The organism is Paenibacillus sp. B-A-8, from assembly GCF_048572915.1.
Classification (GTDB): domain Bacteria; phylum Bacillota; class Bacilli; order Paenibacillales; family Paenibacillaceae; genus Paenibacillus_AQ.
In genome coordinates this window covers 4,900,512-5,361,884 of record NZ_CP183882.1, presented here as the reverse complement: position 1 = coordinate 5,361,884, position 461,373 = coordinate 4,900,512, and the positions used below count along the sequence as shown (strand labels likewise).

Genomic DNA, 461,373 nt, shown 5'->3' with positions numbered 1-461,373 from the left:
TCAATGAAATAGCTTAAGAACGCAGGCCCACAGCTGGAGAAATCAGAAGCGATTCGGGTATGTGCTTCTTGGATTTCTAAGGGAACACCTATGAAAGACAATAGCTGTAGCAGTACAAGCCTGTCTTCTTTATTAAGCCTGCTGCCAAATATGCACAATGAAGTCCCACTCTTGACGCAGTGCGTAATGCTTGGGATGATCTTGGCAATTTTGGACGGCAAAGCGGATTCCAGATGATGCAATTGAACTGGACTTGTAATGGATACGACGATTTGCTCACTCCGGAGACATGAGCCGATCTCATCTGTTAATGTTTTAAACTCAAGTGGCTTTACGCATAAAAAAACGATATCACTTCCTAACGCTGTCTCCCTATTGCTTCCGCAAATGGAAATGCCGGGGTGACGCTTCTCAAGCTCCAGCAGCTTGTTCAGGCTGCGGTTGCTGGCAAGCACATCACACGGCTCTAGCGCTCCGGAAGAAAGAAAGGCGTCGATCAGCAGGCTGCCCATGCTGCCTGTTCCGATAAATCCTACTTTCACCTGTGGTTCCTCCTTTCTAGCGTTGCTTTTTAACTAACTGACATGAATTCTCTTCGTTATATGTATGCAAGATAGCCTTGGACAAATGACAGGTTTTGTATGAATTATTAAAGGGAATTCCAATTAAAGGAATGTATGAAGATTCAGAAAAAAGTATAGGACGATTTTCCGTGAGGAGGAGCGCATTTTGAACAAAGGAAGAATAGTGCTCGGAGTGGCTGTAGCTCTTGTGGGCAGTGGATTGCTATGGGTTGGTGGGAGTAAGGGAAATTCCGGCATTGCCGGATGGGAAACCTTGAATGCGAGTATGGAACAAACGATTGGAATCGCTGATCCTGATGAAGCTTCGGCGATAGTGGGCAAAGAGGGAACCCAGGAGACGAAGAACCAAAAGCAAAATGCCGGGAAGGCTGAAGCTAGTGATAGGTCTGATGTCGCTGAGAAGGTTAAGGATGGTGAACAAGCAGATCACGCTGCCTCAACTCCAGCAGAAGAAAAGGGGACGACAACTGCTGGGCAGAATGCCGCGGGGGATAGGATGGAGTCTGGGGGCCAAACGCAAACAGGGGGAGGAGACCAAACACCAGCAGGGGGTAACGCAGCTGCGTCAGCGGGAGCGCTGGATGTACCCACGCCAGCTGCTTCTCAGGAAGGTAAAGTAAATGTGAACACTGCAGGAGCTAGGGAGCTGATGGATCTCCCGGGCATCGGAGAGAAGAAGGCTCAGGCTATGATCGATTACCGCAACCGTGAAGGGGCTTTTCGTAATCTGTCTGATTTGGGGAAGGTCAAGGGCATCGGACCCAAAATGCTGGAAAAGTTAAAGCCGTTAGTAGTTTTTTGAAGATAAGATGGTATTGAAATTGCTGTTGAATGTACTAAAACCGTTGTCCTAGTGAAAACTTGCGGGGATGTGTTACAATAGTTAACAACTATTTAGAAGGATATGGAGATTGATTATGACTGCTACCTATCGTAAAGACTGGGATACTTATTTCATGGACATTGCTTGCATGGTTTCAACTCGTTCACGCTGCAATCGTAGACATGTAGGTGCTGTGCTGGTACAAGGAAAAAAGCTGCTTGGTACCGCTTATAACGGGGCGCCAATGGGCGTACCAGATTGCTCGGAGGCAGGCTGTATGCTCTCGGAACAATATGAGATGGAGATCGTGGATGGCGTAGAGACTATGGTGAAGAAACAGCGCTGTATTCGCACGATTCATGCGGAACAGAATCTTTTGCTATTTACAGACCGGATCGATCGGGAAGGCAGTACCGTCTATGTGACAGATGAGCCTTGCTGGACATGTGCTAATATGCTGGCGAACAGTGGTATAGTGGAAATCGTGTATTATCGTCCTTATCGTAAGGATATGGAAAAGGTTGAAGCAATGATGGCTACCAAGGGTATCGTCTTCCGCCAATTGGAGAATTATGAACCGCCTAGTGAAACGATGATCAAAGTGTCGGAGTAGCTGTAATGTCCAACATTAATTCAATAAGATGACTTGAGGAAGAACCTCTCGTGCGCTTTTATGGCGTATGCAGAGGTTCTTTTTTTTGCTTGAGAAAGGGGGGAAGGGCATGAAGAAAAGACCTTTGTTAGGCTTTACAGTGTGCTGGGTGGCTGGAAGCGCAGCGGCTTGCTTATGCACAGGGAGCGGACTACTGCTCTCGTGGGCTGGATTAATATTTTTACTGGTGAGCCTGATGATGTGGGAAACAATGAGCTGGAAATACATAGCCGTAATGTGTTTGTCCATTTCATTAGGTGCTGGATATTGGGAGTGGAACGAAGCTCGCAATATTAGCGGAATTCCTGAATTACTGGATAGGTCGACTGCAGAGCTGAATGGGAGCCCTGTGGAAGCTGGAGGTACGATCGTTTCTGTCGTGGAACGGGACGGGGATCGGGTTGATTTTACGATGAAGCTCTCACATATGGATCTACTTGCAGAGGATGAAGAGAAAGCATCTGATCCTGCGGATGAACAGGAGAAAAGAGTACAGGGGGAGTTAATCGCAGTGCAGATCAAACTTCTGACCGAGCAAGAAATTACTGTCGCTGCGGAATGGCGGAGAGGGGATGAAGTGCTGCTTAATGGTGTGCTGGAAGAGCCGGCAGAAGCGCGTAATTTTGGAGGCTTCGATTATCGTGCCTATTTACATACGAAGAAGATTCACTGGCTTTTGAAGGGTCAGGGAGTGGAAAATGTGAGGGTGACCGTTCCAGATTCATGGAGTCCGTTAACGATTTTTCGCTTAAATGATAGTGCGCGGACGGTCCTTGGGGCAGAACTGGATCAACTTTTTGGGCAGCGTCACTCTGGATATATGAAGGGTTTAATCATTGGTATGCAGGATGATCTCGATCCGGATACCTTTAAGCAGTTTTCTCAGCTCGGGTTGACACATATTCTCGCCATTTCAGGTATGCATGTGGCTGTGTATGTAGGTGTTCTTTTATTTCTGTTCAGGCGCTTACGTCTGACCAAAGAGACCGCGTTAACGCTAACTTTTATACTCGTTCCTGTTTATGTCCTCTTGTCAGGTGCGGGTCCGTCCATTGTGCGAGCGGGGTTGATGAGTATGATTGCCTTGCTTGCTGCACGGGTTGGGATGCTGAAGGATGGTCTGAATATTTTGGCGGCATCGGCATTAGTTATGTTGATCTGGAATCCTTATATGCTGCTCAGTGTAAGCTTTCAGCTGTCTTTTCTAGTAACCTTAGGTTTGATGGTCTACGTTCCGCTTATGAATCCTCTTCTGAGTGCACTGCCACGCTGGCTTAAAGGTGCCGTCTCTGTGACTCTTGTAGCCCAGCTGGTCTCATTTCCGCTTACGATTTATTACTTTAATCAGTTTTCGCTGTTGTCCTTTGCCGCCAATTTGGTCTTTGTGCCTTTTATTACTTTTGTAGTTTTGCCACTAGGGACGCTTGCGCTATTGCTTGGACGGTTGTGGGAAGATGCTGCGGGGATGTTGGCACATATAACTGAGCTTTTTAATAACGCTACTTTTTACGCTGTGGAGTGGATCAATGGATTCGCTGGTGGAGTTCTGATTTGGGGCTCGCCATCATTGCTGTGGGTCGGGGTGTACTATGTTTTGTTGTATTGTCTGTTGTATGTTGCCAAGCTAAGAAAGGAAGCTCGTGCTGCACCGCAGTATATGGAGGACGAGACGAGACCATTAGCGGAGGTTGGTTTGAACAGCCCTGGGCGCAGTGGTTATGGTGGTCGTAGTGGACACGGGGGAATGGGGAATTGGCAGTATCTTAATATTGCAACGCCTTTGCTCGTACATTGGAGCGGAGTGATTGTTTTGGTGTCGGTACTTGGACTGGGGATCTTGCTGTACAAAGGTTATCAGTCGGAGAGTCAGGCAGGGAAAGGTACGATTAGTTATCTGGATATCGGACAAGGCGACAGTATACTCATAACTACACCGAGCGGAGCCCATATTTTAGTGGATGGTGGAGGAACTTTAAACTTTGGTCAAAAAGAAGAGTGGCGCGTTCGCCGAAGTCCGTTCGAGGTAGGAGCTAAAGTACTGGTGCCCTTGCTTAAAAAACGCGGCATTCACCGTTTAGATGCGATTATTTTGACACATGGAGATCAGGATCATACCGGAGGACTCCAAGCTGTTGTGGAAGATATTCCGGTCTCGGCGTTGCTTTTTAATGGGACGATTACGGATCGCGAGTCTTATATGGAATTGATGAGGACTGCGATGGAGCGGAAGGTTCAGCTGTATGCTGTGCATCAAGGAATGATCCTTTCCCCGGATGATGCGACAGAGCTGTCTTTTTTATGGCCGGAGGGAAGGAGTGGAGAGGCGTCGGGTACTCCGCCGTTGAATGAAGTCCCACTACTGGAAGAGCAGAATCACGATTCAGTGGCTTTTCGCTTAGAGATGAATGGAAGGAACTTTCTCTTCACCGGTGATATGGATCTGGAAGCTGAGGAGGAGATTGTAGAGCTAGCCCGGCAAAAGGGCATCAGCACTGGACCTGTCATTGATGTGCTAAAGGTAGCTCATCACGGGAGTAAAACATCCACCGCTGAAGCTTGGCTGGAGTTCTGGAATCCTGAAGCAGCGGTAATTTCTGCGGGTGTTAATAATTTGTATGGTCACCCGAAAGCTGAGGTATTGGAGCGGTTGGAAGATCATCATGCAGCTATATTCCGGACGGATCAGCAGGGGGAGATACAGATGCGGGTGCGGGAGGAGGGGATTGCTGTGCGATATAAGTTGGGGGAGGAAGGGGTGGGAATAGATAAATAAAGATAAGTAAAGATAAGTAGAGATAAAATATAGGGAAGGTAGGTAGAGATAGGAAAAGTAGGAGAAGGTGTGAAAGTAAAGGAGAATATTGGGAAGTAGGTAAAGGTGTGAAAGTAAGAGGAGAAGATTGGGGAGTAGGTAAATAGGGAAATAGGAAGGAAAGTGGGATGGAAGAAGGAATGAAGTATTGGATTGACAGAGTATTGAAGGGGAGGTCGGGGTGCCTAGCTCCTCCCGTTACATAACTGCAACAGCACACATAAAACTCATAAACTCAATACATTGCACGAGGTTGCACAAACTGCAACAGAACGCCCCAAGTTCCTCTTATTGCACAAGTACAAAACAACATACTAGTCACCTCTCATCGAACATGCTACAAGAGAACACATAAAGCTTCTCTTATCGAACGAAGTCCAAGAGAACACATAAAGCTTCTCTCATCGAAGAAAGTCCAAGAGAACACATAAAGCTTCCTTATCGAAGAAAGTCCAAGAGAACACATAAAGCTTCTCTTATCGAACGAAGTCCAAGAGAACACATAAAGCTTCCATATCGAAGAAAGTCCAATAGAATGATTCGAACCAAGCGGCTCTCATTGCACTTTATGCAATAGAACGCACGTCGAAGTAGTTGAATCTTCATTCTATTGCACTTCGTACACTCAAAATGAGGAAAATCGCCTATTTCTCTGAAATTAAGCAGTATCTATTGTATGAAGTGCAACAGAATCTCTTTTTACAGTAGAAAAATCTACTTCTATTGCACGAAATACAATAGAAAGCTACTTACGGATGTATCCGAGACATAGCAGATGGGTTGGTCATTATGCCAGTACTTTAAACCTCATGCGAGCACCACCGATGGACGTTCACGCGTTCATCGGTGGTGTTTTTTAATAGACAGATATAGAGATTATGCTGTTAAGTAATATATAACCTAATTATTTATTTTAAAGGGAACTTTTTCAAGTTTGAAAAGTCTTATTAGGCAAGGGGTGAGACGAAACATGCTAAGCGAAGATATGCCATATGCAGAAGCGTATGCGTCCGAAATGACCTTGCGGGAAATGATGGAGGAGTATGGATCAGATGTGTGGAACTATGCTTTTTTCTTAAGTAGAAGCCGTGAGCAAGCGAATGATATTAGCCAAGAAGTGTTTTTGAAGGCATATAAAAATGTGGGGAAGTACCGGGGACAATCGTCGATGAAAACTTGGCTACTCACGATTACTAGAAATACAGCCTTTAGTTGGAGCAAAAATAGCTTTTGGCGCAGATTTATACCATTGGGGATCAACCTGTCACTATAACTGCTCTGTCTGCAGAAAAAGAAGCGCTCGGCAAACAGTATGCGAACCGAATCTGGGAAATTATTATGACCCTACCAGATAAGAACAGAGAGGTGCTTGTACTGGATATTCAGCATGGACTATCGATCGGTGAAATGTCCGATTTACTGAATGTACCACAGGGGACTGTGAAATCTCGTCTCGCGCGAGCGAGGGAGAAGGTTAAGCAAGCCATCCAGAAGGAGGAGAGAGAATGAAAGGCAAAGCTGATGACAGTAACTCAGTGATGATCGGACAGAATGATTGGTATGCGCAAGCAGGCAAAAGACCTTTTATTGAGGATGGCTTTACACCTGAGCTGATGATGCGGATTGAGCAGGCTGCTGTGCTAAAAAATAAAAGCCATGGACGTTATCGGATTAACAAAAGTGTGCTACTGACCAGTGTGGCTATGATTTTGTTGATAGGTGCACTTAACTTGCCTATAGGAGCATGGAAGAGTCATGGTCCAGTCCAATCTTCATCGGTGCAGTCACAAGCTGCAGGGATATTACCTTCTTCTACTCCTGCTACTAATGACAAAGCGTTAGAGCCTCCGACAAGTCCGGCAGAGTTTGAGATTAGCGGTAAGAAATATTATATGCCTTTACCAATGAGCAGAGATAAGACTAAAGCATATGCCGTTGAGACAACAGCGGGAATTCTCTGGTCGCCGCCACCCCCGATGGTTGACTACAAGAAGCCAAAGTATACACATCCTACAGAACCGTTCACCCTTTACCTGAGCTCGAAGGACCAGACGGAGTTATCGGCTTCTTCGGCTACTAGGATTTATACATTTCCTCTTTATGCGGGAGGGGCAAGTACTTATCAATATATGAATGGATTCTATGGAGCGGGAGATTATATCCTGCTGAGTTCCTCCACGCGAACTTTAGGTTCAGACAAACCGGAGAATGGTAGAATTTCTACGCTAAATGTTAAAAAAGCAGCGGCAGGGGAAACTGTGGTACCGATGGAGCTTACGAACTTTGATGAAACACTGTTAAGCTACAAGTATTTATTCGCTGTGGATAAGGAGAATGAATATCTCGTAATAAGTTACCTAGAATACCCGGTAGATAAGACATACCAAGACAAAACAGTGCTTTATGATCTAGAGACCTTAAGCATTCGATCAACTGCAATAACCAAAGGGTTTAAAGAGATAAAGGGAGAAACATTAACCATGGATTATGAAGTGGATGGGGTACTACGCAAAGCGGATATTATTGTGAAAGGTGGGCTAGGATGGATAGATGAAGATTGGGCCTTTTTATCAGAAGAGCAACGAAATGAGCTGTATCAGGAATTTATGAGTCAGACTCCCTAGTAGATAATTCACTAAATAAAAGCTATACTTTTTGATAAAGTATTTTCTTTTGAGAAGAGTGGAGCCGAAGAGATGAAGAAGTTGACGATTGATGATGTGGCTCAAAAAGCTGGAGTGTCGAAGAGTACGGTCTCTCAATTTTTGAATAAACGTTTTAAATATATGAGTGAAGCGACGAAGAATCGGATCGAGGCTGTGATCGAGGAGCTCAATTATCAACCGAATGGACTTGCACGCAGTCTGAAGCAGAATCGGACGCATATGGTCGGAATCATTGTTGCTAATATCGATTATTCGCTGTCTATCCAGTGTATTCGGGCGATTGAAAATGAGCTGCAACAACACGGGATCCAAGTAATCATATGCAATGCCGATGAGAATGCGGAAAAAGAAAGCAAGTACGTAGAAACTTTAATCGCCCGCCAGGTGGACGGTTTGATTATTTTTCCGACGGGGAACAATCCATCTGCATACAGCAGATTGATCGAGGCGGATTTTCCGTTAGTGTTTATGGATCGTCTGGTAGATGGAATCACCACGCAGAGTTTGCTGCTCGACAATGAAATGGCGGCCAAGATAGGTGTGGGACAGCTGACACAACAAGGGCATGAGCGAATTGCTCTAGTCTCCCTTCCATTAGGTGAACATGCCATTACCCCTCGTAAAGAGCGGATCAGTGGTTATAAAAAAGCGATGGAAGAAGCCGGCATACCTCTGCGTGAGGAGTATATCTGTAGTGTGCCAAAAGAAGAATTAGCTACAGGACTGAAGCGCCTTTTAGCATTGCCGGACCCTCCGACAGCGCTATTGGCTACGAACGATATCACGCTAGCAGAGATTTTGAAATATGCGAATCGAAATGCCATCGCTATTCCAGAACAATTGTCTGTCATCGGGATAGATGATGCGGAGTTCGCGCAAATTTATAATCCGGTCATTACAACGATTCGTCAGCCTGCATACGAAATGGGTATGCAAGCCGCTAAAATTATACTCTCTTGTATTGAGGACAAGGGCGCTTCCGTTCCAATCACCTATCGATTCCCGCCGTCCTTACAACAAGGGCAATCTGTGAAGTCATATAACTGACTACAAGCTATAGAAGTACAAAAAAAGCCATTCCACAGATCAAGGGACTGACCCCCGTTTGTGAGACAGGGATCAAAACACCTTACAAGTTTAAGTAGCCAGTCGCCGGAAATCCATCGGTGACTGGTTATTTAGTTTCGCTTGAATTCGAATTGAGTTATAGTAAATGATGTAGTCTCGAATGGTCTTTACAACGATTGCAGTCGTTGTAGATGTGAGATCTTCGAGGTAGAACGTTTCAGACTTTAGAGTGGAATGAAACGATTCAATGGGGGCATTATCAGCGGGCGTTCCTTTACGGGACATGCTCATGGTAATGCCTTTTCCTTTTACAGCTTCCTGGTACGCAAAGGACGTATACACGCTGCCCTGGTCGCTATGCAACAACATCTTTTTCTGCTTTGGAAGTTGATTTAATGTATCCAACACCAAAGAGGTATCTTGTTTATCTGCTATACTGTAAGCCACAATCTCACCATTGTACAAGTCTAGAATGCTGGAGAAGTACAACATCTTCCCGCCAAATGGCAAATAGGTAATGTCCGTGACGAGTTTTTGCAGAGGTGCTTCTGCATGAAACTGTCGCTTGAGCAGATTTTCAAAGGAGTGTACAGATTGCCCAGTCACCTTTCGTTTTTTCATCCTCACGCGGCACTGAAGCCCCTCACACTGCATGATCCGCTGGACTCGCTTATGATTTATACTCTGCTCTATCCGAAGGAGCGCCGTGATTTTCCGGTACCCATAGCGGAATTTATGACGGATGCAAAGCTCCCGGATTTTCTCCACCAGTTTGTCTGTATGCTTTGTCCCCACAGCTGCTTTCCAGCGGTAGTAAGTCGTTCTTGCGATTCCGAGCCATCTACAAGCCTCAGACACCGTCACTTCGTTTCGAATGGATTCAATCCAGGCAATAACGGCCTCTGGTTCCACCTCCTCTCCAACTCCTCGTACTTTTTTAGCAGATCTAATTGTTGTTTTAAGAATCGGTTCTCTGCCTTTACTTTTTCGAGTTCCGAAGAGTCCTCCGGACCTTTGCCATAGCTGTACTGTTTACCCACCGGCTGCTCCAAACGATGTCGTTCACCATTTCGATTCCATCTCATCCATGTCTTTAGCTGTGTCTTATTCCGTATTCCGAGCTGCTCCATAACCTCTTTCACAGGTACTCCTGCTAATCTCATTTCTATAGCTTTCATCTTTATTTCCACGGGATAACTTACTCTGGTTGCCAATGCAAAAACACCTCCAAGATGATCTCCTTATCTTACGACAAGGTTCCATTCTCTTGAAGGTGTTTTGATTTGTCTCACGTTATGGGGTCAGTCCCTCAACTGTGAGACGGCTTTTTTTAATAATAAAACTCCCAAGCTGCTAGACTATAAGGCTGCAACGTTGTTGTTTCATCTTGTGGTTAATTGTACTTTCTGCAACTATTTTAGTTTGTGCTTCCTGGATTAAGAGTTTAATAGTATTTTGTGCAGTTATTTCTGCGGGAAATTGCTGACAGCGATGTTCACCTGGTTGTTAAATGTATAAAGTGCAATTAAAGCCGAGAAGAAACGATTTTGACTCGATATAGTTGTATAGAGTACAGCTATGTTGTGTAGATTTGGTTGCATTCAGCTATTTATGAGAATTACAGAAGTTTACTGAGATTATGTTGCGAAAGCTGACTCAAATCTATGTGCTTAATCCTCCTGCTGCATAAACTTCGCAAGCTCTTCACGAGTCGGAAGCCCATCCATATCGCCAGGCGACATGACGGCTAACGCGCCGATCGCATTGCCACGTTTGACGGCCTCGGCAATCGGAAACTTTTCCAGCATTGCACTAATTACGCCAACTGCAAATCCATCACCTGCACCAACGGTATCAACGACCTCTTCTACCTTAAATCCATCTACGTAGCCTTCTCCTTCAGCGGATTTATAGAAAGCGCCTTCAGGTCCGAGCTTAATGACGACTAAGCTGACCCCACGCGCCAGATAATAGTCTGCAATCTCTTCCGGCGTGCTTAGGCCTGTAAGAATCTTGCCTTCTCCGAGTCCCGGAAGGAACCAATCACAGCGTGTAGCCAGATCATTGATCGTGTTTACCATCGTTTCCGTATCCGGCCATAAGCTAGGGCGCAGGTTTGGATCTAGGGAGACAGTCTTGCCTTGTCTTTTCATAAATTCCATAGCGTGAACAGCGAATTCATGGCAGCTCTTGGATAAGGCGGCGGAGATGCTTGTCACGTGTAAATGTCCTGCAGCATTAAAGTATGCCTCGTCAAAATCAACCAGACTAAGCTTGGAGGCCGCGGAATTTTTGCGGAAGTATTCGACTTTAGGATCGCCGGTAACGACCTTTGATTTGATTAACATACCCGTAGAATTTTCTTTAGTAAAAGTAATGTTGTCGGTATCAATGTTCTCTTTCTTCATAGCTTGAGCAATAAAATGACCAAAGTTATCTTCACCAAGCTTCGTAACATAACCTGTAGGATGATTTAAGCGTGATAAGCCCGTAGCTACATTGCTCTCAGCACCTGCCAACGCTTTGGAGAATGAAAAGACTTCATGCAGGGGGCCTGTTTCATTCGCATAAAACATCGCCATCGGCTCCCCGAAAGTGACGGCATCCAGCTGTTTACTCATTTGAGTTCCTCCTAGGGTAATGAATTTATCCCAGTATAATGATGTGTAACTTGAAATTATCACATAAATCGGTTTTGTACAATAAAAGAATGAATGTTGATCAAAAACATATTTTTAATAAAAGTAAAATAATTAGATTTAAGTCCTTATTAAATAAGGGCTTATTGGTGTTTTTAATAAAAATATATCATCATATATATAAAAATGTATTGACTGTTATCAGTATTATTATTACTATCTCATTATAGATTATGTCGCAATAATTAGTAAATTTAATAAAAAAGTTTATCTAAATTAGTATTTCATATTCATCTACGATCGTACCAAGAGAAAGGGAGTCTACTGATGAAGAAAATGAAAGTATTGCAGAATGTGGCGTCCGTTGGAGTTGTAGCTGTTATTCGTGCTGATAGTGCTGAGGAAGCTTTTAAAATGTCCGTTGCCTGTATTGAAGGCGGTTTGAATAATATTGAAGTCACCTTCACGACTCCGGATGCGGATGTGGCGATAAAACGATTGGTTGCAGAGTACGGAGATCGCGCAGTGATTGGAGCAGGTACTGTACTTGATCCATTAACGGCCAGAATAGCCATTCTTGCAGGCTCGGAATTTGTGGTTAGTCCCTCTTTTGAAGCAGAGACAGCTAAGATGTGTAACCTTTATGGTATTCCATACATGCCTGGCTGCATGACATTAAATGAAATGAAGGAAGCGTTGAAGTTTGGAGTGGATGTGCTTAAGCTATTCCCTGGCAGTGCTTTTGGTCCGGATTATGTGAAAGCGGTTAAAGGTCCTATGCCGCATGTGAACATTATGCCAACAGGTGGCGTGGATCTGAATAATATGGAGAAGTGGATTGCCAACGGCTGTATAGCAGTAGGTATCGGGGGCAATTTGACTGCACCAGCGAAGGATGGCCGATATGATCAGATTACTGATCTTGCGGCTCAGTATGTGGCGAAGTTTAAAGAAGTAAAAGGAATTTAACTTTGTTTGTCTCATAAATTCAAATGGATCGATTATTGAAAGCTGTATGCTGACGGATGTCAGTTATACAGCTTTTTTTATGCTTATTTTTTGCTAATCACAATTTCTTGCAATATATGTTTTTCATAAAGTATAGAATGAGGACAAAGGCAATAAACTATAAAGTAGGAGAGTTATGATGTTTGACTGACGTCAACAAATTGGAATGGTTTATTATCGGACCGGGAGTGAGTATATGCCTGCTTATCATGATAAAAAGTTGTATCAAGCAGCTGATGAAGAGGATGCTGAATACGTAGAAATTGCATCGGCATTCCATGGTTGTAAGGTGACGGAAGGCCAGATCTATAGATTAGAGCGAAATTACAATAACCCGCATATTTTTGAGAATGGAGAGGCGTATGTTGTGGATGACGAAACTAGGGACAACTACGCAGTATTCTTACTCTGCAAGATTGTGTTATATAAATAGAGTTATGTGCTTAATTTTAGAGCCATTTCTTGTTTGCTGACGGCTTCTTTTCCGACAGGAGGATAAGCCCTTTTCTTTTGGGAATGGGAGATAGTTCATGCCTAAACGCCTGCCGTCCTTATAGGGATGTTGAAGGCGTTTATACTTGTGTCATTTTTGTTATAAAGTTATTCAAAAGAGTATTTGAATGATTGAAGTTTCCCCTGTATGCTTAGTAGGAATTATTGGCTGCGAATTGTGCGTTAGCGCTTTATAAAAGATGGCTTAACATGACGTTCTAAGAAAAGTTTGGTATTCTAAAAATATTAATTACAGGGTTGCAACAAATTCGCAGTCTTGCGCGTCAGTAAGATTGCATAGAGAGGGGGAACCTTCGTGGTGGAGCAGGGACTCATCAGAGCCGCTCAAGCGGGCGATCGCGACGCTCTAATCACCCTATTGCGAGAAATTGAAGGGCATGTATATAAAACGGCCTTCTACATTTTGCATAATGAACAAGATGCACTGGATGCATCACAGGAGGCCTTGATCCGGGTTTATACCAAAATCGGTTCATATGAGGAAAAGGCCCAGTTCAAAACGTGGGTTCAGCGAATCGTTACCAATATTTGCATTGATAAATTCAGAAGAACTAAACCTACAGTTTCTATTGATGAACATGAAATGGTGTTTCAGGATAAACACAATGTGGAACGCGAAGTTCTATCCTCTTATTTAGCTGAGGATATACGTGAAGCGATTGATCAATTGCCCGAACATCATCGGACAGTCATTGTCCTACGCTATTTACAAGATTTTTCTTACAACGAGATTGCAGACTGCCTGGATTTGCCTTTGAATACAGTGAAATCATACCTGTTTAGGGCCAGACAGCAGCTGCAGAATAGACTTCAGGAGTACCAGAAAGGTGGTGTATCGGGATGAAATGCGCGGAGGTGATGGAATGGATGCACCGCTATTTAGACAAAGATTTGAGCCAAGATGAGATTGTTGAAATGTTCCGTCATATCGATAATTGTCCTTCCTGCGCGGAAGTCTTTGAGCGGCTGACACTTCTCTCCAATGAATTGGAGCAATTGCCAGACGTGAAACCCCCGTTTAGTCTGGTTGACTCTATTTTACCTCAGCTTGCAGAATTGGATCGAAGCAGTCGTGAACAAAGCGCTGTGAGAACCGAGGAGCCAGTTGTAGTTCCATTTTCACGTGAAAGCTCCCGCGGTAAAGCTTCCAAGGGAACCTCTATAGCAACACGGACAGGCATTGGAGCTATTGCAGCTGCTGTAATATTAGGGATCGCTATTTTTAATATGCCGGATAAAATGCCTGGGGCAGAGGTAGAACAAAGCTTACAATATAATGCTAATACAGCCAGCAATGATTCTGCTGATATGGCTATTGAATCGCAAGCTCAAGCTTCTACATCTGCTAGTTTAGATGAGGCTGCGCCTGCTAATAGCGGAACAGATTCCGGGGCTCTACCGGCTGCGCCTGGTGTGGATGAGGGTAACGCCCCATTAGATAGAGCAATGGGACCGGTTGATCCTGCGTCGATGCCGCCTTCCCCAACTGAAACTAATGCTGGATCGGGTGGACGATCGATACCGGAACCAACTAAAGATGTGAAGCCTAATCCTACTGAGAAGATTATGACGCCGAAGCCGGATGCAGTAACGAAAGTTCAACCCCCGGATGTTAGCGACACTAGTAATAATCAGCCCAAAGCGGATAAGAAGGATCAACCCGCTTCTATAGATAAGGGGGGCGCAGCTGATTTAGCGCCACCTACGCAGGAAGCATTAGATATTGCTAGTGACTATAGAAGAGAAGTTATGGGCTTTAACATTTCTTCGGATTCTACGGATTCTAATGTTCAGACTTGGACTTCACCTGATGGGCATTATGCGGTTGAGTTCGCTGGGTTACAGCTTGTAATATATAAGAATTCACCTGAAGGCTCAGTGGAAGATAGGACGGCAGTAACTTCTTATCCATTAGAAGGAAATTGGATTTCCGGAGAATGGTCGGCGGATAGCTCGCAGTTCACGTATGTGACGGAGAAAGATGGAGTTAATACTACCAAGGTGTACACTGTGCAAAAAGCGGGAATTACCTCTTCTACTCCGGCCGCGTCGCCATCAGCAACACCGGCTGCTTCGTCAACAAATTAATATGAGGCCGGAACATTTTTCGAAGTTTCGGAATATACTATAGCAACCGGACAGGAACTAGAGAGTATTGGATTTGCAGAACATCGGTATGACCGTCGGATGGGAAGTTTCTAGGGCTTTTCACTCCGGCGTTTATATAGATGCGCCGCTGAAACGGAGGAGCTTTGGCCATGGCTGCCAGAGTTTCTCCGTTTTTGCATGAAAAATAAGACATAAAGTATTGCGTGGAACTTATACTTTATGTCTTATTTTTCTCAATTAAACGCTTACCGTCCATATAAGATGCCGAAGGTGGTTATACTTGTGCATTTTTGTCGTTTTTTTTGCTACAATAGGACTCTGGGCAAATTGGGCTAGATGAATGGAAAAGGAAGTGGCGGAATGGATGCCAAAACGGCGATAAAAGAAATCAAACAAGGGAAAATCTCACCGCTGTACCTTTTGTACGGCAGTGAAAAATTTCGAATGAATGAATTTGCGGCATTGCTGGAAGACCAGCTGATTGCCAAAGAGGATCGTGATTTCGCGGTTATTCCCTTTGATCTCTCTGAGACGCCGGTGCAGGCTGTGGTAGAAGAAGCTGAGACTGTACCCTTTATGGTAGAACGTAAATTATTGCTGGTGCGGGACGCATCGTTATTTACTGCAGGAAAAGAAAATGCCAAACTTGAGCATCGTATAGATATTTTAAGTGATTATTTGCAGCATCCTGTAGATTTCAGTGTAATCGTCTTTATGGTGAATAATGACAAGCTGGATGAGCGTAAGAAAATTGTGAAGACTGTTAAATCAGCGGGCACGGTATTAGCCTTTAACCCGCTCGGAGCAGAAGAACTGCTGCGCTGGGTGGAGAAAGGGATTCGTGAACGAGGTTGTGTGATGGCGCCCGGGACTGCGGAAATTCTCATAACCAATGCAGGAACAGGTTTGCAAGGCTTATCTGCGGAAATGGACAAGCTTTGTTTATTCGCTGGGAAGGGCGGAACCGTGGACGCAGAAGCGGTAGAGAGTCTAGTGCACCGCGGAACAGAACAAAATGTGTTCACGCTTGTGGAAGATATCGCTAACCTCCGTTTGGATAAGGCGCTTGATACGCTGTATGAGCTGTTGAAGCAGCGGGAAGAACCTATTAAGATTGCTGCGTTAATTGCGCGGCAGTTCCGAATTATTTTGCAGGTGAAGGATTTATCAGCACATAGTTATTCGCAAGGTCAGATTGCTTCGCAGATCGGACTTCATCCCTATGCAGTTAAGCTTGCAGGGGAGCAGGCTCACAAGTTCTCAAGTGAACGTCTGCGGCAAATCTTAAGTGCACTGGCTGATCTAGATTATAAGATGAAGACAGGGGCTATAGATAAAGTGCTTGGTCTGGAGCTGTTTATGCTGCGGCTTGCAGCCTAGTTCGATGGTTACTTTAGTAGATTGTGAAGGAACTTGAAAGAATAGAATACAAGCGAAGAAGAGTGAATTCAGCTAATCATGCTGGGCTTGCTCTTTTTTTATTCACGATTATGCGATTCAGAAGGAGTTGCTGGTACAAAAAAACCCAACCGTATGAAACATAGCGGTCAGGTTCTTCAATTGCTCATTATGAATGTCGTCCTAGGCTTGAGCCTTAAGAGCGTTCAATTTCTTCGCCAAGCGGGATTTTTTGCGGGCAGCCGCATTTTTATGAACCAGACCTTTAGTTACGGCCTTGTCCAGCTTTTTGGAAGCAGCTTGGAAAGCAGCTTGAGCAGTTTCAACTTCCGTACCTGTCAGTGCTACATCAGCAGTTTTCACAGCTGTACGAAGCGCGGATTTTTGGGAAGCGTTCAGTGCACGGCGTTTTTCGTTCGTGTTTACGCGTTTAACCGCGGATTTAATATTTGGCATTGCATTCACCTCCTGTAAGACATTCGAAATCATTATCAAATGATTCACAACTTAAAATAGTTTAGCATGACCGGTAGTAAAAAGCAATACTTAAAGCTTTCAAATTAAACCATTTTAACCTGCATAAACAAGGGCTTTCTCTCGCACACTATCGACAAAAGAGCATAGGCAGAAGCTTGTAATTTGAGTTTTTGTTCAAAGTAACTCAAGGACGAAGCGAAAGCTTACAAAACTAAGTATCGCTTACGAAGCAAGTTTTGTCGAAGGTTACTCAATGAAGTGTATGCTTACAAAACCTTTAAGGAGGCTGGTATAACGATGGAACCGGATCTGCAGCTATATTCGGTACGCACGGACTTGGCGTTAGAAGCAAAGGAAATGGCCCAAGGGCCACAAAGGACGCCAATCCCTGGTGTGAACGAAGAAGTGGAAGAGTCTGATGGGATAAAAGTTACCCGGCTTGGTGTGGCTAACGCTGCCGGATCACAGGCGATAGGTCGCGCGATTGGGAATTATGTCACGCTTGAGGTACCAGCATTGCGCAATGGAGATACTGGCTTGCAGCAAAAAGTAGCTGAAGTCTTTGCTCGCGAATTCGAGGACTTCCTGATTAGGATTGGCATTGGTAAGGATGCATCTGTGCTGATCGTCGGACTTGGTAACTGGAATGTGACTCCAGATTCATTGGGGCCGCTGGTCGTGGAGAATGCGCTCATTACTCGGCAGTTTTATGAGCTGGTGCCGGATCAGGTCTCTCCAGGTTATCGCAAGGTAAGTGCTATTGCTCCCGGGGTATTGGGATTGACCGGTATCGAATCAAGTGAGGTTGTACAGGGGATTGTGGATCGTACAAAGCCGGATCTCATCATTGCCATTGACGCACTGGCATCCCGTTCGCTTGAACGGATCAATACGACAATTCAGATTGCTGATATCGGCATCCATCCCGGTTCAGGGATTGGAAATAAACGACGCGGATTGACGCAGGAAATTCTGGGTGTTCCTTGTATTGCCATCGGTGTTCCTACAGTTTGCTATGCTTCAACTATTGTAAATAATGTGCTGGAGATGATGAAGAATCATTTCGGGCAAGGAGCTGGTCACACTAAAGAAATCATGGGGATGTTGGACGATATTTCCGAGCAGGAGCGATTGTCACTGGTGAAGGAAGTTCTTGAGCCACTTGGACATGATCTGATCGTTACACCTAAAGAAATCGATGAATTTATTGAAGGTATCGCCAATATTGTAGCCAGTGGTTTGAATGCGGCCTTGCATGATGCGGTCGATCCTGAGAATGTCGGTGCTTATACCCACTAATTGAATCATAGCTAGCACAGTCCGGCGGGATGCTGATCTACAGTATCCTGTACGGGCTCTATGTCTATTCTCTCATTTTCGGTTCTACTATTTCTCGTTCACTCATAGATTTGGAGTATAAGAGATTACAGAGGGCTGGAGGAGGACATAAATATAATGAATAAAAAATGGTTTCAGCTTTGGAACATCGGCCGCTTACGTGGAAGAGTGCTGGATGCTTTATCGCTGGGAAGAACGATGCTGCTGTTGGCCGGAGGTTCGCTAGTATTTTTTATGCTGCTTGGAGCTGGTGGTTTGGCCGGACAGAAGTTGAACTCTTCACCCATTCCATCTATGAAGGGGCTTGCGGCCTCACTATCTAGTGGATTTTTCATGGAGCTGTTGGGGATGGAGGTACCGCATTTACCGAAGGGGGAAGAGCCTTCCGCTTTTTCAGGTGAAAAAGTAACTTCCTTTGTATTTCAATTGCTGACCAGTGTGAATCCGAGTGATCCGAAGAGTCTAGTCTCTCGTGAAGTGCCAGGTTTGGCAGCGGATGATCCGTTTCTATTGCGAAAAGGCTCGGGTGGTTCTACAGGAGCGCCTGTTGATTATCATCCGGGAACGGATGAACTGGCTGAGGGTGGAGGGGAAGCGGATGATCCATCTGTTCCAGACGAAGTGGACAAGCCTGAAGATACCCCATCACAGCAACCTGAAGCGACGATAACTCCGTCTCCTGAGCCATCAGGAGCTACGGGAGGCACGGATAAGAGTGATCCTCAAGGCGAGACAGATAAGGATACCTCGGTCAAACGGGTTCTTATCTATCATTCACATCCTCGAGAGGCCTATAACCCTCTACTAGGAGTGACGAACGAAAATCCAAGCTCGGCGGTTTCTTCTAAAAATGTAATGCTGGTAGGATCATATATTACGAAAAGATTGGAACAACGCGGGATTGGTACAGTTCATGCCAAAGAAGATTTTCTAACTAAAATTGCCGACTATAACTGGAATTTTTCCTACAAATACTCTCGAATGTTGGTTAAATCTGCAATGAGCTCAAACCAAGAAATGAGTGAACTTATCGACATTCACCGCGACTCGCAGCGTCATGGCAAAACAACTGCAGTGATTGATGGGAAAAGTTACGCTCAGGTGTATTTTATTATTGGACATGCGAATAAAGATTGGAAGAAGAACGAAGAGTTTGCGAACAAGATTCATCAAACGATTGAAAAGAGTTACCCAGGAATATCTCGCGGAATATGGGGAAAAGCTGCGGGTAAAGGAAACAACGGGGAGTACAACCAGACCCTCTCACCTAATAGTGTCTTGATTGAGGTGGGCGGTGTTGATAATACGGCAGAGGAATTAAAGCGAACGGCTGATATTTTGGCAGATGCTATTGCGGATGTGTACTGGAGCAGTCATGACTCGGAGAAGGTAAACGCAGCTGGAAAGGTGACAAGTCCCACAACACAAGAGAGCAAGGGACAAACCAATGCTACAGCACCCCAAAAGTCGAACGGAGCTTCTTAAGCTATAGACATTTAATTTAGAATAAACAGCTTTATTACACAAGTATTTAAAAAGGAGTGGCTTACATGTCTCGTTTCGGTAAAAAACTGGTTATGGTCGGTATTTGGGCAGGGGTCGGTATACTGTTAGGTATGCAGTTTAGTGGCAGCGGAGGAGCAACTGTCTCTAAGCTGTTGCCAGGCTGGACTGATCTATCGACTACGCCAACCAGCCAAGTGACGGGCATGCAATCACAACCGATAAAGAATGGGGTTACACAAGGTGGGCAGACTTATGTGTATGTTCCGATGGTGATCGACCCTATCACAGGTGCATATACGCCTGTTTCCCCGTTGCCACAGAATAGCAATCCTGCCCCAAATGCAGATCTTCCTCAGCAGGTGGTAAACGGGTATAGTACGAAAACTCCGGAACAGATTCTGATTCCTGAGGAACAAAAGCCGACGGTCGATGTGATAGCAGATAAAACGGCGGGCCTTCTCCAGCAGGCTTCTCAGAAGGGCATACGCTGGGTAGTTTCATTGTTCGATTCGGCGGAAGAATCACAATGATTTCAGGAGAAACAGTTATTTCACGGATACGTGAATAGCTGTTTCTTCTGTTTTACGTAAGGGCGGGATTGATGGAGTAAGCTTGTACTGTTATAATAAGTGGATTAATATCAGGCTGTCTGTGGGGGTAAGGAATGACTGACGTTCAGAAAAGACAACAACAAATTCGCAATTTCTCGATTATTGCACATATAGACCATGGTAAATCGACACTAGCTGACCGCATTTTGGAATACACGGGGGCACTAACCACGCGTGAAATGCAGGAACAGGTACTCGATCAGATGGATCTGGAGCGCGAACGCGGTATCACAATAAAGTTGCAAGCCGTGCGTTTAACCTATCGTGCAGACGATGGTGTAGAGTATTATCTCAATTTGATTGATACACCGGGACACGTCGATTTCACCTATGAAGTTTCCCGCAGTCTTGCGGCATGTGAAGGCGCGTTGCTCGTAGTAGATGCGGCACAAGGGATTGAAGCACAGACGCTTGCCAATGTGTATCTAGCGCTGGATAACAACCTGGAAATTCTGCCTGTCCTCAACAAAATTGATCTACCAAACGCTGACCCAGACCGGGTAAAGCAGGAAATTGAGGATGTTATCGGGCTGGATACCAGTGAAGCGGTTATGGCATCTGCCAAAGCCGGTATCGGTATCAAGGAAATCCTTGAGCAAGTGGTGAAGCAGGTTCCTGCTCCATCCGGTAATTCGGAAGAACCGCTTAAAGCATTGATCTTTGACTCTCATTATGATCCTTACAAAGGCGTTATCGTCTATGTGCGCGTAATGGACGGGAAGATCCGCGCAGGTTCGAAGATTAAGATGATGGCAACCGAAAAGACCTTTGAGGTTATTGAGGTTGGTGCATTTATGCCGCGTATGACCATTGTTGATGAATTGAACATCGGTGATGTTGGGTTTATCGTAGCTGGTATCAAGCATGTTGGGGATACTCGTGTCGGTGATACGGTTACCGATGCCAAGAATCCTACTGCTGAGCCGCTTCCAGGTTATCGTAAGATTAACCCGATGGTATACTGTGGTTTGTATCCGATTGAAACCTCCGATTATAACGATCTTCGTGAGGCCCTTGAGAAGCTTCAGCTTAACGATGCTTCGCTAAGCTTTGAGCCGGAAAGTTCTAGCGCACTTGGATTTGGCTTCCGTTGCGGATTCCTTGGTCTCTTGCATATGGAAATTATCCAGGAACGGATTGAACGTGAGTTCAATTTGCCGCTAATTACTACCGCACCGAGCGTTATCTACCGAATTATGCTGACCAATGGCGAAATGATTCAAATCGACAACCCGTCACATTATCCGGAAATCGGAACGATTGACTACATTGAAGAGCCGTATGTTAAAGCAGCGATCATCGTGCCTAACGACTTTGTGGGTACCGTAATGGAGTTGTGCCAGAATAAACGTGGCGAGTTCGTAAATATGGAGTATCTAGATACTAATCGTGTAACGATTACTTACGAGATTCCACTGTCAGAAATCGTTTATGATTTCTTTGATCAGTTGAAATCTGGTACCAAAGGTTACGCATCCTACGACTATGAAATTTCAGGATACCGTCGTTCGAATCTGGTCAAGATGGATATCTTGCTTAACAACGAGCAGGTTGATGCCTTGTCCTTTATCGTTCACCGTGATCGTGCGTACAACCGCGGACGTATCATTTGTGAGAAACTGCGTGGGATTATCCCTCGTCAAATGTTCGAAGTGCCGATTCAAGCCTCTGTGGGTACGAAGGTGGTTGCGCGTGAAACCGTTAAGGCGATGCGCAAAAACGTACTTGCTAAATGTTACGGCGGTGATATTTCGCGTAAGCGTAAGCTGCTCGAGAAACAAAAAGAAGGTAAGAAACGCATGAAGCAAGTCGGCAGTGTCGAGGTACCGCAAGAAGCATTTATGGCCGTTCTGAAGATTGACGAGTAGAAATTAGGTAGAGCCGGGAGAATATCCCGGCTCTATTTTTTTGAGCAGGAGAAGATTACAATAGGGTGGAAGGATTGTAAGCACATACACTGTAAGGGGAGTCCTCTTTTGAAACGATTATATTTAAAACTTACGCCAAGTACCTTTAAGAATCGGATTCTGTTAGCTTTCTTACTGTTGGTACTAACACCCATTGCCATGCTCGTTCTGTATAACTTCAAAGAGACAGAACAAATGCTTCAGGATAATGCGGAAACGAAGAACATAGAGCAGCTTATTGGGATTAAGAATGGTTTTGTTGATCTCATGAGTCTCGTTATGAAAACAGGATCATTACTTGAACAAGATACAACGATTTTATCGATAATGAAGAATCCCGAGCAATCTGATGAAATCACGAGAAAAAAGCTCGTTGAAAACAAGTTTGGAGCGATTGAAAATACATTCTTCATGAGTGGAGCGACGGTGTATTATACTTTAATCGACCTTCATGGAAACGCATACACTTCCTTTATGCCGAGGGAAACCTTGAGCTACGACGAAATCCAATCGGAAGATTGGGTTCAAGCGTTGAAGCGAGAAGGAGCGAATCGATATATATGGAATCCGAATGACAAGAATAATGTGGTCCGGGAAAGTACGACAAGTAAGAAAATGCTTAGCCTCTATGAGGTTATGCGTGATAATGGTTTTAACATTTATGCTTATGCAAGACTAAGTATCGATTATGAGGAGTGGTTTATTAAATCAACGTTAGGGAGTAAACAGGAAGGTTCTTTTTTTCTGCTCGATGCCTCAGGGAGAATGATGCTTAATCCGGATAAGGATGAGACCTTTTCTCCAGATATTGCGCAGAGTATTGTGAAGAGTGACCACCAGCGGCAGACAGAGCGTGCTGCATCCATCATCGATCCGAAGGAGAAAAGCTTATACACATACAGCTACATCGAAGAGTTGAATGGTTATGTCGTTAAAAAGGTGCAGCTAGAACAGCTATTTCTTGAGGTGTATAAGCAGAAGCAACGATTTTTTGCTGTATTTGGAGTCATACTACTGCTATTTGTTCTATTAACTTATTTTATATCATCGACGATTACAGTGCCGCTAAAGAAGCTGCAGAAGAAGATGGAGATGACCGCTAAAACGAATCTCAAAATGAAATTACCCGAGCAAGGGCGGGGAGAGATTCTGGCGCTGACTCAGAGTTTCAATATAATGATCCATGATTTAAATGAGCTGTTGCAGCGTCTTCAGCTTGAAGAAAAGCAGAAGCAATTCGTTCGATTTCAGGTGTTACTTTCGCAGATGAATCCACATTTCCTACTAAATACATTGAATACGATAAAGAGCATCGCCTTAGATAAAGATGATGATGAAATTTATGGAATTTGTGTTGCACTAGGCAAAATATTGGAAACAACCTTAAATACGGAAGTGGATTTGATTCTGTTAAAGGATGAGATTGTACTAATTGAATCTTACATGGAAATTCAGCGGCAACGCTTCGGACATGGGATTGAGATTCAATATGATATCAACGAGGAACTACAATACGCATTAATTCCTAAATTCTGTCTTCAACCCTTAATTGAAAATAGCTTGATTCACGGCTTCGGTCAGTCTGTGAAACAAGGGAGAATTGATATTTCCGCTAAGGTGACTGGACAGCAACTATATCTACAGGTTAAAGATAACGGAATGGGGATAGATAGAGCACAGCTGAATAAGGCTGCACGGAAACGAAAAGGAATCGGTGTTCAGAATATTAGGGAGAGCTTAGAGCTGTTGTTCAAGAATCAACGGACAGGCATGGACATTGTATCATCAGACACAGGAACTGAAGTGATTATCCATTTTCCACTTCTTATTTCAAAACCTTACGATGGAGGTAAGCTCACATGTGGAGAACGTTAATTGTGGATGATGAACAACCCGCGGTTAAAAGTATACGGAAGTTATTCTTAAAGGCTGGAATCCCGTTTGAAATTATAGGTGAGGCGGAGAATGGAGAAGTAGGCTTGCAAATGATTCGTGAGCTTCGACCTGATGTGGTAGTGACGGATATCAATATGCCAGTGATGGATGGGGTGAAGCTCCTTCAAGTTGCGCGAGAGGAAGGCTTCGACTGTCGATTTGTAATGTTGACCGCATTGAGTGAATTTGAATACGCTCGGCAAGCGCTCGTATTTGGAGCTTCGGACTACATTCTGAAGCTATCTTTAGATCTACAAGGTTTGAAGCAGACCATGGGTAAGGTTCATGCCGAGCTGGAGCAAATGGTGAAGTTGAAAAAGGCCGATAAATGGTTTCCTGAGAAGCAACAAACGGGACCGACAGATCATGTGGAGATGAACAAAATAATTGCTTATATTGAAGAGCATTATTCTGAGGACATCTCGCTCAAATCCATGTCAGAGTTGATCCGAATGGATGCCAGCTATATAAGTGACTTATTCAAGAAAAAGACAGGGAAAACGTTGACGAATTATATTCAAGAGCGGCGTATTCAGGCTGGAAAAATGCTGCTTGCAGAGACGAAGCTAACAATTAGTGAGATTGGGCAACAGGTGGGCTTTGAGAACGATAATTATTTTATTAAAATTTTCAAAAAGTGGTGTGGCGTCACGCCAAATGAATTTCGCAAAGAACCAAAAAACGTTCTATAGTTTCCCAAATGTAGTTCATCCCCCAGAATCGGCTCTGATGATAAAGTTATAGACGTAGAGCACAACACATAATCCTTCCAAGGGGGAAGATATCGATGAAGAAAAAGTGGTATCCTGCAGTGCTTTCTGTCTTATTAGCAGGTACGATGCTGGCTGGTTGTGGTACTAGTGGAAGTAATGATGCGCAGGGCAGTGCAAATGGACAAACAGCAAAGGAGAAAATAAAGCTTACGATGTGGGGGGCAGTTCCGGCAGAAGCCGGGCCTCAAGCTGTAATTGATAACTGGAATAAAGATCATCCAGACATTCAAGTCGAGTATATCCGTAATGTAAATGATGATGCTGGAAACTTAAAGCTGGATACTGCCTTGATGACCAATCAAAACATAGACCTTTTCATGAACTACGATCTTGCTCATTTACAGAAACGTATGGATGCAGGCGTTGCCTTGGATCTAAGCACGAAGACAGATTATGATATCGACAGCCAGATCGGCGAGGACGCAGCAATGTGGAAAATCAATGATAAGTACTATGGGATTCCTACAAAGAAAAACATGGCGTTTGTGTGGTTGAACAAAGATATGCTGGATGCAGCAGGATTACCGATTCCTGCGGTGGACTGGACCTGGTCAGATCTTCAGGAGTATGCGAAGAAGCTAACGAAGCCTGGTGTGTACGGATTATTGCAGGCAGATTCCTCCTTCTCAACAACGATGGACGGTACGCTTGCTGGAATGGGTGTGAAACAGGCGGATGGTACTTCAAACTTTGGGAATGATCTATGGAAAGAACACCTGGAAATATTGCATAACATGATGTTCGTGGACAAATCCACACCGGAATATGGCGAGCAACTGACAAGTAAAATGCCGGTTGACACCATGTTCTTGCAAGGCAAAGCGGCAATGCTGGCAGCAGGTGAGTTTATTTTCCGAAATGCGAACAACTTGAAAGACTATCCGCATGATTTCAAAACCGCGTTCGCCGCTATTCCAAAAGTGAATAAAGATCAAAAGGATTATAAATATTCGGGCGGTGTGGGTGACATGCTTTCTCTTAATGCGAAATCCAAGAACCTGGACGCAGCTTGGGAGTTCGCAAAATGGTATGCGGATGGCGGTATGCTACCAATGGCAAGCGGTGGTCGTATTCCAGCCTCTAAGAGTGTAGATAGTAAGGAAGCAATGAGCCTTCTCATGAAGGGTGTGGAAGACAAATATGATACAGATTCAATGAATAAAATTGTATTCGGCAAATTCCCGTCCTTCCAGCTAAATGTAACTCAACAAGCCATTGATGCACGTAAAGAAGAGTATGAAAAATACTTCTTAAATAAGCAAGATATTGAAACCACGATGAAGAATATGCAAACCCGTTCGCAAGAGTTATTGAAATAATGAAATAGTTAGCACAAAAAGAGAAGGAGGAAGATTTCTTCGTTCTTCTCTTTCGTGTACCCATTTTTCAGCATACGAAAGGCGGCGATACCGTGAAGCGGAGAAGCTGGATGGACAGACAAGGCTGGATCGGCATGACCTTTATTCTTCCGAATATGATTGGTATTCTCTTATTCTTTATTATTCCTGCAATCTATTCCTTTGTCCTCATGTTTACGAATTATCAATTTTCAAATCCGAATTGGCAATTTACTGGGCTGGATAATCTCAAACGATTGTTCCATGACGATAATTTCTATGCCTCGATCAAATATACGGTGATATTCCTGATATCGGTTCCAGTATCGATGGTGCTCGCATTTATTGTAGCGCTATTTCTAAACCGCAGTGTGTATCTTAAAGGCGTATTACGTGGAATGTTCTTCCTACCGTATATCTCCAGTGGAGTAGCCGTTGCATTTGTCTGGATGCTGCTATTTCAGCCTTCACAGGGACCCATCAACGAAATGCTTCGCTGGATTGGCATAACATCGCCGCCAGGATGGTTTGCGGATACGGAAACCGCAATGTATGCCATTGATATCGTACAAATCTGGCTGATGCTTGGCTACAATATGATCATATATTTAGCTGCATTACAGGAAATTTCGACAGAACAGCTGGAAGCTGCCCGGATCGATGGCGCAAGCACATTCAAAACAACATGGAAAATTGTATGGCCTCTTGTTAGTCCCACAACTTTTTTATTAATGATTACCGGATTAATTATGACGATGAAATCGTTCTCGATTATTCAAGCCATTACGGCTGGAGGTCCTAGCGGAAGTACGACGGTCTTATCACTATTCGTTTATAAAACAGCATTCAGTTATTACGATATGGGATACGCTTCAGCCATTTCATGGTTCTTGTTCGCCGTCATTCTCGTCATTACAGTCATTCAGTGGATCGGCCAAAAGCGCTGGGTTCATTACTAAATGATCCCACAAAGTGAAGCTTTGCAGGGGGCCCCGAAACCATAATTTAAAGGAGCAGGCGGTATGAATGAAAAAGCAGGAAACATGAAGGTGAAACTGCCAGTAACGATCATCATGTTTGTTCTAGGACTATTTATGATTGTGCCTTTCCTATGGATGCTCAGCACATCCTTTCAGACACCTGCCGAGGTGTTTAACAAATGGCTGCCTTCATCTCTCAACTGGAGCAATCATATTCGGGTGTGGACAGGAAGTCATGATTTTGTTCCGTATTATTTAAATTCACTTAAGATTTCAATTATTGGAACTGTGGGGGCTGTGTTTCTATCTGCCCTTGCCGCTTACGGATTTTCACGTACTTCGTTCAAAGGTCGAGATGGACTATTTGTCATATATTTATCCATGATGATGGTTCCACCTCAGGTGCTTTTTGTTCCAAAGTTTATCATGTTTAACTGGGTTGGGATTTACAATACGCATTGGGCGCTGATCCTACCCGCCATGTTCTCAATCTTCGGTGTATTTATGCTTCGGCAGTTCTTTATGAGCATTCCTAAGGAAATTACGGAATCTGCTTTTTTGGATGGGGCGGGGCATTATAAGATATTTTTCCGCTTAATTCTGCCATTAGCGAAGCCAGCAATAGCAACGTTTGCTATTCTCGATTTCTCCTGGCAATGGAATGATTATGAGAATGCGCTTGTATTCTTGCAAAGCCCTAAACTATATACCATTCCGCTTGGATTGCAGAATTTTATTCTTGAGAACAATGTGGACTACAACGGGATGATGGCTGCTTCATCGGCTGCGATTATTCCAATGATTATTATCTTCTTTGTGGGTCAGAAATACATTATTCAAGGGATTTCCAGCTCGGCTGTGAAAGGCTAACTATAGGAGGGGTACTAACATGAGAACAGAAACGGTTAAATCCGATGTAACAGTGGTCGGTGGTGGACTTGCAGGAATGAACGCGGCGATCGCTGCAGCGCGCCTAGGGTTAAAGGTAGCACTAGTGCAGAACCGTCCTGTACTTGGTGGTAACTCGAGTTCAGAGGTTCGGGTATGGGTATGTGGTGCAACAGGACATGGTGTAAATCGATATGCACGTGAGACAGGCATTATGGGTGAGTTATTCATCGAGAATCAATACCGGAACCCGGAGGGAAATCCATACTTATGGGATCTAACCTTACTCGAAGCCGTGAAGGCAGAGTCGAATATCAGCCTGTTCCTAAATACCGATGTACGCGAAGTGGAAGCGGAAGGTGAGGCAGAGGATCGGACGATTCGCAGTGTGATTGGTTGGATGATGGGATCTGAGCGGTTGATTACGTTCAAGAGTGAGGCGTTCATCGATTGCACGGGCGATGGTTTGGTTGGCTTCCTAGCAGGAGCTGACTTCCGTTTAGGACGTGAAGCCCGCCATGAATTTAATGAGGAATGGGCACCAGAAGTGCCTGATAACATTACATTAGGCAGTACATTATTGTTTTATACACAGGATACAGGAAAACCGGTACGTTATGTTGCTCCATCGTTCGCGAAGGATATTACAACAACGTCGATCCCGATCCGGCGGGTCATTCGGAGTGGAGATTCAGGGTGTCACTACTGGTGGATTGAGTGGGGTGGTGAGCTTGATACAGTGGATGAGAATGAACGTATACGTGATGAGCTATCCTCTGTTATTTATGGGATTTGGGATTACATTAAAAACTCAGGTCATTTTGATGCCGAAAATATGACGCTGGAGTGGGTTGGATCAATTCCGGGTAAACGTGAATACAGACGGTTTATTGGCGATACGATCTTAACGCAAAATGATATTCTTGCGCAGCGTGAATTTAAAGACCGGATTGGATTCGGAGGATGGTCGATTGATCTGCATCCACCGCAAGGGATGTACGCAGAAGAGAGTGGCTCGAAACATCTGCATGCGGATGGGATTTATCATATTCCATTTAGTTCGCTCTATTCGAAAAATGTGCGAAATCTACTCTTCGCGGGTCGGAATATCAGCGCATCTCATGTGGCTTTTGGAACAACACGCGTCATGGCGACCTGTGCGATCATGGGTGAAGCGGCTGGAGCAGGTGCAGCATTATCCGTCATCAAAGGTGTAACCCCTCGTGAAATTCGCAATCAGCATATGCATGAATTGCAACAGGTGATGTTAAAGCAAGATGCTTCGATTATTGGATTGCGCAACGAAGATCCGCTAGACCTCGCGAGAAATAGTGAGATTCATGCGTCCAGTACGATGAAAGGCATATTACTGGATCGTCCAGCTGAAGTTTATGAGCTTTCTCATGACGTAGGAATATTGTTTCCGGTTGAAGGAAATATCCTTGGGTTGAAGCTGCTTGTGTCAGCAAGTACTCAGTCAGAGTTGACGGTTGAGCTATGGACGACTGGGCGTGCGGAAAATTACGTTCCAGCAGAGTGTAGACAGGTTGATGTTGTATTAGTACAAGCTGGAGAGCAGCAATGGATTGATGTTCCGGTACAAGAGGAGCAGTGGAGTTCAATCGGCGAATGTAATATCTTCGCTATTATTCGAGCTAATGAGCATATTCAATTGCATATCTCAGAAACCTCAATCACAGGTGTTATTACATTTGAGCGAGGCGTTAAACCAGTAGTCGATTCAGCGCTGGAGGATCATCAGCCAGATCAGCCGGTGATGGAGTGGAGCATGAAACAGCTTGTACGCAGGCATTTCTGCTTTGCGGTAGAAACATCCGCATATGCTGCATCCAAAGTCACTGACGGGTATGTTCGACCTTTTGCAGGGCCACATAGCTGGGTTTCTGAGCCGATGACTGCTGGTAGAACGGAGTGGGTAGAGGCGCGTCTCCCGGATGCTGCTTCAGTCTCTGAAATTCATTTTACTTTTAACGATGATGTTAATGAGGATCTTATCAACCTACATCACCATGAAACGCCATTTCTAGTGATTCCTGAACTAGTAAAGGCTTACGATGTAGAGTTGCTCATTGATGGCGTGTGGCAAGTCATGTTCCGCGTCAAAGACAATCATCGCCGGAAGAACGTACATCGTTTAGATAAGCCTGTCCTTACGGACACTGTTCGGATCGTTATTCATGAAACTAACGGAGGAGAACGTGCAGAACTCGTGGAAATGCGGATATATTAAGAAGAAGCGGCTTAGCCGTCTTTACATAGACGGTATCCGTTTCTGCGAGAAATACAAAATATATATACTTTTTTGTATTTTAAAATAGAGATCATTTATAAATGATCGCCCCTCGAAGGGAAGCCGTCAGGCTTTCCTTTTCTTGTTTTTTAGATTACACTAGTCAAACGATATTTTTATATAAAGGAGACAGCTAATGACTACGAATACTAATGGCCGTCCCCCTGAGGCCGTGTACATTCATATACCTTTTTGTACCAATAAGTGCTTTTATTGTGATTTTAATTCCTACGTTCTCAAGGATCAGCCGGTTATGGATTATCTCGAAGCCTTGGATCGAGAAATGGAGCAGACCGTTAAGAACACCCCACCGGGTGTCATCAAAACGATCTTTGTCGGCGGAGGTACTCCCACTGTACTGAAACCCGATGAGATGGCTTATTTTCTAAAATCTGTTCGCACACATTTCCCGAATTGGGATAAAGATATCGAGTTCTCTATGGAAGCAAATCCGGGAACTACGGATAAAGATAAGTTGACGGTTATGAAAGAAGGCGGCGTGAATCGGGTGAGCTTTGGTGTTCAGGCGTTTCAGAACGAACTCCTGACGGGCATTGGCCGGATTCATAATGTTGATGATGTATACCGCAGCTTGGAGAATGCTCGTGCAGTAGGACTTAACAACCTGTCGGTTGACCTTATGTTTGGTTTGCCGAACCAAACGGTGGAGATGCTGGCTGAAAGTATTCGCAAAGCGCTTGAGCTAGATTTACCCCATTATTCTATTTACAGCTTGAAGGTGGAGGAGAACACTCTTTTTCACACCCTATTTAATAAGAACAAACTTCCTCTACCTAATGAAGAAGATGAACTGCAAATGTACCTCTTGTTGATGTCTTCTATGAAGGAAGCGGGCTACAACCAATACGAAATCAGTAACTTTGCAAAACCAGGCATGGAGAGTCGTCACAATATCACTTACTGGCGTAATGAAGATTATTATGGTCTCGGCGCAGGTGCACATGGATATGTGGGTCGTCAGCGACATATTAATGTTAAGGGTGTAAATCCTTATGTTGAAGCTACACGTAAAGGCCTGCCACGATTGGACGCATACCCAATCACTGAAGCAGAAGCGATGGAGGATTTTATGATGGTTGGCTTGCGTATGCATGAAGGTGTCTCTAATGCGGCATTTCAGGCGCAATTTGGGCGTTCGATAGAGGATGTATTTGCGAAATCCCTGCATAAGATGCTGCATGCGGGTCTGCTTGAACACGAAGAGGGGACGTACCGGCTCAGCAAGCAAGGGATCCTTTTTGGTAACGATGTTTTCGCAGAATTTGTAGGCGCGCTGACAGAAGTTTAATTTTAAAATACCCCTTGAATTGTAATTCACTCTGTTGTATATTTATTCATATTATCAACAGAGGGGTGAATTAAAGTGCTTGCCAAGACGGAAATGATCCGCCATTCGTCTCCAGCAGGAGATGCACAGGTGATTTGTAGAAATGCAGTGGTAGAAGATGTTGAGCCGTTGTATCTGATGATAGAAGAATACGCACAGCGCGGTATCATGTTGCCCCGTTCCAGGCAGGCGCTGACTCGCCAGATCGATCAATTTGTAATTGCGGAAATCGAGGGTAGATTCGTAGGCTGCGGTTCGCTCTTCAAGCTCGGGAATGATCTCGTAGAGATTCGCTCGATCGGCCTGAATGACGAGGGGAAAGGAAAAGGAATAGGTTCTATGATTTTGGCGAAGCTGGTGGAGGAAGCCAGAAACCAAAAAATCCCTAAGGTCATGGCACTAACCTACGCCGTAGATTTCTTTCTTAGAAACGGATTCGAAGTTGTCGAGAAAGAGATTTTCCCCGAAAAGGTATGGACAGATTGCGTGAATTGTAAAAAGCAGCATGCCTGCGATGAAATAGCAGTACTTAAGATGCTGAACTGACTTGACAATGTCAATGTCAGTTTGGTATTTTTGTATTAGTGGTTAGCACTCATCTGAGTCGAGTGCTAACGAATCGGAGCCAATAGCCGGGTAGGAGGGGATAACATGTTAACTGATCGCCAGAGAATGATACTAAATGCAATTGTAGATGATTATATTTCATCGGCAGAACCAGTAGGGTCTCGCAGCATTTCTAAACGGGGGGATGTAGGGTACAGCCCTGCGACCATTCGAAATGAAATGGCTGACCTAGAGGATTTGGGTTATCTCGAGCAGCCTCATACATCGGCAGGGAGAATACCTTCCCATAAAGGATACCGATACTATGTGGATCATCTGGTACCGTGGAATTCCGCCGAAACGGCAGAGATGGGCACGATCCGCGCTTTTTTTGCCGAGAAGCTGAATGCGATGGAGCAGGTCATCCAACATGCGGCGATGATTCTTTCCAATATGACGAATTACACTTCCATCCTTCTGGGACCGGAGGTTTTTCATACATCATTGCGTCATTTTCAGTTGTTACCGCTAGATGATACAACCGCTGTAGCGATTATCGTTACAAGTACGGGGCAAGTTGAGAACCGTACGGTGAACATTCCACCGGAGATTTCCGTTTCCGAGATGGAGAAAGTGGTTAACCTACTGAATAGTAAGCTGGTCAATGTACCACTCTATAAGCTGAAGACTCGGCTGTATTCCGAGCTTGGCGAGGAAATGCAGCGTCACATCTCACATTATGAAGAATTAATGCAAGTGCTGGACATTGCGCTGGAAAGTGATCAAGAGCAGCGTATCTATCTCAGTGGAGCCACGAATATGCTTACACAGCCTGAGTTCAAGGATGTTGACAAGGTGAAGAGCATTCTTGATCTGCTGGAAGAGACGCCTACATTGCTCAAAATGCTGGCCCCTACAACAGGCGGCACAGGTATTCAGGTCCGAATAGGGACGGAGAACAATCATGAAGCGTTCGCTAACTGCAGTCTGATCACCGCCACTTATTCACTGGATGGGCAGGCCTTGGGAAGCATTGGCATCCTTGGACCGACACGAATGGAATATGCAAGAGTGATGGGGATCTTGGGCATTTTATCCCGAGATTTGACAGCGATGCTGGCACACTGGTATAAGTGAACAGAGTCAACATTGATTACGTGAATGATTTTAAGGAGGTGAAGACAACTTGAAAAAGGAACAAGTTCAAGATGCTAATGAATTCAAAGATGATTTGATAAATGAGGAACCTGAGGCTGATGCAGCTTCGAAAGCCGACTCATTTACGGCAGAGGAAGTTAGTGAAGGTGCTTCAGACACAGGTGCGGAGGTAAAACGTCTGCAGGATCTCGCTGATGAATATCAAGGACGTGCGCTGCGTGCGCAGGCTGATTTCGATAACTTCCGTCGTCGTACTCAGAAGGAGAAAGAAGAGTTGGCTCAATATGCCACCTCCAAGCTCGTGACTGAACTGCTATCAGTACTGGACAATTTCGAGCGTGCTTTAGTCACTACTCCTAGTGGCCCTGAGTCCGAAGCTTTTGTGAAGGGTGTTAATATGATTTTCCGTCAGCTGGATGGAGTATTGAAGTCCGAGGGGCTTACGGCTATGGAAACAGTAGGACAGCCTTTTAATCCTGAATACCATCAGGCTATCATGCAGGTGGAGAGCGAGGAGTACGAAGAGGGTATCGTAACAGAAGAAGTCCAAAAAGGATATCTCCTGAAAGATAAAGTTCTTCGTCCTGCTATGGTCAAAGTCAGCATGTAGTCTGTCAATATAGGACGGGCAGTTTCTGTCCACCAGTGGTACCAATCGGATTTTTTTGAAAATATAAGAAAGCATAAGTTTCACGCTATATATTATCCTTATATTTCTCGCTTAAACGCTAATCGTTCTAAATAAGGACGCCGAAGGCATTTATGCTTGTATTTTTAAAATTAAAATGAGCGTATGCTCCATATACCTTAAGAGGAGGCAAATTATTGTGAGTAAAGTTATCGGTATTGACTTAGGAACCACGAACTCTTGCGTTGCCGTAATGGAAGGCGGCGAAGCCGTTGTAATTCCAAACCCAGAGGGCGCACGTACAACCCCTTCGGTTGTAGGTTTTAAGAAAGACGGCGAGCGTATCGTCGGTGAAACAGCTAAACGCCAGGCGATTACTAACCCTGATCGTACGATCAGCTCGGTAAAACGTCATATGGGTACGAACCACAAAGAAAGCATTGATGGTAAAGACTACTCTCCACAAGAAATTTCAGCAATGATTCTTCAAAAGCTGAAATCCGATGCAGAAGCATATCTTGGCCAAACTGTTACTCAAGCAGTTATCACAGTTCCTGCTTATTTTAATGACAGCCAACGTCAAGCTACTAAAGATGCAGGTAAAATTGCAGGCTTGGAAGTTTTGCGTATTGTGAATGAGCCAACAGCTGCAGCTTTGGCATATGGTCTGGAGAAATCCGAAGATCAAACTATCCTTGTTTATGACCTTGGTGGCGGTACGTTTGACGTATCCATCCTGGAATTGGGCGACGGCTTCTTTGAAGTAAAAGCTACAAGCGGTGATAACAAACTTGGTGGCGATGACTTTGACCAAGTGGTTATGGATTACCTGGTATCTGAATTTAAGAAAGAGCAAGGCATTGATCTGAGCAAAGATAAATCTGCTGTACAACGTTTGAAAGATGCAGCTGAAAAAGCGAAAAAAGAATTGTCGGGCGTACTGACAACTACTATTTCTCTTCCGTTCATCACTGTAGTAGACGGAGTACCTCAACACTTAGAGATCAACTTAACTCGTGCGAAGTTTGATGAGCTTACTGCTGGTCTGGTAGAACGTACTTTGGGACCAACTCGTCAAGCTTTGTCTGATGCTGGTATGACACCTGCAGACCTTACCAGAATCGTTCTGGTTGGTGGTTCTACTCGTATCCCTGCTGTGCAAGATGCAATTAAGAAGCTTACAGGTAAAGATCCACACAAAGGTGTGAATCCGGATGAAGTTGTAGCTCTTGGTGCTGCTGTTCAAGCGGGTGTATTGACTGGTGATGTTAAGGACGTTGTATTGCTCGACGTAACTCCGCTTTCCCTCGGTATCGAAACTGCAGGTGGCGTGTTCACGAAGATGATCGAGCGTAACACTACAATTCCTACAAGTAAATCTCAAGTATTCTCGACCTTTGCTGACAACCAACCTAGCGTAGAGATTCACGTGCTACAAGGTGAGCGTCAAATGGCGAACGGCAACAAAACACTGGGACGCTTCATGCTGAACGAGATTCCACCAGCACCACGCGGCGTACCACAAATCGAAGTTTCTTTCGATATTGATGCCAACGGTATCGTGAATGTATCTGCAACAGATAAAGGTACAAACAAGAGTCAAAAGATCACTATCACTTCTTCCAGCGGTCTGAGCGACGCAGAAGTAGAACAAATGATGAAGGATGCCGAGCTTCACGCTGAGGAAGACCGTAAGCGTAAAGAATTGGTAGAAGCGAAGAACAGTGCTGACCAACTCGTGTATTCTACTGAGAAAGTGATCAAAGATCTTGGTGATAAAGCTGATGCTTCCGAAGTTGAAAAAGCAAACGAAGCTAAAGATAAAGTGAAAGCAGCACTTGAAACTGACAATCTTGAAGAAATCAATGCTGCTACAGAAGCATTGACTGAGATTGTACAACAGTTGTCCATGAAGCTGTACGAACAAGCTGCTCAAGCAGAGCAAGGTGCTGAAGGTGGCGCTGGAGCCGCTGAAGGCGCTCCTAAGAAAGACAATGTAGTTGACGCTGACTATGAGGTTGTTGACGAAGATAAGAATCAAGGGTAACCTTAAACGATAAGTGTATAGGACGTAACTGATAAATTCTTATATAGTTAAGAAGGGAAGGTCAAAACCGGGTCATCCCGTGTTTTGACTTTCCTTTTGTAATATCAGTTTGCACACTCTTCGCGAATGCGCCTTCTGATATTGTAAGAATAAACATCTGTTGGAACTGGATGGTCAGATCCTAGGGTTTTATCGTATAATGGTTTCTTTGACAGGTAATTAGGAATTTGAGTATGTAACGTACGGAGGTGAAAGCAGTGGCAGATAAACGCGATTATTATGAAGTGCTTGGCCTCAGTAGAGATGCTTCAGACGATGAGGTGAAGAAAGCGTACCGGAAATTGGCGCGCCAATATCACCCTGACGTGAATAAAGCAGATGATGCTGAAGCTAAGTTTAAAGAAGTAAAAGAAGCTTACGATGTTCTTAGCGACGGTCAACAACGAGCTAGATATGACCAATATGGCCATATTGATCCTAACCAAGGTATGGGCGGCTTCGGAGGCGGCGGTGGCGACTTCGGAGGACTAGGCGATATCTTTGATATGTTCTTTGGTGGCGGAGGACGCCGTGATCCTAACGCACCACAGCGCGGTGGGGATTTGCAGTATACGATGACCATTGAATTCAAGGAAGCGGTATTCGGTAAGGAAACCGATATTACTATTCCACGTACGGAAACTTGCGATACCTGCTACGGCTCCGGGGCTAAACCGGGTACTAAACCAGAGACTTGTTCCACTTGTCATGGTAGTGGGCAACAGGAATTCGTACAGAATACGCCACTTGGACAGATGCGTAATCGTCGTCCATGTTCGCATTGCAGTGGTACAGGTAAGATTATTAAGGAAAAATGTACGACTTGTAGCGGACAGGGTAAAGTTAAGAAGCAACGAAAGATCCATGTGCGCATCCCTGCCGGAGTTGATGACGGTGCACAGCTTCGCATGACTGGCGAAGGTGAGGGCGGCTTACGCGGTGGTCCTGCTGGAGACTTGTATATTGTCATCCGTGTTAAATCCCATGATTTCTTCGTACGTGAGAACGACGATATTATGTGCGAGGTTCCACTTACGTTTGCACAGGCAGCACTTGGCGATGAGATTGAGATCCCTACCTTAACGGAAAAAGTGAAGCTGAAGATTCCTGCGGGAACGCAGACGGGTACTTTCTTCCGCCTTAAAGGCAAGGGTGTTCCACGTCTACGTGGATCTGGCCAAGGTGACCAGCATGTTAGAGTCATTGTTGTGACACCTAGCAAGCTGAATGATGAGCAAAAAGATTTGTTGCGACAGTTCGCCTCTCTTAATGGAGAAAACACACATGAGCATGAGCAATCCTTCTTTGATCGTGTGAAGCGTGCGTTCCGCGGGGACTGATATTTCTAACTTCATTAATTGAATAAATAAAAAATATAGCAGAGCAGCGATCCTCCCGTTATTTGGGGGTCGCTGCTCTGCTTTTTTTTGGTTATGGCTGCTTGCTAATGCAGAACGTAACCCGTAACCGTGAGATCACGGCTGCGTTTAGGGTCATTTGCTGGCTGCCTCGGAAACGCAGATGTGACCTAAAGACGAAAAAGCCCCAGCAGCCATTGGCTGCTGGGGCTTTCTTTTAAAGTGCAACTAGATGTTGTTCGAAGAACGCAGATCCTCAAGCACTCGGCTTAGAATCGTTGCTGCTTGTGCACGAGTCAGAGTACCTTGTGGGTTGAAGTTGTCCGCAGTAACACCTTTTAGATAACCTTTGCTTACAGCATAGGCTACGGCGTTACGTGCTTCCGCAGCGATGCTGTCGGCATCCTTAAAGCTTAAAGGTATCTTGGCTACTGTAAGATCAGCACCAAGGGCCTTAGCGATGATAAGAGCTGCTTCCTCGCGAGTTAGCACATCACGAGATCCACTTTCTTTGATGCGAGTACTCCAAGTGTCACCTTTTCCAAGTAGACGGTCAAAGAGCGTCAGAAGCTCTGCCTGATTTAAGGTGTCGGCAGGCTTAAAGCTGCCATCGGCTCCTTTGCCAGCAATGATACCATGGGCAGCAAGGACCTCGATATCGGTTTGAGCCCAGTGTGTGCCAATATCCTTAAAGCTTATCTTTCTGGATGCTGCGCTGTAAGAACCATCACCAGTAACGCTAAACTGAAGAATACCATCTTTAGTGATAAAACCAGGTTGCAGGTAGGACCATTTACGATCTTTTGATTCTACATAAGCGGCAGTCTTTCGAGCATCATGAAGACTGGCGGCTTTTAGATTAAGCTGAAGGATGATCGGCTTTCCGGTTGTCCAACCATTTTTGATGGTGAGAATGGAAGAACCGATATTTAATGCTGCTGAGCTACCTGCTAAAACTGCTGTGTTGCCCGCATCGGTCAGACTAATCGTAAGGGTTAAGCCGTTACTGTTGATGAAATCCGGAAGTGTCGCCGCTGGAATGAGTACATTGAATCCACTACCATTTAGGCGGAGTGCATTCTCCGATTTCTTTAACTGCTCGGCTTGGGCCGGGGTAAGAGTAACAACAACTTGGCTATATTTATTGAAGCTTACATCGCTAAGATCAAGTACAGAAGTTTTATCTTTTGCATTCTGGATCGAATTTGCTAATGCAGTGTCTAAGATGTTGAACACCGCTGAAGCCTTGCCACCTGCTGGATCTGCAGTCTCTACTAGCTTCCCAGATTTCAATGCGATTCCAGAAGCGGGAGCACTGGTTGCCGTAGGTACATTCGATTCAGGTGTTGGTGTTGGTTTCGGTGTTTCAGGTGTGTTAACAGTTACGCTTACCGTTCTCACACCTGATGGGATTGTTGATGTTGTAGCATCATTCCAGATCTGCACATCATACAGCTCGAAGGAATAGGCTCCTTCTACTGTTGGTTTGAAGGTTATTTTGCCTAGTGAGCCGGAGCCGTGATAAGCACCACCTGATAGATTGACGCTGTACTGTGTCAGTTTGCGGCCGTCTCCGAGTTTATAGGTTTCTGAGAATTCTGTAAGTGGAATACCAGAGAAATTTTCCTCTTGATAGGTAGCTAGTTGTACGCTTGGCTGGATCGCTGGTGTTTCGAGAGAACCATCGTAGATGACAGCGAATGAAGCCCCATAGACGCCATAAACTTCATCAGTCACGGAATACCCTAGATCAACGGTTACCGGCTGTCCCAAATCAATGGTGGCTGCAGATAGAGACGGATTTATATTGAAAATACCATCCCCTGTGCTATAAAGAAGTCGCTGAGCATAATCATCGTCGTCTGCGCCATTACCTACTTTATCAACCACATAGATTTTGTACTCATTAAGCCCTTCGTTAACCGGAACGTCAATGGAAAAAGCACCATTACCTGCAATTACTCCACCGAATTTATAAGTATTTCCATCATAATGTTTACCTTCGGCGTACACGGTAAACCAGTTTCCAATAGGTTGTGTACTAGAAATATAATAGGCCATTAGGTCATCATCAATGAAACCACTAATTTCTGCCGCACCAGGATCGGTTGGCGCCTCACGTTCGTACTCCTCAAGTGTGATGCCGGAAACTAATGGCTTCTCGGTATCAATTGTGAACTTGATCTTTTGTGTCTCGAGCAGTTGTCCATTGGGAAGCACAGGAGTGATGTAGTAGTGACCATCTGGTAAAGTGGACTTGGCGGAGGTCTCCAGGTCTGTTAACGTTCCATCCCAATTTGTAATTTCGTACACGCCACGATAGACCTTTTCATCGATAGAATAAACTGCACCTAAAACTGTCGCAGGAGCATCTATTGAAGAGGCTACAAAACTTATGCCATCCAGCTCTTCATTGACAGAGAAGGTAAAGGTGGTATCGTCTAAGCGACCATCCCCATTAGGAGAAATCTGCGGATCTTCAAAAGAAAGTTGATTAACAGGCTCTAAATTGAATTTATCGCCAACAAGTGCATTAAAGGGAAGACGAAGAGTTTCTGTATCAGAAGTTAGGAACAGGATACCTTCATATGCTCCCACTTTTGCAGTGTCAGAAACCTTCAGTGTAAATTGTGCATAATGATCTACACCTGAGGTAATACTTTTTGGTGCAATATTAATACTAATGTCACCAGGCGCTTCTGTAAGCCATTCGGTGGACAGCGTGTAGGTTGATCCAATCCCTTTAAAGTCCTCTACGTAAACTGATTTCGTTACGCTAGCTCCTTTTGGGAGCAGGCCAAAGGACAAGGAACCTGTGTAATAAGGGATTTCTACAGTCCCAGGAAGGCCGCTAATTAAGCTCTCCCCAACTTTAGCGATAGATTCAGCTTTTGCTGATTTCTCCAAATTAATTAATCCGGCACCTTGTTGATATAAAGAGTAAGCATCTCCATTACGCTTAAAGATAGGATCCGCATTGTTCATCAGCAGTGCTTTAATTTCATTTGGCTTAAGGTTAGAGTTTTCACTCAGTAGCAAAGCGACAGCTCCTACAACATGTGGGGTTGCCATACTGGTTCCGCTTTTTAAGCCATAAGCATGTTCGTAATCCCCAGTCCAGCTAGGAATCGTCGAGTTGATATTGACCCCTGGCGCAACAACATCAGGTTTGATTAGATAATCCGGCATCCCAGGACCCACAGAGCTAAAATTAGCTAACTGATTTACTTCAAGCGCTATATAGTAACTGATTATATCTTTAGCAGCAGCCAATTGAGCTTTTATATTATCTCCATCCGCTTGACTAATTCCATAGGTAGGAATGTAATCTCCAGGCGCGCCAAGGGTAGGGGTAATTACACCGGGTTCATTATTAGCAATCAATAGTAGCTTAGCACCAGCCGCTTTGGCATGAAGAGATTTGTCTAAAAAGCTCAGTGAGCCTCGATCGACAAGCACTACCTTATCTTTAACATCCAGATTTTTGTAATCGGCAGCACTCCCAAGCTTAGCGTAAGCAATTTTACTGCCGGCAATGTTTTCAATTAATTCCGGGGAGTAGCTGGCTAATGTCCCTGGAATTTTTTTAACATCGCCAATATCAAAAAATGGGGTATTCACTGGGGTAGTAGAAGCACCTACACTAAGTGCAAGTTGAGATCCAGCAGGTTCGCCTAATGTTCCTACATTCGGTCCAGCGTTACCGGCGGCAACAACAACATTTACGCCCGATTTTATGGCGTTGTCTATCGCGATTGAACTTGCGGAATAGCTTTGGTTGACATCAGAGCCCAGGGAAAGGTTAATGATATCGGCTCCATCAGCGACCGCTTTCTCAATACCCGCGATTACAACCGCTGTTGGACCGGAACCGTAAGGGCCAAGTACGCGATACGCGTACAAATCCACCTCAGGTGCAACATCCAATATTGTACCGGCTACATGAGTGCCATGCGAGGTTTCATATGGGCTACCATTTTTTGGAGGGAAATTAGCGTCAGGAGGTGTTTCTGACGGATCATTATCCTGATCATAGGCATCGTAGCCCCCCTTATAATTATCCTTTAATAAAGGGTGATTTTTATCGATGCCAGTATCGACAACCGCTACCTGCACCCCTTCTCCTGTGTAACCTAATGCATGAAGTTTATCTGCACCTATAAGATTGCCGCTGTCCGAATAAGAACGTGTAACAGGCAAAGTTGCTACCTCAACACTGTCTGCTAACGCATGGACTTCATCATTTGGATAAACAGCTGCAACGCCCGGAAGCTCTAACAGCTTGTTAACTTGATTGGCTGGCAGAGTAATGGAATATCCGTTAAAGATCTCACTGTATTCAAAACCGATGTCGGCATCTATTTTCTGCGCTGAGGAAATAAAGCTTTTATGCTCGGAGATAATTTTACTGCGTTGTAAGGAGACTGAGGATCGTAAAGAAGAAGTTTTAGCCTCGTTTTCATACACACTGACTGGTTTATTAGTTAATTCCACAATTACGGATACTGGTGCTGAACCTTTGAGCACACCCGCGTAGTTATGAGGGGTCACACTTTGAGACTGTACATTATTAACTAGGTTAGTTGATGATTCAAGGGATGAGTTCGCAAATGCAGCGGATGGAAAAAGGACAGAAACAGCCAGTCCGAAGCTCGCCGCCCCAATACCAAATCTTTGAATAGAGTGTTTAAAGGTACGTTTCAAATAAGTTCATCCTCCCAAAATGAATTTTTATATTGCAGTGTGTATCTGTAATTCTCCTCCTCAATGTAAAATGTAAAAAATTATGAAAATTAAATTTATTCTACAGCTATAACTTCAAATCGAATATACAACTTTAGTACTATATTGCAGGGAAGAATTGAAGAAAATGTCGAATTCCTAGTAGATTAGTGGAATATGAGAAAAAAAAGGCATAAAACAAGCGAAAGGAAGACAATATAAAGGAATGCAACAGATATCTGAATTTCAAGCGAGAGCGGGGATAAGATGTCGGAAAGATCTATTTTGGCTTATTTTAAAAGTCCTGAGGAAGCAGAGGGTGTTGCTCGTAAGCTCCGTGCACTTCGGGCCATTGAAATCTCCATTGATCGCTTCAGTAGATATGGAGGCACGAGCTTTAGCTCAGGGGTAAATCCAGTGACAGGCAATGTTGCCAGAATGGACTCCCTGACTGCTGAGCGTGCACACACAGGTATACTAGCTGCTGCGGATACCAGCGCGAGCGGGATGAGTCATGGCGGAGATGGAGGACCGACGGGTAGAGATATTTTACTTACGGTGATCTTGCATTCAGAGTCCCATGATCAGGCATTACGCTTAATTGAAGAAGCGGGCGGGATGATTTGAATAATTACTTCATTAATAAGACGAAGGGAGAATAACGATACTATGGATAGAGAGAACTCACAAATATTCTCAAAGACCGAGAAGATGAAAATGCTGTACGAGGCGAAGGCAGAAGACGTGGAATTCTCAGCAGCTGAGGCTGATTTAGAGGATATCGAAGCACAGGCTCGAGCGCTGGAAGCAGACAAACGTCAGCTGCATGAAATTATGAAAAAAGAATAGGAACTAAGTTAAGAAAGATACCTCACATTGTGGGGTATTTTTGCGTTCTGGTGTGTATAATTAGGAGAATAGCCCAAGCTGGAGGGGAAATATGGATAACGTTATTTTGTGGACCGGATTAGCGCTGCTTATCGCATGCTTAACTATTATGAATCAGAAGCAACTCTATTCTTCAAAAGTTAAACAAGCTTACCGTGAGCTGCGGGAGCTGACTGAAAAAGTTCGGTTGGAGCGATCTGAGGCAAGCGATTTATACCGTTGGGAAGTAGAATTAGCAGAGATGGAGAAACACCCGAGCGAACTTAATAAACTGGATGCCGAGATTGGGCTTCGTCAGGCCTTTGTGATGTATCTGGAACGACATAGTCCACTGGATGCAAGACTCCCTAGTTTAAAAGAAGCCGCAGCTCATCAAAAGGATTCAGTGTGGGGAATCAAGATGGGGGATTACGGGTCCAAGAAATAAAGAAATGTACATATAAGAGATCACTCTCCTGGAGTCTTTTTTAGTCACGGATTCAATTTATTTTAATAACAATCATGTATTTCTCTCTGCGCAATAAGAGCGTATAATTGTTGAAATATACTTCAAGATGACGCGAATAACATATAGATATCCAGGAGGAATTATTATATGGGAATGGTATATTCTCAAGGAGTTACCGATGAGCTTGTCGTCCGGTCTTTAGAAAGAAATTTAGCTATAATAAGGTTCGATCTTGATCGACGAGTGGCTTATGTAAATGACGTTTTTGCTAGTTCGATGGGGTATAACAAAGAAGAGATGTATGGGATGCATCATAAACAGTTTTGCTTTTCTCACTTTGTAAATAGTCCAGGCTATGAATTGTTCTGGCAGGATCTTTTTTCAGGAAAAAGTTATCAGGATAAAATTGAACGTATGGATGCAAAAGGAAATGTGGTTTGGCTGGAAGCTACCTATATGCCTGTCTTTGATGAAAATAATGAACAAGTCATTGGCGTATCTAAGATTGCGACTAATATCACGGATCGGCAAAATAACATGAGTGTCGTGGTACAGCGGATGCAAGAGATGTCTGACAGTTTAAATCAAAGAGCCGAGAAAGGCATTGAACGTAGTCAGGAACTATTGCAGAGCGTCGACAAAATTGCTGAAGTATCAATCGAAAATACACAGACCCTAGCTAATCTGGAGAAACAAGCGGTATCGATTCAGGGGATTGTACAAACTATTCGTAATATTGCTTCGCAAACGCAACTATTAGCGCTTAATGCAGCTATTGAAGCGGCACATGCCGGGGAGTTTGGGCGAGGTTTTGACGTGGTTGCTAAAGAAGTTCGAAAGCTATCCTCCATGGTGCAGGATTCGATCATTCAAGTAAAAGATAGTGTGGATGCCATCACGCTGGAAATCGATAAAATCTCCAAAGGAACAAACCAGGTACAAGAAAATATAGAAGATAGTCAACAGCAGATTCAAATAGCATTAGATGATTTTAAGAATATTTCTTCCTCAGCCCAGGATTTAGATACACAAGCACGAGAGGTTATGAATATTATTTAATTTTTGTAGGCTGTTAGTGGAAAATATAAAGGAAAGCCAGTTCTCAGATTTATGAGGAGTGGCTTTTTGTGTTGCGAGTATAATTGCTATCTTTCATCTGTTATTACTAGCATTTATAGTTTATGCTCAGAAAAACGAACCTTTTCCAGAGATTGGTTGTCATATAGATATCACGGATAAGAAAGGAGGGAGAAAGATTTGGAGACTAATCGGGAATTATTCGAAGCCTACAACAAGGATGTATATCGGACCTGCTACTATATGGTGCATGACGCGGCGGATGCGGAGGACTTGACGCAGGATGTGTTCATTACCGTATTTCACACGAATCGTGAGAACGTAGAGCATTTGAAGGCCTGGATTATGAAAATAACGGTCAACCATTGCCTGAATCATTTGAAACGGAAGCGTACTTTACAACAAAAAATCTCAGACAATCTTTATTTATTTAAGAAGTCTCCTGAAATCCCTGTAGAACGATTGATTGAGCAGCGGGAGACGACAATGGAATGGGCGAAATATTTGAGCCAGCTCCCAGTCAAACTTCGGATGGTGATTACGCTTAGGTACATGCATGATTTCAGCTTGGCTGAAGTATCAGACCTGCTATCCATCCCGCTCGGGACGACCAAATCAAGGCTGCATAAAGGGTTAAAGGTATTGCGGAGAATTTTGCTGGAGGCTGGGGTTCAAATTGAACGGAAAGAGGGCGAATCTTATGAAAAAGTTGGAGAATATGCTGGAGCATCAGTTAAATGAGGATCAAAGTGTAACATATCCTGATTTTGAAAGCATGTGGGAGAGAATTGAACATAAAAATACAACATCTTTTCACACTCGGATGAGCAGCGGTCGCCAGAAACAGGGGAGAAACTGGAGCAAAATAGCACTTGTTTCATCGTTCTCAGTAGTTCTAGCGGCGGCGCCGGTGTATGCGGCAGTTCATTATAACTGGGATACAATGCTCCATGGAAGAGGTGGAATTCAAGCCGTTCTGGCACAAAATCTCGGCCAAAAGCTGGATCAATCGATAACGAAGGGGGGAGTAACATTAAAGCTACATACAGCCATCGTGGATGAGAATCGGACGGTCATCTTATTCACATTGGATGTTGGACAACGACAGGACAATGAAATTTGGCGTGTGAATGAGATGACGCTAAAAGGAACTGAGGGGGCGAACAGCTCTGAAGCGTACAACTATCTGAACTGGGACGAGAAAAACCAAATTTATAACGGTTATTTCGAAAGTGAATGGACACCAGAGAAGGACACCGTGAATGTTCGGCTAGTTACAAATGATATGCAGGCTTTTAGTGAACAATCGTTAGATTTGCCACTGGATATTCACTCGACGGAGACACAGAGCTTCCCTATTGGACAGGAGGGGATGCGCAGCATAGAGGTGAAGCCGTTTACCCAAGGTCAAGAGAAAATGTTATTCTCTTCAGCGATCATTTTTGATCAGCCGGAAGCCAAAGGCTGGGCTTATCCAAATATTGTCGGGTACAAAAACGGAACGCTTATAAACTCACTGCCTGGAGGTACTTTCGGTACACCAGGAGAAAAAGGGGAGTATACAGCGCAGCAATACTTTAAAGCGGAGGATGTTTCCGACGGTCAAATGACTTATAAGCTGCAATATATGAAGAAAGAAAAAGATGTTAATGGACCACTTTCATTCGATCTTCAATTAAGCAAAAAACAGATGGAAAGCGGGACGATAAAAACGAGTCTTAAACTGCCGCTTGAGGTAGGTGAAACTGATTATACACTTGAGAATATGATTGTGTCGCCTACTCAAATTCGAGTCACTGTTAGAAGTAAAGATATAGACAATAGCTTCCCTTATAAAAAGTATGCTCTTGAAGTAGCAGGCAAGACGCTTGAGGGTAATTTATGGAGATCTCCAGAAGGTGAGCCAGAGCTGACAGTGCTTCGTTTCGAACGGCCAGTTGACCTTGAAATTACGCAAGAGACTCCGATTACCTTTGTAGCTAAATATAAGGTGACTCAGCATGGCAGCTATAAAATCACCAATAATAATGCTGACAAAATACCGCTGCTTTTAACGAATATCTCTCAAAAGAAACAGACGATTATCCAGCAACTCAGCGGGTATCCGGTGAAGTGGACATACTATATGCAGGGATCCGATCTTTACGTAGAAACTGGGAGTGAAGATGCACGCTTCGGTGGAATTAACCAGACACATATCGGGCTGGGTAAAGAGCGCATTCTAGGTAAACCGATAACCGTCAATTTCGCGGGGGATGGAAACAATAAGGCCATTGATGTGTATAAGGATTTCAAAGGTACAGAAGCTACTATATATATGTTCTACTATACAACTGATGATCCGGATAAAGAATCGAGAGTGCAGATCCAGCCTTAAGAGGTAGGCAATACGTAAGCGTATAGAAAATAGAATAACTTTTTTAGGGGATGAACCTTGTGTTCTTCCCTTTTTTTCGTATACAGTGAGTAGACGTTGTAAAGGTTTAGCTATGAATAATTAAAGGGGGAAAATGATGGAAGTCACTCGCTGTGCTTGGGTCAATGATGATCCTCTATATATTGCCTATCATGATGAAGAGTGGGGAAAGCCTCTGTATGGTGACCAAATGCTGTTTGAATTGCTTATGCTGGAAGGGATGCAGGCAGGGCTGAGCTGGTACACTGTACTAAAAAAACGGGCGCGTTTCAGAGAAGTATTTGACGGATTTGATCCGAATAAGATTGTTCATTATGATGAAGCCAAAATTGCAGAGCTAATGAGTGATCCAGGGATTATTAGAAATCGATTGAAAATTGATGCTATCATCCGTAATGCGGGTGTGTATTTGCAAATTTGCGAGGAATATGGCAGCTTTGCAGAGTATCTCTGGAGCTTTGTCGGAGGTGTGCCAACTATTAATCATTGGAAGACTCGTGCAGATGTACCTGCTTCGACGGTTCAGTCTGATGAGATGAGTAAGGCATTAAAGAAGAAAGGCATGAAGTTTGTGGGTACTACAATATGCTATGCTTTTATGCAAGCAATAGGGATGGTGGATGATCATTCGCTCAACTGCTTTTGCAGGCGCAAAGAGGATGTCGCAGGTCGTTGAGCTGTAGTTTGGCGTTACACCAATAAGAAATGTTATACTATGAAGCGAATGCTTTCGAAGCGAGTTTTGCACGAAGTAAATCAATGAAGCAAATGCTCACAAAACAAAGCCTATGCTTTCGAAGTCAGTTTTGCACGAAGTAAATTCAAGTGTAGCAAATGCTCACAAAACTTTTAGGAGGATTACATAAAGATGTTATGGCATGAAGTGACGATACATACAACAGAAGAAGCACAGGAAATGATTTCGAATTTTTTATATGAAGCTGGTGCGGGTGGGGTTTCTATCGAGGAATCCGGCACACTGAATAAAGAACGGGATACACGTTATGGTGAATTGTACGACCAACCTTTGAATGATATTCCTGAAGGGGAAGCGGTCATAAAAGGGTATTATGCCGATTCCACAGATATGGATGCTGTTATAGAAGAATTGACTCCACGGGTAGCCGAATTGCATGAGTACGGGATTGATCCAGGCAAAGCGTTGATTTCTTGGAAGACTGTGGATGAAGACGAATGGGCGCATGCTTGGAAGCAATATTTCAAACCGCTGCGGGTATCGGAGCGTCTCACGATTAAACCAACCTGGGAGGAGTATACGCCTGAGAACCCAGATGAAGCCATCATTGAGATCGACCCTGGCATGGCATTTGGTACAGGGACGCACCCTACAACAGCTCTGTGCCTCCGTGCACTTGAAAAGAACATTAGCGGCGGTGAAGAAGTTATCGATGTCGGCACCGGTTCAGGAATTCTGGCTGTAGGCGCGATGCTGCTAGGTGCAAAATCCGTATTGGCCTTAGATTTGGATCCGGTGGCTGTGGAAAGTGCACGGGAGAATGTAGCCCTTAACAAGCTTGAATCATCCATAACAGTAAAAGAGAGCGATCTTCTATCGCTGCTTGGCGGGGAAGGCGTAGCTGATACAGCGGCTGTAGAAATGTGGCCATCCGCTAGACCTGGTCACTCTCTAGAAGGAACCGTTTCTGCTAAGCAAGGACAAGAAAGCAGCCTTGGCGTGACATTGCCTGTACAAATTGTAGTTGCGAATATTTTGGCGGAAATCATCGTATTGTTTACGGATGATGTATACCGCGCGCTTCAACCTGGGGGTCTGTACATTACCTCTGGTATTTACAAGGATAAAGAAGGACTTGTGGCGAACGCGCTGAAAGCGTCTGGCTTTGAGATTATTGAAATATCCCGTGAGGAAGATTGGGTGGCGTTTACAGCCGGAAAGAGGTAAAGATGGATATATTACAAAATATAATTCGAGTAGATTTAGATCAGCTTCCTTTCCTGCTGATTACGATTTTAATTGCTTTTACAGTACATGAATTCAGTCATGCTTATTTCGCAAATAAGTTTGGTGACCCAACAGCAAGATTACTTGGCCGTATGACGCTTAATCCTGCTGTTCATTTCGATTTCTTTGGTATTTTGCTCCTGCTAGTTGCCGGCTTCGGTTGGGCACGTCCGGTTCCGGTAAACCGCGATAACTTTAGTCGTCCTCGTCTCATGGGAGTCATCGTGTCGGCTGCGGGACCAATCAGTAACCTGCTCTTAGGAATTATTGGTGCTATAATATACGGTGCACTTGCGGCAACTGGAGTTCTAGATAATATCTCGAATGATCGCATGCTTGAGGCTGTATACTTATTCTTTGGCACCTTCATTCAGTGGAACTTCTTTCTGTTTCTGTTCAATCTTATTCCGCTGCCGCCACTGGATGGCTATCGGATTGTGGAAGATATCGCCCCACGTTCGATCCGCGGCAAATTACAGCAGTTTGAACAATGGGCTGTATTCCTCTTTTTATTGATTCTGTTTATTCCTGGGCTACGGACTTATACGATTGATCCGCTAGCAATCTGGGCTAGTGAAATGTCGAGAACATTTGTACAGCTGTCACTAAGAATTTTTGGCAGCTAAGGCAAGGAATGAAGTCTGTTCAACCTTTGTCAAACATTGTATTATGTAATTTGATCAAAATTTGATAGTTGATTTTCGCCTGAGCCATATTTATATTTCTTGAAGAAACGGGTGACGTCCTCATACGGGCGACTAAGCCGTTTCTTCAAATATAATAAGGGATAAGTTTCGCGTTATACTTTATTACTTATATTTTTTGATTAAACGCTTACCGTCCTTATAAGGATGCCGAAGGCGTTTATATTTGTTACTGAATTCATGAACAGGATGATGATGAGATGCAGCGATATTTCGTTACACCGGAGCAGTTTGGTGCGGATACCGTGAGAATTGATGGGGAAGATGCCCGTCATATTGCTAAAGTGATGCGTGGTAAGGCAGGGGACAAGCTTATTGTGAGCGATGGTGTTTCCCGTGAGGCATTAGTAGAGATTGCGCAGATTGAAATTGGGGAGGTCACTGTGAACATCTTGGAGTCTCTGGAGATGATGCATGAACCTCGAATTAAAATTACAGTAGCTCAGAGCTTGCCTAAGGCTGATAAGATGGAAACGGTCATTCAGAAGTGCACAGAGATTGGTGCTGTGAGCTTTGTTCCTTTTCTGTCAGAGCGCACGATAGTGCAATACGACGAGCGTAAGGAAAGCAAACGACTGGATCGCTGGCGTAAAATTTGTAAGGAAGCTGCCGAACAGGCTCACCGGAATATCGTTCCGGCTGTAGCCTCACCTCTTTCTTGGAAACAGCTCTTGCAGACTTTTAGCGAGTATGATGCCGTTTATTTCTGCTATGAAAAAGAGGAAGGCTTGCAACTTCGTAGCAGTGTTGCGCCTTGGTTAGCATCGCTCTCGCCAGAGACTGGTGGGAAGGTAATGGTAGTAGTAGGTCCTGAGGGAGGCTTTACGCCGGAGGAATGCCAAAAGGCAGAGGAAGCCGGGGCAGTATCCGTAGGACTAGGTCGGCGTATTCTGCGCTGTGAGACAGCGGGCATGGTTGCCGCTGCTTGTATTTTATATGAATCTGGAGAAATGGGAGGAGCTTAAGAGATGCCATCCGTAGCGTTTTATACTTTAGGTTGTAAAGTGAATTTCTATGATACCGAAGCCATTTGGCAGCTATTTAAAAATGAAGGTTACGAGCAGGTTGATTTCGAGGGTCCCGCCGATGTATATCTGATTAATACTTGTACTGTAACTAACACAGGTGACAAAAAAAGCCGTCAAATGATCCGCCGTGCCGTGCGCCGTAATCCGGAGGCTATCGTAGCCGTAACAGGCTGTTACGCGCAAACTTCGCCTGGGGAGATTCTAGATATTCCTGGAGTCGATCTTGTTATTGGTAACCAGGACCGCGATCAGATTATGACGCATGTGAAGAACATTGAAGCCTCACGCCAGCCGGTTAACGCTGTGCGTAATATTATGAAGACACGTGAGTTCGAAGAGATGGATGTACCGGGCTTTGCGGATCGGACGCGTGCGTTTATGAAGATTCAGGATGGTTGCAACAACTTCTGCACCTTCTGTATCATTCCATGGTCGCGGGGGCTGTCCCGCAGTCGTGATCCCAAAAGCATTGTCGCTCAAGCGCATCAATTGGTAGAAGCAGGTTATAAGGAGTTTGTACTTACGGGTATTCATACCGGAGGCTACGGCGATGATCTGGATAATTACCGTCTCTCCGATTTGCTGTGGGATCTAGATAAGGTGGATGGACTGGAACGGGTACGTATCAGTTCTATCGAAGCTAGTCAGATTGATGAGAAGCTGCTTGAGGTGCTGAACCGTTCCTCCAAAATGTGCCGTCATCTGCATATCCCGCTACAAGCCGGACATAATGATGTGCTGAAGGCGATGCGCCGTAAATATACGACCGAAGAATATTACGCCAAAATGCAATTGATCCGCCAGGCGATGCCAGATGTGGGAATTACCACTGACGTTATCGTTGGATTTCCGGGTGAGACCGATGAGATGTTCCGTGCAGGTTACGATTTCATGAAAGCTATAAATTACTCCGAGATGCATGTATTCCCTTATTCCAAGCGGACAGGTACGCCTGCAGCACGGATGGAGAATCAGATCGACGAGGAGATCAAAAATGTACGCGTTCAGGAACTGATTGATCTATCTGAAGAGATGCAATTAGCTTATGCCCGTAAGTTTGTTGGACAGACGCTTAGCGTAATTCCAGAAAGATCAGCCAAGGGTGCGCCGGGTCGCAGTACGCAACATGGTTTCAGTGATAACTATTTACAGGTGTTCTTTGAGGGTGAGGATTCACTTCAAGGCGAACTTTGTGATGTGAAGATCACCGAAGCTGGTGTGAATGAATGCCGAGGCGAATTGATCGGGGTAAGTCAGAGCGGTCTTAAGCAGGCTGTTCGTTAAGGAATAGATGTTAGTTAAAAGACAGCAGAGGAGCAATTCTCCCGTTAATGGAGAATTGCTCCTTTGTGTTTTTGGCGTTGGCTGAGGAATGCAACCGCATAGCCGAGGAATAGCTGCTATATGAGAGAGGCATAGCTCTCTCCTAATCTTGCGGTTCTCTATGGGATACTAGCATGCTTTTTATCCATTTGAGCATACTTGCGGACTCCAAGGAAAATTTTCTTGGGAAAGTGGTACATATATTAGCAGTGATTTTGCAAAGTAGGCCAAAACTACGCCCGTATCGCCCGAAAGGTGGGAAATGTGAGAAAGAGGTGTATAAATCCCCCAGATAACCGCCCGGAAGGCGCGAAACGACTGAAAGAGGTGTATAAATCCCCCAAATAACGCTCGGAAGGCGCGAAACGGCTGAAAGAGGTGTATAAATCCCCCAGATAACGCCCGAATGGCGCGAAACGGCTGAAAGAGGTGTATAAATCCCCCAGATAACGCTCGAATGGCGCGAACCGGCTGAAAGAGGTGTATAAATCCCCCAGATAATGCTCAGAAGGCGCGGAACGACTGAAAGAGAAGCTCTCGCTTACAATCACTACAAATGACTTGTACTACGTCATCTTTTTAACACTTTTATGGACGAAACTGGCATGATGAATCATGATCCATTACGCAGAAAAATTGTTTTTTACGAAACTTCTGATGTATCTGGTGTTTTTTTATGCCAACAGCGACTAAGGGAGGTTCGATAGTGACCCAAATGGAGTGCATAAAATGCACCCAAAAAAACACCAATTAAAGTACTAATAATTCACCAAATATAACACCAAATAATGAGCTACTCCTGATAACGAATTCTTAAGCGTAGCGCCAAGAAGTAGTCAGATAAGAGATGGGTGCATCAGCAGCCACTGCAATTCATGGCTTTTGGGGTCCCCTGCATGTTCAAAAAAACATCCGCAGAATCATAACTGAAATTACACCTGCCAGTACAGTGCCGAGTAAACTACGGGTTTTTATCGCGATCCAAAAAGTAGGAATTGCTGCAAAAAGCTCAATATTATTGGCTATAGGTGAGAATTTTCCATCATTCAAGAAGATCTCCTGACCTATTAATGCCGCCATGACAGAGATAGGGACATAATTTAACCAGCGCATTCCCCATTCTGGTAATTCAAAACGGCTTAGAATCATTAATGGAACCACCCTTGGAATGAAGGTCACCAAAGCTGCCCCCAGAATGATCAACAGAACATCCCATCTTACTTCCATTTTTCAAACACCATCCCTATTGTAGATGCAATAACTGTTGCGATAATCACTCCAACACTACTGGAGAACAGGAAGGAGCTTCCTATAGCTATGGTCACTGCAAGGATTGCGACAACTAAATCAAGTCTTATTTTTTTGCGGTCCATCATGGAAATCACAAGGATGCCGATAAACATGGCGGGTAACGCAAACTGCAAACCGAATTGATCCGGATCTGAAATCCACTGGGCCAAAAAAGCACCGGCTATATTTGCAAGAAACCAGTTTAAATAAGCGGTGATGTTAAGTCCGTGCATCCATTGTTCACTGATTTGCTCCTTATTCAAGGTTTGATTGATGGCGACACCGAAGGTCTCATCGGTTAATAAAGAACCAACCAGCATATTTCGCAGTGGGGTAAGATGTCGGAAATAAGGTGAAAGAGCTGCGCTAAGCAAAATATGACGAAGATTAACGATAAAAATCGTAATGATAATGGCCGCAGGCGAGCTGCTTACGGCTATCATTCCAGCAGCTATAAACTGAGCTGATCCCGCGTAAAGAATCAGACTGATTAAGGCAATCTCAGCAATGCTGAGTCCGGCAGTCTTTTGAACAACCCCTGCGGCAAGTCCGATGCTCAAATAACCGAGTAGTGTGGGAATGCAATCTTTTACCCCTTTAAGGAAGCTATCTTCCTGTTTTGGAGAAGGGATTGCCTCTAGTTGAACGTTCTCTGTACTCATCGTAACCCCCTTGGTTCAATAAAGAATGTAGTAGCTAGCATATTACTTCCTTATATATTGATCAACCCTTACCTTTTCATCTAGTCTGAAAGTCCTGAATTTGGCTTTATGGAGTTATAGGGTAAACACTTGGTGTACAATTGTCGATATAAGTAAAAGAGTGTGGGTTTAAACCACCAAACGACATTATAGCCTAAGGGAGAGAACAAATGACTGTGTACAGGAAAATGACGAAAATACTCCTCATCATGATATTGTTAGCTACTGCGGTTTTTCCGGTAAGTGTCTTTGCAGCTACCGGCGACATCAACTCGATCGAATTCGAAAGCTCAGCCAAAGTGCAGCTTACGGTTGGACAAACGCCAAAGCAACTGAAGGTATATGCGAATGTGGAAGGATCCTCCTCCAAAAGAGATGTGACTGGCGCAGTGGTATGGAATTCTTCTAACACTAACGCTGTAAAAGTAGTAAATGGTCTTTTGACTCCAATAGATAGCGGGAAAGCTATTATTACAGCTACTTATAATCATGCGTTAGCTACTATTGAAGTAGAGGTTTCACATCCGATCAAAGAATTGAAGCTCGAATATAGCTCCGAGGGGAACTATAAGTTGGGTGATGAAGAGGATAAATTGCTGGTTAAAGCCAATGCAATTGGTGGCGATACAGCAACTTCTGCAAAGGATGTAACGGCTGATACCACTTGGAGCAGCTCCAATGCAAGCGTATTAACGATTGCAGAAGGTAAGATTACCCTGGCAGGTGAAGGTACTTCAACCATTACTGCTAAATACAAGGACTTAACAGCAACCTTCAAAGCAGTAGTTAAATTGCCTTATTCCGGGATTGAGATTAAGAATGATGATGATACCCTTGTTAAGGAAATTGAAATGCTCGTTGGCGATAATCCGGTGAAAGTAGCTGCGTTTACCAAAGAGACTACAAAATCGACCGCAAATGATATTACCGCGAAAGCGGAATGGTCTTCTTCTAATACAAGTGTTGCTACGGTAGATAAGGGAGAAATTAAAGTCCTATCTGCAGGAAAAGCTGTAATTACAGTAGCTTATCTGGGAATTACACAAACAGTGGATGTATATGTACGTGCTCCTTTTGAGGCATTAATGTTAACCCCATCAGGCGATCAATTCTTGTTCATGGGTGAGAGTTTGAACGTTAAAGCAGAGGTTCGGGATGCTGCGAATTCCACTCCGAATGTATCGGGTAGTGCAGTATGGACTTCAGACAATCAGCTCGCGGTAACGGTTACTGCGGGAAGTGATACTGCAGCAGTCACTGCAAAAGCAGTGGGAACTTCGACTGTTAAAGCAGAACATATGGGCGTTAGTAAGAGCTTTAAAGTAACTGTATATCCAACGATTACAAACCTGGAAGCTGATAAGACGGAGCTGGATATTTTCACAGAGGATTCCGTAAGTTTGCCGAAGGTAAACGGAACCAAGCTGGATGAAACGAAGCTAGATCTTAGTCAAGAAATCGAATGGACTTCTGCCAATGATGAAATTGCCACTATCAAGGATGGCAAGCTTGTTGCTGAAGCAGCTGGTACTGTTAATATTGTCGGCAAAATAAAATCCGAGAACCCTACCTCCTCCAAGGCGGCAATCCGGGATAAAAGTGTTGTAGTGAGTGTTACAGTTAAGGATAAGGTACATATCTTGCTAGGACCAGAGGAGAACTTTGTGGTTGTTACTGGCGAAGAGAAGGCCGTTCCTGAAGTAAAAGCTGTGATGGAAAATGGGAATGAACTCGATGCTACTGGCACTATGGAATGGGAAATTACTGGTACAAATGCAATTATCAAGACAACAGCTTCCGGTAAGGTAATCAAAGGATTGGTAAAGGGCTCTGCAACTTTAAAGGGAACCTACGCTAATAAGACGATCAGCATCCCGGTGACCATTGAACAAAAGGTTACTAAGCTTGTTGTAGAACCAAATGCGATCGAACTGAACATTAAAGGCTCTAAATCTATAAAGGTAACGGCTTACTACTCAAACGGCAAGACGGGGAATATTTCTAGTAGCATGAACTGGGAGTCCTCGAATGAGGCAGTTGCAACGGTTAAAAGTACATCCGTTAAAGCCATAGCTGAAGGAACAGCAACGTTATCAGGTTCTTATCAAGGGATTGCTACTAGTGTCAAAATTAATGTAGTTCCTAAACTAATGAAGTTGACTGTTAACGAAAATAGACTGAAGATGGCTCCGGGAGCTGTGCAGAATGCAGTTGTGACTGCGCAGTATGATACGGGGAAGACGGCCATTGTTACTGGAAGTGCAGCGTGGACCAGCTCTAAGCCTTCTGTAGCAAGAGTATCTGCTAGTGGGCAAATTGTAGCTGTGAGCAAAGGAACGGCATCTATTAAAGGTAAGATTGGCACCAAGACAGTGACGGTAACCGTTACGGTGAAATAGATAGAGCAAGCTACTTGTATAAAAGATCTTGGGTCTGCAAAGCCAACATCATGTTGCTTTGCAGATTTTTTTATTTTAGTCTATAGTAATTCCGACTATTCCGATGTATAATCACATAAAATAAAGAAGACGCGTTGGGGGAGATGAAAAAGATGGCAAAACAAAAGGTGTTATCGATCAAGACCATTGTAGCGATTGGTATCGGTTCTGCTTTATTCGTTATATTGGGCAGGTTCGGTTCGATTCCATCCGGAATTCCAAACACTAACATTGAAACTACATACGCTTTACTAGCATTGTTCGCACTGTTGTACGGTCCGTTTGCCGGATTACTTATTGGCCTGATCGGCCATACATTGAAGGATGCAATTTTTTACGGTTCCCCTTGGTTCAGTTGGGTGATCGCTTCTGGAATTGTTGGTCTCGTCATTGGTCTGCTGGTGGCTAGAATTGGGATTCATGATGGGGAGTTCGGACGAAAGGAACTGATTCGTTTTAATCTGGCTCAGATTGTAGCGAATGCAATCGCCTGGTTCTTAGTAGCACCTGTACTAGATATTCTAATCTATGCGGAACCAGCGAATAAAGTATTCACTCAAGGACTTATCGCCGGAGCATCCAATATAGTCACTGTGGCAGTGATTGGCTCACTACTTGCAATTGCATATGCTAAGACAAGAACGAAGCAAGGCAGCTTGACCAGAGAAGCCTGAGTAGCATATAATCCAAACCAAAAGCCGGTGGAGATCACCGGCTTTTTTATGGCTATTGAACATCTAATGGTTGTGAATATCTTCAAACGAAGCTAAGAGGAAGGTCAAGGATGAGAAAAGCAGTGATTGAATTTAAGGATTTCAGTTTTCAATATCGAGCACAGCAAGAACCTACACTCACAGGTATCAACTTAACGATTGCCGAAGGGGAAAAGGTGCTTATCGTAGGACCCTCAGGCTCTGGAAAAAGTACGCTGGCTCATTGTATAAACGGACTCATCCCTTTTGCCTATAAAGGTGAAATGTCTGGATCATTGCAAATTATGGGTCAGGAGCAGAAAGAACTAAGTATCGCAGCATTGTCGGATCAGATAGGGACAGTATTGCAAGACCCGGACGGACAGTTTGTGGGATTAACGGTTGGAGAGGACATCGCCTTCAGTCTGGAGAATCAAGCGGTTCAGCAGGCTGAGATGAAAGAAAGAGTAGTAGTTGCGGCAACAGCGGTGGATATCCAAGATTATTTGGGATCTTCACCTCAGGAACTGTCCGGCGGACAGAAGCAGAAAACAACCTTAGCCGGTGTTCTGGTTGGTGATGTGGACATCCTGCTGTTTGATGAGCCTTTGGCAAACTTAGATCCATATACCGGCACAAAAGCGATAGAGCTCATTGACCGAGTGCAAAAAGAGACCGGCAAGACAGTTATTATTATCGAGCACCGACTAGAGGAAGTACTGCACCGTGTGGTGGACCGCATTATTGTGATCCATGACGGACGCGTAGCGGCGGATATGCCTTCCGCTGAGCTGTTAAGCACTGAGCTACTTTCAGAGGTAGGTATTCGGGAACCTCTTTATTTGGCGGCTTTAAAGTATGCAGGTTGTACGATTACATCAGATATGAATCCACAGCATATAAACGATATTCAGTTGGAGGCTTGTTCAAGTAAACTTAAAACCTGGTATGACAACAATAATGCGCGACAGGATAAGGTGGATAGTCCACCTATACTTGAGCTGCGAGATATTTCTTTTGGATACGTGAGAAATCAGCCTGTGCTGCATAAGCTTAACCTTTTCATCAATAAAGGAGAGATGCTTTGTATTGCTGGTCGAAATGGGGCAGGAAAATCCACGGTATCTAAGCTAATCTGTGGATTTTATAAGCCCACCTCCGGATCGATACTGATGAACGGAAGAGACATTGCCAAGGATACGATTAAGGAGCGGGCAGAGCGGATCGGTTTCGTGATGCAGAATCCAAATCATATGATTTCTAAGACGCTATTATATGATGAGGTTGCGCTAGGCCTTAAGTTACGAGGCGTGTCAGAGGAGCTTATTCGTGAGCGTGTGCATCATGTTTTGAAAATATGTGGTCTATATGCTTTTCGTAGCTGGCCGATCTCGGCGCTCAGCTATGGTCAGAAAAAACGTGTTACTATTGCGTCTATTATGATTCTAGAGCCGGAACTCATCATTTTGGATGAGCCGACTGCAGCTCAGGATTATAGGCACTATAACGAAATGATGGAATTCCTTCTCACGCTGCGGGCGCAGGGAATGACGGTCATTATGATTACGCATGACATGCATCTTATGCTGGAGTATGCTGATAGAGCTGTAGTGTTATCTGATGGAGTGAAGCTTGCGGATGACAGACCAGAGCGAGTATTAACCAATATAGAAGTGGTTAGGAATGCTAACTTAAAGGAAACCTCACTATTTACATTGGCTATGAAGGCCCAATTGGATCAGCCAGAAGAGTTTGTAAGAAGATTTATTGCATATGATAGGAGGAGCCGGGGCGGATGAAGGCCACAATGTTAACTTTTACGAAGCAGGATTCACCTATTCACCGTCTTACAGGCGCCACTAAGCTGATTTTATTTATAGTATGGTCTGTGACAGGGATGATTACATATGATACAAGATGTCTGATAGTGATGCTGCTATTTAGTTTAATTGCCTTTAGAATCTCTAAAGTTCAATTTCAGGATTACGCCTTTGTACTATATTTTATCTTGATATTCTTTGTGCTTAATCATATAGCTATCTTTATTTTCTCTCCATTGGAAGGTGTAAAGGTTTACGGTTCACGTCATGATATTGTTCATCTTGTAGGTCGGTATACCGTTACATGGGAGCAACTATTCTATCAATTAAATATTGCACTTAAATATGCAGTAGTAATTCCTATGGCGTTATTGTTTCTTTTAACCACAAATCCCAGTGAATTCGCAGCATCCTTAAACCGGATTGGTGTGAACTATAAAATCGCATATTCTGTATCGCTCGCGCTGCGGTACATTCCGGATATCCAAAGAGATTATGAGAATATTTCGTTCTCTGCTCAGGCACGAGGAATAGACATCTCTCGAAAAGAAAAGCTGCCTAAGCGGCTTAAAAATATCATTTCGATTCTTATGCCCTTGATTCTGACTAGCATTGAGCGAATTGAGAATATTAGTACGGCTATGGAATTACGTGGCTTTGGAACTAAGAGCAAACGGACTTGGTACAGCAGTCGTCCGTTCTCCAAAAACGATTATATTGCCTTGATCTTATTCGCTCTGATCGCAATATCCTCGACAGTAATTACATTTTACGATGGATCGCGGTTTTATAATATTTTCGATTGAAGTATAATAGTACAGTTGTGGAAAGTTTGGGTTTTAGGCGTTACAGTATATCGTTACGATTGAAGACGTTTCTCCAGTCTTGACCATACAGGCAGGTAACATAATGGGAGTGCGATTAGCGAGCATACTACATTAAAAATAGTCTGTGCATGGGCGATTTGTGAGGCGACCCCTCCGCCAATCCATGCAGCAGTTGCTTGTAGGGGCCCGATAAGTGGCAGGAATAACAACGCTCCGCCAATGTTAAGGGCTACATGCGACCAAGCGACGAAGACACCAGATGATGAGCCGCCGATGGAAGCAATGACAGCTGTGACGCAGGTGCCGACGTTAGCACCGAGCACGATGGCTATGCCGAGCTCTGGGGGCATGGCACCCGAGGCAGCAATGCTCATTGCCATGGCAATAACCGCTGCACTGCTATGTAGCAGGGCTGTTAGACAGGCGCCAGCGGCTAGTCCCCACAGGACACTTGTGGCGGCGTGATCCAGGAACCAGAGGAATAGGCCACTCTCCTGAAGTGTCCCGCCGATGGACTGCATAACTGCGATTCCCCATAGGACTAGGGCGAATCCTGATACAGCCAGGCTGATGAATTGCAGCGGCTCTGATATTTTTCGGCACAGTATTGCCGCTCGTGACGTATGTGGTAACTCGCCTACTATAACCGCTGCTGCCCACAGACTCAGCGAGCCAGCCAGCAGTGGCGAGGCCATGGAATTGATGTGAAGTCCGATCAATTCTGTAGTCAAAGTGGTGCCGATGTTGCTACCTAAGATAATGCCGAGTGTACGAGCATAGGTGAGCAGGCCGGCATTTACCATGCCGATGGTGAGTACGGTTACTGCAGTGCTGCTCTGGAGCAGGGCTGACAGTACGCTGCTTGCAATCAAGCCTTTAATAGGTGTAGAAGTAGCCTTATTCAGGCTTGTAGTTAACAGAGGGCCTGCAAGCTTGGACAACGCGGTTTCCATTAGCTTCATGCCAGCCAGAAAAATGACAAGACCATATATGATAGGGAAAAGCAGATCACGGAACATAGGGCATACTCCTTTGGACGAGGGTTGTACACCAATATATGAAAGTAACGTGTAGGACATGTATAAAATCATTTTTAGAAAAACAGGGAGTTGAAGTTATTGGCATCGGTTATTTTAGAACGTAATCGCAAAAAGAGACTAGAACAGGGCCATCCATGGGTCTACGCAGGTGAAGTGGCATCAGTAGAAGGAAACCCAGAAGCAGGAGGATTGGTTGATGTCCTTAATCATCAAGGTCGGTTTCTGGCTGTAGGATATTACAATCCAGCATCACAAATTCGGGTGAGAATTGTATCACAGGGACCTTTGGCTATCATGGACACCGCTTTTTTCGCTGAGCGGTTCGAGAATTGTCTGCAGCATAGAAATCGGTTCCTGCCGGGAGCAGATGCTTACCGTTTGGTATATGGTGAAGCGGACTTTTTACCAGGGCTTATTGCGGATCGGTTCGGAGATATTCTAGTTGTGCAGCTGCTTACACTCGGAATGGACAAGCGCCGTACAGAGATTGTTGAAGCACTTGTACAGGTTATGGCACCGCGTGGTGTTTATGAACGCAGTGATGTTAGCGTGCGCGAGCTGGAAGGGTTGGAGCAGACTACAGGGGTGCTATACGGGGAATGTCCACGGCATGTTACTGTAAGTGAGAATGGCTTGAAGCTGGTAGTAGATATTGAAGAAGGCCAGAAGACAGGTTATTTCTTTGATCAGCGTGAGAATAGAGCATCCATTGCGCCACTCATGAAGGGCTGGGGTGGACGAAGCGGCATAACACTGCAAGAAATCGAAACAGAAGACGGCTCGCTACAGACTTTGCCGGTAAATAAGAGTGGTAAACACGTAACCTTCCCTTATTGGGATGGTGCTACAGTGCTGGAATGCTTCTCGCACACAGGCAGCTTCACTCTGCATGCATGCAAATATGGCGCGAAAAAAGTAACCTGCCTAGATGTTTCCGCTCATGCTATAGAGAGTGCGAAGGTCAATGTGGAGCTGAATGGCTTTAGTGACCGAGTGGAATTTGTAGTGGATGATGCTTTTGCCTATCTGCGCAATCAGGTCAAGGGGCTGGAGGAACGTTCAGAGCGGGCGACGGTTGCAAGCGGAACGGAATCAACAGCAGCGACTACAAATGCTAAATATGGGGGCAAAGCAACCAAAACCGATACCTCCAAACCGATGACAGCAGGTGGAGGCAGAACTTGGGATGTAGTTATCCTAGACCCTCCAGCGTTTGCCAAAACTAAAAGTGCAGTAGCAGGTGCATGCCGCGGTTATAAGGATATTAATCTGCATGGCATGAAGCTGGTGAATGAAGGTGGATATTTGGTTACAGCAAGTTGTTCGTACCACATGCAGCCGGACCTATTCCTCGAAACGATTGCAGACGCAGCAAAAGATGCTGGTAAAGTATTGAGACTTGTGGAATGGCGTGCCGCAGGAAAAGACCATCCGCAGATTCTAGGCGTTAACGAAGGACACTATCTGAAGTTTGCGATTTTTGAAGTGCGGAGTAAGAAGTAAGCTGACTGTTCACATATAGGTAATGGATTTTAATCCGTAAAAGGAGTCCTCATTTGAGGTCTCCTTTTGCGGATTTTTTGTTATGTTCTGAAAAAAAAGTTGAATTCGGGATTAACAAGGTTTGTCCACTTAGTCCGAAAAGTTGCCAAAACAGCACGAAATTCATGAATAGCGACTCCTGAGTCCGAATGTAATCCAGAAAGTATAAGCCGCTGTAATGCGGCTTATACTTTATTTTGAAGGAAGTCACGATCAAGCTTAATTTTGGCTCTCGGGTACATCACTACTCAGAAAATTGTAAGTTAATATCGCCGTTATTTGTATAAGCAGATAGTTTTTTTGAACCATTCTCTTTATTGGCAGGCAAATTGCTATCACCTTTTTTTACCTTGCTTAAGATCGCGAAATCATCATATGACCCTGAAATTGAACCGCTAATATTTCCGTTTTTTGTTTCAAGGGTTATAGCCGTCCCTACATTCAATTTGTCCAGTTGGATATTTCCGTTATTTATGTTTACTTCCACTGTCCCTAAAAACATGATTGTTGGTAATACGATACTTTCATTTGATGTTTTTAAACTCAAATTTTTTAAAGTTGCATCAGGTATCCATACCTGAATAGTTCTGGTTACTTGCGAGCCTTTTCCTCCGATATAGTCGTTCCATTCCTTATTACTGTCACTTACCATTGACAGTTCTTTATCGTCAGATAGATCAATCTTGTAAAAATCTTTCTCACTTTCATAGTAAACAATATGAATTTGTTCATCTTTAGATTGGAGGATATTTATTTTTTTGTCTTTTACATCAATTGTTAAGGTATCGATCTTTTGGGCAGGTATGGTGTAATTTTTTTCCTCCATGGAAGTGGAGTCGGAGGAACATCCTGCTAATGATATCAATAGTGTCACCAATATGCCTATAGTAGTTAGTAATTTTTTTGCAGTACTTTTCATTATAAAACGCTCCTTCGTTAAATCATTTTTCTTTTAAATATAGCCTGTCCTACGAATGCCAATCTTAAGCTGTTATGCAGACAAGTTCCGATATGCAACAAAGCATTAGAGTTGAACAAATAATATTGAAAAAGTCTACCAAATATGTTGCAAGGGTTGGATTGGAATAAATACACAAAATGATAGTCACTAAAGTAGGATCTGTCAGCCGACCATACCAATATGACTGCATAGACAGCAATACATGTTTGATAATCCTTTGATACATGGTTTAGTTCTTCATGTTTGCCTTCCTTTCTGGTAATAAATTCATTTTGTATTTCGTTGCGTTTATCAGTCGCATATGTTTTAATCATCATAAACTTTTGTGTTACAAAAAGGTCAAGAGGGTAGATATGAAGAACTATTTTACAATTAAGCAAGCAGCAGAGATCGTAGAGATGACCACTGAGACCTTGCGGCACTATGATCGTATTGGATTAGTCAAGCCATGCCATAAAGATGAATTATCGGGATATCGATACTATTCCGAGCAGGAGCTCGTAAAGCTGCAAACCATTGAACTGCTCAAAGCAATGGATCTTACTTTAATGGATATTAAAGATATTTTGCAGCAGAATGATCTCTCTAAAGTAATTGCATTTCTAAAACAAGCAGAAAAAAGAGCAGACGATAAAATTGCTCGTCTGCAGTATGCAAAATCGAAAATTAAACGTGCCTATCTACATTATGAAAATAAGTTCCACGACGGTTATAGTCAAAGTGAAAATTACTTTGTCAGACACATAGAGGAAAGGGTAATTATGCTTTCGAATAAAATGGAAAGCCCCACACTTAAGAATTTATGGGACTATCACAGACATTTCTATCAACAAATCGAAACGTCTCTGCATTCAGAATTTCTGTTTGAAGATATGGCAGGAATGTTCACGACTGAAGGAATAACACAATTATTTGCTGTTTGCTTGAAATATCCGTCTTTAGAGGGGCTGACTGTGCTACCAGAAGGGGACTATCTGTGTGCAATTTGTACCGAAGAGAATAAGAATGCTGTATTACAAAATTTACTTGAAAGGGCAAAGACGGAATACGATGTGTGTCCAGATTTTGTTCTTCATAATATTATTGTGACTGGAATATTGCAGTGGGATTATCAGATACAACTGTTCATTAAAAAACGCTCATGTTAGATTAAATACAAAGGAAAAGGTTTAGGAAAAGAAAAATGTTTGATTGAAAGTCGCTAATTTAGCGGCTTTTTTTGATTAAGGAATCACGTTTCTTGCCCCTGACTGAGGACAAGGACGTTATACTTCGCCGATTAGATAACTAACTGGCAGATTAACGCTATAAGCGAACCCGAATCTCGAACCCTAACTCTACGCTCCAAACAGAAAGCATCGAACGTTGCGCACCGGGTATTAACAAACTAGAAATACTAAACAGCAAGTCACCAAAATACGATAGTTGCTGTTTATTTCGTAGTTTTTTTATTGTGAATCATTAGAAAATACTAGCAAACGCATGTTCTGATTTGTGCAGTTATGCTATACTGAGGGGACGAGGAACGACTGAACTTTTTCATTTGAACATCATCACACGGTGAGTATTTCACCTTGTATCATATACATTTTCTCCGCTACGGAAGGAGTCTATCATTTATGTCGGTAACCTTTTTACTAGGCCGCTCAGGCAGTGGCAAGACAACAAAAATATGGGAGTCTATCTCTTCTTCATTAGAGAAGGAGCCTCTTGGCGCACCGATCATTATTCTAGTACCAGAGCAAGGTTCTTTTGGAGCAGAACGGGGGCTTCTCACCGTAGGGAATGTGAAGGGGAGCATTCGGGCGCAGACACTAAGCTTTTCTCGGCTTGCCTATCGGGTGAAACAGGAAACTGGGGGTAGCGCTAGCCTGCCTATCAGTGAAGAAGGCAAAAAGATGTTAATTTATAAAATTATCCGCCGTCGCAAAGAGGAACTAAAATTGTTCGGTGCCTCAGCAGACAGACCGGGTTTTGTGGAACGGCTGAATCAACTGCATACGGAGATGAAGCGTTGTTGCTTGGCTTCCACTGATTTAGAGGAACAGTTGTCTGCAATGCGAGGCGCTATTGCAAGAAGCCCTATTCTTGAAGGAAAGCTGGATGATTTACAGGTGGTATTCAGCGATTTAGAGAAGGAGATGTCGCGTCTCTACATCGATGAAGAGGATCGTTTAGCGGAACTAGCTGAGCATATTCCTGATTCCTCCTACATTCGTGGAGCGGAGATTTGGGTAGATGGGTTCCATGGCTTTACCCCACAGGAATTCGTAGTGCTTAGAGAATTAATGCAGCAAGCATCGAAGTTGACCGTCTCACTTACACTTGATCGCTCCTATCCCTATGGAGATCAGTTGAATGAGCTTGAATTATTTCACCCAACTGCGGTTACTTACATTAAACTGCGTGGAATAGCTGAAGAGCTGGGCATGGATGTGTGGGACGAGCTTTTGGAGCCAGCGGTTCTTCCGCGTTTTGAAGAAAGTCCTGCTCTTGCTCATCTCGAAAGGGGATATGACCGTCGAAAGGTCTGGTTTGGTGCAGATGAACTGGCAAATGAAGCAATATCTATAGGTGCAGCAGTTTCTCACAGAGCAGAGGTTGAGGGAGCGCTGCGTGAAATGATCAGGCTGGCACGAGATGAAGGTGCAAAATATGGTGAAATGGCCGTATTAATGCGTAATATTGGAGATTACGAACAGCTGATTAAACCGTTGTTCCAAGATTATGGAGTGCCATTTTTTCTGGACCAGAAGGTAAATGAGCTGCATCATCCATTGGTAGAGTTTGTACGTTCCGCATTGGATGTAGTGCGTCGACGCTGGCGCTTCGAGGATGTTTTCCGCTGCGTAAAGACAGAGCTTTTGCTGCCGCTGGACGGGAGTATTACGCGTGAGGATATGGATGATTTAGAGAATTATGTGCTGGCTTGTGGGATTCAAGGGTATCGCTGGACGGATGGCCGTTCTTGGAAAGGAATTCCTAGCTTGTCGCTGGAAGGCGGCAGACAGATGGATGAAGAACTGCTTGCTACGATGGAACGATGCCGTGCCAGTATAACGGGTCCTCTATTTGCTTTTGAGAAACGGATACAGAAGAGTAGAAGCGGTCTTGAACTTTGTACCGCCGTGTACAAGCTGCTGGATGAGACGGATGTTGCTCGAAAGCTGGAGAAACTTAGTGTTGATTCTATGGAGAAGGGGCAACCCGAGAAGGCTAGAGAACATAGTCAGCTGTGGGGTGCAGTGCTTGATCTGCTTGATCAGATCGTTGAAATGATGGGTAACGAAAGACTTGAATTTGATGTGTTCACCGGAGTCCTAGAGACAGGACTTGCTGAGCTTAAGATGGGACTTGTTCCTCCCGCGCTCGATCAAGTACTGGTTGGTAACATGGATCGGACTCGACCAACGGGAGTTAAATACGCTTTTTTGCTTGGATTTAATGAAGGTGTTGTGCCTGCGCAGTTTAAGGAAGATGGAATTCTCTCGGAAGGCGAACGCTCTGTGCTTGAGAACGCCGGTATGGAGCTTGCTCCTGGTGCTTCTCGTAAGCTGCTGGACGAGCGGTTTTTGATCTATAATGCGCTAACGACAGGAAGTCGAAAGCTCTGGATTAGCTACGCCACAGCTGATGATGAGGGCAAGGCGCTTCTTCCCTCTGAGGTAATCCGTCATTTGTATAGAATGTTCCCAAGGGTTCATGAGCACATCCTATCCACACTTCCCTCTGCGGGACTACCAGATGAAGTCAGAGATTCCATTCACCTGGGTTACATTGGTCATCCAGAACAGAGTCTTCGTGCATTGATTATGCAGCTACGCCAGTGGCGTCAAGGGACCGAGATCCCTGTATTGTGGTGGGATGTTTATAATTGGTTTGCGTCTGATGAGAAACGAAGCCTCGAACTGAAACGTCTGCTCAGTTCATTGTTTTATCGTAATGAGGGAACGAAGCTAAAGCGTGGTACTAGCCTGCGATTGTATGGGGGATCGACACTGCGCGGCAGTGTGTCCCGGATGGAGAAGTTTGTTGCTTGCTCCTTCTCCCATTTTGCATCCTACGGACTTAGATTGAAGGAACGCCAGCTATATAAGCTGCAAGCACCTGATATTGGACAACTGTTCCATGCTGCGTTAAGTGACATGGCGGTAAGACTGAAAGAAGAGGGCCGCGGCTGGGGAAGCTTGTCTCCAGAGGAATGCCGGCGTGAGGCAAGTGAAACGGTAGAACGTTTATCGCCGATGCTACAGGGTGAAATTCTGATGAGCTCTAAACGTTACGGATACATTTCCCGCAAGCTAAAGAACATTGTTGGACGTGCTTCTGTGATTCTGGGCGAGCATGCCCGCCGAGGTAGCTTTGAGCCGGTAGGGCTGGAGCTGGATTTTGGACCGGATAAGGAGTTGCCTCCTTTAAGAATTACGCTGCCGAATGGCTGTGTGATGGAGGTTGTTGGACGGATTGACCGTGTAGACATGGCCCGTGGAGAGAATGGAATTCTTCTGCGAGTAATTGATTATAAATCGTCTCAAAAAGATCTCAAACTGCATGAAGTGTACTATGGATTATCGCTACAGATGCTGACCTATCTGGATGTGCTGCTTACGTACTCGGAGCAATGGCTCGGGCAACCGGCGCTTCCAGCAGGGACACTGTATTTCCACGTACATGACCCACTGTTAACCTCATCTAACGGGATGAACAAGGAACAGGCAGAACAAGAATTGCTGAAACGCTTCAAGATGAAAGGACTGCTTACAGCAGACCGCGAGGTAGTATCCTTGATGGATACGACTTTAGACAAAGGGTATTCTTCTATCGTGCCTGTAGCAGTAAAAGCTGATGGCAGTTTTTATAGTAGTGCTTCTGTAGCTACACCAGAGCAATGGGGGCACTTATTATCATCCGTTCGGGGAACGATCTCGGATATCGGGACACGCATTACGGAAGGTGATGTGGCGATTGAGCCATACCGGATTGGGCAGGAGACAGCCTGCACATTCTGTTCCTTTAGACCCGTCTGCCAGTTCGATGAAGCCGTGGAAGGTAATGGCTACAACAATCTGGGTAAGCCAGGGAAGGACGTTATTTGGGATCTGCTGTCCCGCAAAGGAGGAACTACACCGTGAGTATGAAGTCTGAAATAGAATCGAAACCGGAAGGAAGCATATGGAGTGATGACCAGTGGCGCGCCATTGCTGAGAGCGGTGATGATATCCTCGTTGCCGCGGCGGCAGGTTCCGGTAAGACAGCGGTACTTGTAGAACGGATTATTCGCAAAATCAGCAAGGAAGAGAATGGCTTTAGCGTAGATAGATTGCTAGTAGCTACGTTTACCAAAGCTGCTGCTGCCGAGATGCGCCAGCGGATTAGGGAAGCACTCGATCGGGAGCTTGAGGAGAATGGAGAAAATGACCATTTACGCCGTCAGCTGTCGTTGCTTGGGAAAGCCTCGATTACAACACTACACTCCTTCTGTCTGGAAGTGATCCGGCGTTACTATCAGATTATTCCTATAGATCCCGGTTTCCGTATCCTGAACGAACATGAAGCAGAGATGATGCGGCAGGAGCTGCTTCAAGAGCTACTGGAGGAAAAATATGGTGAAGTGGGTGAAGATGGCGCGGATAGTGTATTTGTACAGCTTGCTGACTGGTTCAGTGGTGAACGCAGTGATGATGCGGTACATGCGCTCATACAGCGACTGCATGATTATGCCCGCAGCCATCCTTGGCCAGAGCAGTGGCTTCGTGATACCGCAGCTGATTTCTCATTACCAGACACAGATAGCTTAGGCCGAACTCCTTGGGTGCTAAGTATTCTTGAAGAAGCGAAGCTGACCCTTGCGGGTGCAGCTAGTCAGCTTATCCAAGGCCGGGAGATTGCGCTACAGCCGGGTGGTCCGGCGCCTTATGCCGAGAATCTGACGGCCGATCTTGAGATGGTAAATGCATTGCAGGAGGCCGTGAATGAACGGCCATGGGCAGAATTATATGATATTTTCATGGAAGTATACTTTGGGAAATTGAAAGCTTGTAAGAAGGATTCGACAGATCCTGGACTGCAGGAAATGGTTAAAGAACTGCGCGATAGTGTGAAGAAGAGTATTTTAGATCTTCAGAAGGCATTGTTTGGCCGTCCTGCCGATGTTTTTTTGCGTGAACTGAACGAGGCGGCTCCTCTTATGGCAGAGCTTGCTGAGACGGTGATAGCATTCGGTGAACGTTACCGAGTCGAAAAAGCAGGACGGGGTCTCGTCGACTTCAGTGATTTGGAGCATTATTGTCTGCAAATTTTACGTCATCCAGATTCTCTACCGGGCCATTCCCTGCCTTCTGATGCAGCGATGGAGTACCGTGCCCAATTCGATGAGGTTCTGTTAGATGAATATCAAGATACGAATAGTGTGCAAGAAGAGATTGTGCGGCTTATCTCCCGCGAAATACCTGGTAACCGATTTATGGTCGGAGATATGAAGCAAAGTATTTATCGGTTCCGTCTGGCAGAGCCGGGGCTGTTCCTGGATAAATACCGCAGCTTTGGCTCTAATAATGCCGGAGGTGGCAGCAATACAGTAGGCGAATCCGAGTTAAGCGAGTTATCTGATAAGCCTAATGAATCGTCCGGAGGTTCGGTTATCGATCTAGCACGTAATTTCCGTAGTCGTATGGAGGTTGTAAATGCCGTAAATATGATTTTTCGGCAGATTATGAACGAGACTGTGGCGGAGATTACTTATGACGAACGTGCTGAGCTTGTGTATGGTGCGAATTTCCCGGGTGCAGCAGAGAAGGGGCCAGATACTTTTTTTGCACCGGAGCTATTATTGATCGATCGCGGAGCGGCAGCAGGTAAAGTAGAAGAGACTTCTGAGGACAGTGAGACTCCACTTCAGGAGAGTGAAGCCATTGAGAGTGAGACTGCGCAACTGGAAGCACGGGCGATTGCTCGGCGTATTTCACAGATGACTGGCCTGAATGGCGGATCCCCGCTGCTGATTTATGATAAAGGGCTTAAGATTATGCGCCCAGTGATTTATGGTGATATCGTGATTTTGCTTCGTTCGGCGAGAATATGGACCCCTTTAATCATCGAAGAGCTGCGGATGGAGGGAATCCCTGCTTATGGAGATCTGAATAAAGGATATTTTGAAGCCACAGAAGTAGAAATTGCACTTTCACTCTTAAAAATAGTTGATAATCCTCAGCAGGATATTCCACTCGCTGGTGTGCTTCGGTCACCTGTTGTTGGTTTATCTGAAGAGGAGCTGGCTACAGTTCGGATGTGCAGCCATGGTTCTTTCTATCGTGCTGTAAAAGTGGCAGTGAACATGCAAGGTGTAAAAGAAAATGAGGAAGAGTATGATCTTTTCTCAGCCCATGAAATGGAATCGGCAAGCACCGCTGATATAAATACGTTCTCTAATGAGGCCTCTTTTGACAATAGCGTTCATGATGTAGGAGCAGAAAGTGAAGCTGTACCGCAGATCAACCCAGAGTTGAAGCGTAAGCTTGAGAATTTCCTGAGACAGCTTGATAGCTGGAGAGATGCAGCTAGACAAGGCAGTCTTAGTGAGCTGATCTGGCGTATTTATGGTGAGAGCGGCTATCTGGAGTGGGTTGGAGGACTGCCTGGAGGCTCGCAGCGCCAGAACAATCTTAAGGCTTTATATGATCGGGCGGTTCAATTTGAGAATGATACTGCGGCGCGTGGGTTGTTCCGTTTTCTGGTGTTCATTTCACGGCTTCGTGAGAATGGCGGAGATCTTGGTGTAGCAGGTGGCAGTGGTGAAGAGGGCAACGGGGTCAGAATAATGACCATCCATAAATCCAAAGGCTTGGAGTTCCCTGTTGTTTTTATAGCGGGTATGGCGAAGCAGTTTAATCGGCAGGATCTGCACTCTCCATTCCTTATGCACAAAGAACTCGGCTTCGGACCACGTTTTGTGGAGCGGGAAACACGTGTCAGCTACCCAACGCTTCCTTATTTGGCTATTAATCGTCGTACACGACTTGAATTATTGGCTGAGGAAATGCGGGTGTTATATGTAGCTTTAACTCGGCCGAGAGATAAGATGATTCTAGTCGGAACCGTAAGAGATTTACCAAGGAAAATCGCTAGCTGGAGCAGTGTGCAGAATCGGGAAGAGCTGTTGCTTGCCGATCATTTATTAGCCCGGGGACGTAGCTATTTGGACTGGGTTGGACCGGCATTGATCCGGCATCCGGCAGCGGCTATTCTTCGTAAGCTAGGTGGTTCAGAAGGTACTTTCTCGACAGTGCTGCACAGCGATATCTCGAACTGGAGCATCACCGTACAGAATGCTTCCGACCTGAATTCAGGGGCATTCCTTCCAGCGGATAACGCTGAAGACAAAGCAGAAGAACGTCTAACTGTACTCAAGGCGCTGCAAAAAGGTGCATCTGTAAATGTTTATAGATCAGAGAATAGCGAAGAGATTGCAAGAAGACTAGAATGGCCTTATCCGTATACGGCTGCCTCTGGCATTCCTGCCAAAACCTCTGTTACGGAGTTAAAAGCTTTGTTGTCGATGCAGGACCAGCCTTCTTATGATCTCCTAGAGGAAGGCGGCCACCCTGCTACCTCAACAGAAAACAATAAACGTAGAAATGTGGCAGGAGCAGACAGTCTTTATTTACGTCGTCCGAAATTTATGGAGAAACGCAGTCTAACCCCAGCGGATCGCGGGACAGCCTACCATACAGTTATGCAGCATATTCCGCTTGAGGGTTCAGTTGACCCTAAGGTTGTGGAAGAAACATTAGCACGACTAGAGAGAGTGGCTATTCTAACTGCTGAGCAGGTGGAGGCGGTGGAACCGGCTCAGATAGAGGCCTTTTATACGAATGAACTTGGTCGTAGATTAATAGATTCTTCTTGGAAGCTTAGAGAAATGCCTTTCAGTTATATGGTTCCCGCAGACGAGGCTTATAGAGGGCTCGATTATATGAATAAAGCCGTATCAGAGCTAAACCCAGAGAATCATAATGAAAGCTTTAGTGAAGCTGTGCTGATCCAAGGGGTGATTGACTGCCTGTTCTGTGAAGAGGACCGGATCATTCTGCTAGACTATAAGACGGACTCTGTTTTAGAACATCAGGGTGGGATAGAAGCGCTTAAGGAAAAATATCGTTTTCAGCTAGAGTTATACAGCAAGGCATTACAAGATATTTTGGGAGAACCGATCAGCGAAATTTGGCTGTACTTTTTTGACGGCGGACATGCTGTGAAATTATAAATCTATTCATTGCCGCATAGAGCGGGGAAAGAGGACGAAGATGCGGATATTGCATACGGGAGATTGGCACCTCGGCCGAACGCTGGAAGGAAGAAGCCGGCAGAAGGAGCAAGAGCAGTTCATAGATGAATTGGTGGAGATCGCCGATTTTCATAAAGTGGATTTGATTCTGATGGCGGGAGATGTATATGACTCCGTTAATCCACCAGCGGCTTCAGAACAGCTATTCTATGAAGCTGCTGCTAGGCTGACTTCAGGGGGAAGACCACTTGTTGTGATCGCCGGAAATCATGACCAACCGGAGCGCGTATCTTCTGTTTCACCGCTTGTATTAAGACAGGGGATTACATTGGTGGGTCTTCCTACTTCTGAGCCAGTGACTATTCATGCTGCGCGTACGGGTGAGATTGCTAAAATCGCAGCCCTTCCCTATCCCTCGGAGGCACGTCTCGGTGAACTTCTTGCTGGAGACAGCGGGGAAGAGGAGCTTCGACTGGCTTACAGCGCGCGGGTAGGCAAGCTCATGCAGCTGTTGGGACGGGAATTCACACCACAGACCGTGAATTTGGCGATGAGCCATATTTATGTGCTTGGTGGAGTGGAAAGTGATTCGGAACGTCCAATTCAAGTGGGCGGAGCTTATACTGTTGATCCTTCTGCTTTGGCCTGTGGAGCGCAATATACGGCACTGGGTCATCTCCATCGCGCACAGCGAGTTAAGGGGGAAGGAATGATCCGTTACAGCGGATCCCCTCTGGCATACAGCTTTTCTGAAGCAGGGCAAGCCAAGTCGGTGACGCTGATTGATGTTGCGCCGGGTGGTGAACCGACCTTCGAAGAAATTTATCTTCGTTGTGGGCGTCCACTTGTACGATGGAGCTCCACTGGCGGATTACAGGAGGTATATACCTGGCTGGATGAAGGCAGAGATGCTTCTGCTTTTATAGATTTGGAAATTCGGCTTAGTGAGGCTATGTCGATGAACGATATTCAACGCTTGCGCAAATCACGCGAGGGGATCATTCATATTCGTCCGATCTACCCGCAAATGGAGATGGAGCTCGAACAAATTTCCCGTTCGCGTATGCCTGTGCAAGAGTTATTCCGTAAATTCTATCAGCGTCAGACAGGCGGAGCAGAGCCGGAAGACAGCTTGATAGAGCTGTTCTTACAGCTAACCGAAGAAGAACGGCGTCAGCCAGAGGAAGGAGAGGAGAACTAAGGTGAAGCCTATTCTATTAAAAGTAGCAGGATTACAGAGTTATAGAGAAATGCAAGAAATAGATTTTGAAAGTCTGTGTGAGACGGGTCTGTTTGGGATTTTTGGACCTACGGGCAGCGGCAAGTCCAGTTTGCTGGATGCTATTACTTTGGCGATGTACGGGAAAGTGGAGCGCGCTGTTAATGGAACACAGGGGATTATGAATCACTCTGAGGATTCACTCAGCGTGGCGTTTACCTTTGAGCTCACTTCTTCCGCTGGGGCACATCGTTATCGTGTTGAACGGAAGTTCAAACGGACAGGTGAGCAAACCGTCAGTAACACGATTAGCCGTTTCATTGAGATTACACCTGACGGGGATAACGTCATGGCGGATAAGCTCGCAGATGTTACGCGCTGCGTGGAGGAGCATATCGGTCTAAAAATGGATGATTTCACGCGAGCGGTTGTATTGCCGCAGGGGAAATTTGCCGAATTTTTATCGCTTCGTGGCGTAGATCGTCGGCAAATGCTGCAGCGCCTGTTCCATCTGGAACAGTATGGCGATCAGCTTGCAATCAAGCTTAGCCGACGGGTGAAGGAGAATGAGGCTGCGCTCCGCGCGCTCATCGCTGAGCAACAGGGTCTTGGCAGCGCAGGCAAAGAGGATGTAGAGGCAGCGGCGGAGCGCCTCGAGCAGGCCACCCTTTATGCTGCGGAATGCCGCCGAAAGCTGGAGGCGGCATTGCAGGTCTCGGAGCGTTTCGCGCGTATTCGCGAGCTCCAAGAGGATCGCACCCGCCGCGAATTGCAGCGGCAGGGGCTGCTCGCCAAGGAGGAGGAGATTCTCCTCCTTGAACAGAAGCTCGGCCAAGCTGACGAGGCCGAGGCAAGGCTTCCCGCGCTGAAAGCATGGCGCAGCGCGGAAGAAGCCTTTAAGAGCCGATTGGCCCGCGCGGAGGGCCAAGAGGTGCTGGCCGCCGCCGCCGAGCAGGAGGCGGCGCGTGCCGCTGCCGCCGCGGCTGCTGCGCAGGCCGCGCTTGCGGCGGAAGAGCCGGCCCTCCGGGAAGGGGCCGGCACCTACCGCCGCGCGCTCGAGCTCGAGTCCGAGCTCGGGGCGCTACGGCGCGAACTCGCGGCTCTGCGCGAGCGCCGCGAAGAGGCCTCCCGCAAGCTAGCGGAGCTGCGGGAGGGCATGGCCCGGGAGCGTGAGCTTTTGGCCAAGGGCCAAAAGCGCCAGCAAGAGCTGCAGCAGAGCTTGCAGCCGCTCGGTGTCCGCTCCCAGGAGCGGCAGTCTCTGCAAGAAGCTATGCAGAGACTGCAAGGGCTGCACTCCGCCGAATCCCAGTGGGATAAGGCGGAGAAGGAGCGCCGCGAGCGTGCCGCTGCACTCGCGGCTGCGCAGGCGCGACTCGCGGAGGCCGAGGGCCGCCGCGAGCTGCAGGAAGCTTCTCGCGGGCAACTGATCCGCGAGGCGGCGCTGCATCAAGAGAAGCTGCTGGCGACAGAAGAAGCTGCGCGTACCGCAGCGGAGCGCCTGGAGCAACATGTCAGTTCTTTGGAAGCGGCAATGAAGGATCAAGAGCTTCACAGACTGTCGTTAGCACTAGCTAAGGAGCTGGAAGAAGGACAACCCTGCCCTGTATGCGGCAGCGAGCATCATCCTGTACCTGCATTATTGCAAGATAGCTTAGAGCAACAAGAACTGGAAATGAAGCTTCAGCAAGTTCGGGCATTGTCCAGACGGGCTTTGGAAGCTCGTCATTTGTTCCGTGGTCTTCGTGAACAGGATCAAGTATGGCTGGAGCAGGTATTTGGAAATGAAATCATCGAAGCGTCAAATCACCCTGCAGCTGCAGGTTCAGAAGTCATCCCTACTGAGGTTTCCTCAACTGACGTGTCTATTCCAGATGAAAAAGCCTTGGCAGAACTTGAAGCTGAACATTTGGGATTAAAAGGACAGTCAGGTGAACTACGCCGAACTGCGGTACAGTGGCAGCAATCGATGCAGGAGGTCCAGCAGTTGTGCCTCAAAGAAGCGGCAGGTGTCGCAGGTGAACGGAGCTGGGTAGAAGGAATTGCTGCCAAAGCTGAGGAACTCAGCGCCCAGCTAACGGCTCTACGTCAGAACTGGACACAGCAGTTCCCGGATCTGGCACCTGGAGAAGTGGAACAAGCTTACCGTGATCTGTTAGCTAAGGATGCACAAGCTGAAGAAATTAGATCTCGGCTTGATATCAGTGTCAAGTTTCTGGATGAGAAAAGTGTTTCAGTGCAGAACCTTCAAGAGACCATAACGGGGCTGGATAAAGAGCTGGCTCAGTGGATCACACAGATCGAAGGCAAGGAAGAATTGCAGCGTGAAAAAGATCAGCGACTACTGGAGTGGACGAATGGTCGTGCAGCTGCTCCTCTTCTAGCGGAATGTGAAGGACGTCTGCAGGAATTGTTAACTGCTCTGGAGACAAGCAAGCAGTCGCATCTTGCAGCGGCGGAGAAGGCTCAGCATGAGGTTAAGGAAGCAGCGATTACTCGCCAGGCTGCAGAATCTGCGCGTGAACATTACGTAGCAGCTACCAGTCATTGGGAACAAAGCTTGGCATCTTCACCGTTTAGTTCAGCTGCTGAGGTTGAAGGAGCAGCGCTCACACCCGAAGAACGGGAAATCGCTTCTTCCAGGGTACGTGCTCATCGTGCCGAAGAAGCTGAAGTCTCCTTGCAGCTGCGTAACATTGAAGAGAAGCTTGATGGGGCCAGCTTAACTGAAGAGGAATGGCAAGTAAGCCAGATCACCTTAAGAGAAAGCAAGACTGAGGATGAAATATCTCTACAAGCTAGAGCACGTGCAGAGCGTGATCTGGAGGATTTGCGGCATCGGCATATTCGCTGGATGGAGCTTGAAGCTCAGCGGATTGAGCACGCTTCTTTGCAAGATCAGCTATCCAAACTGCAGACCGTCTTACGTGGGAATGCCTTTGTGGAGTACATTGCGGAGGAGCAGTTGATGCAGGTGTGTCAGTCCGCTTCTCAGCGGCTTCGTTTCCTGAGCAAACAGCGTTATGCGCTGGAGGTTGATTCGGGTGGCGGCTTTGTAATCCGAGATGACGGGAACGGCGGGGTAAGAAGACCTGTCTCAACTCTGTCTGGTGGAGAGACCTTCCTCACATCCCTTTCCCTGGCACTTGCTCTTTCAGCTCAGATCCAGCTCCGCGGACAATATCCGTTGCAGTTTTTCTTTCTGGATGAAGGGTTTGGTACACTCGATCCAGAGCTGTTGGATACAGTGATTACTTCACTTGAAAGATTGCATAACGATCAGCTGTCGGTTGGCATTATCAGCCACGTCCCAGAGCTTCGTGCAAGATTACCGCGTAAGCTGGTAGTAGTTCCTGCTGAACAGGGCGGCGGAGGATCTCGTATCCTTTTGGAAAAAATGTGAAGGATTTTAAACTGTGTGATTGATATCACAGATACAGTATCATCGCGCTGTTATAATACAGCTAAGCCGACATTACTTTAGAAACACCTCGGCGGACGTATGACAGGGAAAGTACTCCTTTTCATACGTCCGCCGCCGAATCAGCTTTATAAGCTGTGAAGGGTGTTTCTCTTTTTTTGCCTTTTTTGACCCACGGGTGTTTTTATAGAACGACTTAATTTGTTAAGGAATTTCATTCTGTAATAGATACAGTTTTAGAGAGTGGATGTTGAATCTCCTAGCGTCTTTCGTAATTGGTGATTATCCTGTATGATTATCTTATGATGAAGCAAAATTTCACCAATTTTTAGGAGGCAAGCACTCTATGGAGACCGTGTTCAGCAAAATTATTGAGGGTACTATTCCTTCCAAAAAAGTATTTGAAAACGAACGTATTCTTGCATTCTACGACATCGAGCCGGCTGCACCGGTACATGTGTTGATCATTCCAAAGAAGTTCATTGCTTCCATGAATGATGTTACACCTGAGGATCTTCCGCTGATTGCAGAAATTCACAGTGTAGCGCAACAGATCGCTATCGACCTTGGGATTGCTGAGTCTGGTTATCGTTTGATCAATAATTGTGGTCCGGATAGTGGACAAGCTGTGCCTCATCTTCATTATCACTTGCTTGGTGGGGCCAAGCTGGGAGCTCTCACAGGAAACTCAGCTTCTCACGCATAAGTACAATCATTAAATGTTGAAGAACTTGCCAGAAAAAAAGAATAACACGAAGGTTGACACCCTATTTCCGTTTGACCTATAATGGAATTTGATAAACCGTGTTATGCTCTTGGACGGTATGGTCGGAGGGAGGGGAAACTGTGTCTGAAACGAAAGTTCGCAAAAACGAGACAATTGATGCTGCACTTCGTCGCTTTAAACGTTCCATCGCAAAAGATGGTGTCTTGGCTGAGGTGAAGAAACGCAAACATTACGAAAAGCCAAGCGTTAAGAAAAAGCTGAAGTCTGAGGCTGCTCGTAAGAGAAAGTTTTAGGAGGATTACCCACGCATGAATCTTAGCGAGAGATTGAACGAAGATATGAAGCAAGCGATGAAGAGTAAGGACAAGTTCACGCTCTCCACGATTCGAATGGTTCGTTCTACAATAAAGTATCTTGAAATAGATTTGAAGAGAACATTGGACGACAACGAAGTGCTTGATATCCTTAGTCGTGAAATCAAACAGCGCAAAGATGCCCTCCAAGAATTTGAATCAGCGGGTCGCGATGAGCTTGCCGCGAGTACGAAGGCAGAAATCGAGATTATTATTAAGTATCTTCCCGAGCAACTTTCCGAAGAAGAAATTAAAGCAATTGTACAGCAGACCATCCAGGAAACCGGTGCTTCTTCGAAAAGTGAAATGGGTAAGGTCATGAGCGCACTGATGCCTAAGGTCAAAGGTCGCGCCGATGGTAAACTCGTGAACCAAGCGGTTCAGCAATTTCTGCAATAATATAGCGCCAGCACCCCTTGTAAAAGGGGTGCTTTTCTTTGAATTATAAGAAATTATTAGTTTCACACCATACTTTATCCTTATAATTCTCGCATAAACGCTTACCGTCCTTATTTGGACGCTGTAGGCGTTTTAGCTTGTTTTGAAACGTAAATCCGTTTTCAGCGTAATAACGTTTATGTGTCCCGGGTCAAGTTGAAGAAGGGAGGTAAAAACATTGAAAAGATTACGGAAAATAATGTTAGCCAGCATTCCCGTTGTTTTGCTGTTACTGCTATTAACACCGTTTATCCCGAATGTAAGCGCTGATGTAACAGCTCCAAAAGCGCCGGAAGCTGCAAGTGGCGAGATGAAGAAAGGCCCTGTGTTTATTATTCCGGTTGATCAAAAAATTGAAAGAGGTCTGCAAAGCTTTTTGGAAAGAGGGTTTGCAGAAGCTGCTAATTATGGCGCAGTTCTAATTGTACTTGAGGTGGATACACCGGGTGGATTGGTGAATTCAGCAGAACAGATTGGGACCATGGTAAGAGATAGTGACATACCAACAGCTGCATTTATTAAAGGTGATGCCGCTTCTGCAGGCAGTTACATAGCACTAAACGCAGGTGCAATCATCATGAAGCCGGGCAGCATGATCGGTTCAGCATCTCTCGTGGATAGTAGCGGCCAGAAAGTAGATGACGCGAAGATGGTGTCCTACTGGAAATCGAAAATGATTGGAGCCGCTGCTCTAAATGAGCGTGATCCTGATATTGCTGCGGGAATGGTCGATAGTAATTTAGTTGTGGATAAGCCGGATCTAGGGGTATCTAAAGCGCAGGGCGAAATTATTGCCTTGTCTAGTGAAGAAGCTTTAAAAGCTGGCTATGCTGATCAAATTACAACCACTCCTGAAGAGGCGATTACTTGGTTAGGTTATACTACAGATGACATTTTTCGTGTGGAGCATACGGGTGCCGAGAAAATGTCGCAATTTCTGACGAATCCGATTATTATGACGATTCTGTTATTCATCGGGATCACAGGTATTGTGATTGAGTTGATCGTACCGGGCTTTGGTGCACCTGGGATAATTGGAACATTAGCCTTTGTTTTATATTTTTTCGGAAATTCTGTAGCAGGGTTTGCCGGATCTGAGACTTGGCTTTTATTCATAATCGGACTTGTCATGCTTGTGCTGGAGCTGTTCGTGCCGAGCTTTGGGATATTGGGGTTACTCGGTTCCGTGAGTCTTGTGGCAGGTGTCGTACGCGCAGCATACAGCTTTACACATGCATTGTTTAGTCTGGGTATCGCATTCGCGGCTGCTATTGTAGTCATTGTGATTGTGGCTGTCGCATTTAAAGAACGTGGAATTTGGAATAGGTTTATTTTGAAGGATACGCTTTCTAAAGATCAGGGATTTGTTCCTGTTGAAGAGAAGTTAAGCCTAGTTGGAGCTATAGGAAATAGTATTACGCCACTTCGTCCATCCGGAACAGCTATGATTGGCGGCGAGCGGGTAGATGTCGTTACAGAAGGCAGCTTTATTAGCGTTAATGCACCGGTCTCAGTTGTAAAAGTTGAGGGCGGACGGATTGTGGTGAAGGAAATTAAAGAATAAGGTAAAAGATAAAGGGTATGAAGAATTGAAGCTCCACAATAATTTACTGGAGGTTATAAGGTTATGGAAGCATCTTTAATTACTTTTTTGTTCATCGCGGTAGTCGTGATCATTTTGTTGAGCGTATTTTTAAGCTTCTTCCCGGTCATGCTCTGGATTTCAGCATTGGCGTCAGGGGTAAGAATCAGCATTATTACACTAGTGGCGATGAGACTGCGTCGAGTAACACCAAGTCGCATCGTTAATCCAATGATTAAAGCGACTAAGGCAGGTCTTGGATTGAATATTAATCAACTGGAGAGTCACTATCTCGCTGGTGGTAACGTAGACCGGGTTGTTAATGCGCTTATTGCAGCACAACGTGCAGATATTCCTCTAGAATTCACTCGTGCAGCGGCTATTGATCTTGCAGGTCGCGATGTACTTCAGGCTGTGCAAATGAGTGTTAACCCTCGTGTAATTGAAACACCGGTTGTTGCGGCTGTCGCTAAAAACGGGATTGAAGTGAAGGTAAAAGCACGTGTTACTGTACGTGCCAATATCGACCGTCTCGTGGGTGGTGCAGGTGAAGAAACAATCATTGCCCGTGTTGGTGAAGGGATTGTAACAACAGTGGGTTCGAGTGATTCACACAAAGATGTCCTGGAGAATCCGGATTTGATTTCCCGTACAGTATTGTCCAAAGGTCTGGATTCAGGAACTGCTTTTGAGATCCTATCCATTGATATTGCGGATATCGATGTGGGTAAGAACATCGGTGCTTATCTTCAAACCGAGCAAGCAGAAGCAGATAAACGTATTGCGCAAGCCAAGGCAGAAGAGCGCAGAGCAATGGCTGTTGCTCATGAGCAAGAGATGAAGGCACGTGTAGTTGAGATGAAGGCGCTTGTTGTTGAAGCTGAATCTCAGGTACCTATGGCGATGGCTGAGGCGCTCAGAAATGGTCAAATCGGTGTGATGGACTACATGAACATCAAAAATATTGAGGCGGATACGCAAATGCGCGGCTCCCTCGGCAAAATGAATGATCAGGACGACAATAATCGTCCTAACAATAACAAATAAAAGGGGATGTGAATCTCCATGAGCTGGATCTATATTGTTGCGGTAATTATCTTCGCGATTGTATCCAATGTGAACAAGGCTACGAAGAACAAGCCCAAAGGTGCTACACGCGGAGGAATGCCTACTTTTGGTGGAGGAGAAGGGAATCCTCTCCGCCGTAATAAGGATGTAGACGGGAACGGAGCCCGACCGGAACAGTCTGGCAGTGGTTTTCCAACCCCTGTTACTACATCCTCCCGTGAGTATGACGCATCACCTGCCTTTCCAGAGCCTGCCTACATCCCAACGCCAGATTATTCTACTGGAGAAGGTATGTCTTTGGAGTACGCTGATGACGGAGTTGAACTGCGCACACAAAGAATGCAGGAAGAGGTGCGGCGTCTTCAATCTGCTTTTGATGGAATAGCAGGAGCGGATCCCAAGTCGAAGAAGACGAAGAATTCGTCCTCTGACACAACTGTTCAGTCAAATAGAACAGGGAATAGGGATGAACTGCGCAATGGTGTAGTCTGGGCGGAGATTCTAGGACCTCCGCGTGCTCGCCAGCCGCATTCCACCCGACGATCGTAATTTCGAGCATAGTAACAATTAAGCCTTGGTTTTCCTATTTTTGCGATAGGAGGCCAAGGCTTTTTTTTGCATTTTTTTTACCTGGAAGGTGCTCCTTTATTACTTCTTCTCATAAACAAAAGCGTTGCCGCATAAGGTGTACAGAAGGCAGGAAGGGGGAACGTCTACTTATGACCCGTATTGGCCGCAGGCTGCGGGGATGGACAAACGGGGTGCTAGATCTACCACAGGATTTATTACAGGAAATGCCCCGGATCACCCTGATCGGCAACAAAGAACTGTATATCGAGAACCATCGCGGCGTGCTGCATTTTTCATCAGGCCAGCTTAAGCTCGCGTTAGCTAAAGGATCGCTTGAAATCACGGGAGAGAATCTTGTCATCCGCAATATTCTTGGCCAGGAACTGGCGGTAGAAGGCATTATCGGAGAGATCAGATATAACGAAAGCGAGGGGAAATCATGAAGGAACCACCTCTTTCAGCACTGCGGGGATCCGTTACACTGCTTGTGACGGGGCCTCAGGTGGAGAGATTTATTAATGTCATTTCTGAAGCAGGGATAGTGATTTGGGATGTGAGGCCCGCTGAGGGCGGCGCTTCCCTTAAGCTGCTTCTGGATGATTTTTATGTCCTCCGTCCGATTTTAAAAAAGACAGGCTGTCGGATGCACGTTACAGGAAGAAGCGGACTACCATTTCTGATGGCGCGTCTGTGGAAACGGAAATTTTTTGGCATAGGGATATTGGTATTCGGGATTACGCTCTTTATGTTATCTACAATGGTGTGGAGCATCAGAGTCGAGGGGAATGAAAAGATCGCCTCTGAGGATATATTGGCTGCTGCTCGCCAGGAGGGCGTGTATCCTTTTCAATGGATATGGCGTCTGGATGAGCCGGACAAGCTCTCTAAGGGGCTCCTAGCCCAATTACCTGGCGTTTCATGGATAGGGGTGCAGCGGACGGGGACGAGCATTAAAATTCAAGTGGTAGAATCTAAACAGCCGGATATCAAACCTCTACTTAGTCAGCGGCATTTGATTAGCAGAACAGATGCGGTGGTAACTGAAATATATGCGGAGCAGGGCAGACCGGTTGTGGCTCGAAACTCTCGGGTTAAAAAAGGCGATATCCTGATCTCTGGTGCTCTAGGCGACGAAGAAAATGTACAGTACGTGGTAGCCAAAGGTGAGGTTAAAGGTCTAGTATGGCATGAATACAATATAGAGGTGCCCCTTACAACAACGAACAGCTCATATACAGGGGAACGTAAGGATCGAACCTATCTGGTGCTTGGCAAATGGGCTATACAGCTATGGGGTTATGGCGAATCTCTTTTCGAGAAATCACGGACGCTTACTGAGCATGATCCGCTGTCCTGGCGGTCCATTAAGCTGCCGCTGGGCCTAATGACTGAGAAAGAATTGGAGATTAGTGAAACGAGTGAGACGTTGACTCCCGAGGCTGGATTTGAAAAGGGAATCGAGCGGGCGAAGAATGATATTTTGGCGCGTTATGGCGTTGATAGCGTCATCAAAAGTCAAAAAGTTTTGCATGAGAAGAAAGAGAATGGTAAAGTTTATATGAAAGTGATCTTTGAAGTAGAAGAGAAAATTTCCGAAGAACTGCCAATAGTAAACAATTGAGGAGAATGAGGCTACTTGTCAGAACAGACTGCAAGCATTCGTATAACTTTGCAAAATGCGGGAGAAGCGCAATCGCTGTTCGGCCCGCAGGATGGATTCCTAAAAATCATCGAGAGTGAAATTCCCGCTATTATTGATTCCCGTGAAGCAGAGTTAACGATACGTGGTGCGGAGCGGGAAGTAGACATGCTGGAGCAATTGTTTAATGTGCTGCTGTCCCTCATTCGGGGCGGATACATACTTACTGAACGTGACGTGCAGTACGCTGTGGAGCTGGCGAAAGACTTTCGAGTCGATCAATTGCTCGATTTGTTCAAAGGAGAAATTACAACAACTTTTCGTGGAAAGCCTATCCGTGTCAAAACGATTGGCCAGAAGCATTATGTGACAACGATCAAGAAGCGTGATATTGTATTCGGAATCGGTCCTGCAGGAACAGGGAAGACCTACTTGGCAGTAGTGCTTGCAGTTACGGCACTAAAAGAAGGTTCTGTTAAGCGTATCATTCTTACGCGTCCCGCAGTAGAAGCAGGAGAGAGTCTAGGGTTCCTCCCAGGGGATTTGCAAGAAAAGGTAGATCCATACCTCCGTCCGTTATATGATGCCTTATACGACGTTATGGGGCCCGATCAGGTGGCTAAGGCGCTTGAACGGGGATTAATTGAAATTGCCCCGCTGGCTTATATGCGCGGACGTACGCTGGATGATTCGTTTATCATCCTGGATGAAGCGCAGAATACAACGCCTGAGCAAATGAAAATGTTTTTGACTCGACTCGGCTTCGGGTCCAAAATGGTGATTACAGGTGACGTTACCCAGATTGACCTGCCCCGCGGCAAGAAATCCGGTTTGATTGAAGCCAAAGCAATTTTATCCGGCATAGAAGAACTTGGCTTTGTCTACTTTGCGGAACAGGATGTAGTACGGCATTCCCTGGTGCAGAAAATAATCGTTGCCTATGACCGCTCTGCCGAAAACCTCCAATAAAGGGGATTGTCTTCATGGCTTCAAAGCAACCATCTAAATTAAGCGGATTTGTATATACGAACAACGGGTGGAAGTATAGCGCGGCGACACGCTATGCTCTTTTCCTGTTACTCGGACTTGTGTTCTACTTCAGTCTGTCGCCCGATCTGCTGCCCAAGCGGTATGATATTAAAGAGAATACGCTCAGTGCGAAGGAGATTACAGCGCCTAAGCAAATTCTGGACAAGAAGGCAACGCTAAAAGCGGCGGAAGAAGCTGCCGAAGGTGTATCACCTAAGTACAAAATTATCCCGATGAGGGCTGATAATCTTGTGACCTCACTGCTGGACCGGATTGATCGCCTCAATCAGGATGATTTGATTTCGCAAAGCGATAAGACTGAGATTTATCGTGATGAGATCCCGCAGAGAGCCAATGATTTTATTTTAAATTTCATAGCCTCAAATCGGGGCGGAGGCACTTATTCTGATCATCTTTTGGAGGAAATGCAATCCGTCATAAAAGAGCAGACCTATGTCATTCCTGATGAAACTTACATTAAGATTCCACGACTGACCTCTCAGGACATTATCGAAATGAAGCCAGTCGCCCGTGATATTGTGACTAGGCTGATGAATGATCAAATCACGGACGCCCAGACTGCACGCGCCAAAGTGGCGGAGCAGGTCAGTATCAGCTCACTGAGTCAGCGTACGGCGCGTGAGGTTGTGCAAGAGTTAGTAAGGCTCGTTATTACAAGCAATAAGTTCTATGACGAAGATGCAACGAAGGAAGCGAAGGTACAGGCTCGTGAGAACACACCTGATGTGTTCATTGAGCAAGGGGACGTCCTCGTGGCTAAAGGACAAAAAATCACTCCTGAGCTGTACGCTCTTTTGGATGAGAATGGCCTGCTAAGTAATGAGGTCAACTATTGGCCTCAGGTTGGATTGCTATTACTTGCTACCATGCTATCTGCGGGTTTGATGGTATTTATCCGATACTCAGGCGGAACCGCGGGCTTCAAGTATAATAATTCCCAGTTATTAATGCTGGTGCTTGTTTTTGTTATTACGATTATCACTATGCGGTTGACCGCAATTTTGCAGACGGATGTCCATTCCTATCTTGGGTATCTGGCTCCAGTAGCCATTGGTGCTATGCTGATTACCATGCTTCTGGATATGACATTAGCGTACTTCTGTTCTATTCTGATCAGTATACTCGCCAGTATCATTTTGAATGTTCAGCAGAATTCGGTGTTTGACTTCACTTTTGGCTTCTTTTCAATAGTTGTTTGTTATGTGGCTATTTTTGCCACTCATCGTGCAGGTCAGCGTTCCACATTATTAAAGGGTGGGATTATGGTATCCCTTTTTGGTTGTGTGACTGTCTTTATGCTGATGCTGTTAGCTGGTGGAGAATGGAAAGATGTAAGCACGCTGTATGCCGTTGGTTTTGCTTTTGCGAGTGGACTTTTGACTGCGGTGCTTGTGATTGGTCTGATGCCTTTCTTCGAAGCAACCTTTGGGATTCTATCAGCACTGAAGCTGGTAGAATTGTCTAATCCAAACCATCCGTTGCTGCGCAAGCTTCTTACCGAAACACCGGGAACCTATCACCATAGTGTAATGGTAGGTAACCTGTCGGAGGCTGCCGCGGAAGCGATTGGAGCAGACGGTCTACTGTGCCGTGTAGGATCGTATTATCATGATATCGGCAAAACAAAACGTCCGTTTTATTTTATTGAGAATCAGAATAACATGGAAAATCCGCATGACTCTATTGAACCGAAGCTTAGTAAATCTATCATAGTGGCCCATGCCCGCGATGGGGTGGAAATGCAACGAGAATATAAGCTGCCTAAGCCGATTCGTGATATTGCGGAGCAGCATCATGGAACTACGTTCCTGCATTATTTTTATCATAAGGCACTGAAGCTGGCTGAAGAAAAAGGTGTAGAGCCTGATTTTACAGAAGAAGATTTCCGTTATCCTGGTCCGAAGGCTCAATCGAAGGAATCGGCCGTTGTCGGAATCGCCGACAGTGTTGAAGCTGCGGTGAGATCATTGCGTAAACCAACTGTCCTACAGGTGGAGACGATGATTGAGAAGATTATTAAGAGTCGACTGGATGATCATCAGTTTGACGAATGTGATTTAACGATTAAAGAATTGGACATTATTGCACGGACGCTGAAAGAAACGGTCATGGGAATTTTCCATTCACGGATCGAATACCCAGAAGATGTGCGTAAGCCGAAAAAAGAGGAAGGGGCAGCTAACCCATGAGTTTGGAGATCGTTTGGGATAACGAGCAAGAAGAATACGAGATAAAGGACGATCTCATAGCGCTGCTGGAGAGCATTTTGCAAAAAGCAGGTGAAGCGGAAGGGATCGATCAGGGAGAGGTTGCACTTACTTTTGTCGATAACACTCGTATTCATGAGTTGAATTTGGAATACCGGGGAATTGACCGTCCGACAGATGTACTTTCTTTTGCGATGAATGAAAGCGGAGAGGACGAGCTGGACATTATATACGAAGTAGAAGAAGGCGAAGTGCTGGAAGATGTTCCGGACGTACTGGGAGATATCATTATTTCCGTAACTCGTGCTCAGGAGCAAGCGCAGGAATATGGTCATTCGCTGGAGCGTGAGCTTGGTTTTCTCTTCGTGCACGGATTTCTGCACTTGTTAGGATACGATCATCAGGATGAAGCTTCAGAGGCTGAGATGATGTCTAAGCAAGAGAAGGTACTGGCTCAGGTTGGGTTGACTCGCTAATGGTGAAGAACACGGCGGTAGGACACAAGAAGTTCTGGCACTCTTTTCGGTTTGCATCGCAAGGCATCGTGTCGGCATTCAAATCCGAGCTTAACATGAAGGTGCATTGCTGTTTGGCTGTGGTTGTACTTATTGCCGCTGCCGTGTTCAGACTTCCACTGGCCAGTTGGATGCTGTTGCTCTTTTCAATCACGCTTGTCTTAACCGCCGAGCTACTCAATACGGCAATTGAAGCGACGGTAGACCTGATCTCGCCGGAGATTCATCCACTGGCTAAGAGAGCTAAAGATACCGCCGCAGGAGCTGTGCTTCTTACGGCGGTGTTTGCTGTCTTAGTCGGGGTCTATGTTTTTTACCACCCGGTGATGGACTGGATTAGCGGACTTATGTCATAATCAGGTTACAATTCAATTCAGGGGAGAGGCGGACCCGCGTTTTGCGATTCCGCCTCTTTGGTTACTGGATGTTTAGGAAGCGAGTTTTGTACGAAGTAATTCTACGGTGTAACGCTCTGCAAAACGAAGTGAATGCTTCCAAAGTAGTTTTGTACGAATTATTTCTACGGTGTAACGCTCTGCAAAACGAAGTGAATGCTTCCAAAGTAGTTTTGTACGAAGTAATTCTACGGTGTAACGCTCTGCAAAACGAAGTGAATGCTTCCGAAGTAGTTTTGTACGAAGTATTTCTATGAAGTAACGCTAACAAAACGAAGTGAATGCTTTCGAAGTAGTTTTGTACGAAGTATTTCTATGAAGTAACGCTAACAAAACTTTAGGAGGAACCAATATGGATTCCGCTCTTCTTATGCAAGAAGCGATTAAAGCACGTGCTAAGGCATATATTCCCTACTCCCGATTCGGAGTCGGAGCCGCCCTCCTTGATCAGGATGGTCATATTCATCACGGATGTAATGTAGAAAACGCTGCTTTTGGCCCAACCAATTGCGCAGAGCGGACAGCTTTATTCCGTGCTATCGCCGACGGTCATGCTATCGGTTCATTTAAGGCGCTCGCCGTTGTTGCCGATTCAGACGGTCCTGTATCACCCTGCGGTGTATGCCGGCAAGTTATGATTGAGTTGTGTTCACCAGACATGAAGGTTATCCTTGGAAACATGAAGGGTGATATCGTTGAGACCACTGTGGGAGAATTACTCCCAGGCGCATTTGGTCCCGTAGATCTGAAGCAAGGACAAGCTCCTGAGTAAAATGAGAGTTTGATTTATGCCTGTTAAAGGCAGATCGAGCTTAGATTAACGAAGGTTGCTGTTTTAATTGCACAATGTACAGTTAAATCGCCCCGAGTTCACATTAATCTATGTTTAGTTGTAGAAAATACAATTAATTTCTTGTTTAAATCCATAGTTGGTTCGTAAGACAGAATTTAATTGCACAGAATACAACTAACACACCAAAGACATAGCTCTAAGTCGAATTAACTGTACAAAATACAATTAAAAGTGTGCGTTCATCATCAAGTTAGGTTAGAATGATGCAAATTATGTGTTGTTAGAGTAACATTACGAGGTAAGCACCACGGCAAAGCCGCTAGCGATTCCTAGTATACGTAAACGGAGCCAGCGAATTCTAGCACATTGTTACTTATAAACCTGCCTGTAGCTACATCTCTGCTTTCTTTATCATCGTGAACTCAGAAGTGTGCGAGCCGTGGGGATAAGAAGCAATGAAGCGTGTCACGATAGGGGACGAAAGCGCTCCTGCGCATTGTCCCTCTAATCCCGCCAAACGTTGCAGATACGCCAATTTCCGGGTATCCAGCGGGACGGGGCTCTCTAAATCCCCCCGACGAAGGGGGATTTAGAGGGATCGAAAAAGCTTTTTAAAAAAGAATAAATGTTTGAAAAAGGTTGAACTAGAAGGAAAGTATGGAAGGAAGATAATATGAAATTCAAATCAGGCTTTGTCGCAATTATCGGCAGACCGAACGTAGGCAAATCGACACTCATGAACCAGGTTATTGGACAGAAGATTGCAATCATGTCGGATAAGCCACAGACCACTAGAAACAAAATCCATGGGGTCTATACAACGAATAATTCACAAATCGTGTTCCTGGACACACCAGGTATTCATAAAAGACAGTCCAAGCTAGGCGACTACATGAACCAGACAGCAATGAGCACGCTGGGTGAAGTTGAGGCTGTGCTGTTCCTTGTGGACGCTGCAGATGGTTTGGGCGGTGGAGACCGATACATTGCTGAGCAATTAAACGGACTTAAGACGCCGGTTATTCTTGTGCTCAACAAGATCGATAAAATAGAGCCGGAAGCATTGCTCCCGCTTATGGCTGAGTATAACAAGCTGCATAGCTTTGCTGAAATCATTCCGATTTCCGCTAAGATGGGAAGCAATGTTAACACGCTGTTAGAGCAAGTCGCTAAGTATTTGCCAGAAGGTCCACAATACTACCCAGAAGATCAAATTACGGATCACCCTGAGCAATTTGTATGCGCAGAACTAATCCGTGAGAAGATTCTGCATTTGACGCGCGAAGAAGTACCGCATTCCATTGCTGTGGCTATCGAAGATATGAGGGTTGAGCCGAATGGTGTGGTACATGTGTCTGCCGTTATTTTTGTCGAACGTGATTCGCAAAAGGGGATTATTATCGGTAAGCAAGGTGCGCTGCTGAAAGAGGTTGGCAGACGGGCTCGGACAGACATTGAGAACCTTTTGGGTTCGAAGATTTTTCTGGAGCTTTGGGTAAAAGTGAAAAAAGACTGGCGCAATCAGGACCGCGTTCTGCGGGATTTGGGCTTCCATAAAGACCTTTAAGATCTATTTCCGTCATTCCTCGTTTGGCAGGAATTGCAAGGATAGAACCTGGCTCATCGCACATCCTAATTCTTGAAGAGACATCGTCTTTCCCAAGAAAGGATGAATACGAATGCGAAACTTTTCGTGGAAGTATTTTGCAATGACAGGAGACGTCGATGCTTACCTGCTATACAAGGAAGCTGGCTATCCACTTGAAGACAGTGGATTACAGCTAGTGGAAGAAGAGAAGGTCTGTGATGAAGAAGCGCAATAAGGACTGGTTGCTTGCCGAATGGTTGGGGGAAGAGGCATGCTACACAGGGTGGAAGGGATCGTCATCCGCAGCATGGACTACGGCGAGGGGAACGCAATCATTACGCTTTGCACCGAGAACGCCGGGAAAGTAGGAGTTCTGGTACGAGGCGCTAAGAAGGTCAAAAGCCGCCATGCTGCCCTGATCCAGCTGTTCACCGTCGGGGAATTTGTTTTTTTTAGAAATAACGGAGGTCTTGGGACGCTGAATTCCGGCGAAATCACGAAGTCTCACCACCCATTGCGTGAGGATTTGATCAAAGCTGCATATGCGTCTTACGCTTGTGAACTGCTTGATAAAGTTCTGCATGATGAGGAAACGGGGAGCTTCTGGTTTCGCCAGCTTACGGCTTGCTTGAACGCACTTGAAGAAGATAAGGAACCTGGAGTTATTATAAATGTTTTTGAAATGAAGATTTTGCAAGCGGCTGGTTATGGTCCAGAGTTCGACACCTGTGTGATATGTGGAGCTGAAAAGCCTGATGAACAACTGCTGATAAGCCCTCGCCTGGGCGGGGCACTATGCCGCAGCTGTAAACATAATGATCCTCCAGCAATGGAGGTCTCTGCCCGCGCATTGAAATTGTTGCGTTTATTCGCCAGACTTGATCTAACTAGATTAGGGAATGTGGATGTTAAAGAAAGCAGCCGCGATGAACTGAAAAAAATTATGCGAGCCTTTATGGATGTGCAGCTTGGATTAAAGCTGAAATCACAGAATTTCCTAGATCAGCTCGACAAGTACAAGATTTGACGAAATCTGATTTTTCCGTTACTATAGGATCAGTTTAATTATAAGATTTATCGCCGTTTTGCTCCATTTTGGGAGAACGTGCATTGATCGGGAAAGTAGTGAGCGATTTTGTCGCGATTCAGCGAGCCGGGGGTAGTGAGAGCCTGGCGGGACAATGTTCATGAACATGGCACCCGGGAGTACGGATATGGCGAATGAAAGTGGATTTCGTTCTTGTCTTTAGCAGTAATTTTGCTGAATCAAGGTTGGAATCAAGTAGGGTGGAACCGCGGGAGAATAAGTTAAGCTCTCGTCCCTATGTCTGTTAATCAGGCATGGGGGCGGGGGTTTTTTGTTGCTGTCCGGAGCGAAAAATGCCGCCTCCATGGTAAGAAGTTTTAAGTAAGCAGAGGCAAGCATAAACGCCTTCGACGTCCTTGTAAGAACGGTGAACGTTTATGCGAAAAATATAAGAAATAAGTATTGTGTGATGCTTATACTTCTTATATTTTAAAAACTTGTAAAGCGAAGGAGACGGTATTATGAACTTTCAGCAGATGATTTTGACGCTGCAGCAGTTCTGGGCTGAACAGAACTGTATTATCGTACAGCCTTATGACACTGAAAAAGGCGCCGGTACAATGAACCCTATGACATTTTTACGCTCACTAGGTCCTGAACCATGGAGAGTTGCGTATGTAGAGCCTTCACGTCGCCCATCCGATGGACGTTATGGAGAAAACCCGAACCGTCTGTATCAGCATCATCAATTTCAAGTTATTATCAAACCATCGCCAGATAACATTCAAGAGATTTACTTGGATAGTTTGAAAGCACTCGGCATTGATCCGCTCTTGCATGATATCCGTTTTGTTGAGGATAACTGGGAGAACCCTTCACTCGGTTGTGCAGGTCTAGGATGGGAAGTATGGCTGGATGGTATGGAAATCACTCAGTTTACGTACTTCCAACAGGTGGGTGGAATTGAAGCCAATCCAGTAGCCGTAGAAATCACTTACGGTATGGAGCGGTTAGCATCCTACATTCAAGATAAAGAAAATGTATTCGATCTTGAATGGGTTAGCGGCATGACTTACGGTGATGTTTTTCATCAGCCGGAGTTTGAGCATTCTACTTACACCTTTGAAGTATCTGATGTAAAAATGCTATTCTCACTATTCAACATGTACGAAGAAGAAGCGCGTAGAGCGATGGAGCAACATCTTGTATTCCCAGCCTACGATTACGTGTTGAAATGTTCACATAGCTTTAATCTGTTGGATGCGCGTGGAGCCATCAGTGTTACTGAACGGACTGGATTTATTACCCGAGTGCGTAATCTTGCCCGCTCTGTAGCGGCAACATATCTTGAGGAACGCGAGAAGCTTGGCTTCCCGCTGCTGAAGAAAGAAGGTGCTGACCGTGTCTAAAGATATCCTGTTTGAGATCGGTCTGGAGGAAATTCCAGCACGTTTTATCCGCGCTGCGATGGAACAGCTACAAGATAGAACATCCAAGTGGTTGGATTCTGCACGGATTACCCATGCTGGAGTTACTGCCTATGCAACACCACGTCGTCTCGCTGTTTTAGTTAAGGATGCGGCTGAGAAGCAAGAAGATATTAGCGAAGAGGTTAAAGGACCATCACGCAAAATCGCACTGGATGCCAACGGGGACTGGAGTAAAGCTGCCTTAGGATTTGCCCGTAGTCAGGGTGTATCTCCAGAGCAATTTACATTCAAAGAGCTTGCTGGAGTTGAGTATATTTATGCTACTAGAAATAGTGCAGGGGTAGAGACAGCTTCATTGCTCTCTGAAGGTCTTTTAGGGATCGTAAATGCAATGACTTTTCCGAAAAACATGCGTTGGGGAGCTTACGATTTTAAATTCGTGCGTCCGATCCGCTGGTTAGTTGCTCTTTTTGGAAAAGATATTATTGATTTGGAAATCACGGATGTAAAAGCAGGTAATGTGAGCCGTGGACATCGTTTTCTGGGAACAGAGACCGTAATTTCGGAGCCTGTACAATATGTGGAGAGCTTACGTGCGCAGCATGTCCTTGTAGATGTGAAGGAACGGGAAGAACTGATCCTGAAACAAATCAACCAATTGGCTGAAGAAAAAAACTGGACGATTGCGATCAAAGAGGATCTTTTGGAGGAAGTACTGTTCCTAGTGGAAACACCTACCGTACTGTTTGGAACCTTTGACCCATCGTTCTTGAACATTCCACAGGATGTGCTGATTACTTCGATGCGTGAGCATCAGCGGTATTTCCCAGTATTTGATGCAGCGGGCAAACTTCTACCTTTCTTCGTAACGGTACGTAACGGGAATGCAGTATCTTTGGATGTTATTGCTAAGGGTAATGAGAAGGTGCTCCGTGCTCGTCTATCAGATGCCAAATTCTTCTATCAAGAAGATCAAAAGATGAAGATTGACGATGCACTAGCCAAATTAGAGAATATCGTCTACCATGAAGAACTTGGCAGTGTTGGAGATAAAGTTCGTCGTATTCGCCAAATCTCCGATCGTCTCGCTGTAAAGTTGGGATTGTCTGATAGGTCCCTCACTGAAGTAAGTCGGACTGCTGATATTTGCAAATTCGACCTTGTAACTCAAATGGTTTATGAATTCCCGGAACTTCAAGGCACTATGGGCGAAGATTATGCACGCAAAGCAGGAGAGCCTGAAACTGTGGCAAAAGCGATCTTCGAGCATTATCAGCCACGATTCGCTGGAGATGCAGTACCTTCGACAGATGCCGGCTCGGTTGTCAGCATTGCGGATAAGATCGATACGATTGTAGGATGCTTCTCCATCGGTATAATTCCTACAGGTTCCCAGGATCCTTACGCACTGCGTCGTCAGGCTGCAGGGATCGTTCAAATCGTGCTTGAGCATAAATTGCCGATTACGCTGCGTGAAATTTTTGAAGCGGCAATAGAAATTCATAAAAATTCAGGGAATTCGAAACATTCTGACGATGAACTACGTATAAACCTGTACGAGTTCTTCGGTCTGCGTGTTAAACGCCTTTTATCCGACAATGTACGCTATGATGTTGTGGACGCTGTTACAGCGGCGGGCTTTGATGATGTGGTTGATGTTGTAGGCAGAAGCCGTGCACTTATGAGTGCTGTGTTAGAGCAGGCAGACTTCAAAATTACCGTAGATTCACTCACTCGTGTCAGTAATCTGGCAGCGAAAGCAACCAGCGAAGTGATTGAACCTTCTTTGCTTAAGGAAGATGCTGAGCTGCAGCTGTACAAAACATGGCAGGAGTTACACACACCGTATCTTGAAGCGATGTCTGCGAATAATGCCGAAGAAGCACTTCGTATTCTTTCGGGTCTAAAAGATGCTGTTACAGTATTTTTCGATTCGGTTATGGTTATGGCGGAGGATGAGCAGGTACGTGCTAACCGTTTAGCTCTGCTTGCTGGGATTGATGCTGACTCCAAGGCGTTTGCTGATTTTGGCAAGCTCGTCTGGTAGACGACTGAGCACCGGAGTTACCGGCTGAATTCAAGATTCGACGTTTGATCAAAGAACAGCTTTTTGAACAACATCTATAAGAAAAGTTTGTGTCTTATGGTATAGAATGTTGGTTTGGGGTATAAATATACGGAACGGTGCCAATGCGTCATTTGACATCCGTTCCGTATTTATGCATAGAAAGAAGGATTTCTTGCGGTGAGGGCGTATATATATTACACGGGAAATTGGTGATGATCATGGAGAAGAAGTCCCAATCTAGAACTATAGTCGTGGATGGGGATGCTTGTCCGGTCAAAAAAGAAATTGCCGAAGTAGGGCGCGCTTTTGGTGTGCCAGTACTGATGGTATCTTCTTATGACCATGCACTGAAAGCTGAAGAGGGTGTAACGGTTGTGCAGGTGGACCGGGGAGATCAGAGCGCCGATCTATATATTGCCAATCATATTAATGCAGGAGATGTGGTATTGACGCAAGATTATGGTCTCGCAGCACTTGCGCTCGGCAAACGATGCAGTGTGCTTTCTTTTCGTGGCCAGGAATATGATGATTCCAAAATGGATTTTATGTTGGAAGGTAGGCATGCCAGGGCCGTGGAACGAAGACGGGGACATTATTCTAAGGGTCCGAAACCTATAACGGCAGAAGAAAAATTATATTTTCAACATAAAATGACAAAACTTTTAATACTTTTGCAGGAGAATGTGGAGCAATAGCGAATTATATTTATTTGTTAAGAATTGAAGGTGGTTGAAGTGGCTAGCGGACACGGGAATATTCCGGAAGAAGTTATCGAAAGCGTGCTTGCACGTCATGATATTGTCGATACAGTCGGTAAGGTTGTCCATTTGTCCAAGCAGGGGAAATATTTATGGGGCCTCTGCCCGTTTCATTCGGAGAAAACCCCTTCCTTTACAGTTACCCCCGACCGGGGAGTATTTCATTGCTTTGGCTGCGGCATGGGTGGAAATGCCATCAAATTTAGGATGGAAATCGAAGGATTAACCTTCCCCGAAGCCGTCAAAATAATGGCTGAAGAAAGTGATATTCCCGTACCTGAAGGTAAGGGAGGCCTGATGTCTCCTCCTGATCCGGAACGCGATCGGTTGATTCAAGCTTATGAATGGTCCGCAAAGTTTTATCATTACTTGCTGAAGAATACGGAACACGGCAAAGCCGCAATGGAGTATTTAAGAGCCCGGAATTTCAGCGATAAAATGATTGACCAGTTTCAGATCGGATATGCTCCGGACCGCTGGGATACTTTGCTACAATTTTTGGAGAAACGGAATTTTGATCTTGCTGAGATGGAGAAAGGTGGACTCCTGTCTGCTCGAGGCGAGGGCAAAGGATATATAGACCGTTTCCGTGGTCGGATTATTTTTCCGATTGCGAACCGCACAGGCAAGGTGATTGCATTCGCCGGAAGAATTCTTGGAGAAGGACAACCCAAGTATTTGAATTCTCCAGAGAGCAGATTATTTAACAAAAGCCGGATTTTATACAATTTGCACCAGTCCAAAGCATCCATCCGCAAAACGCGGCAAATCGTCCTCTTTGAAGGATACGGAGATGTCATTTCGGCCTGGGAAGCAGGTGTGCATAACGGTGTAGCAACAATGGGAACATCTTTAACTGAAAGTCATGTAGCACTGATGAAGAGTCTGGCCGATGAAATTGTACTGTCTTATGACGGTGACCGGGCAGGACAAGCAGCTGCTATGAAGTCCATTCCTATGCTTGAAGGCAGTGGTCTGCGTGTAAAGATCGCCTTACTGCCAAGCGGGCTCGATCCAGATGAGTTCATCTCCAAGCATGGTGGAGAAAGGTTTATGGATCAGGTTATTGATTCAGCGGTCTCATCCATAAAATTTAAGCTTATATATCTGAAAAAAAACCATATACTCCTAGAGGAAGATGGCAAAATTGCCTACGTTAAAGAAGCTTTGGAGGTCATTGCTTCGTTACATTCCTCGACCGAGAGAGAGGTTTACCTAAGGGAAATCGCTTCTGAGCTGGAACTTTCATATGATAGTTTGAAGCAGGATTGTAATTTACTTAGGGCATCGATGCAAAAAAACATCCCGGAAGGGGATAATAACGACAAAAGGTGGAATAATGGTAGGCATAAAAAAGGGCAAGTGCAGACACCAACTTTGCTGCCCGCTTATCATGTCGCGGAACGGCGTCTACTGTCCTTTATGATTCAGGACCCGGAAGCCGCCACGTATGTGGGCGAACGCCTCGGAGAAGATTTTAACATCGATGATCATGCGGCAATTGCCGCTTATCTATATGCCTATTACGCGCAAGGCAAACCACCCGGCATTAGTCGGTTTCTATCATCGCTTCAGGATGATCGTCTAGAGAAAACTGCTACATCAATTTCCATGATGGATACACCTCCAGACTGGAATATGCAGGTGCTGGATGATTGTATCCGTGAAGTACGGAAATACCCACTGCAGCGCAAGATGGATCAGAAGCGTGAAGAGATGATTCAGGCGGAAAAGTCAGGTGACTTTTTGCGTGCGGCACAAATAGCAAGTGAGATTATAGCCCTAGAGAGACAATGAAATGTTGACAGGATGTACCTAGGGAGGAGGGAGTCGAATTATGGCGAACGATCAGCATACTGAATTGGAAGCAGAATTTACTTTGGATCAGGTTAAGGACCAGCTTATTGAGCAAGGCAAGAAAAGATCATCATTGCTATACAAAGATATTATGGAGAAATTATCGCCGTTTGATCAAGACCCCGAGCAAATGGAGGAGTTCTATGAACAACTCAGTGATTTGGGGATTGAAGTTGTAAACGAGAACGATGAAGAGGTTAACAGCCTCCGGCCAAATGAGGACAATGAAGACAAAGAGGGCGATGAGTTCAGCTTTGATGATGATTTGTCACTTCCGCCAGGGATTAAGATTAATGACCCTGTCCGTATGTATCTGAAAGAAATTGGGCGCGTTCCGCTGTTGTCGGCTGACGATGAAGTGGAGCTTGCTATGCGGATTAAGAATGGTGACGAGGAAGCCAAACGTCGTCTCGCGGAAGCGAATTTACGTCTCGTAGTAAGTATCGCTAAACGTTATGTTGGACGCGGTATGCTGTTCCTCGATCTGATTCAGGAAGGTAACATGGGTCTGATCAAAGCGGTAGAGAAATTTGACCATAACAAAGGGTTCAAATTTAGTACGTATGCAACTTGGTGGATTCGTCAGGCCATTACCCGCGCGATTGCGGATCAGGCACGTACGATTCGTATTCCTGTACACATGGTGGAGACGATCAACAAGCTGATTCGTGTCTCTCGTCAATTGCTGCAAGAACTGGGACGTGAACCTTCGCCAGAGGAAATTGCGGCTGAGATGGAGCTGACGGTTGAGAAAGTTAGAGAAATCATGAAGATTGCCCAAGAACCAGTATCGCTCGAAACACCGATCGGTGAAGAAGACGATTCTCATCTGGGAGATTTCATTGAGGATCAGGAAGCCTTGGCTCCCGCGGATGCAGCAGCCTATGAACTGCTGAAGGAACAGCTGGAGGATGTACTGGACACGCTCACAGAGCGTGAAGAGAATGTACTTCGTCTACGTTTTGGCTTAGATGATGGCCGGACGAGAACGCTTGAAGAAGTGGGCAAAGTGTTCGGTGTTACCCGTGAACGGATTCGCCAAATTGAAGCTAAAGCATTACGTAAGCTTCGTCATCCTAGCCGTAGCAAACGACTTAAGGATTTCCTTGAATAGTATTTCATGAACTGGACCTTCTGCTGCTCAGTAGCAGGAGGTTCTTTTATTTGAATTACGACCCTAAAAAGTGCTGACCTTGTGTATCTGGAAAGAAGGATGAGCCAGTGAATTTGGAAAAACGCGAAATTATTATAAAAGAGATTCAGTATTGGAGAAATAACAGATTGCTTCCAGAGCAATATTGCGACTTCTTAACCAACCTGTATGACGATGAAGCTGCGGCCAAGGACAACAATCCAATTTCGCTGAAGAATCTACAGCAGGGAAACATCAAAATTTGGCTGTTTGGTTTTGGAATTATTTCCTTGATTTTCTTGATTAGTCTTTATTTTAGCGTTTTTCCCTGGCCTTTGCAACTTGCAACAGCACTATCCGTATTAATTGTTTGTTATGGATACTCAGCGGTTTACAGGGATCGAAATCATGTGATTAGTCTTATCCTAGCAGGGCTAGGCAGTGTGTTAACGCTTGGTTTTGGACTATGGTTGATTGCTTTGCATGATCTTGATCCCCAGCTCTGGAGACCGATTCTGATTGGGGCCTGTGGCTTGTTATGGTGTATTTTGGGATTTGTACTCCGGATCGGCTTGCTGCAGTACTGCGGTTATGCTTTTTGGGCATTACTATATGCGGGATTCTTTGGGGGTAAACGCCCTGAGGCTTCGATGCTAGAGCTTGAGCTCTTATGGCTACCATTGTGTGTAATGATGGTGTGGCTTAGCTGGCTTTTACATCACAGAGTGAGAGGCGTCGCTAGTGTTTTTTTTGCAGTGGGAGTATCGCTATGGATCATGCCTGAGCTCGATGCGCTTTTATTCAGACAGGATTATCCACAGTGGATTTCGTTTATGCTGATTTTTAAAATTGCGGTAGGCTTGGTCCTGCTGTTCTTGTTTCGAAAAAAATGGATAACGTGGGTGGCAACATGAACAATGTGAAATTATCAGATCGTCTTCAGCAATTGCTGGAGCAAATTCCGCAAGGAAGCAGGTTGGCAGACATCGGCTCTGATCATGCTCTGCTTCCTGTAGCTGCTGTAAAAAGCGGTAAGGCTGTATTCGCAGTAGCAGGTGAGGTAAACCCGGGTCCCTTTGATGCTGCTTGTAAAGGCGTTGCAGAGGCCGGACTAGGGAAGGTGATCTCAGTGCGGCGAGGTGATGGCCTTGAGGTACTGGAACCTGGTGAAGTTAATTGTATCACGATCGCTGGCATGGGAGGGGCTTTAATTGCCTCCATTTTAGACCGTGGTCAAAGTCAAGGCAAGCTAAAGGATGTTACAACACTTGTACTTCAGCCGAATGTGGGCGAGGATATTTTGCGTCGATGGCTGCTAAATAATGATTGGGTTCTTGTAGCTGAAAGCATTCTGGAAGAAGACGGAAAGCTGTATGAAGTATTGACCGCTGTACCAGAGGATTCAAGTGCGGGAATTACAAATGCCAATGTATATCGTGAGGTTACGTTAGGCGATTCCGCTATGGTTCGTGGTCGGGATACCTTGCTACAGATGGGACCTTTTCTGATTCAAGCACCGAATGAAGTGTTTTTTGCTAAGTGGCAGGGAGAGATTCAGAAATTGGAAGGCATTCTAACATCATTATCACGTTCAGAACTCGAATCTGCGGAGAATAAACGGAAATTAATTCGAGATCAGATCAAGGAGATTACGGAGGTGCTGCAATGCTTGCCAAAGGACAAACAGTAATTCAATATATGGAGCAACTGGCTCCGAAGCATTTAGCCGAAGAGTGGGACAAAGTCGGTCTGCAACTAGGTTCCTTACAAAAAGAAATTACCAATGTGCTGGTTGCACTGGATGTTAATGATGAAGTCGTCGAAGAAGCTATTAGACTCGGCTGTAATCTAATCATAGCCCACCATGCGATTATTTTTCGTCCGCTTCAAGGGATTCAGACCGATACACCGATGGGTAGAATGTATGAAAAACTGATCAAAAATGACATCGCGGTATATATCAGTCATACGAATCTGGATGTTACTGAAGGTGGAATGAACGATTGGATGGCGGAAGCTCTGGGCATTGAGAACGGAGTGCCTATCAAAGACATTCATTCAGAGCAATTGTCGAAGCTGGTGGTATTTGTGCCAAAAGACCACCATCAGAAAGTCTTGGATGCCATCCTGAATGCAGGAGCAGGGGCAATTGGCAACTATAGTCATTGCAGCTTCAATATCGAGGGATACGGTACTTTTATTCCGGGAGAAGGCACAGACCCTTATATCGGGGAAAAAGGTAAGCTGGAGCGTGCCGAAGAGATTCGTATTGAGACAATCGTGCCACACACTATCCGCAATAAAGTGGTACAGGCTATGCTCAAGGCTCATCCGTATGAAGAAGTTGCCTACGATTTGTACACGATGGATCTTAAAGGTCGCAGTTTAGGGCTTGGGCGAGTAGGTAAGCTCAAAGAGCCTACAACACTTGGGCAATTCGTTGAGACGGTAAAAAAAGGTCTGAAGGTAGACCATGTTCGTGTTGTGGGTGATTTGGAGCGTCCGATTCGTAAGGCTGCTGTTCTCGGCGGTTCCGGTGGAAAGTATTATAATAGTGCTATTTTCCGTGGTGCGGATGTACTGGTTACCGGTGACCTTGATTACCATACAGCACAGGATGCCGTGCTTGCTGGTATCACTCTGATTGATCCAGGACATAACGCGGAGAAGATCATGAAAGAGAAAGTAGCAGAGTGGATGACGGGGAAACTAGTGGAGCATAAGTACGATACATCTGTACATGCTTCGCAGGTGAATACGGAGCCATTTAAGTTTCTATAAAATTGCCAGTTAATAATGCTTGTGCCAGACATGTGATGTCTGTATAATATATAATGTTGTTCGGAAAGTTTGACAGACAATCGCCGGTGACGTGAAGACGTCACGGGAGGAAAGTCCGGGCTCCATAAGGCAGGATGCTGGATAACGTCCAGTCGGCGCGAGCCGAAGGATAGTGCCACAGAAATGGACCGCCGATGGCCGCCTTAGGGCGGCACAGGCAAGGATGGAACCGAGGTGTAAGAGACCCCGAGGAACGCTGGTGACTTCGTTCCTGGTAAACCCCATCTGGAGCAAGACCTAATGAGACGCAGCAGATTCCTTTATTGGAATAGGCAGCCTTAGCCTGAGGCGCGTCTAGGTTGGTCGCTGGAGCTGTGCAGTAATGTACGGCCTAGATAGATGATTGTCGCTTATGGTGGGAGGGTAGTTCCCGATCGAACCACGACGAGCACAGAACCCGGCTTACGGCAAACTTTCCTAACTGCAACGTCATTTTTAACAACACCATACAAGCGGCGTATCTCGGGAAACCGGATCACGTCGCTTTTTTATAAATATAAGAAAGTATAAGCTTCACGTTATACATTATCCTTATATTTCTCTCATAAATGCTTACCGTCCTTATAACGCTAAAGGTGTTTATGCTCGTGGCAAGAAGATATGTAGAAAGTGGGAAACGTGTAGCATGGGTAATTATCAGATTTGCGAGTTTTGCGGACATTTATATGAACGAAACAATAAGAGAATGTGCAATAGTTGTGATGAGATGTATCAGAGAATCAGGCAAATCGTAGAGACTTCACCCGACACGATGGTATTAAATATATCCCTTCAGACAGGGGTAAGTGTCAGTAGAATCATGTCTTTTGTTGAAAATGGATATTTTAGGATCAATAAAGATAGCATAGAAGTGTCTAAGAAGTAAATTACTCTAGGCATGCAGGGAATTAAATAACCCGGCTTCCCCATCCTATAAAGGATGAAGAAGCCGGGTTATTAGATCATGATTACGATCGAACCGTGGATTGATTCTCCCGCCATTGTACCAACGCTTTCTCCAGACGCTGAACAGCAACGGGGATAAGTTCAGGTGGCGTATGTGTGAAATTCAGACGCATCTTGTTCTTCAGGGGCTGTGATGAATAGAACACCTCACCTGGAACAAAAGCAACACCGTGCTCTACTGCTAGCGGAAGTAATTCCTTCGTGTTGATCTCTTGGGAAAGCGTAAGCCATAAAAACATACCGCCTCGTGGCTCTAGAAAATGAGCACCTTCCCAGTTCTGTGATCTGAGTTCAGCGGATAAAAGTTTCATTCGAGAATAATATTCTCTTGAGATGACACGGATATGCTGCTCAATATCGAAATGAAGCAGCAGTTCATCCAAAGCGCGCTGGTCAATAGTGCTAGAATGCAGATCAGCTGCTTGTTTTGCTTTGGCGATGGTCTTGATGAGACTAGAATCACCGATAATCCAGCCGGTACGCAGGGCAGGGGCTACGATTTTGGAAAAGGTTCCAGTGTAAGCAACACAATAATCGCCGCCATAGCTTCTGTCGATGGACGCTAGTGAGGGTGGATAAAGATCTTTATTTTCCTCAAAGGTTATTTCACCGTAGGGATTGTCCTCCAAGATCAGAACATTGTAACGGCGGCAGATTTCAACCACTTTCTCACGACGTTCTTTACTCCAGGTTGCGCCTGAAGGATTGTTGAAGGTCGGAACTGCATATAGGAGTTTGGGACGTAGTTTTTGAATTTGATTCTCCAGGTGATCTGGCAGAATGCCTTGGTCGTCGTTATTGATCGTATGAATATCAGCTCGATAGGAGCCAAGCACCTGTATGGCTGCTAGATAAGTGGGGGCTTCAACAAGGACAGCATCACCGGGGTCAAGTAGTATTTTACATAGTAGATCTATGGCCTGTTGGGAACCAGTAGTCAGAATCATTTCAGACGCTGAAACAGGGATTCCTTGTCGAGTAAGTCTTTCAGCGATTTTGTCACGTAGTGGAGTAAAGCCCTCGGTTAGTCCGTATTGAAGTGCTGAGGTATCGCTGGAGAGCACACGGTTATAAGCGTCCCGTACGGCCTCCAAGGGAAACAAATCCTCCCCAGGCAGCCCGCCTGCAAGTGAAATGATGTCATTGCCCTGTGTAACTTTTAGAATCTCGCGAACGGCTGATGATCCTAGATGATTGGCTGCGGCCGAGTATTTGATATCCATAAATGAGTTCTCCACCTTTCGATTTGGTGCTATCATAATAGGAGTACTGTATAACAGTAAAGCGTTGAATATAACAGTGGAGGTGAAGGGTTCATGCATATCGATTTGATTCGAGGCGGCAGTAAGTCTCTGCCCCATCAGATCAGTGAAACCCTAAATCAGCGGATCTCATCAGGACTGCTCCAGCAAGGTGTCCGGCTGCCCTCCGTAAGAAGTTTGGCTACAACTCTGAGAGTAAGTCAGGTTACTGTAAGCAAGGCTTACGATGTGCTTGAGAAGCGAGGGCTTATTTATTGCAGACAGGGTAAAGGCTGCTTTGTAGCCGATCCTGGGCATATTAAACGTCAGGAAGAGGGGCGCTGGCAGGATGTATATGATGATTATTTGCCGAGAGCTCAGCTTTGGCGCAATTTTGATTACTCTGAAGTAAAGTATCCCTTTCATATAGCTGCAATTCATAGTGAGCTACTCCCTCTAAAAAATATCGGTGACTCCTATGCAGCATTAGTCACTCAGCAGCCGGAGCTTATGGCAACCTATGGGAACTTCCAAGGTGATCTGGAGCTGCGAGGAATCATGAGAGATCATTTGAAAACACGTGGAATTTCGCTCACCTCCTCGGATTTGATGATCACAAGCGGAACTCAGCAAGGCATTGATCTGGTAGCTCGTACCTTTGTCGGACCTGGAGATACTGTGTATCTTGAGGCGCCTAGTTATACTGGGGCTATTGATGTTTTTGCAGGACGAGGTGCAGAGATGATCTTTGTACCTACGGACAGTGAAGGGATGAGGGTGGACCTTCTGACAAGAATGTGTGATCAGAGACCGCCTAAACTGATTTATACTATCCCTACTTTTCAGAATCCGAGCGGAGTAACCATGAGCATGGCAAGAAGACAACGGCTGCTGGAATTAGCCCGCAGTTATCGTTGCCTTATTGTAGAGGATGATCCATTTAGTGATTTATATTTTCATGCGCCTCCGCCTGGGGCAATCAAATCGATGGATTCCCAAGGGCATGTAGTTTATATGAAGAGCTTCAGTAAAGTTATAGCACCCGGCTGTAGAATTGCCTGTGTTGCCGCTGAGAGGAATATTCTGTCTCGGCTTATCGCCGCTAAGTCTGCAAGTGATCTAGGGAGTCCTCTCCTCACGCAACGGGCAGTATTACCGTTTATTGCGGGCAAGTATGAATCCTATGCTGCTCAATTACGAATTACACTTCGCGGTCGCATGGAAAAGGCGGCAAAGCTGCTTAAGCTCTACGCGCCGCCTGGAGTGAACTATATTCTTCCTGAGGGAGGACTTAATCTATGGCTGGAGCTACCAGCTTCTCCCGATATCGCAAGATTACATGAGCTTGCCGAACAAGAGAGCATTTCTTTTTTACCTGGTGATGTCTGTTATTCCGCAGAAACTCCTTCTCGGCATATCCGTTTGTGTTATTCGCAAATGAATGAAACGGATATGGAGGAAGGTTTACGGTTATTTCTCCGTCTGCTTGGTCGGTTTTTGCGGGTGAGCGGTTAAGGGGTGTTACTTAGGGTTACTTAATCTTTGTTTCAATTGATTCATTTGCTGTTGCACATGCTGTGGCCATAGCTGTAGCGGAACCTGATTGCCGCTAGCGGCTTGCAGTGTCTTATAAATATCGACCTGACCCCACCCGAAATATTTGTCATGACCGGGAGTGCCTAAATCAACGGCATTTTTGGTCATAAGATCCATAACTTCGGTATTCGTTAGATTCGGATTCAGTGAACGAACCAGACCTGCCAGTGCAGCGACGTGAGGACTGGCCATCGATGTTCCGGATAAAGCGGCATACTGGCTATCAGGGTAAGTACTTGCTATGCTTTCTCCGGGTGCGGCGACATCAATATAATCGCCGTAGTTGGAGAAGGAAGCCTTTTCCCCCGAAGCATTGGTTGCAGCTACTGCAATCACTTCAGGATAGGCAGCAGGGTATCCTGGGCGTTCTGTATTATCATTGCCTGCAGCAGATACCAAGACGATATCTCGGTCATAGGCATATTTGATTGCGTCATGAAGAAATTGGGAATCCGCGTAGTTGCCTAGGCTTAAATTTATGACTTTTGCACCGTTGTCAGCTGCCCAAATGATACCTTCTGCTACGGAATATGTGGTACCTGCTCCTGAATTATCGAGTGCTTTTACCGGAAGGATCTTGTTATACCAGCTAATTCCCGCCACGCCTTCTCCGTTATTAACCAGTGCGCCTATAATTCCAGATACATGTGTGCCATGTCCTACATCATCTTCTGGGGTGGAACCGTTGGTGATCGCATTATACCCGGTCAAAAGCTTACCTTTTAGATCTGGATGATTGATCTGGACTCCGGTATCCACCACAGCCACGACAACCTCTTTACTACCCTTAGAAAGGTTCCACCCTAGTTCGGTTTCTATCGCCGGCAGATTCCATTGATAAGTGGAGAATAACATGTCATTTGGAGTAACGGTTCCCTCTGCGTTTTTAGTTATCGTATCATTGGTTAAATACATATAGTGGGGCTCTGTATATTCAGGATGCCATTTATTGGTGAAATAATCTTTGAGCTCATAATAAGTCATCTTCTCCGAACGAAAAATATAGGCATACCCAAGCTTACGCGGCTTCTTACCGTTGATGTCAGCGGTTATCGTTTGAAGCTGCCCCGGTGTAGGTGAGTTGTTGCGGAAACGGACGACAATTTCATTCTCATAAAAATGGCTGGCGTTTTCGTTATCATGACCAGTCTTGACGGTGATATCCTTTAAATTGTCGGTATGGACAGACTCTACACGGTACTTGCCTTCCTTCGGATAAGGAATGAGACGCAGGTTCTTCAGCTGATGATCTGCCACACGCCCAAGCACCTTTTGGTTAATAAGTGCGATGATGCCTACATTTTTTTCTTTGTTCCGCTGAGCGATAAAGTAATATTTCTCTTTACCGATTGTAAACGTTGGAGATTCATAGGATTGATGACCATGGATCGCTGATTTCGCCGTCTTTAGATATTTCTGCAGCTGTTGTTTCTCCTGTTCGGTCCCTTGAGGAAATGAGGAGGACTTAAAGGTTTCCGTTTTATGCTTGCGAAAATCGATCCACATTAGCATGGTGATAAATCCGTGGTTCTGCTGCAAACGTTTCGCATACACTGATTTATCATGGAGCGAAGTCATTCCATCCGTTTCAGAGAGGAGCTTGGTCAAATGTCTGCTGACATCGACTCTATTCAGGTGATCCGTCGCATCAACATCTTGAGATAAGGAGGTTTTTTTCAACGACTTTTCCTGTGAAGGATTTGGTGCTGAATGCAGGGCTGAAGTTGGAGCAGGATTCGGTACAGCGACATTAGCGACTTCTCTGGTTGTCCCATTAGCAGCAGGGCGCAGCGCAAAGGTGAGTAAAACAACTGTGAACGCAGCTGTTATCAGACCTGCAACCGTTAGATTTTTTCGTGACATGATTTCCGCTCCTCTACACATTGTAATGTCTATAGGTTTAGAAGAGAGCGTATGTTTTATGCATCTTAGAAAAGGATACCTTCCTTACGTTTTTTATGATAATATCAGAGAGAATAAGCATCTGGAGTTCGCATCCTGATATTGCAGGAGATATGTCGATAGATGTTCTTTTAATTTTCAGAAGGTTAGACTTCTCTGTGTTTACATCCTGATATTGCAAGAATAAAGAGATACGTCTAGAGACTATTTCTTCATAGGATTAACTTTATTGACTACAAGAGCAGGGAATAATAAGGGGGAGCAACCGCCATGTCAGCAGCCAATGTGCAGAAATTATGTGAATCGACGAGAGACAAACTTAAAGATGTAATTGATAAGATGGAAATTTTTCTAAACGAGCATGCGTTGCCTCAACTTGTAACTGAAAGTGATGAGGAAACTGTACACTTTTATCAAGGATTTCTGTCCGATGTTCGTCATCTGTTAGTGTTCTCGGAAATGTCTTATGAGAAGCTGGGAGTTGCGCTGCGTCGTGCTACATTCGATGAATCTTTTGCGCAGAAAGCGCTTTATAATGTGTATCACTATGGCGTGAATAACTTCTTCTATCCAAAGAATGAAAGCTATTCTGAAGATGGACGTTATGCTTATACTGGACAGGATGCCATTCGTTTCCGTAAAAAGCCAGTTCGTCCGGCACGTGATATCATTCTTGAAATTACCAAGACTTATGAAGAGTTACGCGATGACCTTACTTATTATGAGAACGACTATTTGACTGAGAAACGTATGCAAAATCAGGTTTAACAGTTAAATTGTTCGTGTAAAGGATCAGCACTTCGTCCATTTATAATGGCCAAGGCTGGTCCTTTTTTGACGTATTAGAATTTATATATTTTGGGCCCCCACAAAGTACCTGAGTACGCATCGAAGCACCCCCCATTTTGTGGGGATATTTTGCGTGGGCTTCGTTACATCAACTGGAAACCTGCCTGTCGAATAGGCGGGAAATCGAGCGGACATAATGAAGCCGAGGTGATAAATATGTCGAGTGTAAAGCCATTAGTCAAATGTAGTGTGAGCAATTGTCATTATTGGGGCGAGCATAATTTATGCCGGGCTGAAGAAATTATTATTGAGATCGACAAGCATGCGGGTAGTGGATTTAAAGAAGAATATGCTGAGGAAATGACGAATGAGGGTCACCACGATCATGTCGCAACATCGTCTGCAACATGCTGTTTAACTTTTAAGCCGAACTCCTAGGAGGCCGCCCTAATGGACAGAGAAAAGGATCATGAATCAAGTTCATCCAATGGACCATCCGGTCCGAGAAAAGTCATATTGCGTCCGCGCAGAGTAGACTATCCTCGCCGGGACAGAGAACATCAAGAGGAATATGCCGCAGAGGTGAATCCGGTTTCGATGCCGGTTCGGGATACAACACCGCGTGTGGCGAGTGAAACTAAGGAGGAAGAAGTGGAATACAGTGGTAGCCAAGTGATGGGTTATACTGGGCTGGCTATGGGTATTGCCTCCTTATTTCTCTGGTCCATCATTCTTGGACCTATATCGGTTGTAATTGGATATTATGCATATGCCAAAGAACAAAAAACGCTTGGGGCATGGGCGATGGGTTTAGGGATTGTATCCACACTTAGTTACTTTGTGATGATCCCCTTTGCCCGCTAAACAAGAAGCGTAAAGTTTGAATTATAACAGGCTTTTAGACCTAAATATCAGGGTCTGAAGTCTGTTTTTTCATTCCAGCATATAGCAATAATCTCGGATAAAATGTAATATTAAGCCGTAATTCATCGAAATCTAAGGTTAGATCAATATATATGATACAACAGGATAAAAGGAGTGCGCCGGTATGGAGATTAATCCCGCTGTAACCAATGGGTTAGGGCAGCTTAAATGGATAAGCTTAAAGAGTGCAACCGCCAAGAGTAGTTCAGCGAATGAAACTGAAAGGTCAGGTGCGTCAGCTTCTCAATTTGCAGCGATGCTGCAAGCTTTGTCTTCTAACACCTCTAACAGCGGGGATACAACCTTCTTAACGTCACTCCCGGACGCGTCATCTGTTAGTAGCCTGTTGTGGCAACAGATAGGTGGGACAGCGGAAAGCATCGAGAGTGTAATTTCCGGGGAAATAACGGATACTAAACCAACGAGCTATGATGATCTAATTCAAACGGCGAGTGCTAAATACGGGGTGCCAGTTGATTTGATAAAAGCTGTAATTGATACAGAATCATCCTTTAATCCAAACGTTGTCTCATCGGCTGGTGCAAAAGGATTAATGCAGTTAATGGATGGAACAGCACGCGGTTTAGGGGTTTCAGATTCATTTGACCCCGCTCAAAACATTGATGGCGGCGTACGCTATCTGTCTTATCAATTGAAACGCTTTGACGGACAGGAAAAGATGGCATTAGCGGCTTACAATGCTGGACCAGGCAGGGTCATTAACCTTGGGGTAAGCAGTGATCAGGAATTATTGGAGAAGCTTACACTGCTTCCAAAAGAGACGCAGTCCTATATCACTAAAATAGAACGCGCTCGCGCGCAATACGCTGTATAATATAAAGGATCAAACGGGCAGTTCCCTTAAACCACATGGCTGGTATTTGGGATTACCGTTTGATCCTTTTTCGGAATTTAAGAAAGAATGATTTTTGTACTTTAAGGAAGTAAAGGAGATAATCGATATATGCTTTACTGGGATTATGCCGCCGCTACACCCCCCTATGAAGATGTAGTGAAGACGATGGAACAAATTATGAAGCTGCACTATGCTAACCCGTCATCCTTACATCGTGCTGGAAGTGAAGCAGCTAAGCTGATCAGGCGTTCGCGAGAAGTATGCGCGGCTGCGCTAGCTGTCCAACCGAAGGAGATCCTATTTACATCTGGAGCTACGGAGAGTAACAATTTAGCTATTAAAGGTGCTGCTTTGCAGTATCAGTCAAGAGGACGTCATCTTATAACTACGGAAATAGAGCATCCATCTGTTTATGAAAGCTGTTTGCAACTGCAGAGAAATGGCTGGGAGATTACTTTTGTAGCGCCGGACAGTACTGGAATGATTGATCCAGAGCGAGTAGCTGCTGCAGTACGGCGTGATACTGTGCTCGTAAGTGTGATGCATGTAAATAATGAGATTGGAACAGTGCAGCCGCTAAAGGAGATTGGCAGGTTGATTAAATCCGCCAATTCACGAACCTTATTTCATGTAGATGGCGTTCAGGGATTTGGCAAGCTTGCTGTTGATCTTAAAGGATGGAAAGCGGATCTTTACAGCTTGTCTCCTCACAAAATTAGAGGCCCACGCGGAGCGGGGCTTCTCTATATTAAAGAAGGAATTCAACTGTTCCCTTTACTTTCAGGTGGTTCACATGAAGAGGGGCAACGTGCTGGAACAGAGAATGTACCTGCGATTGTTGCATCGTCCAAAGCAGTGCGGATGAGTGGTGAGCAACGCGAAACCTTCAATGCTCGAGTGCTTCCGCTTCGAGATCGACTGCTACGCTTCTTGCACACCGTTCCTGAATTTGTTATAAACAGCAGAGAGGATGGAGCCCCTCATATTGTGCATTTCTCATACCCAGGCATGAAAGGTGAGGTATTTGCCCGCAAGCTGGAGGAATTAGGGATGGCTGTTTCTACCCGATCGGCCTGCTCTTCCAGACTGGCAGAACCTAGTCGTGTTCTATTGTCTATGGGCAAAGATGTTTCTGTTGCTTCAGGAGGCATCCGTATCAGTTTCGGTGATAGTCACACTGAAGAAGATGTCGCGGCACTTGAGAAAGCACTAATTACTGCGGTACGAGCTTTAAAGATTGCTGAAGGAGGTATGAAGTAACTAATGAGTGTGATGAATCAGGAATCTGCTAAAGGCAGTGCCAATAGTATAGATTATGCCGATATGCTGCTTTTGCGTTTCGGGGAGTTTACATTAAAGGGCAAGAACCGTGCCAGATTTGAGAAAACTGTACTGCGTCATGTGAAGGAAATGATTAAGCCTTATCCAAAGGTAGTTCTAACCAAGGAGTTTGGAAGAATTTATGTAGAGCTGAACGGAGAACCTGCTATTGAATTGGTAGAAGCGCTAAAGAACGTATTTGGTATTGCCTCTATCAGTCCAGTAAAGGTGGCTAAGTCAGAGCTCGAGGATATTGTGGCTGTCAGCCGCCATTTTTTAGAGATCATCGCTCCTGCACCGGGAACTACATTTAAGGTTAATGCGCGACGAGTATGGAAGGAGTTCCCGTATGGCTCTATGGAGATGAATAAGCTAGTCTCAACCCCACTGCTGCAAGGATACTCCGGACTTACTGTGGATGTAAAATCACCTCAACTGGAGCTGAAGGTCGAAATTCGCCAAGGTCATACCTATATATTTTGTGAAAATATTGCTGGTGTTGGTGGATTTCCGCTTGGTACGAATGGAAAAGCAATGTTATTGCTGTCCGGAGGCATTGATAGTCCTGTAGCGGGTTGGTCATCCATGCGTCGTGGACTTGAGGTGGAATGCGTACATTTCTATAGTTATCCTTATACGAGTGAGCTTGCTCGGCAAAAGGTGGTTGATCTTACGAGGGTTTTGTCACGATATGCGGGAGTCATCAAACTGCATTTGGTGCCCTTTACAGAGGTACAGACATCTTTTACTGGAATAGGTCAGGATAACCTGATTATTACGTTGATGCGTCGAGCTATGTTGAGGATTACTACACAGCTTGCTGAACGTGAGGGGGCACTCGCAATCGTAACCGGTGAAAGTCTGGGTCAGGTTGCTAGTCAGACGTTACCAAGCATGAACGTGATCGGCCGTGCTACAGATCTTCCTCTCCTACGTCCACTGGTAATGATGGACAAAAGTGATATTGTGGAGCTGTCTAAGAATATAGGCACCTATGATTTATCTATCCTTCCTTATGAGGATTGCTGCACTTTATTCGTTCCAAAATCACCTACAACGAACCCGAATTTACGGATTGTAGATAAAATTGAAGCTACGCTCCCTGGATATTCTGCAATGCTGGATGCAGCGATTGAAGCCACGGAGACCGTGCTGATCACTCCCTATGGAGATGAGAAGCCTAAAGATGTAGTAAGTGCCCAGGCTGGATTACAGGAAGAATGGTTTTAATATTATAAAAAAAAGGCTGTCTCATTCGTAGCAATATTTACGGCTGAGGCAGCTTTTTTGATTGTTTATGACTGGATTGACGTCTCCAGTGTCCTCCAATTAAAATGCCAATGAGGATCACGAATATAAACAGAGCTTTCAATAGCGGATGCTGGTCAAAGAATGGGGATAGCTGCTGCTCATCTGTAATCATGCTTGACGCTGTAAACCCTAAGACAGCTGAGCCAATATAAATAATCCATGGATATTTGTTGATTAATTTAATAAAGAGAGTACTTCCCCAGACGACGATTGGCACGCTGATTAACAGTCCTATGACAACTAGAGAGATATTGTGCTTAGCAACGCCAGCAATGGCGATGACATTATCCAGTCCCATCGCAGCATCGGCTAGAATGATTGTACCCACAGCAGACCATAGGCTTTGGCCAGCCTTGATATTTGCTGAATTGTTCTCATCTGTTAACAGTTTATAGGCAATCAGAATAAGTAAAATCCCGCCAGCTAGTAGTAACCAGGGGATCTTTAATAGCCACACGACCAGAATTGTTGCGAAAATCCGTAATACGACGGCACCTGCTGTCCCGAGCACGATTGCCTTTTTTTGAGTACTGTTCGGCAAATTACGCGCAGCAAGCCCGATGACTATAGCGTTGTCTCCCGCCAGAATGAGATCTAGAAAGATAATATTGAGCAGTGATAATACAAACTCCCATATGGATGTATTCAAGGCGTAGTCACCCCTAAAGTTAGTTAAGATCAGCACGAAGATATGCTTAGTTTTGTATACGCAAAAAAAAGGGCATACATGCTTTCATCCTCAAAAAAAAGTTGGACAGGAAGCATAGCTTGTCACTTCCGAACATACATGTAGTTACATGTGATTCGGGGAGGTAAGAGAGAATGGAATCATTATTGCTCCTTGGTGAAATATTGATGATCAATCTTGTGCTGAGTGGAGATAATGCAATGGTCATCGCGATGGCCAGTAAAGACCTTCCGGAGAAACACCGGAAAATTGCGGTATGGTGGGGAGCTGCGGGAGCTGTTATTTTGCGCTGCGTGCTTACATTTGTCGCGGTATTACTGTTGAAAATCCCTTATATCCAAGCTGGAGGAGGAATTCTGCTGCTATGGATTGCGTTCAAGCTGCTGCTCGAAGAAGAGGAGGATCTCAGGGTAGCGGAAGTATCCTCCGTATGGAAGTCAATCCGAACGATTCTCGTGGCTGATTTTATTATGAGTCTCGATAATGTCTTGGCGATTGCCGGTCTAGCCAAAGGTGATTTGGCTTTAATTGTCATCGGGATTGCACTCAGCATTCCGATTGTAGTATGGGGAAGTGGCCTCATTGTAGGCTGGTTGCATAGATTTCCGGTACTCGTATTTATCGGCGCGTATATTTTAGCCTTTACAGCAGGTGACATGATGCTTCAGGATGCAAAATTAGGGACAATGCTATCCTTTTTACTCCCATCCACGCATTCCATCCTGCCGATCGCTTTAGGAATATTAGTGGTTGTAACCGGAGCTATTAAGCGGAGAACAACATTTGCAGGTTAATAATTTGCAATAAAAGGCAATACTAAAAGGACATCTCCATAAATTGGAATTGTCCTTTTTTTGACGTATCAGAAAGTCACTTTGGGGGGATAATTTGCGTGGTCAGTGATGGCATTTTGAGTGTATTTCAGATAAGATATGAATAAGAATCCTGTCGTTTTAAGGGCATGAGATGACATGGTAGTGAGGTAGACGTGAATTTGAAGGGATGGGTGAAAGATGTCTTCCAAGAATGACATTAGACTAGGAGTATTCATTGTAGCTGCTGGCATCGTGATTTTATTCGGTAAACTGGGGGTCTTCGGATTTTTGGGACGTGCCCTTTGGCCGCTAGTGATTTTACTTCCTGGATTGGTTCTACATATGTTATTTTTTAGCCGCCGCGCTTCGGCAACAGTATTGATTCCCGCGGGGATATTAACGGTGTATGGTTTATTGTTTGGTCTTTGCAATATATGGGGATGGGGGCTTATGAAATATTTATGGCCAGTGCTTCTGCTTGGCATTGCCGTAGGCCTGTATGAATATTCCATCAATTCTCCAAGACGGACTGGGGGAATTTCTGCAATTGCTGTTATATTAGGCGTTCTAAGCATAGCGCTTTGTATTTTCAGTCTTATGGGAACTGGTGTGATCTATCTAATTGGTATTGTATTTATCGCTGCAGGGATTTGGCTGATTACTGGACGGGGCAGAACACGCAGCTGGAATAGATGGAATTGAAGCTAGCCGATGTTCCATCCTAAAAAAAAACGAAAATTGGAAACTGTTTTTTTCATAAAAAGACTTGCTTTTCATAGTGCTTTCACTATAATATTAATGTTATGTTGAAGCGTCGGCTTTCTGCCTGGCGCTTCTTTTGTGAGACTGCCGTGACATGCTACGAATTTTAACAGTTTTAATTTGATAAATGAGAGGATTTGGATACAAATCATGCATTCAAGAAAAGATATTCGCAACATTGCGATCATTGCCCACGTTGACCATGGCAAAACAACACTCGTCGATCAGCTTCTTCAGCAATCGGGGATCTTCAGCGCACACGAGCACCTTCAAGAACGTGCCATGGACTCTAACGATATCGAGCGGGAACGCGGAATTACAATCCTAGCTAAAAATACAGCAATAACTTATAAAGAGTTTTTGATCAACATTGTGGATACACCTGGACACGCTGACTTCGGTGGCGAAGTGGAACGGATCATGAAAATGGTTGATGGTGTATTGCTGGTTGTTGATGCTTATGAAGGCTGCATGCCGCAAACGAAATTCGTTCTGCGTAAAGCATTGGAACAAAAACTTACACCAATCGTTGTCGTGAACAAAATTGACCGTCCAGCTGCTCGTCCTAAGGAAGTTATTGATGAAGTACTCGATTTGTTCATCGAACTTGAAGCAAATGACGAACAATTGGAATTCCCGGTTGTGTATGCATCTGCCCTTAATGGTACTTCAAGCTTGGTTCCTGAAAAACAAGATGATACCATGCTTTCCCTATATGAAACAATTGTAGAGCACATTCCAGCTCCAACCGAAAGTGTTGAAGAGCCTCTTCAATTCCTCGTTACTTTGATGGACTACAATGAATACCTGGGACGTATTGCTATTGGCCGTGTAAACCGTGGTGTAATCAAACAAGGTCAATCTGTAACAGTTATTATGCGTGACGGTAAGAGTAAGACCGCGCGTATTGAGAAATTGTTCGGCTTCCAAGGTTTGAAACGTATTGAAACAGAAGAAGCGGGCGCAGGGGATATCGTTGCTATCGCAGGGATCAAGGATATCAACATTGGTGAGACCATTGCTGACCCACAACACCCTGAAGCACTTCCAGTTCTGAAGATTGACGAGCCAACCATGCAAATGACATTCCTTGTGAATAACAGTCCTTTTGCTGGTAAAGAAGGTAAATGGGTAACTTCCCGTAAACTACGTGAGCGTCTCTTTAAAGAGCTTGAAACAGATGTGAGTTTGCGTGTGGAAGAAACTGATAGTCCTGATGCATTTATCGTTTCTGGACGCGGTGAGCTTCACCTTGGTATTCTGATCGAGAATATGCGTCGTGAAGGTTATGAAATGCAAGTTTCTAAACCACAAGTAATCATTAAAGAAATCGACGGTGTCAAAATGGAGCCGCTTGAGCGTCTAATGATTGATATTCCAGAAGAAAGCATGGGCTCTGTTATGGAGAGTCTGGGTACCCGTAAAGCCGAAATGGTCAACATGATTAACAACGGTACGGGTCAAGTACGTCTGGAGTTCCTGATTCCTGCACGTGGTTTGATTGGTTACAACACTTACTTCTTGACTTTGACACGCGGTTACGGCGTTATGAACCATGCTTTTGACAGCTACGCTCCACTGGTTGCTGGTCAAGTTGGCGGACGTCATCAAGGTGTTCTTGTATCAAGTGAGACTGGATCAACAACTCAATATGGAATCGTGGGTGTTGAGGATCGTGGTATTCTCTTCTTGGATGCAGGTACAGAAATTTATGAAGGTATGATCGTAGGCGAGCATACCCGTGATAACGATATTATCGTTAACATCTGTAAAGAAAAAGCACTTACAAACATGCGTACCTCAGGCAAAGATGATACTGTAAAAATGAAGACACCACGTACCTTCTCTTTGGAAGGCGCGCTTGAATATTTGAATGATGATGAATATTGTGAAATCACACCTAAATCCATTCGTTTGCGCAAAAAGATTTTGAACAAAGGCGAACGCGAACGTGTAGAGAAGCAACGTAAAATGGCACAAGCAAACGCGTAAGATCAACTTATCATAGTAAAGAGCCGTCGGAGGTTTAACTTTCGGCGGTTTTTTTTATAACAAAAACTTCCCCTACTGATGATATAATGTAAACGTATCTTAAATTTGGGAGGAGTGCGGTATCTATGCAGGTCTGGTTTGCTGAGCATCCAATCGTCGCTTATATTGTTATTTTTATATTGCTTACATTTGTGTATAATCAGGTATTTCGTGTGAATCAGAAGTTATCGATTGGCAAAGAGATTATGCTCTACATAATGATGGCGATCGGCTCCGGCATGCTCCTCATTTTTCAACATGATAAGCTACCGATCATCCAGTGTCTGCTGGTTGCTGTCGGATTGATGTTGCTCGTACGAGTACGTTATATCATGGAAGCTCGGCAGAAGAGAAAGGCTGCAACTGCAGCAAAAAGACAGTAAACGAAACTTTTACTGCTTATGTAACGTCTATTTAAGTGTGGCAATTTTAATTCCAAATGAAATGAAGAGGACTTTATTCTACTATGAGTACACGAAACAGCAGTTTACCTCCAAGAGCAAGTGGGCAACAACCCAATAATAGAAAACAGCCTGTAAAGGGTTCTCCTAAGAAAAAAAAGCGTAAGAAACCGCAGAAAAGAGGTTTTTTTGGCAGATTAGTTAGAATCTTGTTAACCCTGCTGATTATTGCGATTCTTGGCGTATTGGGCTACGGCGGCTATCTGTATTGGAAGCTTGAGAATGGGGTCTTTAACGCAGGGAACAAAGGAACGGTTGCCCCAGGACATTCAGCTACAGAAAAACCATTGACGATGCTTATACTAGGTACGGATAATAGACCGAAGCATGAATCTAGATTGACAGATGTTATTATGGTTGCAGCGCTTAATCCTAAGACAAAATCAGCTACCATTGTCTCTCTTCCACGCGATACCTTAGTTGAGCTCAGTGGATACAAGCAAACGAAGATTAACGAATTCTATGCTCGCTTCAAAGGTAAGGAGAAGTCCTCTGGTATTTTGGCAGAAGATGAGATGAAGACCATGATGGGGAAATATCTAGATATTGATGTGGATTATACAACGATTCTGGATTTCCAAGGCTTCCGTGATGTGGTGGACGAGCTTGGCGGAGTCAAAGTCAACATTAGCGATAATATGTGTTATACAGACAGTGTAGACGGTACGAATATCAATCTGAAAAAAGGTCCGGCAGAGCTTAATGGAGATAAAGCGCTAGATTATGTGCGATATCGTAAATCTAATTGTAAGCCTAAGACTAAGGCTTCAGATGATTTTGATCGGAACAAACGTCAGAATGAGGTCCTTCATTCATTGGTGGATCAGATGCAATCGCTTGGCGGAGTATTAAAAATAGGCAAGGTTCTTGACGCAGTGGACAGCAACATGCAGACTGATATCGAAAATTCGCAGATTAAAGATATGATTGCGACTTATTGGAAGATTTCCAAAGAGGATATCGAATTCAAGCCTGTGACTGGAACATGGCGAAGTCCGTATGTATATATTAATGATGAGGAGCTTGAGGCTGCCAAGAAAAGCCTGCAGGATCGGTTAGCAGGAGTTTCTGCTAGCTCCACTTCGGAATCCACTGAGGCGCCTTAAAGACCTTAATAACACTTCGCTCTAAAATTGAATGCAAGTTTCAGCCTGTGCTATAATATAATAAATTGAATGAATTTACGCCGCATAGGGGGCCAGTACTTATGTCCGAAGCCGTTGCTCAGCTGAACGAAACCTTGTTATCGATGCTGCAATCGGAAACCTTTGTTCTTCTCAACACAGTTGATGCGGAATCAGGAGGTCCAACGTCCACGGCCATATCGTGGATTTATGCAGTTAGTCCTAGTACTGTGCGTCTGGCTGTAGATCATCGTTCCAGACTCGTGAACAACATGAAGATCAACCCTTTAGTAACTATTACTGTGTTTGGTGAGGGAGCTGTTCATGCTATTAACGGCACTGCCGTTGTAAGACAGGATCCGCTTCAGGATGTCCCTTTCAAAATGTGCTGCTTTGATGTTGAAATTATGGCGGTGCGTAATGCGCTTTTTTATGGAGCGCAGCTTGAATCCGCCCCAAGATATGCGAAGGTTTATGATGGACGTGCCGCTGAGAAGCTGGACGGACAAGTATTTGCTGCCATGAAAAAAGCCTAGTGAGAATATCACTGGGCTTTTTTTGTCCTCTACTGTGCATTTTTTCGCGGTTTTGTATCTTCTGGCAGCTGCGGCATGATTCGACCGATGATATCAGCCAATTCGGATGAAAATCCGGAAATCGGATGTCCCTCGGAGATATGGCGACTCATGTCTGCTAATCTGCTGGAGAGATCCATATCGGCTGTGACAAGCGCACGTACACTTCTTGGGTCTTTGCGAATAGCTTCCGCTACAGAATATTTAATGCTTCCTACCCGTGACCGTTCTAGAGAACCTTCTACGTCAAGACCAACGATGGCCACCTTGTTCATGACTACACAGTGTGCACCATTCACACCAGGGACTCTTTTTGCTAACTGTTCAAAATGGTCCTTAAGTGCAATTTCACTTTCGCCCTTAACACTAACGGCTTGACCAGCTTTTGAGGTGGCCTTAGGATTAGTCACACCATCATTGGACAATTGTCGAACCTCATGGTTCCCCGGACCCTTTACAGCATTCGCTGATTGTTTATTCTGAGGAGAGGGTGATGTCTTTTTATTAGCGATACCGCAGCTTGTCAGTAGCAGCAGTACCAGCAACAGACACATTGATTTTCTCATATGTGCTTACTCCTTTCAGCCAAGATCGTTTCTGTACCTTATCTTTTCCCTTGGCGGAAAGAGTTATGTATGATCAATCAAACCAGGCGCTGTGGAGGGGATAATATGAACAAGATATTTGTGCTAGATACCAACGTGCTTTTGCACGACCCCAATTCGATTTTCTCTTTCAAGGAGCATGAGGTGGTTATTCCGGCGGTTGTGCTGGAAGAAATCGACTCCAAAAAGCGCAACGCTGACGAAATCGGTCGGAATGCCCGCACAGTTTCCCGATTGCTTGATGGACTTCGTGAACTAGGGCATTTGCATAGTGGTGTGGAACTGGAGCATGGAGGTAAGCTGAAGGTAGAACTTAACCATCGCAGTTTTGTGAAGGTACAGGAAATGTTTGGTGAGGTATCTAACGACAATCGGATTTTGGCTGTAGCTCTCAATTATTTAATCGAAGAGAAGGAGAAGCCAGATCCGCGTCCCGTAGTGCTTGTGAGTAAGGATGTGCTGGTCCGTATTAAAGCGGATGTGCTAGGGATTACACCAGAGGATTATTTGTCAGATCGTACTGGAGATTTAAATGAACTTTACACTGGTTACCAATCTCTGCAGGTTCATCCGGCATTGATTGATGAATATTACAGTCACCGTTCTTTAACGGTTAAACAGCTCGCGTTGTCGTATCCCTTGTACCCTCATGAATTTGTGATCCTCAAGGATGAGATCGGCACGGGCAAATCAGCACTTCTCAAAGTGAATAGTGATGCGACCCGTCTAGAGCCGCTCTATCTAGGCAATGATTCGGTTTGGGGGATCAGCGCCCGAAATGCTCAACAACGAATGGCTTTGGAACTGCTTCTAAATGATGAAATCCCACTTGTAACCATTACAGGTAAGGCTGGTACAGGGAAGACGTTATTGGCGCTTGCTGCCGGACTATTCAAAGTTGAGGATGAGCATAAATACAAAAAACTGCTCATTGCCCGGCCAGTAGTTCCCATGGGGAAAGACATTGGTTATTTACCCGGGGAGAAGGATGAGAAGCTAAGACCGTGGATGCAGCCTATTTATGATAATCTAGAGTTCCTGTTCGATACCAAAAAAGCTGGAGATATTGATAAAATATTAATGGGCTTAGGCAGCATACAGGTAGAAGCCTTAACCTATATCCGTGGACGTTCTATCCCTTCACAGTTCATCATTATTGATGAAGCTCAGAACCTTTCCCGTCATGAAGTGAAGACGATTGTTTCCAGAGCGGGTGAAGGAAGTAAGGTCATTCTTATGGGGGATCCGGAGCAAATCGATCATCCGTATCTGGATGCTGCGAGCAACGGGCTTAGTTATATCGTTGAGAAGTTTAAGCAGCAAGGGATTAGCGGACATATTACTTTGGAAAAAGGGGAGCGTTCCCGTCTGGCCCAATTGGCCGCGGATCTTCTCTAACCTTCAATCCTCTTTTCAGCCGGGAGAAACATAACTCCCGGCTTTTTCCTGCCCGCCCAGAAACGGAGGAGGGAATTAACGGTTGTGGTGCTTTAGAATGAGCGCGGTCAGCGGAGGGGGAGGAATTGTTCTGTAGAAGCGTTAGCGCTCGCCTTTGTCTCCGGATTTATACCGTTTAGGAATATAATCCATAAATCTGGAGACAACAGCGATCGGAAGAATAATCCGCACATGGAGCGCCCTTAGCGCTAAGATCACCCAGTCTTTTAATTGTCTCCGTCGTTTCACCTATATAATAGAAAGAGAACGTTTTCACATTCTAAAGACAAGCAGCGACGGGTTTGGTAAAATAGTGAAGACGAATCATGGGGAAGGTGGGAAATCGTGCTTAAACGCAAAAATTATTGGCTGCTTTTTGCAATTTTACTACTATCGCTGACAAGCTTGTCGCCCAGTATGGAATTGAGTACCAATAACGACCCACATCCTATGAAAAAGCCTCAAAGTCAGTCTACAAATCCTTCTTCAGGGGAAGAGGGTTCTATAGATAGTCTGCGTATAACAGTATCGCTAAATAGCGAGGAATTCAGTGAGCTGGAGCTTCTAAGCAATCGTTATACTTTAGAAAGTGGAGTAAAGGTGATATTAAGAAATATTGATAGCGAGGATGCAGACGAAGTTTTGAAGCATGATCTAACCATCGGAGACAGTCCGGATATCGTCATGGCGGATGGACGAAGTATTCTCGACTGGGCTACACGTGGATATTTATTACCGGTGGATGTTTATCAGAGCATTCCAGGAACTGCACCGTTAACTCAGTTGATCCCGTGGATGCAATGGAACGGATATAATTGGGGAGTGCCGCTGGATATAGACCCTTATATCCTTGTTTATTCACCACAGCGTCTTGCGGAACTGGGGTTTACCACCTTACCAAGAAGTCTGGAACAGTGGAATATATTGCTTCAGAATGTGCTTAAAGAGCAAGGGAAATATTTGCTCGCGATGGATACTCGTAATCCATATGGATTGTCGGCGGTCATGGAGAGTATGAACAGCAGCTTGCTATCGGATAACCAAGAAGTGATGAATTGGACTCAGAATGCTCGCAGTTATTTTTACCTTACCAGCCGATATAACAAAGATGTTTGGGATATGATTCAGAGCGGAAGCGTTGCTGTTGCTGCTCTACCACTATCAGAGTGGCAAAAACATGGCAATTCATCCTTAGTTGCTGAAGCACCACGGACCGCAAGTGACGGGAAAGGACTTGAATCCTATTACAGCCGTTCCTTTGCGCTTCCGGCGCAATCTCAAAGTCCAAAGGAAGCCGTGAATTGGTTGACATTTATTACCTCGGAGGATTCTCAGATGGATTGGCTGGAGAACACGGGGAGCTTGCCTGCGCTTGATGTCCTTTATCGTTCGGAGCATGCTTTTAAATATAAGCTTCCTTTCGGAGTTGAACTCTTACTGACAGAAGAAACCGCCCCGAAGATCGAATCCCAAGGCGGCTGGAGTAAGATTGCTGAAGCAGTATCCTTACTGCTTACAGGAAAAATTGATGCGGCAGGGTACAAAGACTTCATTAAGAAAGGTCTAGAATGAGATCGAAAGTTTAACTTGCAGGACGCCCTCTTTACTATCTACTTCTGTGGCACGTAGAAAAGAAACGATTTTCCCAGGGTAAAAACCTAAATCAAATTCCTCTTCAAGTGTCCTTCTAGTGGTGTCAGGTAATTCGAGACCATTAAATACAACATGATCTACTTGGAATATAAGTCCGTTGATGGGTTCCTCCTGAATGATGTAGTGACCGGTTAATGAAAGGGCTAACGCTCCGCTTTTTCCAGTGGCAGTAATCGATCCGTCATTGAAATGAAAAGCGAAATCGTTAAATAGCTTATTCTGGGATTGAAGAAATTCGTTCAGATCCTCTTCTTTCAGATTTAGAACATAAGTCATCCCCTTACGAGTAAGGACTCCCTCTCGATTCTGGACAAACTGCGGTAACTTATTCATAGCAGATGATAATGCTTTGAAGTAGGTCTTTACCTCGCGTAAACCAATATTCTCCCAATATAATGTGAATTCTTGAAGAAGAGCGCTCATATTATCAGGGTCACTACTGTCTTTAATCCCGCCTTCAATTTCTTTATTGAGCGCAGCTACCCGAATTTTCTGTTCCTCAAGAGCAGTTCGTAGCTCCGCAAGATCCTTCGAGCTGCGTTGTGCAGCTTGGAGGGTCTTTTTTAGATCCCTATACTGATCCTCGTATTGTGTGAGAATGTCGCGGTCATTTCCAATAATTATTTCATAATAATCGAATAGAGCCAGGAATCTGCTAATACTTTTCGCGGATAAAAACGCAGCCATGAGACCGTCTCTATCCCCCATATAATAAGAACGCAGGACTGCGCCTGCACGCTCTTGTTGCTTTGCGATGGCAGATTTTTTCTGGCTGGCTTGCTCTTCGAGGGATTCTACCTTTTCTTCAAGCGCTTTTTGTTCGGCTGTAATCTTGATGATTTCCCGCTCGATTTCTGCGGAAGACAAAGTCTGCTCCAGAAGTTTACGGGTTTCTTCATTATCTGGTATAGAGGAATTGAAAAAAGAACCGCTTGGATCGGCAGACAGGTACATCGTAGATTGTAACGGGAACAATGTACAGCAGAAGAGAATTAGTATGGTTGCCATCATGCGGCTTAGGGAATTGCGGGAGCGCACCACACCACCACCTTTTTTTGAAATATAAGAAATTTCTGTTTCACTCCATAAATCATCCTTCTATTTCTCGTAGAAACGGAAACCGTCCCCAAAAGGGTCGGCAAAGCCGATTCTTCTTGAATTGATATATGTATGTACTAATAATATGTTTAACCCTTCTAAAATAGCATACATACAAAAATATCCCCACAAAGTGAGGCTATCCTTCAAATATAAGAAAGTATAAGCTTCACGTTATACATTATCCTTATATCTCGCGCATAAACGCTTACCGTCCTTTAGGGACACCGAAGGCGTTATTGCTTCGATGCGTACTCGGGTATTTTGTGAGGGCCTCATATATATACTAGCTTATAAACAAAAAAACGGAAGTGATCCTTATTAGATAAGGACCTCATCCGCTTCAAGAGAGTACTGCAATTTATAGTGGAAGACCCATTTGAAAGATCGTCCAATAGCTGAAACCGGTGAAAGTCAAAATCATGTATGCCCAAAAAAGTAGGACATAAGTTTTTTCAGTAAACTTCAAATAACCGAGAATTACGAAAAAAGCGGTTTGTAAAAAGAAAAGCAAGGCCATTTCTGTCAGACCTCCGGCAAAAGCCATCAATCCAATAGCCAGTGTAAAAAAACCTAATACCCGAAACATGCGGTCCAAGAGAGAGTCCCCCTTCCAGTATGTATCTCACGAATATTCCTTCGACTTATTATACCCGTTCAGTAAAAATGTGTAAACGAATTCATTGAAAAAAATGTACTAATCTTCATAAAATGTGATTTTTATAATTGACTGAGGTGATTAATGATTGAAAAAAGAGAATTTATAACTTAAAGCGTATGATGTGAGCAGATAATGGAAATACAATTTAGTATCAAATAGATTCTATGAACTCTATGAGAAGCATAGAAATGGAGTAAGCAGCTTTTATCCCTATTCACTACCCGGCAGAGCTGCCGGTTATGGAGATGGTTATTTCAAGATGTTGTTAGGAGGTTTGGTTGGATGACAGCCGTTAGACAGGATGCTTGGAGTGCAGAAGATGATCTAATACTGGCAGAAGTAACCTTGCGTCACATTCGGGAGGGCAGTACACAACTTGCTGCTTTTGAAGAAGTGGGCGAGAAAATCGGCAGAACGTCGGCTGCGTGCGGATTCCGCTGGAACAGCTGTGTTCGAAAAAGCTATGAAGGCGCAATCGGAATCGCAAAAGGTCAACGTCAGAAACGAAGTTACCTGAAAAAGCAACCGTCAGTTAGAGGAGCACAGGTAGCGGGTCTGATTCTCGGGGATACCGACGAGGAATTCGGACGAGGCGAAGGATTAAGCGAGAACACATTATCCATTGATGCGGTTATACGTTTCCTGAGACAATGGAAAGGTACAATCCAGGAAGCAGGACGTCAGCTGAAAATGCTGGAGAGAGATTTGCGCGAGAAGGAAGATGAATTAACAGAATTAAGATCTGAGAATGAGCGGTTGTCCAAAGAGGTTAATCTTGCTCAAAGTGACTACCGGGTAGTCAACGATGATTACAAAGCTTTAATTCAGATTATGGATCGTGCTCGTAGGCTCGCTTTCTTAAACGAAGAAGAAGAAGAAATGAAGACTCGTTTTAAAATGGATGGGAATGGAAATTTAGAACGTATTGAATAAACGGTTTGCAAACTAAAACACCCGTAAGTGGTTCGCTTTATTAGCGCCATTTGCGGGTGTTTTGATTGGGTATTGCCCCTTATAAAGGAGGACAACGACGTTTCTTCTTGGTATATTAAGGCTATACTTAGAAAAATTGCGCTTGAGATCAACAGGAGGATCAGATGAGAATCGATATAATCGGTGCGGGTTCACTTGGTCTGCTTTTGGCAGGAAGGCTGATTGCATCCGGGAATAAAGTGAGATTGTGGTGTCGAGGGATAGAGCAGTGCCGGCAATTAGAGAACGAGGGCTTAACTGTGAGTTATGAAGATGGCCGCGATTCGATTACGATTTCGGGGGCTCGATTTGCGTTCGCACCCATAGAGGAGTTTACAGATGCGTATTTTCGTGAGCCAAGTGATTGGATCATAGTGACGGTTAAACAGGATATATTACATAATGTTTTACCTGAATTTCTATCCCCCCTTAGGAAAGAACAGGCACACATCATTTGTTTTCAAAATGGCATAGGACATATGGAGATGCTCAGAGACTTGTTACCGAAAGCTAATTTATATGCTGCCGTTACAACAGAAGCTGCGAAGCGCAAATCTTTGACTGAGGTCATTCATGCAGGTGCCGGGGAGGTGTGGATAGGGAGATGGGGCTTAAAGAATGGACAAGCTCATATCATACATACTGATTTACAAGCGAAATATTTAATAGAAGTCCTCATTTTGGCAGGATTCTCCGCCTTTTTGTCGAATGAAGTGGGTACCATGATTTACCGGAAGCTCCTAATCAATGCCGTAATTAATCCACTCACGGCGATTTGGCGTGTTCCAAATGGTGAGCTGCTTGCATCAGAAGGGCGCCTGCAGTTAATGAAAGAACTTTTTAGAGAAGCTACTATGGTATATGATGCCTGCGGAGTTGCTTATGATCACGATGCGTGGGATAACATCCTTAAAGTCTGCAGGAATACGGCTGGCAATACTTCGTCCATGCTGGCAGATGTTCTCGCTTCGAGAACCACAGAAATTCAATGGATCAATGGAAGTCTTGTAAATATGGCAGAAAGAACGGGAACGTTGGTTCCTTTACATCGCTTGATCTGTCAACTAGTAGAAGGAATAAAGGTATGATCTCGGAGGAGAGGTGAAGCTATGGGATTGCTGATGAATTCGGTCATTACTTTGAGCTTGATTCCAATAGTACCGTTTTTAATTGTTTATTTCATTGGAAGAGGCTTAAAAAAAGATAAAAAGAAAACTTTTATGCTCGCTATGGACGTGACTACATTTTTTTTATTATTATCGGTATCCGCATTATTTAACAACTTATTTAATAACGGTTTTGGGTTTTATCTTATACTACTTATTGTATTAATATCCACTGGATTGATTGGCGGCGCTCAGAATCGTCTGAAAGGAAAGGTAGATGGAAAGCGGTTATTTCGGGCAGTTTGGAGACTTTCTTTCTTTTTTATGAGTGTAGGATATTTATTATTTATGTTTGTAGGGCTAATTAAGTACATATCACAAGCGATGTAATGTTCCACTGCTCCGGTGAAGCGGCAACGTCACAAAAGTTTAAAGTTTTAATAAAAAAAGAATTTTCTGAAAACATTCCACTAGATTTTTTTGACCACTGGTTGTATAATCATAAACCATATACCACATTCTATTTAGGGGGAACTGCTAGATGAAGAAGAGTAAAAGTCTATTGCTAATGCTTGCATTAGTACTTGTTATCGGCACAGTGCTTGCTGGCTGCGGCGGAAACAATGCAAACAGCGGCAACAAAGGTAACGCTGGTAACACTGGTAACACGGCAACTGGTAATGCGGCTACAGAAGAGAAATTGGCTGCGGACCAAACATTGAGAATCAACCTAAGCTCTGAGCCTCCAACATTTGATCCAGGATTGGCTCAAGATAGCCAAGCTCACACTGTCCTGACAACAATGTACGAAGGTCTGACTCGCATGAATGCTGAATCTGGTCAAGCTGAACCAGGTGTTGCTGAAAGCTGGGACATTTCCGCTGACGGTCTGGTATATACTTTCAAACTCCGTGATTCACAATGGAGTAACGGCGATCCTGTAACAACAGAAGACTTCGTTCGCGCTTGGAAACGCGTGCTCGATCCTGCTGCTGCATCCGCTGCACCTTACGCTTATCAATTGTATTACATCAAAAATGCTGAAAAGTTCTATAACAAGGAAATTACTGATTTCAGTCAAGTAGGTATCAAAGCGGTTGATGAGAAAACTCTAGAAGTTACTCTTGAAGCCCCAACTCCTTACTTCCTTGGATTGCTTTCCTTCTACACTTATTACCCTGTACACAAATCCATTGAGAGTAATCCAAAATGGGCAACAAGCAAAGACACTATGATCGTTAACGGTGCTTTCACTCTTACTGAGTGGACTACAGGTCAAACACTTGTTGTAACTAAAAACGATAAATACTGGGATAAAGATTCCATTAAACTTAGCAAAATCGATTTCTCCCTTGTAAACAGCGGTGCAACTGAGTTGCTCAGCTACAAGAACGGTGAATACGATCGTGCAGGTGGACCAACTGGTGAAATTCCATCAGAACAAATTCCAATCGTACAAAAAGAACTTCCAAAAGAATTTAGCCGTAAAGGTATTGCTTCCGTATACTACTACGAATTCAATATCACTGAAAAACCTTTCACTAACGCAAAAATCCGTAAAGCTCTTGCAATGTCCATTAACCGTCAAGCTTTGATTGACAATGTAGTACAAGGTGGACAATTCCCAGCATTCGGTTTTGTACCTCCAGGTATTGCTGGTGCTGATGGTGAATTCCGTACAGCAGTTAAAGATAGCTACTTCACTGAAGATCTAGAACAAGCTAAAACATTGCTTGCTGAAGGTCTGAAAGAAGAAGGCCTTGACAAATTGCCTACATTCTCATTGACTTACAACACAAGTGAAGGTCACAAGAAAATTGCTTTGGCAATTGCTGATATGTGGAAAAACAATCTTGGTGTTGACGTACAAACCGTTAACCAAGAGTGGGCTGTATTTATCGAAAACCGTCAAAACCTGAACTACCAAGTTGCACGTGCTGGTTGGACTGCGGATTACAATGATCCAATGACTTTCCTTGATATGTGGGTAACAGGCGGCGGTAACAATGATACTGGTTACGCTAATCCTGAATATGACAAATTGATCAGCGAAGCTAAAGCAAGCACTGACTTGAAAGTACGTCAAGACAAGTTTGCAGCAGCAGAGAAATTGCTCATCGAGCAAGATCAAGTTTTGATTCCATTGTACTACTACACTAACAACTCCCTGACTAAAGAGTACCTTAAAGGTGTTACTCTTGACTTCAGTGGTGCAATTGACTTGACTCGTGGATACTTGCTTGAGCACTAAGATTTTGCTCTAGTAATTTAAACAGAATAGTTAGTTGACTGAAGTAACACAATACTTCGGGATATATATGTGGAACTCCATATATATCCCTTTTTTTTGTATTCCAGTCTATTTGTTATTTATTGTTATTTATAACATATTTAGAAAATGGACAAAAATCCGTTTTTTTCATAAAATCAATATAATGCTCTCAAAAAATTTGTCGGAGGAGGTGTGATGGGGATGGTTCGTTATGTCGCAAATAAATTCTTCTATATGTTGGTTTCATTATTTGTACTGATTTCAGCAACTTTTTTCTTGATGAAAGCTATTCCAGGGGATCCGTTTACTTCTGAGAAAAAAGTACCGCCAGAAATTAAAGCACGTTTGATGGAGCAATATGGTCTGGACAAGCCGCTCTCTCATCAGTATTTTAAGTATTTAGGTGATATTGTCCAAGGTGATTTGGGTGTATCCATGAAACGCCTGAATCAAGATGTATCTCATTTGATCAGTCAAACCTTTTCAGCGTCGCTGAAGCTGGGACTCGTCGCAATTGTTGTGGCGGTTATTGTTGGGGTTCTTCTCGGCATGTTAGCGGCACTCTATCACAGAAAGTTTCTTGACAGCGCCGCGATGGTGTTGGCAGTTCTGGGGATTGCGGTTCCGAGCTTTGTAGTCGCGTCATTATTACAGTATGTGTTCGCTTTCAAATTGGGTTGGGTACCGGTTTCAGGATTTAAAGGGCCAATCTATTATTTCTTACCTGTAGCAGCACTCTCGGCACAGCCGATAGCCTTTATAGCTCGCTTGACCCGTTCAAGTATGCTTGAGGTTCTGAATGCGGATTATATCAAAACGGCTAAGGCTAAAGGGTTAAGCTGGATGGCTATTCTGAGCCGCCATGTACTTCGCAATGGTATCCTGCCTGTAGTTACTTACATGGGACCTATGACAGCTAACATCGTAACTGGTTCGGTTGTAATCGAGCAGATCTTTGGTGTTGGGGGCATTGGTAAACAGTTCGTGGAAGCGATTGGTGTCCGTGACTATACCGTTATTATGGGGATTACCATTTTCTATGGTGTACTACTCATGGTAGCCCGTTTCATTACTGATATTGCTTATGTATTGATTGACCCACGTATGAAACTAAGTGGAGGAAAGGAGGGCTAATTAGTGGCTAGTGATAATAACTTGCTAAAGAACATGAATCTAAAACCGGAAGACTTTCAAAAAGTCGGTATAGATGAAAAAGAAGCCGAGGTAATTCAGCGGGAGAGTCTCTCTGCCTGGAAAGATTCTTGGCAACGGTTGCGTCAGAACAAAATGGCAATGACTGCGCTTGGTATTCTAGGTTTGATCGTGCTTGCAGCGATCTTCGCTCCTTTTTTCTCGAAATACAACTATTATTCCAATGACTTGATGAGCACCAATAAGCCCCCTTCCTCTGAACACTGGTTTGGAACGGATGATCTTGGACGTGATATTTTCGTTCGTACTTGGTACGGTGCACGGATCTCCTTGATCGTAGGTTTAGCTGCTGCAGCCATCGACTTGTTTATTGGTGTTATCTATGGTGGAATTATGGGTTACTTCGGTGGCCGTGTAGATAATATCATGAACAAATTCTCTGAAATTTTGTACTCTATTCCTTATTTGTTGGTTGTAATTTTGCTCTTGGTCGTGCTTGAGCCAAGTCTTGGTACAATCATCCTAGCTTTAACCATAACAGGCTGGATTACGATGTCTTGGATTGTACGTGGAGAAATTATGCAACTCAAGAACCGCGAGTTCGTATTGGCTTCCCGTTCCATGGGTGCTGGTTCTGCAAGACTGTTGTTCAAGCATCTTCTGCCGAACGCAGTTGGTCCGATTATCGTAACCATTACACTTTCTGTACCAAATGCAATTTTTGCTGAGGCCTTCCTAAGCTTCTTGGGTCTTGGTGTACAAGCTCCTATCGCTTCACTTGGATCTATGATTAACGATTCACTCACCGGTTGGTTGTACTATCCATGGCGCTTCCTGTTCCCTGCCATTCTGATCAGTTTAACCATGCTTTCTTTCAATATTTTCGGTGACGGTCTTCGTGACGCGCTTGATCCTAAGCTGAAGAAATAGGAGGGATTAAGGATGGAACCTATTTTACAGGTCAAAGATTTGCATGTTTCATTTTTTGTTAAAGGCGGAGAGGTACAAGCTGTCCGTGGTATGAATTTTGAAATTGGCAAAGGTGAAACGGTTGCCATCGTCGGCGAGTCCGGCAGCGGTAAGAGTGTAACTGCACAATCGATTATGCGTTTGATCCCTTCCCCACCCTCTAAAGTGAAAAAGGGAGAAATTATTTTCCAAGGACAAAATCTGCTAGACAAAAGCATGAAAGAAATGGAATCCATTCGCGGTAAAGATATTGGCATGATTTTTCAAGACCCGATGACATCTTTGAACCCAACCATCAAAGTGGGCAAACAGATCACTGAAGTTTTGATTAAACATCAGAAAATGTCAGCGGCCGAAGCGAAAAAGCAAGGTATTGAGATGCTTAATTTAGTTGGTATCAAAAATGCTGAGGCTCGCTTTAACCAATATCCCCACGAATTCTCAGGCGGCATGCGCCAGCGTGTAATGATTGCAATCGCGTTGGCCTGTCGTCCGGCTTTGCTCATAGCGGACGAGCCTACAACGGCTCTTGACGTAACCATTCAGGCGCAGATCATGGAAGTTATGAGAGAGATGCAGCAAAAACTAGGTACCTCCATTATTTTGATTACCCATGATCTAGGCGTCGTTGCCGGTATGTGTGATCGGGTTATCGTAATGTATGCAGGTGAAGTTGTGGAGACTGGAACAAGATGGGAAATCTTTAAGAATCCACAACATCCATATACCAAAGGTCTGCTGCGCTCAATGCCGCGTCTGGACCAAAAGAAAGGCGAGCCGCTTATTCCGATCATCGGCACACCGCCAGATCTGATCAAGCCGCCGATCGGATGTCCGTTCACCGCGCGTTGCAACGAAGCAATGCATGTTTGCGAACAAATCGATCCCGGCGCCACAGAATTCAGCGAAACGCATATGGCGCGTTGCTGGAATCTGCATTCGATGGCCAAGGAGGTGCAGTACTCTTGAGTAAGAACCTAATAGAGGTAGAAGGTCTTAAGAAATACTTTAATGTAGGTAAAGGCAAGGTTCTTAAGGCTGTTGATAATATTAACTTCTCCATCCGTGAGGGCGAGACGCTTGGAATGGTAGGAGAATCCGGTTGTGGTAAGACTACTGCTGGACGTACAATTCTTCGTTTGTATGAGCCAACTGCCGGAAGTGTGAAATATAATGGTACAGACATTTATAAATTGCCTTCTAACAAAATGAAAGCTATGCGTCGTGACATGCAGATGATTTTCCAAGATCCGTACGCATCGCTTAACCCGCGTTTTACGGTTTCTGATATCATCGGCGAGGCACTGGACATTCACGGAATGGCTGGTAGCCGTGCAGAACGTAAAAAGCGGATCGAAGAGCTGCTCGATATGGTTGGTCTTAACCACGATCACGCAACTCGTTATCCGCATGAATTCTCTGGTGGACAACGCCAACGTATTGGGATTGCCCGTTCGTTAGCGGTAAATCCTAAGTTCATCGTTTGTGATGAGCCGATTTCCGCGCTTGACGTATCCATTCAGGCTCAGGTCGTTAACTTGCTTAAAGAATTGCAAGATCGTCTGGGATTGACTTATCTTTTCATCGCGCATGATCTATCCATGGTTAAACATATCAGTGATCGCGTAGCTGTTATGTACTTGGGTAAAATGGTAGAATTGGCGGAAAGTGAAGAGCTTTATGCGAATCCTATCCACCCTTATACCAAATCTCTCTTGTCAGCTATTCCAATTCCGGATCCGGAAATTGAAGTGAACAAGAAACGCATTCACTTACATGATGAGCTTGGTAGTCCTATTTATTCCGCTAACGAAAAGAGCAATGATAGCGACTTTGAATTAGTAGAAGTATCAAAAGGACACTGGGTAAGCAAAAAATTTGCTTAAATCCATAGCGAATATTAGACAGGCGGGAGCGTTATGCTCTCGCCTCTTGTATGTAGTGGGGATATTTAAAAAATTAGTTTATAGTACGAAAAAATAATACGGCTGCTAATGCATTGCTTTTTTTGCAGGATGCATTTCTTTTGACGTGGCCTCTGACTTTGGATACAATCATAAAGAGTTTACGAACTTGGGTTTACATATAACTGCTCAGTAGAACTGGAGGCACTAGCAAATGAATATTGTAAAGGAACCGCTCCCGGGTGGATCTGCACTCGCGCGCGACTATATAGAAAATTTTGAAAAGGTTAGTCATTTGTATGGTGGGGATTTCCGAAGTAAAGAGCGTAGAAGCACTCGGGCAGAGTGGCTGGATCGCAGTGAGAATCTCCGTGCCGACCGAACACAAATTGCTGAATGTCTCCGTCAATATAATGAGAAGCATAATTCACATGATGCGGTGAAGGCTTCGTTGGCGCTTTTGGAACAGCCGGGAACGTTAGTAGTTACTGGTGGGCAACAAAGCGGATTATTTACAGGACCACTACTTGTAGTGTATAAAGCAATGACAACCATTATGGCTGCAAAAGAAGCTGCTGAGCAGCTCGATCGACCTGTAGTGCCATTATTCTGGATCGCAGGTGAGGATCATGACTGGGATGAAGTGAATCATACGTATGTATTGAATCGTACGCAGGAGATCACAAAGATTAAGATAGAGAAATCAGAGGAGAAACGTTCCTCAGTGAGTAATATTCGTGTAGAAGAGGAAAGCTGGCAGCAAGTGGTGGAACAGCTGGATGGGATGCTTCAAGATAGTGACTTTAAACCGCAAATTATGGAATTCATTCGATCTTCTTCGTTTAGAGCAGATAGTATGACGGATGCTTTTGCCAAGCTAATGGGTTCTTTATTTGGTAAATTTGGTCTGATCCTGCTTGATTCTGCTGATCCTAATCTACGCAAGTTAGAAGAGCCATTCTTTACATCGCTAATTATGCAGAACGATGCACTGGAAACAGCGTATATGAATTCTGCTTCTGATATCGTGAACGCTGGGTATGAACTTCAAGCCGACGTTACGGCAGGCAATGCCAACCTCTTTTATATTCATGAAGGTGTACGGTTATTGCTTCACAAGAAGGATGGAGTCTTTGCCGATCGCAAGGGCCAGGTATCATTTACCCGTGAGGAATTACTAGAGGAAGTAAAAGCACATCCGGAACGCTTCAGCAACAACGTATTGACACGCCCGCTTATGCAGGATTATGTGTTGCCGGTTCTAGCAACGGTGCTAGGTCAAGGAGAGATTGCTTATTGGGCCATTCCGCATCGTGCGTTTGAGGTGGTCGGGGGACAAATGCCTTTAATCATCCCAAGAATGTCTTTCACTGTGGTAGAAGGTACGCTTCATAAGCATATGGATAAATATCAACTAAGCTTTGAGGATGTAAGACAGGGACTAGATCGTAAAAGACATGAATGGCTGGCTGCACAGGATGAGCTGGGAATCGAACGTCGATTTGAGGAAACTAAAGCATCTTTCTCAGCTATGTACGAACCGCTCATCGAACAGCTTGGATCCATACAGGCAGGTCTACTTAAACTAGGAAATAACAATAAAGATAAGATTTTGGATCAGATTACTTTCTTACAAGCAAAGGCCCAAGATGCAATGGCGAAACAGAATGAAGCTGCAATCCGACAATGGGAGCGAATCGAGCTGTCGTTAATGCCACTGGGTAAACTGCAAGAAAGAGTATACAATATCATGTATTACTTGAACCGCTACGGACTTCCATGGTTGGATGAGCTGATGGCGATAGAACCGGATTATAATGGGACACATCGCATCATTTATATGTAGAGAAGTAATGCTCCATAAAATAAAGAAGTAACGCTCACAAAACTTGGATTATGCTTACGAAGCGAGTTTTGTACGAAGTATATTCAACGTAGTAACGCTCACAAAACATGGATTATGCTTACGAAGCAAGTTTTGTACGAAGTATATTCAATGTAGTAACGCTCACAAAACTTTTAGGAGGTTTCATTATGAGTTCAACTAATCAAAATAGTATCGTGGCTGATATGTCACTCGCACCCGAAGGACATTTGAAAATCGACTGGGTCCGTCAACATATGCCGGTATTGAACCGTATTCGTGAGCAGTTCGAAGCTGAACAGCCATTTAAAGGTCTAAAAGTCTCAATTACGCTTCATCTGGAAGCTAAAACCGCATATCTTGCGAAGGTTGTCAAAGCAGGCGGTGCAGAAGTAACTATTACCGGATCGAATCCGCTTTCCACCCAGGATGATGTATGTGCGGCACTTGTTGAGGACGGCATCACAGTATTTGCTAAATACAACCCGTCTCCCGAAGAGTTCAAAGCTCTGAATATCAAGGCACTCGAAAGCAAACCGGATTTGATCATTGATGATGGCGGGGATTTTGCTACATTGCTGCATTCGGAGCGTCCTGATCTGATGGAGAATATTCGCGGGGGTGCTGAAGAAACAACAACCGGCATCATTCGTCTAAAAGCTCTTCAAAAACAGGGTGTTTTGAAGTTCCCAATGGTCGCAGTAAATGATGCTTATTGCAAATATTTGTTTGATAACCGTTATGGCACAGGCCAATCTGCATGGGATGGCATTATTCGGACAACTAACCTGATCGTTGCGGGCAAAACCGTAGTTGTTGTCGGATACGGCTGGTGTGGTAAAGGTGTTGCGATGCGTGCCAAAGGTTTAGGTGCCAAAGTGGTTGTCACTGAAGTCGATGCCATTAAAGCCGTTGAAGCACATATGGACGGTTTCGAAGTGATGCCTATGCTGGAAGCTGCTAAGGTCGGTGATTTCTTCGTTACAGTTACAGGTAACCGTTATGTCATTCGCGGGGAGCATTATGATGTTATGAAGGACGGAGCAATCATGTGCAACGCAGGCCATTTCGACGTTGAAGTGAATAAGCCTGAATTGTCTGAAAGATCCGTATCCCAGCGAACTGTTCGCAAAAATATCGAAGAATACCAGCTTCGCGACGGCCGTAAACTATATCTGCTTGCAGAAGGCAGACTTGTAAATCTGGGTGCTGCGGATGGACACCCTGCCGAAATTATGGATACGACCTTTGCGCTTCAGGCGCTGTCGTTGAAATATGTAAATGATAATTATAAGAGCATTGGCGTAAAAGTTGAGAATGTTCCTTATGAGCTGGATGAGCAGGTAGCACGCTATAAGCTGGAAAGTCTAGGTATTAACATCGATAGCCTGACTCCAGCACAAGTAGATTATTTGGACAGCTGGAATTTAAACGATTAATTGCGGTACGCACAACGATAAAGAGTATTAACCAAGTCTACCTTGAACTGAAGCAACTTTTTAAAAATATAAGAGAGTATAAGTTTCACGATATACATTATCCTTATATTTCTCGCTTAAACGTTTCGCGTCCTTAAAAGGACGCCGAGGACGTTTATGCTTGAAAAGCCATGCAACGGACAAGATTCCGATTGTATGGCTTTTTTTATATTACACACTTAGACGCTAAACGTCCGTATTAGGATGCTCCAGGCGTTTATGCTAGGTGGAGAAATGTTTTTCGGGTAATGATCTATCTGATTTAGAAAAAATTTCCTTGCGCCAGAAAAAGGTTTTTGATTTTTAATGGCGAATCTATTATGCTTAAGTGGTGAAAAGTGGGGCAAAGTGGGGATTCGGGGATTAGGGGTGGGAAAAGGATGTTCATGGGAGAGTATCAACACAGCATTGACGACAAAGGCCGAATCATTATTCCGGCTAAACTTCGTGAATTGCTTGGAACCTCCTTTGTGGCGACCCGCGGCCTAGACTCCTGTCTATTTGTTTATCCCATGGAAGAATGGGCAATCATGGAACAAAAGCTAAAAAGCCTTTCACTGATGAAATCAGATGCCCGCGCATTCAGCCGCTTTTTTTTCTCAGGCGCAACAGAATGTGTATGGGATAAGCAGGGAAGGGTAAACCTGCCGGCCAATTTAAGGCAGTATGCCAAACTGGACAAAGACTGTGTTATTCTGGGCGTTTCGAACCGGGTGGAAATCTGGAACAAAGAGCTATGGGAGCAGTACTTCGAACAGTCCGAGGAATCGTTCAACGAAATTGCCGAAAAATTGGTGGATTTCAATTTTGATCTATAAAACACAATATCGAATACTGTCCTGGAGGGATGCAGCTTGTTTCACCACATCACGGTGCTTAAAGAAGAAGCGACAGAAGGGCTGCACATCAAAAAAGACGGAATCTATGTAGATTGCACTCTCGGTGGAGCGGGTCACAGCTCACTAATTGCTTCCAAGCTTAGCGGCGAAGGCCGATTAATCTGTTTGGACCAAGATGATTGGGCGCTGGAGAACGCTAAAGAGAGACTGGCCGAATACGGAGACAAGGTTGTACTTATTAAGACCAATTTCCGTGATCTGGAGAGTGTACTAAAGGATGTGCCCTTTGTACCACAAAAAGATGGCATTCCCCAAGTGGATGGAGTGCTCTTTGATCTTGGCGTATCATCTCCGCAGTTTGATGAGGGAGAGCGCGGATTTAGTTACAATCATGATGCTCCGCTGGACATGCGTATGGATCAGACAGCCCTTTTAACGGCTGCTGATATTGTGAATACGTGGTCTGAGCAAGAGATCGCCCGTGTGCTTTTTCAATATGGAGAAGAGAAGTTCTCGCGAAGAATCGCTAAGAAAATTGTAGACAGAAGAGAAGAAAGTCCTGTGGAGACCACCGGAGAATTAGCAGAGCTTATCAAGGAAGGTATTCCGGCTGCTGCACGAAGAACGGGAGGGCATCCCGCTAAACGGAGCTTTCAAGGTTTACGGATTGCTGTTAATGACGAGTTGGGTGCTTTTGAAGAAGGATTACATAGCGCAGTACGTTGCCTTGCACCAGAAGGTAGAGTCTCCGTTATCACTTTTCATTCACTCGAGGACCGAATTTGCAAACAAATACTAAGCAGTTATTTAAGCAGATGTACATGCCCGCCTGACTTTCCGTTTTGTGTATGCGGCGCGAAAGGCACGCTTAAGTTAATCAACCGCAAACCGCTTGTGCCCTCTGAGGAAGAGCTTGAGCTTAATACTCGAGCCCGTTCAGCTAAGCTGCGCATTGCAGAAAAATTGTAATTGACGATAAAGGAGAGTCAGAGATGGCCTATACCCGCGGCAATTTAGCAGTTCAGCCCAAAAGAAAAGAAGAGGTAAACCCCCTTTACCGCGAGAAGACAAAAGTAGTTACCAAACGAAGAGTACTTCCGCTGCAAGAGAAACTTTTGTATATGCTGACGCTAGGAGTATGCGTTTTGGTGGCTATCACCCTGATTTCACGTTACGTTCATATTTATGATTTGAACTTGCAGGCCCAGAAATTAGATAAGGAGATAGCGAGTGCTAAGAAGCAGATTTCCACGTATGAGATGGAGAAGCAAAATTTGGAGCAGAAGGTTGCCCAAAAGGCAAAGGATCTTGGCTACGTAGCACCGGATGAAAATACTACCATATTTATTCCGGCGAGTCCGCTATCGACTGAAGGCGATAATTAGTGAGCGATTGGCAAGATCGCAATAAAAAAAGTTGTGAGGTTCGCTTATGGTAAAGAGAATAAAACTTCGCACGCTGTTTATAGGAGGGTGTATTACCCTCTTTTTTCTTGTTTTGATAGCTAGAGTGTTCTGGATTCAAGTTGTGGAGGGTTCGGATTGGCAAGAAAAGGCTGCTACACTTTGGGCGCATACCTCGACTATCAAAGCAGAGCGAGGGACGATTTCTGACCGTAATGGGAGTGTGCTCGCTAGTGATGTCCCCGCTTATACTGTGGTTGTGAATCCGGCAGTCATTGCTGAAAAGGGAATCGGTGATGAGGTCGTCAAGGGATTGCATGAGCTACTCGGCAAGCCGGAAGATGAGCTACGGAAGCTGATAGAAGCTAAAGACGAGAACGGCAAATACCTCAAGAACCGTGAAGTTCGTAACGAAGGCTGGAAGATCGATCAGGAACTTGCTGATAAGGTGAAAGAATTTTATGTAGCCCTAGGTAAAGAACATAAAATTCAAGAGACTGGGATTGGTCTGGTTAGAGAGCAGAAACGATATTACCCTAAGGGTTCGCTTGCTGCGCATATTTTAGGGTATACAGATCGGGATGGCAAGGCGATTATGGGTCTGGAAAAATCCTTAGATGAACAGCTTAAGGGTTCCGATGGCAAGCTGCTTTATCAAAGTGACGGTCAAGGGGTTAAGCTGCCGGATTCGAAAGATACCTATAAACCCGTAGTAAATGGAAGTAATTTCAAGCTTACAATCGACAGTACGATCCAGAAATATATACAAGAGGCTATGGAAAAGGCATATGCGCAATATAAGCCGAAAAGTATGAGTGTCATTGCCGCTGATCCGAATACAATGGAGATTTTGGGGATGGCGAATATGCCTACCTTTAATCCAAATGAATTTTGGAAAACAGGGGCTGAAGGCGCAGGTTTCTATAATCATGCTATTAAATCAACTTACGAGCCTGGTTCGACCTTCAAAATTGTTACACTTGCTGCAGCTGTAGAAGAGAAGCTTTTTGATCCTGTAGCTACATTTTTGTCAGGATCTATCAGAATTAAGGGATACAGTAAGGCATTACATGATATTAATCGTTCCGGTTGGGGACAAATCAGTTTCCTCGAAGGTGTGAAGCGGTCTAGTAACGTCCTTTTTGTAAAACTTTATGAAATGCTAGGACAAGACAGACTTTTACAGTATATTGATGATTTTGGCTTCAATGAGAAGACTGGCATTGACCTGCCAGGAGAAGCAAAGGGGTTCGTAAATCCGAATCTTAATCGACCTATTGAAATTGCTACACTTGCTTATGGGCACGGAGTAATAGGTGTCACGCCGCTTCAACAGTTGGTTGCTGTATCTGCCATCGCTAATGGAGGGAAACTGATGACCCCGTATGTGGTGAAAGAGGTTACGGACCCAAACACCGGAGACACTAAGGTTACTCAGCCTAGTGTAGTGCGTCAGGTGATTGATGAGGCAAGCGCCAAGAAAACCGGTGAATATTTGGAGCAGGTTGTTGCCGACCAAGTCAAAGGAACCGGACGCAACGCTCATATTGAAGGTTACCGTGTGGCAGGGAAGACAGGAACGGCTATCAAGGTTGAAGGTAAGGATTACGTGAAGTCCAAAGTACTGGTTTCCTTTATTGGTTATGCGCCTGTGAATGATCCAAAAATCGCTGTTATTGTTATTATTGATGAACCGAACGTTGAGGTTGGCGGTGGTAAAGCTGCAGCTCCTGTATTTAAAGAAATCGTATCTCAGTCTCTCCAATACATGGGAGTTCCAAAGTTGGCAACTGAAACTAGCGATAAGGATAGTAAAAAAACAGTTAAAACAGATGCCCCTGCGCTCCGGACCACACCTGATCTGACGGGGAAAACGATGAAGGAAGCAAGAGAAACGCTTCTGGATCAAGGTTTTGATTTTGAAGTGGTCGGTGAAGGAGCTTCTGTTGAAACCCAATATCCAGAGGCTGGAACCAAACTTGTTCAAGGACAGCGTATATATCTATTAAGCAAGCAAGGGGACAAACCTACTATTCCTAAGTTACAAGGAGAGTCTCTGCGTGATGCACTTGAGGTTCTAACCCTACTAAAAGTGGAGATTGCGGTAGAAGGCGAAGGATATGTCTCGGAACAGATTGAAGGAACAAAGAACGGCAAGACATTGGTAACCTTGAAGATGAAGCCATTAAACGATAATAGTGAAGATGTTCCTGCATCCTCATCTGCTGATGAGGGTACAGAATCGGAGAGCGGGCCATAGGCTTGTTCTAACCCCTGTTTGTCCCGAATAGTCATGAAGATAAGAGCTCATGTCTATAGGTGAAAGCGGGGGAGAACGGAATGAAGGTTTCGAAAGTTGTAACACGGCGGAGAATGCTGTGGACGCTGCTGGGACTGGCAGTGTTATTCGGTTCGCTGGTCGTGCGTCTTGCTTACGTGCAATTATCCCAAGGCGAGAAATTAAGTGACAAGGTAGAAGATTCCTTGCGCCGCAATATTCCTTTTACCGCCAAGCGTGGTGAAATTTTGGATCGTGAAGGAATACCGCTGGCCTATAATATCAGCACACCTACAGTTTATGCGGTGCCTGTGCAGGTAAAAGAGAAGGAAAAGACAGCGCAGCAATTGGCGCCTCTGCTTGGGATGACCGAGGAGAAGCTGATGAGCTTGCTGACTAAAAAATCAATGTCGGTGAAACTTCAGCCCGGCGGCCGCAAAATTACGATGGAACTTGCCGCGAGCATCCGTGATTTGCAGTTGCCGGGCATCGTTGTCGCTGAGGATAGCAAAAGGTATTATCCTTACGGCGATCTTGCCGCACACATCCTAGGCTTTACAGGTATTGATAACCAAGGGATTACCGGAGTCGAGAACATATACGACAATTTGCTTAAAGGCATAGCAGGCAATATTTCGTATTTGTCTGATGCAGGTGGAAGACTCATGCCTGGATCATCGGAGAAGTATTCTGCCCCTCAGGATGGACTAAATCTGCAATTGACGATTGATAAACAGATTCAATCCATTATGGAGCGCGAGCTTGATCAAGCTATGGTAAAATATCAGGCGCAGGGTGCTTGGGCTATAGCGATGAATCCGAAGAATGGTGAGATTCTGGCCATGGCTAGTAGACCTGGTTATGAACCGGGGCTATATAAGGAATATGATCCACAGATCTATAATCGGAATTTGCCCATTTGGATGACCTACGAACCTGGTTCGACGTTCAAAATCATCACACTGGCTGCAGCACTGCAAGAAGGGAAGGTAGACCTGCAAAATGATCATTTCTATGATCCTGGGTTTATCGAAGTTGCAGGTGCAAAGCTGCGCTGTTGGAAAAAAGGCGGGCACGGCAGTCAAACCTTTCTACAAGTAGTTGAGAACTCCTGTAACCCCGGGTTTGTCGCTCTTGGGCAACGCTTGGGAAAAGAAACGCTCTTCAAATATATCCGTGATTTTGGCTTCGGCAGCAAAACCGGAATTGATTTAAATGGAGAATCTAATGGGATTCTGTTCAAGCTCAATCAAGTAGGTCCGGTAGAACTCTCGACTACAGCCTTCGGCCAAGGGGTCTCGGTTACGCCTATTCAGCAGATTGCTGCGGTATCGGCCGCTATTAACGGTGGTAATCTCTATAAACCGCATGTATCAAAAGCATGGGTGAATCCGGAAACTGGTGAAACCGTATCGGAAGTAAAGCCAGAGCTTGTACGGCAAGTTATTTCGGAGGAAACGTCTAAGAAGGTGCGGGCAGCACTTGAGAGCGTAGTTGCCAAAGGCACGGGACGGCCGGCTTTCATAGACGGCTATCGTGTAGGTGGTAAGACAGGTACTGCACAAAAGGTCATTAACGGACGTTATTCTCCAACGGAGCACATCGTTTCTTTTATAGGTTTTGCACCTGCGGATGATCCACAAATTGTGGTGTATACTGCGGTTGATAACCCGAAAGGGATTCAATTCGGAGGTGTTGTTGCAGCTCCAATTGTGCAGAATATTTTGGAGGACTCACTACACTATATGAAAGTCCCGGAACGCAGTGACCAGCTTCCAAAAACGTATAAGTATGGGGAAACTCCGATTGTGACCGTGCCTGATCTTACAGGAGCAACGGTGCAGGATATCTATGAGGATTTAAATATGAATTTTAATCTGGCGCGTTCAGGCTCCGGCAATACAGTCATCAACCAAGCTCCGAAAGCTGGGGCTAGAGTAGAACAGGGCTCAACCATCAGGATTTATATGGGAGCTTCTAGTGAATAATGATAAAGGTATAAGGTTTAAGTTCGTATCCGAAAATGTAGAGTGAGGGATTACTATGAAAGTTAATGAATTGTCTGCTTGTCTTGCTACTTCGCGTCTATATGGGGATGGGGAGGTGGAGATTACTGATCTTCAGACGGATTCCCGCCGTGTAAGTCCGGGAGATCTATTTATTTGTTTACCCGGCCACACCGTAGACGGACACAAGTATGCTCCGCAAGCTGTAGCCTCTGGAGCATCCGCTATCGTATGTGAGCGTAAGCTAGAGCTTGATATTCCACAGATCGTTGTCGACGACTGCCGGTTCGCGATGTCTGTCATGTCGAATGCATTCTTTGGCTCACCTAGCAGCCGTATGAGAATGATCGGCGTTACGGGTACAAATGGGAAGACAACAACGACTTATCTTATTGAGCGGATTATGCAAGACCAGAATATGAAGACGGGTCTGATTGGAACCATTCAAATGCGTTATGACGGCCAAAGCTATCCGATGTCAGGCACTACTCCAGAATCGCTAGATCTGCAGCGCTCGCTTCATGATATGGCATCCAAAGGTGTGGAGTGTTGTGTAATGGAGGTTTCCTCTCACGCGCTTCAGCAAGGACGTGTGAAGGGTGCGGACTTCCGTACGGCAATATTTACGAACTTAACCCAGGATCATCTGGATTATCATCATACAATGGAGGAGTATCGGGCGGTTAAAGGTCTCTTCTTCTCTAGACTAGGAAATGTGATCTCCCCTTGGAAAGAAGAACGTAAATATGCAGTACTTAATGCTGATGATGAAGCCAGCCATTATTTTGCAGCCCAAACTGCGGCGGAAGTGATTACATATGGCATTGATAACAACGCTAATGTCAGGGCTTCGCAAATATCGATCACTGCAAAAGGAACTTTTTTCCATGTGGATACGTTTAAGGGTGAGACGGACATTTCACTTCGTATGGTTGGCAAGTTCAATGTCTATAATGCACTTGCAGCAATTACGGCTGCACTGTTGGAAGATGTGTCATTGTCAGATATCAAGACTAGTCTTGAGGCGATTGATGGGGTAGCTGGACGGGTGGAGTCAGTGGATGAGGGGCAAGAATATGCCGTTATCGTTGACTATGCACATACACCAGACGGGCTGGAAAATGTATTAAGAACGGTCTGCGAATTTGCTACAGGAAAAGTGCTTACTGTGTTTGGCTGTGGAGGAGACAGAGATCGCACGAAACGCCCTTTAATGGGTAAGATAGCCGCAAAATATAGCGATATGGTGTTCGTAACCTCTGACAACCCTCGGACGGAGGACCCTGGGCTAATTCTGAAGGATATAGAAGCAGGATTAGTGGAGGATGGAGTTACCTCTGATCGATATCATATGATTGTTGATCGCCGTGAAGCGATTGGGAAGGCTATTGAAATGGCAAGCTCTGGCGATGTAGTATTGATTGCGGGGAAAGGTCATGAGACCTATCAACTAATTGGTGGAGTGGTTCACGATTTCGATGACCGCATCGTCGCTAAAGAAGTTATAAGGGGTCGAAGCTATTGATTACAAGAACACTGGGACAAATTGCTGTGATGTGCGCAGGTGAACTTCCTGCTGCCGAAGCTATGAATATACCTCTTACGGGCGTCGTTACTGACTCCCGTAAGATAACAACAGGCTGTCTATTTGTCCCTCTATCGGGTGACAAATTTGATGGTCATCATTATGCTGCTTCAGCTCTTGCTGCTGGCGCTGCAGGGACCTTGTGGCAGCGTGATAAAGGTCCTGCACCTGAGGGCGGCGGAGTCATTATTGTTGAAGATACGCTAGAGGCGCTTCAGAAGCTGTCCGCTGCGTACTTGAATGAGGTCGCTCCAAAGGTTGTCGCTGTTACGGGCAGCAACGGAAAAACAACGACAAAAGACATCATCATGGCTTTGCTCGAAATGCAGCACAAGGTGCATAAGACAGAGGGGAACTTCAATAATCATATTGGTCTTCCGCTTACGATTCTATCTATGGCTGAGGATACAGAGATTGCTGTTCTTGAAATGGGTATGAGCTCGCGGGGAGAAATTGCTCTGCTGGCTTCTTTGGCTAGACCTGATGTTGCAGTCATTACTAATATAGGCGAGTCGCATCTGCTGCAACTAGGATCACGCAAAGAAATTGCCCGTGCCAAGCTGGAGATAGTTGAAGGGTTAAAGCCTGGTGGATTGCTAATTTATAACGGTGATGAACCGCTGCTGACTGAGGTAATGCAAGAGTCCACTTTTGAGGCTCCGGAGGGGATGGTATCCTTTCGTTTTGGCCTGAACGGGGATAATGATGATTATCCGACAGGGATGATGTCCCATAATGGTGGTATGACGTTTACGTCAAACCTTCATAAGGAACATGCTTTTACATTACCGCTGCCAGGTCAGCATAACGTTGTTAACGCGTTGGCTGCACTAGCGGTCGCTCGCCATTTTGGGGTAACGGATCAAAATGTAGAGAATGGGTTAAGTAAGCTCAAGTTGACGGGCATGCGGATTGAAGTGATTCGGGCTTCTTCCGGGTTTACACTTTTGAATGATGCTTATAATGCCAGTCCGACTTCTATGAAGGCGGCCATTGACGTGCTCCAAACTATGAAATGCAGTGGCAAAAAAATCGCAGTACTGGGGGACATGCTGGAACTAGGGCCGGATGAAATACAGTTTCATAAAGAAATTGGCTACTACCTTGACCCCGCAGTGACTGATTTTGTATATACCTATGGCCCATTGTCAGTCCATATTGCAGAAGCTGCGAAGGAAAGATTCGGTAACGAGCGTGTGCTGGCTTTTACAGATAAGTCAGAATTAACAGCTGCTCTTATCGAGAAATGCAGTTCTAAGGATATTGTTCTGTTCAAAGGATCTAGAGGGATGAGGCTTGAGGAAGTACTTCAGAGCCTTAATCAAGAGAATAAACAGACCTAAATAAATGGAGGGGGTGCACCCATGGATTATCAACTATTGTTATTGACTATTGCTGTTTCCTTTATCCTTGCGGTCATTGCCGCTCCGCTCTTCATTCCGCTTCTGCGCAGGATGAAATTCGGACAGCAGGTGCGAGATGACGGACCGCAATCCCATTTAAAGAAAGCGGGAACGCCAACGATGGGCGGTATCGTAATCATCGTGGCTTTTACATTGGCTTATCTGAAATTTTCTGTGGTGAATAACGATTTTTACGTACTACTAGTGGCTACGCTTGGTTTTGGACTGATCGGATTTTTGGATGATTATATCAAAATCGTATTCAAGCGTTCGTTGGGCCTTACGGCGCGTCAAAAATTGTTTGGACAGCTGTTGGTAGGTGCTGTAATGTGCGGTCTGCTAATTTCTGCTGGACATAGCACAAGTATCAGCGTTCCGGGAACTGATTTCAGCTTTGACTGGGGCGGCTTTTTCTACTATCCATTCATTATCATTATGATGATGGCCGTAACGAATGCTGTAAACTTTACTGATGGAGTAGATGGTTTGCTGTCAGGAGTAAGTGCTATTGCTTTGGCGGCTTATGCTGTTGTAGCGATGCAGGCTACCTCGATTGCAGCTGGAGTGTGCGCAGCGGCAATGATCGGGGCAGTTCTCGGGTTTCTGGTCTTTAACGCCCATCCAGCTAAGGTGTTCATGGGAGATACCGGATCATTTGGTATTGGCGGCGCGATAGGTGCAATTGCTATTGTCACGAAGAGCGAACTGCTGTTTCTTATCATTGGCGGTGTGTTTGTAGTGGAAATGTTATCTGTCGTGATACAGGTGGTCTCTTTCAAAACCCGTGGCAAACGTGTATTTAGAATGAGCCCGATTCACCATCATTTTGAACTTGGTGGCTGGTCGGAATGGCGTGTGGTAATTTCGTTCTGGGCGGTAAGTTTGGTATTAGCCGCTGTTGGACTATTTATTAGCAAGGGGTTGTAGCGAATGAAACATCCAGATATGTATCGTGGTGAAGAAGTTGTGGTTCTTGGGCTCGCAAAAAGCGGTGTCCAGGTTGCTAAAGTGCTGCATGATCGAGGCGCTGTAGTTACGGTGAACGATAAAAAGGAAAGAGATCAAAGTCCCGAAGCTTCCGAATTGGAATCTTTGGGAATTTGTGTTATAAGCGGTGGGCATCCGGATGGACTGATTCATGAAGGTGTAAGTCTGGTCATTAAGAATCCAGGCATTCCATATTCTGCGCCTCCTGTGCAAAAGGCTCTTGAGCTTGGCATTGAAGTAGTTACAGAGGTAGAGGTTGCTTACCGTCTTTGTGCAGCGCCGATGATTGGCATCACGGGATCCAATGGCAAGACGACAACGACGACCTGGGTAGGTCAAATGCTGGAAGCCGCAGGTATGAATCCGATTGTTGCAGGTAACATTGGCACGCCTCTCTGTGAGGCTGCGCAAGAAGCTACAGAGGATAACTGGATGGTGGTCGAACTCAGCAGCTTCCAGCTCAAAGGTACGGAAACTTTCCGCCCCAAAATAGGTTGTTTGTTGAATATTGCGGAGACCCACCTGGATTATCATGGGAGCATGAAGGATTATGTCGATTCCAAAGCAAAGCTGTTCGCTAATCAAGTAGCTACGGATACGGCTGTGCTGAACTGGGACGATCCCTTTTGCCGGGAACTTGTGCCATATATGAAGGCTACTATTCTTCCGTTCTCTATGTCCGAGGAGCTCACTCATGGTGTGTTTGTTAGCCCGTCCTATATTACGGATCAAGACGACGATCTGAAGCGCCGGATCATCTACCGCGAATCTGCAGAACAAGAAACAATCATTGCTGATGTAGATTCCATTGGCCTTCCGGGGCGTTTCAACGTGGGAAATGCACTGGCTGCATGTGGCATTGCCATTGCTGCTGGAGCTGACCCTTCTTTATTGGGCGAAGTGCTTGCTTCGTTTCGCGGTGTGGAGCACCGGCTGGAGTATGTAGCTGATAAGGCTGGGGCCACTTATTATAATAATTCCAAAGCAACGAACTCCAAAGCGACGATTATGGCATTAACGTCCTTCAAACGCCCCGTAGTGCTGATCGCTGGCGGATTAGACCGTGGTTCCGATTATTTGGAGCTGCTGCCTGTCCTGAGCGGTCGTGTTAAAGCGCTAGTAGCGTTAGGGGAAACTAAGGACAAGCTAACGAATGTAGCGCAGCTGGCAGGATTAAAGCAGATTATCTCCGTCGATAATGGGGAGAGTGCCGCCGCCGTGCTTGAGCAAGCTGTGCAGGAAGCCTCCGCTCTGGCGGAAGAAGGAGATATCGTTCTTTTGTCTCCTGCATGTGCAAGTTGGGATATGTTTACATCCTATGAAGAGCGCGGGCGTATTTTTAAAGAGGCGGTGCATAACCTTTAAGTAGGGGGGTGGATAAGCCCCATCCCTACTACGGATGCAAGAGGTGTGCTCCTGATGAACAAAACTCGTCATGCTCCCGATATTTGGTTGCTGATTCCTATTCTATCTTTGCTGGTGATCGGCATGGTGATGGTATACAGCGCCGGGTCCGTTCTGGGCTTCCGCAATTATGGAGATTCGTTTTACTTTGTAAAAAGACAGCTTTTGTTTGCAGGACTGGGACTAGTCGCAATGTTCGTTACGGCGAATACCGATTACAGGGTGCTGAAAAAGCTGGCTAAGCCGGCACTTCTGATCTGCTTTTTCTTACTTGTTATTGTGCTTATCCCCGGTATTGGTGTAGTACGTGGGGGCGCGCGCAGTTGGCTAGGAATTAGCTCTTTCGGGATTCAGCCTTCCGAGTTCATGAAGATGGGGATGATTCTATTCTTAGCCAACTGGCTAGGAAAAGAGGAATACGACATCACCTCCTTCACACGCGGCTTGCTCCCACCGCTTGCGCTCATTGGGTCAGCCTTCGCGCTGATTATGCTGCAGCCGGATCTGGGTACAGGCACTGTTATGTTTGGTGCAGCCTTGATGATGGTCTTCACAGCTGGGGCTAGAATGAAGCATTTACTTTCACTTGGCGTAGCTGGAGCGGCAGGGTTTGTTGCTTTGATTGCAGCAGCGCCTTACCGGCTGCAGCGGATTACCGCTTTTCTTGATCCTTGGTCCGACCCCCTTGGTGCAGGCTACCAGATTATTCAGTCGCTATATGCGATCGGTCCTGGGGGGCTCGGTGGTCTCGGATTAGGAATGAGTCGGCAGAAGTACAGTTATGTTCCTGAGCCACAAACTGATTTTATTTTTTCTATATTGGCCGAGGAGCTGGGGTTTATCGGTGGTTTGGCTGTGTTGATCCTATTTCTTATTCTAATCTGGCGCGGGATGAAGGTGGCGATGAGTCTGCCTGACCGTTTTGGAAGCTATCTGGCCGTTGGCATCGTCTGTATGGTGGCTGTGCAAGTCATTATTAATATTGGTGTTGTTATCGGTCTAATGCCTGTAACAGGCATCACGCTTCCTCTGATTAGCTATGGCGGATCTTCGCTTACACTGATGCTGACATCCCTTGGCATTCTATTGAACTTATCCCGTTTTGCGAGGTGAAAGAGATGCGTATCGTATTAAGCGGCGGAGGCACGGGTGGACATATCTATCCTGCGCTCGCTGTTGCTAGGCAAATGGAGTTGGAAGATAGCAAATCTACCTTCTTGTATATAGGTGGATCGCGTGGCTTAGAGAGCAAGCTTGTTCCCCAAGAAAATATCCCTTTCAAATCTATTGACATCACCGGTTTTCGGCGCAAGCTGTCCATAGACAACGTCAAGACCGTGATGCGTTTCTTGAAGGGTGTTAAGGCTTCCAAAGAAATGTTAAGAGAATTCAAGCCAGATGTTGTGATTGGAACAGGCGGTTATGTATGTGGTCCGGTTGTTTATGCTGCATCCCGGTTAGGTATTCCTACTTTGATCCATGAACAAAATGCTATACCAGGTTTAACCAATCGCTTTTTGAGTCGGTATGCGAGTACGGTTGCCGTAAGTTTTGAAGGCACAGAGTCCTCTTTTCCGGGGAGCAAGCATGTGATTTATACTGGTAACCCACGTGCTACAACAGTTACTACAGCAAGTCCGCAACGAGGATTCGCATCGCTGGGTATTTCGGATGGCAGTACTGTAGTTTTGGTAGTTGGAGGCAGCCAGGGAGCTAAGGCTATTAATAGAGCCATGATTGAAATGGCCCCATTAGTGGGTAAGGGTAATGGTGTTCATTATGTGTATGTTACTGGTGAACCCTATTTTGAAGAGACCCGGGTGGAATTGCGTCAAAAGCTGGGTAGCTTACCAAACTGGTTGCATGTCCTTCCTTATGTTCATAATATGCCAGAGGTGTTGGCTTGTACCTCTTTGATCGTTAATCGGGCTGGAGCATCTTTTCTCGCTGAGATTACAGCGCTGGGTATTCCCTCTGTACTCATTCCTTCTCCTAACGTGACTAACAACCATCAGGAAGCGAATGCAAGACAGCTGGAACGTGAGGGTGCTGCTGTGGTGCTGCTTGAGAAAGATTTAAACGGCACGGCTCTTTATGAGGTGGTTCAAAAAATCATCGGAGCAGACGAAGTGCGTGAGCAGATGTCCGCGGCTTCCAAGCGACTCGGCAAAAGAGATTCTGCAGCAGTGATCACAAGCGAGCTCCGAAGACTTACAGGTAAGAAGTCTTAAGAAATCCTCTTTTTCTATATGGGTTTTCCTTATTGGCAGCTCTCTGTCACACACTTGGAGGAACGAACATAGGATAATCCTATAATCGTGACAATCACCCAGGACACTTCCAAACCTGAGATGTAGTGCAGGTTATTCTTGAAATATAAGAAAGTATAAGTTTCACGTTATACATTATCCTTATATTTCTCGCTTAAACGCCTATCGTCCTTATAAAGGACGCCGAAGACGTTTATACTTGTACATTTCATATGAGCTTTTAACGGAAGTGTTTGTGGTGGGTGAGCGGTAATCTCGGAGGTGATACATTGGACAAATTGGTGATTGAGGGTGGAAATCCCCTGTCAGGCACCATTCGTATCCATGGAGCAAAAAATGCGGCGCTGCCGATTCTAGCGGCAAGCCTGCTGGCCGAAGGAGTTCACTCACTGCATAATGTGCCGAAGCTGCTGGACATCGAGACTATGCTAGACATCCTAGATCGGCTGGGCTGCAGGTGCGTGCATCAAGAGGATACGGTGACGATAGATACGTCTGCCGTCGGGACATCTCATATCCCTGAGGATTTAATGCGGCAGATGAGATCTTCTATTTTTCTAATGGGACCGCTGTTATCCAGATTTGGAGAGGTAACGATCTATCAGCCAGGGGGCTGTGCAATCGGAGAGCGTAAAATCGATCTTCATCTACAAGGGCTTAAGGCGCTTGGTGCGGAGATCGAAGAGAGCAATGGACGAATATTCTGTCGAGGCTCTAAGCTTATAGGGAGTGATATTCATCTCGACTATCCAAGTGTAGGGGCAACGGAGAATATTATGATGGCTGCCGCAAAGGCAGAGGGTACAACAACGATATCGGGGGCAGCGAGAGAGCCGGAGATACAGGACTTGCAGCAATTTTTGAATAGTATGGGTGCTCAGATTATAGGTGCAGGTACGGACACCATTACGATTCAAGGTGTTAAAAACCTGCATCCCTGTACGTACGAGGTGATACCTGACCGGATTGTGGCTGGAACCGTAATGATTGCGGCGGCGGCTACACGGGGGAATGTGACTTTGACACATGCCAACGCGGGGCATCTGACTTCGCTTATTCATGTGCTCAAGCGGGCTGGTGTTCAAATCACAGTGTGCAATGATATAATTAATGTCAGTTGTATGGGGCGCCCGCGTGCTGTTGAGAGAATTGTGACTTCTCCTTATCCTTCTTTCCCAACAGATCTGCAATCTCAGGTCATGGTGCTGTTGTCTCTTGCCGATGGCTTCAGTGTAATCAAAGAGACGGTGTTTGAGGGACGATTCAAGCATGTTGAAGAAATGGCTCGGATGGGCGCTGATATTTCTATCGATTTGAATCGTGCGTTTATACGCGGTGTTCAGAGATTGTATGGTGCTACTGTGGAAGCTACTGATTTGCGTGCTGGTGCTGCTCTGGTCATTGCTGGTCTCGCTGCACAAGGGACTACAGTCGTTGAGCAAGCACACCACATTGACCGTGGGTATGATGGAATAGAGATGCTGTTTCAGAAGCTTGGTGCGCGTATAAGCCGCAAGGTACCCATACCGGATCCACTTGATTTGGCCAATTAAAGCTCCCTGTCTCCTTCAGTTCTAGCTAGGAAGGAGACAGGGCCTTATTACGGAGATATGAGAATGACAACAACCCGATTACCTCTTCTTAAAGAGGACAAGCCTAAGAAAAAAATGAGCCGTAAAATTACGGCGATCCTGCTGCTATTGTTCACTGCGCTTCTTGCTGTGATTTTTTTCAGATCGTCTATTAGTCACATTACAGTGATAGATTTTCAGGGAAGCAAGTATTCTACTAGTGAAGAATTACTCTCGCAAAGTGGAATTCATATAGGTGGACAATTCTTTGCTGTTTCTACGAAAGATGTGGAACAATCTCTGTTAGAGCTTAAGACGGTTAAGAATGTGACCGTAAAGAAGGATTTCCCCGGGGTAATCACAGTGAAGATTGAAGAATTTCCTGCGGTGGCCTATGAACTGGAACAGGGGGGCGTCTTAAAGGCGATTCTGTCGAGTGGGGCAGCGGTGTCTATTAATGAGACTGGTATTGCTGTAGAGAAGCCTATATTAACTAACTGGGATCCAGCCGATCCTAATAAGGCTATCCTATGTCAAACGCTAGGAAGTATTGCTAATGAGTTGACAAGTGATATTTCTGAGATTGTTCCCTCACCAACTTTGTCATTTCCAGACCGTATCAAGCTCTATACAAGATCCCGTTTCGAGGTGATTACATCTATCTCTTTATTGAAGAGCAAAGTGTCCTATTTGAATCAGGTAATAGAGACCAAGGAGCCTGGACTTATCACGATGCTTGAAGCCGACTCGTATGTTCCTTTTCAGGTCGAAAGTGAGGAGCAAAAGGGCGATGAGCAAAAAGATGTGCAAGAGTAGAGTAGAGGTCAATAGTCCCTACTAATAGAGTTGAAAAAATGCTACAATCGGATTTACGGGCAAGAAGCTATATCCCTCTTTTTTCTTCGATTTTTTTGAAATATAATGCTTTATGTGGTTGTAAATGTTCAAATAACCAAAAAAAGGCTTATATTTCTTGTGATATTTGTCATTCTTATAAAAATTTATGATTAACTATTCACATTAAGGGATGTTGGAATATTATTCCGTTCAAAAAATTTGTAGAAAAAAGAGGGAAAGGGTTAGGTATGTTGAATATGTACAGAGAAGTTTCCCGGGACAGGGATAAGGTTATGCAAATTATTTCGATTATAACAGGAGGTGCCATAGGACTTGAGCAACAATGACATCATTGTTAGTTTGGACATCGGTACATCCAAAGTTCGGGCAATAATTGGGGAAGTTACCAATGGAACCTTTAATATTATTGGCGTTGGATCTGCTGATTCGGAAGGAATACGTAAAGGCGCGATTGTAGATATCGACCAAACTGTGCAATCGATCAAAAGTGCTATAGATCATGCAGAGCAAATGGTGGGTATTCAAATATCAGAGGTTTATGTAGGCATTTCCGGTAATCATATTGGCCTGCAATCCAGCCACGGTGTCGTGGCCGTTCAGAATGAGGATCGTGAAATCGGTGAGGATGATATCGATCGTGTTATTAAAGCTGCGGAAGTCATCGCAATGCCTCCGGAGCGAGAAGTGATTGATGTTGTTCCTAAACAATTTATCGTCGATGGTCTCGAAGGTATTCAGGACCCGCGCGGGATGATTGGCGTTCGTCTTGAAGTCGACGCAACCATCATTACGGGTGCTAAGACGCCAATACATAATCTACTACGCTGTGTTGAGAAATCAGGACTGAAAGTGAAGGATCTTGTGCTGATGTCTCTTGGAGCTGGTGGATTGGCGCTATCCAAGGACGAGAAATCGATGGGATCTGTTCTGGTTGATATCGGTGCCGGGTCGACAACGATCGCCATATACGAAGAAAGTTCCCTTTGTGCAACCTCCACGATTCCGATCGGAGGAGAATTTGTAACTAATGACATTGCATACGGACTACGTACACTTACTGATCAAGCGGAGAAAGTAAAGCTGAAGTATGGTTGCGCATGGATTGACGATGCAGCTTCTGACGTTGTCTTCAAAGTGCTGCGCATTGGCAGTAACGTGGAGAAGGAATTTAACCAAGAGGATTTAGCGGCAATTATCGAGCCACGGGTGCAAGAAATCTTCCATCTGATTAAACAGGAAGTGAAACGGCTTGGTTACAGTGAACTGCCTGGAGGTTATATACTAACGGGTGGAACTGTCTCGATGCCTGGCGTATTAAAAGCGGCTCAGACTGAGCTGGCCGCATCTGTACGCATCGCTGTACCGGATTATATCGGTGTGCGGGACCCTGGGTTTACCGGAGGTGTCGGTATCCTGCATAATGTTGTCCGTAGCTTCCGTGGAAGAAGTAGTGGCGGAAGCAGCAACAAAAAGACGGTCAACCGGAGTAAGCAGAACGCTGCTCCAAATCAGGAAACGGTTCAGAAGACCGGGTTTGTCGAGCGTCTAAAGAACATGTTCAGCGAGTTTATATAAGTGTAAGTCCAGATATACTTGGACTGGCCATCCAAGCACATTGAGGGGGAGATGGAACAATATGTTAGAATTTGATTTTGAAATGGAGAGCTTGGCGCAAATAAAAGTCATCGGCGTGGGCGGCGGCGGTAGTAATGCTGTCAACCGGATGATTGAAAATGGCGTTCAGGGTGTAGAATTTATTACGGTTAATACAGACGCCCAAGCGTTGCATATGGCCAAATCGGAGCACAAGCTGCAAATCGGGGACAAGCTGACCCGCGGGTTGGGTGCAGGAGCTAATCCTGAAGTCGGTAAGAAGGCAGCGGAAGAATCCCGTGACTTAATCTCTAATACCCTTAAGGGCGCAGATATGGTGTTTGTTACTGCAGGGATGGGTGGCGGTACTGGAACAGGTGCAGCACCAGTTATAGCTGAAATTGCTAGAGAGTGTGGAGCCTTGACTGTGGGTGTAGTTACTCGCCCGTTCACTTTTGAAGGAAGAAAACGATATAACCAGGCAATGCTTGGAATCGAAGCTTTGAAAGAAAAAGTCGACACGCTAATCGTCATTCCAAATGACCGTTTGCTTGAGATCGTTGATAAGAAAACACCGATGTTGGAAGCTTTCCGTGAAGCAGATAATGTTCTCCGGCAGGCTGTTCAAGGTATCTCTGACCTAATTAAGGTTCCTGGTCTGATTAACCTTGACTTTGCGGATGTAAAGACGATTATGACAGAGCGCGGTTCAGCGCTTATGGGTATTGGTATTGCAAATGGTGAGAACCGTGCGTCTGAAGCAGCACGTAAAGCAATTATGAGTCCACTCTTGGAAACGTCTATTGAAGGCGCCCGCGGCGTAATTATGAACATTACGGGAGGATCCAACCTCTCTCTATATGAAGTTAATGAAGCGGCTGAGATCGTTACATCCGCGTCTGATCCTGAAGTGAATATGATCTTTGGTGCGATTATTGATGAAGGCCTGAAGGATGATATCAAAGTAACAGTAATTGCTACTGGCTTTGAACATAAACCATCGCCTGAAACTCCAGGACGTCGTCCAGTCTCGACGAATAACGAGCCTGCGGCAGCACCAGATAAGAGTTCAGCTAATTTACGTCCTTTCGGCAATCAGAGTTCTTCTGACCAGCTCGATATTCCGACGTTCCTGCGTAATCGGACTCGGGGCAACAACGATTAATTAAAGAGAATTAAGATTATATGAGAACACCGTATCGCTTAGCTGATTAGCTATGGCGGTACGGTGTTTTTTTGCATACATGTAAGTAAGGATCGATCAAGAGAGTCAACAGCATGGTGTGGCTCACAGATGTCCATGGTTGGCTAAACGTTAACGATAACTGGAAACCGCCAAGCGCCGTCCGGTGGCGAATCCTGCCAATCTGCAGCTTTTCTTGCACTAGAAAATGATTTCTAGCCAAAAGTAAGGATAAAGCTATATATTTGCAGTTTTAAAGAATTTCCATAAAGAAGGAATAAATCCTCACGCGCTATAACTCGACAAAAAAACCGCAAGAATGCCCCCCAAGTTTAGACAGACTTTGAATGCGAGACTTTCTATACTAATCATATCGTCCAAAAAACAGAGCCTGATCCATTTTGGCTACAGGATAGATTCCGCCATTAAGCAGGTGAATGCACTGGTTGTTTATATTGACTTGATATTCGCCGCCAATCTAGTGATCGACGGAATTCTTTTGTGGCTGACAGGCTGGATGGTTAAGCTGAGAATCTCATGGTGGCGTTTAATCCTCTCAGCACTTGTTGGCGCACTGTATGTGGTGATGATGTTTGTACCGGAACTGTCTTTCATGTATACCTTCCTTATTAAGTTTGGATTGTCGGTGGTTATGCTATGGATTGCCTTTGGTTTTGGGAGTCTGCAAAGCTACCTTCGCACTATGGGAGCTTTCTATATTATCAATTTTGCAGCTGCGGGTGGGATCGTTGGTATTCACTATTTGCTGCAGAGCTCCAGCGAGATTTGGAATGGTATTATGTTCACCGCTTCAGGAGGGCATGCTTACGGCTTAAAGATCGGCTTTTGGTTTGTCATTGCGGTATTTCCCCTGGTGTTAATCTGCTTCAAGGCAGTGCAATCTTCACGAATCAGAAGGGAGCAGCTTGAAACCTATATCGGTGAGGTGGTTGTTGAAATTGATGGGGTAAGTGTTTCCTGTCCTGGCCTGTTAGACACAGGCAACCGGCTCTGTGACCCTTTGACTCGCATTCCGGTGATGGTGATGGAATCGACGCTATGGGAGGGGTATCTGCCTGCTGCATGGAAAGGGAGACTCACTCAGGATGGTGCGGACAGACTTTTGCTAGAAACGGACGGGCAGTCGTTCGCCTGGCAGGATAGGATGCGGCTAGTACCTTATAGGGGGATTAACCGAGGGTCATCATTTATGCTCGCACTGAAGCCTGACCTTGTAACGATAAAGCTTGGTGAAGATACCTTTTATAGTAAAAGAGTCTTAATTGGGCTGGATGGCGGGACACTGTCTGGAGATGGGGCCTATCGGGCGATCATTCATCCGGATTTAACTCAAAGAGAGAGCACTACTGATGCAGCACTACCTTCCTAATCTTAAAATCTAGCTGAGCTAAACTTTTGAGGGCTGAAAGCGGGAATTGAAAGCTTCATATGCGAACCGTGTACTTCTTGGAGGAGGAACAATAATGATCAAATGGAAAATTGCTCTGCAGCTGCAATATTACCGCATGCTGTTTCTACTGGGGCTGAAGAGTCAGGAAATCTATTATATTGGCGGGAGCGAGGCTCTTCCTCCACCGCTGACACGGGAAGAAGAAGAGTATCTGCTTCAGCGGCTATCCAGCGGTGATGCAGCTGTTCGTGCGATGCTGATTGAGCGTAACCTGCGCCTCGTAGTATATATCGCTCGCAAATTCGAGAATACCGGAATCAATATTGAAGACCTGGTTTCGATAGGGGCTATCGGATTAATCAAGGCGGTTAACACATTTGATCCCGAGAAAAAAATAAAACTAGCTACGTATGCATCGCGCTGCATAGAGAATGAAATTTTGATGTATTTACGGCGTAATAGTAAGACACGGAGTGAGGTTTCTTTTGATGAACCTCTTAATATTGATTGGGATGGTAATGAGTTGCTGCTCTCAGACGTATTAGGAACGGAAAATGATACCATTTACCGAAACATTGAAGAACAGGTCGATCGCAAGCTGCTGCAGAAGGCGCTGGAAAAGCTGAGCGAACGCGAAAGACTCATTATGGAGCTGCGATTCGGACTGCGTGGAGGCGAAGAAAAGACACAAAAAGATGTGGCGGATCTGCTCGGTATTTCCCAATCTTACATTTCTCGTCTGGAGAAACGAATTATTAAGCGGCTGCGTAAGGAGTTTAACAAGATGGTGTAGGGTGAAATTAGCAAGGAATAAAATGGCCAACCCGGGAGATAATGTACAGTAATGTTTCTCCTTGGGAGGTAAATCATCATGACCCGAAATAAAGTCGAGATTTGCGGTGTGGATACTGCTAAGCTGCCTGTTCTAACGAACGTGGAAATGCGGCAACTGTTCACTTCGCTGCAGCAGCAGGGCGAGCGATCCGCCAGAGAGAAATTGGTAAATGGTAATCTTAGGCTCGTTCTAAGTGTTATCCAGAGGTTTAATAACAGGGGAGAATTTGTTGACGATTTGTTTCAGGTGGGCTGCATCGGTCTGATGAAAGCCATCGATAATTTCGATTTATCACAAAACGTTAAGTTCTCCACATATGCGGTTCCGATGATTATTGGTGAGATCCGCCGCTACTTGCGTGATAACAACCCAATACGAGTATCGCGTTCACTCAGAGACATTGCTTACAAGGCGCTGCAGGTACGCGATAGTCTGACCAATCAGAATTCGCGGGAACCGACGATATTCGAAATTTCTGAAGCGCTTGGTGTACCGAAGGAAGATGTAGTCTTTGCCCTTGATGCTATTCAGGATCCAGTGTCCTTATTCGAACCGATCTATCATGACGGTGGCGATCCTATTTATGTAATGGACCAGATTAGCGATGATAAGAATAAGGATGTGTCGTGGATCGAAGAAATCGCCTTACGTGAAGCGATGCGAAAGCTAGGTCAGCGGGAGAAACGAATTTTATCCATGCGGTTTTTCGAAGGAAAGACTCAAATGGAGGTCGCAGATGAGATTGGTATCTCACAGGCACAGGTCTCACGCTTAGAGAAATCTGCGATTCAGCAAATGCAAAAGCATGTGAAGTCTTAAATCGTCTGAAATGAGGAGATATCTAGAATCCGTTTAAGGGTTCTGGGTGATCTCCTCTTTTTATGGTTTCAGGAAGTATATACTTGTGGGGATTTTTCATGCATGTGGCCAAGCTTTCATAACATATATTGGACTGTAGGTCTGATTGTACAGGGGTGGTGAAATGAACGAGGATTATGTAGGATCAGCTAAAAAAATGAAAATCTCTGATTTTCAGACTAAGGACGTTATTAACATTGTGGACGGTAAGCGGCTGGGCCAAATCAGCGACTTAGAGCTTGATTTACGCCGAGGTGTTATTGATGCCATCGTAATTCCCGGATACACTCGGTTTATGGGATTGTTCGGAGGTGGAACAGATCTGATTATTCCATGGCGAAATATTGTCAAAATCGGATCTGATGTAGTGCTTGTGAAGATTGAGGAATCAAGAATGCCTCAAGGGCAGGACGAGCGGGAGACGATGTATCTGGAACGAGGGGACCGAAGCGAACGGCGCACTTATTAATTAGGTGCGTTTTTTGTTTTTTTATAAAAAGATTCGAAATGGCATAGCTTAAAAAGTTAATAAATTGAGCTTTCTAGCTTAATCGGCATTTTGTGGGGGTATTTACATGTGGTACACTAAGGCGGAGGTGAGGAAATGGAACCGTTTGTGCAGGGAAAGGAAACACTTATGCTGCTCCATCTGGAGCCTTGGCGTGTGAAGCATAAAGAAATTACAGCAGGTTTTACCGGTAGACAGGGAGGGGCTAGCAAAGAGCCTTATGACAGCCTGAATTGTGCATTTCATGTTGGGGATGCTCCAGAAGATGTTTTAAAGAATCGTAGGGCACTTGCTGAAGCGCTTGATTTCAAGCCAGAAGCTTGGACCTGTGGAGAACAAACCCACGGAGCAGAAATAGCAGTGGTAAGGGAAGCTGATCGTGGTCGTGGGCAAAAGGATAGAGCCTCGGCATTTCAGGCAACGGATGGTTTACTTACGGATGTACCGGGAGTTTTGCTGACTTCTTTTTATGCGGATTGCGTGCCTCTTTACTTTTATGATCCAGTGCATCAAGTCGTCGGTCTTGCGCATGCCGGTTGGAAGGGAACTGTGGCCCAGATTGCAGCCGCCATGGTGAGTAAAATGGAGAACATTTACGGAAGCCATCCGCAGGACATTATTGCAGCGATCGGACCGTCCATTGGCGACTGCTGTTATGAGGTGGATGATTATGTGATGGAGCATGTTCGCCAATTGGAGGATGAGCTGAGCAAGCTGACAGAAACAGCTGACACTGTAGGTCTATACAGAACATCTGACACAGATAAGAACAAATACATGCTAAACTTGAAAGAAATGAATCGACGCATTATGATTAAAGCAGGAATCTTGCCGACTCATATCGAATGTACATCTTGGTGTACAAGCTGTAATCAGGATTTGTTCTTTTCTTATCGTAAAGAAAATGGGGTTACAGGTAGGATGACGAGCTGGATCGGAATAAAGGAGAGTTGAAAGTTGGCTTTAACACTGCAGGAGAGAATTGCTGAGGTAGAGGAACGTGTAGCACGTGCCTGCGCGGCAAGCGGCCGGGATCGAAATGACGTCAAGGTAATCGCAGTGACGAAATATGTTTCTCTGGAAATGGTGTCCTCCGTATTGGAGGCAGGCCTAGAGCATATTGCCGAGAGTCGCTGGCAGGATGCTGAGCACAAATGGAAGGTTTTAGGGGACCAAGGGACATGGCATTTTATCGGGCATCTGCAAACCAATAAGGTTAAAGACGTTATTGGCAAGTTTCAATATATACACTCTTTGGACCGGATATCCCTGGCACAAGAATTACACAAAAAGGCGATTGCCGCAGATCAAGAAGTGAATGTCTTTCTTCAAGTGAACATCTCTGGAGAAGATACGAAATTTGGTCTGTCGCCTGAGGCAGTACCTGGATTTTTACGTGAAATTGCTAGTCTCGACCGTGTGAAAGTAATTGGACTAATGACAATGGCGCCTTTAGAAGGTGATCCGGAGCTTACCCGTCCTGTATTTCGCGGACTTCGTGAGCTGCGCGATGAGCTCAATCAACTTGCTTTGACACCTGAGCCGATTACGGAGCTATCGATGGGAATGTCGAATGATTTTGAGGTAGCGATACAGGAAGGAGCTACCTGGGTACGCCTAGGTACGGTGTTAGTAGGCCATTAGGAGGGATCGTGATGAGCGTTATGAACCGATTTATGAGTTTTTTGGGCTTGCAGGAGGAAGAAGAAGTTGTGGAGCGGGAGCAAATCCACGAAGAGGATGAGTATGAGCCAGCCCCTGTCGAAACCCGCAAAAATCAAAGGGGCAACGTTGTCAGTATCCATTCGCAGAAGAATGTAAAAGTTGTACTTTATGAGCCACGTTCGTACGATGAGGCTCAGGAAATTGCGGACCATCTCCGTTCTCACCGGACGGTAGTGATCAATCTTCAGCGTGTCCGCAATGATCAAGCGATGAGAATTATTGACTTTTTAAGCGGAACTGTTTATGCCCTTGGGGGAGGAATCTCTAAAATTGGGGGCAATATATTTATGTGCACACCAGATACCGTTGAAATTCAAGGTGCTATCACGGAAATCCTCGGTGACGATCCAGAATATAACAGAATGAGGTGAATGAGCTTTGCTCCAAATTGATTCGATTATTGATATGCTTTTCAATATTTATTTTTACATGATTATTTTCTATGTACTGATGTCGTGGTTGCCAAACGTTCGTGATAATTTTATTGGAGAACTGCTAAGCAAGCTTGTTGAACCGTATTTAACACCATTTCGTCGGTTTATTCCGCCACTCTTCGGTACGCTTGATATTTCCCCGATCATTGCACTACTCGTCTTGGAATTTGCGGCAGGTGGACTCAAATCCATTTTGCACTTAATTTTTTAGGCAGAAGTGATGAAGACGGAAGTTTACGGGCATTTTCATCCCGATGAAAGACAATTTGTGGACAAGGCTTGGGAATGGGTTACCCATGCCGGAGAATATCATGAGACGAAACTGACCGAATTTCTAGACCCGCGCCAAGGCTTTATTCTGCAAAGTCTCGTCAACCGCCATCCTGATGTAATTGTCAGATGGGAGGGGGGGCATGCAGAGGCAGAACGAAAGCGAGCGCTCGTTGCTCCCGACTACCGTGATCTGGATCAAGAGGATATGGAGCTGAAGGTTCTTGCGATAACCTCTGGTGAACAAAAGTTTCTGGCGCTTGAGCATGGGGATTACATGGGTGCTATTCTGGGACTTGGAGTAAAACGCGGTAAAATCGGGGACATTCATGTTCTGGATGATGGCTGTCATGTGGTGGTAGCTGCAGATATTGCGGATTATTTAGCTATGAATTTAACCGGAGTACACCGGATACAGGTGAGTACGGAGGTATTGCCACTTTCTTCCTTGCGTAATAGTGAGGTGAAGCTGGAAATGATGGATTTGACTGTAGCGTCCCTACGATTGGATGGCATTGCCGCAGATGTAACACGGCTTAGCCGCAGCAAAATTCTTGCTCCCATCAAGGCTGGACGCGTTCGGGTAAATTGGAAAGTGGAGGAAGACCCTTCCTGCGGACTTAAAGATGGTGACATGGTATCTATTCAAGGATTCGGTCGTTTCAAGGTTTTAGAAGTCGGTAGTTTGACGAAAAAGGGCCGATACCGTGTTCAAATTGGTAAATTTGTGTGAATCCCTTGCAGGAATCCGGCTTTACTTGTCGAAATTGATTATTTCGAGGGAATCAAACATTTTTAAAGCAGGACGCCGATATTTTATAGAAGAGGCGAACCATGAATGGCAGTTGGATCGTCGATATATATCCTCTGCCTTTACTTGAAGTACAGTCTTTCTTCTTTGTCTGCTGCACAGGTATGGTTCAGAGACTTAGAAGGTCCGAAATTTCTAGGAGGTGCACAGCATGCCATTAACACCGCTCGATATACATAACAAGGAGTTCTCTCGGAGACTTCGCGGTTATGATGAGGACGAGGTCAACGAATTTCTGGATCAAGTAATTAAAGATTACGAAAGTGTTATCCGTGAGAACAAAGAGCTGCAGAATCAGCTTTTGTCCATTCAAGAGCGTTTGGATCATTTTGTAAACATTGAAGAGAGTTTATCGAAGACAATCTTAGTCGCTCAGGAAGCGGCAGATGATGTGAAGAACAACTCCAAGAAGGAATCGCAGCTTATTATCAAGGAAGCGGAAAAGAACGCAGATCGGATTATTAACGAAGCGTTATCCAAATCCCGTAAAGTTGCTATTGAGACTGAAGAGTTGCGCAAGCAAGCTTCAATCTATCGTACTCGTTTCCGGACATTGGTGGAAGCTCAGCTGGAGCTGTTGTCACAGGATGACTGGAATGCCTTGGAGAGTCGTGAGGCGAGCGAGAACGTAACTTTTAAGGATGATGTTCTACATCGTATCTAATCAATTGTGATGAATGAATGCTGATTTGGTTTGTGATTAGGAAGGATTTTGGACTTTTATAATTTCAAACCAGAATTGGCTAAATAGAGGGAGTTATTCCCTCTATTTTTATTTTCCGTTAAAATCGATCATAATAAAGGATCTTCCGCCATCGTTGGTATGCTCCTATTTGCGGATTTGGCAAGCGGTTGTTGACATTTAGACTCAAAAAGTCTATAAATAGAACATATCTGTATAATGTTTATATGTATTCGATGACGGGACAAGTACGACAAGGTAACGTTCTCCAGAGAGTCGGCGATTGCTGAGAGCCGATTGTTCGAACCCTGCCGGAAGATCTTCCCCTAGAAGTTAAGCTGAAGCGTTGATCGTGCGTAAGCTTAGCCGTCTGCCGGACGTTACACCGGACCTGTGCATGAGATTTACGCGCGGGACTGAGATTGTGCTGAATACACTCCCCTTAAGGATGTGCTCATGCGCAGAATTAGGGTGGTATCGCGAGCGTCGTCTCGCCCCTTTGGGGGTGGGATGACGCTTATTTTGTTGTTCCGGGGCGGGCCATCCCCCTAAATCCCCCTTGCTAAGGGGGACCCCAAGGGCTGCCGCCCTCTGGACACCCGCAAAGTAAAGCCTCGTGCAAATGGGTACGGTGGTGGAAGCGAACGGACTCATGTGGCTGAAGGAGCGGCCCTTCTTAGGCTCCCCTGGCGGGATCGCCTGCGGGGCCTTCACTGCTAGAGCAAACCGGCGTTTCACTCGCCGGTCCCTGTGGCACCCCCTAGCCAGTGCTGCCCTGCGGGATCGCGGCTCGGGTGCCAAGAACAAAAGCACGTGCGACCAGCTGTGCAAGGTCGCTCAGAGACTAAATCATGAAAGGATTGACCATCACATGCAAAAAGTAGATGTCAGAGAAAAAGCGCGGGCAAGAGATGTCCGCATACTGAAGAAATGGAGCGACGAAAATACGTTCCGCAAATCCATGGAGAACCGTGAAGGACGTCCGAACTATGTATTTTACGAAGGTCCTCCTACAGCGAACGGTGCACCGCATATCGGGCACGTGCTGGGCCGTGTAATCAAGGATTTCATCGGTCGTTACCAAACGATGAAAGGCTATCGTGTGGTACGTAAAGCGGGCTGGGATACACATGGTCTTCCAGTAGAGCTAGGCGTGCAGAAGAAGCTTGGGATCTCCGGTAAACAAGAGATCGAAGAATATGGTGTAGAGAAATTCATTCAGGAATGTAAAGACAGCGTCTTCGGCTACGAGAAGCAATGGCGCGAGTTTACAGAGGGTATCGGATACTGGACGGATTTAGATAATCCTTACGTAACCTTGGATAACACATATATCGAAAGCGTGTGGAACATCTTGGCTACGGTTCATGACAAAGGGTTGCTCTATCGCGGACACCGCGTTAGCCCTTACTGCCCAAGCTGCCAGACTACCCTAAGCTCCCACGAAGTAGCTCAAGGCTACAAAACCGTCAAGGATCTTAGTGCGACTGCAAAGTTCAAACTGGATGACAGTGGAGACTACGTACTAGCTTGGACGACTACACCTTGGACATTGCCAGCGCACATGGCTTTAGCCATGAACCCTGACATGGATTATGTACGTGTACAACAAGAAGATGGTGTGTACATCGTTGCTAAGAATTTGGTGGAAGAAGTAATGAAAGGCGAGCACACCGTCCTTTCGACACATAAAGGTTCCGAGTTCATCGGCAAAACTTACGCTCCTCCTTTCGGATACATCAAAGCAGAGAAAAGCAATGTCATCGTAGGTGCTTCCTTCGTTACAGATTCCAGCGGTACAGGGATCGTACACATGGCACCAGCGCATGGTGAAGATGACTACAAGACTTGCCGCGAGAACGGTATCAGCTTCGTAAACGTGGTTGATAATTCCGGTAAGTATACCGATGTAGTGTCTGATTTTGCCGGACGCTTCGTAAAAGATTGCGATTTGGATATCGTTAAAGCTTTGTCTGAAAAAGGATTACTTTACGGTAAAGAAAAATACGAGCATAGCTATCCGTTCTGCTGGCGTTGTGATACACCGCTCTTGTATTACGCAACAGACAGCTGGTTCATCAACACTACAGCGATCAAGGATCAGCTCATTGCTAACAACAACAGCGTAAATTGGTACCCTGAGCATGTACGCGAAGGCCGTTTCGGGAAGTTCTTGGATGAACTGGTGGACTGGAATATCAGCCGTAATCGTTACTGGGGTACACCGCTTAATGTTTGGGTATGTCAAGAAACGGGCAAAGAGTTCGCTCCACACAGCATTGAAGAACTGAGAGCGATGGCAATTGGTGATGTGCCTGAGGATATCGAGCTGCATAAGCCTTTTGTAGATAAGATCAAGCTACGTAGTCCTTTCAGTGAAGGTGCAGAGATGGTTCGCACACCGGAAGTTATCGACGTTTGGTTTGACAGTGGTTCAATGCCTTTTGCCCAAAGCCACTATCCATTTGAAAACGAAGATAAGCTGGATGATCAGTATCCAGCGGATATGATCTGTGAAGGGATCGACCAGACCCGTGGATGGTTCTATAGCTTGCTAGCAGTATCTACCTTGTTTAAAGGTAAAGCACCATATAAAGCGGTAATCGCTACAGGCCATATCCTCGACGAGAACGGTCAAAAAATGTCCAAATCCAAAGGCAATGTTATTGATCCTTGGGAAATCATGAATGAATACGGAACGGATGCTTTCCGTTGGGCGATTCTGTCTGACAGTGCACCGTGGAACAACAAACGGTTCTCCCGTGGTCTTGTAGGGGAAACCAAATCTAAAGTTGTAGATACACTGGTGAATACACATGCGTTCTTGACGCTTTATGCAGGCATCGATGGTTACGATCCAGCCGATCATCCTTTTAAAGTATCCGAACATAAGCTGGACCGCTGGATTCTATCCCGTCTGAACAGCTTGATTCTTTTGGTAGATAAAGGACTTGCGGTAAATGACTTCGTAAACACGTCCAAAGCGATTGAGAACTTTGTGGATGAGCTGAGTAACTGGTATATCCGTCGTTCCCGTGACCGTTTCTGGGGGAGTGGTCTAGGTGAAGATAAGCTGGATGCTTATCGTACACTGACCCATGTGCTTTTGACGACAGCCTCTTTGATGGCTCCATTTACACCGATGTTGTCTGAAGATATCTTCACGAACCTTGGCGGCGGAGAAAGCGTGCATTTAGCAGATTATCCGGTTGCTGATGAGAACTTGATCGATAAAGAGCTGGAAGAGGATATGGAAAGTGCAAGACAGATCGTTGAGCTGGCGCGTAACGTGCGTAACGAAACAGGCATTAAGAATCGTCAACCACTGTCTGAACTGATCGTTTCGATGAACCGTGACTTCCATTTGTCTGAGTATGAAGAGATCATCAAAGAAGAGATCAACATCAAGAACATCGTGCTGGAGACTAGTGATAGCGGATTTGTGGATTTCACACTTAAGCTGAATCTTAAGGTTGCCGGTAAAAAATACGGTAAAAACGTTGGCTTCCTGCAAGGCTTCCTGAAAGCTCTGGATAGTGACTCTACCCGCAAAGCGGTACAAGATGGCTCAATCACGATTGCGACGCCAGAGGGAGAAGAGCTCGTAATTACTTCCGAAGAGCTACTCGTTGAAAAACAAGCCAAAGCAGGTTTCGCAGCAGCTTCTGGATATGGAATTACGGTTGCGCTCAATACCGAAATCACGCCTGAGCTTGAACAAGAAGGCTGGGTTCGTGAGATCATTCGTGCGGTTCAGGACTACCGTAAACGTCTGGATCTGCCGATCGAGAAACGGATCGCACTCACACTGAATGTAGACGATGAGCTTAAAGCAGCAGTTACAGCATTTGAGAATGTATTGCGAGACAATGTACTTGTGACTACGGTTGATTTTGGTGGAGAACACGCTTTTGAAACGGTAGATGTTGGTGGTAAATCTATCGGCATCCATATTGGAGCGTAAATCTGCATTACCTGTCCCAAAACAGCATATACTAGCGGCACAAGTGTAAACGGAGAACTTCTGTTTATGCGGGAAATATAGTCTTTATATTTCGCCCGCAAAAAATAACGAGCCTCGTGCTCAAGGAGATTCATTCTCTTTGACCGGGCTCGTTTACTTTGTGGGCGAGTATAGACGTATGAGAGGAGCTGTGGCTGTGGAGGATCAGAAGAACAGAATCTCCGTCAAGACATCCGGCAACAAGAACAGCCCAGACATGGGAGCGGAGAAAAAGGCTATTCCTGAGGCAAACCCTGAGCGTTTAACAGCAGATCATCGTAATCCGGAAGATATTCCACTGGAAGAAAAAATGAATACAATGTATCGATTAACCTTTGAATGGGCCCATATTTTAGAAAAATCACGAATTTATAAGTATACAGAGCTGCTATATTCACCTTGGAGTCTCATTTGGCGAAACATCTTATATGGAACGGCTCGTGGAGTTGGGATCGCGCTAGGCTTTACTTTTTTTGCGGCAACGATCATTTATGTCCTTCAGGGGCTTGGAGCCTTGAATCTACCGATTATCGGAGATTATATTGCGGATATTGTACGGATTGTACAGCGTCAGCTGGAATTCAAATAGCTTGTTAAGGCGAAGCCGTCTTTATTTGGGTTGAAGGAGAGATTAGAGTCCGGTCCATTTTCTTAGGTGGATTTACCCAACCTTGAGCTTTTATGTTTCTCCCCAGTCCTGACCTTTCCTTCTTTAATCTTTGGAGAGGGCTGCGCTGCTTATTTTCCTCGTGTATGATGCGTAAGCCTCTCATTAATAATAAATATCGTCGGTCATCTTCATGACTGAGTTGTTGTACATTTTTGAAATAATCGTGATTCACTACGGTACACTCCTTGTATGTCGATTTCATCATGCGTTAGATCAGTTTAACATCTGAATCTGAACATTTTCTTAACAAAATGACATAGAGCATAAAAAAACAAAAAAACAGCGGGCATTCCACAATAAAATTGGAACCGCACGCTGTTCATTTTTCTAGTAGGGATAATGCTTTTACTCTTCGCCTTCGAGCGGATCAAGCATGTAACTTCCCTCGCCACTATCCTTATAGCGTTCGTAGCTGCGTCCCGGTACTACAATTAAATGGTTCCCTGTAATATCGGTGGCAATAAAGTTCTCCCAAGGCTCTACACAGCCTTCCAGCTCATCCGCTTCAATCTCCATATCGTTATAAGAGTCAATATTGCTGCCCTCCGCCATAGCGGGGGAATCGGAGTTACCATAGCTTTCTACTATCTGCCAGGCATCTTCACCGTCAAAGCCGTTTTGATCCTCTCGCTCATCGAGACTGGTACGCCCAAATGGAGGAGACAAAAATTCTTCTTCAATTGGCCGAGTAAAAGGTGCATTTTGACGTGGGGCGTGCTCCTTACAGTAAAGTGTAGAAGGAATGGCAGATAAACGCTCAAAAGGGATCGGTTTACCGCTAGCCTTACATATCCCGTAGGTGCCTTCATCCATTGCGGAGAGAGCAGCTTCGATATCATCCAGCTCATGCTCGTCCCGCTCAAGCAGTGAAATATCCATAGAGCGATTATACAAATCGGTGGCTGCGTCCCCCGGATGGTTGTCATTCTCGGAAAGTTCTCCGGTGCCATCTCGCATGGATTCCTGTAAGCCGTAATTTTCATTATTCTGAAGCCTTTGCTGAATAGTATCACGATCTTTTTCTAATCGGGCGCGTAGCTCTGAGAGCTGCTGTACTGTCAGGTGCGTCATGATGAGTAAGCTCCTTTCTGTACTTTTTTAAGAATCCTTCCGACTTACCGATTTGCACCGGATGGTTCTTTGTTAGGTTGACCTGAGAGGCGTTATTTTAGCGATGGAAAATAGTCCCCAAGATTAAGCACCCGAGAGGTGTCACGCAATAGACGATCTTCTAAGGGCTGTGCTACAATATACAAGTCTTATAACAGTATTCGTACCGCATTTGGCGGGAAAAATAAGAACGGAGTGACAACTTCTGTGGTGTACTATTTGATTGCTCTTATTGTATTTTTGGTGGATCAGGGAACGAAGTATCTCATTGCCACACGTCTGGAGATTGGGGAACAGATTTCGGTGATTGGTAATTTCTTCCTAATTACTTCACATCGTAATCGCGGGGCTGCTTTTGGGATTCTACAAGGTCAGCAATGGTTCTTCTTTTTAGTTACGGTTGTAGTGGTTGCAGGTATCGTTTGGTACTTGAACAAAACTAGACATTCGCGGAAGATGCTATCGGTTGCCCTTGGGCTTGTTCTGGGTGGGGCGATTGGTAACTTCCTAGACCGGATGATCAGTGGTGAGGTTGTCGATTTCCTTCTGTTTAATTTTGGAAGCTATAGCTTCCCGATTTTTAACGTTGCGGATTCATGTATCGTCATTGGGGTTGGGTTGATTCTTTTGGACTCCTTCCGCGATCTTAAGAATGGTGAAGAAATCACGGAAATCAAAGAAGTAAAAGAAGCAAAGGAAGTAAAAGAAGGGAATGAATGATTTGAGTAAAGACGTCAATCACCAAGCGGCATCTACGAGCGAAGAAGAGAGGGACGTCACGGAGTGGACCGTTTCGGCGGAGAACGCGCGGGAGCGAATTGATAAATATATTACGGAATCTTGGGAAGAGGATATTTCTCGTTCTCAGGTACAGCTGTGGATCAGTGGCGGGCATGTTACGGTTAATGGGGCACCGGTTAAAGCTAACTATAAGCTCTCAGAAGGCGATAAAGTTTCCATTGTCGTACCAGAAGCAGAAGTGACGGACTTGATCCCAGAGAATATTCCTCTTGAAGTTGTATACGAAGACAGCGATGTCATTGTGATTAATAAGCCACGTGGAATGGTTGTGCACCCAGCAGCTGGTCATCCGTCAGGCACTTTGGTGAATGCACTGATGTATCATTGCAAGGATCTGTCCGGTATTAACGGTGAGATTCGTCCGGGTATTGTCCACCGTATTGATAAAGATACCTCTGGTCTTATTATGGTGGCTAAGAATGATGCCAGTCACGCATCGCTCGCAGCACAGCTTAAAGAGCACAGTGTAACACGCCGCTATATAGCTGTTGTGCACGGCAACTTGTCGCATGACAAAGGAACGGTTGACGCTCCGATCGGTAGAGATCCACATGATCGCAAGCTATACACTGTAACGGAAAAGAACAGCAAGAAATCTGTGACCCATTTTACGGTGATGGAGCGTTTCGGCGAATGTACACTGCTGGAGTTGCAGCTAGAGACTGGTCGCACGCATCAGATCAGAGTGCACATGAAATTCATAGGTCATCCGCTTGTGGGCGATCCGGTTTACGGTCGCAGCAAGGGAACAACTATGAATGGACAGGCATTACATGCGGCGGTGCTTGGATTTATTCATCCTTCGACAGGTGAATATAAAGAATTCAGCAGACCTATTCCGGAAGACATGGAAGAAGTTCTACTCGCATTGCGCAGCAGATAAGTACAAATGAAGTGATAAATAGTCTATGGTATTGAACTCTGCTTTCCATCATATTTAATAACATAAGGATAAAGAGAAGGTTATGCCTTATTCTTTATCCTTATTTTTTATCACAGAAACGGATCTCTAGAAACATAAGCCATCCAAGGGACGGCGAAGCCGTTTCTTCTGAAATTAGAATAGATAGCCAGGAGATGAGATGAAAGTATGAGTATTGAACAATACCAAGACAGCTTCATTCAGACTAATTTTGCAGATCGCATTGGTGGTGCGAACTATGGCAAAGATACCTCGATTTATAAATTCGAGAAAATCAAACGTGCCAAAGCATCCGCTAAACAGGATTTTCCTGATATTGAATTGATCGACATGGGCGTAGGCGAGCCGGATGAGATGGCTGATGCCGGTATCGTGGCTAAGCTTGCTGAAGAAGCAGCTAAGGAAGAAAACCGTGGTTATGCGGACAATGGAATTGCTGAGTTTAAGACAGCCGCTGCCGAATATTTGCGGGAAGTATTCCGTGTGGAAGGTATTGATCCTGTTACAGAGGTAGTTCACTCTATCGGATCTAAGCCTGCGCTGGCGATGTTGCCTTCTTGCTTTATCAATCCGGGAGATATTACGATCATGACGGTGCCGGGTTATCCAGTGCTGGGTACACATACTAAATACTTGGGTGGACAAGTGTTTACAGTAGAACTGAAGAAGGAGAATAACTTCCTTCCAGATCTCAACGAAATTCCAGAAGAAGTTGCTCATAAAGCTAAGCTTCTTTACTTGAACTATCCAAACAATCCAACGGGCGCTAGCGCGACTCCTGAATTTTTTGCTGAAGTCGTTGCATGGGCTAAAAAATATGATGTAGTTGTTATCCACGATGCGCCATATGCGGCTTTAACCTATGATGGTTTGAAGCCACTTAGCTTCCTCTCTGTGCCGGGTGCGAAGGACGTTGGCGTGGAACTACATTCCTTGTCCAAATCCTACAATATGACAGGCTGGAGAATTGGCTTTGTTGCCGGGAATCCTTTAGTTGTTAAAGCCTTCAGTGATGTGAAGGATAATAATGATTCCGGTCAATTTATTGCGATTCAAAAAGCTGCGGCTTACGGTCTTGCTCATCCAGAGATTACTGAAGCGATTGCGGCCAAGTATTCTCGTCGTCATAACCTGTTGGTTGATGCACTGAACAGCCTCGGCTTCCAAGCTGAGAAACCAAAGGGTTCTTTCTTCCTTTATGTTGCTGCGCCAAAAGGTGTCAAAGGCGGTCGCCGTTTTGAATCTGGTGAAGATTTCTCGCAATTCCTGATCCGTGAGAAGCTAATCTCCACTGTGCCTTGGGATGATGCAGGTCCATTTGTACGTTTCTCCGTTACCTTTATTGCTAAAGGGGAAGAGGAAGAAAGACGTGTCATTTCTGAAATCCAAAGACGCCTAAGCGATGTGGAATTTGAATTTTAATCTATAGTTAGAAATTGAAGCTGCCTAGGGTAACCTTGGGTGGCTTTTCTTTATGTTAGACGTTAATCCAGGTAGAAAATACGAAAATAAAAGCTATATCCATCGTTATGGCTTCCTCTTGTTGTTAATAGAAGTAAGTTTGGAAAGTGTTGTAGTTTAGGCAGATAAAGTTGACATGCAGGGTTTGTTCTGTCATAATTCTCATTAAATGAATAGCGCCTTTAATTCAGTCCTGTGAGGCTGGCAAGGTAACGTGAATCGAGGTTCGCGACTCTTAGAAAGGTATCCGTGTGTATACACCGGACTGTCTTTTTATGCGCGCGGCCATCATCTTCTTCATCTGCGGATTTCACTCCTTGCCTGTTATAGGCAAGGAGTTTTTTGATTTCCGGGAACTTGAATAGGCGAAACAAGTGGAGGGTGACAAGATTATGGTTACTGAGAAAAATGTAATTATGGACGAAACGGCGATCCGCCGGGCATTATCCCGTATTGCTCATGAGATTTTGGAGAAAAACAAAGGAATTGAGAATTGTCTGCTGGTGGGTATCCGGACAAGAGGCGTATATCTGGCACAGCGCATCGCTGAGCGTATCAAGGAAATTGAAGGCGTCGAGATTCCTTACGGCGAACTCGACATCACGCATTATCGGGATGACCGAGAAGTAGGAGGCAGTGAAGCTGTAGTGAAGAGTAACGTCATTATTACTTCCGGCAGTGATGGCATCCATGATAAGAAGGTCATTTTGTTCGACGATGTGCTTTACACCGGACGCACGATCCGCGCGGCGATGGATGCTTTGATGGATTGCGGACGCCCACGAATGATTCAACTGGCAGTACTGGCTGACCGTGGACACCGCGAGCTGCCAATCCGGCCGGACTACATCGGTAAGAATGTACCTACCTCAAAGCATGAGCAGATTGAAGTGGCGCTGAAGGAATACGACGGCAAAGACGAGGTCTACATTATTTCAAACCGGGAGGAACGATAACATCATGACACTTACCAAGGTAAAGGAACGTAGTCTGCTGGGTATAAAAGAGCTTGATCGGTCGGAAATCACCCAATTGCTGGATAGAACAGCATACTGGGACAATCAAAGTGAGAAGCTAACTCCCATTTTGAACTCGCATTTTATTTCTAACATGTTTTTTGAGAACAGCACACGCACACGCTTCTCTTTCGAAATGGCAGAGAAACGACTGGGTGCACAAGTACTTAATTTTACGGCTGCAGCTTCTAGTGTAGAAAAAGGGGAGTCGATCTACGATACAGTACGCACACTGGAATCGATGGGGATCGATGCCGGAGTTGTGCGTTTGAAGCCTGCAGGTGTGCTGCAGCAGTTAGCTGAGAAGGTGTCCATACCGCTTATTAATGCGGGCGACGGCAACAATGAACATCCAACACAAGCGCTGCTTGATCTTTACACCATGACTAAAACGTTTGGAGATTTAAAGGGTCTCACGGTTTCTATTATCGGGGACATCATGCATAGCCGGGTAGCGCGCTCCAATCTATGGGGACTCACAAAGCTGGGAGCTAAAGTGCAATTCTGTGCACCGGAGAATATGAAGGCTCCTGAGCTTATGGAATACGCGCCTTATGTAACTATAGAGGAAGCACTTAAAGCAGATGTAGTCATGATGCTTCGTGTGCAGCTGGAACGCCATTCTTCCGGAATCGTACTTTCCGCAGAGGATTACCGCAGACATTATGGTTTAACGGTAGAACGCGCTGCTAAGCTTGCAAAAGATACAATCATTATGCATCCAGCACCGGTTAACCGGAATGTCGAGATTGATGATGCAGTTGTAGAGTGCAGTCAATCAAGGATTTTCCCGCAAATGTCTAATGGGGTGCCGGTTCGGATGGCAGTTCTCGAAAGAGCTTTACTATAAAGTTCTAAGAATGATGATGTATAAGGACTAATAAATATACACAAACATGAATTTTTATTATATAATGATGAGAGGGCCCGCAGCTGGGATCTGAGGGTAAAGGTAGAATCATGACAGTGATTATTAGAAACGCCAGTGTATTGAATGAGGAAGGCTTGTTAGAGCGGAAACATATTGTACTTGAAGAAGGTGTTATCTCGACCATAATCGACGGAAATGAAGCTGCTCCAGAAGCGGGAGAGATCATTGATGCAGAAGGCAAGCTGCTCATTCCAGGGCTCATTGATATGCATGTGCACTTACGCGAACCGGGATTTGAACACAAGGAAACCGTAGAAACCGGAAGTCGCTCGGCTGCCAAAGGCGGATTTACTACCATCGCTTGTATGCCTAATACCCGTCCGGTAACAGATACGCCGGAAATCGTACAATTTGTGAAAGACAAAGCGCGTGAAGCAGGACTTGTTAAAGTACTTCCTTATGCAGCCATTACGAAAAACGAGCTCGGACGTGAGCTGACTGATTTTGCGGCCCTTAAAGAAGCTGGAGCTATCGGTTACACCGACGACGGCGTGGGCGTCCAAAGCGCTCAAATGATGAAAGATGCAATGAACATCGCAGCATCGCTCGATATGCCAGTCATTGCTCACTGCGAGGATAACTCACTGGTTGAAGGCTGCTGTGTAGCCGAAGGTGAGTTCGCAAGAAAGCATGGCCTCAAAGGAATTCCAAATGAGTCGGAAGCCATCCATGTTGGACGCGATATTTTGCTGGCTGAAGCGACTGGCGTTCATTACCATGTATGCCATGTAAGTACTGAACAATCGGTGCGATTGATTCGCCAAGCGAAAGAAATCGGCATTAAAGTTACTGCTGAGGTGTGTCCGCATCACTTGCTGCTCTCTGAAGAAGATATTCCCGGCCTAGATGCGAATTGGAAAATGAACCCGCCGCTACGTTCCCGCCGCGATGTTGAGGCATGTATCGAAGGTTTGCTTGACGGCACACTAGATATGATCGTTACGGACCATGCGCCGCATAGTGAGGAAGAGAAGGCTAAAGGCATGCAACTTGCACCTTTTGGTATCGTTGGATTCGAAACAGCTTTTCCACTACTGTACACAGCGTTTGTAGCAACCGGAAAATGGGATTTATCCTTACTAGTACAAAGAATGACCGCTGACCCTGCACGGGTATTCAGACTGAACACCGGTGTGATGGATATCGGAGCTCCTGCAGATTTGACACTGATTGACCTGGAGCAAGAGAAAGAAGTAGACCCAGGATCATTCGCAAGTAAAGGACGTAATACTCCTTTTGGTGGCTGGAAGCTTAAGGGCTGGCCAGTAATGACATGGGTAGACGGCAAAGCCGTATGGACTGAGAAAAACTAGCGGACCGGTGGGGCGGAGTTGCTGATCTTAATGGATGCAGCGATTGAATACACGTACACTCCGGAAGGCTTGTAAGGCATAAGCATTAGACTACAGAAACATGAAGGAGTGGAATGGAATGCAGGCGAGATTGCTGCTGCAAGACGGAACTTTATTTACAGGTACCGCATTTGGCGCTGAGGGCGAAAAGACAGGCGAGGTTGTTTTTAATACTGGAATTACAGGATATCAAGAGGTGCTGTCTGACCCTTCATATTGCGGACAAATCGTTACAATGACTTACCCATTGATCGGGAACTACGGGATTACTCGGGATGACTTTGAATCGGTTCGACCTTTCGTACACGGTTTTGTAGTGCGTCGTCATGAAGAAGTTCCTAGTAACTGGCGTGCTGAATATAGTGTGGACGACTTGCTGAAAGAATACGATATTCCTGGGATCAGCGAGATTGATACTCGGATGTTGACTCGGATTATTCGCCACTACGGAACAATGAAAGCAATCTTGACTACCTCTAACAAACGTGTAGAGGAACTGATGGAAATGATGGGAAATACTACGATTGAGGAATTGCGCAATCAGGTAGCTCGTACGTCAACTGCAAGTTCGTACAGCAGCCCAGGCAACAAAGAAAGAATTGTGCTTGTGGATTATGGTGCAAAAGCTGGTATCCTACGTGAACTTAACGACCGTGGTTGTGATGTTGTTGTTGTACCACATGATGTAAAAGCGGAAGAAGTTCGCCGTCTGAACCCAGATGGTATCCTACTGTCTAACGGCCCTGGGGACCCGAAAGATGTGCCTCATGCTGTCAAGACGATTTCCGAATTGCTTGGCGAATATCCGATCTTCGGTATCTGCCTAGGTCATCAGTTGTTTGCACTGGCTTGCGGAGCAGATACAGAGAAGCTGAAATTCGGTCACCGCGGTGGGAACCACCCTGTGAAGGAACTGGAAAGCGGACGCTGCTTCATCACTTCCCAGAACCATGGTTATACCGTCAATGAGGAATCTGTGAAGAACACTGAACTAGAAGTTACTCACATTAATAATAATGATAAGACTGTTGAAGGAATTAAACATACCCGTTACCCTGCATTTTCGGTGCAATATCATCCGGAAGCAGCGCCAGGACCACATGACAGCAGCTACTTATTTGATCGCTTCCTGCAAATGATTGCAGATCATAAAGCTAAGACACCTGTTGTTTCACGTCAAGCACAACTTGCGGCAAACGCCAGAATCACGGCGCCAAAAACTAACTTACAGCTTGAAGCCGTGAAAGGAGCTCTATAACATGCCAAAGAACGATAAGCTTAAAAAAATTCTAGTGATCGGTTCCGGACCGATCGTCATCGGTCAAGCCGCGGAGTTTGACTACGCAGGAACTCAGGCTTGCCAAGCCCTTAAAGAAGAAGGCGTGGAAGTCGTACTGATTAACAGCAATCCAGCAACAATTATGACAGATACAAATATCGCAGATAAAGTGTACATCGAGCCTATTACGCTTGAATTCGTAACTGCGATTATTCGCCAGGAGCGTCCGGATGGCTTGCTTCCAACGCTGGGCGGTCAAACCGGCCTGAACATGGCTGTAGAATTGGCTCGTGCAGGTGTACTTGAGCAAGAGAATGTTAAGCTTCTTGGTACACAGCTTGATTCCATCGAGAAAGCAGAAGATCGCGATTTGTTCCGTGATCTAATGCGTGAATTGGAACAGCCTGTACCGGATAGCACGATTATTACTACTGTAGATGAAGCAATGAAATTCGCTGAGGAAATTGGTTTCCCTCTGATTGTACGTCCAGCCTATACACTTGGCGGCACAGGCGGCGGGATCTGCGATAACGAAGAAGAACTGCGTGAAACCGTCAAAGCAGGTATTCGTTATAGCCCGATCGGACAATGTCTGGTTGAGAAGAGTATTGCCGGCATGAAGGAAGTTGAATATGAGGTTATGCGTGATGCTAATGACAACTGTATCGTTGTCTGCAACATGGAAAACTTTGATCCTGTAGGCGTACATACAGGTGACAGTATTGTTGTGGCACCTAGCCAGACGTTGTCAGATCGCGAATATCAAATGCTGCGTACAGCTTCGCTCAAAATCATCCGCGCCCTGAATATTGAGGGTGGATGTAACGTACAGTTCGCACTTGATCCACAAAGCTATCAATATTATGTAATCGAAGTAAACCCACGTGTCAGCCGTTCCTCGGCCTTGGCTTCCAAAGCAACTGGATATCCAATTGCCAAAATGGCTGCCAAAATCGCAATGGGTTACACGCTGGATGAAATCATCAATCCGGTTACCGGACAGACCTATGCATGCTTCGAGCCTACACTTGACTATATCGTAAGTAAAATTCCACGCTGGCCGTTCGACAAGTTCATTCACGCGAACCGTAAACTGGGTACGCAAATGAAAGCGACAGGCGAAGTAATGGCGATCGGCCGTACTTTTGAAGAGTCGATTCATAAAGCGATTCGTTCCTTGGAAATTGGTGTACACCGTTTCCGTCTGCCAGGTGCAGAGACATTGGAAGAGAGCGTGCTGCGTGAACGTCTTGCGAAGCCTGACGATGAGCGTCTGTTCCTGATTGCTGAAGCTTTCCGTCGTGGTTACGGGTTGCAAGAGATCCAGGATATTACGAACGTAGACTGGTGGTTCCTCTCCAAAATTGAAGGTTTGATTAACTTTGAAGAAGTGATTCGCGGTGAAGAAACGTTGTCTGCGGAAACTCTATACCAAGCGAAACGCAAGGGCTTTACAGACCGTGCAATTGCTGAGATTCGTGCAGAAGGACAAGCGGACGGCAAGTTTACTAAAGAAGCTGATGTGCGCGCGCTACGTTTGGAGCAAGGTTTAACACCTGTATTCAAAATGGTAGATACTTGTGCGGCTGAGTTCGAAGCTACTACACCTTACTACTACTCGACTTATGAGACTGAGAACGAAGTCATTCATTCTGACAAGCAAAAGGTTATTGTGCTGGGATCTGGTCCAATCCGGATCGGTCAAGGGATTGAGTTCGATTACTCTACAGTGCATGCAGTATGGGCTATTCAGAAGGCTGGATATGAAGCGGTTATCATCAATAATAACCCTGAGACGGTATCTACAGACTTCAATACTTCGGACCGGTTGTATTTTGAACCACTATTCTTCGAAGATGTTATGAACGTAATTGCACAAGAGAATCCGATTGGAGTTATCGTTCAATTCGGTGGTCAGACTGCGATTAACCTTGCGGCACCTCTAAGTGCTGCTGGTGTGAAGATTCTTGGAACTAGTCTTGACAGCATTGATGAAGCTGAGAACCGTAAAAAATTCGAAGCATTGCTGGCACGTCTTGATATCGCTCAACCGAAGGGTAAGACAGTTACAGACGTGGATCAAGCCGTAGAAACTGCACAATCCCTTGGATATCCGGTGCTGGTTCGTCCTTCCTACGTACTAGGCGGACGTGCAATGGAAATTGTATATAACGATACTGAACTGCTCAGCTACATGGTAGAAGCGGTGAAAGTGAATCCAGAGCATCCGGTATTGATTGACCGTTACATGTTAGGTAAAGAGGTTGAGGTAGACGCGATTTGTGATGGTGAGACAGTAGTTATTCCAGGTATCATGGAACATGTCGAGCGTGCAGGTGTTCACTCCGGTGACTCCATCGCTGTATATCCTCCGCAATATCTGGATGAAGGTCTGAAAGCGAAAATTGCCGAAATCACTATCAAGATCGCTAAGGAACTGAAGACGATTGGACTGGTTAACATCCAGTTTGTTATCTATCAGAACGAAGTGTACGTAATCGAAGTAAATCCGCGCTCCTCGCGTACGGTTCCTTTCCTGAGCAAGGTGACAGGAATCCCAATGGCGCATTTGGCAACCAAGATCATTCTCGGCAGCAAGCTGAAGGATGACGGTTATACAGAAGGTTTGTGGCCGGAAAGCGATTATGTATCGGTTAAAGTGCCGGTGTTCTCTTTTGCTAAACTGCGCAGAGTAGAACCTACACTCGGACCTGAAATGAAATCAACCGGTGAAGTTATGGGCCGTGATAAATTGTACGCCAAAGCTTTATACAAAGGTCTGATCGGAGCAGGGATGAAAATTCCAGCTACAGGCGCTATCATCGTTACGGTGGCAGATAAGGATAAAGCAGAAGCTGTAGAACTTATGAAAGGCTTCCACTCCATGGGTTACAAAATCATTGCTACTGGAGGCACGGCACAAGCGCTTGAAGAAGCAGGCCTCAACGTAATGAATGTGAATAAACTGGATGAAGGTGCGCCTAACATTCTCGACTTGATTCGTGGCGGGCAAGCCAACTTCGTCTTTAATACACTGACTAAAGGCAAAACACCAGAACGTGACGGATTCCGTATCCGCCGTGAAGCGGTTGAGAATGGCGTCGTATGTATGACTTCACTGGATACAGTAACTGCACTTCTCAGAATGCTGCAGACGATTAACTTCTCGTCACAGTCCATGCCTGCTTTTGTCGGACAATTGAACTAATCTCATAAAGATGCATAGGGCGGTTTGCGTTTACGCAGACCGTTCCGCTATGCCTAGGGTCTAATAAATAAAGGGTGTGGATGTAGTCTGCACTGGATAGGAGCATGGTTATGGGAGTTGGAGATGTAGAGTGGAAAGCAATGGCGAATCGACTGATGATCGCCTTGGATTATCCTGATGTGACTGGAGCAAGAGCCCTGATCGATAAGCTTGAAGGCATTCCTTGCTATATGAAGGTAGGCATGCAGTTGTTCTATGCGGCAGGACCTGAATTTATTCAAGAGCTGAAATCTCGCGGCTATTCTGTGTTCGTCGATGTGAAAATGCATGATATCCCTAACACGGTCAAAGGTGGCGCTCAAAGTCTTACTACTCTTGGCGCTGATATGTTTAACGTACATGCGGCAGGGGGCACAGCTATGATGGCGGCAGCACGTGAAGGAGCGGCTTCAGCAATCAGTGCTAATGCTGCACTTAAGATGCCTTTGATTATTGCAGTTACCCAGCTAACCAGTACGAGTCAAGAAGTGATGAATAATGAAATTGGGATCGCAGGTGAGGTAGCGGATACTGTGGTAAGATACGCTAAGCTGGCAGCCGATGCAGGTCTAGATGGTGTAGTGGCTTCGCCACAAGAATCTGCAGCTATCGCAGAAGCTTGCGGTCCAGCATTTTGCACCGTTACACCGGGAATCCGGCCAGCAGGTGCTTCATTAGATGATCAGTCCCGGGTTATGACACCTGGAAAAGCCATTCGTCAAGGTAGCCACTACCTTGTTGTAGGACGGCCGATTACAGCTTCACCAGATCCACGTCAAGCAGCACTAAACATTATTGAGGAGATGACCCTAGCATGAGCACATTAAATAGAAGCGAACAAGTAGCAAGTTATCTGCTGGAGATTGGAGCAGTAGCACTGCGTCCACAGGAGCCTTTTACATGGACCTCTGGTATCAAATCGCCGATCTATTGCGACAATCGTCTGACTATGGCTTACCCAGAAGTTCGTAACTATATTGCAGATGCCTTCGCACAGCTTATTAAGAGCGAGTATCCGGACGCTGAAGTGATCGCAGGTACAGCAACCGCAGGTATTCCACACGCGGCTTGGGTAGCAGATAAACTTAATCTGCCAATGGCTTATATCCGTGATAAAGCTAAAGGCCACGGTAAGCAGAATCAGATCGAAGGACTGATTAAGCCGGGACAAAAGGTAGTTGTTATTGAAGATTTGATCTCCACTGGCGGAAGCTCCATTAAAGCCGCTCAGGCCGTGCAAGAAGCAGGTGCAGAAGTATTAGCAGTACTTGCAATCTTCAGCTATGAGCTGGATCGTGCAGTGGATGCTTTTGCTGCAGCTGAAATGCCATTACAAAGCTTGTCCAATTACAGCACATTGATTGATGTGGCTCTTGCACAAGGCAAAATTGAATCGACAGACGTAGAATTACTGAAGTCTTGGAGAAAAGATCCGTCATCATTTGGTCTTTAATTTTTGAATAAATTGAGTATAGTTTTGGCGAGCCTCTCACTTTATAGTGGGGGGCTTTTTTTAACTGCATAGAGTGAGACTAAAAAGAGAGACACAACATACTCAACTGTCATCACAGACAGCAATAGCTGTACTTCGTGCACTTAAACTAACTTTTCTTAGAGGAATTGGCACTATAGTTGCACTTTATGCAATTATAATCAGCTAGTTATTCGCCGGAAGCTCTTAGTAACGTGTTTTAACTGCATAGAGTGCACTTAAAAGTAGAAACAGAACATAATCACCACTAATAGATGCAGAAAGTGCAACTATCCAGTCGCAGAGGATGGAATTTTGCCGGTAACTGCACCTTTTGAAACCTCCTAGTAACATTTTTATAGGAATAATATGAAGAAATCGTAGTATAACTTTAAACGACCTGTAACTTCCCCTCCGGATTAAAGCTTTATACTGTTACTAGCATTATGGATTATTTATCCATAAGTTGTAGAAGGATCAAGTATTTTATAGGAGGATACAATAATGAATCATATAAACAACAATAAGCGACTGTGGCGCCGCTGGTTAAGCCTTGGAGTATGCGCTGCGCTGTTACTACCACTAATATCAGATGGGTGGAATACAGCTTGGGCTGAGCCTTCTAAGGCTTCAACGGAGCAGCGTGTATTGCGTATTGGGAGTCTATGGTCTGGGGAGGACGATTCTTTTTTTCGTCAACAGTTTACGGATATGTATGAATTGCAGCATCCAGAGATCAAGTTGGAGATTATTCCGGCTATAGATACGAATGAGCTTCGGTACATTAACACCTCCACAGACGCAAGCTCTGATAATTTAGAAAATATCCGAGCGATTATGGGCGGGGATAAGCCTGTTGATGTGATTGTCGGTGATAGCGCATTAGTGAACAGTTTGATAGATCATAATCTTGTCCAATCGCTGGAGCCGCTTATAGCGCGTGATCAGTATGATTTAAGCAATATGGCGCCTACAACGCTGAATGGAGTTCGTGAGCTAGGAAGAGGAAGTCTTTTTGCGTTGGCGCCGACCTTCTCGTCTAGTGCGCTTTTTTATAATAAGGGAATCTTTGATGCTGCTGGTGTCGGCTACCCAACGGACAAGATGACTTGGAATGAATTATTTACGCTGGCAGATAAGGTGACGAAGAGATCAACAAATAAAGAAACTCAGATATATGGGTTCTCGATGAACCGTTACTTAAGTGATCCATTCTGGGATATGCAGAGCTACGTCGCGCCGCTAGAACTTACAATGTACGATAATAAAGGTCAGCATATGACTGTAAATACTACACAGTGGCATCAGGCTTGGACTACTTACAGTCAGTTGGTTAAAAAGCAAATTGTACCTGGGTTAAATGGGTTGGATTTTGCAGGAACAGAAGGGGATAGCTATAGTCCAATCCAAGGGGATTTATTCCTCGCAGGAAAAGCGGCAATGGTCGTTGGGGAATACGGCTATCTCAATGATCTGGCAGTAGTGGAGCGTAATGCTGCTAAGATCAAGAATTACCATCCTTTCAAATTGGGGGTTGTTACTGTACCCACTTATCAAGAGAAGCCTGGTGTTGCCATTGGAACATGGCTTGGGAATATGATGGCTATAAGTTCTACGGCTACTAATAAAGAAGATGCTTGGGATTTGATTAAATTCGTCAACAGTAATGAGGTTGCCAAAATTAAAGCCCATAACAAGAGTGAACTGACTTCCCGCAAGGATTATATTACCGCTCAGACCCCTTCTGTAAACTTGGAAGCTTTTTATACGCTCCGACCATTACCTGCAACGGATCCTTTATTGATTAGTTTACAGATGCAGAAGCCTGGGATTAGCCGAATAAGCGATGTTGGGCGGCAATTATTCATTGATGTCTATCAGGGTAAGAAAACGGTCGAGAGTGCACTCAAAGCTTGGGAGAAGCAAGGGAATACCATGCTGGATACACTTGAAAAAGATCCCACGGTCTATTTCGACTCGATCGGTGAATGACTCTGGAATATGCCCTAAGCCACCAGTTTTCTGGTGGCTTATTTTGTGGAACTTGGGCATGATAAGTTCAGAGCGGTGTATCATAAATTTGCGAAAAGGAGAAGAGGGCATCATGAATTGGATATACTTCGCGAAACTGTTCAGGACCAGATTTCAAGCAGGTTGTTTGGCTAAAAGATTGGAGCAAGATGGCTGGATTTACGGTTATCATGACCCGCGTTTTGTAGAAATTTATCGATCCCGTAAGGGAAGGTACGGGGTTAGATTTCTGCCTTAAGAACTTTTATAAATTCTTCCTTGACGTAGACCCAATTTGTAATGTATATTATTTATTGTCGCTGTTTGAATATTTTTTCTGACGCGGGGTGGAGCAGCCCGGTAGCTCGTCGGGCTCATAACCCGAAGGCCGCAGGTTCAAATCCTGCCCCCGCAACCAATTTATTTACAACAGCAATTGTACATTCGGATATTTTTTAGATCCGGGCCCTTAGCTCAGTTGGTTAGAGCGGTCGGCTCATAACCGATTGGTCGGGGGTTCGAGTCCCTCAGGGCCCACTTAGAGAAAACCCTTACTTTGTAAGGGTTTTTTGCTGTCTATAAATATAGAAATATTAAGAAAATAGAATGGAATGGCCAGATTTTTGAGATTGCCAACGGATTTGCTAACCAGAATTATTTTTCTGCAGTTTCGAGCTGTTTTTCAGCATATTTATTCAGTTCGGCTTCAATTTTGTCAATGGCCTCTTCCTGCATGATTGGGAGTAGGTTTGAGTATCGTTCGTTGAACATCGATGGAGTCATACCCAGTCGTTCAGCAGCTACCTTTGGATTTATATAACCTCCGCCAGCTAGCAACATACTAAGTCATTATCCTCATATGAGTCTCCATATTCTTTTTTATAAGCCCCGATTTGCTTGTAGCGTTCCTTAAGGTCATCAATAATATTCTGAAAAAGTTTTACCCGTCGTATGGAATTATTCGTTTTTGGACGTTGAATGACTAAACCATCACGTGTCCAGTTGACCGTCTGAATCACCTAGAGTTCTTTCTTTTCAAAGTCGAGATCATCCCAGCGAATTCCAAGGATCTCACCACGTCTCATTCCAGTATAAATTGCCAATGAAAACACAATAGACTGGCGGGCGCCTCATCAAGCCAACAGGCAGTATAGTTTAACTTAAACTAAACTTTCCGTTTCCCGCAGTTAACATAAGGTGTAATCTGAAAGCACCTTTTTTGAAGGTGATACTCATCAAGAACCGTATTTATGAAGGAGTGACTTAATGCAAGCTATTAAATCTATAATAGATTGTCCAGAGCGTCATATAGAGTTTGCTGAATATGTTAAAGAAAAATGGCCAAACGTACAGAAGGTGGTACTCCCAAAAATTGACGAGAGTTTATCGGCTGAAGATGGTTTGCCATTAACATTTCTGTTATTAAAAAACGACAAAATAATTGGATTTTATCAATTGATTGAACAGGAATATATAATTCGAAAAGATTTATCGCCATGGATTGCTCCTTTGTTCATTGACGAGAATGAGCGAGGGCAAGGTTTAGGTTCAGTATTGTTGGAGCATGCCAGAAAAATGGTGGGGCAATTCGGATATACGAAGGTTTATATAACGACTGACCATATTCATTACTATGAGAAATATGGATTCAGAGAAATCGGTTTGGATAATTTCGAATGGGGACGACCCACCAAAATCTATGAGCACGATACTATAAAGTAATTTATCGCAACATGTTTTTTTGGGACTTAACTAACGGGAAACGATAGTTGAATCTACAGAGGGATGGTATCAAACATGGACTATGAAATCAAAATAGCGACCTTGGAACATAAAGAAATACTCAGCAACCTGTTACAATTCTATATTTATGATTTCTCAGAATTTATGGAGTTGCAGTTTGAGGCAAACGGTAAATATGGTAATTATCCAATTGATGAATATTGGTCTAAAGACCCCAATTATCCATATTTAATCAGTCTCAATGGGGAAATTATTGGATTTGTCTTAGTCAAATTAAAAAATCGGGAAGAAGATGACGCATATTTTTCTATTGCTGAATTTTTTATTGCGAAGAAGTATCGTAGGCTGGGATTAGGGAGATTGGTTGCTAAAGATATATTTGATATGCACCAGGGAAAATGGGAAGTTTACCAAATAGATAACAACAAGCCCGCTCAACTCTTTTGGAAAAAGGCAATAGAAGAGTATACAGGAGGTAAATTTACTGAACGAATTGAAGTAGGAAGAAGAACACAAGTATTCATTAGTTAATGATATTCAGGACTAGCAAGGGCTTACGCTAACGGGAAACGTGAGTCCAAAAACCAACAGTAGTCTAGGACTTTTTCTTACCAGTAATATATACATAATGTTCCAAATAATTTATATTAAGGTTATAGGGTTTGGGAGTAATGGCATTGCAATTTGGAAGAACCTCGCCGACATTGGCGAGGTTCTTATATTAATGGGGGTTGCTGGTTGATAAAAATGATAATTTTGTTGGTTATTCTTGTTATCGTTACTGCTGTTTTTGTATTCAAAGTTTTATCAAGAAAGAAGAGTTACCCTACCCAAAGTATAGTAATTGATCCACTTAAGATTACGATCCAGGACATAGACCGAATGGAAGACGGAACTGGCTTTGTAGAATATCTGTATCGTTTATTTTTGGCCATGGGTTATAGTGATGCATATAAAACGAAAGGAGGCAGAAATTTTGGATCTGACTTAGTGTTTACAGACGGGGAGGGGGTTCGAAATGTCGTTCAGGCAAAGCGTTATTCCTATCCAGTAGGGTTAGGAGCTGTTCAAGAGATCTATAGTTCCATGAGATATTACAGGGCAAAAAAGTCCATGGTAATATCCTCAAATCAATATACCTCAGCGTGTGAAGAACTTGCTAGTTATAACGCCGTAAGATTACATAGTAGAAGTGACCTTATAGAAATTATAAACTTTTTCAAGTCAGGGCAGATTGATAAAGCAAAGGATATCCTTGAGTCAGAGCCCAGGATTATACTGGATTCATGGGATAATAAAGTAATTAAGAAGGACTTCAAAGTTGAAAAACGATGGGTTGCGAAGAAATAGATAGTTCGTAGAACAAGGAGCTTTTATACTGATGAACAATGAAGATTTTCAATACAGAAATACATACTTTTTCGTAGGGAATCAAACGATTCTATGGATCACCATACTTGGCTTTGTGTTGTTAGGATTTGTATTGTTTTATTTGATTAAGAAATACATAAAGCAGAGAAAATGAGGCCAGGTATTCTAATACATAGGAGTGCTGTAATGAAGAAAATCTTCAAAGAATTTGGTGTCCATTTTTGTGCGGCAACAATTCTTCTAGGCATTTCATTATTGTTCAATGATTATGATGTTGAGGAACAACAATCTTTGTTGGTTGTAATGATGTGTGGAGCCCTCATATCTATTGGTGGATATAACTATTTGAAAAACAGAAAAGGTGTTGTTGTGATGATCGTAGGAGTTATTGTATTAGGATTAGCGCTTTGTAACTTATCTTTTTAGAAGTGATCATGTTGAGATTGTAGTTGTGCTTAAAAGCCCATAAAGAAACCAGGACAAACTCAATGGTCACATTGGTCACGAATTTGGTCACAAACTCATTTTAATTAAGTTTAATCAATATTAGATAATCCCAATAATAACAAGAATTCCTGAATAGAGTTTAAGGTATTTACCCCTTTCCTCTATATCAGTTTTTTAGAGCGGTCGGGTCATAACCGATTGGTCGGGGGTTCGAGTCCCTCGGGGCCCACTGTAAGGGTTTTTTGCTGTCTATAGGCACATAGATTCAAAGGGAAGAGAACTAGGAAGGCCCGAAATTCGAGTTTGCTAACGGATTTACTGATGCAAGATTTATCGTCATGCGCTTACCGCAGGGATAGTTTAAATCTTTTGAATGCACTAAAGAGCAGAGGGATTTATTAAATCATAAATAGAAATCTGACATTCAATTGAAGAAAGTGCTATAATTATTAAATCAGTGTGTAGAGATATTGGTCTTTTTATTGGGCCAAAAATATATGTCTCATGATACGTCTGCCATCTGAAATATGATTCACGGAGATGACAAACATGCATGGAGACACAAGACTGCCCAGAAACGGAAAAGAAGGTATATTATTTTTACTCATTATTTCAATCATTTCAGTAAACACTATTGCCCCTATTATTGTGGGATTGGAACGTGGCTTCAGTAAGGAAGTGTATATAGATACACTAAAGGTTATTCCGTTTATGTGGATGATCGTAGTTTTATCCGTAAGATTAGTTGCAGGGCCGATTGTTGGGAAAGTGATGCCGAAATTCATGGGACAAACCGATGGATTTAATGCTAGGGTGCTGTTGAATACTTTTTTGAATGTTACAGTGTTATCTATTTTACTATCGATTATCGGCACGTGGGTGGGGACGAAGCAAATAAGCCTAGAGCCACTTAAAAACTTTCTTCACATCTGGCCAAGAAACTTTGGTATAGCGTTTTGGATTGAACTATTGGTGGCGCAGCCGATCGCAAGATTTGCGATGAAAACATTACATGCTAGACAGGATCGTAAAACGGAAAATGTAAATGCGTAACTAGCTAGAATGTTGTAGAGTAGACGAATAACAAATTCAAGGAGCGTCCATGGTGGGCGTTCCTTTTTTGATTCCCTATGTTATAGCAACATTGAACAAGTAAAAGAGCCATCATAGGATTAACCTACAACGGCTCTTTTACACTATGTACTCTCTCTAAAAACAATTCTTCAAAAAAGCTTTGTAAATTTTTTCGTCTATCTCTATTAAACTCTTCTTTCCATCCTTGAACTGAACTGCAATGATATGAACTCCTTTGCTCTTAGCTGAAAGGCCAGCAAGCAAACCAACCGGTCCGAGTAGAAATCCGCCCACTAATCCTCTTCCTACAGCACTCACAGCACTTTTGGAATGAGTTTCGTCCATTATCTCATAATCCTCTACAGTGTTTTTGTCTATTGTGATTGTTTTTAAAAAACCAGTTTGCAAATTTACAATTCCAAGAGTAGACATTATTACTTTACCTTCATAGTCACCAGCTATAACTTTATTTTTTGCACCCATCTAATCACTCCTTCTTAAACACATATATTAATCGACAAAATCATTCTACTACACAAAAACTTTTGGCGATATATGGATTTTTATTTAGAATCTGATATTCTGGCATGGTAAAAGGTAAACCATATAGCCAACACAAAAAGGGCGCTGTCGCAAAGCCATGAAATGGTTTGGAAGCAGTGCCCTTTTTGCGTATCCAGCTAGACTTCTCTAATGGGTATGGCGACCGAAATGCTGTCGTAATCGTTGTCCCAATCGCTGTATGCTGGGTTTCCGACCAACATCCCTATAGTTTCATACTATCCCAGAGCTTCTGGAATGCCCCAGATTCGACTTCGAAGAATACCGGTGCCTGACCGTAACGTACAAGTCCTTGACCGAACAGCGTCAGCTCTACCCGGGCGTTGTCTTCCAACTGTAGATAGATGATCTTGCGCTCTTCGCTGTCGTAGATGCCTTGCTCGATAAGTGGCTCTGCTGCCAGTGGTTTAGCCGCGTTGAGTGCCGTCAGAAAGCCGCTAAGCGCCTCGTCGACAGCAAGCGGTGTGTACTTCTGTAGTCCATTGTTCCAGCTGTCGAAGCTTTCCCACTGAGCTGAAGTAATTCTGCCCTCAAGATTTAGCTTGCCGAACAGATCAGCACCGCTGTTTACGGTGATGCCGTTCGTTTGTTCATACAGTTCGGCGAATACCTCGCCGTTGATTTCCGAATAGGACATAATCAGGAAATTGGAATCATATCCCTTCACAGAATAGATATCCGTCTCTCCGATGTTAGAAGCTAGCTCAATATATTTGTCTTTACCGCTCCATTCATCGATGCCGCCTGTAGTCCGTCCCAGCTTATCACCGCGCAGAGCGGGAGCGTCGGCGGCGTCGATGCGAGTTGCAGACTGTGTATAAATATTATCTTTATACACGACTAGAGCGATCATATCTGCCTTAACGCCAGACTTGGTATCCGGCAGTTCCAGCTTGGGGATGATAATGCTTCTGGACGTATCTGTGCTAGGATTGCCTGCATCACTTGGGCCCGGAGTTACCTGAGCGATCTGTCCTTGGGTGCTCTGACCGTTCAACTGCTGCCATATATTCGGTGCAGCCAAGCCGATTCCGGCAGCAAGCACGATACTTGCCGCGATATAAACCGTTTTGCGTGGACGTTTCCGCTCCTGCTGGTGCACCAGTTTGTCGATCAATTCTTTTTTCATCTCTTCACCTGGTTTCATAGAATCCACCGCTTTCGTATATAATGTTCGAAACTGATCTTCCTTCATTGTGATTCCGCTCCTTCCAGCTCTAGTTTTAGCAGTTGCCGTCCCCGCTGAAGTCTCATCTTCACGGCAGACTGACTAATCTGCAGAATCTTGCTGATTTCCTGGATGGGATAATCCTCGTAATAGTAAAGATGGATTACAGTTTTATACTTCATGGGCATCGCCATAACTAATTGCAATAGAGCCAATTCTTCGGGGTTGTCTACCGCAATCGGCTCAGCGCTTTCCAGCTTAACCTCACGCTTTCGCCAGCCTCTACCCAGTAATGTTTTGCAATGATTGGTGATTACGCGGATCAGCCATGCTTTCTGATGTTCAGCATCTTTGAACTTTGGCGCCTTTTCTATCAGTTTGATGAAGGTCTCCTGAGTAGCTTCTTCGGCATCTTGGCGGCTGCCTAGATGGACCAAGGCGATTCGGAACAGCATATCTGCGTAGATTTCGTAACTCTTTATCACATGATTTCCCGGCCGGGTCATGGATCGCTGCATGATTCTATGCCCCCTTTACCTATAACACCATTTAGGACGGCATTTGGTCACATTATGTTCCTGAGAAAATTTTGTTAGCCATATAGATCAAGGGTTAGGATCTAAAAAAACGCGGTTGTCTTAGTAGCCATAATCCTGACTGCTGAGACAATCGCGTTTTTATAATAGAAGTTCCCCCTTTACGGGAGACGATCCTCAATATGTTTATATGTATATTTTGGATCAGAACCTTTTACAGGAGCCATGCTGTATTGATGAATCAGATCCTTCTCTTTTCTATAAAAGTATCTTGCGTTAGGTTCATCTGCAAAGATAACCGTTGTGCTTACTACGGGAGCCTTACCAATCTGGGTATAGACTTTATAAAGATCTTCATTCTTATAATCTCTAGCATCTACCAGATAATGAATGATCTCATTGTTCATCTGATTTCGGAAGGAGTGAAGCGCTAAGGAAGCAACTCCATATAGAATAATGAGAGTAACAAGAATTATTTTTGTTCTTTTCTTCATTTATTTCCTCCATTTAGATAAAATGTATATATTATAAGATAATATATAAGTTTACACATTAGAAGGGAGGAAAGAAGATGACGCAGCAAGAGGAAAAATACAGGAGTTGGAGCGACGTATTAAGGTACTAGAGAATTATTCAAGTCCAAAACTGCCAGGGCTAAGAATCTTATGGTTTATTATTTGGGGTGTTGTGGGTATATTCCTCATTCTAACTCTTATTGGTTTGATTCAATTTGTCGCATAACAGAGCTTATAATTACAAATAAGGCAGCAAATTTCCCGCCGATAGTTAAACCCGTGTAGGTAAATAATTGCCTGGGTATACTATACTTGCTGCCTTTTTATTATGAGCTTACACAAATCATCTTCAGTCGTCTTTGGGTTCTTGCAATAAAATGGAGAAGGTCCCTGTTTCATGATCCACTTCAATCGACTCGATCCCAACAAAATCCGGAATTTCGGGGTGTACTGCATCTACGTTATAATCTGGATGAGTCATCAATAATTCAATTACTTTAATGGCTTCCATATCGTTCCCCCTTGCGAGAAATTCCACCATAATCATTAATGGTCCTTCATTGCGACTACCCTTATTATCTCCGCAATCATTATTGAATATGTGTTAATCGTTCTTCGTTTCTTCCCATCACGGCCAATAATTGCCCCTGAAAAACACGTCTTTGGATCTGATCAATCCGCTGTAAAGCCAGCTCGCTTGGCACTTGAAATTCTGCTGCAAGATAGCTAATGGCTTCCTCTCGTTGTTCTGGCAAATTCAAACGGGAGATCATGGAGTAGGGCATAGCTGCATAAAGAATAAAACGCTCGGATTCATCCTCCTGTGCTCGCGTAAAATGTTCTGGCATCAATATATGATTGGTACCATGGCGGAGCAGGTGACAGAGCTCGTGGAGAAACTCTAGCCGCTGCAGGCTAGCTGGAAGCCGGTTATCGATAAACATGGTGTACATCCCCGCTGATGCTTCGATACTCTTACTTCTTACATCCAAATAATGAACCCAAATATTAAGCCGTTCTGCAATATAGGCAATCGAAATTTGCGAAGGCTGAGTAAGGTTTAGACGTTTGTATAAATCTTCCGTCCACTTCTCCAGTGCAGTCATTTGATAATAGGATTTCATGTTATCCACATCATTCACCTCATTCAGAATCAATTATAGGATCGTATGTTCGCATAAATGAACAAAAGAAAAGCCCGAAGGCTATGTAAAGTAAAAAAATATAAGGACACATAAGAACGAGTGTTCTTGTGTGTCCTTAGCATAATGCAATTAAACACTAATATCAAGTGTTTTTCCTAAATTCGGAGCAACGCTTTTCCCCAGCATTTCCACCATCGTTTGACTCTGGGTTTCAGCCTGATTTTTGGCTATATTCATGACCTGTATCCCCACATTCTGAGCTAAGGATGCTTGACTCATTGCCATTGATAATGCAGCTATATCCATATTGCACCTCCTTCGTGTATATCCTGTATATCGACTCTGTCCATTTAATTCATTAGGTGTTCGGCATTTTGTTTGCCAATTCGCCCAAACGGCTTATCTCCTTTTTACATATCTTGTGCTGTAGTCATTAATCATTAGGAGGAATTAAAAATGGGAATGGAACATTGTGGTTGTAACGTAGGTCCTGTAGTAAGCCCAGCAAACGTAGGTCCGGTGTGTAGTCCTTTTACTTCAACGGGAGCTATTCTGGTACTCTTCATCTTGCTGGTTATCATCACTAAAGCTTGCTTATTCTAAGCTAGCTGATGCACATTGTAGCCCCATCCGGTATATACCGGATGGGGCTATTCTTTTGGAGCATTGTTTCCGAAGCTCGTTATTTGAACATAAATTCTACGCGGGTTCCATCCGCATAATCTTCTAGCTGATTACCAACCCAGCTTCCTGCACCGCGATTATCTTTTGGCGTTATGTATTCAATGTCGGCCCCTTCGCCGCCTTCATCACACATGGCCATGGGCCATTCGTCGCGGTCGTAGCCTTTTTTTGTAGGGATCCCTCTTAAGGATTCTTTGCGGTTCTCTTCAGCCTGCTCACGGTTAATGGTACATGTGGCAGACTCCCCTTTGGCAATCGCATCCTGAATATGCTTGGCGGTCTCAGGATAACGATCTGATGGGAAGATGAGCTGAACAACTTCTGAATCGGATGTGGACGAGGGGGCTGCCGGGTCTCCGTTCTGTTCATACCAGTAACCGCCGAAAGCGAGTAACACAACAATGATGAGACTGGTGAGTAATTTCTGTATTTTCAAATCTGCTCCTCCTTTTTTGGAACTTAAAATAGTATATCTTATATCATAATGCAGTGCGATTTAATATACTTAGGAAAAATAAGAGGAGGGCGGAATTGGATATGGAGTATTTAATTACTATTGAGGATCAGACGCTTATAGCCTCTGCTGAAGATATTATTACTAGACGTTATGAATGGGAAAGACACCATGTTGGAGCGGCGCTCCGTACGAAGACGGGGGAGATCTTTACAGCGGTACATGTAGAAGCTAGCATGGGGCGGATTACAGTTTGTGCGGAGGCGATGGTGATTGGAAAAGCGATATCCGAAGGCTACAAGGAATTTGATACGATTGTTGCCGTAAGGCATTCTGATCCGGATAGCGGGGAAAGAGAGATTAAAGTAGTTTCTCCCTGCGGGATGTGCCGTGAGTTAATTGCTGATTACGGGAAGGATTGCAAAGTTATTGTATCCGAGGAAGGCCGGTTAGCCAAATATGATATTACCGAATTACTACCGCTGAGATATACGAGGTAGTTTGGAAAAAAGGAGCCGCTAGGCTCCTTTTTTTATTGAGCCGTGAATTTATTCAGCAGTTCCTTACACTGTCCTAAATTAATTTACAGCTTCATGTCCATTCGCTGAGTTCATGTCACTATTGTCCCCATACTATAACTTAAAAAAGTTAAAAGGATGTGAGAGTAGATGGAACAGCGAAACCTTCGAAATATGGTTGATTCGGCATCGAGGTTTGTGAACGATGTTCAGTGGCAAATAGCATATCGTAAATTGCAAATGACTCCGGCAGATTCGGAAACGGTAACCTCTGCTCAGAAATTGTTGAATACCCTTTATTTTTTGCAAGGAAAAGGATTGATTAGTGGACAACATGATTATTTGGAGAGCGCGGATGAGTTCAATGGGAAGCTGAAAAATACTAGCGGGCAATACGCCGCCCTTCACGGTTATGAGCTGGGAGCAATCAATAATCAAACGGCGGCGCTAATAGACAATCAGCGGGATTGGGTTGTTAGCAGTGCTATTCGTTGGTATAAAGCCGGTGGAATCGTAACGATTAGTTATCACGCCCAGTTGCCAGGGACAGCGCCGGCTTGGGCTAATGTATCTACGAGCATAAGCAATGCTGATTTTGACACATATATAACTCCGGGTACGACTCAGTATAACGCACTGATCGCTGATCTGGATAAGATAGCCCTGTCTTTAAAAAAACTTAATGATGCAGGCGTTCCCGTGCTCTGGCGGCCGTATCATGAAATGAATGGTGGATGGTTCTGGTGGGGGCAGAAGAGCAATTACGTAGAACTCTGGAACCTTATGTTTGACCGTTTTACCAGCTATCATAAGCTGCATAATTTATTGTGGGTATGGAGCCCAAACGCCAAAAATCAATGGTGTGATGAGCCTGCGGAATACTATCCGAGCGGTGACAAAGTAGATGTGCTGGCGCTAGACATCTATGACGGCGATTTCAAGGGAAGTCACTATGATAGTCTATGGGATCTTGGCCGAGGAAAGCTGATCGCGATTGGAGAGAACGGAGAGCTTCCTTCTCCTACACTACTGGCTAAATCGCAGCCGAAATGGTCTTATCAAATGACCTGGGGCAAGCTTCTTTATGAGAAAAACACCGATGCGGTGATTAGAGCCTTTATGAACGACAGCTTTGTATTCACACGAGATGAATATGCTGCTGAGGCAGCGATTGTGGCTGCTAAAGGAGATAGTGTGCTGCAAAGCGGGCTATGGGGGCAATATTTCAATAATATGACCCTTAGCGGGACTCCTGCGTTGACGCGAACTGATGCGAACATCCAATTTTCATGGAAACAGGGTTCACCCGATCCAGCCATTCGTGTCGATGCTTTCTCTATACGTTGGAGCGGTAAGCTGACGGCAGCTTATAGTGAGACTTATACCATTTACTCCTCCTCTGATGACGGGGTACGGGTGTGGATTGATGGAGGGTTAATCATTGACAGTTGGGTGAAGCAGAGTGGACAGGAGCGAAAAGGTAGTGTAAATCTGATTGCAGGCAAGCTGCACGAAGTAAAAGTGGAATACTATGAGAATGAGGGGGACGCGCGGATTGTATTGCAATGGGAAAGCCCTAGCCAGCCAAAGGGGATTATTCCAGCAAGTGCGTTCTATCTTCCATAAAAAATATCTGCTTTGAGCGTCGAAGCGTAAGCAAAAAAAGCCCCGGATTTCGGGGCTTTTTTTAACTTAAAAACCATCTTAGATTTGTTCGCGGTAGCTAATGTTGTTGGCGATCTTCTCGTCTCGAACGGCTTTGCGCAGAACATCTTTGACGGTTTGGGCATCATGGATTTTTCGGAAAAGAAGCTGAGGCGCTGAGGCATCATCAGAAAATACAGTTAATGAACCAATGCCAAGCATCCGGTCCATGATAGATTGTGCTACGGATAAATCGCGTACGCGCAGTAATTCAATTTCTTCGACATTTTTACCGATAAGTCCGGTCTTTACCATAATGCGCTGGCTTGTAATGGTGTACGTAGTCGTGTTTAGGCGTACGATTCCTTTGAGGCGATCCGAGATGCTAGCCGGTTTACCTTTCCAGAGTACGACTTCTTGAGTAGCGTTTAGATTTGCTGATGGACGCCGGGCGGTCACTGGAGCGGTGCCGTCAATGCTAGATCCACATTCTCCACAAAATTTCACGCCTTGCTTATATTCTGAACCGCAGGTTGTGCAATAAGGCATAAAAACTCTCCTTCCCTAATTACAATTGAAATAATTATAACATAATAGTCATTTTACATAAATTTCATTTGCACTTTACACAAAGCGACATTATTCTGTTAAGTGGAGGGATAAATAAATGAAAAAAGTGTTACTAATAGGAACGCTAATGTTGACTGTCATCCTTAGCGCCTGCAGCAATAATAATTCAACTTCATCGGCGCCTGCCTCAGAGGAAGAAGTGCAGGAGACCGTGCAAAACTTCTACAATGAAATGTCTAAACTTGAGGAATTAGGAAAATCATCTTTAGCGGAGTTCAACGAAGCCATCGCTGGTTATTCAGCAGGAGAGCTTTCGGACAGGCAGCTAGAGAAGAAGATTAACGAGTTCCAGAAAACTGCAACAGACCTATCTAATCAGGCTGAAAAGGTGAAGATCTCCTCTAGCTTGCCTGAAGATATTCGTAAGCTGCTTGAGGAGTCCAAAATTGCTTTTCAAAGTGCTTATGCTCTAAAAGAACAAGCTTCTCAAGGTGCTGATTCCACAGAGGTCACTGCTGAGCAGTTCCAGGAATTGAATCAGAACGCTGATGTAGCGATGCTGTACGGCATATCCAAGCTTAATGAAGCAAGAGAAGCAACAGGGCTCATCGATGCCGATGGTCAGTCCACCACTGAGACAGAGAACGTTAAAGAATAGATCGGAATTTAGACGCTGTACAGTTTAACTGTCAGCGTCTTTTTGCTGCGATTTTGAGCTTAAGTAGAGGTAACACTGCCAATCCTATAAATAAGCCAGCTACAATTCCTTTTGTAAGGTCTGAGAGTGTATTACTTTGATATACGAGGGGGTATATGCACAGGAATAATGCAGGGATTAGGATGAGAAGTGCAGTATTTTTTTTCAAGTGGAAAGCTCCTCTCGATCAGATATGTATTATTATACAACTTTTAGATAAAGAGGAAGATAGAAAGTGGTATCTTTTTCCTGATTATTGATTATTCAGCGAAGGTATGGATATAATACAAACATACGTTCGTATAAATAGGATAGTATAGATATTAGGGAGGGGTTACCATGGGCAAAAAGCTGGAGAAAAACGGACTGTGGGAAAGCAGTCGGATGATGCTGCCGGAGCACAAGGTAAGAATTATTAGGGATGAACGGGAGACGCTGCGCCGCATTAAGCCTATTCTGGATGAGCAGAAACTGGAGGAAATCGAATGTACACTGGCCTTATCGTTACGGAGTCATGTGCGTGTGACTGTTGTGTTGTTTGATCCCTTTGAGAATACGACAATAAGTGGCTTTGTGACTTCCATTCACACCCACTCGCGTGAGTTTAAGCTGCAGTGGGCGGAGGAATGGAAGTGGATCAATGTGGATGACCTTGTTGAGGTTTACATCGTCTGATGCTAAGAATTGCTGCCTTCATTTTTTTCATAAGCAATTAGAGTCACGGTTGGGTTGCCGGTTAGATGTGCAATAGAAGCTTCGGCATTCCGAATAATTTCGAGTGCTTCATCCTGTTCGCTGAGTGCAGCAACTCTATAGCTATCGCTATGAATGTCCATATGTGTTCCCACCTTTCGCTAATATTTTGCCCTTTTTTGTGGAATTGATCCAAGGTGGAGAAGCCGTGAATAGCTACCTTTCAGGTTAGATCTCGGGGATACCGGGGTCTTTTTTTAAAATATAAGAAAGGGTTATTAGTACAAGCGAATGGGGAGTCGGGATCATTGATTATAGCAAGGGGTGATTCTATGCTGACTTTGGAACAAGTAAGGGATAAATCGACGGCGCGTCTTGTTGGGCTTCATCCTGTTTTGGCAGCAGGAGCGAAGGCTTTGATTCAGCAAAGCTATGCCAAAGGAGTGCCGATTGTGATTACCCAGGGATTACGCTCAATCGCAGAGCAAAATGCCTTGTATGCACAGGGGAGAAGTAAGCCGGGGCCAATAGTTACCAACGCCAAGGGTGGAACCAGCTATCACAATTATGGCCTTGCGTTTGATTTTGCGCTTTTGCTGCCGGACGGAAATAGTCTTTCCTGGGATATGAATCGTGATGGGGATAAAGATAAAATAGCGGACTGGCAAGAGGTGGTACAGGTGGGTAAACAGCTGGGGCTTGAATGGGGAGGAGACTGGACGTCTTTTAAAGATTATTCCCACTTGCAGATGACCTTCGGTTTAACCACAAGTCAACTTCGCGCAGGTAAACGTCCTACAACGGATCAGGTCAATGAAGCTTTAAAAAGGATAATCGGGGAGGATGACGCAGTGAATAAGGATGTTAAAGTATCGATAACCTTGAATGGCAGCAAGCTTACGGATGGCGTTCTTGATACAGGTATAACATATGTACCCGTGCGGGTTCTGGCTGAGGCGCTTGGAGCAAAGGTTACGTATGACGCAGCGAGCAAGACAGTGAATGTAGTAAAAGAGTAAAGCTATTCATGTATAGACAGTGCCATCCAAGGGGAAATTATCAGTGATCACTAACTATAAAGGGAGGCATACGTTGTGAACAAGCTGATAACAAGCCTTGCATGCTGCACTGTACTGTCACTGAGTGTAATGGGAGCTAGTTACGCTAATCCAATCGGGTCGGCGGCTTTAGGCGGTATCCCAAACGCGAATACGGGCATGGATGGTACCGTGAATAACACTCGGATGATGAATACGGAAGGCAATCTAATGAACGGCACCACGGGAACGATGAATCAGCATGAGAGCATTATGAGAGATAAGATCCGCACAGGGGAAAATTACAATCGTAACAACTATCACAACAATAATTACAATACAGAAAATTACACCCGGGATAACTACAACAGAAATACGGTAACTCCACTATCCAACACTACAACGGACGGTAGATATCGGGCAACCAGCACAACTACGAATACTGGGACTACCAGCAGAGGGTCTAACTGGGGCTGGCTCGGATTGTTTGGACTTTTGGGCCTAGTTGGAATGAGAAGCAGAAGTGACGAACGCAGATAATCGACATGCCTAATAACCCGTGTCGGCACACGCTGGAACGGGTTATTTTTAATGTGATAAATTATTTTTCAAAAAGGGATTGCGTGTTATCGAAATTCATGATATTATATTTCTTGTCGCGTTATACGTAAACATCGTATGAAGCTTCAACACATAATATGCCGGGGTGGCGGAACAGGCAGACGCACAGGACTTAAAATCCTGCGGTACGTGAGTACCGTACGGGTTCGACCCCCGTCCTCGGCATCACAGTGAAAACCTTGAGAAATCAAGGTTTTTTTGTTTTTCTTGAGTAAAGCTTCCGTCAAAAGATAAAGGTTCTGTGTGTCTAGGGATCACATTCCAACACACAGAACTCTGACGATAATACTCTTTTTCAGTGCTTGTCAATTCACAAGTTCTGGAGAAGAGTTTTTATTATGGTTAGAGTTACAAAAATTAAAAAGAATAAGGCAGTGGGTTGGAAAGAAGCGTTAAAGCAATTTCTATTCTGGAAGAAGGCAGAGGGAGTCAGTGATCAGACGCAAAAGGATTATGAGCAACATGTGAAGCTCTTCTTCAAGAGGTACAGCAACTCATTCGAGACAGTAGAATATCTGAAAAATAATCTGTTTGAATATCTTGGACAAGAAGGCATTAAGCCATGTACTTACAACAATAGACTAGTCTATCTGCGGACATTTCTGAATTGGTGTGTTGAGCAAGAGTTAATTGACTCTAATCCTGTGAAATCGCTTAAGAAGCGTAAGGACGAAGGGCGAGTTGTGAATATAGATCAGGAGGTACTGATAAAGTTATTGTCCCTTCCTAACAGGGATACTTTTGTGGGATTACGAGACTATGCGTTGATTCTTTTAACCTTAGACACAGGTATCAGACCTAAAGAAGCTTTATCGCTGATTATTCCAGACTTTAACGCTCATTCTCAAGAAATCTATATTACATCTGAGAAAGCAAAAACAAGAGTCTCCAGAACATTGCCAATTTCCATGCCAACTATCAAGGCTATCCAGCAACTGATCCATGTTAGAGCTGATTCTTGGAGTGTAGACGCTCCAATCTTCTGCACACTTGAGGGCAAAGCGCTGAATCGTCACACGTGGGGAGACAGAATGGAGCGCTATAGCAAGGAGCTTAGGGTGCATATACGTCCCTATGATCTAAGGCACACCTTCGCTCTGGAGTATATTAGGAATGGCACTAATGCACTTATATTACAGAAGACACTTGGTCATTCAGACCTCTCTATGACCAAACGTTACGTAGCACTGACCAACAATGATTTGAAAAAAGAGCATGGTTTAGCTAGTCCTATTCATAAGTTGTTGCCTGAAACTAAAAGATTAAAAAAATTGTGATTTAAAGAGATGGTTATTGTTTAAGCAATGAGAAGTAAATGAAATCTCTGATTGCTATCCTTCCAGTTAACTGAGTTATCTGGGGGTCATAATGACAGGCGAAGTTCATTCCTAATTTATTAGCAGAAGAAATAGTGAAAAAATCTCAAAATCATACTTCTAAAAAAGTTAATTCAGATATTGTGAATTAGCTTTTTTTTGTGTTTTTCGATTGATCACTAAACTCGGAAATTTCATATTATCGCACTATTTATTATGGTAAAATATTACTAGAGTATCTTTTGGATTAGGACGGTAGTTCTTAAATATGGTGCTGTGTATAAAGTGATCCCAGATAATCCTCTTAAATTAAAACACCGAGATAAGGTTGGTGTATTGATGGGCTTTAAGATTGATCATTTAAATAATCCTGTCAAAGCTAGAATTAAGTTTGATGAGACAGAAAGAATTGGATTTGTAGACCTTGTGGATTTATTGCATTTTAAAAATGATTAACAAATTAGATTAAATAGACTTGAAATTCATCTCTGCGATAGAAAAAAGTAGAATATGTAAAATTAAATTATCGCATTCTGAACTTTGAGGTGAATCGTGAGTGACTGATATTCTGTATTCTCTATCATTAGATGAGGAAGGAAACATGGTTCATGCTAAAGATGCAAATAAAAAGAGTAAGTTTTTCTGCTTAGATTGTGGAAATGAAATGATCTTACGTAAGAGTGAAAAGGCATTACGAAGACCCTACTTTTCACATAAGGCGTATGTCTCAAATTGTACAACTGAATCAGCCTTATATAAGGGATATAAGGAATTATTATATAAAAAGATTAATGATGCTTTAGTTAATAACAATGAAATTAATATGATTTGGAAATGTGAATATTGTTCTGGAACACATAATGCAAACCTGATCAAAAAAACAAAATACATTAAGAAAGAACAAAGCTTTGGAATTTGCAGACCTGACATATCGTTGCTTGATTCTATTGGAAAACTAATCATAGCAATAGAGATTGTAGTGACTCACGAACCAGAAGAACAAGTGCTGAAATATTACAAGGGAAATAATGTGGTACTTATCAAAATATATGTGACTGAGGAAACGGATTTTGATGATCTTCTTCTTGATTTTTTGACACCGAATTTTGTAGATGTCTGTATGAATCCAAAATGTAAAAAGTGTGGTGGATTAACAGTAAAGAAAAGCCTGTTTATTATAAATGGAAAATGTTGGAGATGTAAGAAGCCAATAAAGATTGCTCATGTTATGTCACGTTTTGAAAACTATAGCGTTGAGGATTTTTCAGATAAGGAAATTAAGCTCGCTTTTAGTTTGGGAGTTCTCGTAAAAAAACAGTACAGTCAAACGGTTAGTTATGCGTATAATGCTCATGTTTGTAATAACTCTAGCAGTTTCTTGGGGCAGCATTTCTTGTATACAGAATATCTTAAGCCTGCATTGCAGGGAAGATTGAAATATGTTAGTCGAGATATTGGTTATACATGTAAGAATTTGCATTGAAATTAAAATGTAGATGGTTGTAAAACAACAATTTTATAAGAATGAGGTGCATTACATGAGGAACTTTGACAACGAAATTCAAACGAAAGAAATAGAGGCTGCGGCTATCAAGGAAGAGATGGCTATTATTCAGCAAGAGTTTAAAACAGAACTAACTGTATTTTTTAGTGACCTCTTTAGAAAAAAATCTAAGGAATTAGTAATAACAAATCCAGATAAAGCAGTGGAACTAGGTGAAGATAAATTAAAAAAATTAAAAACAGATGTTGAGAATTTGATAACTAATGCTTCAGAGATAGTAGATAGACATTTTGAAAACGAGAATCTCTGGTGGCATATGAAAGAAAACAATACTACATATAAGCATTATAACGACCATAGACTTCCTGACTTTTTAGATAATCCTTTAAGATTTTCGTACGGTGAACTGGGAAAGATATTTGAAGATCATTCAGTCATTAAAATTCCTCTGGATCATGAAAAAACATCTTCGTACGAGAGTGGGTTTTCAAAACTGAGTGGTAAAGTGAAATATGCTTACGGTTTCGATGTCAGTAAGACAGTAATTGAAATTTATAAAAAATATTCTTCACTCCACGAAAAAGCTTTGGGTTTGAGAAAAGAAATAGAGAAGATAGGTTTAGAGAAGAAAAAGTCTCAGATCGGTGACATATGGGACTCACTGTGATTGTTGTGAAATAATACTTTCATTAGTAAATTCATAATTGGGAGTGAATAGTGTGGGCAGACATAAGATAAATGAAGAAGATCGGGTTCAAGGAATGATGATTAATTTAAAAGGATACATACTGGACAATATCAATAATGATCCAAACGCAATGAATGAAATTAACGCCTTTATTGAAAGCAAATGGGGCGAAAAAAATGTTGAAAAATACGATAAGCAAAGGAAAGAGAAGCGAATAGAATGGCTAAAGAGAAATTTGGAAGAAAGAAAGAATAGATTGTCTGAGTTGGAGACATATGGTATTACTTCTGATCTTTATAAAATGATGAGTCCAGCAGTTATTAAGAAGATTACTGAATTCGAAAATGAATTAGTATTAATTAATGAGGCTATTTGATACTCAGTAAAACAATTCTTGTATAAGGGATGATCTGATGAGAAAGTGGTTATCAAATCTTATTTACCCCAGAGTATTTGAAATGAATGAGTACCTTGAAAAATCGAATTCTAACTTGCAAAGACTTAGATCTGAAGCAGTATTGGAAGCTAACAAGAATGAAAAAAATAATTGATGCTGTAAAATGGATAGTCAAGGGAGATTATAGAATTCTTGCTATAGATTCAACAAAATTAACTAATCACTATCCCGAAGAAGTAATTCTCTATGGTTACAACGACGATGATATTCAAATCATGGTTACTAGTCCAAATAGAAACTATAAGTATTTGACAATCAACACAAATTTAAATTTATCAAACAAGACTATATTTATTGACGACATTGAATGTTCTGAAAATATTGTTAATAAAGGTTATGGGTCCTTGGTTATGGATTGTCTAATTAATATTGCCAAATTAAGAAAAATTGAAAGAATTCGCGGTAGACTCTCAAGCGTTGATAAAGATCATTTTGATCGTTTGCAACATTTTTATTCTAAGTTTGGTTTTAGTGTGAATATGGATACAGGGTTGATTGAATTGGTTTTAAAATGAATCTTTTACTGAATCTTGAGGAGAGATGATATGTGGGATAAGAAGCACGATGCAAATCTTATTGCTCGAAATGATATTCCTCTAGATATTGGTATTTATACATGGTACACCAAATCAAACGAGGAACTAGTTTACATAGGAAAGGCAACGGGCAAAGGTGGATTAAGAAAAAGAATTTGGTCACAGCTTTGAATCCAAAATATTTAGAATGTAGGACATCAAAGTTTACCAGTAAAGATTCTTTTCAAGTAAACAATCCAGTCCGTCATAATAATAAGATAGGGATTGATAAATCAGCCTTTAGAAAAAGTGTGGCTAGAGAATATTTTTTATTGGCTGGAAATGATTCAGTTCAGTATTTGAAAAACAATTATTTGATAGCATTCGAAAGCTATAAGAACTTAAGTCCAGCAGAAATTGCTACTTTAGAAAAAGAACTCATAATTAAAATGAAGCCTAAATTTAACATTACACACAAATGAAAATCGATGATGAAATTAGCCTTTCATGGTATTTAACAGGGGGAATGTTGAATGGTTAATGGTGGATTTCCTGATATCATTAGCGCAAGATGCGAATCTTGTAATCAAGTGATAATGCAACCTGGATATGAGATACATACATTTAGTTGTCCAGAATGTAATGGAAGGTTAAGTCTTCATATATCAGCAAAAAACGAGACGAGGGAACACACCGCTTTTGCCGTGTTATCCTCCGAACTTACAGCTTATGAGGATAAGACAGTTTTGCTTAATGATAGCTTTTTTCATCAAATAATTAAAGTAGATAAGCAAGGAGGGAAAATAAGGGTAGCACTAAAAAACCATGGAACAATTAAATGTGATCCTGAATCATTTTGGATTATTATTCGCGGTGGCTGGTGGAATAACTGGCAGGAGAACTGAAAAAAACAATCTTTCGTGAGGGGCTACTTTTATGAAAATTACAGCAATGGAAAGAACGGCAAAAACTAAATTATTCAAATTTGTAAAGGGTGATAACGCCGTGTTGATAATGGTAAGGCACGTATCAACAGTACCAGAAAATCAAGCGGGACATCTTGAACACAATGGAACAATATATAAACTCTGGGGAGAGCATGGCTCGTTTCTAAAATTAGTAAACAAATGTTTGGGAAGTAATTTTAGAGATGATCACGGAGATAGAAAGCACTTTTTAGATAATCTGTATAAAGAAAATTTTGATGTGATTATAAAATTGGATAGGAATTAAGATGAAATGTGAGTTTTAAGTGGAGAGGTGTTTAACTAAAGAGTGCGTTTAAAACTTAATAAGGGGATGAAGAAATGAAAAAGATTTTTAACGTTGTGTACTGTATAAATGGACGAGACAAGGAAGTACATTTTGACTATATTCCTGAAGTAATATCATCGGATGAGATTAAGTTAAATATTTATTTAAAGAAAGAAATTGCCAAACAAGAACATATTGAAGAAGACGAAATTTCTATTGTTAAGGCTACTTGCACATTCAAATTTATTTGATTGAGTGAATCAAATATGACTTTCACATACAAAGGAGCATCCATATTGGATCGAAAGTATAAAGCAGTTTTTTACAAATTGAAAGACAGCGCAAAGCAAGAATTAAAGGAAGTTAAGGAAGACGACGAGATAAATAATACGCAGGCAGTTCCACTAGAATTATATTTAAATTTAATGAAAAAGCATCGTAGACTCCTTAATGTAGCTGAAAATATGCAAATTGATTTGACTGAATTGAAGCTATCAAACAGGAAACTTAGCAAGATATATATGCAAAATTATAAGTTTGAAGAATTGATTGAACAAATGGCTAAAGCCTTTAGAAATGAAAAGTACAGTCGTGAAGAAATAGTTAAGGCGCTATTAAAGCGGTTGGGCGAAATTAGAGATTCAGAATGATCATTTACGTCTGGGTAATGAAAGTGGCATTTCATAAGAGCGGGAGGCACTGATATGGAACTGTCATTCGCAGAACGATTAAAACTGGCAAGGGAAAATCTTGAACTTACACAGCTAGATGTTATGAATCTTACTAAAAACAGAATTCACAATAAAACTTTGAGTGGATATGAATCTGGAAGAAATCAGCCTGACTTTGATACATTGAATTATCTTTGCGACATATACAATGTATCTGCTGATTGGATTCTTGGCAGGACAAAAATAAATAGAAATAACGACAAAGTAAAGGATCACGGAATCAGACAATCAGTCTTTGATGGTGAATATCCAGTAGTTGATTTAACCGATTTATTAAGTGGTTCAACGGCTCTTTCATATAATAGGCGTAAATTAACTAAGACAGATGAAAAAAGGTTATTGAGTGTGTTACGAGTTATAGTTGAGAATTATATAACAGCGGAACCCAACAATGATGGATCTCGAAAAGAGGAGGCGCACAATGTCTGATGAATATGGTAAGCGCCTAATGGAAGCTCGAAAGAAAAGTAAGTTAACTCAAGAGCAAGTTATGAAACGCATTAATGTAAACAATAAGACGATAAGCAATTATGAAAACGGGATCAGCCAACCAGACTTTGATACTTTACGCGCACTATGTAACTTGTATGAAGTATCTGCTGACTGGATATTGGATCTAAAAAATCCACGAAATGAAATTGCTGTACCTCAGAGGATTGACTTTAAAGACAACAACAATACTTTATTAAAATTTTATTTTGGTGATCGTGAGTTAACTGAGAGTGAATTAAGAAAGTTGTATGCGATTGTGCATATTTTGATTGAATAGTTAGATGTAGGATTTTTGATCAAACATACATTTCATATTTAGCGAGGCGAGTCTTTTGAAAAAAGATATGGATTTGATAATAAAAGTTTTAAAATATATCGAAGAAAATAATACAGCAACTAATAGTATTGTTGTTGAAATTGAAGGGTATGACACCGAAGAACAACGTGAAATGGTACAGTATCAAGTGAAACTCCTGAAGGATGCTGGTTATATTGAAGCCAAAGGAGGATACAATCCTTATGAGTTTATTGTAAGAAGCATGACGTGGGAAGGGCATGATTTTCTAGATGCTGCCAGAAACGAAGTTGTTTTTAACGAAGCTAAAGAAATTGCAAAGAAAAAGGGAATGGATTTTCTGAGTTTACCTTTTGAATTGACAAAAACTTTACTGGTAGAGATTGCTAAGAGAACTTTATTAGGATAACTATGATTGACGAGCTATAGGTAATAGAGTATCTTAGTATGAACACACAGAATCTCTTAAAATAAGTTTATATTTCATGATATGAGTCCTGTGTAGCTAGAAAAGACAATCACTGAAAAACCCAGTGTTATCAAGGCTTTGGCGGAACAGGCAGACGCACAGGACTTAAAATCCTGCGGTACGTGAGTACCGTACGGGTTCGCCCCCCTCCTCGGCATCACTAACAAATAAGGGTTTCAGCTCATTTGAGCTGGAGCCCTTGTTTGTTTTTAATCGGGTTTGCTGGCATTTTGCTAGCGCTGACTTCTTTACCGGATTTCCGTCAAACAAGCGGATGCCAACAATATGCAATGTTCCCTCTTCGTACTCGTTTCTTTCGGTTTCCGCAAAAGGACGTACAAAGATTTGAATTCATCAGATACAATGCAAGCGCATATTTATAAGGGTTACGAGGTTAGATACAGTCGGCTGTAAGCCTACTAGCCAGCGTATTATCAAGCACAAACTTGAGCGGAGTCGATAAGTCGTTTCAATTCAAACAACACTTCGGTTATGAAAGGTCTCATTGAATAAAAGGAGGCAGTTATGCAGGACTTTGCAATGTCTATGTTATGGTTATGGATTTGCTATTTTATAGTGACTATTATTGGTGTGTTACATACCGTATTTAATATTTATGTGTTAAAAATGAGTCCAATGGACGAAAAAGGTATGGGGGAGGGATATGAAAAAACAAAGCCTTGGCATCCTCTTTATAATATTGTTCTGTTTTCTATATTTGGTTGGCTATATATAGGGGGGTTATCTATACCCAACCTTGAAGAAGCACTTATTACGGGTGCAATATGGGCCGGAGTTTGCATTATAATTGATGTTTTTGGCTGGGTGATCATTAAGCACCCATGGAGTCTTTCATTCAAAGAATTCTATATTCATTATCAGCCATGGATTACACTTATATATTTGGTTATTTTTATGGGTCCTGTAATCGGATATTTGTTCGTTTAATTAGATTTCATATGGAGCATGAGGGGAGTGAAATCGGGCGGTCATTGATTTCGGTTTTGCATGCTACACTTGTTCGAGTCATTGAATGTTATACAATTTTCCAGACAGATGAGAAAGCTCTTAACTTTCTCATCTGTCTGTTTTTATTTTGCAGACCTAATCTCATCTTGCAAAGTTATAGTACTTCCAAGGGCGATGGCTTCATCGACCGCGAATGACAGTCTGATATCTGTTAAGGCATCCGCTAATGAGTATGCTGAAGTTCCCGTGTGCAGGAAGCGGGACATATTCAATAAGGCTTGTCCTATCCCAATCTCTTCATCAGAAAGGGGAGAGGGATGAAACGGGTTCTGAAATAGACTAAGCTGTCCTGCACGCAATTCATGCAAGGAGAGACTTTCTAGGCTACCTTCCTGTCCGCCTTGAATCCGTCTAATGTTCATATACTCGGTCTCTTCGGTTCCCAGGCGGCGGATAATCTCATTATCTCGAATTTCGCCATGTGATCCGCGGATGAGCACCCGGTTGGTACGGAGAGGTGAGAAATATTGGGAGCGAGTGAAGTCAAGTACAGCGCTTTTGCCGGATGGGAACACCATAATTGCGATATCCTGCTGCTCTGTCTTCAGGTCATCTTCGGCCTCCCTCCCCCTATAAGAGAAGTCCATGATTGGAACCTCTAGCCGGCGGGCTGTGATTTCACAGGCTGTGCCAGTGATTGAGAGCCATTTACGGATCAGGCTGATTCCATGATACCCATGCGCTACAGAGACTTGAACATGACCTACCTCGCCCAAATGTCCGGTTTGAATATAGGCGGTTCTTGCCTGATGGTGAGGCAGCAGCGGATATTGCTCGGCTACTTGAATTAGAGTGAAATCAATGGCGCTGGATCGAAGCAGTTCAAATTCAGCCGGTGTAGAGGCGGTGGGTGTTTCGGCCAACACAGGTATTTGCAGCGCTGCAAGCTCCAACAGCAGTGAGGCGGCAGCGCTCTTGGATACCGCCAGGACCACAAAATCACTCTCGGCCGCAAGACGTCCCATCGAGCTGTACACGGTCAGGTTCCATTTGTCGATCAGTTGCTGGTATTTAGCAGGGTTGCGAATTAGTACACCGCTTACTTGAAATTGCTGTGGAAGCAGGTGAGCCAGCTTCAGATACATTTCCGCCCGCCAGCCGCTTCCGATTATGCCAAAACGAATAGGTCTATTCATCTTTAAAGTACACCTCAAATGGTTGATTTGTATGTAATCATCTTTGTAAGCACAGGCATCAGTTTTCTTTTATTATTGTATATAAAAAAATGATAGAGTACATAGGATTATGTATAATATGAAACTATTACTTTTTGTTGTCTTTAGTTAAGCTATCTTATGCATTTACATACAAAGGAGCGATTATCCAATAGCCGGATGATCGCTCCTTTGTATAAGCTGGAACTAATCAAGACTACGGCTGTAAGCAAGAACATTTTCTTTTTTCATTAGTAAACTCCCTCTCTATTATAGTTCATCACTGGGACGAAGAAATAAGAGTTTGTTTTATGATTGTCCAATATAACCTGGGTACAGTGTTTTTTACTAAGTTCCATAGAAACGAGGAAATATGTTTGTCCTGCTGTTTATTTGCCCCTCTGTTTTTGGGTTATTTGTACGTAAAATACCGAAATGTACCTATCATGGTAATCCATATTCAATTATGATCTTCCCGAAAGAAAGCGCTATCAAAGTAATCTTGACCACATTTCAAGAGGGGGTAAGGATGATTTGAAGCGAATGGGAAAAAGGTTAGGTATGAGTCTGCTAGTATTCATTATTGCAGCAGCACAATTCGGGTTTACAGGTACGAAAGGGAATGTAGCACTAGCGGCGGAGAAGAGTATGGCTCAAAAGCCGTATATGGGCTGGAGCAGTTACAGTATGCAGGTGTATGACGGCGAAGGGAACTGGACATCGGCGGAGAGTGTCAAGAAGCAATCGGACGCGATGCATGAGAAGCTGCAAGCCCACGGGTATGAATATATTAATATTGATGCGGGCTGGAATGGCGATATGGATGAATACGGGAGACCTATTCCTAGTGAGATCCTTTATCCAAACGGATTTCAGGAGGTTATCGACTATGTCCATAATAATGGACAGAAGATCGGGATCTATCTGATCCCGGGAGTATCTATCGATGCGTATAACCGCAATCTTGAGGTGTATGGGACAGGCGGGGAATGTCGTATTCCGGATATTACGGCCAAGCCGCTTACCATTATGGATTATTGGAATTCCTACACTTATAAAATAGATTTCACGAATCCATGTGCCCAGAAGTATGTGGATTCCATTGCAGATATGCTTGGCGAGTGGGGGATCGATTTCGTTAAATTCGACAGCGTAACCCCTGGGTCTGGGATTGACAACTTGAGCCGGGATGCGCGCGGCGATGTAGCAGCATGGTCTAAGGCTTTGGATAGAAATAATATTTGGTTTGAGCTGTCCTGGGCACTCGACCATAATTACGTAGAATTCTGGAAAAAATATGCTAACGGCTGGCGAATTGATTGGGATGTTGAATCTTATGACGGCAGTGGGTTAACAGCATGGCCGAGTATTTCTCGTTTATTCCCTAAAGCAGCACTCTGGTGGCGGGATGCAGGCCCTGGCGGCTGGAACGATTTCGATTCCCTGAATGTAGGTAACGGCTCCATGGATGGTCTGACCAAGGATGAGCGGAAGACCGCGATGACGTTCTGGTCAATATCTTCCGTACCGCTTTATACAGGGAATGACATGACACGGCTGGACAGCTATGGACTAGAACTGCTTACCAATGATGAGGTAATTGCGGTAAATCAGGCTGGACGTCCTGGTCATCCGGTATCTATGGACACACAGCAGCAGGTTTGGTTTGCCAATAATGGAGATGGGACTTACAGCGTAGCTCTGTTCAATCTGGGTAGTCGGGCTGCGGAGGTTAAAGTCAAATGGAGTGATCTCGGCCTTGAGGGCCCGGCTTCGGTACGCGACTTATGGAGTCATTCCGAGCTGGGAACCTTTGAAAAAGAATTTAGCGGAGGTATCCTTGAACCCCATGCCTCCCGCATGCTTAAAGTAACAGCGCTAAGCGGCACATCGGCTGTTAATAACGATGATACAGGGATGCGATACAGCGGAGATTGGAAGCGGAATGGAGGCAAGGAGCTGCTAGAAGGGAAGCAGGATCTAAGCATTACGATTAAGGATTCTTCGGCTGCTGCTTCCAGTAATCCTCAAGAGGATGCTCTGAACTCCGTGGCTGACCCTGCTGCAAATGCAGCTTCGGCAAGCCGTACAACCGTTACCGATGTGGTTTATATTAATGATAATGACAGCGGGATTAAATACAACGGCACATGGCAGGTAAGCTCATCCCGAGAACATGCGGATTACAATAACGATGTGCATTATACCGAGAATAACGGCGATTCTTTTGAATACACCTTTACGGGAACGGGCATTGAGCTGCTGACAGAAAAGCATGAATCTCAAGGAGACATGATTGTTACATTGGACGATGGGGCTGCACAGACTGTAAATGCGTATACAAGTGGACCGAGAGAGGTACAACAATCCCTTTATAGTGTATCGGGACTTACTAATAGTCCTCACACGCTTAAGGTGAGCAAGGGCTCGGGAAATTATATGCTGCTCGATGCGCTGAAAGTGACAACAGAAAGTCCGGCGGGGGGTCAGAACAGTTCTATCACTCCGACATCCGCTGGTTTTGACAAAGCAACGGAACAACAGAAGGATGTCACAGTCACGCTTAATCTGCATGGCAATACCTGAGTGGTATTGAAAATAATGGAGTGGCACTCCATGAAGACGATTATACGGTGACTAATGATAAATTGACCATCAAGAAGGAATATCTTGCGCAGCAATCTGCTGGCTTGGCAAGTCTGAACATTATCTTTAGCGCCGGAGATCCACAGACACTAGCGATTCACATTAGCGATTCTACAGGCATCCGTTATGTGATGGTTAATAACGACGATCCGTCAATCAAATATAACGGTAATTGGTCCCGCAATAGTGGAAGAGGAATGGGCGACTATAATGATGATGTGCACTATGCGGAGCAGAACGGTGATTCTTTTGAATACACCTTTAGAGGAACAGGGATTCAGCTGTTCACAGAGGTAGACGAATCACAAGGGGATATGGATATCTATGTAGACGATCAATTCAAGGGGACGGTGAGCGCTTATCGAAACGGGCGATTGTCACAGCAGATTCTGTATAGTATCTCAGGCCTTACAGATGGACAGCACACACTCAAGGCTGTGAAAAAATCGGGCAGATTTATGCTGCTTGACATGCTTAAGGTAGAGATTCCAAATATGATTAATCCGATCGCAGCGAGCTTTGATAAATCACCATCTGCTCAGCAAGATATTGAGATTACACTTTTACAACAGCCGGATAGCTTCATAGGCATTACGAACAGATCACATCATCTGGTTCCTGGGACCGATTATACGGTAGCTGGTGACCGTGTTACACTGAACAAATCTTATCTCGCAGCACAACCAGTGGGAAAGCTGAACCTCAGCTTTGCTATTGGCGGCGATTATCTCAATGATGTGCATTCAACGACTGTGGACGGTGATTCCTTTGAATATACCTTCAAGGGCACTGGAATTCGCATGATCACACCTACGGGTCCAGATCAAGGGGATGTAGATATTTATGTGAACGGACAATGGATTCAGACCGTGAATGCTTATAGTCAGAATCGACTGACACAACAGGAGATTTACAGTATTTCTGGTTTGCCAAACGGCTTACACACGCTTAAAGCTGTGAAGAAATCAGGTAATCTCATGCTGACGGATCAGCTGAAATTCACAGTTCCAACCAGTGATGGTGGAACGAACCCTACAGAACCTCCAACACCAACGCCGACAGCAACACCGACACCGACACCGGCTGATGGAGGCGGTTCGTCTATTCCAGTTCAGCCTTCATCCACACCTACCCCTTCTCCGACGCTAACTCCGGCACCTGGAACGGATGGGAAGGATGATGCCGAGACAATGCGGCATTCGGCATATATCAACGGCTATCCGGGAGGATTTTTCAAACCCGATGCGCCTATTACCCGTGCTGAGATGGCAACTATCCTAGCGAAGGTTGCTGAGAAAGATGCCACTGGATCAGGGGGAATATTCAGTGATGTACCTTCCAGCTATTGGGGTGCAGATGCCATCGCCAAAGTAGCAAAGATGGGACTAATGAACGGTTACATCGATGGTACTTTTAAACCTAATCAACCCTTGACGCGTGCAGAAATGGCCAGTTTGGCGGCCATGCTGAGCCCGAATTCTACAACATCGGGCCGCGGCTTCTCTGACATCACAGGTCACTGGGCGCAGGTGGCGATAAAGAAAGCCCAAGAGATAGGCATAATGAACGGCTACAGTGACGGAACGTTCCGACCTAATTCCAAGCTTACCCGTGCGGAAGCCGTTACAGCTATCAACAGAGTTTTGGGCAGGGGCCCGTTAATTGGTATCACACAGCCAGGTTGGAACGATGTTCCAACCTCCCACTGGGCCTTCGGGGATATAGAGGAGGCTTCGACCGACCATGTCTCGAAGCCTAGTACACAAGGCGGAGAACAGTGGACGGAATAATTTGAATGAAGAATTAACAGAGGGGCCTTCTTTGGCCCCTTTTTTCTGAATTTTACGAGACAAAGAAAAAGAAGGGAAGATCAGCATGAATATTCTAATCACCGGAGCAAGTGGATTTATCGGAACGGCTTTGGTCAAGTATTTAGCGGATAAACATACAGTGATCTGTCTGTCTCGCCAAGCCCCGGAAGGGTCCTTTGTGTATGTTCAGGGTTCTTTTGATTCGGTGGAGGATTTGGGTGGACTGGACTCGTATGAGATACAGGCGGTTATTCATCTCGCTGCTGTTACTGGAGGCTCTACTGAAGAGCAAAGCCTTGCTGTTAATGTACTAGGAACAAGGAGGCTGTATCGATATTTATCTGCTTGACCGTGGTTGCCGAAAGTTCATCACAGCGAGCTCCATTGCCGTGGTGGGTGGACTCACCGAGGATTTTATTCCGCTTGAGCTGCCTATCCCAGATGATCATCCCTGTTTGGCAGCGGATGCTTATGGGCTGAGCAAGGGGATGGTCGAGGAGTTGACCCGGTATTTTCACCGCAGTCATAAAGATGCCGACTTTATTAATCTTCGCTTTGGAGCTGTAGCTTCCCCAGGCTGGACCCCTCCTGTTTTGGAACTCGGATCCAAACCGACGCTCCCGTTCATCAGACTGGGTCATGTTCATGCTGAGGATGTGGTGGAGGGAATTACTGCAGCACTGGAGTCTCCACTTAAGCCGGGGGTAAGAACCTTAAATCTGGTTGGGCCGGATTCTAGCAGCAACCTGCCGGTGGCAGATGTGCTTACCCCGTGGATAGGGGTTGGCTTCAATTTGAATTATTATCATTTTCCGGGTCAAGAATATAAGTCTTTGTATGCTATGGATCGTTTCAAGGAGGAATTCGGTTTTGTGCCTTCACGTTCTACCCGCCTTACAATGGATACAATTTAGAGGGGTTAACACACCGGAAAGAGAAAAAATCCGAGTGGTTAATAAGAGCTGTGATAACGGTGAATATCGCTGCTTTTTATCCAATTCTGAAAGTTTTAACATCTGCAAAATTGGGTTTGAACACTTGACTATTGAGTAAAATGTTTTAATCTATGGTAATGATAGCGCTATCGAAATGATATTAGGGGAGGGGTCACTACGCTTAAATATTCCAATATCTTTCGTAAATTCTTAATCTCCTACGTAGTCATTTTGGTTATTCCCAGCATCGGCGGATATATGTCCTATCTGACTTCGATTTCTGTGACAGAGTCTATCTCTATTGAGAACGGGGTCACCCAGCTCCAGAAAAGTCAGGAAATATTGGAGCGCCGCATGGCGGAAGTAGAAGGGTTTACCAGGCAATTGGCAGTCAACCAGGAGCTAAACGTTCTGATGAATGAAAGAGACAATGAGACGAACGTGTACGGCATTTGGAGAACAATGCGGAATGTCCTGACTTTCGGTCAGACGAATGATTTTTTGCAAAACTATTATATTTACCTCGCCAATTATAATCTTATTCTTACCCCAGGTTCTTCTTACCGTCCAGAGCATTACTACTCTAATTTCAACTATAAGGATCTTTCACTACAGGATTGGACCAAAGAAGTGCTTGAGAAAACCCACCGCAGTGAAATCAAGCCACTTAGTGACTATGTTAGCAGGGGCATGCAGACCTCCGTTATTACCTATATGCAATCACTCCCTCTGGATAGTTTCAACGATTCCTCACCAGCTGTCGCAGTAGTGATCATAGACGAGAAAGTCATTTCTAGTCTGTTATCCGGTCTAACTGAGCGATACGGAGGCTGGGTTCATATCAGTGATGCTAAAGGCAACACGATTGTCCTGCAGGGAAGTGATGAGCAGAAAATGGCCCATATGACCGCTGATTCGAATTTTGATAACAACAAGGTTAGTCAGTTCTATGCAGACGATTTAGTGATCACGACTCGTTCCGATTCGAACGGTTGGGTATATCAGACAGGGATTCCCCGGCCTATTTTGATGGAGAATGCTAACAAGATCAAGCGAATGTCTATTCAAATTACAGGAGGGACATTAATTATCGGCTTGATAGTCGGACTAATACTGGCTTACCGTAACAGTGCTCCAATCAACCATATGCTTAGCGTCATGAAGGAGCAGTTTGGCAAGGAAGAGGCATCTACCAAGAATGAATTTGACTTCTTAAGCGGAAATATCGCTAATATGATCACCAAGAACAAGCTGCTGGAAACCGAACTTAATCGTCAGCTTCCGTTGGTCAGGGATGCATTCCTGAAGCGGCTACTAGCAGGTGAATTCAAAACGCATGATGAGATTCTCACTGCCGCCGAGCAGGTGGGGATCAGCTTGCAACAGAACTCTGGGTATGTAGGAATTGTTCAGATTAACGGCTATGCCGGTATGGACAGCGTTGAGATTCTTAATGAGCTGAATGCTTCCCGGTTACTGCTGAAGCAGTCCCTATCGGATCTCGGAGTGGATGTCCTAATGACGGATATGGGCTCCGACAAAGTGGTAACTCTGTTTTTCTCCAAGGAAGAAGAGACCAATAAAGCGTATGAAGCGGAAAATATCACTCAAATTCTAGAGAATCTGGCACAGTATGTTTTTAACGAGTATCGGATTACTACTCAGGCGGGCTTCGGTGATCTTTTCACAGAGATAACAGAGGTTAGTCTTTCCTTTGACCAAGCCAAGCAAGCTCTGGAATATGCCGTCTACATGAATAAAAAAGGAATTGTATGGAGCAGCGAAGCCCAAAATGAGAATACGACCTACTATTATCCACTGGATACAGAGCAACGTCTGATCAGTACCATTCGAGCTGGAGAACTAGAAGAAGCTAAACGGATTGTCCGTGCGATCGTCGCCCAGAACATGGAACAGCGTGAATTATCCATGGAAATGAAGCAACAGCTTGTTGGTGAAATAAAAGGGACGTTTCTTAAGCTTCTGGATCAAAAGGCTTTTACAGAATACCCGGACATCGAGAGTGTGAAGCGGAGGGTCATAGACATTGGTTCATCAGAACGACTCGAAATGATTCAGACCGAATTTTTTGTCATTATGGAAGAGCTGTGCGGACTTATTGCAAATAAAAAGAAGGATATTCATATTCAGATTATTAAGCAGATCAAGGAATATACCGTAGAGAATTATTCGGATACAGAGCTGAGTCTGTACCGGGTAGCTGAACAGGTGGAACGGCCTGAGAAATACATTTCTCAATTGTTTAAAGAGGTTACCGGTGTTAATTTCTCTGATTATTTGATAAAAGTCAGAATGGATCAGGCTGTGATTTTGCTCAAAGATAGTCGGTATACGGTTGACGAGATTTCCTTGCGGGTCGGTTACAACAGTTCACACTCTTTCAGACGAGCATTTAAAAGGTTAATCGGCGTTTCACCGAGCGCTTATAGACAGTCTATTGATGAATAAAGAGTTGTTTGGTGAAAAATAAGTTTTAGAATGATCCACTAAAGAAGCAGCGGCGTACCAAGACTTTATAAATAAAGTCTTAGACTGCCGCTGTTGTCGTTCAACTAACGTTTCCCGTTAGCTTTGGGGATCGCCGACGGTCTATGCATCGCCAATCTCCAATCTCCGATATACGTGTCTACTTTACTTTATATTTAATAAGTTTGTCACCATTTTGCTCAATGTCCCTTGATCGACGAAAGGAGCAAGACTTGCCAGCAGATCTGGGCTAAGATGTTCAACTTCGACTCCACCAATCAACTTCTCGAGATTCTCCCTGTCCAGAAAAGGTGCGAGGCCTATAATCTGGTCCGCATCGATAGTACTGTCGGCAACCCGGTCTACCAAGCGGCTTAATGTTTCTCTGCTAATAAAGGGTGCTAGTCCTTGAACGGAATGCCAGCTCAAGCTGCCCTCTTCTGCTTGTTGTACCAACCGATCTATATGTTCTCTTTTAAGAAATGGGGCAATCCCAACAAGATTGTGCACTTCTAAAGAACCGTCAATCGATTTATCTACCAGTCGGCTTAATGTGTCGCTGCTGACGAACGGAGCGAGTCCAGTAATAGTATTCCACACAATTTCGCCTTCCTCTGCCTGACGAACCAGTTCATCCAATGTATCTGTTCCAAGGAACGGAGCCAGCCGCATGATCACGTCTAACTTAAGGACGCTGCTGTCTAATCGTTCTGTAACTTTATGCAAAGCGCTTGCTTTTACAAACGGCGCTACTTCTACAAGCTCCTCCACCTCCGCCTCTCCGGTATTGACCATCTCTGCAACCTGTTCCGGCCTGTTCTCTGCGATCTCCTCAACGATCGTTCCTAGGTGCGGGTGCTCCCGATTTTCTGTATTGTCTCCTGCATTTAAAATGTCGTCTACCGTTTTGCCGAATAACCTCGCAAACTTCGGAAGCGTTCCGATATCCGGTAGTGAGTCGCCCCGTTCCCATTTCGATACCGCTTGATGACTTACATTCAGTTGATCGGCAAGTTCCAATTGGGTCAAATCCTGGTCTTTGCGAAGCTTCGAAATATAAGCTCCAATTTTACGCAAGTCGAGCATTGTATACCTCCAATAAAACAAAATGTACAGTGCGCACTGTCAAAAACAGCATAGCATTTCTGCAAATGCAATCCTATCAAGCGTTGGTTGAATGGTCTCATGCGCTTTATTCAACTGCCGGTAGAATTGTCCAGATTGAAAGACTTTTGTCACTTTCATGTATAGGTTTTTTCTACAAATCATTTCGATTATCCTGCCAGTTCGTTCCGCTCATCTCAAATCTTGAAACTATAGCTGGTATAGCTTGTGTCTGCATTCCCTCCTTAAGGGTGATGCAGTCTTTTTTTGAGTCCGAACCCTAATTCCGGAAAAATGGCCGTTCTACAGCTATTTTGTTCTCCTTGAATAGGGTTATTTGTACGTTGAAATACCAAAGTGTACCTTTCCTTTAGGGTTAAATGTCAATTATGATCAACTCGTAGAAAGCGCTATCATAAACTACTGGCGGTTGCTTAGGGGGGATTTTTCTGGAGAAAGAAATAGTATTACACCACAAGTCGTTACCGCGGCGTAAAGGCTCTGTATTTTTACAAAATGCTCGTAGAAGCATGAAAAAGCACTGGCAGCTACATTTGCTCGTGATTCCACCTTTGCTATTTTTCCTCATCTTTAAGTACTATCCAATGCTGAACGCGGTTCTAGCCTTCAAGGACTACAATGTCATTAAAGGAATTTGGGGAAGTCCATGGGTTGGATTTCATAATTTCCGTTTATTTTTTGATAATCCACAGTTTTGGACGCTGCTTAAGAACACCATCATGCTTAGTGGTTACCTGCTGCTGGCGGGATTCCCGATTCCGATTATCCTTGCCCTCATGATTAATGAATTGCGCGGGGGAAGGTTCAAAAAGTTCGTTCAACTGGTCTCTTTTGCACCTTATTTCATCTCGACGGTGGTCATGGTGTCCATTATCATGCTATTTATGGCACCTCGTCTTGGATTTGCGAACATCGCTCTCAATTTCTTCGGCCTAGAGTCGATCAATTTCCTTGGAGAACCGGGAATGTTTCGTTCGATTTATGTCTGGTCCGATATTTGGCAGACCGCGGGCTACAGTGCCGTTATTTATTTAGCAGCGCTCGCCGGTATAGATCCAACGCTTTATGAGGCGGCCAAAGTTGACGGAGCTTCACGTTTTCAAAAAATTCGTTATATAGATCTGCCAGGTATTGTGCCTACCATCGTCATCATCCTGATTTTGAATGTCGGGAATGTCATGGCTATTGGCTTTGAAAAGGTCTATCTACTGCAGAACCCGCTCAATCTGGCGAACTCCGAGATCATTGCCACTTATGTCTACCGGGTCGGTTTGCTGAATGCCAATTATAGCTTTGCCACTGCGGTTGGTCTATTCAACTCGGTAATCAACCTTATTTTGTTGCTTACGGTGAATGGCTTGGCTAAACGCATCACAAACAACAGCATCTGGTAGGAAAGGAGCAACCACATGGCAGCAGTTCAACAAAAAATTAAAGAATCAACCGGTGATAAGCTATTTCTGACCACTATTTATATCCTACTCAGCCTCGTGGTCATCGCGGTAATTTATCCGTTAATTTTTATCATCAGCAGCTCGATTAGCAGCCCGGCTGCTGTAACCTCCGGCCGAGTCTGGCTCTGGCCTGTAGATATTTCCTTCAAAGGCTTCAAGGTTCTGTTAAACACTCCGGAGATCCTTACAGGCTACGGAAATTCTATTTTTTATACAGCCGCAGGAACTTTCATCAGTGTTGTGCTGACGATCATGATCGCGTACCCTTTATCTCGCAGAGGTTTTTTCGGACGCAATACTCTGATGATGATCATCACCTTTACAATGATTTTCAGCGGAGGGTTGATCCCGACCTACATGGTTGTGAAGGAACTACATTTGATTGATACCCGCTGGGCTTTGCTGATTCCGAATGCGATTTGGGTATGGCAGGTCATTATTGCCCGCTCATTCTTTCAATCCTCCATTCCGGAGGAACTGCTGGAAGCCAGCGAAATCGACGGGTGCAGTGATATGCGGTTTGTCTGGAGCGTTGTCATTCCGTTATCGAAGCCCATTATCGCGGTGTTAGTTCTCATGTATGCGGTGGGCCAGTGGAATGCATATTTTGACGCTTTGATTTACTTGAAATCAGCGGATTTGTTCCCACTTCAGCTTGTTTTACGCAGCATTATCATCCAGAACAACAGTGCAGGCACTATGGATGCGATGAAAATGGTGGAACGGCAGCAGCTTGCTGAGCTCCTCAAATATGCACTCATAGTTATAGCCACTCTGCCTGTACTCGTTATTTATCCGTTTGTTCAGCGTTATTTTGTCCAAGGGATGCTGGTCGGTTCAGTCAAAGGTTAATTCACAGCTTTCAGGATCTGGAGAGGGGGAGAGGCACGCAGTAAAATGCCAAAAAGATATCGTACCTGCCTAAATTATAAAAGGGAGTGATCGGAATTGAAGAAAAGTATGATGACTTTGTCTTTGGTGCTGGTATTAATTCTTACGGTGGTGTTAAGCGGATGTGCTAATAAAAATACAGATAACACATCCTCCGTACCTGCAGAGACGGGTAACTCGGAATCAGCAAGCAAACCGGTGGAAATCAGCGTGTTCTCGGTTCAGGAATCCGGGATCGACGTTCCAACCAATAAATTTACGAAATTTGTGGAAGACAAATTTAATATTAAATTCAAATGGGAGATCAACCCCTCAGACGGAGCGAAGGAAAAGCGCCAAATCTCACTGGCGAGTGGCGATTACCCGGATGCTTATCTGCTCACTCACTACATCGATCAGTTCTCACAGGCAGATCTTTTGAAGTATGGCAAACAAGGCGTGCTGATTCCATTGAACGATCTAATTGATAAATATGCTCCTAATATTAAAGCGGCTATGGAAAAAAACGATAATTTGAGAACACTTAACACTGCGCCTGATGGTAATATCTATGGACTTGTTGCTTACACAGAGTGCTTTCACTGCTCCTATCCGAGCAAAATGTGGCTCAACACCGAGTGGCTGAAGAAGCTGAATCTGGAAATGCCGAAGACAACCGAAGAATTCAAAAAAGTGCTAGAAGCTTTCAAAACTCAAGACCCGAACGGTAATGGAAAAGCGGATGAGGTGCCGCTGAGCGGCTCGATTGAGGAGTTTGGCGTACGGATTGTACCCTTCCTGATGAATGCCTTTGTATACGATGATGACCGCAATTATCTGAACATGGCAGATGGAAAAGTTCAATCGGCGGCTGTCACATTGGAGTGGAAGGAAGGCTTGACCTATATCAAATCTCTGTTTGATGCAGGTTTGATTGATCCAGGAGCATTCACACAGAACGCGGAGGCCTTCAAGAAAATCGGAGAAAATGCCGATGCGGAAATTCTGGGCGCTGGTGCGGGCATGCACCCTGCGATTTTCGTTAATATTGATCCAGGCAATAGAAGCTCAGCACACTACAACCCAGTACCACCAATTAGCGGACCGGAAGGTATCTCCTATGCGACTCATGATGCAGGCGGCGTATCCCCAGGAGCAAAATTTGTAATCACCAACAAAGCGAGCGAGGAAGCACAGATCGCTTTAATTAAAATGGTAGACTACATGTTTACTTCTGAAGGACAGACCAATGGTGGAAGCGGCATGAAGGGCATTGACTGGACGGATCCAGTAGAAGGCGATGTAGCGCTAGACAAAGACGTTAAACCAGTCATCAAGACCATTCCTATGGCTGAAGGCGAAGCGCCGCGCAATGCGGGCTGGAGCGGTATGGGTCACTTCTATATGCCAAAGGAGTACCGTGACACCTTCGTTCAAGGTACGGATATTTACGATTCATCAAGCTATGAACGCAGATTGTATGATGCAACTCTGTTGTATGCGGGACATGAGCCTAAAGAATTATTCCCGATCTGGTCGATTTGGATTGATCCAAGCGAAATTGATGAAGCGAGCTTACTGCAAACCAACATCAAAAATTACATTGAGCAAAATCAGCTTCAATTCATTACTGGTAACAAGGATCTGAGCAAGGATTGGGATGCTTATATAAAAGGTCTGAAAGACCTGAAGCTGGATCGATATCTCGAAATCTTGCAAAAGGCTTATGAAACTTCTAAAAAATAAAATATTGAAATCAGAATCAGGTGCTGTAAGATATACCCCAGCACCTGATTTCTTGATTTTAAGGAAAAATATACATTTTTATTTACGGAGGAACAGCCATGACAGAAGAGAAACATTGCAATCATCAATTTGTAGTTCCAAGACGAGGACTACCGAATACAAGCATAAGACTTGCGGAAAAGAAGCCTGTGACGGTCGCCTTTTTGGGCGGGTCCATTACAGAGGGGGCAGGTGCTTCCGAGGCAGACACCTTTAGCTGGAGAGCGTTGACTGGTAAGTATCTGCAGGAGCGATTTGTGAATCATGAATTCCGATTCATCAATGCGGGAGTTGGTGGAACGAACTCCACGCTGGGCGCCCATCGATTACAGGCTCATGTCCTGCAATACGGTAAGATTGATCTGCTGTTTGTTGAATTTAGCGTCAATGACAACAGTGACCGGGAAGAATCGATTAGAGGCATGGAAGGAATTGTGCGCCAGTGCAGACGGTTGTCGCCCGCCGCTGACATTTGCTTCTTGTATACGGCAGCAGAAAAGAATCTGTCAGGGAGCAACCCCTTTAACATTGCTGTCCACGAAGAAGTAGCTGAGCATTACGATCTTCCATCTGTTAATTTCGCAGCAAGAGTTTATGCGCAGACTCAGGCGGGACAAATGGAGTGGACCGAGCTCGCACCGGATGGATATCATCCCAATGATGACGGTCATGCGTTGTATGCTTCTTTTTTACAGGAGTATTTAGATACAGCGCTTGTTCCTGACAACAAATATTCGATTAGCGGAAGTGCTTTAAGTATTCCTCCTCTGGAGGAGCGGAATTATGAATACGGCAACTTACTGGATTTCAGAGGCGCTGATCATGCAGATGGATTTGAGCTATGTGAGCTTACCCCTGAAGATCCGCTGATGAACTGGCGATTTGGAACGGAGCATTTATATACGAATAGCAAAGAGGCATCATTTTCTTACACAGTAACCGGACAGAGCGTGGGTCTGCTGCTGCTCTACGGTCCGGATAGTGGGATATTCGAATATTCGGTGAATGGCGGTCCTTTTCATGCGGTTAACTTATTCGACGAATGGTGTCCGCTCGCGTATCGGCCTATTATTGCTATGTTCGGAATCCAGGAACAACGTCAGGAGTTGCAAGTTACTGTGCGAATTACAGGGGAAAAGGATGAACAGAGTAAAGGCACCAGTCTGCGTATTCTGAAGCTGATGTACAATTGATTATTTTTGCGAAGGAGATTATACTCCCTCTTATTAAGCGTTTACAATATTATGAAAGTTGGTGTTGATCATTTCTTTTACAGAACACAGCGTCGATTCTTCTCCTATCGTAATCCGCCTGACTGATTATGGTGTTCTGCCGGATTCCGGCTTGGATGCTCAACCGGCCATGATCAGAGCCATTCAAGCTGTCGCTGATTTAACTGGAAAGGTCCTGCTGGATTGTCCGAAGGGCTGCTATCATTTCTATCCAGATGAGGCGATCCGGAAGCCCTACTACATCTCCAACACTACCAGTGAAGAAGAGAATCCTGATGTCACCAAGACTATAGGAATTCTGCTAAAGGGGCTGCAAAATTTAACGATTGAGGGAAATGGCTCTCTATTTATCTTCCATGGCAAGCAGACCATGTTCTTACTGGATGGATGCAAAAATGTAGAGATTCGTAATTTACATACCGATTATGCCCGGCCGACTGTGACAGAGATGACGATTACTGAAAGCGGTACGCATTATTTCGATGTCCAGGTTCACTCCGATTCACGGTATGAGATCAGGGATGGCAAGCTGGTCTGGGTCGGTGAGGGCTGGAGTTTCTCGGAAGGACCTATGCAGACCTATGATCCACTTAGCAATACGACTTGGCGGATGGACAACTGGTCGGAGCTGGCTGATTCTGTAGAAGAGCTGGAGCCGATGAAGCTCCGCTTGCATTTTGATCATGGGCCTGAGGTTGTCCCCGGGCATGTCCTGCAAAGCCGTGATGGAATTCGCGATCAGGTAGGTGTATTCATTGTGGAAAGCTCTAACATCACCTTCAGCAATGTGGGGCTGCATTTTTTACATGGACTTGGTGTAGTAGGACAGTTCAGTGACAATCTCACCTTTCAACGCATGGATATTTCGCCGCGTCTAGAAACAGGCCGAACAGTTACTGGCTTTGCGGATTTCATCCACATGTCCAGCTGCCGAGGTAAAATAACCGTTGCGGACAGCCGTTTTGCCGGTTCACATGATGATGTTGTCAATGTCCATGGTACCTATCTACGGATCGTGGAGCAGACATCGACAAATAAGGTAAAGGTTCGTTTCATGCATCCGCAGACCTACGGTTTCCTGGCCTTTCATCCGGGAGACGAAATTGAATTTGTTCGTCCTGGCTCTCTGACTACCTATGCGGCTAATGAAGTGATAGAGGTTACGCGTCTCAATCCACGCGAGCTAATACTGACTTTAGCACAGCCGATTTCTGAAGGGATTGGCAGCCATGATGTGATCGAGAATGTAACCTGGACACCGGAGGTTGAAGTCGTAAATAATCACCTCGCGCGGGTACCGACCCGCGGTATCCTTGTGACAACCCGGCGTAAAGTAGAGATTAAGGGGAATGTTTTTGAACGGATGCAAATGAGTGCAATTCTGATTGCTCTGGATGCGGAATCTTGGTATGAGTCTGGCAAGGTGGAGGATGTGACCATCGCTGAGAATCATTTTATTGAATGCGGGGGCATTGGGCATCCGGTTATATTAATTTTGCCAGAGAACACAGAGATTGATCAGAGTGCCCCTGTTCATCAGGGCATTGTCATTAAGAACAACAGGTTTGAGACTGGTGAAACGTTAGCCCTTAGTGCCAAGAGTACCCGAGGACTGGTCTTCAGTGCTAACGAAAGGGTTACTCTTGGGGATAACACGGACTGTCTTTCCAGTCTTGAGGATGCGATACGTTTAACTGCCTGCAGCGAGGTCGACATTCTCGATTATTTGTGAATTGAGTTAGCTTAGGTTGTGTTAGATCGCGATATGGATCGGTAGATCGATGTATAGAAAACGCTTTATCTGATCTTTATAATGAGGGCATACTTGGGGAAAACATCATTTAATTCATGACAGATAATGAGGGAGAGAACCGATGAAACTTCAATATGACAAGCCAGCAAATGTATGGACCGAAGGTCTTCCGATTGGGAATGGCCGTCTGGGTGGTATGATATTCGGCGGTGTGGAGAAGGAGAAAGTCAGTTTAAACGAGGATACATTATGGTCCGGATTCCCAAAGGATGGGAACAATTCCGGTGCTAAGGAGGCTCTGCCAAAAGTACGAAAGCTGATTCAGGAGGGCCGCTATACTGAAGCGGACACTCTGACTAGAGAGATGTTGGGTCCGTACACCCAATCGTATCTGCCTTTTGGAGAATTACTCCTTCGTTTTGAGCATGGCGATGTTTATCAATCCTATCGGCGGACATTAGATATTGAACATGCGATTCACCGCATTGAATACAAGATTGGTAATGTTACTTATACCCGTGAGATGTTCGCTTCACATCCTGATCAGCTTCTCGTACTGCGATTGACTGCAAGTGCAACGGGAGCGCTGAATGTACATGCTACGTTAGATAGTTCCCTCCGGCATAGCCTTCACGCGCAGGGGGATAACTTTGTACTCTCAGGAACTGCACCGGAGCATGTTGACCCAAGCTATTTTTGGAGTGACAATCCCATCCAATACGGAGAATCTGGAAAGAGCAAGGGCATGGCCTTTGAAGGACAGCTCTCTGTAGTAGCAGAGGATGGGGAAGTTACCGTTGACGGTAGTGGAATTCATCTGTTGGGAGGAACGGCTGCAACCTTCTATTTTAGCGCGGCTACAGGCTTTAATGGCTTTGATAAAATCCCGGGAGCTGAGGGGAAAGATGCTTCTGCTATTGCTGCTTCTTACTTGGCAGATGTGAATGGAAAGTCTTACGACAGTCTGCTTCAAGCGCATATCGACGATTACCGATCACTTTTCGACCGAGTGAAGCTCCAGCTGGGTAAGACGTTAGCCCCGGAGGCGATGTCCACAGAGCAGCGGATTACGACTTACTCGGCACAAGATCCCGGCCTTGTCGAGCTACTCTTCCATTTTGGGCGCTATTTGATGATCGCAAGCTCGCGCCCCGGAACGCAAGCTACTAATCTGCAGGGAATCTGGAATGCGGTTACCCGTCCGCCGTGGAGCAGTAACTATACACTTAACATCAACACAGAGATGAACTATTGGCCAGCTGAAATTTGTAATCTGGCAGAATGTCATGAGCCGCTGCTGGATATGATCGGCAACTTGGCGAAGATGGGTGCGGAGACTGCTCAAGTCAACTATGGTGCCCGAGGTTGGGTAGCTCATCATAATACGGATATTTGGGCACAAACAGCACCGGTGGGAGATTATGGTGACGGAGATCCAAGCTGGGCTTACTGGACGATGAGTGGTGTTTGGCTGACACAGCATCTCTGGGAGCATTATGCTTTTGGCGGAGATGAGGAATATTTGCGGACTTCAGCGTATCCTGTAATGAAGGAGGCAGCCCTGTTCGCACTGGACTGGCTTATTGATGATGGCAACGGCAGGCTTATTACCTCCCCATCTACTTCACCGGAGCATAAATTCCGGACAGCGGAGGGCTTAGCTGCTGTCAGCGCAGGTGCCACGATGGATATTTCGCTAATCTGGGAACTGTTTACGAATTGTATCGAAGCTTCGGTAACACTTGGAACAGATGAAGATTTACGTGCAGAATTGGTGAGTGCTCGTGAGCGTTTATTGCCACTACAGGTTGGTAAGTACGGACAATTGCAGGAATGGTCCTTAGATTTTGAGGATGAGGATATGTATCATAGACATACCTCGCATTTAGCCGGCATCTATCCGGGCCGGCAGCTGACAGAAGCAGAGACCCCTGAGCTGTTCGCTGCAGCCAGAACCTCACTTGAACGGCGCGGGGATGAGAGCACAGGCTGGAGTCTGGGCTGGAGAGTTGCGCTTTGGAGCCGCTTCCGGGATGGCAACCGCTCACTACGCCTTCTCTCAAACATGCTGCGGCTGGTGAAGGACGGGGAGTCTGAACAGTATAGTCACGGCGGCGTTTATGCCAATCTGCTTGGTGCACATCCACCATTCCAAATTGATGGTAACTTCGCCGCTTCTGCCGGAATTGCTGAGATGCTACTACAATCTCACCTCGGGTATCTGGATCTGCTGCCTGCACTGCCAGATGAATGGCAGGAGGGAAGCGTGGCGGGGCTGCGTGCCCGCGGTGGCTTTGAAGTTAGTATCCAGTGGGATAAAGGGCATCTAGTGGAAGCCCAGATTATCTCCCTACTAGGTAATGAATGTGTGATCCGCACAGATGCTTCGATCATAGTGAGTAATGGCGGTAATGAAATCAAGTGTGACCGTTCCGCAGATGGAATGGTAAGCTTTCCTACGACCGCCGGTCAGACCTACAAGCTTATGATTGGTGAGCAATAATAGTCATTTTTATTTACGAATATGGACAGCAGCAGGGACCTGAATCTCAGGCTCTGCTGCTGTTTTTTTGTACGAATATATATAATGCTGATCAACAATTAGGGAAAAACTCCCTGAAATTCGGAGATTTCTGCTCGCAAGACTAACAATCAGGGAATTTCTCCCTGAAATTCATCCGATCTGGTGGTGAAATTGGAATTCGCTCTGTTTTTTAGGGAGGAATTCCCTCATTACATTGAAATATAGTGTTTTCTGGCTTTTTTTAGGGAGGTTTTCCCTAATCTATCTCTTCTAGCGGTCCTAAGGTGAAAACGGAGTGTGGATACGAAATTGTTGAGCATCGAAGTATTTTATATACACCCTCTTCATCTTGTCATCGACATGAATACAAGGGAGATTTAGGTTTGTTTTTGAGTTGTGTTAGATCACGGTATGGATCGGTAGATCGTTGTATAGAAAACGCTTTATCTGATCTTTATAATGAGGGCATACTTGGGGGACACAGGTACAGAGCCTGCCGCCTTCAAGGTCCAAAACGCAGTAACAAGGAGGCAAATCATGCTAACTGATAGTGCTACAACGGTAAAAGTGAATACGGACACAGCATCTCTTATCCGTGTAACCAATGATGAGGTGAATCTGGAGATTGATCTCGGGACGGGTGAAGCATCCGTTGCCCGTGGAAACACTTCTCATGTAAAAGGGATTCGCAGCGCATTCCGCTGGCAGGGTCGAGAATACAACACTGAACATTATCAGAATCACACACTGAAGTCTCAGGAAGTAGTAGTTCGCGAGGGTTTTGGTAAAGGTGTTCATGTGGTCATTTTGCACGAAACGTCCCTGCTGCCACAGCTGGAGCAGCATTTCTATATTTATGAATCTTCTTCGTTTGTGTTGATGCAAATTGTAATCGCAAGTGACGAGGAGATTAAGGCGAACCGGATGGCAGTCATTCAGACCAAATCGGTGTCAATTGGCGGGGAGTCAGGTCAACCAGAAGAACCGAGCATTCTGCGTGTGCCGTATGACAACGACAAATGGGTCAGATATACAGTAGTGAAACCGCCGATGGATACGGAAAGCTATGAAGTTACAGCATTGTTCGCGCCGGAAAGCCGGCAGGGAATTATTATGGGTTCCATTACACATAAGGTGTGGAAAACAGGGATTCGTATCAAAAGCGAGCAGAGCGGAAGGATCGAGGAGCTGGATCTTTACGGCGGCGCTGTAAGTGAAATGACCCGCGATTTCCAGCCACATGGTTATGTGAAAGGAACAAGAGTAGAGTCGCCGCTCGTTTTCGTAGGGTTCTATGATGATTACAGAAAAGGTCTTGAAGCGTACGGTCAGGCTAATACCTGGATAGAGGCTCCTCTGTCATGGGATGGCGGCGTTCCTATCGGCTGGAATAGCTGGTCTGCGGCAATGGCTGAGCTTGATTACGATCTGTATACGTCCACCAGTAATTTTCTGAAGAATGAAGTGCAGCCGCTAGGATTCCAGAATGAGGACACGCTGTACATCAACTTTGATGCTTTCTGGGACAATTTCACACCAGAAGAAATGAAGAATGCACTGGACCTGGTTAGGGAGAATGGGCATAGACCGGGAACTTACTGGACGCCTTTTGCCTTCTGGGGAAGTCCGGCTCTGTTCGGAGATACCGTGGAAGGTACAAACGGAAAATATACTTATGGTGATATCCTGCTGCGGGACAGTGAAGGAGAAATTCTGCCGGATGTTGATGGAGGACTGGCCATTGACCCGACACATCCAGGAAACCTGCAAAGAATAGATTGGTACACGAATAAATTCATCTCGGAAGGCTTCGAGTATGTCAAGCTAGACTTCTTGGCGCATGGTGCGCTTGAAGGGCAGCATTACAATCCGGAGATTACGACGGGAATTGCAGCGTATCACTACGGAATGACTTACTTGCAGAACAAGCTCTCACCAGAGGTGATCGGTCGACCGTTCTTTATCAATCTGTCCATCGCGCCATTGTTCCCTTATGCGTTTGCGCATAGCCGCCGGGTATCCTGTGATGTATTCGGCACGCTACACGATACTGAATATTTGCTCAACTCGGTGACACATGGCTGGTGGATGAGTCATACCTTGTACCATTACAATGACCCGGATCATTCCGTGCTCTACAAGAGCCACAACCAAGATGCCACTGGCTGGCATGAAGGACGGAGCCGACTGACTGCTTCGGTCATCGCTGGAACGGTACTGCTGTTAGGGGATGATTTCCGAAAAGAGGAAGCAGCCGCCCGGGCCAAAGCATGGTTGGGCAATAAAGAGATTATGGATGTCGCCCGCCTAGGGAAGACTTTCCACCCTGTTGAAGGGGATCTTGGCAAGCAAGCTTCCGATGCTTTCGTACTTGAAGATACAGAAGACAATACATTCTATCTTGCTGTCTTCAACTATGATGCTGTGAATTCAGCTCATAAATCTATCTCCTTGGAGCGTGCAGGGCTGAAGGGTCAAACGGCTTACCAACTGATTGATCTATGGGAAGGTACACCAGGAGAAGCAGTGGGAGAGCTTGTAGTTACGCTCGAACCGGCAGAGTCCAAAATCTTCAAATTAACGGCAAAAGCCAACTGATTATACACATTGAAAAAAGAATACGCGCAACCGCTTCTCGCGGATAGCGCGTATTCTTTTTTTGTTGAAGTCTTACATTCGTATTCGGCTTTGCGGATTAAGGCGGTACTGTGTTGGGTTAATGCCGTAGCAGGCACTGAAATGTCTGGTGAAGGGATGGATGGAAGGATAGCCCAACTTCTCGGCAATTGCAGTCACACTAAGCTCACTCTCCAGAAGCAGCCCTGCCGCCCGTCTCATGACCAGATGATGATGATAGACGCGTGGCGTCATTCCAGTCTCCCGTAGAAACAACTCGTGGAAATATGTCCGCTTGAGCCCGCAGAACTGTGACCAATCTTCGATAGATTTGCCACGCTCGGGGTGGGTGTTCAAATATTCCAGCAGGCGGACAATACGATAATCACTTGGCTGATACTGATGGAGGGCATTATACCAGCTCAAGATCCAGCCGTACAGATAGCTATTGGCCATCTCATTACGATAGAACAGCGCGTTATTGTAAGACTTGGCAATCATCACAAGACTATCGTATAACAGGGGATATTTAGCTAGAGGAAATACGCAAGGTAACTCATTCAGTTCTGCACAGGGCGCTTCGGTGGCTTTTTTTTCAAATTGTAAGACTTCAGGGGCATGGATAAATGAAAGATTATTGGATACTGGAGAGCGGTTGTCCCATAAATCAAAATAGATGTTGTAGGACGACAGTGGATGAGAAGGCATGATATGAAAAGCATGGGGCTGACCGGGACGGAGAAAGACAAGCGTCCTCCGTTCAATCGGATAACGTATTCCGTCGATCTCCATCTCACCGGGGCCATCCGTAAACAAGTGGAACGCGTATGCATTACCGACTCTCAGATGCTCATTGCTGCTGCCGTCGTACACATAAGGCATGATTGCGCCGACATACGGTGTCATTTCAGATAGTTTGTTCATACGGCTCCTCTTTTCTTATATTACCGTACAAATCGTCAAATAATCGAACAGGTCAACAAAGACAGTTAGCTATACCAAATGTTACGATAAACGCAATGAATTGGCAACCTAATAGATAGGAAAAAGAAAGTGTGATTCGTCTTAGGAGAGAATTAATCAGTGATGGATTGAGATTATTTTGCGGACTAATTAACAACAGATTTAGAGCGTTATCACAATTACACAGATTCTAGTAAAGACAGGAGAAGATAAAATGAGCGACTTTAGATTATGGTATTCTACCCCTGCAACGAATTGGTCACAAGGCTTGCCTTTGGGCAACGGAAGAATAGGTGCAGTAGTGATGGCTGCTCCGTATCGTGAGGTATGGAACATGACTGAGGTTACCTACTGGTCGGGTCAAGCCGAGCCGGAGCTCGCGCCTTTCGGTGGTAAAGCTACGCTGGAAGAGATGCGAGAACACTTCTTTGCTGGTGATTATAACGAAGGTGACCGTCTAGCCAAACAACATCTGCAGCCGAAGAAACGGAATTTCGGTACGAATCTTGGATTATGCGAGGTCGTCATTGACTTTGTAGAACAGGATACGAATTCCGGGTCAGCAGCGGCAATCGAGCGAGAGCTGGATTTGACCTGTGCGGTGGCTCGGACGGTGGTTCAGAGTAAAGGAACAACGCTGCATCGTGAGATTTTCGCCTCCCATGCTGATGATCTGGTGGTTTCAAGAATTTGGAGCGATGAGCCGGGGGGCGTATCCTTTACGATCGGTCTAGAGGGTGGTTCAGAGTCGTTTACGGCTGAAGTTGTGAATGACGATACCATTGAATTCAAAGGACAAGCCACAGAAAATGTGCATAGTAACGGCACTTGCGGGGTATGGGCAAAAGGACAAATTAAGGTAAGCATTTCCGGTGGTACGATGTACAGAGGGGACGATCAATTGAGAATTGCCGGCGCCAATGAGGCGCGAATTTATTTTGCCGTCAGCACCGATTACAATCGTAGTAACTCGGAGTGGGAAATGGAGAGCAGCAGCACATTACAGCAGGCTTTGATAAAAGGATATGCGCAGTTAAAAGAAGATCATATCGAAGATTATGAGCAAGAATATGGTAAGGTGGATATCCAATTAGGTACCACTGGGAAGGTGAATCTGCCGACTGACAGGCGTATTCGATTACTGGCACAGGGCCAGGAGGAGGATTCGCAGTTCTTCGCGTTGTTCCTGCAGTACGGACGTTACCTGACTATCGCTGGAGCACGGGCAGACTCCCCGTTACCGCTGAATTTACAGGGAATATGGAATGATGGTGAGGCTTGCCGTATGGGCTGGAGCTGTGACTATCATTTGGACATCAATACACAAATGAATTACTTTCCGACGGAAGTCGTAAATCTTGGGGATAGTCATCTACCATTAATGCGCTATATTGAAGATTTGTCTCATGCTGGAAAGGCAAGCGCTCGCGATTTCTATGGCAGCAAAGGCTGGGTAGCACATGTATTCTCGAATGTCTGGGGATTCACGGCTCCGGGCTGGGAGACATCTTGGGGGCTAAACGTAACAGGTGGGCTATGGATTGCGACGCATCTGATGGAGCATTATGAATACAGTCAGGACCGTGTATTTCTGGAGCAACAGGCCTATCCAGTGCTAAAAGAAGCCGCAGCATTCTTCCTGGATTATATGACCATTCATCCCAAATACGGCTGGTTAGTGACCGGACCTTCGAACTCGCCGGAGAATCATTTCTATCCTGCGGATAGCAGCGAGGGGGCACAGCAGTTGTCTATGGGGACCACCATGGATCAGATGCTGGTGAAAGACCTTTTTGAGTTCTGCTTAAAGTCTGCGAAACTACTGAATACGGACGAGGAACTACAGGAGCAGCTGAAGGAAGCAATATCCAAGCTGCCACCGTTTCAGATCGGCAAGAGAGGGCAACTGCAAGAGTGGCTCGAGGACTACGAGGAAGCGCAGCCGGAGCATCGGCATTTGGCTCATTTATACGCAGTATATCCAAGTAATCAGATCACACCGGAAAAGACACCTGAACTTAGCGCTGCGGTGAGAGTAACACTTGAGAACCGGATGGTTCAGGAAGAACTAGAGGATGTGGAATTTACCGCCGCATTGTTCGGACTCGGCTTTGCTAGATTGTACGATGGAGAAAAGGCCTTTAATCATATTTCTCATTTGATAGGCGGACTCAGTTTCGATAATTTATTTAGCTTTTCCAAATCAGGCATTGGAGGAGCGGAGTGCAATATTTTTGTGATCGATGGGAATTTCGGGGGTACGGCTGTTATTGCCGAGATGCTGCTGCAAAGCCATGAGGGTGAAATACATCTGCTGCCTGCGCTTCCAAAAGCATGGGGTACAGGATCGGTATCTGGACTGCGGGCCAAAGGAAATGCTGAGGTCGATGTAGCTTGGGACAATGGTCAATTGGTGGAAGCTACGATCCGTACTTACTCGCCAGGAACCGTGACACTTCGGTTGGGAGATAGAAGAACTACTGTTCAAGGAGAAATAGGAGGAAGCTACTATTTCAACAGCCAGTTGGAGTTGGTATAATGATTCGGCGTGGAATGCCACCCGCTTTAATTATGCGTTTGAATGCTGGTCTATTAGTTATTAGTGCATGATTAAAGGGCTATTCGGTCTGCTATGGGCCGGGTAGCCCTTTTGTGATAACTGCAAATTAACGATTTATGCTTGAAAATAACTTTCATTTATTTGGAACATATTCGCCTAAGAGGAAAAGAATATAATAGAAGAAGTAGACAACAAAGAGGAGGGGACATCTGTGTACAGTATTTTTCTAGTTGATGATGAAGAAATGGGCCTTGAGATGATGAGAGACTATATCCGCTGGGAAGAAATGGGTATCTATGTCGTCGGAACTGCGAGTAATGGTAGAGAGGCTTTAGAAAAGATAGAGGCCATTAGACCTGATATTATTCTAACAGATGTTCAGATGCCGATCATGAACGGTATAGAAATGGCTAAAAAAATTCATGAGAACTATGACTGGATGCAGTTAATGTTCCTGACTGGCCATGACGAATTCAACTATGTAAAATCGGCTCTAAATGTAGGTGCTGTCGGATATTTACTGAAACCGCTTGATTTAAGTGAAATTGGAAGCGTTATCGCGAAGGTGAAGCAGCGCTGTGAGGAAGTTCAAATGAAGAAACGTTCCATGGAGGCGGCCAAAACTAACCTTCTTAAGGAGCTTTCCTATGAAAAAAATGCGGAACACGTCGCTGATCTGGCGACCAGCTATTGTAAGCTTACCCGTCAGCCTGAGAAGAACCGCTTCGCAATGGCATTGTTCAGTATCGATCCCATTGAGGCAGAGGGTGAACAGCAGAGTTTGGAGGATTGTAAGAACCGGTTGGTAGCTTTTCTGGATCATTTCTTCAAGTCGAAGAATATAGAGACGGTATTTGTGCCCTATAATGATGGGGAAGTAGGTGTGTTTATGGATGCGCGCCAACAGCCAGGGTATTATGCATGGGAGGATTTGGCGGCAGCTATCCGAAGCGGACTGGATTTCACAGTGACGGCAGCAGTAGGTGCGCAGGAAACCGAATTAACGGAGATACATTGTCTATATAAGCAGACGCGTGAGATCTTAAACGAACGCTTCTATAAAGGGACGGGTTCAATTATTCATGCCTTGGCGATTTCAAACCAGTTCGATAGCGAACATGTGCCGCCATTTAATAGAAAAGAGTGGTTTGAGGCCGTCAATCAGCTAGATTTCGAGCAAGCTGCACAGAAGCTTCATCAGTATTTCGAGGGTTTAGCCCTACTAAGAATCAAGAAAAAAAATATTTGTGACTGGGCGATTGATCTTGTTGATGAACTGCTGGAGCAACTACATCAGCCTGTTCCTGAAGGGGTTAAGCGGGCGGAATTATATCATTCTATCTATAATGCACTGACTTTGAATGAGATTGAGGATTTGATCCTGGGTACTGCAGGTAATGCTATGAGTATGCTGGGTGAGCGTCTTATGGACAAAAATACGAAGCTGGTTCACAAGGTTCGCAGTATGATCGATCAGAATTTTGATCAGCCGATTACGATCAATAGCTTATCTGATCAGGTTTATTTGTCTCCCAACTATTTGCGTTCCATATTCAAGGATAAGACCGGTATCACGATTCACGATTATTTAACACGTATTCGGCTCGATAAGGCCACAGAGTTACTGGCTGACGGCTCACTCAAAATTCAAGATATCGCCCAAAGAGTCGGCTACGAAAGCACGTCTTATTTTATTTCCCTATTTCTAAAGAACCAAGGCGTTACCCCTAACGAGTATAGGAAGAGTCTGTGAGTGCGCCAGCACTTCAGTACGGTAATATGAAATAAAAGTTACTTTCCCTTACGAATAGTAAACTTGCGATATGGATATTCGCCCCTCTGCTTTTTACAATTAGGCATGTAATATAACTCAGCACATGTGAGGGGCTTCATCCATCAAGGCAATCAAAGGAGCTTTAGTTCATCGAAAATCGGTAGCGCTTTCAAGATGTTGCTTCACCCCTTTGATGACTTGATGGACAGCTACAGCCCGAATATCACCAATGTGCAAGGAGACCTACAAACGGAGGGATTAAATGTTTGGGAAAGCAATGAAAAGAGGATTCTTGTTCTTTGTCATGATCTGCTTGGTAATGGGCAGCGGTGGCCAGTTCGCCAGAAGCGTCTATGCCGATGATACGGCAACTATCTATGAAGCTGAAGCTGATGGAAATACTATGACTGGCAATGCTTCTATTTCTGAACACCCAGCGGCTTCCGGGGGGCAGAAAGTCGGAGGCATGTATCAAGGAAGTACTTTGCAGTTCAATCATGTGACTGTAAGTGAGAGTGGGAATTATAAAATTACAGTGTATTATATTTCTGGCGACTCGCGGCCATTCAATATCAGTGCTAATGGCGGCGATAAGCAGTTTGAAGAACCACCCAAGACAGTGGACTGGGATACGGTGGGAACTTATGATGTGACTCTTCCGCTGAATGCTGGAGAGAACAGCATCCTGATTGATGACAACAACTGGTATTCTCCAGACATCGACAAGATCGTAATTCGTGGACTGGACGACAGCGACCCAGGTGAAGGATCTGGAGGCGACTGGAAGGAGAAGCTGCATGGAACAGTCATCGAAGCTGAAGCGCTTGAAAATATAATTACAGGCAACGCCAAGATAGCGGACAGCAGTGTTGCTTCCGGCGGGAAAATTGTAAAGGATATGAATAAAAACAGTACTTTACAGTTCACAAATGTCACTGTGCCAGCAGCGGGAACGTATTTGATCCGTATTTCCTATATTTCCGGTGATCAGCGACCTGTCTATATGCAGGTGAATGAAGGACTGGATGAATTGATTGATCTGCCAAAGACGGCAAGCTGGGATACGGTAGGAACTTATGATGTGGAAGTCTCCTTGCAAGAAGGGTTGAATAAGATCACTTTCTCAGATCATGACTGGTACTCTCCAGATTTCGACCGGATTGAAGTCATTCCGTATACGATCAGTTATGAAGCGGAGTCTCCGGTCAATGATTTAACTGGAGAAGCACGAGTTGGCGATAGCCCGAATGCTTCCGGTGGACAGAAGGTAGGGTATCTGAATGGTGGCAGTTCCTTAACTTTCAATAAGATTATGGCTCCTATGACAGGGGATTATCGAATTACGGTAGCTTATTTCTCAGGTGACCCGCGCAGCTTATACGTCAGCGCTAATGGTGGGGCAGAGCAGTATTATGAACTGCCCAAGACACCAGACTGGGATACGGCTCTCACATATGAGCTTACACTGCCCCTGAACGAAGGCGAGAATACAATCAAATTCTCAGACGGCAATTGGTATGCGCCAGATCTGGATCGCATCATTGTAGAACCGGCAATGGGTACAGATCCTAATCCTCCCGTTGAAGAGGATGGTGATCTGGGGACACCGGGGACTTCAAATAACTACGGGGCCATCACTGTTACCGAATATACTTATGGGACGCTCGTATCGAATGGACCCTATGAAGTGTCCTTTAATACCAAGTCTGGATACGCAAGCTACAAGTGGACGGATGGTCAGAAGCTGCATGGCATCTATAGCAGTATCAAACTCGGTGATACTCTTATCGAGACTAAAAGCTATGAGAATCATGCAAATGCTGGTGCTCCGGTAGAAATTCAGGATGGCTTCGGCAAAGGCGTGGAGCTTACATTTGTTCACACTGCTGTTGGACAGCCAACCCTCAAGCAGGTTTACAAGTTTTATGACGATCAGAAGTATTTCTTAACTCGTCTGGATGCCGTTAGCGATACGGCGCTGCAGACGAATTATATGTCACCTATTACCGTAAAACGTTCTGGTGGTGTGGATATCGGTGCTAGTGCAGATAACCGAGTACTGACCGTTCCCTTTGACAATGATGCTTGGATTCGTTATAAATCACAATCTATGAACCGTGCGGATACCAGCTATGAAATGACGACTATCTTTAATAACTCGACACGAAACGGTCTTGTGCTCGGGTCGGTCACTCATGATACGTGGAAGACCGGAATTGACTGGAAGGGCTCTTCTAATCGGCTGAATGAGCTAGCGGTTTATGGCGGAGCAGCAAGCGATGTTACACGGGATACCCAGCCTCATGGCATTCTTACAGGCGCGGAATTGTCTTCGCCGATGATTATGGTAGGGGCATTCAGCGATTACCGTACAGGGCTTGAGGAATACGGAAAAGCTAATGCGATCATCACACCTCCGCTGGAGCTGAATCCTGAGTTGCCGCAAGGCGTACCGGTTGGCTTTAACAGCTGGGGAGCTTACGAAGGTACACTTTCATACCAAGACGTTGTGGATGTCTCCAATTACTATAAGGAGCACCTAAAAGATTTCAACAATAATGGTAATGTATTTATTAATATGGATTCCTATTGGGATAATTTGAATGATAAGCAGCTTGCTGACGCTGTATCAGTAATTAAGGGCAATGGACAGCATGCAGGTATCTATTGGGCTCCATTTGTCTATTGGGGCAACAATATGAGCCAGTTTGTAGAGGGAACCGACAATAAGTATACGTACGGCGACATTGTCCTCAAGGATGCCGAGGGTAAACCTCTGCCTACGCTGGATGGAGCTTTTCCTTTGGATGTGACACATCCAGGTGCTAAGCTGCGCATGAATTATTTTTTGGATAAATTTAAGGATCTGGGTTTTACCTTCATCAAATTAGATTTCTTGACGCATGGTTCGCTTGAGGGGCAACATTTTGATCCAACCGTAACGACAGGAATCCAAGCTTATAATGAAGGAATGCGTTATGTGAAAGAACGTCTGGACGGAACAATGTTCATTAGCGCATCTATTGCACCAATCTTTCCAAGCCAATATGCACACAGCAGACGTATTTCCTGCGACACCTACGGCAAGATCAATGAAACGGAGTACATGCTGAATTCGTTAACTTATGGCTTCTGGCAAAATGGCACGATCTACACCTATACGGATCCCGATCATTTGGCATTGGCCCGTGCTTCCAGCTTAACTGAAGCTCGTAGCCGCATGAACTCTGGCGTTATCGCCGGTACCGTACTTCTCGGTTCTGATGATGTTAACGATCCAAAGGCACAAGAATATATGACTGCCTTGTTTAACAACATGGAGGTTCTCGAATTAGCGTTAAAAGGAAAAGTATTCAAGCCGCTGGAAGGAAATACGAATGCGAATGCAGCGGATACTTTTGTTATGAAAGACGGCAACGATTATTATATGGCCGTATTCAACTACAGTGCCAATGCCGCGGCAGACAAAGCAGTGAATCTCGGTCGCGCTGGATTGGATGCAGCGGAATCGTACACAATGCAAGACCTTTGGACAGGAGAGGTTTCGATGATTACAGGAACACTCGCATTGTCCTTGCAGCCGACTGAATCAAAATTGGTAAAATTAACAGCTGCACCTAAGAAAGTAACAGGTGTAACGCTAGATAAGACAGAGCTAACATTGACCGCTGGTGAAACCGGAAAGTTGACGGCTACGCTATCTCCGGAAGAGGCGGCGAATAAAGCAGTACACTGGACTTCGAGCGATACGTCTGTTGCCACCGTAGTGTACGGAACGGTAACGGCTGTAAATGCTGGGAAAACCACAATTACTGTGGAAACGGTAGACGGCGGCTTCAAAGCTGCGGCAGAAGTTACAGTCAAAGCAGCCTCCCCTGGAGAACCGGGAAATCCTGAAGTACCAGGTAATCCGGGCAACAATAACGGTACCCCTGGTAGCAATGCAGGTCAAAATAATGCTACAGGAACCTTGCTTCTTACGTCAGAGATGCTGAAAGTGGATAGTGTGTCTGGTGAAGTAGTCGTAGTCGTGGAGATAAAGGGAGACATACAGCAAATACAATTATCTTCTGATGTAGTTCGTCAGTTGGCGAATCATACGCTGGTTTTGAAGTCCGGTAAGTTCTCCATAAAGGTGCCTGCGGATCTGCTACGTCAATTGCAGAATAAGCTACCGGAAGCTCAGCGGGATGATAGCACGATAACCCTGAAATTAGTACCACTGAGCAATAAGGCTAATGAGATCATTGCAGCAGCGGCGGGAACTACTCATGCACAGGTTAGACTCATGGGGGATGTCTATGAGTTCAGTCTGTCAGTGACCACGAAAACTGGCACAATAGAAACGCTCTCTACGTTTGATCAACCCATTACGCTAAGTCTGACAGTGGGAGAAGGTTTTGATTCCAAGCGTGGAGGCATTTACTATATTGCGGATAACGGTAAGCTGGAATATATCCCTGCAAATTATGCTGGCGGTGTATTGACAGCAGAAGTTAATCACTTCAGCAAATATGCTGTTCTGGAGCTCAAACGGACCTTTGTAGATGTGCCAGCCAATCACTGGGCTAGTTCTGCAATCCAAGAGCTGGCAGCGAAGCTGTATGTTCAAGGGACTAGCAAAGACAAGTTTGAACCTAACCCTGCGATTACACGTGCCGAGTTCACCTCTATGCTCGTACATTCTCTTGGATTGACCACTAAGGGAGATATTAGCTTTGCTGATGTGTCACCGTCTGCTTGGTATGCAGAGTCCATTTCTATCGCTTACAAGGCCGGTATCGTGAGCGGCAGAAGTACGTCCAAGTTTGAGCCGAGCGCACAGATCACCCGTGAAGAAATCACGGTCATGTTAATGAAAGCCTATGAACTGAAGAATGGCAAAGGAAATGTGGCTTCAACTGACGTGGCATTCACCGATATGAAGCAGGTCTCCTCTTGGGCAGCCGCTTCTGTAAAGGGTGCAGCCGGCCTAGGACTGGTTCAAGGCCAAGGTCAGGGTCTGTTTGCACCAAAAGGGATCGCTTCCAGAGCAGAAGCGACTCAAGTGATCTATAACTTGATTATGAAGTAAAACATTGCAAATATACAGTTGAACGAAGGAGTTAAGCAATCTCTAGATGCTTAGCTCCTTCGTTTTTGGTGTTCACTGAAGCTTTAGTAAGTAGCTAGCGTCCCAATGATAATGGTTATATCGAGGGGCTCGTGGCAAGCTCGTGGTAACTAGGCTAGGTGAGAGCAATTAGGGAAAATCCCCCTGAAAATAGCCAGAAAACTCCTGGATGCAATGTAATTAGGGAAATCCTACCTAATAATCGGGCGAATTCTGAATTTACCTCCAAATCAGCAAATAATCAAGGAGGATTTCCTTGATTATCAGTATAATGAGCAAAAATCGCCAAATTTCAGGGAGGATTTCCCTAATTGTTAATCAATATTTCTGATTTCTCAATAAGCTTTGCGGTTATTCAGCTGCGTCGTTCCTTACATTTCCTTTTGTGGTAAGCGAATTTGCACAGTAGTTCCTATTCCGAGTCTACTAAACACCGTAACACCGTAATTCTCACCAAATCTCAGTTTTATTCTTCGATCTACGTTTGAAATTCCATACCCTCGTCCGGGTTTATCGTCAAGCAAAGTGTGAAGTGTCTCTCGGCTCATCCCCATGCCATCATCAATTACAGATAGAATAATATCACTATCCTCGACTGCGCCTTTGATATGGATATTAAGCGGGCTTTCCTGATTCCACACAGCATGAAGCACCGCATTTTCTACAAAGGGCTGTAAGGCAAGCTTGACTGTAGAGTAAGGTAAGATCGCTTCATCAATGTTGTAAGTGATGTTCAGTTGTCCTTTGAATCGGATCAGCTGAATGGCATTATAGCTTTGCGTCAGCTTCAATTCTTCATTAATAGTTAAGATGCTCTTCCCTTTATTCAGGGAGATGCGATAAAACTTGGCGAGATGAAGCACCAAATCCTGAATGCGAGTATCTTGATGTTTTAGGGCAAGAGACGAAATGGAGCCCAGTGTATTGTACAGAAAATGGGGGTTGATCTGGGCCTGAAGCAGGTCAAGCTCTGCCTCCTTATTCTGTAGCTCCTTCTGATACACTTCGGTGATTAGACTCTTTAAGCGTGTAGTCATTTGCTTGAAGGCAAAATGAAGCTGGCCAATCTCATCATTGCCTAAATATTCATCATTTGTGGGGTTGAAGTCACCACGTTCTAGCCGCCGGATCATTCGGATTAACATTCGAATACGCTTGCTAAACATCGATGCAGTAATATAAATCAGCAATAATGCGACGACTATAAAGCCTAAAGATATTTTGATGATGAGCTCTGACAGTGATTTTGCATCCTGAATGATACTGTCATAAGGGAATATAGAGACGGTTTTCCATCCATTGGTAAGCGTGTTATAGACGGCGAAAGCCTTTTCCCCTTTATATGTAGTATCAAATCTGCCAGAAGGCAATTCATCAAAGTTCTGATCAAGCATTTCCGGCAGACTTGTATTTAATAAGTGCTTGTCGGCAGCGGATAAAATAAGGCCCTTGTCATTAACAATAAAAATATCTTTGCCGCCTGCTTCTTTCTCCATTAAAGAATAGATCACCGATTCGGATATTTCGAAGACCAGAATACCGTAGGGATATTGGTTGCGATTATTGTTCAGTAACCTAGCCAGTGTAAACATTGCGGGATTATCTTGTGACTGCGGTGAGGACAGATGAATAATATTCCCGTGAGACTGCATCAACTGCTTGTACAGCTCTGTCTCCTTCACTTCGGGTGTAACTGGCTTGATATAGTAATTATCTTTGGGCAGTGATGGATTGTCGGAATAGATGAAAACGCTACCAAAATCGGGATAGGCAGCCATTACCGTGTCTATACGATTGCCAATATATTGATAGACGTCTAGATAAGATGGATCATCTTGATATTCGCTCGTGAGGTAAGTGGCTAGCCTATTATCCAAGTAAATAGAAGCGGAAATATGCTCATAGCTGTCCAGTTTGTTCTCCAGGTTCTTGTTGATCTGGGCCGTTGAATTCATCATATTGATGTAGATTTGATCGGTCAGCTTTGATTTTGTAAGTTCGAATGAAAAATAGACAAAAAGCATCATTGGAATAATGGTGACCAGAACGAACACGAGGAACAGCTTGGAGCGAAAGCTAAGGTCGATAAAAGGCATATAAATATACTTTTTGTAAAAATGACGCATCGTAGAAGTCCCTTCTTTACTGTGAATTCACGGAAAGCCAAGTTTATCATATCAGACTGAATATCGAAATCCAATGCTCGAATGTTCCGAAAGTCCTTTAAAAAGCGCTATCATTCGGAGGATTGAAGTATAGAAAGGAGCCCTATACGGACTTAAGATAAATAGGAGAGAAGCTGAATCAAGATGTAGCAGGGCATGCTGCACTAAATAAAAAGGGAGGGTATTTGATGCATAAAGCAAGCGCTATCAAAACAGTCAGGGGCAATAATTTTTGGTACAGATTAAAAGAGCAGAAATGGTTATTTTTGCTAATGCTCCCTGCCATAATTGCGACATTGCTATTTTCCTATGGACCTATGTTTGGTATGTATATGGCATTTACAAACTATCAACCGGGTGGAGGAACATTTTTTCAACAATTTTTCCATGCTGACTTTGTTGGCTTTAAGTGGTTTGAATATTTTTTTACCACAGGAGACTTCTACCGTGTAATGCGTAATACGCTTGCGACAAGCCTCTTGACCTTATTATTCGGGTTTCCAGCGCCGATCATACTCGCACTTGTGCTGAATGAAGCAAAACAGGGATTTTTCAAACGCTTTACGCAGACGGTTTCTTATCTGCCGCATTTTATCTCATGGGTTATCGCCGCTAACATTGTAATTACGCTGCTAGCTTCCGATGGGATGTTCAACAATCTTCTAGTAACGCTCGGGATTGTTGACGAACCGGTAGCTTTTCTACAAAACGGACCTTTATTCTGGTGGATTATCGCCTTATCTAATATGTGGAAAGAAATGGGTTTTAGCGCCATTATGTACCTAGCTGCAATCTCCGCTATTAATCCGGAGCTTTACGAAGCCGCAAGAGTAGATGGAGCTAGCCGATTCAAGCAAATGTGGAATATTACGCTCCCTGCTTTACGTCCAACTATTGTGATATTGGCCATTCTTGCAGTCGGAGGGATTTTGAATGCTGGCTTTGAACAACAATATCTGTTGCAAAATAACACTGTACTTGAGTACTCGGAAGTTATCGATATTTATGCATACAAATACGGGTTACAAAACAGCATGTTCTCATACGGGGCTGCCGTGGGGGTATTCAAATCCGTTATTGCCTTCATTCTTGTTGTAATCGTGAATCGAATTTCTAGAAAAGTGAACGACCAAGCGTTGTTCTAAATAACAAAATGGAGAGGAGCGCTTGAGATGTTTTTGAACAGATACGGAGATCATATCTTTAAGTGTTTTGTATATTTGATTCTTATCCTTGTGTTGCTAGTTACCTTCTTACCTTTTTGGAATATTCTCGTTCTTTCATTAAATGCTGCTGAGGATACTGTTCGTGGCGGCGTCTACTTTTGGCCAAGAGATATCACCTTTGATAGCTACAAACAAATTTTGAAAGATACCGAAATTATGAACGGGATATGGGTAACGGTTAAACGGACCGTAATTGGTGCACCACTATCAGTTCTTGTGATTACGATGCTTGCTTATCCGCTAAGCCGGCGGAATTTGATGGGACGCAAGGGTTGGAACCTTTACTTTGTCTTTACGATGTATTTCGGAGGCGGGCTGATTCCTTACTACATGGTGCTTAAAGCCCTGAATATGATCGACACCTTCTCCGTTTTTATTCTGCCAGGCTTGATGAATGTCTTCTATATGATTATTGTCCGTACTTTTATGGAGGGATTACCTGGTGAGATTGAGGAGTCAGCGAAAGTAGATGGAGCGAATGATATCACGATTTTCTTCAGAATTGTACTGCCGTTGACAACACCAGTACTCGCAACTGTGGGACTCTTTCAAGCCATATCGCATTGGAATGCGTGGTTTGACTCATATGCGTTCACTTATAGCTCAGACTTGAAAACCTTACAAGCTGTACTCGTCAAAATACTGAGCCAATTCCAGACCGGAGGTATGGTATCGCAATCGCAAATGCTGGCAAACTCCGCCAAACGGAATGCCGTTTCAAGTGATACGATCCGGATGGCGGCGACGATGGTAGCAACATTGCCTATCGTTCTTGTATACCCGTTCCTGCAAAAGTATTTTGTTAAAGGTATGACTTTGGGCGCTGTTAAGAGTTAATATGATTAAATAACCGAACGCCTGCTGGGGATGACTTGTCCGGCAGGCGGCCCTGAAGGGGGGTGAGCGGATAGACTTGCTTGGTTTTTGGTTGCTTGGTGAATTTATAAAGTAACTTACTTAATGGGAGGAATTAGGGTGTCTATGATAAAGAAAAACAAAGTTTTGAGTGTAAGTATTACAGCTGCATTGGCCGTTGGGGTATTAGCGGGCTGCTCCTCTAATGACGGAAAAGACAATACAAATACTGCGGCTGGAGAAAATACAAAAAAAGAGCCGATTACACTTACATGGTTTGATTCAAATACAAAGGGAGAGCCTTTTACCGATGCTGTCGCCCAAGAAATCACTAAAAAGACTGGCATTGAGATCTCCATTCAGCAGCCAACAGGAAATCCGACAGAGAAGCTAAGCTTGATGCTTGCCAGCGGTGACTATCCAGATGTGGTCGTGATGAGCCGTGGGGATGCTTCACTTGATAAATACATCACAAGCGGCGCCTTCATTCCACTCGATGAGCTGATTGAGAAGAATGGCCCTGATATCAAGGAAATGTATGGCGACACACTGACCAAGACTCGTTATAAAGATGGAAAGAACTATTACTTGGCAAACTGGTACGGACTAGATAGTGATCCAGTCTTCGGGATGCTGATGAGAAAAAATCTGCTTGCAGATCTGGCACCGGACAAAGCAGATGGCAGAGCACCGCTTACAACAGATGAATTAGAAGCGATTTTGAAGGATTTTAAAGCGAAAAACAAAACGATTGATGGAAAAGAATCGATTCCAATGACCATGAACGGCGAGAATATGGGCGCCAACCTTGGAACATTCAAAGGCATGTGGGGTCTGAAAACTTACTATGATAACAATGGAACATTGCAATATGATGTTAAGGATCCAAAGTATCGTGAAATGTTGCTCTACGTAAATAAATTATACAGAGAAGGTCTGATTGAGAAGGAATTTGCTATTAGCAAAACGCAAACTTGGGTTCAAAAGCTGGCTACTGGCGCAGTATTCTCCACACCAGGCGCTTACTGGGATCCAGGTAACGGGAACGGAACTTTGAAGAAGGATGGCGGAGAAGATAATCAGCTCTTCCCATACAAGGTTGTTGCCCCTGGAGTAGACCCTGCCCAAACGACATTTGGACCAAGAAGCTCACTTGGATGGGATGCTATCGCTATTACGAAGAACAACAAGCACCCTGAAGAAACAATGAAGCTGTTCAATTTCTTGGCAAGTGATGAAGGACAGCATTTGCTGCTGTGGGGCCAAGAAGGCGTTCAATACACCATGGTGGATGGCAAGAGAAAACCGGACCCTGCATTCTTGGATAGCTTCAAGGAAAACTGGGACGACACAGTCAAGAAGAGCGGTGTCCGCAAATGGTTGTGGTTTATCAAGAATGGTCTGGATGCAAATGAACAGCCTTACGATATGGCCGTTAAATATCAACGCAGTGAAGTAGATCAGATGGCAATCAAGAGTCTTGGAGATTCCGTATGGGATACAGCGGCATATGACAACTTGAGCCCTGATGGCGGAACACCTGAAGCACTGACTGCACAGAAGGTAAAAGATATTATGGATCAAAGCATTACGAGAGTAATCATTGCTCCTACTGAAGCCGAAGCCAACGCGACATTCGATAAGATGCTTGCGGAAATGAAAAAGGCCGGGGATGAGAAAGTAGAAGAAATCATTAACCAGAAGTACGCAGAGCGTATGGAGCTGTGGAATTCAAAATAAGCACTGCTGGATAATAAGTTCAATATCTTGATATGTAAGGGCTTCCTCTCTGTATTAGGCAGAGAAGGAGCCCTTTTGCTATGTTTACGAACAGTTAAACTAGTCTATTGGCATGCGTATTTTTGCGGAAATCTAGGGGGGCTTGGTGATAGTATTTTTTGAATTGATGATAGAAATGGCTGACATTCTCAAAGCCGGATCCCAGGGCGATTTCGACCACACGCAGTTCAGTAGTAAGTAGCAGATTACGCGCCACGTTGAGCCTAAGTTGGTTGATATATTCTGTTGGTGTCTGGTTCAAGTACTGGCGGAAGGCCCGGTTGACATGACCAGCGCTTCTGCCCGACAACTCGTACAGGGCATGAAGGCCTTTGTTTAAGTTTTCTTTTAGATGGATCTTGGAAACGGCATGTTCGAGCCACAGTGGGAATTCTGGCTGCTCGATGGTTTCTGGAGAGAAAAAATGCTGGGTAAGTGTATCTACCAGTATTCCTTTCAGATAAATCCTGGACTTTACTTTGTCTAAGGTAGAAAGCATTCGGATGCGTTCGAAAGAACGAATGAAATCATCCATCTCCAGTTGAGATAACATGGCGATTCTAGGGAGCGGAGTATTTAATAGCCCGTACAGGAATTCTTCTTCATTCAGGTAACTAAAGGCATCATTAATGAGGCTTTTTCGGCAGGGAATGTTCAGAAAGCGGCAATCGCTATCCCCGTCAGCTTCATAGCGATGGGTATCATCGGGCCGGATGAAGACAAGGCAGCCAGATTGAAGAAGCTGGGCAGCCCCGTTGACGATATGCCGGCATCGGCCTTCAGTGAGTATAAAAAATTCATAAAAGTCATGTGTATGTTCTGGGGATACCTGACTTAGGGACTCGACCCAGAAGGGATCAGCTAACAATTCGGGATTAATGTGGCTTGCCTCGGTGTATTTGATCATGCTCTTCCTCCAGCATTTGATGATGTTAAAATAGCACACTATTTTGGTGAACACAATAGAAGAAATATATACATATTATTGTTAACATTTTAATACAAGAAGTCAAAATAGCACATTTGTGGAGGCGAAAATATGCAACTTGTCAATCTAAACGGAAAATGGAAAATGAAACGGCTTCATGAACCGAAATGGCTGGAAGCCAGCGTGCCAGGCTCTGTCTACCATGATTTGTTGAATGCCGGTGAAATGCCAGATCCGTTCTACCGCGAGCAGGAGTATGAGGTTCTGGAGCTGTCCAATTATGATTACGAATATCAGCGTACTTTTCAGCTAGAGGCTGGAGTGCTAGAGCATGACCGCGTATTTCTGTTATGTGAAGGAATCGATACGCTTTGTGAGCTTTACTTGAATGGAACGAATATTCTGAACAGTGACAATATGCATCGGACATATGAAGTAGATATTAAGTCTGCATTGATACTTGGTGAGAATATCATTCACGCGATTTTCCGCTCCCCGGTAGAATTTACATTAAGGAAGCAAGCGGAATTGCCGCTTAGCGGATGTGCTGATGCAGTAGAGGGGATCTCTCATCTGCGCAAAGCGCACTCCATGTTCGGGTGGGATTGGGGTCCGAAGCTGCCCGATCTGGGAATCTGGCGTAGTCTCTCCATTCAGGGCTATCACTCTGCTCGTCTTGACGATGTTTATATTACACAATTCCATGAGAAGGATAAGGTCAAGCTGGATGTTCGAGTAAGAACAGAGAGCTGGCAGAAAGCGGATCGGGAAATCGTGGTCAAAATTCATACCCCAGCAGGCCAAAGTCTTGAGCATCGTGTGTCTGAGACAATTGGAACGGATCATAATATTACATTTGAAATTACCGAGCCAGAGCTGTGGTGGCCGAATAATCTCGGTGCTCAGCCACTGTACAATGTAGAGGTTGTACTTGAGGAAAAGGCGAAGGAGCTAGATCGAAGAGAACTGCGGATTGGACTAAGAACCATTACTGTGAAGCAGGAAGAAGACCAATGGGGAGAATCTTTTGCTTTCGAAGTCAACGGTGTGCTTATTTTCTCTACAGGTGCCGACTATATTCTGGAAGATAATCTTCTGCCTCGCGTGACTAGAGAACGCACAGATCGCTTGCTCCAAAGCTGTGTGGCTGCCAATTTCAATACAATTCGCGTATGGGGTGGTGGTTATTACCCGGATGATTATTTCTACGACCTTTGCGATGAATATGGTCTTATCGTCTGGCAGGATCATCTGTATGCCTGCGGCATCTATGCTCTTACCGAAGCTTTCGAGGAGAACATCACGCACGAGACTATCGATAACATGAAGCGTCTTCGCCATCATGCTTCGCTAGGCTTGTGGTGCGGCAACAACGAGCAGGAGCTGGCTTGGGACGAATGGGACTGGGAGAAGCATTACTCCCTGCAGCTTAAGGCAGATTATATTAAGCAATATGAGGTGCTTCTACCGGCAATCGCTAAAGAAATTGATCCGAATACCTTCTATTGGCGTGCTTCACCCTCCTCCAAGGGTAGCTTTGACAAGCCAAATGACGAGAATTACGGAGATATGCATTACTGGGGGGTCTGGCATGGGAAAGAACCGTTTACCGATTACCGGAAGCTATATCCGCGCTATATGTCTGAATTCGGATTGCAGTCTTTTCCGGGCTTGAAGACTATCGAGTCGTTTACGCTGCCGGAGGATCGGAATATCTTCTCTTATGTCATGGAGTCCCATCAGAAGAACAATACCGGGAATGAGAAAATTCTCTACTATATCGGGGAGACTTACAAATATCCGAAAGATTTTGAGTCTGTGCTATATGCCTCGCAATTGATCCAAGCAGAAGGGATGCGCTGCGGCGTTGAGCACTGGCGTAGACATAGAGGTCGCTGTATGGGGGCATTGTATTGGCAGTTGAACGACTGCTGGCCGGTAGCTTCTTGGTCCAGTATTGACTATTATGGCCGGTGGAAGGCTATGCATTATGCGGCTAAACATTTCTTCGCGCCGATTCTTGTTTCTGCCCATGATGAAGGAACGAAGGTCTCCCTTCATGTGTCCAATGAAAGCAGAGAACAGGTTACTGGTGAACTGAGTTGGAGACTGCTCACTCGGGCATCGGAGGTCTTGCTGGAAGGCACAAAGCCGGTGGAGATTGCCGCGTTAAGTACTGCTGAGTTCGAACAGCTTGATTTCACCCACATGTTAGATACGAAAAGGAAGAAACGAGAGACTTATCTGGAATACGCTTTTAAGGTAGACGGCAAGACGAAGAGCGGTGGAACGGTCTTATTTGTTAAGCCAAAGCATTTTAGTTTTATTGACCCTGAGCTTGAGGCCGTACTCATTGAGGAAGAAGAGCAATTTGTAATTACTGTGAAGGCGAAGGCCTATGCTCGTTTCGTTGGCTTAGACTTCAGGGAAAGAGATGCCATCTTCAGTGACAACTATTTTGATATGTCGGGAGATACAACAAGATCTATTACAATCGCTAAAAAAGACCTTGATAAGCCAGCCACGGCCGAGGAACTGCGTGCACAGCTTACTATACGCTCCGTTTTTGATATTTAAGCAGGAAGTATTGAGGAAGAGTCTCCCTAGTGGGGCTCTTTTTTGTATGTATTTTTTTTACTATAGCCGTTAATAATCATTTTATGTTTTGCTAGAACTTAATCTCACATGTGATAAATGTTAGAGGTCAATATTTTACTATTCAAGGTATAGATATTCAGATTGTATCCCCTTCCAATTATCTTTAAAATAGACTTCAAACAACGAGATAAATTAAGCCGGTTACATTACAACAAGATCTGATAAGAAGAGTAGGAGGATATTATGAGTATTTATTATGATGACCGCAAGGTATTTCATTTACAGTCCCAGCAATCTAGCTACGTGATCGAAATTGTTAGAGGTGAGCTTCCAGCGCATGTCTATTGGGGACCTAAATTAGAAGGAATCAAGCAGCCGTTGCATTTGGTGGAACGTTGCTCCTTTAGCCCGACCTACACAATGGAGGACAAGAAGATCTCCCTCGACACGATTCCAAGTGAGTTTCCGTCTTATGGGAATGGTGATTTCCGGGAACCGGCGCTTGAGGTTCATTTGGTAGATGGTACGACCGTTACGGACTTCCTTTATAAGAGCTATAAGATCAATAAAGGAAAGCCTGCATTAAAGGGGCTGCCATCCACCTATGTTGAAAGTGAAGAAGAAGCAGAGACACTGGAACTCTTTCTTCAGGATGACAAAACCGGACTGATTGCTGTATTGAGCTACACTGTATTTAATAATCAGGATGTGATCACACGTTCTGTGCGAATTGAGAATCAAGGTAAAGACAATGTGGTGCTGAAGCGTGTGTTAAGCGCAAATGTTGACTTCCATGATTCTGATTATGACATGCTGCAATTATCTGGTACTTGGACAAGAGAACGTCATATCCACAAAAGAGCTCTCGTACCTGGTATCCAACGAATTGACAGTAAGCGCGGCGCTAGTAGCTCCCAACAGAATCCTTTTATGGCCTTGCTTGCAAAAGATGCAACAGAGGATCACGGTGAAGTATACGGGTTCAGTCTTGTGTACAGCGGAAGCTTTCTTGCGCAAGCGGAAGTGGATCAATATGGAATTTCCAGAGTGGGCATCGGTATTCAACCGTTTAATTTTCAATGGTTGCTTGAACCGGGAGAATCCTTCCAAGCTCCTGAAGCTGTGCTGGTAAGATCCAGTGAAGGACTTGGTGGATTATCAAGAACTTACCACCGTCTGTATCGGACCCGGTTATGCAGAGGCGAGTTCCGTGATCGTAAGCGTCCTATTCTCATCAACAACTGGGAAGCAACCTATTTTAATTTCAATGCAGATAAAATCAAAGAAATTGCTCAAGCAGGCAAAGATCTTGGTCTTGAACTGTTTGTCTTAGATGACGGCTGGTTTGGGAAGCGAGACAATGATGATAGCTCTCTCGGAGATTGGGTAGAGGATCGCCGTAAGCTTCCAGAAGGTCTAGGAAAACTCGGAGAAGATATTACGGCAATGGGCATGGAATTCGGACTATGGTTCGAACCGGAAATGGTATCGCCGGAAAGTGATCTTTATCGTGAGCATCCGGATTGGTGTCTTCATGTACCGGAGCACAAAAGAACGTTAGCTCGCCAGCAGCTTGTTCTGGATTTATCCCGTAAGGATGTATGTGATTATATTGTGGATTCGGTTAGCTCCGTGCTGTCATCGGCTCCGATTACTTATGTGAAATGGGATATGAACCGGAATATGACGGAGATTGGATCTGCTCTTCTGCCAGCGGAACGTCAACGCGAAACGGCTCACCGTTACATTCTTGGACTTTATGATGTGCTAGAACGAATCGTCACCCGTTTCCCACACATTTTGTTCGAAAGCTGCTCCGGCGGTGGTGGACGATTTGATCCAGGCATGCTGTACTATATGCCACAGACCTGGACTAGCGATGATACAGATGCGGTTGAAAGATTGAAGATCCAATATGGAACAAGCATTGTGTATCCTTCAAGTTCTATGTGCGCTCACGTATCGGCTGTCCCTAACCATCAGGTGCACCGTATCACACCTTTGGAAACCCGTGGTCATGTCGCGATGTCGGGTAGCTTCGGCTATGAACTAGATATGACCAAACTCACTGAAGCTGAACGCGAAGATATTCGCAAGCAGGTTTCTGAGTACAAGGAACTGAGAATGCTGATTCAATTCGGTGATTTCTATCGACTGCTTAGTCCGTTTGAGGGTAATCAGACGGCGTGGATGTTTGTTTCGGATGATAAAAAAGAAGCCTTCGCCACGTACTTCAGAGTGCTGGCTGAGCCTAATGCACCTCTCCGCAGATTGCGGTTGAAAGGACTCGACCCTGCTAAAAACTACAAACTTGAGCTTAACGGTGAAGTATACAGAGGGGATGAGCTGATGCACTTCGGACTCTCACTTCCACAGCTTGAGGGCGATTTCAAAAGTTTACTATTTGTACTCAAAGAGGTTTAATAAGAAAAGGAGTAAGCCACTGGCTTGCTCCTTTTTTATATGGATCAATTTTCAAAAAACACATGTTTGGTTAGGAACTCTAGATCCTGTTCTCGATAGGTCGAGGGATTAACCCCGAAATAGGAACGGAAAACTTTTCCGAAATAGCTGGCATTGTCAAATCCGGTTTCCGTGGCGATCTGGTTGATGCTCAAATCTGTTGTTTTAAGTTTAGATGCTGCCAACTCAATCCGCCTTCTTTTTAAATACTCAAAGGGTGAAAGATTGATGTTTTTTTGAAACAGTCTGCAAAGGTGATGTTTAGAAACGCCAACATGCGCGGCGACATCATCTAAGCTTAGATTATTATTATGCAGATCCTCCTTCATAAATTGAATAGCGGCGTGAAGCTTGTCATTTTTTATATAGGTGGTTAACATATTAGGTTTCTTGAGATATTTCTCCACGGACAAGATCCATTGAAAGACTTTTCCCGTTAAAAGATGCAAATCCCTTTCTTCATGAACCTGTATGTCCTTGAAAATGCTCCACAATAAATCTATCGAAACTGATTCCTGGGGGAGTTCAATAATTGGACCGCAATGCGCGGCAAGTTGGCTCCACAGTGAAATCGCTAAAGGACCCCGCAGATTGAGCCATAAAAATTCCCAAGGCTCGGTGCCATCTTCCGGATAATAGTACCTGTGTATACTGGGGACAGTCACTAGAAAAGCTTTGCCCTTCGTTAATCGATGAACAACCCCATCTATTTCAATTCTACCCTCTCCCGATAAGGTGTACTGAAAAATTACACAGCTTCTCTCCGTCCGATTCTGGCCGTTGAATGAATAGGCAGATGAATCAACTTGTTCCCATCCGATAGAATCAAACAGAAGCATGGATGCTTCTTCTTCTGAGCGAAAGGTGTAGGAGGAACGTAACATTAGCAGCTTTCCTTTCCAGAAAGACTTTTGAGTATAGATCAATAATTTACTAAAGAGAACTCACTTTCTCTTAAGTGTAAACGCTTTGGTGAATCTCATCAACAAAGTAAAGGAGGGGTTAGTTACAAATTACAGATTATTTAATCTGTTGTCTTCGATATTGATAGGGAGTGATACCATACTGATCTTTGAATAGCTTAATGAAATATTGAGGCTTTTTGTATCCGACTAGATGTGAAATATCGAGCACATGTAAGTTTGAACCGATCAATAGTTTGGAGGCCTTTTCCAATCTTTTGAATGAAATAAAGCTTGATAAATTTTCACCCGTTTCTTGCTTATATAATTTAGACAGGTACACCGGATGAAGGTGAACAATTTTTCCTAAGTCCTCCAGACTCAAACACTCGTTAATATGATCGGAGATATAGCTTTGAATCGTATGCACAATATTGTGATTGGAGAATTTAGCACTTCTATCTAATTGGGTGATGCTCTGCAAGATCGATTGGAGAGCTGTACCCGGATCTGTTAATTGATTGAATATCCAGTCTGGCGCCTCGGTTAATTGTATCTTTGGGGTTATGCAATACAACATATGAATCAATTCCAGAACATACAGACACTTATGCTTTCGTGATGTGAGCTTAGCAAAGTTCTTCATTAAATCTTTTCTCGTAAGCTCCCATTCTCCGGGTTCTAATTTGGGAAGAATAGCAAGGTCACGCAACATGGCAAAGTCACTGACCATTACATTTTCATTGAAAAAGAAGTGATGAAAGATATGCCGAACAGTATTCCTCTGAGAAAACTCAAACACCTCTGAAAAAGCTATAGGAGGGATGTTACTTGCGAGACTCACGGTATTAGACTTCTGAATAATACCTGTGATAACCGAGGGAGTCCTCCAAATAAAGCTTTCCAAACCGTCACAATTGTCTCTAAGCGTCATCTCATCTTTCTCAGTCGAATTTGGGATATGAAAGAAACAAAATTGTTTATTACGTAGAGCAGTATTATAGGTGCTAAAGTCATTGCATGCAGAGGGGTTTTCACTAATAACGGACAGTAAGTAACCAAGACCATCTAGCTTTTCCCATTCCACTAAGGCTGTTGACTGCTTCTCAATACTCTCAATTACTTGACTCATAGCTTTTTCCATATCCTCTTTATCCACGGGCTTGAGTAAATAATCTAGCGCTCCGAGACGGATAGCTTGTTGTGCATAATCAAATTGTGAATAACCGGAGAGAAAAACTACCTTAGTTTTGATCTTCATTTCATGTATATGCTGCAATAAATCAATGCCTGATACTTCAGGCATACGAATATCTGTAATCAGAATATCCACATGATTTTGATTGAGGAGTTCCTTGGCTTCAATTGAATTTGTTGTAGTCTCAACATGTTCGATCCCGAATTTGCTCCAATCCAGCAGGTGTTTTAAATACTCAACAATGTAATGCCCGTCATCAACGATCAATAATCGCATGTTGTCCTCCTTCTTCAAGCGAGAAATCTATGAATGCTAGAACGGATAAACCGCCCCAATCATTGAGGAAAAAGCGCAGTCCACTTAATTCGCCATACGCGTTTTTGAGGCGATGATGAATATTCCAAAGACCGATCCCTCTAGCTCCTTCAGGGGGAGATTCATTCTCAAGTCTGATCATTAGCTGGCTTATTTCGTCAGGTGTAAGTCCTTTTCCATCATCAGCTACAATTATCATCGCCCCGGTATCGAGAGGTTTTACATCTATAGAAACGCGATAAGCGCCTTGATGCTCTTCAATGCCATGTTGAATCGCGTTCTCGACAATAGGCTGAATTATGAGTGGCATAATACGCTGATCTCCCAGCTCTGGGGGCAGGTTGATATCATAATTTATTTTTTTGGAAAGAGACATTATGGATAAAAAATGATCCGCAAGCTTTAATTCAGAGGCAAGTGTGACATCGTCTGAGTTCATTTTTGTCAGATAACGATAGTATTCTGCTAAATGCTTGCTCATCTGCATCACAGCTTCCGGTGATGTTTTTGCCACAGCCATAATAAAGAACAAATTATTATAAAGGAAATGTGGATTGATCTGGGCCTGAAGTTGCTTTATTTCAGCGTTTCTTCGAAGCTCAGTTTCAATCTTTAGTGAAGAAAATAGAGCTTGGATTTTGGCCACCATATGGTTAAAACTTTTAAATAAACTATAAAACTGATTGTCCGGATTCTCACTAATTCGGGTGCTGTAATTCCCTTGTTCCACTTGATTGAACTTCTTGTCTAGAAGATACACGTTTCTATAATAATTTCGATAGAACATAAAAATTACGATAAGCCCAATGATTAGAATAACTAGGATACTGACAAAGAAAACTTGTTTATTCTGGTTAAGCGGATTCAAGAAATCACTCATACGCGTATAGGTGACAAGGTACGTATCGATAGGCTCAATATACTTAGAAAGGACATAATAATCGTCACCATTGATATGATAATCAAACTTTAGTATCTCTTGTGTGTTGGGTGTAATCGTTTCTTTGACCTTTGCCTCGATATGGCTATCCACGGCTTTATTACTTATCATTAAGCTTTTGTTTACGAGTAAAAAGGCATTGGAGCTCTCGCCGTTAACCGCTTTCTCAAGCAGGCTTGCTAAATATTCTTTTTTTAACTTAACGCCCACAATGTATTGAATATTTGCGGGATTTGTAGGCTCATGAATATACGGATAAATCGAAAAATAATACAAACTGTTATTCACGATCTGCCAACCTCGCTGAGTTACTGTCTCAAAGGGCCTTTTGGCTAGTGAATCATGACCAGTGAAAATAAAGGTGCCATCAGATTTCCAGTATATTCCTATGGATTCCACGGCTTGGCTAGAGAGAAGTGGAGCCGATATCCGATCGTAGATATCGTTTTTTTTCATTTGAGCATCGTAAACGTTCAACTCTTGGATTCGGCCCTGATAGAAGCGGACGGAGGTGTCAGCGGTATACTGGATGCCGTATAAGCTTGCCTCTGATATGATCCCGTTCATAATGCTCTCCGTGTAGGCAAGCTGATTTTTGGAAGAGTTAACTAAGCTTTCTTGAATGGTTTTTGATCCAAGGGAGTTCATCACGAAAAACAAGCTTAATGTAAGCAAAAGAAAAAAGACGAAAAAGTATATGAACCGTTTCATATTCACTTTTTTAATCATATTCATTTCCCCTGTCGCTACGACTGACTTTTCCTAGATTTAGTATAAAGAGATGTAAGAACATAATAATCCATAACTTCTAAAAGAAAAAGGAAATAGAATTCTCGAAATGAAAGCGTTTCTAAACATGTTTAGCGTGTGGCTATGATGTTTAGATTGAGACATTTTAGCATGAAAGCGCTTTTGTTATCATTAAACATGAAAGAAATGAGCAACTGAGAATGAAGCACGTAGAAGGGGGTAAGCACAATAGGACAGGTAATCAATACCCAGGTCAAACAGGGGAGAAAAGTCGACGTTCTAAAGAGAAAGAAGAATCCTTGGAAAAAGGAAATCAAGAAAAATTGGCCTTTGTACATTTTGTGTATCCCGGCATTAGTATTCGTTCTAATTTTTGCATACGGCCCTATGGTTGGATTGATTATGGCATTTCAGGATTACAAGCCGTGGCTCGGACTTACAGGTTCAACTTGGATTGGGTGGGATAATTTCGCGAGAATATTTCAGTATAAAGAAGCGACGCAGTCTATCTACAACACTCTTATTATTGCCGTAATCAAAATTATAGTCGGGATTATCGTTCCAATTTTCATGGCAATCCTCTTAAGTGAAATCAGAAATATGGGGATTAAAAAGAGTATCCAAACGTTAGTATATTTACCGCATTTCTTATCTTGGGTAACGGTTGCCGGAATCATGATCGATATCTTAGGTCTTGACGGCGGTATCAATCACCTTCTTACGAATTTATTGGGAATCAAACCGATATACTTCTTGGGCGATCCGACGCTGTTCAGACCTACGATCATTATTAGTGATTTATGGAAGAACTTTGGGTTTGGCATGATTGTCTACTTGGCGGTCATTACAGGAATTGATCCTTCTTATTATGAGGCTGCTGAGATAGACGGTGCTTCACGGCGTCAGCAAATACGTCATGTTACGCTACCAAGTATGATGCCGATGATCATTGTAATTGCTACGTTAAGTCTTGGTAATATTCTAGATGCTGGATTCGATCAGATTTTCAACTTATACAATCCGCTTGTATATAGTACGGGAGATATCATTGATACTTACGTCTATCGCTCCTCATTATTGAATGGTCAATACGGGTTCGGTACTGCTGTGGGCTTGTTTAAATCGGGTATCAGTTTCATCTTAATTGTTATTTCCTATCGAATTGCATACAAGGTTGCCAACTATAAAATATTCTAAACCGACGTTTTTTAAGCGAGTCTATTATAAAGAAGATGTACTGAAGTATCGCTTAAAAAACTTTTAGGAGGAGTGGGAGTGTATTATAAGTCCAAAGGATATAGGATATTTTCGATTTTCAATCATATCCTTCTGATTCTGGTAGCATTATCTTGTTTACTACCAATGCTTCATTTGTTAGCACAATCATTTAGTAGTAAGACGGCGATTAATGGTAATTTGGTATCCTTCTGGCCGGTTGATTTTAATGTGGATGCCTATGTCAAAACCTTTAATAACTCTAACTTTACGGGTTCCATGTGGATTTCCGTGATAAGAACCATTATGGGGACATTCATCAGTATGTTCATTATTACGACTGCTGGGTATGCCTTATCGAAAGATTTTCGGGGACGCAATGCTTTAATGTGGATTTTTATATTCACTATGTTGTTTTCGGGCGGGTTGATTCCTTCTTATATATTAGTCACTAAGCTTGGATTAAAAGACACGATCTGGTCGCTTGTTCTTCCAGGTGCTTTTGGAGCTTACAATTTGATTCTGATTATGAACTTCTTTAAGACGATCCCCAAGGCGCTTGAAGAAGCGGCGTTTATCGATGGAGCTTCGTTCTTCGTCATCTTCCGGAAAATCTATCTTCCGCTCTCCTTACCCGGATTGGCAACCGTTGGATTGTTTATCATGGTTGGGAACTGGAATGCTTGGTTTGATGGAATTTTGTATATGTCGAATACAACCGATTATCCGTTAGCTTCGTTCTTACAGACCGTAGTTGTACAAGGTTCAGCGCAGAGTATGGCACTTAGTCAATCCGAAGCGGCGGCTTTGTCAGAACAAAGTATAAAGGCTGCCCAAATATTTATTAGCACACTGCCGATCATCCTGGTGTACCCTTTCCTGCAAAAATACTTCGTAAAAGGTATCGTTCTGGGTGCGGTAAAAGAATAAGGAGCAAACAAATAAAAATTTTAATTTGAAGGAGATTATCGATGAAAAAAACAGGTGTCTTACTTACAACCACTGCATTGATGGCGGGATTGCTTGCGGGGTGCGGCTCTGATGGCAAAGAATCTAACGCTGCAAAATCCGTGCTCAAAGATGGTAAATATGATCCTGCAATTACTATAAGCATTGCCAAGCAACAAGATGAGAATGCCGGTAAATATATCAATGGCGAGAGTTTGAATGACAATGTGCTAACCCGTTGGGGTGTCGATAATCTAGGGATTAACATTCAAACTACCCTTTTGGGTGGTGATGCGTCCCAATACAATACAAAACTTCGTTTAGCACTTACGGGTTCTGAGAAGCTCCCTGACGTCTTGCCTGTGTATGATACCTCTCTAGAGAACGATTTGATTCAATCAGGGCTTGTAAAAGATATTGCGGATGATATTAACAAATATATGCCGGATCGTCTAAAAGAAATTTATAAGCAATATCCAACCACCTTCAATCCGGTCGTACAGGACGGCAAGGTTTATGGTATGGCGATCTCCCCTAATCTAACTGAAGGTCAGATCCTGCTTATCCGTCAAGACTGGTTAGATAAATTAAATTTGAAAGCGCCAACTACAATAGAAGAATTTGAAACGGTTATCGCTGCCTTTACGAATGATGATCCGGACGGTAATGGAAAGAACGATACTTATGGATTTGATTTCTCAGGAAAAGACTCTTATAACACGGGTTGGGTAAGTGATTCTGTTATGATTTTTAGTGCTTTCACAGGAAAGAACCTCCCAGGTCAATGGTACAACGACAATGGAAAGCTTACCTATGGTTCTGTTGCTGACGGTACAAAGGAAGCGTTAGCTAAACTTCAAGATTGGTACTCCAAGGGATATTTAAATAAGGAATTGGCTACTCAGGGTGCATGGGATGCACTGGCTGATTTCACTGAAGGAAAAGCAGGGATTATAATGGGGCGTCCTTGGCTCTATGGCAGTGTTAAAGATGTGGAAACCAACGTTAAAGGCGCTAAAATTAAAGCCTATCCAACCATTAAGGGTGTAAATAGCGATCGAACTTACCAATCAGGTCAACAAAATGACGGTGTCTTCATGTTCAATAAAGATTTTAACAATATGGAAGCTTTCTTCCTGTATTATGACAAGCTTTATGATGCTGCCTTTGGTACCGGGGATTTCAAGTATGGTTATGCTCAGGGATATGACTACGATATCGTGAATGATGAAGTAGTCTTTGATTCCAAGAAGTTCAATACTCCGCTGGATGCTGCTCAAGGTGTAGGTAAGATGGCATTTACCAAGAATACACCAACTGTGGATGGTCCAGGCCAATCTTTCTATGATCTTTCCAAAGGCACGGAAGCAAGCAATGGAGTCTTGATTAGATCAGCTTCGAATGATGAAACGACTAAAGAAGGATATGTAATTTCTTACGAGAATAGTGAAGCCTTGCTTCCAAACGCATTCAACGGACCACCGACTAAGACTATGCAGACTTCATGGGAACAATTGAATACGATGGAAAAGGAGGTCTTTACCAAAATTATTTACAGCAAGGAACCGCTAAGTGCGTACGATGATTTCGTAAAACAATGGCATGAAAAAGGTGGCACGAAAATCACTGAAGAAATTAATGAATGGTACAACAATGCCAGTAAGGTTGATGTAATGTCTCAAATGGGATTGAAATAAGCTCTAAAAGATTACTAATGAAGAGTTTCTTCTAAAGCAGCAGGTTCAGTTAAGGTCATCCTTGGCCGGACCTGCTTTTTTGTTTCATAAATTGGATTCCATGGAGGATAAAAATGGACGTTAACGTGAAATGCGAAGCCTTGGTGAACATCGCTCCGCTTATGGATAGGAATGGAGACCCTGTTCATGCACATGGTGGTCACATGCTCTATAAGGATGGATATTATTATTGGTTTGGCGAGAACCGTATAGATCGGCGGAAAGTGAGCTGTTATCGTTCAATGGATTTAGTGAACTGGGAATGGCGCAAAGATGTACTCACACTGGATTCACCAGTAAAAACGATCTATCACCGAACCTCTTTGGAGCTTGAACCAAGGGATGCGGAGAACCGGGGATTTGGGACTGGAGCGGTCATTGAGCGCCCGAAAGTGCTCTATAACGAACTTACAGGAAGATTTGTGATGTGGATGCATTGGGAAAATGGACGAGACTATTCTGATGCTCGCTGCGCGATAGCGGATTGTGGGACGGTTGATGGAGAGTATGTTTTTCGTGGCAGCTTTAATCCGGTAGGTAACATGTCACGCGACTGTACTCTGTTTCAAGATGACGATGGCACGGCTTATTTTGTGTCGGCGGCAAGGGAGAATGCGGATCTTATCATGTATCGTCTTTCGCCTGACTATCTAAGTATAGAAGAGCAGGTCAAAACATTATGGCCGGGACAAGCACGCGAAGCTCCGGCATTAATGAAACGCCATGGTGTTTATTTTCTCATCTCATCCGCCTGTACGGGTTGGTTACCCAATCAGGGAGCCTATGCTTGGACGGAGCAGCTGACGGGTCGCTGGTCACCATTGATGCCATTAGGTGACATTACAACATACGACAGCCAGCCGGCATTCATAGTTCCAATTGCAGGAAAGGACAATAATCAGTGCTCTTATTTATATGTAGGTGACCGCTGGGATCCTACGGATTATTACGCCTCCTCTTATGTATTTTTACCGCTCAGCTTTCCTTCTGATCGTGAAATGTCACTAGACTGGGTAGATCGGACATGGATTGACCCATGCAAAGGAATAGTAGCTGTGGAATGCGGCACTGGCAGTGGGCTATTCAGGATGAAGAGTGTAGGGATGGAGCTTTATCTTGCGTCAGGGAATCACTCGATTGATCCTGATGAAGTGCATAATCTGGAAGTCCGTACTCTTTCTTATACGGATCAGCAACAGCAATGGAGAGTTGATTATGGTAGGGATGGCGCGGCAAGGCTTCGAAACGGTGAAATGACTGTAGCTATCGGTTCAGAGAATTCCTTGATATTAGTGCCCACTCTGGATCAAGAAGATCAATTTCTATGGTTGCTTACAGAGACAGAAGAGGGTTCGCTAACCATCGGCAGCAGAGACGGAAGAGTCCTTACAGTGGCAGGAGAGAAACGAAATGGCTGGGGCTGTGTGAGCCTTGAACCGAAACACTTGCATGATCCTCGGCTTGGTGGAGACCCACAGCTTTTTCAACTGATTTCGGTAAGGTAAACAGATTACAAGAAAAGAGGTACATTGATGCGCTTATCTATTTCCTTCCCTGTGGATTGGTTTGAAGCGGACAATCATACACAACTTGATGCTCTCTCTTCTAATGGTTTTCGGATGATCACAACACCGGATGGTGGAGGAGTTGAACTTCAGGCGGGGCATTTGGACAGTTCTATTTGGTCTGACTATAGTTACGTTAACGCAGAGGTTTATCATGAGTCTCATGACGTTCTGGTCTTGCTGTTCAGTTTCTATGATCAGGATAATCGCTATATAACTTATCATTTAGGCATTCTACCTGGTGTAAGAACGAAAATTTGTTTACCGTTAACCCATTTAAATGGGGAAAAGCTGTTCCTACCTCGATATCCAGGCGTGATGCAGACGGTCCTGAGAGGAGATGCGGGTATCGCTCGTAACCAAATCACTAGATTCACCGTTGAGACAATTCCTTCGACAACGAGTAGAAACGTGGAAATCAGTGGACTCGCTCTTGATCAATCTGAGCCAATCTTCGAGTATGAGTATCACCCTTTTATAGATGAGATGGGACAATTAAAAAGCAGGGAATGGCCAGGAAAAACGGTTGATTTAGAGGCGTTGAGAGATCAGCTGCATGCGGAGCGACAGCTTGCCACTGAAGCTGATTTCAGTGGAGGGGACCTCAGCCGTTACGGAGGCTGGAAGGGGTTGAGATTCGAAGCAACCGGATATTTCCGTACAGAGTTTGATGACAGCCGCTGGTGGTTTGTCGATCCAGATGGATATGCCCTGTTCAGTACGGGGATGGACTGTGTAGGTCCAGCTTGTCCGATGCGGATTAAGGGTATGGAGCACTTGGTCCCACCTTTGCCGGATCAGGAAGGAAGTTATAAAGAAGCCTGGTCCCAAGAAGGTCGCGAGTTTAGCTTTGAGATTGCCAACTTGATCACGGCATTCGGTGAACGGTGGCGCTCTGATTGGGAGGCTTTGACGGATTACCGATTAAGACAATGGGGATTTAACACGATCGGTAACTGGTCCAATGATCGATTTATTAGTGGATCAGAGCTTCCATATGTTTACCCGCTGGAGGACTTTCCTACGACGGAGCAAACTATTTTCCGTGATTTCCCGGATGTCTTTAGTCAAGAGTATGAGCGGAATGCGGAGCGTTTCGCAAAACAGCTTCTTCCTCTTAGGGATGATCAGCGAATGGTCGGTTATTTCATGCGCAATGAGCCACATTGGGCATTCGTGGATGATCTGGATTTGACGGAACTGATGCTGAACTCTCCGGTCTGTTATGCCAGTAAGAGGGAGTTTATCAAATGGCTTGGTGAAAAGTACGGAACAGTGGAGCAATGGAACATAGCGTGGGAGAGTACTTATGAGGATTTTGAGTCCTTATACGATGTAAGCAATATTATGAAGATTACTACTAATTCCGTACGTGAAGCAGACTATTCACAGTTTAACCGGGTCATGATTCGTCGGTATGTGGAAGTTCCAGCGCGTCTTTGCAAGCAGGTGGACCCAAATCATCTTAATCTAGGCATGCGCTATGCCTGGGTGGGAAGCGACGATGTGCTGGAGGGCTGTGAGTGGTTTGATGTATTTTCATTAAACTGTTATCAGTTCAGCCCAGACAAGGAGCAAATCGCACATATTAGCAGCAGGTTGAACAAACCAGTGATGATTGGAGAATATCATTTTGGTGCGGCCGATGGAGGCATACTGGCTTATGGAATCCGAGCTGTGGCAACTCAGGAAGAGCGGGGGGGAGCGTATCGTTATTTTGTGGAACAGGCTGCAGCCATCCCACAACTCATCGGAGTTCATTATTTTCAGTGGAATGATCAGCCGGTGCTCGGACGTTATGATGGAGAAAACTATCAAATCGGTGTAGTGGATGTCTGTAACCAGCCCTATATACCTTTCGTTCAAGCAGCAAAAAGGGCTCATGAACAGATGTATCAGGTTCGGATGGGGAGGGCAGCACCCTATGAGTTTGTGCCAGTAGAGATTCCAAAAACGGGATTTTAATTAGGATTTCATCATTCTAGGTATTTAATTGAAAAGATCGCAGGGCTACTACATCAGTGGGTGGCTTTGCGGTCTTTTTTTTGTAATGGCTGTATGTTCATAACACAGATAGTAACAAAATTCCATTTAGCTGCGTCTAATCTTTATAGGTTCTAACAAGCTGCACTGGAGGAGAATGGATATGGGAGCAACACAATTAAAACGGACGATAAGGAAGTTTACGCTTATTGCTTTGTGTCTATCACTTATACTGCTGAATGGCAGGGTAATGGCAGAGACGTCTACGGTTCAGAAGACAACTGCTTTGTTCACTGCGGAGATGCAGAGAGCCTTGGAAGGGGCTCAGAATGTGCTGATGACGATACAGTCATTTCCGGACGAAGCAGCCGTAGGCTTCTTTAAGAATGGGCATGGTCTGCCTGATGGGTATTTGGGGCAGACGGCTGACAAGATTTTGGAGCGGCGGGGGAAGTTCGCCAAGGTGGCTGATTTAACCCGGACAGCGTTAGCTTATAGTGCTGCGGGTGGCAACATGAACAATATCGCTGGTATTGATTTATATCCATTCCTGATGAACCATGCGGGAATCGATTCGGAAGGGGCAGCCGCATTGGCAGCCGTCTATATTACCTCGAAAAACTCTATTTCCAATTCAATGGAGTGGACAAACCGTTATCCCGATATGCTCTTTTCTCAGTTGCTCGCTATGCAATTGGCGGATGGCAGCTGGCCGCTGGCCGGGCAGAAGCAAGGCGATCCGGTAGCAACTGCCTTAGCGTTAACGGCACTCGCTTCGGAAATGGGATCGGAACAAACGGCGCAGCCTGTCCTGAAGGCTTTGCAGTGGCTGAAAGATAAGCAGCAGCTAGACGGTGGATTCGACGGTAAGACTGTAACGACAGCGCAGGTGATTGTTGCTTTATCGTCGCAGGGAGTTGATGCAGCGAATTTCGCCAAGGAAAAAGGGGTCTCGCTGCTGGATCATTTAATGAAGCGGAATCTTTCTGATGGCGGTTTTGCACAGATAGAAGGCGGGGGGAAAGAGGGTCCTGCGACTGCGCAAGCCTATCTAGCCCTGACCTCGTATAAGCTATTATCCAAGCAGGCTGGATTGCTGTACAGCGGATTGCATCATACCGGCCTTGACCGGGCAACGATTCAAGTTGAAGGTCCTGGTGGCGGCACCCTTGCTGAGGGGCGTGTTGCCGGTGGTGATGCAGTGAAGGTAGCCGCAGCTTTTTTACAGACGAAAGGTCTTGCCTATAAGCTAAATGGGGATGCAGCTAAACCAGCCTTCACCGCTATAGAGGGGATTCAGAACGGGCGGTACAATGGGCGCGGAGAATGGAAAATTGCTGTATTCAGCGGGGGCAGTGCGTGGTTATATCCCGAGAATAGTCCTTTTAGGCTGACAATTGGTGATGGAGACAAGCTGCTCGTCTATTACGCGAATGATACAGAGCTGCTTGATCGGATGGAAGTGAAATGGAAAGACAAGAATGGTCAGGAAATGGGGGGATACGCAAGTGCCAATATGCCTTTTTCCCTCCGTATCACCAAGTCAAACAACCAACTAGGCGGTCTTCCTGCCTTTGGCGTTACCGTGACCCTTCAAGGAAAAAGCGTAGTGGCTGACAGCACGGGGATGGTGTCTTTTGCCGGAATGAAGCCCGGTGTCTATCCTGTGCTAGTCACCAAATATCGCAAAGATGACGCACCAGCGCTATCCAAACGAACGTTTGCGCTGCATGTCTCTTCCCCTGAACTAGCTAGCTTTACTGATGCGGGGAAAGCCGCGGAATGGGCACGCGTGGATATCGCGATGGCGCTTAGCAGCGGATATATTCAGGGCGTGAGTGCCAGCGGGAATGTACTTGCTCCTAAGCAGAAGCTGACCCGAGCTGAATTCCTAACCTTGCTATTGCGGCTATTGCATGAGTTTCCCGATGCCAAGGCCGTCTCCAGCTTTAAGGACGTCCAGGCAGGCAAATGGTACAGCGGTACTATCGCCAAGGCTGTGGAACTGGGGATCGTTAGCCCTTCATCCGGCAAGTTCGAACCGGACCGTGGTATTACACGGGAAGAAGCGGCAGTTATGGTTACTAAAGCCGTACGGTTAGCTACCTACGGTAGCCCAGACCGTGTGAAGTTTACTGATACGACGGGCTTACCAGAGGCAAGCCGCCATGCGATTCAGGCTGTGAATGAACATGAAGTGATGACCGGCAGCGGAGGTCGCTTTGATCCAAAGCAGATTCTGGTGCGTGAGCAAGCGGCGGCAATTTTAATCAGATTGCAGAAATTAATCCCGGAAACCTTCTACTGATGGAATTAATGTCCAGGGATATGATAAGCTCATGTAGAGTTACATATCCCTAAACAGAGGAGGGAAATCTATGAGTCGTTTGATCACAGGGAACATTTATTATGGATTTCAGGTCATTAATGAGGAATTTATTAAGGAAATCGATTCCGCCGTATTCACGATGGAACATTTGAAGAGTGGCGCCAGGCTGCTGTTCGTGCAGAATCAGGATGACAACAAGGTCTTTAGCGTAAGCTTCAGAACTCCGCCTGAGGATAGCACGGGTGTTTTTCATATTTTAGAGCATTCCGTATTATGTGGGTCGGAGAAATATCCGGTCAAGGAACCCTTTGTAGAATTACTGAAAGGCTCGATGCAGACGTTCCTGAATGCATTTACGTTTGGGGATAAGACGATGTATCCAGTGGCGAGCCGGAACGATCAAGACTTCTCCAACTTGGTGGAGGTATATCTGGATAGTGTCTTTCAGCCGAATATTTATAAGCAGCAAGAAATCTTTGAGCAAGAGGGCTGGCATTACGAGCTTCAGCATCCCGAAGATGAGCTTATCTATAAAGGCGTGGTTTACAACGAGATGAAGGGTTCTTATTCCTCACCGACAACGGTATTGATGGATAGAATCAAAAAGTCATTGTATCCGGACACGATCTACCGTCATTCTTCAGGTGGAGATCCACAGGAGATTCCAGCACTAACCTATGAGCAGTTTCTTAAGGCGCACAGCAATTATTATCATCCGTCGAACAGTTATTTTTATCTCTACGGAGACGTTAATATTGAAGAAAAGCTGCAATTTATAGATCAGGAATATCTTGGGTCTTATGAACGAAACAGCTTTGATACATCCATCCCCCTGCAAAAGCCGATTGGAATGACGGAGCTGGTAGCGGATTATCCGATCCTGGAAGCAGAATCTGCTACAGATAAGACTTATCTGAGTCTGAATTATGTGATTGGAACCTCTACAGATCGGGAATTGAACCTGGCTTTTGATATTTTAAAAAGCATGCTGATGGACAGCAATGCAGCTCCGCTCAAGCAAGCCCTGCTCGAAAGCGGACTGGGTAAGGATGCGTTTGCTTTTTATTCTGACAGTATGGTTCAGCCGCTGCTTGGCATTACACTGACGCATTCCAATGCCTCCTCCAAAGATGCCTTCGTGGAGCTGGTGAAGACTACATTAAAGCGTTTGGCTCAGGACGGACTGGATGAGAAGCTGGTGCTGGCAGCAGTCAACAGCAAGGAATTTGAACTGAGGGAAGCGGACTTTAATCAGTATCCGAAAGGTCTTACTTACAATATCGAAGTGATGAAATCCTGGCTCTATGACGGTCAGCCTACCAATCATATGCGATATGAAGAGGCGTTCACTGCCATTCGGGAAAAGCTGGCGGATCGTTATTTTGAGAAGTTGATTGAAGTCTATTTGCTGAACAGTGATCATTGCAGTGTGGTGGTGCTGAACCCGTCCAAGACGATCGCCGCTGAAAAGGAAGCATCCGCTCAGCATCAATTGAGTGAATACAAAGCGTCACTGCAACCAGATCAGTTGGCGCAGCTGGTTCAGCGTACACAGAACCTCTTGGCACGGCAGAGCCGTCCAGATGTAGCCGAGGATTTGCAGAAGCTGCCAAGCTTGTCCCTACAGGATATTAACCGAAGTATAGAACCGCAAGTACCTACCTATGAACATTCCCATCAGGACATAACGGTGATTCATCATGAGGTAGCTACCCAGAAGATTGCCTACTGCAAGTTTTATTGGGATACGAGTGTTGTCGCTCCTGAGCAAATCCCTTATTTAGTGCTGCTGGCAGAGGTATTAGGTCAAATGGAGACTGCGTCCTACAGCATCGAAGAGCTCACCAGTGAAATCGGGATCAAAACTGGGGGCATTTACTTCAGGAATGAGATCTTTGGCGCAGCAAAAACCAACGGGGCAAGCTATCAGCCCAAATTCAGTGCGCTGGTGAAAGTAATGGCAGGACATATTGGTGAGTCGCTGGATCTGCTGAGAGAGATGCTTTATACTAGTGCGCTCGATAATCTGACTAAGCTGCAGGAAATCGTCCGCCGGGAAGCCTCGCAGATGGAATCGATTCTGAACCAAAGAGGGAATGATATTGCGGCCAGCCGCCTGATGTCCTATTTCTCGGATATGGGAGCGTATCAGGAACAACAGGGCGGCGTAACTTATTACCGCTTTATCCGCGAGCTTGCCGAGACGTTCGATCAGCAGGGAGCTCAGCTAGCAGACACACTGAAGAATATCTGTGCGGTTTTATTTAATAAAAAGAATTTGATCATCAGCGTGACCGGAACAACTGATTTGTATGAGGAACTCGCCAATAATGTTGCGAAGCTAGATATCCAGGACCAACCGGTAGTGGATATGCCTAAGATTACCGCGCAAGGCCATGCGGACAATGAAGGATTCATGTCTTCCAGTCAGGTGCAGTATGTGGTCAAGGGATACAACTTCACTAAGCTAGGATTCACATATTCAGGCAAAATGCAGGTGCTCAAAAAAATCTTGAGCCTCACCTATCTATGGAATGCGGTGCGTGTGAAGGGTGGTGCTTACGGCGGAAATCTGATTCTGCGCAGAGACGGGATAATGATGTTCACTTCCTACCGTGATCCGAATTTGCAGGAGACGCTGGAGGTGTATGATCAGGCGTACCGTTTTGCTGAAGGGTATGAAGCAGATGCCGACGAGATGACCAAAGCAATTATCGGCACCTTGTCCATGCTAGACCAGCCGCTAAGTCCGAGTGCTCAGGGACGGCGGGCGGACCGGCATTATTTCGAACAGGTGACGGAGGCTGAACTCCAGCAAGAACGGGATGAAATCTTGTCGACAACACCGGAAGACATCAGACAGTACACCGACTTACTTAAGGCTGTGACGGAACAGAATTATTTCACTGTGGTCGGTAACGCGTCCAAGCTGAAATCGAAAACCGCTTTATTCGGAAAGCTGGAAGAACTTGTGAAGTAAGTTTCTCTAATCGCTCCTTTTCAGTACATGTCTACGGGCATGTGCTGGAGAGGAGCGTTTTTTAATAAGGTGAACTAAAAAACACTCTACAAAGGAAAAGTGGCCGGAAGTCCAAATATTCACTGCAATCACGTACTTACTTTTAAAGAAGAATTAAATCTGCTTATTTAGTTAGAACATTGACAGTTAGAGTTCTAACTGTTATGATAATGATGTTACTTAGAGTTCTAACTAATTCGATTGAGGAGGAAATAATTATGAATAAACACGTTGAAAACACACCCTTTTCTAATTTGATTCGAGAGATCGGGATGAAACTAAAAAGTACAGCTGATGCCAGACTAAATGAGTTAGGTCTGAATTCACAGCAAGGGCGCATGATCGGCTATATTTTTGAGCATCAAGAAAAAGGTGTTATTCAAAAGGATTTGGCGGAGGTCTTTAATAGAAAAGGGGCAAGTATCACCAGCATGCTCCAAGGTTTAGAAAAGAAAGGTTATATCAAACGTGTCACACCTGAGAATGATGAACGACAGAAGAGTATTTTTGTTTTGGAAAAGGGTGCTCTTTTGGTCGAGGAGTTCAATGAAATATTTTCTGAGGTAGAAGCAAGCATTACAAAAGCACTCCGTCCGGAAGAAACTGCAACCTTAAAGTCTTTACTGCAAAAGGTTAATTCAAGTCTATAAAAGTTTGGAGGAAGAATCATGGAAACAGAAGGTTCAAATCAATATTATTTAGAATCGGCGCCGATCAAGAAAGCAATTGCTCATTTATCTATTCCTATGATGATCGGGATGTCAGTAGGTACCATCTATAATGTAATCAATGCTTATTTCATTGGCTTACTCCACAATACTAGTATGCTGACGGCCATTACTTTGGGTCTGCCCATTTTCACAGTCTTAATGGCCTTTGGGAATATGCTTGGCGTAGGTGGAGGAACATTTATTACAAGGCTGGCAGGGCAAAAAGATACGGAGAAGGGAAAGAAGGTTGCCGGATACACTTTTTATGGCAGCATTATAGTGGGTATTCTTATTGCTCTAATGGCGATGTTAGCGATTGATCCAATTACGCGATTGCTGGGGGCGGATGCTGCTACTCTAGACTTTACTAAGGCTTATGCTTTGACTCTTTTTGCCGGTGGATTCGCCATTGTGCTTAATTTTGCCTTGGAGCAGCTAGTCCGTTCGGAAGGTGCCTCGAAGGAATCGATGTATGGCATCTTCATCAGTACGGCTTTAAGTTTAATTTTTGATCCGCTCTTTATTCTAGTGTTGAACTGGCATGTGGCAGGTGCTGCATTGGCAATGGTTTTAGCGAATGTGGGTTCCGCGATTTATTATGTCTATTTTTTAGAAACGAAAAGTGAGCACTTAAGAGGATTTTTGAAGCATTTCAAGATATCTGTTCGAGATCAATTAGAAGTGTACAAAATAGGTGTATCGGAGTTATTGCAATTTAGTTTTGTGATTGTGAGCACGCTTTTGTTAAATAACTTTGCGATTCAATATGGAGAGAATGTGGTTGCTGGGTTTGGTGTGGCCTTAAGAATTGTGCAGGTTCCGGAATTTTTATCAATGGGTTTATTCTTAGGATTGATTCCACTGTTTGCGTTTAACTTTGCTAGTCAAAATATGGCGAGACTTAAATCAACGATTAAACATGCTTTTGCCTATATCGGAGGTATTGCTGTTGTATTTGTAGGCCTGGTATTTTTGTTCAGAGGAACGATTCTACATTTCTTCTCTAATGATCCTTCGGTGTTAAGTATGGGCACTTATATTTTGGTAGCCATGCTGATTTCTGCTTTATTTAATGGATTTACGGGTTTATTCATGAGTATTTTTCAAGCGACCGGACAGGGGATTCCAACTAACATTATGGCCATCACACAAGGCGTACTGTTTATCCCTATGATTATCGTATTACATTCTGTCTTTGGACTTCACGGCGTAATCTGGTCTATGACCATAACAGAAGTTATAACGAGCTTGATGGGCGTTATCTTGTTTATTATTTTTAGTAAAAAGCTGAAAAGTACGGGCGGGGATGGAAAAGGTGTTGTAGAGGTTGCGTCCGTGTAAAACGATCTTACTATGCGTGGAAAAATAGGAATGTAGTGGATGGCGGGAGCTTGGCTCGCGCTTTTTTTGCAATTATAAGAAAGTATAAGTTTTACAATATACTTTATGTCTTATATTTCTCGCAAAAACACCTTTGGCGTCCTTATAAGGACGCCAAAGGTGTTTTTACTTGGTTGCCTAAAAGGTTTCGCAACTAAAGGATCGGTAAAATTAGTTCCAAAATGAACAATTATAGTTCTTATGATTAAGGCTTACTTTTTCTACAATTATGGATAAGTAAAGGAGGAGAACTATGATACGAAAATTTCATCTTAAAATGGATACGCGCGAAGCGATCGCCGGGTATTTATTCGTCGCTCCACTGATGTTGGGGCTGATCATCTTGACATTGATCCCGGTGCTGGGCTCACTGTTGTTAAGCTTCACGAACTGGAACTTTGTGGCTGGGTTAGGGGGGATTAAGTTCGCGGGCGTGGATAATTTCATAAGGCTGTTTCATGATGATGCTTTTATGAAAAGCTTGCTGAACAATCTGCTCTTTATTATCACAGTTCCGGTTACGATCATCGTTGCGCTATTGCTGGCTATCCTGATTGATAAACAGGTGTTCCTGAAGGATTTGTTTAAAGTAATATATTTCCTTCCATACATCTCCAGTGTAGTTGCTATCGCTATGGTCTGGCAGGTTATGTTTCATCCCTCGCTGGGACCTGTTAATCAATTTCTGATGTCGCTGGGATGGGATAATCCGCCGAAATGGCTGGCTGATATTCATTATGCTCTGCCATCACTTATGCTCATCCAGATTTGGATTCAGCTCGGGTATAACATTATTATTTTTATCGCGGGTTTACAGAGTATTCCAAGGGATCTTTATGAAGCGGCTGATATTGATGGCGCCAATGTCTGGCGGAAATTTCGCAATATCACAGTGCCTTGCATTTCGCCGACCACCTTTTTCTTGCTGGTTACTGGGGTCATTGGCTCCTTTAAGATCTTTGATCTAATACAAGTACTGACACAAGGTGGACCTGCTAACTCCACGACAGTTATCGTATATGAGCTATATGACACTGCCTTCAACCAGTTGAAGACGGGTTATGCCTCTAGTATGGCACTTGTCCTGTTCCTCATCTGCCTGATCATTACAGCCCTGCAGATGTTAGCGCAAAAAAAATGGGTCAATTATTAAAGGCAGAAAGGAGAATTTACAGTGAGAAAAGAGCTTCTATCCAGAACCTTCTGGACAATCGCAATGGGACTGCTAGGTATTGCATTTCTTTTACCGTTTCTATGGATGTTATCTACTTCCTTTAAACTGGAGAAAGATGTGTTTAATTTTCCAATACAATGGCTGCCGCAGCAGTGGAATCTTATTGAGAATTACAAACAGGTGTGGTCAGGTGATTTCGCTCGTTATTACGGAAATTCCATTTATATTACGCTGACGACGACTATAATTAATGTGCTGATATGCGCACTGGCTGCTTATGGATTCTCCAAGCTGCGTTTTCCGGGTAGAGATGCGATGTTTGTAGTAGTATTAGCCCTTTATATGGTACCTCCGCAGGCTTCGTTAGTTCCACAGTTTCTACTGTTTAACTGGCTGAATCTGATTGATACACATATAGGATTGATCTTAATTAATAGCTTTAGTATTATCGGTGCGTTTATGCTCAAGCAGTTTTTTATGGGGGTAAACAACGAGTATCTTGAATCGGCGCGGATGGATGGAGCAGGTCATTTTCGCTCTTTTCTACAAATTGCATTCCCGTTAATCCGTCCGGCTGTAGCCACTTATGCTATTTTGCGGTTTATCTGGACCTGGAACGACTATCAGTATCCACTCATTTTTTTGAAATCTAAAGAGCTGTTTACGATTCAGTTAGGTATTCGGTTGTTTGGGGATCAATACGGGGATGTCTATTCACTCATGATGGCTGGTGCGGTATCTGCAATTTTGCCTCTGTTAATTATTTTTGCTCTCGGACAGAAGCAAGTTATTGAGGGAATTGCCCTCGGAGGCGTGAAGGGATAATAAAAGTCAAAATAGTTTCTCTTCGGTAGAATATGAGAACTTTCCTCGTCTATCCCGCATGTTAGGATGTTCTTGTAAGCAGTTACATAGCACTAGCTGTAAAGCGAGGTATACCCAACACATTTATAGGAGGGTCTATATGAAAAAGAAATTATTATCCGTGCTTGTTATCTCATCGATGGCGTTGTCACTCACCGCATGCGGTGGAAATGCGAAAACCAATAATGCAGGGGCGACAAATGCGCCTGAAGCTGGTGGGAATAAAGAGCCTGCAGCAGAGAAGGTTACGCTGAAGCTGAGTACCTGGCAGACGGAAGCGAAAGCGAAATGGAGCACGATTATCGCAGAGTTTGAGAAGGCGCATCCTGACATACATGTAGAAGTAGATCTACTGAATGAAAAAGGTGATTCTGTAGCCTCCATGCAAAAGCTGGACTTGATGGCTGCTGCAAGTGACCCGCTGGATATTGTCGAACTGCCTTATACCAACTATTCGCAGCGTGCAGATATCGGTTTGTTAGCGCCGATGGACGAATATATTCAGAAAGAAGGGTATAAGCTCTCCGATGAATATCTGGTGGACACTTCGGTCAATGGCAAAATCTATGCGTTGCCGTCTTCTATGCAGCGCTGGTTCGTGCTCCTTAACAAAGAAATGCTAGATGAGGCTGGTCTGCCGGTTCCGACGGACTGGACTTGGGCTGATTTCGAAGAGTATGCGAAGAAATTGACCAAGGGTGAGGGTGCAACGAAGCGTTTTGGCGCATATTTGCATAATTGGCCGGATTATTTCCAGCTCCAGCTGATGAGTAAGCCTGAGGATAATACATTTCTAAAAGCTGACGGAACCTCGAATGCGCTAGACCCGCAGTTTAAGGCAAATCTGCAGATGATGAAGAAAATGATGTACGAAGATAAGAGTGCCACTCCTTATGAAGATATTATTTCGCAGAAGCTTGCCTACCGGAATCAGTATTTCAATGGTTTAGCGGCGATGCTTCCGATGGGAGACTGGATGGTTGCGGAATCGGGAGGAACGGAGGCTATTCCGGCAACTTTTGTTACAGCGTTTGCCCCAATCCCTCGATTGGATAGTGAAAGCAAACATTACTCACCTGTGCAGCCGACTTATATGGGGATAGCTGCTAAATCGAAGAATAAGGAAGCTGCTTATACCTTTGTGCGCTGGTATACCTCAGAAGGATTGGAAATTGGAGGGCGTGTCTTCTCTGGCTGGGCGAAATCAGATACGAATAAATTGGTGGATACGATTGTGAATGGTTCCAAGGATCCATCTAAGATTGATGTCGATTCCCTGAAATTTACGATGGAGAACTCGACACCTGGTGCGACGCAAGTTCCCGCTAAATATGCGGATGAAGCTAAGAACAACGTTATTCCAGAAGCAGAGATGTATCTCCTCGGCCAACAGGATCTGGATGTCACAGTTAACAATATTGATAAGAAAATCTCGGAAGTCGTTCAGAACAACAGCGGAAAGTAGGCGGAGACTGATTGTACGCTTCCCCAAGGGGGCTTATAATGTGGGGGCAGGAAAGCATTTCTGCCTCCTGCTCCAAATTCAAACAGATATGGGGCCTGTCATCCGTGTTTAGAAAGCATCAATCACTTCGAATGAAACTTGTCTGGTCTTCACTGATCTGCGTACTGATTCCACTGGTCTGCATTTACATGGTTACAGATTATTTAACTCGGGATCTGATTCTGGAGAAGGCCGTTGGCAGCGCAAGAGAATCGCTCAATGCGTCCAGTGCCAATATGAATGCCATTTTTGAACAGACGCTAGAGCAATCCAATTTCGTGCTCCAGAACAATGAAATTAGGCAGATGATGTCCGCCGATCCAGAGACGCTACGTTCAGCGAAGGAGATCATCCAGTATAACCGTATGTCGCGGATGCTGGATGATATGTTCGTATTAACCGAATATTTGAAAGTGACGCTAATCGGAAAAAATGGATTTATTTATACCAGCTATCCTTATAGTGACTTTAATCCGACAACCTTTTATAACGAGCAATGGATGTCGCTGATGAAACAAATTCAACCTATCTCGACCTATTGGAAAGCAGAACACGATACTTACTATAATTACTCGGATAAGGGCTCAACTAATTGGGTAACCATTGCGAGACCCATTCAATCAACTTCCAGCAGTACGATCGGATATATGATTATTAACATCAATGAGCGTAAACTCCGCCCTTATCTAAATAATGATAACGGTAAAGAAATGATGCTTTTGGATGATAAAGGTACTGTCGTTTCGCATGCTGACAAGGCCCGAATTGGTGAATTGACGACATGGTGGAAGAAGGATGGCGGGCTTGACACTGTCGAAATCGATGGGGAGAAATTCTTATATGTTGACCAGGAGCTGAGCAGCAACAAATGGCGGATGGTAAGCATTATTCCAATGAAGGCTGCTTTGTCGAAGAATAAGCAGATTTTATTTATCAGCTTGGCTGTGCAGATTCTTTTCTTTACTTTGTTTTCCGTGCTCTTAACCGTCCTTATCTCTAAACTAACTCAGCCTATCGTAAAATTAAGTGCTTTTGTAAAGGGAATAGGTCGTGGTCAATTGGACGAACGTTCCTTCATTCGAGGGAAGAATGAGGCAGCGCAGCTTGCCCGCACCATCGACCAAATGCTAGACCGTATCGAGTCTATGATTGAACAAATCACTTATGAGCAAATGGGAAAAAGAAAAGCCGAGCTAGAAATGCTGCAGGCACAGATCAATCCACACTTTATGTTTAATTTACTGAATTCGATCCGGTTAAATATTTTGATGCAAGGAGACAAGGAGAACGCTGAGCTGATTGGTTCGCTGTCGTCTTTGCTCCGCATGACCTTTAACAGGGACAATGAATTTATCCCGCTTCGCGAGGAGACAGACACGATATCTCATTATGTGACGTTGATGAATTTTCGCCACGCGAATCAGGTCAGACTAGAGATGAATTTAGCGGATGGAAGTGCTGAAGCGCTGGTACCCCGGTTTATGATTCAGCCTATGATCGAGAATGCTATTATTCATGGTTTCGAGCAGTTTGGTGGTGAGATTTACATTGGTGCTCATATAATTGCATCTACAGGAACGCTGGTGATCACGATTAAGGATAATGGCATCGGCATGTCACCGGAAAATTTAAAAAGACTTCGTGAAACCGCATACAGCAGCGAGCAAATAGCAGAAGAAGACAGAAAAGGTTTCTCCGGTATAGGCTTACGCAATGTAGCTCAACGCCTGAGTATGATTTATGGCGCTTCTTTCAAGCTGAATATCCAAAGCGAACCTGATGTGGGTACGGAGATTTGTTTGGAGTTTCCTCTGGATGATGGAAAGGCAGGTGTGGAGAATGCTGACGGCAATCTTGGTGGATGATGACTATCCGGTTATCCGTTATTTGTCGCAAGCTGTACCTTGGAGTGAGATCGGTATTGAACTCATAGGAAGTTATTATAGCGGTCTTGAGGCTTGGGAAAAAGCACAGCAGAATCCACCGGATTTGATTATTACCGATATTGGTATGCCCAAGATGAACGGACTGGAGATGCTTGAGAAATTCAGAGCAGTGAATCCTGGAATCCGAGCGATTATTTTGTCCTGCCACAACGAATTCAAATACGCTCAGCAGGCGCTGAAATTAAACGTAGGAGAATATATTTTAAAGGAATCACTGGATATCGATCAGCTGGTGCAAGCACTCAGAACGCTTGTGACGGAAGTGGGTCTGAATAGGCAGCAGCATACAGAGATGCTCGTTTATAAGCAAAAGCAGTCTCAAAACCGTGCCGCACTTAAGGAAAAGTTTCTAAAAGATACTCTGTATCAATCCTGGGACAAGGAGGCTTGGATCGAACAGGCCCGGTCAAACGGAATTATGATCCATGCCAAAAATTATATTCCGCTGGTTATTGTGATTGACCGTCCGGAGGAAGTTTCAAGGGTACGCCGGATGAGTGAATATACGATTTCTTTTGCAGTTGAGAATATCATGCAGGAAGTGCTTGAGGCTGATCACAGTCTATTTATTTCGAGATACAGTAACAAGGAAATTGTCATTCTCTTTTGCAGTGACAAGCCATCTAAAGACCACCAAGCAATCTATCATTCTATTCAAAATGCAGCTTCTGCCGTGCAGAAATATCTCAAGCTGTCCGTCTCTTGCATCTTTGGCGCTGAGGCGCGCAGTCCTGAAGAGATTCGAGGAACACTGCAGCGGATGCTAAGGGAGAAGATCCAACGCTTTTATCTTCCTACGGCAGGAATTCACCGTTTTGAAGAGATTTGCTTTTCAAAGGAAGATATTTATGCCGAATATGGAAGTGTGTACGCTGTTATCAATGATGATATTGCTCTGAACAGGGACACGGAGCTTCGCGTTCATATCAAGGAATGGAGAGAATGGGTGGCCTCGCAAAAATTCCATCCAAATGAAGTCAAGGAATGTGTACTCCGCTTGCTGATGGATTTGCAGATGAAGACGAAACAACTGCTGCAATCACCACTGCCTATGGCTGAAGAGAAGCTGTTTAACGTGTTGGGTGACATTGAAACTCTTGAGCACTTGGAAGATTGGTTAGTTCAGTACTTGGAGGAATTAGCTCGGAAAATTAGTATATTCTCCATTAAGTCCAAACGGAGCGAGGTTATCAAAGCCCAGCAGTTCGTGATTAGTCATGTAACGGAGAAAATAACATTAGAAGACATGGCCGGACGCCTGAACTTGAATGCCAGCTATTTCAGCCGCCTCTTCAAAAGGGAAACAAACCAGAATTTCATTGAATATGTAAATATGCTAAAGCTTCAGAAGGCAAAAGAGCTGCTTAATCAGTCAGGAAAGACTGTGGAAGAAATCTCCGAGTATCTGGGATATGCGAATAAAAGTTATTTCATTAAGTTGTTTAAACGGGAAATGGGCATGAGGCCGAGTGAATATGCAGCTTGGCATTGAGTGTGGATAGGAGGGACCCAGCTGTGGAAATGAAGGGTACTAAAAAAGAATTACAGATGTTCCTAAATGATCTATATGCTCCGCTAGAGAGTCGATTTACTGCTGGATGTGCAGGAATTGAGATGGGGGCTACAGGATCTATTTACAATGAAGCTACCGCGCTTATGGAAGCCTTTGCCCGTCCTTTATGGGGGCTTGTCCCCCATGCTAGCGGCGGCGGTGAAAGTGTACTTTGGCCGATGTTCCTCGAGGGGATCATCAACGGGACAGACCCAGAGCATGATGAATATTGGGGTGAATTCTCGACTAAAGATCAGCGAATGGTAGAGCAAGCTGTACTGGGACTAGGACTTGCTCTTGCACCGCATAAGCTGTGGGAGCCACTGAGTGATGTACAGAAACGAAATGTGTATAACTGGTTGAATCAGATCAACCATGTCGATCGATCTAACCCGAATAACTGGCTAATGTTCACGGTACTTGTGAATGTGGGCTTTAAGAAGCTTGGGTTGCCCTACGATCAAGAGATAATGGATGATTATTTGGACAAGATTGATACCTACTACTTGAGTGATGGTTGGTATTCCGATGGGCTGACCGATCAGAGGGACTATTATATTGCATTTGCTATGCACTATTACACGTTGATTTATGCTAAATTGATGGCGGATGAAGATCCTCAGAGGGCTGCAGTCTACCGGGAAAGATCCGCGCAATTTGCCAAAGAGTTTATTTATTGGTTTGCTGAGGACGGAAGTGCAATTCCTTTCGGACGTAGTCTGACCTATCGTTTTGCACAGGTCTCTTTCTGGAGTGCGCTGGTATATGCCGATGTACTTCCTTTTTCATATGGTGTTCTCAAAGGAATTATAATGCGTCATTTTCGTTGGTGGTTTGATAAACCTATTGTGGGAATAGACGGACTTCTAAGTATCGGATATGCGTATCCGAACCTAGTAATGACAGAGAACTACAACGCCCCCGGATCACCGTATTGGGCCTTTAAAGCTATGCTTATTCTTGCCTTGCCAGATGATCATCCTTTTTGGCAAGCGGAAGAAGAACCACTGCCTGTATTGAAAGAGCTATTGCCACTCGAAGAGGCACGTATGCTGGTGAGCCGTCCGGAAGGGAATAAGCATGTTATTGCCTATACCTCTGGTCAGATGGCTAACTTTGATATGGCCCATAGTGGGGCTAAATATTCCAAGTTTGCTTACTCCACGCTGTTCGGCTTCAGTGTGCCGAAGGCGGGTTATGGCTTAGTTCAAGGTGCTTATGACTCCACACTAGCGCTGTGTGAATGCGATGAATATTACCGGGTACGCAGATTCTGCGAGACGTGGGAAATTGGAGAGAATTATGTATATTCACGCTGGCATCCCTGGAGCGATGTACATGTGGAGACATGGATTATTCCAGCAGGTCTATGGCATGTCCGTATTCACAGCATTCACAGCGCCCGGTGTCTCGACGTAGCGGAGGGTGGATTTGCCATTGGCCAGTCTGCCGGCTTCACCCGTAGTGAACGGGAAACCATTCATGTATCTAACACTGCTGTCTCGGTGCAATTGCCCTGGGGAATCAGTGCCATACATATGCTAAGCGGTTTTGACCGGGGGGAATGTGTAGAGCCTGAGCCGAATACCAATCTGCTGAAGCCGCGGACGTTTCTTCCAAGCTTATGCTCCAGACTGGAGCCGGGAGATCAAGTGCTGATATCAGCTGTCTTTGGAGCAACGAATACTCCGGAGAATCAGGCCAGTCTGGCTTCGCCGCCGCTTATTCAGTGGCAGTCAGACGGAAGGATTGCTGTATACGATCCTAGTAACGATGCACTTTTGCATACTGTTGATTTATTGGAAAGGAGCAACAAAGATGTGGACTAAGGCCATCGAGGATGCGATTCATAAAATTGGGAGTAACATTACTAACCATCCGGGCAAACTGCCCCATATCGCCGAGGGGCAACAGTACGAATGGGGAGACAATGATGATTGGATAGAGGGATTCTATGTGGGCATGATGTGGCTTGCCTACGAATATGGTAAAGATTCATTCTTTAAGGAGGCGGCAGCCTCATGGCTAGGGGACTTCAAGCATCGTTTGGATCAGCACATCGCCTTAGATCATCATGATATTGGCTTTTTGTATTCACTAACTGCAGTAGCGCAGTGGAAAATATCAGGCAGTGAAGCGGCGCGGGCTGTCGGTCTGCAGGCTGCAGATACGTTGTGTAAACGTTGGCGTGAAACAGCTGGAATCCTCCAGGCTTGGGGTCTAGAGAGTGATCCTGAGAACGGGGGGCGTATCATTATTGACTGTTTAATGAATTTGCCTCTGCTGTTCTGGGCTGCGGAGGAAACGGGGGACAATCGCTACTATGATATAGCCCTTCAGCATGCGTTAAAGAGCCGAAAATTTCTTGTGCGCGGGGATGATTCCTCTTATCATACTTTTTACTTTGATCCGGCTACGGGGAGTGCGATTCGTGGAGGAACTCATCAAGGGTATGAGGATGGATCGACCTGGACTCGTGGTCAAGCCTGGGGAATATACGGTTTTGCGCTGGCGTATCGCTATACGCAGAATGAGGATTTTCTTATTACTTCCAAAAGCCTGGCTCATTATTTTATAAGCCATCTTCCGGAGGATAGTGTGGCTTATTGGGATTTCGATGTGCCTGTGGAAGCGGGGACCCCTCGTGACAGCTCAGCTTCTGCGATCGCGGCTTCCGGCCTCTTGGAACTGCTGGACATTCTGGACGCAGATGACCCGGACCGCGCTATTTATGAAGAGGCATTACTCCGCAGCATGAAATCTCTGGTGGAACATTATGCGACATCTGAAAATCCAGAGGCGGAGGGACTTCTAAAGCATGGCTCCTATCATGTCAGAGGCGGACGCGTGCCTGATGGCCATATGATTTGGGGAGATTATTATTATTTAGAAGCATTGATCCGCATGCAGACCGGCATCCGAGGCTATTGGTAGTATGAGCTTCTAACAAGCACGCTTCCAAAGCATCCACAAAATTTCACCTATTCGATGGAAGCTTTCGATGGAAGCTTTCGAAGCAAGCTTTCCTTCTTACGGAAAGCTAACTAGGCGGTCGCTATGCTCCTGCTGTTCCAAGTTGTCTCTTTGCAACTCTTCTTCTATGTTATTTTCAAGAAAAGTTATATTAGAAATGCGGTCAATGGAGCCGATCATTTCCTATTAGCAGTGCCCCTTTCTCGATAATCCGAGGAAGGGGCTTCTTTGTTGTACGATGGGTGTACTAATTTCAAGCGGCGATTCGGAAGCTTTCTAAGCAATATGCTAGGACAAATAAATGATATCGTAAATTTCTCCTTTGTTCATGAAGAATTACAGAACAACGATTGCCTGGATATTGTCCGCAATGCAGGACCTCCCATTCGAACCACTAGAGCTTACTCTGTATAAGATTACACGAAATGAGTTAGTGCTAGCTCCGGATAAATATATGTTATATTATTGCTTATCGGCGCTAGGAGAATAGTAATGATAGATTACGGTATACAAATGGAGGATCAAACGTTGATGGTACGGATTATAAGAAGTATAAAGTCTCTAATTTACACTAACTCAAAAAAATTAGCATTTAAAATACCATTCGCTTATTTTTTGGTCATTTTGCTTACGGTGGGTTTCAGTTATGGGGTGTTGAATCAAATATCTACTAATTCAGCCCAAAAGAAAATTAACGAGGCTTCTTTGCAAACGATTACTTCTATACAGACAAACGTTGATTTAATGATTGAAAACGTAAACAATTACTCTAAAATGATATTTTCCGATCGTAATCTGCAAAACTTGTTAAGGCAGGGAGGGGTGTATTCCAATTTGGATACACAATCTAAAGTTAGCGCCTATTTGTATAATCTTATGCAAGCGGTTCCTATAATTGATTCTGTTAATATTTTCGATAATACGGGGCATCGTTTTTCCGTCGGAACACAGGAATTACCAACTTTTATGGAAGCGGACATAAAGGATGCCTCCTGGTATGAGCAAGTTGTAAGTAATAAAGGGAAATATATTCTAAGATTAAATGGCAGCGGAGCTTTTTCAAGAATGGGAGCCGATGAAAATTTCGTATCTTTTATACGGTTGATTCGGGATATTGATAACACTTCTCCCCTAGGGGTGTTGGTCATTAATATCAAAGACGACGCCTTTGTACAGGCGTATTCGAATCTGCTGAATCAGAGTTCCTTTGAAATTGCTATTTTAGATGAAAATAATCATATCATCGTATCCGATTCCACCCAAGATCAACATAATGCAGTCTATAAAGAGATCCTTATGACAAACAGAGAGAGCCTGGAACAACAATTTCAGAAAAGCAACTCAGGATCTCTTACATTGAATTCGGGTTCACAGAAGTATAGAATCTCTTATCTCTCAGGTGGAGAATTTAATTGGAAATTTGTAAGTATTACACCCTACAATACGATTGATTCGCGGAATAAATCGCTTGTACTCTTGGCATTGCTTCTATTGATTATCAACGGAAGTATTTTCTTTTTTAGTTCCTTCATCATTTCGCGCAGTATTATTAATCCGATACATAAGCTCCTCCGATCCATGAACAAAGCTCCTAGGGGTAATTTTATGAAAGTAAAAGTAGAACGCAATATTTATGAATTCGAACAGTTGTTTAACGGTTATAATCACATGATTGAGGAAATGGATCAGCTTCTGACCCGAATCGTCGAAGAGCAGAAGATGATTCGTAAAGCTGAATTGAATACACTGCAATCCCAGATCAAACCGCATTTTTTATATAACACGCTGGACTCCATTACTTCGTTGGCGTTGTCTGGATTAAACGATCAGCTATGTGAAATGATTGAGGCATTGGGAAACTATTATCGTATGAGTGTCAGCAAGGGCTTAGACGTTATCACGGTCGGTGAAGAGATTGAAATGGTTCGTAATTATTTGAAAATCCAAAATATACGTTATCAGGATGTCTTTGAGGCTCAGTTCGACGTGGATGAAGACTGCCTTCAATATCCTATACCCAAGCTGGTTATACAACCATTGGTTGAAAATGCGCTTTATCATGGTATCCGGCCTAAAGGAACGAAAGGAACGATTACAATCAGCGCGCGAAGTATGAAGGATGAAGTGAGAATATCCATATCTGATGATGGTGTTGGGATATTGGAAGAAGAGATTATGCAAATTCTTGAAAGAAAAGATCAATTAAAGAGCTTTGGATTGTGGGGAACTATGGAGCGCTTGCGTATTTTTTATGGAAATAAAAACTGTATTAAAATCGAAAGTGAATTAGGAAAAGGGATGACAATAACGATAATTATACCGAAGGGATAGATACGCAATGGAAAAATTAAAGGTTTTGATTGTTGATGATGAATATTTGATAAGGAACCTGCTTAGGATGCGTATTGACTGGGAAAAGCAAGGCCTAACTATTATAGGAGAAGCTTCCAATGCACTCGAAGCTTTGGATATGGTGGATGAACAGAGACCGGACATTATTTTTACGGATATTTATATGCCCTCTATCAACGGAATTGAGTTTAGCAGGGAAGTTTTAGCAAAGTATCCGGATATAAAAATTGTTATCGTTACAGGTCATGACGAATTTGAATATGCACATCAGAGCATCAAAATGGGAATTTCTGATTTCATTCTAAAACCGATTCGTGCTTCAGATTTGCTCAATGTGATTGATAAGCTGAAAAATAAAATATACGAGGAGCGTACGCGAGATAAGGAATTAGAGAGATTGAAAGAAGATTTAGAGCGGAATTTTCCATATCTCAGAGAAAAATATTTATATCAGTGGTTAAAGGGCGATCTTTCCAAAGAAGAGATTCATGAAAAAGCGGACTATTTTAAACTGCCGATGTTCCTAAACAAAGAGGCCTTTCAAATCGCTATTCTAGAAATAACCTCAGCATCCGTAAAGCAATCAGAGGAACAGTTGATTCTCTTGGGAATGGAATGCAGATACAAAGTGGAATCGTTCTTCCAAAACGACAATCAAGTGATTATTTTAACAGATACCCGAAACCAAATTGTAGTCATTTCATTTAACCAAGCTACGAATCTTGTCAGCGATTGTGAATCACTTATAACCAATCTGTGCGAATCCTATAAATGCTATGTTAACATCGGGATCGGGCGCAAACGTATACATATAGAAGAAGCGCACCTTGGATATCAGGAAGCATGTCGTGCGGTGCAATACAAGGTCTTTGTTGGAAATAATCAGGTTGTTTGCTTCGAGGATATTGTAGGAAACAGGGAGGCGCATTACCAGTCGAATCCAGACCGTCTTCAGCAGCTGCAGTTCTACATCAGCGTCGGTTCGGGCGAGCAGGCAATTCAAAGTCTAACGCAGATCTTTGATGTTGCTTTCTCCAGTATAGCTCAGTTTCGTCTAGCAGCGATGGATGTGATCAATGAATGCCAACGTGCTGCGATAGAGCAACAGGTCGAGGATGAAGAAGTGTCCAATAAAGAAACATGGGTCTCTATTCTCACTGCAGACAATTTACCGGAATTAATGAACCTATTGGAGAGTTATGTCCTACACGTATCAAGAATTATTTATTCAAAAAACCAAACAAAAGAAGGGGACCTCATCAGTCAGGTGAAAGAGTACCTCGAGAAAAATTTGGATGATCCCAAATTAGGATTAGCTACTACGGCTGGGACTTTCTTCGTCAGTCCAGGTCATTTGGGACGACTTATGAAGAAAGAAACAGGGCAGACCTTTGTGGAGTATCTTACGAACATACGTATGAAAAAGGCGGAAAGCCTGCTGAAGAATACGGATTTAAAAGGATACGAGGTTGGTGAACAGGTTGGAATCAAGGATGCGCACTATTTTAGCATCTTGTTTAAGAGATTTACGGGGATGTCGATGAATCAGTACAGAAACGGTAAATGATTAAGAGGATATGTTCGAATAATGAAAGGTATATGTTGGTATTTTGAATGGAGTTATCATGGTAGCTTCCCTAAACTAATACTAGAAAGAACAAATTTCATTTGGGGGGTTTATTGATGAAAGCGTTATTAAGAAAGACGATGAGCATAACGTTGGCTATAGGAATCGTAGGTAGTGTAACTGCATGTTCATCCGAATCATCTGGAGGAACTCAGTCGAAAAGTGGAAGTGTTAAGTTGACATTATGGGATCAATCCGTAGGTAATACTGATCCATCTGCAAAATTATTGCCGGAAATCGTTGAGAAGTGGAATAAGGAGCATCCAGAAATTCAAGTTGTACGATCAGGAACGACTGGCGAGCAGTATAAAACCAAAATTAAGACTTCACTTGCCGCAGGTGAAGCACCTGACATTTTTTATGGAATGGGTGGAGGCAGCTTCATGCAGCCTTATATCGAATCCGGCAATGTGCTTGAAATTAGCAGCTATTTAACGGATGAAATTAAATCGAAGATGGCTCCAGGTATGTCTGAAGCTATCGAGGTTGATGGGAAAATCTATACACTGCCTGTCTATACCCATATCGCTAATCTTTTTGTAAATACTGAGTTGTTCGATAAAGCAGGAGCCAAAATTCCGACAACCTATTCAGAGCTGCTCGATGCGGGAGAGAAACTAAAGGCAGCGGGGATCACCCCGGCTCTCATTGGAGAGAAGGACCGCTGGCCCGGTATGTATTGGTACGATATGATTGCGATGCGCCAGGCAGGAAATGATGCGGTCATTGAGGCATTTAAGGATCCTTCCAAATGGAATTCACCAGATTTCGTTGCTGCAGCTACTAAAATGCAGGAACTTGGAAAAACAGGATTCTTCAATAGCAGTATGTTCAGCATGAGCTATGATGAAATGCTTGGAGCGTTCAATGCAGGACAAGGGGCTATGATGTTTCAAGCCAACTGGGTAAATGCAGGTATCGAAGATCCATCCTCGGCCGTCAAAGGCAAGGTCAAGGTGATTCCATTCCCGGTATTTGAAGACGGTAAGGGAAAGAGTACTGAAATTTTCGGAGGAGCGGTGGATGGCTTTTATGTCAGCAATACCACAAAGCAACCCAAAGAAGCCGTTGAGTTTCTTATGTATCTAAGCGAGCAGCTCGGTACACAGGGCTTCCTTGCCGGAGCAGGGCTTCCTAGCTGGAACATTGACGCTCTTGATACTTCTGGTCTGTCCACACTTGATAAATCAGCAGCAGATATTATGAAAACAGCATCTTCTTTTATTGCATGGTGGGACAATATTCTCCCGGCTGATTCTGCGGAAGCTCACAAGAACTTAATCGCGCAACTCTTGGCAGGAGACATCACTCCTGATGAATTCTGCAAACAGATGGCACAGCTTAAACCAACGGAACTAAGCCTCTGATCTGTGAAAAAAATGAAGCGAGATGTGGTCAGAGACTGTCTCTGGCCACATTTTTGAGAGGAGAACCACGATGAACTCTGTATTTTCGAACAAGAGGGCCATTGCTATATTTGTCCTGCCTACCCTCCTCATATTTTGTTCCATTGTATTAGTTCCGATCTTTATCTCCAGTTACTATAGTTTATTAGATTGGAATGGCATCGGTAAAGGTACGTTTATCGGACTAGACAATTATGTGGAAATGTTCACAGATTCACGAGCATTAAATTCCATAAAAAATTCTATGCTGTTCGCGGCAGCATCAATTTTCATTCAGTTGCCTATATCGCTTTTACTTGCTCTTATATTGGCCTCTTCGGTCAAGGGTGAAGGATTCTATCGTGCAATATACTTCATTCCAGTGCTTATCTCAACCGTTGTAATCGCGCAACTGTGGTCTAAAATTTATAATGCGGATTACGGACTTTTGAATTGGTTACTGGAAAGCGTAGGTCTTTCAAATCTGGCACAAGATTGGCTTGGTAAAAAAGATACCGCCCTTGTGGCGTCCTTTATTCCAACGCTTTGGCAGTATGTCGGCTATCATATGTTACTGATGTATGCTGGGGCAAAGTCCGTTTCACAAGATATTCTCGAAGCAGCGAAAATTGACGGAGCTTCCCGTATAAGAACTGCATTCTCCATTACCATTCCACTAATGAGGCCTATTCTGAAAGTATGTCTTGTCTTTTCAGTCATTGGTGCCTTTAAGGTATTCGATCTAATTTATGTATTGACGGGCGGAGGTCCTTTATTCTCCACTGAAGTACCGAGCACGTTGATGTATACAACTATTTTTGACACTTACAGATATGGATATGGTAGTGCGGTATCTGTTTTCATAATTCTGGAATGTTTAGTGTTTACAGTAGTTATTAATAAATTTTTTAAGACTGAATAGAGGTGAGGAAAGTGAGTACTGCAAAAGTGGTGTTGCGAAAAAGGTCGAATTATTTTGGGAAAATACTACTGCAAGTGTTTCTAATCATTGTGGCTATCGTACAAATTTACCCCCTTATCTGGCTGGCATTTTTCTCGCTTAAAGATAATAGTGAAATATTCAGTGGTGATGTCGTAGGCCTTCCTAAGGAATTTCTCTGGAGCAACTATGTTAAAGCCTTATCAGACGGTAATGTATTAACTTATTTTTTTAACAGCGTGTTGGTAACTTCTGTATCCATTATTCTGGTACTGATTCTTGCTTCTATGACTGGTTATGCCGTCGCGAGGATGAACTGGAAATTCAGTGAATTAACGATGACCCTGATCCTCCTAGGGATGATGGTGCCGATTCATGCGGCCCTGCTGCCGCTGTTTATGGTCCTGAAGAACTTACATTTGCTGAATACTTATTGGTCCTTGATTATTCCTTATGTTGCTTTTGGTATCCCTTTGGCTGTGTTCATCGTCAGTAGCTTCTTTAAGGGACTTCCTCGTGAATTGGAAGAATCAGCGGTCATTGATGGATGCGGCATTTACAGAACGTTCTTTTCCATTATGTTGCCGCTTATAAGTCCTGCTATTGCAACGGTTGCGATATTTACATTCCTATCTTGTTGGAACGAATTGATGTTTGCGACTACGTTCATCAATGACTCACTCTATCAGACTTTAACAGTGGGTATGATGTCCATGGTGGGGACCTACATCACACAGTGGGGGATTATTGGAGCGGGGCTCATGATTGCTACGATTCCAACGATTGTAATCTACTTGTTGCTCAACAAACAGGTACAGAAGAGTATGATCGCAGGCGCAATCAAGGGATAAGGGTTGAAAAATAGAAGGGGGATCTTTTAATGAATGCTACTATTACTGTCAACACTGATCAGTCGTGCGGTACGATCAGTCGTCATATTTATGGGCATTTCGCCGAGCATCTTGGACGTTGTATCTACGAAGGGATCTGGGTAGGCGAGGATTCGCCGATTCCTAATACCCGTGGTATTCGGAATGATGTTCTAGAGGCGCTGCGAGGTCTTAGCATACCGGTGCTCAGATGGCCGGGCGGGTGCTATGCTGATGAGTATCACTGGAAGGATGGCGTTGGTCCACGTGAGGCGCGCAAGCATATGGTTAATACGAACTGGGGAGGTGTTGTGGAGAACAATCACTTCGGTACCCATGAATTCTTCGACCTTTGTGAACTGCTGGATACGGAGCCTTATATCTGCGGAAATGTTGGCAGTGGCACCGTTCAGGAGATGCAGGAGTGGGTGGAGTATATGACCTTTGACGGCGAATCACCTATGGCTAAATGGCGGAAGGCTAATGGCCGGGAGAAGCCTTGGAAACTCAAATATTTTGGCGTCGGAAATGAGAATTGGGGTTGTGGCGGCAACATGCGGGCAGAGTACTACGCCGACGAATACCGCCGTTTCCAAACGTATGTCCGTAATTACGGACATAATCAAGTCTATAAGATCGCTGGCGGTGCTAACGTTGATGATTACCACTGGACGGAGACGCTAATACGTGAAGCCGGTGGACTTATGGATGGTCTCAGTCTGCACAACTACACAGTGCCTGGAGGATTTGAGATCAAGCGGCCGGCGACTGGCTTTGATGAAGCGGAATGGTTCGAGACCATGCAGCTCGCGCTCCACATGGACGAGCTGATTACCCGACACACGGCGATCATGGATCAACACGATCCGAAGAAACGTGTGGGCTTAATTGTCGACGAGTGGGGTACCTGGTTCCAAGTAGAACCGGGTACAAATCCTGGCTTCTTGTACCAGCAGAATACGCTGCGTGATGCGCTTGTTGCGGGACTGCATTTCCACGTCTTCCACCGTCATTGCGACCGTGTCCACATGGCGAACATTGCCCAGACAGTCAACGTACTACAGGCGATGATTCTAACGGAAGGTGATAAAATGTTGCTGACGCCGACCTATCACGTGTTCGAAATGTTCAAGGTGCACCAGGATGCAGAGGCGCTCGCGATTCACCTGGAGATTGGCGAATACCGTGTGGGCGATGAATCGCTTCCGCAAGTCAGTGCATCGGCTTCGAAGCGGCCTAACGGAACGATCGACATCAGCCTATGTAACATCGACCCCCATCACCAAGTAGATGTATCTCTAGGGTTACGTGGGTTGGGGGGAATGTTGAATGTTAGCGGCCGGGTACTGACGCATACAGATATGAATGCTCACAACACATTTGGGCAACCGGAGAGGGTGAAGCCACAGTCATTTAACGGCGTTACGAGTGTAAGTGACGACGGTTTACTGGCAACGCTGCCGCCGATGTCCGTGGTCGTGTTGACACTCAATTAAGGATTGTGCGCTTAGATGCGGCGTTGACATGGCATTATACTGCAGGAATAATGGATGTATATAAGCATTCATAGGATGTGAATCGGAAGGAGTAATATAATGGCTAAATTATCATTAGTTCATAAGGTCCCAACTCAGGAGAAGGTAGTCGCTTTTACGTTCGACGATGGGCCGCATCCATTATATACGAAAGAGTTGTTGGATATCTTCCATAAACATAATGGTAAAGCGACTTTTTTTATGATCGGTGAAGAGCTCAATATGTACGAGGCTATCGCAGCAGAGGTTCATATGGCCGGACATGAGATTGGCAATCATACTTACTCCCATCCTGATTTGACAACACTGACTATAGATGAAGCAAGGACTGAATTACAGCGGGCGGATGATACGATTCGTAAAGTGACGGGAAAGCATGTATTGAACTTTAGACCACCTTTTTTTGGTGTTAACGATGATATTCTTATGCTTGCTGCAGAATTTGGATACCATTCGATTGGCGCTGTAAACGGTGAGGCCAAGGATTGGGAACAGCCCGGTGTCGATTTTATTCTGGATCATACGAGACCAACCATCGAAAACGGAAGCATTTTCTTGTTTCATGACGGGTATGGCGAACGAGCTCAAACTATTGAAGCTGTCCGGGTATTGGTGGAAGAGCTTGATGCCGAGGGTTATCGATTCGTGACTTTAAGTGAACTGTTTGGGATTGCTGATCTCCAGCTATAAAGATTAGCCGAAGGTAAGCAAATTTCCAGCTGCTGTTGTCTCCGGATTTTCTGATTGTTTTGCTTTTAGCGATTAATGATTCCTTCATAAACTATTAGCAGGACCCCTTCCTCCAAAAAATTGAGGAAGGGGTCCTGCTTTATTGTGTAATGGCTGTACTCTCTGCTTGTTTAAGATATTCTATTACTCACGCTTCCAAAGCATCTGAAAAACCTTACCCATTCGAATTGGATTGGGTGAGGTTATTTATATTATACGTTTTTACTAGATTGATGTATTATCTCTATCCATTTGGATGTTGTGTGGATTCCCGAACGATCAGATTAGACGGAAGGAGAATTTCAACAAAAGGCTCGTCAGGATGGTCAATACGCCAGAAGAGCTGTTCAACAGCTTTACGTCCAAAGTAAGACAAATCTACATTCATCGTTGTAGTCAACGGTGTGGTTATTCGTGACAATTGTCCATTATCGAAGCTGACAATGGATACATCTTGGGGAATACGATACCCAAGCTTGTACACAACGGAATTGATCAAGAATCCAAATCCGTCATTGACACAGAACCATGCTGTAGGCTGCTTATCGAGCGCTTGTACAGCGTTGAATACATCATCCATTTCTTCTGTTACACGATCAATTACCCACATCGGGTTGTATTCAATTCCAGCCTGGTATAAGGCCAGGCGATAACCCTCCAGGCGCTCGTAATAGCTGGGAGAGAACTGTATATTGCCGATAAAACCAATATGAGTATGTCCCAATTCAATTAAATGCTGCACCGCTGTATAAGCGGCATAGCGATTATTAGTGAGAATACTGTCGGCCATAAGATCAGGATGATGATGATCAATTAACACGGTGGGAATACCTGTATTGGTCACTGCCTGAATATAAGGGTTCGTAATATGGGACAGAATCAAGATCCCTTCAACAGATTGATCCAATAAAATAGGAGGCAGGATTAAATTCTCAGAAGAATGCTTATCAATAGATTGAATAACCATACGCTTGTTTCGCTTCGCTGCTTCCTTCTCAATGCTTAAATAAATTTCTCCAAAAAAGTTGCGTTTGGAAAATGCAAATTCCGATGCCAAGATGGCAAAGGTTCCTACTTCTTCTTCAGTGCTTTTACGCCCTCGCGAATAGATGTAACCCATCTCATTCGCTGTATCGATAATTAATTGCCTTGTTTCTTCGCTGACACCGTCTTTACCAGACAGAGCCTGAGAAACAGAGTTCTTAGATATATTTAATCGATCGGCGATATCTTGCATAGTTACCTTCACCTTCATGCGAAGATACGTCCTTTCTAATAAGAAGTGTAATGAATATTCTTCCATACTGTCTCTCATAATACTAAAGATTATGCCGCAAAACTACATTACAATTCTAAATTATTATAACATTACAAAATATTATTGTAAAGTTAATGCATAGTATGTGTAATTGTGTCGATTGTATAAAAAATCGAAGAATAGGTTGACAATTTCGCTTAAAACTATAATAATAGCAAATGTAACGCTTACAAAACATTGTTTTAAGTAATTTTGTAACGTTACAAAATTGATTTATAGATTACTAAATGCTGTACGAAAGTGCATCTATACTTTAGGGAGGTTTTATTTTATGAAGAAAAAGCTTGCAGTATTAATGTCACTTACGCTTGTATTCACGATTCTTGCCGGTTGTGGATCGAAGAGTAGTAATTCAGGCACTTCAGCAGATGGAGTAACAACTATTGAGTTCTGGGCTGCACCTAACCCGACTCAACAAGCATATTGGCAAAAAATCGCCAAAGAGTATGAGACTGTTAATCCTAAAGTGAAAATCAATGTAAGTGCGATCAAGGAGTCCCCTACTTCTGAGGCGAGTATCCAAGCTGCAATCGCGGGTGGAAGTGCTCCAACGATGACTGAGAATATTAGCCGTGGTTTTGCAGCACAACTTGCGAACAGTAAAGCGTTAGTTCCTTTGGATACAATAGCAGGCTTCGATGATATTGTGACAAAACGTAATATGTCCAAAACGATTGAGCCTTGGGAATTTGCGGATGGTCATCAATATGTTCTTCCAATCTACTCGAATGCGATGATGTTCGGATGGAGAACGGATATCTTGAAAGAAGCTGGTGTGAACGAAATTCCGAGAACATACAGTGAAGTGATTGAGGCAACGAAAAAATTAAAAGCAAAATACCCGGATAAATATCTTTGGGCGAAACCAGACTTAGCAGATCCTACATCATGGAAAAGATGGTTCGACTTCTTTATGCTGTACAATGCAGCATCTGATGGTAACAAATTCATTGAGGGTAGCCAATTTGTTGGCGATGAAAAAGCTGGTATAGACGTACTTTCTTACGTGGACAATCTTCGTAAGGAGAAAGGGCTCTTGACTCAGAACGTAACGGAACCTTTTGAAAATGGCGTGGGTGTATTTACGGATATCGGTCCTTGGACATTTAACATGTGGGCTGAGAAATATCCGGAACTTGAGTACAAAAAGAACTTTGAAGTCACATTGCCTCCTGTTCCGGACGGTATGGATCCAGCAAATGCGAAAACTTTTGCGGATGCTAAAGGAATTGTTATCTATGCATCGGCAAGCCCAGAGCAACAGGCTGCTGCAATAGAATTCATCAAGTGGGTATACTCGGATGTTCAAAACGATGTTGCCTTTTTCCAAGAAACGAACTTGCCTCCAGCACGTGATGATGTAGGTACGAATGAAGCATTTAAACCTGTATTTGAAAAAACGCCTGTATTGCAAGAGTATGCAAAAGCAATCCCGAATGCTGTTCCATCCATGGACAATCCAAAATTCAACGAGTTGCAAACCTTTATTGGTCAAGAGGCCTTTAATAAAATCGTTCGTGGTGAGATTGATCCAAAAACGGGTTGGGACAATATGAAGAAGGCGATTGAAGGGGAACTTCAATAATGATTGAAAAAAATAATAATCGGTTAGGCTGGCTTTTTGCCAGCCCTTACCTTATTTTTTCGACTGTGTTTTTCTTGGGCCCGCTTATTTGGTCTCTATATTTGTCTTTTACTAACTGGGACTTGATTTCACCAACTTATGATTTTGTAGGATTCAAGAATTTTACCAAAGCATTAGGCACACCAGGGGTAAAATCGGCATTTTGGGTAACGTACAAATTTATGATCGTATTTGTACCGATTGTCACAGCAATGTCGCTTTTTGTAGCGGTAATTGTAAAAGGTTTACCTAAATTAAAAACCGTATTTCTTATTGGATTCTTTTTACCATATCTTTCATCAGGGGTTGTTGCATCCCTTATTGTTAAAGGTTTTTTGTCACATACAAGTCCTGTTCAGACGTTTCTAAGGGAACGGTTAGGTCTTGATATTGACTGGCTCGGCGGATCTTTCTCAGCATTATTCGTCGTTGCGATGATTATGGCTTGGAAATTTACAGGTTACTATGCGTTAATTCTTACATCAGGTTTAGAAAGTATTGATCAGGAAGTATATGAAGCAGCGGCAATTGATGGTGTGAAGGACAGCCAAAGATTCTGGAAAATTACGTTGCCTTTGCTGTACCCTGCGATTTATACAACCTTAATTTTATCCTTTGGTGCAACATTCGGTATCTTTACTGAGGTCTACCAATTAACAGGCGGCGGACCAAACTATGCAACGAATACATGGCAAATGGAAATATACAGTCAAGCATTTAAGAACCTGCAGGCAGGTTACGCATCAGCTATCGCGATTATGGCTGCGGTTGCGACATTTATATCTATATTCGTAATCCGAAAAATTCTGGAAATGTGGGGTAAGCGCAATGGTTGGGTCTAATTCAAACATCAAGCTCCGGCTGTCGATCCGCTATTTGATTGCGATCGTACTGCTCGTGATTATGGTATTCCCCTATTTATATATGGTATTGAACTCACTTGCAGATTGGTCACAGGTAGACCGGAAGCTGATACCGACGAAATTTACGCTGCGCTCGTATCAATGGCTCTTTACAGGTGGTGAGACCGGGATTACAAGACCATGGATTCACGCCTTCTTTAACAGTGTGTTCGTTTCCCTGATATCTACAGCCTTAATGATGATGTTCGCGATTATGGTCGCTTATGCGCTCTCGAAGCTGAAATTTCGCGGGAGAGACTCTATTAACAATTTTGTGTTGTTTCATATGTTCTTCCCGGCAATCATTCTGATCATCCCTAACTTTTTGATTATTCAAAAAGTAGGACTGTTCGATACGTATTGGGCGCTCATTATTCCCAAGGCGATGAGTTTATGGGGGATCTTTATGTACACCAACTTCTTTAAGGCGGTACCCGACGCTTTCATTGAAGCCGCCAAGCTGGATGGGGCATCCGATTTCAAAATCCTGTATAAGATTATGATGCCGATGTCGAAGTCCATTACGACCGTTGTATTCCTATTCCTGCTAATGGAACGTTGGACAGAGCTCCTATGGGATATGATCGTCGTCCGAAGTGACGGTATGTTAACCTTGAACGTTTTATTATCTCAGATGTTTGGTCCGTATCAATCGTATCCGGGTCCGATGTATGCCGGTGCAGTGATGCTCACCTTGCCAATCATTATCTTGTTCATCATCTTCGGCAAGAAATTCCAAGAAGGTATGCAATTTAACTTGAAATAGGCGAGCACAGGAGGGGATAGCGATTGGAACAGCCGTGGTGGAAAAGGGCGGTATTCTATGAAGTGTATATGCCAAGCTTCTGTGACAGTAACGGAGATGGGATTGGTGATTTCGACGGTCTTACTTCCAAGCTGGATTATTTGAGGGATCTTGGAATCGGGGGCATCTGGCTTACACCGTTCTATAAGTCTCCAAAAGTGGATAACGGGTATGACATTGCGGATTATTACCAGATCGACCCGGATTATGGAACGATGGAAGGCTTTGAACGCTTTATTCAGGAAGCAAAGACTCGTGGAATCAGAGTGATTGCCGATCTTGTCTTGAATCATACGTCTTCAGAGCATGCATGGTTCAAGGAATCCCGATCCTCAAGAACAAATCCGAAGCGGGATTGGTACATTTGGAAGGACGCTGTGAACGGCGGAGTTCCAAATAACTGGGAGTCTTTTTTTGGCGGAACAGCGTGGGAATGGGATGCTGCTACGGAACAGTATTACTATCATGGGTTTGCGAAAGAACAGGTCGATTTGAACTGGGCGAATCTGGAAGTAAAAGAAGCGATGAAGGATGTCATGGCTTATTGGCTTGGCAAAGGCGTTAGCGGTTTCCGGCTAGATGTGATCAACTTCTTGTCGGTGTCCGATCAATTCCCGGATAACCCGATGGATGAAATGACGGGTGAACAAAAGCATGTGCATGACCAGAATCAAAATGGAATTATAGAGGCCATCGAGGAAATTAGTGAGTTTGTTCATGCGCATAGCGGGATGTTCATGGTAGGTGAGGTCGGATCTGAAGACATGGACATGCTGAGGCATTACAGCGGAGCGGGTAAGTTGGATGTAGTCTTTAATTTCAATTTGGGAAGCCAGAAGGAATTTAGTCCAGAAAATTTATTCGCGGAGCTTAAGACGATGGAGCAGGTACACCGTGAGGATCAGATTCCAACGTTATTCTTCGGCAGTCATGATATGGATCGCGTGATTTCGCGTTTTGGCGAAGGAGATGCGGAGATTGAGGAGGAACGGGCTCGTCTGATGGCAACGCTGGCCTTGACCGCAAAAGGGGTACCTTTCCTATATTTCGGTGAAGAGATTGGGATGCGGAATTTCGTAGCCCATAAGCTGGAGGATATGCGGGATATCCAAGGATTAAACGCATATGAAATTGCACTACAGCGGGGGGCTACCCGGGCAGAAGCCTTGGAAATTGCGAATGCGAAGGGAAGAGATGCATCCCGTTCTCCGATGCAATGGAACGCAGGTCCCCAGGGCGGGTTTACTTCAGGGAAACCATGGATTGACATGGGCCCAAATTATGAGCAATTAAACGTGCAGTCCGAATCAAGTCAACCGAATTCATTACTTCATTATTATAAAAAGCTTCTCAACTTGCGCAATACACAGGACGTGTTTCAGTTCGGAGATTATGACGTGCTGGAACGCAGAGGCAATCTTATTTTATATGTAAGAACGTTGAAAACACTCAATACTAGAGCACTCGTAGCTTTGAATTTTGACAAGCAAAGCATACAGATTGATCCTAGTATGTTGTTGGATGGGCAAGCAGCCTGTATATTATCAAGCCGCCGAGAGACAGTGAGCGGCACAGACTTGGTCACTCTATTGCCGAATGAAGCCGCAATATGGATGTGCGAGCCGCTATTATTTGATTAGAGAGGAACGTTATTATTATGAAGCTGCATAAAACTGCTGTGAAAACATGTGAACAATTGCTCATGGAATACGCGATGAAAGACGTGTTCGTAACAGATACGCAGAAAATAAATTTCACCGGTGTAGATCACAAAGATGTCTATAACATTACAGCACCTTTCCAAGATGAAGGTGAATGGGTGATAGCAGGTCGGGTTGAAGCCCGTGACAGCGAGCATTCCAATGTCGTTTTTTTCGTCGAGCGTGATGGACAGTGGGCTCCTCGTGAAGGAGCGCCTATTCTTAAACTTCAAGATCCGTTTTTTACGAAAATCAATGGCGAATTAATTGTTGGAGGTGTTCAAATTTACCCGCATCCGGTAAAAGCTGATGCCTTAATGTGGCGTACAGTATTCTACCGCGGGAAGAACATCGCTAGCTTAGAGTTATTCTTTATTGGTCCGGATGGTATGAAAGATTTGCGGCTGGTTGACCTGAAAGATAGCATTGGAGTGCTGACCCGCCCTCAAGGAGATAAAGGAGGACGCGGGAAAATCGGTTTTACCCGCATTGCCTCGTTGGAGGCGTTATCCATTCCGTTGATCGAAGAAACACCGTTGTTGGAAGGGCAGTTCGTTGATGAAGAGTGGGGCGGCGCGAATGAAGCACACTTGCTGAAGAACGGGCTTCTCGGTGTCCTTGGGCATATCGCATCTTTTGATGAGGCGGGTGATCGTCACTACTACCCGATGGTATTCGCTATCGATCCGGAAACAGGTGATTATTCGGATATTCAATTAATCGCTGTACGCAATCAGTTCTTGCCAGGTGTTGCCAAACGTCCTGATTTAGAAGATGTCGTATTCAGCGGCGGGCTCGTACGTCATCAAGACGGTACAGCTCACATATATGCAGGAATCAGCGATGCCGAAGCACAACGTGCGACAATTCCTGATCCATTTGCTCAATTTGAAATTTTATAGCATGAAATCCATTTGGTTAAGGGAGTTATTACAACATGAAAATCTATCGTTATGAACAAAATCCGCTGATTACACCGGCGGACGTCAAGCCGTATCACGAGGACTTTGAAGTGATCGGTGCATTTAATGCCGGTATCGCTAGCTATAATGGTGAAATATTAATGTTTCTTCGAGTAGCAGAACGTCCAATCAGTAAGGACCCTAAAATTGTGAAAGCTCCGATTTATAATCCGGAGACCAATGAATTAGATATTTTGGATCTGAATACGGATGACGAGCGTTTCGATTTCTCTGATCCGCGTGTGATCAAGAATAGATCCGCCAGTGCTACATTCCAGTACTTGACTTCATTATCTTATATCCGAATTGCTCGAAGTAAGGATGGACATCATTTTACGGTGGATGAGAAGCCATTTGTGTACCCTAGCAATTCACTGGAAACCTTCGGGGTAGAAGATCCCCGCGTAACCCAAATTGGGGATACCTACTATATATATTTCTCGGCAGTCTCCCCTGTGGGCGTTGGAGAATCGCTGGTATCAACTAAAGATTTCGTGAATGTAACTCATCACGGCATGATCTTTGGGCCGGATAATAAAGACGTATTGATTTTCCCAGAGAAAATTAACGGCAAATATTATGCATTGCACCGTCCAACGACGAAAAGCACGGGAAATCCTGAAATATGGATTGCAGAATCGGACAATTTATTATATTGGGGCAATCATAAGCATCTGATCGGTTTGCGTGACGGGATGTGGGATAGTGGCCGGATTGGCGGCGGTGCGGTTCCATTCAAGACCGATAAAGGTTGGCTTGAGTTGTATCACGGGGCAACACTGGAACATCGCTATTGCATGGGGGCAGTCTTGTTAGATCTAAATGATCCCTCGAAAGTGATTGCGCGTTCCAATGCTCCGATTATGGAGCCGGAAGCGGATTATGAGAAGAATGGATTCTTCGGAGATGTTGTATTCTCTTGCGGTGCACTTGTGGAAGGCGATGTCGTCAAAATGTATTACGGAGTTGCGGATACATCAATGGCTTGCGCAGAACTTAGTGTACAAGAAATTCTAGACAGCTTGGTATACGTATAACAATAAAACGTCAAAACCGTAGTGGTTTTGACGTTTTAATTTGGGAGAGATGACGAAGATAATGAATATCAAATTAACTGAAAACTGGAAACTTCGTGATTTTAATGTCGGGGAAGTCCGGGATCTTGAAGTTGCATCCCCAGAGTTCATTGATTATTTCTGGATGACCACCACAGTGCCCGGTGACATCCATACGACGCTTCGGGAGAAAGGCATCATTGAGGATCCTTTCTTTGGCCATCAAGATCAGAAATGCCGTTGGATTGAAGAAAAGGTATGGTGGTATCGAACGGTCTTTTCATACGATTCTGATCCTCAACCTGGTGAAAAGATAGAGCTATTGTTCGAAGGGTTAGATACCTATGCGACCGTATATCTTAACGGTGTGGAGCTTGGATCAACGGATAATATGTTCATCAGCCATTCATTTGATGTAACCCGTGAATTAAATAAGGGGAAAAATACGCTTGCCGTAAAATTTGATCCTATTCATGTTCACGCAGGCGATAAGGTCCAATATTATTGGTCGGGCTATAGCAAGAAGCGGATCTGGACACGTAAAGCGCAGAGTCATTTTGGCTGGGACTGGGGTCCACGTCTGGTCTGTGCAGGGATTTGGAAAGAGGTGCATTTAATTAAACGCCGTCATGCACATTTAGATCATGTGTTTGCTCGAACAACTTCGATCCAGGATCAAGTAGGTATCGTTGATGTGGATTTATGCGCGCATGCCTTTGATCGCGAGTGTTCATATACGGCGTGTGTGGAACTCTTAGAAGGTACAGTGCGCGTTGCGGAAGCGTATGTCTCTTTAGACAGAGCTTCAGGGATTACGGTTGACGGGGCAATTACAGCACGCACGCTTCATCATTCAGTTACTTTGCGGGTGATAGATCCGAAGCTGTGGTGGACGCATGATCTAGGAACGTCTTTCTTATATCAATTACGTGTTACGTTATTTGCAGATGGGGAGCCAATCGATACTTATGAGCAGCGATTTGGGATTCGTAAGATCGAGTTAATGCAGCTTGATGAAGAGGGGTGCCATGCTTTTACGTTTGTATTGAACGGTGTAAAGGTCTTTGCCAAAGGTGCAAATTGGATCCCTATTGATAGTTTTATTGCGACCGTACCGGATAGCCGATATACGCATCTCCTTCAAATGGCCAAGGCTGCCAATATGAATATGATTCGCGCTTGGGGTGGAGGCATTTATGAGCGGGATATTTTCTTTGATGAATGTGACCGGTTAGGAATCTTAATCTGGCAGGACTTCATGTTCGCTTGTGCGTTGTATCCAGATTATAATCGTAATTTCATGAATAATGTTCACCGAGAAATTGAGCAGGTCGTAAAACGTCTTCGCAGTCGTACGAGTCTTGCCTTATGGTGCGGGAATAACGAGAATGATTGGTTGTATGAGGCACTCTCCTCTAGCGGCGAGATTACACATCCTTTTTATGGAGAGAAAATATATCATGAGCTCATGCCTGCGGTGTTGGAGCAGCTCGATCCAACGCGAACGTTTTGGCCTAGTTCCCCTTTTGGTGGAAATGATCATAATTCGCGTGATGTGGGCGATACACATAACTGGCAAGTCTGGCATGGGAATAATGAGCCTCGTCAATTTGGTGAACCACAGACACAGGATTATAGTGTTGAAGGGATATCGTTCAAACGATTCAAGTCAGATTTCACGAAATTCGCCAGTGAATTCGGACTGCATGCCGCTTCCAATCGTTATACTTTAGCGAAGAACATGCCGGACAATCAGTTCTACTGGGATAGCGATGAAATGAAATACCGTAATAAAGATGTCCATTATCCAAAGGGTATTATGCTCATGGAAGGTTATACTGGAATTCCGAAGGATATCTATGAATATATTCAATTCTCGATGCTTACTCAGGCAGAGGGGTTAAGATATGGTATTGAGCATTATCGCCGTAATAAGCCGGATACGAGCGGGGCTTTGTTCTGGCAGTTTAATGATTGCTGGCCGGGAACAAGCTGGTCTGTCATCGATTACTATGGCTTACCAAAAGCAAGCTATCACTATGCGCGTAAATTCTTTGCACCGGTACTCTTATGTGTAGATCATGACCCGAATGGGCAGCTGCTGTTATGGGCTGTTAATGATCGGCGTGAGATTTATGAGGATGAGGCGGAATTAACAATCTATCGGATGGATGGTACGATTGTATATCAGCGTGCATTCGATGTGACTGTTGAAGCAAACGGTAAAATGAATTTTGCCAATTTACCTGAGGCTGAGGTGCTGCAACAGCATAGTCCGCGCGAGGTTGTGGCCGTGCTTCGTTCGAAGAAACAGGTGACAGAAGAGTATGTTCTCTATTTAAGAGATTATAAAGATATGGATTATCAAGAAGCACATATTCAGATCTCTGTGGATGAAGTAAAAGGACATATCCGTTTAATCTCGGATCGTGTTGCCCGGATGGTGATGATTGAACTGGATGCTCCTTGGGTGATCATGGATGATAATTTCTTTGATCTGATCCCAGGTGAGGAGAAGACGGTTCATGTACATCATGCTGCTGCAGGGGAACTTCCTTGGGAAACCCTACGTGTGACGGCGATGAATGATGCATCTATACAGAAGCTTAGAACTGAAGGAGATGTACTAATATGAAGGCGGCCGTATTTCAGGGAAATAAGCGCATTGATTTTATGGAATGGGAAGCTCCAGCTGTAGGCCTCAAAGAAGTTAAACTTCGTGTGAAATGCTGCGGAATCTGTGGTACAGATCAGCATATTTATCATGGATATCCAGGGTCTGCGGAGGTGACCGCTCCGGTTGTGTTAGGGCATGAACTCGCAGGGGAAGTGGTTGCTGTGGGTGACGAGGTGACGGCTCTTCAGGTTGGGGACCGTGTATCCGTGGATCCTAACATCTATTGTGGAAACTGTTATTTTTGCCGGAATGGAAAAGTGCATCTGTGCGATAACTTGCAGGCTGTTGGAGTAACTTGTGATGGAGGCATGGGCGAATATTGCGTAGTTCCTGCCGCGAACTGTTACTTGTTACCTGATGAAATGAGCTGGATCGAAGGGGCAATGATTGAACCTCTAGGTTGTGTTCTTCATGGCTATAAGAAGCTCGACATTCGTAGAGCTCACCAAGTCCTGATTATCGGTGGTGGTTTTATTGGTCAATTGTTCTTGCAGCTCGTAAAAGCTGCGGGTGTTAAAGGGATCATTGTCAGTGAGCCGGAAATGTTCAAACATGACCGATTAGTCGAATTAGGTGCGGATGAAGCGGTTTCTCCTGCAGCAGCAGGTGTGATGGAAGCTCTTCATCATCAATTTGATATTGTGATTGAATGTGTAGGCCGGGCGGATTCCATGGAGCTGGCGGTTAAGGCATCACGTAAGGGTGGACAAGTATTAATGTTTGGTGTTGCTTCCCCTGACACATGTATTCAAGTCTCCCCATTCGAAATTTTCACGAAAGAGCTGGTCATCATGGGCTCTTTTATTAATCCTTATACCCATGAGGAATCGATTGCGTTAATTGAGAAGGGGATCGTTCAGATTGAGTCATTGATTAGCCATCGCTTTTCGTTGAAAGATGTTCCAGAGATCATGGAGGAGTATACGAATCTGCGTGTTTCTAAAGGGGTTATTGTGCACGAGAGGTAGTGCTAAATCATAGTAGCGTATATCAAGCGATGACTATTGGCTATTTTGCCAAAGGTCATCGTTTTTTTTTGTGGGCAAAAACTGGCTGTGACGAGGTCTCTCTTTAGAAAATATTGAAGTTAATACTCAGTTAAGAATCCCTTCACTATCCGTTTACGATTCAGAGTTAGAGTTAGAGGAGGCCATGAGAAAAAGGAGCTTTGTCATGAACACAGATCCTAAAGTACTTATTGTTACTTCGGCATTTGGAGACGGGCATATGAAAGTCGCTGAAGCCATCGAACATTCATTTAGACGTAGAGGGATCAGTCGGATTACCACCTTAGATCTATTCGCTGTAGTTCACCCTGCTATGAATGAGCTATCCCGAAGATTCTATTTGAACAACACAGGGTATACGCAAGAATTTTATGGATTATTGTACACAATGACGAGCAAGATGAGACCAGAACAGTTCATGGGCAGACTCATACATTCTATGGGCAAACGAAAAGTGCAAAGGATCATCGACGAGATACAGCCGGATATTATTATTCATACCTTCCCTTATTTGGCTGCTGCTGAGCTAGCATCCACAACAGGTAGTAGAATGCCTCTGTTCACAGTTATGACGGATTATGTAGTTCATGGCAGGTGGCTTCATCCACAAACGACAAAATATTTTATCGCTTCAGAAGACATGAAGACAACGCTGATGTCGGCAGGGGTCGCTGAAGAGAAGCTTGTGGTCAGTGGGATTCCAATTCGCGAGGCATTTGAGCAGACTCAAGATCGTGAAGCGCTTTTACGCAAACATGGGTTATGCGGAGATCGTCAATATCTACTACTGGCGGCAGGAGCTTACGGAGTATTAAGTGACATTAGCAGTTTAATAAAAGGAGTACTGCTTCAATCGAGCTTCGATGTCATCGTATTGTGCGGGAATAATCATAAGCTTCAAGCAGCTACGGTAGAGATTTTTCAAGAGAACCCCAGAGTTCACATCTTGGGATATACGGAAGAAATGCAGGAACTGATGTATATAGCTTCCTGTCTATTGACCAAAGCAGGCGGGATTACCTTGACTGAGGCGATGGCTCAAGCACTTCCAGTTATCGTCTATCGACCACTCCCTGGTCAGGAGGCAGGTAATGCAGAATGGTTAGCCGGGCACAATTTGATTGAGATCGCACGAAATGAGGAGCAATTAGTAGAGCAGCTTCAGCGATTGGAGTATGTGGCGTATAGAGATGAACGGGAACAGCAGCTGAAGGTCTTTTCGCGAAAATCAGCCTCGGATGCTATCGTTACTGAAGCTTTAGAAGCTATTAAATTGCGTCAGCCTTCTGTTCCTTTAGCAAAATCTGCGGTTGTTGAAGGGCAGGCGAAGACAATTCATGGATATTATTAGCCAAAAAGAAAGACCACAGCAGACGTTTACCCGCCTCGCAATGATTCTCTTTTTTATAGAATGGATAAGAGGGGCTGTGCTGATCGCTTTCTTACCTACGTATGTATTGACGAGTTTGGGGCTTACAACGTCAGTAGTCGGTGTTGCGGTCTCCGCGCACTATTTAACGGACAGCTTGATTAAAAGCTTCATTGGCTATCTCTTGGATAGATATCCTGGGCGCACCGTGCTTCATGGAGGGTTCTTTCTTGGGTTCGTTGGACTGTTAGTGATGGTGACAACGCATAGTCCTTGGATGCTTATTGTAGCCTCTGCTTGCTTGGGTGCCGGATTCTCACCGATCTGGATCTTATGTATGAGCCAGGTATCAGAAGAAAAACGAGCACAGCAGATGGGAACCCTGTACGTATACTGGATGGCTGGTTTAGGTCTGGGTCCTGTAATGATGAATTTATTAATTGGCGGCGGGTTGTCGCTGTCCCTTGCTGTCATTGGATTATTTTTTGTAGCGGGCTGGATTATGGTAGGTCTTGTAAAGATGAAAAATGTCTCGGTGCAGAGTGTGAATATATCTGTAGGCGGGCAGTTTGTATCTCTATGGAACAAAGTGAAGAAGGGGGGATTTTTGGTCCCCGGCATGCTGCTGCAGACTACAGCGGGCGGGATATTGGTCCCTTTTTTAACAAGCTTTGCGATCTCACATCTGGGTTTGTCTCATTCACAGCTGTCTATCGTGCTATTTATGGGAGGAGCAGGTGTAGTTCTGTTTCTTGTCCCTATGGGAAAGTGGTTTGATCAAGTTGGAGGCAAATGGTTCCTTGTCGTTGGATTCGGCGTGTTTGCGCTTGCCTTGTTCGGCCTAACTTCTATTAACTCCTTCTCCGCTGCCATTGGGCTCGCGCTTCTGCTGGGGTGTGCTTATGCTGCTTTGCTTCCTTCATGGAATGCGTTAATGGCCAGTTACATTCCCGAAGATTCCGTGGGGATCAGCTGGGGATTATTGTTTTCCATAGAAGGTTTAGGGGTGGTTATTGGTCCTCTAATTGGAGGATGGCTGGGAAGCACAGGGAATCAACTGCTGCCTTTTCAAGTCAGTGCCTGTTTGTTTGGACTAATAAGTGTAGTCTACTTGCTATCTCCCGCTCGATTATTTATTCACAGAAACAGAGTAACCAAGAAGCTTCCGAATGTATCGTAGTTAAGATTTATTTAATAGACTCTTCACAACGAATTTAGGAATTGCACCTAAGCTTAATATGCAAGACTAAATAAGTGATGAAGGGAAGGAAGAAAATGAAGAAGAAATGGCTACTTACCGGAGGTGCAGCAGGGATTAGCGGGGCGATCATGCTGGTTACCGGAATGACGGCGTTTGCGGGAACCTCTGGATATGAGGATTACAAAGCCGCACTTAAGAATACTGCAGAGAATATACAAACTGTTACCGTACAAGCTGATGCGATGCTTAAAGATAACGGGACTATTCTGAGTCAGGCACAAGGAAGTATAAAAGTAAGCTTGCCGAATGAAGCCGTAAGTGGCGCTGTGAAGATTAGCGGGTCACAAGGTTCCCATGAACTTAACCTCTATAGTCAGCCTGACGGACAGGTCTGGAAGAGCGATGCTTCCGATATTTATTACGTAAAGCAGGATATTAAGGATAAGAAGGATCAGGAAACAGGAACAGAACCGAAGGAAGCAGTTTGGCTTAGCAGCCAAGAAGAGACGATCATGGATGCTTTGATCGGCAATTTAAAGAATGAGATCACCTCTACTACCGATAAAGACGGTGCCAAGCATATCTCGCTGCAGCTTGACAATGCACAAATCCCGGCAGTGGTGCAGGCGTTAGCCCCGGTTCTGTTCAAGAATCTTTCGGAAGAGAAAGATCATAAGTCCAGTAAAGAAACGACTGTCGATTCAAATGATCCAGAGGATTTAATTCAGCATAACCTGTTTGATTTCCAAGCAATTGCTCTGACGAACGGTGTACAGATTCAAAGCATCCGTTTGAATGCTGATATCACTCCGGCTAATGAGCTTCAGCACCAACAGTTAGATCTAACGTTTGTGGGTCAGGATGCGCAAGGAGCCTCCCATACTTTGGCTGCTAGTGTGGATGTTCAGCTCTCCGCATTCAATGCGACTACACCAGAGTCTATTGACCTCTCAGGTAAACAAGTGCAGCAGGTGAAAGAGGACCATGAATACGGACATCGTGATTAAAGATCCCGTTGCGTTGAATAAGTAAGTGTGGAACAACTAAAAAGTATGCAATTAGAAAGTCCCTATGATGTGATTAGTCATAGGGACTTTCTTTATTAAAAAGCTATTTTCGCATATATTAGTCCTATGGAAGCCCCACAATCCGGAGGTGTTTGAATGAGAGTTTTATTAACTGCAACAATGGTATTGCTAATGCTCGCGGTGTTCACGGTTGGCTGTCAAAATTCAAAGAATCCGGTACAGCAAAATTCATCAGAACCCACTGAAATAAAAACAGCTACAAAAGAGCAATTAAGCAAAGTGACAGCTAAAATGACTTATGAAGAAGTGATTAGTATTTTAGGCGCCAGCAAGGACATAGGCTCTGGATTGTATATTATTCAGTATGAATACACAGATGGTCAGCGATTCACTTTAGATTTCTCAAGTTATGATGGACTGATAACGGAGGAAGATTATAAAGAAATTCGCAAACTTATTAATAGTTAAAGTTAATCAATTGAATTGCTCCCGCATATCCCCAGACTTCCGGCGCCGCCGACTCATGAATACCAAAGCCAATGCAATGATCGTGAGAATAATCCCAAGGACTTGAAATCCCTCAAAGCTGAACTTACCTCTCATTATGATGCCTATCAATAAGGAAGAGAGGATGGTTCCCAGATATCTTGATGTATTAAATAATCCGGATGCTACTCCGATGATTTCTTTGGGTGAACTTTGGAACAAAGCTGCTTGCATGCCTACATTATTCAACCCATTGCTAATCCCGAATGCAGCCAACGCCAGGCACACGCTAATAACCGGTGAAGATTGATTCAATGTCACGAGCCATACTGATCCCGCAGTCATCAATATTACAGACACTAGCAATGCCGGTCTTGGTCCGGATTTATCGATCCATCGTCCTGCTATTGGAGAAGTAACTAGAGAGCATAGGCCTAAGGTTAGCATAAGTATCCCTGTTTGAAATTCGCTGACATGGCGAACCACTTGCAAGTAGGACGGAACTCCGAAAAAGAGTGAGTAATAAAGTACGTTAACGAGCATGAACTCCACATTAACCCAAGTCATCGCAGGATATTTGGCGAATGTGCGTAAAGGTATAAAGGGTGAGGTCGCTGTTAACTCATGTCGTACGAATACCCCTAGCAGAGCGAGTCCTATCAGTGAAACAACGACATTTCCTACAGCGATGTGCCCGGATGATTTTGCTGAGAGTAATCCAATGAGCAGGGCAACCAGTCCCACTGTGAAGAGCAGGATCCCTGATCCATCTATCCAATTGAACCATTTGCGAAGGGACATGCCCGATGAAACGGTTAATGGCGAGTGTTCCTTAGGAATATTTCTCCAAGACAATAGAAAGCTCACTACCACAAATGGAATATTGACGAAAAAGATAGCAGGCCAGCCCCACCAGTGTATGATAACCCCGCCAATAAAGGGGCCGATGGCTGCCGCACCGGATAGGAAGATGGACAAAACAGACAGCGCTGTCGCTTGTTTTTCCGTTACATGAATTCGCACTATGGCCATCCCAACGGCAACCATCATGCTAGTTCCAATGGCTTGCACAATGCGGAACACGATGAGCCACGCGAAGCTTGGTGCGAATGGAGCTAATAATGAGGCAATGAAGGCTACTACAAGCCCGGTAAGAAATATTTTTCTCCTACCAAATAAATCGCTGGCCTTTCCCATGACAGGTTGAGCGATGCTACTAGCAATGTAGAAAGAAAAAATAATCCAGGAAACACCTGTATAGTCAAGTTGGAATACATTTTGCAATCTTGGAATAGCCACAGAAACCATTGAAGAATTTAATGGGTTCAATAGTATCCCTAGACCCACAGAAATCATTAACCACCAATTCCGAGCACTCATTTTGGGTCCCCCTAAAGCGTATTAATGTCATCCTACTTGATTTTAATTATTCATTCCAACGCATTTTATGTTATATTCTCATTGACTTAAAGGAATGAATGGGGTGCGAAATGGAACTTCTACAGCTGCAATATTTTCTCGCGGTAGCTCGACTGGAACATGTGACCGAAGCTGCCAGGAATCTGCACGTTACTCAATCATCACTCAGCAAAACAATCCAGCGCTTGGAGGAGGATCTAGGGTTCCCTTTATTCGATCGAGTAGGGCGGAACCTGCGTCTGAATGAGTTCGGAAGCAGATTCCTTCGCCGTGCAGAAAGAGCCTTGTTTGAATTGGAACAGGGGAAGCAGGAGCTTAGCGATTTATCTCACCCGGAACATAACACGCTTGAATTAGCGGTGACCACCGCCAGTACATTACCCAATATCCTTCGCGAGTTTCGGAAAAAGCGACCTGATATTCAATTTCACGTGCAGATGCTGACTACCAAGGAAATGGTTACACTTTTGGATCGAGGAGAGGTGGATTTCTGCTTGTCCTCACCCCCTATAGAAGGGGACGACATTGAATGCCAAATCGTGTTTATCGACCCTATCCTTGTAGCGGTTCCTAAGGGACATAGTTTGGCAGAGCGAAGCAGTGTATCTTTGATAGAGCTCAGAGATGAATGGTTCGTCGGGGTTAAGAGTGGTTACGGAACTCGGGATTTAATAGACTCTGTGTGCCAATCGGTTGGATTTACGCCTAAATATGTGTATGAGGGGGATGAACCTGCAAGGTTGATCACGCTTGTGGAAGCTGAGATCGGTCTTGCCTTCATACCAAGTACAGCGAGAAATTCAAGGGAAGACATCAAATATCTCCAGATAGAGAATCATGAATTGGTAAGGGAAATTGCTTTAATATGGCACAAGAGTCGGTACATTTCGCAAGCTGCTTTGGAATTTCGTGAGGTAGTTGTAGAATATTTCGGATCATTATCCAAAGAGGTTTAAGACAATTGGGGATGGGTATCTAGAGGTATTTAACTGGATGCAAAAGAACAATTGCATCCAGCTCAAGGACGTATAGTCTATAGAAATATTTTATAATGAAGATGTAGAAAAATCTGGTAGTGTTTAGTTATCTGATGTTGGTTCTTCCATAAACCATGAGATATGGGTGCATCTCTTACAAATAAGTATAGCCGCGTTTTTATTCGCCCAGTCAAATCCTAGAAAGGATGCTCCGCTTGTGTTAAGTAGTTTATAATCCAGATCAAAGGTATCGTTTTGACAACAAGGACAGGTTATTCGCGCGCCTGCAGCACTGTATCTCATTTTAAAAACCTCCTGTGAATTTGTATAGTTCTTTAACGCACCTGAGGTTATTGAGGTTTCATGTACTCGAACTTACTAGTCAATTTGGGGTGGAATTATGAATAGCTGGGAAACAGCATTGTCAAAGGTATGTGAGCTTTATTTTTCACCGGAGGTAAATTCGAAATTAGAATGGATCTTGGTGGGCTCAGTGGGTTCGGTATTACAGGGCTGTGAAATGACTCCGGGAGACGTTGATATTTATACAAAAAATAAAGAAGGGATTGCACAATTTGCAGAACTTCTGAAGGAATATTCCTTGCTGGATAAATGTGAATTCCCTCATGGGGAGAACTGGTTATCCTCTTTAGAAGAACCTGCATACACTCAGACCTTTTCTTCGGGCTTCTCATGGACAAAGGGGAGTTGGATCATCGATGGGTTTAAAGTGGAAGTCGTTCATATCTCCAATTCAGCGGGCATTCCTGATTCTATGGATGGCGATGGAATATGGGAAGGTGGACAATTCATTTGGAATCATTTTAGGAATGTGACAATCGGACGGTATACTATTCCTACAGTTCCTCTAGAAATACAGCTAGAATCAAATTTAAGAAGACAACGATCAGACAGGACACAAGCGATTATTACTGCATTGCAAAAATATGGCTACGATCAAGAACTAATCGAAAAAGCTCTATCAATGAAACACTTACCTTATTTTTATTCTCAAATGATTTGAGCAATGGAGATTATTTTTAAAAAGGGAATTAACTGGTATAATATGGTTTATAATCGAGAAAGGTGTTGATTTCTATGTCTGACTTTTTTGATCCAGGACCTAATCCGAATGTGACGGACCCTGGCGGTCATAAAGCAAACCATGATGTCAATGCGCAAAAATATCATACACAAGGTGTTGCTGGATTTTGGAGCGAGGTAATCAATCTGTTCATCGTGGTGGCAATAATTGCAGTTATTTTCTTACTCATATGGATCTTCTAATGGTCTTGTAATGAAAAAATGACAGCCCTCATTTAACTTGAGGGCTGTCATTATCGTTATTGAGCTGAGTATCCTCCATCGATGACTATTTCCGAACCTGAAATGTATGAAGATTCATCTGTTGCCAAAAATAACGCCGCTTGGGCAATATCGATGGCTTGACCCAAACGCTGCAAAGGTGTTGCCTGAATCAATTGGTCTAGCAAATCCTTTGAAGTACTTAAAGCTTGAGTCATTGGCGTTTCAATAATTCCAGGGAATAGAGTGTTTACCCGTACGCCTTGACGGCCGAAGGTTGTAGCAGCCGCTTTAGATAATGCGCGAACTGCGCCTTTGGATGCCGAGTAGTGATTAAAGCCTTGACCGATCAGAGCTGTATAAGAAGAAATATTGATGATCGAACCTTTCTTTTGAGCTGCCATATAAGGCGTGACATGTTTAATCCCAGCGAACGGGCCATAACCATTGATGGAATTGATTTTCTGCCAATCCTCAATATCGATTTGATCAAATGGTTTTTCAGAAGAGATGCCTGCGTTATTGACAAGAATATCAATCTTACCAAAACGATCATGTACTTCCTTTGCCAGCACTTTCCAATCCTCATCTGAGGCAACATTCAATTTCATTCCATAAACATTCTGTTTCTGGCTTACTTTTTCTAGCGCTGCCTCATTGATATCTGCGGCAATAACGATAGCGCCTTCTTGAGCAAACAGATCTGCCATGCTTTCACCAATACCGGAAGCCCCACCTGTAATAATAGCCACTTTATTATCTAATCTTTTCATTTTATTTTCTCCTAACGAATTAAAAGATAACTGTTGGAATAACAACTGCCATTACTAATATGCCCAAAAAGATGTAGGTATATCTCCAGCCTTCGCTAGCGATTAAGTTACCTGCCATAGGTTGAAGGATAGCTCCGAATATACCACCTAAAGCTACCGTAATTCCCATGTTCCCCAATTCATTTCCTTGAGATCTTTTTCAAATGAACAGGAAGTCAATTCAGTGGGAAGGGGAAAGGGAGGGGGCAGTCTAGCTGCCCCCTCCCTTTAATTTGGTGCACACCTGTCTTGTGCAGACAGGTGTGCACCAGTTCTACTTCTTAATGTGAAAGTGCCTTGCCCTTTTCCAAATAGCTGGTGTCACCGACTTTTCCTACCGTAAACTTGCCGTTCTCCCATTCCACGATCGTCACGCTGGAATTCGGCAAACCACCTTTGCTCATATCCCAAGCGTTAGGATCAAGACCCATGACCAAATCCAAAATGGTGATGCCGTGGGAAACGACAATGATATTCTTTTTTGACCCTTGGTTATCGGCAATGATTTGGTCTACTGCCGCTTTTGTCCGGGCAAAAACCTGAGCCATGTTTTCTCCGTTCACCGAGGTGTAATCGAGTTTCTGGAACGAAGCAACGTTTGTATGCTTCATAATATCTGCTTGATAAGCGCCTTCCAAGTCACCGAAGTTCATTTCTCTCAAGCGTTTATCCGTTTTCAGAATCATGTTTCGGCCTTCCAAAATGGAATCGGCCGTATCTATCGCACGTCCGCTAGAGCTGCTGTAAGCTGCGCTGAACGGAATGTCGTGCAAGCCTCGTGCCAGGTCCTCGGCTACCTTGATGCCTTCTTCCGTGAGCGGAGCATCCGAGAGGCCCTGCATCCTTTTTTGCACGTTAAACAGCGTTTCGCCGTGACGAACGAAGTAGAACGTGAGCTTGTTTTGACCGTTTTCCGCATAGCTCTGATCGCCGACTTTTTGCACCGCATATTTGCCGTCTTTCCACTGAATCTTCGTTACGCTGGAATTCGGCAAGCCGCCCTTGCTCATATCCCAGGCTTTCGGGTCGAGGCCCATGACCAAATCGAGAATGGTGATGCCATGTGAAACGACAAGCACATTCCCGCCTTTTGTTTTGTTTGCTTCAACCATTTGATCCAGCGATGCTTTAGCCCGCTCGAACACGCCTTGCATATTCTCGCCGTTCATCGAGGTGTAATCGAATTTCTTGAACGAAGCAACATTTGTATGCTTCATAACATCTGCTTGATAAGCGCCTTCCAAGTCACCGAAATTGATTTCTCTCAAACGCTTGTCTTTGATCAGCTTGAGATTGCGGCCTTCAAGAACGATATCGGCCGTGTCGCTTGCCCGTTCGCTCGTACTGCTGTACGCGGCAACAAACGGAATGTTCTTCAAGCCTCTGCTTAGATTCTCGGCTACTTCAATACCTTTCTCTGTTAGAGGAGAGTCGGAGAACCCTTGCATACGTTCTTGTACATTAAATATCGTTTCTCCATGCCGTACCAGATAGAAAGTAATCTCTTGGTCTTCCTTTTTAGCGGTATTATCTGCATTTGCACCTACATTGCCTACACTAAATGAACTTAAAACGAAGAAAGCCATCATGACAGTAAATAACTTAGATAAACGCTTGTTCATACATATATCCCCTTTACTATCTATTTTGAAAGCGTTAACATTGTTATTATATCGAGGGGATCAAATTCAAAATATCCATTTTTTAAGCAAAATCAAGGCGTATTTTCTCGTGTTTCGTATGAATGTGAGATGTACTTATATATCCAAATTAAAAAAAGCTATTATATAAAAATGAATTTACGAGCAACGGATGAAGAGAGGTGAACGGTGGCTTTGGATTACGTTTATGAAAGCATTCAAATGAACAATGATTTGCCAATTAATATATTTCTTCATAATGCGCAATTTGTGGAGGACCACTGGCATGACAGCATTGAGTTACTGTTCGTTCTGAAAGGGAAAGTCGATGTCTATATTGAAAAGAAAAGATTTACCCTACAAGAAGAAGATGTCTTGATCATCAACAGCAATGAAGTTCATTCCATCCAATCCCATGAGAATAATTTGGTACTTGCCTTGCAAATTCCCATTTCATTCATTAAAACTGAATTTGCAGAAATCGATCAAGTTAGGTTCCTATGCAAATCCTTTCTATATGGAGAGGAAGAACAAGAGAAATTTAATGAAATTCGCACTTTATTAGCCGAAATGATGTGGGTATATAACAAAGAAAATTATAGCTATGAGATCAAAATTAAGTCGTTATTATTGCAGCTAATATACGTACTGCTTTGGAAATTCAGAGAGAGTCGCGAAGATAGTAGTAGTCGAATTGGTTCCAAGTATACAGAGCGTATGTTAAGTATTGTGAACTATATCCAAGGCAACTATATGAAATCACTTAGCTTGTTCGATATTGCGGAGCAGGAACACTTATCGGTTCCGTATTTATCTAGTTTTTTTCAAAAAAGTATGGGGAAGTCCTTTAGTCAGTATGTCAATCAGCTTCGATTGAGGCATGCTGTCAGAGATATTACTTACACGGATCATTCCATTACTCAAATTGCTATGGACCATGGATTTCCGAGTTTGAAGTCATTTCACAAGGTGTTTAAGGAAGTTTATAAAATAACACCGATCCAATACCGTAAGGATTTGCAAAGGCATGAAGCGCATGAGAGTCTGACTTCAAATGATTATGCAACTTACTTGGATTTTGATCGTGAGAATGCGTATGAGGCGTTGTTCAAGTATTTACCTTCATCTGGTCAGCAAATCGCCGATAAGACGCTTGAAAAAGGTGTAGTCACAAAAGAAATTAGGGTGCAGCTCTCCGGTAAGAGTAAGGTGTTTAAACCTTATTGGCGAAAAATATGTACGATAAGCAAGGCGAAGGAAATTTTAATGAGTGAAGTGCAATCCCATTTAAAGTTGATTCAGGGAAAGGTCCAGTTTAGTCATATTAGGTTTCATGGGATATTTGATGATGAGATGATGGTCTATCGTGAGGATACACAAGGCAATCCGATATTTAATTTCTTCTATGTCGGACATTTAATAGATTTCATACGAAGCATTGGACTACGCCCTTATATTGAATTTGGCTTCATGCCTAAAGATTTAGCGAGTAGTGAGTCTTCTTTCTTCTATAAGAAGAGTAATCTAAGTAAACCCAAGGATATAGGAAAGTGGAGAAAGCTCGTGGAGCAATTACTCTTGTTCTGCAAAAACCGGTATGGCGAAGAAGAGATGAAGCATTGGTATTTTGCATGCTGGAATGAACCTGATCTGCAAATTTTTTGGCCGGATACATTTGAGGATTATGGAGAAATGTATATTCAGACTTATCAAGCTGTTAAAGTGAGCTGCCCTAAATTCCAAATGGGGGGTCCAGATCTTTTTTCAGAAACGGTATATCAAGAGTCTTGGTTAGATCATTATTTAGATTTCTGTATCACAAATCATTGTATTCCCGACGTTATTTCGTTTCACAGTTATCCAGTACGGGAGCAGCGATTAATAGATAAACCAATATCTTGGATACACTTAAGTAATGATAATTATTTGAATGAAACGATTCATTTGTTAAAAAATAAACTGAAAGCAAAGCTCTCGCACCTGCCTGATATTCATGTAACGGAATGGAATTCAACACCATTTCATCGTGATTTGACGAACGATACCTGTTATAAGGCAGCTTATATTGTGAAGAATGTACTTGAGAATTTAGATGAACTGCAGAGCTTAGCTTACTGGTCCTTGACGGACTTACTGGAGGAACTGCCACCAGCAGAGGAAACGTTTCATGGTGGATTAGGCTTAATAACGAGCAATGGAATCCAAAAGCCAGGTTATTATGCTTATGAGTTGTTAGGTAAGCTTGGTGATCGCCTAATGGAGCTTGGCGCTGGATATTGTCTCACTAAATCGTCGCAAGGCTATCAATTAATGGTCTACCATTATTGTCATTTTGATCGATTGTATGGTACGTCTGATTCACTAGGAATTGACGCCTTGAATCGATATCACGTCTTCAGAGACACGAATAATTTAGAGATGAGTTTTGCAATCCAAGGAATACCAAGTGGTGTATACAAGCTTCGTCAAACTACTATAAATCGGGATCACGGCAGCGCCTATGATACATGGCTTGAGATGGGTGCTCCAAGTTCACTAGATGCAGATGAAGTGGCCTATTTGAATCGTAAGGCTGTACCCAATCAAGTGAGGAAGACGATTGATATCCAAGGCTCGCTTGATATTAAATGTGAATTGAACCCTCATGAAGTTCGATTATATGAACTATGGCCTGTGTATGATGCATAGTGCTTCAAAATGAAATCTTATAGGTTAAAAAATAACTATATAAATCATTACACTCAGAAAGGGCTGACCCAAGCAATCCATTTCATGGATTTGGGTCAGCCCTTTTTTATGATTTTATTGAAAGCGTTTAATTTACTGATAAAAAAATCATGAAATTTGGTCTATTTTTGATTAAGAAACGGAAAGTTGAATGGATAAAAATTGTCTATAATCACAAATGTAAGGGATTACATTTACGGTTCTCGAAGCTTCCTTACTATGATATTTACAGGGGGTATGTGTATGAATAAACAAGTTTCATGGAAAGAAAGAATTAGCTATGGTCTAGGAGATACGGCTTCTAATCTTATTTTCCAAACGGTTACCTTATATTTAATGTTTTACTACACAGATGTATATGGGTTGAATGTCGCAGCTGTAGGAACCTTATTCCTTTTAGCGAGAATTATTGATGCGTTCGACGGACCGATATTTGGAGTGTTGATTGACCGTACGACTTCAAAATATGGGAAATCCAGACCCTGGTTCCTTTGGTTATCGTTTCCGTTCGCGGCAATTGCAATTCTTGCATTTCTGTCGCCGGATTTCGGGGATACAGGAAAATTGGCTTATGCGTATGTTACCTATATTCTACTGAATGTTTTATACGCAGGTATTAACTTGCCACTCACTTCGATTTTGCCAAGCATGTCAAGTGATTCACAGGAAAGAACGGTAGTGTCATCGGTTCGTATGATTCTGGCGCAAGTAGGCGCTATATTTGTCAGTATTGCGACTCTGCCTCTTGTTGATGCGTTAGGAAAAGGCAATCAAAAACAGGGTTTTATGTTAACGATGATGATCTATGCTGGTGTAGCGGTCGTATTTTTTCTGATTACATTTAAAAATGTAAAGGAACGTGTTCAAATTGACGGCAATCGTCCAGTCCCTTTTAAAGAAGGAATAAAAGCAATTAAAGGGAACACACCTTGGTGGATCCTTTTGGCTACTGGGCTGTTCGTATTTATCGGAGTTACAGCAAAGGGTCCTGCTACGATTTATTACTTTAAATATAACCTAGGTAGAGAAGACTTAATTCCGCTTGTTAATGGCCTTAATGTTCTAATGTTGCTTGCGATTGTACTAGTTCCTTTCTTAAGTAAGAAATTAGGTAAACGTAATGCGGTCTTTATAGGTATGAGCATTGGTATCGTGGGGCAAGTCATTATCTATCTAGGTGCACAGATGATGTCTGTTCCTGTTGCATTAACGGGTGTCATAATCAGTAATTTTGGTGGGGGCTTTGCATTTGGTCTACTGTTCGCGATGATTGCTGACACGATTGATTATGGAGAATGGAAATCAGGAGTAAGGGCACCAGGCTTACTATCTGCCGCAAGCAGTTTTGGTGCTAAGTTCGGAATGGGGCTCGGGGGTGCGATTGCAGCTTGGGTTCTAGCCTTAGGGAAATATGCACCGAATCAAGTGCAAGCGCCATCGGCTTTGCTAGCAATTGAATTCAATTTTGTATGGTTACCCTTAATTGCGAATATCGTTGTTATTCTATTATTCCTGTTCTATAAGCTAGATAAAGATGAGCCCCAAATGATTAGTGACTTGACAGCTCGTAGAGGCAACACGGGAATTGAAGCCTAAATAAGAATTATAATTAATTAAAGTGGAGGGTATATCATAATGGACTTGAAGGGAAAGCCATTTTATTTACAAAATGAGGATATTCAGTGGGTTAAGAACACGCTGGAGTCAATGGATTTGGATGCTAAGGTTGGGCAGCTATTCTGCCCCCTAGGGATGAATGATGATCAAACTGAATTACAAGATATGCTTGAGAACTATCAGCCAGGTGGTATTATGTATCGGCCTGGGGAGGGTGTAGGCGTTCAATCCACTCATCGTTATCTGCAAGAAAATTCTCGAATACCTTTGCTTGTATCGGCGAATTTGGAAGCTGGAGGTAATGGGATCGCTTCTGAAGGTACCTACTTTGGTAAGCAAATGCAGGTTGCAGCAACTGACAACGAAGAGATGGGGTACCGCCTTGGGCAGATTGCAGGGCGGGAAGGGAAAGCAGTAGGTTGCAACTGGGCATTCGCGCCCGTTGTAGACATCGATATGAATTTTAGAAATCCGATTACAAATATACGTACCTACGGCTCTGATCCTGAGAGGGTCTTACGTATGGGTAAGGCTTATGTTAAAGGGGTACAAGAGAACGGCGTTGCTGCATCCATTAAGCATTTCCCTGGGGATGGTGTGGATGATAGGGATCAACATTTACACATTTCAATCAATTCGCTTTCAGTAGAGGATTGGGATCAAACATACGGCATGGTATATAAGGGATTGATTGATGAAGGCGCAATGACGGTGATGATTGGTCACATTATGTTGCCAGCTTATTCACGAGCACTCTCGCCTGACATTCGTGATGAAGAGTTAATGCCTGCGACATTGTCACCTGAATTGTTAAACGGATTACTGCGTGACAAGCTTGGCTTTAATGGGATGATCGTGACGGATGCTGCTACAATGGCAGGGTTCACGATGGCGATGAAACGTGAAATCGCAGTTCCTAAATCGATTGCTGCAGGTTGTGATATGTTTCTTTTTAACCGCAACATGCCTGAAGATTATAAGTATATGAAGGAAGGAATCGAGAATGGAATTTTGACGATGAAGCGAGTCGATGAAGCAGTTACACGTATTCTAGCACTTAAAGCTTCTCTTGGTTTACATCGTAAGCAACAAGAAGATAAGCTTGTTCCAGGTCTGGACGCACTTTCAGTGATGAAATGTGAAGAGCATGAGAAGTGGGCACAAGAGTGTGCAGACCAAGCTATTACACTAGTGAAAGATACACAGTCTCTACTACCCATTAGTCCAGAACGTCATAAGCGCATATTATTCTTCTCACTTGGCGATGAGGTAGGGCATTATAGCAGTGAAGTTTCCTATCGTACTTTGGTGGAGCAGCTAGAGCGTGAGGGATTTATAGTTGATATCTTTAATAGAGAAAATTTGGACTTTAGTTGGATGATGACTTCCATTGAAAGTTTAACAGATAAATATGATCTAGCTATTTATTGTGCCAATATCGTAACGATGAGTAATCAAACGGTCGTGCGAATTAACTGGGCACCGCCTATGGGTGCTGATATGCCGTGGTTCTTACAAGAGTTACCTACCTTGTTCATTTCCACAGCAAGTCCTTACCATTTACAAGATGTACCACAGGTGAAAACATTTATTAATACGTACTCTTCAAGTGAGTATGTATATGAAGCATTGGTGGAGAAGTTGTTAGGACGCTCGCCGTTCAAAGGGGTAAATCCTGTGGATCCATTCTGTACCTATTGGGAGAGTAAATTGTAATGGCTTTAGATGCAAATTAATGTGGGAGATCACATTTTACATTGCAAACACATGATAATCTATTACAAATAATTGATAAAACCAAAGATTTTAACTAGGGAGATGAAGCATACCATGGAAAAAAATATATATGAAAATCTATTGGCGGAACTAGAAAGACGGACAGAGGTTAAGAACGTGAAAGGTCTAGATATGATGATTAAAAAGCTTCCAGATTCAGATGCTGAGGGAGAAATGGACGCCCGCGTGTTGCAGACAACAATCGAAAGTGCTGAAAAGATGGCTGCGATGGGCAATCCACCTGAGGGAGAGTTCGATTTAATGGCAATGGTTCAGGGGATGCGTGCAATGATGGGCTGGCCGAATACAGATGTAACAACAACGGATATTCGTACAGAATCGAGAGATATAGAAGGTTCAGAGGGCTCTATCCCAGTTCGGATCTATTCTCCAGCTGGAGGCTCGAATGTCCCAGCGGTAGTCTTCTTCCATGGTGGCGGTTTCCTAGGAGGTACTTTGGATGTAGTGGAGAATCCTTGTAAAGCAATTGCTGAGAAAGCAAATGCAGTTGTTGTTTCGGTGGATTACCGCCTTGCACCTGAGCATCCGTTCCCTGCAGGATTTAACGATTGCTTCGATGCTGTTCGCTGGGTATATGAGCATGCAGCAGAACTAAATGTAAATCCGAATCAAATCGCAGTATGTGGCGATAGTGCAGGCGGGAACTTATCAACGGTATGCGCGATGAAGGATAGAGATTTAGGAACAGGTATGATTAAATTCCAAGCATTGCTTTATCCGACGGTGAACATGGCTGGGGCAGCGACAGATGATTTCGAATGGAATATCGAAGAGTACATGATTAACAATCACCATGAGCTGATCAAGGGGCTATTGATGGGTATGGGTGATATGACATCTATGCTGGACAATATTTATTTACAAGGTAAGGTTCCTGCAACAAGCGCTTATACTTCTCCCTTATTAGTAGAAGATTTAAGCGGTATGCCTGACACGTTAATTATTACTGCACAGTATGATTATTTGACACTTGAGTGCGAAGCCTACGCTAGAAAGCTACAACGTGCAGGCGTTAATACACAGTATATCCGCTATAATGGAGTGGACCACGCGTTCATGGATAAAATCGGTATTTATCCACAAGCGGAGGATTGTATGAATGAAATCGCTAAAGGAATTAAGCGCATTTTTGGATAATAACTGCATGACAGTAGAAGTTCTTTTTCGTGAAGAAAATAAAATTCCAGACACATCTCAAGAGATGTGTCTTTTCGTCGTATTTGTAAAAAACATACCCCATACCCAAATCTCATTCCTCAGACGGAGGAAGTTTCCATCTGAAGCCAGTTATTTAAATCTAGATACTAAAATAAAATTAAATTTATCAATGGAATTACTTATATAAATCGTACGGGAGAGGATGGTTATTAGGTGGAGAAAATTATAGAGGTACGCGGGATTAGCAAGGTGTACGAGAAAAGAAAGACGAAAGAGAAGATCCATGCCGTTCGTGATGTTTCTTTTCATGTGAATCGTGGAGAGGTTCTAGGTTTACTAGGGCCAAATGGTGCTGGGAAAACATCAACGATAAAGATGCTCTGTGGTTTGTTGGAATCGGATGGGGGTTCTATATCCATTAATGGCCTAGATATTTGTAAGAAGAGACTTAAAGCGCTTGAGCATATTAGTGCTGTATTAGAGGGAAACCGAAATATATATTGGCGTCTTACCGTTCGTGAAAACCTAGAATATTTTGCAGGTAATCGAGGGTACTCACGAAAGCAAGTTGCCGATCGAGCGGATAAATTATTAGAGCAATTCAACCTTAAAGAAAAGGAGAATGAGCTAGTCAATGGATTATCTCGGGGGATGCAACAAAAGCTAGCTATCGCTGTGGCGTTATTAGCTAACACGGATGTCATCTTACTGGATGAGCCAACGCTCGGTTTGGATGTTGAGGTTAGTTATGAATTACGAAATATTCTAAAAACAATAGTAAGGGAAGAAAAACGTACGATCATTATCAGCTCACATGATATGCCTGTCGTTCAGGAGCTGTGTGACCGTGCCATTATCATTAACAAGGGTGAAGTCGTGATTGACGACAGGGTAGAGAACTTACTTAAGTTATTTGAAACAAGGGCATATTCCATTAAATTAGGTGAGCAATTAAGCCTAAAACAGGAGCAAAAACTGTTGAGTATATTCCCTTTAAGTACTTATAAAGCAAGCTCTCATGAAACGATCGTGGAAGTGAATTTAGAGCACGGTCAGGATATCTACGAGTTGTTCGATCTTCTGAAAGAGGAAGGAACGATGGTGGAAAGCATTGATCGTATAACCATTGATTTTGAACAAGTATTTATTCAGATTGTGAAGGGAGGTAAAACGCATGAAATGGCTCCATTTATTTAATGCGAATTTTCGTAAGGAATATATTGAGATGAAACGTTATCTGCCGAACACGATTGCTTTAGTAGCCACGTTTTATATTATATTTCTAGGTGCATTTTTTGGCATTATGTTCATTGGGGATCCAGCCAGCTTTGATATGAATGTTCAATACTCCATTGTAAGTGTAGTCTTTTGGAGCTTAACGATGATGACGATGAACTTTATTGGTTATTCGGTAATCACGGAAGCGACGCGTGGAACGTTAGAGCAGTTATATATGTCCCCCATGGGGGTATGGAAAATCATGCTCACGCGGATCGTCAGTCAATTAGGCTTACAGTCCGTTATTATGATCCTGTTGCTGTTTGGTGCGATGCTAACCTCCGGACAGTGGTTGAGTCTTAACCCCATGACAACGATCCCAATCATTATTGTTACTATGATAAGTATGGTAGGCGTTAGCTTTATGATTGCTGGATTAGCTATTATTGTGAAACAAATTCAAGCATTTCTGCAGATTTTTCAATTCGTTTTGATGGGACTTGTATTTGTTCCGATAACTGTTGCTCCGTTTTTAGCCTTTGCCCCGTTCGTTAAAGGAGTGAATATGGTCAGAACGGTGATGCTGGAGAATCTAACATTAACGGATATACCTTTATCAGATTATGGCGTATTAATATTAAATTCGCTGGTTTATTTGATTCTAGGACTCGTTGTGTTTGATCGCTGTGAGAAAATAGCCATGAAGAAAGGTCTTCTGGGACAATATTAGCACACGCAATCGTTTATTCTTTAGGTATAGCTAATACTTATAGCCTGCCATAGCTCATTGGTGTAACGGTATAAGCCATCGGATATGCTATATTAATTCTAATAATTTTTTACGAGGAGATTAATATATGAGCATTCAAACCGAACCTAAAAAGCGAACCGTTACCCCATTTCGATATGATATTGTAGGAAGCTTCCTGCGCCCTCAGGCATTGAAAGAAGCTAGATTAAAATACAAGAACGGCGAAATTACCGCTGAGCAGCTTAAGGAAGTGGAAAACAACGAAATTGTTAAGCTGGTTCAGAAACAAAAAGAAGTAGGTCTTCAAGCTGTAACCGACGGCGAATTCCGCCGCTCTTGGTGGCATCTTGACTTCTTCTGGGGCTTTGACGGTGTAGAGCGGACGATTATTGATCAAGGCTACCAATTTAACGGTGCGAAGTCGAGACCAGAAACAGCCCGATTGACCGGTAAAATAAGCTATAGCAGCCATCCTTTTGTATCGCATTATGAATTTTTAAAAGGCGCTGCTGGTGAGGATGTTGTAGCTCGTCAATCGATTCCTGCAGCTGCGCAATTCCTGTTCGAGCTAGACCGGGCAGAAAATAAGGAAAGCACAAATGAAATATACCCAAATCGTGAAGAGTTAATTTCAGATATTGCTAAAGCATATAAAGCGTCGATTCTTGCCTTTTATGCAGCGGGCTGCCGCAGCATTCAAATCGACGATTGCACGTGGGGAGCGCTATGCGACGAGCAGTTTATAGCTTTTATGAATCAGATTGGTGTGAATGTAGCTGAATATGCGAGCGAGCTTGCGCAATTGAACGAGGAAGTTGTATCTGGTCTGCCGGAAGATCTTGTTGTAACAACACATGTATGCCGAGGAAATTATGTTTCAACTTATGCTGGAGTTGGTGGAGGTTATGAACCTATCGCACAAACGCTTCTGAACATCAATAACTATTCAGGTTACTATCTGGAGTTTGATACAGAACGGGCAGGCGATTTCAAACCATTACGCTTCCTAAAAGAGAATCAGCAAGTCGTGCTTGGTTTGTTCTCTTCCAAATTTGGTGAGCTGGAGAGCAAAGAAGATATTTTGAAGCGTATTGAGGAAGCGAAGCAATATGTCGATCTAAACCGGATTTGCCTGAGCCCACAATGCGGCTTCGCATCCACGGAAGAAGGCAACCACCTGACAGAAGAGCAGCAATGGCGCAAGCTTGCTTATATCAAAGAGATTGCTGAAGAGATCTGGAATTAATATAAGTTAACAGTTGAAAAAACACCTTAAGCCGTACGGAGGGACTGACCCCATAACGTGAGACAAATCAAAACACCTTCAAGAGAATGGAACCTTGTCGTAAGATAAGGAGATCATCTTGGAGGTGTTTTTGCATTGGCAACCAGAGTAAGTTATCCCGTGGAAATAAAGATGAAAGCTATAGAAATGAGATTAGCAGGAGTACCTGTGAAAGAGGTTATGGAGCAGCTCGGAATACGGAATAAGACACAGCTAAAGACATGGATGAGATGGAATCGAAATGGTGAACGACATCGTTTGGAGCAGCCGGTGGGTAAACAGTACAGCTATGGCAAAGGTCCGGAGGACTCTTCGGAACTCGAAAAAGTAAAGGCAGAGAACCGATTCTTAAAACAACAATTAGATCTGCTAAAAAAGTACGAGGAGTTGGAGAGGAGGTGGAACCAGAGGCCGTTATTGCCTGGATTGAATCCATTCGAAACGAAGTGACGGTGTCTGAGGCTTGTAGATGGCTCGGAATCGCAAGAACGACTTACTACCGCTGGAAAGCAGGTGTGGGGACAAAGCATACAGACAAACTGGTGGAGAAAATCCGGGAGCTTTGCATCCGTCATAAATTCCGCTATGGGTACCGGAAAATCACGGCGCTCCTTCGGATAGAGCAGAGTATAAATCATAAGCGAGTCCAGCGGATCATGCAGTGTGAGGGGCTTCAGTGCCGCGTGAGGATGAAAAAACGAAAGGTGACTGGGCAATCTGTACACTCCTTTGAAAATCTGCTCAAGCGACAGTTTCATGCAGAAGCACCTCTGCAAAAACTCGTCACGGACATTACCTATTTGCCATTTGGCGGGAAGATGTTGTACTTCTCCAGCATTCTAGACTTGTACAATGGTGAGATTGTGGCTTACAGTATAGCAGATAAACAAGATACCTCTTTGGTGTTGGATACATTAAATCAACTTCCAAAGCAGAAAAAGATGTTGTTGCATAGCGACCAGGGCAGCGTGTATACGTCCTTTGCGTACCAGGAAGCTGTAAAAGGAAAAGGCATTACCATGAGCATGTCCCGTAAAGGAACGCCCGCTGATAATGCCCCCATTGAATCGTTTCATTCCACTCTAAAGTCTGAAACGTTCTACCTCGAAGATCTCACATCTACAACGACTGCAATCGTTGTAAAGACCATTCGAGACTACATCATTTACTATAACTCAATTCGAATTCAAGCGAAACTAAATAACCAGTCACCGATGGATTTCCGGCGACTGGCTACTTAAACTTGTAAGGTGTTTTGATCCCTGTCTCACAAACGGGGGTCAGTCCCGGATGTTCATCCGCTCGGTTTAAGGTGTTTTTTTGATATAGAGTGAGTACGTGAATTTTCTTGGCTAGTTTACACTATACCAGTGAATTGAGAGTAATTAGGGAAAACCTCCCTAATAAAAGCCGATAATTACTCTAAATGAATGAAATTAGGGAATTTCTCCCTAAAAAACAGAGCGGAATCAAGATTTACCGTCAAATCAGTCGAATTTCAGGGAGGAATTCCCTAATTATTAGTCTGATGACCAGAATCCTCTGATAATAAGGGAGGAATTCCCTAATTATCTCCAGGACGAGCATATGATTGAACTTTACGGAGCAGAGAGACAGAGAATTAATTTGGAAATATTAACTCGCGGCACTTGCTGAGTTGCCCACGATTGTGGTTGCAATGGCAGAAAATTGTGAGTGTTCAGTAAGTAGAGAAAGCTTGGAATGCTCCTTCTGACCTTGTAAAACGGGTTGTTTTTGTGCCATCCTCAGCATAAAAGGAATCACCCCCGTGTATTAAACGGGGGTGATTTAGTCTAAGAGGTACGAGGTGCCACTTATTAATTGTCTTTAGCATGTCTTTCGCCAACCTGAAATTCATCGGCATGTTCAAACATGTATTTCACGGTCAGTGGCTCTTGCCCCGTCAAATTTTTAAAGTCGTCTGTAAAAATATCCATTTTTCCTTCACGGATTGCCTGTCCAAAAGTAACCATACCTTCAGAAGAATACGGTGCTTCCGATCCATCTTTAAATGCCCCATCGGTGGTTCTAGGCACGCCCATTGCTTCGAATACGGCATAATTCTCTTCATCCGTGTTTTCTTTGTAGGTGATATGATTACCCGTTACTTCATTACCAATCTTAATGAAGTCGGTAATTGTCATCAATTCAAGCCCGTTGATATTTAGAATCGCTTCCTGATAATTATTGGAGGCTAGGGCATACGCAACGGCTTTTGCGCAATCCTTCCGCGAGATATAAGCCATTTTACCGTCACCTTGATTGTTCGTTAATACCCCGTCACCCTTCACATACGTGAAGTAATTGGTAATCATCGCTTCCGCGTATTGGGAATTCCGAAGGAAGATATAATCGAGCCCTACGCTTCGAACATAACGTTCGGTATAAATATGATCAATTTTCTCAACGCTTGGATTGTTTTCATCAGCCGCGTTTACTAGAGAAGTATAAATGATCTGTTTGACACCGGCTTCTTTGGCTGCATCAACCACATTTCTGTGTGCATTTTGGCGTTTCTCCCCAACAAAAGGCATGGAGATCAGAGCAAGTTTATCAGCATGAGCAAAAGCTTCGGCAAGGCCTTCCTTGTTATTAAAGTTGGTCACATGTGTTTCAATCCCTTGTTCCGTATATTCTTTCAAGCAGGCTGGATCGTAGGCGCAAAAAATGATTTGGTCTTTATCTACCAGTTTCAACAAATATTCTGCAGCTTGTTTCCCTAGATTTCCATCGACACCCGTCAACAATAATTTACCCATGATCATCGTCACTCCTTGTCGATATGAATTATGTCCTTATAGTATGTGAAAAAATGAACATAGTCTAACACATAAAACTTATGGTCGATTGCTAAAACCAATTTGGATCTGCTGAAGGAAGGAGGGCAGGGCAGGGTTTGTATTGTTTTTAAGATATCCTGCTTCGATTGCAAAGGTATGGTGTGAATCAACTAATGGGATTAACCGGACTTTATCCTGAAGATAGGCGAGCTGATAGTTATCCGGAAAAAAGCCAATCAAATTCTCCGTGATGATATAAAATAATTCTGACTCCACATCGTCTGCGGTTCGAAGGATGTTCGGCTGATAGCCGTCTTCAATGGCATGCTGGATCATTAGATGATAAGAGTTTCCAATAGCTGTTGGATTCAGCATGACTAGTGGATGTTCATATAACTCATCTTTGGCGATCGATTCATGATGAAAAAGAGGATGGGGATGACTCACAGCCGCACAATAACGTCCCTTATATAAGGGATAGGTTACAATATCCTCTTTTCCCTGAAACTCGGAGTCAAAGGCAATAGCTACGTCGTAAATCCCTTTTAGCAAGTATTCTGCAATATCTTTTAGCAATACTTTATTCAGTTCCAGCTTAATATTCGGATGATGATCCTGAAACGAGGGAATCAATTTCAACAAGCTTTGGATATCCGTCATCGCAGCATATTCGATACTCAGGGATTGCGTATTATACTTTTGAAAGTTTTCCATGCTCATCTTCATATGGTTATATTGCTTCCAGAGGATGAGAGCTTCGCCATAGAAAAGCCATCCGGCTTTGGTTGGCTCGATAGGGATCTGCTTTCTGTCAATCAATTGAATGTTGAATTCCTCTTCAAGCGCGGCGATTTGTTGACTAATGGTAGTCTGCGATACATAGTTCTTTTTAGCTGTTTCGGTAAAATTTCTGCATTCAACGAGATCAATAAAATATTTAACCCTTCTTATGTTCATAGGATCCTCCGCTTACCGCTGTTTGCTTTATTATAACCGAGAAAGTAAAAAAGAGAGCCTCGTTTAGAGACCCCCTTGTTGTGCTAGTTTTATTTTGTATAGTTATCGAAATAACCTTGAATATAAATCATTGGTGTTCCTTTATCTCCACTGCCAGAAGTCAAATCAGACAGTGATCCAATAAGGTCTGTTAATCTACGAGGAGTCGTCCCTTGTGCTTCCATTGCACCAACCAGGTCATCATTTTTATTCTGGATGTATTTAGAAATGGCTTGTTTCAGCTCTTCACCACGAAGATGAGAGAAGTTGTTATCGGCCAAATATTTCAATTTCACTTCATTTGGTGTTCCATCAAGCCCTGTAGTGTAAGCAGGGGAAACAACTGGATCTGCCAGTTCCCATATTTTGCCGACTGGATCTTTGAATGCACCATCGCCATAAACCATAACTTCTACAGTTTTACCTGTCATTTCTTTGATTTTTGCTTGGATACCATCCACGATAGGTTGGCAGTTATTTGGAAATAGCTTCACGCTTTCTTCTGTTGCTTTATTGGATCCCAGCAGACCATAAGCTTCGTTAAAGCCGCTGCCATCAATGGATTGTGTAAGAATATCATCCAGACCAAACACTTTTTCAGCACCATTGCTCATGAGAATACGATTTGTTCTGAACCGTGTGTGAATATCACAAGTTAATACATGTTTTGTGTAGTTTAGAATGGTTTTTGGATTATTAGAGAAGATGACTTCGCAAGCCACACCTTCAGCTTCAATCAAACCTTTATAATATTCGATATAGTCAACACCTGTGAATGGGTGCTTAATATAGCCGAAAAACTCACGGAATTGAGCCTCTGTTAACACATCCGTCCATGGATTAACACCCTTAGCATCTAATTCGTCGATGTCTACAAGATGGTTGCCCACTTCATCAGCTGGATAGCTTAGCATTAAGACTACTTTTTTTGCCCCTTTGGCAATACCGCGTAAGCAGTTAGAGAATCGGTTACGGCTAAGGATTGGGAAAATAACACCCACGGTTTCCTCGCCGAATTTCCCTTTAATATCAGCAGCAATATGGTCAATCGTCGCATAGTTACCTTGTGCCCGAGCCACAATGGATTCGGTTACGGTTACAATGTCACGATCCTCGATCGAGAAACCTTCGACTTTTGCAGCATTCAATACGGTTTGAACTACGATTTCTTCAATGTTATCCCCATTGTTAATGATGGGCCCGCGGAGTCCACGTACCACTGTTCCAACTACTCTTTCCAATATGATCTCTCCTCTTGTAAGGGTATACTCTATATAATTAAAATGGTTGTAAAGCCTATATTACTATACCCTTTTAGAGCGATATAAGTAAAATTAATGTTTATAATATCTAATATAAAAACAGTTTATAGATAAAAAAGACTAAACAAAAATTTGTACAAGCTTTTATCTCAGGTGGTAGAAAATGCGATGTGGAGCTCTAATCTACTTACGAAGTGTTTTGTGATCCTGCTTACAATCTAACGGCAAATCGGGAATCGGGTGGGTATCGACGAGCTGTGGATGAGATTTTGGATGATATTAAACATTGCCGTTTGAGATAGAAAAACAATTTTTGGGAAGGGAGAGTCGTATGAACAAAATGGACCGTTTGTTAGCTATAGTGCTTGAACTGCAGCGTAATAAAGTGTTGCGAGCGGAGGATTTGGCTGCTACGTTTGAAACGAGTGTGAGAACTATTTATCGGGATATTCAGGCACTGAGTGAAGCGGGCGTATCCATAATAGGAGCGCCAGGGCAGGGTTACTCCTTAATCGAGGGGTATTTCCTGCCACCCGTTAGTTTCACGCTGGACGAAGCAGTGACATTACTTATCGGGACTGACTTTATCGAGCAGTGGTTTGATGCCCACTATGGCAATAAGGCTAGAAGCTCTAAAGCAAAGATAGAAGCTATCCTGCCAGAAGCCATCCGCAGTGAAGCATCACAGATCCGCAAAAGTTTTCGTTTATTTGCATCCGCAGCAGAAATAGCACCAATACAAGAAAAGGCATGTTTGGAAGCCATTCGTCGAGCGATATTGGAGGAAAGGAAAATAAGATTTCGTTATTCTAAAAGAATCGCCGAAGCTGATGGGAACCGTCAAAGTATTCGTACGGTTGCTCCTTACGGACTTGTGCTTCATCAAGGATCATGGGTACTCGTCGCTTGGTGTGAATTGCGTCAAGACATCCGTCATTTCCGGTTATCCCGAATGAGGGAGCTTATTGATCTGGAAGATAAATTTATACTGCCAGCGGATTTTCAATTGGAGGTATACCAACCTCCTGATGATCGCAACGTTCATGTGCGTATCTTAGTCCATTCTGATATAGCTGATAAGGTAAGGGAATCGAACAATTTCTATATGGAAACTATAGAGGAGCATGCGGAAGGCTTACTGGTTACTTTTCGAGTTCGAGAGCCGGCGGAATTGCTGCAATGGGTGCTGGGCTGGGGAGGAGGCGTGGTTGTGCTAGAGCCGGAATCTTTTCGCCATCAAGTTAGAAACGAAATAGAAATAATGTTAAAACGCTACTGACATAACGCTGTCAGTAGCGTTTTTATATACTTGGATAATCAATGACACAGGAGCTGATATATAATGACTACAACAAAAGAAGCCTTACAACGTTTTGAAGAAACTGCGACATACTATATTCAGGAATTAGAGCGATTCAATCTGGAGCAGCTGAAGCAAAAGCCAAGTGAAAACGAGTGGTCCATCGGACAGATGGTTCAACATCTCATAAACTCGGCACTGTATATGCAGCTTCGCAATATTGATCAATGTCTGGTGCTAAGCCAAGATCCCTTAGTATCTCATGTAGGGAAAACCGAGGATGGTGCGGCTATATTTGCACAAGGCAGCTTTCCGCCCATTCGTATTCAGGTCCCGCCTTCTGCCCAATATACGCCGGAGCAGCCGGAGAGCAAAGAACAATTAATTCAAGGGTTGCACTCAGTCATCCAAAGAATGAGAGAGATCGAGCCGTCTCTTGAAAAATCGTTCAAGCTTAATACCGTATCTCACCCGCGATTCGGTGGACTATGCGCGGAGGAATGGTTCCTACTTATAGAGATGCACTATCGTCATCATCTTCTGCAGCTGGAACGATTAAACAAAGAATTGTTTGGGAAAGTGATGTAATACCCAAAAAAAGGCCTTTGCTGATCTTTAGCAAAGGTCTTTCTAGTGGTGCTTTCCACTGCGATTCTAGTTATTTTTGTGGTCCCCATAGCTTATGTATTAACGAGATTTAAGTTTTGGCGTTCCAAAATGATTCTTTATATTTATATGGCCTGTATCTTTCTTCAAGCTTCTTATATTATGGTTCCTTTTGCGATAGGATGGGGCGTAGCTGCTGTACGTGACAGTGATGTCATGTCGGTGAATTCCACTAGAGTAGAATCAACAACCTTAGTTCCTAATATTTTATTTTAATTCCTGAACCTTCCATTATCTTAGGTTAATTTATTGCCCCTCTTACTTAATTGTCCGCTTTCATCTCCAATAACAAAGCTACTAATCTATATGTCCTATATTTTGTAGCGGCCCCAATAGCTTAAAGCACTTCTGGATACAATTTATGGTATAATTTAGAAGATTTGTTGAGGAGAAGCAATGAGTAATAAAGGCGCTCAGAAGAGAGTTTTTGGAGGTAACTATATGACCTTATCTAAAGCACTCAAATTTTTGATTCTTAATTGTATTTTAATCGTTATTATTTATTCTCTGCAGTATGTATTTAATTTTCTTACTTATGATATAAACGGGCCAATGACATGGATGATGAGCCATTCAGAGAGATTAGCTAACAATGCAGATTTTATAAGTGCAATTTCTTGGTATCTTGTTCAATTTTTGATTACCTGCTTGCTCATTCATTATTTCTTACGGAAGGGATTAAAGGAAGTCGGTTTTAGTACATTAAATCTGCAGCTTAGCATGAAGTACATCAAGTATTTTATATTGATATTTCCTTTCGTTGTCGTTATATGCTGTGCACTAATTTATTCAACTCTTGGTCTTCAACCTTTAATTGAACAATATGAAGGTAGAAATGTAATATATGCTGTAAAAGATATTATGATATTTGGTACATTACCTGGATTAAGTGAAGAACCATTCTTTCGGATTTTCGTTATTCAATTTTTTCTGTTGTTTTGGTTCAAACGTTTTAACTCTCTGAGTCCAAATGGTATAAACATGATGGTCTTTTTGTCTTCTTTTTATTTTATGCTAGGACACATCTTTATAAATTGGTCCCCCTTTTATTTGAAATACGATGTGATTCAGTTGATAACTGCCTTTATTCTAGGAATTTATTATACGGTCACTTACTTGAAAACAAAAAGTATTCTAGCCTCTATTGTATGCCACAGCTATTCCGATTTTATCATTTACCTTATGGGATATCTTTTATATTTTTATAATCGTTAAATCTTGTTCATTAATAAATAGAATTTCCTCGCTTAAGTAAGTCGTCCGAACATTATTCTTAGGGCTGCTCTATTAAATGAATAATAATTACTCTCAAACAGCACAAACCTCTCGCTAGTGTTTTTTGGCATATCATTGGGTAATACTAACAATGGCACATATCGCATAAGGAGGTTACAGAAATGGAGATTGAAGAAGGCCAACAGCCTAATCGACTAATTTATAAAAAGTCCCCATATCTGCTGCAGCACGCCCACAACCCCGCGGACTGGTATCCATGGGGAGACGAGGCTTTTGCCAAGGCGCAGGCTGAGAACAAGCCGATCTTCTTATCCATTGGCTATTCGACTTGTCAGTGATGGCACGAGTCTATCACAGGACTTTCTTGATATGGGTCTCTACAATCAGTCTGTTCACTCCGCCGGTTAGTAGGAAGTGCGACTAAAAAACTATAGATCCAGGTAAAGAAACTTCTTCGTTTAAATGGTTGTGTGTACTTCCATTTTTACCTGAGAAGTTTTTTTGCGCTTGAAGAGATTGAGCCAGATCATGCTGAAAGAGACGGTCCGTTCGCGTAGCGTCCGCATAGAACGATCAGTCCCTGAGATTATCGCATCTATAGATTTAGAGAATCCGAGACAACTTACGATACGCACGTGGAGATATCCCCTCATTCGCCGAAAATACTCTACTGAAATAATGAATATCGGGATAACCGACCTGCTCGCCTACCCTTTCAATCGGCCAATCTGTTTCTCGCAACAGTTTACGAGCTTCCCTATGCCGGATCGAACGGAGGTATTCTCCGGGGGGCATACCGGCGACCTCACGAAAGAGCTTGGCAAAATGGTCTTCATGCATATTCATGGCCGCAGCCATAGATTTGTTGGTCCAGCGTTCTGCTAACCGCTCTTCTATCTCCTCTATTAATGCTCTGATCCGTTCGGTGTGAACAGAAGATTTAGCTGCATCTCGGGAGTTTTGCGATCGGAGCAGCGAAGTCAGAATTCCAAGCAGCAGCCCTCGACAGACCCACTCATAACCGGCAGGCCGCATGGTGAATTCATGAACGAGTTGTTCCATGGCATGAACACATTCGGGAGGTGGGGAGTAGATCGGTTCTTGTGACAATGGCATGAAAGGAGCGGTTACGGCTTCAAAGGCGAATTTATCGTCCATTACTTCATCCTCTTTCACTACCATATCTTCTTCATGTGTAATAATGGATTCCCCAAAGAAATCAAAATGGATTCCAATAAGCTTGGTATCTGAATCTGACAGAATAGCATTCTGATGATATACCCCGGATGAGAGGAATATTAGCTGCCCAGCGTGCAGTATATATTCCTCCGTATCCATCTTTGTTACTAATTTGCCCTGGCGAACATATAGTAGCTCGAAGTCATATAGTCTTCTTCTTGGAAAGGTACAAGTGGGAAGTGTCTGCAATTGTGCATAGTGAATTCCGGGTGACCAATCACGAGAGGGTACCTGCTTTCTCAATGGATAAGACGGATCTTTGTCAGACATGGCACTGCCTCCTGAATGTTTAATAGATTAGACCGGAATAATGCAAAAAGTCTCTTCTTCGCCTAAATAAATCGAACTTATAATCTATTATAATATAATTAAATAAAGGATACAAAGTGTATCTAAGTCTATAAAAGTCTATAACGTCAAAAACGGAAAAGAACAAATATGAGGAGGGTCCAAATGAAAAAGGGAATCAACATCTGGTCGTTTCGAGAGGGAACAGAAATTAAAGAATGCGTACGTCTGGCCAAAGCGGCTGGATTTGAGGGTATCGAACTGTCATTAAATGAGACAGGTGAACTTGGCTTGCAAACCACTGAGAAGGAAGCACGTATCCTTCGTGATTCTATTAATGAAACGGGTCTAGAGATTGCGGGACTGGCAACTGGGCTGTATTGGTCTTATGCGATGACAAGTGAATCTGAAGCTAATCGAACTAAGGCAATCGACGTATGTAAAAAGCAACTGGAGCTCGCGGCTGTGCTTGGTGTAGATACGATTCTTGTCATCCCTGGCGCTGTTGGTGTGGATTTTATCGAGGGCTGTGAGGTTGTTGATTATGAAAAAGCTTATGATAGAGCACTGGAAGCGATTAGTCATTTAGCCAAGGATGCTGAGCAAGCAGGCGTTTCCATTGGACTTGAGAATGTATGGAATAAATTCTTGCTGTCTCCGCTTGAATTACGTACTTTTATTGATACGGTGGGTTCCAGTTATGTAGGTTCTTATCTTGATGTTGGGAATATCGTCCATTCCGGTTATCCAGAGCAGTGGATACGGATTCTAGGTCACAGAATTAAAAAGGTGCACTTCAAAGATTACCGCCGTACGGCTGGCGGGCTTCACGGATTTGTTGATTTGCTCGCTGGGGATGTGGATTATCCGGCAGTCATGAAAGCGCTTGATGAAATTGGATACAACAATTATGTTACAGGTGAAATGATACCGTCGTACACACATTATACAGAGCAAATTATTTTTAATACTTCCGCAGCTATGGATGCCATCCTTGGACGCACCGCATTCAAAGCTTAGAGTAGGGAAGGAAAAGTAATATTCAGAGTCGGACTGGTAGGATTGGTTTCATGGTCCGAATGAACTTTGATAATTAGAGCGAGGGTACCATGTATTTTGTGAGAAACCGATGGCCAGACACTCTGCCGAGGCTTGGAAAATGGTAGAGGCGGCGCGGTCAATGCACAGGCAGATTGGACACTGGATGGTGCTTGGATAGCACTTGATTGATTATTTTTCATTTAGCGGGGGAGGATTCACTATGTTAAGAATAGGTTTGATTGGCTTTGGATTTATGGGACGGATGCATTTTGATAATTATGTTCGCTTAATGGAAGAGGGGCATCCCATCGCCCTTAAAGCCATTTGTGATTTGCGAATTGAGGAACTAAAAGACGGTAAAGCGGACGGTAATATGAGTACCGCTCAAGAAGTGTATGATTTAACAGCTTACAATCTCTATGATGATCTGGAGAAAATGATTGCGGGTGAGGAACTGGATATGATCGATATTGCAGTTCCTACTTACCTGCATGCTGAAATGGCTTGTTCGCTGCTAGAACGTGGATATCATGTCTTCTGTGAGAAGCCGATGGCTAGAACTTCAGTAGAAGCGCAGAAAATGGTAGAAACCGCGGAGCGCAGTGGAAAGAAGCTGATGATCGGACAGTGCCTTCGTTTTTGGCCAGGGTATGAATATTTGAAAGAAGTTGTGGAAACTGAGCAATTTGGTAAAGTAACGGAAGGGTATTTCTACCGTGGTTCAGGAGCTCCTAAAGATTGGTTTCTGGATGAGAAGCTAAGCGGCGGAGCTATCCTGGATATGCATATTCACGATACGGATATGATTAATTATCTATTCGGCAGACCGGATAAAGTATCGACTTTAGGAAGGAATGTTCTCCCAGAAAGTGGATACGATATTGTTTCTACACACTATTTTTATAAGGATGCAAAGGTGATCAATGCTCAGGTGGACTGGACGCTGGAGGGCGACTTTGGTTTCTACATGGGGTACAGGGTTAACTTCGAACGAGGAAATGTTGTATTTGATGGTAGTGGAGTCAAGGTGAATCCCAATGATGGAGCAGGCTTTACGGTAGAGCTTTCCCCGGATGCGGGTTACTACAGAGAGTTGGTTTACTTCCTGGATGCGATTATTCAAGAGAAGCCTATCGTTATATGTACGCCGGAGAGTGCAGCAGAATCTGTGGAGATCATAGAGGCGGAAGTACAGTCAGCGAATGCCGAAGGGGAATGGATTGCACTTAACTAACAGGATATAGAACATGGATAGGCGTGCCTAGAGGATAGATCATTGTAGATGATTCCTCCAGGCACGTCTTTTTGGCCTGTATTTTCGTCTATCCTTATTTGCGCTGGAATTTTGTATTGTCCCTAGCATAGTGCGATACGGAGCCGTCATATCTTCTTAAACGTACCTGTTCATCGGAGAACTGTTCCACAATTCCTGAGGCTACCTCTGAATACATTCCATCAGGGTCAAGCTGCAGAGCAGAAATATAAGTTTGGGATAAAGCGGCTATAAAAAAATCAATATTTTTATTAAGTGTATGTGGCATGGTATTCCCTCCGGTGATATCTTCAACATGTATGAATGTATAATCCTAAGGAACTATTTTACCACGTTTTGCTGATGATTTTGAGGAGGAATTACTTGGTTTTGGTCAAAAATATGCGAAATTTGGTTGTAATTATATATATTATCCGAAGATCACCCGTGGGCAGGTAGCGAAGTTGTTTCGCTGTCTGCCCTTTTTTTACATTCTGGTTTGAAAAGAATCCTGCGGACGGATATGATTTGTGTAATGAAAGGATGATCGCCAAATGACAGAACAGATTCAAAGAGCCAAGGAGTTATACACACGATTTCTGGGTCATTTTTTAAATATGCATAAGGCAGGTTTGCTTAAAGAGTATAAGAGTTTTGAAATTCCTAGAGAACAAGAATTAGAATGGCTGAATGAATTAGCCTTGGAGTACGCCGAGCAGTTGTCGATCCGGGATTGGGATGCGATTACTGCACTAGACGCTTTATCGAGAAACTATCAAGACAGCTGGATTGTGGAGAAGGTATCTTCCTTTGCCTTGCGGAATATGATGAGTGCGGACAGTTTGGTTAGATTAATCTACGCAGAGAAACTGGTTGAAATCATTGGCTCTCATAAACAAGTGATCTCAAAAGAACTGTTATTTGAGGCCTGTAAGGCTGCCGTGCAAATCCTCGAAAATGTAATTTCTCAGCCGCTGGTCATTGACCCTGGACATGATCTTAAGGAGCTTGGCCTTAAAGATAAAAGAGCTTTGAACAGTCGTGCAGAGCAAAGTATGGAACAGGTGAAGGTACTGATTAATTAACCGTTGGAGGGATAATATGAGATTACTCGTAGCGCAACCCAATCACGAACCCCATTTGGAGCATTTGCTCAAAGAAATGAGCAGGCAGGATTCTTTTGACGCGGTGTTGTATCCGGAAGGTTATGTAGCAGATGAGGTCAGTGTGAAGACTTTATGTGAACTCGCCAAAACATATAAGAAGCTGATCATTACAGGATATAGGAACAGCAATAACAAGGATAGAGCGCTGATGATTCATCCTTCGGGGGATATCATTTTGGAACGAGCGAAATCACCGATGGATGAACAGCTGTATCGCCCTTCAGTTGCGGAAGCGGATAGTCTCCGTATTGGTTATTTGCTGTGTGTTGAGCTGCTGCAGGGATACATAGGTTTGGAAGGACAAGTAGAGTCGTTAGATTTCATCGCGCATCCGATTGGGGTGGGCATGTTCAGCGAAGAACAGTTTACATTATGGATCGAGGAAGCCACTAGGATTGCCATTAAATATAACACGATGATCATTGGGACAAGCCATGCTGACGGATCTTACCGAAATTGCGGAATTTCGATTCCCATCTCTTATTGGATCAATTCTACTGGAGAACCTATTTATATTTCGAGCAATGATACGAGAAGTCGCATTCTTAATCTCGAGACAAAGCAGGTTGATGTTCAAGATTAAGGAGCGGCTGAAGTTGACATACTGTTGTCAAATTGGGTGTGCTACGATTTCATAACAGATTAACTCTGAAGATCTATAGAAGAAAATGAGGGATATTCAATGGCTGAACCTTTAAAAGTGATGTACAATGAACAATTTCTGCATAATTTCGGCGAAAAGATTCGCAGTGTATATAGTGTTTTCGACACGGATGCATTTGTAATTTCGGCTATGTCGGAACCCTGGGATGCGCTCGAACTGAAGGCAAGGATGCGACGGATTACGGAGACACTGGGAAGTCATTTACAGCTTCCCTATGAGGAAGCACTGGCGATTTTGTTCGCCATTACTGAGGATTGTGTAGGATTTCCATACTTGATCTTTCCGGATTTTGTAGAGGTATTCGGGCAAGGAGCTGAACATTGGGAGTTGTCCATGCAGGCGCTGGAAAGGTTCACATCGAAATCGTCGGCAGAATTTGCGGTTAGACCGTTTCTCATTCGTGAACCGGAGCGGATGATGGCGCAAATGCTAGTATGGTCGAAGCATCCTGATGAGCATGTACGCCGGTTAGCAAGTGAGGGTTGTCGCCCTCGACTACCCTGGGGACAGGCGCTCCCGATGTTTAAGCTTGATCCAGCCCCTGTGCTGCCTGTACTTGAGCAACTGAAGACAGACTCCTCCCTATATGTGCGCAAGAGCGTGGCCAACAATTTGAACGATATTGCGAAGGATCACCCAGAAGTGGTACTTGAGACCGCACGCCGCTGGATAGGTACAGATCCCCTCACAGACTGGATTGTGCGGCATGGTTGTCGTTCTTTAATCCGTAAAGCTAATCCGGAGATCATGGCTTTATTTGGATATGCGGAGCAAGCAGACGAAGCAACACCACTCATAACGAGTGCTTCTATCACGATTGATCCTTCCATCCTGCGGATTGGAGAAAGCTCCGAATTACAATACGAGCTTCAAGTTTGTGAAGGAACTCCTGCCCGTGTTCGAATAGAATATGGCATCTATTTCGTGAAGGCTACAGGTCGAACCTCTCGTAAATCTTTCTTACTATCAGATAAAACAGTACCTGGGGGTACAATTCTGTCTGGCAAACGGACGCATCGCTGGGCGGATTTAACCACTCGCCGTCATTATCCCGGGGAACATCAGATAGTGTTGTTGGTTAACGGGCGGGAAGTAGCAAATACGGTGCTGAAACTTGAGGGGGATGAGTAAATGAAAAAAGAAGTATTGATTCTTTTAAGTAATCCAATGAATTTCCAGTGTGAGGAATGGGATTTTATCAGGAATAATGAAGGCATGAAAAAAAAGGTGTTCTCAGGTCATATAGACTTGAGAGCACCTTTTTGTTTATTTTTTCACTTCAGTAACACCAGTTACTTTTCCTTGATCCGAGGTATCGAAGGTGGATTGATACTTAGCATCTGCGAAGTAAACATTCCCTTCAACCGTTGCATTTACTAAGCTGAAGCCATCCGCTTCTACGTATACATCACCAATAAATGTGCCGCCTTGAATACGAGCGTTTTTACTCTTGATCGTAAGTTTTGGTGCAGTCAGTTTATAGGAGTTAGTGATATTGTGATCTGCATCTTGTGTGTAGAGAGCAATTTTACGGGCGGGTTCATCTTTATTCGTAAATTGTCCGTCCAGTACGAGATCCTCGGTGAAGGTCAAGTCTTTCAGTGTAGCAGCTATCCAAGTACCGTCTGCACTGATAGCTTTTTTAAAGGCCTCTTCATTATCCACTACTGAAGCTGAGGTTACAGCATCTGTGGTGTTATTTGGGGTATTAGTGGTACCTTCGTTATTGGCGTTGCCAGGTGTAGTGGTGGCGGTAGGGGTGACGTTGGCATTGTTATTGGTTGAGTTTCCGCATCCGACCAATAGCACAATTGCAAATACTGCGGCTACGCTTGCTATCTTTCTCATCTGTATAACCTCCCTGAGTAATTGTACTGATATCCTTCGAGCTTACTATAGACTGATTAGTTAATATTAATGTGGTGCTTTGCTTGTGGACACAATAATATTTACCGATCATTCTACAAATGGTAATATAGGCCTGGACATCTCTGGCGTATAGTATGAACTGAAAAGTGTAATTTATACGGAGAAATTTGCGAAAAATAACAATCTACTTTCGATGAAGAAGCATTTTGGATTACAATAAGTTAAGGTGAAAAAGGAGCTATACCAATGGCTAAACAGAAGTATTATGTAGTATGGGAAGGCAAGCAACCGGGAGTCTACAGCACTTGGGCAGAATGTCAGGCGCAGACCGATCACTATACCGGAGCCAAATATAAATCTTATGAATCTAAAGCGGCGGCAGATGCGGCTTACACAGCAGGTTGGAAAGGCAATTGGGGAACAGGGTCATCTGCATCTGGCGCGGCTAAGTCTAAGGGGACAAGTTCTTTTAAACGTAGCGCATCAGTAGAGACCTCAGCAGAAATTGATTACGACAGCATATCAGTAGATGTAGGAACTCGCGGCAATCCGGGTCCAGTTGAATACAAAGGCGTGGATACACAAACCGGAGATATCATTTTCTCTTGTGGGCCGATTAAAAAAGGAACTAATAATCTTGGTGAATTTTTAGCGATTGTGCATGCCTTGGCGCTGCTGAAGAAAGAGGGAAGTAAGAAGACGGTCTACAGTGACTCTGTGAATGCAATGAAATGGGTAAAGCAGAAAAAGGTTGCGACAACCTTGCCGCGCGATGCTTCAACAGAGGAAATTTGGGTGCTTATTGACCGGGCAGAACGTTGGTTGCAAACCAATACGTATGACAATAAAGTGCTGAAATGGCAGACCAAAGAGTGGGGCGAAATCAAGGCAGATTACGGTCGGAAATAGGTGAAGTAAGGTTCTGGGTTTCGGCTTGAGGAGGAGAAACGGGATGTTCGGCAACGATTGGGATGAGATATTACAGGAAGAAATGCAAAAATCTTATTTTCTAGAGCTTATGGATAATCTGGAAAGTGAATATAAGGATTATACGGTCTATCCGCCAAAAGAATTGCTATTCACGGCGTTAAGGCTTACGCCATATAGTGAGACACGGGTTGTTATTCTGGGTCAGGATCCCTACCATGGTGCGGGACAAGCTCACGGCTTAAGCTTCTCTGTAAATCCGGGCGTGCGTATACCGCCTTCACTGCGTAATATTTATACGGAGCTAACGGAGGATGTCGGAGTACCGATTCCTAACCATGGGTCCTTACTGAGATGGGCAGAACAGGGAGTGCTTATGCTCAACTCAGTACTAACGGTACGAGAGGGAGAGCCGAATTCTCATAAAGGTTTAGGCTGGGAGACATTCACAGACGCTATAATGAAGAAGTTAAATGAAAGAACTACACCGATAGTTTTTATTTTATGGGGAAGTCACTCACAAAAAAAAGGCGCCTTTATAGACCAAAGTCGACATGAGGTTATTCAGTCTCCACACCCGAGTCCGCTCTCTTCCTATCGTGGATTCTTTGGTAGTCGTCCTTTTTCGAAGGTCAATCAGTTTTTGGAGTCGAAGGGAATGAAAGGGATCGATTGGTTCATTTCGGACTTATAGCTAGTGGGATGTTGGGAAGGAGGAGGGGGCTATGAAGCATTGGGTAGGTAAACCGGTTATCATGTACTGTGGTGAAGAACCTTACATAATCATGAAGGGCATTCTGCGCAAATGGGATCTTTCTGCTTCTGTAGCGGTTATCGGTCATCAGGAAATTGCCGTGCCGTTCCAGGATATTGTGGTCATCAAGGCTTTGGCTCCTAGAGAAAGAGCGCTGCCTCCAGTCTTGCATTCTGTGGGTTATGTGATGAGGGAACGGCAGCAATTTGATAACGCAGTATATTTTAAATCGGCAGTGAGCGTGTGGAAAGAGGATCGGCTGATTGCTCTGAACACGACCATCGTTTCGCATACAAAGGGTTCAGTTACACTACAGGATGGACAGAACCTTATGAAGGGCAATCACATCTTTGTAGTTCGTTCTTTACGGGGGTAATTATTTTAGTTCCTCTATTAAGAAAAATAAAAAGGTGCGTCTCCAATTGGAGGCGTACCTTTTTATTTATGTAACTTCAGACAGTTCGTATAACTTCTTAGCAAACGTTATAGCTGTTCATTCTTCAGAGGCTCAGCCTCTTCCTCTCGATCTGCAACAATTATCTCATACACTCGCAGGAAAATAATTTTGGCAATCATATAGACGGGCAGTGCAATTAGCACGCCAATAATACCGTAGAAATCACCGCCTATAAGAACAAGAAGGACAGTAGTTAGTGGATGAACATCTAATGATTTTCCGTAAATGATCGGTGAGAGTACGTTATCTTGGATTTGCTGAGCAATGAATATGACGACCAAAGACCATATTGCCATTGTAGGTGACTCAATGAATCCAACAATAACTACCGGTATTCCCGCAAGGAAAGAACCCACATAAGGAATGAAATTGAGCGGCACAGAAATTACTGCGAGCAGCAGTGAGTAAGGCAGTCCGATGATAAGGAATCCGATATATAACATAATACCGAGTACGACGTTTAGCACCACACGTGTGACAATGAAGCTGCTCAGTGCGCTGTCGATATCCCCGAACATCTCCTTGCCTTCCTTACGGTATTTTTTCGGGATTAGACTCTGTAATTTAGGGGATAGCTTATAGTCATCTTTCAGCATGTAGTACAGAATGATGGGCAAGGTAGCGATTAGAATAACAATACTGGAAACTACGCCGATCAAATTGGACATCGAATTGGTCACCCAAGTAATAGCATCGCTTAGATATTCTGATATACGGGCAGCTATGTCAGAGTCTCCTTGGAAAAAACGTGACAATGACGGATTGTCCCTTAATGCATTGAACTGATCTTGTAATCCCTGAACGAGATAAGGGGTGTTATCAATAAAGTTCTGAATTTGTTCTTGCAGCGTCGGCCAGACTAGAACCCAGAAGAGAATGAACAATCCCGCAAATAGGAAATAAATGAGCAGGATGGAGAGTGTGCGGTTTAATTTTCTTTTTTCAAGAAGCCTTACTAACGGCCGTAACAGGTAGTACATGAAACCTGATAGTACCATGGGAACGAGTAATAATCTGAAAATGGCAGCCAGTGGTGCGAATAGAAACATTACTTTAGAGCCTAAGTACAAAATAAGTAAAAAAGCGATAATAGCAAGACTTGTCCGAAAATACTTCTGTTGTTGCAATAGAAACATCCCCCAGTTTCAAAATAATAATCTATGTAGTTTAATAACCCTAATTCACATGTCTTGATTCAAAAGAGTGGATTACTCTCCGGTAGGTAGTTCTTGGCATATCCGTGGAGGATGACCATTTGACTAAGGCTACGCCAAGTAAGAGGTTCACAATTTATAACCATAACATCATCATTTCAATCACTTAGGGGCTTCGTAGATCATCTTGATTTCCGTCTAGAGGATTTTCTCGTGGATAGAGTGAATATTTCTGGCACTATAACCTCTCCTCCGCTTTCCTTTGTAACCTGTCTTGCCTTGACGAGAGATAAAAAAGCAAAAAATTCCCCTAAAGTGGCCAGTGCGGCAGCGATGATTTCATAATCTTCAGCGCTTAATTCTGAAGTTTCTTCCTGATTTACATTCCCATTGTTATTTCCATTGCTTTTAGCATTGCTGCTACTGCCCGTTTTTTTGTTATTTCTTCCGTTGGCCATTTCTGATCACCCGCTTTTCCCTATATGTAATATTAATATGATTTAAAGACCGTTAAGGAGATAGGCGACTGGTATCTAATTTTCTGAGGGGGCTATCCAACCTTGGAGATAAGCTGAGATCAATCCATTTATTACATTTTGTTAGAGTGTCATTTTTAATGTTAAAGCGCTTTACAGATGATGAAAACGCTGTTAAAATCATAAACGAGCACAAACGATCAATAACAGTCATAAATAATCAATTAATGATCATGAATTTTCAAAGATAAGCGCAATTTATAGATGGGATGGCGCTGTAACTTAAAGGAGCGAACCACGATGTTGTTTGAGGAAGAGAGAAAACAAAGAATCGTGCTTTTTGTGGAAAAGAATTCAAGAGCTTCGGTACAAGAGCTAAGTCAGGAACTGGGTGTATCCGAGTCCACTGTACGCCGTGACCTGAAAGAGCTTGAAGAAGCTAAGTTGTTGAAACGAACACATGGCGGGGCAGTTTCCCTGCAGAGTGTCAACTTTGAGGCGTCCTATCCAGATAAAGAAGATCGCTTGTTGGATGAGAAGCAGAGGATTGCACGCAAGGCTGTAGAGATGATTGAGGAAGGCGATGCTATTCTGCTGGATGCTGGAACAACAACGCTGCAGATTGCCAAAGAATTAAAGACTTTTTCTAATATCAAGGTGATTACGAATTCAATCATGGCGCTCAATGAGTTGAGGGATTGCCGGAATATAGAAGTTTCGATTACAGGTGGTATGCTGCGGCCCGATACACTGGCTTTTGTAGGACCGATGACAGAACGTTCTTTAGAAATGGTGCGAGTGGATAAAACCTTTCTTGCAACTAACGGATTGGACCTACGAGAAGGCATCACGACTCCAAATATGCTTGAGGCTGCGACTAAGCGCAAAATGATCTCGGTTGCGAAGCAAGTGATTCTGCTCGCTGATCATAGCAAACTGGGTCAGGTATCCTTCTGCAAGGTTGCCGATGTGATGGAAATGGACCACTGTATTATTGATTCTGGTGCATCTGACAAGTTCATCCGTGAGCTCACGCAAATGGGCGTTGACGTCTCTCTGGTATGACCCTAGACAGATGATATTTTTATGGATAGAAACTGCCTTAATTTGAGTGGTAAGGAATCATCGTAAGATCGTTTGGAGAAATTACATTTGCCGCATGTTCAAGCGGTAATCTAATGGCTTAGAAAACCAAAATAATTGAGGGATAACAATGATCTATACAGTAACGCTAAATCCTTCCATTGATTACATCGTGGAAGTTGAAGATTTGAGACTAGGTGATTTGAACCGGATGAAACGTGATTTGAAGCTTCCCGGTGGTAAAGGGATTAACGTGTCCCGCGTGTTAAATCAGCTTGAGGTTCAGAATAAGGCTATAGGCTTCCTTGGTGGATTCACCGGGCGATATATTGAGGAATGGTTGCGGAAAGAATCAATTTCTAGTGATTTCGTATTTGTTTCTGATGATACCCGAATTAATATCAAACTTAAGCATGGAGAAGAGACAGAGATTAACGGTGCAGGGCCTGTCATCAATGATACGGAGGCTGATGCGCTGTTGCAGAAGCTATCCGCTTTGAACGAGGCTGATGTTGTGATCTTGTCGGGAAGTGTTCCCCCATCGCTTGGCGCAGATTTCTATGACAAGTTGATATCTGTATGCAAGCAGAGAGGGGCCGAATTTGTAATTGATACTACAGGGTCAGCGCTGAAAATGGCACTCCCTCATCAGCCGTTGCTCGTTAAGCCCAATCATCATGAGCTTGCAGAGCTATTCGGCGTTACGATACAGACTAAGGAAGAAATCATTACTTATGGACGTAAGCTGCTGGAAGCAGGCGCGAAGCATGTGTTGGTTTCAATGGCGGGTGAAGGTGCCTTATTCATAACGGATCAGGGGGTATACCACGCCAATGCTCCAAAAGGAACAGTAAAGAATTCTGTGGGCGCAGGGGACTCCATGATCGCTGGATTCGTAGGTACATTATCCTTGACTGGAGATTTGATGGAGGCGTTCCGAGCAGGTGTTGCCTCAGGAAGTGCAACGGCGTTCTCAGATGACCTGGCAAATAGAGAATTCATCGAGAAACTTAGACCGCTGATCGACATCTCAGAAGTGTAAGCTAACAGCATTCAAAGTACTCAAGGGAGTTGGAAGACATGAAAATTACGGATTTAATGATAAAAGATACAATGATTATGGATTTAAAAGCAACCACTAAAGAAGGGGCAATTGATGAATTGATTGCCAGTCTTGCCGCAAGTGGTCGTATCAATGATCCTGTTCTATTTAAAGAGATGATTCTGAAGCGTGAAGAGCAATCCAGTACTGGGATTGGTGGCGGTATCGCAATGCCACATGCTAAGACTAAAGCGGTGAATGAAGCGACAGTTGTGTTTGCCAAGAGTGCGACAGGCGTCGAATTCGAATCGCTTGATGATGAGCCGGCTCGGATTTTCTTTATGATTGCCGCCCCAGAAGGAGCGGGCAACATGCATCTTCGTACATTGGCCTCGCTGTCCAGACTGTTGATCGATAGTGAATTCATTGAACAGCTGATGAATACCCGAACGCCAGCTGAGGTATCCGCCTTGTTCGATGCGAAGCAGGCGGAAGGAGAAGCCAAGGAGAAAGAGAGCGAAGCTGCTGAAGCTGTTAAGAAGTCAGAACCTGAAAAGCTAATTATCGGCAACCCGGATTCCCAAGCATTCGTCGTAGCTGTTACAGCTTGTCCTACCGGAATTGCGCATACCTTTATGGCTGAAGATGCGCTCAAGAAGAAGGCTCTGGAAATGGGAGTTAATATCCGTGTAGAAACGAATGGTTCTGAGGGAGCCAAGAACGTCTTAACAGCCGATGAAATTCGGCGTGCAAGTGGTGTAATTGTCGCAGCGGATAAACAGGTGGAAATGGCTCGCTTCGATGGTAAGCCTGTGCTGCAGAGACCGGTTAGTGACGGTATTCGTAAATCGGAAGAACTTATTCGCAAAGCAATGAACGGCGATGCACCGATCTACCATAATGAAGGCCGCAGTGGCAATGAGGGAGAATCAAAAGAGAAGTCAGGTAGTATCGGCAGTAAAATATATAAGGACTTGATGAACGGTATCTCCCACATGCTGCCGTTTGTAGTCGGTGGTGGTATTCTGCTGGCGATCTCCTTCCTGATTGAACAAGTCGGCGGAGAGGATCATCCACTATTCCAGTTACTGCAGACGATTGGTGGCGGCGATGGTGCCTTCCATTTCCTAATTCCTGTCCTTGCAGGATTTATTGCGATTAGTATTGGTGATCGTCCAGCCCTGATGCCGGGTATGGTTGGCGGTTACATGGCCTTGAATTCCAATGCTGGATTCCTCGGCGGTCTGGCTGCAGGTTTCTTGGCTGGTTATGTTGTTATCGGTCTGCGCAAGGTGTTTGCAGGTCTGCCAAAAACGCTCGACGGATTAAAGCCAATTCTGTTATATCCGGTATTTGGTCTATTGATTACCGGTGGATTGATGTATTACCTGTTCGATCCGATCTTTAGCTGGATGAACGTAGGGCTCATTAATTGGCTTAACGATCTTGGAACCGTTAATGCAGTAATTCTGGGTCTCGTTCTTGGTGGAATGATGGCTATTGATATGGGAGGTCCTTTCAATAAAGCGGCCTACACTTTTGCCATCGGGGTATTCACTACCAGTGGAAATACTAACGGATTCATGATGGCAGCTGTAATGGCAGGCGGTATGGTTCCTCCACTTGCAATAGCGCTTGCTACTACCTTCTTCAAGAATAAATTTACAGAATCAGAACGTAAATCAGGGTTAACAAACTATGTATTGGGCTTATCGTTCATTACAGAAGGGGCGATTCCATTCGCCGCTGCCGATCCATTGCGTGTTCTGACCTCTTGTATCCTAGGTTCAGCCGTAGCTGGTGGTCTCACTCAGTTTTGGAATATCAACGTCCCAGCACCGCATGGCGGGATCTTTGTAGCCGCACTTTCGAGCCACGCATTGTTGTTCCTGTTGGCTGTTCTGATCGGATCTGTTATTTCCGGATTAATGCTAGGATTATGGAAGAAACCTCTTGAGGCAAAATAATAAAATAAGTAATTTGAACTGCTGGGTGCCGGACGCTTCTTCTGGTGCTCGGCAGTTTTTTTGAATATAAGAATTTGTATGTTTACTCTAAAAACTACCCCTCTTTTTTCGCAGAAACGATCATCTTCCCTGAGAGGACGCTGAAGGCGTTTCTTAACTTGACCGCGTATTTCCCTCAACCCTTGCGAGAATAATCTCCTTACATGGGGTTTATTTTTGTATAATTGAAAATATATATAACAAGAGGGCAAAGGAGCGAGCGAGATGATACTGCATAAGGGGGAAGTCTTGTTCCGTCAAGGGGACAGCTGCGAATTCTTATACAAGGTGAAAAGTGGGCTGTTCAAGGTAACAAGACTTCATGAAAATGGGAACATGGTGCTGTTTAACATCTTGTATCCCGGAGAGATGGTTCCCCATCATTCACTCATTTCGCCAAAGGAGGCGCATGGAACAGCAGTTGCGATGATGAAGAGCGAGGTGGAGGCAGTCCCTTCAGCGGCATGGTATCAACAGTTAAGTGAAGATCCGGGTCAAGCGATGGAAATCGCCAGGCTGCTCCAAGAGAAGGTGCGATTTATGCAGACACGCCTGGATCACCTTACCGTAGGTACCCCTGCAGAACGCCTGGAATTGCTTACCCGATGGTTCAATGACTACTCACATGGCGCAATGCTAACAGAGTTATTGACACAGGAAGAAATAGGACAATTGATCGGTGTGAGGCGTGAAACAATCAATCGATTGCTACGGAGTGTAGAGTGACTCCTGCTTTTTTATAGCAAAGTGTTTAGAGTGGGGGATCTCCGTGGTATAATGTATTCAGAACTTATTAAATTAGAGAAAGGATCAGGATACCATGTGTCCCCGAAGGACGATTCCCCAAAGGACGATTTGGAAACGTTATGATCTGTCTTATACTTAGCTTCCCTGTAGAAGGTGCGTGAACCGTTGTTACTCGACGAACCGCCTCTGCGAGGGGAAGGAGTATATATATGCGAAGGAGCAACACCTCCGGTTTTACCCGTCGTAGAGGTTGGTGGGACGTTTAGCCGCCATATACGATAAGGGGAGACCTGTATGAGGAACCACAATCACGGAGTGAATGTACTGCTCCGGTTGACAGTCATTTTGTTTGGAACATTTTTGCTTGCATTTGCTTATTATCACATCAATTTTCAGAACCATTTGTCTGAGGGCGGATTCGTTGGGTTATCGCTGCTCGGCAAATACGTATTAGGAATATCACCTTCAATTTCAACTCTGCTTCTAGACGTTCCAGTACTCTTGATTGCATGGATGTTCAAAGGGAAAGCGTTCGTGTGCAACACTTTTGTTTCTGTAGGAGCTTTTACAATCTTTTACGGACTCATGGAACGTTATTCCGATTTGGTCATTAACTTGCAGGGCAATTTGGCATTAGCAGCCCTTTTGTCTGGCGTACTGACAGGTTTAGGCGCGGGAATTATTCTTCGAAGCGGCGGCGCAAGTGGTGGAGACGATATTTTGTCGCTGCTGATCAGTGAATGGAAGGGAATTAAAGTAGGTACAGTATTCATCATGTTGGATGTCATCGTTCTGGCATTATCACTCTTTTATATGCCTGTTAAGGAAACAATGTATACCGTGATGGCGGTAGTCGTAGCTGGCTATGTGATCACTTTTACAACCTCTTTAGGCAAACCAAAGTTAGTGAAGGCGCCAAAGATTCAGTCTACGCTGCGCAAGCCGCATGATGGAACTGTAATGTGAAGAAGGTTGGTATAAACAGCTTTTTTCGGGGATATACTACGATTAAGGTCAGCCAGAATTTCTGGTTGACTTTTTTTTATTGAATAAGTGACTAATTTAAAGGGGTTGCAGCAGCTCTCAGGGTTTGCTCGGACGTTTCGCTCATAACAAAAGGTGGCGTACAGTGAAAATCCTGTACGCCACCTTTTAGTTAATTTAAGACTCTTTTGTGCTCGTCTTTGAATCGTGTAGAGACATTTGCGACCAGCTTGCCCCTTTTATTTAGCCCACGGCATTCGTGATAGCTTCGCATTCGTCCGAGCAATGACCACTATGCTGTGTTTCACAGTCCTCACAGCAAATATGCTGTAGATGGCAAGCATCGTTGGCACAGTTGATGAATTGGTCAGCTGGCTGACCGCAGTGATGGCAACGACCAACAACGATATCCTCGTCGGTATGATTAATCTGTACGGAGATCCGCTCATCGAAGACATAACATTTTCCATCAAACAGTTGGCCCTGTACCTCAGGGTCTTTACCATAAGTGACAATGCCGCCATCCAGCTGGTACACCTGCTGGAAGCCTTCCTTCATCATAAACCCGCTTAATTTCTCGCAGCGGATTCCGCCTGTACAGTAGGTCAGGATTGGTTTATCTTTTAGCTCGCTCATATTCTCGCGAATCCAGTCCGGGAATTCTTTGAAGCTGTCTACTTCAGGGCGAATCGAACCGCGGAAATGACCAAGATCGAATTCGTAGCCGGTACGACCATCTAGAATTACCACATCATCGCGCTGCATCATTTCATAGAAATCTTTAGGCGCCAGATGCTCTCCAGTGATCACGTTAGGGTCCAGTTCATCCTCGACCCGGAACGTCACGAGTTCCTTTTTATAACGAACGAAGATCTTTTTGAAGGCATGACCATCAGCCTCATCGATCTTGAAGACGATATCGCTAAACAGCGGATTTGCGCGTAAATCCTTCATGTATTGCTCGGTTTGGGCAATCGTTCCGGACAGTGTCCCGTTGATGCCCTCATCTGAGATGAGGATTCGTCCTTTTACGTCAAGCTCTTTGCAGTAAGCCAAATGCTCCTGAGCGAATTGTTCTGCATCCGGCACTTTTACAAATTTATAGTATAGCAGAATTGCATATTCCGATTGTGGTTTCATTCTTTTCACCTTTATCATTAGAATTAGACTACTAAATAAACGTTTAAGTATAAAAAGTATTGTAACATATTATCAAGACTTGAAAAAGATACTCTTGAAGCGGTAATGGTTAAAACTTGGATATTAATAAGAAAAACAGCGTAATGAATATGTCTGAATCATCATGCATATGGGGGATTAATCTGCGAAGTGGCGGCGCGAGTGGATGAGCTGATATTTTGTCGCTACTGATCAGTGGATGTGGGAGTCAAAGTAGGTACTGTATTCATCATGTTGGATGTAGTTTTTTTGGCGTGATCACTCATTTATATGCCTGTTAAAGAAACAATTTATACATGATGGCGACTGGTATAAACTGCATTTTTCGGGGATACTACGATTTAGGTCAGCCAGAATTTTGGTTGACTTTTTTGCTGGAAATAGGTAAATAACATGGGTAGTCATGATTGGCGAAACCGTGAATCACAACGCACGTATTAATTTTCATTCGAAGAGTCACATCGTGACTTTAATAATAAGGAGGAACTACGGGATGAGTGCTCACGAGATTGATTATGTCATTATGGGCGAGGAAATTCAGTGTGTGGAGGTACAACTTGACCCCGGAGAGAGTGTAGTTGCCGAAGCTGGAAGCTTCATGATGATGGATCAGGAAATTACGATGGAGACGATTTTTGGTGATGGTAGTGGGGGTACGCGCGGTAGCGGACTGATGGGTAAGCTGATGGGTGCGGGCAAACGTCTGTTGACAGGGGAAAGCTTGTTCATGACCGTATTTACACACAGCGGTTCTTATGGAAGAAAAAGTGTCACTTTTGCTGCTCCATATCCAGGCAAAATCATCCCGCTTGATCTTCAGCAATACGCTGGAAAAGTGATCTGTCAAAAGGATTCATTCCTTTGTGCGGCGAAGGGCGTCTCGATCGGTATTGAATTTCAGCGTAAGCTGGGTACGGGCTTTTTTGGCGGAGAAGGCTTTATTATGCAAAAACTGGAGGGTGACGGCCTAGCATTCGTACACTCTGGCGGTTATGTTATGGAACGCACACTTCAACCGGGAGAGACGCTTAAGCTGGACACGGGTTGTCTAGTCGCTATGACGTCTTCTGTGGATTATAATATTGAGTTTGTAAAAGGGGTCAAAACCGCGCTATTCGGCGGCGAGGGCCTGTTCTTTGCTACGCTGCGCGGTCCCGGTAAGGTGTGGGTGCAGTCGTTACCATTCAGCCGTATGGCTGACCGCATTCTGTCCGCAGCCGGTAACAACGGACGCAAAGAAGAAGGCAGCGTGCTTGGGGGACTTGGTAATCTGCTGGATGGCAGATAGGATTGGCCGAGGTTGATGGGTAGAGTGATGCCCCAGAATAGTGCGACTTGGCCCAAATGGGGCGAAAGAGGTGCATAAATCCCCAAGATTAGTGCGAATTGGCCCGAATGGGGAGAAAGAGGTGTATAAATCCCCTAGATTTGCAGGATATGAGCAAATCCAGCCACCAAATCGAGCTAACCTAACACCCTTAACGTTCCGGTTCAGTTTCCTTCAATAAACCATTGGTTACTTATGTTCGATGTGATATCGCCGTTTGATGTTTTTATTATCGACTTTGCGATGCCCACTGCTACTGTATCTGCAACTAACTATATAGTGAGACCCGTGAATGATTATGTTCATTCACGGGTCTTTTTTTAGAGATTGGACTTGGGATAGTTTAAGTCATAACCATTAAATACTAGCCTTGCGTTACGCATGACGATCTGCCTCCCGTTACGCATGAAGTCTGCCTCGCTTTACGCATGACGATTTGTCGCACAATCCCCTAACGATTTGACTAACCCTCTCCACGATGTATATATTATTTGGCAAACCCCTATATTGTTAAGGCTGTGACCGGAGGCATGATATGTTCAAAATATTTATTATAGAAGATGACCGTGGACTGGTGGCTCTGCTACAGGATTATTTACATAAATTTGGATATGAGACACAGGCGGTGAATGATTTCGAACGGGTTCGCACTCAGTTTGAAGCGTTCGCTCCGCACCTGGTTCTATTAGATGTTAATTTGCCAAAATACGATGGGTATTACTGGTGCCGTCAGATTCGCGGGATTTCCACTTGTCCTATCCTTTTTATATCTGCCCGTGACGGCAAAATGGATCAGGTGATGGCGCTGGAGAACGGAGCGGACGATTATATCACAAAGCCTTTTGATTATGAAATTGCGATGGCCAAAATCAAAAGCCAGCTACGACGCGCCTACGGCACTTACGCGGGAAGCAACAATGATCGTGCCCTAACCGTTGCCGGAATGACGCTGGATGTGGAGCGACTAATTCTTACTCGAGGAGAAGTCAAGGTGGACTTAAGCCACACCGAAGCCAAAATACTAGATGAGCTAATGCAAAAGTCGGGAACCATCGTTACCCGCGACAGACTGCTCGAGAAAATCTGGGATGATCAAGCTTTCGTAGATGAGAATACACTTAATGTCTATGTCACTCGTGTACGTAAAAAGCTTGCCGTTCTAGAGATTACGGACGGCCTACAAACCGTTCGAGGCCAAGGCTACCGCTTGATTTCGAACTGGGGGGATGAGGAATGAAGCTATTTTTGCGGGAGCAGATCCCATTAATTATAGTCTACCTAGCGCAGCTCATCTTGATCACACTAGTCTATCGGCTGGATGGAGGCAGTGGTGTGAGCGTAAGTCTGTACGCAGCTCTTCTCAGCACTTGTCTGCTGCTTGGCTACCTCGCTTATCGGTATATCAGCAATCGTACATTCTATGAACGGCTGGAGACAGTTCCCTCCTCTCTAGATGAAGCCGGCGGCCCTACTCAGGATTCTCCGCTTGCCGTGAGTTTACGAGGACTACTAGGGTCACAATTCCGCCTCTACAAAAATGATTTACACAGCTACCGCCACAAGCTGGAAGAACATATTCATTTTATTAATCAGTGGGTGCATGGGATGAAGACACCCTTGTCTGTCATCCATTTGATGATCCAAGATAAGGACGGACCGCCTTTTACAGCGATAGGTGATGAACTGGATCGTCTGAAAAAAGGACTGGATACCGTACTTTATACGGCTCGGCTAGATACTTTTGAGCATGACTTTTATGTGGAACGTTTGGATTTGGAAACCTTAGTACGTGGTGTAACCTCAGAGCAGAAACGTCTGTTTATACGTAACCGTATATTTCCTACTATTAAAATAGATGAGCGAATCACCGTAACCTCAGATGAGAAATGGTTAAGTTTTGTGCTGACACAGATCATTACAAATGCGATACGTTATACGACGGAAGTCGGCAAACATGTTTATTTCTATGGGTACATACAAGAGGAAAAGAGAGCAGTTCTGGAGATACGAGATGAAGGAGTTGGCATACCGGCAGGTGATCTGCCGCGTGTGTTTGATCCTTATTTTACAGGTGTAAATGGACGAACCTTTCAAGAATCCACGGGGATGGGTCTATATCTTGTGAAACAGATCTGCGGAAAGCTTGGTCACGAGGTGAGCATTTGCTCAGAAGAAGGTAAGGGTACGACCGTGCGGATAGTGTTTAGGGAGTCCTACCTTACAAATATGTAAGGTAATTGTAAGTTTGATAAATGGCAGCCTGTGTATACACTTTGTATAATGAAGGCAATCCAGTCGAAAGAAGGAGAGGTAACACTTGCCCATTCTAGATGTTCATAATTTATCAAAAATATATGAGGGTAAAGTGTCCACTCAGGCATTGAATCATATCCGCTTTTCTGTTGAAAAAGGGGAGTTCGTTGGCGTAATGGGACCTTCGGGGAGTGGGAAAACAACACTGCTCAACACGATCGCCACCATCGACCAGCCGACCTCCGGTCAGATTCTGATCAACGGCCGAGATCCCAATCTGCTTAGCAGACAAGAAAAGGCACTCTTTCGCCGCCATGAGCTTGGTTTCGTCTTTCAGCATTTCAATCTGCTGGATACGCTCACTGTAGAGGAGAATATTGTGCTGCCTCTCACGCTTGCTGGTGTCCGTGTAACGGAAATGGAGAGCAGGTTGAAAGAAGTAGCAAGCATGCTGGACATTGAGCATTTGCTGCAAAAAAGAACCTACGAGATTTCAGGTGGACAAATGCAGCGGACCGCCATCGCCCGGGCGATGATTCATCGTCCTGCACTGATTTTAGCAGATGAGCCTACAGGGAATTTGGATTCCAAAGCTTCAGGCGAAGTCATGAATATGCTGACAGAGGTGAATAAGGAAGAAGGGGCAACCGTGCTGATGGTCACACATGACGCAGTGGCCGCGAGCTTTTGTAACCGAGTCATCTTTATTAAAGACGGACGTTTCTATAGTGAAATGTACAGGGGAAGCAGTAGAGGCGCTTTTTTCCAAAGTATTATTGATATGTTGTCTCTGCTTGGGGGAACTAGCCATGACCTTTCGGCAATTCGCTTATAGAAATGTTACACGTAACAAGCGTAAATATGCGGCTTATTTTGTCGTCAGCGCTTTTTCAGTGATGATCTTTTTTGTGTGCGCTTTGTTTATCTATCATCCGGATATTTCTAAGAGTTTGGTTTATAGTACGGCGGCTCATACAATGATGGCGGCGGAAGCCATTATATATGTGTTTTGCTCCTTGTTTGTTCTCGTATCGGTCGGATCGTTTCTGCAGTCACGGAAGATGGAATTTGGGATTTTATTGATGCATGGAATGACGAAGAAACAGCTCAACACGATGGTATTTTTGGAAAATATGATGATCGGCACCTCAGCCATCCTAACAGGTACTTTACTAGGGTTGATTCTGGGTAAGTTGTTTTTGATGATCGGATCTACTTTTCTAGGGATACCTCTTTTAACGTTTCATCTTCCTTGGCAGGCACTAGTACTTACGATATGCAGCTTTGCACTGTTATTTATGTTAATCTCGCTGAGCACCTTCGCCTTTATAGGGAATGAATCGCTAATGCGGCTGTTTCAGGGAGAGCGAAAAGCTGATGAGGAACCAAAGGTATCCCTCGTGTTATCTATGATCTCTGCTGTATTACTGCTACTGGGTTATTATTTGGCTGCTACTGCAAAAGCGGCTTCGGTTGAAAAGGTGATGTTTCCCGTTGTTGTGATTACGGTGGCAGGAACTTATCTCTTTTATACGCAGCTTAGTATTTATGTTGTTAAATTGCTTAAGACGATTCGGCGCTTGTATTGGAACCATACCAATATGATTACATTATCGGGTTTGTCCTACCGCTGGAAAGAGAATGCCCGAATGTTTTTTATGGTGACGATTGTGTCCGCAGTATCTTTTACTTCAGTGGGGGTATTCGCATCGATCCATACGCTTTCCAGAGAGCTGAAATTGGATTATCCGGCAGCTGTTGGTTATGTAGCCAAAGGCGATCAGACACCGGTACTTTTTGAGCAGCATTTGGAAGAAATTAAAGATGAGCTTACAACGCTCGCCTTACCTTATGAGACACTTAATATTCCTATCAAATACGCAGAGGTGGAATCTCAGACTGGGCCAGATCGCACGTTAAGGCTTCCCTTGATTGCTTACAGTGATTATAAGCTTGCTTTGCTTCGTGCAGGGTTTACGACGGATGAGCGCCCTCTTAGTGGAGATGAAGGACTGGTGATGATCGGTTCGCAACGAGATCGGAGTCTGACAGCGGGTAGAGCGAAGCAGGTCTACACCCTGAAGCAAGGTCTTTCCATTCGTGAAACGGGGTATACCCAGCATGTTCCGATAGCCGAATATCTGTTGCCGGAGCTTGATGGAAGGGATGGAGGAGACTTCAGCGGAGTTGTGATCAGCGATGAGCTATACAAGGCTATTGATCCCGTACAGACTGATTTGTATACAGGATTTTATATGGATGACTTCCCGCGAACGGTTGGTATAGCGGCGGATCTTGCCCATAAAGGCAAACGATCCTATGAAAGTAACTCTCCATACGCGATTGTGGTTAGCGGCACGCTGTTTGAAATACAGAGAACACTGTATAACACGATGCTATTTGCTTCTTTACTGGTGGGTACTGTCTTTTTCATTGCAGCAGGCAGCTTCCTTTACTTCCGGCTATACACAGATCTAGATCATGATCGTCATCAATATTCTACATTGTCCAAAATGGGACTTACAGATCAAGAGCTAAACCGAATTGTAACGATTCAATTGTCGTTGTTGTTTTTTGTGCCAGTTGGGGTTGCTATTTTGCATAGTGTGTTTGCCTTTATTGCGCTTCAGCGGTTGTTCTACTTATCAATTGCTGTGGAGACAGGGGCTGTATTGATGGGCTATTTGGCTGTCCAGGGACTTTACTTCTTTTTTATTCGCAGCCGTTATTTACGCAACTTGAAGAAGAACTTGATTTGAATAATGGGGGTTACGAAATGCAAGCATGGATTACAGAGTTTATGGAGCAGTTTGGTTATTTCGGTATTTTCCTGATGCTCGCTTTTGAAAATATTTTTCCGCCGATTCCTTCCGAAGTGATCCTTCCTTTTGGCGGATTCATGACAACCACAACGAATTTAACCATCCCTGGTGTAATTATTGCAGCTACGCTTGGTTCTTTGCTGGGTGCAGTGATTCTATATTATATCGGTCGTTTGCTAGATGTAAATCGCTTGGAAAAGATCGTTGAACGCTGGGGCGGTCTACTCCGAATCAGCAAAAAAGACATTCACAAGGCTGACGCTTGGTTTGATAAATATGGCTATTGGACCGTATTATTTTGTCGGATGGTTCCACTAGTACGTAGTTTGATTTCGATTCCGGCAGGGATGTCCGGTATGAAATTTGGCGTATTTATGATCTTCACAACGATTGGTACACTGGGCTGGAATCTACTGCTAGTGCTTATTGGCGCAGCATTGGGTGAAAACTGGGAAGACATTGCCATGTATATGGATATGTACTCCAACGTAGTGTACGTACTTATTGCTGGGGGATTAGCGGTTTTGGGGTATTTGTACTTCCGCAAGCGTAGCCGGAGAATGAACACCGAAGGTTGAGCGAAGAAGGACTTATAGATAAAAGTTATGATTAAAAAGGAGGAGAACAAATGGAGCTATTATCGATTATTAAAGCTATTATTTTGGGGATTGTTGAAGGATTGACCGAGTTTGCTCCGGTATCCTCCACAGGTCATATGATTATTGTTGATGATATGTGGTTAAAATCGACAGAGTTATTTGGGCAATATACGGCCAATACTTTCAAAGTGGTTATACAACTGGGGTCAATCTTAGCAGTTGTTGTTATTTTTAGAAATAGGTTCATTGAACTGTTGGGCTTAAAGCATTTCAGTCGTAAACAGTTGGACCCTGTAACTGAGGAACAACCACCGCTCGAAAAGGGTGGACATCTTAAGCTTACACAGGTACTTGTAGGTTTAGTTCCGGCAGGTGTGCTGGGCGTTCTGTTTAATGATTATATTGATGAGCATTTATTCTCTACATCTACCGTGTTAATCGGTCTAGTAGTTGGTGCGGTGTTAATGATTATTGCGGATCTATTTGGACCCAAGAAGATCCAAACAGAGAGTGTCGATCAGATTACATATAAGCAGGCACTAGGTGTTGGTCTTGTCCAATGCTTCTCGTTATGGCCAGGATTTTCACGTTCCGGGTCGACGATTTCCGGTGGTGTCCTTCTTGGTATGAGTCATCGTGCTGCTGCTGATTTCACATTTATTATGGCTGTTCCAATCATGGCAGGGGCCAGTCTCCTCTCACTGATGAAGAATTGGCAATATTTCACCATCGATGCCCTGCCGTTCTTCATTGCAGGCTTTATCAGTGCTTTTGTATTTGCGCTGTTATCGATGCGATTCTTCCTGAAATTGATCAACCGGATTAAGCTTTTACCATTTGCTATATACCGGATAATACTTGCCGCTGTAGTATATTTCGTGTTTTTCTAAATCCGTTATAAGGAATCGATATAACAGAAGCCCCCGTCATCTATTGCAGATGACGGGGGCTTTCACGTATGATGACATCAGATTAAGACACTCAGTTTATTAATTATAAGGATAAAGTAAAAGTTCACTTTACCCTTATATCTCTCGCATAAACGCTTACCGTCCATAAAAGGACGCCGAAGGCGTTTTAGCTTGATAATATCGGAGACAGGTGCTTGCCGGGAATTAGTAATTCGGTAGGCTTAATAGGGAAATTCGGTTCGAAGCCGATGCGGTCCCGCCACTGTAACGGAAGAGTCCATAGCAATATACGTCACTGGCAATTTACTACTGCTGGGAAGACTGCTAAGGATGCTGACACCGCTAGCCAGGAGACCTGCCTGTTTCAACAGCACTGCTTCACCTACGGAGGATAGGAAGGTGTTAGACGTGAACCATAGGTATATTATGGGCGTCTTTCCCTTTGACTTTTTTAGGGAAGGGCGCTCTTTTTTATAGGGATGTTATGGTTTCAAGCCAAAATAAGAAGATGGAGAAGGGGAGCTGCAAAGTGACGAACAAAGTAAAAGTAAGTAATCTTGGCTATCCAAGAATCGGAAAAAACCGCGAGTGGAAGAAAACGTTGGAAGCCTTCTGGGCAGGTAAAATAAATGAGGAAGAGTTCCGTACTGAAATGGCAGGCATTCAACTTCAGCATTTGAAGACTCAGCAGGAGGCAGGCATTGAGTTAATTCCGGTAAATGATTTTACATTCTACGATCATGTGTTGGATACGGCTGTAATGTTCGGGATCGTACCTCCGCGTTATGCGTATGATGGTGGCGACATTGGGCTTGATCTTTATTTTGCGATGGCTAGAGGGAACGCTGAGGCTACCGCCTGCGAGATGACGAAATGGTTCAACACGAACTATCACTATATCGTTCCAGAGATCGGTGCACAAACGCCGCGCCTGACGGAGAATAAACCACTGGAAGCATACCGTTTCGCCAAGTCCCAAGCGGGAATTGAGGGGAAACCTGTGGTTTTAGGCCTTTATACCTTCCTTAAGCTGTCAAAAGGTTTTGCATCTGCGGATATTGCGAAGATTGCCGCTCGGTTTCTTCCGGTTTACGTTCAGCTATTGCAGGAACTGAAGCAAGAAGGAGTAAGCTGGGTACAAATCGATGAACCAGCGATTGTTACAGGAATAAATGAGTCAGAACTATCATTACTTAACTCGATTTACACAGAAATTGCTGAATCCGTGCCTGGATTAAATATTATTCTGCAGACTTACTTTGAAGCTGCTGAACCATTGGAGGCATTGTTAAAGCTTCCGGTACAAGGTTTAGGTCTTGATTTTGTCCATGATGGCGGAACGAATCTGGCATCGATTGAGCGCCTTGGCTGGCCTGAGGATAAGTGGCTGGGAGCGGGTATTATTGACGGACGCAACATCTGGCGCTCGGATCTGGATGCTAAGCTGCAGCTAATCGAGAAGCTGAGTGTACATGTACCACTTGATCGTCTTATTCTACAGCCTTCTTGCAGTTTGCTGCATGTTCCGGTTACTGTTCAGGGTGAGGTGAAGCTGAAGGCAACCGTCAAGGCTGCATTAGCTTTTGCTGATGAGAAGCTTAAAGAGCTTGGCCTGCTTGCTGCAGCCTTAGAGGGTACTGGAGAAGCTACTGCTGCGCTGACAGTCAGCCGCGAAGCTCTTGCAGCCTTCCGTGCACTTCCCGAGCGCGGCCGTAAGGATGTAGCAGAGCAAGTTCTCGGACTTGCAGATTTACCAGACCAACGCAGTCTGCCTTTTGCAGAGCGCCTCAAGGTGCAGCGGGAGAAATGGCAGCTACCACTTCTGCCAACGACAACGATCGGAAGCTTTCCACAGACCGTAGAAGTACGTCAGGCAAGGTTGAGATGGCGTAAAGGTGTATGGAATCAGGAGCGGTATGACGGGTTCGTTCGTGAGCAGATTGCAGATGCAATCACCTTCCAAGAAAAGCTGGGTCTGGATGTACTCGTGCACGGTGAGTTCGAAAGAACCGATATGGTGGAATTTTTCGGGGAGAAGCTGGACGGGTACTTATTTACCAGTAATGGCTGGGTTCAATCCTACGGATCCCGCTGCGTTAAGCCGCCGGTTATTTATGCGGATATAGCTTTTATTGAGCCAATGACTGTTAAAGAAAGTGTCTATGCTCAGTCTTTAACTTCCCTTCCTGTTAAAGGCATGTTGACAGGTCCGGTTACGATTCTCAATTGGTCTTTCGTACGTGATGATCTTAGTCGGGAAGAAGTAGCCAATCAAATTGCCTTAGCACTCCGCCATGAAGTGAAAGCTTTGGAGGATGCAGGCATAGAGATGATTCAAGTAGATGAACCTGCTATCCGTGAAGGACTTCCTTTGAAAGCTGAAGATCATGAGGCATACTTGAATTGGGCGGTGAAGTCGTTCCGTATCGCTACGAATCATGTGAAGGCTACGACACAAATTCATACCCACATGTGCTATAGCGAATTTAATGACATGATTGACTCCATTTCAGCGATGGATGCGGACGTCATCTCTATTGAGACTTCCCGTAGCCATGGGGAACTGATCATCAGCTTTGAGGAGCAGGAATATGATAAAGGAATCGGTCTTGGTGTGTATGACATCCATAGTCCACGTGTTCCTGCTGTAGAAGAAATGACAGCTAATATTGATCGTGCTTTGCGGGTGCTGGACCCAGAACAGTTCTGGATTAATCCGGATTGCGGTCTTAAGACACGCGGCTGGCAGGAGACAGAGGATGCACTGCGTAACATGGTAAGAGCAGCTGCTATTGCAAGAGAAAAGGCAGGAGTTACCGCCTCCTAATAGCGAAAGAGTAAAACAATAAATTTAAGCCGGGGAACTTCTCCCTGGCTTTTTATTTCAGCCACTTGATAATAATTCTCATTCTTGATAGAATGAGAAAAGAAAAGAAGGAACCGTGGAGGGTCCCTTCAAATCATCACCTTATTTGCTTTCGAAAGTCTTACAATCTGTTTCTTCTGCACGTGTAGGTTCTTGGGAGCTGTGGAAAGCTACAAAGATAGAATCAGCACTGCATTTGTTCTCTTCTGCCCAGTGGGTGCAGGAGTTAACTTCGCAAATTACGTCTTTTGCCATGAGGGTTCACCTCCCCTTGGTGTGATAGACAGCATCATGAAATGAACTGCTCTGTTCAGCAAGGTGGAGCTTGTCCGAACAGAACCATGCCGCGCCCTCATTCATTATGAATAGAGGGTATTTGGTATTTTCTGTTTGATTAGACGTGGTAATTGTATCAAATAAAACGTATGTAAGCAAATGGGTTAATCAATAACGGAAGTACGACAAACTTATACAAATAAATATAAAAAAACACAAAAGACATCTCTTGCTTACAAGTCTAAAAATAGAAAATAATCCTAAATATCTATATTATTACAAAAATATTCTGTTAATATTTTCAGTGGAGAACGGCCGATCCTAATCTGAAATATTGGAGGATAAAGATATTGAAAAAGTTCTTATTATTCCCTTTTGCCCTAATGTTCATTTTGTGCTTACCGTTTTATGCAGGTGCAGAAGGTTTACATAATGACGAAGCTCCTCAAAATAGTGAATCAGATATCATAAAAGTCTATAAAGCCTCAGATATGGGATTGTCAGAAATTTCAGTAGAAGAGTACAATGACATTCTTGCGCAAGGACAAGCTGTAGAGGCTGCTAACGAGGGGCTGTTGGCAAGTGTACCTCTGTTCAAAACGGATTCTTCCTTTGCAAGTGCCTCTGCTATTGCACCTAGAGATGCTTACCAAACTACGATCTACTCCTATCAACAAAATGGTTATGTCTCCTATGTCACTAGAAGTGGTTTGACTAGAAGAATCTCTCAGCCTGTATATAACAGTGCTTCTATAAATTCATTGTTAAACATTAGCTATTCAGTATCTCAAGGCTATATTGCGAATACAAGCTTTGGTGTAACCGCAAAACAAACAGCTGTAAGTGCTGGTATTACAGGTGGCTCATCATGGTCCAATACTTATGGTGGCAGTAACACGACAACTGCATCAGTGAATCCGTACAACTATGCTTGGATGGAATACACGCCTATTATGAATAACTCATTTGGTGTAATCACAGAGAAGAATTATGTTAATGTTCAGGGTTCTTCAGTTCTTGTAAGTACTAATAGTTATGATGTTGATATTTACACGGCGAGATTATTAAGCGGATCGCTACCAGATGGCGTGTATGTCATTAAACAAAGTGCTTCTAAACCAGGTTGATTTTGGCACGAAATATAATAGCTTTAAACTAAAAGAGTCGCAGAAATGCGGCTTTTGTTCTGTTTAGAGAGCATAACTCAAAAGAAACTGTTTTTCATTCCATTTTTAAGTGCAACCTTCCAAGTTTTGGAACGTCATAGTATAGAGTGACGGAAGAGATCTGCTTAGAACAAGACATTCCGTAACGATATTATGATCCGTGCAAGCGGTATCTATTACATTTTTGGAGGAATGAGAATGCGTAAATGGGGTCTGCATTACTTATGTTTATTAATTCTTGCGGTGGTCTTGGCGGGATGTGGCTCAGCGGATAGGAATTCAGCGGCAGATAGTTCGGCAAAAGAAAATGGTAGTATGAGTAACAATGCAGCAGCAGAGGTACAAACGCAAAGCTCGATGGCCTCATCTGCGGACCAGAGTACCGCGGCAGCTCCTGAGACAGAAACAGGTGGCGGCGAGAACTTGGCTGTAAAGGGATCCACACCAGACAATACAGTTCAAGCAAGTGCAGGATTTACTGGTAGTGATGTAGTAGCGGGCTTGAACAAGAAGCTGATCTATAAAGCCAATCTTAACATGGAAGTAGAAGACTATGGAAAAGCACAGACTGAAATACGTAATTTAGTAACCATGGCAAATGGATATATTATTGAGTTTAATGAAAATATGTCGCAGTACGAGCAAGGTGGGACGTTTATCCTTAAGGTGCCTGCCTCCGGATTCTCCCCTTTTCTGAATAAATTAGAACAAGTAAAACACGAATCTCTACAGCGCAGCATTCAAGGACAAGATGTCTCTGAAGAGTATGTTGATCTGGAGTCGCGTTTGAAGGCCAAGCAGTTAATGGAAGCACAATATACAGAGTTTATGAAAAAAGCAACGAAATCCACGGATCTGGTCGCCTTCGCGAACGAGCTTGGTTCGATTCAGGAAAACATTGAGCAGATTAAAGGTAGAATGAGATATATTAATCAGAATGTATCATTCTCTACAGTAGAACTGAGAGTGTATCAGACGGATGAAAGCATTGCTGTCAAAGAGAAGGAAGAGCAAGGACCGTTACTGGAACGTGCTTCAGATGCTCTAAAAGGAAGCTTGAATGCACTATCTGTTATGTTTCAGTGGATTGTCGTTATCCTTGCAGGAGCGTTACCGATACTAATTGGAGTAGCCATTATCCTAGCTGTCGTTCTAGTTTCCCGCAAAAATATTCGCGAGCGTCGGGAGCAGCAGACCGAGAGGATGCGTCAACGAAATAAGGAGCTGAACAGAGAGCAAATCATTCCTGCGGCAAAAGAGATCAAGGAGGCAGCTTCAGAAGATGATCTGAAGGCTAATAAGGACTCAGAGAAAGAGTAGGCGCTATGAAATTAAAAAGCCCTCAATCCAAGGTATTGGGACTGACCCCCGTTTGTGAGACAGGGATCAAAACACCTTACAAGTTTAAGTAGCCAGTCGCCGGAAATCCATCGGTGACTGGTTATTTAGTTTCGCTTGAATTCGAATTGAGTTATAGTAAATGATGTAGTCTCGAATGGTCTTTACAACGATTGCAGTCGTTGTAGATGTGAGATCTTCGAGGTAGAACGTTTCAGACTTTAGAGTGGAATGAAACGATTCAATGGGGGCATTATCAGCGGGCGTTCCTTTACGGGACATGCTCATGGTAATGCCTTTTCCTTTTACAGCTTCCTGGTACGCAAAGGACGTATACACGCTGCCCTGGTCGCTATGCAACAACATCTTTTTCTGCTTTGGAAGTTGATTTAATGTATCCAACACCAAAGAGGTATCTTGTTTATCTGCTATACTGTAAGCCACAATCTCACCATTGTACAAGTCTAGAATGCTGGAGAAGTACAACATCTTCCCGCCAAATGGCAAATAGGTAATGTCCGTGACGAGTTTTTGCAGAGGTGCTTCTGCATGAAACTGTCGCTTGAGCAGATTTTCAAAGGAGTGTACAGATTGCCCAGTCACCTTTCGTTTTTTCATCCTCACGCGGCACTGAAGCCCCTCACACTGCATGATCCGCTGGACTCGCTTATGATTTATACTCTGCTCTATCCGAAGGAGCGCCGTGATTTTCCGGTACCCATAGCGGAATTTATGACGGATGCAAAGCTCCCGGATTTTCTCCACCAGTTTGTCTGTATGCTTTGTCCCCACAGCTGCTTTCCAGCGGTAGTAAGTCGTTCTTGCGATTCCGAGCCATCTACAAGCCTCAGACACCGTCACTTCGTTTCGAATGGATTCAATCCAGGCAATAACGGCCTCTGGTTCCACCTCCTCTCCAACTCCTCGTACTTTTTTAGCAGATCTAATTGTTGTTTTAAGAATCGGTTCTCTGCCTTTACTTTTTCGAGTTCCGAAGAGTCCTCCGGACCTTTGCCATAGCTGTACTGTTTACCCACCGGCTGCTCCAAACGATGTCGTTCACCATTTCGATTCCATCTCATCCATGTCTTTAGCTGTGTCTTATTCCGTATTCCGAGCTGCTCCATAACCTCTTTCACAGGTACTCCTGCTAATCTCATTTCTATAGCTTTCATCTTTATTTCCACGGGATAACTTACTCTGGTTGCCAATGCAAAAACACCTCCAAGATGATCTCCTTATCTTACGACAAGGTTCCATTCTCTTGAAGGTGTTTTGATTTGTCTCACGTTATGGGGTCAGTCCCATTACATGGATTGAGGGCTTTTCTAATAAAAGGACGATATTTTTTCTTTTGTGCAGAAGATTGAAAATTAGGCAGACTGGAAGAGCACGCGATACTCTCCATAACCTTCTTTCTCTAGATCCTCTTTAGGTACAAATCGCAATGCTGCTGAATTTATACAGTAGCGTAGCCCGTTTTCTCCGGGACCATCGTCGAAGACATGACCTAGGTGAGAGTCTGCTACTTTGCTGCGTACTTCTGTGCGAACCATCAAATGACTGAGGTCTGTCTTTTCCTTCACAGCGTAGTCCCTGATCGGACGGGTAAAACTTGGCCAGCCGCAACCGGAATCGTATTTATCCTGCGAGCTGAATAACGGCTCACCAGATACGATATCTACATAAATGCCATCACCATGGTGATCCCAGAAATCATTCCGAAAAGGTGATTCTGTTGCACTATTCTGAGTGACTTCATATTGAAGTGGTGTTAGACGTTCTTTCAAGCTTTGTTTGTCCTCTTTATGTGTCCAGTGAGTTTCGATAAAATCTTCTCGGCCGGAACCTTTACGGTAACGTTTGTAGTGGCCTGGATTCTTACGATGATAACCCTGATGATATTCTTCGGCAGGATAGAAGGTGGTTGCCGGGAGAATCGGGGTTACGATCGGACTAGAGAACCGACCGCTTGCTTGCAGAGCTGCCTTGGAAGCTTCTGCTTGTTGTTTTTGTTCCTCCGAATGGGTAAAGATCGCTGTTCCGTAAGAAGTCCCGCGATCATGGAATTGTCCACCTGCGTCGGTAGGGTCAATTTGCTGCCAGAACAGCTCAAGTAACTTGCTATAAGGGAAAATATCTGGGTTGAACGTAATTTGTACAGCTTCAACATGTCCTGTCGTTTCCGAACAAACCTCTTCATAGGTTGGGTTTACAGTATGACCGCCGGTATAGCCAGAGACGACACTAATGATACCTGGCAATTCTTCGAACGGCGAGACCATGCACCAGAAGCATCCGCCTGCAAAGGTTGCTTTTTCTGTCTTGGTATTTATATGGTTAGTCTGATGTTCACTCATTGATATCCCTCCATTTCACATAATGCAATTAAATAGATCACAATTTAATTATAAAGCAAATACTAACTGCCTGCCAGTTTGCGAGCAAATAGTTCTTCACTAACGATGATTCTTCACTTCTTGAGAGCGGGGACGCAAACTCAGTCCAGCAATAATCAGTACTGCGGCATACACAATGATGGCTGTAATTGCACTTCCGGGATTCTGCAGCAGATGATCTCCGAGAAAGGCGTATAAGGCAATCCCCGGTATTTTTCCTATGCCAGAAGCTGCAATATAGCTCCAAAAAGGCAGACCAGCGGCTCCGGCGTAGATGTTGACCGCTGTTTGGGGAATGATCGGCACGAGACGAGCAAGGACAATTGAAGCGAAAGGCCGTCGTTCTATGCCGGCTGTGAACTTTTCGAGCGCGGGTATGGAGGCTAAGTAAGCTCTTGCCTGGCTTTGAAATAAGTATTTTACAACGCCAAAAAGGATTGCCGCAGCAAGATTTGTAGCCAGCCAGCAGATTATAGCACCCGCTAAACTCCCGTAAGCATAACCGAAGAACCCGATGACAGCTTTGTAAGGTACAACTGGAAACAAAGCCAGTAAAGTTGCAATCCCTATGGAACTGAAAAGATTATGATCCTCTTTCATCCAGCTTAGGATGTCATATCTGTAGATAAACGCAAGGATTGTGGCCGAAACATAAAGAATAATCGAGAACCATTTCTTCATAGATAATATGCCCCTTCTTCCACTCATTCATCTCATCATAAGGGAAAAGAAGTAAATATTGAAGTAAAGATCAATTGTCAGAGAATGAGAAGCAGGTATAATAGCATTTGTAGAGAACAAAGAGAGAATGAACGAGTTATTGAAGTATTGAGAGGGGGAAGATCAATGATTGCATCTGAACGTAAAAGAGTCGCCATAATAGGAATCGGCAATATCGCCCGCAAAGTATATTTGCCACTGCTCTCTCAGCATGAACATGCGGAGGTAGTTGGTGTTCTTAGTCATTCACCGACAACGGTGGAGCAGGCCGTTCAAACTTACCGTTTTCCTAAAGGTACGACGAATCTGGATGAGCTGTTTTCTTGGGATCTGGATGCAGTATTTGTACATAGCCCAACGACTACACATTATGATATAGTAACAAAATGTCTCGAACATGGGATTTCGGTATATGTAGATAAGCCGCTGTCCTATGATTTTGAAGAGTCCAGAAGGATGGCGGAGTTAGCACAAGATAAAGGGCTTTTGCTAGGAGTGGGCTTTAATCGCCGTTTTGCCCCTATGTATGTTACCGCTAAGCAATGGCTTGAGGAAGTCGGTGGGATTAGCCATTGTAGTGCGATAAAACATCGAACGAAGCTACAGACGGGTACCAGCCGCGAAACTGTGCATGATGATTTGATCCATATGCTTGATTTGCTGTTGTGGTTGTGTGGAGATCATTATGAACGGCTTCGTAATCATCTTCAATCTAATGAAGCAGGTCGTCTTCTACAGGCATCTGGAATGCTCAGCTGGAAACATGGCGCAGTAGGGATGTACAGTATGATTCGTGAAGCTGGCGTGGATGTGGAGAAGCTTGAGCTACATGGATATGGCAGATCAGTGGAAGTGGTGGATCTGGACAAGGCTGTTCTTTATAAAAAGGATGCCAAGCCGCAAATTCAAAGCTTTGGAAGCCGGGATACTGTGCTGGATAGAAGAGGTTTTAGTGGAGTGGTGAACGATTTTCTTAGCAATATAAATACACCGGAGCAATGCAGCATTGCTGCTTCAGCGGTACTGCCTAGTCATATGCTGGCGGCACAGCTTGCTGAATGAGGTCTCCGAGAAAGGAGAAGAATATATGGAGGATAACCGTAAATTAGTGGAGGAACAGATCATCGAAAGCTATAAGCGCGAAGAAGAGATGATGATCCTTGTCTTTGCTCAGTGGTGCGTCAATCAAGGCCTCGATCCGCATGCGCTTTATTTGCAGGCCTATCCGCAGCAAGAAGGGAATGAAGCTTTGCGTCATGCGCTTTCCCTCACGGTTTCTGCGGAGGAAGCAGGGGACATTTCTGATGATACAGTCCTGGGTGTGCTTTCGTTATTTGGAAATGACGACTTGGCACAAATCGTAACCGAAGCGATTGCCGGGCGTGGATCTAAAGGACCTGTGGGGGATTGACATTGGGGATATAATAATAGAGTCAGATGAACTTTTTTTGGTAAACGATGTTCATCAAGGTTAAAATGTGTTAATATTATATATACTAACTAATAGTAAGTTTCGCTAGTGAGAGGTGAGAACAATGGAAGAACATCAATTTGCGATGTGTCCCAGATTTGAAACAGCCTTCTCTTTCTTAGGCAAACGTTGGAATGGACTTATTATTCAGACATTGATGAGTGGACCGAAGCGGTTTAAAGATATCTCCGGCCTCATTCCTTCAATGAGCGATAAGATGCTGTCCGAGCGGATGAAGGATTTGGAAGGTGAGGGTATACTGGTTAGGCATGTATACCCAGAGACACCCGTACGTATTGAGTATGAATTAACAGATAAAGGCCGTGCATTGCAGCCTGTTATGCAGCAAATTCAGTCTTGGGCTGAGAGCTGGGTAGACTAAAATTCACAGTAATGTTGTGGCCCTTTTTCCGAAATGGTGGAAAAAGGGCTTTTCAATTTCTAAATATTAGACAGTGACAGTTTTGTTCCAATCCTTTATGCTTGAAAAAAACTTGCACAGTTTAAAAATAATTGTAATATAATAGAAAAACATTGTATGATCCTTGAATGGAAGCGCTCGCGTATTTGGTTTTTGCTCAAAACTACTCAGATGGAGTACAGGCATAGCAAAACTATTAGGAGGCGAGGGAGATGAAGACGAAGACGACCCTGTTTTCCCGGGAAATAACGTATGGAAAAAAGGATGTTGCTGAGCTAGAGAATGCTTCTATCAAAGTACAGCTCATCTATGACAAGACGTTGTTCATGCTGCATAGCCATCTTCCTGATTCCTTATGGGATGCGTGGATTGGCGTGCCTTACAGCATTATCTCTTCACTCTACAAAGGGAACAATGATAGCGGAACTATTTTTCAAAAATGGATTCAGAGTCCGACCGGCTGGAAATGTATTGGCTGTGAACGGCACTGTCTGGAGTCGACGGAACCTCTCGAAGAGGAAAATGCGGTGAATCATGAGCGACAATATAAGTTTCATAACGGCATTCGCCAGAGCATGGTGCTGCAAGCAGTAATTTGGTCCATGTACGAGAACACCGTATTATTCAAGCCCTTTTTAGGCGATGAGCCTTTTTTTGACGATGATGATTTGCATACGATATCCTCTTATTTCGTTCCAACATATCTTAATGAGTTTCACCTTATTGAGCGGTCTAAGCCATGTAAAGAATACAAAGATCAGAATATACGAGTCTTTCAGGAATGGATTTCCGCGCCTGATCTTGTCCTTAAATGGAATGGGGGGTTGACGGAAGGCAGATGGATGACCGGTGTCTATATGGATCACTCGCGTTTTGCCGGGTTGGGACCTTATTTGAAGGATTCAAAGGGACAGCGGACGTATATGCAGGCTTATGTGCAATAAAGAGAGTTGAACAAGCACCTTTGTAGGTAAAGGTGCTTTTTTTGCGTTTATTTTGCATGTGCATTAATCTCCAATTTCGTTCAAAAATAAGATACAATTTCCGTGCGTACAATCACAAGTCAAAGTTCCTTTCAGGGTTAAGGTGAAGAAGTGGATAAGATTTATTCAAAACCTAATCCCATAACCCAAGGAGGAGCTATAATGGAAACTAAACAACTTAATGATAGTATTTCGGATTCGAAGCAAGTACAATCGGTACAAGCTGGATTTACCCCAGATGCACTAGTTAGAGATATTGTATTGCAGTTCCCTAAAGCGGCAGATTATTTCAAGGCAAAACGGATTGATTTCTGTTGCGGTGGAGCTAAACCTCTTGCTGAAGCAGCGGCTGAACGTGGTCTGGATCAAGAGCTAATCATCAGTGATCTTAACAAGCTGTTCGAAGAGTATCCAGTACCCGGAGAGGAAATCGCTTGGAATACTGCACCTTCTGAAGAGTTAATTGACCATATCATAAACAAACATCACCGTTATCTCCGTGAAGAGCTACCCCTCATTAGCCAAAATGTAACTAAGGTGTATCGAGTGCATGGTGGCGATTCTCCTCATCTGGCTGAGTTATATGACTTGTTTAACACACTAAAGGAAGAACTACTTACGCATACGGCTAAAGAAGAAGAAGATGAGTTTCCTAAGCTGTTGACGTACGATGCTAATCCTACTGAAGAAGGCTTGACAGCAATCCGCGAGTCATTGTCTGAGCTGGAGAATGAGCATGATGGTGCGGGCGATATTTTGAGAAAAATACGTAGTGTTACAGATGATTTCACTCCACCGGCGCATGCTTGTACGACCTATCGATTGACATATGCTCGGCTGGAAGAGCTGGAGAGTATGACTTTTGAACATGTACATCTGGAGAATAATATATTGTTCCCTAGATACCAGTGAAGACGAATAGAGCTCTAAAGAGTCCCTTAGGGGGCTTTTTTTATTGGGAAATTATACAATGCATAGCAATGAGGATACCTCCGTTGAAAAAGGTAGATGAAATGATCCTGAAAAATATGGTTAAGATTAATTGAAGGCAGGTTGGCCAGTTGTGGAAGGATGCTTAAACGTGATTTTCGAGAAGAACTCTATTCTAGGGAATCTAGAATTTTTACTTATTTGAGAACAAGGCTTGTTTAAGTTATTCTTAAATAGATAGTATACATAACTTTACAAGCCTGAGACGCTATAGGGTCATTAGGCGGGATAAGGCGGTGCCAGGATGCCCACGCGAAATTTGTGGAAGTTGATGCTAGGCTTAATCATCGTATTCATAATAAATGGATGCTCCACTCAGACTGATGCTAATAGTAATGATAATAATGGTGCAGCAGGATCTGAGGGGCCGATGATATCGATTAAGATTGGTGATCAAGAACTGCTTACCAAACCATCGGACAGGTCACTCAGTGGGAGCTACAGAAATGGAATATCAATAATGGAGTTACTGAAAGGTAGTAATATTGCCACATTTGCTGAGGATAACTCAAGTATTCTTTCGGTAAAGGATATTTCACTAGAGTCGGGAATGGTTTGGGAGCTTCAGATGGACGGTCAAATCATTGGGAAAGCGGATTGGAATAATGTTGTAGGATATGATTCACAGCTAGTCTTCACAGCGAAATCTAAGGACCATCAAGAACCACTTCAAACTGTAATGCTGATTTTGAACGGCGGAAGTGTAGAAGTAGATTTGCAGCATTCATATATTATGTTATTTAAAGAGGATTTAACTGTAAGAGAATTGCTAAAGAGCTGCGATATGGTGCAGATGGATGATGGTAGTAGAAGCGTGCTTTCTGTTAATGATTATACCCCGCTAAGTAATGAAGTCTGGAAGCTGAAGGTGAACGGAAAGCTACTGCTCGATAATGGGATGGATATGAAGCTTATGCCTCATGATGTCTTAGAGATTCTATTAACTTTACGCTAAAAATAGTACATCAAAGCCAGATTAACGGTTCTTCAGAATCGTTGGTCTGGCTTTTTATGTTTGAAAATACCTAACAATCATTAGCGAACTAAAGTGTGAAAACATTCACAATTAAAGTGACCGCAATCACAATGACGACTTGAATTTGAACCGTATAATTCCAATATGTAGAAGAGAAATTGAGCATGTACTCATAAGCTTGAGGAGGCACCTAACCATGACAGCGAAGAGAGAAAAATTAGTGTTAGTAGGCAACGGTATGGCGGGCATAGGTACGATAGAGCAGATTTTGAAGCTGGGTGGAGCTTATGACATCACGGTCTTTGGAAGTGAACCTCATCCCAATTACAATCGGATCATGTTGTCTTATGTTCTTGAAGGTAGCAAAACCCTTAATGATATCATCCTAAACGACTGGAATTGGTATGAAGACAATAATATTACCCTGCACACGGGTACTACAGTGACACGAATTGATGAAGAGTCCAAACAAGTTGTTGCAGATAACGGGTTGTCAGTGCCATACGACAAAGTAATTATTGCGACAGGCTCGAATTCTTTTATTTTACCTGTGCCTGGCAGTGATAAAGAGGGCGTGGTTGGGTTTCGAGATATTTCCGACTGTGATGCGATGCTGGCAGCGGCCAAACAATATAGTAAAGCGGCTGTAATCGGCGGGGGATTGCTTGGGCTGGAAGCAGCAAAAGGTCTTGTGAACCTAGGTATGGACGTTACTGTAGTTCATTTAATGGAAGACCTGATGGAGCGCCAGCTTGATCGGAATGCCTCCTCGATGCTGCAAGCTGAGCTAGAGCGTCAAGGTGTGAAATTTGCTATGGGCAAACAAACGGTAGAATTGACCGGGGAACAGAGAGTAAGTGGATTGCGGTTCAGTGATGACAGTACGCTTGCTGCAGATTTTGTGGTAATGGCCGTCGGAATTAAACCGAATGTAACGTTGGCAAAAGAAAGCGGAATCTCCGTAAATCGTGGGATCGTAGTGGATGATTATCTGCAAACCTCCATGCAGAACGTATATTCCATCGGCGAATGTGCCGAGCATCGTGGAGTGTGTTACGGACTGGTGGCCCCGCTATTTGAGCAAGGCATGGTTCTAGCTAAACATTTATGTGGTAGTGAAACGAAGCCTTATGAAGGTTCCATTGTTTCCACGAAGCTTAAAATATCTGGGGTGGATGTATTTTCTGCAGGTGAGTTTTTGGATTCTCCTGAACACACGGTGATCTCAAGCAAAGATGAATGGAAGAGAACCTATAAGAAAATTTTGCTCAAAAATAATGTAATTGTCGGTGCGGTCTTGTTCGGTGATGTGACGGAGTCCGCGAATCTGCAAAAGCTAGTAAAACAAGGCGCGGTAATGACCGATGAAATTTATACAGAGGTCATGGGAACGGGATGCTGCGGTGGGGGAGCTAAGAAGGGTGCTTCCGTAGAGACGATGGCGGACGAAGAAATTGTCTGCGGTTGTAACGGTGTAACTAAAAAAGCGATCGTAGATGCCGTCACCGAACATGGTTTTACTACTGTGGATGAGATTAAAGCTTGCACTGGCGCTACTCGCTCTTGTGGGGGTTGCAAACCCGTAGTAGAACAAATCCTGCAATTTGTCTTGGGTGACAGTTTCCAGCAAGCTGCCAAGCAAGGTATTTGTGGCTGTACAACGCTTAGCCGTGATGAGATTGTTGCTGAAATTACAGCTAAAGGACTTAAAACAACAAAAGAGGTCATGAATGTACTCGGTTGGAAACAAGAGGAAGGCTGCTCCAAGTGTCGTCCGGCGATTAACTATTATCTAGGGATGATGAACCCTGATACTCATCAAGATGAGAAAGAATCCCGATTTGTAAATGAAAGAATGGGTGCCAATATTCAAAAGGATGGAACCTACACTGTAATACCACGCATGTACGGCGGGGTAACAACACCAGAGGATCTGAAGAAAATCGCCGATGTCTCGCTTAAATATGATGTGAAAGTTGTGAAGGTGACTGGCGGGCAACGCCTGGATCTGATCGGTGTGAAAAAAGAGGATTTACCTAAGGTATGGGAAGAGCTGGATATGCCTTCAGGTTACGGTTATGCCAAATCTCTTCGTACGGTTAAGACTTGTGTGGGCTCGCAGTTCTGCCGTTTTGGCACACAAGATTCGATGGGAATGGGCGCTCTTATGGAGCGTAAGTATGAGCGTCTTGATTTTCCGGCGAAGTTTAAAATGGCTGTTAACGGTTGTCCTCGTAATTGTGCAGAATCCTGCACGAAGGATATCGGTATCGTCGGTAATGATGGCGGTTGGGAAGTATTTATCGGTGGTAACGGCGGTATTAAACCGCGAATAGCGGACGCCTTCTGCAAGGTGAAGACCGATGAAGAGTTAATTGAAGTGTGCTCGGCTGTGATGCAATACTACCGTGAAACCGGAAATTATTTGGAGAGAACCTCCGAGTGGGTTGAGCGTATGGGGCTAGAACAGATTCAAACGGTCATTCTCAACAATGAAGAGAATCGTAAAGAGCTTGCGGCGCGGATTGATTTTGCCTTAACTCAGGTCACAGATCCTTGGAAAAAAATACTGAATGATAACAGCACACGTGCTGCACTTTTTGAAGAAACAAGACTTTAACGGATAGATTACACAAACAGAAGGGAGAAAAACAATGAAAATGGCAACACAGACATATACGATAGGAAATGTAAAGGATTTCCTGTTACAGATCGGCCGGGTAGTTGTGGCTGAAAATGTGGAGCTGGCTGTATTTCGTACCTCTGACGGAGCGATCTATGCGCTGGAGAATCGGAGCCCTCATCCCAAAGGGGGTCCGCTTGCTGAAGGGATCGTTTCGGGCCACTTTCTTTATGATCCACTGTATGATTGGAAAATAGATCTCCGCACGGGTGAAGTACAAGCACCGGATCAAGGTAGTGTTGTGACTTATCCTGTCTCCCTTAGTGGAGACATTGTGACAGTGAGCTTGTAGACACCGAAGGTTGTAGTAAAGGATTAAATAGAAAACGGTGGGGTGGAGTATTATGTTTACACAAAGTGTGGAGAACATTGTCGAGGCGGCAGTCAGCAAGCGAGACCAAATGAATGAAAGTTTACCAAGATATTTTCTCGCAGCCCTCTTGGCCGGGGCATATGTAGGCATTGGGATTATTCTTATTTTCTCGCTGGGAGCGCCTCTAGCGGCTGCCAAATCACCTTTCCAACCTCTCATTATGGGTGCATCTTTCGGTATTGCCTTGACTCTTGTTGTGTTTGCAGGCTCAGAGCTGTTTACCGGAAATAATATGTTCTTTACGGTTAGTACACTAGCTGGCAGAACAAGTATTTGGGATACCATCAAGAACTGGGTGCTTGTGTTTGTAGGGAATGTGGCAGGGGCAGTGATTTTAGCACTATTAATTCGAGGAACTGGACTATTCAATGCTGCGCCCCCAGAGCATCTGATCTTCGCAGCTGCAGCTAAGAAAATGAGCCTTCCGTTTTCGGAGCTCTTTTTCCGCGGGATTCTCTGTAACTGGCTGGTCTGTCTAGCGCTATGGATGGCTTCACGCGCTAAAAGTGAAACAGCCAAACTGGTTCTGATCTGGTGGTGCTTGTTCGCCTTTATTGCGAGTGGTTATGAACACAGCGTGGCTAATATGACCCTACTAAGCGTTGCGGTGTTGCTCCCGAATCACCCAGACACCGTTACGATTGCCGGATGGATACACAATATGATACCCGTTACACTAGGAAATATAATTGGCGGTGGCGTATTTGTTGGTATGGCCTATTGGATGATTTCTCCCGTGCGAAGTACTCAGACTAAACGTTAAGAGAATATTTATGGTTATAGGGCTGACCCAATTTCGGGTCCAGCTCTTTTTCTAAATATAAGAAAGTATAAGTTTCACGCTATAAATTATCCTTATATTTCTCGCATAAACGCTTACCGTCCATTAGGGACGCCGAAGGCGTTTTTGCTTGTCTTGTGGTATAAAAAAAGACGCCTATGTTAGGCGCCTTGGACCACTCTATTTTATAATGTGCAGAATAATTGGGTCATATAAGTTTCATTGAGGTGAATAGAGGGTATATGATAATGGAATTAAATTCGGCAGATCTCGTTTGGACACATTTCGCAGTGGCAAATTTCCTGCAGCATACCAAGATCCTTGATGACAATCATGCCGTTTTCGTACTCAACCGCATCCTTTTTACGCAAGTCACTCAGCATCCGGTTTACACTCTCACGAGTGGCGCCGATCATGTTGGACAGATCTGTATGCGTAATTTTTTTGTTGATGAGGATGTTCTCACCATCGCTGCTCTTCTCACCATAAGTATTACCAAGTCGAATGAGAGTAGAGCAAAGTGCGCCTGGTTTGCCATACATCATCAGATCACGGAATTTCGTTTGAGTTAGGCGGTGATGAATGCCCATCCATTTCATAAAGTCGATAGCAAAATCACAATGTTGGCAAATGAGAATTTCTAGATCCTTTTGCTCGATAACGCCAACTTCACTCTCTTCAATCACTTCTGCAGTAAAGCTGTGCTTGGTGCTGAAGAATGGGTCCGCTTGACCTACCATATCGCCAGCTTGGTACATATAAAGAATAAGTTCTTTACCTTCATCCGTTGATTTAGTTAATTTCACACGTCCACGTTTGATATAAAACAATTTATCCGAGTAGTCGCCTTCCCAGAAAAGATGTGAACCCTCTGGAACAACGCGCTCTTTCATAGTAACAAGAAGTCTGTTGAAATTCTGTTCGGAGAAACAGTTTGTATTTCCGTGGGCTTCGATGACATTGTAATGTTCTTTTAGCATAATCGACATCCCCTTTATTCCCTCAGTTTTTCAGTAAATTTTAAATTAATTATACCTCTTTAATCTTCAATTTGGGTAAGAAAAACCATTTAAAAGTGTCGAATTTTCAACATTGTGATTATTTTCACTTCAAAAGTGCTAGATGTAATATGATTTTTAACTAAAAAGGAGTAAGAAGTATATGTTCTTTATATATCAGCAGTGGCAATCCATTATTCTCAAATAATGGGTCTGTCGCTGTTTTTTTGGCGTTCTTATTAGATTCTACATATTATACTGCAAAAATTCATGATATAGAAATCCGTTCGATTTCAACTCCGTATAAACGCACACATCTTCATTAAGGTCAGACATTGGCGCAACGGGTATGGAACGATATCCTGAGAATGGAGCAAAAACCAGGAGAAGGGGAAATCATACATGGCTAAAGTGGCTGACAAATATCTTAAGGTAGATCCTTGGGCAATTATTGAAGAGGGCTTTGATCCAGAACGAAATCGGACCTCGGAATCTATTTTTTCGCTAGGAAATGAGTATATGGGTGTGCGGGGGTATGCTGAGGAAGGTTACTCTGGGGATTCCCTGCAAGGCAGTTATTTCAACGGGTTAAATGAACAATTGGACATTGGCAATCATTATAAAGGAATCATTCGCTCGCTGAGATACATGGTGAATGCGGCGGACTGGCTGTATACGCGGATCACTATGAATGGTGAACAGCTGGATCTGGCAAAAAGTAAAATATCGGATTATGTACGTAAACTTGATCTTCGTAGTGGAACCTACCGGCGGGAGCTGATCTGGCACCTAAATGATGGCAAAAGCTTAAAAGTTGTCTTTACACGCTTAGTCAGCATGACGATGTCTCATCTGGGGCTACAGCGGGTGGAATTTGAGCCCCTTAATTTCTCGGGCAGCGTAGACATTTGTGCGGGTCTTGATTTCAGCATTATTCATGAGGAACGCGGCGAATGTATGTGGAGTAGTCTCCGCAGCGGAGAACAAGGAGCTACCACTGCTATTATGGCGAGAACAGTGAACACAGCTAACAAGCTATTCTCCAGCTTTACTTTACAATCTTCGCAGCCGCTTCAGCTTACCCGAACTGAACATGAAAAATTTATAGGGCAAAGCTTTACTTTGGAGCTTGCTCAAGGAGAATCGACTCATTTTACAAAGCTGGTTATCAACTATTCAGATAGTGAATCTGCACATACAGCTGAAGAGCTGTGGAGCAAAGGGCTAGCTCTTGCTGAAAGTGCGAGTCAACTGAAAGACACTCAAATTTTCGCGGATCAGACAGCCTATTGGAATGGTATCTGGGAGACAAGTGATATTCGGATCGAGGGCGATCCTGAGAATCAGCAGGGCATTCGCTTTTGCATTTTCCAGCTTTATCAGACTTATCATGGTGATCATCCTGGGTTCAACATCGGCGCTAAAGGGCTGACGGGAGAAGTATATCGTGGGTTGGCTTTCTGGGATACAGAATCGTATTGCTTGCCTTTCTATATGTTCAATAATCCTAAGGCCGCCCGTAGCTTGCTGGACTTTAGATATAAGACGTTACCTCAGGCTATGCAACGTGCTAAAGATGTTGATTGCGAGGGAGCATGTTACCCTATTGCTACTATAGATGGAACAGAGAGCTGTGATCTTTGGCAGCATTCGAATCTTCAGCTTCATGTAGGGACTGCTATTTCCTATGGTATCTGGCATTATGTCAAAAATACTGGCGATAAAGAATTCCTGCACAGTAAAGGCGCTGAGATGCTGGTTCAGATTAGTAGATTCTACGCTACACGCGGTCAATGGGGTCAACAAAGCGGGAAATATGGATATTTTGGCGTAATGGGTCCTGATGAGTTCCAATTGATGGTGAATAATAACTGCTATATTAATCTGATGGCCCAAAAATCATTTGAATACACCCTGAATACCCTGCGGGAAATGAAAGAACAGGCACCAACGGCTTTTGCGACGGTTGTAGAAAAGACGGGGCTTCGTGACGAAGAGCTTACCGATTGGAAAAATAAAGCAGACCATATGAAAATTCCGGTTGACGAAGTAACAGGAGTATTTGAAGAACATGATGGATTCTTCGATATGCCGCATATTGATATTCATTCCATCCCTGTAACGGAGTTTCCGCTCTATTCGAACTGGTCATATGATCGTCTGTATCGTTATGACATGATTAAGCAACCGGATGTCCTTATGTTTATGTTCTTATATAATGGACAATTCTCTAAAGAAGCGAAGCTGGCCAACTATGAATATTACGAGTCTAGATGTATTCATGAATCTTCACTTTCACCTTCGATCCATTCCATACTGGCAAGCGAAATCGGTAAGCCGGAAGAAGCCTATTCGTTCTTTGAATTTGCGACAAGACTGGATTTAGATAATTACAACCGTAATACACGTGAAGGGCTTCACACGACTTCGATTGCAGCCGCTTGGATGAATATTGTATATGGCTTTGGCGGTATGCGTTCAGATGGAGAGCGTTTGTCCTTCCAACCTTCATTACCTGAACGCTGGAACGAGTATAGTTTCCAAGTGATGTACGAAGGGGTATTACTACGTATTTTGGTAAACAAAACTTCAGTAACGCTCACAGCAATTCATGGGGGTAGCACGGATATTATCGTGTACGGCCAGTCCATTACAGTGGATGCTTCCGGGACGACGCTTCCGCTAGGCGAAGGGATGTTGGCCCGATGAGCTGGGCGGTTAGGGATAGTCATTTCGACAAGCAACTGGTGACGACGAACGGGAACAAATATATGTTAGGCAATGGCTATATGGGATATCGCGGCACACTGGAGGAATTCGGTAAAACTGAGTTAGTTGCCGTAACTTTAGCCGGTCTATATGACAAAGCGGGAAATAAGTGGAGAGAACCTGTCAATGCTCCGAATGGATTATGGACCAAGGTTGTCTGTAACGGTCAGCCTTTAAGTGTGCTAGAGCTTGAACCGAGCTCTCATATGCAGGAGCTGAATATCCGCAGTGCGATTCATCATCGGAATACTGAGTATGATATATCTGACGGAGGAACGTTGACGTTCACAGCAGATCGTTTTGTAAGCCAGGACAATCTTCATCTGCTCATTAGTAAACACTCTATCCATAGTACACAAGATTGCCAAATTGTGATTGAGACCGGGATTGACGTAGATGTATGGGATATCAATGGTCCCCACCTCTTTGGTCAAAAGGTACAGTCACAGGACGAGGTACTCGTTTATTCCTCCACGAGTGGAGAATTGAACATTCCGGTAGTTGTTGCGGAGAGAGCCGTATTTAATTTTGGAGATCAGCAACTGGATGAGGGCGCTAGTATTCGCCGGATTTCTTTTGAAGCGCGTGCGGGTGAGACCTATGAATGGTTTAAGTACGTTGCGGTATATACTGGTCTTGATGTTAGTGCACCGGAGTCAGAAGCAGTAAAGTCTGTCCAAGCTGCTGAAACGCTCGGTTATGACGAGTTATTACAGGCTCATCGCCAGCAATGGGAAGAAAGATGGTCACTTAGCGATGTCATTATCGAAGGCGATGAGGATGCCCAGTTTGCTCTAAGATACAGTATTTATCAGCTGTTAATTATTGCACCTACGGTTTCGGAAAAGGTTTCTATCCCGGCTCGTGGTTTATCGGGTCAGGTTTATAAAGGAGCCGTATTCTGGGATACAGAGATGTTTATGCTGCCGTTCTTCCTGCATACGGATCCAAAGGTTGCTCGCAACCTGATGATGTACCGGATTCATACCTTGGACGGAGCTCGCCGGAAGGCCGCGGAATATGGTTTTTTGGGAGCATTCTATGCTTGGGAAAGTCAGGATACAGGAGACGATGCTTGTACTTTGTTTAATGTGAATGATGTGTTTACCGGTCGACCAATGCGCACTTATTTCCGCGATAAGCAGGTTCATATCAGTGGGGATGTTGTACACGGGATCTGGAAATACGTTCAATTTACAGGTGACGAGAGTCTGTTGACTAGCGGAGGGGCGGAAGTGATCTGGGAATGTGCCCGGTTCTTCTACTCTTATACTTACTATAATTCAGTAAAAGAACGCTTTGAGATTCTAGATGTAACAGGTCCAGACGAATATCATGAGCGTGTGAACAATAATGCTTTTACGAATGCTCTGGTTAAGGAGACACTGGAGATTGCCTTGCGTACAGCAGAATTGCTGCAAGATAAGTATCCGGAAGTATACAGCCAACTGTCTACAGAGTTTAGTGAAGGTCCGTTTCTGACAGAGTTCAAAGCTATGCTGGATAGCTTCTATGTTCCACAGCCAGACCCAGCCAGCCTTGTCATCGAACAATTCGACCGTTACTTCACCTTAGAGGATATCGAGCTGCCAGAATTGAAATCCCGTGTACTTAACAAAAATGAGTATTTGGGTGGCGGTAATGGATTAGCCACAACTACAACCATACTGAAGCAAGCGGATGTCGTATTGATGTTAAATCTATTCAAACATTCCTTCACCAAGGAAGTGAAACAAGCGAACTGGGAATTCTACGAACCGCGCACCGAGCATGGGTCAAGTCTTAGTCCTTGTATCTACGCTTTGGTAGCTGCCGATATTGGTTCGCCGGATTGGGGATATCCATATTTTATGCGCACGGCTACTGTAGATCTTACGGGAGAATCTAAACAATATGTAGGGGATCTCTATATCGGTGGTACCCACCCAGCCGCTAACGGCGGTGCTTGGATGGCTGCGGTACTTGGTTTTGCAGGGTTGGATTACGATGGGGCAACTGTCCATATCAAACCTTCTCTGCCTAAACATTGGCAGTCTGTTGAGCTTCCGGTTACGCTTCGGGGAGATACCTTTAAACTGCGGATCAGCAAGGATGAAGTTACAGTTACCACAGCAGCCGACTACAGCGGGACTCTGGTGTTCTCGGTACAAGGGCGAGTAGGAAAGTCCTGTGGTGCAGGTGAGAGCTTGCGGCTAACCTTGGACGAAACAACAGTATAGACATTAACTAACAGCGGAGAGGAAGTAAATCCATGTTGAAAAATATGAAAGGCGCCATCTTTGATCTGGATGGCGTAATCGTAGACACAGCCAAATATCATTATTTGGCTTGGGCGAGTCTTGCTGACGAGCTAGGCTTTACATTTACAGAAGAGGATAACGAACGTCTTAAGGGCGTGAGCCGGATGAGATCGCTCGATATTCTTCTGGAAGTTGGCGGCCTACAATTTGAAGAAGCGGAGAAGCTTGCGATGGCGGAGAAGAAGAATCGCCTATATGTAGAGTACATCTCTAAGCTTGAGGAGTCGGAACTGCTTCCTGGGGTCAAAGAATACTTAACTGGACTGAGAACGCGCGGGATTGGAATTGCGTTAGGTTCAGCTAGTAAGAATGCAGAGTTTATTTTGAATAAGCTGAACATTACGGATCTGTTTGATGCTGTAGTTGACGGTAACAAAGTGTCACTTGCCAAGCCGGACCCGGAGGTGTTCTTGATCGCTGGTCAGGAGCTAGGCTTACAGCCGGACGAATGTGTCGTGTTTGAAGATGCGGAGGCAGGCGTTCAAGCTGGTAAGGCAGCAGGGATGAAGGTAGTGGGCATAGGTAAGCCGGAAGTGTTGAAGGAAGCTGATATGGTTGTAAAAGGATTGTATGAGTTGTTGACAGACTAAGGATAATTGAACAGGGGACCGACTCCAAAGTAGTTGACGCTACTGTGGGGTCGGTCTTTTTTTCTTCTTTATTCTGAATTCCTGCGCTCACACTCTGAATTCAGCTGACAAGATCAGCTGCTCGAAAAAACCAACGTGCATCCGATGGCTCAACGTGATGATGCAGCTTGGAAAGCTATTATACTCAAAAGACTCAAGAAGTTCAGAATTTCGGTAGAAGCTCAGAGGGAGTATCGGGTCCCAAAGCCCCACGCAGTGGTCCCTGCGCGCCCTCACTTTTTCTGTTTTCGGTTTTTAAGAATCTCGGTGATGAAGTTGCGGAGTGGAGGTTTGGAGCTGGAGAAACGAAGTGGTCGCCTTTATCCTCGGATTTCTACCGCAAAGCGGTATAAAATCAGGGAATCTGAGGATAACAGCGATCGTAAGCCCAAACGCTCCACGCAGTGACGTCTATATCACCATGCTCTTATAATCCGCACAACAGAAAAAAACTACATACAAATGACCATAAAAAACTTTAAAATGAACATATGTAAGCGTTTATCCCTTTGATATAGTTATTTAACCCGGAGGTGTGACTATAGTGTTGTCTAGGCTGATTAGATTGATTCGAAAGCTGAACGTCAAGCAGCAGCTCATCCTGCTATTTCTGATTATGATTTCTCCGATCCTCTTTTTGAACATATATGGGAATATGAAGGCGGAGCAAATACTGAAGCGCCATGTTACGAATGCTTATGTGGAATTGAACAAGCAGAACTTTACGATTATTAATCGGGATATCGACACAGTAAATAAAATCACTACCACCGTGATACAGAATCCTCTGATTCAGCAAATTAATATGACTGGCTCGGATACCATACTGGAGAGAGTCAAACGGTATGAGACGATAGAGAAGTTGTTGGTCAGTTACTCCCAGGGTGCTGAACGGGGGGATGGTATTTATTACTCCCTTTATATATACGATCCGAATGATTATTACTTTTTCGCCCCCAATTTCCCACAGGTTAAGAAGGCGGGCGTTTATTTCTTTTCCAAAGCCGAAGAGCCATACTGGTTTGAAGAGGTTGTTCAGAAGAAGGGACGCGGCTCACTGAAGTTCACGGAGAGGCTAAGCGCGCAAGCAGAGAATTTAAAAACACTAACTTACATGAGAGCTGTAAACAACATTTCCAGAAAAGCGGAGACGATTGGCGTTTTGGTCATCACCAAAATGGACTCTAAAATTGGAGAATCCCTCAAATCAATCTCTTTGCCTGACGGAGAAATTTACTTAACAGACTTGAATAACCGTGTTCTTGCTTCCACTACGAATAATACTGGAGAAGTAATTGCGTTGCCGGAGACGGTGGTTGCTGAGGATTTGGAAGGTACAGTAGATGTGATTACCTCCGATTTTATCTATGTGGTTAACAATAACCATGCGCTTGGTCAAAAGCTGGTCTACAAAGTTCCAGTAAAGGCGCTATTGCAACAACAGAACGAAATGAAAAGTGTTATTCAATATATCACCGTGGCTTATGCAGTATTTGGACTGATTATGATAACGTACTTCTGGCGTTCATTAATGACTCCTTTGCAAAAGCTGGCTTTTTTCGTGCGAAAATACGAGCCGGGTAATCGTGTTCCAGAGACGCCGCGGAGGGGGAGTAATGATGAGGTCAGTGTGCTGATTGCTTCTACCTATGACATGGCCCGCAGGCTTAACGGATTAATCACATATAAATACCAGATGGAGCTTAAACAGAAGGAATCACAGCTTCAACTGCTATATCAACAGATCAACCCCCATTTACTTTATAACACCCTAGAGAGCATTTATTGGAAAAGCTCATTAGAAGGGAATGTCGAATCCGCCGAGATGATCAAGGAATTGTCCAAACTTATGAAGATCAGTCTTAGTCGGGGAAGGGAGCTGATTACCCTTGAAGAAGAGCTGGAGCATGCAACGGCTTATATCAAGCTGCAGCAGCACCGCTATGATTACGTATTTCGAGTTGTGATGGATATTCACCCAAATACGAAAAGCAACCTAATTCCTAAAATTACGCTGCAGCCATTAATAGAAAATGCTATTATTCATGGGGTCAAAAATATGGGCGAGGATGGTGAGATCACCATCACTGCAGTTTGTGAGGACGAAACCGTTAGGATCTCTATTGAAGATAACGGATATAAGTCTGTTGATTATGAAGCCATTGAAGCTGTATTGAATGATGACAGTCCGAATCCTACCAGCGGTTATGGTATCCGTAATATTAACCAGCGTATTCATTTACATTTTGGCTCTGATTATGGCATCAGCTATACCCCTCGTACAGAAGGCGGAACGCTAGTAACAGTCAAGCTTCCGAAATCGGAGAATCAGGACTAAGGAAGGGGAGCATACAGATATGTTCAATATATTGGTAGTAGATGACGAACCATTGATTTGTAAAGGACTGAGCAATTTATTAGCTTCATCCGGGCTGGATATTTCTAATATTTATACAGCTAATAGCGGATTTGAGGCGTTGGACTGTATCCGCATGGAGGAAATTGATCTGCTCGTTACGGATATTCAGATGGGTGCAATGAGTGGAATTGATCTGATGCAGCATGCAAAACTTGCCAAACCATGGGTTCAGACTATCGTGATTTCTGCACACGAGACGTTTCAATATGCTCAAATGGCCGTTAGGCTCGGTGCTAAGGATTATTTAATTAAGCCTTTGAATAGTGAGCAGTTTTTGGATTCGGTCAGAAATGTGCTCCTTAAGATGGGTAAGCCCTCACCAGAACTAGACGTTTTCATGTCAGGGATTAACGAGAGCTTTCGACTGGAAGAGCCGCTTCCAGAATTCAGCAAGCTTTTGAATGAATTGCTCATCGACCCTGGAGTTGTACTTGCTGAGGCAGATAACCTGCTGAAGCTGGATAACCTGAAGCTGCAAGGGCCGTATTTTTCCGTCTTAAAACTTAAGGTACCACTGTCTGGAATGAACCAAGAGAAGCAGTACACTTTGCGGGACAGACGGCTTCTTTGTTATGCTGCGCTGAACATTGCCAAAGAACTAATGGATCAGGAATGGAACTCGATAGCTTTTTATGCACCGGATGGTGAGATTACGATCATTATTCAATGGGATGAAAAAAGCTATGAGGATTCATCTGCCAGCCAAATCAATAGACTAGATATTCTTGGACGCAGTCTTCATTTTAATATCCATAAATACATACATCTGAACGTGGTCATTGGCATCAGCCAGATTCTAAAGGGGCTTTCGTTTATGGCTGTATTGAACCGTCAGGCTTCCAATGCAATTCTCTGGAACAATGAGCACAGTGACCATTATGTGTTCTATTATGGGGATTTCAACTGGAACAGTTACACGAGTGATCCATCTGTAGAAGAGCTTCATACCCATAGCAATCTGATCGTACAAAAAGCTAAAGAATATATTGACGAGAACTATGCGCAAAAAGGACTGACGATTCACGATGTGGCTAAGAAGAATCATGTTAGTCCCAATTATTTGAGTTACCTATTTAAGAAAAATACAGGTTATAACCTGTGGGAATATGTAATCAAGCTCCGGATGGAAGAAAGTCGGGAAATGATTTTGAATACCGATCTTCGCAGATACGAAATTGCGGAACGTGTAGGTTATGAATCACCCGAGCATTTTAGTAAAATTTTCAAAAAATATTATGGGATTAGCCCCAGCGAATTGAAGAAGTAAAAACACCCATGACTTCGGTAGATATAGACATGTTCAGTACAACCCTCATTTCCTACAATTTAAGGTAGGAAGCATTTTGTGAAAAATGCTGAAAGAACAATGGAATGAGGGAGCCTGATGAATCAAACCGCAGTAGTAACCGAAAACCCGGCGACGCTGAAGGGGACACCGTACAAGCAAAACCGCTGGAAGAAAAACTTTTGGGGATATATGTTCCTCGTACCTGCCGTAATTATTTTTATTATGTTTTTGTGGGTTCCAATTTTCAAAGGCTTACTGTACAGCTTTTACCATGTGGATTTTGTTAAAGGGAATAGCTTTGTAGGCTTTGAGAACTACAGTAGAGCACTTAGTGATCCAGATGTCTTGACTGCATTAAAGAACACTGGGTATTACATGTTTTTATGTCTTATTATTGGGTTTTGGGTTCCGATTGCTTTTGCTATCATGATCTCGGAGCTGAGAAAGTTTGGGGGTTTTGTACGTGTAGCGGCTTATCTGCCTTTCGTTATGCCTGGTGTCGTCCTGTATGGACTGTGGAGATGGCTATATGATCCGGTGGGTCCAATTAATGCGTTACTAGGTACAATGGGTGTGGACCAAGTTGCCTTCTTAACAGATACAAGATGGTCCATGATTTCACTTGTGTTTATGGAGACATGGCAGCAGTTCGGATCAGGGATGTTAATATACTTGGCTGCTGTACTCAGCATTCCGCGAGATTGGTATGAAGCCGCTGAAATTGATGGGGCAGGTATATGGGCACGAATAAAGTACATCACTTTGCCTTCACTGCGTAATTTAATCTTTTTGATGTTGATTCTACAAATTATTGGTACTTCACAAGGGTATCAGTCACAAATGGCGTTACTTGATGGTGGGCCGAATAACACTACACTTACCTACGCATTGTTGATTGTAAAATATGCATTTACAAGACTCGATTATGGAACAGCTACTGCGCTTGGCATGTTAATGTTCATTGTCCTGGGTGGTTTGGGCATTTTACAGTTCAAGCTTAACAAGGAGGACTACTAAGATGAAGAGCGCAGATAGAGGGATTCTTTCAGAACACGATTTGAAAAAAACAAGTAATAAGATTGTTTACGGTTTGATGTGTGTAGTCATTTTGGTTATGGTTTTTAGCATGCTGTACCCGATTTGTATGACGTTATTCAACGGATTGAAGTCGAATCAAGAGGTGAATTCATTCCCACCGCATTTTTTCCCTCAGGAATGGCACTTCAGCAACCTTAAGGATGCAATGAATTACATTGATCTGCCGATGTTTCTTAGAAACACCATTTATATTTTTTTAGGGAATATGGTTGTGACTTTAGTCGTATTGGGAATGTCCGCTTTTAGTATTTCCCGTATGAATGTTCCATACAAAAGAGCGATTTACTTCTTCTTCCTGATGACATTGTTTATTCCGGCTACCAGCTACATGATCCCGAACTTTGTCAATTTGAAGGAGCTGGGATTGCTGAATCAGTACGCGGCTTTCTGGTTGCCAGCAGGTGCGAACACCTTTTACTTTCTTTTGTTAAAGAACTTTTTTGACGGGATTCATCCAGAGATCTTTGAAGCAGCACGAATTGATGGAGCCTCTGAGCCGAGAAGCTTTTTCTCCATTGCTGTACCACTTTCAATTCCGATTTTTGCAACATTAGCGATCTTTATCTTTTCTACCGCATGGAATGACTGGTTTTGGCCATCTCTAGTTATGCACAGTGAAGAGAAATATACGCTTGCGACAGCCATTTATAAATACGTTATTAATGTGAAGGCACTCAATACTAATATCAAATTTGCAATCCTGTTTTTAGTATCGTTGCCACCAATCATTGTCTTCTTGATTTTCCAAAAATTCATTATGCGTGGGGTTGCTTTGTCAGCAGTGAAAGGATAAGCAATTATCGACGAATTTAACCACGGATCGTAAACATGCACATGAAGTGAATATAAATGCACCTCGTTTGCAAACGGTTTCTATTTTAAGATTTATCTGTAAGATAATTATGAATTGAAAAGGGGAGTTTCAATGCGTAAGTACTCTAGCGTTCTACTAAGCGTACTTGTAGCCGGTTCGTTGCTATCTGCTTGCAGTGGCAACAATAACGGAAACACAGCGGGAAACAAAGGCGGGGAAGCAACTACTGCGCCAACAAATGCGGTAACTGATAATACAGCAACTGCTACAGATGCGCCAGTGGATGACATTACTCAAAGAAAAGTGACGATCAAGATTCACTATCCAACGCCTGACTTGACTGAAGTGAGAGCGCAAGAAGATGACAAGATTAAACGTTTCCAGGCTGAATATCCAAATGTTGAAATTGTTAAAGACGACTGGCAGTACAATGTAAGTGAAATTGGAATCAAAATGGCTGCGAATGAAGCACCAACCTTCTTTAACACCTACGCTACAGAAGCTAAATTCCTGGTGGAAAAGGGCTGGGTTGCTGACATTACGGATCTTTGGAACAAATACGAATTTAAGGATCAAATTAACCCAGTACTGCAAAATCAGTTCATCATTGATGGTAAAGTTTTCGGAGTAACTCAAAAAGGTTATGTAACAACGACTATGATCAACAAAAAAATGCTGGATGAAAAAGGCGTTGCGGTCCCACCAATGGATTGGACTTGGGATGATATGCTGAATACGGCTAAAGGCGTAGCTGATGTCAAAAAAGGTATTTCCGGTATTGCTCCAATGGGTAAAGGTAACGAAGCAGGCTGGAACTGGACCAACTTCCTGTTCGAAGCTGGCGGTGAAATTCAAAAGGTTGAAGGCGGCAAGGTTGTCGCTACCTTTAATTCCGATGCTGGTGTTAAAGCACTGGATTTCTACAAGAAACTTAGATGGGAAGCTAACGCGATTCCTCAGGACTGGGCACTTGGCTGGGGCGATGCTGTAGGCGCATTCCAACAAAGTCGTACAGCTATGGTAATGGCTGGGTCCGATGGCGTAATCGAGCAAGCACTGAATCAAGGTGGACTGAAACCTGAGGATGTGCTCACATATCCAATGCCTGCTATGGAAAAAGGCGGCAAGCATACGGGGGTACTTGGTGGTGATTACCTCGTAATTAATCCGAATGCAACACCAGATGAGCAAGAAATGGCATTCCGTTATATCACATTTGATTACTTCTCTGATAAAGGTTTGGAAGCACTGGATGCAGTCCTTCAACAACGTACAGCTGATGGTAAATACTTTATCCCGCCACTCTTAGATTACTACTCAGCAGATTCTGAGTTTGGTAAGAAGACCAAAGCGGTTTATGACAAGTACACCAATGTATACCAATATAGCCCTGACATTATGGGACTCTTAGATGGTAAACCTGAAGCTCAATACAATACACAGGACTACTACGCAACAATGTCCAATGTCATTCAAGAGCTGTTCTCCAAAAAAGGAACGGATTCTAAGAGCCAGCTAGAAGCAGCAGCTAAAACAGTGCAAGAGAAATTCTTTGATACGATTAAAGCAGAATAGGTAAATTAATAAAATCGGTCCCTTTGGGGCCGGTTTTTTTGTTGTTATAATTTATAAATTTATAAATCTACAGAGCTAATGATGATCAACTGGAAACTATTACGGCATAGGAAAATCGTAAATTTCTGTGATGAAGGGAATGCCTTAACGGAGTGCTGTATTAAAGCGATTGGAAGGAAATGGGCTCAATACTTTGCTTATTAAAGTATAATTCTAAGATTTGAAGGGATTTTTAACATAAAATATGGAAAAATATCTATAATATGATCGAATGAAAGCGCTTTGAAAACAAATCAAAAAAACTTTATACTTTGTGAAAGATTTCACTATACAAGGTGGAAATCATGTGATAAGATAAATGTGTAGAGAAAAACAACTAAAAATTGACAGGAGGACGAGGGAGATGGCAGTTAAGAACGAAGTCGCCGCCCAAGTTAAACAAGTTACCGCTGAAGAGTATATTCAGAATTTAGTGGATAAAGCGAAAAAAGCGCATGAGGCATTCATGGCGCTAGACCAAGAGCAAGTTGACACAATCGTTCATGCAATGGCGTTGGCTGGACTCGACAAACATATGTATCTCGCAAAATTGGCCGTAGAAGAAACTGGACGCGGCGTATACGAAGACAAAATTACGAAGAACATCTTCTCAACTGAATATATCTGGCACGGAATTAAATACGATAAAACAGTAGGCGTTATTGAAGACAACGCTTATGATAGCTTCCAAAAAATTGCTGAACCCGTCGGAATTGTTATGGGTATCACACCGGTAACCAACCCTACATCCACCACGATGTTTAAAGCGTTGATTTCGATTAAGACACGGAACCCTATTATATTCGGTTTCCACCCATCTGCGCAAGAGTGTAGTGCAGCTGCTGCAAAAATTCTTCATGATGCTGCCGTGAAAGCTGGCGCTCCTGAGAACTGTATCCAATGGATTGAAATGCCAACAATGGACAAGACAAACGCATTGATGAACAACCCAGACGTTGCTCTTATCTTGGCAACTGGTGGTTCTGCAATGGTAAAAGCAGCTTACAGCTGTGGTAAACCAGCACTTGGCGTAGGCCCTGGTAACGTACCTGCTTTCATTGAAAAGAGCGCGGATATTGATCAAGCCGTAACGGACATCATTCTTTCTAAAACATTTGATAATGGTATGATCTGTGCTTCCGAGCAAGCTGTTATTATCGAAGAACCAATCTTCGATCAAGTGAAGAAGAAAATGATTGCTAATGGATGCTACTTTGTGAATAAAGAAGAAGCTGCCAAACTGACTAGTGGAGCAATGAATGTAGAAAAATGTGCGGTTAACCCAGCAATCGTAGGTCAATCCGCAGTGAAAATTGCTGAAATGTGTGGCATTCAAGTCCCTGCCGGCACAAAGATTCTGGTAGCAGAACTTGAAGGTGTAGGCACTAAATATCCACTTTCCGCTGAAAAATTAAGCCCGGTTCTTGCTTGCTACAAAGTTAAAAATGCAGATCAAGGGATCGAACGCGCAGCTCAAATTGTTGAATTTGGTGGTATGGGACATAGCTCGGCTATCCACTCCAACAACGAAGAAGTAATCATGAAGTTCTCTAACCGTCTGCAAACAGGACGTATTCTCGTTAACTCGCCTTCCACACATGGTGCGATCGGCGATATCTATAACACTAATATCCCTTCGTTGACTCTGGGTTGTGGATCTTATGGTCGTAACTCCGTGTCGCAAAACGTTACAGCAATCAATTTGATCAACGTGAAAAGGGTGAATCGTCGTACCGTGAATATGCAATGGTTTAAAGTACCTGACAAGATCTATTTCGAAAAAGGCGCTACTCAGTACCTGACCAAAATGCCTGATATCACACGTGTCGCAATTATCACTGACCCAATGATGGTTAAGCTTGGATATGTAGAAAGAGTTGAACATTACCTGCGTCAACGCCAAACTCCTGTAGCTATCGAAGTGTTCTCGGAAGTTGAACCAGATCCATCGACAACTACAGTTGAAAAAGGTACTGCAATGATGAACAGGTTCCAACCGGACTGCATCATCGCACTTGGCGGCGGTTCCCCAATGGATGCTGCAAAAGGAATGTGGTTATTCTATGAACATCCAGACGCAGATTTTAACGGTCTAAAACAAAAATTCATGGACATCCGTAAACGGGTATACAAATTCCCTAAACTTGGTAACAAAGCTAAGTTTGTAGCGATTCCAACTACTTCGGGTACGGGTTCGGAAGTAACATCTTTCGCAGTTATTACCGATAAAACAACTGAACAACACACTAAATATCCATTGGCTGACTATGAGTTAACACCAGACGTAGCTATCATTGATCCAGAGTTCGTATACAGCTTGCCAAAAACTGCAGTTGCAGATACAGGTATGGACGTATTGACACATGCTATCGAAGCTTATGTATCTGTTATGGCGAGTGACTACACTGATGGTCTAGCTATTAAAGCCATCCAACTGGTATTCCAATACCTTGAAAAATCGGCACTGGAAGGCGACAGAGTAGCTCGTGAGAAAATGCATAATGCATCAACACTTGCGGGTATGGCCTTTGCCAATGCATTCTTGGGAATTAACCACAGCTTGGCGCATAAATGGGGCGGACAGTACCACACCGCTCATGGTCGTACTAACGCGATCCTTATGCCACACGTTATCCGTTACAATGCTAAAAAACCTACGAAGTTCGCTTCGTTCCCTAAATATTCGCACTTCGTAGCTGATGAGCGTTACGCTGAAATTGCCCGTATTTTGGGATTGCCAGCTCGCACAACTGAAGAAGGTGTAACTAGCCTGATCAATGCTATTCGCGATATGAATAAAAAATTGGGTATCGAGGAATCGTTCCAACAACTGGGCTTTGATCCTAAGGACTTCGAATCTCGTGTAGATTACTTGGCTGACCGTGCGTTTGAAGATCAATGTACAACTGCCAATCCTAAGCTGCCGTTGGTATCTGAACTTGCTGATGTATACCGTAATGCATTCTACGGAAGATTTGATAATTAGTAATTGGTTAAATAGAGAATAGGATAGTTGTGGACTTAGATAAAGGTGACAAATATCACTCGAAAGGTGATATTTGTCACAGTGTTTTTATAGAAAATAAACTAGAATGTTTATATAAACAACGGTCCCACATATGAAATGTTGATTGTGAAATTTGGAACAACCACATCTTTGGGGATCACGAGACACGGGATCAACCTTCAAGCCCGCGATCTCTACAAATATAATAAATATAGATGGAGGGATTTAGCATGTCGGTGATTGAAAAAGAAGTAAATGAAGTGAAATCCGGTTGGAGAAATTTCACAAAAGGTAAATGGTCCAAGAAAGTTGACGTTAACAATTTTATCGCAAGTAACATTAAGCCTTATGAAGGAAACGAAGATTTCCTCGTAGGACCTACTAGTAACACAACTGAACTATGGAAAATTATTTCCCAACTGAGCAAAGAAGAAAGAGAAAGAGGCGGCGTATGGGATGTTTCCCTGGATACTGTCTCCACAATCACTTCACATGCTCCTGGATACATTGATAAGGACAAGGAACAAATTGTAGGCGTTCAGACTGACGCTCCTTTCAAACGTTCCATCCAGCCATTCGGCGGGATCAAGATGATGGTCGATGCTACGAAAGCTTATGGCTTCGAGCTTCCACAAAACATCGTTGATATGTTTACGAACATTCGCAAAACGCATAACCAAGGCGTATTTGATGCATATACACCAGACATGAGAGCAGTGCGTAAATCCGGCGTTATCACAGGTCTTCCTGATGCTTACGGCCGCGGACGCATCATCGGTGACTACCGCCGTATCGCTCTATACGGTATTGATTTCCTGATTAAAGACAAAAAACAACAACAAGCTGAACTTGAAGTTGATTCCATGACTGAAGAGGTAATTCGTCTTCGTGAAGAGCTGTCCGAGCAAATTCGTGCACTGGGCGAATTGAAAGAAATGGCAGCCGCTCACGGTATGGATATTTCCAAACCAGCGACCAATTTCAAGGAAGCTACTCAATGGGTATACTTCGGATATCTGGCAGCAGTTAAAGAGCAAAATGGTGCGGCGATGTCCCTGGGACGTGTATCTTCCTTCCTAGACATCTATGCAGAACGCGATATTGCTGAAGGTACTTTGACTGAAGAGCAAGTTCAAGAAATCGTCGATCATTTCGTAATGAAACTGCGTATCGTGAAATTCTTGCGTACACCTGACTATAACGATCTGTTCTCCGGCGACCCTACATGGGTAACTGAATCCATCGGTGGTATGGCTGAAGACGGAACAACTCGTGTTACGAAGAACAGCTTCCGTTTCCTGAACACCCTGTACAACTTGGGTCCAGCACCGGAACCAAACTTGACAGTTCTTTGGTCCGAAAGATTGCCTGAAGCCTTCAAAAAATATTGTGCTAAGGTTTCCATCGAAACTAGTGCAATTCAGTATGAAAATGACGATCTAATGCGTCCATACTGGGGTGAAGATTATGCGATTGCTTGCTGCGTATCTCCAATGCGCATCGGTAAACAAATGCAGTTCTTCGGTGCTCGTGCCAACCTAGCAAAAGCTTTGCTGTACGCTATTAATGGTGGTAAAGACGAGAAATCCGGAGCACAAGTTGGACCGGAATTCCCAGCGATCACTTCTGAATATCTGGATTATGACGAAGTAATGAAACGCTTCAAACCGATGATGGAGTGGTTGGCTAAGACTTATGTTAACACTTTGAACATCATTCACTATATGCATGACAAGTATTCTTACGAACGTATTGAAATGGCACTGCATGACCGCGACATTCTGCGTACGATGGCTTGTGGTATCGCTGGTCTATCCGTTGCAGCTGACTCACTGAGCGCTATTAAATACGCGAAGGTTAAACCAATTCGTAACGAACAAGGTATTGCAATTGACTTTGAAACTGAAGGTGAATTCCCTTGCTACGGTAACAATGATGATGCTGTAGACAGCATCGCAGTAGAATTGGTTGAAGCTTTCATGTCTATGATCCGTAAGCACAAAACATATCGTGATGCTGTACCGACTCAATCGGTACTGACCATTACTTCAAATGTAGTGTACGGTAAGAAGACAGGTACTACACCTGACGGACGTAAGAAAGGTGAACCTTTCGCACCAGGTGCTAACCCAATGCACGGACGCGACAAGAAAGGTGCTCTGGCTTCCCTTAATTCTGTAGCCAAACTGCCTTACTCCGATGCACAAGATGGTATCTCTAACACATTCTCTATCGTACCTAAAGCACTGGGTAAAGACGAAGAATCCCGTAAGTCTAACCTGGTACACATGATGGATGGATACTTCCATAACAGCGCTCAACATTTGAATGTTAACGTGTTTAACCGTGAACAGCTGATGGACGCTATGGAACACCCAGAGAACTATCCACAATTGACTATCCGCGTATCCGGATATGCAGTTAACTTCATCAAGCTGACTCGTGAACAACAATTGGATGTAATCAACCGTACGTTCCATGGTTCGATGTAATTCGTTCCTATTCATAAAGATCTTTGAATGAAGTACTACATTGAAATAATTGCAAGGAAGATGCCGCCCTTGTCTCAAGGGCGGTAATATCTTGTTTGAGAATTGTTAAAATTTTAAATATCACAGCCGCGATTAAGGGAAATGACAGTCTCAAGGACAGGGAGCTTCTTCGTGAAAGAGGGACTGTTAGTCTGTCGTGGCGAAAGGATGATATCCTATGATTAAAGGTCGCATACACTCTTTGGAAACCTTTGGAACCGTTGACGGACCTGGTATTCGATTTGTCTTATTTATGCAAGGATGCTTGCTGAAATGTCAGTATTGTCATAACCCTGATACTTGGGCTTTAGATGAAGGTAAAGAAATGACTTTAGAAGAAGTGCTTGCGGAGATCGAGCCATATATAAACTACTATCGTTCATCCGGTGGTGGATTGACAGTATCCGGTGGAGAACCAACTTTGCAGGCGCAATTTGTTAAGCAGTTATTTACAGAAGTTAAAAAGCGTTGGAATCTGCATACTACATTAGATAGTAATGGTTACAACGAAGGTGACAAGATTAATGACTTATTGGATGTTACCGACTTGGTTATGCTAGATCTCAAACATATAGATGAGGAAGCGCATATCAAGTTGACTGGTAAATCTAATGATCGTACTTTGAAGCTTGCACGCTGGCTATCAGATCATAATCGTAAGATGTGGATTAGACATGTATATGTTCCAGGCATTCATGATCGTGAAGAGGATCTTATTAATTTGGGCCGTTACATTGGAACCTTAAATGGTGTTGAGAAATTTGAGATCTTACCTTATCATCAAATGGGTATTTATAAATGGGAAATGCTCGGCAAGGCTTATGAATTAGATGGCGTGCCATCCCCTACCGATGAAGAAGTTCAGCGGGCATACCGCTTGGTCGAAGAGGGTCGTAAACAGACAGCACTGGTATAATTGATATCTACCTTAAGTGAGAGCCGTTCCTTCAGTGATTTACTACTGAAGGAACGGCTTTTTTTGTTTAAAGAGGGACGTCTGGTGTCTTGAAAAGGGGTAATTTTGTATTTACCTTGTAAAAACATGATATAGTTACAGCTGTTGATTAAGGAGTTTGTAAATACATGATGACAGATAATATATCATTATTTAAAGAATTTATAATTATTATCCGAGGTAATGTGTGGTTAAATCACACTAAATAACGTTTAATCGTAATTTTTACTACAATAAAGTTATTATACATAACATATCGTGTAGTTGATTCCGCTTTCATTAGAGATTTTTATCCCTATAGTGGATGAATCTTAACCTTACGAGAATGGAATCTGTTTTCTATAATAAGAAGTGTAAAGCACAACATTATATGGGGGGTCACAAGAAATGAAAAAAGGAATGACTTTGCTATTGTCCCTGATTTTTGTATCATCAGCTTTACTGGCAGGTTGCGGAAGCAACAATAATGCATCTTCTAACAAAGGAGATGGAAACGCTACCGCGACTAATGCAGCGGACGCTACAAATGCTCCTGCAACTGAAGAACCGGTAAGCAACGAACCGTTCGAAATGACGATTCGTCACACTCAAATCGGTGCAGACAAACAGAAACGTCTAGCTATTCTGCAAGAAGTAGTGAAAAAGGTAGAAGGCGATGTACCTGGTCTGACCTTTAAACTCGATGGAGTAGATTCAGATGTAAACCGTAAAGAAAAATTGCGTGGTGAAATGGCTGCAGGTAATCCACCAGAGATTTTCGATCTGTTCGGTAGCCCTGACTCTAAGATCTATGCTAAAGAAGGTAAATTACTTGACCTGACTCCAATTCTTGAGGAACTTGGAATTAAGGATAAATTCTCAAATCTAGATCCTTTCACTTATGAAGGAAAAATTTACGGATTGCCAATCGGTGGATCTGGTGAAGGATTCTTCTACAACAAAGAATACTATACTAGCAAGGGTTGGAAAGCTCCAACAACATTTGCTGAATTGGAACAACAATTGGCTGACATCAAGGCTGACGGAAAAGTGCCTTTAGCTGGTGCGTCTAAGGCTGGTTGGGTACCACTCATGCTAGCTAACCACTTGTGGTCACGTTATGCAGGTCCAGATGTAACTGCTAAATTTGCAACAGGCGAAGCTAAATGGACTGATCCAAACGTTGTAAAAGGCTTTGCGAAGTACAAAGAATGGGTTGATAAAGGATACTTCAAAAAAGGCGAACTTGGTTTCGAGTATGCTGAATATACAACACAATTCACTAGTGGTGAAGCAATCCTGCTGTATGATGGTACTTGGAAATCCTCCGTATTCAAAGCTGGACAATCTGGCGAAGGCTTGATCGGTAAAGTTGGATTCTTCAATATTCCTCCAGTTGATGGTGGCGTGGGCGACCAAACAGCATTGATGCGCGATGTAAACAATGGCTATGGCTTCTCTGCTTCTGCTGAGAAAGATCCACGTCAATTAGCTGCTGTGAAATCATTTATCAAAAACCTCTTTAATGAAGAAATGCAATTACGTGGACTTGTTGAAGATGGCGTATTGCCAGCAATGAAAATTGACCAAAACGTTCTGAATGAAAATATTACGGATGATCTGATGAGCGAAATCGTAGGTGTACTTAATAACTCACAATCTTCGTTCCCAGCATTTGACTCTCTCGTTCAAGCAGATGTAACTACAGAAATCAGTAACATTCAAATTCAAAAGCTGATTGGTGGTCAGACAACTCCAGAGAAGATGGGCGAAGCTTTACAGAAGGTACAAGAAGAAGCAAACGCAGCAGTTGAATAAGTAGCTGCAAACTGAATGTACCCTGGTGCTAGAACCAGGGTACATTTTTAAACTCAAAGAAATTATGTGTTTGCGCTGATCTAAACATTCATTGTTCGCCAGATGTCAAAGCAACCGGAGGTAGTCATGAATAAAGCATTAAGAAATCCATTGGTATTTTTCCTTTTTATTCTTCCAGCACTGATCCTGTTCACGATGTTCTTCATCTATCCCATCTTCAGTTCAATCTATTACAGCTTTACTAGCTGGAATGGTGTATCTGACACAGTTAAGTCTGCCGGAATCAGTAATTTTGAGAAGGCATTAGGAGATGAACGATTCTGGATATCCGTCAAAAATAACGGTTGGTTCATTCTTTTCTCCTGTTTTGTACAGGTGCCGTTAATTATATTCTTCTCATTATTAATATCAAATGTAAAGAAGCTAAAAGGCTTATACAAGACGGCAGTCTTCATGCCTTCCATTATGTCTACAGCAGTTATCGGTATTCTATGGGGCTTCATTTATGAGCCCAACATTGGACTTTTAAATAAGGTTCTTGGCTTAGTTGGTATTGATCCGCTTTACTGGTTGTCGGATGAGAGATTCGCAATGTTATCGATCCTGATCACGAATGCTTGGCAATGGACAGGATTCTATATCGTAATGGTACTGGCAGCTATTTTGTCGATACCGGGTGAATTGGACGAAGCTGCTGCTATTGATGGTGCAACTGGATTCCAACGAGCTACACGTATCACGCTTCCGCTAATCGTCCCAATCATCTCTGTCGTAATCATGTTATCCATTGCAGGGGCAATGAAAGCGGCGGATATCGTAATTGTAATGACTAAGGGTGGACCTGCGGGTTCAACCGATGTAATGGCAACCTATATGATTAAATATGCAATTACTAACTTTAAATACGGGTACGGTAATGCCATCGCAGTCCTGATCTTTGTATTTACACTGGTGGTTACAGCCCTTTATCAGCTGCTGATAGCCCGACGCACAGAAAGGATTGAATACTGATGCCACGCGCCCTGAAAAAAAGTCTGCCACATGTCGCACTTTTGTCCTATCTGCTAGTTATTCTATTTCCTTTCCTGTTCGTGTTATTCTCCTCTGTGAAGAAGGATAATAATGCAATAGCGCTTAACCCTTTTGGAATTCCAAAGGAGTTTGTCTTCAATAACTACGTTGAAGCTTGGGTGAATGCCAAGATCAGCACCTACTTTTTTAACAGTTTGTATATTTCCATATTGGCTTCTGTAGTATCTATCATTCTAGCGTCAATGTTTGCATTTGCTGTTACACGTATGCGTCAAGGCAAATGGAATACGATTTTGTTCTCGCTAGTTATGGTGGGAATGCTGATTCCAAACAATGCATTGATGCTACCTATTTATACGATTGTACGTAAGATGGGGATTCTGAACACGCACTGGGCATTGATTATTCCTTATATCGCAAATGCCATTCCATTTACGATCATAATATTGGCTGCATTTATGCGTTCGTTGCCTAGAGAAATTGAAGAGGCGGCGGTCATGGATGGGTTGAAGGCTCCGGGTATCTTTGCTAGAATTATTGTACCTCTAACCGTACCTGCCATGGTTACTGTATTCATAGTTAATTTCCTGGGCAATTGGAATGAATTCTTGCTGGCAAACTACTTCCTATCGAATGACGAACTGCGTACGCTCCCAGTTGGTATGGTTCAATTCCGTGATCAATACCAGATGAACTATGCACAAATGTCAGCGGGTATCGTCTTCAGCGTACTGCCGGTAATTGTCATTTATGCGATTTTACAGGAGAAAATTATTGAAGGCGTAACAGCAGGCGGCGTAAAAGGATAACTTTTTTTCTCAGTCAGGAGCACCAGCCGATGAATTTGCGCTATAAATTATTTACGGCATTTTTGGGCCTGATAATCATTCCTTTATTTATTCTAGGCATGCTTATGTTTTTCGTGACTTATAACTCTATTGAGAAGAAGTACAGTCAGCAGTCGGAATACTCACTTAAAGCAATTAGTTACAGTATTTCGAATGTGTTAAAAGATATGGATAACGTTACAGACAACGGAATTGCTACCTCGGTTTTTCATATGGCACTTAGCGCAGAAGATCCTACTAACCAGGATTTGACTGATGCCGAGCAACTCAATTTGAATGCAAGCCAGCGCAATTTCCGTAGTCTGTTGTTTAATCATCCATCGATCAGCTACGCTTTTTTGTACAATTTTAACGGTAGAGGTAACTCTGAAATCGTGTCGCTTTTTAATAAGGAAAATTTCCGAACACTACCCTATGATACATTTAAGAAAAGTGATTTGTACCAGGAAGTAATGGATTTGAATGGTGTGCCGAAGTGGCTGGCTCCTCATGAATATCCCGAACTTACGGGAACTGAACCTGTGTTTACACAAATTCGACTCGTTAAGGAATTGAGCTTCTTTCAGAACATAGGTATCCTCGTTGTGCAGATCAAAAATTGGGAGTTCGAATCGATATTTCGCAATTTAAAAATTGGGGATAGCAATCAAGATGTCTCGTTTATGCTTGTAAATGATGATGGAATGATTCTATTCGACCCAGATCAAAAGCTGGATGGACAGGATATTCAGTCATTCGCGAATAAAGAGATTACCTTTGAAAAAGGGTTTCAGAGTTTTAAAACGCATTACAACGGGGAGAAAAGTATTCTCTCCATGTATCATTTGAAAGATTATCCTTGGAGTCTAGTGTCTGTAACTTCATGGAACTCTCTGTCTCATGAAGTTACAGTATTTGCACGATGGTTTGTTGGGGTTATCTTCTTATGCTTTTTAGCAGCAGTAATTTTCAATCTGTTCTTTATGAATCGAATTACTGGCGCAATTGCCGTAATTGTTCGTTTTATGCGACGGGTTGAGGATGGGGATTTGACTACGCGGGTAGAGGTAAAAGGGAATGATGAGTTAACGCTTCTTGCAAAAGGCTTTAATGATCTTATGGATAAAATTAATGGGTTGTTTAATAGAATCCATGTGGAACAGCGCCGCAAGAATCAAGCGGAAATGCGTGTTCTACAGGCGCAGATCAAACCGCATTTTTTATTCAATACATTAGAGTCGATTAATGTTCTGGCTATACAGAATGAAGGCAAGAAAGTTAGTGAGATGGTCTACAGACTGGCAAGTATTTTACGTATCAGCATTCAGGATCGAGAAGAAATTACACTGGATGAAGAAATTAAACATCTGCGCAATTATTTAGATATTCAAAAATTCAGGTTTGAGGATTTATTTGAATATGATATTGATATCCCACAAGAATTGATGAGTTGCGGCATTCTAAAGCTTACTTTGCAACCGCTTGTAGAAAACAGCATTCAGCATGGATTTGAGGGGATTGATTACAAAGGTCAAGTTTCTGTGAAAGCTTGGGAGAAGCAAGGGGACTTGATTTTACAGATTGAAGATAACGGTATTGGTATTACGCCGTCTCAGTTGTCCATTTTCCAATACATTGTGAATGATCCTGTGGAGCAAGAGGTTAAAGTTGAACGAGAAAACCGGATGAATCTTGAACGCAGAGGACTTGGTATTCGCAGTGTAGCGGATCGCATCCGCATTGAATACGGTGACAGGTACGGAATATTTATTTGTTCCAGTCCAGGCTATGGTACTATTATTCAATGTGTCATACCTAAATACGAGCAGGGGGAAGATCATTATGCTAAAAGTATTATTGGTAGATGACGAAGCCCCAATTCTGAATAATCTAAACAGAGTGTTGCCTTGGCAGGAGATGGGGATGGAGGTCGTTGGTATGGCGCGAAGCGGTATGGACGCCTTGCGCATTGCCGAAGAGGAGCAGCCTGATCTTGTGTTAAGTGACATTCGTATGCCAGTGATGGATGGGTTAACTTTTGTAGGAAAGTTGCGGGAAATGGGATTGGATAGTGAGGTACTTCTTCTTACCGGGTATCAAGAGTTTGACTATGCACGGGAAGCGATTCGGCTTGGGGTGAAAGAATATATTTGTAAGCCGATCCATTATGAAGAACTTGGCAATAAGGTACGTGAGATAGGAGCTACTATTCGTAGTAAACAGTTTAAAAATAAACTGTATAATAGCATTCCTTTATTTCAGGAGATTCCTGAAGCGGACAATGGTAAAAAAACACCGGATCAGCTTATGAACCTCGCCGCTCAGTACATCTCTGAACATCTTCATTCTGATATCGGGATTGAGGAAGTGGCGAATAAGATCGGAATTAGCGGCAGTTACTTCTGTCTCTTGTTTAAAAACCGATTTGCAATGACTTTCGTGGAATACGTAACACAACAGCGAATTGAAGCTGCCAAGTTTATGCTTACCAATAGCGACAAGAGCATTACGGTGATTGGTTCCGGAGTGGGTTATCAGGAACGGCGTTATTTCACGAAGGTGTTTCAGAAGCAGACGGGGATGTCTCCTAAGGAGTATCGCGATCGGTGTCGGGCAGAAGTATTATAAGGTTTGCGGCGTATGGTGAGGTTTAGCGTCACTGCGAGGAATGTTTGGACTTCCGGTCGCTGTTATCCTCGGATTTCTTGATTGGAAACCGCTGCTCGCGGTTGAAATCCGAGGATAGCATATGCTTCCGAGGTAGCTTTCCAAGGAAAGCTTTTAGGCGAACGCTACGCTCCTACAGTTCCAAACTTCCTCTCCGTTCCTTCTCCCTCACCACACTTTGTTGTGGGTATGGGGTCGTCCCACTCCTGCGGATGTGAGGACTCCATAGGGAATGAATGGACTATCGACCAACCTGAGGCTGTGGTAGAAGAGCAAAGACTATCGACAAGCCTGCGGCTGTGATAGAAGAGCAAAGATTATCGACCAGCCTGCGGCTGTGATAGAAGAGCAAAGATTATCGACCAGCCTGCCGCTGTGATAAAAGAGCGAAAGAATTATCGACCAGCCTACGTCTGTGATAAAAGAGCGAAAGAACTATCGACCAGCCTGCGGCTGTGATAAGTACATAGTAATTCAGCCTACGGCTGTAATAAATTAAATGATTTTAAACATTAGAGATGATTCTCCTTAGTTACTAAGGATAATCATCTCTTTTTTTATAGAAATATAATATGTTCCCTATACTCCCATAATTTATCATATGTTTTAATTAGAGTGTAAGAAGGAAATGCAAGACGGTAGCTTAACAGCGTGATAAAGGCCTTAGATTGGGATGATGGGGAAATGGGGGAACTGAAAATGAGTGTGACGAATCCTTCCGTCAGCTTGTCAGAAGTAAAGAAAAGAGGCAGGGGGAGAGCGCCGAATTTTCTAAGAGTGATGAAGAAATATTGGGTGTTCTATTTGATGATGCTCCCAGCCATTATTATTCTGATCATCAATAACTACATACCGATGTTAGGGACGGTAATTGCTTTTAAGGATATCAATTACCAGAAAGGGATTCTAGGCAGCGACTGGGTCGGGATAGCGAACTTTAAGTATCTATTCTCGACGGAGACGGCTTGGGTCATTACAAGAAATACCCTATTGTACAACACTGCGTTTATTGTACTCACACTATTTTTTTCACTGGCTTTTGCGATTATGTTTAACGAAATGCGCAGCAGATGGCTATCGAAATTCCATCAGAGTGCGATGTTTCTCCCGTATTTTCTCTCATGGGTCGTCGTTAGTTATTTAGTATACGGCTTTCTGAGTGCAGAGCATGGATTTATGAACAAGACGCTGCTTCCTTTATTTGGAGTCGATCCAATTGAATGGTACTCACAGTCGCAATATTGGCCAGGGATTCTAGTGATAGTGAAACTGTGGAAAGAGATTGGATATACGACGGTCATTTACATGGCTGCGATCATCGGTATAGATCATGAATATTATGAGGCTGCGCTGATCGATGGTGCTTCTAAATGGAAGCAGATTCGCAAAATCACACTACCACTGATCAGTCCGGTTATTATCGTAATGACGCTGCTGCAGATTGGCAGGATTTTTAACGCAGACTTCGGATTGTTCTTTCAGGTTACTAGAAATGCAGGCGCATTATACTCCACTACGCAAGTTATCGACACCTATGTGTATCAGACCTTCCTAGCGATTGGTGATATAGGGATGTCTTCTGCCGCGGGTCTCGTGCAATCTGTTGTAGGATTTCTACTGATCTTCTTAGCGAATCTAGCCGTACGACGAATAAGTAAAGATGATGCGTTATTTTAGAGGGAGGTGGGAGTGTTGAGCCAGGCAGAAACTACAATCGGGCCGTCAGGTCGTACAGGAAAGAGAACTAAACGGCAAAGACAACCCAATGAAATTTCGAATATTTCCAATTTGTTAATTAATATATTCTTCTGGATCTACACAGCGATTTGTGTGGTCCCGTTGATTCTCGTAATTATCGTATCGTTTTCGGATGAGAAATCCGTTGTACAGAATGGTTATAGCTTTTTTCCTAGCAAGTGGGATATTTCTTCTTATGAATTTCTGTTAAAAGATTATTGGCAGATTATAGATGCGGCTGCCGTTTCCTTATTTGTGACAGTGGTTGGAACGATTCTGAGTCTCGTGATTATGGCAATGTATGCCTATCCTATCTCACGTGGAGATTTTCCACATCGTAATTTCTTTTCGTTCTTTATGTTTTTTACACTGCTGTTTAATGGAGGTCTAGTACCTTGGTATCTGGTTTATACTCAAATGATGCATTTGAAAGATACGCTATGGATTCTGATTATGCCACTGCTGGTTTCAGCATTCTTTGTTATCATTTTGAGGACCTTTTTTGCAAATACAATCCCGCCGGCACTCGTTGAATCCGCTAAAATCGACGGGGCACCAGAGTTTCGGATCTTCGTTCAAATCATTCTGCCATTGTCGTTACCGGTATTAGCTACAGTGGGATTATTTCAGACTTTGGCGTATTGGAATGACTGGTATCTCAGCTTAATCTTCATTTCGCCAGAAGGGCATGTCAATCTACAGTATCTAATGTATAAGACGATGTTGAATGTTCAATTCTTGACTGCGAGCCCTCAAGCGATGGCAGCCTTAGCTGCACAAGGTGTAGAAATCAATCTGCCGACAGAAACGGTAAGAATGGCGATGGCTGTTATTGGTATCGGTCCAATCGTGTTCGTGTACTCTTTTTTCCAAAAGTATTTTATCAAAGGGCTTACCGTTGGTGCTGTTAAAGGCTAATGAGGTTTGGAATGGCTTAATTCGGCGCTCTATGCAAGTGTGTGAACGTCCGATTCAGCATATATAAATATTTTGAGGGAGGTTATGGTATACATGAAGGCTATTCGAACAAGCGTACTATTAACACTGATGCTTATCGTGGTACTCAGTCTTAGCTTAGCTGGATGCGGAGGAAATAACGGAAATAATGAAGGGGCTTCACCAGCGCCAAGTGAAAATGCAACCGCTACCAACGCTGCGGCAACAGATGAGCCTGCTGCAGATCCTACAGCTGAACCTGAGAAGAAATTAGATCCTTATACTGTCAAGTTAATCTATGTCGGTGCCGTTCAAAAGGATGAACAGGTTGTTGAGGATGCTATCAATAAGCTTCTAGAACCTAAAATTAACGCTAAATTGGATATCGCACCGATCGACTGGGGTCCATGGGACAATGATGTCAACCTGAAGATTGCCAGTCAGGAGAAATTCGATATTATTTTTACAGCGCAATGGAAAAACTATGTAACCAACTCCGCTAAAGGTGCTTACCTCCCGCTTAATGATGATAACGGCAAGTACGGTAATCTATTGAACGAATATGGCCAAGGGATTCTTAAAAACCTCGACCCGCAATTCTTAAAAGGTTCTGCGATCAATGGTGTGAATTATGCCGTTCCTACGAATAAGGAGTTAGCCGCACAAGGCGGGATCGTGTATCGCTCGGATATTGCTGATGAACTAGGCATTGATATGTCGAATGTAAAGACCATTCAAGATCTGGATGCCGTTCTCAAAGTCGTAAAGGAGAAGAGACCAGACCTTACTCCACTGTATTTCAAACAAGGAGAGACCTTTAACTCTCAGTACATGGCACAGTACGATACGCTTGGTGATGCTTCAATTCCGGGCGTTCTGCTTAAGGATTCATCGGACACTAAAATTCAATCTATGATTGAGCTGGACCGCTATAAGGAAATCATCAAACTTACCCGTGAATACATGAAGAAAGGTTATATTAACAAAGATGCGGCCGTTGCAACGAATTCTACACAAGATGCAATGAAGGCTGGTAATGTCTTTATGACAGTACAATCCCTTAAACCTGGTAAAGATAGCGAATTGGCTAATGCTACAGGTTTGGTTGGTAAACTGAAACAAATTGCCTTTAACGAACCAACGATTTCTACCAGTGACGCCGCAGGTTCGATGTTAGCGATCTCCGCTTCCTCTGGTGATCCAGCTCGTGCCATGATGGTCTTAGATCTTTTGCACACGGATAAGGAAATCAATAATCTCCTCGTATTTGGTGTAAAAGGTGTTCATTATGATGTCGTTAGCGGCGATACGATTAAAGCTACTGACAAAACGGGTGACTATAATACTGCTGCCGCCTGGATGCTTGGAAGCCAATTCCTGAATCCTGTATGGGAAAGCGAAGCTCCAGACAAATGGGAGCAATTCAAGGCTTTTAACTCCAAAGGTAAAGCTTCTGTAGCACTAGGCTTCAACTTCGACGCATCCTCTATGAAGACTGAAATGGCGGCTTGTAAAGCTGTAATGGATGAATACGATATCAGTTTGGACACCGGTTCTGTTGATCCAGATACCGTGCTGACTAAGTATGCCGACAAGCTGAAGAAAGCCGGACTTGATAAGATTATTGCAGAAAAGCAAAAACAATTGGATGCTTTCTTAGCTGCTCAAAAATAAATCCTTTAAGCGAAACTAAAAGGCTATCCCCGGCATGATAATAATGCTGGGGATAGCCTTTATTGTGCGATTGATAAATAGGTTAGCGGAAGGAAGTATCTATTTTTTGTGCCACCTGAATGGCAAGTGACCAAGCCTGCTCGGGATCTAGTTTACCTTGCTCAGCTTTGGTCAAGTATTCGAGCATATTTATTTCTACATCAGCATGGTGAGGACCGTAATAGGTAGGAATTACTTCTTGTGCTGCTGTAGAGAGGACACGTCCAATCTCTGAGTTAGGAAAATAGGGATCATACAGGTTGTGGATCTCTGGATCGTCATAAATTTTGGGTGTGGAGGGAAATGCACCTTGTGTCTTAAATGAAATTAGTTGCTGTGCCGGCTCGGTTAACCATTTGATAAGCGCGAATGACTCCTCTGGATGACTGCCTGTTCTAGGCAAAGTAAGGACGGAACCTCCCCGATTAGCGCTGTTTCCTGGGATGGTCGTTACATTCCATAATCCGCTGGCTGTTGGAGCACTGCTCTTGATATGATCAATCATCCAAGCTGGACAGAGCATAACTGCAAAGTCTCCATTTAGCAGACCTGCACCCCAGCGCTGTGTATCTACGGCAATACCGGCGGATAGATTCAGCTTAAGCGCTTGAATCGCGAAGTCCCAGGCTCCTTTAACTGCAGGATTATTTCCTACGATCAGTTCTTGTGTAGTGGGGCTGTAATATTGAAGCTTGGACTGGCGCAAAAGGGTTAGATACAGATTCTCTAAGTCATTGACAAAGGCTTTACCAGTTGCCTCATGAACTATAGTGCCGGCCCTGAGGAATTGGTCCCAAGTTTGGATTCTATTTGCTACTTCTTCAGGTTTGGTAGGGAGTCCAGATAACGCGAAAATATCAGTCCGATACAACATAGCGTAAGGACCAATATCAGTCGGTAATCCGAAGATAAAGTCAGTCCCGAGCACCTCCTGCCACTTCCAACTCAGGAATTGATCCTTCAGATCACTCGCTCCAAATGTTGTTAGATTATAAAAATAATCGGGGAACTGCTTAAAACGATCCAAATAGCTAATATCAATAGCCGCTACATCAGGGGAACTATATCCTGCTGCAAATGAAGTCTGCAGCTTGGCGGGAAGCTGCGTGGAGGTAGAGGTCTGAATACGGATTTCTAGATCGGGATGCTGGGATTGATACTCGGCTATAAGCGGCTCAAGACCCGATCCAGCGGTAAGCCAGATGTTCAGCTGGATCGGGTCTTGTAGATCAATTTCTTCCTTGGAGGGAGAGATCTGGCAACCACTTGTATGAAGAAGCAATCCAAGGGCTAACAGGACAGTCATCAACTTAGCGTTCACATGCAAGAGAACACACCTCGACTTTATTTGTTATGCTTCTGAAATTCCTGAGGAGTCATACCCATGTATTTCTTGAATATGAGGCTGAAGTATGCAGGATCCTTAAAGCCAACTAAATCGCTAACTTCGTAAACCTTAAGCGTAACATTATTTAACAGCTCTTTTGCTTTTTGAATACGGAGCTTGGTTAGGAAACTGGAGAAGCATTCTCCTACATCGTCTTTGAACAGACGACCAAGATAGGTGGGGTTCATGTATAGTTCATCTGCGATCATTTTGAGTGAGAGGTTCTCTTGGAGTCGGGAATTCATTACCTCAATCATCATAGAGATTACCCTGCGTGTAGCCTTAACCTGTAGTTGTTCCGTAAGCTGTGGGGACGCCGAGTACATAGATACATCATTATAATAGATAACCGATCGGGTACTATCCTTTTTGATCTGTTGGCACGCCTGTAGACTCTCATGATAGGCTGTTGTGAGAGCTCCAAGGTCATAATGAGGGTTGGAGACACCCGCGCTGAAAGGCGATTTCAAGATACTTGACAGCTTACTCATCGTCTCCTGCGTCAACGCCTCATCGATTCTTTCAGATTGTTCATGCGGATAGAATAACATGATTATTGCTTCTTGCTCTTCTTGTATGCCGACAACGTTAGCGTAAAGTGAAAAACACTCTTCTAATATATTGATTACGGCTGCATACATTGCTTGTTCGGACCAGTACTGTGGCATATCATCACCTAGATGATTTACAGTTACGACGACAAAAGAATGAAAGGGAGGGATGAGCTGTTCTTCAAAATAGGGCAATGGAATGCCATAAAGAAGATCGGAAAGGCGCTTCTCACGTAGATTCTTTTCTCGTAGTTGCGATACTTGCCTATGTTGCTTTTTTAATTCCAGACGTTCGTACACACTTGTTACGACTTCGAGGATATTTTCGACTGAATTTGGCTTGACCAGATATTCTCGAACACCGTACCGAATGGCTTGGCTGGCATAGGAGAAGTCCTGATAACCTGTGAGTAGAACCGTTTCAGTGTCAGGATAACATTCATGGATATGCTTAGAGAGCTCGAGTCCATCCATGCCGGGCATTCGTATATCTGATATTACGAGATCGACAGCATGCTCTTTTAACAATTGCACAGCTGCTAATCCGTTCTCTACTGACCCAATGATGCTAAAATTCTGGTTCGCACTTCCCAGCATTTCTGACAGAGAACGTCGAACAAAACTCTCGTCATCAACAATTAACACATTCATCACTTCGCCCCCTACCCTTGATCGAACTGTAATGGAACAGTGACTTTTACTAATAAGCCTCCGAGTTCGCTTGTTGATAAATGAAGGCCAAATCCATGTCCATAGATTAGTTCTATACGATGATTTAAATTGGAAAGACCGATACCGGTGTGAAGCAGCTTCTCTGGCTTGACCTCGTCACTGATTAAGGCCTCTGCCATTCTTGCCTCGCTCATGCCTTCCCCATTATCTTCTACAGTTAGCACAAGTAACGTGCCCTCACTGTAGGCTCGAATACGTATGAGCCATACCTCCCGTAGCGTAGGTTCAAGTCCATGAGTGATGGCATTCTCTACAAGGGGCTGAAGGGTTAGCTTCATAAGCTGCCGATTCATGACCTCAGGGTTCACATGCAGATCAACCTGTAGTTTGTCCTCGTAGCGTAATTTTTGCAGATAAATGAACCGTTCTAATTGCTGTAAATCCTCCTCAACCGTAACAAATTCCGATCCTCGATCAATGCTATAACGGAGCAAGTCGCTAAGTGCGAGCACCATTTGTGACTCTTCTCGCAGGCGCTTATTAGCAAGTGACCAATAGATGGTATTTAAAGTATTGTAGAGAAAATGAGGGCGGAATTGTGCTTTTAGTGCCACGATTTGAGCTTGTTTTTCACTAATTTGTTTACTTGAAAGGTCAGCAATGGTGTGGTCCAGGTTTTGAAGCATGGAGTTATAGCTTGAGTAGAGGATAGCCATTTCTTTGTTCATGGTTGTCTTTACAAAAGGCAGGGTGGTTCCACGCTCAACGTTGCTTAGTTTGGTTGCGAGATTTCGAAGCGGTTTAGATAGTGTCCACGAGAAAAAGGAAGTAAACAATAGCGCTGCGGCCATCCCCAACAAACCAATAAGTATAATATTCCGGCGAATGCCATTTAAATCTTTAACAGCTTCTTTAGAATCAATATAAGCAAACACACTCCACTCGCTATAGGTTGAATAGGCATAGGATACGAACATATTGCGGGAGTTTATGGTATGCGGGATGATTCGTGCTTTATGGTTGCTGAATTGATTTAGAATTCTGTCATCCATATACAGCCCAATCTCATTTGGATCCGTGGAATAAACAATGGTGTTAAATGAATCAACAATTTGGATTTTCTCATTTTTACCCAGGTGAAATTGGCTGACAGCGTTATGAATGACCTCCACAGGGAGGACGAGAAATAGAGTTCCTAACCGATTTAAATCATTCCAATCATTAATTTGCCTTGCTCCCATGACCACAGGGATCGTACCGTTCTGCCATACATCTACACCAAACCAGACCATGCGGCCGTTATTCTTTGCTATAGCTGGAAACCAATAGGCCCCGCGGATTTCCTTCTCGCTGTCCCAGATTACTTTTAAAGAACTGCTATTGGTATATACCTGATTATCTGAAAGTCCGAGCAGCTTGAACTGGATGTCAGAGTTGATGGAACGTGTCTGTTGATCGATGTAGCGGGTAATATCCATAGCGTCAGTATGAGGTGTGCGGGATTCTGCTAAGTCTCCCAGTGTTTCTTGAATCAAGGGACTGAACATGATCGTAGATGAGAGTTTGTCATTATCTTGAAGAATAGCATCCATTTTACCTTGAAGCTGTTTGACGGACTCTAGAATATATTGGTTCGACCGGTTAAGAACGGCTTGGGATGACGAACGGTAGGACAAAAATATCGTAAAGGCTACGATCGTAAAGATGATTAGTGAGAAACCCATGATTAATTGAACGAGGATGGAGATTTTCTTGGACATGTCATCACCCGCATGAAAAAGATATTCTTCCATACATTGTAACAAAAGCAAATGAATGCGAATATACCTTACCGCAAAATACACATATTTATATGGATAATCTCATTTTTTTCGGGGGGGAGCTGAAGGGTGGGTTGTGGTTGATTTAATACTGAGTTAATCTTTCTTTACCTTAAAATGAAACTTTTTGCGGTCGAATGCGTCTAATACTATGGTTTGTTATAACGAACGTGGCAAAAAGCAATTGTTCCGCTCTGTAGAGGGTGGATACGTTTTTGCGGGGAATATAAGAGGCGTATGAAAAAGACAGAGACCTACTTATATTTACAAATAGGAGCAGAGGAGTTATATCATGGATTTGAAGAAATTAACGTTAGTTGCTGTTTTGGCCATCTCTCAGGCCGCCTCGGCAGTGCCGGCTTTTGCCGAAGCTGTCAATAATACCTCCGGTAATACCAATGAAGTAGGGGCAGCTGCTACATCTGTGACGGATGTTATGCCAGAGGCTACTGACCCATTGCCACCATTGCAGACTGAGGGACCAGGGGGAGTAGTATCACCTACACCAACTCCTACTCCAATTCCTGGAGCAACAACTGAACCTGGAGCAACAACTGAACCTGGGGTAACAGCTGATCCTACGGCAACAGCTGAACCTACAGCAACACCACTTCCAACAGCAACACCTGTACCTACTACACAGCCAACACCAACAGATGGCGTTCGTGCCGCGGCTAGTAATCAGCTTGTACTAATGATGAACAGTAAAAAAATGTACCAAAACGGTGTTGAATATTTGGCTAATCAGCCTATGGCCGTGAAGAATGGTGTCTCATACGTTTCGATCCGAGCTATGGTAGAGCGCGTAGGTGTGAAATACATTTACGATTATAAAACGAAAGAAACGATTGTTACCAAAGGAAGCGATGTAATGCGCTTTAAGACGGATAGTAAGATCTATTCCGTTAATGGTAAAAATGTGACGATGAAAGGTCCCGCTTACCAAATTAATGGTACGTTCATGGTTCCTTTGACGTCCATCACCGGTGCGTTAGGCATTCCTTATACCGTTGATAATGTGCAAAAAAGAGTAATTCTTACGCTTAACACGAAGCCTAAAGCTTCTTTTACAGTGCCGACTGAGATTTATGCGGGTGAGCTTGTGAATTTTGTGACCTCCAATTCTTCTCCGAATGGTACAGCTATTGTAGATGAACGTTGGGAAGGTAAGCAGGATGCTTATGATCAACCAGGATTTTATGTAGTATCCTATTCCGTTATGGATGCGAATGGACAATGGAGCGATCCTTACTCCGTGACCATCAATGTACTTAAACCGAATACACCACCAGTCGCTAATTTCACGACAGACAAAGACTCTTACAAAATGGGTGAAATGATCACTTATTCAGATCTAAGCAGCGACCCAGACGGTGATCAAATTGAAGTGACTTGGACGAACAAAGCAGAAGCGTTCTTCACTCCAGGTCCAGCAACAGTAGCCATTCAAGTAAAAGATTCACATGGCGCAATCAGCACTTTTGAGAAGACCATTAATATTTCAGATGAAATCATGTACAGTAAAGAGGATTTCTACAGATTGTTCGGTTCTCCAGGTAGTGTATTTAACATCGATGGATCGATGGTTCCAACTTGGCAGAAGGTAGCGTATAACCTTTCTTCTGAGCCTTATACCCTTATCCGCAGTAACAGTCCAGAAACAGTGAATACGGAAGGGATCACGTATAAAGAAACATCATTTGGCGGAACCCGCTTCTTGGTTCACCACAAGAATAATATGAATATTAAAACGAAGGTGTATGTGATTGCTAAGAATAACAATCTGTACCCTACGACAATTACAACCGAATATGTAGGCTTTGGCGGTCCAAACTCTTATCCAGAAGGTACTGGTAAAATGTCAGTGCAGCGGTACTGGGAGTCTATGCAGACTAGAAGAGATTATAAGACAACGGTCCTACAACCCGGGGAAAGCGTCTCGATTCTTACGGATCTAAACAAAATTGCCATGAAACCAGGCGAGATTGTATCACTCCAAGCGGATTTATTTAGTGATTATCCTATTGAATATAATGTCATGATGATCGATGCGAATAAAGATCCTTTGACAACACTGCCTACACTTCCAATATTGGATCGTGATGGGGTGCATAACAGAGGAACTTATGCTGATTCTACACGCATCATCACGGTTACCGATGAAGTAGGAGTAACTCCTGCGAGACTTCTTCTCGGTGACAATTCGAGTGATTTGAATTTGATCGGCGTAGACCCAATGAACGGTACTGAAGCATCGAATGCGGGTAATTTCGGGGTGTTATACAAAATCAAATTCGATCGTGTTGCACCTAATTCCTTGATTACGTTTAATCCACGTGGCGGTAATTACATGGGTCCTGTCTTAGTTAACGGTCAAATTGTACACATGCCGACATCTGGAAGTCTCTCCAGTGCTGACATGAACAGTGTAATTTATCGTACTGGCGATTATGGCGGCTCCGTGGAGATTTTGTTCACAGCAGCTTCTGGTAGTAACTTGCCGGTGAATTTCCTAGTTACACCGCTACCTGCGAAGAAATAAAATAATATGTCCATCCTTTAAGTTATTTGGGATTAACTGAAATAAAAGTCCGGCTGAATATTCCACCAAGGAATACTCAGCCGGACTTTTTGTATTTAAATGTATGATTTTACTCCGATGAACGCTCATGCACTTGGTTGTTTCATTGACGGGGCATTTATTTTGGGGCATTATTAAGAGAGTGAAGTATAAATGAAATGAACTGAAATGTTATGGGAGATGAGCGTATGCTGTCGACAGAACAAATATTAGAGGTCATGTCGGGGCAAGGTCTGCGAATCACCGACCAACGCAAAACGCTTGCCAAGTTATTCGGCGAGAATAAGGGTTATTTGTCAGCGAAGGATGTCTATGAGCATATGGGCCGCAAGTATAGCGGACTTAGCTTTGATACCGTGTACCGCAATCTGCGTGTAATGGAAGAGCTTGGTGTACTTGAACAAATCGTCTTTGAAGACGGAGTGAAATTCAAGGGAAGCTGTAATCATCAGGATCACCATCATCATATGATTTGCCTTCAATGCGAGAAAACCTACCCGATTAATTTCTGCCCGATGAATTTAACGGATACACCTGATCAATTCCGGGTAGTCAAGCATAAATTTGAGGTGTTCGGTTATTGCAAAGAATGTGAAGAGAACCGGGAAGAAGAGCTAGTCGCAGCAGCTAATCGCAAAAAAGGGGTCTAAGAATGGCGACCCTTCGTAGAACGATTCAGGCTCCCATTCGGGTGTACCGCAAGTACATTTCCCCGATTAAGCCTGCCACTTGTCGCTTCTATCCAACCTGCTCTGCCTATGCACTAGAAGCTATTGAAGTCCATGGTCCACTTAAAGGTTCATGGCTTGCTGCCAAGCGGATTGCTAGATGCCATCCCTTCAATCCAGGGGGACTTGATCCGGTTCCGCCTCTTGAGGAACACCCCACGAAGAAGGATTCTGCTCGCGCGACTTGACACGAGCCCTTGCCATTGGGTATATTCACAGGTAATAGTATGAATTCCGAGGAACGGATGAGTAAATCGGTACGCCCATTACAGAGAGCCGGAACGAGCTGAAAGCCGGTATGGAGCGTTAGATTGAATATGGTCCGGGAGGAACTGTGTTCGAGCGGGAACTGCAATTGAGGTTCGCGTAAGATAACGGCGTGTTCCAGCGTTAATGGACAGTTCCCGAGAGGGAACTGGCGAAGCCTGATCTCTGTGAAGAGACAGGAAATTTGGGTGGTATCGCGTGAGTTATACTCTCGCCCCATTAAAGGGGCGGGAGTTTTTTGTCTTTTTATGAAAGAAAGGATGATTAATCAATGAGCGAAAAGAAAACTTTTTACTTAACTACACCTATCTACTATCCGAGTGATAAGCTGCATATCGGACATGCTTATTCTACCGTAGCTGGAGATGCAATGGCCCGCTACAAACGTCTACGCGGCTATGATGTAAGGTATCTTACAGGTACAGACGAGCATGGTCAAAAGATTGAACGGAAGGCAGAGGAAGCAGGTAAAACCCCTCAGCAGTTCGTAGATGACATCGTTGTTGGCATTAAGGAATTATGGCGCAAGCTAGACATCTCCAATGATGACTTCATCCGTACAACGGAAGAGCGTCATAAAAAGGTTGTTCAGGATATTTTTGATCGACTGCTCAAGCAAGGTGACATCTATAAAGGCGAATATGAAGGCTGGTACAGTATTCCGGATGAAACCTTCTATACAGAAACACAATTGGTTGATATCGTTCGAGATGACAATGGCGTAATCATTGGTGCAAAAAGCCCTGATAGCGGTCATCCGGTTGAACTGGTGAAGGAAGCGAGTTATTTCTTCCGGATGAGTAAATATGCAGATCGATTGCTGCAATTTTATGAGGAGAATCCGGAGTTTATTTTGCCGGAATCCCGTAAAAACGAAATGATCAACAACTTTATCAAGCCTGGTCTGGAGGATCTTGCGGTTTCCCGTACGACTTTCGATTGGGGTGTTAAGGTTAAAGGCGATGAAAAGCATGTAGTGTACGTATGGATCGATGCATTGACAAATTACATTACTGCTTTGGGTTACGGTTCCGAGGATCGAAGTCTGTACGATAATTTCTGGCCTGCTGATGTGCATATTGTCGGCAAAGAAATCGTCCGTTTCCATACGATTTACTGGCCAATCATTCTAATGGCGCTGGGTGAGCCTCTTCCGAAAAAGGTATTTGCTCATGGTTGGCTGCTCATGAAGGATGGCAAAATGTCAAAATCCAAAGGGAACGTAGTAGATCCAGTTACATTAATTGATCGTTACGGCCTGGATGCACTTCGTTATTACCTGCTACGGGAAGTACCGTTTGGTTCGGATGGTACATTCACACCGGAAAGCTTTGTAGATCGGGTTAACTATGATCTTGCTAATGACCTTGGTAACCTGTTGAACCGGACAGGTGCGATGGTAGAGAAGTATTTCGGTGGAGAGCTTCCAGCGTATGAAGGAAATGTAACAGCATTTGATGGTGAGCTTCAAGCTGCGGCAGAGAATACTTATGCCAAAGTAGAAGAAGCGATGGAAAAAATGGAGTTCTCCGTAGCGCTAACAGCGATCGGGATCTTTATCAGCCGCACCAATAAATATATTGATGAGACACAGCCTTGGGTGCTTGCTAAGGATGAGAGCAGAACAGCTGAGTTGGCTTCCGTAATGAGACATCTTGTGGAAGGTCTTCGCACCGCTTCCATTCTACTGCAGCCGTTCTTGACGCAAACCCCAGCGAAGATTTGGGAACAGCTTGGCATCGAAGTTGGTGAATTAACGACATGGGACAGCGGCAAGACCTTTGGTCTGATTCCGGCAGGAACAAAGCTGGTGAAAGGCAATCCAATCTTCCCTCGTCTGGATGTGGAGCAAGAGGTAGCTTATATCGCCGAAGCCATGGGCGCTGGTAAACCGGCTGCTGAAGCGACCGAAGCAGCACCTGCGGCTCCTGTGGTATCCGAGCCTGAGGAAGAGCATAAAGAAGAGATCGGCATCGACGATTTCGCCAAGGCTGAGCTTCGGGTAGCTCAGGTCATTGCAGCTGAGCCTGTGAAGAAAGCCGACAAGCTGCTGAAGCTGCAGCTGGATCTAGGTTATGAGCAGCGTCAAGTCGTTTCTGGTATCGCGAAGTTTTACACACCGGAAGAGCTGGTAGGCCAAAAAGTGATTTGTATTGTGAACCTGAAGCCAGTGAAACTGCGCGGAGAATTGTCCCAAGGGATGATTTTAGCGGCTTCTAAAGGTGACCAGTTAACCATCGCCACAGTACCAGATAGCATGCCAAATGGAGCTATTGTGAAGTAAGATTCGTTATGTAGAATCTATATATGTAATTGTTATATAAGAAAGGGAATGCTCCTTCAGCCAGCTAGGCTGTGGGAACATTCCTTTTTTCAACGTATAAGCAGGGATAAAATTCAGAATCATCTTATTAGGATTTATTGTTGACTTATCGTAATGATTACTATTATACTTCTAATAGTAAAGATTACGATTTGAGAGGGAGATCAATTTAATGGTTGCTATGAAGTCACGAATAAGTCTGCTTATACTTGCATTGGTGCTTGTATTTACACTCACTGCATGTGGACCAAAGAGCAGTGGAAGTATAGTTGAAGGGAAAGTAAATGTTGTAACTACTTTTTATCCTATTTATGAGTTTACTCGGGAAATTGGTGGAGATGATATAAATGCCATTAATCTTCTTCCGGTTGGTGTAGAGCCGCATGATTGGACACCACGCAGTCAGGATATTGTCAACACCTCCAAAGCGCAATTGTTCTTGTACAATGGAGCAGGGCTTGAGGGATGGGTTCCTAATTTTCTAAAAGGACTTGATAGCAGCAGTAAAGTGGAAGCTGTTGAAGTAAGTAAAGGTGTTGATTTAATAATGACCGATGAAGATGACGGACATGATCATGGGGGAAGCGGCGAAGAGGATCATCACGAAGATGATGCTGATCATAATAGCCATTCTTCTGAGGACAGCCTTCATACGGACCCACATACCTGGGTAAGTCCGAAATCAGCGATCATCATGGCGCGCAATATAAAAGAAAGCCTTCAATCTGTGGACCCTGAGCATAAAGATGGTTATGAAGAGCGTTACAATAAGCTTGCTGAACGTTTACAGGCTTTGGATAGTAAGTTTGAACAGGAGCTTACCAAGCTGCCTAACCACAAAATTGTAGTTTCGCACCAAGCTTTTGCCTATCTTGCCCGTGACTATAAGCTTGAGCAGCATGCTATTATGGGATTATCCCCAGACGCTGAGCCGCGTGGACAGGATTTAGTAAACCTGGCGAAGATGGTTAAAGAGGAGAAAATTCAATACATCTTTTTTGAAGAGCTTGTCTCCGATAAACTGGCTAAGACGTTAGCGGCTGAAGCTGGTGTGTCTACTATGGTTCTTAATCCGGTAGAGGGTCTTACTGCGGAGCAAGAAAAGAACGGGGATAACTACTTCACCTTGATGGAGAAAAATTTGCAAAATCTGATTATGGCTTTACAATAAAAAGGAAAGTATAAGGAAAAGGCGGTGCTAAAGCATGCAATCGGTATCCTTGGACTGCCATCAGCATATCATCGATATACAGGATCTTTCTTTTTCATATGGTGAACAGAAGGTGATCTCGAATCTTAACTATAGTGTAAGAGAACGAGACTTCCTTGGTATCATTGGTTCTAATGGCGCTGGTAAAACAACACTGATGAAGATGATCGTCGGTTTGCTTCCGGCAAGCAGTGGTGAAATCAAATTATTTGGAACGCCTGTCCGCAAGTTTAAAGACTGGGAACGGATAGGTTATGTTCCACAAAAGAACGCCTTCAACCCGCTGTTTCCAGCAACGGTGCGTGAAGTAGTGCTATCTGGTTTGTACAACAACAAGAATCTTATTCGAAGAGTATCTAAGGCTCAGCATCGTCAGTGCGAAGATGCACTTGAAGTGATGCGGATACAGGATATTGCGGAGAAAAGAGTAGGCCAGCTGTCAGGCGGTCAGCAGCAGCGTGTATTTCTAGCACGTGCGTTGATCAACCATCCGGATCTGCTGATTTTGGATGAGCCTACAGTCGGTATTGACGCTGAATCCCAAGCAGGATTCTTTGATCTAATTACACATATGCATGCCCATCATCATATGACATTCCTGATGGTGTCGCATGATATCGACATGATTAAAAATTACTTAGGGAATGAACCTGTGCAAACGAACGGTAAGATTAACTTTTTCTCCCGTCACTCTCATGATTTGCAGAATTGTACGGAAGAGAACCTGCAGCACACGCTCTCTTAGGTCATAGTTAAACTCTGAATCGCAGTTTTGTCTGTGGTTAGAGTTATACATAGAGTGTGCGGAAGTCAGGGGTTTCTCATTCTGGTTAATTCTAATTTTTCCGTATCTAGATACCACCTAAGTACAAGCGTGCCCCGTAAGGGGCGAAAGCGATCTTTCCCCGACCTATCTATGTTCGGTATTCCCAACTCCTACGCTAGTTGCACTGAACGGGTGTCCAGAGGGCAGAGCCCTTGGGGCCCTCCCTTGGAAGGGAGGGTTTGGGAGGGATCGAAAAAAGATTTGATAATATATTTAGGATCTAAGGTTTTAGAGGATATAAGGTTTATAAATGCTCGAATGGTTCGAAAAGGTACCAAAAGAAGGAGAGTTAAAGTTGGAGATTCTATTTAGCGATTTTTTTCAGCGGGCGCTTGCAGGCGGTCTGCTGATAGGTATTACAGCGCCGCTTATAGGCGTTTTTCTTGTGCTCAGACGTTTATCTATGATTGGGGATACGCTGGCTCATGTTACGATTGCCGGTGTGGCACTTGGTTTTTTGACAGGATTTTACCCGCTGGGAGCAGGTCTTATTTTTGCAGTGGTGGCTTCCTTCGCGATAGAGAAGCTGCGCAAGGCTTATAAGAGTTATGCAGAGCTCTCGATAGCCATAATTATGTCGGGCGGAGTGGCTTTAGCCTCACTCTTTTTCACTTTAGGAAAAGGTTATAATGCAGATGTTATGAGTTATTTGTTCGGTAGCATTTATACGCTAGACAATACCGATTTAATCGTAGTAGGGATCGTAACGATAGCAGTTGTAGTAGTAGTATCGCTGTTCTTTAAGGAGTTCTTCTTACTTAGCTTTGAAGAGGATGCTGCTAGTGTCAGCGGACTCCCAGTGAAACTGCTTAACATGTTGATTACCATTCTGACGGCGCTTGTAATCAGTACTGCGATTAAAATTGTTGGATCTTTGCTGGTATCAGCTCTACTGACCATTCCTGTGGCCATCAGCTTATTGTTATCTCGAAGCTTTAAATCCTCGGTCATTCTATCCGTCATCATTTCGGAAATTGCTGTTGTAGGCGGACTAGTGGTTGCAGGAGTTTGGAATCTGGCCCCTGGTGCAACCATTGTGCTTTTACTCATATCACTATTAGTGTTGACTTTGATCGGTAAAAAGGGTTTGCCAGCATAAACAGCGAATAAAATATAGGGTATGCCCTGAAGTGATTCGAATGCTGGAAGGAGAGCCGCTACCTTGTCTAATATCAATGCAGGAATAGCCTTAGCAGCAGGGGTAGCATCATTTATATCACCCTGCTGCTTACCGCTTTATCCCTCTTATTTATCGTATATTACCGGATTATCCGTTCAGCAATTGAAGTCAGGCAGCAATACCAAAGAGGTCCGTATACGCACAATAACCCATACATTGGCATTTATTTTAGGTTTTTCAGCGGTTTTTTACACCTTAGGATTTGGTGCAGGACTATTTGGACAATTTTTTAATGGACAGCGTGATCTGATCCGGCAATTATCGGCGATTTTGATTATTGTGATGGGATTATTTTTGCTTGGGATCTTTCAGCCGCAATTTCTACTTCGCGAACGTAAGCTTGATTTAAAATGGAAGCCGGCGGGTTATGTGGGATCCTTTATTTTTGGGATCGGTTTTTCAGCGGGCTGGTCTCCATGTATTGGACCGATTTTAACTGCGATTATCGCACTTTCTGCAAGTGAGCCAGGCACGTGGTTTACGTTAATTACGGCTTATAGTATAGGGTTCGCATTGCCATTCTTTGTCTTAGCCTTCTTTCTTGGAGGAGCCAGACGTATCCTTAAATATTCAAATGTGCTGATGAAGATTGGTGGCGTTCTCATGGTATTTATGGGCGTTCTGCTCTTTACAGATCAAATGTTTCGGATCACAGTTTGGCTACAGGGAATCACACCAGAGTGGCTCATTTTTTAGGTGAAATAATCAATTCCTGCTTCTGGAAAATGTTCGAATATCCGCTCTGTGATAAACTCTCGCAGGGCGGTTTGCTGTTCATCTGGATAGACATATTTATTTTGTCCCCAGCGTCCCCATTTCTTCTTACGCTTCTCCATGTCCATTTCTAGCTTGGATTTGGGGTAGCGCTTCTCTATAACCGTCTTAGCGGTTTTGGTGAATCGATGCTGAATCATTTCGAAGGTTAGTCCTTTTCCGATTTCAGGGGGAAGGGTCTGGGCTAACTTGGCCAGTAGCTCAGCATAACCTTCTTGCCAGCCGTCATACCAAATAATTGGAGCAATGATAAAGCCAAGTGGATAACCCGCCCGTGCTACCTTTCCAGCGGCTTCAATACGCTCCTCAAAGCGGGAGGTGGCAGGCTCGAAATTTTTGATTACATAATCTGCGTTGACGCTGAAGCGAACTCGGGTATGTCCGTTATGCTCCAAAGCAAGCAGTGGTTCAACATGTTGGTATTTGGTCACAAAGCGCAGACGGCCAAGGGGTTCTTTTGCCATAAATGTAATTAGTTCTGCCAGAGAACCGGTAATATGTTCAAGTCCTAAAGGATCTGATGTGCAGGCAGCTTCAAAAGTGGTGATTTCTGGATTGCGCTCCTCAATATATTTTTTGGCAGCATCTATAATGTCACCTGTGTTTACATATACGCGAATGTAGGGCTTTGCTCCTAAGGTAGTCTGCAAATAGCAATAATGGCAGTGCCCCATACAGCCGGTGGCAATGGGAATAGCATAATCAGCCGATGGCTTGGATTGGTCAAATTTCAAAGTTTTGCGTAGGCCGACAACAAGCGTTCTTTTGGCAATTTTATATTGCTCGACCTCAGTTTCACCAGGGAAATTCATAATACGATTATGTGATGTGGTCATACGGTATGGGATATTGTTAGCCTTTACCCATTCCATTATTTTTTCACCTTTAGGGTAATTTAAAGCATTCGGTTCGAAGAAAACAAGCTCTGGAAGAAAAAGTGCAGTAGGTTTTCTGGGTCTTTTTACAGTAGAGGGCTCTGGCGTCACTATAGTCATAAATTCACGCTCCTTTTTGAATGACGAGTATGTTTATTATGTCTAACTCAGCCCCAATAGAAGCATGGTAAACATGTGCAACTCATCTGTAAGTTCCTTTGAAGGACTTGCCAAGGTGCGTTAGAAACATGTATCATTGTTAGAGCAAGGTTTGGCCCGGCGCCATGCTCATTATAGAAAAGAGGTAAAGTTTAATGCCAACACCCAGCATGGAGGATTATTTGGAGCGCATATACAAGCTCATAGATGAGAAAGGTTATGCGCGGGTCTCGGATATTGCCGAGGGACTGGAAGTACACCCCTCCTCTGTGACCAAGATGATCCAAAAACTGGATAAGGACGAATATCTCATCTATGAGAAATATCGTGGGCTTGTCCTAACCAACAAAGGGAAAAAAGTAGGAAAACGTCTGGTTGATCGTCATCAACTATTGGAGGAATTCCTCGGATTGATCGGAGTACAGCAGGAATACATTTATAATGATGTTGAAGGAATCGAGCATCACTTAAGTTGGGATTCGATTACTCGTATTGAAACATTGGTAGAATATTTCCGGCGTGACGAAGAACGTATACAGACGTTATATGCGATTCACAATGAACTGACAAGTGATTCCTAAAATGTTTTTTCCCGAAACGGGTACTGTCCTAAAAGTTATGCGCAGCAAGGCTTTCGTGAGCATAATCAGTGGATAGTATAGCCGTTTCTATTTTGTTTAGTGCAACCTTTCCCAGTTTTTAGCGTCAAAACGGATACAGTCCTTTTTAAAAATATAAGAGGGTATGAGTTTCATTCGGTACCTCTTATATTTTTTGCAAAGACAGAGACCCCCTTTTTTCAAGGAGGCATTCTCTCATTTGCATGAAGGATCTATCCGTTTTTTCTTTTTTTTAGATACATATTTTTTAGATTTGGGGAGGAATTATGAATTATCGTAAATGGATGTTGAGCTTGTTAGTACTTATGTTGTTTCTGCCTTTATGGTCACCTGGTGCACGCGCGGCAGCGGTGCAAATTACCATTGAACTGGATGGAGAAGCGCTGGTAAGTGATGTGCCCCCGTATATCACAACCTCCAATGTAACGATGGTGCCCATTAGTGTGATCAGTAATGGATTAAATGCCGGCGTAGTATGGAATCAAATGAATAAGACTGTAACGATCACTCTAGGAGAGACGGTCCTTAAGCTAACGAGCGGCAAGGAAAATGCTTTGGTAAACGATGCCTCAGTAGCGCTGGATACATCTGTGCAGATTAAGCAGGGGCGGGTAATGGTACCGATTCGTTTTGTAAGTGAGCAATTGGGACTGCAGGTGTTATGGGATCAGGTGAATAAGCATATCTCCTTGTTCTCCAACACGGAACCCCCACAATCTGTCGATCCAGGAACACCAACGACACCAATAACACCAACAGTACCAACGGTGCCAACGATACCCACTATCCCTGGTGGATCGACTAGTAAGGAAATGAAGGGGGCTTGGATTTCCACCGTATTCAATCTGGACTGGCCTTCAACGTCTTCGGCAGGAAACGAAGCGAAGCAAAAGCAGGAGTTTGATAATTTGTTAGACAAGCTAAAGGCCGTTGGCTTTAATGCTGTGTTTGTTCAGGTTAGACCTTCAGCAGACAGTCTGTATCCATCGACTTTAGTTCCTTGGTCTAAGGTATTGACGGGTACACAAGGGAAGAATCCGGGATATGATCCTCTAAGCTATATGGTCAGTGCTGCGCATTCCCGCGGCATGCAGTTTCATGCTTGGTTCAACCCATTCCGTGCAACGACAGATGCTTCCACCTCAACGTTAGCAAGTAACCATGTGGCAAAAGAACATCCAGAATGGATTGTGAATGCCGATGGTAAGAAATACATTAATCCAGGTATTCCGGAGGCTCGCCAACATATCATCGACACGGTGATGGAAGTGGTTAAAGGTTACGATATCGACGGTGTCCATTTGGATGATTACTTTTATCCTTCCAATGTTACTTTTACCGATGATGCTGCTTATTCTACCTATAATTCGAAAAAGCTTTCTAAAGCTGATTGGCGCCGAGATAATATTAATGAATTTGTCCGTCAGTTGGGAGAACAGATTCATAAGGTAAAACCTAAGGCTTCTTATGGAATCAGTCCTTTTGGAGTATGGCGGAATATTAAAAATGATAGTACAGGTTCGGACACTAGTGCAGGGGTAACTGCTTATGACAGCATGTATGCGGATGTTCGGACATGGATTAAGCAGGGCTGGATTGATTATGTCGCTCCGCAAATTTATTGGAGTCTGTCCTTTAGCACAGCGCGTTATGACAAGTTAGTAGATTGGTGGGTAAAAGAAGTAGAGAATACGAATGTTAAACTCTACATCGGGTTAGCTGGTTATAAGGTCGGAGCCAGTGATCAAAAGGCAGAATGGCAAAGTGGAGATCAAATTATTAATCAGCTCAAATATAATGAGAAGTATGAAGAGGTTGCAGGTAGTATTATGTTCAGAGCGAATGACGTCGTAGTCCGCAATCCGTTCGGATTGTCGAGCTTATTGACCTTTTATTTTAAGTCCTAATAGGTAACTGTTATTTATAAGGTGTCATGAATGTTCCCCCGTGCTCATAGATAAGCAATAGAATCTATGGAAACGGGGGATTTTTGTGTATGGAGATTAACGCAGTTTTTGAAGGAGGAGGCGTAAAAGGAATTTCCCTCGCAGGAGCAGTGGAAGCTACAGAAAGGGCAGGCAGGACTTTTAAAAGAGTAGCAGGAACCTCCTCAGGTTCGATTGTAGCCGCTTTACTAGCAGCGGGCTATGAAGGGGAGGAAATGTGTCGAATCATCCAAGGAACATCCTTTTCATCGTTTCTGAAGCGAGGTCCCGTTTACAATACTGCTATCGTTGGTCCTGCGCTTCGAGTGTTATTGAAGAAAGGATTATATTCTGGGGAAGCCCTGGAGTCCTGGGTAAGAGCATTATTACTGAAAAAGGGAATCATCACCTTCCGTGATCTGACTGCCGGTAAATTATCCATCATCGCATCCGATATCACAAATGGAAGGATATTAGTCTTGCCAGATGGCTTGGAGCAGTATGGGATCTCTCCGGAGCATTTTGAAGTGGCTAAGGCAGTGCGAATGAGCTGCAGCATTCCTTATTTTTTTGATCCGGTCATGCTAAGACTTAATGGGCAAGCAGCAAGAGGGAAATCCTTTACCGAGCAATTTGTGTATGTTGTGGATGGTGGGCTATTGAGTAATTTCCCTTTGTGGCTATTTGACGGCAAGAATAACGGTAGCAAACAACCAGGGAATAAAATTCCTACGGTAGGTTATCAAACGGTAGGTAAGACGGATCCGCAGCCGCATAAAATCAACGGGCCATTCAGTATGCTCCAAGCTATGGTAACTACCATGCTCTCTGCTCATGATGAGAAGTTTATTGAAGGGGATAAATTTGTTCGCACGGTAAAAATTCCTACGCTTGGGATTGGGACGACTCAGTTTCAAATTACAAAAGCGCAAAGCGATGAATTGTATGCTGCTGGACTTAAAGCAGGGGAGGATTTCTTTAAGGAGTGGCGACCAAGATAACGAGCGAGCATCGACGTATAGAAAAAAAGCATCCCGCACGTTACTTAAAAACGTGGAGATGCTTTTTTGAGTTGGTATGAAGTTAGTGATACTTAGGAAGCTGATCGTCATTTTTTCCTTTACTTCCTTCGATCACTTGGAAAGGATAGCTTTTGCGTTTGCCTGGTGCAGCTTGATTCTTGCGAATTCCTGCCACCTTTGACATGGTCTTCTGAGAAGGCTTCACTTTAACCTTAGATCCATTACTGCTTCGAGCATATTTCCCTGGTCCCATTTTCTTGTAAGCATAATAAATGATCGTGAGCAGTACTAATGGGAGAATCAGCTTCGACAGCGTAAAGAAAGGGGCAGTCAACACTCCAATCACAAAACCGAAAATCGCAAGCGTAACCGTAATCCAAAAAATTAAAGCATGCCTGATCATAGATCACTCATCCTTTCGCAGGATCCAATATGCCACCGGACATACTTTCCTCCGTATACCCTCTTGCTTCAATCGCAGCATCAAGCTCACGCATACGGTTGAAAGAGGCGATAGATACTTCTACCTGATCGTCTTTTGGCTCTTTGGTTGTAAGGAGCTGCAGCCACAATCCAGGGTAACCCAGATATTTAAGACCTGGCACTTCTCTTACTGCATTGGTACCCTTCAGTACTTCAAACGATACACCAATTACGACTGGCAACAAGATAATCCGCTGGATTACACGTTCCCAAAGATTATCCCATGGCACTACGGAGTAAATAATCACCCCGAGGATAATCGTAAGCATCATAAAGCTACTTCCGCAGCGGTAATGCAGACGGCTGTATTTCTGAACGTTCTGAATAGTCAGTTCTTCGCCTGCTTCAAAGGCACTGATGACTTTGTGTTCTGCACCGTGATACTGGAACAGTCGCTTGATCACAGGTGTTTGAGAAATCGCCCATAAATAGACCAGCAAGAGAACCATTTTGATGCCGCCTTCTATGAGGTTGTGCAGTACGTAGTTATCAAATACATTTTTAAATAAAAAATCCTCTACAAATACCGGTACGAGCGTAAAAATGAGCTTTCCGAACAAGAAGGAGAGAATACCCATTACTGCTACGCCAAAAATCATTCCTAAGCTCCAGCCCTCATCCTTTTTCTTCGGCTTTGCTTTTTCCTTCTCCAGATCTTCCGGTTCCAATTCATCTTCGGCGTAGGATTCTGCTGAATAGTTCAAGTGCTTAGAGCCTTTAGCGCTGGCATCTATAATACTGACAAGGCCGCGAAGCAGCGGAATCTTGCGCAGTTTCGTGACCCAGCTCTTATCTGTTTTGATTACCTCTAAAAATGTGATTTCCTGATTCTTGCGTCGTACGGCTGTTACATTGATATGCTTACCGCCGAACATGACACCTTCAATGACGGCTTGGCCGCCGTAACTGGGAGTTTCCTGGGACAACCAATTCACCTTCTCGTATTTAATATGATTTATATAATACATTGTAACTAATTTTTGATGACATTACTAGTTGGATCGCCTTTTGCTGTACATACTATCTTCTAGAGAGAGCGAGAGATAATTCAGTATTGAAAATAAAGAAAGCGAGGCAATTTCATGAGCAAATCTCATCAACAACAATCGGGGCATACAAATATTTGGCTTTTTGCACTCGAATTAGGTTTTTTTTCTGGATTGATTTGGGGAGGGCTTCACTGGCTTACCTATTGGTTCAGTTTTACCAAAGTCAGTCCTGGTTTTATCGCAGAGCCTTTTTATAAACATGAGTTTTTGACAACTGCGTTCGGACATTTCGTGGGATACATGTTTTTTATCGTATTTTCGGTGATCGCGTCCATACTGTATGTACTGCTTCTGCGCAAGCTGAAGGGACCTTGGCCAGGGCTGGTCTACGGCATTTTTTGGTGGGCGGTTATATTTATTCCTGGTTCTCAATTGTTTCTTATGCAGCCCCCATTCAAGCTGCCGTGGAACACGGTCATTAGTGAGTTCTGCATTTTTCTACTATGGGGAATGTTCATTGGATATACAGCAGCGATCGAGTATACGGACGAACGGAAGCGTGAGCAAAGTACAGCGCTTGCCTAACGGCGCGAAAAAACTTCTCAAGGGGATATCCCTATGTTAAAATACAATGTGGCTATTTCGAGAGGAGAATGAAAATGGGTAACAAGCGTGTCTCCAAGCTGCGTAAGGTTTTGCAGGATCAAGGATTGGAAGCAATGTTGATAACTAGCGGTTATAACCGCCGCTATTTAAGTGGATTTACCGGATCGTCCGGTTATGTACTGGTGACAAGTGATGATTGTTATCTGCTGACTGACTTCAGGTATATGACACAGGCCGCGGACCAAGCAGTGGGGGTAAAAGTTGTAGAACATGCAACTAAGTTCATTGATACAGTACGCGAGCTTCTGCCTTCTGGTAAAGAAGTACGTATCGGTTTCGAACAGGATGATGTTTCATTCAGCGCGTACACCTCATATGCAGAAGCACTTAAGCCGGCAGTGTTAGTCCCAGTTTCCAAGGCCGTCGAAGACCTTCGTATGTTCAAGGATGAGGAAGAGCTTGCCGTTATGCAACGTGCGGCAGATCTGGCCGATGCTACATTCAGTCATATTCTGAATGTGATCAAGCCGGGCATGACTGAACGCGATGTTGATTTGGAAATGGAATTTTATATGCGTACCCATGGTGCAACTTCTTCATCGTTTGATACGATTGTTGCTTCAGGCGAACGTTCGTCCATGCCACACGGAGTAGCAAGCAGCCGTGTAATTCAAGGCAATGAATTCATTACCCTTGATTTCGGTGCATTACTTGATGGCTATTGCTCAGATGTGACAAGAACCATCGCACTCGGAGCGCCGGATCCGAAGCTGAAAGAGATTTATGATATTGTGCTGGAAGCTCAGCTACATACGTTAGCACATATCAAACCGGGTATGACTGGACGGGAATGCGATGCCTTGGCACGTGATATCATTGCTAGCTACGGATATGGTGAACAATTTGGACACAGCACGGGTCATGGACTTGGAATGGAAGTTCATGAGTGGCCGCGTTTGTCCAAACTTAGTGACGATATTATGCAGCCGGGGATGGTCGTAACTGTAGAGCCTGGTATCTATTTGCCAGGAATTGGCGGAGTACGTATTGAAGACGACATTGTGATCACGGAGAGCGGAATTTCGTTGCTGACCCATTCGTCTAAAGAATATACAGTACTGTAAGTAAGCGGGATGTATTAGATTAATTATGAATTTTGGAGGGATTTTTAGTGATTTCAGTAAATGATTTTAAGACAGGTTTGACCGTAGAGGTAGAAGGAGATATTTTTACCGTTATTGATTTCCAACACGTTAAGCCAGGTAAAGGTGCAGCATTCGTTCGCTCCAAGCTTAAGAACTTGCGTAACGGTAATACAGTAGAGCGTACATTCCGTGCAGGTGAAACAATTGGCCGTGCTATTATCGAAAACCGTGGCGTACAATATCTGTATGCAAGCGGATCGGACCATGTATTCATGGATAACGAAACTTATGACCAATTCGAATTGTCTGAAAAGCAATTGGAATGGGAATTGAATTTCCTTAAAGAGAACATGACTGTAAACATCGTTAGTTACAAAGGCGAGATTCTCGGAATCAATCTTCCTACCAGCGTAGAGTTGAAGGTTGTTGAAACTGAGCCTGGCGTTAAAGGAAACACGGCTCAAGGTGCTACGAAATCGGCCAAGCTTGAAACTGGTCATAGCGTACAGGTTCCATTGTTTATCAACGAAGAAGATATCCTGCTCATTGATACTCGTGAAGGTAAATATATCTCCCGCGCGTAGGCAGCAGAATAATAACTTAGATATGATTAGAATAACCTCCCCGTTTATACGGTGGAGGTTTTTTAATGTAAAGGAATGGACGATGGTGTTAGGGTTCTTGTTTGTCGAACAAGCTCGCATTAAAATATTGGAAGATGAGTAAAATAAGTCCAGCCTAAGGATCGATGGCTATCTTATCTTTTTTTAATCCAGTAAGGAAATTTAATAATTTTTTTATGAAACCATTAACGCAAGGCACTGTTTTCGTATTATACTGATTTAAAGCGGGAAACCGATTAGAAGCAACTACATAGACCGATATGGGGAGTGAATGGGACTTTGTCACTTTATGTTATGAAATTCGGAGGCAGCTCCGTCGGCGACACTGAACGTATGAAACGCGTCGCTAAGCGCATCGCAGACAAGCAAGATGAGGGACATCGCTGCGTTGTGGTTGTATCTGCAATGGGGGATACAACAGATGATTTGATCGATACGGCGAAGCAATTAAACGGGCAGCCGCCCGCACGTGAAATGGATATGCTGATGACGACAGGTGAACAAATCTCCGTCGCTCTATTATCCATTGCCCTGCATGGGATCGGGCGGAATGCAGTTTCTTATACAGGATGGCAGGCTGGATTCCGGACAGACGAAACTCACGGCAGAGCTCGTATCAATGAAATTGACCCACGTCGTGTATTAGCGTCTTTGGAACGTGAACAGATCGTGATCGTTGCAGGCTTTCAGGGAATGACTGTGGAAGGTGAGATCACCACATTAGGACGTGGAGGTTCGGACACAACAGCTGTAGCATTGGCTGCTGCGATTCAAGCAGATGTATGCGAGATTTATACCGATGTTGATGGTATCTATTCCACAGATCCACGTATCGTGAAGACAGCGCGTAAGCTGAAGGAAATTTCTTACGATGAAATGCTAGAGCTTGCCAATCTGGGAGCAGCTGTACTACATCCACGTGCAGTGGAGTACGCTAAGCGTCATCAAGTTAAGCTGGTCGTCAGATCGAGCTTTAATCATAATGAAGGTACCGTTGTGAAGGAGGAAGCAAGCATGGAGCAAGGAGTCGTAGTAAGTGGTATTGCGTATGACAAGAACGTAGCACGTGTAAGTATTCTAGGAGTGCCTGATGTTCCGGGCGTGCTTGCTCAAGTCTTCGGCAAATTGGCTGAAGAGGGCGTTAACGTTGACATTATTGTACAAAGCGGTGTGCAAAATGAGCAGGCTGACTTCTCATTTACGGTCTCTCTTGATGAGCTGGATCGCGCGAAAGAAGTAATTAAACAAATTCATAAAACGTTGCCTTACCGTGAAGTTACGTCTGAGGATAACCTGGTGAAGGTGTCCATCGTTGGTGCGGGTATGGTCAGCCATCCAGGGGTTGCGGCTCAAATGTTTGATGTACTCTCCCAAGAAGGTGTGAGCATCAAGATGGTAAGTACGTCTGAGATCAAAGTTTCTTGCGTCATTGAATCTGGCAATTTGCCTTCAATCATTCAGGCGCTTCATACCGCCTACAATCTTGATACTACAGAGCAGGCTTTCGTCGGAGGTCCTAAGGATCGCCGATAAGAGCTGCTAAGTAAATAAAAAGGATGCTTACAGCTAAATGGCTGTAAGCATCTTTTTTTATTGTTTAGGAAATTATACAATACAAAAAAATGTGGATAACTCCGAAGAAAGAGGAAGGAGGGGTGAACGTAAAGAAGCAGGAGACATGGAATAAACGAGGAGTCATCCGTCAGATTCTAAAAACCGAGCGGACGTTATATCCTCCGAAATGCATGTTTTAGCCGAGCCTACGGACAAATGTATGCGAAAAACCGAATACAATGTGCCGCTGGTAACGTAAACGAGCCAAATGTATGCGAAAAATCGAATACAATGTGCCGCCGGTAACATAAACGAGCCAAATGTATGCGAAAAACCGAATACAATGTGCCGCTGGTAACGTAAACGAGCCAAATGTATGCGAAAAATCGAATACAATGTGCCGCCGGTAACGTAAACGAGCCAAATGTATGCGAAAAATCGAATACAATGTGCCGCCGGTAACGTAAATGAGCCAGCGATGTTATTCCCCAGATTAAACTGGATTGCTGACATCAGCTGGTTGTTCGGTGATTTCGGCACAATGCCAGAACAATGGAACAAAGATGCAGATGGTACGCTGAGCTACGGTTCGATCGATCCAGGTGCGAAGCAAGCACTTTCTACACTAAAGACGTGGATGGAAAAAGGTTATATCACTAAAGATGCAGGTCTAGTCGATGAAAATGGTGGTTACGAACAATTCACTAAAGGTCAAGCCGGTGCAATTGTAGGCCGCAACTGGCTTCCTGACTGGCCGTTTGGGGATCTGCTGAACAACGTACCTGGTGCAAAATACAAAGCTTATGCTATTCCTGCAGGTCCTGATGGCAAAATTGGTACACAAAGTGGTAACCCGTCTGTTAACGGATGGATGCTGATCAATAAGGATTCGAAGCATCAAGAAGCATTGCTGCGTTATTATAACTTCTTATTCGATAACTGGGCAAATCCGCAAAAGGGCGGCATTTTCGAAAATGGTTTTGCTGAAGGTTATGATTATGCCAAGCAAGCAGATGGTACTGTAGTTAAGGACCCAGCGAAATATCCGGATCTATTCCCAGGCTATGGCGACCGGACACATTTAGTTGAACCGATCTACTACTCTCTTACTTTTGACGGTGCTCGTGAGCCGGGATTGTACGCAGAGACGATGAATAAACTGGCAAACGGTGGTACGCCTGAAACACCGTATGAGATTGCAACGGCTGCGGTTCGTAAACCGGAGAATATTGAAGCCATGAAGATCGTCTTGGAGCAGAAGGATATTCGTATGAAGAATTACTTCCAAGGGCCTCTGACCGAAACCATGAAATCCAAAAATGAGCTGTTGAAGAAATTGGTACTTCAAACGTACTCCAAGATCATTTATGGCCAATCCCCTATCGAAGAATTCGATACGATGGTGGCCAACTGGAAGAAATCTGGCGGTGATGAAATTACTAAGGAAGTGAACGACTGGTATATTTCCGCTAGCAAAAAATAAACAAATAGCAACCTATATAAATGAAAAGGAACGCTGCAGTTAATCTGCAGCGTTCCTTTTCATTTATATACCAACATGGGAGGTAAGTCCCTGAAATTAACCTAATCGTCTGAATCTGCCCTGAATCTCAACAGTTTCTAGTACATTAACGAAAGCACTTGGGTCCGTATTAATTATAGTCTTTCGCAGCTCAGCAAGCTCATATCGAGTCGTTACCGTCATAAGCATGGTATTTCCTTCATGACTGTATCCACCTTCTGCATCGACGACAGTGATGCCATGGGGCAACTCTCTAAGACGATTTAACATCTTCTCCCGTTCTTTAGTAACGATGAAGCAGGTCAGTTTCACATGGCGAATATGGATCATATCGACTACTCTACTCTTCACAAAAATACAGAGCATAGCGTACAAAGCGGAGTCCCAGCTTTTAAAGAAGCCTAAGCTCAGAATAACCATACCATCCATTAAGAACATAATATTCCCCATCGGAATATCCCGTTTACGTGAAATAATCGAGCCTAATATATCAAATCCCCCGGAAGAGCCCCCTGTACGGAGAGAAAAACCAACACCGCCAGCAATAATTACCCCGCCGAAAATACTTGCCAGAATGGGGTCTTTGGTCAACTGCACCTCAGGAATAATGGTTATGAACCAGGTTGTAGCCACGACAGAAAGCAAGCTTAGTAAGATGTATTTTTTTCCCACTGCAATAAATCCCCAGACAATTAAAGGAAGGTTTATTACAAAATAAAGCTTGGAGATGTACTTCGGATCCGTTAAATAACCGACGACCGAGGCAACCCCTGCTACCCCACCGCTCAAAAGCTGATGAGGAATTAGAAACAATCGCATCCCGCTTGCAATTAAAAAGGCTGAAAAAATAATAATAGCTACTTCCTTAAGTGGTCTGACTACGGTACGCATAGATGGCGATAACCCGTAACTTCGAACTTGCATGACACAAATCCCCTCTTTTTCTAATGTCTTTATAGTCTGCTCTTTTTGAAAATATAAACCCACTATATTTCCAATTAACAAGGATACCACAGATGGAAGTGTTCGTAAAAAATAATTTTATCGTACTGATTATATTTATTTATATAGGGGCGTACTATGAACTCTTTCACAGCGGGACTTGCAAATCTGTCATTTCTCCTTGTCTAAAGTGAGTAATTATCGCATATCCATGGATAAGAGAAAGACAAACAAGCCCTCGATATCATTTGGTTTGAATTTGTAAAAGTTAGGAGTGGAGTGGATTGGACAAGTATGTAAGTTGGATGGCAATTCTTCGAATGTTCTCAGGTAGTGCGGAGATTATAGCTGCGCTAATTATGCTGCGATTGAATCAAGTAGATAAGGCACTCGCAGTCAATTCTGGACTGGCTTTGGTAGGACCAACGATCTTGATATTGACGACAGCGATCGGACTTACAGGAATGGCTCAGCAGTTGTCCTGGAGCAAACTGGGCTGGGTGGGCTGCGGTGTAGCCTTTCTCTTAATCGGGATTCTAAAAAAATGATAGATGATAGGCATATTGAGCGCGTACAAGCATAAATATGGAATAAAGCAATTAGATAGAGGACAACTTGGGGGTACTTTGTATGGTAGATGATTGGCTGCAATTGTTTCCTGAAAAAGTAAGAGCACTGTTAAAGTGCCTTCCCCTTCCGCTACTTGGAATGGTGGAAGAGATTCGGGTCCGTGAAGGTCGTCCGCTGGAGATTAACTATTCAGGTAAATATCACTTTCTTAGAGCAAATGGCAGCTTAACACAAAGACCGGAAGAAGCCTATAGGCCGGATCGGGAGGACAGTCATAGACTGCTAGATCTGATCAGCAACCATTCACTATATACGATGGAAGAAGAGCTGAGAAAGGGATTTATTACGATTCCGGGCGGCCATCGAATAGGACTTGCTGGTCGGACGGTGTTGAGTGGTGGGGGTGTTGAGCACCTAAGAGACATTACAAGCTTCAATGTCCGCATAGCCCGTGAGGTTCCCGGTATCGCGGATAAGGTGCTCCCTTATCTGCTGGACAAGGGGAGGCAGCGAATGATGCACACTTTGATTCTCTCGCCCCCACAGCACGGTAAGACAACACTTCTTCGCGATATCGCAAGACAAATCTCTTTAGGAGATTTGGGGAAGCGTGAAGGCGGAAGACCCGGTTTGAAGGTGGGGATTGTCGATGAACGTTCTGAGATTGCCGGAAGCAGACGCGGAATTCCCGCCTTTGATGTCGGTCCGCGTACAGATATTCTCGATGGTTGTCCCAAAGCAGAAGGCATGATGATGATGATTCGGTCCTTGTCACCGGATGTATTGATCGCGGATGAGATTGGTCGTCCTGAAGACGCCGATGCGGTAACCGAAGCGCTGCATGCTGGAATATCAGTCGTTGCTTCGGCTCACGGCAAAGAGGTAATAGAACTGGCTCGTAGACCGGGACTAGGGGGTCTATTGGAACAAAAGATGTTCGAGAGATACGTCATTCTGCATCGTTCAGAAGCGGGGCTCACCTTTCGTATTCTGGATGGGCAGAAACGCGGATTGCTGCTTATCTCTCCCGGGGATCGATTAGGCGGTGATTTACATGCTTAAGCTATTCGGTGCCGTGCTAATTGTGCTGGCAGGTACGCTGGCAGGGCTCCAATTTGCGAGACAATATGCAGACAGGCCAAGACATATTAGAGGTTTAATAGCAGCGCTACAGCGGCTAGAGACAGAAATTATGTACGGCTTTACCCCATTGCCTGAAGCTATGCGGCGTATTGGGATTCAGTCTAAGGAGCCGCTCAAGACGTTGTTTGTTAAAACAGCTGAAGAGATGAGCCCACCCCATGACCGAAGTGCCCAGGATGCCATCCAGAGGGCTATGGATACGCATTGGAAGACTACCGCAATGAAGGGGACAGAAAAAGAGATTTTCCGCCAGCTCAGCTGTACTCTCGGCACAAGCGATAGGTCGAACCAGAGCACTCATATCGCGTTAGCATTGCAGCAATTGAAGCAGGAGGAGTCGGTGGCCAGAGAGGATCAAGGCAAATATGAAAAGTTGAGTAAAAGCCTGGGTCTGCTGCTTGGAGCATTGATCGTCATTTTGATCTTTTAGCGAGGTGCCAGGAATGAATATTGAAGTCAATGCGATTTTTCAAATTGCCGGCATTGGCATAATTATCGCCATGATACACACGGTGCTTAAACAGATGGGAAAAGAAGATTTCGCACATTGGGTCACCGTGATCGGGTTCGTCGTCGTGCTATTTATGGTTATCCGAATGCTGGACGGACTGCTGCAGGAAATAAAAACGATCTTTCTTTTTCAATAGGCGTGCTATGGAGATCATTCAAGTTGTTGGAATAGGGCTGATATCGACCATATTGATTCTCGTACTGAAGGAACAAAAACCGATGTTCGCCTTCCTTCTCGCTACTGCCACTGGGATTCTGATCTTTCTGTTTCTAATCGGCAAGATTGGAATGATTCTGTCCACACTGGAGCGGGTGGCAGAGTCATCGGGGATGGAAATGATCTATTTAAAGACCGTGTTCAAAATCATAGGGATTTCTTATATCGCTGAATTTGGAGCACAGATCGTGCGCGATGCAGGGCAGGAATCAATTGCTTCCAAAATAGAACTCGCCGGAAAAGTCCTGATTATGGTACTAGCTGTACCTATTATCAGCATCATTATTGAAACGGTCATGAAGCTGCTACCTGCTTAAAGCGATTGAATTAAGCCAAGCAACGATTAGGGAGGAGAAGTTATGCAAGAGCGCAGTGTTTTTCGTCCTCCAAAATTAAAAATAATACTGCTGCTGCTCCCCTTTCTCTTCATTCTATGGTTTGCAGGTACAGCTCAGGTGGCCATAGCTTCTCCAGCAACTCCAGCACCTGGATCAGGGAATTCCTCCCCAGTAGACCAGTGGGTCAAGGGTCAGGTGAGCAATTTGCCAACGGATAAGGTGGAGTCGTACTGGGATCAACTGATGAAGGATTACGGAGGTTTTTTTCCAGACGGGGCAACACCTTCGCTTATGGACATGCTGCTTCCGGGGGATAAGGCACTCAGCTTGCAGAGTGTGTTATCAGGACTTCTTGGCTTTATGTGGCATGAGGTGCTGTACAACGGGAGGCTGCTGGTCACGATTGTCATGGTCAGTGTGCTCAGCATGATACTGGAGACGCTGCAAACCGCTTTTGAGCGAAAAACGGTCAGCAAGGTGGCTTATACGCTCTGTTATATGGTGGTGCTAGTGATTGCCGTGAACAGCTTCAATGTTGCTATCGGTTATGCGAAGGATGCTATCGACCGGATGATTGATTTTATGATGGCCATGATTCCGCTGTTGTTCGCTTTGCTGGCTTCCATGGGGAACATCGTTACCGTCTCGGTCACACATCCACTGATTGTTTTTATGATTCATACCGTAGGGACTCTGATTCACACCATTGTCTTTCCACTATTATTCTTCTCTGCTGTGCTGCATCTCGTAAGTGCATTGTCGGAGAAATACAAGCTGACTCAATTGGCGAATCTGCTAAGAAATATCGGGGCTGGATTGCTAGGCGTACTGCTCACTGTGTTCCTCGGTGTGATTTCAGTCAGGGGAATTACGAGCTCAGTGACAGATGGTGTTACGATTCGGGCCGCTAAATATATCACAGGCAACTTTGTCCCGGTCATCGGAAAAATGTTCGCGGATGCCACAGACACAGTGATCTCCGCTTCACTTCTAGTGAAGAACGCCATTGGGCTATCCGGTGTCATTATCATTTTGTTCTTATGTGCTTTTCCAGCGATCAAAATCCTGGTGCTTGCTCTGATCTACAATGTTGCTGCTGCTGTAATGCAGCCATTAGGAGAGACGCCGATTGTAGTCTGCTTACAGACGATCGGAAAAAGCATGGTGTACGTATTCGCAGCTTTGGCAGCCGTATCGTTAATGTTTTTTATGGCCGTCACGATCATGCTAACCGCAGGCAATTTAACTGTCATGATGAGGTGACTATGCTGACAAAACTTAGCGGGTGCTTTCGAAGAGAGTTTTGTACGAAGTGATTTCACTGAAGGTTATGCTGACAAAACTTTAAGGAGGAAAAGATGAGCTGGTTAGGAGGATGGCTGCGGGAGATCATTCTTGTCGTATTGTTAGCATCGTTCGTTGAGTTGCTCCTTCCGAGTAAATCTATGGAGCGTTATGCGAGGCTGGTGCTGAGCCTCCTGATCCTACTTACCATGCTTAGCCCAATCGTTTCTCTCCTTAAAGGTGACGCAATAGCCGAGCTGAGTATAGCCATGGGGCGGCAGGAGAAAGAGGGAGGCTTGTTCACAGGAGGGGGAAGCGGAGATCCTTCTTTGGAAAAGATTCTGGCTGATGGGCAAAAGCTTGCGCAGGGGCGTCAGGATCAAAGCCTCAAGCTGGCGGCTGAAGAGGTTGCTGAACAAATGAGGGAGCAAATTATCAGCGAGACCGGCAAACGCGGGGTTAACGTCGCTGTAACGCTCAGTATGGCGAAATCCGGCGGTTCTGGTAACGAGGATATTCCTGTTATCTCCGCAGTGAAGGTCTCGATGTCCTCGGCGACAGGTAATCCCATAGGGGTTTCCGGAACCTCCAGCACAGCGGCTGCTCCACCAATTGCTATCGCTCCAGTAGAGCCTGTTGAAGTGAAAATCGGTGCAAATCCAGAGAATGGATCAGCATCAGCAGATGAACCCAAAGCAGTAAACGGAAATGTATCAGAAGATAACAAAACTTCAAGTGAAACGGAATCCATCGTAAAGCTATTGGAACAAAAATGGGATTTGGATCCCAAAGTAATCCAAGTGGATGGCGGCGTTGTGAATAACGTCAAGTTATGAGTCTGCAGCTTCTAAACTAACAATTTTAGGAGGGATAAGCGTGGGCAATTGGCTGAAAAAGCTGGAGCAATGGGCTGGGGGCGGGGCTGGCAGTCCGAAGAGAAGTCATACTTTTCGCTGGCTGATCATCTTAGGCCTGCTGGGCGCAGCGATAATGCTGTTTAATTCCTTCGTCAATGTGAAGAAGATTGATAACGAGAATACAGGGCGTGAGCCGCCGCTGAATCAGTCCTCCCAAACGGCGCTGGTTCAGAGTGATCCAACAACATCCAATTCGTTCGACAGCATTGAACTGGCGATGGAGAATCGAATGAAGGAGATTTTGGAGAAAATCGTCGGTGTCGGTACAGTCGATATCATGGTTACCGTGGAGTCAACAGAAGAAATTGTTGTGGTGCGCAATATGAACGACTCCCAGCAACTTAGTGAGGAGACGGATGCCAGTGGTGGTAAACGTCACACGACACAATATACAAGGGATGGCGAAATCGTAACTTACTCGCAATCGGGCGATGAGACACCTATTGTGACGAAGCGGATTAAGCCTCAGGTCCGTGGTGTGCTGGTAGTTGCCAAAGGGGCAGAGAACAAGGTTGTCCGTGGACTCATAGAGCAGGCTATTGAGAAAGGCTTGAATGTACCGATTCAGCGCATTTCAGTAGTACCACGCAAACAAGAGTAGCAGGAGAAAGTCAAGAAGTGAGTGCTTCCGAAGCAGCCACTAGATTAAATTTTAGGAGGAATAAAGAATGAACGGCAAAAGACAAACAATATGGTTGGTTTCTATGCTCAGTTTGATGGTTGTACTCTCGGCATACTATTTATTTACTGAAGATTCAGGTGCATCGGTTCCAAAAGACACAGCAGGAACTATGCAGGTAGACTCCTTGAAAAAAGATACAGCAAACGCAGCATTACCAACGGTTGGCGACAAAGGTATCGTTGTGAACGAAGTGGTCAGTCAAGGAGATGTTGTTGCTGATGGAGGCGTTGTAGATAACGCTACAGCCACTGACGATAGTGCAGCTACTGCAACTACTGATGACAGTGCAACTACAGCGGTTAAGGATGATAGCAGTAAAGCTGCAGCAGACAGCGGTAACTCTGAGAAAGCTTCGACGGACACTGCTGCAAAAGACTCCAGTAAAACTTCTGACACAGCAACTAAGGACACAGCAGCTAAGGATACAGTAACTAAGGATACGGCAGCTAAGGATACAGCGGCTACTACAACATCCAAAACCCCTGCTAAGAATGATAAAGAAATCCTGGATGAAGTAGCCTCACAAAGTGTATCGGCGAGCAGCATGTTCACTAACTACCTGTATGAACGTGAGCAAAAGAACCTAAAGAGCCAACAAGACTTACTCGCTTTGATTAACGATATGGAGAAGACGCCTGCTGACAACGCAGTTGCTCAAGAACAACTCCTTAACCTTGAAGAAAAAGAATCTAAAATTACGGGCATCGAAGAACAGCTTCAACAAAAATATGGAGAAGCCATCGTGAAGGAAGAAGCTGGAGACAGCTATAAAGTAGTCGTACTCAGTGACAAGCTGGATGTGAAACAAGCGGTTAGTATCGTTGATCTCGTGATGAAGGAACTGAGTGTGTCTCAGGATAAAGTTAGTGTTCAATACGTTTCCGAGAAATAATAAGACGTGAAATTCTAGGAAAAATGACGAAAGAGCTCGGGTTCTCCCGGGCTCTTTCCATTTCTAGTGTTTATGATATAATACATAAAGTTATCTTGTCCGCTTAAGAAGTGGCTTCGAGAGAAAGCTGAAGGAGTGAACTAATGTATGTTCAAGTTGAGCGAAATTAAGGAATTAATTAAATTGCTGGACCAGACCTCCTCTGTACATGAGTTGGAGATCGAAAGCGAAGGAATGAAGCTTGCAATTCGCAAACCGGATCGCCCTGAAGCTGATGGAACAGCAGTACAGGCGACTCCTTATAATGCCTATCCCTTTACGCCTGCCCCGCAGCCGCAGAGCGTGCAGCAAGTGCCTTATCCAGTAATCAGTGAGGTTCCTCCAGCGCAGCAGCCACAAGCCGTCGCAGAAGGCAAACTACATAAAATTGTATCTCCAATGGTGGGAACGTTTTATAGTGCCGCTTCTCCGGAAATGCCATCGTTTGTTAATGTTGGAGACCGTGTTGGTGAGAAAACTACGGTATGCATTATCGAAGCGATGAAGCTGATGAATGAACTGGAAGCGGAGATTAAAGGTGAAATCGTGTCCGTACTGGCCGAGAATGGTCAGCTTGTAGAATACGGTCAACCACTATTCCTGGTTAAACCGGAATAAATACCGCAGATTACTTATGGAGCGGAAGCTTCGCAAAACTTTGGGAGGAAACGCATGAACATTCAAAAAGTGTTGATTGCCAACCGCGGCGAAATCGCGGTCCGCATTATTAGGGCCTGCCGAGAACTGGGCATTTCCACCGTCGCGGTCTATTCGGAACCCGACCGGGATTCACTGCATGTCCGGTTGGCTGATGAAGCTTACTGCATCGGTCCGATGCCGTCCAAGGACAGCTATCTGAACTTTACAAATATTATGAGTGTAGCCACCTTAACAGAATGTGATGCCATCCATCCTGGTTATGGATTTTTAGCTGAAAATGCAGATTTTGCAGAGATTTGTGAATCTTGCAATATTATCTTCATTGGGCCATCTCCAGATGCAATCAACCGTATGGGGGATAAAGCTGTGGCGAAGGAAACCATGAAGCTGGCTGGCGTTCCGATCATCCCGGGCTCAGATGGCCTCGTAGGTGATGTTGAGGAAGCCGTCATGCTGGGCCGTGATATCGGATACCCGATTATCATTAAGGCTACCGCAGGTGGCGGGGGTAAGGGCATTCGGATTGCTGAGGACGAGGAATCATTGGTGAAGCAGATCACTGCTGCACAACAGGAAGCGCAAAAGGCGTTCGGTAACGCTGGCGTATATCTGGAAAAGTACCTCACAGGTATGAAGCACGTAGAAATTCAAATTATTGCAGATAAGCATGGTAATGTAGTGCATTTAGGTGAACGCGATTGTTCCGTACAGCGTCGTCGCCAAAAGCTGATTGAAGAGGCTCCTTGTTCTGTACTCACACCGGATATTCGTGAAGCGATGGGTAATGCTGCAGTTCGTGCAGCACTCGCTGTAAACTATTCGGGAGCGGGAACACTTGAATTCCTGCTTGGTCCGGATGGACAGTTCTACTTTATGGAAATGAATACTCGTATCCAGGTGGAGCATCCGGTAACTGAAATGGTTACGGGTGTGGATCTGATCAAGGAAATGATCTCTGTTGCAGAAGGAAATCCTTTGTCTTTTACACAGGAAGATATCGTAATTAATGGTTGGTCGATTGAATGCCGTATCAATGCGGAAGATCCAGAGCGTAATTTTATGCCTTCACCAGGTAAAATTGGCTTTTATTTGCCGCCTGGAGGTCTCGGTGTTCGTGTAGACAGCGGGGCTTACCCTGGGTATACGATTTCCCCTTTCTATGATTCTATGATTGCAAAGCTGATTGTATGGGCACCTACACGTCAGGAAGCGATTGCAAAGATGAAGCGCGCCTTGGCTGAATTTGCGGTGGAGGGAATCCACACAACGATCCCTTTCCATCAGAAACTGTTGGAGCATCCAGTGTTTCTGGATGGCAATTTTGACATCAAGTTTCTGGAAGAGCATGAAATTTAGGACGACTTCGCTTTGTTTGTCATAAAGTTCGTCAAATGATATAGTATGTTTAATAAGAGACGTGCTTTACGCTTGAATTTATGAGAATCTTTGTTGAAAGGTGTGAAGTCTAAAATGAGTACATTGCCGACAGAATACGAACGGACAGAAATCGGTGAGATCCAGATTGCTCCTGAAGTGATCGAGGTGATCGCAGGTTTAGCGACCGTTGAGGTTAAAGGTGTAGCAGGCATGAGCGGTGGTTTCGCCGGTGGTATTGTTGAGCTTCTCGGACGTAAGAACTTGTCCAAAGGAGTTAAAGTAGAGGTTGGACAACGCGAAGCTGCAGTGGATGTTTCTGTAATCATTGAATATGGTAACCGTCTTCCTGAAGTGGCTGCTGAAATTCAGCGTAATGTTAAGCGTTCCATCGAGACTATGACTGGTCTGACTGTTGTGGAAGTGAATGTGCATATTCATGATGTACAATTCAAGAACAACAACACTGTAGACAAGAACGAGGAAGCTGAAACTGTTCTTCGCGTGAAATAACAGTCGTCGTTCTTCCATAAACCCCCGACAGCAAAGTCGAGGGTTTACTCTAATTTAAGGAGGTTATGAGACTCGTGGCAAAAATTTTGGACAGACTTTTGCTGTTTGTCTACAGCTTAAGTATCGGAATATTATCTGTTATTGCCATCCTCCTCTTGAGCGGTGCTATTCCTAAAACTTTGGAGATTGAGAATGGACCAGCAGCTTATATTACTGCAATTGTGGTAGCAGTTGTCTTGTTCCTTCTGAGCATCCGATTTTTCTACATCTCTTTGCGTCGTGATCGTGCTTCTTTACCTTCTGTTGATCAGCGTACAGAGTATGGGGATATCCAGATTTCAGTGGAGACCATTGAGAATCTGAGTCTGAAGGCTGCCGGTAAAGTGAAGGGAATCAGAGATCTCAAATCGCGTATTCGCGTTTCTCAGGCTGGCCTTGAAATTACAATTCGCGCAGTAGTGGATGGTGAACATTCATTGCCGCTATTAACCACAGAAGTGCAACGTCAGGTGCATGATTTTGTGCAGGAGACAACCGGTATTCCGGTTGCAGATGTGTCTGTGTACATTGCTAACCTCACGCAGTCTCCAAGCTTCAAAAGTCGAGTGGAATAGAGGTGAGTTTCCCTTATGTCTTGGAAAGAAGTATGGGAAAGTCACGGGGGTAGAATCGCCGGAGTGACTTTCGGCATTGGTCTAGGTTTGATCTATTTAATTTGCGGTTTTTGGGATATGTTGTTCTTTGCACTGGTAGTGTTCATCGGATATACGCTCGGCAAAAGAAAGGATAACGCAGAAGCTCCCCTGTTTCAGTGGCAGGAGCTGATCACGCGTCTGTCCGGACGCTGGCGTCCCTTCAAATGAACCGCGATAGTCTTTTTCCCGGAGCAGGAAGCCGTAAGTTTGTGTTGTCCAATGCGCCAGGAAGAAAGGCTTTGCGGTTTTTTTAATTAAGAAATTTATCATTAACGGACAATAATCCTCTAAGGATTAGGGATAGAAGTCGAAGAATTTGGGCTTAAAATAATTGTAGGCGAAGCAATTAAAAGTTTGAATGATTATCACACTAGAGGTGTGAAGTTCTATCTATGGTTGCCCGACGTTGTAGAAGTTTAAGTAAACATGTTAATGCGATATAAGATTTTAGGAGGAACACATGAAAAGACGTATAGCGAGAGAGATTATTGTCCAAAGCCTGTATCAGATGGAAATGAACGATGTAGAAAGCGCGGATGCCGTAGAAATGCTGCTGGAGGAAGCTTCAGAGGAGAATGAAACCGAGCGTGTAATTACGGACGAGATTCAGCTCAAGCACTATGTGGTGGAGCATGTAAACGGAGTATGGGAGCACAAAGTTGCGATTGACGATATGCTTGAGCATTACTTGAAGGGCTGGCAGATGAGCCGTTTGTCACGTGTCGATCGTCAGATTTTACGTCTTGCGGCTTATGAAATGGTGTTCGCGAATGATGTTCCGGCGAAGGTTGCTGTGAATGAGGCTATTGATTTGGCCAAGCATTTTGGAACGGATGATTCCGGTAAGTTTGTAAACGGTGTGCTTGGGAAGATGATTCAAGAGATCGATACAATTAAAGCTGACCATTCTTAATATTAAAAAAAGTAAGAAAGTTTGAGTTTGTATCTATTCTTTATGTCTTATATTTCTCGCTTAAACGCTTATCGTCCTAATAAGGACGTCGAAGGCGTTTATGCTTGTACAATAGTAAAGTATATAAAAGGGGAGAGACTATCATGACAGCAGCAATCATCAGTGGTAAACAAGTATCTGAGGAAATTCGTATTGGTATTGCCCAGGAGGTTGCTGAACTGGCGAAACGCGGCGTGAAGCCCGGTCTGGCAGTAATTCTAGTAGGTGAAGATCCAGGGTCACAGGTTTATGTTCGTAACAAGGAAAAATCCTGCATCAGCCTTGGTTTCCATTCGGAAGTGCATAAACTGGATGAGTCTACTACTCAGGAAGAATTGCTGGCTCTCGTAGCGCAGCTTAATGGACGCGATGATATTGATGGGATTCTGGTTCAGCTTCCGTTGCCTAAGCATATTGAGGAAAAAGCCGTTATTGATGCAATCTCTGTGGAGAAAGACGTTGACGGCTTCCACCCTGTAAATGTAGGTAACCTAGTGATTGGTGCAGACAGTCTGCTTCCTTGTACACCTGCTGGTGTAATTGAACTAATCAAACGTACAGGAACAGGTATGGCAGGCAAACATGCTGTGGTCATTGGCCGCAGTAATATCGTAGGCAAGCCGGTATCTTTGTTGCTGCAACGTGAGAATGCTACTGTAACGATGTGTCACTCCCGTACAGCTAATATGCAAGAAATTAGCCGCCAAGCAGATATACTGGTTGTAGCGATCGGACGCGCTAATTTCATTGATGCTTCGTATGTGAAACCGGGTGCTGTTGTCATTGATGTCGGTATGAACCGTTTGGATAACGGTAAGCTTGCGGGTGACGTTGATTATGATAGTGCAAAAGAAGTTGCCGGATACATCACACCTGTTCCGGGTGGGGTTGGTCCGATGACCATTACAATGCTGATGAGCAATACGCTGATTGCGGCTAAACGCCGACACGGCTTGGAATAGGGGTAGGATTCATGGCGGCAGAGCGGCAGGTCTATTCGATAAAAGAACTCAACCGTTATATCCGCATGAAGCTAGACTCGGATACGTTACTTTCGGATGTATGGATTCGCGGAGAGATTTCCAACTTTACGCATCACGGCAGCGGTCATATGTATTTCACGCTAAAGGATGAGAGCAGCCGGATCAAGGCGATTATGTTCGCTTCCCATAACCAGCGCCTGCCGTTTATTCCGAAGGAAGGTGCCCGGGTTATCGCTAGAGGTAATGTGACAGTATATGAACGGGACGGGCAGTACCAGTTCTATGCCACACATATGCAGCCGGATGGAATTGGTAGTCTATATTTAGCTTATGAGCAGCTGAAGAGTAAGCTTGAGCAAGAGGGGCTGTTTGCAGAAGCGCGTAAACGGCCGTTGCCTCGCTTTCCGAAGTGCATCGGCGTAATTACTTCGCCAACGGGTGCAGCTGTACGGGATATCGTGATTACACTCCAGCGGCGGTTTCCGCAGGTGGCAATTGTAATCTATCCTGTACTGGTGCAAGGCAAAGGCGCCGCGCCTTCGATCGTGAAGGCGATTGGAGCGCTGAACCGCATGGGTGAGGCCGACGTACTTATCGTCGGCCGCGGCGGCGGTTCGCTTGAAGAGCTGTGGGCGTTCAACGAGGAGGAAGTCGCGCGAGCGATATCGGCATCAAGCATTCCGGTCATCTCGGCCGTTGGCCACGAGACCGACTTCACGATTGCCGATTTCGCCGCCGACCTCCGCGCGGCTACCCCCACAGCGGCCGCTGAGCTGGCCGTGCCACATGCCGGCGAGCTTGCTGCGCAGCTTCGCGGGCAGCAGCAGCGGCTGCGCCAAGCGCTGCAAAGACGCGCCCAGCGCGGACGCGAGCGTCACGCGGGGCTGGAACGCTCGCTGGCGCTGGCAGGCCCGCGCCGCTCGCTGATGCAGCACACGCAGCGGCTGGATCAGCTGCGTGAGCGGCTCCAGCGCTCAGCGGATGCACGGCTCAGCCGTTCCCGCGAGCGCAAAGCTGTGCTGCATCATAGTCTGCAGCGCTTCCATCCGCACGGCAGTGTTGCCGCTGCGCGGCAGCGCACCGAGAGCATACGCCGTGAGCTGATGGGTGCCATGCAGGCCCGCCTGCAGGAGAAGAAATCTCGCTATGTAGCGGAGATTCGTCATCTGGATGCGCTGAGCCCACTAAAAGTCATGTCGAGAGGCTACAGCTTAGTCTATGACGAGGCAGAAGAACATTTAATCAAATCGCTGAACGAAGTACAGCTTGGCGATCTTGTAGTGATAAAGATGAATGACGGACAGCTGAACTGCCAGGTATGGGGAATGAAGGAGGATGGCAAAGACGATGACGAAGGAAGCGGAACTTGATTTTGAAGGCGCCATGGACCGGCTGGAGGAAATCGTACGTGAGCTTGAACACGGCGACGTTCCCCTGGAGAAGGCCATCGATTTATTTCAGCAAGGTATGAAGTTATCTCAGCTTTGCGGCAGCAAGCTTGAGCAGGTAGAGCGTAAGATCGAAATGATTACCCTAGAGGACGGAGAACTGCGTAAGAAGCCGTTTGGTGCACGTCTGGAAGGGGACGCCGATGACTCGCTTTGAGCATGAGCTTGAGAGAAACTCTGAAGGAGAAACACTGCGTCAGCCACTGGAGGATTACATCGCGTCCTTAAGCGATCTAGTCTCAAATGAACTAGAGGTTATTCTCCCCACACAATGGATGGTTCCAGAGAATTTGCAGCAAGCCATGAAGTACTCACTTATGGCTGGGGGCAAACGCCTCCGGCCACTGCTGGTGATTATCGCATGTGAAGCACTGGGAGGAAGTCGAGAGGCTGCCCTGCCTGTCGCTGCTGCTATAGAGATGGTACATACCTACTCGTTAATTCATGATGATTTACCTGCCATGGATAATGATGATTATCGGCGTGGAAAGCTTACGAATCATAAAGTCTTTGGGGAAGCTACAGCGATCCTTGCGGGTGATGCGCTTCTGACCCATGCTTTCTACAGTGTGGTACAAGCCTCGCGTAAATTTGGCGTCCCTGCGGAAAGTGTACTATCCATCGTGGAGGATTTGGCGGAAATGGCAGGTCCTCGTGGTATGGTTGGCGGTCAGATTGCAGATATGGAAGGCGAGCAGGGTCTAACCGATCTTGCACAGCTAAAGTACATTCATCTGCATAAGACAGGAGATTTGATTATCTTCTCGCTACTAGCTGGCGGTCGTATTGCAGGCGCTAACGAGCAGCAGCTCAAGGCCTTACATGAATTTGGAACAGCCGTTGGACTCGCTTTTCAGATCCAAGATGACATTCTAGATCTGGTTGGGGACGAAGGCAAGCTTGGTAAAAAGACAGGCAGTGATGTCAAACAGCATAAGGTAACCTATCCTTATTTTATTGGCCTCGAAGCCTCGCGTGAAGAAGTGAAGCAGCTTACAGAAACAGCCCGTAATGCTGTACTGAACGGCGGCTTTCACGACCACCAGCGCCTGCTGGAAATTGCAGATTATTTAATGGCACGAGATCACTAATTATGAACTTTCGAAACGGCTGTATTTCGACAGCCGTTTCGTTTGTGTTATAATGGGTTTTATATAATTTACAACATCTAGGAAAGCGGGGAACTATACGTGCTGCTTCCACAAATAAATGATCCTGAACAACTGAAATCTCTGTCAATTGATGAGTTAAATACTCTAGCGGAGGAAATTCGTCGATTTCTGATTGAGAAGCTTACAGCAACTGGTGGGCACCTTGGATCCAATCTTGGAGTCGTGGAGCTCACTTTGGCTTTGCATTATTGCTATAACAGTCCTCGGGACAAAATGATTTATGACGTTGGTCACCAGGCCTATGTCCATAAGATACTAACCGGTCGCCAAGACCGTTTCGACACCTTGCGTAAATATCAGGGCTTGTGCGGATTTGTTAAGCGCTCCGAAAGTGAGCATGATGTGTGGGAAGCTGGACACAGCAGCACCTCATTATCAGCAGCAATGGGGATGGCGATGGCCCGTGATCTCAAGGGTGAAGACAACAAAGTAATTGCCGTGATCGGTGACGGAGCACTTACTGGCGGAATGGCGTTTGAAGCACTTAACCATATTGGTCATGAGAAGCGTAAGCTAATGGTTATTTTGAACGACAATGAAATGTCCATAGCTCCTAACGTAGGGGCAATGCACAATTACTTAAGCAAGATTCGTTCAGATCGCCACTATTTGCGTGCTAAAGATGAGGTTGAAGGGCTGCTTAAGAAGATTCCGGCCATCGGAGGGCGTTTAGCGAAGACCGCTGAACAGTTAAAGAACAGTCTTAAATATATGATGGTACCTGGTGTATTGTTTGAAGAGCTTGGCTTTACGTATCTCGGCCCGGTGGATGGACATGATTTAGAGAAAATGATTGATACCTTCCACCAAGCAGATAACGTGGCTGGACCTGTACTTGTGCATGTATTGACGACCAAAGGCAAGGGCTACAAACCGGCTGAGACCGATTTCTATAAATCGCATGCCATCTCACCTTACAAAATTGAATCGGGTCAGTCGCTTAAAGCTGTGGGTCCACCAATGTACACCGAAGTATTTGGCAGTACGCTAATTGAACTGGGCCGGGAGGATTCGCGTCTGATTGCAGTTACGCCTGCGATGCCAGGAGGCTCGGGCTTATTCCCATTCGCGAAGGAATTTCCGGATCGTATGATTGATGTCGGGATTGCGGAGCAGCATGCGGCTACACTTTGTGCAGCTTTGGCTATGGAAGGGATGAAGCCGGTATATGCGGTGTATTCCACCTTCATGCAACGTGCCTATGATCAGATCGTTCATGATATTTGCCGTCATAACGCAAATGTTATGTTCGCTATTGATCGCGCTGGATTTGTAGGTGCGGATGGTGAGACTCATCAGGGCGTGTACGATGTTGCCTTTATGCGTCATATTCCGAATATGGTGATGATGATGCCTAAAGACGAAAATGAGCTGCGTCATATGATGAAGACGGCGCTTGAATATAATGACGGCCCGATCGCTTACCGATACCCTCGAATTAATGGTACGGGTGTGACGATGGATGCAGAGATGCATACCATTCCAATCGGATCTTGGGAACGTCTACGTACTGGGGAAGGTTATGCGGTTGTTGCTTGCGGTCCTATGGTTCAAGTGGCTGAAGAAGCCGCTGATTTGTTGAAGCGTGAAGGAATTCAGGTGGGCGTTGTGAATGCGCGTTTCCTGAAGCCGCTCGATAACTCTATGCTGCTTGATTTGGCTCACGCTGGAACCAATATGGTTGTTATTGAAGAGGCTAGCCAAGCGGGAAGTCTCGGCAGTGCGGTATTAGAATTCTATGCAGAGCATGAAATTTATGATGCTCGTGTACATCTGATGGGTGTACCTGACATCTTTGTGGAGCACGGCTCCATTAAAGAACAGCGCCAGGAAACAGGTCTTACTGTAGAAAAACTATGTGCACGTATCAAGTCCATGATGGCTTTGAGTGCTTATAATTACAAAACAACTTCGTCTTCCTAAGTGGAAGCCGGAAATTAGCAACCCTTTGAACGATCGGGAGATGACCATGGAACACCGTAAAGAACGGATAGATGTATTGCTTGTTGAGCAAGGTTTTTATGAAAGCCGTGAGAAAGCTAAAGCAGCCATTATGGCAGGGCTGGTGCTAGCGGATGAGGAACGCATTGAAAAGGCTGGTATGAAGGTGTCACGGGAGGCTACCCTTAAGGTTAAGGGCTCTGTACATCCTTATGTCAGTCGTGGGGGCCTAAAGCTGGAGAAGGCTCTTCGCCAATTTAATATTGATCTTACGGGACGGACCATGTTAGACATCGGTGCTTCTACTGGAGGCTTCACGGATTGTGCACTTCAGAATGGAGTAAGCCATGTGTACGCGATAGATGTTGGTTATAATCAGCTGGATTGGTCGCTGCGTAATGATGAACGCGTTAGTGTTATGGAACGTACGAATTTCCGATATATGACGCCTCCAGATTTGGTGGGTCCGATCCCGGATTTTGCGAGTATTGATGTTTCGTTTATCTCCTTAAAAATAATTCTTCCACCGCTCAAAGCGTTGCTTAAGCGCCCGGCGGATATTGCCGCGCTGATTAAGCCGCAGTTTGAGGCGGGGCGGGAGAAGGTTGGTAAATCAGGTGTGATTCGTGACTCTGCTGTCCATAAAGAGGTATTGATTAATGTACTGACCATGGCGGCAGAGCTGGGTTACCAGCTACAGGGATTAACCTTCTCACCGATTACAGGTGGGGAAGGGAATATCGAGTTTCTTGCTCACTGGAGACTATCGCCTGAAACTGCGGAAGATGAAGAGGTATTATTACCTTCAGATGCTGTCTCATCAGTCATATCAGTGGAGGATTTCCCATCTCTTGCGGATGAAGTGATTAAGCAGGCTACGGGTACTTTTAATGTAAATTCAACTCATGGAAACTCATCGCGCCGGTGAGTTTCTTTTTCCATATGGTCAAGTCAGTGAAATCGAATATACGGAAAGCTCCTAAAAAGCCTGCGCAGAAGAAGGAATTAGCAAGGCTTCACGCGAATAAATCACCGAGGTGATTGATAGTGGCGGGTAGCTCTGACAAGGTCGTCATGGCGTTTATTGGAGTAGCATTATCGATTTTTATAATTTATCGGATATATATATGGCTGCAAAGTTCTCCGCGTTCTTTCATGAAGGATCAGATCCCGTTTAATAAAGTGATTATTCCTCACCCTTCTATAGACATACTAGAGGATGAAGGGTATGAGGTCGTTGGAGGGAAGCTCAAAATCCCGTTGTCCTTCAACGTAAACGGGGCGCAGATGTATAGCCGGTTATTTATAGATTATGTGGCGACTAAGGAAGAAGGATCAATATATTTGGTCATCCTTTCCAGACCACGCAAACCTTTAGATTTCACAGGAAGTGGCTTACGGGATACCTTGCTTCCGTACTTACTGATTTATCCGGAATGCAGCGGAGTTCTGTATGTTAATGTTGCTGCGGGATCTATTCAAGTGATTAGGCTCGGCAGGGATGACGGAGAATCAAACTGAGTCCATATTTAACTAGGTGTATGCTTCCGAAGTAGTTTTGCCGAAGCTATTCAGGGTGCATCGCTTACAAAACTAAGTCCATGCTTCCGATGTAGTTTTGTCGCTGCAAATCTGGAAGTGTCGCTTACAAAACTTTTAGGAGGCAACAATGAAGGGACAACGACATATTAAGATACGCGAGATTATTACGCAAAAGGATATCGAGACACAGGACGAGCTGGTAGAAGCTTTGCGTGAATCTGGTTTCCAGGTTACTCAAGCGACTGTATCTCGGGATATTAAAGAGCTATTGCTTATTAAGGTTCCTATGGATGATGGAAGATACAAATATTCACTTCCAACCGATCAACGGTACAATCCAATCCAGAAGCTGAAGCGCGTTCTAGTGGATAATTTTGTACAGATCGATTCATCGGCTAATCTTGTGGTGATGAAATGCTTACCGGGGACGGCTAACTCAGTGGCAGCTTTGATTGATAATATTGACTGGCCACAAATTATGGGGACCATCTCTGGTGATGATACCATTCTTATTATTTGCCGCCAGCCTGAGGACAGCAAGACCGTAATTTCACAAATTATGGGTTATATTTCTTAAAATATAAAAAGTATTAACATCATTCTATCAAATTCTTATCATCTTCTCGGAGGTGCTCTATTAGTGTTAGAAACCTTGTCTATTCGCAATCTAGCCGTCGTTGAGGCGGTAGATGTGCATTTTTATCCTGGCTTCCATGTGCTTACAGGGGAGACTGGGGCAGGTAAATCCATTATTATTGATGCGCTTGGACTGATTGCCGGAGGCCGCGGTTCCGCGGATTCTATTCGTTACGGCTGTGAAAAAGCAGAGATGGAAGCGCTCTTCAGCCTTCCCAGCGGTCATCCCGTCTGGGATACTTTGGAGCGCCTTGGCATTGAGGCCCAGCGTGAGGAGCATCTTATTATACGTCGTGAGCTTACCTCTCAGGGGAAAAGCACATCACGCGTAAACGGACAAATGGTCAATCTTACGATGCTTCGTGAAATTGGCGAGCAGCTGGTGAATATTCATGGACAGCATGAACACCAAAACTTATTGAAGGCAGAACGACATTTGGGACTGCTGGATACATACGGAGAACCTATAATCGGGCCGCTTAAAGCGGTATATCAGGAAAAGTATTCCGCCTTTGCAAAAGTGGAGAAAGAGCTCCGAGAGCTGCAGGAATCCAGTCAGAAGGCATACCAAATGCTTGATTTATATCGTTTTCAGTTAGAAGAAATTTCATCTGCTGCATTAAAACCGGGAGAAGATGAATTACTTGCCGAAGAACGGGTCAAACTATCCCACAGTGAGAAAATGATGGATTCCGTATCCGGTGCATATGAGCTCCTCTATGATAGACAAGGCTTAGAATCCATCGGTAATGTCATTTCAAGGCTCGAGGATGCGGTTCGTTACGATGAAAAGGGTCTTAAATCCGTGCTTGAGCAGTTGCAGTCCTCTTATTATCAACTGGAGGATGCTGCATTTCAGCTTCGTGATTACCGCGAAGAGATTGAGTTCAACCCACAGCGACTCGAAGAAATCGAGAACCGTCTTGATTTAATCACCGGACTTCGCCGTAAATACGGAGATAGTGTAGAACAGATTCTGGCTTATTATGAACAAATCCATCGGGAAACCGATCTGCTTGAGAATAAAGATGAATATCTGGAGAAGCTGACGACCAAACGCGATGCATTATTAGCTGTGTTGATGGAAGCAGCTGCTGAATTAAGTGAAGCACGGAATCTGTGTGCGTCTGATTTGGCCACGCAAGTGGAAAGTGAACTTAAAGATCTTCAGATGGAAAGAACCTCGCTACAGGTTAAATTAGATACGCTGGAGGACCCACGTGGTGTTGAATATAAGGGTCGGCGTATACGTCTCACAAGACAAGGGATCGACAGTGCGGAATTTATGATTTCCCCTAACCCTGGCGAGCCGTTAAGACCTCTTGGCAAAATTGCCTCGGGTGGTGAGTTGTCGCGTATTATGTTGGCAATGAAGAGCATTTTTGCGCGTCATGATGCAATTCCAGTTCTGATTTTTGATGAGGTGGATACCGGTGTGAGTGGTCGAGCTGCTCAATCCATTGCAGATAAACTGTATAAGCTGTCCTCCACCTGTCAGGTGTTCTCCATTACGCACTTACCGCAGGTGGCTTGTATGGCTGATCATCAGTACTTAATCCGCAAAAAGGTTGAGGACGGAAGAACCATGACTGAAGTGGAATCACTCTCGAATGATGGACGTGTAATGGAGCTGGCCCGAATGCTGGGTGGGGTGGAAATTACCGAAAAAACATTGCACCATTCGCAGGAAATGCTCAATTTGGCTGAGGCCAGTAAGGCTGCAACAAGCTAAGCGGAACAATGATTGACAGTAATAAAAGCCTGGGGGCAAGGTTATCTTATAGGTACGCAATTGGCGACCACCTTTTTCGTCAAGCGAAAGAAGCAAAAGGGAGCGTGACAGCCATTGAAGCCTAACCTCAGGAAGTTAATGCCAGGCCTTTTATTTGCCTTCTTTCTTAGTTTATCGGGCATAACGGGAACCCACCAAAGTTTTGCCGCACCATTGAACAGTGAGCCTGCCAAGGTGACTGCGCAAGGAATGAAACCGGAACTGAAGGTGATCCCGGGAGGTCAAACGATCGGAGTGAAAGTGAAATCAGCAGGTGTTCTGGTTGTAGGACATCATCTGATTGAAGTATCCGAGAAATCTAAGCTTTCCCCAGGTGAAATCAGTGGTTTGGTACCTGGTGACTTGATGATCTCCATTGATGGAGAGAAGTTGGACGAGTTATCTAAGGTGGCCAAGCTTGTGGATCGCGCCGGAAAAGCGAATAATTCTCTGACGATTGTCTTTAAACGCGCTGGGAAAGAGCATACAGCCAAGCTCAAACCCGCGTATGATATTAATGACAAAGTTTGGAGGCTAGGCCTGTACATTCGAGATTCTGCAGCGGGTGTTGGCACATTAACTTTTTATGCCCCGAAACAAGGTGTCTATGGAGCTTTAGGACATGTGATTACGGACATGAATACAGGAACACCAATCGTTGTTGGCAGCGGTCATATCGTTCAGTCCAGTGTAACGTCGATTTCTAAAAGCCAGGATGGCGATCCTGGTGAGAAACGAGCTCATTTCTTGAAAGAAAGCCAAGTGCTTGGCAATGTTGAGAGTAATACAGATTTTGGTATCTTCGGTAAAATGAATCGTAATCCCGAGCATAGTCTTTATAAAGAACCTATTCCTGTGGCGATGAGTAATCAAGTCAAGGAAGGGCCTGCTGAGATTCTAACCGTGGTAGATGGACAGCAGGTGGAACGGTTTAATGTTGAGATCATTCATGTGGCACATCAGCAGACACCAGCTACAAAGGGTATGGTAATTCGTATTACAGATCCTCGACTGATCGATAAGACTGGTGGTATCGTTCAAGGGATGAGCGGAAGTCCAATCGTTCAAAATGGACGGCTCATCGGCGCAGTAACACATGTATTCGTAAATGATCCTAAGTCCGGATATGGCTGCTTCATCGAATGGATGCTTAAGGATTCTGGTGTAACGCTACAGGAGAATAGGTATCCATTAAATCTTAAGGCGGTTTAGCCTTAAGATTTTTTTGTCGAAGGATTACGAAGATCATCGAACTTTGAAATAAAATATTTAATTATAATCCATGCCAGAAAAAAAATAAAGAAAAATAATTTTCGACAGAAGGGAATTCAATCTCCATGTCGAAAATGTTAAGAGACAAGAAAAAAATGTTATTTTCGAATAGCAGATATAATTAAGGAGGAAGCAGCCAGTGCAGAATATTGAAGTGTTGTTGGCCGATGATAACAGGGAGTTTACGAATTTGCTTTCCGAATACATTTCTGAACAAGAAGATATGACGGTAACGGGTATCGCCTACAATGGTGAAGAAGTGCTTCAAATGCTCAGCGAAGCACGCAAAGTTCCCGATGTCCTTATTCTTGATATCATCATGCCACATTTAGACGGTCTGGGTGTCTTGGAACGTCTGCGTGATATGGATCTGAATCCTCAACCGAAGATCATCATGCTGACCGCTTTTGGTCAGGAGAACATCACTCAAAGAGCTGTACAGCTTGGTGCATCCTATTATATTTTGAAACCGTTCGATATGGAGGTCCTGGCAAATCGTGTACGTCAGCTTGTAGGGGTCCAAGGCAGCATGAGCTCATCCTCTAACATGTACAACTATTCGTCGACGTCCAGATCGAATGTAGTGCCGCTTACGAAGGGCAAGAATCTTGATGCTAACATTACCTCGATCATCCATGAAATCGGTGTTCCAGCACATATCAAGGGCTATCAGTACCTGCGCGAAGCGATCACTATGGTATATAACAATATCGAGATCCTTGGTGCGATTACAAAAACGCTCTATCCAGCCATTGCAGAGAAATTCAAGACCACCCCTTCACGCGTTGAACGCGCAATTCGCCATGCGATTGAAGTGGCTTGGACCCGTGGCAATATTGATTCCATCAGCCATCTATTCGGCTACACCATTAATATCTCCAAATCTAAGCCTACTAACTCGGAATTTATTGCCATGGTAGCCGACAAGCTGCGGATTGAGCATAAGGTGTCTTGAAACGCTGGTGTTACGCGGAATAAGGACGTTTGATAGAACGTATGTTCACGTCAACTTGTGCGTTCGTTGAACGGAGATTCCGATAAACTATCGGTGCGCGACTCCGTTAAACTTTCCGTATTCGCCAAGAAATAGAGCGCTAATTTATCGGACGTTTAGCATAGCGAAATTTTAACGCAGTTTTATCTTTATAGCAATTAAAAAGCGAATAGTTAATAAAAACGTCGATCTCTTCGGAGGTCGGCGTTTTTTATTTTGCGTAAAAGTGTGCGGGGAGAAGGTCGACTGCGTTGAAGTGTATGAAGGGTCGAGGCGGACATCTGCTGGAGAATATCGCAGATTAATTAACGTGCAGGTGGCGCTACTCCATTCGTTATTCTCTTGATATTCTCCTTTAAGGGAAAACGCCGCAAACCCTTGCTACATAAGGCTTTTTCCGGAGTTTTAGCACCTTTGAAGTGCTAAGTATTAAATGATAGGTCCGACGCTGCTAAGCGGAGGGCGAGGAACGAGAGTGACGAAGCAGGGCTATTGACTGCGGGGAACAACGCCCCTTGCCAATCGAGTCCGCTAAAGCGTCCACGAATCATAATTAGATAACTTTAAGCGCGAGTAAGAAGTAGGTTAGGTAAGTCATGATGCGTAGTCGAAGAAGAGTCTCATGTAGTCAACATATATAACTGCGCGGATTTTATAACGCTAGACTAAAACCTCCGTTATTGGAGTAGCGCTATCTACCGTGAAAGGAGACTTAACAATTGCGAAGTATCAACGTAATAGACGCAATCATGGGCGCAGGCAAAACGTCATGGGCGGTTCAGCACGTAAGCGAAGCGGACGTAACCAAGCGCTTTATCTACATCACTCCGTTCTTGGACGAGATTAAGCGGATTAAGAGCGCGGTCACCGGGCGCACCTTCATCGAGCCGAACAACGCTAATCAAGAGCGCCGGAAACTCCGCAGTCTCAAAGAGCTGATCGCAGCAGGCGCAGACATTGCCGCAACACATTCATTGTTCCAAACGGCGGACGACGAGTTAATCGAATTACTCGCGGAGGCCGGTTATACGCTGATACTTGACGAGGTGATGGACGTTATCGAGATCGCGAATATTACACGCCAGGATATCGAGATTCTCGTTGAGTCCGGTAAAGTTGCGATCAAAGACAGCCGCGTTATTTGGATCAGCGAGGAGTACGTTGAGGGGCGTTTCTTCGATATCAAACAGCTCGCACGCGCCGGCAACCTGTTCTTCCACCGCGGACGATTCCTCGTATGGTCGTTCCCTGCGCGAGTGTTCAACGCCTTCGACGCGGTGTACGTAATGACGTATTTGTTCGATGCGCAACTGCAGCGTTACTACTACGATCTCCACGGTATCCAGTACGAATATAAGACGGTTAAGCGTGCGGAGGATGGTGGGTATTATCTTGCGGAGTATAACCGCGAGCATGAAAAGCGCGCCGACCTGTTTGCACTAATTGACGTATATGACGGACCACTAAACGATATCGGACGCTTGCCAAACTCGTTCAGCGCAACGTGGTTAAAGGCGGCAGATGCGGCGTCAATCGTGGCGGCTCGGAACAATATGCGCAACTATCTACGAAATATATGTAAAGCGCCAGCCTCCGGAATACTGTGGACGACGAAGAAAGATAAGGCGCGGTCATTGGCGTCGAAAGGATTCACAAAGTCGTTCCTACAGTGTAATGCGAGAGCCACGAATGAATACGCAGATAGGTACGTACTCGCTTACATGTTCAACCGCTATATGCATCCGCATGAGCGCGCCTTCTTCGAGGATCGCGGCATTTCCGTTAATCAAGACCTGCTCGCAGTATCCGATCTTTTACAGTGGATATGGCGCTCGCGTATTCGAAATGGGGAGTGCGTACGTTTGTACTTACCGTCTAGTCGCATGAGATCGCTATTAATCGCTTGGAGCAAATACGAAATTTAACCGGAGGTATTACGCATGAAATTTCCCGACAATCCGTTACTCGGTCCGCTATCACGCGCCGACTTCATTACCGCTAACCTTTCGCTAGTCGAAACGGTCGTCAACCGTCATTTCCGCTCGCAATGCGCTGCGACACGCACACCACTAACGGACGCAAACAGCGAAGGTGCGATCGGTCTCATTAACGCATATGACCGCTATAATGACGCAGCCGTACCGTTCGGCGCATTCGCCTTTCCGCACATTTACGGTGAGATCGCAAACGCGATATCCCGGCGGCCGACTACCGGCATTAAGATCCCGGAGTGGATATATCCGCTGATTAAACGTATAAATTCCGCAGGCTTATCGGGCGAGCAGCCGGAAGTCGTAGCGAAGGAACTCGGTATTACCGCGGCTAAAGCGCGCCAGGCTCTCCGCTGTATACGGATTAAATCTACGGATGCACTGCCGGAAAAGGATACGCGGGGCCATTCGGACGACTATACGTACCTTGACGCGGATACTTTCCTCGCGCGATTAAAGCCGCAGCCTAAGAAGATCATCCATATGTTAATGGCGGACTATTCGCAGTCAGAAGTCGGTCGTGCGCTAGGCATGTCGCGCCAATCCGTTCGCGCTACCGTATTACGTGTCCGCGAGAATTACGAACGTTACGAAAAGATCAGCGCCTAGACGCGCTGCATAACGAAGGAGGTTACGCTATGAAATTCCGCAAGAAACCCGTTATTGTCGACGCAGTCCAGTACACTCCGGGCCTCGAAGACGGCTACACATGTTACGTAATTGGCGGAGGGCGTTTCGTCGGCTACCACGATAAAAGGACGCCGATACCGCCTGCTTTCCGTAAGGTTCCCGCGATTAAAACAGCGCAAGGTCACGCTGAGATTGACGCATATGACTGGATCATTACGCGAGCAGACGGTTCTCGTTACGTATGTAGTCCGCGAATATTCGAGCAATTTTACGAAGCCGCCGACGGACCGCCACACGAAGACGAAGCGCATGAAATGATACGCGAAACATACGTAAAACGCTATTACCCTAAGCCGGAGCATCAACGCTTTCGTACGGAGAGTATCGCGTACGCTAACGGAATGATGTACGTATTGAATACGCTTGGTATAAAAATCGAAGGAGTGAATGCGCAATGACAACGGAAATTAAGAAGGCGCCGCTTCCACGTAATGTAGCGGACAGGATCGAGGAGCTGCGGATTAGTCTCGGTAAGAGTAACGAGTATATCGCGGAATTGTGGATGCGTACAGGTGGCGGAGTTCCGGCTGCTACGACGGACTTGCGGCAAGTATCGTTTGATACGCTGATGGTCGCGCTGATAATCGGCTATGAGCGGGAGAAGACCCCGGAGGAGACTATAGCGGATATTTACCGCAATCTCACGGAGTCAGCGAGAGAGGCGCGCGGAATGTATAACGGTGATCCAACGCGCTACACTATGGCCGCCTTGACGTTGAAGCGCGTAATCGGACTGCTAGACGTAGTCATTCCCGGCGTAAATGACACGGAGGTGAACGCGTAATGTCAACGAATAAACCGGTAACAATTCCGCGTGAGGTGGCGGACGCAATCGAGTACCTGCGTACGGACGAGGGCGACGGGGTTACGTACTCTAACGAAAGGATCGCGTTAATTTACGCCGATACCACTTACTCCGGAGGTACTACGACTATTCTCCGCAAAATCCCGTTCGACACGCTGATGCGCGCCTTGCTCGACGGATACGAACGCGAACTGACGGAGGAAGAGAAACGCGAGCAAGCTTACGCAAGTATACTCGCTTCGTACGTTCACCACGAGGATGAGGCGCACGAGGATTATTCATGCGGATATTGTGACGGAGTAGAGGAGACGCTCGAAGCGCTCGGCGTCAAAGTTCCAGGCGTAAATGCACCGGAAGGAGGCGCAGCCTAATGTTTAACGCACAGCTCACGCCAGACTACGCAATCCAATCGGACGCCAACGCTAATAACTTCGTTATCAAACGCCGCCGCATCGTAGACCCTACGCAGGCTCCCGGATACAAACACATCGAAGGCGCAGAACCGCCAGCTAAGCGCGAGGTATGGGACGACGTGGCGTATTATCCGGTTAACGCCGGAGGTCTGCGTGCGGCCCTCGATTACGTACGCTTCCACGCGGCGGTCAGCGCTGATACGGCGTCACTTACGGATTTTATGGCGGCGTTGCAGACGGAGACACAGCGGATAACAACGGTAATGAGTGCGGTAGTCGATACGTGGCCGAAGGTTAGCGTTGTTCTAACGTTGAAATCGCGTGGAAATAGCCCCGAAGACGCCACGTAAGGGTTAGCGGTAGGGCCTCCGCAAGTTCGCCCGATTACCGCCGAAAGAACGCTATTAATACGCCGCCACTACGGAGGCAGACGATTATACTACGAATAAGGGAGCGGATGTTATGAGTCGCGGAGAGATACTCGCAAAGTGGGCGGAGTTAGGCGCAAGGGAACGGGACGCGTGGATCGCAACCGCAGTTATGGGCTGGCGCAGAGTCTCGCGTCCGGGCGGTGGTGGCGGGTATATCGGATGGCAGGACGCAGAGGGACGTGTCGTGGCGATCGAGGAAGATTCTATGACAGTAGATTCGCGCGACTACTTCCGGCCAAGTAGAGACATTTCCGCAGCATGGACGGTGTTTGAGCGCTTTCCGTATATAGAAATTGCGCGTATTCCTGGCGAGACAACCACGTACGGTGTACGGATAAACGGACTAGACGGAAGCATACTCGCAATGACGCAGGAATCAACGTTCCCGGAAGCGATATGCCTCGCGGCACTCATCGCGAAGTTAACGGAGGTGTCCGCCGATGTCTGACGTATTAATCACGAAGTTTCCCGTAACCGCGCCGGATGGAACGGAGTTTCGCGTTAAGATCGAAGACGTATACGATGGCGGTGATATTCGCGTGCTTCTACACGTTAAGCGCAAGCGTTTCGGCTTCCGTAAGATTACCGGTTATTGGTATGATCGGCGCAAACTTGATGACATAACGGAGGAGGGCGTCGTTGATTACGTAGCGCTCGTTCAGCGGTTTATGTCCGAATACTATGCGGGGCTTGCGTACGGTGCGGCACGGGATCAATTACGCATTGATAAGGATGCGCGTAAACAGGCCGCAGTCGAGCGGTTTAACGCGTGGGACGGACGAATTGAGTAATGCCGCATTATTGCACACAAATGCAACACGTTTTTTGATATCGTAATTAGCGAGGAGGCAACGTAAGTGAAGACGGTTAAAGACGTTATCGAGCATTACACGAAGGGAGAGCGGAAGTAGTGACGCAGTTAACAAACGAAGAGATTAACGAGTTCAATCTGTGGCTGTATGAAGAATCCTGCGCACGTTGCGGGCTTAATACTCCAGTTGTTGGATACGAATGGTGTGCGGAATGCCGTCCGGGGCTCAAAACGAAAACGTGAGAGAGGCGTAGTATTCGGGAGAAAACGGGAGATGAACGATCTTCAGGCGCTGGTAATTAGCACACACTTTTCGGTGTCAATCCTCACAAATAGCATCGTTCATCATTTTTAGTTATCTTAATCCTCGCTAATCGGAAGCAAAATTACCAGTAAAATTAGTACGTCAATTCATAAAAATCGCCGAATTTGGCGTTCGCATATCGTTCGTACTAAATCTATAATCGGAGGTGTTGACGGGTGAAGAT

400 protein-coding genes, 3 tRNA genes, 1 other RNA gene, 2 pseudogenes, 1 riboswitch and 2 other annotated features (2 of these 409 running past the window's edge) are annotated in these 461,373 nt (G+C 44.2%); of the genes and pseudogenes, 343 read left to right on the top strand and 63 right to left on the bottom strand.

What is annotated here, in order from left to right:
- A protein-coding gene (comER, locus tag ACN6MV_RS24220; protein ID WP_375103733.1) for a late competence protein ComER crosses the window boundary here: on the bottom strand, positions 1-542 show its 5' portion. The gene continues 310 nt to the left of window position 1, outside the view; only the first 542 of its 852 coding nucleotides appear in the window; the start codon lies at positions 540-542; its stop codon lies off the left edge, out of view.
- A 187-nt stretch (positions 543-729) separates the two neighbouring features.
- Between comER and ACN6MV_RS24215 the strand changes: the two genes are divergently transcribed.
- The 7 genes from ACN6MV_RS24215 (at position 730) to ACN6MV_RS24185 (ending at position 8,584) form a co-directional block, all read left to right on the top strand.
- On the top strand, positions 730-1,386 hold the full coding sequence (locus tag ACN6MV_RS24215) for a ComEA family DNA-binding protein (protein WP_419885030.1): 657 nt from the start codon (positions 730-732) through the stop codon (positions 1,384-1,386).
- Positions 1,387-1,501: 115 nt separating this feature from the next.
- Positions 1,502-2,020: a deoxycytidylate deaminase gene (locus ACN6MV_RS24210; protein ID WP_042130426.1), complete on the top strand. Its 519-nt coding sequence runs from the start codon at positions 1,502-1,504 to the stop codon at positions 2,018-2,020.
- A gap of 109 nt (positions 2,021-2,129) precedes the next feature.
- A complete protein-coding gene (locus ACN6MV_RS24205) occupies positions 2,130-4,832 on the top strand; it encodes a ComEC/Rec2 family competence protein (protein WP_419885029.1) in 2,703 nt (900 codons plus the stop codon).
- 1,009 nt (positions 4,833-5,841) lie between these two features.
- Complete coding sequence (locus ACN6MV_RS24200; protein WP_419885028.1) at positions 5,842-6,144, top strand: RNA polymerase sigma factor; 303 nt, start codon at positions 5,842-5,844, stop codon at positions 6,142-6,144.
- Positions 6,102-6,380, top strand: a complete 279-nt coding sequence (locus tag ACN6MV_RS24195; RefSeq protein ID WP_419885027.1) for an RNA polymerase sigma factor — start codon at positions 6,102-6,104, stop codon at positions 6,378-6,380. The genes ACN6MV_RS24200 and ACN6MV_RS24195 overlap by 43 nt, the downstream gene beginning before the upstream one ends.
- Positions 6,377-7,495 carry a hypothetical protein gene (locus ACN6MV_RS24190; protein ID WP_042130424.1) on the top strand — a complete coding sequence of 373 codons (1,119 nt, stop codon included), beginning with the start codon at positions 6,377-6,379 and terminating at the stop codon, positions 7,493-7,495. The genes ACN6MV_RS24195 and ACN6MV_RS24190 overlap by 4 nt, the downstream gene beginning before the upstream one ends.
- Positions 7,496-7,567: 72 nt before the next feature.
- Positions 7,568-8,584, top strand: coding sequence for a LacI family DNA-binding transcriptional regulator (locus ACN6MV_RS24185; RefSeq protein WP_339287741.1), 1,017 nt, complete (start codon positions 7,568-7,570; stop codon positions 8,582-8,584).
- A 90-nt stretch (positions 8,585-8,674) separates the two neighbouring features.
- Here the strand turns inward: ACN6MV_RS24185 and ACN6MV_RS24180 are convergent.
- Together ACN6MV_RS24180 and ACN6MV_RS24175 are read right to left on the bottom strand one after the other, a co-directional pair.
- Positions 8,675-9,819 (bottom strand): IS3 family transposase gene (locus tag ACN6MV_RS24180; RefSeq protein ID WP_156114702.1). Its coding sequence is split into 2 segments (ribosomal slippage): positions 8,675-9,531 and positions 9,531-9,819, totalling 1,146 coding nucleotides; the frame shifts between segments, so codons are not numbered across the junction.
- A gap of 456 nt (positions 9,820-10,275) precedes the next feature.
- Positions 10,276-11,226 carry a sugar kinase gene (locus ACN6MV_RS24175; RefSeq protein ID WP_339287740.1) on the bottom strand — a complete coding sequence of 317 codons (951 nt, stop codon included), beginning with the start codon at positions 11,224-11,226 and terminating at the stop codon, positions 10,276-10,278.
- Positions 11,227-11,571: 345 nt separating this feature from the next.
- Here ACN6MV_RS24175 and ACN6MV_RS24170 point away from each other — a divergent pair, with 345 nt between their 5' ends.
- The 5 genes from ACN6MV_RS24170 to holA all read left to right on the top strand — a co-directional run bounded on the left by ACN6MV_RS24170 (position 11,572) and on the right by holA (position 16,254).
- Positions 11,572-12,213: a bifunctional 2-keto-4-hydroxyglutarate aldolase/2-keto-3-deoxy-6-phosphogluconate aldolase gene (locus tag ACN6MV_RS24170; protein WP_042130419.1), complete on the top strand. Its 642-nt coding sequence runs from the start codon at positions 11,572-11,574 to the stop codon at positions 12,211-12,213.
- A 235-nt stretch (positions 12,214-12,448) separates the two neighbouring features.
- Positions 12,449-12,685, top strand: a complete 237-nt coding sequence (locus ACN6MV_RS24165; protein ID WP_139328458.1) for a hypothetical protein — start codon at positions 12,449-12,451, stop codon at positions 12,683-12,685.
- A gap of 375 nt (positions 12,686-13,060) precedes the next feature.
- Entirely contained in the window at positions 13,061-13,609 is a 549-nt protein-coding gene (locus ACN6MV_RS24160; RefSeq protein ID WP_036677530.1) for an RNA polymerase sigma factor, read from the top strand.
- A complete protein-coding gene (locus ACN6MV_RS24155) occupies positions 13,606-14,853 on the top strand; it encodes an anti-sigma factor family protein (RefSeq protein ID WP_339287739.1) in 1,248 nt (415 codons plus the stop codon). The genes ACN6MV_RS24160 and ACN6MV_RS24155 overlap by 4 nt, the downstream gene beginning before the upstream one ends.
- Before the next feature lie 381 nt (positions 14,854-15,234).
- Positions 15,235-16,254, top strand: a complete 1,020-nt coding sequence (gene holA / locus ACN6MV_RS24150; protein ID WP_042130413.1) for a DNA polymerase III subunit delta — start codon at positions 15,235-15,237, stop codon at positions 16,252-16,254.
- Positions 16,255-16,455: 201 nt separating this feature from the next.
- Here the strand turns inward: holA and rpsT are convergent, their stop codons facing one another.
- Complete coding sequence (gene rpsT / locus ACN6MV_RS24145) at positions 16,456-16,728, bottom strand: 30S ribosomal protein S20 (RefSeq protein ID WP_042130412.1); 273 nt, start codon at positions 16,726-16,728, stop codon at positions 16,456-16,458.
- 318 nt (positions 16,729-17,046) lie between these two features.
- Here rpsT and gpr point away from each other — a divergent pair, with 318 nt between their 5' ends.
- The 16 genes from gpr to dnaJ all read left to right on the top strand — a co-directional run bounded on the left by gpr (position 17,047) and on the right by dnaJ (position 37,441).
- Positions 17,047-18,048 carry a GPR endopeptidase gene (gpr, locus tag ACN6MV_RS24140; protein WP_076117358.1) on the top strand — a complete coding sequence of 334 codons (1,002 nt, stop codon included), beginning with the start codon at positions 17,047-17,049 and terminating at the stop codon, positions 18,046-18,048.
- A 156-nt stretch (positions 18,049-18,204) separates the two neighbouring features.
- Entirely contained in the window at positions 18,205-19,572 is a 1,368-nt protein-coding gene (locus ACN6MV_RS24135) for a stage II sporulation protein P (protein ID WP_076117355.1), read from the top strand.
- A 65-nt stretch (positions 19,573-19,637) separates the two neighbouring features.
- The gene (locus ACN6MV_RS24130) at positions 19,638-20,123 is read left to right on the top strand and encodes a hypothetical protein (RefSeq protein ID WP_339287738.1); all 486 of its coding nucleotides are present in this window, start codon (positions 19,638-19,640) and stop codon (positions 20,121-20,123) included.
- Positions 20,124-20,257: 134 nt separating this feature from the next.
- Positions 20,258-22,072: a translation elongation factor 4 gene (lepA, locus tag ACN6MV_RS24125; protein WP_042130404.1), complete on the top strand. Its 1,815-nt coding sequence runs from the start codon at positions 20,258-20,260 to the stop codon at positions 22,070-22,072.
- Positions 22,073-22,180: 108 nt separating this feature from the next.
- Complete coding sequence (locus ACN6MV_RS24120; protein WP_231573896.1) at positions 22,181-23,986, top strand: cache domain-containing sensor histidine kinase; 1,806 nt, start codon at positions 22,181-22,183, stop codon at positions 23,984-23,986.
- A complete protein-coding gene (locus ACN6MV_RS24115; protein ID WP_339287735.1) occupies positions 23,971-24,738 on the top strand; it encodes a response regulator transcription factor in 768 nt (255 codons plus the stop codon). The genes ACN6MV_RS24120 and ACN6MV_RS24115 overlap by 16 nt, the downstream gene beginning before the upstream one ends.
- 95 nt (positions 24,739-24,833) lie before the next feature.
- Complete coding sequence (locus tag ACN6MV_RS24110; RefSeq protein ID WP_339287733.1) at positions 24,834-26,138, top strand: ABC transporter substrate-binding protein; 1,305 nt, start codon at positions 24,834-24,836, stop codon at positions 26,136-26,138.
- A gap of 92 nt (positions 26,139-26,230) precedes the next feature.
- Positions 26,231-27,115, top strand: a complete 885-nt coding sequence (locus ACN6MV_RS24105; protein ID WP_231573337.1) for a carbohydrate ABC transporter permease — start codon at positions 26,231-26,233, stop codon at positions 27,113-27,115.
- Between the two features lie 63 nt (positions 27,116-27,178).
- Positions 27,179-28,006 (top strand): carbohydrate ABC transporter permease, encoded by an 828-nt coding sequence (locus ACN6MV_RS24100; protein WP_076284811.1) that lies wholly within the window; start codon positions 27,179-27,181, stop codon positions 28,004-28,006.
- Positions 28,007-28,025: 19 nt separating this feature from the next.
- Positions 28,026-30,275: an FAD-dependent oxidoreductase gene (locus tag ACN6MV_RS24095; RefSeq protein WP_419885026.1), complete on the top strand. Its 2,250-nt coding sequence runs from the start codon at positions 28,026-28,028 to the stop codon at positions 30,273-30,275.
- A gap of 196 nt (positions 30,276-30,471) precedes the next feature.
- Positions 30,472-31,644, top strand: a complete 1,173-nt coding sequence (gene hemW / locus ACN6MV_RS24090) for a radical SAM family heme chaperone HemW (protein ID WP_341114537.1) — start codon at positions 30,472-30,474, stop codon at positions 31,642-31,644.
- Positions 31,645-31,737: 93 nt separating this feature from the next.
- Entirely contained in the window at positions 31,738-32,229 is a 492-nt protein-coding gene (locus ACN6MV_RS24085) for an N-acetyltransferase (RefSeq protein ID WP_042132402.1), read from the top strand.
- A gap of 105 nt (positions 32,230-32,334) precedes the next feature.
- A complete protein-coding gene (hrcA, locus tag ACN6MV_RS24080) occupies positions 32,335-33,366 on the top strand; it encodes a heat-inducible transcriptional repressor HrcA (RefSeq protein ID WP_042130390.1) in 1,032 nt (343 codons plus the stop codon).
- Between the two features lie 49 nt (positions 33,367-33,415).
- The gene (grpE, locus tag ACN6MV_RS24075) at positions 33,416-33,997 is read left to right on the top strand and encodes a nucleotide exchange factor GrpE (RefSeq protein WP_339287730.1); all 582 of its coding nucleotides are present in this window, start codon (positions 33,416-33,418) and stop codon (positions 33,995-33,997) included.
- Between the two features lie 217 nt (positions 33,998-34,214).
- Complete coding sequence (gene dnaK, locus ACN6MV_RS24070; protein WP_042130388.1) at positions 34,215-36,062, top strand: molecular chaperone DnaK; 1,848 nt, start codon at positions 34,215-34,217, stop codon at positions 36,060-36,062.
- Positions 36,063-36,319: 257 nt separating this feature from the next.
- A complete protein-coding gene (gene dnaJ, locus ACN6MV_RS24065) occupies positions 36,320-37,441 on the top strand; it encodes a molecular chaperone DnaJ (protein WP_042130386.1) in 1,122 nt (373 codons plus the stop codon).
- A gap of 246 nt (positions 37,442-37,687) precedes the next feature.
- Here dnaJ and ACN6MV_RS24060 read toward each other — a convergent pair whose 3' ends face one another.
- Positions 37,688-42,163 (bottom strand): S8 family serine peptidase, encoded by a 4,476-nt coding sequence (locus ACN6MV_RS24060; RefSeq protein WP_419885025.1) that lies wholly within the window; start codon positions 42,161-42,163, stop codon positions 37,688-37,690.
- 285 nt (positions 42,164-42,448) lie between these two features.
- On the opposite strand from ACN6MV_RS24060, the gene ACN6MV_RS24055 reads away from it, so the two are divergent.
- The 11 genes from ACN6MV_RS24055 to mtaB all read left to right on the top strand — a co-directional run bounded on the left by ACN6MV_RS24055 (position 42,449) and on the right by mtaB (position 52,010).
- Positions 42,449-42,808, top strand: a complete 360-nt coding sequence (locus ACN6MV_RS24055) for a hypothetical protein (RefSeq protein ID WP_339287725.1) — start codon at positions 42,449-42,451, stop codon at positions 42,806-42,808.
- A 42-nt stretch (positions 42,809-42,850) separates the two neighbouring features.
- Positions 42,851-43,030, top strand: a complete 180-nt coding sequence (locus ACN6MV_RS24050; protein ID WP_042130382.1) for a YfhD family protein — start codon at positions 42,851-42,853, stop codon at positions 43,028-43,030.
- Positions 43,031-43,121: 91 nt separating this feature from the next.
- Positions 43,122-43,496: a hypothetical protein gene (locus ACN6MV_RS24045; protein ID WP_341114533.1), complete on the top strand. Its 375-nt coding sequence runs from the start codon at positions 43,122-43,124 to the stop codon at positions 43,494-43,496.
- Between the two features lie 168 nt (positions 43,497-43,664).
- The gene (locus ACN6MV_RS24040; protein WP_339287721.1) at positions 43,665-44,576 is read left to right on the top strand and encodes a methyl-accepting chemotaxis protein; all 912 of its coding nucleotides are present in this window, start codon (positions 43,665-43,667) and stop codon (positions 44,574-44,576) included.
- A gap of 198 nt (positions 44,577-44,774) precedes the next feature.
- Positions 44,775-45,335, top strand: coding sequence for an RNA polymerase sigma factor (locus ACN6MV_RS24035; protein ID WP_076299677.1), 561 nt, complete (start codon positions 44,775-44,777; stop codon positions 45,333-45,335).
- Positions 45,295-46,971, top strand: coding sequence for a DUF4179 domain-containing protein (locus ACN6MV_RS24030; protein ID WP_419885024.1), 1,677 nt, complete (start codon positions 45,295-45,297; stop codon positions 46,969-46,971). Before ACN6MV_RS24035 ends, ACN6MV_RS24030 begins: the two co-directional genes overlap by 41 nt.
- A gap of 136 nt (positions 46,972-47,107) precedes the next feature.
- Positions 47,108-47,686: a DNA-3-methyladenine glycosylase I gene (locus ACN6MV_RS24025; protein WP_419886809.1), complete on the top strand. Its 579-nt coding sequence runs from the start codon at positions 47,108-47,110 to the stop codon at positions 47,684-47,686.
- 192 nt (positions 47,687-47,878) lie between these two features.
- Positions 47,879-48,934, top strand: a complete 1,056-nt coding sequence (gene prmA, locus ACN6MV_RS24020) for a 50S ribosomal protein L11 methyltransferase (RefSeq protein WP_419885023.1) — start codon at positions 47,879-47,881, stop codon at positions 48,932-48,934.
- 2 nt (positions 48,935-48,936) lie between these two features.
- A complete protein-coding gene (locus ACN6MV_RS24015; RefSeq protein WP_042130368.1) occupies positions 48,937-49,620 on the top strand; it encodes a site-2 protease family protein in 684 nt (227 codons plus the stop codon).
- A 278-nt stretch (positions 49,621-49,898) separates the two neighbouring features.
- Positions 49,899-50,663, top strand: coding sequence for an RsmE family RNA methyltransferase (locus ACN6MV_RS24010; RefSeq protein WP_076117337.1), 765 nt, complete (start codon positions 49,899-49,901; stop codon positions 50,661-50,663).
- Between the two features lie 3 nt (positions 50,664-50,666).
- Positions 50,667-52,010: a tRNA (N(6)-L-threonylcarbamoyladenosine(37)-C(2))-methylthiotransferase MtaB gene (gene mtaB / locus ACN6MV_RS24005; RefSeq protein WP_042130364.1), complete on the top strand. Its 1,344-nt coding sequence runs from the start codon at positions 50,667-50,669 to the stop codon at positions 52,008-52,010.
- A 939-nt stretch (positions 52,011-52,949) separates the two neighbouring features.
- Here the strand turns inward: mtaB and ACN6MV_RS24000 are convergent.
- Positions 52,950-53,276 (bottom strand): AzlD domain-containing protein, encoded by a 327-nt coding sequence (locus ACN6MV_RS24000; protein ID WP_076117335.1) that lies wholly within the window; start codon positions 53,274-53,276, stop codon positions 52,950-52,952.
- Positions 53,267-54,001, bottom strand: a complete 735-nt coding sequence (locus ACN6MV_RS23995) for an AzlC family ABC transporter permease (protein WP_042130361.1) — start codon at positions 53,999-54,001, stop codon at positions 53,267-53,269. Before ACN6MV_RS23995 ends, ACN6MV_RS24000 begins: the two co-directional genes overlap by 10 nt.
- 209 nt (positions 54,002-54,210) lie before the next feature.
- On the opposite strand from ACN6MV_RS23995, the gene ACN6MV_RS23990 reads away from it, so the two are divergent.
- The 4 genes from ACN6MV_RS23990 to ACN6MV_RS23975 all read left to right on the top strand — a co-directional run bounded on the left by ACN6MV_RS23990 (position 54,211) and on the right by ACN6MV_RS23975 (position 59,796).
- Complete coding sequence (locus ACN6MV_RS23990) at positions 54,211-56,439, top strand: hypothetical protein (protein WP_042130359.1); 2,229 nt, start codon at positions 54,211-54,213, stop codon at positions 56,437-56,439.
- Between the two features lie 143 nt (positions 56,440-56,582).
- Complete coding sequence (locus tag ACN6MV_RS23985; protein ID WP_375103717.1) at positions 56,583-57,152, top strand: ECF-type riboflavin transporter substrate-binding protein; 570 nt, start codon at positions 56,583-56,585, stop codon at positions 57,150-57,152.
- 110 nt (positions 57,153-57,262) lie between these two features.
- Positions 57,263-58,969: an ABC transporter ATP-binding protein gene (locus ACN6MV_RS23980; RefSeq protein WP_042130355.1), complete on the top strand. Its 1,707-nt coding sequence runs from the start codon at positions 57,263-57,265 to the stop codon at positions 58,967-58,969.
- Positions 58,966-59,796, top strand: a complete 831-nt coding sequence (locus ACN6MV_RS23975; RefSeq protein WP_042130353.1) for an energy-coupling factor transporter transmembrane component T family protein — start codon at positions 58,966-58,968, stop codon at positions 59,794-59,796. The genes ACN6MV_RS23980 and ACN6MV_RS23975 overlap by 4 nt, the downstream gene beginning before the upstream one ends.
- Positions 59,797-59,849: 53 nt before the next feature.
- Here the strand turns inward: ACN6MV_RS23975 and ACN6MV_RS23970 are convergent, their stop codons facing one another.
- Positions 59,850-60,836 (bottom strand): Na/Pi cotransporter family protein, encoded by a 987-nt coding sequence (locus ACN6MV_RS23970; RefSeq protein WP_419885022.1) that lies wholly within the window; start codon positions 60,834-60,836, stop codon positions 59,850-59,852.
- Positions 60,837-60,935: 99 nt separating this feature from the next.
- On the opposite strand from ACN6MV_RS23970, the gene ACN6MV_RS23965 reads away from it, so the two are divergent.
- Positions 60,936-62,360: a class I SAM-dependent rRNA methyltransferase gene (locus ACN6MV_RS23965; RefSeq protein ID WP_419885021.1), complete on the top strand. Its 1,425-nt coding sequence runs from the start codon at positions 60,936-60,938 to the stop codon at positions 62,358-62,360.
- 283 nt (positions 62,361-62,643) lie between these two features.
- Here the strand turns inward: ACN6MV_RS23965 and ACN6MV_RS23960 are convergent, their stop codons facing one another.
- Positions 62,644-63,318, bottom strand: coding sequence for a DUF4097 family beta strand repeat-containing protein (locus tag ACN6MV_RS23960; protein WP_052414699.1), 675 nt, complete (start codon positions 63,316-63,318; stop codon positions 62,644-62,646).
- A gap of 395 nt (positions 63,319-63,713) precedes the next feature.
- On the opposite strand from ACN6MV_RS23960, the gene ACN6MV_RS23955 reads away from it, so the two are divergent.
- The 30 genes from ACN6MV_RS23955 (at position 63,714) to rnpB (ending at position 101,738) form a co-directional block, all read left to right on the top strand.
- Positions 63,714-64,508, top strand: coding sequence for a MerR family transcriptional regulator (locus tag ACN6MV_RS23955; protein ID WP_419885020.1), 795 nt, complete (start codon positions 63,714-63,716; stop codon positions 64,506-64,508).
- Between the two features lie 471 nt (positions 64,509-64,979).
- Positions 64,980-68,492, top strand: a complete 3,513-nt coding sequence (gene addB, locus ACN6MV_RS23950) for a helicase-exonuclease AddAB subunit AddB (protein ID WP_419885019.1) — start codon at positions 64,980-64,982, stop codon at positions 68,490-68,492.
- Between the two features lie 2 nt (positions 68,493-68,494).
- On the top strand, positions 68,495-72,622 hold the full coding sequence (locus ACN6MV_RS23945; protein ID WP_419886808.1) for a UvrD-helicase domain-containing protein: 4,128 nt from the start codon (positions 68,495-68,497) through the stop codon (positions 72,620-72,622).
- Positions 72,623-72,662: 40 nt separating this feature from the next.
- Positions 72,663-73,844 carry an exonuclease SbcCD subunit D gene (locus ACN6MV_RS23940; protein WP_419885018.1) on the top strand — a complete coding sequence of 394 codons (1,182 nt, stop codon included), beginning with the start codon at positions 72,663-72,665 and terminating at the stop codon, positions 73,842-73,844.
- A gap of 1 nt (position 73,845) precedes the next feature.
- Positions 73,846-77,262, top strand: a complete 3,417-nt coding sequence (locus tag ACN6MV_RS23935; RefSeq protein ID WP_419885017.1) for an AAA family ATPase — start codon at positions 73,846-73,848, stop codon at positions 77,260-77,262.
- A 364-nt stretch (positions 77,263-77,626) separates the two neighbouring features.
- Positions 77,627-77,986, top strand: a complete 360-nt coding sequence (locus ACN6MV_RS23930; protein WP_042130338.1) for a histidine triad nucleotide-binding protein — start codon at positions 77,627-77,629, stop codon at positions 77,984-77,986.
- Between the two features lie 140 nt (positions 77,987-78,126).
- On the top strand, positions 78,127-78,300 hold the full coding sequence (rpsU, locus tag ACN6MV_RS23925) for a 30S ribosomal protein S21 (protein WP_036657994.1): 174 nt from the start codon (positions 78,127-78,129) through the stop codon (positions 78,298-78,300).
- Between the two features lie 15 nt (positions 78,301-78,315).
- Positions 78,316-78,759 carry a GatB/YqeY domain-containing protein gene (locus ACN6MV_RS23920; protein WP_042190953.1) on the top strand — a complete coding sequence of 148 codons (444 nt, stop codon included), beginning with the start codon at positions 78,316-78,318 and terminating at the stop codon, positions 78,757-78,759.
- 238 nt (positions 78,760-78,997) lie between these two features.
- Positions 78,998-80,362 carry an NfeD family protein gene (locus ACN6MV_RS23915; RefSeq protein ID WP_419886807.1) on the top strand — a complete coding sequence of 455 codons (1,365 nt, stop codon included), beginning with the start codon at positions 78,998-79,000 and terminating at the stop codon, positions 80,360-80,362.
- A gap of 63 nt (positions 80,363-80,425) precedes the next feature.
- Complete coding sequence (floA, locus tag ACN6MV_RS23910) at positions 80,426-81,427, top strand: flotillin-like protein FloA (RefSeq protein WP_042130335.1); 1,002 nt, start codon at positions 80,426-80,428, stop codon at positions 81,425-81,427.
- Positions 81,428-81,445: 18 nt separating this feature from the next.
- Positions 81,446-81,997: a hypothetical protein gene (locus ACN6MV_RS23905; protein ID WP_419885016.1), complete on the top strand. Its 552-nt coding sequence runs from the start codon at positions 81,446-81,448 to the stop codon at positions 81,995-81,997.
- A gap of 170 nt (positions 81,998-82,167) precedes the next feature.
- A complete protein-coding gene (yqfC, locus tag ACN6MV_RS23900; RefSeq protein WP_042130332.1) occupies positions 82,168-82,461 on the top strand; it encodes a sporulation protein YqfC in 294 nt (97 codons plus the stop codon).
- Entirely contained in the window at positions 82,458-83,639 is a 1,182-nt protein-coding gene (gene yqfD / locus ACN6MV_RS23895; protein ID WP_042130330.1) for a sporulation protein YqfD, read from the top strand. Before yqfC ends, yqfD begins: the two co-directional genes overlap by 4 nt.
- Before the next feature lie 15 nt (positions 83,640-83,654).
- Complete coding sequence (locus tag ACN6MV_RS23890; protein WP_042130328.1) at positions 83,655-84,626, top strand: PhoH family protein; 972 nt, start codon at positions 83,655-83,657, stop codon at positions 84,624-84,626.
- Positions 84,627-84,640: 14 nt separating this feature from the next.
- The gene (locus ACN6MV_RS23885) at positions 84,641-86,896 is read left to right on the top strand and encodes an HD family phosphohydrolase (protein WP_042130326.1); all 2,256 of its coding nucleotides are present in this window, start codon (positions 84,641-84,643) and stop codon (positions 86,894-86,896) included.
- Positions 86,893-87,390, top strand: coding sequence for an rRNA maturation RNase YbeY (gene ybeY, locus ACN6MV_RS23880; protein ID WP_341114505.1), 498 nt, complete (start codon positions 86,893-86,895; stop codon positions 87,388-87,390). Before ACN6MV_RS23885 ends, ybeY begins: the two co-directional genes overlap by 4 nt.
- Positions 87,390-87,785, top strand: coding sequence for a diacylglycerol kinase family protein (locus ACN6MV_RS23875; protein WP_419885015.1), 396 nt, complete (start codon positions 87,390-87,392; stop codon positions 87,783-87,785). The genes ybeY and ACN6MV_RS23875 overlap by 1 nt, the downstream gene beginning before the upstream one ends.
- Positions 87,786-88,176: 391 nt before the next feature.
- Positions 88,177-88,596, top strand: coding sequence for a cytidine deaminase (locus tag ACN6MV_RS23870; RefSeq protein ID WP_419885014.1), 420 nt, complete (start codon positions 88,177-88,179; stop codon positions 88,594-88,596).
- Between the two features lie 694 nt (positions 88,597-89,290).
- Complete coding sequence (gene era, locus ACN6MV_RS23865; protein ID WP_042130317.1) at positions 89,291-90,184, top strand: GTPase Era; 894 nt, start codon at positions 89,291-89,293, stop codon at positions 90,182-90,184.
- Between the two features lie 112 nt (positions 90,185-90,296).
- Positions 90,297-90,440 (top strand): YqzL family protein, encoded by a 144-nt coding sequence (locus ACN6MV_RS23860; protein WP_076117313.1) that lies wholly within the window; start codon positions 90,297-90,299, stop codon positions 90,438-90,440.
- 36 nt (positions 90,441-90,476) lie between these two features.
- Complete coding sequence (recO, locus tag ACN6MV_RS23855) at positions 90,477-91,232, top strand: DNA repair protein RecO (protein WP_042130315.1); 756 nt, start codon at positions 90,477-90,479, stop codon at positions 91,230-91,232.
- 521 nt (positions 91,233-91,753) lie between these two features.
- On the top strand, positions 91,754-92,641 hold the full coding sequence (gene glyQ, locus ACN6MV_RS23850; RefSeq protein ID WP_042130314.1) for a glycine--tRNA ligase subunit alpha: 888 nt from the start codon (positions 91,754-91,756) through the stop codon (positions 92,639-92,641).
- Positions 92,634-94,709, top strand: a complete 2,076-nt coding sequence (gene glyS / locus ACN6MV_RS23845; protein WP_339287692.1) for a glycine--tRNA ligase subunit beta — start codon at positions 92,634-92,636, stop codon at positions 94,707-94,709. Before glyQ ends, glyS begins: the two co-directional genes overlap by 8 nt.
- A gap of 239 nt (positions 94,710-94,948) precedes the next feature.
- Complete coding sequence (locus tag ACN6MV_RS23840; RefSeq protein ID WP_042132397.1) at positions 94,949-95,425, top strand: YaiI/YqxD family protein; 477 nt, start codon at positions 94,949-94,951, stop codon at positions 95,423-95,425.
- A 39-nt stretch (positions 95,426-95,464) separates the two neighbouring features.
- Positions 95,465-97,285, top strand: coding sequence for a DNA primase (gene dnaG, locus ACN6MV_RS23835; RefSeq protein ID WP_339291442.1), 1,821 nt, complete (start codon positions 95,465-95,467; stop codon positions 97,283-97,285).
- A 40-nt stretch (positions 97,286-97,325) separates the two neighbouring features.
- A complete protein-coding gene (gene rpoD, locus ACN6MV_RS23830; RefSeq protein WP_042130309.1) occupies positions 97,326-98,459 on the top strand; it encodes an RNA polymerase sigma factor RpoD in 1,134 nt (377 codons plus the stop codon).
- A 107-nt stretch (positions 98,460-98,566) separates the two neighbouring features.
- Positions 98,567-99,391: a hypothetical protein gene (locus tag ACN6MV_RS23825; protein WP_341114497.1), complete on the top strand. Its 825-nt coding sequence runs from the start codon at positions 98,567-98,569 to the stop codon at positions 99,389-99,391.
- Between the two features lie 5 nt (positions 99,392-99,396).
- Positions 99,397-100,167: a tRNA (adenine(22)-N(1))-methyltransferase gene (locus tag ACN6MV_RS23820; RefSeq protein WP_076117474.1), complete on the top strand. Its 771-nt coding sequence runs from the start codon at positions 99,397-99,399 to the stop codon at positions 100,165-100,167.
- A complete protein-coding gene (locus ACN6MV_RS23815; RefSeq protein ID WP_076117305.1) occupies positions 100,143-101,258 on the top strand; it encodes a Nif3-like dinuclear metal center hexameric protein in 1,116 nt (371 codons plus the stop codon). The genes ACN6MV_RS23820 and ACN6MV_RS23815 overlap by 25 nt, the downstream gene beginning before the upstream one ends.
- A 64-nt stretch (positions 101,259-101,322) precedes the next feature.
- Positions 101,323-101,738, top strand: an RNA gene (rnpB, locus tag ACN6MV_RS23810) — RNase P RNA component class A.
- A 527-nt stretch (positions 101,739-102,265) separates the two neighbouring features.
- Here the strand turns inward: rnpB and ACN6MV_RS23805 are convergent.
- Positions 102,266-103,486: a PLP-dependent aminotransferase family protein gene (locus ACN6MV_RS23805; protein WP_419885013.1), complete on the bottom strand. Its 1,221-nt coding sequence runs from the start codon at positions 103,484-103,486 to the stop codon at positions 102,266-102,268.
- 93 nt (positions 103,487-103,579) lie between these two features.
- Between ACN6MV_RS23805 and ACN6MV_RS23800 the strand changes: the two genes are divergently transcribed.
- Positions 103,580-105,019, top strand: coding sequence for a PLP-dependent aminotransferase family protein (locus ACN6MV_RS23800; RefSeq protein WP_042130302.1), 1,440 nt, complete (start codon positions 103,580-103,582; stop codon positions 105,017-105,019).
- 6 nt (positions 105,020-105,025) lie between these two features.
- Here ACN6MV_RS23800 and ACN6MV_RS23795 read toward each other — a convergent pair whose 3' ends face one another.
- Positions 105,026-106,963 (bottom strand): S8 family peptidase, encoded by a 1,938-nt coding sequence (locus ACN6MV_RS23795; RefSeq protein ID WP_419885012.1) that lies wholly within the window; start codon positions 106,961-106,963, stop codon positions 105,026-105,028.
- A gap of 309 nt (positions 106,964-107,272) precedes the next feature.
- Between ACN6MV_RS23795 and ACN6MV_RS23790 the strand changes: the two genes are divergently transcribed.
- The 6 genes from ACN6MV_RS23790 (at position 107,273) to thiI (ending at position 112,121) form a co-directional block, all read left to right on the top strand.
- A complete protein-coding gene (locus tag ACN6MV_RS23790) occupies positions 107,273-107,770 on the top strand; it encodes a YpuI family protein (protein ID WP_042130298.1) in 498 nt (165 codons plus the stop codon).
- Between the two features lie 237 nt (positions 107,771-108,007).
- The gene (locus tag ACN6MV_RS23785) at positions 108,008-108,229 is read left to right on the top strand and encodes a DUF1540 domain-containing protein (protein ID WP_076117472.1); all 222 of its coding nucleotides are present in this window, start codon (positions 108,008-108,010) and stop codon (positions 108,227-108,229) included.
- A gap of 12 nt (positions 108,230-108,241) precedes the next feature.
- Complete coding sequence (locus ACN6MV_RS23780; protein ID WP_339287679.1) at positions 108,242-108,655, top strand: hypothetical protein; 414 nt, start codon at positions 108,242-108,244, stop codon at positions 108,653-108,655.
- 184 nt (positions 108,656-108,839) lie between these two features.
- Positions 108,840-109,550 (top strand): lytic transglycosylase domain-containing protein, encoded by a 711-nt coding sequence (locus ACN6MV_RS23775; protein ID WP_076117297.1) that lies wholly within the window; start codon positions 108,840-108,842, stop codon positions 109,548-109,550.
- Between the two features lie 129 nt (positions 109,551-109,679).
- The gene (locus tag ACN6MV_RS23770; protein WP_042130295.1) at positions 109,680-110,831 is read left to right on the top strand and encodes a cysteine desulfurase family protein; all 1,152 of its coding nucleotides are present in this window, start codon (positions 109,680-109,682) and stop codon (positions 110,829-110,831) included.
- A 3-nt stretch (positions 110,832-110,834) separates the two neighbouring features.
- Positions 110,835-112,121: a tRNA uracil 4-sulfurtransferase ThiI gene (thiI, locus tag ACN6MV_RS23765; protein WP_231573885.1), complete on the top strand. Its 1,287-nt coding sequence runs from the start codon at positions 110,835-110,837 to the stop codon at positions 112,119-112,121.
- A gap of 37 nt (positions 112,122-112,158) precedes the next feature.
- Here the strand turns inward: thiI and ACN6MV_RS23760 are convergent, their stop codons facing one another.
- Complete coding sequence (locus ACN6MV_RS23760) at positions 112,159-112,851, bottom strand: TerC family protein (protein WP_419885011.1); 693 nt, start codon at positions 112,849-112,851, stop codon at positions 112,159-112,161.
- A 173-nt stretch (positions 112,852-113,024) separates the two neighbouring features.
- Here ACN6MV_RS23760 and ACN6MV_RS23755 point away from each other — a divergent pair, with 173 nt between their 5' ends.
- The 6 genes from ACN6MV_RS23755 (at position 113,025) to ACN6MV_RS23730 (ending at position 118,619) form a co-directional block, all read left to right on the top strand.
- A complete protein-coding gene (locus ACN6MV_RS23755; protein WP_042130290.1) occupies positions 113,025-113,684 on the top strand; it encodes a TerC family protein in 660 nt (219 codons plus the stop codon).
- 219 nt (positions 113,685-113,903) lie between these two features.
- Positions 113,904-114,407 carry a hypothetical protein gene (locus ACN6MV_RS23750; RefSeq protein WP_042130289.1) on the top strand — a complete coding sequence of 168 codons (504 nt, stop codon included), beginning with the start codon at positions 113,904-113,906 and terminating at the stop codon, positions 114,405-114,407.
- A 210-nt stretch (positions 114,408-114,617) separates the two neighbouring features.
- Positions 114,618-116,459, top strand: a complete 1,842-nt coding sequence (gene typA, locus ACN6MV_RS23745; protein WP_042130287.1) for a translational GTPase TypA — start codon at positions 114,618-114,620, stop codon at positions 116,457-116,459.
- A 125-nt stretch (positions 116,460-116,584) separates the two neighbouring features.
- Entirely contained in the window at positions 116,585-116,881 is a 297-nt protein-coding gene (locus ACN6MV_RS23740) for a YlaH-like family protein (RefSeq protein ID WP_042130285.1), read from the top strand.
- 83 nt (positions 116,882-116,964) lie between these two features.
- Complete coding sequence (locus tag ACN6MV_RS23735) at positions 116,965-118,065, top strand: LCP family protein (protein WP_419885010.1); 1,101 nt, start codon at positions 116,965-116,967, stop codon at positions 118,063-118,065.
- Positions 118,066-118,166: 101 nt separating this feature from the next.
- Positions 118,167-118,619 carry a pyridoxamine 5'-phosphate oxidase family protein gene (locus ACN6MV_RS23730; protein WP_419885009.1) on the top strand — a complete coding sequence of 151 codons (453 nt, stop codon included), beginning with the start codon at positions 118,167-118,169 and terminating at the stop codon, positions 118,617-118,619.
- A 29-nt stretch (positions 118,620-118,648) separates the two neighbouring features.
- On the opposite strand, the gene ACN6MV_RS23725 is transcribed toward ACN6MV_RS23730, so the two are convergent.
- Positions 118,649-119,224, bottom strand: coding sequence for a YhcN/YlaJ family sporulation lipoprotein (locus ACN6MV_RS23725; protein WP_042130279.1), 576 nt, complete (start codon positions 119,222-119,224; stop codon positions 118,649-118,651).
- Between the two features lie 105 nt (positions 119,225-119,329).
- Between ACN6MV_RS23725 and ACN6MV_RS23720 the strand changes: the two genes are divergently transcribed.
- Positions 119,330-120,661, top strand: coding sequence for a PhoH family protein (locus ACN6MV_RS23720; RefSeq protein ID WP_076117287.1), 1,332 nt, complete (start codon positions 119,330-119,332; stop codon positions 120,659-120,661).
- A gap of 384 nt (positions 120,662-121,045) precedes the next feature.
- Positions 121,046-122,272, top strand: coding sequence for an extracellular solute-binding protein (locus ACN6MV_RS23715; RefSeq protein WP_419885008.1), 1,227 nt, complete (start codon positions 121,046-121,048; stop codon positions 122,270-122,272).
- Here ACN6MV_RS23715 and ACN6MV_RS23710 read toward each other — a convergent pair.
- Together ACN6MV_RS23710 and ACN6MV_RS23705 are read right to left on the bottom strand one after the other, a co-directional pair.
- A complete protein-coding gene (locus ACN6MV_RS23710) occupies positions 122,264-123,391 on the bottom strand; it encodes a coiled-coil domain-containing protein (protein WP_419885007.1) in 1,128 nt (375 codons plus the stop codon). The two genes, ACN6MV_RS23715 and ACN6MV_RS23710, sit on opposite strands and share 9 nt — an antisense overlap.
- Before the next feature lie 421 nt (positions 123,392-123,812).
- The gene (locus ACN6MV_RS23705; RefSeq protein ID WP_042130273.1) at positions 123,813-124,049 is read right to left on the bottom strand and encodes a DUF2626 family protein; all 237 of its coding nucleotides are present in this window, start codon (positions 124,047-124,049) and stop codon (positions 123,813-123,815) included.
- 345 nt (positions 124,050-124,394) lie between these two features.
- Here ACN6MV_RS23705 and ACN6MV_RS23700 point away from each other — a divergent pair, with 345 nt between their 5' ends.
- The 37 genes from ACN6MV_RS23700 (at position 124,395) to ACN6MV_RS23520 (ending at position 167,335) form a co-directional block, all read left to right on the top strand.
- Entirely contained in the window at positions 124,395-125,045 is a 651-nt protein-coding gene (locus ACN6MV_RS23700) for an RsfA family transcriptional regulator (RefSeq protein ID WP_042130271.1), read from the top strand.
- Positions 125,046-125,209: 164 nt separating this feature from the next.
- On the top strand, positions 125,210-126,172 hold the full coding sequence (locus tag ACN6MV_RS23695; RefSeq protein ID WP_419885006.1) for a ketopantoate reductase family protein: 963 nt from the start codon (positions 125,210-125,212) through the stop codon (positions 126,170-126,172).
- Positions 126,173-126,193: 21 nt separating this feature from the next.
- The gene (locus tag ACN6MV_RS23690; RefSeq protein ID WP_042130267.1) at positions 126,194-126,580 is read left to right on the top strand and encodes a DUF3397 domain-containing protein; all 387 of its coding nucleotides are present in this window, start codon (positions 126,194-126,196) and stop codon (positions 126,578-126,580) included.
- 151 nt (positions 126,581-126,731) lie between these two features.
- A complete protein-coding gene (locus ACN6MV_RS23685) occupies positions 126,732-128,441 on the top strand; it encodes a peptide ABC transporter substrate-binding protein (RefSeq protein ID WP_076117282.1) in 1,710 nt (569 codons plus the stop codon).
- Positions 128,442-128,663: 222 nt separating this feature from the next.
- On the top strand, positions 128,664-129,596 hold the full coding sequence (locus ACN6MV_RS23680) for an ABC transporter permease (protein ID WP_042130265.1): 933 nt from the start codon (positions 128,664-128,666) through the stop codon (positions 129,594-129,596).
- A gap of 33 nt (positions 129,597-129,629) precedes the next feature.
- Positions 129,630-130,544, top strand: coding sequence for an ABC transporter permease (locus ACN6MV_RS23675; protein WP_042132392.1), 915 nt, complete (start codon positions 129,630-129,632; stop codon positions 130,542-130,544).
- A 12-nt stretch (positions 130,545-130,556) separates the two neighbouring features.
- Positions 130,557-131,552, top strand: a complete 996-nt coding sequence (locus tag ACN6MV_RS23670) for an ABC transporter ATP-binding protein (RefSeq protein WP_042130263.1) — start codon at positions 130,557-130,559, stop codon at positions 131,550-131,552.
- A complete protein-coding gene (locus ACN6MV_RS23665; RefSeq protein WP_042130261.1) occupies positions 131,549-132,469 on the top strand; it encodes an ABC transporter ATP-binding protein in 921 nt (306 codons plus the stop codon). Before ACN6MV_RS23670 ends, ACN6MV_RS23665 begins: the two co-directional genes overlap by 4 nt.
- Before the next feature lie 232 nt (positions 132,470-132,701).
- Positions 132,702-134,333: a bacillithiol biosynthesis cysteine-adding enzyme BshC gene (gene bshC / locus ACN6MV_RS23660; RefSeq protein ID WP_419885005.1), complete on the top strand. Its 1,632-nt coding sequence runs from the start codon at positions 132,702-132,704 to the stop codon at positions 134,331-134,333.
- Positions 134,334-134,521: 188 nt separating this feature from the next.
- Positions 134,522-135,790 (top strand): adenosylhomocysteinase, encoded by a 1,269-nt coding sequence (locus tag ACN6MV_RS23655; RefSeq protein ID WP_042130258.1) that lies wholly within the window; start codon positions 134,522-134,524, stop codon positions 135,788-135,790.
- Positions 135,791-136,209: 419 nt separating this feature from the next.
- Positions 136,210-136,647 (top strand): division/cell wall cluster transcriptional repressor MraZ, encoded by a 438-nt coding sequence (gene mraZ, locus ACN6MV_RS23650; RefSeq protein WP_042130255.1) that lies wholly within the window; start codon positions 136,210-136,212, stop codon positions 136,645-136,647.
- Positions 136,648-136,683: 36 nt separating this feature from the next.
- Positions 136,684-137,637 carry a 16S rRNA (cytosine(1402)-N(4))-methyltransferase RsmH gene (gene rsmH, locus ACN6MV_RS23645; protein ID WP_042130253.1) on the top strand — a complete coding sequence of 318 codons (954 nt, stop codon included), beginning with the start codon at positions 136,684-136,686 and terminating at the stop codon, positions 137,635-137,637.
- Positions 137,638-137,660: 23 nt separating this feature from the next.
- The gene (locus ACN6MV_RS23640; protein WP_042130250.1) at positions 137,661-138,053 is read left to right on the top strand and encodes a septum formation initiator family protein; all 393 of its coding nucleotides are present in this window, start codon (positions 137,661-137,663) and stop codon (positions 138,051-138,053) included.
- Between the two features lie 46 nt (positions 138,054-138,099).
- Positions 138,100-140,331, top strand: a complete 2,232-nt coding sequence (locus tag ACN6MV_RS23635) for a penicillin-binding transpeptidase domain-containing protein (RefSeq protein WP_076117277.1) — start codon at positions 138,100-138,102, stop codon at positions 140,329-140,331.
- Positions 140,332-140,411: 80 nt separating this feature from the next.
- Complete coding sequence (locus ACN6MV_RS23630) at positions 140,412-142,337, top strand: stage V sporulation protein D (RefSeq protein WP_042130246.1); 1,926 nt, start codon at positions 140,412-140,414, stop codon at positions 142,335-142,337.
- A 55-nt stretch (positions 142,338-142,392) separates the two neighbouring features.
- A complete protein-coding gene (locus tag ACN6MV_RS23625) occupies positions 142,393-143,880 on the top strand; it encodes a UDP-N-acetylmuramoyl-L-alanyl-D-glutamate--2,6-diaminopimelate ligase (protein WP_042130243.1) in 1,488 nt (495 codons plus the stop codon).
- Positions 143,877-145,283 (top strand): UDP-N-acetylmuramoyl-tripeptide--D-alanyl-D-alanine ligase, encoded by a 1,407-nt coding sequence (locus ACN6MV_RS23620; protein ID WP_419885004.1) that lies wholly within the window; start codon positions 143,877-143,879, stop codon positions 145,281-145,283. Before ACN6MV_RS23625 ends, ACN6MV_RS23620 begins: the two co-directional genes overlap by 4 nt.
- A gap of 21 nt (positions 145,284-145,304) precedes the next feature.
- Entirely contained in the window at positions 145,305-146,270 is a 966-nt protein-coding gene (mraY, locus tag ACN6MV_RS23615; RefSeq protein WP_042130241.1) for a phospho-N-acetylmuramoyl-pentapeptide-transferase, read from the top strand.
- A 3-nt stretch (positions 146,271-146,273) separates the two neighbouring features.
- The gene (murD, locus tag ACN6MV_RS23610) at positions 146,274-147,695 is read left to right on the top strand and encodes a UDP-N-acetylmuramoyl-L-alanine--D-glutamate ligase (protein ID WP_341114471.1); all 1,422 of its coding nucleotides are present in this window, start codon (positions 146,274-146,276) and stop codon (positions 147,693-147,695) included.
- A gap of 54 nt (positions 147,696-147,749) precedes the next feature.
- Positions 147,750-148,847, top strand: coding sequence for a stage V sporulation protein E (gene spoVE / locus ACN6MV_RS23605; protein WP_042130238.1), 1,098 nt, complete (start codon positions 147,750-147,752; stop codon positions 148,845-148,847).
- A gap of 5 nt (positions 148,848-148,852) precedes the next feature.
- The gene (murG, locus tag ACN6MV_RS23600) at positions 148,853-149,965 is read left to right on the top strand and encodes an undecaprenyldiphospho-muramoylpentapeptide beta-N-acetylglucosaminyltransferase (RefSeq protein ID WP_042130236.1); all 1,113 of its coding nucleotides are present in this window, start codon (positions 148,853-148,855) and stop codon (positions 149,963-149,965) included.
- A 308-nt stretch (positions 149,966-150,273) separates the two neighbouring features.
- Positions 150,274-151,557 (top strand): UDP-N-acetylglucosamine 1-carboxyvinyltransferase, encoded by a 1,284-nt coding sequence (gene murA, locus ACN6MV_RS23595; RefSeq protein ID WP_076117266.1) that lies wholly within the window; start codon positions 150,274-150,276, stop codon positions 151,555-151,557.
- Positions 151,558-151,620: 63 nt separating this feature from the next.
- Positions 151,621-152,391: a cell division protein FtsQ/DivIB gene (locus tag ACN6MV_RS23590; protein ID WP_042130232.1), complete on the top strand. Its 771-nt coding sequence runs from the start codon at positions 151,621-151,623 to the stop codon at positions 152,389-152,391.
- Between the two features lie 354 nt (positions 152,392-152,745).
- Complete coding sequence (gene ftsA, locus ACN6MV_RS23585) at positions 152,746-154,008, top strand: cell division protein FtsA (protein ID WP_076117264.1); 1,263 nt, start codon at positions 152,746-152,748, stop codon at positions 154,006-154,008.
- Between the two features lie 61 nt (positions 154,009-154,069).
- Positions 154,070-155,191, top strand: coding sequence for a cell division protein FtsZ (ftsZ, locus tag ACN6MV_RS23580; protein WP_042130228.1), 1,122 nt, complete (start codon positions 154,070-154,072; stop codon positions 155,189-155,191).
- Between the two features lie 460 nt (positions 155,192-155,651).
- The gene (spoIIGA, locus tag ACN6MV_RS23575; protein WP_419886806.1) at positions 155,652-156,599 is read left to right on the top strand and encodes a sigma-E processing peptidase SpoIIGA; all 948 of its coding nucleotides are present in this window, start codon (positions 155,652-155,654) and stop codon (positions 156,597-156,599) included.
- Between the two features lie 94 nt (positions 156,600-156,693).
- Positions 156,694-157,413: an RNA polymerase sporulation sigma factor SigE gene (gene sigE, locus ACN6MV_RS23570; protein WP_375103692.1), complete on the top strand. Its 720-nt coding sequence runs from the start codon at positions 156,694-156,696 to the stop codon at positions 157,411-157,413.
- Between the two features lie 78 nt (positions 157,414-157,491).
- Entirely contained in the window at positions 157,492-158,274 is a 783-nt protein-coding gene (sigG, locus tag ACN6MV_RS23565; protein WP_036683631.1) for an RNA polymerase sporulation sigma factor SigG, read from the top strand.
- Positions 158,275-158,437: 163 nt separating this feature from the next.
- The gene (locus ACN6MV_RS23560; RefSeq protein WP_060622055.1) at positions 158,438-158,782 is read left to right on the top strand and encodes a YlmC/YmxH family sporulation protein; all 345 of its coding nucleotides are present in this window, start codon (positions 158,438-158,440) and stop codon (positions 158,780-158,782) included.
- A 135-nt stretch (positions 158,783-158,917) separates the two neighbouring features.
- Complete coding sequence (gene pgeF, locus ACN6MV_RS23555; protein WP_419885003.1) at positions 158,918-159,775, top strand: peptidoglycan editing factor PgeF; 858 nt, start codon at positions 158,918-158,920, stop codon at positions 159,773-159,775.
- A gap of 3 nt (positions 159,776-159,778) precedes the next feature.
- Positions 159,779-160,465 (top strand): YggS family pyridoxal phosphate-dependent enzyme, encoded by a 687-nt coding sequence (locus ACN6MV_RS23550; protein ID WP_042190837.1) that lies wholly within the window; start codon positions 159,779-159,781, stop codon positions 160,463-160,465.
- An 11-nt stretch (positions 160,466-160,476) separates the two neighbouring features.
- Positions 160,477-160,917 carry a cell division protein SepF gene (locus ACN6MV_RS23545; RefSeq protein ID WP_042130218.1) on the top strand — a complete coding sequence of 147 codons (441 nt, stop codon included), beginning with the start codon at positions 160,477-160,479 and terminating at the stop codon, positions 160,915-160,917.
- Between the two features lie 34 nt (positions 160,918-160,951).
- Positions 160,952-161,191 carry a YggT family protein gene (locus ACN6MV_RS23540; protein WP_042132388.1) on the top strand — a complete coding sequence of 80 codons (240 nt, stop codon included), beginning with the start codon at positions 160,952-160,954 and terminating at the stop codon, positions 161,189-161,191.
- 9 nt (positions 161,192-161,200) lie between these two features.
- Complete coding sequence (locus tag ACN6MV_RS23535) at positions 161,201-161,983, top strand: RNA-binding protein (RefSeq protein WP_341114466.1); 783 nt, start codon at positions 161,201-161,203, stop codon at positions 161,981-161,983.
- 229 nt (positions 161,984-162,212) lie between these two features.
- On the top strand, positions 162,213-162,725 hold the full coding sequence (locus ACN6MV_RS23530) for a DivIVA domain-containing protein (protein WP_042130215.1): 513 nt from the start codon (positions 162,213-162,215) through the stop codon (positions 162,723-162,725).
- A 245-nt stretch (positions 162,726-162,970) separates the two neighbouring features.
- Positions 162,971-163,245, top strand: a binding site (T-box leader).
- Between the two features lie 369 nt (positions 163,246-163,614).
- The gene (gene ileS / locus ACN6MV_RS23525) at positions 163,615-166,707 is read left to right on the top strand and encodes an isoleucine--tRNA ligase (RefSeq protein ID WP_419886805.1); all 3,093 of its coding nucleotides are present in this window, start codon (positions 163,615-163,617) and stop codon (positions 166,705-166,707) included.
- 256 nt (positions 166,708-166,963) lie between these two features.
- On the top strand, positions 166,964-167,335 hold the full coding sequence (locus ACN6MV_RS23520; RefSeq protein WP_419886804.1) for a DUF5665 domain-containing protein: 372 nt from the start codon (positions 166,964-166,966) through the stop codon (positions 167,333-167,335).
- 426 nt (positions 167,336-167,761) lie between these two features.
- Here ACN6MV_RS23520 and ACN6MV_RS23515 read toward each other — a convergent pair whose 3' ends face one another.
- Complete coding sequence (locus ACN6MV_RS23515) at positions 167,762-168,487, bottom strand: TraR/DksA C4-type zinc finger protein (RefSeq protein WP_042130209.1); 726 nt, start codon at positions 168,485-168,487, stop codon at positions 167,762-167,764.
- Positions 168,488-168,733: 246 nt separating this feature from the next.
- Between ACN6MV_RS23515 and lspA the strand changes: the two genes are divergently transcribed.
- The 14 genes from lspA (at position 168,734) to ACN6MV_RS23445 (ending at position 183,553) form a co-directional block, all read left to right on the top strand.
- Positions 168,734-169,246: a signal peptidase II gene (gene lspA, locus ACN6MV_RS23510; RefSeq protein ID WP_042130207.1), complete on the top strand. Its 513-nt coding sequence runs from the start codon at positions 168,734-168,736 to the stop codon at positions 169,244-169,246.
- Positions 169,239-170,210, top strand: coding sequence for an RluA family pseudouridine synthase (locus tag ACN6MV_RS23505; RefSeq protein WP_419885002.1), 972 nt, complete (start codon positions 169,239-169,241; stop codon positions 170,208-170,210). The genes lspA and ACN6MV_RS23505 overlap by 8 nt, the downstream gene beginning before the upstream one ends.
- 207 nt (positions 170,211-170,417) lie before the next feature.
- Complete coding sequence (locus ACN6MV_RS23500) at positions 170,418-171,671, top strand: LL-diaminopimelate aminotransferase (protein WP_042130204.1); 1,254 nt, start codon at positions 170,418-170,420, stop codon at positions 171,669-171,671.
- 431 nt (positions 171,672-172,102) lie between these two features.
- The gene (gene pyrR, locus ACN6MV_RS23495; protein WP_042130202.1) at positions 172,103-172,666 is read left to right on the top strand and encodes a bifunctional pyr operon transcriptional regulator/uracil phosphoribosyltransferase PyrR; all 564 of its coding nucleotides are present in this window, start codon (positions 172,103-172,105) and stop codon (positions 172,664-172,666) included.
- Positions 172,667-172,670: 4 nt separating this feature from the next.
- Complete coding sequence (locus ACN6MV_RS23490) at positions 172,671-173,576, top strand: aspartate carbamoyltransferase catalytic subunit (RefSeq protein ID WP_042130201.1); 906 nt, start codon at positions 172,671-172,673, stop codon at positions 173,574-173,576.
- Positions 173,577-173,686: 110 nt separating this feature from the next.
- A complete protein-coding gene (locus ACN6MV_RS23485; protein ID WP_042130200.1) occupies positions 173,687-174,970 on the top strand; it encodes a dihydroorotase in 1,284 nt (427 codons plus the stop codon).
- A 118-nt stretch (positions 174,971-175,088) separates the two neighbouring features.
- Complete coding sequence (gene carA, locus ACN6MV_RS23480; protein WP_042130198.1) at positions 175,089-176,267, top strand: glutamine-hydrolyzing carbamoyl-phosphate synthase small subunit; 1,179 nt, start codon at positions 175,089-175,091, stop codon at positions 176,265-176,267.
- A gap of 1 nt (position 176,268) precedes the next feature.
- Positions 176,269-179,496, top strand: coding sequence for a carbamoyl-phosphate synthase large subunit (gene carB / locus ACN6MV_RS23475; RefSeq protein ID WP_419885001.1), 3,228 nt, complete (start codon positions 176,269-176,271; stop codon positions 179,494-179,496).
- A gap of 110 nt (positions 179,497-179,606) precedes the next feature.
- Complete coding sequence (gene pyrF, locus ACN6MV_RS23470) at positions 179,607-180,353, top strand: orotidine-5'-phosphate decarboxylase (protein ID WP_419885000.1); 747 nt, start codon at positions 179,607-179,609, stop codon at positions 180,351-180,353.
- Entirely contained in the window at positions 180,350-180,988 is a 639-nt protein-coding gene (gene pyrE, locus ACN6MV_RS23465) for an orotate phosphoribosyltransferase (protein WP_419884999.1), read from the top strand. Before pyrF ends, pyrE begins: the two co-directional genes overlap by 4 nt.
- A 522-nt stretch (positions 180,989-181,510) precedes the next feature.
- Positions 181,511-182,998 carry an ABC transporter substrate-binding protein gene (locus ACN6MV_RS23460; RefSeq protein WP_419884998.1) on the top strand — a complete coding sequence of 496 codons (1,488 nt, stop codon included), beginning with the start codon at positions 181,511-181,513 and terminating at the stop codon, positions 182,996-182,998.
- Between the two features lie 112 nt (positions 182,999-183,110).
- Positions 183,111-183,275: a hypothetical protein gene (locus tag ACN6MV_RS23455; protein ID WP_019909365.1), complete on the top strand. Its 165-nt coding sequence runs from the start codon at positions 183,111-183,113 to the stop codon at positions 183,273-183,275.
- An 82-nt stretch (positions 183,276-183,357) separates the two neighbouring features.
- Positions 183,358-183,434 (top strand) — tRNA-Met (locus ACN6MV_RS23450).
- Between the two features lie 45 nt (positions 183,435-183,479).
- Positions 183,480-183,553, top strand: a tRNA-Ile gene (locus tag ACN6MV_RS23445).
- A gap of 117 nt (positions 183,554-183,670) precedes the next feature.
- Here ACN6MV_RS23445 and ACN6MV_RS23440 read toward each other — a convergent pair.
- Together ACN6MV_RS23440 and ACN6MV_RS23435 are read right to left on the bottom strand one after the other, a co-directional pair.
- Positions 183,671-183,856: a hypothetical protein gene (locus tag ACN6MV_RS23440; RefSeq protein ID WP_419884997.1), complete on the bottom strand. Its 186-nt coding sequence runs from the start codon at positions 183,854-183,856 to the stop codon at positions 183,671-183,673.
- Between the two features lie 179 nt (positions 183,857-184,035).
- A complete protein-coding gene (locus ACN6MV_RS23435) occupies positions 184,036-184,101 on the bottom strand; it encodes a hypothetical protein (protein ID WP_419886803.1) in 66 nt (21 codons plus the stop codon).
- A 181-nt stretch (positions 184,102-184,282) separates the two neighbouring features.
- Here ACN6MV_RS23435 and ACN6MV_RS23430 point away from each other — a divergent pair, with 181 nt between their 5' ends.
- The 6 genes from ACN6MV_RS23430 (at position 184,283) to ACN6MV_RS23405 (ending at position 187,630) form a co-directional block, all read left to right on the top strand.
- Positions 184,283-184,738, top strand: coding sequence for a GNAT family N-acetyltransferase (locus ACN6MV_RS23430; RefSeq protein ID WP_419884996.1), 456 nt, complete (start codon positions 184,283-184,285; stop codon positions 184,736-184,738).
- A gap of 75 nt (positions 184,739-184,813) precedes the next feature.
- Entirely contained in the window at positions 184,814-185,290 is a 477-nt protein-coding gene (locus ACN6MV_RS23425) for a GNAT family N-acetyltransferase (protein ID WP_339287641.1), read from the top strand.
- A 216-nt stretch (positions 185,291-185,506) separates the two neighbouring features.
- On the top strand, positions 185,507-186,109 hold the full coding sequence (locus tag ACN6MV_RS23420; RefSeq protein ID WP_339291432.1) for a restriction endonuclease: 603 nt from the start codon (positions 185,507-185,509) through the stop codon (positions 186,107-186,109).
- A gap of 31 nt (positions 186,110-186,140) precedes the next feature.
- The gene (locus ACN6MV_RS23415; protein ID WP_419884995.1) at positions 186,141-186,284 is read left to right on the top strand and encodes an LPXTG cell wall anchor domain-containing protein; all 144 of its coding nucleotides are present in this window, start codon (positions 186,141-186,143) and stop codon (positions 186,282-186,284) included.
- Positions 186,285-186,316: 32 nt separating this feature from the next.
- Entirely contained in the window at positions 186,317-186,556 is a 240-nt protein-coding gene (locus tag ACN6MV_RS23410) for a hypothetical protein (protein ID WP_042130186.1), read from the top strand.
- Between the two features lie 570 nt (positions 186,557-187,126).
- On the top strand, positions 187,127-187,630 hold the full coding sequence (locus ACN6MV_RS23405; protein WP_375103678.1) for a hypothetical protein: 504 nt from the start codon (positions 187,127-187,129) through the stop codon (positions 187,628-187,630).
- A 156-nt stretch (positions 187,631-187,786) separates the two neighbouring features.
- Here the strand turns inward: ACN6MV_RS23405 and ACN6MV_RS23400 are convergent, their stop codons facing one another.
- From ACN6MV_RS23400 to ACN6MV_RS23370, 7 genes are all read right to left on the bottom strand, one after another.
- On the bottom strand, positions 187,787-188,134 hold the full coding sequence (locus tag ACN6MV_RS23400; RefSeq protein ID WP_341114456.1) for a hypothetical protein: 348 nt from the start codon (positions 188,132-188,134) through the stop codon (positions 187,787-187,789).
- A gap of 283 nt (positions 188,135-188,417) precedes the next feature.
- Complete coding sequence (locus ACN6MV_RS23395; RefSeq protein WP_419884994.1) at positions 188,418-189,407, bottom strand: hypothetical protein; 990 nt, start codon at positions 189,405-189,407, stop codon at positions 188,418-188,420.
- The gene (locus tag ACN6MV_RS23390) at positions 189,404-189,898 is read right to left on the bottom strand and encodes an RNA polymerase sigma factor (protein ID WP_419884993.1); all 495 of its coding nucleotides are present in this window, start codon (positions 189,896-189,898) and stop codon (positions 189,404-189,406) included. Before ACN6MV_RS23390 ends, ACN6MV_RS23395 begins: the two co-directional genes overlap by 4 nt.
- 179 nt (positions 189,899-190,077) lie before the next feature.
- The gene (locus tag ACN6MV_RS23385; RefSeq protein WP_375103675.1) at positions 190,078-190,410 is read right to left on the bottom strand and encodes a DUF3139 domain-containing protein; all 333 of its coding nucleotides are present in this window, start codon (positions 190,408-190,410) and stop codon (positions 190,078-190,080) included.
- A gap of 370 nt (positions 190,411-190,780) precedes the next feature.
- Positions 190,781-190,942, bottom strand: coding sequence for a hypothetical protein (locus tag ACN6MV_RS23380; RefSeq protein ID WP_170880221.1), 162 nt, complete (start codon positions 190,940-190,942; stop codon positions 190,781-190,783).
- Between the two features lie 79 nt (positions 190,943-191,021).
- Positions 191,022-191,555, bottom strand: coding sequence for an ImmA/IrrE family metallo-endopeptidase (locus ACN6MV_RS23375; protein ID WP_419886802.1), 534 nt, complete (start codon positions 191,553-191,555; stop codon positions 191,022-191,024).
- Between the two features lie 150 nt (positions 191,556-191,705).
- Positions 191,706-191,882 (bottom strand): YjfB family protein, encoded by a 177-nt coding sequence (locus ACN6MV_RS23370; protein WP_076098563.1) that lies wholly within the window; start codon positions 191,880-191,882, stop codon positions 191,706-191,708.
- 150 nt (positions 191,883-192,032) lie between these two features.
- Here ACN6MV_RS23370 and ACN6MV_RS23365 point away from each other — a divergent pair, with 150 nt between their 5' ends.
- Positions 192,033-192,179 (top strand): hypothetical protein, encoded by a 147-nt coding sequence (locus ACN6MV_RS23365; protein WP_156114850.1) that lies wholly within the window; start codon positions 192,033-192,035, stop codon positions 192,177-192,179.
- Between the two features lie 79 nt (positions 192,180-192,258).
- Here ACN6MV_RS23365 and ACN6MV_RS23360 read toward each other — a convergent pair whose 3' ends face one another.
- The gene (locus ACN6MV_RS23360) at positions 192,259-192,690 is read right to left on the bottom strand and encodes a NucA/NucB deoxyribonuclease domain-containing protein (protein ID WP_419886801.1); all 432 of its coding nucleotides are present in this window, start codon (positions 192,688-192,690) and stop codon (positions 192,259-192,261) included.
- Between the two features lie 107 nt (positions 192,691-192,797).
- On the opposite strand from ACN6MV_RS23360, the gene ACN6MV_RS23355 reads away from it, so the two are divergent.
- Together ACN6MV_RS23355 and ACN6MV_RS23350 are read left to right on the top strand one after the other, a co-directional pair.
- The gene (locus ACN6MV_RS23355) at positions 192,798-193,214 is read left to right on the top strand and encodes a cytidine deaminase (protein ID WP_076117456.1); all 417 of its coding nucleotides are present in this window, start codon (positions 192,798-192,800) and stop codon (positions 193,212-193,214) included.
- Between the two features lie 168 nt (positions 193,215-193,382).
- Positions 193,383-194,858 (top strand): glycosyl hydrolase, encoded by a 1,476-nt coding sequence (locus ACN6MV_RS23350; protein ID WP_419884992.1) that lies wholly within the window; start codon positions 193,383-193,385, stop codon positions 194,856-194,858.
- A gap of 78 nt (positions 194,859-194,936) precedes the next feature.
- Here ACN6MV_RS23350 and ACN6MV_RS23345 read toward each other — a convergent pair whose 3' ends face one another.
- Positions 194,937-195,425, bottom strand: a complete 489-nt coding sequence (locus ACN6MV_RS23345) for a PH domain-containing protein (RefSeq protein ID WP_341114448.1) — start codon at positions 195,423-195,425, stop codon at positions 194,937-194,939.
- 118 nt (positions 195,426-195,543) lie between these two features.
- Between ACN6MV_RS23345 and ACN6MV_RS23340 the strand changes: the two genes are divergently transcribed.
- Complete coding sequence (locus tag ACN6MV_RS23340) at positions 195,544-196,104, top strand: hypothetical protein (protein ID WP_419884991.1); 561 nt, start codon at positions 195,544-195,546, stop codon at positions 196,102-196,104.
- 378 nt (positions 196,105-196,482) lie between these two features.
- Complete coding sequence (locus ACN6MV_RS23335) at positions 196,483-196,818, top strand: YolD-like family protein (protein ID WP_042130171.1); 336 nt, start codon at positions 196,483-196,485, stop codon at positions 196,816-196,818.
- A gap of 2 nt (positions 196,819-196,820) precedes the next feature.
- Here the strand turns inward: ACN6MV_RS23335 and ACN6MV_RS23330 are convergent, their stop codons facing one another.
- Complete coding sequence (locus tag ACN6MV_RS23330) at positions 196,821-196,979, bottom strand: hypothetical protein (RefSeq protein WP_197069706.1); 159 nt, start codon at positions 196,977-196,979, stop codon at positions 196,821-196,823.
- 189 nt (positions 196,980-197,168) lie between these two features.
- Here ACN6MV_RS23330 and ACN6MV_RS23325 point away from each other — a divergent pair, with 189 nt between their 5' ends.
- The 18 genes from ACN6MV_RS23325 (at position 197,169) to ACN6MV_RS23240 (ending at position 207,163) form a co-directional block, all read left to right on the top strand.
- Entirely contained in the window at positions 197,169-197,855 is a 687-nt protein-coding gene (locus tag ACN6MV_RS23325; protein ID WP_339287629.1) for a M15 family metallopeptidase, read from the top strand.
- Positions 197,856-197,930: 75 nt separating this feature from the next.
- Positions 197,931-198,413 carry a hypothetical protein gene (locus ACN6MV_RS23320; RefSeq protein WP_076117207.1) on the top strand — a complete coding sequence of 161 codons (483 nt, stop codon included), beginning with the start codon at positions 197,931-197,933 and terminating at the stop codon, positions 198,411-198,413.
- Positions 198,414-198,573: 160 nt separating this feature from the next.
- Positions 198,574-198,659, top strand: a tRNA-Leu gene (locus ACN6MV_RS23315).
- Positions 198,660-198,832: 173 nt separating this feature from the next.
- On the top strand, positions 198,833-199,771 hold the full coding sequence (locus ACN6MV_RS23310) for a tyrosine-type recombinase/integrase (protein ID WP_419884990.1): 939 nt from the start codon (positions 198,833-198,835) through the stop codon (positions 199,769-199,771).
- Between the two features lie 324 nt (positions 199,772-200,095).
- Positions 200,096-200,266: a hypothetical protein gene (locus ACN6MV_RS23305; RefSeq protein ID WP_419884989.1), complete on the top strand. Its 171-nt coding sequence runs from the start codon at positions 200,096-200,098 to the stop codon at positions 200,264-200,266.
- Positions 200,267-200,366: 100 nt separating this feature from the next.
- Positions 200,367-201,293 carry a hypothetical protein gene (locus ACN6MV_RS23300; protein ID WP_419884988.1) on the top strand — a complete coding sequence of 309 codons (927 nt, stop codon included), beginning with the start codon at positions 200,367-200,369 and terminating at the stop codon, positions 201,291-201,293.
- Between the two features lie 55 nt (positions 201,294-201,348).
- Positions 201,349-201,981, top strand: coding sequence for a hypothetical protein (locus ACN6MV_RS23295; protein WP_419884987.1), 633 nt, complete (start codon positions 201,349-201,351; stop codon positions 201,979-201,981).
- A gap of 52 nt (positions 201,982-202,033) precedes the next feature.
- Complete coding sequence (locus ACN6MV_RS23290; protein WP_419884986.1) at positions 202,034-202,378, top strand: hypothetical protein; 345 nt, start codon at positions 202,034-202,036, stop codon at positions 202,376-202,378.
- Between the two features lie 158 nt (positions 202,379-202,536).
- Complete coding sequence (locus tag ACN6MV_RS23285) at positions 202,537-202,974, top strand: GNAT family N-acetyltransferase (protein ID WP_419884985.1); 438 nt, start codon at positions 202,537-202,539, stop codon at positions 202,972-202,974.
- Positions 202,975-203,075: 101 nt separating this feature from the next.
- Positions 203,076-203,456, top strand: a complete 381-nt coding sequence (locus ACN6MV_RS23280; RefSeq protein ID WP_419884984.1) for a hypothetical protein — start codon at positions 203,076-203,078, stop codon at positions 203,454-203,456.
- 51 nt (positions 203,457-203,507) lie between these two features.
- The gene (locus ACN6MV_RS23275; protein WP_419884983.1) at positions 203,508-203,879 is read left to right on the top strand and encodes a hypothetical protein; all 372 of its coding nucleotides are present in this window, start codon (positions 203,508-203,510) and stop codon (positions 203,877-203,879) included.
- Between the two features lie 31 nt (positions 203,880-203,910).
- Positions 203,911-204,207 (top strand): hypothetical protein, encoded by a 297-nt coding sequence (locus ACN6MV_RS23270; RefSeq protein WP_419884982.1) that lies wholly within the window; start codon positions 203,911-203,913, stop codon positions 204,205-204,207.
- A 74-nt stretch (positions 204,208-204,281) separates the two neighbouring features.
- Entirely contained in the window at positions 204,282-204,479 is a 198-nt protein-coding gene (locus tag ACN6MV_RS23265; RefSeq protein WP_419884981.1) for a hypothetical protein, read from the top strand.
- A gap of 45 nt (positions 204,480-204,524) precedes the next feature.
- On the top strand, positions 204,525-204,878 hold the full coding sequence (locus ACN6MV_RS23260) for a hypothetical protein (RefSeq protein ID WP_419884980.1): 354 nt from the start codon (positions 204,525-204,527) through the stop codon (positions 204,876-204,878).
- A gap of 54 nt (positions 204,879-204,932) precedes the next feature.
- Positions 204,933-205,388, top strand: a complete 456-nt coding sequence (locus ACN6MV_RS23255; RefSeq protein ID WP_419884979.1) for a helix-turn-helix domain-containing protein — start codon at positions 204,933-204,935, stop codon at positions 205,386-205,388.
- Complete coding sequence (locus tag ACN6MV_RS23250) at positions 205,381-205,728, top strand: helix-turn-helix domain-containing protein (protein ID WP_419884978.1); 348 nt, start codon at positions 205,381-205,383, stop codon at positions 205,726-205,728. The genes ACN6MV_RS23255 and ACN6MV_RS23250 overlap by 8 nt, the downstream gene beginning before the upstream one ends.
- Before the next feature lie 55 nt (positions 205,729-205,783).
- Positions 205,784-206,155 (top strand): DUF2513 domain-containing protein, encoded by a 372-nt coding sequence (locus ACN6MV_RS23245; RefSeq protein ID WP_419884977.1) that lies wholly within the window; start codon positions 205,784-205,786, stop codon positions 206,153-206,155.
- 585 nt (positions 206,156-206,740) lie between these two features.
- Complete coding sequence (locus tag ACN6MV_RS23240; RefSeq protein WP_419884976.1) at positions 206,741-207,163, top strand: hypothetical protein; 423 nt, start codon at positions 206,741-206,743, stop codon at positions 207,161-207,163.
- 143 nt (positions 207,164-207,306) lie between these two features.
- On the opposite strand, the gene ACN6MV_RS23235 is transcribed toward ACN6MV_RS23240, so the two are convergent.
- Positions 207,307-208,380: a Gfo/Idh/MocA family oxidoreductase gene (locus ACN6MV_RS23235; protein WP_419884975.1), complete on the bottom strand. Its 1,074-nt coding sequence runs from the start codon at positions 208,378-208,380 to the stop codon at positions 207,307-207,309.
- Positions 208,381-208,941: 561 nt separating this feature from the next.
- Here ACN6MV_RS23235 and ACN6MV_RS23230 point away from each other — a divergent pair.
- The 5 genes from ACN6MV_RS23230 to ACN6MV_RS23210 all read left to right on the top strand — a co-directional run bounded on the left by ACN6MV_RS23230 (position 208,942) and on the right by ACN6MV_RS23210 (position 216,259).
- Positions 208,942-210,984, top strand: coding sequence for a glycoside hydrolase family 27 protein (locus tag ACN6MV_RS23230; protein WP_419886800.1), 2,043 nt, complete (start codon positions 208,942-208,944; stop codon positions 210,982-210,984).
- Between the two features lie 47 nt (positions 210,985-211,031).
- Entirely contained in the window at positions 211,032-212,834 is a 1,803-nt protein-coding gene (locus tag ACN6MV_RS23225; RefSeq protein WP_419884974.1) for an S-layer homology domain-containing protein, read from the top strand.
- Between the two features lie 85 nt (positions 212,835-212,919).
- Positions 212,920-213,204 (top strand): NAD-dependent epimerase/dehydratase family protein, encoded by a 285-nt coding sequence (locus tag ACN6MV_RS23220; protein ID WP_419884973.1) that lies wholly within the window; start codon positions 212,920-212,922, stop codon positions 213,202-213,204.
- Between the two features lie 40 nt (positions 213,205-213,244).
- Positions 213,245-213,769: an NAD-dependent epimerase/dehydratase family protein gene (locus tag ACN6MV_RS23215; RefSeq protein ID WP_419884972.1), complete on the top strand. Its 525-nt coding sequence runs from the start codon at positions 213,245-213,247 to the stop codon at positions 213,767-213,769.
- Between the two features lie 279 nt (positions 213,770-214,048).
- The gene (locus ACN6MV_RS23210) at positions 214,049-216,259 is read left to right on the top strand and encodes a helix-turn-helix domain-containing protein (protein WP_419884971.1); all 2,211 of its coding nucleotides are present in this window, start codon (positions 214,049-214,051) and stop codon (positions 216,257-216,259) included.
- 183 nt (positions 216,260-216,442) lie between these two features.
- Here ACN6MV_RS23210 and ACN6MV_RS23205 read toward each other — a convergent pair whose 3' ends face one another.
- A complete protein-coding gene (locus ACN6MV_RS23205; RefSeq protein ID WP_419884970.1) occupies positions 216,443-217,363 on the bottom strand; it encodes a helix-turn-helix transcriptional regulator in 921 nt (306 codons plus the stop codon).
- Between the two features lie 548 nt (positions 217,364-217,911).
- Here ACN6MV_RS23205 and ACN6MV_RS23200 point away from each other — a divergent pair.
- The 7 genes from ACN6MV_RS23200 (at position 217,912) to ACN6MV_RS23170 (ending at position 229,618) form a co-directional block, all read left to right on the top strand.
- Positions 217,912-218,796, top strand: a complete 885-nt coding sequence (locus ACN6MV_RS23200) for an ABC transporter permease (RefSeq protein ID WP_143759569.1) — start codon at positions 217,912-217,914, stop codon at positions 218,794-218,796.
- A gap of 15 nt (positions 218,797-218,811) precedes the next feature.
- Positions 218,812-219,708, top strand: coding sequence for a carbohydrate ABC transporter permease (locus ACN6MV_RS23195; RefSeq protein WP_375103595.1), 897 nt, complete (start codon positions 218,812-218,814; stop codon positions 219,706-219,708).
- A gap of 108 nt (positions 219,709-219,816) precedes the next feature.
- A complete protein-coding gene (locus tag ACN6MV_RS23190) occupies positions 219,817-221,472 on the top strand; it encodes an extracellular solute-binding protein (RefSeq protein WP_419886799.1) in 1,656 nt (551 codons plus the stop codon).
- Between the two features lie 98 nt (positions 221,473-221,570).
- Positions 221,571-222,704 carry an SGNH/GDSL hydrolase family protein gene (locus ACN6MV_RS23185; RefSeq protein ID WP_419884969.1) on the top strand — a complete coding sequence of 378 codons (1,134 nt, stop codon included), beginning with the start codon at positions 221,571-221,573 and terminating at the stop codon, positions 222,702-222,704.
- A gap of 64 nt (positions 222,705-222,768) precedes the next feature.
- Positions 222,769-224,475, top strand: coding sequence for a right-handed parallel beta-helix repeat-containing protein (locus ACN6MV_RS23180; protein ID WP_419884968.1), 1,707 nt, complete (start codon positions 222,769-222,771; stop codon positions 224,473-224,475).
- Positions 224,476-224,617: 142 nt separating this feature from the next.
- A complete protein-coding gene (locus tag ACN6MV_RS23175) occupies positions 224,618-226,999 on the top strand; it encodes a glycosyl hydrolase family 95 catalytic domain-containing protein (protein WP_419884967.1) in 2,382 nt (793 codons plus the stop codon).
- Positions 227,000-227,557: 558 nt separating this feature from the next.
- A complete protein-coding gene (locus ACN6MV_RS23170) occupies positions 227,558-229,618 on the top strand; it encodes an alpha-galactosidase (RefSeq protein ID WP_419884966.1) in 2,061 nt (686 codons plus the stop codon).
- Between the two features lie 72 nt (positions 229,619-229,690).
- Here ACN6MV_RS23170 and ACN6MV_RS23165 read toward each other — a convergent pair whose 3' ends face one another.
- Positions 229,691-230,560, bottom strand: coding sequence for a helix-turn-helix domain-containing protein (locus ACN6MV_RS23165; protein ID WP_419884965.1), 870 nt, complete (start codon positions 230,558-230,560; stop codon positions 229,691-229,693).
- 253 nt (positions 230,561-230,813) lie between these two features.
- Between ACN6MV_RS23165 and ACN6MV_RS23160 the strand changes: the two genes are divergently transcribed.
- From ACN6MV_RS23160 to ACN6MV_RS23150, 3 genes are all read left to right on the top strand, one after another.
- Positions 230,814-233,138 carry a glycosyl hydrolase family 95 catalytic domain-containing protein gene (locus ACN6MV_RS23160; RefSeq protein WP_419884964.1) on the top strand — a complete coding sequence of 775 codons (2,325 nt, stop codon included), beginning with the start codon at positions 230,814-230,816 and terminating at the stop codon, positions 233,136-233,138.
- Between the two features lie 232 nt (positions 233,139-233,370).
- The gene (locus tag ACN6MV_RS23155) at positions 233,371-234,912 is read left to right on the top strand and encodes a response regulator transcription factor (RefSeq protein WP_341114406.1); all 1,542 of its coding nucleotides are present in this window, start codon (positions 233,371-233,373) and stop codon (positions 234,910-234,912) included.
- 283 nt (positions 234,913-235,195) lie between these two features.
- Entirely contained in the window at positions 235,196-240,007 is a 4,812-nt protein-coding gene (locus ACN6MV_RS23150) for an S-layer homology domain-containing protein (protein WP_419884963.1), read from the top strand.
- A gap of 410 nt (positions 240,008-240,417) precedes the next feature.
- On the opposite strand, the gene ACN6MV_RS23145 is transcribed toward ACN6MV_RS23150, so the two are convergent.
- The gene (locus ACN6MV_RS23145; protein ID WP_419884962.1) at positions 240,418-242,172 is read right to left on the bottom strand and encodes a cache domain-containing sensor histidine kinase; all 1,755 of its coding nucleotides are present in this window, start codon (positions 242,170-242,172) and stop codon (positions 240,418-240,420) included.
- 227 nt (positions 242,173-242,399) lie between these two features.
- Between ACN6MV_RS23145 and ACN6MV_RS23140 the strand changes: the two genes are divergently transcribed.
- From ACN6MV_RS23140 to ACN6MV_RS23130, 3 genes are all read left to right on the top strand, one after another.
- Positions 242,400-243,356 carry an ABC transporter permease gene (locus ACN6MV_RS23140; protein WP_094876932.1) on the top strand — a complete coding sequence of 319 codons (957 nt, stop codon included), beginning with the start codon at positions 242,400-242,402 and terminating at the stop codon, positions 243,354-243,356.
- A 27-nt stretch (positions 243,357-243,383) separates the two neighbouring features.
- The gene (locus ACN6MV_RS23135) at positions 243,384-244,274 is read left to right on the top strand and encodes a carbohydrate ABC transporter permease (protein WP_419884961.1); all 891 of its coding nucleotides are present in this window, start codon (positions 243,384-243,386) and stop codon (positions 244,272-244,274) included.
- 144 nt (positions 244,275-244,418) lie between these two features.
- Positions 244,419-246,032 (top strand): extracellular solute-binding protein, encoded by a 1,614-nt coding sequence (locus ACN6MV_RS23130; RefSeq protein WP_419886798.1) that lies wholly within the window; start codon positions 244,419-244,421, stop codon positions 246,030-246,032.
- A gap of 94 nt (positions 246,033-246,126) precedes the next feature.
- Here ACN6MV_RS23130 and ACN6MV_RS23125 read toward each other — a convergent pair whose 3' ends face one another.
- Positions 246,127-246,978: a helix-turn-helix domain-containing protein gene (locus ACN6MV_RS23125; RefSeq protein WP_419884960.1), complete on the bottom strand. Its 852-nt coding sequence runs from the start codon at positions 246,976-246,978 to the stop codon at positions 246,127-246,129.
- Between the two features lie 132 nt (positions 246,979-247,110).
- Here ACN6MV_RS23125 and ACN6MV_RS23120 point away from each other — a divergent pair, with 132 nt between their 5' ends.
- Both ACN6MV_RS23120 and ACN6MV_RS23115 read left to right on the top strand, forming a co-directional pair.
- Complete coding sequence (locus tag ACN6MV_RS23120; protein WP_419884959.1) at positions 247,111-249,576, top strand: beta-mannosidase; 2,466 nt, start codon at positions 247,111-247,113, stop codon at positions 249,574-249,576.
- Positions 249,577-249,840: 264 nt separating this feature from the next.
- A complete protein-coding gene (locus tag ACN6MV_RS23115) occupies positions 249,841-252,021 on the top strand; it encodes an alpha-galactosidase (protein ID WP_419884958.1) in 2,181 nt (726 codons plus the stop codon).
- A gap of 44 nt (positions 252,022-252,065) precedes the next feature.
- Here the strand turns inward: ACN6MV_RS23115 and ACN6MV_RS23110 are convergent, their stop codons facing one another.
- The 3 genes from ACN6MV_RS23110 to ACN6MV_RS23100 all read right to left on the bottom strand — a co-directional run bounded on the left by ACN6MV_RS23110 (position 252,066) and on the right by ACN6MV_RS23100 (position 256,144).
- Positions 252,066-252,899, bottom strand: coding sequence for a helix-turn-helix transcriptional regulator (locus ACN6MV_RS23110; RefSeq protein ID WP_170880215.1), 834 nt, complete (start codon positions 252,897-252,899; stop codon positions 252,066-252,068).
- 181 nt (positions 252,900-253,080) lie between these two features.
- Positions 253,081-254,436 (bottom strand): response regulator transcription factor, encoded by a 1,356-nt coding sequence (locus tag ACN6MV_RS23105; RefSeq protein WP_419884957.1) that lies wholly within the window; start codon positions 254,434-254,436, stop codon positions 253,081-253,083.
- Positions 254,417-256,144, bottom strand: a complete 1,728-nt coding sequence (locus ACN6MV_RS23100) for a sensor histidine kinase (protein ID WP_375103581.1) — start codon at positions 256,142-256,144, stop codon at positions 254,417-254,419. The genes ACN6MV_RS23105 and ACN6MV_RS23100 overlap by 20 nt, the downstream gene beginning before the upstream one ends.
- A gap of 423 nt (positions 256,145-256,567) precedes the next feature.
- On the opposite strand from ACN6MV_RS23100, the gene ACN6MV_RS23095 reads away from it, so the two are divergent.
- The 23 genes from ACN6MV_RS23095 to ACN6MV_RS22985 all read left to right on the top strand — a co-directional run bounded on the left by ACN6MV_RS23095 (position 256,568) and on the right by ACN6MV_RS22985 (position 290,461).
- Positions 256,568-257,362, top strand: coding sequence for an ABC transporter permease (locus ACN6MV_RS23095; protein WP_231573864.1), 795 nt, complete (start codon positions 256,568-256,570; stop codon positions 257,360-257,362).
- Positions 257,363-257,440: 78 nt separating this feature from the next.
- Positions 257,441-258,310: a carbohydrate ABC transporter permease gene (locus ACN6MV_RS23090; RefSeq protein WP_375103579.1), complete on the top strand. Its 870-nt coding sequence runs from the start codon at positions 257,441-257,443 to the stop codon at positions 258,308-258,310.
- 41 nt (positions 258,311-258,351) lie between these two features.
- Positions 258,352-260,025 (top strand): hypothetical protein, encoded by a 1,674-nt coding sequence (locus tag ACN6MV_RS23085; protein WP_419884956.1) that lies wholly within the window; start codon positions 258,352-258,354, stop codon positions 260,023-260,025.
- 113 nt (positions 260,026-260,138) lie between these two features.
- Positions 260,139-261,569, top strand: a complete 1,431-nt coding sequence (locus ACN6MV_RS23080; protein WP_419884955.1) for a family 43 glycosylhydrolase — start codon at positions 260,139-260,141, stop codon at positions 261,567-261,569.
- A 27-nt stretch (positions 261,570-261,596) separates the two neighbouring features.
- Positions 261,597-263,594, top strand: coding sequence for a beta-galactosidase (locus ACN6MV_RS23075; protein WP_419884954.1), 1,998 nt, complete (start codon positions 261,597-261,599; stop codon positions 263,592-263,594).
- Positions 263,595-263,775: 181 nt separating this feature from the next.
- Positions 263,776-265,920: an S-layer homology domain-containing protein gene (locus tag ACN6MV_RS23070; RefSeq protein WP_419884953.1), complete on the top strand. Its 2,145-nt coding sequence runs from the start codon at positions 263,776-263,778 to the stop codon at positions 265,918-265,920.
- A gap of 70 nt (positions 265,921-265,990) precedes the next feature.
- Positions 265,991-268,921 (top strand): insulinase family protein, encoded by a 2,931-nt coding sequence (locus ACN6MV_RS23065; protein WP_419884952.1) that lies wholly within the window; start codon positions 265,991-265,993, stop codon positions 268,919-268,921.
- Positions 268,922-269,178: 257 nt separating this feature from the next.
- Positions 269,179-269,610: a MarR family winged helix-turn-helix transcriptional regulator gene (locus ACN6MV_RS23060; RefSeq protein WP_042130040.1), complete on the top strand. Its 432-nt coding sequence runs from the start codon at positions 269,179-269,181 to the stop codon at positions 269,608-269,610.
- Positions 269,611-269,628: 18 nt separating this feature from the next.
- Positions 269,629-271,011: an MATE family efflux transporter gene (locus ACN6MV_RS23055; protein ID WP_076117140.1), complete on the top strand. Its 1,383-nt coding sequence runs from the start codon at positions 269,629-269,631 to the stop codon at positions 271,009-271,011.
- A gap of 292 nt (positions 271,012-271,303) precedes the next feature.
- The gene (locus ACN6MV_RS23050) at positions 271,304-272,203 is read left to right on the top strand and encodes a carbohydrate ABC transporter permease (protein ID WP_042130036.1); all 900 of its coding nucleotides are present in this window, start codon (positions 271,304-271,306) and stop codon (positions 272,201-272,203) included.
- A gap of 63 nt (positions 272,204-272,266) precedes the next feature.
- Positions 272,267-273,049 (top strand): carbohydrate ABC transporter permease, encoded by a 783-nt coding sequence (locus tag ACN6MV_RS23045; RefSeq protein WP_042132362.1) that lies wholly within the window; start codon positions 272,267-272,269, stop codon positions 273,047-273,049.
- A 139-nt stretch (positions 273,050-273,188) separates the two neighbouring features.
- Complete coding sequence (locus tag ACN6MV_RS23040) at positions 273,189-274,553, top strand: ABC transporter substrate-binding protein (protein WP_341114391.1); 1,365 nt, start codon at positions 273,189-273,191, stop codon at positions 274,551-274,553.
- Positions 274,554-274,591: 38 nt separating this feature from the next.
- Entirely contained in the window at positions 274,592-276,457 is a 1,866-nt protein-coding gene (locus ACN6MV_RS23035) for a cache domain-containing sensor histidine kinase (RefSeq protein ID WP_419884951.1), read from the top strand.
- Positions 276,408-278,030: a response regulator transcription factor gene (locus tag ACN6MV_RS23030; protein ID WP_419884950.1), complete on the top strand. Its 1,623-nt coding sequence runs from the start codon at positions 276,408-276,410 to the stop codon at positions 278,028-278,030. The genes ACN6MV_RS23035 and ACN6MV_RS23030 overlap by 50 nt, the downstream gene beginning before the upstream one ends.
- A gap of 29 nt (positions 278,031-278,059) precedes the next feature.
- Positions 278,060-279,919: a DUF2264 domain-containing protein gene (locus ACN6MV_RS23025; protein ID WP_419886797.1), complete on the top strand. Its 1,860-nt coding sequence runs from the start codon at positions 278,060-278,062 to the stop codon at positions 279,917-279,919.
- Complete coding sequence (locus tag ACN6MV_RS23020) at positions 279,909-281,024, top strand: glycoside hydrolase family 88 protein (protein ID WP_419884949.1); 1,116 nt, start codon at positions 279,909-279,911, stop codon at positions 281,022-281,024. The genes ACN6MV_RS23025 and ACN6MV_RS23020 overlap by 11 nt, the downstream gene beginning before the upstream one ends.
- Positions 281,025-281,897: 873 nt before the next feature.
- Entirely contained in the window at positions 281,898-283,394 is a 1,497-nt protein-coding gene (locus ACN6MV_RS23015) for a sensor histidine kinase (RefSeq protein ID WP_419884948.1), read from the top strand.
- 7 nt (positions 283,395-283,401) lie between these two features.
- Positions 283,402-284,982, top strand: coding sequence for a response regulator (locus ACN6MV_RS23010; RefSeq protein WP_419884947.1), 1,581 nt, complete (start codon positions 283,402-283,404; stop codon positions 284,980-284,982).
- A 116-nt stretch (positions 284,983-285,098) separates the two neighbouring features.
- Complete coding sequence (locus ACN6MV_RS23005) at positions 285,099-286,409, top strand: extracellular solute-binding protein (RefSeq protein ID WP_419884946.1); 1,311 nt, start codon at positions 285,099-285,101, stop codon at positions 286,407-286,409.
- A gap of 70 nt (positions 286,410-286,479) precedes the next feature.
- Positions 286,480-287,349 carry a carbohydrate ABC transporter permease gene (locus ACN6MV_RS23000; RefSeq protein ID WP_042130024.1) on the top strand — a complete coding sequence of 290 codons (870 nt, stop codon included), beginning with the start codon at positions 286,480-286,482 and terminating at the stop codon, positions 287,347-287,349.
- Positions 287,350-287,360: 11 nt separating this feature from the next.
- Positions 287,361-288,218: a carbohydrate ABC transporter permease gene (locus ACN6MV_RS22995; protein WP_081954147.1), complete on the top strand. Its 858-nt coding sequence runs from the start codon at positions 287,361-287,363 to the stop codon at positions 288,216-288,218.
- Between the two features lie 29 nt (positions 288,219-288,247).
- A complete protein-coding gene (locus ACN6MV_RS22990; protein WP_042130023.1) occupies positions 288,248-289,732 on the top strand; it encodes an alpha-N-arabinofuranosidase in 1,485 nt (494 codons plus the stop codon).
- 99 nt (positions 289,733-289,831) lie between these two features.
- Complete coding sequence (locus tag ACN6MV_RS22985) at positions 289,832-290,461, top strand: polysaccharide deacetylase family protein (RefSeq protein WP_419884945.1); 630 nt, start codon at positions 289,832-289,834, stop codon at positions 290,459-290,461.
- A gap of 283 nt (positions 290,462-290,744) precedes the next feature.
- On the opposite strand, the gene ACN6MV_RS22980 is transcribed toward ACN6MV_RS22985, so the two are convergent.
- Complete coding sequence (locus tag ACN6MV_RS22980; RefSeq protein WP_375103565.1) at positions 290,745-291,755, bottom strand: LacI family DNA-binding transcriptional regulator; 1,011 nt, start codon at positions 291,753-291,755, stop codon at positions 290,745-290,747.
- 334 nt (positions 291,756-292,089) lie between these two features.
- Between ACN6MV_RS22980 and ACN6MV_RS22975 the strand changes: the two genes are divergently transcribed.
- The 12 genes from ACN6MV_RS22975 to ACN6MV_RS22920 all read left to right on the top strand — a co-directional run bounded on the left by ACN6MV_RS22975 (position 292,090) and on the right by ACN6MV_RS22920 (position 306,616).
- Positions 292,090-293,403, top strand: a complete 1,314-nt coding sequence (locus tag ACN6MV_RS22975) for an ABC transporter substrate-binding protein (protein ID WP_076117121.1) — start codon at positions 292,090-292,092, stop codon at positions 293,401-293,403.
- 2 nt (positions 293,404-293,405) lie between these two features.
- Positions 293,406-294,284, top strand: a complete 879-nt coding sequence (locus ACN6MV_RS22970) for a carbohydrate ABC transporter permease (protein ID WP_170880227.1) — start codon at positions 293,406-293,408, stop codon at positions 294,282-294,284.
- Positions 294,271-295,110, top strand: coding sequence for a carbohydrate ABC transporter permease (locus tag ACN6MV_RS22965; protein ID WP_042130016.1), 840 nt, complete (start codon positions 294,271-294,273; stop codon positions 295,108-295,110). Before ACN6MV_RS22970 ends, ACN6MV_RS22965 begins: the two co-directional genes overlap by 14 nt.
- 23 nt (positions 295,111-295,133) lie before the next feature.
- A complete protein-coding gene (locus ACN6MV_RS22960; RefSeq protein ID WP_419884944.1) occupies positions 295,134-296,789 on the top strand; it encodes an alpha-glucosidase in 1,656 nt (551 codons plus the stop codon).
- Between the two features lie 17 nt (positions 296,790-296,806).
- Complete coding sequence (locus ACN6MV_RS22955; protein ID WP_419884943.1) at positions 296,807-297,751, top strand: MTP-1 family protein; 945 nt, start codon at positions 296,807-296,809, stop codon at positions 297,749-297,751.
- Between the two features lie 35 nt (positions 297,752-297,786).
- Positions 297,787-298,848, top strand: coding sequence for a glycoside hydrolase family 130 protein (locus ACN6MV_RS22950; protein ID WP_419884942.1), 1,062 nt, complete (start codon positions 297,787-297,789; stop codon positions 298,846-298,848).
- Between the two features lie 67 nt (positions 298,849-298,915).
- The gene (locus ACN6MV_RS22945) at positions 298,916-301,501 is read left to right on the top strand and encodes a beta-mannosidase (protein WP_419886796.1); all 2,586 of its coding nucleotides are present in this window, start codon (positions 298,916-298,918) and stop codon (positions 301,499-301,501) included.
- Positions 301,498-302,511, top strand: a complete 1,014-nt coding sequence (locus ACN6MV_RS22940) for a zinc-dependent alcohol dehydrogenase family protein (protein WP_419884941.1) — start codon at positions 301,498-301,500, stop codon at positions 302,509-302,511. Before ACN6MV_RS22945 ends, ACN6MV_RS22940 begins: the two co-directional genes overlap by 4 nt.
- A gap of 205 nt (positions 302,512-302,716) precedes the next feature.
- Positions 302,717-303,901, top strand: a complete 1,185-nt coding sequence (locus ACN6MV_RS22935) for an MGDG synthase family glycosyltransferase (RefSeq protein ID WP_419884940.1) — start codon at positions 302,717-302,719, stop codon at positions 303,899-303,901.
- Positions 303,888-305,099, top strand: a complete 1,212-nt coding sequence (locus tag ACN6MV_RS22930; RefSeq protein WP_341114366.1) for an MFS transporter — start codon at positions 303,888-303,890, stop codon at positions 305,097-305,099. The genes ACN6MV_RS22935 and ACN6MV_RS22930 overlap by 14 nt, the downstream gene beginning before the upstream one ends.
- A gap of 95 nt (positions 305,100-305,194) precedes the next feature.
- Complete coding sequence (locus tag ACN6MV_RS22925; protein WP_419884939.1) at positions 305,195-306,127, top strand: hypothetical protein; 933 nt, start codon at positions 305,195-305,197, stop codon at positions 306,125-306,127.
- A gap of 156 nt (positions 306,128-306,283) precedes the next feature.
- The gene (locus ACN6MV_RS22920) at positions 306,284-306,616 is read left to right on the top strand and encodes a hypothetical protein (RefSeq protein ID WP_042130003.1); all 333 of its coding nucleotides are present in this window, start codon (positions 306,284-306,286) and stop codon (positions 306,614-306,616) included.
- A gap of 6 nt (positions 306,617-306,622) precedes the next feature.
- On the opposite strand, the gene ACN6MV_RS22915 is transcribed toward ACN6MV_RS22920, so the two are convergent.
- The gene (locus ACN6MV_RS22915) at positions 306,623-308,014 is read right to left on the bottom strand and encodes an MFS transporter (RefSeq protein ID WP_419884938.1); all 1,392 of its coding nucleotides are present in this window, start codon (positions 308,012-308,014) and stop codon (positions 306,623-306,625) included.
- A 110-nt stretch (positions 308,015-308,124) separates the two neighbouring features.
- Between ACN6MV_RS22915 and ACN6MV_RS22910 the strand changes: the two genes are divergently transcribed.
- Positions 308,125-309,009, top strand: coding sequence for a LysR family transcriptional regulator (locus ACN6MV_RS22910; protein WP_419884937.1), 885 nt, complete (start codon positions 308,125-308,127; stop codon positions 309,007-309,009).
- A gap of 123 nt (positions 309,010-309,132) precedes the next feature.
- On the opposite strand, the gene ACN6MV_RS22905 is transcribed toward ACN6MV_RS22910, so the two are convergent.
- The gene (locus tag ACN6MV_RS22905) at positions 309,133-309,333 is read right to left on the bottom strand and encodes a hypothetical protein (protein WP_042129998.1); all 201 of its coding nucleotides are present in this window, start codon (positions 309,331-309,333) and stop codon (positions 309,133-309,135) included.
- 97 nt (positions 309,334-309,430) lie between these two features.
- Here ACN6MV_RS22905 and ACN6MV_RS22900 point away from each other — a divergent pair, with 97 nt between their 5' ends.
- Positions 309,431-310,054 (top strand): hypothetical protein, encoded by a 624-nt coding sequence (locus tag ACN6MV_RS22900; protein WP_339287517.1) that lies wholly within the window; start codon positions 309,431-309,433, stop codon positions 310,052-310,054.
- A gap of 74 nt (positions 310,055-310,128) precedes the next feature.
- Positions 310,129-310,317: a hypothetical protein gene (locus ACN6MV_RS22895; RefSeq protein WP_419884936.1), complete on the top strand. Its 189-nt coding sequence runs from the start codon at positions 310,129-310,131 to the stop codon at positions 310,315-310,317.
- A 56-nt stretch (positions 310,318-310,373) separates the two neighbouring features.
- On the opposite strand, the gene ACN6MV_RS22890 is transcribed toward ACN6MV_RS22895, so the two are convergent.
- The 3 genes from ACN6MV_RS22890 to ACN6MV_RS22880 all read right to left on the bottom strand — a co-directional run bounded on the left by ACN6MV_RS22890 (position 310,374) and on the right by ACN6MV_RS22880 (position 312,769).
- Entirely contained in the window at positions 310,374-311,108 is a 735-nt protein-coding gene (locus tag ACN6MV_RS22890; RefSeq protein ID WP_419884935.1) for an SDR family NAD(P)-dependent oxidoreductase, read from the bottom strand.
- A 19-nt stretch (positions 311,109-311,127) separates the two neighbouring features.
- Positions 311,128-311,277 (bottom strand): hypothetical protein, encoded by a 150-nt coding sequence (locus tag ACN6MV_RS22885; RefSeq protein ID WP_419884934.1) that lies wholly within the window; start codon positions 311,275-311,277, stop codon positions 311,128-311,130.
- 151 nt (positions 311,278-311,428) lie between these two features.
- A complete protein-coding gene (locus tag ACN6MV_RS22880) occupies positions 311,429-312,769 on the bottom strand; it encodes a histidine phosphatase family protein (protein ID WP_419884933.1) in 1,341 nt (446 codons plus the stop codon).
- Between the two features lie 207 nt (positions 312,770-312,976).
- Between ACN6MV_RS22880 and ACN6MV_RS22875 the strand changes: the two genes are divergently transcribed.
- From ACN6MV_RS22875 to ACN6MV_RS22840, 8 genes are all read left to right on the top strand, one after another.
- Entirely contained in the window at positions 312,977-315,475 is a 2,499-nt protein-coding gene (locus ACN6MV_RS22875) for a GH39 family glycosyl hydrolase (RefSeq protein ID WP_419884932.1), read from the top strand.
- Positions 315,476-315,757: 282 nt separating this feature from the next.
- On the top strand, positions 315,758-317,110 hold the full coding sequence (locus ACN6MV_RS22870) for an MFS transporter (protein ID WP_042129991.1): 1,353 nt from the start codon (positions 315,758-315,760) through the stop codon (positions 317,108-317,110).
- A 39-nt stretch (positions 317,111-317,149) separates the two neighbouring features.
- Positions 317,150-318,847 carry a glycoside hydrolase family 3 protein gene (locus ACN6MV_RS22865; protein WP_419884931.1) on the top strand — a complete coding sequence of 566 codons (1,698 nt, stop codon included), beginning with the start codon at positions 317,150-317,152 and terminating at the stop codon, positions 318,845-318,847.
- Positions 318,848-318,961: 114 nt separating this feature from the next.
- Positions 318,962-320,065 carry an alpha/beta hydrolase gene (locus ACN6MV_RS22860; RefSeq protein WP_419884930.1) on the top strand — a complete coding sequence of 368 codons (1,104 nt, stop codon included), beginning with the start codon at positions 318,962-318,964 and terminating at the stop codon, positions 320,063-320,065.
- A gap of 234 nt (positions 320,066-320,299) precedes the next feature.
- Positions 320,300-321,283: an ABC transporter ATP-binding protein gene (locus ACN6MV_RS22855; RefSeq protein WP_375103552.1), complete on the top strand. Its 984-nt coding sequence runs from the start codon at positions 320,300-320,302 to the stop codon at positions 321,281-321,283.
- Positions 321,261-322,034, top strand: coding sequence for an ABC transporter permease (locus ACN6MV_RS22850; RefSeq protein ID WP_042129986.1), 774 nt, complete (start codon positions 321,261-321,263; stop codon positions 322,032-322,034). Before ACN6MV_RS22855 ends, ACN6MV_RS22850 begins: the two co-directional genes overlap by 23 nt.
- A 127-nt stretch (positions 322,035-322,161) precedes the next feature.
- Positions 322,162-323,301, top strand: a complete 1,140-nt coding sequence (locus ACN6MV_RS22845; protein WP_419884929.1) for a 5-methyltetrahydropteroyltriglutamate--homocysteine S-methyltransferase — start codon at positions 322,162-322,164, stop codon at positions 323,299-323,301.
- Positions 323,302-323,436: 135 nt separating this feature from the next.
- A protein-coding gene (locus ACN6MV_RS22840; RefSeq protein ID WP_419884733.1) for an IS3 family transposase occupies positions 323,437-324,581 on the top strand; the annotation gives its coding sequence in 2 pieces (ribosomal slippage) (positions 323,437-323,725 and positions 323,725-324,581; 1,146 coding nt in all).
- 597 nt (positions 324,582-325,178) lie between these two features.
- Here the strand turns inward: ACN6MV_RS22840 and ACN6MV_RS22835 are convergent.
- The 3 genes from ACN6MV_RS22835 to ACN6MV_RS22825 all read right to left on the bottom strand — a co-directional run bounded on the left by ACN6MV_RS22835 (position 325,179) and on the right by ACN6MV_RS22825 (position 328,378).
- Positions 325,179-326,120: an NAD(P)H-binding protein gene (locus tag ACN6MV_RS22835; protein ID WP_419884928.1), complete on the bottom strand. Its 942-nt coding sequence runs from the start codon at positions 326,118-326,120 to the stop codon at positions 325,179-325,181.
- 78 nt (positions 326,121-326,198) lie between these two features.
- Positions 326,199-327,098 (bottom strand): LysR substrate-binding domain-containing protein, encoded by a 900-nt coding sequence (locus tag ACN6MV_RS22830; protein WP_419884927.1) that lies wholly within the window; start codon positions 327,096-327,098, stop codon positions 326,199-326,201.
- A gap of 89 nt (positions 327,099-327,187) precedes the next feature.
- Positions 327,188-328,378: a coenzyme F420-0:L-glutamate ligase gene (locus tag ACN6MV_RS22825; protein ID WP_419884926.1), complete on the bottom strand. Its 1,191-nt coding sequence runs from the start codon at positions 328,376-328,378 to the stop codon at positions 327,188-327,190.
- Positions 328,379-328,730: 352 nt separating this feature from the next.
- Between ACN6MV_RS22825 and ACN6MV_RS22820 the strand changes: the two genes are divergently transcribed.
- The 4 genes and pseudogenes from ACN6MV_RS22820 to ACN6MV_RS22805 form a co-directional block, all read left to right on the top strand.
- Positions 328,731-329,678 (top strand): helix-turn-helix transcriptional regulator, encoded by a 948-nt coding sequence (locus tag ACN6MV_RS22820; RefSeq protein WP_419884925.1) that lies wholly within the window; start codon positions 328,731-328,733, stop codon positions 329,676-329,678.
- Positions 329,679-329,741: 63 nt separating this feature from the next.
- Positions 329,742-330,287 (top strand): DinB family protein, encoded by a 546-nt coding sequence (locus ACN6MV_RS22815; protein ID WP_419884924.1) that lies wholly within the window; start codon positions 329,742-329,744, stop codon positions 330,285-330,287.
- Between the two features lie 474 nt (positions 330,288-330,761).
- Positions 330,762-331,580 carry a CPBP family intramembrane glutamic endopeptidase gene (locus ACN6MV_RS22810; protein ID WP_419884923.1) on the top strand — a complete coding sequence of 273 codons (819 nt, stop codon included), beginning with the start codon at positions 330,762-330,764 and terminating at the stop codon, positions 331,578-331,580.
- Between the two features lie 182 nt (positions 331,581-331,762).
- Positions 331,763-331,933: pseudogene (locus ACN6MV_RS22805) on the top strand (DUF255 domain-containing protein); the annotation flags it as partial.
- Between the two features lie 271 nt (positions 331,934-332,204).
- On the opposite strand, the gene ACN6MV_RS22800 reads toward ACN6MV_RS22805, so the two are convergent.
- A complete protein-coding gene (locus ACN6MV_RS22800; protein ID WP_419884922.1) occupies positions 332,205-333,110 on the bottom strand; it encodes a helix-turn-helix domain-containing protein in 906 nt (301 codons plus the stop codon).
- A 183-nt stretch (positions 333,111-333,293) separates the two neighbouring features.
- Here ACN6MV_RS22800 and ACN6MV_RS22795 point away from each other — a divergent pair, with 183 nt between their 5' ends.
- The 3 genes and pseudogenes from ACN6MV_RS22795 to ACN6MV_RS22785 all read left to right on the top strand — a co-directional run bounded on the left by ACN6MV_RS22795 (position 333,294) and on the right by ACN6MV_RS22785 (position 335,403).
- A complete protein-coding gene (locus ACN6MV_RS22795) occupies positions 333,294-334,148 on the top strand; it encodes a sugar phosphate isomerase/epimerase family protein (RefSeq protein ID WP_419884921.1) in 855 nt (284 codons plus the stop codon).
- A gap of 85 nt (positions 334,149-334,233) precedes the next feature.
- Positions 334,234-334,347 (top strand): annotated as a pseudogene (locus ACN6MV_RS22790) (Gfo/Idh/MocA family oxidoreductase); the annotation flags it as partial.
- 42 nt (positions 334,348-334,389) lie between these two features.
- On the top strand, positions 334,390-335,403 hold the full coding sequence (locus tag ACN6MV_RS22785; RefSeq protein WP_419884920.1) for a Gfo/Idh/MocA family protein: 1,014 nt from the start codon (positions 334,390-334,392) through the stop codon (positions 335,401-335,403).
- A gap of 94 nt (positions 335,404-335,497) precedes the next feature.
- Here the strand turns inward: ACN6MV_RS22785 and ACN6MV_RS22780 are convergent, their stop codons facing one another.
- The gene (locus tag ACN6MV_RS22780; protein ID WP_042129966.1) at positions 335,498-335,710 is read right to left on the bottom strand and encodes a hypothetical protein; all 213 of its coding nucleotides are present in this window, start codon (positions 335,708-335,710) and stop codon (positions 335,498-335,500) included.
- A gap of 265 nt (positions 335,711-335,975) precedes the next feature.
- On the opposite strand from ACN6MV_RS22780, the gene ACN6MV_RS22775 reads away from it, so the two are divergent.
- From ACN6MV_RS22775 to ACN6MV_RS22765, 3 genes are all read left to right on the top strand, one after another.
- Positions 335,976-336,506: a hypothetical protein gene (locus ACN6MV_RS22775; protein WP_042129965.1), complete on the top strand. Its 531-nt coding sequence runs from the start codon at positions 335,976-335,978 to the stop codon at positions 336,504-336,506.
- 16 nt (positions 336,507-336,522) lie between these two features.
- Entirely contained in the window at positions 336,523-337,170 is a 648-nt protein-coding gene (locus tag ACN6MV_RS22770) for a hypothetical protein (protein ID WP_419884919.1), read from the top strand.
- 99 nt (positions 337,171-337,269) lie between these two features.
- Complete coding sequence (locus ACN6MV_RS22765) at positions 337,270-338,382, top strand: hypothetical protein (RefSeq protein WP_419884918.1); 1,113 nt, start codon at positions 337,270-337,272, stop codon at positions 338,380-338,382.
- Between the two features lie 135 nt (positions 338,383-338,517).
- On the opposite strand, the gene ACN6MV_RS22760 is transcribed toward ACN6MV_RS22765, so the two are convergent.
- Entirely contained in the window at positions 338,518-339,099 is a 582-nt protein-coding gene (locus ACN6MV_RS22760) for a hypothetical protein (protein WP_419884917.1), read from the bottom strand.
- Between the two features lie 267 nt (positions 339,100-339,366).
- Between ACN6MV_RS22760 and rnhA the strand changes: the two genes are divergently transcribed.
- From rnhA to ACN6MV_RS22745, 3 genes are read left to right on the top strand one after another with little or no spacing between them, the layout of a single operon-like run.
- The gene (gene rnhA, locus ACN6MV_RS22755; RefSeq protein ID WP_419884916.1) at positions 339,367-340,029 is read left to right on the top strand and encodes a ribonuclease H; all 663 of its coding nucleotides are present in this window, start codon (positions 339,367-339,369) and stop codon (positions 340,027-340,029) included.
- Between the two features lie 43 nt (positions 340,030-340,072).
- Entirely contained in the window at positions 340,073-340,741 is a 669-nt protein-coding gene (locus ACN6MV_RS22750; protein ID WP_419884915.1) for a uracil-DNA glycosylase, read from the top strand.
- Between the two features lie 31 nt (positions 340,742-340,772).
- Complete coding sequence (locus ACN6MV_RS22745) at positions 340,773-341,177, top strand: hypothetical protein (protein WP_419884914.1); 405 nt, start codon at positions 340,773-340,775, stop codon at positions 341,175-341,177.
- Between the two features lie 107 nt (positions 341,178-341,284).
- Here ACN6MV_RS22745 and ACN6MV_RS22740 read toward each other — a convergent pair whose 3' ends face one another.
- Both ACN6MV_RS22740 and ACN6MV_RS22735 read right to left on the bottom strand, forming a co-directional pair.
- Positions 341,285-342,394 (bottom strand): AI-2E family transporter, encoded by a 1,110-nt coding sequence (locus ACN6MV_RS22740; protein ID WP_339287497.1) that lies wholly within the window; start codon positions 342,392-342,394, stop codon positions 341,285-341,287.
- A gap of 200 nt (positions 342,395-342,594) precedes the next feature.
- Positions 342,595-342,870, bottom strand: a complete 276-nt coding sequence (locus ACN6MV_RS22735; RefSeq protein WP_419884913.1) for a hypothetical protein — start codon at positions 342,868-342,870, stop codon at positions 342,595-342,597.
- Positions 342,871-343,152: 282 nt separating this feature from the next.
- Here ACN6MV_RS22735 and ACN6MV_RS22730 point away from each other — a divergent pair, with 282 nt between their 5' ends.
- From ACN6MV_RS22730 to ACN6MV_RS22710, 5 genes are all read left to right on the top strand, one after another.
- Positions 343,153-343,953 (top strand): DeoR/GlpR family DNA-binding transcription regulator, encoded by an 801-nt coding sequence (locus tag ACN6MV_RS22730; protein ID WP_156114843.1) that lies wholly within the window; start codon positions 343,153-343,155, stop codon positions 343,951-343,953.
- Positions 343,954-344,101: 148 nt separating this feature from the next.
- Positions 344,102-345,013, top strand: a complete 912-nt coding sequence (pfkB, locus tag ACN6MV_RS22725; protein WP_076120670.1) for a 1-phosphofructokinase — start codon at positions 344,102-344,104, stop codon at positions 345,011-345,013.
- 38 nt (positions 345,014-345,051) lie between these two features.
- Positions 345,052-346,980 carry a PTS fructose transporter subunit IIABC gene (locus tag ACN6MV_RS22720; RefSeq protein ID WP_419884912.1) on the top strand — a complete coding sequence of 643 codons (1,929 nt, stop codon included), beginning with the start codon at positions 345,052-345,054 and terminating at the stop codon, positions 346,978-346,980.
- Positions 346,981-347,244: 264 nt separating this feature from the next.
- On the top strand, positions 347,245-347,745 hold the full coding sequence (locus tag ACN6MV_RS22715; RefSeq protein WP_042129942.1) for a Crp/Fnr family transcriptional regulator: 501 nt from the start codon (positions 347,245-347,247) through the stop codon (positions 347,743-347,745).
- A 315-nt stretch (positions 347,746-348,060) separates the two neighbouring features.
- On the top strand, positions 348,061-348,732 hold the full coding sequence (locus ACN6MV_RS22710; protein ID WP_419884911.1) for a YitT family protein: 672 nt from the start codon (positions 348,061-348,063) through the stop codon (positions 348,730-348,732).
- 261 nt (positions 348,733-348,993) lie between these two features.
- Here ACN6MV_RS22710 and ACN6MV_RS22705 read toward each other — a convergent pair whose 3' ends face one another.
- Entirely contained in the window at positions 348,994-349,890 is an 897-nt protein-coding gene (locus tag ACN6MV_RS22705) for a rhodanese-related sulfurtransferase (protein ID WP_076120668.1), read from the bottom strand.
- Positions 349,891-350,422: 532 nt separating this feature from the next.
- Between ACN6MV_RS22705 and ACN6MV_RS22700 the strand changes: the two genes are divergently transcribed.
- The 8 genes from ACN6MV_RS22700 to metE all read left to right on the top strand — a co-directional run bounded on the left by ACN6MV_RS22700 (position 350,423) and on the right by metE (position 360,668).
- The gene (locus ACN6MV_RS22700; protein WP_042129938.1) at positions 350,423-351,217 is read left to right on the top strand and encodes a TIGR00266 family protein; all 795 of its coding nucleotides are present in this window, start codon (positions 350,423-350,425) and stop codon (positions 351,215-351,217) included.
- 574 nt (positions 351,218-351,791) lie between these two features.
- Positions 351,792-352,493: a response regulator gene (locus ACN6MV_RS22695; RefSeq protein ID WP_419884910.1), complete on the top strand. Its 702-nt coding sequence runs from the start codon at positions 351,792-351,794 to the stop codon at positions 352,491-352,493.
- Complete coding sequence (locus ACN6MV_RS22690; protein WP_341114316.1) at positions 352,490-353,488, top strand: sensor histidine kinase; 999 nt, start codon at positions 352,490-352,492, stop codon at positions 353,486-353,488. The genes ACN6MV_RS22695 and ACN6MV_RS22690 overlap by 4 nt, the downstream gene beginning before the upstream one ends.
- Before the next feature lie 85 nt (positions 353,489-353,573).
- A complete protein-coding gene (locus ACN6MV_RS22685; protein ID WP_042129933.1) occupies positions 353,574-354,344 on the top strand; it encodes an ABC transporter ATP-binding protein in 771 nt (256 codons plus the stop codon).
- On the top strand, positions 354,319-356,268 hold the full coding sequence (locus ACN6MV_RS22680; RefSeq protein WP_419884909.1) for an FtsX-like permease family protein: 1,950 nt from the start codon (positions 354,319-354,321) through the stop codon (positions 356,266-356,268). Before ACN6MV_RS22685 ends, ACN6MV_RS22680 begins: the two co-directional genes overlap by 26 nt.
- A gap of 17 nt (positions 356,269-356,285) precedes the next feature.
- On the top strand, positions 356,286-356,909 hold the full coding sequence (locus ACN6MV_RS22675) for a DedA family protein (RefSeq protein ID WP_076120661.1): 624 nt from the start codon (positions 356,286-356,288) through the stop codon (positions 356,907-356,909).
- Between the two features lie 50 nt (positions 356,910-356,959).
- Entirely contained in the window at positions 356,960-357,820 is an 861-nt protein-coding gene (locus ACN6MV_RS22670) for an undecaprenyl-diphosphate phosphatase (protein ID WP_042129927.1), read from the top strand.
- A 192-nt stretch (positions 357,821-358,012) separates the two neighbouring features.
- Positions 358,013-358,219, top strand: a riboswitch (cobalamin riboswitch).
- A gap of 130 nt (positions 358,220-358,349) precedes the next feature.
- Entirely contained in the window at positions 358,350-360,668 is a 2,319-nt protein-coding gene (gene metE / locus ACN6MV_RS22665) for a 5-methyltetrahydropteroyltriglutamate--homocysteine S-methyltransferase (RefSeq protein ID WP_419886795.1), read from the top strand.
- A 141-nt stretch (positions 360,669-360,809) separates the two neighbouring features.
- Here metE and ACN6MV_RS22660 read toward each other — a convergent pair whose 3' ends face one another.
- The gene (locus tag ACN6MV_RS22660) at positions 360,810-360,962 is read right to left on the bottom strand and encodes a DUF1540 domain-containing protein (protein WP_076120659.1); all 153 of its coding nucleotides are present in this window, start codon (positions 360,960-360,962) and stop codon (positions 360,810-360,812) included.
- Positions 360,963-361,333: 371 nt separating this feature from the next.
- Between ACN6MV_RS22660 and ACN6MV_RS22655 the strand changes: the two genes are divergently transcribed.
- Both ACN6MV_RS22655 and ACN6MV_RS22650 read left to right on the top strand, forming a co-directional pair.
- A complete protein-coding gene (locus ACN6MV_RS22655; RefSeq protein WP_419884908.1) occupies positions 361,334-362,110 on the top strand; it encodes a hypothetical protein in 777 nt (258 codons plus the stop codon).
- A 237-nt stretch (positions 362,111-362,347) separates the two neighbouring features.
- Complete coding sequence (locus ACN6MV_RS22650) at positions 362,348-363,469, top strand: DUF4349 domain-containing protein (protein WP_419884907.1); 1,122 nt, start codon at positions 362,348-362,350, stop codon at positions 363,467-363,469.
- 84 nt (positions 363,470-363,553) lie between these two features.
- Here ACN6MV_RS22650 and ACN6MV_RS22645 read toward each other — a convergent pair.
- The 3 genes from ACN6MV_RS22645 to ACN6MV_RS22635 form a co-directional block, all read right to left on the bottom strand.
- Positions 363,554-364,698, bottom strand: a protein-coding gene (locus tag ACN6MV_RS22645) for an IS3 family transposase (RefSeq protein ID WP_156114702.1) whose coding sequence is annotated in 2 segments (ribosomal slippage) — positions 363,554-364,410 and positions 364,410-364,698 — 1,146 coding nt in all. Because the reading frame shifts where the segments join, the coding sequence is not laid out codon by codon here.
- Positions 364,699-364,860: 162 nt separating this feature from the next.
- Complete coding sequence (gene msrA, locus ACN6MV_RS22640; protein ID WP_419884906.1) at positions 364,861-365,847, bottom strand: peptide-methionine (S)-S-oxide reductase MsrA; 987 nt, start codon at positions 365,845-365,847, stop codon at positions 364,861-364,863.
- A 99-nt stretch (positions 365,848-365,946) separates the two neighbouring features.
- Positions 365,947-366,567 carry a TVP38/TMEM64 family protein gene (locus ACN6MV_RS22635; protein ID WP_042129922.1) on the bottom strand — a complete coding sequence of 207 codons (621 nt, stop codon included), beginning with the start codon at positions 366,565-366,567 and terminating at the stop codon, positions 365,947-365,949.
- Positions 366,568-366,732: 165 nt separating this feature from the next.
- Here ACN6MV_RS22635 and ACN6MV_RS22630 point away from each other — a divergent pair, with 165 nt between their 5' ends.
- The 9 genes from ACN6MV_RS22630 (at position 366,733) to ACN6MV_RS22590 (ending at position 375,266) form a co-directional block, all read left to right on the top strand.
- A complete protein-coding gene (locus tag ACN6MV_RS22630) occupies positions 366,733-367,668 on the top strand; it encodes a Gfo/Idh/MocA family protein (protein ID WP_419884905.1) in 936 nt (311 codons plus the stop codon).
- 25 nt (positions 367,669-367,693) lie between these two features.
- Positions 367,694-368,017: a hypothetical protein gene (locus ACN6MV_RS22625; RefSeq protein WP_042129919.1), complete on the top strand. Its 324-nt coding sequence runs from the start codon at positions 367,694-367,696 to the stop codon at positions 368,015-368,017.
- A 124-nt stretch (positions 368,018-368,141) separates the two neighbouring features.
- Positions 368,142-368,459 (top strand): winged helix-turn-helix transcriptional regulator, encoded by a 318-nt coding sequence (locus ACN6MV_RS22620; RefSeq protein ID WP_042129916.1) that lies wholly within the window; start codon positions 368,142-368,144, stop codon positions 368,457-368,459.
- Positions 368,460-368,710: 251 nt separating this feature from the next.
- Complete coding sequence (locus tag ACN6MV_RS22615) at positions 368,711-369,442, top strand: hypothetical protein (protein WP_076120655.1); 732 nt, start codon at positions 368,711-368,713, stop codon at positions 369,440-369,442.
- Positions 369,443-369,643: 201 nt separating this feature from the next.
- Entirely contained in the window at positions 369,644-370,393 is a 750-nt protein-coding gene (gene ric, locus ACN6MV_RS22610) for an iron-sulfur cluster repair di-iron protein (RefSeq protein ID WP_419884904.1), read from the top strand.
- Positions 370,394-370,715: 322 nt separating this feature from the next.
- Entirely contained in the window at positions 370,716-371,426 is a 711-nt protein-coding gene (locus tag ACN6MV_RS22605) for a hypothetical protein (RefSeq protein ID WP_419884903.1), read from the top strand.
- Between the two features lie 217 nt (positions 371,427-371,643).
- A complete protein-coding gene (gene nirB, locus ACN6MV_RS22600; RefSeq protein ID WP_419884902.1) occupies positions 371,644-374,067 on the top strand; it encodes a nitrite reductase large subunit NirB in 2,424 nt (807 codons plus the stop codon).
- Positions 374,068-374,101: 34 nt separating this feature from the next.
- The gene (nirD, locus tag ACN6MV_RS22595) at positions 374,102-374,422 is read left to right on the top strand and encodes a nitrite reductase small subunit NirD (protein ID WP_419884901.1); all 321 of its coding nucleotides are present in this window, start codon (positions 374,102-374,104) and stop codon (positions 374,420-374,422) included.
- Between the two features lie 52 nt (positions 374,423-374,474).
- Positions 374,475-375,266 (top strand): formate/nitrite transporter family protein, encoded by a 792-nt coding sequence (locus ACN6MV_RS22590; protein ID WP_419884900.1) that lies wholly within the window; start codon positions 374,475-374,477, stop codon positions 375,264-375,266.
- Between the two features lie 272 nt (positions 375,267-375,538).
- Here ACN6MV_RS22590 and ACN6MV_RS22585 read toward each other — a convergent pair whose 3' ends face one another.
- Positions 375,539-376,264 (bottom strand): Crp/Fnr family transcriptional regulator, encoded by a 726-nt coding sequence (locus tag ACN6MV_RS22585; protein WP_042129903.1) that lies wholly within the window; start codon positions 376,262-376,264, stop codon positions 375,539-375,541.
- Positions 376,265-376,684: 420 nt separating this feature from the next.
- On the opposite strand from ACN6MV_RS22585, the gene ACN6MV_RS22580 reads away from it, so the two are divergent.
- The 19 genes from ACN6MV_RS22580 (at position 376,685) to ACN6MV_RS22490 (ending at position 406,376) form a co-directional block, all read left to right on the top strand.
- Positions 376,685-378,991, top strand: a complete 2,307-nt coding sequence (locus ACN6MV_RS22580) for a glycoside hydrolase family 65 protein (protein ID WP_419884899.1) — start codon at positions 376,685-376,687, stop codon at positions 378,989-378,991.
- Entirely contained in the window at positions 378,988-381,270 is a 2,283-nt protein-coding gene (locus ACN6MV_RS22575; protein WP_419884898.1) for a glycosyl hydrolase family 65 protein, read from the top strand. Before ACN6MV_RS22580 ends, ACN6MV_RS22575 begins: the two co-directional genes overlap by 4 nt.
- Positions 381,271-381,302: 32 nt before the next feature.
- Positions 381,303-381,941, top strand: coding sequence for a beta-phosphoglucomutase (pgmB, locus tag ACN6MV_RS22570; RefSeq protein WP_419884897.1), 639 nt, complete (start codon positions 381,303-381,305; stop codon positions 381,939-381,941).
- 583 nt (positions 381,942-382,524) lie between these two features.
- Positions 382,525-384,318: a cache domain-containing sensor histidine kinase gene (locus tag ACN6MV_RS22565; RefSeq protein ID WP_375103523.1), complete on the top strand. Its 1,794-nt coding sequence runs from the start codon at positions 382,525-382,527 to the stop codon at positions 384,316-384,318.
- A 19-nt stretch (positions 384,319-384,337) separates the two neighbouring features.
- Entirely contained in the window at positions 384,338-385,666 is a 1,329-nt protein-coding gene (locus ACN6MV_RS22560; protein WP_419884896.1) for a response regulator transcription factor, read from the top strand.
- A 117-nt stretch (positions 385,667-385,783) separates the two neighbouring features.
- Positions 385,784-386,704 carry a carbohydrate ABC transporter permease gene (locus ACN6MV_RS22555; protein ID WP_042129891.1) on the top strand — a complete coding sequence of 307 codons (921 nt, stop codon included), beginning with the start codon at positions 385,784-385,786 and terminating at the stop codon, positions 386,702-386,704.
- A gap of 1 nt (position 386,705) precedes the next feature.
- Complete coding sequence (locus tag ACN6MV_RS22550) at positions 386,706-387,578, top strand: carbohydrate ABC transporter permease (protein WP_042129889.1); 873 nt, start codon at positions 386,706-386,708, stop codon at positions 387,576-387,578.
- A gap of 132 nt (positions 387,579-387,710) precedes the next feature.
- Positions 387,711-389,174, top strand: coding sequence for an ABC transporter substrate-binding protein (locus ACN6MV_RS22545; protein WP_419884895.1), 1,464 nt, complete (start codon positions 387,711-387,713; stop codon positions 389,172-389,174).
- 403 nt (positions 389,175-389,577) lie between these two features.
- Positions 389,578-392,199, top strand: coding sequence for a bifunctional acetaldehyde-CoA/alcohol dehydrogenase (adhE, locus tag ACN6MV_RS22540; RefSeq protein WP_076120647.1), 2,622 nt, complete (start codon positions 389,578-389,580; stop codon positions 392,197-392,199).
- Between the two features lie 251 nt (positions 392,200-392,450).
- Positions 392,451-394,712 carry a formate C-acetyltransferase gene (pflB, locus tag ACN6MV_RS22535; protein WP_042129884.1) on the top strand — a complete coding sequence of 754 codons (2,262 nt, stop codon included), beginning with the start codon at positions 392,451-392,453 and terminating at the stop codon, positions 394,710-394,712.
- Between the two features lie 217 nt (positions 394,713-394,929).
- The gene (pflA, locus tag ACN6MV_RS22530) at positions 394,930-395,667 is read left to right on the top strand and encodes a pyruvate formate-lyase-activating protein (protein WP_076120646.1); all 738 of its coding nucleotides are present in this window, start codon (positions 394,930-394,932) and stop codon (positions 395,665-395,667) included.
- Positions 395,668-396,093: 426 nt separating this feature from the next.
- Complete coding sequence (locus tag ACN6MV_RS22525) at positions 396,094-397,503, top strand: extracellular solute-binding protein (protein WP_076120645.1); 1,410 nt, start codon at positions 396,094-396,096, stop codon at positions 397,501-397,503.
- A gap of 126 nt (positions 397,504-397,629) precedes the next feature.
- Positions 397,630-398,514, top strand: a complete 885-nt coding sequence (locus ACN6MV_RS22520) for a carbohydrate ABC transporter permease (RefSeq protein ID WP_076120644.1) — start codon at positions 397,630-397,632, stop codon at positions 398,512-398,514.
- Positions 398,514-399,344 carry a carbohydrate ABC transporter permease gene (locus tag ACN6MV_RS22515; RefSeq protein WP_076120643.1) on the top strand — a complete coding sequence of 277 codons (831 nt, stop codon included), beginning with the start codon at positions 398,514-398,516 and terminating at the stop codon, positions 399,342-399,344. Before ACN6MV_RS22520 ends, ACN6MV_RS22515 begins: the two co-directional genes overlap by 1 nt.
- A 29-nt stretch (positions 399,345-399,373) precedes the next feature.
- Positions 399,374-401,230, top strand: coding sequence for a cache domain-containing sensor histidine kinase (locus ACN6MV_RS22510; protein ID WP_076120642.1), 1,857 nt, complete (start codon positions 399,374-399,376; stop codon positions 401,228-401,230).
- On the top strand, positions 401,205-401,990 hold the full coding sequence (locus ACN6MV_RS22505; RefSeq protein ID WP_042129873.1) for a response regulator transcription factor: 786 nt from the start codon (positions 401,205-401,207) through the stop codon (positions 401,988-401,990). The genes ACN6MV_RS22510 and ACN6MV_RS22505 overlap by 26 nt, the downstream gene beginning before the upstream one ends.
- Positions 401,991-402,713: 723 nt before the next feature.
- Complete coding sequence (locus ACN6MV_RS22500; protein ID WP_375103521.1) at positions 402,714-403,706, top strand: ABC transporter permease; 993 nt, start codon at positions 402,714-402,716, stop codon at positions 403,704-403,706.
- A gap of 15 nt (positions 403,707-403,721) precedes the next feature.
- Positions 403,722-404,684, top strand: a complete 963-nt coding sequence (locus tag ACN6MV_RS22495; protein ID WP_231573854.1) for a carbohydrate ABC transporter permease — start codon at positions 403,722-403,724, stop codon at positions 404,682-404,684.
- 93 nt (positions 404,685-404,777) lie between these two features.
- Complete coding sequence (locus tag ACN6MV_RS22490; protein ID WP_375103520.1) at positions 404,778-406,376, top strand: ABC transporter substrate-binding protein; 1,599 nt, start codon at positions 404,778-404,780, stop codon at positions 406,374-406,376.
- A gap of 82 nt (positions 406,377-406,458) precedes the next feature.
- Here ACN6MV_RS22490 and ACN6MV_RS22485 read toward each other — a convergent pair whose 3' ends face one another.
- Genes ACN6MV_RS22485 through ACN6MV_RS22475 form a run of 3 tightly spaced genes read right to left on the bottom strand, consistent with a single transcriptional unit; the run spans position 406,459 to position 410,785 of the window.
- Positions 406,459-407,736: an ABC transporter substrate-binding protein gene (locus ACN6MV_RS22485; protein WP_419884894.1), complete on the bottom strand. Its 1,278-nt coding sequence runs from the start codon at positions 407,734-407,736 to the stop codon at positions 406,459-406,461.
- 23 nt (positions 407,737-407,759) lie between these two features.
- The gene (locus tag ACN6MV_RS22480) at positions 407,760-409,004 is read right to left on the bottom strand and encodes a response regulator (protein ID WP_419884893.1); all 1,245 of its coding nucleotides are present in this window, start codon (positions 409,002-409,004) and stop codon (positions 407,760-407,762) included.
- A gap of 11 nt (positions 409,005-409,015) precedes the next feature.
- The gene (locus tag ACN6MV_RS22475; protein WP_419884892.1) at positions 409,016-410,785 is read right to left on the bottom strand and encodes a sensor histidine kinase; all 1,770 of its coding nucleotides are present in this window, start codon (positions 410,783-410,785) and stop codon (positions 409,016-409,018) included.
- A gap of 352 nt (positions 410,786-411,137) precedes the next feature.
- On the opposite strand from ACN6MV_RS22475, the gene ACN6MV_RS22470 reads away from it, so the two are divergent.
- The 8 genes from ACN6MV_RS22470 to ACN6MV_RS22435 all read left to right on the top strand — a co-directional run bounded on the left by ACN6MV_RS22470 (position 411,138) and on the right by ACN6MV_RS22435 (position 420,656).
- Entirely contained in the window at positions 411,138-413,387 is a 2,250-nt protein-coding gene (locus ACN6MV_RS22470; RefSeq protein ID WP_339287474.1) for a copper amine oxidase N-terminal domain-containing protein, read from the top strand.
- A gap of 227 nt (positions 413,388-413,614) precedes the next feature.
- Positions 413,615-414,076, top strand: coding sequence for a Fur family transcriptional regulator (locus ACN6MV_RS22465; RefSeq protein WP_042190503.1), 462 nt, complete (start codon positions 413,615-413,617; stop codon positions 414,074-414,076).
- Positions 414,077-414,078: 2 nt separating this feature from the next.
- Positions 414,079-414,342: a membrane protein insertion efficiency factor YidD gene (gene yidD, locus ACN6MV_RS22460; RefSeq protein ID WP_042190501.1), complete on the top strand. Its 264-nt coding sequence runs from the start codon at positions 414,079-414,081 to the stop codon at positions 414,340-414,342.
- 40 nt (positions 414,343-414,382) lie between these two features.
- Positions 414,383-414,643, top strand: a binding site (T-box leader).
- Positions 414,644-414,692: 49 nt separating this feature from the next.
- Positions 414,693-416,705 carry a methionine--tRNA ligase gene (gene metG / locus ACN6MV_RS22455; protein ID WP_076284468.1) on the top strand — a complete coding sequence of 671 codons (2,013 nt, stop codon included), beginning with the start codon at positions 414,693-414,695 and terminating at the stop codon, positions 416,703-416,705.
- Between the two features lie 211 nt (positions 416,706-416,916).
- Positions 416,917-417,915: a metal ABC transporter solute-binding protein, Zn/Mn family gene (locus tag ACN6MV_RS22450; protein ID WP_149646735.1), complete on the top strand. Its 999-nt coding sequence runs from the start codon at positions 416,917-416,919 to the stop codon at positions 417,913-417,915.
- Between the two features lie 34 nt (positions 417,916-417,949).
- Positions 417,950-418,699, top strand: coding sequence for a metal ABC transporter ATP-binding protein (locus ACN6MV_RS22445; RefSeq protein ID WP_042129853.1), 750 nt, complete (start codon positions 417,950-417,952; stop codon positions 418,697-418,699).
- A 376-nt stretch (positions 418,700-419,075) separates the two neighbouring features.
- Entirely contained in the window at positions 419,076-419,879 is an 804-nt protein-coding gene (locus tag ACN6MV_RS22440) for a metal ABC transporter permease (protein ID WP_042194307.1), read from the top strand.
- 63 nt (positions 419,880-419,942) lie between these two features.
- Positions 419,943-420,656 carry a cytochrome c biogenesis CcdA family protein gene (locus ACN6MV_RS22435; RefSeq protein WP_341052561.1) on the top strand — a complete coding sequence of 238 codons (714 nt, stop codon included), beginning with the start codon at positions 419,943-419,945 and terminating at the stop codon, positions 420,654-420,656.
- Here ACN6MV_RS22435 and splB read toward each other — a convergent pair.
- Positions 420,653-421,729 carry a spore photoproduct lyase gene (gene splB / locus ACN6MV_RS22430; RefSeq protein ID WP_339266333.1) on the bottom strand — a complete coding sequence of 359 codons (1,077 nt, stop codon included), beginning with the start codon at positions 421,727-421,729 and terminating at the stop codon, positions 420,653-420,655. The genes ACN6MV_RS22435 and splB overlap by 4 nt on opposite strands.
- A 194-nt stretch (positions 421,730-421,923) precedes the next feature.
- Between splB and mntR the strand changes: the two genes are divergently transcribed.
- The 3 genes from mntR to ACN6MV_RS22415 all read left to right on the top strand — a co-directional run bounded on the left by mntR (position 421,924) and on the right by ACN6MV_RS22415 (position 425,314).
- On the top strand, positions 421,924-422,349 hold the full coding sequence (gene mntR, locus ACN6MV_RS22425) for a transcriptional regulator MntR (protein ID WP_042129847.1): 426 nt from the start codon (positions 421,924-421,926) through the stop codon (positions 422,347-422,349).
- A gap of 305 nt (positions 422,350-422,654) precedes the next feature.
- Complete coding sequence (locus ACN6MV_RS22420) at positions 422,655-424,295, top strand: family 10 glycosylhydrolase (RefSeq protein WP_419884891.1); 1,641 nt, start codon at positions 422,655-422,657, stop codon at positions 424,293-424,295.
- Positions 424,296-424,384: 89 nt separating this feature from the next.
- Positions 424,385-425,314, top strand: a complete 930-nt coding sequence (locus ACN6MV_RS22415) for a patatin-like phospholipase family protein (RefSeq protein ID WP_419884890.1) — start codon at positions 424,385-424,387, stop codon at positions 425,312-425,314.
- An 82-nt stretch (positions 425,315-425,396) separates the two neighbouring features.
- Here the strand turns inward: ACN6MV_RS22415 and ACN6MV_RS22410 are convergent, their stop codons facing one another.
- Both ACN6MV_RS22410 and ACN6MV_RS22405 read right to left on the bottom strand, forming a co-directional pair.
- Positions 425,397-425,738, bottom strand: coding sequence for a hypothetical protein (locus ACN6MV_RS22410; protein ID WP_042129842.1), 342 nt, complete (start codon positions 425,736-425,738; stop codon positions 425,397-425,399).
- A gap of 7 nt (positions 425,739-425,745) precedes the next feature.
- Positions 425,746-426,693, bottom strand: coding sequence for a DUF1385 domain-containing protein (locus ACN6MV_RS22405; protein WP_419886794.1), 948 nt, complete (start codon positions 426,691-426,693; stop codon positions 425,746-425,748).
- A 207-nt stretch (positions 426,694-426,900) separates the two neighbouring features.
- Here ACN6MV_RS22405 and ACN6MV_RS22400 point away from each other — a divergent pair, with 207 nt between their 5' ends.
- From ACN6MV_RS22400 to ACN6MV_RS22380, 5 genes are all read left to right on the top strand, one after another.
- The gene (locus ACN6MV_RS22400; protein WP_339287471.1) at positions 426,901-427,392 is read left to right on the top strand and encodes a YqhR family membrane protein; all 492 of its coding nucleotides are present in this window, start codon (positions 426,901-426,903) and stop codon (positions 427,390-427,392) included.
- A 74-nt stretch (positions 427,393-427,466) separates the two neighbouring features.
- On the top strand, positions 427,467-428,537 hold the full coding sequence (locus ACN6MV_RS22395; protein WP_060622564.1) for a M24 family metallopeptidase: 1,071 nt from the start codon (positions 427,467-427,469) through the stop codon (positions 428,535-428,537).
- 47 nt (positions 428,538-428,584) lie between these two features.
- Complete coding sequence (gene efp, locus ACN6MV_RS22390; RefSeq protein ID WP_042129835.1) at positions 428,585-429,142, top strand: elongation factor P; 558 nt, start codon at positions 428,585-428,587, stop codon at positions 429,140-429,142.
- Between the two features lie 318 nt (positions 429,143-429,460).
- Positions 429,461-430,714 carry an aspartate kinase gene (locus tag ACN6MV_RS22385; RefSeq protein WP_042129833.1) on the top strand — a complete coding sequence of 418 codons (1,254 nt, stop codon included), beginning with the start codon at positions 429,461-429,463 and terminating at the stop codon, positions 430,712-430,714.
- Positions 430,715-431,159: 445 nt separating this feature from the next.
- Positions 431,160-432,218: a hypothetical protein gene (locus ACN6MV_RS22380; protein WP_197069699.1), complete on the top strand. Its 1,059-nt coding sequence runs from the start codon at positions 431,160-431,162 to the stop codon at positions 432,216-432,218.
- A gap of 96 nt (positions 432,219-432,314) precedes the next feature.
- Here the strand turns inward: ACN6MV_RS22380 and ACN6MV_RS22375 are convergent, their stop codons facing one another.
- Positions 432,315-433,181, bottom strand: a complete 867-nt coding sequence (locus ACN6MV_RS22375) for a YitT family protein (RefSeq protein WP_081390085.1) — start codon at positions 433,179-433,181, stop codon at positions 432,315-432,317.
- A gap of 302 nt (positions 433,182-433,483) precedes the next feature.
- Between ACN6MV_RS22375 and ACN6MV_RS22370 the strand changes: the two genes are divergently transcribed.
- The 36 genes from ACN6MV_RS22370 to ACN6MV_RS22195 all read left to right on the top strand — a co-directional run.
- Positions 433,484-433,747: a YqhV family protein gene (locus ACN6MV_RS22370; RefSeq protein WP_375103510.1), complete on the top strand. Its 264-nt coding sequence runs from the start codon at positions 433,484-433,486 to the stop codon at positions 433,745-433,747.
- A gap of 82 nt (positions 433,748-433,829) precedes the next feature.
- The gene (gene spoIIIAA, locus ACN6MV_RS22365; RefSeq protein WP_042129831.1) at positions 433,830-434,831 is read left to right on the top strand and encodes a stage III sporulation protein AA; all 1,002 of its coding nucleotides are present in this window, start codon (positions 433,830-433,832) and stop codon (positions 434,829-434,831) included.
- Positions 434,824-435,342, top strand: a complete 519-nt coding sequence (gene spoIIIAB / locus ACN6MV_RS22360; RefSeq protein ID WP_042129830.1) for a stage III sporulation protein SpoIIIAB — start codon at positions 434,824-434,826, stop codon at positions 435,340-435,342. The genes spoIIIAA and spoIIIAB overlap by 8 nt, the downstream gene beginning before the upstream one ends.
- 13 nt (positions 435,343-435,355) lie before the next feature.
- Positions 435,356-435,559 carry a stage III sporulation protein AC gene (gene spoIIIAC / locus ACN6MV_RS22355; RefSeq protein WP_036682849.1) on the top strand — a complete coding sequence of 68 codons (204 nt, stop codon included), beginning with the start codon at positions 435,356-435,358 and terminating at the stop codon, positions 435,557-435,559.
- Between the two features lie 7 nt (positions 435,560-435,566).
- Positions 435,567-435,956: a stage III sporulation protein AD gene (gene spoIIIAD / locus ACN6MV_RS22350; RefSeq protein WP_042129828.1), complete on the top strand. Its 390-nt coding sequence runs from the start codon at positions 435,567-435,569 to the stop codon at positions 435,954-435,956.
- 42 nt (positions 435,957-435,998) lie between these two features.
- Positions 435,999-437,240 (top strand): stage III sporulation protein AE, encoded by a 1,242-nt coding sequence (gene spoIIIAE / locus ACN6MV_RS22345; protein ID WP_419884889.1) that lies wholly within the window; start codon positions 435,999-436,001, stop codon positions 437,238-437,240.
- Between the two features lie 95 nt (positions 437,241-437,335).
- Entirely contained in the window at positions 437,336-438,097 is a 762-nt protein-coding gene (spoIIIAF, locus tag ACN6MV_RS22340; protein ID WP_341114245.1) for a stage III sporulation protein AF, read from the top strand.
- Positions 438,098-438,137: 40 nt separating this feature from the next.
- Positions 438,138-438,779, top strand: a complete 642-nt coding sequence (gene spoIIIAG, locus ACN6MV_RS22335) for a stage III sporulation protein AG (protein WP_042129823.1) — start codon at positions 438,138-438,140, stop codon at positions 438,777-438,779.
- Between the two features lie 67 nt (positions 438,780-438,846).
- The gene (locus ACN6MV_RS22330) at positions 438,847-439,752 is read left to right on the top strand and encodes a SpoIIIAH-like family protein (RefSeq protein WP_042129821.1); all 906 of its coding nucleotides are present in this window, start codon (positions 438,847-438,849) and stop codon (positions 439,750-439,752) included.
- Between the two features lie 147 nt (positions 439,753-439,899).
- Positions 439,900-440,409 (top strand): acetyl-CoA carboxylase biotin carboxyl carrier protein, encoded by a 510-nt coding sequence (gene accB / locus ACN6MV_RS22325; protein WP_042129818.1) that lies wholly within the window; start codon positions 439,900-439,902, stop codon positions 440,407-440,409.
- A gap of 54 nt (positions 440,410-440,463) precedes the next feature.
- Entirely contained in the window at positions 440,464-441,807 is a 1,344-nt protein-coding gene (accC, locus tag ACN6MV_RS22320) for an acetyl-CoA carboxylase biotin carboxylase subunit (protein ID WP_341114243.1), read from the top strand.
- A gap of 114 nt (positions 441,808-441,921) precedes the next feature.
- Positions 441,922-442,338, top strand: a complete 417-nt coding sequence (locus ACN6MV_RS22315; protein WP_042132343.1) for an Asp23/Gls24 family envelope stress response protein — start codon at positions 441,922-441,924, stop codon at positions 442,336-442,338.
- A gap of 74 nt (positions 442,339-442,412) precedes the next feature.
- Positions 442,413-442,952 (top strand): alkaline shock response membrane anchor protein AmaP, encoded by a 540-nt coding sequence (gene amaP, locus ACN6MV_RS22310; RefSeq protein ID WP_042129814.1) that lies wholly within the window; start codon positions 442,413-442,415, stop codon positions 442,950-442,952.
- Positions 442,953-442,967: 15 nt separating this feature from the next.
- Positions 442,968-443,201, top strand: coding sequence for a DUF2273 domain-containing protein (locus tag ACN6MV_RS22305; protein WP_042129813.1), 234 nt, complete (start codon positions 442,968-442,970; stop codon positions 443,199-443,201).
- 292 nt (positions 443,202-443,493) lie between these two features.
- A complete protein-coding gene (gene nusB / locus ACN6MV_RS22300) occupies positions 443,494-443,946 on the top strand; it encodes a transcription antitermination factor NusB (RefSeq protein WP_042129811.1) in 453 nt (150 codons plus the stop codon).
- A 143-nt stretch (positions 443,947-444,089) separates the two neighbouring features.
- Entirely contained in the window at positions 444,090-444,947 is an 858-nt protein-coding gene (gene folD / locus ACN6MV_RS22295) for a bifunctional methylenetetrahydrofolate dehydrogenase/methenyltetrahydrofolate cyclohydrolase FolD (protein WP_042129810.1), read from the top strand.
- 11 nt (positions 444,948-444,958) lie between these two features.
- The gene (xseA, locus tag ACN6MV_RS22290) at positions 444,959-446,338 is read left to right on the top strand and encodes an exodeoxyribonuclease VII large subunit (RefSeq protein WP_076121751.1); all 1,380 of its coding nucleotides are present in this window, start codon (positions 444,959-444,961) and stop codon (positions 446,336-446,338) included.
- A complete protein-coding gene (xseB, locus tag ACN6MV_RS22285; protein ID WP_042129807.1) occupies positions 446,316-446,573 on the top strand; it encodes an exodeoxyribonuclease VII small subunit in 258 nt (85 codons plus the stop codon). Before xseA ends, xseB begins: the two co-directional genes overlap by 23 nt.
- Positions 446,560-447,507, top strand: coding sequence for a polyprenyl synthetase family protein (locus ACN6MV_RS22280; RefSeq protein WP_339291410.1), 948 nt, complete (start codon positions 446,560-446,562; stop codon positions 447,505-447,507). The genes xseB and ACN6MV_RS22280 overlap by 14 nt, the downstream gene beginning before the upstream one ends.
- 99 nt (positions 447,508-447,606) lie before the next feature.
- Positions 447,607-449,511, top strand: coding sequence for a 1-deoxy-D-xylulose-5-phosphate synthase (gene dxs / locus ACN6MV_RS22275; protein WP_042129804.1), 1,905 nt, complete (start codon positions 447,607-447,609; stop codon positions 449,509-449,511).
- 46 nt (positions 449,512-449,557) lie between these two features.
- Positions 449,558-450,457: a TlyA family RNA methyltransferase gene (locus ACN6MV_RS22270; protein ID WP_042129803.1), complete on the top strand. Its 900-nt coding sequence runs from the start codon at positions 449,558-449,560 to the stop codon at positions 450,455-450,457.
- A 119-nt stretch (positions 450,458-450,576) separates the two neighbouring features.
- Positions 450,577-451,050: a hypothetical protein gene (locus tag ACN6MV_RS22265; protein WP_256989999.1), complete on the top strand. Its 474-nt coding sequence runs from the start codon at positions 450,577-450,579 to the stop codon at positions 451,048-451,050.
- A gap of 148 nt (positions 451,051-451,198) precedes the next feature.
- Positions 451,199-451,648: a transcriptional regulator AhrC/ArgR gene (gene ahrC / locus ACN6MV_RS22260; protein ID WP_042190440.1), complete on the top strand. Its 450-nt coding sequence runs from the start codon at positions 451,199-451,201 to the stop codon at positions 451,646-451,648.
- Positions 451,649-451,711: 63 nt separating this feature from the next.
- The gene (gene recN / locus ACN6MV_RS22255; protein ID WP_419884888.1) at positions 451,712-453,439 is read left to right on the top strand and encodes a DNA repair protein RecN; all 1,728 of its coding nucleotides are present in this window, start codon (positions 451,712-451,714) and stop codon (positions 453,437-453,439) included.
- Between the two features lie 138 nt (positions 453,440-453,577).
- Complete coding sequence (gene spoIVB / locus ACN6MV_RS22250) at positions 453,578-454,690, top strand: SpoIVB peptidase (protein ID WP_081954142.1); 1,113 nt, start codon at positions 453,578-453,580, stop codon at positions 454,688-454,690.
- Positions 454,691-454,889: 199 nt separating this feature from the next.
- Positions 454,890-455,705 carry a sporulation transcription factor Spo0A gene (gene spo0A / locus ACN6MV_RS22245; RefSeq protein ID WP_042129795.1) on the top strand — a complete coding sequence of 272 codons (816 nt, stop codon included), beginning with the start codon at positions 454,890-454,892 and terminating at the stop codon, positions 455,703-455,705.
- Between the two features lie 758 nt (positions 455,706-456,463).
- Entirely contained in the window at positions 456,464-457,669 is a 1,206-nt protein-coding gene (locus ACN6MV_RS22240; protein ID WP_419884887.1) for a hypothetical protein, read from the top strand.
- Positions 457,670-457,684: 15 nt separating this feature from the next.
- A complete protein-coding gene (locus tag ACN6MV_RS22235; RefSeq protein WP_419884886.1) occupies positions 457,685-458,344 on the top strand; it encodes a sigma-70 family RNA polymerase sigma factor in 660 nt (219 codons plus the stop codon).
- Between the two features lie 29 nt (positions 458,345-458,373).
- Positions 458,374-458,823, top strand: a complete 450-nt coding sequence (locus ACN6MV_RS22230) for a hypothetical protein (protein ID WP_419884885.1) — start codon at positions 458,374-458,376, stop codon at positions 458,821-458,823.
- Positions 458,820-459,209, top strand: a complete 390-nt coding sequence (locus ACN6MV_RS22225) for a hypothetical protein (protein ID WP_419884884.1) — start codon at positions 458,820-458,822, stop codon at positions 459,207-459,209. Before ACN6MV_RS22230 ends, ACN6MV_RS22225 begins: the two co-directional genes overlap by 4 nt.
- Positions 459,209-459,601, top strand: coding sequence for a hypothetical protein (locus tag ACN6MV_RS22220; protein ID WP_419884883.1), 393 nt, complete (start codon positions 459,209-459,211; stop codon positions 459,599-459,601). Before ACN6MV_RS22225 ends, ACN6MV_RS22220 begins: the two co-directional genes overlap by 1 nt.
- Complete coding sequence (locus tag ACN6MV_RS22215; protein WP_419884882.1) at positions 459,601-459,993, top strand: hypothetical protein; 393 nt, start codon at positions 459,601-459,603, stop codon at positions 459,991-459,993. Before ACN6MV_RS22220 ends, ACN6MV_RS22215 begins: the two co-directional genes overlap by 1 nt.
- A 112-nt stretch (positions 459,994-460,105) precedes the next feature.
- Positions 460,106-460,522 carry a BC1872 family protein gene (locus tag ACN6MV_RS22210; protein ID WP_419884881.1) on the top strand — a complete coding sequence of 139 codons (417 nt, stop codon included), beginning with the start codon at positions 460,106-460,108 and terminating at the stop codon, positions 460,520-460,522.
- On the top strand, positions 460,515-460,865 hold the full coding sequence (locus tag ACN6MV_RS22205) for a hypothetical protein (RefSeq protein ID WP_419884880.1): 351 nt from the start codon (positions 460,515-460,517) through the stop codon (positions 460,863-460,865). The genes ACN6MV_RS22210 and ACN6MV_RS22205 overlap by 8 nt, the downstream gene beginning before the upstream one ends.
- Before the next feature lie 119 nt (positions 460,866-460,984).
- Positions 460,985-461,128 carry a hypothetical protein gene (locus ACN6MV_RS22200; RefSeq protein ID WP_419884879.1) on the top strand — a complete coding sequence of 48 codons (144 nt, stop codon included), beginning with the start codon at positions 460,985-460,987 and terminating at the stop codon, positions 461,126-461,128.
- Positions 461,129-461,365: 237 nt separating this feature from the next.
- On the top strand, positions 461,366-461,373 hold the 5' portion of the coding sequence (locus ACN6MV_RS22195; protein WP_419884878.1) for a hypothetical protein. The gene runs 214 nt beyond the window's last position; the window shows 8 of its 222 coding nt (coding positions 1-8); the start codon lies at positions 461,366-461,368; its stop codon lies beyond the right edge, outside the window.

Coding starts and splice junctions, on each gene's coding strand:
- ACN6MV_RS23220 (WP_419884973.1), top strand. CDS start 212,920: ATGAATATTCTAATCACCGGAGCAAGTGGATTTATCGGAACGGCTTTG.
- ACN6MV_RS22845 (WP_419884929.1), top strand. CDS start 322,162: ATGAGCATTCAAACCGAACCTAAAAAGCGAACCGTTACCCCATTTCGA.
- ACN6MV_RS22740 (WP_339287497.1), bottom strand. CDS start 342,394: ATGTTTCTATTGCAACAACAGAAGTATTTTCGGACAAGTCTTGCTATT.
- ACN6MV_RS22890 (WP_419884935.1), bottom strand. CDS start 311,108: ATGAAAAGATTAGATAATAAAGTGGCTATTATTACAGGTGGGGCTTCC.
- ACN6MV_RS23905 (WP_419885016.1), top strand. CDS start 81,446: ATGAGCTGGATCTATATTGTTGCGGTAATTATCTTCGCGATTGTATCC.
- ACN6MV_RS23680 (WP_042130265.1), top strand. CDS start 128,664: ATGGTTCGTTATGTCGCAAATAAATTCTTCTATATGTTGGTTTCATTA.
- ACN6MV_RS23690 (WP_042130267.1), top strand. CDS start 126,194: ATGGGATTGCTGATGAATTCGGTCATTACTTTGAGCTTGATTCCAATA.
- ACN6MV_RS23075 (WP_419884954.1), top strand. CDS start 261,597: ATGCGCTTATCTATTTCCTTCCCTGTGGATTGGTTTGAAGCGGACAAT.
- accB (WP_042129818.1), top strand. CDS start 439,900: ATGTTCAAGTTGAGCGAAATTAAGGAATTAATTAAATTGCTGGACCAG.
- ACN6MV_RS24010 (WP_076117337.1), top strand. CDS start 49,899: ATGCAGCGATATTTCGTTACACCGGAGCAGTTTGGTGCGGATACCGTG.
- ACN6MV_RS22820 (WP_419884925.1), top strand. CDS start 328,731: ATGAACAAAATGGACCGTTTGTTAGCTATAGTGCTTGAACTGCAGCGT.
- ACN6MV_RS22605 (WP_419884903.1), top strand. CDS start 370,716: ATGCCCACGCGAAATTTGTGGAAGTTGATGCTAGGCTTAATCATCGTA.
- ACN6MV_RS23800 (WP_042130302.1), top strand. CDS start 103,580: ATGCATATCGATTTGATTCGAGGCGGCAGTAAGTCTCTGCCCCATCAG.
- ACN6MV_RS23325 (WP_339287629.1), top strand. CDS start 197,169: ATGCTGACTTTGGAACAAGTAAGGGATAAATCGACGGCGCGTCTTGTT.
- ACN6MV_RS23750 (WP_042130289.1), top strand. CDS start 113,904: ATGTCTTCCAAGAATGACATTAGACTAGGAGTATTCATTGTAGCTGCT.
- ACN6MV_RS22230 (WP_419884885.1), top strand. CDS start 458,374: ATGAAATTCCGCAAGAAACCCGTTATTGTCGACGCAGTCCAGTACACT.
- ACN6MV_RS23790 (WP_042130298.1), top strand. CDS start 107,273: ATGTCAGCAGCCAATGTGCAGAAATTATGTGAATCGACGAGAGACAAA.
- ACN6MV_RS23265 (WP_419884981.1), top strand. CDS start 204,282: ATGAAAAAGATTTTTAACGTTGTGTACTGTATAAATGGACGAGACAAG.
- ACN6MV_RS23535 (WP_341114466.1), top strand. CDS start 161,201: ATGAAGACGGAAGTTTACGGGCATTTTCATCCCGATGAAAGACAATTT.
- ACN6MV_RS23240 (WP_419884976.1), top strand. CDS start 206,741: ATGCAGGACTTTGCAATGTCTATGTTATGGTTATGGATTTGCTATTTT.
- pyrE (WP_419884999.1), top strand. CDS start 180,350: ATGAGCACATTAAATAGAAGCGAACAAGTAGCAAGTTATCTGCTGGAG.
- ACN6MV_RS22625 (WP_042129919.1), top strand. CDS start 367,694: ATGGAGGATAACCGTAAATTAGTGGAGGAACAGATCATCGAAAGCTAT.
- ACN6MV_RS24045 (WP_341114533.1), top strand. CDS start 43,122: ATGGATAACGTTATTTTGTGGACCGGATTAGCGCTGCTTATCGCATGC.
- hemW (WP_341114537.1), top strand. CDS start 30,472: ATGACTACGAATACTAATGGCCGTCCCCCTGAGGCCGTGTACATTCAT.
- ACN6MV_RS22215 (WP_419884882.1), top strand. CDS start 459,601: ATGTTTAACGCACAGCTCACGCCAGACTACGCAATCCAATCGGACGCC.
- ACN6MV_RS23635 (WP_076117277.1), top strand. CDS start 138,100: ATGGTAAAGAGAATAAAACTTCGCACGCTGTTTATAGGAGGGTGTATT.
- yidD (WP_042190501.1), top strand. CDS start 414,079: ATGGCGACCCTTCGTAGAACGATTCAGGCTCCCATTCGGGTGTACCGC.
- ACN6MV_RS23415 (WP_419884995.1), top strand. CDS start 186,141: ATGAACAATGAAGATTTTCAATACAGAAATACATACTTTTTCGTAGGG.
- ACN6MV_RS22930 (WP_341114366.1), top strand. CDS start 303,888: ATGGATATTATTAGCCAAAAAGAAAGACCACAGCAGACGTTTACCCGC.
- ACN6MV_RS24025 (WP_419886809.1), top strand. CDS start 47,108: ATGGAAGTCACTCGCTGTGCTTGGGTCAATGATGATCCTCTATATATT.
- ACN6MV_RS23195 (WP_375103595.1), top strand. CDS start 218,812: ATGGCAGCAGTTCAACAAAAAATTAAAGAATCAACCGGTGATAAGCTA.
- ACN6MV_RS23130 (WP_419886798.1), top strand. CDS start 244,419: ATGATAAAGAAAAACAAAGTTTTGAGTGTAAGTATTACAGCTGCATTG.
- ybeY (WP_341114505.1), top strand. CDS start 86,893: ATGAGTTTGGAGATCGTTTGGGATAACGAGCAAGAAGAATACGAGATA.
- ACN6MV_RS24130 (WP_339287738.1), top strand. CDS start 19,638: ATGTCTCGTTTCGGTAAAAAACTGGTTATGGTCGGTATTTGGGCAGGG.
- ACN6MV_RS23400 (WP_341114456.1), bottom strand. CDS start 188,134: ATGGGTGCAAAAAATAAAGTTATAGCTGGTGACTATGAAGGTAAAGTA.
- ACN6MV_RS24135 (WP_076117355.1), top strand. CDS start 18,205: ATGAATAAAAAATGGTTTCAGCTTTGGAACATCGGCCGCTTACGTGGA.
- ACN6MV_RS22280 (WP_339291410.1), top strand. CDS start 446,560: ATGACTCGCTTTGAGCATGAGCTTGAGAGAAACTCTGAAGGAGAAACA.
- ACN6MV_RS23700 (WP_042130271.1), top strand. CDS start 124,395: ATGACAGCCGTTAGACAGGATGCTTGGAGTGCAGAAGATGATCTAATA.
- ACN6MV_RS23200 (WP_143759569.1), top strand. CDS start 217,912: ATGAAAAAGCACTGGCAGCTACATTTGCTCGTGATTCCACCTTTGCTA.
- ACN6MV_RS22775 (WP_042129965.1), top strand. CDS start 335,976: ATGACAGAACAGATTCAAAGAGCCAAGGAGTTATACACACGATTTCTG.
- ACN6MV_RS24200 (WP_419885028.1), top strand. CDS start 5,842: ATGCTAAGCGAAGATATGCCATATGCAGAAGCGTATGCGTCCGAAATG.
- ACN6MV_RS23655 (WP_042130258.1), top strand. CDS start 134,522: ATGAGTTCAACTAATCAAAATAGTATCGTGGCTGATATGTCACTCGCA.
- ACN6MV_RS23425 (WP_339287641.1), top strand. CDS start 184,814: ATGGACTATGAAATCAAAATAGCGACCTTGGAACATAAAGAAATACTC.
- ACN6MV_RS23085 (WP_419884956.1), top strand. CDS start 258,352: ATGAAAAAAACAGGTGTCTTACTTACAACCACTGCATTGATGGCGGGA.
- pgeF (WP_419885003.1), top strand. CDS start 158,918: ATGGAACCGTTTGTGCAGGGAAAGGAAACACTTATGCTGCTCCATCTG.
- ACN6MV_RS23785 (WP_076117472.1), top strand. CDS start 108,008: ATGTCGAGTGTAAAGCCATTAGTCAAATGTAGTGTGAGCAATTGTCAT.
- ACN6MV_RS22415 (WP_419884890.1), top strand. CDS start 424,385: ATGGAGATTAACGCAGTTTTTGAAGGAGGAGGCGTAAAAGGAATTTCC.
- ACN6MV_RS22205 (WP_419884880.1), top strand. CDS start 460,515: ATGTCTGACGTATTAATCACGAAGTTTCCCGTAACCGCGCCGGATGGA.
- ACN6MV_RS23355 (WP_076117456.1), top strand. CDS start 192,798: ATGGAGTATTTAATTACTATTGAGGATCAGACGCTTATAGCCTCTGCT.
- ACN6MV_RS22235 (WP_419884886.1), top strand. CDS start 457,685: ATGAAATTTCCCGACAATCCGTTACTCGGTCCGCTATCACGCGCCGAC.
- ACN6MV_RS23145 (WP_419884962.1), bottom strand. CDS start 242,172: ATGCGTCATTTTTACAAAAAGTATATTTATATGCCTTTTATCGACCTT.
- ACN6MV_RS23915 (WP_419886807.1), top strand. CDS start 78,998: ATGTTAGCCAGCATTCCCGTTGTTTTGCTGTTACTGCTATTAACACCG.
- rpoD (WP_042130309.1), top strand. CDS start 97,326: ATGGCGAACGATCAGCATACTGAATTGGAAGCAGAATTTACTTTGGAT.
- ACN6MV_RS23330 (WP_197069706.1), bottom strand. CDS start 196,979: ATGGACATTCATAGCGATAGCTATAGAGTTGCTGCACTCAGCGAACAG.
- ACN6MV_RS23735 (WP_419885010.1), top strand. CDS start 116,965: ATGAGTACACGAAACAGCAGTTTACCTCCAAGAGCAAGTGGGCAACAA.
- ACN6MV_RS22475 (WP_419884892.1), bottom strand. CDS start 410,785: ATGTCCAAGAAAATCTCCATCCTCGTTCAATTAATCATGGGTTTCTCA.
- carB (WP_419885001.1), top strand. CDS start 176,269: ATGCCAAAGAACGATAAGCTTAAAAAAATTCTAGTGATCGGTTCCGGA.
- ACN6MV_RS23120 (WP_419884959.1), top strand. CDS start 247,111: ATGCAACTTGTCAATCTAAACGGAAAATGGAAAATGAAACGGCTTCAT.
- ACN6MV_RS23390 (WP_419884993.1), bottom strand. CDS start 189,898: ATGCAGCGATCCATGACCCGGCCGGGAAATCATGTGATAAAGAGTTAC.
- spoIIIAB (WP_042129830.1), top strand. CDS start 434,824: ATGCTTAAGCTATTCGGTGCCGTGCTAATTGTGCTGGCAGGTACGCTG.
- ACN6MV_RS24155 (WP_339287739.1), top strand. CDS start 13,606: ATGAAATGCGCGGAGGTGATGGAATGGATGCACCGCTATTTAGACAAA.
- addB (WP_419885019.1), top strand. CDS start 64,980: ATGTCGGTAACCTTTTTACTAGGCCGCTCAGGCAGTGGCAAGACAACA.
- ACN6MV_RS24110 (WP_339287733.1), top strand. CDS start 24,834: ATGAAGAAAAAGTGGTATCCTGCAGTGCTTTCTGTCTTATTAGCAGGT.
- ACN6MV_RS23095 (WP_231573864.1), top strand. CDS start 256,568: ATGGCATTTCAGGATTACAAGCCGTGGCTCGGACTTACAGGTTCAACT.
- ACN6MV_RS23235 (WP_419884975.1), bottom strand. CDS start 208,380: ATGAATAGACCTATTCGTTTTGGCATAATCGGAAGCGGCTGGCGGGCG.
- ACN6MV_RS23125 (WP_419884960.1), bottom strand. CDS start 246,978: ATGATCAAATACACCGAGGCAAGCCACATTAATCCCGAATTGTTAGCT.
- ACN6MV_RS23115 (WP_419884958.1), top strand. CDS start 249,841: ATGAGTATTTATTATGATGACCGCAAGGTATTTCATTTACAGTCCCAG.
- ACN6MV_RS23020 (WP_419884949.1), top strand. CDS start 279,909: ATGTGGACTAAGGCCATCGAGGATGCGATTCATAAAATTGGGAGTAAC.
- floA (WP_042130335.1), top strand. CDS start 80,426: ATGGAAGCATCTTTAATTACTTTTTTGTTCATCGCGGTAGTCGTGATC.
- ACN6MV_RS23505 (WP_419885002.1), top strand. CDS start 169,239: ATGAATGATTTGAGTAAAGACGTCAATCACCAAGCGGCATCTACGAGC.
- ACN6MV_RS23530 (WP_042130215.1), top strand. CDS start 162,213: ATGCCATTAACACCGCTCGATATACATAACAAGGAGTTCTCTCGGAGA.
- ACN6MV_RS23515 (WP_042130209.1), bottom strand. CDS start 168,487: ATGACGCACCTGACAGTACAGCAGCTCTCAGAGCTACGCGCCCGATTA.
- ACN6MV_RS22330 (WP_042129821.1), top strand. CDS start 438,847: ATGAACGGCAAAAGACAAACAATATGGTTGGTTTCTATGCTCAGTTTG.
- spoIIIAA (WP_042129831.1), top strand. CDS start 433,830: ATGGTAGATGATTGGCTGCAATTGTTTCCTGAAAAAGTAAGAGCACTG.
- ACN6MV_RS23030 (WP_419884950.1), top strand. CDS start 276,408: ATGATGGAAAGGCAGGTGTGGAGAATGCTGACGGCAATCTTGGTGGAT.
- ACN6MV_RS24175 (WP_339287740.1), bottom strand. CDS start 11,226: ATGAGTAAACAGCTGGATGCCGTCACTTTCGGGGAGCCGATGGCGATG.
- ACN6MV_RS23875 (WP_419885015.1), top strand. CDS start 87,390: ATGGTGAAGAACACGGCGGTAGGACACAAGAAGTTCTGGCACTCTTTT.
- ACN6MV_RS23455 (WP_019909365.1), top strand. CDS start 183,111: ATGAATTGGATATACTTCGCGAAACTGTTCAGGACCAGATTTCAAGCA.
- ACN6MV_RS24165 (WP_139328458.1), top strand. CDS start 12,449: ATGCCTGCTTATCATGATAAAAAGTTGTATCAAGCAGCTGATGAAGAG.
- ACN6MV_RS23755 (WP_042130290.1), top strand. CDS start 113,025: ATGGAATCATTATTGCTCCTTGGTGAAATATTGATGATCAATCTTGTG.
- ACN6MV_RS22730 (WP_156114843.1), top strand. CDS start 343,153: ATGGGATGGCGCTGTAACTTAAAGGAGCGAACCACGATGTTGTTTGAG.
- ACN6MV_RS22860 (WP_419884930.1), top strand. CDS start 318,962: ATGGAAAAAAATATATATGAAAATCTATTGGCGGAACTAGAAAGACGG.
- ACN6MV_RS23250 (WP_419884978.1), top strand. CDS start 205,381: ATGTCTGATGAATATGGTAAGCGCCTAATGGAAGCTCGAAAGAAAAGT.
- ACN6MV_RS22465 (WP_042190503.1), top strand. CDS start 413,615: ATGCTGTCGACAGAACAAATATTAGAGGTCATGTCGGGGCAAGGTCTG.
- ACN6MV_RS22915 (WP_419884938.1), bottom strand. CDS start 308,014: ATGAGTGCTCGGAATTGGTGGTTAATGATTTCTGTGGGTCTAGGGATA.
- ACN6MV_RS23150 (WP_419884963.1), top strand. CDS start 235,196: ATGTTTGGGAAAGCAATGAAAAGAGGATTCTTGTTCTTTGTCATGATC.
- ACN6MV_RS22650 (WP_419884907.1), top strand. CDS start 362,348: ATGCGTAAATGGGGTCTGCATTACTTATGTTTATTAATTCTTGCGGTG.
- ACN6MV_RS22900 (WP_339287517.1), top strand. CDS start 309,431: ATGAATAGCTGGGAAACAGCATTGTCAAAGGTATGTGAGCTTTATTTT.
- ACN6MV_RS23920 (WP_042190953.1), top strand. CDS start 78,316: ATGAATCTTAGCGAGAGATTGAACGAAGATATGAAGCAAGCGATGAAG.
- ACN6MV_RS22695 (WP_419884910.1), top strand. CDS start 351,792: ATGTTCAAAATATTTATTATAGAAGATGACCGTGGACTGGTGGCTCTG.
- metG (WP_076284468.1), top strand. CDS start 414,693: ATGAGCGAAAAGAAAACTTTTTACTTAACTACACCTATCTACTATCCG.
- ACN6MV_RS22375 (WP_081390085.1), bottom strand. CDS start 433,181: ATGCAAGTTCGAAGTTACGGGTTATCGCCATCTATGCGTACCGTAGTC.
- ACN6MV_RS22525 (WP_076120645.1), top strand. CDS start 396,094: ATGAAAAAAGGAATGACTTTGCTATTGTCCCTGATTTTTGTATCATCA.
- ACN6MV_RS22675 (WP_076120661.1), top strand. CDS start 356,286: ATGCAAGCATGGATTACAGAGTTTATGGAGCAGTTTGGTTATTTCGGT.
- msrA (WP_419884906.1), bottom strand. CDS start 365,847: ATGAGTGAACATCAGACTAACCATATAAATACCAAGACAGAAAAAGCA.
- ACN6MV_RS24050 (WP_042130382.1), top strand. CDS start 42,851: ATGGATAGAGAGAACTCACAAATATTCTCAAAGACCGAGAAGATGAAA.
- ACN6MV_RS23160 (WP_419884964.1), top strand. CDS start 230,814: ATGAGCGACTTTAGATTATGGTATTCTACCCCTGCAACGAATTGGTCA.
- ACN6MV_RS23105 (WP_419884957.1), bottom strand. CDS start 254,436: ATGCGATTATTGATCGTTGATGACGGGCATTACATTGTTGAGTATTTA.
- ACN6MV_RS23080 (WP_419884955.1), top strand. CDS start 260,139: ATGGACGTTAACGTGAAATGCGAAGCCTTGGTGAACATCGCTCCGCTT.
- ACN6MV_RS22810 (WP_419884923.1), top strand. CDS start 330,762: ATGAGTAATAAAGGCGCTCAGAAGAGAGTTTTTGGAGGTAACTATATG.
- ACN6MV_RS23035 (WP_419884951.1), top strand. CDS start 274,592: ATGTGGGGGCAGGAAAGCATTTCTGCCTCCTGCTCCAAATTCAAACAG.
- ACN6MV_RS23345 (WP_341114448.1), bottom strand. CDS start 195,425: ATGCCTTATTGCACAACCTGCGGTTCAGAATATAAGCAAGGCGTGAAA.
- spoIIIAD (WP_042129828.1), top strand. CDS start 435,567: ATGGAGATCATTCAAGTTGTTGGAATAGGGCTGATATCGACCATATTG.
- pfkB (WP_076120670.1), top strand. CDS start 344,102: ATGATCTATACAGTAACGCTAAATCCTTCCATTGATTACATCGTGGAA.
- ACN6MV_RS23940 (WP_419885018.1), top strand. CDS start 72,663: ATGCGGATATTGCATACGGGAGATTGGCACCTCGGCCGAACGCTGGAA.
- sigE (WP_375103692.1), top strand. CDS start 156,694: ATGATCAAATGGAAAATTGCTCTGCAGCTGCAATATTACCGCATGCTG.
- ACN6MV_RS22575 (WP_419884898.1), top strand. CDS start 378,988: ATGAGCTGGGCGGTTAGGGATAGTCATTTCGACAAGCAACTGGTGACG.
- lepA (WP_042130404.1), top strand. CDS start 20,258: ATGACTGACGTTCAGAAAAGACAACAACAAATTCGCAATTTCTCGATT.
- ACN6MV_RS23135 (WP_419884961.1), top strand. CDS start 243,384: ATGTTTTTGAACAGATACGGAGATCATATCTTTAAGTGTTTTGTATAT.
- ACN6MV_RS23410 (WP_042130186.1), top strand. CDS start 186,317: ATGAAGAAAATCTTCAAAGAATTTGGTGTCCATTTTTGTGCGGCAACA.
- spoIIIAE (WP_419884889.1), top strand. CDS start 435,999: ATGCAAGAGCGCAGTGTTTTTCGTCCTCCAAAATTAAAAATAATACTG.
- ACN6MV_RS23280 (WP_419884984.1), top strand. CDS start 203,076: ATGGTACACCAAATCAAACGAGGAACTAGTTTACATAGGAAAGGCAAC.
- ACN6MV_RS23685 (WP_076117282.1), top strand. CDS start 126,732: ATGAAGAAGAGTAAAAGTCTATTGCTAATGCTTGCATTAGTACTTGTT.
- ACN6MV_RS22765 (WP_419884918.1), top strand. CDS start 337,270: ATGGCTGAACCTTTAAAAGTGATGTACAATGAACAATTTCTGCATAAT.
- ACN6MV_RS23140 (WP_094876932.1), top strand. CDS start 242,400: ATGCATAAAGCAAGCGCTATCAAAACAGTCAGGGGCAATAATTTTTGG.
- ACN6MV_RS22225 (WP_419884884.1), top strand. CDS start 458,820: ATGACAACGGAAATTAAGAAGGCGCCGCTTCCACGTAATGTAGCGGAC.
- ACN6MV_RS23520 (WP_419886804.1), top strand. CDS start 166,964: ATGGGAGCGGAGAAAAAGGCTATTCCTGAGGCAAACCCTGAGCGTTTA.
- ACN6MV_RS22515 (WP_076120643.1), top strand. CDS start 398,514: ATGCCACGCGCCCTGAAAAAAAGTCTGCCACATGTCGCACTTTTGTCC.
- ACN6MV_RS22955 (WP_419884943.1), top strand. CDS start 296,807: ATGAAGCTGCATAAAACTGCTGTGAAAACATGTGAACAATTGCTCATG.
- ACN6MV_RS22980 (WP_375103565.1), bottom strand. CDS start 291,755: ATGAAGGTGAAGGTAACTATGCAAGATATCGCCGATCGATTAAATATA.
- ACN6MV_RS23990 (WP_042130359.1), top strand. CDS start 54,211: ATGACTGTGTACAGGAAAATGACGAAAATACTCCTCATCATGATATTG.
- ACN6MV_RS22800 (WP_419884922.1), bottom strand. CDS start 333,110: ATGTCTGACAAAGATCCGTCTTATCCATTGAGAAAGCAGGTACCCTCT.
- thiI (WP_231573885.1), top strand. CDS start 110,835: ATGAGTGTGATGAATCAGGAATCTGCTAAAGGCAGTGCCAATAGTATA.
- ACN6MV_RS22660 (WP_076120659.1), bottom strand. CDS start 360,962: ATGGCAAAAGACGTAATTTGCGAAGTTAACTCCTGCACCCACTGGGCA.
- ACN6MV_RS22885 (WP_419884934.1), bottom strand. CDS start 311,277: ATGGGAATTACGGTAGCTTTAGGTGGTATATTCGGAGCTATCCTTCAA.
- adhE (WP_076120647.1), top strand. CDS start 389,578: ATGGCAGTTAAGAACGAAGTCGCCGCCCAAGTTAAACAAGTTACCGCT.
- ACN6MV_RS23625 (WP_042130243.1), top strand. CDS start 142,393: ATGAAAGTTAATGAATTGTCTGCTTGTCTTGCTACTTCGCGTCTATAT.
- pyrF (WP_419885000.1), top strand. CDS start 179,607: ATGGGAGTTGGAGATGTAGAGTGGAAAGCAATGGCGAATCGACTGATG.
- ACN6MV_RS23840 (WP_042132397.1), top strand. CDS start 94,949: ATGGAGAAGAAGTCCCAATCTAGAACTATAGTCGTGGATGGGGATGCT.
- ACN6MV_RS22880 (WP_419884933.1), bottom strand. CDS start 312,769: ATGAACAAGCGTTTATCTAAGTTATTTACTGTCATGATGGCTTTCTTC.
- ACN6MV_RS23170 (WP_419884966.1), top strand. CDS start 227,558: ATGCTAACTGATAGTGCTACAACGGTAAAAGTGAATACGGACACAGCA.
- mraY (WP_042130241.1), top strand. CDS start 145,305: ATGGATTATCAACTATTGTTATTGACTATTGCTGTTTCCTTTATCCTT.
- carA (WP_042130198.1), top strand. CDS start 175,089: ATGCAGGCGAGATTGCTGCTGCAAGACGGAACTTTATTTACAGGTACC.
- ACN6MV_RS23815 (WP_076117305.1), top strand. CDS start 100,143: ATGCTTGCCAAAGGACAAACAGTAATTCAATATATGGAGCAACTGGCT.
- ACN6MV_RS23485 (WP_042130200.1), top strand. CDS start 173,687: ATGACAGTGATTATTAGAAACGCCAGTGTATTGAATGAGGAAGGCTTG.
- ACN6MV_RS22505 (WP_042129873.1), top strand. CDS start 401,205: ATGCTAAAAGTATTATTGGTAGATGACGAAGCCCCAATTCTGAATAAT.
- spoVE (WP_042130238.1), top strand. CDS start 147,750: ATGAACAAAACTCGTCATGCTCCCGATATTTGGTTGCTGATTCCTATT.
- nusB (WP_042129811.1), top strand. CDS start 443,494: ATGAAAAGACGTATAGCGAGAGAGATTATTGTCCAAAGCCTGTATCAG.
- ACN6MV_RS22670 (WP_042129927.1), top strand. CDS start 356,960: ATGGAGCTATTATCGATTATTAAAGCTATTATTTTGGGGATTGTTGAA.
- ACN6MV_RS22705 (WP_076120668.1), bottom strand. CDS start 349,890: ATGAAACCACAATCGGAATATGCAATTCTGCTATACTATAAATTTGTA.
- ACN6MV_RS23270 (WP_419884982.1), top strand. CDS start 203,911: ATGAAAATTACAGCAATGGAAAGAACGGCAAAAACTAAATTATTCAAA.
- mntR (WP_042129847.1), top strand. CDS start 421,924: ATGCCAACACCCAGCATGGAGGATTATTTGGAGCGCATATACAAGCTC.
- ACN6MV_RS23500 (WP_042130204.1), top strand. CDS start 170,418: ATGAGTATTGAACAATACCAAGACAGCTTCATTCAGACTAATTTTGCA.
- ACN6MV_RS22400 (WP_339287471.1), top strand. CDS start 426,901: ATGAGCAAATCTCATCAACAACAATCGGGGCATACAAATATTTGGCTT.
- ACN6MV_RS22770 (WP_419884919.1), top strand. CDS start 336,523: ATGAGATTACTCGTAGCGCAACCCAATCACGAACCCCATTTGGAGCAT.
- ACN6MV_RS23370 (WP_076098563.1), bottom strand. CDS start 191,882: ATGGATATAGCTGCATTATCAATGGCAATGAGTCAAGCATCCTTAGCT.
- ACN6MV_RS23100 (WP_375103581.1), bottom strand. CDS start 256,144: ATGATTAAAAAAGTGAATATGAAACGGTTCATATACTTTTTCGTCTTT.
- ACN6MV_RS24055 (WP_339287725.1), top strand. CDS start 42,449: ATGTCGGAAAGATCTATTTTGGCTTATTTTAAAAGTCCTGAGGAAGCA.
- ACN6MV_RS23560 (WP_060622055.1), top strand. CDS start 158,438: ATGAACGAGGATTATGTAGGATCAGCTAAAAAAATGAAAATCTCTGAT.
- ACN6MV_RS23675 (WP_042132392.1), top strand. CDS start 129,630: ATGAATCTAAAACCGGAAGACTTTCAAAAAGTCGGTATAGATGAAAAA.
- ACN6MV_RS23060 (WP_042130040.1), top strand. CDS start 269,179: ATGAATAAACACGTTGAAAACACACCCTTTTCTAATTTGATTCGAGAG.
- pflA (WP_076120646.1), top strand. CDS start 394,930: ATGATTAAAGGTCGCATACACTCTTTGGAAACCTTTGGAACCGTTGAC.
- folD (WP_042129810.1), top strand. CDS start 444,090: ATGACAGCAGCAATCATCAGTGGTAAACAAGTATCTGAGGAAATTCGT.
- ACN6MV_RS22690 (WP_341114316.1), top strand. CDS start 352,490: ATGAAGCTATTTTTGCGGGAGCAGATCCCATTAATTATAGTCTACCTA.
- splB (WP_339266333.1), bottom strand. CDS start 421,729: ATGACTATAGTGACGCCAGAGCCCTCTACTGTAAAAAGACCCAGAAAA.
- ACN6MV_RS22750 (WP_419884915.1), top strand. CDS start 340,073: ATGTTCGGCAACGATTGGGATGAGATATTACAGGAAGAAATGCAAAAA.
- murD (WP_341114471.1), top strand. CDS start 146,274: ATGAAACATCCAGATATGTATCGTGGTGAAGAAGTTGTGGTTCTTGGG.
- ACN6MV_RS22450 (WP_149646735.1), top strand. CDS start 416,917: ATGGTTGCTATGAAGTCACGAATAAGTCTGCTTATACTTGCATTGGTG.
- ACN6MV_RS23770 (WP_042130295.1), top strand. CDS start 109,680: ATGCTTTACTGGGATTATGCCGCCGCTACACCCCCCTATGAAGATGTA.
- ACN6MV_RS24115 (WP_339287735.1), top strand. CDS start 23,971: ATGTGGAGAACGTTAATTGTGGATGATGAACAACCCGCGGTTAAAAGT.
- ACN6MV_RS23230 (WP_419886800.1), top strand. CDS start 208,942: ATGGGAAAAAGGTTAGGTATGAGTCTGCTAGTATTCATTATTGCAGCA.
- ACN6MV_RS22700 (WP_042129938.1), top strand. CDS start 350,423: ATGAGTGCTCACGAGATTGATTATGTCATTATGGGCGAGGAAATTCAG.
- spoIIIAF (WP_341114245.1), top strand. CDS start 437,336: ATGAGCTGGTTAGGAGGATGGCTGCGGGAGATCATTCTTGTCGTATTG.
- ACN6MV_RS23350 (WP_419884992.1), top strand. CDS start 193,383: ATGGAACAGCGAAACCTTCGAAATATGGTTGATTCGGCATCGAGGTTT.
- ACN6MV_RS22865 (WP_419884931.1), top strand. CDS start 317,150: ATGGACTTGAAGGGAAAGCCATTTTATTTACAAAATGAGGATATTCAG.
- ACN6MV_RS23365 (WP_156114850.1), top strand. CDS start 192,033: ATGGGAATGGAACATTGTGGTTGTAACGTAGGTCCTGTAGTAAGCCCA.
- ACN6MV_RS23165 (WP_419884965.1), bottom strand. CDS start 230,560: ATGAACAAACTATCTGAAATGACACCGTATGTCGGCGCAATCATGCCT.
- holA (WP_042130413.1), top strand. CDS start 15,235: ATGGATGCCAAAACGGCGATAAAAGAAATCAAACAAGGGAAAATCTCA.
- xseA (WP_076121751.1), top strand. CDS start 444,959: ATGGCGGCAGAGCGGCAGGTCTATTCGATAAAAGAACTCAACCGTTAT.
- ACN6MV_RS22480 (WP_419884893.1), bottom strand. CDS start 409,004: ATGAATGTGTTAATTGTTGATGACGAGAGTTTTGTTCGACGTTCTCTG.
- ACN6MV_RS22950 (WP_419884942.1), top strand. CDS start 297,787: ATGAAAATCTATCGTTATGAACAAAATCCGCTGATTACACCGGCGGAC.
- ACN6MV_RS22940 (WP_419884941.1), top strand. CDS start 301,498: ATGAAGGCGGCCGTATTTCAGGGAAATAAGCGCATTGATTTTATGGAA.
- ACN6MV_RS22580 (WP_419884899.1), top strand. CDS start 376,685: ATGGCTAAAGTGGCTGACAAATATCTTAAGGTAGATCCTTGGGCAATT.
- ileS (WP_419886805.1), top strand. CDS start 163,615: ATGCAAAAAGTAGATGTCAGAGAAAAAGCGCGGGCAAGAGATGTCCGC.
- ACN6MV_RS24210 (WP_042130426.1), top strand. CDS start 1,502: ATGACTGCTACCTATCGTAAAGACTGGGATACTTATTTCATGGACATT.
- era (WP_042130317.1), top strand. CDS start 89,291: ATGAAATTCAAATCAGGCTTTGTCGCAATTATCGGCAGACCGAACGTA.
- ACN6MV_RS23630 (WP_042130246.1), top strand. CDS start 140,412: ATGAAGGTTTCGAAAGTTGTAACACGGCGGAGAATGCTGTGGACGCTG.
- ACN6MV_RS23420 (WP_339291432.1), top strand. CDS start 185,507: ATGATAATTTTGTTGGTTATTCTTGTTATCGTTACTGCTGTTTTTGTA.
- ACN6MV_RS23385 (WP_375103675.1), bottom strand. CDS start 190,410: ATGAAGAAAAGAACAAAAATAATTCTTGTTACTCTCATTATTCTATAT.
- mtaB (WP_042130364.1), top strand. CDS start 50,667: ATGCCATCCGTAGCGTTTTATACTTTAGGTTGTAAAGTGAATTTCTAT.
- recO (WP_042130315.1), top strand. CDS start 90,477: ATGCTACACAGGGTGGAAGGGATCGTCATCCGCAGCATGGACTACGGC.
- ACN6MV_RS23775 (WP_076117297.1), top strand. CDS start 108,840: ATGGAGATTAATCCCGCTGTAACCAATGGGTTAGGGCAGCTTAAATGG.
- spoIVB (WP_081954142.1), top strand. CDS start 453,578: ATGCCAGGCCTTTTATTTGCCTTCTTTCTTAGTTTATCGGGCATAACG.
- ACN6MV_RS22545 (WP_419884895.1), top strand. CDS start 387,711: ATGCGTAAGTACTCTAGCGTTCTACTAAGCGTACTTGTAGCCGGTTCG.
- ACN6MV_RS23670 (WP_042130263.1), top strand. CDS start 130,557: ATGGAACCTATTTTACAGGTCAAAGATTTGCATGTTTCATTTTTTGTT.
- ric (WP_419884904.1), top strand. CDS start 369,644: ATGGAAACTAAACAACTTAATGATAGTATTTCGGATTCGAAGCAAGTA.
- ACN6MV_RS23545 (WP_042130218.1), top strand. CDS start 160,477: ATGAGCGTTATGAACCGATTTATGAGTTTTTTGGGCTTGCAGGAGGAA.
- spoIIIAC (WP_036682849.1), top strand. CDS start 435,356: ATGAATATTGAAGTCAATGCGATTTTTCAAATTGCCGGCATTGGCATA.
- ACN6MV_RS23985 (WP_375103717.1), top strand. CDS start 56,583: ATGAAAAAGATGGCAAAACAAAAGGTGTTATCGATCAAGACCATTGTA.
- ACN6MV_RS24205 (WP_419885029.1), top strand. CDS start 2,130: ATGAAGAAAAGACCTTTGTTAGGCTTTACAGTGTGCTGGGTGGCTGGA.
- ftsZ (WP_042130228.1), top strand. CDS start 154,070: ATGTTAGAATTTGATTTTGAAATGGAGAGCTTGGCGCAAATAAAAGTC.
- ACN6MV_RS22560 (WP_419884896.1), top strand. CDS start 384,338: ATGTTCAATATATTGGTAGTAGATGACGAACCATTGATTTGTAAAGGA.
- ACN6MV_RS22550 (WP_042129889.1), top strand. CDS start 386,706: ATGAAGAGCGCAGATAGAGGGATTCTTTCAGAACACGATTTGAAAAAA.
- pflB (WP_042129884.1), top strand. CDS start 392,451: ATGTCGGTGATTGAAAAAGAAGTAAATGAAGTGAAATCCGGTTGGAGA.
- ACN6MV_RS24170 (WP_042130419.1), top strand. CDS start 11,572: ATGAAGAAAATGAAAGTATTGCAGAATGTGGCGTCCGTTGGAGTTGTA.
- ACN6MV_RS22615 (WP_076120655.1), top strand. CDS start 368,711: ATGAAGACGAAGACGACCCTGTTTTCCCGGGAAATAACGTATGGAAAA.
- ACN6MV_RS22555 (WP_042129891.1), top strand. CDS start 385,784: ATGAATCAAACCGCAGTAGTAACCGAAAACCCGGCGACGCTGAAGGGG.
- ACN6MV_RS22905 (WP_042129998.1), bottom strand. CDS start 309,333: ATGAGATACAGTGCTGCAGGCGCGCGAATAACCTGTCCTTGTTGTCAA.
- ACN6MV_RS23805 (WP_419885013.1), bottom strand. CDS start 103,486: ATGGATATCAAATACTCGGCCGCAGCCAATCATCTAGGATCATCAGCC.
- ACN6MV_RS23885 (WP_042130326.1), top strand. CDS start 84,641: ATGGCTTCAAAGCAACCATCTAAATTAAGCGGATTTGTATATACGAAC.
- ACN6MV_RS23005 (WP_419884946.1), top strand. CDS start 285,099: ATGAAAGCGTTATTAAGAAAGACGATGAGCATAACGTTGGCTATAGGA.
- ACN6MV_RS23430 (WP_419884996.1), top strand. CDS start 184,283: ATGCAAGCTATTAAATCTATAATAGATTGTCCAGAGCGTCATATAGAG.
- yqfC (WP_042130332.1), top strand. CDS start 82,168: ATGACCCGTATTGGCCGCAGGCTGCGGGGATGGACAAACGGGGTGCTA.
- ACN6MV_RS23930 (WP_042130338.1), top strand. CDS start 77,627: ATGGAGACCGTGTTCAGCAAAATTATTGAGGGTACTATTCCTTCCAAA.
- ACN6MV_RS24000 (WP_076117335.1), bottom strand. CDS start 53,276: ATGGAAGTAAGATGGGATGTTCTGTTGATCATTCTGGGGGCAGCTTTG.
- accC (WP_341114243.1), top strand. CDS start 440,464: ATGAACATTCAAAAAGTGTTGATTGCCAACCGCGGCGAAATCGCGGTC.
- typA (WP_042130287.1), top strand. CDS start 114,618: ATGCATTCAAGAAAAGATATTCGCAACATTGCGATCATTGCCCACGTT.
- ACN6MV_RS24190 (WP_042130424.1), top strand. CDS start 6,377: ATGAAAGGCAAAGCTGATGACAGTAACTCAGTGATGATCGGACAGAAT.
- ACN6MV_RS22315 (WP_042132343.1), top strand. CDS start 441,922: ATGAGTACATTGCCGACAGAATACGAACGGACAGAAATCGGTGAGATC.
- ACN6MV_RS23210 (WP_419884971.1), top strand. CDS start 214,049: ATGTCCTATCTGACTTCGATTTCTGTGACAGAGTCTATCTCTATTGAG.
- ACN6MV_RS22630 (WP_419884905.1), top strand. CDS start 366,733: ATGATTGCATCTGAACGTAAAAGAGTCGCCATAATAGGAATCGGCAAT.
- ACN6MV_RS24030 (WP_419885024.1), top strand. CDS start 45,295: ATGAAAAAGTTGGAGAATATGCTGGAGCATCAGTTAAATGAGGATCAA.
- ACN6MV_RS22850 (WP_042129986.1), top strand. CDS start 321,261: ATGAAATGGCTCCATTTATTTAATGCGAATTTTCGTAAGGAATATATT.
- ACN6MV_RS22590 (WP_419884900.1), top strand. CDS start 374,475: ATGTTTACACAAAGTGTGGAGAACATTGTCGAGGCGGCAGTCAGCAAG.
- ACN6MV_RS23720 (WP_076117287.1), top strand. CDS start 119,330: ATGAACAAGATATTTGTGCTAGATACCAACGTGCTTTTGCACGACCCC.
- ACN6MV_RS23730 (WP_419885009.1), top strand. CDS start 118,167: ATGTCCGAAGCCGTTGCTCAGCTGAACGAAACCTTGTTATCGATGCTG.
- ACN6MV_RS22585 (WP_042129903.1), bottom strand. CDS start 376,264: ATGCTAAAAGAACATTACAATGTCATCGAAGCCCACGGAAATACAAAC.
- ACN6MV_RS24100 (WP_076284811.1), top strand. CDS start 27,179: ATGAATGAAAAAGCAGGAAACATGAAGGTGAAACTGCCAGTAACGATC.
- ACN6MV_RS23740 (WP_042130285.1), top strand. CDS start 116,585: ATGCAGGTCTGGTTTGCTGAGCATCCAATCGTCGCTTATATTGTTATT.
- ACN6MV_RS23000 (WP_042130024.1), top strand. CDS start 286,480: ATGAACTCTGTATTTTCGAACAAGAGGGCCATTGCTATATTTGTCCTG.
- ACN6MV_RS22975 (WP_076117121.1), top strand. CDS start 292,090: ATGAAGAAAAAGCTTGCAGTATTAATGTCACTTACGCTTGTATTCACG.
- ACN6MV_RS22710 (WP_419884911.1), top strand. CDS start 348,061: ATGAGGAACCACAATCACGGAGTGAATGTACTGCTCCGGTTGACAGTC.
- hrcA (WP_042130390.1), top strand. CDS start 32,335: ATGTTAACTGATCGCCAGAGAATGATACTAAATGCAATTGTAGATGAT.
- ACN6MV_RS22815 (WP_419884924.1), top strand. CDS start 329,742: ATGACTACAACAAAAGAAGCCTTACAACGTTTTGAAGAAACTGCGACA.
- ACN6MV_RS22405 (WP_419886794.1), bottom strand. CDS start 426,693: ATGTTCGGCGGTAAGCATATCAATGTAACAGCCGTACGACGCAAGAAT.
- ACN6MV_RS24040 (WP_339287721.1), top strand. CDS start 43,665: ATGGGAATGGTATATTCTCAAGGAGTTACCGATGAGCTTGTCGTCCGG.
- ACN6MV_RS22680 (WP_419884909.1), top strand. CDS start 354,319: ATGACCTTTCGGCAATTCGCTTATAGAAATGTTACACGTAACAAGCGT.
- prmA (WP_419885023.1), top strand. CDS start 47,879: ATGTTATGGCATGAAGTGACGATACATACAACAGAAGAAGCACAGGAA.
- ACN6MV_RS23725 (WP_042130279.1), bottom strand. CDS start 119,224: ATGAGAAAATCAATGTGTCTGTTGCTGGTACTGCTGCTACTGACAAGC.
- ACN6MV_RS23375 (WP_419886802.1), bottom strand. CDS start 191,555: ATGAAATCCTATTATCAAATGACTGCACTGGAGAAGTGGACGGAAGAT.
- ACN6MV_RS22490 (WP_375103520.1), top strand. CDS start 404,778: ATGAAGGCTATTCGAACAAGCGTACTATTAACACTGATGCTTATCGTG.
- bshC (WP_419885005.1), top strand. CDS start 132,702: ATGAATATTGTAAAGGAACCGCTCCCGGGTGGATCTGCACTCGCGCGC.
- ACN6MV_RS22795 (WP_419884921.1), top strand. CDS start 333,294: ATGAAAAAGGGAATCAACATCTGGTCGTTTCGAGAGGGAACAGAAATT.
- murG (WP_042130236.1), top strand. CDS start 148,853: ATGCGTATCGTATTAAGCGGCGGAGGCACGGGTGGACATATCTATCCT.
- ACN6MV_RS23440 (WP_419884997.1), bottom strand. CDS start 183,856: ATGTTGCTAGCTGGCGGAGGTTATATAAATCCAAAGGTAGCTGCTGAA.
- ACN6MV_RS22780 (WP_042129966.1), bottom strand. CDS start 335,710: ATGCCACATACACTTAATAAAAATATTGATTTTTTTATAGCCGCTTTA.
- ACN6MV_RS23860 (WP_076117313.1), top strand. CDS start 90,297: ATGCGAAACTTTTCGTGGAAGTATTTTGCAATGACAGGAGACGTCGAT.
- ACN6MV_RS23780 (WP_339287679.1), top strand. CDS start 108,242: ATGGACAGAGAAAAGGATCATGAATCAAGTTCATCCAATGGACCATCC.
- nirD (WP_419884901.1), top strand. CDS start 374,102: ATGAAAATGGCAACACAGACATATACGATAGGAAATGTAAAGGATTTC.
- ACN6MV_RS22735 (WP_419884913.1), bottom strand. CDS start 342,870: ATGGCCAACGGAAGAAATAACAAAAAAACGGGCAGTAGCAGCAATGCT.
- ACN6MV_RS22745 (WP_419884914.1), top strand. CDS start 340,773: ATGAAGCATTGGGTAGGTAAACCGGTTATCATGTACTGTGGTGAAGAA.
- sigG (WP_036683631.1), top strand. CDS start 157,492: ATGACCCGAAATAAAGTCGAGATTTGCGGTGTGGATACTGCTAAGCTG.
- ACN6MV_RS23980 (WP_042130355.1), top strand. CDS start 57,263: ATGAGAAAAGCAGTGATTGAATTTAAGGATTTCAGTTTTCAATATCGA.
- ACN6MV_RS22220 (WP_419884883.1), top strand. CDS start 459,209: ATGTCAACGAATAAACCGGTAACAATTCCGCGTGAGGTGGCGGACGCA.
- ACN6MV_RS22410 (WP_042129842.1), bottom strand. CDS start 425,738: ATGATCAGGCATGCTTTAATTTTTTGGATTACGGTTACGCTTGCGATT.
- ACN6MV_RS23285 (WP_419884985.1), top strand. CDS start 202,537: ATGAAAAAAATAATTGATGCTGTAAAATGGATAGTCAAGGGAGATTAT.
- ACN6MV_RS22870 (WP_042129991.1), top strand. CDS start 315,758: ATGAATAAACAAGTTTCATGGAAAGAAAGAATTAGCTATGGTCTAGGA.
- ACN6MV_RS23070 (WP_419884953.1), top strand. CDS start 263,776: ATGGGAGCAACACAATTAAAACGGACGATAAGGAAGTTTACGCTTATT.
- ACN6MV_RS23050 (WP_042130036.1), top strand. CDS start 271,304: ATGATACGAAAATTTCATCTTAAAATGGATACGCGCGAAGCGATCGCC.
- ACN6MV_RS23295 (WP_419884987.1), top strand. CDS start 201,349: ATGAGGAACTTTGACAACGAAATTCAAACGAAAGAAATAGAGGCTGCG.
- glyQ (WP_042130314.1), top strand. CDS start 91,754: ATGAACTTTCAGCAGATGATTTTGACGCTGCAGCAGTTCTGGGCTGAA.
- ACN6MV_RS22380 (WP_197069699.1), top strand. CDS start 431,160: ATGTATGCGAAAAATCGAATACAATGTGCCGCCGGTAACGTAAATGAG.
- ACN6MV_RS23110 (WP_170880215.1), bottom strand. CDS start 252,899: ATGCTTCTGTTTGATTCTATCGGATGGGAACAAGTTGATTCATCTGCC.
- rpsT (WP_042130412.1), bottom strand. CDS start 16,728: ATGCCAAATATTAAATCCGCGGTTAAACGCGTAAACACGAACGAAAAA.
- ACN6MV_RS23640 (WP_042130250.1), top strand. CDS start 137,661: ATGGCCTATACCCGCGGCAATTTAGCAGTTCAGCCCAAAAGAAAAGAA.
- ACN6MV_RS22720 (WP_419884912.1), top strand. CDS start 345,052: ATGAAAATTACGGATTTAATGATAAAAGATACAATGATTATGGATTTA.
- ACN6MV_RS23065 (WP_419884952.1), top strand. CDS start 265,991: ATGAGTCGTTTGATCACAGGGAACATTTATTATGGATTTCAGGTCATT.
- ACN6MV_RS22925 (WP_419884939.1), top strand. CDS start 305,195: ATGAAGAAGAAATGGCTACTTACCGGAGGTGCAGCAGGGATTAGCGGG.
- ACN6MV_RS23975 (WP_042130353.1), top strand. CDS start 58,966: ATGAAGGCCACAATGTTAACTTTTACGAAGCAGGATTCACCTATTCAC.
- xseB (WP_042129807.1), top strand. CDS start 446,316: ATGACGAAGGAAGCGGAACTTGATTTTGAAGGCGCCATGGACCGGCTG.
- ACN6MV_RS23540 (WP_042132388.1), top strand. CDS start 160,952: ATGCTTTTCAATATTTATTTTTACATGATTATTTTCTATGTACTGATG.
- ACN6MV_RS23205 (WP_419884970.1), bottom strand. CDS start 217,363: ATGCTCGACTTGCGTAAAATTGGAGCTTATATTTCGAAGCTTCGCAAA.
- ACN6MV_RS23275 (WP_419884983.1), top strand. CDS start 203,508: ATGGTTAATGGTGGATTTCCTGATATCATTAGCGCAAGATGCGAATCT.
- ACN6MV_RS23590 (WP_042130232.1), top strand. CDS start 151,621: ATGACAACAACCCGATTACCTCTTCTTAAAGAGGACAAGCCTAAGAAA.
- ACN6MV_RS23955 (WP_419885020.1), top strand. CDS start 63,714: ATGAAGAACTATTTTACAATTAAGCAAGCAGCAGAGATCGTAGAGATG.
- ACN6MV_RS23945 (WP_419886808.1), top strand. CDS start 68,495: ATGAAGTCTGAAATAGAATCGAAACCGGAAGGAAGCATATGGAGTGAT.
- gpr (WP_076117358.1), top strand. CDS start 17,047: ATGGAACCGGATCTGCAGCTATATTCGGTACGCACGGACTTGGCGTTA.
- ACN6MV_RS22500 (WP_375103521.1), top strand. CDS start 402,714: ATGGGGGAACTGAAAATGAGTGTGACGAATCCTTCCGTCAGCTTGTCA.
- ACN6MV_RS22420 (WP_419884891.1), top strand. CDS start 422,655: ATGAATTATCGTAAATGGATGTTGAGCTTGTTAGTACTTATGTTGTTT.
- nirB (WP_419884902.1), top strand. CDS start 371,644: ATGACAGCGAAGAGAGAAAAATTAGTGTTAGTAGGCAACGGTATGGCG.
- rnhA (WP_419884916.1), top strand. CDS start 339,367: ATGGCTAAACAGAAGTATTATGTAGTATGGGAAGGCAAGCAACCGGGA.
- metE (WP_419886795.1), top strand. CDS start 358,350: ATGGAGAAGGGGAGCTGCAAAGTGACGAACAAAGTAAAAGTAAGTAAT.
- ACN6MV_RS23490 (WP_042130201.1), top strand. CDS start 172,671: ATGACACTTACCAAGGTAAAGGAACGTAGTCTGCTGGGTATAAAAGAG.
- ACN6MV_RS23025 (WP_419886797.1), top strand. CDS start 278,060: ATGAAGGGTACTAAAAAAGAATTACAGATGTTCCTAAATGATCTATAT.
- ACN6MV_RS23695 (WP_419885006.1), top strand. CDS start 125,210: ATGAGAATCGATATAATCGGTGCGGGTTCACTTGGTCTGCTTTTGGCA.
- ACN6MV_RS23380 (WP_170880221.1), bottom strand. CDS start 190,942: ATGGAAGCCATTAAAGTAATTGAATTATTGATGACTCATCCAGATTAT.
- ACN6MV_RS22210 (WP_419884881.1), top strand. CDS start 460,106: ATGAGTCGCGGAGAGATACTCGCAAAGTGGGCGGAGTTAGGCGCAAGG.
- pyrR (WP_042130202.1), top strand. CDS start 172,103: ATGGTTACTGAGAAAAATGTAATTATGGACGAAACGGCGATCCGCCGG.
- ACN6MV_RS23870 (WP_419885014.1), top strand. CDS start 88,177: ATGGATTCCGCTCTTCTTATGCAAGAAGCGATTAAAGCACGTGCTAAG.
- ACN6MV_RS23395 (WP_419884994.1), bottom strand. CDS start 189,407: ATGAAGGAAGATCAGTTTCGAACATTATATACGAAAGCGGTGGATTCT.
- ACN6MV_RS22895 (WP_419884936.1), top strand. CDS start 310,129: ATGTCTGACTTTTTTGATCCAGGACCTAATCCGAATGTGACGGACCCT.
- mraZ (WP_042130255.1), top strand. CDS start 136,210: ATGTTCATGGGAGAGTATCAACACAGCATTGACGACAAAGGCCGAATC.
- ACN6MV_RS22520 (WP_076120644.1), top strand. CDS start 397,630: ATGAATAAAGCATTAAGAAATCCATTGGTATTTTTCCTTTTTATTCTT.
- ACN6MV_RS22935 (WP_419884940.1), top strand. CDS start 302,717: ATGAACACAGATCCTAAAGTACTTATTGTTACTTCGGCATTTGGAGAC.
- pgmB (WP_419884897.1), top strand. CDS start 381,303: ATGTTGAAAAATATGAAAGGCGCCATCTTTGATCTGGATGGCGTAATC.
- ACN6MV_RS23970 (WP_419885022.1), bottom strand. CDS start 60,836: ATGTTCCGTGATCTGCTTTTCCCTATCATATATGGTCTTGTCATTTTT.
- ACN6MV_RS22635 (WP_042129922.1), bottom strand. CDS start 366,567: ATGAAGAAATGGTTCTCGATTATTCTTTATGTTTCGGCCACAATCCTT.
- ACN6MV_RS23795 (WP_419885012.1), bottom strand. CDS start 106,963: ATGTCACGAAAAAATCTAACGGTTGCAGGTCTGATAACAGCTGCGTTC.
- ACN6MV_RS24095 (WP_419885026.1), top strand. CDS start 28,026: ATGAGAACAGAAACGGTTAAATCCGATGTAACAGTGGTCGGTGGTGGA.
- ACN6MV_RS22785 (WP_419884920.1), top strand. CDS start 334,390: ATGTTAAGAATAGGTTTGATTGGCTTTGGATTTATGGGACGGATGCAT.
- ACN6MV_RS23175 (WP_419884967.1), top strand. CDS start 224,618: ATGAAACTTCAATATGACAAGCCAGCAAATGTATGGACCGAAGGTCTT.
- ACN6MV_RS22835 (WP_419884928.1), bottom strand. CDS start 326,120: ATGGGTAAATTATTGTTGACGGGTGTCGATGGAAATCTAGGGAAACAA.
- ACN6MV_RS22620 (WP_042129916.1), top strand. CDS start 368,142: ATGGAAGAACATCAATTTGCGATGTGTCCCAGATTTGAAACAGCCTTC.
- ACN6MV_RS22510 (WP_076120642.1), top strand. CDS start 399,374: ATGAATTTGCGCTATAAATTATTTACGGCATTTTTGGGCCTGATAATC.
- ACN6MV_RS24085 (WP_042132402.1), top strand. CDS start 31,738: ATGATCCGCCATTCGTCTCCAGCAGGAGATGCACAGGTGATTTGTAGA.
- ACN6MV_RS23405 (WP_375103678.1), top strand. CDS start 187,127: ATGCATGGAGACACAAGACTGCCCAGAAACGGAAAAGAAGGTATATTA.
- ahrC (WP_042190440.1), top strand. CDS start 451,199: ATGAAGGGACAACGACATATTAAGATACGCGAGATTATTACGCAAAAG.
- ACN6MV_RS23255 (WP_419884979.1), top strand. CDS start 204,933: ATGGAACTGTCATTCGCAGAACGATTAAAACTGGCAAGGGAAAATCTT.
- ACN6MV_RS23995 (WP_042130361.1), bottom strand. CDS start 54,001: ATGAGTACAGAGAACGTTCAACTAGAGGCAATCCCTTCTCCAAAACAG.
- ACN6MV_RS22470 (WP_339287474.1), top strand. CDS start 411,138: ATGGATTTGAAGAAATTAACGTTAGTTGCTGTTTTGGCCATCTCTCAG.
- ACN6MV_RS22715 (WP_042129942.1), top strand. CDS start 347,245: ATGATACTGCATAAGGGGGAAGTCTTGTTCCGTCAAGGGGACAGCTGC.
- ACN6MV_RS23960 (WP_052414699.1), bottom strand. CDS start 63,318: ATGAAAAGTACTGCAAAAAAATTACTAACTACTATAGGCATATTGGTG.
- ACN6MV_RS24015 (WP_042130368.1), top strand. CDS start 48,937: ATGGATATATTACAAAATATAATTCGAGTAGATTTAGATCAGCTTCCT.
- ACN6MV_RS22395 (WP_060622564.1), top strand. CDS start 427,467: ATGGGTAACAAGCGTGTCTCCAAGCTGCGTAAGGTTTTGCAGGATCAA.
- ACN6MV_RS22985 (WP_419884945.1), top strand. CDS start 289,832: ATGGCTAAATTATCATTAGTTCATAAGGTCCCAACTCAGGAGAAGGTA.
- ACN6MV_RS22920 (WP_042130003.1), top strand. CDS start 306,284: ATGAGAGTTTTATTAACTGCAACAATGGTATTGCTAATGCTCGCGGTG.
- ACN6MV_RS24185 (WP_339287741.1), top strand. CDS start 7,568: ATGAAGAAGTTGACGATTGATGATGTGGCTCAAAAAGCTGGAGTGTCG.
- ACN6MV_RS22305 (WP_042129813.1), top strand. CDS start 442,968: ATGTCTTGGAAAGAAGTATGGGAAAGTCACGGGGGTAGAATCGCCGGA.
- ACN6MV_RS22445 (WP_042129853.1), top strand. CDS start 417,950: ATGCAATCGGTATCCTTGGACTGCCATCAGCATATCATCGATATACAG.
- ACN6MV_RS23185 (WP_419884969.1), top strand. CDS start 221,571: ATGACAGAAGAGAAACATTGCAATCATCAATTTGTAGTTCCAAGACGA.
- ACN6MV_RS23055 (WP_076117140.1), top strand. CDS start 269,629: ATGGAAACAGAAGGTTCAAATCAATATTATTTAGAATCGGCGCCGATC.
- yqfD (WP_042130330.1), top strand. CDS start 82,458: ATGAAGGAACCACCTCTTTCAGCACTGCGGGGATCCGTTACACTGCTT.
- ACN6MV_RS23310 (WP_419884990.1), top strand. CDS start 198,833: ATGGTTAGAGTTACAAAAATTAAAAAGAATAAGGCAGTGGGTTGGAAA.
- ACN6MV_RS23340 (WP_419884991.1), top strand. CDS start 195,544: ATGAAAAAAGTGTTACTAATAGGAACGCTAATGTTGACTGTCATCCTT.
- ACN6MV_RS22760 (WP_419884917.1), bottom strand. CDS start 339,099: ATGAGAAAGATAGCAAGCGTAGCCGCAGTATTTGCAATTGTGCTATTG.
- ACN6MV_RS23045 (WP_042132362.1), top strand. CDS start 272,267: ATGGGACTGCTAGGTATTGCATTTCTTTTACCGTTTCTATGGATGTTA.
- ACN6MV_RS23010 (WP_419884947.1), top strand. CDS start 283,402: ATGGAAAAATTAAAGGTTTTGATTGTTGATGATGAATATTTGATAAGG.
- ACN6MV_RS23040 (WP_341114391.1), top strand. CDS start 273,189: ATGAAAAAGAAATTATTATCCGTGCTTGTTATCTCATCGATGGCGTTG.
- ACN6MV_RS23190 (WP_419886799.1), top strand. CDS start 219,817: ATGATGACTTTGTCTTTGGTGCTGGTATTAATTCTTACGGTGGTGTTA.
- ACN6MV_RS22830 (WP_419884927.1), bottom strand. CDS start 327,098: ATGAACATAAGAAGGGTTAAATATTTTATTGATCTCGTTGAATGCAGA.
- ACN6MV_RS22990 (WP_042130023.1), top strand. CDS start 288,248: ATGAATGCTACTATTACTGTCAACACTGATCAGTCGTGCGGTACGATC.
- ACN6MV_RS22910 (WP_419884937.1), top strand. CDS start 308,125: ATGGAACTTCTACAGCTGCAATATTTTCTCGCGGTAGCTCGACTGGAA.
- ACN6MV_RS23335 (WP_042130171.1), top strand. CDS start 196,483: ATGGGCAAAAAGCTGGAGAAAAACGGACTGTGGGAAAGCAGTCGGATG.
- ACN6MV_RS22270 (WP_042129803.1), top strand. CDS start 449,558: ATGGAACACCGTAAAGAACGGATAGATGTATTGCTTGTTGAGCAAGGT.
- ACN6MV_RS23460 (WP_419884998.1), top strand. CDS start 181,511: ATGAATCATATAAACAACAATAAGCGACTGTGGCGCCGCTGGTTAAGC.
- ACN6MV_RS22965 (WP_042130016.1), top strand. CDS start 294,271: ATGGTTGGGTCTAATTCAAACATCAAGCTCCGGCTGTCGATCCGCTAT.